General features: G+C 58.0%; 403 protein-coding genes, 8 tRNA genes, 3 rRNA genes, 1 other RNA gene, 5 pseudogenes and 1 riboswitch (1 of these 421 running past the window's edge). Of the genes and pseudogenes, 229 read left to right on the top strand and 191 right to left on the bottom strand.

Annotation, left to right across the window (positions count from 1 at the left end; translation table 11 throughout):
- Window positions 1-473 precede the first annotated feature (473 nt).
- Window positions 474-5099 (bottom strand): NACHT domain-containing protein, encoded by a 4626-nt coding sequence (locus ACZ89R_RS14315; RefSeq protein WP_429545439.1) that lies wholly within the window; start codon window positions 5097-5099, stop codon window positions 474-476.
- Window positions 5100-5253: 154 nt separating this feature from the next.
- On the opposite strand from ACZ89R_RS14315, the pseudogene ACZ89R_RS14310 reads away from it, so the two are divergent.
- Window positions 5254-5466, top strand: a pseudogene (locus tag ACZ89R_RS14310) (addiction module antidote protein); the annotation flags it as partial.
- Here ACZ89R_RS14310 and ACZ89R_RS14305 read toward each other — a convergent pair.
- The 10 genes from ACZ89R_RS14305 to exaC form a co-directional block, all read right to left on the bottom strand.
- A complete protein-coding gene (locus ACZ89R_RS14305; protein ID WP_429545440.1) occupies window positions 5447-6652 on the bottom strand; it encodes a tyrosine-type recombinase/integrase in 1206 nt (401 codons plus the stop codon). The pseudogene ACZ89R_RS14310 and the gene ACZ89R_RS14305 overlap by 20 nt on opposite strands.
- Before the next feature lie 537 nt (window positions 6653-7189).
- Window positions 7190-7936, bottom strand: a complete 747-nt coding sequence (locus ACZ89R_RS14300) for a S24 family peptidase (RefSeq protein ID WP_429545441.1) — start codon at window positions 7934-7936, stop codon at window positions 7190-7192.
- A 233-nt stretch (window positions 7937-8169) separates the two neighbouring features.
- Window positions 8170-8697 carry an inorganic diphosphatase gene (ppa, locus tag ACZ89R_RS14295; protein ID WP_008052339.1) on the bottom strand — a complete coding sequence of 176 codons (528 nt, stop codon included), beginning with the start codon at window positions 8695-8697 and terminating at the stop codon, window positions 8170-8172.
- Window positions 8698-8810: 113 nt separating this feature from the next.
- Entirely contained in the window at window positions 8811-9623 is an 813-nt protein-coding gene (locus ACZ89R_RS14290; protein WP_429545442.1) for a M90 family metallopeptidase, read from the bottom strand.
- A 6-nt stretch (window positions 9624-9629) separates the two neighbouring features.
- On the bottom strand, window positions 9630-10286 hold the full coding sequence (locus tag ACZ89R_RS14285; protein ID WP_192345302.1) for a DedA family protein: 657 nt from the start codon (window positions 10284-10286) through the stop codon (window positions 9630-9632).
- A 341-nt stretch (window positions 10287-10627) separates the two neighbouring features.
- On the bottom strand, window positions 10628-11089 hold the full coding sequence (locus ACZ89R_RS14280; RefSeq protein WP_095633937.1) for a GNAT family N-acetyltransferase: 462 nt from the start codon (window positions 11087-11089) through the stop codon (window positions 10628-10630).
- Window positions 11090-11201: 112 nt separating this feature from the next.
- A complete protein-coding gene (gene eutC / locus ACZ89R_RS14275; protein ID WP_429545443.1) occupies window positions 11202-12026 on the bottom strand; it encodes an ethanolamine ammonia-lyase subunit EutC in 825 nt (274 codons plus the stop codon).
- 8 nt (window positions 12027-12034) lie between these two features.
- Window positions 12035-13429 carry an ethanolamine ammonia-lyase subunit EutB gene (locus ACZ89R_RS14270; RefSeq protein WP_429545444.1) on the bottom strand — a complete coding sequence of 465 codons (1395 nt, stop codon included), beginning with the start codon at window positions 13427-13429 and terminating at the stop codon, window positions 12035-12037.
- A 200-nt stretch (window positions 13430-13629) separates the two neighbouring features.
- Window positions 13630-15000 carry an ethanolamine permease gene (gene eat, locus ACZ89R_RS14265; protein ID WP_429545445.1) on the bottom strand — a complete coding sequence of 457 codons (1371 nt, stop codon included), beginning with the start codon at window positions 14998-15000 and terminating at the stop codon, window positions 13630-13632.
- 265 nt (window positions 15001-15265) lie between these two features.
- Window positions 15266-16786 (bottom strand): acetaldehyde dehydrogenase ExaC, encoded by a 1521-nt coding sequence (gene exaC / locus ACZ89R_RS14260; protein WP_052967093.1) that lies wholly within the window; start codon window positions 16784-16786, stop codon window positions 15266-15268.
- 433 nt (window positions 16787-17219) lie between these two features.
- On the opposite strand from exaC, the gene ACZ89R_RS14255 reads away from it, so the two are divergent.
- The 4 genes from ACZ89R_RS14255 (at window position 17220) to ACZ89R_RS14240 (ending at window position 21629) form a co-directional block, all read left to right on the top strand.
- Complete coding sequence (locus ACZ89R_RS14255; protein WP_429545446.1) at window positions 17220-19139, top strand: sigma-54-dependent Fis family transcriptional regulator; 1920 nt, start codon at window positions 17220-17222, stop codon at window positions 19137-19139.
- Window positions 19140-19373: 234 nt separating this feature from the next.
- Complete coding sequence (gene mpl, locus ACZ89R_RS14250; protein WP_008009026.1) at window positions 19374-20723, top strand: UDP-N-acetylmuramate:L-alanyl-gamma-D-glutamyl-meso-diaminopimelate ligase; 1350 nt, start codon at window positions 19374-19376, stop codon at window positions 20721-20723.
- On the top strand, window positions 20720-21352 hold the full coding sequence (gene ubiX / locus ACZ89R_RS14245; RefSeq protein WP_007894343.1) for a flavin prenyltransferase UbiX: 633 nt from the start codon (window positions 20720-20722) through the stop codon (window positions 21350-21352). The genes mpl and ubiX overlap by 4 nt, the downstream gene beginning before the upstream one ends.
- On the top strand, window positions 21345-21629 hold the full coding sequence (locus ACZ89R_RS14240) for a YceK/YidQ family lipoprotein (RefSeq protein WP_123498534.1): 285 nt from the start codon (window positions 21345-21347) through the stop codon (window positions 21627-21629). The genes ubiX and ACZ89R_RS14240 overlap by 8 nt, the downstream gene beginning before the upstream one ends.
- Window positions 21630-21706: 77 nt before the next feature.
- On the opposite strand, the gene ACZ89R_RS14235 is transcribed toward ACZ89R_RS14240, so the two are convergent.
- The 3 genes from ACZ89R_RS14235 to ACZ89R_RS14225 all read right to left on the bottom strand — a co-directional run bounded on the left by ACZ89R_RS14235 (window position 21707) and on the right by ACZ89R_RS14225 (window position 24661).
- Window positions 21707-22348: an oxidoreductase gene (locus ACZ89R_RS14235; RefSeq protein WP_123498536.1), complete on the bottom strand. Its 642-nt coding sequence runs from the start codon at window positions 22346-22348 to the stop codon at window positions 21707-21709.
- A 27-nt stretch (window positions 22349-22375) separates the two neighbouring features.
- Window positions 22376-24091 carry a C13 family peptidase gene (locus tag ACZ89R_RS14230; RefSeq protein ID WP_429545447.1) on the bottom strand — a complete coding sequence of 572 codons (1716 nt, stop codon included), beginning with the start codon at window positions 24089-24091 and terminating at the stop codon, window positions 22376-22378.
- A 114-nt stretch (window positions 24092-24205) separates the two neighbouring features.
- Window positions 24206-24661, bottom strand: a complete 456-nt coding sequence (locus tag ACZ89R_RS14225; protein ID WP_429545448.1) for a MaoC family dehydratase — start codon at window positions 24659-24661, stop codon at window positions 24206-24208.
- 195 nt (window positions 24662-24856) lie between these two features.
- Between ACZ89R_RS14225 and ACZ89R_RS14220 the strand changes: the two genes are divergently transcribed.
- The 3 genes from ACZ89R_RS14220 to ACZ89R_RS14210 are packed head-to-tail and all read left to right on the top strand — an operon-like array spanning window position 24857 to window position 26533.
- A complete protein-coding gene (locus tag ACZ89R_RS14220) occupies window positions 24857-25219 on the top strand; it encodes a CidA/LrgA family protein (RefSeq protein WP_008070142.1) in 363 nt (120 codons plus the stop codon).
- Window positions 25216-25932 carry an LrgB family protein gene (locus ACZ89R_RS14215; RefSeq protein WP_429545449.1) on the top strand — a complete coding sequence of 239 codons (717 nt, stop codon included), beginning with the start codon at window positions 25216-25218 and terminating at the stop codon, window positions 25930-25932. Before ACZ89R_RS14220 ends, ACZ89R_RS14215 begins: the two co-directional genes overlap by 4 nt.
- Window positions 25933-25942: 10 nt before the next feature.
- Complete coding sequence (locus tag ACZ89R_RS14210; protein WP_429545450.1) at window positions 25943-26533, top strand: LON peptidase substrate-binding domain-containing protein; 591 nt, start codon at window positions 25943-25945, stop codon at window positions 26531-26533.
- Window positions 26534-26626: 93 nt separating this feature from the next.
- On the opposite strand, the gene ACZ89R_RS14205 is transcribed toward ACZ89R_RS14210, so the two are convergent.
- Window positions 26627-27943 (bottom strand): bifunctional DedA family/phosphatase PAP2 family protein, encoded by a 1317-nt coding sequence (locus ACZ89R_RS14205; protein ID WP_429545451.1) that lies wholly within the window; start codon window positions 27941-27943, stop codon window positions 26627-26629.
- A 177-nt stretch (window positions 27944-28120) separates the two neighbouring features.
- Window positions 28121-28819 (bottom strand): DNA-3-methyladenine glycosylase, encoded by a 699-nt coding sequence (locus tag ACZ89R_RS14200; protein WP_429545452.1) that lies wholly within the window; start codon window positions 28817-28819, stop codon window positions 28121-28123.
- 189 nt (window positions 28820-29008) lie between these two features.
- Here ACZ89R_RS14200 and ACZ89R_RS14195 point away from each other — a divergent pair, with 189 nt between their 5' ends.
- The 13 genes from ACZ89R_RS14195 (at window position 29009) to ACZ89R_RS14135 (ending at window position 41583) form a co-directional block, all read left to right on the top strand.
- A complete protein-coding gene (locus ACZ89R_RS14195; RefSeq protein ID WP_123498548.1) occupies window positions 29009-30280 on the top strand; it encodes a glutamate-5-semialdehyde dehydrogenase in 1272 nt (423 codons plus the stop codon).
- Between the two features lies 1 nt (window position 30281).
- Entirely contained in the window at window positions 30282-30971 is a 690-nt protein-coding gene (gene nadD / locus ACZ89R_RS14190; protein WP_123498550.1) for a nicotinate-nucleotide adenylyltransferase, read from the top strand.
- 72 nt (window positions 30972-31043) lie between these two features.
- The gene (gene rsfS / locus ACZ89R_RS14185) at window positions 31044-31538 is read left to right on the top strand and encodes a ribosome silencing factor (protein ID WP_038981377.1); all 495 of its coding nucleotides are present in this window, start codon (window positions 31044-31046) and stop codon (window positions 31536-31538) included.
- Window positions 31539-31547: 9 nt separating this feature from the next.
- Window positions 31548-32015 (top strand): 23S rRNA (pseudouridine(1915)-N(3))-methyltransferase RlmH, encoded by a 468-nt coding sequence (gene rlmH, locus ACZ89R_RS14180; RefSeq protein ID WP_003185785.1) that lies wholly within the window; start codon window positions 31548-31550, stop codon window positions 32013-32015.
- A gap of 10 nt (window positions 32016-32025) precedes the next feature.
- On the top strand, window positions 32026-33921 hold the full coding sequence (gene mrdA / locus ACZ89R_RS14175; protein WP_123498552.1) for a penicillin-binding protein 2: 1896 nt from the start codon (window positions 32026-32028) through the stop codon (window positions 33919-33921).
- Window positions 33922-33952: 31 nt separating this feature from the next.
- On the top strand, window positions 33953-35056 hold the full coding sequence (gene rodA / locus ACZ89R_RS14170; protein WP_050549258.1) for a rod shape-determining protein RodA: 1104 nt from the start codon (window positions 33953-33955) through the stop codon (window positions 35054-35056).
- Between the two features lie 17 nt (window positions 35057-35073).
- The gene (gene mltB, locus ACZ89R_RS14165; protein ID WP_123498554.1) at window positions 35074-36084 is read left to right on the top strand and encodes a lytic murein transglycosylase B; all 1011 of its coding nucleotides are present in this window, start codon (window positions 35074-35076) and stop codon (window positions 36082-36084) included.
- Window positions 36084-37094 (top strand): septal ring lytic transglycosylase RlpA family protein, encoded by a 1011-nt coding sequence (locus ACZ89R_RS14160; protein ID WP_007894385.1) that lies wholly within the window; start codon window positions 36084-36086, stop codon window positions 37092-37094. Before mltB ends, ACZ89R_RS14160 begins: the two co-directional genes overlap by 1 nt.
- 182 nt (window positions 37095-37276) lie before the next feature.
- Complete coding sequence (locus ACZ89R_RS14155; protein WP_429545453.1) at window positions 37277-38434, top strand: D-alanyl-D-alanine carboxypeptidase family protein; 1158 nt, start codon at window positions 37277-37279, stop codon at window positions 38432-38434.
- Between the two features lie 80 nt (window positions 38435-38514).
- Entirely contained in the window at window positions 38515-38790 is a 276-nt protein-coding gene (locus tag ACZ89R_RS14150) for a DUF493 domain-containing protein (protein WP_123498555.1), read from the top strand.
- Window positions 38790-39437, top strand: coding sequence for a lipoyl(octanoyl) transferase LipB (gene lipB, locus ACZ89R_RS14145; RefSeq protein WP_192345313.1), 648 nt, complete (start codon window positions 38790-38792; stop codon window positions 39435-39437). Before ACZ89R_RS14150 ends, lipB begins: the two co-directional genes overlap by 1 nt.
- 1 nt (window position 39438) lies before the next feature.
- Window positions 39439-40461, top strand: a complete 1023-nt coding sequence (gene lipA / locus ACZ89R_RS14140) for a lipoyl synthase (protein WP_429545454.1) — start codon at window positions 39439-39441, stop codon at window positions 40459-40461.
- A 174-nt stretch (window positions 40462-40635) separates the two neighbouring features.
- Window positions 40636-41583, top strand: coding sequence for a S66 peptidase family protein (locus ACZ89R_RS14135; protein ID WP_429545455.1), 948 nt, complete (start codon window positions 40636-40638; stop codon window positions 41581-41583).
- 93 nt (window positions 41584-41676) lie between these two features.
- Here ACZ89R_RS14135 and ACZ89R_RS14130 read toward each other — a convergent pair whose 3' ends face one another.
- From ACZ89R_RS14130 to leuS, 5 genes are all read right to left on the bottom strand, one after another.
- Window positions 41677-42999: a lytic murein transglycosylase gene (locus ACZ89R_RS14130; protein WP_123498561.1), complete on the bottom strand. Its 1323-nt coding sequence runs from the start codon at window positions 42997-42999 to the stop codon at window positions 41677-41679.
- 62 nt (window positions 43000-43061) lie between these two features.
- Window positions 43062-43226 carry an alternative ribosome rescue factor ArfA gene (gene arfA, locus ACZ89R_RS14125; RefSeq protein WP_046069682.1) on the bottom strand — a complete coding sequence of 55 codons (165 nt, stop codon included), beginning with the start codon at window positions 43224-43226 and terminating at the stop codon, window positions 43062-43064.
- A 184-nt stretch (window positions 43227-43410) separates the two neighbouring features.
- Window positions 43411-44448: a DNA polymerase III subunit delta gene (gene holA / locus ACZ89R_RS14120; RefSeq protein ID WP_008070097.1), complete on the bottom strand. Its 1038-nt coding sequence runs from the start codon at window positions 44446-44448 to the stop codon at window positions 43411-43413.
- Window positions 44449-44487: 39 nt separating this feature from the next.
- Window positions 44488-45093, bottom strand: a complete 606-nt coding sequence (locus ACZ89R_RS14115) for an LPS-assembly lipoprotein LptE (protein WP_429545456.1) — start codon at window positions 45091-45093, stop codon at window positions 44488-44490.
- An 89-nt stretch (window positions 45094-45182) separates the two neighbouring features.
- Window positions 45183-47789 (bottom strand): leucine--tRNA ligase, encoded by a 2607-nt coding sequence (leuS, locus tag ACZ89R_RS14110; protein ID WP_429545457.1) that lies wholly within the window; start codon window positions 47787-47789, stop codon window positions 45183-45185.
- A gap of 280 nt (window positions 47790-48069) precedes the next feature.
- On the opposite strand from leuS, the gene ACZ89R_RS14105 reads away from it, so the two are divergent.
- On the top strand, window positions 48070-48390 hold the full coding sequence (locus ACZ89R_RS14105) for a hypothetical protein (RefSeq protein ID WP_429431654.1): 321 nt from the start codon (window positions 48070-48072) through the stop codon (window positions 48388-48390).
- Window positions 48391-48496: 106 nt separating this feature from the next.
- On the top strand, window positions 48497-49258 hold the full coding sequence (locus ACZ89R_RS14100) for a YdcF family protein (protein ID WP_429545458.1): 762 nt from the start codon (window positions 48497-48499) through the stop codon (window positions 49256-49258).
- A 100-nt stretch (window positions 49259-49358) separates the two neighbouring features.
- Here the strand turns inward: ACZ89R_RS14100 and lnt are convergent, their stop codons facing one another.
- The 5 genes from lnt to miaB all read right to left on the bottom strand — a co-directional run bounded on the left by lnt (window position 49359) and on the right by miaB (window position 54758).
- The gene (gene lnt / locus ACZ89R_RS14095; protein ID WP_429545459.1) at window positions 49359-50882 is read right to left on the bottom strand and encodes an apolipoprotein N-acyltransferase; all 1524 of its coding nucleotides are present in this window, start codon (window positions 50880-50882) and stop codon (window positions 49359-49361) included.
- 15 nt (window positions 50883-50897) lie between these two features.
- Window positions 50898-51737, bottom strand: coding sequence for an HlyC/CorC family transporter (locus ACZ89R_RS14090; protein ID WP_007894419.1), 840 nt, complete (start codon window positions 51735-51737; stop codon window positions 50898-50900).
- Between the two features lie 5 nt (window positions 51738-51742).
- Entirely contained in the window at window positions 51743-52237 is a 495-nt protein-coding gene (ybeY, locus tag ACZ89R_RS14085; RefSeq protein ID WP_429429869.1) for an rRNA maturation RNase YbeY, read from the bottom strand.
- Window positions 52230-53246, bottom strand: a complete 1017-nt coding sequence (locus tag ACZ89R_RS14080; protein ID WP_123498577.1) for a PhoH family protein — start codon at window positions 53244-53246, stop codon at window positions 52230-52232. The genes ybeY and ACZ89R_RS14080 overlap by 8 nt, the downstream gene beginning before the upstream one ends.
- A 186-nt stretch (window positions 53247-53432) precedes the next feature.
- The gene (gene miaB / locus ACZ89R_RS14075; RefSeq protein WP_429545460.1) at window positions 53433-54758 is read right to left on the bottom strand and encodes a tRNA (N6-isopentenyl adenosine(37)-C2)-methylthiotransferase MiaB; all 1326 of its coding nucleotides are present in this window, start codon (window positions 54756-54758) and stop codon (window positions 53433-53435) included.
- 134 nt (window positions 54759-54892) lie between these two features.
- Between miaB and ACZ89R_RS14070 the strand changes: the two genes are divergently transcribed.
- Complete coding sequence (locus tag ACZ89R_RS14070; protein WP_007894425.1) at window positions 54893-55222, top strand: DUF1820 family protein; 330 nt, start codon at window positions 54893-54895, stop codon at window positions 55220-55222.
- Window positions 55223-55361: 139 nt separating this feature from the next.
- On the opposite strand, the gene ACZ89R_RS14065 is transcribed toward ACZ89R_RS14070, so the two are convergent.
- The 4 genes from ACZ89R_RS14065 to ACZ89R_RS14050 form a co-directional block, all read right to left on the bottom strand.
- Complete coding sequence (locus ACZ89R_RS14065; RefSeq protein WP_008070087.1) at window positions 55362-55916, bottom strand: tetratricopeptide repeat protein; 555 nt, start codon at window positions 55914-55916, stop codon at window positions 55362-55364.
- Window positions 55917-56140: 224 nt separating this feature from the next.
- On the bottom strand, window positions 56141-57424 hold the full coding sequence (gene hemL / locus ACZ89R_RS14060) for a glutamate-1-semialdehyde 2,1-aminomutase (protein ID WP_123498583.1): 1284 nt from the start codon (window positions 57422-57424) through the stop codon (window positions 56141-56143).
- A 17-nt stretch (window positions 57425-57441) separates the two neighbouring features.
- On the bottom strand, window positions 57442-58065 hold the full coding sequence (gene thiE, locus ACZ89R_RS14055) for a thiamine phosphate synthase (RefSeq protein WP_429388719.1): 624 nt from the start codon (window positions 58063-58065) through the stop codon (window positions 57442-57444).
- A gap of 18 nt (window positions 58066-58083) precedes the next feature.
- On the bottom strand, window positions 58084-58881 hold the full coding sequence (locus ACZ89R_RS14050; RefSeq protein WP_123498587.1) for a hydroxymethylpyrimidine/phosphomethylpyrimidine kinase: 798 nt from the start codon (window positions 58879-58881) through the stop codon (window positions 58084-58086).
- A 368-nt stretch (window positions 58882-59249) separates the two neighbouring features.
- Here ACZ89R_RS14050 and ACZ89R_RS14045 point away from each other — a divergent pair, with 368 nt between their 5' ends.
- The 4 genes from ACZ89R_RS14045 to ACZ89R_RS14030 all read left to right on the top strand — a co-directional run bounded on the left by ACZ89R_RS14045 (window position 59250) and on the right by ACZ89R_RS14030 (window position 65742).
- Window positions 59250-61628 (top strand): 7TM diverse intracellular signaling domain-containing protein, encoded by a 2379-nt coding sequence (locus tag ACZ89R_RS14045; protein ID WP_429545461.1) that lies wholly within the window; start codon window positions 59250-59252, stop codon window positions 61626-61628.
- Between the two features lie 75 nt (window positions 61629-61703).
- The gene (locus ACZ89R_RS14040; protein WP_429545462.1) at window positions 61704-63353 is read left to right on the top strand and encodes an acyl-CoA dehydrogenase family protein; all 1650 of its coding nucleotides are present in this window, start codon (window positions 61704-61706) and stop codon (window positions 63351-63353) included.
- 178 nt (window positions 63354-63531) lie between these two features.
- Entirely contained in the window at window positions 63532-65031 is a 1500-nt protein-coding gene (gene amn, locus ACZ89R_RS14035) for an AMP nucleosidase (protein ID WP_429545463.1), read from the top strand.
- A gap of 69 nt (window positions 65032-65100) precedes the next feature.
- The gene (locus tag ACZ89R_RS14030) at window positions 65101-65742 is read left to right on the top strand and encodes a pseudouridine synthase (RefSeq protein ID WP_429545464.1); all 642 of its coding nucleotides are present in this window, start codon (window positions 65101-65103) and stop codon (window positions 65740-65742) included.
- Here ACZ89R_RS14030 and ACZ89R_RS14025 read toward each other — a convergent pair.
- Together ACZ89R_RS14025 and ACZ89R_RS14020 are read right to left on the bottom strand one after the other, a co-directional pair.
- On the bottom strand, window positions 65737-65946 hold the full coding sequence (locus ACZ89R_RS14025) for a DUF2788 domain-containing protein (protein ID WP_007894445.1): 210 nt from the start codon (window positions 65944-65946) through the stop codon (window positions 65737-65739). The genes ACZ89R_RS14030 and ACZ89R_RS14025 overlap by 6 nt on opposite strands.
- Before the next feature lie 230 nt (window positions 65947-66176).
- Window positions 66177-66656, bottom strand: a complete 480-nt coding sequence (locus tag ACZ89R_RS14020) for an Lrp/AsnC family transcriptional regulator (protein ID WP_007894448.1) — start codon at window positions 66654-66656, stop codon at window positions 66177-66179.
- Between the two features lie 435 nt (window positions 66657-67091).
- Here ACZ89R_RS14020 and ACZ89R_RS14015 point away from each other — a divergent pair, with 435 nt between their 5' ends.
- The gene (locus ACZ89R_RS14015) at window positions 67092-68090 is read left to right on the top strand and encodes a DUF6515 family protein (RefSeq protein ID WP_429545465.1); all 999 of its coding nucleotides are present in this window, start codon (window positions 67092-67094) and stop codon (window positions 68088-68090) included.
- Here ACZ89R_RS14015 and ACZ89R_RS14010 read toward each other — a convergent pair.
- Entirely contained in the window at window positions 68084-68980 is an 897-nt protein-coding gene (locus ACZ89R_RS14010) for a cation diffusion facilitator family transporter (RefSeq protein ID WP_429545466.1), read from the bottom strand. The genes ACZ89R_RS14015 and ACZ89R_RS14010 overlap by 7 nt on opposite strands.
- 30 nt (window positions 68981-69010) lie before the next feature.
- Entirely contained in the window at window positions 69011-69430 is a 420-nt protein-coding gene (locus ACZ89R_RS14005; protein ID WP_429545467.1) for a polyribonucleotide nucleotidyltransferase, read from the bottom strand.
- Window positions 69431-69782: 352 nt separating this feature from the next.
- Here ACZ89R_RS14005 and hrpB (ACZ89R_RS14000) point away from each other — a divergent pair, with 352 nt between their 5' ends.
- The 6 genes from hrpB (ACZ89R_RS14000) to hrpB (ACZ89R_RS13975) all read left to right on the top strand — a co-directional run bounded on the left by hrpB (ACZ89R_RS14000) (window position 69783) and on the right by hrpB (ACZ89R_RS13975) (window position 80939).
- Window positions 69783-72272, top strand: a complete 2490-nt coding sequence (gene hrpB, locus ACZ89R_RS14000) for an ATP-dependent helicase HrpB (protein WP_429545468.1) — start codon at window positions 69783-69785, stop codon at window positions 72270-72272.
- A 79-nt stretch (window positions 72273-72351) separates the two neighbouring features.
- Complete coding sequence (locus tag ACZ89R_RS13995; protein ID WP_429545469.1) at window positions 72352-73839, top strand: site-specific integrase; 1488 nt, start codon at window positions 72352-72354, stop codon at window positions 73837-73839.
- Window positions 73832-75727: a hypothetical protein gene (locus tag ACZ89R_RS13990; RefSeq protein WP_429545470.1), complete on the top strand. Its 1896-nt coding sequence runs from the start codon at window positions 73832-73834 to the stop codon at window positions 75725-75727. Before ACZ89R_RS13995 ends, ACZ89R_RS13990 begins: the two co-directional genes overlap by 8 nt.
- The gene (locus ACZ89R_RS13985; RefSeq protein WP_429545471.1) at window positions 75727-77775 is read left to right on the top strand and encodes a site-specific integrase; all 2049 of its coding nucleotides are present in this window, start codon (window positions 75727-75729) and stop codon (window positions 77773-77775) included. The genes ACZ89R_RS13990 and ACZ89R_RS13985 overlap by 1 nt, the downstream gene beginning before the upstream one ends.
- Window positions 77776-77778: 3 nt before the next feature.
- Complete coding sequence (locus ACZ89R_RS13980; protein WP_429545472.1) at window positions 77779-78210, top strand: hypothetical protein; 432 nt, start codon at window positions 77779-77781, stop codon at window positions 78208-78210.
- Window positions 78211-78416: 206 nt separating this feature from the next.
- Window positions 78417-80939: an ATP-dependent helicase HrpB gene (gene hrpB, locus ACZ89R_RS13975; RefSeq protein WP_429545473.1), complete on the top strand. Its 2523-nt coding sequence runs from the start codon at window positions 78417-78419 to the stop codon at window positions 80937-80939.
- A 314-nt stretch (window positions 80940-81253) separates the two neighbouring features.
- On the opposite strand, the gene ACZ89R_RS13970 is transcribed toward hrpB (ACZ89R_RS13975), so the two are convergent.
- The gene (locus tag ACZ89R_RS13970) at window positions 81254-81577 is read right to left on the bottom strand and encodes a bacteriocin immunity protein (RefSeq protein WP_429545474.1); all 324 of its coding nucleotides are present in this window, start codon (window positions 81575-81577) and stop codon (window positions 81254-81256) included.
- A gap of 158 nt (window positions 81578-81735) precedes the next feature.
- On the opposite strand from ACZ89R_RS13970, the gene ACZ89R_RS13965 reads away from it, so the two are divergent.
- The 5 genes from ACZ89R_RS13965 to ACZ89R_RS13945 all read left to right on the top strand — a co-directional run bounded on the left by ACZ89R_RS13965 (window position 81736) and on the right by ACZ89R_RS13945 (window position 84908).
- On the top strand, window positions 81736-82284 hold the full coding sequence (locus ACZ89R_RS13965; protein ID WP_429545475.1) for a hypothetical protein: 549 nt from the start codon (window positions 81736-81738) through the stop codon (window positions 82282-82284).
- Between the two features lie 84 nt (window positions 82285-82368).
- Window positions 82369-82830, top strand: coding sequence for a hypothetical protein (locus ACZ89R_RS13960; RefSeq protein WP_429545476.1), 462 nt, complete (start codon window positions 82369-82371; stop codon window positions 82828-82830).
- A gap of 380 nt (window positions 82831-83210) precedes the next feature.
- Complete coding sequence (locus ACZ89R_RS13955) at window positions 83211-83954, top strand: hypothetical protein (RefSeq protein WP_429545477.1); 744 nt, start codon at window positions 83211-83213, stop codon at window positions 83952-83954.
- A gap of 53 nt (window positions 83955-84007) precedes the next feature.
- Entirely contained in the window at window positions 84008-84217 is a 210-nt protein-coding gene (locus tag ACZ89R_RS13950; protein WP_429545478.1) for a hypothetical protein, read from the top strand.
- Between the two features lie 361 nt (window positions 84218-84578).
- Window positions 84579-84908, top strand: a complete 330-nt coding sequence (locus tag ACZ89R_RS13945) for a hypothetical protein (protein WP_429545479.1) — start codon at window positions 84579-84581, stop codon at window positions 84906-84908.
- Between the two features lie 312 nt (window positions 84909-85220).
- Here the strand turns inward: ACZ89R_RS13945 and ACZ89R_RS13940 are convergent, their stop codons facing one another.
- Window positions 85221-85694 (bottom strand): hypothetical protein, encoded by a 474-nt coding sequence (locus ACZ89R_RS13940; RefSeq protein ID WP_429545480.1) that lies wholly within the window; start codon window positions 85692-85694, stop codon window positions 85221-85223.
- Between the two features lie 428 nt (window positions 85695-86122).
- On the opposite strand from ACZ89R_RS13940, the gene ACZ89R_RS13935 reads away from it, so the two are divergent.
- The 3 genes from ACZ89R_RS13935 to ACZ89R_RS13925 are packed head-to-tail and all read left to right on the top strand — an operon-like array spanning window position 86123 to window position 93101.
- A complete protein-coding gene (locus ACZ89R_RS13935; RefSeq protein ID WP_476241470.1) occupies window positions 86123-88456 on the top strand; it encodes a type I restriction-modification system subunit M in 2334 nt (777 codons plus the stop codon).
- A complete protein-coding gene (locus ACZ89R_RS13930; RefSeq protein ID WP_429545481.1) occupies window positions 88456-89838 on the top strand; it encodes a restriction endonuclease subunit S in 1383 nt (460 codons plus the stop codon). Before ACZ89R_RS13935 ends, ACZ89R_RS13930 begins: the two co-directional genes overlap by 1 nt.
- Window positions 89835-93101, top strand: a complete 3267-nt coding sequence (locus ACZ89R_RS13925) for a type I restriction endonuclease subunit R (protein WP_429545482.1) — start codon at window positions 89835-89837, stop codon at window positions 93099-93101. The genes ACZ89R_RS13930 and ACZ89R_RS13925 overlap by 4 nt, the downstream gene beginning before the upstream one ends.
- A gap of 596 nt (window positions 93102-93697) precedes the next feature.
- On the opposite strand, the gene istB is transcribed toward ACZ89R_RS13925, so the two are convergent.
- From istB to ACZ89R_RS13910, 3 genes are all read right to left on the bottom strand, one after another.
- Window positions 93698-94447 carry an IS21-like element ISPsy14 family helper ATPase IstB gene (gene istB / locus ACZ89R_RS13920; RefSeq protein WP_429545483.1) on the bottom strand — a complete coding sequence of 250 codons (750 nt, stop codon included), beginning with the start codon at window positions 94445-94447 and terminating at the stop codon, window positions 93698-93700.
- A gap of 20 nt (window positions 94448-94467) precedes the next feature.
- Window positions 94468-95982, bottom strand: a complete 1515-nt coding sequence (gene istA / locus ACZ89R_RS13915) for an IS21 family transposase (RefSeq protein WP_429545484.1) — start codon at window positions 95980-95982, stop codon at window positions 94468-94470.
- A 118-nt stretch (window positions 95983-96100) separates the two neighbouring features.
- On the bottom strand, window positions 96101-96508 hold the full coding sequence (locus tag ACZ89R_RS13910) for a hypothetical protein (protein ID WP_429545485.1): 408 nt from the start codon (window positions 96506-96508) through the stop codon (window positions 96101-96103).
- 164 nt (window positions 96509-96672) lie between these two features.
- Here ACZ89R_RS13910 and ACZ89R_RS13905 point away from each other — a divergent pair, with 164 nt between their 5' ends.
- On the top strand, window positions 96673-97137 hold the full coding sequence (locus tag ACZ89R_RS13905; protein WP_429545486.1) for a hypothetical protein: 465 nt from the start codon (window positions 96673-96675) through the stop codon (window positions 97135-97137).
- Here ACZ89R_RS13905 and ACZ89R_RS13900 read toward each other — a convergent pair.
- Together ACZ89R_RS13900 and ACZ89R_RS13895 are read right to left on the bottom strand one after the other, a co-directional pair.
- Window positions 97108-97668: a hypothetical protein gene (locus tag ACZ89R_RS13900; RefSeq protein WP_429545487.1), complete on the bottom strand. Its 561-nt coding sequence runs from the start codon at window positions 97666-97668 to the stop codon at window positions 97108-97110. The genes ACZ89R_RS13905 and ACZ89R_RS13900 overlap by 30 nt on opposite strands.
- Window positions 97669-97838: 170 nt before the next feature.
- On the bottom strand, window positions 97839-98234 hold the full coding sequence (locus tag ACZ89R_RS13895; RefSeq protein WP_429545488.1) for a DUF6957 family protein: 396 nt from the start codon (window positions 98232-98234) through the stop codon (window positions 97839-97841).
- A 201-nt stretch (window positions 98235-98435) separates the two neighbouring features.
- On the opposite strand from ACZ89R_RS13895, the gene ACZ89R_RS13890 reads away from it, so the two are divergent.
- From ACZ89R_RS13890 to ACZ89R_RS13875, 4 genes are all read left to right on the top strand, one after another.
- Window positions 98436-98897 carry a helix-turn-helix domain-containing protein gene (locus tag ACZ89R_RS13890; protein WP_429545489.1) on the top strand — a complete coding sequence of 154 codons (462 nt, stop codon included), beginning with the start codon at window positions 98436-98438 and terminating at the stop codon, window positions 98895-98897.
- 1103 nt (window positions 98898-100000) lie between these two features.
- Window positions 100001-100255, top strand: a complete 255-nt coding sequence (locus tag ACZ89R_RS13885; protein WP_429545490.1) for a hypothetical protein — start codon at window positions 100001-100003, stop codon at window positions 100253-100255.
- Between the two features lie 308 nt (window positions 100256-100563).
- The gene (locus tag ACZ89R_RS13880) at window positions 100564-100860 is read left to right on the top strand and encodes a hypothetical protein (protein WP_429545491.1); all 297 of its coding nucleotides are present in this window, start codon (window positions 100564-100566) and stop codon (window positions 100858-100860) included.
- Between the two features lie 114 nt (window positions 100861-100974).
- Window positions 100975-103134: an SEC-C metal-binding domain-containing protein gene (locus tag ACZ89R_RS13875; RefSeq protein ID WP_429545492.1), complete on the top strand. Its 2160-nt coding sequence runs from the start codon at window positions 100975-100977 to the stop codon at window positions 103132-103134.
- 124 nt (window positions 103135-103258) lie between these two features.
- On the opposite strand, the gene ACZ89R_RS13870 is transcribed toward ACZ89R_RS13875, so the two are convergent.
- The 4 genes from ACZ89R_RS13870 to ACZ89R_RS13855 all read right to left on the bottom strand — a co-directional run bounded on the left by ACZ89R_RS13870 (window position 103259) and on the right by ACZ89R_RS13855 (window position 109084).
- Window positions 103259-105739, bottom strand: coding sequence for a DEAD/DEAH box helicase (locus ACZ89R_RS13870; RefSeq protein WP_429545493.1), 2481 nt, complete (start codon window positions 105737-105739; stop codon window positions 103259-103261).
- Window positions 105740-106534, bottom strand: a complete 795-nt coding sequence (locus tag ACZ89R_RS13865; protein WP_429545494.1) for a Hachiman antiphage defense system protein HamA — start codon at window positions 106532-106534, stop codon at window positions 105740-105742.
- Window positions 106535-107238: 704 nt separating this feature from the next.
- A complete protein-coding gene (locus ACZ89R_RS13860; RefSeq protein WP_429545495.1) occupies window positions 107239-108321 on the bottom strand; it encodes an endonuclease/exonuclease/phosphatase family protein in 1083 nt (360 codons plus the stop codon).
- A gap of 88 nt (window positions 108322-108409) precedes the next feature.
- Complete coding sequence (locus ACZ89R_RS13855) at window positions 108410-109084, bottom strand: YciC family protein (RefSeq protein WP_429545496.1); 675 nt, start codon at window positions 109082-109084, stop codon at window positions 108410-108412.
- 178 nt (window positions 109085-109262) lie between these two features.
- Here ACZ89R_RS13855 and ACZ89R_RS13850 point away from each other — a divergent pair, with 178 nt between their 5' ends.
- The 3 genes from ACZ89R_RS13850 to ACZ89R_RS13840 all read left to right on the top strand — a co-directional run bounded on the left by ACZ89R_RS13850 (window position 109263) and on the right by ACZ89R_RS13840 (window position 111286).
- Complete coding sequence (locus ACZ89R_RS13850; protein ID WP_429545497.1) at window positions 109263-110030, top strand: DUF2076 domain-containing protein; 768 nt, start codon at window positions 109263-109265, stop codon at window positions 110028-110030.
- A gap of 142 nt (window positions 110031-110172) precedes the next feature.
- Entirely contained in the window at window positions 110173-110652 is a 480-nt protein-coding gene (locus ACZ89R_RS13845) for a LabA-like NYN domain-containing protein (protein WP_030129509.1), read from the top strand.
- Between the two features lie 22 nt (window positions 110653-110674).
- Window positions 110675-111286, top strand: a complete 612-nt coding sequence (locus tag ACZ89R_RS13840) for a 3'-5' exonuclease (protein ID WP_429545498.1) — start codon at window positions 110675-110677, stop codon at window positions 111284-111286.
- Between the two features lie 90 nt (window positions 111287-111376).
- Here ACZ89R_RS13840 and ACZ89R_RS13835 read toward each other — a convergent pair whose 3' ends face one another.
- Window positions 111377-111838, bottom strand: a complete 462-nt coding sequence (locus ACZ89R_RS13835; protein ID WP_429545499.1) for an Lrp/AsnC family transcriptional regulator — start codon at window positions 111836-111838, stop codon at window positions 111377-111379.
- 163 nt (window positions 111839-112001) lie between these two features.
- On the opposite strand from ACZ89R_RS13835, the gene yedA reads away from it, so the two are divergent.
- A complete protein-coding gene (gene yedA, locus ACZ89R_RS13830; protein WP_429545500.1) occupies window positions 112002-112928 on the top strand; it encodes a drug/metabolite exporter YedA in 927 nt (308 codons plus the stop codon).
- Between the two features lie 78 nt (window positions 112929-113006).
- A complete protein-coding gene (locus tag ACZ89R_RS13825; RefSeq protein ID WP_429545501.1) occupies window positions 113007-114341 on the top strand; it encodes an RNA helicase RhlE1 in 1335 nt (444 codons plus the stop codon).
- Window positions 114342-114464: 123 nt separating this feature from the next.
- On the opposite strand, the gene ACZ89R_RS13820 is transcribed toward ACZ89R_RS13825, so the two are convergent.
- Both ACZ89R_RS13820 and ACZ89R_RS13815 read right to left on the bottom strand, forming a co-directional pair.
- Complete coding sequence (locus tag ACZ89R_RS13820) at window positions 114465-115706, bottom strand: TIGR03862 family flavoprotein (RefSeq protein ID WP_429547857.1); 1242 nt, start codon at window positions 115704-115706, stop codon at window positions 114465-114467.
- 280 nt (window positions 115707-115986) lie between these two features.
- Entirely contained in the window at window positions 115987-116907 is a 921-nt protein-coding gene (locus tag ACZ89R_RS13815) for a histone deacetylase family protein (protein WP_008070042.1), read from the bottom strand.
- A 90-nt stretch (window positions 116908-116997) separates the two neighbouring features.
- Between ACZ89R_RS13815 and ACZ89R_RS13810 the strand changes: the two genes are divergently transcribed.
- The 3 genes from ACZ89R_RS13810 to ACZ89R_RS13800 all read left to right on the top strand — a co-directional run bounded on the left by ACZ89R_RS13810 (window position 116998) and on the right by ACZ89R_RS13800 (window position 119132).
- Entirely contained in the window at window positions 116998-117567 is a 570-nt protein-coding gene (locus ACZ89R_RS13810) for a GNAT family N-acetyltransferase (protein WP_429545502.1), read from the top strand.
- A gap of 105 nt (window positions 117568-117672) precedes the next feature.
- Window positions 117673-118542: an acyl-CoA thioesterase II gene (tesB, locus tag ACZ89R_RS13805; RefSeq protein WP_123498615.1), complete on the top strand. Its 870-nt coding sequence runs from the start codon at window positions 117673-117675 to the stop codon at window positions 118540-118542.
- Window positions 118539-119132 (top strand): HAD family hydrolase, encoded by a 594-nt coding sequence (locus tag ACZ89R_RS13800; RefSeq protein WP_429545503.1) that lies wholly within the window; start codon window positions 118539-118541, stop codon window positions 119130-119132. The genes tesB and ACZ89R_RS13800 overlap by 4 nt, the downstream gene beginning before the upstream one ends.
- Window positions 119133-119240: 108 nt before the next feature.
- Here the strand turns inward: ACZ89R_RS13800 and ACZ89R_RS13795 are convergent, their stop codons facing one another.
- Both ACZ89R_RS13795 and ypfJ read right to left on the bottom strand, forming a co-directional pair.
- Window positions 119241-120200, bottom strand: coding sequence for an alpha/beta fold hydrolase (locus ACZ89R_RS13795; RefSeq protein WP_429545504.1), 960 nt, complete (start codon window positions 120198-120200; stop codon window positions 119241-119243).
- A complete protein-coding gene (gene ypfJ / locus ACZ89R_RS13790) occupies window positions 120200-121093 on the bottom strand; it encodes a KPN_02809 family neutral zinc metallopeptidase (RefSeq protein WP_429545505.1) in 894 nt (297 codons plus the stop codon). Before ypfJ ends, ACZ89R_RS13795 begins: the two co-directional genes overlap by 1 nt.
- Before the next feature lie 244 nt (window positions 121094-121337).
- Between ypfJ and ACZ89R_RS13785 the strand changes: the two genes are divergently transcribed.
- Both ACZ89R_RS13785 and ACZ89R_RS13780 read left to right on the top strand, forming a co-directional pair.
- Window positions 121338-122117, top strand: coding sequence for an IclR family transcriptional regulator (locus ACZ89R_RS13785; protein WP_429545506.1), 780 nt, complete (start codon window positions 121338-121340; stop codon window positions 122115-122117).
- Window positions 122118-122250: 133 nt separating this feature from the next.
- Window positions 122251-123132, top strand: a pseudogene (locus tag ACZ89R_RS13780) (DMT family transporter); the annotation flags it as partial.
- Between the two features lie 49 nt (window positions 123133-123181).
- Here ACZ89R_RS13780 and ACZ89R_RS13775 read toward each other — a convergent pair.
- Window positions 123182-124519, bottom strand: a complete 1338-nt coding sequence (locus ACZ89R_RS13775; protein WP_429545507.1) for an MFS transporter — start codon at window positions 124517-124519, stop codon at window positions 123182-123184.
- 617 nt (window positions 124520-125136) lie between these two features.
- On the opposite strand from ACZ89R_RS13775, the gene quiC reads away from it, so the two are divergent.
- Together quiC and ACZ89R_RS13765 are read left to right on the top strand one after the other, a co-directional pair.
- Window positions 125137-127038, top strand: a complete 1902-nt coding sequence (gene quiC / locus ACZ89R_RS13770; RefSeq protein ID WP_429545508.1) for a 3-dehydroshikimate dehydratase QuiC — start codon at window positions 125137-125139, stop codon at window positions 127036-127038.
- Between the two features lie 103 nt (window positions 127039-127141).
- The gene (locus ACZ89R_RS13765; RefSeq protein ID WP_429545509.1) at window positions 127142-127819 is read left to right on the top strand and encodes a TetR/AcrR family transcriptional regulator; all 678 of its coding nucleotides are present in this window, start codon (window positions 127142-127144) and stop codon (window positions 127817-127819) included.
- Between the two features lie 103 nt (window positions 127820-127922).
- On the opposite strand, the gene ACZ89R_RS13760 is transcribed toward ACZ89R_RS13765, so the two are convergent.
- The 3 genes from ACZ89R_RS13760 to ACZ89R_RS13750 all read right to left on the bottom strand — a co-directional run bounded on the left by ACZ89R_RS13760 (window position 127923) and on the right by ACZ89R_RS13750 (window position 130313).
- Window positions 127923-128777 carry a shikimate dehydrogenase gene (locus ACZ89R_RS13760; protein WP_429545510.1) on the bottom strand — a complete coding sequence of 285 codons (855 nt, stop codon included), beginning with the start codon at window positions 128775-128777 and terminating at the stop codon, window positions 127923-127925.
- Between the two features lie 5 nt (window positions 128778-128782).
- A complete protein-coding gene (aroQ, locus tag ACZ89R_RS13755) occupies window positions 128783-129223 on the bottom strand; it encodes a type II 3-dehydroquinate dehydratase (RefSeq protein ID WP_429545511.1) in 441 nt (146 codons plus the stop codon).
- Between the two features lie 178 nt (window positions 129224-129401).
- Window positions 129402-130313: a LysR family transcriptional regulator gene (locus ACZ89R_RS13750; RefSeq protein WP_429545512.1), complete on the bottom strand. Its 912-nt coding sequence runs from the start codon at window positions 130311-130313 to the stop codon at window positions 129402-129404.
- A gap of 260 nt (window positions 130314-130573) precedes the next feature.
- Between ACZ89R_RS13750 and ACZ89R_RS13745 the strand changes: the two genes are divergently transcribed.
- Together ACZ89R_RS13745 and ACZ89R_RS13740 are read left to right on the top strand one after the other, a co-directional pair.
- Complete coding sequence (locus ACZ89R_RS13745; RefSeq protein ID WP_007895300.1) at window positions 130574-131002, top strand: hypothetical protein; 429 nt, start codon at window positions 130574-130576, stop codon at window positions 131000-131002.
- Entirely contained in the window at window positions 130999-131445 is a 447-nt protein-coding gene (locus ACZ89R_RS13740; protein ID WP_429545513.1) for a DUF2442 domain-containing protein, read from the top strand. Before ACZ89R_RS13745 ends, ACZ89R_RS13740 begins: the two co-directional genes overlap by 4 nt.
- Before the next feature lie 54 nt (window positions 131446-131499).
- Here ACZ89R_RS13740 and trmA read toward each other — a convergent pair whose 3' ends face one another.
- Window positions 131500-132579, bottom strand: a complete 1080-nt coding sequence (gene trmA, locus ACZ89R_RS13735; protein ID WP_429545514.1) for a tRNA (uridine(54)-C5)-methyltransferase TrmA — start codon at window positions 132577-132579, stop codon at window positions 131500-131502.
- Window positions 132576-133871, bottom strand: coding sequence for an NCS2 family permease (locus ACZ89R_RS13730; RefSeq protein ID WP_429545515.1), 1296 nt, complete (start codon window positions 133869-133871; stop codon window positions 132576-132578). The genes trmA and ACZ89R_RS13730 overlap by 4 nt, the downstream gene beginning before the upstream one ends.
- Window positions 133872-134096: 225 nt before the next feature.
- Here ACZ89R_RS13730 and ACZ89R_RS13725 point away from each other — a divergent pair, with 225 nt between their 5' ends.
- Together ACZ89R_RS13725 and ACZ89R_RS13720 are read left to right on the top strand one after the other, a co-directional pair.
- Window positions 134097-134552 carry a DUF4879 domain-containing protein gene (locus ACZ89R_RS13725; RefSeq protein WP_123498647.1) on the top strand — a complete coding sequence of 152 codons (456 nt, stop codon included), beginning with the start codon at window positions 134097-134099 and terminating at the stop codon, window positions 134550-134552.
- A 67-nt stretch (window positions 134553-134619) separates the two neighbouring features.
- Window positions 134620-135171 carry a DJ-1 family glyoxalase III gene (locus ACZ89R_RS13720; protein ID WP_429545516.1) on the top strand — a complete coding sequence of 184 codons (552 nt, stop codon included), beginning with the start codon at window positions 134620-134622 and terminating at the stop codon, window positions 135169-135171.
- Window positions 135172-135177: 6 nt separating this feature from the next.
- Here ACZ89R_RS13720 and ACZ89R_RS13715 read toward each other — a convergent pair whose 3' ends face one another.
- The 3 genes from ACZ89R_RS13715 to ACZ89R_RS13705 all read right to left on the bottom strand — a co-directional run bounded on the left by ACZ89R_RS13715 (window position 135178) and on the right by ACZ89R_RS13705 (window position 137116).
- A complete protein-coding gene (locus tag ACZ89R_RS13715; protein WP_429545517.1) occupies window positions 135178-135465 on the bottom strand; it encodes a HigA family addiction module antitoxin in 288 nt (95 codons plus the stop codon).
- A 14-nt stretch (window positions 135466-135479) separates the two neighbouring features.
- Window positions 135480-135746 carry a type II toxin-antitoxin system RelE/ParE family toxin gene (locus tag ACZ89R_RS13710; protein ID WP_429545518.1) on the bottom strand — a complete coding sequence of 89 codons (267 nt, stop codon included), beginning with the start codon at window positions 135744-135746 and terminating at the stop codon, window positions 135480-135482.
- Between the two features lie 131 nt (window positions 135747-135877).
- On the bottom strand, window positions 135878-137116 hold the full coding sequence (locus ACZ89R_RS13705) for an MFS transporter (protein ID WP_429545519.1): 1239 nt from the start codon (window positions 137114-137116) through the stop codon (window positions 135878-135880).
- A gap of 549 nt (window positions 137117-137665) precedes the next feature.
- Between ACZ89R_RS13705 and ACZ89R_RS13700 the strand changes: the two genes are divergently transcribed.
- Genes ACZ89R_RS13700 through ACZ89R_RS13690 form a run of 3 tightly spaced genes read left to right on the top strand, consistent with a single transcriptional unit; the run spans window position 137666 to window position 140335 of the window.
- The gene (locus ACZ89R_RS13700; protein WP_429545520.1) at window positions 137666-139105 is read left to right on the top strand and encodes a cytochrome ubiquinol oxidase subunit I; all 1440 of its coding nucleotides are present in this window, start codon (window positions 137666-137668) and stop codon (window positions 139103-139105) included.
- A gap of 3 nt (window positions 139106-139108) precedes the next feature.
- The gene (gene cydB / locus ACZ89R_RS13695; protein ID WP_123359142.1) at window positions 139109-140116 is read left to right on the top strand and encodes a cytochrome d ubiquinol oxidase subunit II; all 1008 of its coding nucleotides are present in this window, start codon (window positions 139109-139111) and stop codon (window positions 140114-140116) included.
- Between the two features lie 51 nt (window positions 140117-140167).
- Window positions 140168-140335 (top strand): DUF2474 domain-containing protein, encoded by a 168-nt coding sequence (locus ACZ89R_RS13690; RefSeq protein ID WP_258622847.1) that lies wholly within the window; start codon window positions 140168-140170, stop codon window positions 140333-140335.
- Between the two features lie 70 nt (window positions 140336-140405).
- Here ACZ89R_RS13690 and ACZ89R_RS13685 read toward each other — a convergent pair whose 3' ends face one another.
- Both ACZ89R_RS13685 and ACZ89R_RS13680 read right to left on the bottom strand, forming a co-directional pair.
- The gene (locus ACZ89R_RS13685) at window positions 140406-141530 is read right to left on the bottom strand and encodes a methyltransferase (RefSeq protein WP_429545521.1); all 1125 of its coding nucleotides are present in this window, start codon (window positions 141528-141530) and stop codon (window positions 140406-140408) included.
- A 187-nt stretch (window positions 141531-141717) separates the two neighbouring features.
- Window positions 141718-142425, bottom strand: coding sequence for an autoinducer binding domain-containing protein (locus tag ACZ89R_RS13680; RefSeq protein WP_429545522.1), 708 nt, complete (start codon window positions 142423-142425; stop codon window positions 141718-141720).
- 292 nt (window positions 142426-142717) lie between these two features.
- On the opposite strand from ACZ89R_RS13680, the gene ACZ89R_RS13675 reads away from it, so the two are divergent.
- Entirely contained in the window at window positions 142718-143494 is a 777-nt protein-coding gene (locus ACZ89R_RS13675; RefSeq protein WP_429545523.1) for a ferredoxin--NADP reductase, read from the top strand.
- A gap of 44 nt (window positions 143495-143538) precedes the next feature.
- On the opposite strand, the gene mscL is transcribed toward ACZ89R_RS13675, so the two are convergent.
- Entirely contained in the window at window positions 143539-143952 is a 414-nt protein-coding gene (mscL, locus tag ACZ89R_RS13670) for a large-conductance mechanosensitive channel protein MscL (protein WP_007895273.1), read from the bottom strand.
- A gap of 285 nt (window positions 143953-144237) precedes the next feature.
- Here mscL and katB point away from each other — a divergent pair, with 285 nt between their 5' ends.
- Genes katB through radA form a run of 3 tightly spaced genes read left to right on the top strand, consistent with a single transcriptional unit; the run spans window position 144238 to window position 147804 of the window.
- Window positions 144238-145779, top strand: coding sequence for a catalase KatB (katB, locus tag ACZ89R_RS13665; protein ID WP_429545524.1), 1542 nt, complete (start codon window positions 144238-144240; stop codon window positions 145777-145779).
- A gap of 57 nt (window positions 145780-145836) precedes the next feature.
- Entirely contained in the window at window positions 145837-146391 is a 555-nt protein-coding gene (locus ACZ89R_RS13660; protein WP_429545525.1) for an ankyrin repeat domain-containing protein, read from the top strand.
- Window positions 146392-146436: 45 nt separating this feature from the next.
- The gene (gene radA / locus ACZ89R_RS13655) at window positions 146437-147804 is read left to right on the top strand and encodes a DNA repair protein RadA (protein WP_007895270.1); all 1368 of its coding nucleotides are present in this window, start codon (window positions 146437-146439) and stop codon (window positions 147802-147804) included.
- A 129-nt stretch (window positions 147805-147933) separates the two neighbouring features.
- Here the strand turns inward: radA and ACZ89R_RS13650 are convergent, their stop codons facing one another.
- Window positions 147934-148302 (bottom strand): PilZ domain-containing protein, encoded by a 369-nt coding sequence (locus tag ACZ89R_RS13650; protein ID WP_429545526.1) that lies wholly within the window; start codon window positions 148300-148302, stop codon window positions 147934-147936.
- Between the two features lie 158 nt (window positions 148303-148460).
- On the opposite strand from ACZ89R_RS13650, the gene ACZ89R_RS13645 reads away from it, so the two are divergent.
- The 5 genes from ACZ89R_RS13645 (at window position 148461) to lanM (ending at window position 155528) form a co-directional block, all read left to right on the top strand.
- Window positions 148461-150527 carry a carbon starvation CstA family protein gene (locus ACZ89R_RS13645; protein ID WP_429429789.1) on the top strand — a complete coding sequence of 689 codons (2067 nt, stop codon included), beginning with the start codon at window positions 148461-148463 and terminating at the stop codon, window positions 150525-150527.
- A gap of 14 nt (window positions 150528-150541) precedes the next feature.
- Window positions 150542-150739 carry a YbdD/YjiX family protein gene (locus ACZ89R_RS13640; RefSeq protein WP_048396475.1) on the top strand — a complete coding sequence of 66 codons (198 nt, stop codon included), beginning with the start codon at window positions 150542-150544 and terminating at the stop codon, window positions 150737-150739.
- Between the two features lie 163 nt (window positions 150740-150902).
- On the top strand, window positions 150903-151874 hold the full coding sequence (gene yjiA, locus ACZ89R_RS13635) for a GTPase (protein ID WP_429545527.1): 972 nt from the start codon (window positions 150903-150905) through the stop codon (window positions 151872-151874).
- A 308-nt stretch (window positions 151875-152182) separates the two neighbouring features.
- Entirely contained in the window at window positions 152183-152332 is a 150-nt protein-coding gene (locus tag ACZ89R_RS13630) for a hypothetical protein (RefSeq protein ID WP_198537204.1), read from the top strand.
- Between the two features lie 58 nt (window positions 152333-152390).
- Entirely contained in the window at window positions 152391-155528 is a 3138-nt protein-coding gene (gene lanM, locus ACZ89R_RS13625) for a type 2 lanthipeptide synthetase LanM (protein ID WP_429545528.1), read from the top strand.
- Here lanM and ACZ89R_RS13620 read toward each other — a convergent pair.
- From ACZ89R_RS13620 to ACZ89R_RS13600, 5 genes are all read right to left on the bottom strand, one after another.
- Window positions 155434-156156, bottom strand: coding sequence for a GntR family transcriptional regulator (locus tag ACZ89R_RS13620; RefSeq protein WP_429545529.1), 723 nt, complete (start codon window positions 156154-156156; stop codon window positions 155434-155436). The genes lanM and ACZ89R_RS13620 overlap by 95 nt on opposite strands.
- A 27-nt stretch (window positions 156157-156183) precedes the next feature.
- Window positions 156184-156888 carry a FadR/GntR family transcriptional regulator gene (locus ACZ89R_RS13615; protein WP_429545530.1) on the bottom strand — a complete coding sequence of 235 codons (705 nt, stop codon included), beginning with the start codon at window positions 156886-156888 and terminating at the stop codon, window positions 156184-156186.
- 53 nt (window positions 156889-156941) lie between these two features.
- Entirely contained in the window at window positions 156942-158255 is a 1314-nt protein-coding gene (locus tag ACZ89R_RS13610; RefSeq protein ID WP_429545531.1) for a C4-dicarboxylate transporter DctA, read from the bottom strand.
- Between the two features lie 383 nt (window positions 158256-158638).
- Complete coding sequence (gene glyA, locus ACZ89R_RS13605; protein ID WP_007895259.1) at window positions 158639-159892, bottom strand: serine hydroxymethyltransferase; 1254 nt, start codon at window positions 159890-159892, stop codon at window positions 158639-158641.
- A gap of 220 nt (window positions 159893-160112) precedes the next feature.
- A complete protein-coding gene (locus ACZ89R_RS13600; protein WP_429545532.1) occupies window positions 160113-163961 on the bottom strand; it encodes a sensor domain-containing protein in 3849 nt (1282 codons plus the stop codon).
- Between the two features lie 281 nt (window positions 163962-164242).
- Between ACZ89R_RS13600 and ettA the strand changes: the two genes are divergently transcribed.
- Window positions 164243-165907, top strand: a complete 1665-nt coding sequence (gene ettA / locus ACZ89R_RS13595) for an energy-dependent translational throttle protein EttA (RefSeq protein WP_008072328.1) — start codon at window positions 164243-164245, stop codon at window positions 165905-165907.
- A gap of 187 nt (window positions 165908-166094) precedes the next feature.
- Here ettA and ACZ89R_RS13590 read toward each other — a convergent pair whose 3' ends face one another.
- From ACZ89R_RS13590 to ACZ89R_RS13575, 4 genes are all read right to left on the bottom strand, one after another.
- Window positions 166095-166589 carry a GreA/GreB family elongation factor gene (locus ACZ89R_RS13590; protein WP_429545533.1) on the bottom strand — a complete coding sequence of 165 codons (495 nt, stop codon included), beginning with the start codon at window positions 166587-166589 and terminating at the stop codon, window positions 166095-166097.
- 70 nt (window positions 166590-166659) lie between these two features.
- Window positions 166660-167016 (bottom strand): hypothetical protein, encoded by a 357-nt coding sequence (locus ACZ89R_RS13585; protein ID WP_192345384.1) that lies wholly within the window; start codon window positions 167014-167016, stop codon window positions 166660-166662.
- Between the two features lie 201 nt (window positions 167017-167217).
- A complete protein-coding gene (locus tag ACZ89R_RS13580; RefSeq protein ID WP_429545534.1) occupies window positions 167218-169071 on the bottom strand; it encodes an Lnb N-terminal periplasmic domain-containing protein in 1854 nt (617 codons plus the stop codon).
- Between the two features lie 106 nt (window positions 169072-169177).
- A complete protein-coding gene (locus ACZ89R_RS13575) occupies window positions 169178-169666 on the bottom strand; it encodes a DUF3015 domain-containing protein (protein WP_007901840.1) in 489 nt (162 codons plus the stop codon).
- Between the two features lie 271 nt (window positions 169667-169937).
- On the opposite strand from ACZ89R_RS13575, the gene ACZ89R_RS13570 reads away from it, so the two are divergent.
- Together ACZ89R_RS13570 and ACZ89R_RS13565 are read left to right on the top strand one after the other, a co-directional pair.
- Window positions 169938-172376 carry a Lon protease family protein gene (locus ACZ89R_RS13570; protein ID WP_123497091.1) on the top strand — a complete coding sequence of 813 codons (2439 nt, stop codon included), beginning with the start codon at window positions 169938-169940 and terminating at the stop codon, window positions 172374-172376.
- A 290-nt stretch (window positions 172377-172666) separates the two neighbouring features.
- Complete coding sequence (locus ACZ89R_RS13565; protein ID WP_007901845.1) at window positions 172667-173008, top strand: PA4575 family protein; 342 nt, start codon at window positions 172667-172669, stop codon at window positions 173006-173008.
- Window positions 173009-173013: 5 nt separating this feature from the next.
- Here ACZ89R_RS13565 and ACZ89R_RS13560 read toward each other — a convergent pair whose 3' ends face one another.
- Window positions 173014-174843 (bottom strand): hypothetical protein, encoded by a 1830-nt coding sequence (locus ACZ89R_RS13560; protein ID WP_429545535.1) that lies wholly within the window; start codon window positions 174841-174843, stop codon window positions 173014-173016.
- Between the two features lie 160 nt (window positions 174844-175003).
- Between ACZ89R_RS13560 and ACZ89R_RS13555 the strand changes: the two genes are divergently transcribed.
- The 3 genes from ACZ89R_RS13555 (at window position 175004) to ACZ89R_RS13545 (ending at window position 176747) form a co-directional block, all read left to right on the top strand.
- Window positions 175004-175492, top strand: coding sequence for a TIGR00645 family protein (locus ACZ89R_RS13555; RefSeq protein WP_007901849.1), 489 nt, complete (start codon window positions 175004-175006; stop codon window positions 175490-175492).
- A gap of 210 nt (window positions 175493-175702) precedes the next feature.
- Entirely contained in the window at window positions 175703-175999 is a 297-nt protein-coding gene (locus tag ACZ89R_RS13550) for a DUF6482 family protein (RefSeq protein WP_429545536.1), read from the top strand.
- A gap of 130 nt (window positions 176000-176129) precedes the next feature.
- Window positions 176130-176747, top strand: a complete 618-nt coding sequence (locus ACZ89R_RS13545; protein WP_007901858.1) for an FKBP-type peptidyl-prolyl cis-trans isomerase — start codon at window positions 176130-176132, stop codon at window positions 176745-176747.
- 71 nt (window positions 176748-176818) lie between these two features.
- On the opposite strand, the gene ACZ89R_RS13540 is transcribed toward ACZ89R_RS13545, so the two are convergent.
- From ACZ89R_RS13540 to ACZ89R_RS13530, 3 genes are all read right to left on the bottom strand, one after another.
- Window positions 176819-177076: a PA4570 family protein gene (locus tag ACZ89R_RS13540; protein WP_123497100.1), complete on the bottom strand. Its 258-nt coding sequence runs from the start codon at window positions 177074-177076 to the stop codon at window positions 176819-176821.
- A 206-nt stretch (window positions 177077-177282) separates the two neighbouring features.
- Window positions 177283-177624 carry a zinc ribbon domain-containing protein YjdM gene (locus ACZ89R_RS13535; RefSeq protein ID WP_123497102.1) on the bottom strand — a complete coding sequence of 114 codons (342 nt, stop codon included), beginning with the start codon at window positions 177622-177624 and terminating at the stop codon, window positions 177283-177285.
- A gap of 154 nt (window positions 177625-177778) precedes the next feature.
- Entirely contained in the window at window positions 177779-178747 is a 969-nt protein-coding gene (locus ACZ89R_RS13530; protein ID WP_030129461.1) for a polyprenyl synthetase family protein, read from the bottom strand.
- A 240-nt stretch (window positions 178748-178987) separates the two neighbouring features.
- On the opposite strand from ACZ89R_RS13530, the gene rplU reads away from it, so the two are divergent.
- The 5 genes from rplU (at window position 178988) to ACZ89R_RS13505 (ending at window position 182749) form a co-directional block, all read left to right on the top strand.
- Window positions 178988-179302 carry a 50S ribosomal protein L21 gene (rplU, locus tag ACZ89R_RS13525; protein WP_429545537.1) on the top strand — a complete coding sequence of 105 codons (315 nt, stop codon included), beginning with the start codon at window positions 178988-178990 and terminating at the stop codon, window positions 179300-179302.
- Window positions 179303-179337: 35 nt separating this feature from the next.
- Window positions 179338-179613, top strand: coding sequence for a 50S ribosomal protein L27 (rpmA, locus tag ACZ89R_RS13520; RefSeq protein ID WP_007901871.1), 276 nt, complete (start codon window positions 179338-179340; stop codon window positions 179611-179613).
- Between the two features lie 193 nt (window positions 179614-179806).
- Complete coding sequence (gene cgtA, locus ACZ89R_RS13515; RefSeq protein ID WP_007901876.1) at window positions 179807-181030, top strand: Obg family GTPase CgtA; 1224 nt, start codon at window positions 179807-179809, stop codon at window positions 181028-181030.
- Between the two features lie 123 nt (window positions 181031-181153).
- Window positions 181154-182272, top strand: coding sequence for a glutamate 5-kinase (gene proB, locus ACZ89R_RS13510; protein ID WP_032830120.1), 1119 nt, complete (start codon window positions 181154-181156; stop codon window positions 182270-182272).
- 12 nt (window positions 182273-182284) lie between these two features.
- Window positions 182285-182749, top strand: coding sequence for a CreA family protein (locus ACZ89R_RS13505; protein ID WP_429545538.1), 465 nt, complete (start codon window positions 182285-182287; stop codon window positions 182747-182749).
- 184 nt (window positions 182750-182933) lie between these two features.
- On the opposite strand, the gene rpsT is transcribed toward ACZ89R_RS13505, so the two are convergent.
- Window positions 182934-183212, bottom strand: coding sequence for a 30S ribosomal protein S20 (rpsT, locus tag ACZ89R_RS13500; protein ID WP_007901883.1), 279 nt, complete (start codon window positions 183210-183212; stop codon window positions 182934-182936).
- A gap of 252 nt (window positions 183213-183464) precedes the next feature.
- Between rpsT and murJ the strand changes: the two genes are divergently transcribed.
- From murJ to ispH, 6 genes are all read left to right on the top strand, one after another.
- Window positions 183465-185003, top strand: coding sequence for a murein biosynthesis integral membrane protein MurJ (gene murJ / locus ACZ89R_RS13495; RefSeq protein WP_429545539.1), 1539 nt, complete (start codon window positions 183465-183467; stop codon window positions 185001-185003).
- Window positions 185004-185132: 129 nt separating this feature from the next.
- Entirely contained in the window at window positions 185133-186083 is a 951-nt protein-coding gene (gene ribF, locus ACZ89R_RS13490; RefSeq protein ID WP_223485916.1) for a bifunctional riboflavin kinase/FAD synthetase, read from the top strand.
- Window positions 186084-188915: an isoleucine--tRNA ligase gene (ileS, locus tag ACZ89R_RS13485; RefSeq protein WP_429545540.1), complete on the top strand. Its 2832-nt coding sequence runs from the start codon at window positions 186084-186086 to the stop codon at window positions 188913-188915.
- Complete coding sequence (gene lspA, locus ACZ89R_RS13480; RefSeq protein ID WP_007901890.1) at window positions 188908-189420, top strand: signal peptidase II; 513 nt, start codon at window positions 188908-188910, stop codon at window positions 189418-189420. Before ileS ends, lspA begins: the two co-directional genes overlap by 8 nt.
- Before the next feature lie 7 nt (window positions 189421-189427).
- Complete coding sequence (fkpB, locus tag ACZ89R_RS13475; protein ID WP_177318839.1) at window positions 189428-189865, top strand: FKBP-type peptidyl-prolyl cis-trans isomerase; 438 nt, start codon at window positions 189428-189430, stop codon at window positions 189863-189865.
- 135 nt (window positions 189866-190000) lie between these two features.
- Window positions 190001-190948, top strand: a complete 948-nt coding sequence (gene ispH / locus ACZ89R_RS13470; protein ID WP_007901894.1) for a 4-hydroxy-3-methylbut-2-enyl diphosphate reductase — start codon at window positions 190001-190003, stop codon at window positions 190946-190948.
- Here the strand turns inward: ispH and ACZ89R_RS13465 are convergent.
- On the bottom strand, window positions 190925-191473 hold the full coding sequence (locus ACZ89R_RS13465) for a GspH/FimT family pseudopilin (RefSeq protein WP_429545541.1): 549 nt from the start codon (window positions 191471-191473) through the stop codon (window positions 190925-190927). The genes ispH and ACZ89R_RS13465 overlap by 24 nt on opposite strands.
- A 131-nt stretch (window positions 191474-191604) precedes the next feature.
- Between ACZ89R_RS13465 and ACZ89R_RS13460 the strand changes: the two genes are divergently transcribed.
- Genes ACZ89R_RS13460 through thiO form a run of 7 tightly spaced genes read left to right on the top strand, consistent with a single transcriptional unit; the run spans window position 191605 to window position 198406 of the window.
- Window positions 191605-192078: a GspH/FimT family pseudopilin gene (locus tag ACZ89R_RS13460; RefSeq protein ID WP_123497111.1), complete on the top strand. Its 474-nt coding sequence runs from the start codon at window positions 191605-191607 to the stop codon at window positions 192076-192078.
- Entirely contained in the window at window positions 192075-192524 is a 450-nt protein-coding gene (gene pilV, locus ACZ89R_RS13455; protein ID WP_008068413.1) for a type IV pilus modification protein PilV, read from the top strand. The genes ACZ89R_RS13460 and pilV overlap by 4 nt, the downstream gene beginning before the upstream one ends.
- Window positions 192521-193234: a PilW family protein gene (locus ACZ89R_RS13450; protein WP_429545542.1), complete on the top strand. Its 714-nt coding sequence runs from the start codon at window positions 192521-192523 to the stop codon at window positions 193232-193234. Before pilV ends, ACZ89R_RS13450 begins: the two co-directional genes overlap by 4 nt.
- Window positions 193235-193245: 11 nt before the next feature.
- Window positions 193246-193725, top strand: a complete 480-nt coding sequence (locus ACZ89R_RS13445) for a pilus assembly PilX family protein (protein ID WP_429545543.1) — start codon at window positions 193246-193248, stop codon at window positions 193723-193725.
- A complete protein-coding gene (locus ACZ89R_RS13440; protein WP_429545544.1) occupies window positions 193712-196834 on the top strand; it encodes a pilus assembly protein in 3123 nt (1040 codons plus the stop codon). The genes ACZ89R_RS13445 and ACZ89R_RS13440 overlap by 14 nt, the downstream gene beginning before the upstream one ends.
- 14 nt (window positions 196835-196848) lie before the next feature.
- Window positions 196849-197250 carry a type IV pilin protein gene (locus ACZ89R_RS13435; RefSeq protein WP_429545545.1) on the top strand — a complete coding sequence of 134 codons (402 nt, stop codon included), beginning with the start codon at window positions 196849-196851 and terminating at the stop codon, window positions 197248-197250.
- 55 nt (window positions 197251-197305) lie between these two features.
- Window positions 197306-198406 carry a glycine oxidase ThiO gene (thiO, locus tag ACZ89R_RS13430; protein WP_429545546.1) on the top strand — a complete coding sequence of 367 codons (1101 nt, stop codon included), beginning with the start codon at window positions 197306-197308 and terminating at the stop codon, window positions 198404-198406.
- 86 nt (window positions 198407-198492) lie between these two features.
- On the opposite strand, the gene ACZ89R_RS13425 is transcribed toward thiO, so the two are convergent.
- From ACZ89R_RS13425 to ACZ89R_RS13410, 4 genes are all read right to left on the bottom strand, one after another.
- Window positions 198493-199833, bottom strand: a complete 1341-nt coding sequence (locus tag ACZ89R_RS13425) for a sigma-54-dependent transcriptional regulator (RefSeq protein ID WP_123497125.1) — start codon at window positions 199831-199833, stop codon at window positions 198493-198495.
- Window positions 199834-199835: 2 nt separating this feature from the next.
- A complete protein-coding gene (locus ACZ89R_RS13420) occupies window positions 199836-201425 on the bottom strand; it encodes a sensor histidine kinase (protein ID WP_008068431.1) in 1590 nt (529 codons plus the stop codon).
- Complete coding sequence (locus tag ACZ89R_RS13415; protein ID WP_007901926.1) at window positions 201415-201648, bottom strand: PP0621 family protein; 234 nt, start codon at window positions 201646-201648, stop codon at window positions 201415-201417. The genes ACZ89R_RS13420 and ACZ89R_RS13415 overlap by 11 nt, the downstream gene beginning before the upstream one ends.
- Before the next feature lie 136 nt (window positions 201649-201784).
- Complete coding sequence (locus ACZ89R_RS13410) at window positions 201785-202807, bottom strand: outer membrane protein assembly factor BamD (RefSeq protein ID WP_123497129.1); 1023 nt, start codon at window positions 202805-202807, stop codon at window positions 201785-201787.
- Between the two features lie 151 nt (window positions 202808-202958).
- Between ACZ89R_RS13410 and rluD the strand changes: the two genes are divergently transcribed.
- From rluD to ACZ89R_RS13375, 7 genes are all read left to right on the top strand, one after another.
- On the top strand, window positions 202959-203921 hold the full coding sequence (gene rluD / locus ACZ89R_RS13405; RefSeq protein WP_007901932.1) for a 23S rRNA pseudouridine(1911/1915/1917) synthase RluD: 963 nt from the start codon (window positions 202959-202961) through the stop codon (window positions 203919-203921).
- Window positions 203918-204643, top strand: a complete 726-nt coding sequence (gene pgeF, locus ACZ89R_RS13400) for a peptidoglycan editing factor PgeF (protein WP_429545547.1) — start codon at window positions 203918-203920, stop codon at window positions 204641-204643. The genes rluD and pgeF overlap by 4 nt, the downstream gene beginning before the upstream one ends.
- Window positions 204644-204772: 129 nt before the next feature.
- Entirely contained in the window at window positions 204773-207337 is a 2565-nt protein-coding gene (gene clpB / locus ACZ89R_RS13395) for an ATP-dependent chaperone ClpB (RefSeq protein WP_123497135.1), read from the top strand.
- A gap of 317 nt (window positions 207338-207654) precedes the next feature.
- Window positions 207655-207730: transfer RNA gene (locus ACZ89R_RS13390), tRNA-Asn, on the top strand.
- 9 nt (window positions 207731-207739) lie between these two features.
- Window positions 207740-207816 (top strand) — tRNA-Pro (locus tag ACZ89R_RS13385).
- A gap of 5 nt (window positions 207817-207821) precedes the next feature.
- A tRNA-Lys gene (locus tag ACZ89R_RS13380) sits at window positions 207822-207897 on the top strand.
- A 94-nt stretch (window positions 207898-207991) separates the two neighbouring features.
- A tRNA-Pro gene (locus ACZ89R_RS13375) sits at window positions 207992-208068 on the top strand.
- Between the two features lie 106 nt (window positions 208069-208174).
- Here the strand turns inward: ACZ89R_RS13375 and ACZ89R_RS13370 are convergent.
- The 7 genes from ACZ89R_RS13370 to ppk2 all read right to left on the bottom strand — a co-directional run bounded on the left by ACZ89R_RS13370 (window position 208175) and on the right by ppk2 (window position 215217).
- Complete coding sequence (locus tag ACZ89R_RS13370) at window positions 208175-208576, bottom strand: HvfA family oxazolone/thioamide-modified RiPP metallophore (RefSeq protein WP_123497137.1); 402 nt, start codon at window positions 208574-208576, stop codon at window positions 208175-208177.
- Window positions 208577-208891: 315 nt separating this feature from the next.
- Window positions 208892-210190, bottom strand: coding sequence for an NAD(P)/FAD-dependent oxidoreductase (locus ACZ89R_RS13365; protein WP_401172597.1), 1299 nt, complete (start codon window positions 210188-210190; stop codon window positions 208892-208894).
- A 60-nt stretch (window positions 210191-210250) separates the two neighbouring features.
- Complete coding sequence (locus tag ACZ89R_RS13360) at window positions 210251-210424, bottom strand: DUF3094 domain-containing protein (RefSeq protein WP_429545548.1); 174 nt, start codon at window positions 210422-210424, stop codon at window positions 210251-210253.
- Between the two features lie 153 nt (window positions 210425-210577).
- Window positions 210578-211204 carry a DUF1780 domain-containing protein gene (locus tag ACZ89R_RS13355; protein ID WP_008008717.1) on the bottom strand — a complete coding sequence of 209 codons (627 nt, stop codon included), beginning with the start codon at window positions 211202-211204 and terminating at the stop codon, window positions 210578-210580.
- A gap of 110 nt (window positions 211205-211314) precedes the next feature.
- Window positions 211315-212436 carry an AI-2E family transporter gene (locus ACZ89R_RS13350; RefSeq protein WP_429545549.1) on the bottom strand — a complete coding sequence of 374 codons (1122 nt, stop codon included), beginning with the start codon at window positions 212434-212436 and terminating at the stop codon, window positions 211315-211317.
- Window positions 212437-212564: 128 nt separating this feature from the next.
- Window positions 212565-214343, bottom strand: a complete 1779-nt coding sequence (locus tag ACZ89R_RS13345) for a SulP family inorganic anion transporter (RefSeq protein WP_429545550.1) — start codon at window positions 214341-214343, stop codon at window positions 212565-212567.
- Window positions 214344-214392: 49 nt separating this feature from the next.
- Entirely contained in the window at window positions 214393-215217 is an 825-nt protein-coding gene (ppk2, locus tag ACZ89R_RS13340; RefSeq protein ID WP_429545551.1) for a polyphosphate kinase 2, read from the bottom strand.
- 328 nt (window positions 215218-215545) lie between these two features.
- Between ppk2 and ACZ89R_RS13335 the strand changes: the two genes are divergently transcribed.
- The 3 genes from ACZ89R_RS13335 to ACZ89R_RS13325 all read left to right on the top strand — a co-directional run bounded on the left by ACZ89R_RS13335 (window position 215546) and on the right by ACZ89R_RS13325 (window position 219604).
- Window positions 215546-216889, top strand: coding sequence for an MFS transporter (locus ACZ89R_RS13335; protein ID WP_429545552.1), 1344 nt, complete (start codon window positions 215546-215548; stop codon window positions 216887-216889).
- Between the two features lie 122 nt (window positions 216890-217011).
- Complete coding sequence (locus tag ACZ89R_RS13330) at window positions 217012-218223, top strand: benzoate/H(+) symporter BenE family transporter (RefSeq protein WP_429545553.1); 1212 nt, start codon at window positions 217012-217014, stop codon at window positions 218221-218223.
- A 112-nt stretch (window positions 218224-218335) separates the two neighbouring features.
- Entirely contained in the window at window positions 218336-219604 is a 1269-nt protein-coding gene (locus ACZ89R_RS13325) for an OprD family porin (protein ID WP_429545554.1), read from the top strand.
- A gap of 131 nt (window positions 219605-219735) precedes the next feature.
- Here ACZ89R_RS13325 and dctM read toward each other — a convergent pair whose 3' ends face one another.
- The 4 genes from dctM to ACZ89R_RS13305 all read right to left on the bottom strand — a co-directional run bounded on the left by dctM (window position 219736) and on the right by ACZ89R_RS13305 (window position 224330).
- The gene (gene dctM, locus ACZ89R_RS13320; RefSeq protein WP_123497155.1) at window positions 219736-221019 is read right to left on the bottom strand and encodes a C4-dicarboxylate TRAP transporter large permease protein DctM; all 1284 of its coding nucleotides are present in this window, start codon (window positions 221017-221019) and stop codon (window positions 219736-219738) included.
- Window positions 221016-221648, bottom strand: coding sequence for a TRAP transporter small permease (locus tag ACZ89R_RS13315; protein WP_310660985.1), 633 nt, complete (start codon window positions 221646-221648; stop codon window positions 221016-221018). The genes dctM and ACZ89R_RS13315 overlap by 4 nt, the downstream gene beginning before the upstream one ends.
- A gap of 71 nt (window positions 221649-221719) precedes the next feature.
- On the bottom strand, window positions 221720-222715 hold the full coding sequence (locus ACZ89R_RS13310; RefSeq protein WP_429545555.1) for a TRAP transporter substrate-binding protein: 996 nt from the start codon (window positions 222713-222715) through the stop codon (window positions 221720-221722).
- Window positions 222716-222875: 160 nt separating this feature from the next.
- Complete coding sequence (locus ACZ89R_RS13305; RefSeq protein ID WP_429545556.1) at window positions 222876-224330, bottom strand: TrkH family potassium uptake protein; 1455 nt, start codon at window positions 224328-224330, stop codon at window positions 222876-222878.
- Between the two features lie 247 nt (window positions 224331-224577).
- Between ACZ89R_RS13305 and ACZ89R_RS13300 the strand changes: the two genes are divergently transcribed.
- Together ACZ89R_RS13300 and ACZ89R_RS13295 are read left to right on the top strand one after the other, a co-directional pair.
- Entirely contained in the window at window positions 224578-225267 is a 690-nt protein-coding gene (locus ACZ89R_RS13300) for an energy-coupling factor ABC transporter permease (protein WP_429545557.1), read from the top strand.
- 63 nt (window positions 225268-225330) lie between these two features.
- Entirely contained in the window at window positions 225331-225546 is a 216-nt protein-coding gene (locus tag ACZ89R_RS13295) for a hypothetical protein (protein ID WP_007938959.1), read from the top strand.
- A 9-nt stretch (window positions 225547-225555) separates the two neighbouring features.
- Here ACZ89R_RS13295 and yacG read toward each other — a convergent pair whose 3' ends face one another.
- The 5 genes from yacG to pilB are packed head-to-tail and all read right to left on the bottom strand — an operon-like array spanning window position 225556 to window position 230167.
- Window positions 225556-225756, bottom strand: coding sequence for a DNA gyrase inhibitor YacG (gene yacG, locus ACZ89R_RS13290; protein WP_077750267.1), 201 nt, complete (start codon window positions 225754-225756; stop codon window positions 225556-225558).
- Window positions 225753-226376: a dephospho-CoA kinase gene (coaE, locus tag ACZ89R_RS13285; RefSeq protein WP_429545558.1), complete on the bottom strand. Its 624-nt coding sequence runs from the start codon at window positions 226374-226376 to the stop codon at window positions 225753-225755. Before coaE ends, yacG begins: the two co-directional genes overlap by 4 nt.
- Window positions 226373-227245 carry a prepilin peptidase gene (locus ACZ89R_RS13280; RefSeq protein ID WP_429545559.1) on the bottom strand — a complete coding sequence of 291 codons (873 nt, stop codon included), beginning with the start codon at window positions 227243-227245 and terminating at the stop codon, window positions 226373-226375. Before ACZ89R_RS13280 ends, coaE begins: the two co-directional genes overlap by 4 nt.
- Window position 227246: 1 nt before the next feature.
- The gene (locus tag ACZ89R_RS13275; RefSeq protein ID WP_429545560.1) at window positions 227247-228464 is read right to left on the bottom strand and encodes a type II secretion system F family protein; all 1218 of its coding nucleotides are present in this window, start codon (window positions 228462-228464) and stop codon (window positions 227247-227249) included.
- Window positions 228465-228466: 2 nt separating this feature from the next.
- Window positions 228467-230167: a type IV-A pilus assembly ATPase PilB gene (gene pilB, locus ACZ89R_RS13270; protein ID WP_429545561.1), complete on the bottom strand. Its 1701-nt coding sequence runs from the start codon at window positions 230165-230167 to the stop codon at window positions 228467-228469.
- A 226-nt stretch (window positions 230168-230393) separates the two neighbouring features.
- On the opposite strand from pilB, the gene ACZ89R_RS13265 reads away from it, so the two are divergent.
- Window positions 230394-230816 (top strand): pilin, encoded by a 423-nt coding sequence (locus ACZ89R_RS13265; RefSeq protein WP_429545562.1) that lies wholly within the window; start codon window positions 230394-230396, stop codon window positions 230814-230816.
- A 316-nt stretch (window positions 230817-231132) separates the two neighbouring features.
- The gene (locus ACZ89R_RS13260; protein ID WP_007901973.1) at window positions 231133-231489 is read left to right on the top strand and encodes a BON domain-containing protein; all 357 of its coding nucleotides are present in this window, start codon (window positions 231133-231135) and stop codon (window positions 231487-231489) included.
- Window positions 231490-231770: 281 nt separating this feature from the next.
- On the opposite strand, the gene ACZ89R_RS13255 is transcribed toward ACZ89R_RS13260, so the two are convergent.
- The 15 genes from ACZ89R_RS13255 to dksA form a co-directional block, all read right to left on the bottom strand.
- Complete coding sequence (locus ACZ89R_RS13255; RefSeq protein WP_429547858.1) at window positions 231771-232067, bottom strand: DUF2845 domain-containing protein; 297 nt, start codon at window positions 232065-232067, stop codon at window positions 231771-231773.
- Window positions 232067-235057 carry a DUF748 domain-containing protein gene (locus ACZ89R_RS13250; RefSeq protein ID WP_429545563.1) on the bottom strand — a complete coding sequence of 997 codons (2991 nt, stop codon included), beginning with the start codon at window positions 235055-235057 and terminating at the stop codon, window positions 232067-232069. Before ACZ89R_RS13250 ends, ACZ89R_RS13255 begins: the two co-directional genes overlap by 1 nt.
- A gap of 61 nt (window positions 235058-235118) precedes the next feature.
- Window positions 235119-236135, bottom strand: a complete 1017-nt coding sequence (locus ACZ89R_RS13245; protein ID WP_429545564.1) for a class I SAM-dependent rRNA methyltransferase — start codon at window positions 236133-236135, stop codon at window positions 235119-235121.
- Window positions 236136-236326: 191 nt separating this feature from the next.
- Complete coding sequence (gene acs, locus ACZ89R_RS13240; protein WP_429545565.1) at window positions 236327-238264, bottom strand: acetate--CoA ligase; 1938 nt, start codon at window positions 238262-238264, stop codon at window positions 236327-236329.
- A gap of 230 nt (window positions 238265-238494) precedes the next feature.
- Window positions 238495-240159, bottom strand: coding sequence for a glucose-6-phosphate isomerase (pgi, locus tag ACZ89R_RS13235; RefSeq protein WP_038981528.1), 1665 nt, complete (start codon window positions 240157-240159; stop codon window positions 238495-238497).
- A gap of 231 nt (window positions 240160-240390) precedes the next feature.
- Window positions 240391-240771, bottom strand: coding sequence for an aspartate 1-decarboxylase (panD, locus tag ACZ89R_RS13230; protein WP_123497181.1), 381 nt, complete (start codon window positions 240769-240771; stop codon window positions 240391-240393).
- Between the two features lie 128 nt (window positions 240772-240899).
- On the bottom strand, window positions 240900-241760 hold the full coding sequence (panC, locus tag ACZ89R_RS13225; protein WP_429545566.1) for a pantoate--beta-alanine ligase: 861 nt from the start codon (window positions 241758-241760) through the stop codon (window positions 240900-240902).
- Window positions 241757-242557 (bottom strand): 3-methyl-2-oxobutanoate hydroxymethyltransferase, encoded by an 801-nt coding sequence (gene panB / locus ACZ89R_RS13220; protein ID WP_008068507.1) that lies wholly within the window; start codon window positions 242555-242557, stop codon window positions 241757-241759. The genes panC and panB overlap by 4 nt, the downstream gene beginning before the upstream one ends.
- A 382-nt stretch (window positions 242558-242939) precedes the next feature.
- Window positions 242940-243425: a 2-amino-4-hydroxy-6-hydroxymethyldihydropteridine diphosphokinase gene (gene folK, locus ACZ89R_RS13215; protein ID WP_429545567.1), complete on the bottom strand. Its 486-nt coding sequence runs from the start codon at window positions 243423-243425 to the stop codon at window positions 242940-242942.
- Between the two features lie 3 nt (window positions 243426-243428).
- Window positions 243429-244829, bottom strand: coding sequence for a polynucleotide adenylyltransferase PcnB (locus ACZ89R_RS13210; protein WP_123497189.1), 1401 nt, complete (start codon window positions 244827-244829; stop codon window positions 243429-243431).
- 738 nt (window positions 244830-245567) lie between these two features.
- A complete protein-coding gene (locus tag ACZ89R_RS13205; RefSeq protein WP_008068513.1) occupies window positions 245568-247004 on the bottom strand; it encodes a sigma-54-dependent transcriptional regulator in 1437 nt (478 codons plus the stop codon).
- Between the two features lie 22 nt (window positions 247005-247026).
- A complete protein-coding gene (locus ACZ89R_RS13200; RefSeq protein ID WP_429545568.1) occupies window positions 247027-249981 on the bottom strand; it encodes a sensor histidine kinase in 2955 nt (984 codons plus the stop codon).
- A complete protein-coding gene (locus tag ACZ89R_RS13195; protein WP_003176118.1) occupies window positions 249965-250141 on the bottom strand; it encodes a hypothetical protein in 177 nt (58 codons plus the stop codon). Before ACZ89R_RS13195 ends, ACZ89R_RS13200 begins: the two co-directional genes overlap by 17 nt.
- Window positions 250142-250218: 77 nt before the next feature.
- Window positions 250219-251115, bottom strand: coding sequence for a tRNA glutamyl-Q(34) synthetase GluQRS (gene gluQRS, locus ACZ89R_RS13190; protein WP_429545569.1), 897 nt, complete (start codon window positions 251113-251115; stop codon window positions 250219-250221).
- Between the two features lie 201 nt (window positions 251116-251316).
- Entirely contained in the window at window positions 251317-251760 is a 444-nt protein-coding gene (gene dksA, locus ACZ89R_RS13185) for an RNA polymerase-binding protein DksA (protein WP_030130357.1), read from the bottom strand.
- A gap of 334 nt (window positions 251761-252094) precedes the next feature.
- Here dksA and ACZ89R_RS13180 point away from each other — a divergent pair, with 334 nt between their 5' ends.
- Window positions 252095-253267, top strand: a complete 1173-nt coding sequence (locus ACZ89R_RS13180) for a pyridoxal phosphate-dependent aminotransferase (protein ID WP_429545570.1) — start codon at window positions 252095-252097, stop codon at window positions 253265-253267.
- Window positions 253267-253980, top strand: coding sequence for a DNA/RNA nuclease SfsA (gene sfsA / locus ACZ89R_RS13175; protein ID WP_429545571.1), 714 nt, complete (start codon window positions 253267-253269; stop codon window positions 253978-253980). Before ACZ89R_RS13180 ends, sfsA begins: the two co-directional genes overlap by 1 nt.
- Here the strand turns inward: sfsA and ACZ89R_RS13170 are convergent.
- Entirely contained in the window at window positions 253969-254286 is a 318-nt protein-coding gene (locus ACZ89R_RS13170; RefSeq protein ID WP_429545572.1) for a Rieske (2Fe-2S) protein, read from the bottom strand. The two genes, sfsA and ACZ89R_RS13170, sit on opposite strands and share 12 nt — an antisense overlap.
- Before the next feature lie 241 nt (window positions 254287-254527).
- On the opposite strand from ACZ89R_RS13170, the gene ACZ89R_RS13165 reads away from it, so the two are divergent.
- From ACZ89R_RS13165 to ACZ89R_RS13155, 3 genes are read left to right on the top strand one after another with little or no spacing between them, the layout of a single operon-like run.
- Window positions 254528-255511: a FecCD family ABC transporter permease gene (locus tag ACZ89R_RS13165; RefSeq protein WP_429547859.1), complete on the top strand. Its 984-nt coding sequence runs from the start codon at window positions 254528-254530 to the stop codon at window positions 255509-255511.
- Window positions 255511-256278 (top strand): heme ABC transporter ATP-binding protein, encoded by a 768-nt coding sequence (locus tag ACZ89R_RS13160; RefSeq protein ID WP_429545573.1) that lies wholly within the window; start codon window positions 255511-255513, stop codon window positions 256276-256278. The genes ACZ89R_RS13165 and ACZ89R_RS13160 overlap by 1 nt, the downstream gene beginning before the upstream one ends.
- Before the next feature lie 21 nt (window positions 256279-256299).
- Window positions 256300-257166 carry a ChaN family lipoprotein gene (locus ACZ89R_RS13155; protein WP_429545574.1) on the top strand — a complete coding sequence of 289 codons (867 nt, stop codon included), beginning with the start codon at window positions 256300-256302 and terminating at the stop codon, window positions 257164-257166.
- A gap of 268 nt (window positions 257167-257434) precedes the next feature.
- Here ACZ89R_RS13155 and ACZ89R_RS13150 read toward each other — a convergent pair whose 3' ends face one another.
- From ACZ89R_RS13150 to ACZ89R_RS13140, 3 genes are all read right to left on the bottom strand, one after another.
- Window positions 257435-257707 (bottom strand): TfoX/Sxy family protein, encoded by a 273-nt coding sequence (locus ACZ89R_RS13150; RefSeq protein ID WP_007902045.1) that lies wholly within the window; start codon window positions 257705-257707, stop codon window positions 257435-257437.
- Between the two features lie 232 nt (window positions 257708-257939).
- Window positions 257940-258284, bottom strand: coding sequence for a pentapeptide repeat-containing protein (locus tag ACZ89R_RS13145; RefSeq protein WP_052967693.1), 345 nt, complete (start codon window positions 258282-258284; stop codon window positions 257940-257942).
- Window positions 258285-258375: 91 nt separating this feature from the next.
- A complete protein-coding gene (locus ACZ89R_RS13140; RefSeq protein ID WP_429545575.1) occupies window positions 258376-259932 on the bottom strand; it encodes a bifunctional aminoglycoside phosphotransferase/ATP-binding protein in 1557 nt (518 codons plus the stop codon).
- A gap of 118 nt (window positions 259933-260050) precedes the next feature.
- On the opposite strand from ACZ89R_RS13140, the gene mrcB reads away from it, so the two are divergent.
- Genes mrcB through ACZ89R_RS13125 form a run of 3 tightly spaced genes read left to right on the top strand, consistent with a single transcriptional unit; the run spans window position 260051 to window position 263455 of the window.
- Window positions 260051-262369, top strand: a complete 2319-nt coding sequence (mrcB, locus tag ACZ89R_RS13135) for a penicillin-binding protein 1B (RefSeq protein ID WP_429545576.1) — start codon at window positions 260051-260053, stop codon at window positions 262367-262369.
- A 16-nt stretch (window positions 262370-262385) separates the two neighbouring features.
- Entirely contained in the window at window positions 262386-263120 is a 735-nt protein-coding gene (locus ACZ89R_RS13130) for a tetratricopeptide repeat protein (RefSeq protein ID WP_008068536.1), read from the top strand.
- The gene (locus ACZ89R_RS13125; RefSeq protein WP_429545577.1) at window positions 263120-263455 is read left to right on the top strand and encodes a YqcC family protein; all 336 of its coding nucleotides are present in this window, start codon (window positions 263120-263122) and stop codon (window positions 263453-263455) included. The genes ACZ89R_RS13130 and ACZ89R_RS13125 overlap by 1 nt, the downstream gene beginning before the upstream one ends.
- Before the next feature lie 124 nt (window positions 263456-263579).
- On the opposite strand, the gene ACZ89R_RS13120 is transcribed toward ACZ89R_RS13125, so the two are convergent.
- A complete protein-coding gene (locus ACZ89R_RS13120; RefSeq protein ID WP_429545578.1) occupies window positions 263580-264002 on the bottom strand; it encodes a DUF4124 domain-containing protein in 423 nt (140 codons plus the stop codon).
- 400 nt (window positions 264003-264402) lie between these two features.
- On the opposite strand from ACZ89R_RS13120, the gene ACZ89R_RS13115 reads away from it, so the two are divergent.
- From ACZ89R_RS13115 to ACZ89R_RS13050, 14 genes are all read left to right on the top strand, one after another.
- A complete protein-coding gene (locus tag ACZ89R_RS13115; RefSeq protein WP_305446905.1) occupies window positions 264403-266127 on the top strand; it encodes an acetolactate synthase 3 large subunit in 1725 nt (574 codons plus the stop codon).
- Between the two features lie 2 nt (window positions 266128-266129).
- The gene (ilvN, locus tag ACZ89R_RS13110; protein WP_003176102.1) at window positions 266130-266621 is read left to right on the top strand and encodes an acetolactate synthase small subunit; all 492 of its coding nucleotides are present in this window, start codon (window positions 266130-266132) and stop codon (window positions 266619-266621) included.
- A gap of 47 nt (window positions 266622-266668) precedes the next feature.
- Window positions 266669-267685 (top strand): ketol-acid reductoisomerase, encoded by a 1017-nt coding sequence (gene ilvC, locus ACZ89R_RS13105; protein ID WP_003185459.1) that lies wholly within the window; start codon window positions 266669-266671, stop codon window positions 267683-267685.
- A gap of 146 nt (window positions 267686-267831) precedes the next feature.
- A complete protein-coding gene (gene pssA / locus ACZ89R_RS13100) occupies window positions 267832-268689 on the top strand; it encodes a CDP-diacylglycerol--serine O-phosphatidyltransferase (protein WP_008006914.1) in 858 nt (285 codons plus the stop codon).
- A 63-nt stretch (window positions 268690-268752) separates the two neighbouring features.
- Complete coding sequence (msrP, locus tag ACZ89R_RS13095; RefSeq protein WP_429545579.1) at window positions 268753-269766, top strand: protein-methionine-sulfoxide reductase catalytic subunit MsrP; 1014 nt, start codon at window positions 268753-268755, stop codon at window positions 269764-269766.
- A complete protein-coding gene (gene msrQ, locus ACZ89R_RS13090) occupies window positions 269766-270386 on the top strand; it encodes a protein-methionine-sulfoxide reductase heme-binding subunit MsrQ (RefSeq protein WP_429545580.1) in 621 nt (206 codons plus the stop codon). The genes msrP and msrQ overlap by 1 nt, the downstream gene beginning before the upstream one ends.
- Before the next feature lie 555 nt (window positions 270387-270941).
- Window positions 270942-272480, top strand: a 16S ribosomal RNA gene (locus tag ACZ89R_RS13085).
- Window positions 272481-272562: 82 nt separating this feature from the next.
- Window positions 272563-272639, top strand: a tRNA-Ile gene (locus ACZ89R_RS13080).
- Window positions 272640-272669: 30 nt separating this feature from the next.
- Window positions 272670-272745 (top strand) — tRNA-Ala (locus ACZ89R_RS13075).
- 235 nt (window positions 272746-272980) lie between these two features.
- Window positions 272981-275872: ribosomal RNA gene (locus tag ACZ89R_RS13070) — 23S ribosomal RNA — on the top strand.
- A gap of 160 nt (window positions 275873-276032) precedes the next feature.
- A 5S ribosomal RNA gene (gene rrf, locus ACZ89R_RS13065) occupies window positions 276033-276148 on the top strand.
- The 16S, 23S and 5S rRNA genes sit together here with 2 tRNA genes alongside, the layout of an rRNA operon.
- 149 nt (window positions 276149-276297) lie before the next feature.
- Window positions 276298-276957: a paraquat-inducible protein A gene (locus ACZ89R_RS13060; RefSeq protein WP_429545581.1), complete on the top strand. Its 660-nt coding sequence runs from the start codon at window positions 276298-276300 to the stop codon at window positions 276955-276957.
- Window positions 276944-277567 (top strand): paraquat-inducible protein A, encoded by a 624-nt coding sequence (locus ACZ89R_RS13055; protein ID WP_007896874.1) that lies wholly within the window; start codon window positions 276944-276946, stop codon window positions 277565-277567. Before ACZ89R_RS13060 ends, ACZ89R_RS13055 begins: the two co-directional genes overlap by 14 nt.
- Entirely contained in the window at window positions 277560-279863 is a 2304-nt protein-coding gene (locus ACZ89R_RS13050) for a PqiB family protein (protein ID WP_429545582.1), read from the top strand. Before ACZ89R_RS13055 ends, ACZ89R_RS13050 begins: the two co-directional genes overlap by 8 nt.
- Window positions 279864-279975: 112 nt before the next feature.
- Here the strand turns inward: ACZ89R_RS13050 and mksF are convergent, their stop codons facing one another.
- Genes mksF through mksB form a run of 3 tightly spaced genes read right to left on the bottom strand, consistent with a single transcriptional unit; the run spans window position 279976 to window position 284781 of the window.
- Window positions 279976-282816 carry an Mks condensin complex protein MksF gene (mksF, locus tag ACZ89R_RS13045; protein WP_429545583.1) on the bottom strand — a complete coding sequence of 947 codons (2841 nt, stop codon included), beginning with the start codon at window positions 282814-282816 and terminating at the stop codon, window positions 279976-279978.
- Window positions 282813-283514, bottom strand: coding sequence for an Mks condensin complex protein MksE (gene mksE / locus ACZ89R_RS13040; RefSeq protein ID WP_429545584.1), 702 nt, complete (start codon window positions 283512-283514; stop codon window positions 282813-282815). The genes mksF and mksE overlap by 4 nt, the downstream gene beginning before the upstream one ends.
- Window positions 283504-284781 (bottom strand): Mks condensin complex protein MksB, encoded by a 1278-nt coding sequence (gene mksB, locus ACZ89R_RS13035; protein ID WP_429545585.1) that lies wholly within the window; start codon window positions 284779-284781, stop codon window positions 283504-283506. Before mksB ends, mksE begins: the two co-directional genes overlap by 11 nt.
- Before the next feature lie 206 nt (window positions 284782-284987).
- On the opposite strand from mksB, the gene ACZ89R_RS13030 reads away from it, so the two are divergent.
- Complete coding sequence (locus ACZ89R_RS13030) at window positions 284988-285728, top strand: energy transducer TonB (protein ID WP_123501340.1); 741 nt, start codon at window positions 284988-284990, stop codon at window positions 285726-285728.
- The gene (gene rimI, locus ACZ89R_RS13025; RefSeq protein ID WP_123501339.1) at window positions 285721-286173 is read left to right on the top strand and encodes a ribosomal protein S18-alanine N-acetyltransferase; all 453 of its coding nucleotides are present in this window, start codon (window positions 285721-285723) and stop codon (window positions 286171-286173) included. Before ACZ89R_RS13030 ends, rimI begins: the two co-directional genes overlap by 8 nt.
- A gap of 120 nt (window positions 286174-286293) precedes the next feature.
- Here rimI and ACZ89R_RS13020 read toward each other — a convergent pair whose 3' ends face one another.
- Entirely contained in the window at window positions 286294-286698 is a 405-nt protein-coding gene (locus ACZ89R_RS13020; RefSeq protein WP_429545586.1) for a serine kinase/phosphatase, read from the bottom strand.
- 183 nt (window positions 286699-286881) lie between these two features.
- On the opposite strand from ACZ89R_RS13020, the gene can reads away from it, so the two are divergent.
- Complete coding sequence (can, locus tag ACZ89R_RS13015; RefSeq protein WP_052965823.1) at window positions 286882-287526, top strand: carbonate dehydratase; 645 nt, start codon at window positions 286882-286884, stop codon at window positions 287524-287526.
- Between the two features lie 6 nt (window positions 287527-287532).
- On the opposite strand, the gene ACZ89R_RS13010 is transcribed toward can, so the two are convergent.
- Window positions 287533-288057: an SET domain-containing protein-lysine N-methyltransferase gene (locus ACZ89R_RS13010; protein ID WP_429545587.1), complete on the bottom strand. Its 525-nt coding sequence runs from the start codon at window positions 288055-288057 to the stop codon at window positions 287533-287535.
- Between the two features lie 180 nt (window positions 288058-288237).
- A complete protein-coding gene (locus ACZ89R_RS13005) occupies window positions 288238-289410 on the bottom strand; it encodes a hypothetical protein (RefSeq protein ID WP_429545588.1) in 1173 nt (390 codons plus the stop codon).
- A gap of 239 nt (window positions 289411-289649) precedes the next feature.
- On the opposite strand from ACZ89R_RS13005, the gene ACZ89R_RS13000 reads away from it, so the two are divergent.
- From ACZ89R_RS13000 to ACZ89R_RS12990, 3 genes and pseudogenes are all read left to right on the top strand, one after another.
- Complete coding sequence (locus ACZ89R_RS13000) at window positions 289650-290963, top strand: MFS transporter (protein WP_429545589.1); 1314 nt, start codon at window positions 289650-289652, stop codon at window positions 290961-290963.
- 117 nt (window positions 290964-291080) lie between these two features.
- A pseudogene (locus tag ACZ89R_RS12995) lies at window positions 291081-291809 on the top strand (PAS domain-containing protein); the annotation flags it as partial.
- Window positions 291810-291965: 156 nt separating this feature from the next.
- On the top strand, window positions 291966-292397 hold the full coding sequence (locus ACZ89R_RS12990; protein WP_401177227.1) for a methyl-accepting chemotaxis protein: 432 nt from the start codon (window positions 291966-291968) through the stop codon (window positions 292395-292397).
- 35 nt (window positions 292398-292432) lie between these two features.
- Here the strand turns inward: ACZ89R_RS12990 and ACZ89R_RS12985 are convergent, their stop codons facing one another.
- From ACZ89R_RS12985 to ACZ89R_RS12970, 4 genes are all read right to left on the bottom strand, one after another.
- On the bottom strand, window positions 292433-292804 hold the full coding sequence (locus ACZ89R_RS12985; protein WP_429545590.1) for a helix-turn-helix domain-containing protein: 372 nt from the start codon (window positions 292802-292804) through the stop codon (window positions 292433-292435).
- 3 nt (window positions 292805-292807) lie between these two features.
- The gene (locus tag ACZ89R_RS12980) at window positions 292808-293110 is read right to left on the bottom strand and encodes a type II toxin-antitoxin system HigB family toxin (RefSeq protein WP_429545591.1); all 303 of its coding nucleotides are present in this window, start codon (window positions 293108-293110) and stop codon (window positions 292808-292810) included.
- 271 nt (window positions 293111-293381) lie between these two features.
- A complete protein-coding gene (gene ggt / locus ACZ89R_RS12975; RefSeq protein ID WP_429545592.1) occupies window positions 293382-295226 on the bottom strand; it encodes a gamma-glutamyltransferase in 1845 nt (614 codons plus the stop codon).
- A 352-nt stretch (window positions 295227-295578) separates the two neighbouring features.
- A complete protein-coding gene (locus ACZ89R_RS12970) occupies window positions 295579-296610 on the bottom strand; it encodes an aldo/keto reductase (protein ID WP_429545593.1) in 1032 nt (343 codons plus the stop codon).
- A gap of 152 nt (window positions 296611-296762) precedes the next feature.
- Between ACZ89R_RS12970 and ACZ89R_RS12965 the strand changes: the two genes are divergently transcribed.
- Complete coding sequence (locus ACZ89R_RS12965; RefSeq protein ID WP_429545594.1) at window positions 296763-297683, top strand: AraC family transcriptional regulator; 921 nt, start codon at window positions 296763-296765, stop codon at window positions 297681-297683.
- On the opposite strand, the gene ACZ89R_RS12960 is transcribed toward ACZ89R_RS12965, so the two are convergent.
- The gene (locus tag ACZ89R_RS12960) at window positions 297622-298560 is read right to left on the bottom strand and encodes a LysR substrate-binding domain-containing protein (RefSeq protein WP_429545595.1); all 939 of its coding nucleotides are present in this window, start codon (window positions 298558-298560) and stop codon (window positions 297622-297624) included. The two genes, ACZ89R_RS12965 and ACZ89R_RS12960, sit on opposite strands and share 62 nt — an antisense overlap.
- Window positions 298561-298671: 111 nt before the next feature.
- On the opposite strand from ACZ89R_RS12960, the gene ACZ89R_RS12955 reads away from it, so the two are divergent.
- The 12 genes from ACZ89R_RS12955 to ACZ89R_RS12900 all read left to right on the top strand — a co-directional run bounded on the left by ACZ89R_RS12955 (window position 298672) and on the right by ACZ89R_RS12900 (window position 309644).
- The gene (locus ACZ89R_RS12955; protein WP_429545596.1) at window positions 298672-299412 is read left to right on the top strand and encodes an SDR family oxidoreductase; all 741 of its coding nucleotides are present in this window, start codon (window positions 298672-298674) and stop codon (window positions 299410-299412) included.
- A gap of 253 nt (window positions 299413-299665) precedes the next feature.
- Window positions 299666-300391 (top strand): autoinducer binding domain-containing protein, encoded by a 726-nt coding sequence (locus tag ACZ89R_RS12950; protein WP_429545597.1) that lies wholly within the window; start codon window positions 299666-299668, stop codon window positions 300389-300391.
- A 427-nt stretch (window positions 300392-300818) separates the two neighbouring features.
- Window positions 300819-301751, top strand: coding sequence for an AvrD family protein (locus tag ACZ89R_RS12945; protein WP_429545598.1), 933 nt, complete (start codon window positions 300819-300821; stop codon window positions 301749-301751).
- Window positions 301752-301760: 9 nt separating this feature from the next.
- Complete coding sequence (locus ACZ89R_RS12940; protein ID WP_429545599.1) at window positions 301761-302789, top strand: beta-ketoacyl-ACP synthase III; 1029 nt, start codon at window positions 301761-301763, stop codon at window positions 302787-302789.
- Window positions 302786-303025 (top strand): phosphopantetheine-binding protein, encoded by a 240-nt coding sequence (locus ACZ89R_RS12935; protein WP_429545600.1) that lies wholly within the window; start codon window positions 302786-302788, stop codon window positions 303023-303025. The genes ACZ89R_RS12940 and ACZ89R_RS12935 overlap by 4 nt, the downstream gene beginning before the upstream one ends.
- Window positions 303025-303630, top strand: a complete 606-nt coding sequence (locus tag ACZ89R_RS12930) for a histidine phosphatase family protein (RefSeq protein ID WP_429545601.1) — start codon at window positions 303025-303027, stop codon at window positions 303628-303630. The genes ACZ89R_RS12935 and ACZ89R_RS12930 overlap by 1 nt, the downstream gene beginning before the upstream one ends.
- 9 nt (window positions 303631-303639) lie before the next feature.
- Window positions 303640-303933 carry a putative quinol monooxygenase gene (locus ACZ89R_RS12925; RefSeq protein WP_429545602.1) on the top strand — a complete coding sequence of 98 codons (294 nt, stop codon included), beginning with the start codon at window positions 303640-303642 and terminating at the stop codon, window positions 303931-303933.
- 14 nt (window positions 303934-303947) lie between these two features.
- On the top strand, window positions 303948-305435 hold the full coding sequence (locus ACZ89R_RS12920) for an MFS transporter (RefSeq protein WP_429545603.1): 1488 nt from the start codon (window positions 303948-303950) through the stop codon (window positions 305433-305435).
- The gene (locus ACZ89R_RS12915; RefSeq protein ID WP_429545604.1) at window positions 305425-307002 is read left to right on the top strand and encodes an FAD-dependent oxidoreductase; all 1578 of its coding nucleotides are present in this window, start codon (window positions 305425-305427) and stop codon (window positions 307000-307002) included. The genes ACZ89R_RS12920 and ACZ89R_RS12915 overlap by 11 nt, the downstream gene beginning before the upstream one ends.
- Window position 307003: 1 nt before the next feature.
- Window positions 307004-307552 carry a carboxymuconolactone decarboxylase family protein gene (locus ACZ89R_RS12910; RefSeq protein ID WP_429545605.1) on the top strand — a complete coding sequence of 183 codons (549 nt, stop codon included), beginning with the start codon at window positions 307004-307006 and terminating at the stop codon, window positions 307550-307552.
- A gap of 14 nt (window positions 307553-307566) precedes the next feature.
- A complete protein-coding gene (locus tag ACZ89R_RS12905) occupies window positions 307567-308547 on the top strand; it encodes an aldo/keto reductase (RefSeq protein WP_429545606.1) in 981 nt (326 codons plus the stop codon).
- Between the two features lie 482 nt (window positions 308548-309029).
- Window positions 309030-309644: a hypothetical protein gene (locus ACZ89R_RS12900; RefSeq protein WP_429545607.1), complete on the top strand. Its 615-nt coding sequence runs from the start codon at window positions 309030-309032 to the stop codon at window positions 309642-309644.
- Window positions 309645-309736: 92 nt separating this feature from the next.
- On the opposite strand, the gene ACZ89R_RS12895 is transcribed toward ACZ89R_RS12900, so the two are convergent.
- On the bottom strand, window positions 309737-310414 hold the full coding sequence (locus ACZ89R_RS12895; RefSeq protein ID WP_429545608.1) for a hypothetical protein: 678 nt from the start codon (window positions 310412-310414) through the stop codon (window positions 309737-309739).
- A 1598-nt stretch (window positions 310415-312012) separates the two neighbouring features.
- Here ACZ89R_RS12895 and ACZ89R_RS12890 point away from each other — a divergent pair.
- A pseudogene (locus ACZ89R_RS12890) lies at window positions 312013-312879 on the top strand (DUF3987 domain-containing protein); the annotation flags it as partial.
- Here the strand turns inward: ACZ89R_RS12890 and ACZ89R_RS12885 are convergent.
- The 3 genes from ACZ89R_RS12885 to ACZ89R_RS12875 form a co-directional block, all read right to left on the bottom strand.
- Window positions 312876-314081, bottom strand: a complete 1206-nt coding sequence (locus ACZ89R_RS12885; protein ID WP_429545609.1) for a tyrosine-type recombinase/integrase — start codon at window positions 314079-314081, stop codon at window positions 312876-312878. The pseudogene ACZ89R_RS12890 and the gene ACZ89R_RS12885 sit on opposite strands and share 4 nt — an antisense overlap.
- Before the next feature lie 165 nt (window positions 314082-314246).
- Window positions 314247-314323, bottom strand: a tRNA-Met gene (locus ACZ89R_RS12880).
- Window positions 314324-314439: 116 nt separating this feature from the next.
- Window positions 314440-316497 (bottom strand): methyl-accepting chemotaxis protein, encoded by a 2058-nt coding sequence (locus ACZ89R_RS12875; RefSeq protein ID WP_429545610.1) that lies wholly within the window; start codon window positions 316495-316497, stop codon window positions 314440-314442.
- Between the two features lie 322 nt (window positions 316498-316819).
- On the opposite strand from ACZ89R_RS12875, the gene ACZ89R_RS12870 reads away from it, so the two are divergent.
- Window positions 316820-318037 (top strand): MFS transporter, encoded by a 1218-nt coding sequence (locus tag ACZ89R_RS12870; RefSeq protein ID WP_429545611.1) that lies wholly within the window; start codon window positions 316820-316822, stop codon window positions 318035-318037.
- Window positions 318038-318052: 15 nt separating this feature from the next.
- On the opposite strand, the gene ACZ89R_RS12865 is transcribed toward ACZ89R_RS12870, so the two are convergent.
- The 9 genes from ACZ89R_RS12865 to ACZ89R_RS12825 all read right to left on the bottom strand — a co-directional run bounded on the left by ACZ89R_RS12865 (window position 318053) and on the right by ACZ89R_RS12825 (window position 326148).
- The gene (locus ACZ89R_RS12865; RefSeq protein WP_123501325.1) at window positions 318053-319066 is read right to left on the bottom strand and encodes a 1-aminocyclopropane-1-carboxylate deaminase; all 1014 of its coding nucleotides are present in this window, start codon (window positions 319064-319066) and stop codon (window positions 318053-318055) included.
- A 162-nt stretch (window positions 319067-319228) separates the two neighbouring features.
- Window positions 319229-320329 (bottom strand): redox-regulated ATPase YchF, encoded by a 1101-nt coding sequence (ychF, locus tag ACZ89R_RS12860; RefSeq protein WP_123501323.1) that lies wholly within the window; start codon window positions 320327-320329, stop codon window positions 319229-319231.
- A 23-nt stretch (window positions 320330-320352) separates the two neighbouring features.
- Window positions 320353-320937 carry an aminoacyl-tRNA hydrolase gene (gene pth, locus ACZ89R_RS12855; protein ID WP_305425202.1) on the bottom strand — a complete coding sequence of 195 codons (585 nt, stop codon included), beginning with the start codon at window positions 320935-320937 and terminating at the stop codon, window positions 320353-320355.
- A 168-nt stretch (window positions 320938-321105) separates the two neighbouring features.
- Entirely contained in the window at window positions 321106-321705 is a 600-nt protein-coding gene (locus ACZ89R_RS12850; RefSeq protein ID WP_123501321.1) for a 50S ribosomal protein L25/general stress protein Ctc, read from the bottom strand.
- A 142-nt stretch (window positions 321706-321847) separates the two neighbouring features.
- On the bottom strand, window positions 321848-322789 hold the full coding sequence (locus ACZ89R_RS12845) for a ribose-phosphate pyrophosphokinase (RefSeq protein ID WP_003171603.1): 942 nt from the start codon (window positions 322787-322789) through the stop codon (window positions 321848-321850).
- A gap of 46 nt (window positions 322790-322835) precedes the next feature.
- A tRNA-Gln gene (locus ACZ89R_RS12840) sits at window positions 322836-322910 on the bottom strand.
- A gap of 37 nt (window positions 322911-322947) precedes the next feature.
- Window positions 322948-323799: a 4-(cytidine 5'-diphospho)-2-C-methyl-D-erythritol kinase gene (gene ispE / locus ACZ89R_RS12835; protein ID WP_123501319.1), complete on the bottom strand. Its 852-nt coding sequence runs from the start codon at window positions 323797-323799 to the stop codon at window positions 322948-322950.
- Window positions 323800-323801: 2 nt separating this feature from the next.
- Window positions 323802-324419, bottom strand: a complete 618-nt coding sequence (gene lolB, locus ACZ89R_RS12830) for a lipoprotein insertase outer membrane protein LolB (protein WP_008074188.1) — start codon at window positions 324417-324419, stop codon at window positions 323802-323804.
- A gap of 4 nt (window positions 324420-324423) precedes the next feature.
- A complete protein-coding gene (locus ACZ89R_RS12825; protein ID WP_429545612.1) occupies window positions 324424-326148 on the bottom strand; it encodes a tetratricopeptide repeat protein in 1725 nt (574 codons plus the stop codon).
- Between the two features lie 235 nt (window positions 326149-326383).
- On the opposite strand from ACZ89R_RS12825, the gene hemA reads away from it, so the two are divergent.
- The 6 genes from hemA to ACZ89R_RS12795 all read left to right on the top strand — a co-directional run bounded on the left by hemA (window position 326384) and on the right by ACZ89R_RS12795 (window position 331755).
- Window positions 326384-327673, top strand: a complete 1290-nt coding sequence (gene hemA, locus ACZ89R_RS12820; protein ID WP_223488045.1) for a glutamyl-tRNA reductase — start codon at window positions 326384-326386, stop codon at window positions 327671-327673.
- Complete coding sequence (gene prfA, locus ACZ89R_RS12815) at window positions 327670-328752, top strand: peptide chain release factor 1 (protein WP_095051167.1); 1083 nt, start codon at window positions 327670-327672, stop codon at window positions 328750-328752. Before hemA ends, prfA begins: the two co-directional genes overlap by 4 nt.
- Window positions 328753-329583: a peptide chain release factor N(5)-glutamine methyltransferase gene (prmC, locus tag ACZ89R_RS12810; RefSeq protein ID WP_192345467.1), complete on the top strand. Its 831-nt coding sequence runs from the start codon at window positions 328753-328755 to the stop codon at window positions 329581-329583.
- Window positions 329577-330332 (top strand): molybdopterin-synthase adenylyltransferase MoeB, encoded by a 756-nt coding sequence (locus ACZ89R_RS12805; RefSeq protein WP_429545613.1) that lies wholly within the window; start codon window positions 329577-329579, stop codon window positions 330330-330332. The genes prmC and ACZ89R_RS12805 overlap by 7 nt, the downstream gene beginning before the upstream one ends.
- The gene (gene murI, locus ACZ89R_RS12800) at window positions 330325-331116 is read left to right on the top strand and encodes a glutamate racemase (protein WP_429545614.1); all 792 of its coding nucleotides are present in this window, start codon (window positions 330325-330327) and stop codon (window positions 331114-331116) included. The genes ACZ89R_RS12805 and murI overlap by 8 nt, the downstream gene beginning before the upstream one ends.
- A gap of 120 nt (window positions 331117-331236) precedes the next feature.
- Entirely contained in the window at window positions 331237-331755 is a 519-nt protein-coding gene (locus tag ACZ89R_RS12795; protein WP_429545615.1) for an acyloxyacyl hydrolase, read from the top strand.
- 114 nt (window positions 331756-331869) lie between these two features.
- Here the strand turns inward: ACZ89R_RS12795 and ACZ89R_RS12790 are convergent, their stop codons facing one another.
- The 6 genes from ACZ89R_RS12790 to ACZ89R_RS12765 all read right to left on the bottom strand — a co-directional run bounded on the left by ACZ89R_RS12790 (window position 331870) and on the right by ACZ89R_RS12765 (window position 337580).
- Complete coding sequence (locus ACZ89R_RS12790) at window positions 331870-332175, bottom strand: YkgJ family cysteine cluster protein (protein WP_063342543.1); 306 nt, start codon at window positions 332173-332175, stop codon at window positions 331870-331872.
- Between the two features lie 60 nt (window positions 332176-332235).
- A complete protein-coding gene (locus ACZ89R_RS12785; RefSeq protein WP_429545616.1) occupies window positions 332236-333012 on the bottom strand; it encodes an SDR family NAD(P)-dependent oxidoreductase in 777 nt (258 codons plus the stop codon).
- 56 nt (window positions 333013-333068) lie between these two features.
- The gene (gene phrB, locus ACZ89R_RS12780) at window positions 333069-334517 is read right to left on the bottom strand and encodes a deoxyribodipyrimidine photo-lyase (RefSeq protein ID WP_429545617.1); all 1449 of its coding nucleotides are present in this window, start codon (window positions 334515-334517) and stop codon (window positions 333069-333071) included.
- A 34-nt stretch (window positions 334518-334551) separates the two neighbouring features.
- Window positions 334552-335493: a MerR family transcriptional regulator gene (locus ACZ89R_RS12775; protein ID WP_429545618.1), complete on the bottom strand. Its 942-nt coding sequence runs from the start codon at window positions 335491-335493 to the stop codon at window positions 334552-334554.
- Window positions 335493-336452, bottom strand: a complete 960-nt coding sequence (locus ACZ89R_RS12770) for a YbgA family protein (RefSeq protein WP_429545619.1) — start codon at window positions 336450-336452, stop codon at window positions 335493-335495. Before ACZ89R_RS12770 ends, ACZ89R_RS12775 begins: the two co-directional genes overlap by 1 nt.
- Window positions 336453-336593: 141 nt before the next feature.
- Window positions 336594-337580 (bottom strand): NAD(P)/FAD-dependent oxidoreductase, encoded by a 987-nt coding sequence (locus tag ACZ89R_RS12765; RefSeq protein WP_429545620.1) that lies wholly within the window; start codon window positions 337578-337580, stop codon window positions 336594-336596.
- A gap of 196 nt (window positions 337581-337776) precedes the next feature.
- Here ACZ89R_RS12765 and ACZ89R_RS12760 point away from each other — a divergent pair, with 196 nt between their 5' ends.
- Together ACZ89R_RS12760 and hemH are read left to right on the top strand one after the other, a co-directional pair.
- Window positions 337777-338685, top strand: a complete 909-nt coding sequence (locus ACZ89R_RS12760; RefSeq protein WP_429545621.1) for a TIGR01777 family oxidoreductase — start codon at window positions 337777-337779, stop codon at window positions 338683-338685.
- Between the two features lie 8 nt (window positions 338686-338693).
- Complete coding sequence (gene hemH, locus ACZ89R_RS12755) at window positions 338694-339719, top strand: ferrochelatase (RefSeq protein ID WP_429545622.1); 1026 nt, start codon at window positions 338694-338696, stop codon at window positions 339717-339719.
- A 154-nt stretch (window positions 339720-339873) separates the two neighbouring features.
- On the opposite strand, the gene ACZ89R_RS12750 is transcribed toward hemH, so the two are convergent.
- A complete protein-coding gene (locus ACZ89R_RS12750) occupies window positions 339874-341148 on the bottom strand; it encodes a uracil-xanthine permease family protein (RefSeq protein ID WP_429545623.1) in 1275 nt (424 codons plus the stop codon).
- Window positions 341149-341150: 2 nt separating this feature from the next.
- Window positions 341151-341789 (bottom strand): uracil phosphoribosyltransferase, encoded by a 639-nt coding sequence (gene upp, locus ACZ89R_RS12745; RefSeq protein WP_007905839.1) that lies wholly within the window; start codon window positions 341787-341789, stop codon window positions 341151-341153.
- A gap of 176 nt (window positions 341790-341965) precedes the next feature.
- Here upp and ACZ89R_RS12740 point away from each other — a divergent pair, with 176 nt between their 5' ends.
- A complete protein-coding gene (locus tag ACZ89R_RS12740; RefSeq protein WP_052965782.1) occupies window positions 341966-342523 on the top strand; it encodes a hypoxanthine-guanine phosphoribosyltransferase in 558 nt (185 codons plus the stop codon).
- Window positions 342524-342624: 101 nt separating this feature from the next.
- Here ACZ89R_RS12740 and dauA read toward each other — a convergent pair whose 3' ends face one another.
- Window positions 342625-344346: a C4-dicarboxylic acid transporter DauA gene (dauA, locus tag ACZ89R_RS12735; protein ID WP_429545624.1), complete on the bottom strand. Its 1722-nt coding sequence runs from the start codon at window positions 344344-344346 to the stop codon at window positions 342625-342627.
- Between the two features lie 151 nt (window positions 344347-344497).
- On the opposite strand from dauA, the gene ACZ89R_RS12730 reads away from it, so the two are divergent.
- Window positions 344498-344983 (top strand): hypothetical protein, encoded by a 486-nt coding sequence (locus ACZ89R_RS12730; RefSeq protein WP_192345479.1) that lies wholly within the window; start codon window positions 344498-344500, stop codon window positions 344981-344983.
- A 63-nt stretch (window positions 344984-345046) separates the two neighbouring features.
- Window positions 345047-345334 (top strand): PA4642 family protein, encoded by a 288-nt coding sequence (locus ACZ89R_RS12725; protein WP_429429581.1) that lies wholly within the window; start codon window positions 345047-345049, stop codon window positions 345332-345334.
- A 171-nt stretch (window positions 345335-345505) separates the two neighbouring features.
- Here the strand turns inward: ACZ89R_RS12725 and mqo are convergent, their stop codons facing one another.
- A complete protein-coding gene (mqo, locus tag ACZ89R_RS12720) occupies window positions 345506-347014 on the bottom strand; it encodes a malate dehydrogenase (quinone) (protein WP_123501281.1) in 1509 nt (502 codons plus the stop codon).
- Between the two features lie 740 nt (window positions 347015-347754).
- The gene (locus ACZ89R_RS12715) at window positions 347755-347988 is read right to left on the bottom strand and encodes a hypothetical protein (RefSeq protein WP_008012002.1); all 234 of its coding nucleotides are present in this window, start codon (window positions 347986-347988) and stop codon (window positions 347755-347757) included.
- Between the two features lie 205 nt (window positions 347989-348193).
- Between ACZ89R_RS12715 and ACZ89R_RS12710 the strand changes: the two genes are divergently transcribed.
- Window positions 348194-348778 carry a YajG family lipoprotein gene (locus ACZ89R_RS12710; protein WP_007905851.1) on the top strand — a complete coding sequence of 195 codons (585 nt, stop codon included), beginning with the start codon at window positions 348194-348196 and terminating at the stop codon, window positions 348776-348778.
- 244 nt (window positions 348779-349022) lie between these two features.
- Here the strand turns inward: ACZ89R_RS12710 and ACZ89R_RS12705 are convergent, their stop codons facing one another.
- On the bottom strand, window positions 349023-349229 hold the full coding sequence (locus tag ACZ89R_RS12705; RefSeq protein ID WP_018929592.1) for a hypothetical protein: 207 nt from the start codon (window positions 349227-349229) through the stop codon (window positions 349023-349025).
- Window positions 349230-349422: 193 nt separating this feature from the next.
- On the opposite strand from ACZ89R_RS12705, the gene ACZ89R_RS12700 reads away from it, so the two are divergent.
- Complete coding sequence (locus ACZ89R_RS12700; RefSeq protein WP_008072140.1) at window positions 349423-349701, top strand: hypothetical protein; 279 nt, start codon at window positions 349423-349425, stop codon at window positions 349699-349701.
- Window positions 349702-349849: 148 nt separating this feature from the next.
- Here the strand turns inward: ACZ89R_RS12700 and ACZ89R_RS12695 are convergent, their stop codons facing one another.
- Window positions 349850-351016: a 1-acyl-sn-glycerol-3-phosphate acyltransferase gene (locus tag ACZ89R_RS12695; RefSeq protein ID WP_429544223.1), complete on the bottom strand. Its 1167-nt coding sequence runs from the start codon at window positions 351014-351016 to the stop codon at window positions 349850-349852.
- Window positions 351017-351155: 139 nt separating this feature from the next.
- On the opposite strand from ACZ89R_RS12695, the gene ACZ89R_RS12690 reads away from it, so the two are divergent.
- The 3 genes from ACZ89R_RS12690 to ACZ89R_RS12680 are packed head-to-tail and all read left to right on the top strand — an operon-like array spanning window position 351156 to window position 352264.
- Window positions 351156-351338, top strand: coding sequence for a CPXCG motif-containing cysteine-rich protein (locus ACZ89R_RS12690; protein ID WP_052967976.1), 183 nt, complete (start codon window positions 351156-351158; stop codon window positions 351336-351338).
- 6 nt (window positions 351339-351344) lie between these two features.
- Complete coding sequence (locus ACZ89R_RS12685; protein ID WP_123501271.1) at window positions 351345-351605, top strand: putative signal transducing protein; 261 nt, start codon at window positions 351345-351347, stop codon at window positions 351603-351605.
- Window positions 351606-351640: 35 nt separating this feature from the next.
- A complete protein-coding gene (locus ACZ89R_RS12680; RefSeq protein WP_192345485.1) occupies window positions 351641-352264 on the top strand; it encodes an SOS response-associated peptidase in 624 nt (207 codons plus the stop codon).
- 142 nt (window positions 352265-352406) lie between these two features.
- Here ACZ89R_RS12680 and ACZ89R_RS12675 read toward each other — a convergent pair whose 3' ends face one another.
- Entirely contained in the window at window positions 352407-353150 is a 744-nt protein-coding gene (locus tag ACZ89R_RS12675; RefSeq protein WP_375539007.1) for a methyl-accepting chemotaxis protein, read from the bottom strand.
- 111 nt (window positions 353151-353261) lie between these two features.
- Window positions 353262-353459: pseudogene (locus tag ACZ89R_RS12670) on the bottom strand (HAMP domain-containing protein); the annotation flags it as partial.
- Window positions 353460-354822: 1363 nt separating this feature from the next.
- On the opposite strand from ACZ89R_RS12670, the gene ACZ89R_RS12665 reads away from it, so the two are divergent.
- Complete coding sequence (locus tag ACZ89R_RS12665) at window positions 354823-355635, top strand: M48 family metallopeptidase (protein WP_429545625.1); 813 nt, start codon at window positions 354823-354825, stop codon at window positions 355633-355635.
- Window positions 355636-355772: 137 nt separating this feature from the next.
- On the opposite strand, the gene ACZ89R_RS12660 is transcribed toward ACZ89R_RS12665, so the two are convergent.
- From ACZ89R_RS12660 to ACZ89R_RS12650, 3 genes are all read right to left on the bottom strand, one after another.
- Window positions 355773-356357: a TMEM165/GDT1 family protein gene (locus ACZ89R_RS12660; protein WP_192345615.1), complete on the bottom strand. Its 585-nt coding sequence runs from the start codon at window positions 356355-356357 to the stop codon at window positions 355773-355775.
- Between the two features lie 91 nt (window positions 356358-356448).
- Window positions 356449-356573, bottom strand: a riboswitch (yybP-ykoY riboswitch).
- Between the two features lie 195 nt (window positions 356574-356768).
- The gene (locus ACZ89R_RS12655; protein ID WP_192345487.1) at window positions 356769-357767 is read right to left on the bottom strand and encodes a class I SAM-dependent methyltransferase; all 999 of its coding nucleotides are present in this window, start codon (window positions 357765-357767) and stop codon (window positions 356769-356771) included.
- 33 nt (window positions 357768-357800) lie between these two features.
- Window positions 357801-358766 carry a 2-hydroxyacid dehydrogenase gene (locus ACZ89R_RS12650; protein ID WP_429545626.1) on the bottom strand — a complete coding sequence of 322 codons (966 nt, stop codon included), beginning with the start codon at window positions 358764-358766 and terminating at the stop codon, window positions 357801-357803.
- A 367-nt stretch (window positions 358767-359133) separates the two neighbouring features.
- Between ACZ89R_RS12650 and ACZ89R_RS12645 the strand changes: the two genes are divergently transcribed.
- From ACZ89R_RS12645 to ACZ89R_RS12620, 6 genes are all read left to right on the top strand, one after another.
- The gene (locus ACZ89R_RS12645) at window positions 359134-359763 is read left to right on the top strand and encodes a LysE family translocator (protein WP_429545627.1); all 630 of its coding nucleotides are present in this window, start codon (window positions 359134-359136) and stop codon (window positions 359761-359763) included.
- Between the two features lie 295 nt (window positions 359764-360058).
- The gene (locus ACZ89R_RS12640; protein WP_429545628.1) at window positions 360059-361741 is read left to right on the top strand and encodes a fatty acid--CoA ligase; all 1683 of its coding nucleotides are present in this window, start codon (window positions 360059-360061) and stop codon (window positions 361739-361741) included.
- A 334-nt stretch (window positions 361742-362075) separates the two neighbouring features.
- Window positions 362076-363965, top strand: coding sequence for a DUF1302 domain-containing protein (locus ACZ89R_RS12635; protein ID WP_429545629.1), 1890 nt, complete (start codon window positions 362076-362078; stop codon window positions 363963-363965).
- 28 nt (window positions 363966-363993) lie between these two features.
- On the top strand, window positions 363994-365358 hold the full coding sequence (locus ACZ89R_RS12630) for a DUF1329 domain-containing protein (RefSeq protein ID WP_429545630.1): 1365 nt from the start codon (window positions 363994-363996) through the stop codon (window positions 365356-365358).
- 131 nt (window positions 365359-365489) lie between these two features.
- Window positions 365490-366821: an IS4 family transposase gene (locus ACZ89R_RS12625; protein ID WP_429545631.1), complete on the top strand. Its 1332-nt coding sequence runs from the start codon at window positions 365490-365492 to the stop codon at window positions 366819-366821.
- Window positions 366822-367108: 287 nt separating this feature from the next.
- Window positions 367109-369847 (top strand): winged helix-turn-helix domain-containing protein, encoded by a 2739-nt coding sequence (locus tag ACZ89R_RS12620; protein ID WP_429545632.1) that lies wholly within the window; start codon window positions 367109-367111, stop codon window positions 369845-369847.
- Between the two features lie 59 nt (window positions 369848-369906).
- On the opposite strand, the gene ACZ89R_RS12615 is transcribed toward ACZ89R_RS12620, so the two are convergent.
- Both ACZ89R_RS12615 and ACZ89R_RS12610 read right to left on the bottom strand, forming a co-directional pair.
- On the bottom strand, window positions 369907-371238 hold the full coding sequence (locus ACZ89R_RS12615; RefSeq protein WP_429545631.1) for an IS4 family transposase: 1332 nt from the start codon (window positions 371236-371238) through the stop codon (window positions 369907-369909).
- Between the two features lie 137 nt (window positions 371239-371375).
- Entirely contained in the window at window positions 371376-378263 is a 6888-nt protein-coding gene (locus tag ACZ89R_RS12610) for a M10 family metallopeptidase C-terminal domain-containing protein (protein WP_429545633.1), read from the bottom strand.
- Window positions 378264-378474: 211 nt separating this feature from the next.
- Between ACZ89R_RS12610 and ACZ89R_RS12605 the strand changes: the two genes are divergently transcribed.
- Window positions 378475-379119, top strand: coding sequence for an MBL fold metallo-hydrolase (locus tag ACZ89R_RS12605; RefSeq protein ID WP_429545634.1), 645 nt, complete (start codon window positions 378475-378477; stop codon window positions 379117-379119).
- A gap of 117 nt (window positions 379120-379236) precedes the next feature.
- Complete coding sequence (locus ACZ89R_RS12600; protein WP_123494478.1) at window positions 379237-379959, top strand: YiaD family glycine zipper/OmpA-like lipoprotein; 723 nt, start codon at window positions 379237-379239, stop codon at window positions 379957-379959.
- 251 nt (window positions 379960-380210) lie between these two features.
- Here the strand turns inward: ACZ89R_RS12600 and ACZ89R_RS12595 are convergent, their stop codons facing one another.
- Window positions 380211-380645: a Z-ring associated ZapG family protein gene (locus ACZ89R_RS12595; protein WP_429544214.1), complete on the bottom strand. Its 435-nt coding sequence runs from the start codon at window positions 380643-380645 to the stop codon at window positions 380211-380213.
- A gap of 144 nt (window positions 380646-380789) precedes the next feature.
- Here ACZ89R_RS12595 and ACZ89R_RS12590 point away from each other — a divergent pair, with 144 nt between their 5' ends.
- The 3 genes from ACZ89R_RS12590 to zapE all read left to right on the top strand — a co-directional run bounded on the left by ACZ89R_RS12590 (window position 380790) and on the right by zapE (window position 383987).
- Window positions 380790-381422 carry an alpha/beta hydrolase gene (locus tag ACZ89R_RS12590; protein ID WP_429545635.1) on the top strand — a complete coding sequence of 211 codons (633 nt, stop codon included), beginning with the start codon at window positions 380790-380792 and terminating at the stop codon, window positions 381420-381422.
- A gap of 24 nt (window positions 381423-381446) precedes the next feature.
- On the top strand, window positions 381447-382802 hold the full coding sequence (locus ACZ89R_RS12585) for a tryptophan--tRNA ligase (protein ID WP_192345496.1): 1356 nt from the start codon (window positions 381447-381449) through the stop codon (window positions 382800-382802).
- Window positions 382803-382892: 90 nt separating this feature from the next.
- Complete coding sequence (gene zapE / locus ACZ89R_RS12580) at window positions 382893-383987, top strand: cell division protein ZapE (protein ID WP_429432198.1); 1095 nt, start codon at window positions 382893-382895, stop codon at window positions 383985-383987.
- A 188-nt stretch (window positions 383988-384175) separates the two neighbouring features.
- Here the strand turns inward: zapE and ACZ89R_RS12575 are convergent, their stop codons facing one another.
- Window positions 384176-385072: a GlxA family transcriptional regulator gene (locus ACZ89R_RS12575; RefSeq protein ID WP_429547860.1), complete on the bottom strand. Its 897-nt coding sequence runs from the start codon at window positions 385070-385072 to the stop codon at window positions 384176-384178.
- A gap of 244 nt (window positions 385073-385316) precedes the next feature.
- Here ACZ89R_RS12575 and ACZ89R_RS12570 point away from each other — a divergent pair, with 244 nt between their 5' ends.
- On the top strand, window positions 385317-386453 hold the full coding sequence (locus ACZ89R_RS12570; RefSeq protein WP_008004989.1) for an acyl-CoA dehydrogenase family protein: 1137 nt from the start codon (window positions 385317-385319) through the stop codon (window positions 386451-386453).
- A 132-nt stretch (window positions 386454-386585) separates the two neighbouring features.
- On the opposite strand, the gene ACZ89R_RS12565 is transcribed toward ACZ89R_RS12570, so the two are convergent.
- Window positions 386586-387626, bottom strand: a complete 1041-nt coding sequence (locus ACZ89R_RS12565) for an NADP(H)-dependent aldo-keto reductase (protein WP_008072121.1) — start codon at window positions 387624-387626, stop codon at window positions 386586-386588.
- A 245-nt stretch (window positions 387627-387871) separates the two neighbouring features.
- On the opposite strand from ACZ89R_RS12565, the gene rplM reads away from it, so the two are divergent.
- The 7 genes from rplM (at window position 387872) to ACZ89R_RS12530 (ending at window position 392759) form a co-directional block, all read left to right on the top strand.
- A complete protein-coding gene (gene rplM, locus ACZ89R_RS12560) occupies window positions 387872-388300 on the top strand; it encodes a 50S ribosomal protein L13 (protein WP_007905295.1) in 429 nt (142 codons plus the stop codon).
- A 14-nt stretch (window positions 388301-388314) separates the two neighbouring features.
- Window positions 388315-388707 (top strand): 30S ribosomal protein S9, encoded by a 393-nt coding sequence (rpsI, locus tag ACZ89R_RS12555; protein ID WP_002555064.1) that lies wholly within the window; start codon window positions 388315-388317, stop codon window positions 388705-388707.
- A 267-nt stretch (window positions 388708-388974) separates the two neighbouring features.
- Window positions 388975-389568, top strand: coding sequence for a ubiquinol-cytochrome c reductase iron-sulfur subunit (gene petA / locus ACZ89R_RS12550; RefSeq protein WP_007905300.1), 594 nt, complete (start codon window positions 388975-388977; stop codon window positions 389566-389568).
- Window positions 389568-390779 carry a cytochrome b gene (locus tag ACZ89R_RS12545; protein WP_030129766.1) on the top strand — a complete coding sequence of 404 codons (1212 nt, stop codon included), beginning with the start codon at window positions 389568-389570 and terminating at the stop codon, window positions 390777-390779. The genes petA and ACZ89R_RS12545 overlap by 1 nt, the downstream gene beginning before the upstream one ends.
- On the top strand, window positions 390779-391561 hold the full coding sequence (locus ACZ89R_RS12540; protein WP_429545636.1) for a cytochrome c1: 783 nt from the start codon (window positions 390779-390781) through the stop codon (window positions 391559-391561). The genes ACZ89R_RS12545 and ACZ89R_RS12540 overlap by 1 nt, the downstream gene beginning before the upstream one ends.
- 150 nt (window positions 391562-391711) lie before the next feature.
- The gene (locus ACZ89R_RS12535; protein ID WP_007905304.1) at window positions 391712-392329 is read left to right on the top strand and encodes a glutathione S-transferase N-terminal domain-containing protein; all 618 of its coding nucleotides are present in this window, start codon (window positions 391712-391714) and stop codon (window positions 392327-392329) included.
- A 16-nt stretch (window positions 392330-392345) separates the two neighbouring features.
- Window positions 392346-392759 carry a ClpXP protease specificity-enhancing factor gene (locus ACZ89R_RS12530; protein WP_008004998.1) on the top strand — a complete coding sequence of 138 codons (414 nt, stop codon included), beginning with the start codon at window positions 392346-392348 and terminating at the stop codon, window positions 392757-392759.
- Window positions 392760-392939: 180 nt separating this feature from the next.
- On the opposite strand, the gene ACZ89R_RS12525 is transcribed toward ACZ89R_RS12530, so the two are convergent.
- The 4 genes from ACZ89R_RS12525 to ACZ89R_RS12510 form a co-directional block, all read right to left on the bottom strand.
- On the bottom strand, window positions 392940-393518 hold the full coding sequence (locus ACZ89R_RS12525) for a BON domain-containing protein (protein ID WP_019582358.1): 579 nt from the start codon (window positions 393516-393518) through the stop codon (window positions 392940-392942).
- Window positions 393515-394108, bottom strand: coding sequence for a phosphoheptose isomerase (locus ACZ89R_RS12520; RefSeq protein ID WP_007904374.1), 594 nt, complete (start codon window positions 394106-394108; stop codon window positions 393515-393517). The genes ACZ89R_RS12525 and ACZ89R_RS12520 overlap by 4 nt, the downstream gene beginning before the upstream one ends.
- 104 nt (window positions 394109-394212) lie before the next feature.
- Window positions 394213-394575 (bottom strand): YraN family protein, encoded by a 363-nt coding sequence (locus ACZ89R_RS12515; RefSeq protein ID WP_007904371.1) that lies wholly within the window; start codon window positions 394573-394575, stop codon window positions 394213-394215.
- Window positions 394575-396386: a penicillin-binding protein activator gene (locus tag ACZ89R_RS12510; protein ID WP_123494471.1), complete on the bottom strand. Its 1812-nt coding sequence runs from the start codon at window positions 396384-396386 to the stop codon at window positions 394575-394577. Before ACZ89R_RS12510 ends, ACZ89R_RS12515 begins: the two co-directional genes overlap by 1 nt.
- 210 nt (window positions 396387-396596) lie before the next feature.
- Between ACZ89R_RS12510 and rsmI the strand changes: the two genes are divergently transcribed.
- The 18 genes from rsmI (at window position 396597) to lpxC (ending at window position 416075) form a co-directional block, all read left to right on the top strand.
- The gene (gene rsmI / locus ACZ89R_RS12505; RefSeq protein ID WP_429545637.1) at window positions 396597-397469 is read left to right on the top strand and encodes a 16S rRNA (cytidine(1402)-2'-O)-methyltransferase; all 873 of its coding nucleotides are present in this window, start codon (window positions 396597-396599) and stop codon (window positions 397467-397469) included.
- 74 nt (window positions 397470-397543) lie between these two features.
- Window positions 397544-397897: RNase P RNA component class A (gene rnpB / locus ACZ89R_RS12500), an RNA gene on the top strand.
- Window positions 397898-398251: 354 nt separating this feature from the next.
- Window positions 398252-398707 carry a division/cell wall cluster transcriptional repressor MraZ gene (mraZ, locus tag ACZ89R_RS12495; protein ID WP_008147486.1) on the top strand — a complete coding sequence of 152 codons (456 nt, stop codon included), beginning with the start codon at window positions 398252-398254 and terminating at the stop codon, window positions 398705-398707.
- Entirely contained in the window at window positions 398704-399651 is a 948-nt protein-coding gene (gene rsmH / locus ACZ89R_RS12490) for a 16S rRNA (cytosine(1402)-N(4))-methyltransferase RsmH (RefSeq protein WP_008072115.1), read from the top strand. The genes mraZ and rsmH overlap by 4 nt, the downstream gene beginning before the upstream one ends.
- On the top strand, window positions 399648-399941 hold the full coding sequence (gene ftsL, locus ACZ89R_RS12485) for a cell division protein FtsL (protein ID WP_032830409.1): 294 nt from the start codon (window positions 399648-399650) through the stop codon (window positions 399939-399941). The genes rsmH and ftsL overlap by 4 nt, the downstream gene beginning before the upstream one ends.
- Window positions 399941-401680 carry a peptidoglycan D,D-transpeptidase FtsI family protein gene (locus tag ACZ89R_RS12480; protein WP_429547861.1) on the top strand — a complete coding sequence of 580 codons (1740 nt, stop codon included), beginning with the start codon at window positions 399941-399943 and terminating at the stop codon, window positions 401678-401680. The genes ftsL and ACZ89R_RS12480 overlap by 1 nt, the downstream gene beginning before the upstream one ends.
- Window positions 401680-403143, top strand: coding sequence for a UDP-N-acetylmuramoyl-L-alanyl-D-glutamate--2,6-diaminopimelate ligase (locus tag ACZ89R_RS12475; RefSeq protein ID WP_429545638.1), 1464 nt, complete (start codon window positions 401680-401682; stop codon window positions 403141-403143). The genes ACZ89R_RS12480 and ACZ89R_RS12475 overlap by 1 nt, the downstream gene beginning before the upstream one ends.
- Window positions 403136-404503 (top strand): UDP-N-acetylmuramoyl-tripeptide--D-alanyl-D-alanine ligase, encoded by a 1368-nt coding sequence (locus ACZ89R_RS12470; RefSeq protein WP_123494467.1) that lies wholly within the window; start codon window positions 403136-403138, stop codon window positions 404501-404503. The genes ACZ89R_RS12475 and ACZ89R_RS12470 overlap by 8 nt, the downstream gene beginning before the upstream one ends.
- Complete coding sequence (gene mraY, locus ACZ89R_RS12465) at window positions 404503-405585, top strand: phospho-N-acetylmuramoyl-pentapeptide-transferase (protein WP_007904350.1); 1083 nt, start codon at window positions 404503-404505, stop codon at window positions 405583-405585. Before ACZ89R_RS12470 ends, mraY begins: the two co-directional genes overlap by 1 nt.
- Before the next feature lie 5 nt (window positions 405586-405590).
- Window positions 405591-406937, top strand: coding sequence for a UDP-N-acetylmuramoyl-L-alanine--D-glutamate ligase (murD, locus tag ACZ89R_RS12460; RefSeq protein WP_429545639.1), 1347 nt, complete (start codon window positions 405591-405593; stop codon window positions 406935-406937).
- Complete coding sequence (gene ftsW / locus ACZ89R_RS12455; protein ID WP_429374949.1) at window positions 406934-408151, top strand: putative lipid II flippase FtsW; 1218 nt, start codon at window positions 406934-406936, stop codon at window positions 408149-408151. The genes murD and ftsW overlap by 4 nt, the downstream gene beginning before the upstream one ends.
- The gene (gene murG, locus ACZ89R_RS12450; RefSeq protein ID WP_123494464.1) at window positions 408141-409211 is read left to right on the top strand and encodes an undecaprenyldiphospho-muramoylpentapeptide beta-N-acetylglucosaminyltransferase; all 1071 of its coding nucleotides are present in this window, start codon (window positions 408141-408143) and stop codon (window positions 409209-409211) included. Before ftsW ends, murG begins: the two co-directional genes overlap by 11 nt.
- Window positions 409204-410664: a UDP-N-acetylmuramate--L-alanine ligase gene (gene murC / locus ACZ89R_RS12445; RefSeq protein ID WP_429545640.1), complete on the top strand. Its 1461-nt coding sequence runs from the start codon at window positions 409204-409206 to the stop codon at window positions 410662-410664. Before murG ends, murC begins: the two co-directional genes overlap by 8 nt.
- On the top strand, window positions 410661-411644 hold the full coding sequence (locus ACZ89R_RS12440; protein ID WP_123494462.1) for a D-alanine--D-alanine ligase: 984 nt from the start codon (window positions 410661-410663) through the stop codon (window positions 411642-411644). The genes murC and ACZ89R_RS12440 overlap by 4 nt, the downstream gene beginning before the upstream one ends.
- A 4-nt stretch (window positions 411645-411648) precedes the next feature.
- Window positions 411649-412515: a cell division protein FtsQ/DivIB gene (locus ACZ89R_RS12435; RefSeq protein WP_123494461.1), complete on the top strand. Its 867-nt coding sequence runs from the start codon at window positions 411649-411651 to the stop codon at window positions 412513-412515.
- 15 nt (window positions 412516-412530) lie between these two features.
- Window positions 412531-413790, top strand: a complete 1260-nt coding sequence (ftsA, locus tag ACZ89R_RS12430; protein WP_007904319.1) for a cell division protein FtsA — start codon at window positions 412531-412533, stop codon at window positions 413788-413790.
- Window positions 413791-413857: 67 nt separating this feature from the next.
- Entirely contained in the window at window positions 413858-415051 is a 1194-nt protein-coding gene (gene ftsZ, locus ACZ89R_RS12425; protein ID WP_007904318.1) for a cell division protein FtsZ, read from the top strand.
- 112 nt (window positions 415052-415163) lie between these two features.
- Entirely contained in the window at window positions 415164-416075 is a 912-nt protein-coding gene (gene lpxC / locus ACZ89R_RS12420) for a UDP-3-O-acyl-N-acetylglucosamine deacetylase (protein WP_007904315.1), read from the top strand.
- A gap of 149 nt (window positions 416076-416224) precedes the next feature.
- Here the strand turns inward: lpxC and ACZ89R_RS12415 are convergent, their stop codons facing one another.
- The 3 genes from ACZ89R_RS12415 to ACZ89R_RS12405 all read right to left on the bottom strand — a co-directional run bounded on the left by ACZ89R_RS12415 (window position 416225) and on the right by ACZ89R_RS12405 (window position 422239).
- Window positions 416225-417721 carry a sensor domain-containing diguanylate cyclase gene (locus ACZ89R_RS12415; protein WP_429545641.1) on the bottom strand — a complete coding sequence of 499 codons (1497 nt, stop codon included), beginning with the start codon at window positions 417719-417721 and terminating at the stop codon, window positions 416225-416227.
- Between the two features lie 268 nt (window positions 417722-417989).
- On the bottom strand, window positions 417990-421082 hold the full coding sequence (locus ACZ89R_RS12410) for a multidrug efflux RND transporter permease subunit (RefSeq protein WP_429545642.1): 3093 nt from the start codon (window positions 421080-421082) through the stop codon (window positions 417990-417992).
- Window positions 421079-422239, bottom strand: a complete 1161-nt coding sequence (locus ACZ89R_RS12405) for an efflux RND transporter periplasmic adaptor subunit (RefSeq protein ID WP_429545643.1) — start codon at window positions 422237-422239, stop codon at window positions 421079-421081. Before ACZ89R_RS12405 ends, ACZ89R_RS12410 begins: the two co-directional genes overlap by 4 nt.
- Before the next feature lie 635 nt (window positions 422240-422874).
- On the opposite strand from ACZ89R_RS12405, the gene ACZ89R_RS12400 reads away from it, so the two are divergent.
- The 3 genes from ACZ89R_RS12400 (at window position 422875) to ACZ89R_RS12390 (ending at window position 425088) form a co-directional block, all read left to right on the top strand.
- Window positions 422875-423243, top strand: a complete 369-nt coding sequence (locus tag ACZ89R_RS12400) for a DUF6124 family protein (protein WP_429545644.1) — start codon at window positions 422875-422877, stop codon at window positions 423241-423243.
- Window positions 423244-423545: 302 nt separating this feature from the next.
- Window positions 423546-423803 carry a hypothetical protein gene (locus tag ACZ89R_RS12395; protein ID WP_123494455.1) on the top strand — a complete coding sequence of 86 codons (258 nt, stop codon included), beginning with the start codon at window positions 423546-423548 and terminating at the stop codon, window positions 423801-423803.
- Between the two features lie 142 nt (window positions 423804-423945).
- Window positions 423946-425088, top strand: coding sequence for a transporter substrate-binding domain-containing protein (locus tag ACZ89R_RS12390; RefSeq protein ID WP_429545645.1), 1143 nt, complete (start codon window positions 423946-423948; stop codon window positions 425086-425088).
- A gap of 53 nt (window positions 425089-425141) precedes the next feature.
- On the opposite strand, the gene ACZ89R_RS12385 is transcribed toward ACZ89R_RS12390, so the two are convergent.
- From ACZ89R_RS12385 to norR, 5 genes are all read right to left on the bottom strand, one after another.
- Window positions 425142-425891, bottom strand: a complete 750-nt coding sequence (locus tag ACZ89R_RS12385) for a YkgJ family cysteine cluster protein (protein WP_429545646.1) — start codon at window positions 425889-425891, stop codon at window positions 425142-425144.
- 83 nt (window positions 425892-425974) lie between these two features.
- The gene (locus ACZ89R_RS12380; protein ID WP_429545647.1) at window positions 425975-426301 is read right to left on the bottom strand and encodes a hypothetical protein; all 327 of its coding nucleotides are present in this window, start codon (window positions 426299-426301) and stop codon (window positions 425975-425977) included.
- Window positions 426302-426448: 147 nt separating this feature from the next.
- The gene (locus ACZ89R_RS12375; protein ID WP_429545648.1) at window positions 426449-426907 is read right to left on the bottom strand and encodes a GNAT family N-acetyltransferase; all 459 of its coding nucleotides are present in this window, start codon (window positions 426905-426907) and stop codon (window positions 426449-426451) included.
- A gap of 27 nt (window positions 426908-426934) precedes the next feature.
- Window positions 426935-427837: a chemotaxis protein CheV gene (locus tag ACZ89R_RS12370; RefSeq protein ID WP_429545649.1), complete on the bottom strand. Its 903-nt coding sequence runs from the start codon at window positions 427835-427837 to the stop codon at window positions 426935-426937.
- 190 nt (window positions 427838-428027) lie between these two features.
- Window positions 428028-429581 (bottom strand): nitric oxide reductase transcriptional regulator NorR, encoded by a 1554-nt coding sequence (norR, locus tag ACZ89R_RS12365; RefSeq protein WP_429545650.1) that lies wholly within the window; start codon window positions 429579-429581, stop codon window positions 428028-428030.
- Between the two features lie 147 nt (window positions 429582-429728).
- Here norR and hmpA point away from each other — a divergent pair, with 147 nt between their 5' ends.
- Both hmpA and ACZ89R_RS12355 read left to right on the top strand, forming a co-directional pair.
- A complete protein-coding gene (gene hmpA / locus ACZ89R_RS12360; protein ID WP_429544205.1) occupies window positions 429729-430910 on the top strand; it encodes an NO-inducible flavohemoprotein in 1182 nt (393 codons plus the stop codon).
- A gap of 233 nt (window positions 430911-431143) precedes the next feature.
- The gene (locus ACZ89R_RS12355) at window positions 431144-431920 is read left to right on the top strand and encodes an ABC transporter substrate-binding protein (RefSeq protein ID WP_123494447.1); all 777 of its coding nucleotides are present in this window, start codon (window positions 431144-431146) and stop codon (window positions 431918-431920) included.
- 123 nt (window positions 431921-432043) lie between these two features.
- Here the strand turns inward: ACZ89R_RS12355 and ACZ89R_RS12350 are convergent, their stop codons facing one another.
- From ACZ89R_RS12350 to ACZ89R_RS12330, 5 genes are all read right to left on the bottom strand, one after another.
- Entirely contained in the window at window positions 432044-432685 is a 642-nt protein-coding gene (locus ACZ89R_RS12350; RefSeq protein WP_038981650.1) for a helix-turn-helix transcriptional regulator, read from the bottom strand.
- Window positions 432686-432777: 92 nt separating this feature from the next.
- Window positions 432778-433905 (bottom strand): NAD(P)/FAD-dependent oxidoreductase, encoded by a 1128-nt coding sequence (locus ACZ89R_RS12345; RefSeq protein WP_429545651.1) that lies wholly within the window; start codon window positions 433903-433905, stop codon window positions 432778-432780.
- Between the two features lie 151 nt (window positions 433906-434056).
- Complete coding sequence (locus ACZ89R_RS12340; RefSeq protein WP_429547862.1) at window positions 434057-435004, bottom strand: ornithine cyclodeaminase family protein; 948 nt, start codon at window positions 435002-435004, stop codon at window positions 434057-434059.
- A 138-nt stretch (window positions 435005-435142) separates the two neighbouring features.
- Window positions 435143-436630 carry an ATP-dependent RNA helicase RhlB gene (gene rhlB / locus ACZ89R_RS12335; protein WP_123494444.1) on the bottom strand — a complete coding sequence of 496 codons (1488 nt, stop codon included), beginning with the start codon at window positions 436628-436630 and terminating at the stop codon, window positions 435143-435145.
- Window positions 436631-436715: 85 nt separating this feature from the next.
- Window positions 436716-437372 carry an alpha/beta hydrolase gene (locus ACZ89R_RS12330; protein WP_429545652.1) on the bottom strand — a complete coding sequence of 219 codons (657 nt, stop codon included), beginning with the start codon at window positions 437370-437372 and terminating at the stop codon, window positions 436716-436718.
- A gap of 469 nt (window positions 437373-437841) precedes the next feature.
- Between ACZ89R_RS12330 and ACZ89R_RS12325 the strand changes: the two genes are divergently transcribed.
- The 4 genes from ACZ89R_RS12325 (at window position 437842) to ACZ89R_RS12310 (ending at window position 442004) form a co-directional block, all read left to right on the top strand.
- Complete coding sequence (locus ACZ89R_RS12325; protein WP_123494442.1) at window positions 437842-438873, top strand: amino acid ABC transporter substrate-binding protein; 1032 nt, start codon at window positions 437842-437844, stop codon at window positions 438871-438873.
- 65 nt (window positions 438874-438938) lie between these two features.
- Window positions 438939-440120 (top strand): amino acid ABC transporter permease, encoded by a 1182-nt coding sequence (locus ACZ89R_RS12320; protein ID WP_429545653.1) that lies wholly within the window; start codon window positions 438939-438941, stop codon window positions 440118-440120.
- Between the two features lie 10 nt (window positions 440121-440130).
- Complete coding sequence (locus ACZ89R_RS12315; protein WP_007905491.1) at window positions 440131-441228, top strand: amino acid ABC transporter permease; 1098 nt, start codon at window positions 440131-440133, stop codon at window positions 441226-441228.
- An 11-nt stretch (window positions 441229-441239) separates the two neighbouring features.
- Window positions 441240-442004, top strand: a complete 765-nt coding sequence (locus ACZ89R_RS12310; RefSeq protein WP_008053474.1) for an amino acid ABC transporter ATP-binding protein — start codon at window positions 441240-441242, stop codon at window positions 442002-442004.
- A 67-nt stretch (window positions 442005-442071) separates the two neighbouring features.
- Here ACZ89R_RS12310 and ACZ89R_RS12305 read toward each other — a convergent pair whose 3' ends face one another.
- Both ACZ89R_RS12305 and ACZ89R_RS12300 read right to left on the bottom strand, forming a co-directional pair.
- Window positions 442072-442554, bottom strand: a complete 483-nt coding sequence (locus ACZ89R_RS12305; RefSeq protein WP_429545654.1) for a type II toxin-antitoxin system MqsA family antitoxin — start codon at window positions 442552-442554, stop codon at window positions 442072-442074.
- Entirely contained in the window at window positions 442551-442862 is a 312-nt protein-coding gene (locus ACZ89R_RS12300) for a type II toxin-antitoxin system MqsR family toxin (protein ID WP_429545655.1), read from the bottom strand. The genes ACZ89R_RS12305 and ACZ89R_RS12300 overlap by 4 nt, the downstream gene beginning before the upstream one ends.
- Window positions 442863-443029: 167 nt before the next feature.
- Between ACZ89R_RS12300 and ACZ89R_RS12295 the strand changes: the two genes are divergently transcribed.
- The 5 genes from ACZ89R_RS12295 (at window position 443030) to ACZ89R_RS12275 (ending at window position 446963) form a co-directional block, all read left to right on the top strand.
- Entirely contained in the window at window positions 443030-443689 is a 660-nt protein-coding gene (locus ACZ89R_RS12295; RefSeq protein WP_429545656.1) for a FadR/GntR family transcriptional regulator, read from the top strand.
- A complete protein-coding gene (locus ACZ89R_RS12290) occupies window positions 443679-444995 on the top strand; it encodes a CynX/NimT family MFS transporter (protein WP_429545657.1) in 1317 nt (438 codons plus the stop codon). The genes ACZ89R_RS12295 and ACZ89R_RS12290 overlap by 11 nt, the downstream gene beginning before the upstream one ends.
- A 113-nt stretch (window positions 444996-445108) precedes the next feature.
- Window positions 445109-445579: a nuclear transport factor 2 family protein gene (locus ACZ89R_RS12285; RefSeq protein ID WP_429545658.1), complete on the top strand. Its 471-nt coding sequence runs from the start codon at window positions 445109-445111 to the stop codon at window positions 445577-445579.
- Window positions 445580-445618: 39 nt separating this feature from the next.
- Window positions 445619-445939 (top strand): GIY-YIG nuclease family protein, encoded by a 321-nt coding sequence (locus ACZ89R_RS12280; RefSeq protein WP_007905504.1) that lies wholly within the window; start codon window positions 445619-445621, stop codon window positions 445937-445939.
- An 88-nt stretch (window positions 445940-446027) separates the two neighbouring features.
- Window positions 446028-446963, top strand: a complete 936-nt coding sequence (locus tag ACZ89R_RS12275; RefSeq protein WP_429545659.1) for a glutathione S-transferase family protein — start codon at window positions 446028-446030, stop codon at window positions 446961-446963.
- 123 nt (window positions 446964-447086) lie between these two features.
- Here the strand turns inward: ACZ89R_RS12275 and ACZ89R_RS12270 are convergent, their stop codons facing one another.
- Both ACZ89R_RS12270 and yejK read right to left on the bottom strand, forming a co-directional pair.
- Window positions 447087-447437 carry a glutaredoxin family protein gene (locus ACZ89R_RS12270; RefSeq protein WP_429545660.1) on the bottom strand — a complete coding sequence of 117 codons (351 nt, stop codon included), beginning with the start codon at window positions 447435-447437 and terminating at the stop codon, window positions 447087-447089.
- Window positions 447437-448441 carry a nucleoid-associated protein YejK gene (yejK, locus tag ACZ89R_RS12265; RefSeq protein ID WP_007905511.1) on the bottom strand — a complete coding sequence of 335 codons (1005 nt, stop codon included), beginning with the start codon at window positions 448439-448441 and terminating at the stop codon, window positions 447437-447439. Before yejK ends, ACZ89R_RS12270 begins: the two co-directional genes overlap by 1 nt.
- A gap of 508 nt (window positions 448442-448949) precedes the next feature.
- Here yejK and ACZ89R_RS12260 point away from each other — a divergent pair.
- Window positions 448950-449231 (top strand): HU family DNA-binding protein, encoded by a 282-nt coding sequence (locus tag ACZ89R_RS12260; protein WP_007905514.1) that lies wholly within the window; start codon window positions 448950-448952, stop codon window positions 449229-449231.
- 207 nt (window positions 449232-449438) lie between these two features.
- Here the strand turns inward: ACZ89R_RS12260 and rlmF are convergent, their stop codons facing one another.
- The 5 genes from rlmF to ACZ89R_RS12235 form a co-directional block, all read right to left on the bottom strand.
- Window positions 449439-450461 (bottom strand): 23S rRNA (adenine(1618)-N(6))-methyltransferase RlmF, encoded by a 1023-nt coding sequence (gene rlmF, locus ACZ89R_RS12255; RefSeq protein ID WP_007905515.1) that lies wholly within the window; start codon window positions 450459-450461, stop codon window positions 449439-449441.
- A gap of 242 nt (window positions 450462-450703) precedes the next feature.
- Window positions 450704-453550 carry a valine--tRNA ligase gene (locus ACZ89R_RS12250; protein ID WP_429545661.1) on the bottom strand — a complete coding sequence of 949 codons (2847 nt, stop codon included), beginning with the start codon at window positions 453548-453550 and terminating at the stop codon, window positions 450704-450706.
- A gap of 253 nt (window positions 453551-453803) precedes the next feature.
- On the bottom strand, window positions 453804-454193 hold the full coding sequence (locus ACZ89R_RS12245) for a hypothetical protein (protein ID WP_008072054.1): 390 nt from the start codon (window positions 454191-454193) through the stop codon (window positions 453804-453806).
- A gap of 8 nt (window positions 454194-454201) precedes the next feature.
- Window positions 454202-454630, bottom strand: coding sequence for a DNA polymerase III subunit chi (locus ACZ89R_RS12240; RefSeq protein ID WP_429545662.1), 429 nt, complete (start codon window positions 454628-454630; stop codon window positions 454202-454204).
- Window positions 454631-454690: 60 nt separating this feature from the next.
- Entirely contained in the window at window positions 454691-456181 is a 1491-nt protein-coding gene (locus tag ACZ89R_RS12235) for a leucyl aminopeptidase (RefSeq protein WP_429545663.1), read from the bottom strand.
- Between the two features lie 295 nt (window positions 456182-456476).
- On the opposite strand from ACZ89R_RS12235, the gene lptF reads away from it, so the two are divergent.
- The 3 genes from lptF to lepA all read left to right on the top strand — a co-directional run.
- Window positions 456477-457595, top strand: coding sequence for an LPS export ABC transporter permease LptF (gene lptF, locus ACZ89R_RS12230; protein ID WP_429545664.1), 1119 nt, complete (start codon window positions 456477-456479; stop codon window positions 457593-457595).
- A complete protein-coding gene (lptG, locus tag ACZ89R_RS12225) occupies window positions 457588-458649 on the top strand; it encodes an LPS export ABC transporter permease LptG (protein ID WP_063341463.1) in 1062 nt (353 codons plus the stop codon). The genes lptF and lptG overlap by 8 nt, the downstream gene beginning before the upstream one ends.
- 170 nt (window positions 458650-458819) lie before the next feature.
- Window positions 458820-459053 carry the start of a translation elongation factor 4 gene (lepA, locus tag ACZ89R_RS12220; protein ID WP_123494427.1) on the top strand. 1566 nt of this gene lie beyond the right edge of the window, so only the first 234 of its 1800 coding nucleotides appear in the window; its start codon is at window positions 458820-458822; the stop codon falls past the right edge of the window.

Here is a 459053-nt window from a genome sequence, read left to right as displayed (position 1 = left end):
ACAAAAGTGGCGACTGTCGCCACATGTGTCGCCAACCTCAAAGCCACGGCTGACGGGACTTGTCGCCAGTGTCGCCGCTGTCGCCAGTATCCTTACCAATTAGCTGTTCGGCGGTAGGAGGAGTCGCATGTCAACCCACCGTCGTCGTTCCTATGAATCCCACGGAGATGCGACGCATGCATAGCGCTTGAATGTCGTGGTGATCTTGATATCGCGAGGCTAAATCTCCGGCAGGCGGCGTGAGCAAGCTCACTTGGCCGGAGCTTTTTGAGTAAAACGCGAAGGACCAGACGTGTGTCTGGTCCTTCGCCCCTCATGCTTCAAAACGGGTGGGTGTGGGAGGCGGCGAAGATGATTTCAGATTGGCCGTGCGATGCGTGAACAAATGCCTGCGACTAGCCCATACCGATTCAGTTCCCTATACGCGATGCCCTGAAGGGTAGCCTTCTGAATTAGCGAACGGTTTAGGCTGATTAACTTAGTAACTGAGACAGCAAGCTGTTCGGCTTCTTCAAACCGAACAGCGTATCTTTCCTCTTCTTTGTCCGTTCCTCCGCAGACTTTCGGATGCGTTTGAAGAGCTCGCTCCCAAATCGCTGAATCATTGGTGTATTAAGGTTAGGGTCAAACCAATGGAATGCGCGAATGTCGGCGATATCAGTAGTCAGCTCACCCCACCGCCAGAAATCTAAGGGGGCTGACGAGCTGACTGCTTGAATCGACCAAGTTTTCGCCCAAGTGTTGCGGTTGTAAGCAAAGCGGGCGTGTTCGGCGACTTGGCCTAAGAATCCAGGGCCCCAGTTACGAGCAAGGAGGGGGGATGATCCAGTCTCGTCATTCCGCAATCCTTCGACCATCAACGCCCGCGCGACGCGACCAGGAATGCCGGACTCTACTTCGCGTTGGATCCAGTTGAAAAGCCAGCGTGCGTGCCCTGCCGCTTCCGCAGCAAAAACCAAGGCCTCAAGGTCAGCATCTGTCGCTGCGCTATCAAAAGCCCTTTCCTTCAGCGCTGATAGGGCCTCGGCATCGCGTCCGGCAAACAAGGCTGTTATTTGTTGTGGAATGCGGGCATCCCCCACCACAATTGTGACGGGGCTTTGTGCGTCCTTGACATGGATTAGCAAAGCCGCAGCGGAATCAGGGTTAGTATCGGCCAACGCTTCCGAAAGACCCAAAGCGAAATTGCGGATAGTTGACAGCCGCTTCTGATCGGTCTCCGCGAGAATGCGACCGACCCAAGCAGCAGTATTTTCGGGAGCTAGCGACGCCAACCTCTTCAGAGCAACTAAGTCTGGTTCGCGAGCGAGTGCTTGCGCCCTCTCAATCTCTAGCCGTCGGAGATATGCGTCAGATTCTTCACGAAGCGCTTTTTGTCGGTTGGTGTACTCGTCAATACCCTGCCTAGGTCCCTCAGATTCGGTCGCAAGGTTTCGTAGCGCGTCGAGCCCCTGTTCGCGATCCTCATCCGCACGATCTTCCACATACCGACAGGTCTCTTGACCGCTTCGACCAACCTCAAGGAACAATCGACCGAGTTCTGGTTCCGGGGCTTGAATAGGGAGGAGAAGGCGCTCGATTGTCAGATCCATCTCAGTTACCAACCGGTCATCGAGGGCTCCACCAAGCTGTTCAGCCGCGAAGCCAACAAAGCCTGGGGCGATCAAGGCTGTGTCGCCATGACGTTCGAGTGAAACGATCGCGGCGGCCACGGCTCGTGCGCGCCAGAAGGCCTCTTCGCCTGCTTCAATGCAGAAGTCGCCTTGTTGTGCAGCAGCAATGATCCGTTCGTCGAGCACTGTGTCTCGGGCAACATAAGCAACTTCGGATGCGTAGGTAACGACGAGAGGATCGTCGTGCGTTAGAGCTCCACCCAATATGTCACGGCTCTGATTGGTCAGTGCTGAGCAATGAGCCGAGGCGAAAAACAATACCCTCCTGAGACGAATCGGATCAGATTCTGTCTCGGATAAGGCTGTTTCGAGTTCGGCGGCATCGAGAGCCTTGAATACATCGCGGAACGTGTACCAGTCGCCGACCTCTGTTGGAAGATCAAGATACAGTTGGAGTTGTTCATTTGCCGGAAAATGCGGGAGAAGGCTTAGGAGAATAGAACCCGTTACATGGTTTTTATCAGCCTCGTCTATCAGTTCAGGTTGCAGCACCAGTCGCTTGTAGCCATTGAGGACAGAGGTAAGAGTCTGAGTGTCAAACAGTGGACTAACCCGTTGTAGCCGCCAGCTTAGCTGACGCAAAGAGAGCTGACTTCGTGTTTCCATCGTGCGCGCTGTGGTGCGCAGTAGTGGGATGATCGCATCAGCTTCGAATCTGGCCAGCCCGGCAGTGATCCAGTCCAATTCAAGGTCTTCTTGATTCTTGGAGAACTGACTCCATACATTCGCTGGAGCTATCGCGTTGGCTGCTTGGATTGCATTGCCGAGGTTCGACGGGCGGGCTGACGAAGGGTCGAATGGATCTGTGGCGCAGTAGTTCTCGACGCGACGCCGTCGCTCGCCTAGCGGACGAGGGCTCAATCGATCTGCTTCCTCAGAAGAGGCAACTGTGCCAAGGACGCGCAGCGCAATCGCAGCAGCTTTCCGACTTACGTCAGAGTGTGGTGCGTTAAGCAGGGTCTCGATAGCGGCGCGTAAATTGCGTTCGAAAGCAGGGAAGTCATTTCTGTTCAGTCGAACAGCCCAGCTTAGTTCAGCCTCGGCGCGCTGAAAATCTCCGGTGAGCGACCAGGCGAAGGCCCAACCCAAGACACCTTCGGCAAAAGCCACTTGAGGCCGGCCCGCCATCAGAAGTGCCGCTGGAAAGTCCAACTGCATGGCCTCGGGTGCATCCACCTCCTCGCAAGACCTTGCAAGAAAGTCTTTTTCGACAGGCGTTAGGTGATTGAGCTTGTCTGAGATCCGCGCCGCATGTTCATGGAGGCGAGAGTCCTCTCCTTCGTTCCGAGCGCCCATTCGTCGTGGAGTTCGTGACCAGCGCGCGAGCCACCTCCCAATACGAGGCTCCACTTTCAATTCGACTCGTGGACGGTCTCTAGAGTTAAGAATCGCCCCGATTAACCACTGGCGTCGCCGAGCGTTTGTGTGCTCGTCAAAGCTGGCTTCGGTGGCGTCCAGCACCCCTTCAGGGCTGGCGATGGCATAGGCGGTAAGCGAGTCATATGCAGAGTCCGGAATATTTTGAAGATCTAGCCAGGCTGAGATCAGCGCCGCACGAGCCTTGGGCGGATAGTTCTCCTCGAAGCATGCGATTCCTGCGGCAGAGCGTAATGCCTCGCCTACGAGATCAAATCCTTGAACTTCCTCGACGATGCTATCAATCACCTCGGCTGGATTACGGCCCGATTTGCGAAGTTCGTCCTGCAACTCGCGAGCGACCAATAGGCCCAAGGCGAAAGGGACCGTGTCGGGCTTGAACTCGTAGAATCCTTCCTGATCTTCAACGACCCTAAGAAACGCGCCCTCTTCGATATCCGTTAGGTCGTGCTCGACTGAACGCCCATCGCCACGCTTAGCTGCTCCAGAATGTTCGCGCCAATCGTCGCGGTCGAATTGAATTCCTGGGTCTTCGAGAAGAGCTTTGGCATGAGATCTGAGCAACTTGTCGAAATCGCGAATGTTGTGAGCTATCAGATCCCCGCGTTCTTCGAGGCGTCGCCTCCAGTATTCCAGTAGCAGCCGTTCGATGGTGAGTTCATCGACCTGCGCTGAAAGGCGGTCCAGCAGATCGAGAGCAACCGAGCAAATGCGTGGATTGCGTATGAAAGTGCGTACACGCTCCGGGATGGTCTCGATGCAGATACCTCTCTGTAGCAGAAGTTCGTCTAGCTCCTCCGGCTTGTAGTCTCCGACCTTGACCGGCGTGACTGCGACGCCTGCCAGGCGTGGTGCAACTTCGCGATCCCAGAACCGCTCACGGCAGGTCAGGAGTAGGCGACCACCAAGCTTGTTTACCTCAGGGGTAAGCTTCACGATGGTATCGGCCCATGGCATGCCGCTTCTCTCGTTTAGCCCGTCGAGGACCACCAGGAAACGGAATTTTCCGGCTACTTGAATAGGTGGGTGATCTTGCCAGCGGTGTAACCGTCGTAGCCAACGCTTAGACTCCTCGCCCAGATCGCCCCCACTCTGTACGGCAATTAGCTTAGCTAAGGTCTTCAGCGGCTCCTTCGGTTCGATCAAATCAGCGACCTGCGTGCCGCCGATGACTAGGATGGGCTGGTCTGACGTTGTCACCCACCAGCGTGCGGCTAGCCAAGATTTTCCAGCGCCCTCCGGCCCAAGAATGGCGATGCACCCCGGTGCCTGCTGTATGGTTGAAAGAGCTGTATCTAGCGTCGATTCAATGGAGGGGCGAACAATGGCGGGGCGGCTGCGATCTAAAACTGTCAGGTATTGACCGAACGCCTGCTGCGAGGCAATGCGCTCCGAAAAGACCTGCTCACACCAAACTCGGTTCGCCTCTGCAAGTGCTGCGAGGCCAGAATATCCGGCGCTTGCATCTTTTTTTAGCTGATCACGAGCAAAAGCGAAGGCTGCGTCGGCCGCAACGTTCGCAAGTGCCGCATCAATCTTTGACGCAGTCGCAGACAACGTATGCTGTTCACACCATTGTGCGACCTTCGTTCGACTGGCTGCTAGAAGAACTGCCAATCGTGGGAGCGGCGTTTCCGTCCAGTCCAGCATTAGAAGACTGATGCCGCGATCTTCCAGCATTTGTTCGAGCTTTATAAGGACCCCGTCGCCCATTTCCGAAGTTGCACAAAGAGCCCAAAGGTCGACGTCGGAGGCGAGTTCATGCGCCGCAATCCAAATCTTTCCTGCAATGTCCTCAAGTCTGAGCGAATCTCGGTAGCGTTTTGCTTCCATCGCTATTGCGAAGTGAGCGCGAGGGGTCGTGGCGTCACGTCCAAACTGCGAGCCGCTCTTTGCGAGCCGGAATGTCAGCTTGGTCAAATCAGCGAGAGCGGTGGCGATAAGTCCTTCGAACCCACCAGGGCCGGCTGGCTGCAGCTCCAAGAGTTGATTACGTAAATCAACCAAAGATGCGTGAAGGTCTTTGCCGTTGATAGGTGATTGAGTCACGAGTCGTCTCGTCGTTGGTTGGGGAAACCCCATGGCTACTGAAGGGGGGCACACCGTTGTCAAACGGCCTTGGCGGGCCACAGCTATTGAGATGTTATCAACGTCACCGCAAATGATTCAAAGGAGACTTGCCATCCTGTACCGCAAATCGGTTATCGCCAAGGCGATAGGCGTTGTTGCCCGCGTCAAAGGCATGACTGAGCCGGCCCGTAAGTCGGGACTTTCTCGAGAATTGCTTTATCGCTCATTTAGCGAAAAGGGAAACCCGACTTTGAAGACCATGCTGGCCGTGATGCACGCCATGAGCGTGGATATGACCGATCGAGCGCATGTAGGGTCGCGATGGCCTAGGCAGGTATGGACGTAGCGTACTGCGCCCACAGCTCCATCAGCCCTCGACGTTTATCGAAGAAATCAGAGCGGGAATACGCACTTTCTGTTTCATCTCGCTCATCATGAGCCAGCGCCAGCTCACAGATTTCTCGAGAAATATTGGTCTGCTCGCCCGCCCAGTCGCGGAAGGTTGAGCGAAAACCGTGGCGGGTGATGCTTTCATAGCCGAGACCGTGCAACAGATTACGGATACCGTTGGCGTGCATGACACCGCTTCGGCCGCGACCTGGAAACAAGTATGGGCTCTCGCGGCCGAGCCTCGGGAGATTCTTTAGCAGTGAGACGACCTCGGGGGCGAGTGGGATCGCGAAGGCCTGACGGGTCTTCATTCGTTCGTCGGGTAAAGACCAGCGGCCAGCCTCAAGGTCAAACTCATCCCAGCGTGCAAATCGGACCATGTGTGAGCGGGCACCGGATAGGATCAGCAACTGAGTCGCGATAGAAACGTGGCTGGGATCCTTGTGCAGGATTTCCATGAGTTTTGGTAGGTCCTGCCATTTCAGTGCCGGGTGATGTTGGCGTTTGCGAGCTTTTTTCTTTTCGTGCCGACTGAGGAGATTTTCCAGATGACCGCGCCAGCGAGCAGGATTCTCTCCGGTCCTGAGGCCTCGTGCTCTTGCGGCGTCGAGTATTTGTTCGATTTGCCCTCGAACCTCATCAGCCGTCCGCGTCTTGCTTGACCAGAGTGGCTGTAAGGCCTTGATCAGATGTTTGGTCTCGATTTGGTCAGCTGATAGCGTCCCTATGGTAGGGAAAGCATAGAGCTCGAGTTTCCTCAGCCAACCCTTGCGCCATTTCTCCGACCAGCTTGATCCATGGGCGTCTCGGTAGTCAGTGGCCAGCTTCTCGAAGGTAATCAGCAGCGCCAGTTCCCGGCGTGCGGCTTCCCGCTGAGCGGCTTGTTCAGCCTGTCGTTTCGCGAGTGGATCAGTGCCATTGAGGATAAGCACTTTATTTTCATAGGCGGTTGCGCGGGCTTTTTTCAGGTTGAGCTGAGGGTAACTCCCCAGACCCATCTCCCTGCGTTTGCCATTCAATTGAAAACGAAGTACCCAGGTTTTTCGTCCTGAAGGTTTCACCAAAAGACGAAGCCCGTCACCGTCTTCGTACGTCCCAGCCTCAACCAAATTTTTGACTTGATTGGCGGTCAGTTTGCCCATTTTTTCGCCCTCTGTTCCCCCACTTGTTCCCCCACTTACGCGTGGAACGCCTCGGATCAAAACGGAAGTCACAGGAACGAAAATAGGCTGAAACCCTTGATCTAGCAAGGCTCTTGCGGTTTTCAGTAGATGAGGGTGGCTTTCAAAAAAGCATTAAAAAGCCGGCTTGTGGCCGGCTTCTCGGGGACTGGCTTGGTTTATTTTTGGTAAACCGCGCCAGCCTTCAAAACGTACACCCGGATCTTGCGTCCGGCTGTGGGACTTGGCGAGAAAGTGATCTGCCTTGTCGGTGCGATCTGAGCCGTGGAACGGGTCGATGCGCAAATGTGGGGCGCAGCATACTGATTTTTTTGAGGAATTCCCAGCGGGAAGTGCCGGGTAGAGCGATGGGGTATTTGTTGGCAGGAGAGTTTCTGTAGGGCCGGGCAGTTGGGTTTCGGGTTGATTGCCAGAATCGCAGCCTTCGGCAGCTCCTACAGGGGCCTGCATTTCCCTTTCCCACCGTAGGAGCTGCCGCAGGCTGCGATCTTTTAACGCTTAGAGGAAGGGCACCGACGGCCGGCGTTTGTTGAGCGTCGACCACCAGAATACCCACCCCAATACCCTGATGTTTTGCTTGTCGATCTGCTCGGCACTGAAGATCTCGTCTGGATACTCGGCTTTGTTATAGCTGCGCAATCGCAACGCATTCCCCGGCATCCGGTGCAGGTATTTGATCCGCAACATCCCGTCATGCTCGATCGCATAAATTTCCCCATCAATAACCTGCGTCAGCCCACGGTCGATCGCAAGCGTCGAGCCATCTTCAATCTTTTCGCCCATGCTGTTGCCGATCATGTGGGTACAGATAGCGTCAGCGTGCTTGATTTCCAGAGAGTCGAGGTGGCTGCGAGGCAGGCGGATGGATTGGCTGGGGTCTTTGACGACGTGGGTTTTGTTGGAGCCCGGGGCGGTGGCTGTTTCTATATAGAAGGGCAATTCGACGTCGATGGGCTCGATCACCGTGTAGATGCCGCGGATGGCCTGGGCGTCGAAGGTGTTGCCGGACTCGTCGAGTACGCGCAGGCGTGAGGACTCTTTCGGGCCTTCGCCGGTTTTCAGCCAGTCGCTGTTTACAGAGAGTAATCTGGCGACCTCTTCCATGCGGTAGGCGGGCACACCTCGGGTGTACCAGTTGTGGATATTTTGCGCTTCCGTGTCGAAGAAAGCGGCAAATCCAGTGGTTGTGATTTTCGCTGTTTCGAGGAGTGCTTTAAACCGTGGGCCGCTAGTGTTCTTTTTCATAAACACGAGTCTACTGGCGCAGGACGGGGGTTTGAATAAACGATCCGTTCAAATTTCGAGGGAAATTTAAGACTGGATGTAAGGCGCTTTTAGTGGAAATTAAACGAGAAAAAACCAATGCCCCCAAGCGTTAAGCGACCGGTTTAAAAGAGGCTTTGCAAGCGCGCACAAAAAACCCCGGATCAACCGGGGTTCTTCTTCAAACGTCGCAGCTAGAAGCTTACCGCGGCTTCTCAGCCTTTATAGGCAGCAACCGACTTGGTGATCGCGTCGCGGGCGGCATCTGCGCCGGCCCAGCCTTCGATCTTGACCCATTTGCCTTTTTCGAGATCTTTGTAGTTCGCGAAGAAGTGCTCGATCTGCTGAATCAGCAGCGGAGGCAGATCGGTGTATTCCTTCACGTCGACGTACAGCTGGGACAGCTTGTCGTGTGGAACCGCGATCACTTTGGCATCGCCGCCGCCGTCGTCGGTCATGTTCAGGATGCCGACTGGACGCGCGCGGATTACCGAGCCTGGGGCAACCGGGTAAGGGGTTACGACCAGCACGTCGAGGGGATCACCGTCGTCGGCCAGGGTGTTGGGGATGTAACCGTAGTTGGCCGGGTAGAACATCGGGGTGGCCATGAAACGGTCAACGAACAGGCAATCGCTGTCTTTGTCGATTTCGTATTTGATCGGCGCGTGGTTGGCCGGGATCTCGATCGCGACGTAGATGTCGTTCGGCAGGTCTTTGCCAGCCGGAATCTTGCTGTAGCTCATTGGGCGGTGCCCCCGTTAGTTGACCAAAAAAACTTGGCCGGATTGACCAAAAAGTGGCGGCGATTATAGGCATATTCTGCCACCGTTGCCATGCGCCAGAGGTCGTGTAGACCTTAGTCGTGTGCCTGATAGACCGGGTTTTCAGCCAGAAGTTGCCGTAGCCGGGCCAGCGGATCCTGCCGATAAAACAACTTCAGCTGCTCATAAACCTGTGGATATGCCTCATGCAGCAAGTCCGGGGCGCTGAAGAAATATTCGCTGGTGACGGCGAAGAACTCGGCGGGGTTTTCCGCTGCGTACGGGTCGATGGCGGTTTCGGCGTCGGGGTTGCGGTCCAGTTGCCGGTCGAGGTCGTCATAGGCTTCTTGCATGATTCTGGCCCAGTCGCTGACGCGCATATCGGTATGCAGCGGGGGCAGGCCATTGGCGTCGCCGTTGAGCATGTCGAGTTTGTGCGCGAGTTCGTGGATCACCAGGTTGTAGCCTTCCCAGCCACCGCTGGCCATTACGCCGGGCCAGGCGAGGATGATCGGACCTTGCTGCCAGGCTTCGCCGCTGTGTTCGCCGTCCCATTCGTGTTCAACGCCGCTGGCATCGCGATGGCGCTGGGGGCTGAGGAAATCGTCGGGGTAGAGGATGATTTCGTGAAAGCCCTGATACCAGTTCAGATCGCCCAGATGCAGCAGCGGCAATTGGGCCTGGGCGGCGAGCAGCAGGCGTTGCTCCTGGTGAAGCTCGACGCCGGGCAGGGCGGTCAGGTGTTTGTCTTGCAGGAACAGCACGCAGGCTTCCCGCAGCCACTGGTCTTCGGCTGCGCTGAGGCCATCGAGAAACCTCAAGTGATGGCGCACCCGTTGCCACATGTCGTCGGCAATCGGATGCCTGGCCAGGGTGCGCTGGCGTCGCCAGGCGCTAAGGGACCACATCGTGAGTCAGCGGGGTTCGGCTTTGGACGCGGCATTCCCGAGGCGGCTGCGGATCACGCTGATGATCATCGGCAGCAGCGACAGCAGGATGATGCCCACTACCAGCAGTGACAGGTTCTTCTTGATGAACGGTACGTTGCCGAAGAAGTAGCCGAGGGTGACCAGGCCGCCCACCCAGAGGATGGTGCCAAGGATGCTGAAGGCAAAGAAACGCGGGTAAGGCATTTTGCCAACACCGGCGACGAACGGGGCAAAGGTACGGATGATTGGCAGGAAGCGCGCCAGGGTCACGGTTTTGCCGCCGTGCTTGTCGTAGAAGTCGTGGGTTTGTTGCAGATAGTCGCGGCGGAATATTTTCGAGTTCGGGTTGCTGAACAGCTTTTCGCCGGCGGTGCGGCCGATCAAGTAGTTGGTGCTGTCACCGAGAATCGCCGCCAGCATCAGCAGGCCGCCCAGCAGCACCGGGTCCATGCTGCCACCGGCCGCCACGGCGCCGGCGATGAACAGCAGGGAATCGCCCGGCAGGAACGGCATCACCACCAGACCGGTTTCGCAGAAGATCACCAGAAACAGAATGGCGTAAATCCATGCCCCGTAGTTAGTTACCAGCAAGTCGAGGTAAACATCGAGATGCAGGATAAGGTCGATCGGGTTGAAATCCATGGAAAGCACCTGTGGTGATGGCCCGACTCTGCAGGCCTGTGCGGATGGCTTCGCGTAAGACTACAGCTAACTGTGATTTTTCTTACGAGCCGGAAGAATGGGCATTATACGGGGAGAGAAGTGAAAAACGCCTCGAGTTTGTAGCGGGGGATGTCGATGGAACGATCATAGGTCTGTTGGCATTGCACAATCTTTGTGGCGAGGGGGCTTGCCCCCGTTGGGTTGCGAAGCGACCCCTAAACCAGGTAGTCACGGTTTTTCAGATACACCGCATGCTCAGGTTTTACGACGGCTGCGCCGCCGAACGGGGGCAAGCCCCCTCGCCACAAAGGCCCCAGTGCTTACAGCTCCTCACTGATCGGCAACACGTAGTTCTTGAACTCGGTGTCTTCCCTGAACCCGATGGATTCGTAGGTTTTCTGCGCGACTTCGTTGTTGCTGCTGGTGGAAACGCGCATGCGCACGGCATTGGTTTCCTTGGCCATTTTTTTCGCGGTACGGATCAGGTTGTCGGCCACCAACTGGCGGCGGGCGTCTTCAGCGACGTAGATATCGTTGAGGATCCACACGCGTTTAAGCGAAAGAGACGAAAAGCTCGGGTATAACTGACAGAAACCCATCAGTTTGTTGTTGTCGTCATCGGCCAGGGCCAGGTAGATCACCGATTCCTTGCGCCGCAGGCGTTTCTCGAGGAACGCCCGGGACGAGTCCGGATACGGCAGGGAACCGTAAAACTCACGATATTTGACGAACAACGGGGTCAGCAGGTCGAGGTGTTCGAGGGTCGCTTGAATAATCCGCATGGTAGGTCTCGTCTTCAAGTGGCTGTCTTACGTGGTGACGGCGACGGGAAACCCTGGCGGCCGTGCATCGATCCTGCCTGAAACCTGAATAGAAACGCAATGCGGAAACGGTTCAGGTATCCGACGGGCTCAGTAGGAAATTACCTTTCATATCTGCACCAATGTCCGACTCCAGCGTCTGAACCTGGGCTTCGTCCTTCAGACTGACCCCCGATAACTGCCGCCGACAGGCTTCGCGCATTAAATACAGCAAGCGGTGTGCCGCCATGCCGTAACTCAAGCCTTCGAGCCGAACATTCGAGATGCAGTTGCGATAGGCGTCTGTCAGTCCGACTTTGGGATTATAGGTGAAATACAACCCCAGGCTGTCTGGCGAGCTCAAGCCCGGGCGTTCGCCGATCAATATGACCACCATCTTCGCGCCCAGCAGTTCGCCAATCTCGTCGGCCACTGCAACTCGGCCTTGTTCCACCAGAATCACCGGCGACAGGGACCAACCCTCAGCGGCTGTCTGTTCTTCCATGCGCGCCAGGAACGGCAAGGTATGGCGATGAACGGCCAATGCCGAGAGGCCATCGGCCACCACAACGGCCAAATCGATCCCGCCAGGATGGCTCAGCGCGTAGTCGCGCAGGATCTGCGCCGACTCATCACTCAACTTGCGCCCCAAATCGGGGCGCTGCAGATAGCTGTTCCGGTCCGTGGCGGCGCTGTGCAACAGCAAACTCTCACGTCCACGCTCGGCCAGTTGCGAACTGAGCCCCCTGTGGTCGAACGGCAGGTGCACCGCATCCCGGGCCTGTGCATGGGCGTACTGAAAATCCAGCTGTGCGCTGGTGGGCATACTGGTGCCTGTACGACCGAGGGCAATACGTGCGGGGGTCAGGCGACGCAGTTCCAGCAATGGGTTTTGCGGATCGACAGGTGGTTTATCCATCTCAATACTCATCCCAGTTGCGCCATGGCTTGGCGGAAGGCCGGCGGGAGGTTGTCGCCGAAGTGAATTTTGCCGTCTGTCTGGGTAAAGATGCCCATGTTCGCCAGCCAGTTTTCAAACTCTGGCGCCGGTCTCAGGCCCAGGGTTTTCCGGGCATAAAGGGCGTCGTGGAACGATGTGGTCTGGTAATTGAGCATGATGTCGTCGGAGCCGGGGATGCCCATGATGAAGTTGATCCCGGCCACGCCCAACAGGGTCAGCAGGGTGTCCATGTCGTCCTGATCGGCTTCGGCGTGATTGGTGTAACAGATGTCGCAACCCATGGGCACGCCCAGCAGCTTGCCGCAGAAGTGGTCTTCGAGGCCGGCGCGGATGATCTGTTTGCCGTTGTAGAGGTATTCGGGGCCGATGAAGCCTACGACGGTGTTCACCAGAAACGGTTTGAAATGGCGTGCCACAGCATAGGCGCGGGTTTCGCAGGTCTGTTGATCGATGCCGTGATGGGCGTTGGCCGACAAGGCGCTGCCCTGGCCAGTCTCGAAATACATCAGATTCTGGCCCAACGTGCCGCGATTCAGGCTCAAGCCAGCGTCATAGCCTTCCTGCAAGACGTTTAGGTTGATACCGAAACTGGCGTTGGCCGCTTCAGTGCCGGCGATCGACTGAAACACCAGGTCCAGCGGAACGCCGCGATTCACCGCCTCGATGGAGGTGGTGACGTGGGTCAGCACGCAGGCCTGTGTAGGAATTTCGTAACGCTGGATGATCGCATCGAGCATTTTCAGCATGGCGCAGATCGAAGCGATGCTGTCGGTGGCCGGGTTGATACCGATCATCGCGTCACCGTTGCCGTACAGCAAGCCGTCGAGAATGCTCGCGGCGATACCGGCCGGTTCGTCGGTGGGGTGATTGGGTTGCAGGCGTGTCGAGAGCCGGCCGCGCAAGCCCAGAGTGCCGCGAAATTTCGTGACCACGCGGATTTTCTGCGCCACCAGCACCAGGTCTTGCACGCGCATGATCTTCGACACGGCGGCGGCCATTTCCGGGGTCAGGCCTGGGGCGAGGGCACGCAGGCTCTGTTCGTCGGCGGCGTCGCTGAGCAGCCAATCGCGAAAGCCACCGACAGTGAGGTGGCTGACCGCTTTAAAAGCCTGTTTATCGTGAGTGTCGATGATCAGCCGGGTGACTTCATCGGCCTCGTAAGGAATCAGTACTTCTTGTAGGAAGTGAGTCAGCGGGATGTCAGCCAGGGCCATCTGCGCAGCCACTCGCTCGCCATCGTTGAGGGCGGCAACGCCGGCCAGAAAGTCCCCGGAGCGCGCCGGGCTGGCCTTGGCCATGACATCTTTGAGACTGTCGAAGCGGTAGGTCTGGGCGCCGACGGTATGGGCAAATACGGCCATGGGCGGTGTCCTCCTGATTCAATAAATAACTCAAATGCACCGCTGCCCCCTGTGGGAGCGAGCCTGCTCGCGATCGCTGTGTGTCATTCAACACATGTTTTGGATGTCAGACCGCAATCGCGAGCAGGCTCGCTCCCACATGGGAACTGCGTGCACTTCAATATGGCAGGCGCCGGGAATCAGCCCGGCGCCGGTGCAACTCAGACGCCTTCGAGCATCGCATCCGCCGGCGCATCGGAACGCTGCTTGGCCGTCAGTTGGAAATACAGGTAGCCGGCCGCCATGAACCCGAGGAACACACACCCGATCAAGGTGTTGAACCACGCCATCGCCACCAGGCACACCACGGCCAGAAACAGCGCGATCCCCGGCACGATAGGGTAGCCCGGTGCGCGGAAGGTACGCTCCAGGTTCGGCTCGGTTTTACGCAATTTGAACAGGCTCAGCATACTGATGATGTACATCACGATGGCGCCGAATACCGACATGGTGATCATTGCCGCCGTCAGCGTCATGCCCTGCAGGTTGACCAGGCCGTCGCTGTAGATTGCCGCGATGCCGATCACGCCGCCCGCCAGAATCGCCCGGTGCGGCGTCTGGAAGCGCGACAGCTTAGCCAGCCCTTTGGGCAGGTAACCAGCGCGAGCCAGGGCGAAGAACTGCCGCGAATAGCCAAGAATGATCCCGTGGAAACTCGCCACCAGGCCGAACAGGCCGATCCAGACCAGCATGTGCATCCAGGTCGAATCGTTGCCGACCACCGCTTTCATCGCCTGAGGCAGCGGATCGTTGATGTTCGACAGTTGACGCCAGTCGCCGACACCGCCCGCCATCACCATGACGCCGATGGCCAGGAACACCAGGGTCAGAATGCCACTGACGTATGCCCTGGGGATCGTGCGTTTCGGGTCCTTGGCTTCCTCGGCGGCCATGGCGGCGCCTTCAATGGCGAGGAAGAACCAGATCGCGAAAGGTATTGCCGCAAAGATGCCGGGGATCGAGGCCATGGTGAATTCGTTGGTACCCGACCAACCATTGAGCACGAAATTGCTGAAGCTGAAGCCCGGTGCGACCACGCCCATGAACACCAGCAACTCGGCGACCGCCAGCACGGTGACCACCAATTCGAACGTGGCAGCGATGCTCACGCCGAGGATATTCAAGCCCATGAACACGAAATAGGCACCAACAGCAGCGATCTTCGGGTCAAGTTCCGGGTATTGCACGTTGAGGTAGGCGCCGATGGCCATGGCAATTGCCGGTGGCGCAAAGACGAATTCGATCAGGGTCGCAATGCCGGCGATCAGTCCGCCTTTTTCACCGAAGGCCCGGCGGCTATAGGCAAACGGCCCGCCAGCGTGGGGAATGGCGGTGGTCAATTCGGTGAAACTGAAGATAAAGCAGGTGTACATCGTCGCCACCATCAGGGCGGTGACGAGAAAACCCAGGGTCCCTGCGGTGCCCCAGCCGTAACTCCAGCCGAAGTATTCGCCGGAAATCACCAGGCCGACGGCAATACCCCATAGGTGCAGGGTGCCGAGTGTGGGTTTGAGCTGTGTAGTAGAAGTCATAAGTCCTCTCTGTCTTTTTTATTGTTTGATCTGTTGGACTTTCGGGTATGGCATTTATGTGTGGAGCAGGCACGCAAAGCCCATGCCAGACAGGCAGGGCGATGATTGGTGTGTCGTTGAGGACGCCATCGCGAGCAGGCTCGCTCCCACAGGGTCAGGTGGTGAATCAACTTTCGGGGGTTGACCCAAATCCAATGTGGGAGCGAGCCTGCTCGCGATTGCCATCTGAAGGGCGACACCGAAACATCGGTATCGCCCCCGGTTTTTAGAAGAAGCCCAACGGATTGATGTCGTAGCTCACCAGCAGGTTTTTGGTCTGCTGATAGTGGTCGAGCATCATTTTGTGGGTTTCACGACCGACGCCGGACTTTTTGTAACCACCGAACGCGGCGTGAGCCGGGTACAGGTGATAGCAGTTGGTCCACACACGACCGGCCTTGATGGCGCGGCCCATGCGGTAGGCGCGGTTGATGTCGCGGGTCCAGAGGCCGGCGCCCAGGCCGAACTCGGTGTCGTTGGCGATGGCCAGGGCTTCGGCTTCGTCCTTGAAGGTGGTGATGCTCACCACCGGGCCAAAGATTTCTTCCTGGAACACGCGCATTTTGTTGGTGCCCTTGAGCAGGGTCGGCTGGATGTAATACCCGGTCGCCAGGCTGCCCTCGAGTTTTTCCACTTTGCCGCCGGTCAACAACTCGGCGCCTTCGCCCTTGGCGATTTCCAGGTACGAAAGGATTTTGTCGAATTGCTGCTCGGATGCCTGGGCGCCGACCATGGTGTCGGTATCCAGCGGGTCGCCACGTTTGATTTGCAGGACTTTGTTCATGACCACTTTCATGAACTCGTCGTAGATCGACTCTTGCACCAGGGCGCGGGACGGGCAGGTGCAGACTTCGCCCTGGTTGAAGAACGCCAGCACCAGGCCTTCAGCCGCTTTCTCGATGAAAGTCGGTTCGGCTTGCATGATGTCTTCGAAGAAGATGTTCGGCGACTTGCCCCCCAGCTCCACGGTGGACGGAATGATGTTTTCGGCGGCGCATTTCATGATGTGCGAGCCGACCGGGGTCGAACCGGTGAAAGCGATCTTGGCGATGCGCTTGCTGGTGGCCAGGGCTTCCCCGGCTTCTTTGCCGAAGCCTTGCACCACGTTGAGCACGCCGGGTGGCAGCAGGTCACCGATCAGTTCCATCAGCACGGTAATGCCCAGTGGCGTTTGCTCGGCCGGTTTAAGGACCACGCAGTTGCCGGCGGCCAGGGCCGGGGCGAGTTTCCAGGCGGCCATCAGGATCGGAAAGTTCCACGGAATGATCTGCCCGACCACGCCCAGAGGTTCATGGATGTGATAGGCCACGGTGTTGCCGTCGATCTCGGCGGCGCTGCCTTCCTGGGCGCGGATGCAACCGGCGAAGTAGCGGAAATGGTCGGCGGCCAGCGGGATGTCGGCGTTGAGGGTTTCGCGAACGGCCTTGCCGTTGTCCCAGGATTCGGTGATCGCCAGCACCTCCAGGTTCTGTTCGATGCGATCGGCGATTTTCAGCAGGACCAGCGAGCGTGCCTGGGCGGACGTGGCGCCCCAGGCATCGGCGGCGGCATGGGCAGCGTCCAGGGCCTTTTCGATGTCTTCGGCTGTGGAACGCGGGAATTCGGCAATAGGTTGGCCGTTGACCGGCGATGTATTGGTGAAGTACTGACCTTTGACAGGCGCGACGAACTCGCCGCCGATGTAGTTACCGTATTTGCTCTTGAACGAAACGATAGCGCCTTCAGTACCGGGGTGAGCGTAACGCATGGTGATTTCTCCTTGGCTTTTGTGCTTATAAGGGAGGACGCGCTAAAGCGCTGCATTAAGCGTAGAGCAAAGGTCGGGCCACTGCGCTGCAGATCAGGTAAATCAAGGCCTTGCGTGTTTTTTGTCGGACGAATGGGCAGCGTTTGTGACGCTTGCGGTACAGCCCCTGTGACACTTTGTACCGTTTGTGGCACGACCTGTGACTTAGCGGTCTTGCCAGCATTGCAATGCTGGCCAGGCTGGAGGATGCTCGGTGCTCATATGACTAAGTCATAAGGATCTACACCTTTGATGGCTGCCGCATACCCCTGTAGGAGCTGCCGAAGGCTGCGATCTTTTGATCTTGAAAAAATCAAAATCAAAGTCAAAAGATCGCAGCCTTCGGCAGCTCCTACAGGGGAGGGTGTAAACCGCTCGGGGAGAATAATAAGAAATGCACGATAACCATTTGAGTCGCCATGCCCAGCAAGTGCTGACCGTGACCCAAGGCAAATCCCACCTGCACGGTCCCGGCAGCGATCCGTCCATTGCCCGTTCCTGGCTGCGTTGTCTTGAGGATTATCACCTCGACCCGGCCCTGACCATGGCGCCGACGGTGCTGGAGCATGGTCGTGTGCTGGAAAGCCGCGAACGTTTGCAGCAAGTGCTGCAGATCGCCGGCACCGAAATGACCAGCCTACACCAGCAACTTTCCGGCGCTGGCCACGCGGTGCTGCTGACCGATGCTCGCGGGGTGATCCTCAACTGCGTCACCGCGCCCACCGAACGGAAGATTTTCGAGCGCGCCGGCCTTTGGCTTGGCGCCGACTGGAGCGAAGCCTGCGAAGGCACCAACGGTATCGGCACCTGCCTGGTGGAGCGCCAATCCCTGACCATCCATCAAGACGAACATTTTCGGGGGCGTCACACCGGCCTGACCTGCTCGGCGAGCCCGGTGTTCGATCCGCACGGCGAGCTGCTGGCGGTGCTCGACGTGTCTTCGGCGCGTCACGAGGTTTCGCGGCAGAGCCAATTCCACACCATGGCCTTGGTCAATCTGTCGGCGAAGATGATCGAGAGCTGCTATTTCCTGCGTTACTTCGACAATCAATGGTTGCTGCGTTTTCACTTGCAGGCCGAATCCGTCGGGCTGTTCAGCGAAGGGTTGCTGGCGTTCGATGGGGAAGGGCGGATCAGTGCGGTCAACCAGAGTGCGCTGAATTTGCTGGGGCATATTCGTGGTGGGCTGTTGGGCAAACCGGTGGAGGCGTTTTTCGACTGCTCGCTGGATGAGTTGCTCGGCCGTGCGAGCGCCAATGCCAGCGCCAGTTGGCCATTGCGCACCCGTGACGGGCGGCGGTTGTTTGCCGTATTGCGCGGGCAGCCGCGCAGTATTCCGGTGCCGGTGGTGCAAAGCCCGATGGTTGCCGAGCGCCCGCGCTTGTCAGGCATTTGCCTGGGCGATGCCGCGTTGCAGGAGGATTTCCGAAAGGCCTTGCGGGTGTTTGAACGGGACGTGCCGTTGCTGATCAATGGCGAAACCGGCTCAGGCAAGGAAGCTTTCGCCAAAGCCGTGCATCAGGCCAGTCAACGGGCAGCAAAATCTTTCGTTGCCCTCAATTGCGCGGCGATCCCCGAAAGCCTGATCGAGAGCGAGCTGTTCGGCTATCGCGGCGGCAGCTTCACCGGTGCCCGCAAGGAAGGCATGCGCGGCAAGCTGCAGCAGGCCGATGGCGGGACTTTGTTCCTCGATGAAATCGGTGACATGCCGCTGAGCATGCAGACCCGGCTATTAAGGGTGCTGGAAGACCGTCAAGTGGTGCCGATTGGCGGTGAGCCGGAATCGGTCAATGTGCGGATCATCAGCGCCACCCACCGCAATCTGCTTGAACGGGTGCAGGACGGCAGCTTTCGCGAAGATTTGTATTACCGGCTCAATGGGCTGGAAGTCGCATTGCCGGCGTTGCGCGAGCGTTCTGACAAATCGCAGTTGCTCGACTTTTTGCTGGCCGAAGAGGCGGGCGGGGAGACGGTGCTGATTGATGCTCCGGCGCGGCAGGCCTTGCTGGATTTTACCTGGCCGGGCAATGTGCGGCAGCTGCGCAATGTGCTGCGAACCCTGGCAGCGTTGTGTGACGGCGGCCGGATCGGGTTGGAGGATTTGCCGGCGATGATTCGCCAGGCTCGACCGGTGACGGCGTCGGCGGTTGAAGAACCGTCCGAGTATCCCCTGGACGATGCCGAGCGTTTGGCGTTACTGACTGTGCTGGAACAGCAGCGCTGGCATATGACGCATACCGCTGAACAGCTGGGCGTCAGCCGCAATACCCTCTACAGAAAGCTGCGCAAACACGGTATCGCCCGCTCTGTCTGACTGATTGAGTCCTGTGGCGAGGGAGCTTGCTCCCGCTCGGCTGCGCAGCAGTCGTAAAGTTGGCAATCGGGTGATCCGAATCTGGTTTTGGGGCTGCTTCGCAACCCAGCGGGAGCAAGCTCCCTCGCCACCAAAAGCGTGCCGGATCAGCCAAACGGTTGCCTCACGCTCAGCTAAAGAGTGCGATTTTCCCCTCCCTACGCTAACCTGCGGCCATGTTTTACGAGGTCGACTATGCACATTCATATTCTTGGTATCTGCGGCACTTTCATGGGTTCGATGGCGGTTTTGGCCAAAGAGCTGGGCCATCACGTGACGGGCTCCGATGCCAACGTCTATCCGCCAATGAGCACTCAGCTGCAAGCCCAGGGCATTGAGTTGACCCAAGGTTACGACCCGGCGCAGCTCGATCCGGCCCCGGACCTGGTGGTGATTGGCAATGCCATGTCCCGCGGCAACCCGGCCGTCGAATACGTGCTGAACAAAGGCCTGCCGTACGTCTCCGGCCCGCAATGGCTGGCCGATCACGTGTTGCAAGGCCGCTGGGTGCTGGCGGTTGCCGGCACTCACGGTAAAACCACCACCAGCAGTATGCTTGCCTGGGTCCTGGAGCACGCGGGCATGAGCCCGGGGTTCCTGATCGGAGGTGTGCCGCAGAATTTCTCGGTGTCGGCACGTCTGGGTGATACGCCGTTCTTCGTGATTGAAGCCGACGAATACGACAGTGCATTCTTCGACAAGCGTTCGAAATTCGTTCACTACCGTCCGCGCACGGCGATCCTGAACAATCTTGAGTTTGATCACGCTGACATCTTCCCCGATCTGCCGGCCATCGAGCGGCAGTTCCACCATTTGGTGCGGACCATCCCGAGCGAAGGCCTGGTGATTCATCCGACCACCGAGCCGGCATTGCTGCGGGTTATCGAAATGGGCTGCTGGACCCCGGTGCAAACCACCGGTGCCGGCGGTCAGTGGCAAGTCAAACTGCTCAGTGAAGACGGCTCGAAATTCGAAGTGATGTTCGAAGGCGCCGTTCAAGGCGTGGTCGAGTGGGACATGACCGGTCAGCATAACGTCGCCAACGCCTTGGCCACCTTGGCCGCCGCACGTCATGTCGGCGTCGTGCCGTCGATGGGCATTGCGGCACTGAGCGCGTTCAAAAGCGTGAAGCGGCGGATGGAAAAAGTCGCGGAAGTGCGTGGCATCACGATCTACGACGATTTCGCCCATCACCCGACCGCGATCGCCACCACCCTCGACGGTCTGCGCAAACGCATTGGCGATGCGCCGCTGATCGCGATCATCGAGCCGCGCTCCAACTCCATGAAGCTTGGCGCGCACCGTGATGGCTTGCCGGAAAGTGTGGTCGATGCCGATCAGGTGATCTGGTATTCCCCGGCCAACCTCGGTTGGGATCTGGGCGCCACTGCGGCGTTGTGCACTGTGCCGTCGATCGTCAGCGATTCGCTGGAAGGCATCATCGAGCGCGTGAAGAGCCAGGCTCAGCCCGGCACTCATGTGGTGATCATGAGCAACGGCGGCTTCGGCGGCCTGCACGGCAAACTCGCCGAGGCGCTGCAATGAACAACGGCCCGGAACGCATCACGCTGGCGATGACCGGCGCTTCGGGCGCCCAGTACGGCTTGCGTCTGCTCGACTGCCTGGTGCGTGAAGACCGCGAGGTGCACTTCCTGATTTCCAAGGCTGCGCAACTGGTGATGGCCACCGAGACCGATGTCTCGCTGCCGTCCAAACCACAGATGATGCAAGCCTTCCTCACGGAATACACCGGCGCCGCCGCCGGGCAGATTCGGGTGTACGGCAAGGAAGACTGGATGTCGCCAGTGGCGTCGGGCTCTGGCTCGCCAGCGGCGATGGTGGTGGTGCCGTGTTCCACCGGGACCTTGTCGGCTATCGCGACCGGAGCCTGCAACAACTTGATTGAGCGGGCTGCCGACGTGACCTTAAAGGAGCGCCGCCAGCTGATTCTGGTGCCCCGCGAGGCGCCGTATTCGAGCATTCATCTGGAGAACATGCTCAAGCTGTCGAACATGGGCGTGACGATTTTGCCGGCGTCGCCCGGCTTCTATCACCAGCCGCAGACTATCGATGACTTGATCGACTTCGTTGTGGCGCGAATTCTCAACTGTTTGAATATCCCGCAAGACATGCTGCCGCGTTGGGGCGAACACCATTTGAGCAGCGATGAATAAGCTGCTGATCATCCTGTTGGCTTTGCAATTGGCAGGCTGCGCCACCGCGCGCACCCTTGATGCGGCCAAGCCTGGAGCGCCGGTGGTGTATTCGGGGACGCGTCTGGATTTGTATGCGATGAACGGCGGTTGCTGCGCCATGGACCGATTTGGCGCCGAAGCGCCGAGTTATCCGGCTGTTGACCTGCCGGCCAGTGCGTTGCTCGACACGCTGCTGTTGCCGCTGTCGTTGTTGACGGTGATTGGCGTAAGTTTTCAAGCGACTGGCGGATTGTAAAAAGCAAAAGATCGCAGCCTTCGGCAGCTCCTACACATACCTATGTAGGAGCTGCCGAAGGCTGCGATCTTTTGATCTTACTTGCCCAACTTGCGCAACTCATCCGACTCGACAATCCGCACGCCATCCTGCTCTTCCAGCGCCAGGCGCCACATGGCGCGGGCCAGTTGGCAGGCTTCGATGCCGTGGTATTTGCCCGGAATCAATTTCGACAATGGGCCGGCAACCCGCTCGCCCAGTCGCGGCTCGACGCGATCGCCCAACAACAGCGAAGGCCGGCAAATGGTCAGCTGCGGCCAATTCTGCGCGCGCAATGCGTGTTCCATCTCGCCTTTGACCCGGTTGTAGAAAATCGAGGATCTGCGATCGGCACCCAAGGCGCTGATCACGATCAAGTGCCGTGCGCCCATTTCTCGCGCACGTTTGGCGAAAGCCACGACCATGTCCAGGTCCACCGCGCGAAACGCTTCCTCGGAGCCGGCCTGCTTGATCGTAGTGCCCAGGCAGCAATAGGCAATGTCGACACGACCGTTCAATTGCGGCAAAAACACCGTCGGGTCACCGACCGGGTTTTCCAAGTGAGGATGCTCGGCCAGTGGCCGGCGTGAGGGGGCTAATACCCGTGTAATCGTTGGCTCGTTGAGTAGACGGTCAAGCAAATGTTCACCGGTTAACCCGGTAGCTCCGGCAAGCAATACATGCTGAGGCGTCAAGTACATAGTCATTCCCCCTTGATACTATTCAGCTTAGTTGCTCTTTTCATCCTTGCTGATAGAGACACTTTGCAGTGCCTTTCGTGCCTGTTGTTTGCGCAACAGCTGCCAGTGGCTGAGAACGGTTTTCGGCGCCCAGATCTGTGGCTCGGAAGCTTCGAAGCTGTCGGCCAGTTCACGCTCGGCCACGGTGGCACTGGCCAGTTTGAAGGCTTGCTCCAGGTCGTCGGTCTGGTTCAGCGCCTGGGCGAACAGCGCGTCGCCGAAGTACGTGAAGTTGGCTTCTTCCGAACACCCAAAGGACACTCGATCGGCGCGTGAGGCGGTCATGATCAGGGTGCGTTCGTCCTTGAGGGCGGGAATGAAGCCACCGGAATAGCAGGATGAAATCACGATAATTTTGTCGCGCTTTTTCAGGGGCGCGAGGACGGCGGCGAGTTCGTCGGCGGGCAGGTCGGCCAGTTCCATGCGTGGCTGGTCGAGCACCAGTTCGTGTTCGCTGGTGCCGTGGCTGGTCAGGTAAATGAACAGCAGGTCTTCCGGGCCGCTGCGTTCGGCCAGGGTCTGGGCGGCGCGGCGCAGGTTTTCCCGGGTGGCCATCGGCCGGTCGCCAAGGTGATCGCGATGGTTGACCAGGCGGATCTGGCCGAAGGCGCCGAAACGGCTGGCGAGCATGTTGGCGACGTAGTCGGACTCGCGCAGGAACACGCTCTGCTTGCCATCGCCGCCGAGGGTCAAGGTGTACAGTTCGACCGCCGGGGTCGAGGCCGGGACGTTGGCCAGCGAATCGTCGAGCAAGCGCCCTTGGGCCAACAAGCCGAGTTCGAGAGGGTCGGGCAGCAGCTTGCCATCGGCGTCGCGCACGCGCTGACTATTGATCCAGGTGCCGCTCTGCACCGAGCCATCGGTCAGCACCAAAGTACCTTGGCCCTGATAGTTGTCGCTGTCGAACTGGCCGACATAGAAACTGCCATCGGCCAGGTTCAAGCGACCCTGACCGGTGAAACGCCAGTCGCTGAAGTGACCGATGTAGTGACTGCCATCGGCGCCGATCAACTCGCCCTTGCCGCTGAGCATGCCTTCCTTGAACTGACCGAGCCAGACATCGCCATCGGCGTTTTCGTAGCGGCCCTTGCCATGCAGTTGATTGTTCTTGAAGCCGCCGACATAGATATCGCCATCGGCGCTGTTGAAGGTGCCATTGCCTTCCAGCTGACCGTCGGCGAAATGCCCGGTGAACTGATTGCCGCTGGCATCGCTGCGCTGGCCTTCGCCGTTGGGTTTGCCGTGGGCGAATTGACCCTGGTACTGGCTGCCGTCTGCGAGTTCCAGACGACCGAGCCCTGAATATTGATCGGCCTTGAATTCGCCGCGGTAGGTCATGGCGTTTTCTTTGAGGGTGCCTTCACCGTCGCGTCGACCCGCCTTGAAACCGCCGGTGTAGCTGCTGCCAGTGGTGGTCAGCGTGCCTTGGCCGTCGAATAGCCCTTGCTGGAATTGCCCGCGATAGACCTCGCCGTTGCTGCCATGCCATTCGCCCTGGCCATGCCATTGGCCTTTGTCGAACTGGCCGGCGTACCAGCTGCCGTTCGGGTAATCGATGCGGCCTTCACCTTGCAGCAAACCATTGACCAGATCACCGCGATAGCGTCCGCCATCCGGCAGGCGGGCATCAGGGGGCAACAGCGATTCGCCATCGCCGCAAGCGGTGAGCAACAGGGTCAAAGCAAGGAGTGCAAGTGAGCGCATAGCGGGATCCGGGCAATTAGGCGACCGAGTATGCCGCAGCTATGTGTCGCATTTATAGAGACACGGCACAGACACGGCGCGAAACAGCGTGAGCTGCTTCGCATCCGGGATGCTTTACACGAAGCAGAGGGACAGAGGCTCGGCGATATATGCCGGTTTGTCCGACCCTTCAATTTCAAGCGTGGCGGTTGCCTTGAGCAACCATTGGCCGGGTTTCTTCTCGATGACGTCGTTCATGTCAACCTTGAGTCGAACCCTGGAATTGACCTTCACAGGCTGGATGAAACGCACGCTGTCCAGACCATAGTTGACTACCATCTTTGCGCCTTCGGGCAGGATGAGGATGTCTTCCATCAGTTTGGGGATCAGCGACAACGACAGGAAACCATGGGCGATGGTGCTGCCAAAAGGTGTTTGCGCGGCTTTGACCGGGTCGACATGGATGAACTGATAATCACCTGTGGCTTCTGCGAACAGGTTGATGCGTTCCTGGTCGATGGTGAGCCATTCGGAACGTCCGAGTTCCTTGCCGACATAATCTTTGAGCTCTGCAACTGGAACATTGGGCATTGAGACTCTCCTTGGGTCATCGGTTTTATAGTTTTCGAGTGGGGGGGATTTGCCCTCCCTGCGAACCACTTTAGATCAACATGGCAAATTGCTCCGGTCAACTATCCATGCTTTTGGCGAATGCCGATTCATAGCGTTGGCGTGCTTATAATGCCGGGCCCCTTCTTTGTGGGGAGCACGCGTGGGAGAGAATGGATGTTGTTACGTGGCCTGACCTGGCTGGTGCTTTTTCAATTGCTCGGCACCGCCCTCAACCATTTGTTTTTGCCGGTACTACCGGGGCCGATCATTGGCCTGCTGTTACTGCTGGGGTATCTGATTATTCGCGGTCAAGTCGGCGAGCCGCTGAACCTCGCGGCCAGCAGCCTGCTGCGTTATCTGCCGTTGCTGCTGGTGCCGCCAGCGGTGGGCGTGATGGTTTACGCCGCCGATATCGCCGCGGATTTCTGGGCGATCACCGGTGCGCTGGTGTTGTCGCTGCTGCTATCGATGGCCTTCGCCGGTGTATTGATGCAGCGCCTGGTCAAGCGTCACGCTCATCGCGAGGACGACCAATGATTTTCGATTGGCAGGGCGCCTGGGTAGCGGTGATTCATCATCCATTGTTCGGTATCGGCATTACGTTGGGCGCGTATCAATTGGTGCTGGCGGCATACGAGAAAACCCGCTGGATTTTTCTGCAACCGGTACTGGTCTCCATGTTGCTGGTCATCGTTGTCCTGGTGGGTTGCGGCCTTAGCTACGCCGAATACCGCAAGAGCACCGAGATCCTCAGCATCTTGCTCGGGCCGGCCACTGTTGCGCTGGCGGTGCCGCTGTACCTCAATCTGCGGCGGATCCGGCAGTTGTTCTGGCCGATATTTACTACGCTGGTGATAGGCGGCGTGGTCGCCACGGGCATGGGTGTGTTGCTGGGCTGGGGCTTCGGCGCCGAACACATGATCCTGATGACCATGGCACCCAAATCGGTCACCTCGCCGATTGCCATGCTGGTGGCAGAGCAGATTGGTGGCGTCGCGGCGCTGGCGGCGGTGTTCGTGTTGATTACCGGGGTAATCGGGGCGATCTTCGGGCCGAGTCTTTTGACCCGTCTCGGTGTCCACAGCCCAGAGGCTCGAGGCATGGCCCTGGGCATGACCGCTCATGCGGTCGGCACCTCGGTGGCCTTGCAGGAGAGTGAAGAATGCGGTGCCTTTGCGGCGCTGGCGATGAGTCTGATGGGCGTAGCCACGGCGGTATTCCTGCCGTTGGCGGTGTCGATGGTGGTGTAAGGAAATGTCTATGAGTCTGCCGCTTTTTCCGCTGAACACGGTGCTGTTTCCGGACTGCACCCTCGACTTGCAGATCTTCGAGGCGCGCTACCTGGACATGATCGGTCGCTGCATGAAACAGGGCGGCGGCTTCGGGGTGGTGTGCATCCTCGACGGCAAGGAAGTCGGCATCGCCCCCGAAGGCTACGCACGGGTGGGGTGCGAGGCGCTGATCACCGATTTCCATCAGCAAGACAATGGCCTGCTGGGCATTCGGGTGAAAGGCGGGCGGCGTTTCCACGTTGTGCGCACCGAGGTGCAGCGCGACCAGTTGATCGTCGCCGAAGTCGAATGGCTCAAAGATGAACCCGAACAACCGCTACAGGATGAAGACGCCGACCTGGTCGCGCTGCTCAAGGCCTTGGCGGAACACCCGATGGTCGAAGCGCTGAACATGGGCACCGAAGCGACGGGGCAGCAGTCGCTGGCCAACCAGTTGGCGTACCTGTTGCCGTTTGCCGAGGTGGACAAGATAGACCTGCTGCAACTCGATGATCCGCAGCAGCGGCTGGATGCGATTCAGGCGTTGCTGGATAAGTTGCAGGGTGACTTGTTTGCCTGACGTCCGCTAAAAGATCGCAGCCTGCGCCAGCTCCTACATTAAATTGACGTACACCCTGTAGGAGCTGCCGAAGGCTGCGATCTTTTGATCTTTTCAGTACGCGTATCTCAACATCGCATGCGGCATATGCCTCAACACAAAGAAACCGAACAACGCCACCAATGAAGGCAACACCAGCCACCAGATTTTCGGCGGCATGGCGTTGAGCGAAGTCTGGCGTTGAGTCAGCCAAAGGCTGGCCGCGCACACGCACGCCGCCAGCATCGCCCCGGCCAGCACATCGGTCGGCCAGTGCGCCCCCAGGTACACCCGTGAAAAGGAAATCGTCAGCGCTGGCAAGCAGCCCACCAACAACCAGGTCAGGCGCATACGCGGCGGTTGTCCGCGACCCGCCAGCACCGCGAGTGTCAAGAACAGCGCGAAAGAGCCCGAGGCGTGGCCGCTGGGCATGCTGTAGCTGGTCAGTGGGTCGCTCAGCACTTCCGGGCGTATGCGGGCGAAAAAGTGCTTGGTCGCGGTATTGCCCAGCGCGGTGAAAAGCAAAGTGCCGCCTGCGAAAAGCGCGTGCCGCCATTGTCGTGTCAGCAACAGCAAGACGGTCAGCAGCGCGCTGAACATGAACATGTTGCGGAATTCGCCGATCAGCGTGAACACCACGGCCACTTCATCGAGCATCGGGCTGCGGTGTTCCTGCACCAGCGTCATCACGCCTTGATCAAGAGCGCTCAGGTGCGGATAGCCAATAAACAGCCCCGCCAGAATCAGCAGGCTCATGCCGGTGATGAACATCGTGGCTTTGCGATGCCGGCGCAGGCTGCTGGTGGCACTCAGTCCCACCATCAGTGCAATGCTGCCCGCGACAATTGCGGCCTCGGGCCAGAAACCTTCCGGCAACGGCAATCGAATCGCCGCTCCCGTGGCCCAGCCGGGCAGCAGATACGCAACGCTCCAGCCTGCGGCGGCCAGCAAGCTGACGACGGCGAAGCGCGGGAATGGCATGTCGAACATCCCGGCGACCATCGGCAGCATCGGTCGTAGCGGGCCGATAAAACGTCCAACCAACAGACTGGCAATGCCATAACGCTGGAAATACGCCTCGGCCCCGGCCATCCATTCCGGATGATGGCGCAACCCCGGAAGACGCCGGATGTTCTGGTGGAAATGGCGCCCCAAAAAGTACGAAACAATGTCACCCAACACACCACCGAGCAAACCCAGCAGCAGCGTTTCACCCAATGACAACGCGCCACTGCCGGCCAGCACCGCCACGGCAAACAGCAATACTGTGCCGGGCACGATCAGCCCGGCAATCGCCAGGCATTCAACGCAAGCCACGATGAACACTGCCGCGGCCAACCACTGCGGATTGACCGTCAACCAACCGGTCACGCTATCGAGCCATGGGCCCATAAAAACAACTCCATTGAATAATCAATTGGCCTCAAGGGACAAACGCAATCTTCAAAACACTACAGGTCTCATGTGGGAGCGAGCCTGCTCGCGATAGCGGATTGTCAGACGACATCTACTTCGACGATCAGTCTGCTATCGCGAGCAGGCTCGCTCCCACAATGGATTTTCAATCATTCAGGACAGCAAAAAATAATCGCGCCCTTCGACCTGCCCCCGGCGCAGCGGGTTGCGCGTGCAATAAAGTGCGTAAGCCGCATCAACAAAACGGTACATCAAGTGCTCGTCACGCCCGTGGGGAATGCCCAGACGTGTGGTCTGGATAATGTGGCCGGGCGCCGGCCCGACATCTTCCACCAGCAGTACTTCATGGTCGAAGCGCTTGGCGTCCCAGACCGGAACCTTCAGCCCCAGCGCCTTGCAGAGCAGCGTCTGCCCGGCGCATAGCTTTTGCGAGGGGCGAGGGCGGCCCTGGGCATCGGGATTGTTCAATAGCATCTGCGCCAGACTCGCTGGCCCGCTCAGTTCATCGACCCACGGATAGGCTGATTTGATCAATACCGCATTACCCGGACCCTGAGCGCTGAAGTTCAACGAATCGCCACCGCGGGCGTAATACATATAGATGTGGCCGCCATCCAGAAACAAAGCCTTACGCTTTTCTGTGTAGCCAAGGGAGGCGTGGCTGCCTTTTTCTTCGCAGTAATAGGCTTCGGTTTCAATGATCCGGGCACTGAGCCACAGGTCGCCGACCTTATGGCGGATGATCTTGCCCAGTAAATCCCGGGCCAGCGTTTGGGCATCGCGGTCGAAAAATGCATCCGGCAGCCCCGTGGGCTGGCGCGTAGTGGATGCAGAAACAGGCAAGTTGGTCATGATGAACAGCGTTTATCAGGGCTGATTGAGTCGTGATGATAACAATATGCGGCTTAATCACGGCTGAACGTCGGCAAATTGCCCTCCATTTCGACCATCCGCCTGTCACCGCTGTTAGTCCCGGGACGCGACAGCTATAATCTGCCGCTTTACTCTTTACCAAGACCTTAGCAAAGACCATTGCAGACCATGACTGAGTCCGTTCTTGACTACATGACCCGTTTGGGTCGCGCCGCCCGCGAAGCTTCCCGCGTGATCGGCCGTGCCAGCACCGCGCAGAAAAACCGCGCCTTGCAGGCGGCTGCCAATGCGCTGGACGCTGCACGCGCCGAGCTGACCGCAGCCAATGAACTGGATTTGGCCGCTGGCCGCGCCAATGGTCTGGAACCTGCTTTGCTGGAACGTCTGGCACTGACCCCGGAGCGCATCGACGGCATGATCGTCGGTTTGCGTCAGGTCGCAGCACTGCCCGACCCGGTGGGTGCGATCCGAGACATGAGTTATCGCCCGTCTGGCATCCAGGTCGGCAAGATGCGCGTGCCATTGGGCGTGATCGGGATCATCTACGAATCACGGCCGAACGTGACCATCGATGCCGCCAGCCTGTGCCTGAAGTCTGGCAACGCGACCATCCTGCGTGGCGGCTCCGAGGCGATTCATTCCAACCGTGCCATTGCCGCCTGCATCCAGCGAGGGCTGGCCGAGGCCGATCTGCCGGCCGCCGTGGTGCAAGTGGTCGAAACCACCGACCGTGCCGCCGTTGGCGCGCTGATCACCATGCCCGAATACGTCGACGTCATCGTGCCCCGTGGCGGTCGTGGCCTGATCGAGCGGGTCAGTCGCGATGCCCGCGTGCCCGTGATCAAGCACCTGGACGGCATTTGTCATGTCTACGTCAGCGCCCACGCCGATCTGCCGAAAGCCCAGCGCATCGCGTTCAACGCCAAGACTTACCGTTATGGCATCTGTGGCGCCATGGAAACCCTGCTGGTGGATCAAGCAGTCGCCAAGGATTTCCTGCCATCGATGGCTGCCCAGTTCCGCGAAAAAGGCGTCGAGCTGCGCGGTTGCGAGCGTACACGGGCGATCATCGAGGCCGTTGCGGCCACTGAAGAAGACTGGCACACCGAATACCTGGCGCCGATCCTCTCGATCCGTGTGGTCGACGGTCTGGATCAGGCCATCGAGCATATTAATAAGTACGGCTCCCATCACACCGATTCGATCGTCAGCGAAAACCTGGCCGACACCCGGCGTTTCGTGGCCGAAGTCGATTCGTCTTCGGTGATGATCAATACGCCGACGTGCTTTGCCGATGGCTTCGAATACGGATTGGGTGCCGAGATTGGCATTTCTACTGATAAGCTGCACGCCCGCGGCCCGGTGGGCCTCGAAGGGCTGACCTGCGAGAAGTACATCGTGGTCGGTGACGGTCAGTTGCGCGGCCAGGAGTCGCTCTGACTTGGGCGACCTCGACCCGTCAGCCCAGGTGACCGCCAGCGAGCCCCAGCCTCGACGCATTGGCGTACTGGGCGGGACCTTCGACCCGGTGCACATCGGCCATTTGCGCGGTGCGCTGGAAGTCGCCGAATCGCTGGCGCTCGATGAGTTGCGTCTGACACCCAGTGCCAGGCCACCTCATCGCGGTACGCCGCAGGTGTCGGCGAAGGACCGTCTGGCGATGGTCAAGTGCGCGGTGGCCGGTGTGCCACCGTTGGTAGTGGACGCCCGCGAATTGCAGCGGGACAAACCGTCCTACACCATCGACACCCTGGAACTGATGCGCGCCGAACTGGCCGCCCCGGACCAGGTTTTTCTACTTTTGGGCTGGGACGCATTTTGCGGCCTGCCCACTTGGCACCGCTGGGAAGAGTTGCTCCAGCATTGCCACATCCTGGTGCTGCAACGCCCGGATGCCGACAGCGAACCGCCGGATGCCTTGCGCAACCTGCTGGCAGCGCGCTCGGTGAGCGACCCGCTGGCCCTCAAAGGGCCGAGCGGACAGATTGCATTCGTCTGGCAGACGCCGCTCGCGGTATCCGCCACCCAGATCCGTCAACTGCTGGCCAGCGGTAAGTCGGTACGTTTCCTGGTGCCCGACGCGGTCCTGGCCTACATCGATGCGCACGGGCTTTACCGTGCGTCGAACTGAAAAAGGGCGCGCTTCAAGGCACGTGAATGCGTGTATCGAAGCGCCCGAACACACGAGCAAAACGAGTTTTATATGACTGACAAAGACGTAAACAAAGTAAAGCGCAAGGGCACGTTCAAGAGCGCTCCGCTGCCAGTAGTGGCCAATACCGGCCCGGAACTGCGCGGCGAAGAGCTGGTCAAGGTGGCCGTAGCGGCCCTGGAAGACGTCAAGGCCCAGGATGTTCTGGTGATCGACGTTCGTGAAAAGCAGAGCATCACTGATTTCATGATCATCGCTACCGGTACTTCCAACCGCCAGATCGGCGCGATGCTGGATAAGGTCCGCGAGGCGGTCAAGGCCCAGGGCGTCAAGCCGTTGGGTGAAGAAGGCAAGGGCGACAGCGACTGGGTGCTGCTGGATATGGACGACGTCATCGTGCACATGATGACTGCCAGCGCGCGCCAGTTCTATGACCTGGAGCGTTTGTGGCAGGGTGCCGAGCAGAGCCGTGCCGGCAGCGCCGCGCACCACAGCCCGGAAAACACCCATGAGCATTTCATCAAGCTCAACAAAGACCAGCAATAAGGGACCGCTGTGCGACTGCGACTGATCGCCGTCGGTTCACGCATGCCCAAATGGGTGGAAGAAGGCTGGCATGAATATGCCAAGCGTCTTCCGTCCGAGCTGGCGCTGGAACTGGTGGAAATTCCGCTCAACACCCGCGGCAAGAACGCCGACGTGGCGCGCTTTATCCGTCAGGAAGGCGAGGCCATGCTGGCCAAGGTCGGGCCGAACGAGCGCATTGTCACCCTCGAAGTCCACGGCAAGCCCTGGAGCACCGAGCAACTGGCGGTCGAACTCGATCGCTGGCGGCTGGACTCGCGCACGGTGAATTTCATGGTCGGCGGCCCCGAGGGGCTGGCGCCGGAAGTCTGTGCCCGGGCGGATCAACGCTGGTCGTTGTCGCCGTTGACGCTGCCGCACCCATTGGTGCGGATTCTGATCGGCGAACAGCTGTATCGTGCCTGGACAGTCCTGTCCGGCCACCCTTACCACAAGTAGTTCTGCCCTCATGCCCCAGCCGATCCGCATCAAGGACCACGAAAAAGACGCCCGTCTGGTGCGTGGCCGCGTCGTGTTCGGGGCCATTGCAGTGGTGGCGCTGATTGGCGTGCTGATCGCGCGGCTGTATTTCCTTCAGGTGATCCAGTACGAGTACCACTCGACACTGTCGGAAAACAACCGCGTCCATGTGCAGCCGATTCCGCCGACTCGCGGGTTGATCTTCGACCGCAATGGCGTGGTGGTGGCCGATAACCGGCCCAGCTTCAGCCTGAGCATGACCCGCGAACGCTCCGGTGACTGGCAGCAAGTGCTCGACGTGATCGTTGAAGTGCTGGAGCTGACGCCCGAGGACCGGGTGATTTTCGAGAAGCGCATGCGTCAGGGGCGCCGACCGTTTGAGCCGGTGCCCATCCTGTTCGAGCTGACCGAAGAGCAGATCGCCCGCATCGCGGTGAACCAGTTCCGTCTGCCCGGTGTGGAAGTGGTCGCGCAACTGGTGCGTCATTACCCGCAGGGCGCGCACTTTGCGCACTCAGTGGGTTACATGGGGCGGATCAACGAGAAAGAGCTCAAGACGCTCGATCCGGTGAGTTACAGCGGCACCCATCAAATTGGTAAAACCGGCATCGAGCGGTTTTACGAGCCCGAGCTGCACGGTCAGGTCGGCTACGAAGAAGTCGAGACCAACGCCCGTGGCCGCGTGTTGCGGGTGCTCAAACGTACCGAGCCGATTTCCGGCAAGGACATCGTCCTGAGCCTGGACATCAAATTGCAGGAAGCCGCCGAAGCCGCGCTCGGCGGTCGTCGTGGCGCGGTAGTGGCGCTGGACCCGAAAACCGGCGAAGTCCTGGCGATGGTCAGTCAGCCGAGTTTTGACCCGAACCTGTTCGTCACCGGCATCAGTTTCAAAGCCTATTCCGAGTTGCGCGATTCCATCGACCGGCCATTGTTCAACCGCGTGTTGCGCGGTCTGTACCCGCCGGGCTCGACGATTAAACCTGCGGTGGCGATTGCCGGCCTGGATGCGGGCGTGGTCACCGCATCGACCCGGGTCTACGACCCCGGTTACTACCAACTGCCCAATTACGATCACAAATACCGTAACTGGAACCGTACCGGCGACGGTTACGTGGATCTGGATACGGCGATCATGCGGTCCAACGACACCTACTTCTATGACCTGGCGCACAAGCTGGGGATTGATCGGTTGTCGGCTTACATGAGCAAATTCGGTATTGGTCAGAAGGTCTCCCTCGACATGTTCGAAGAGTCGCCGGGGTTGATGCCGACCCGGGAATGGAAGCGCGCGACCCGTCGTCAGGCCTGGTACCCGGGCGAAACGCTGATTCTCGGGATCGGTCAGGGCTACATGCAGTCCACTCCGTTGCAGTTGGCGCAGGCCACGGCGCTGGTGGCCAACAAGGGTGTGTGGAATCGTCCGCATTTGGCCAAGACCCTCGAAGGTGCGAAGCCGGTGGACGAAAACCCGATGCCGGACATCATTCTGCGCGACCCGTCGGACTGGACCAAGGTCAACCACGGCATGCAGCAGGTGATGCACGGTGCCCGCGGTACGGCGCGCAAGGCATCCATCGGTGCTCAATACCGGATTGCCGGCAAAAGTGGTACGGCCCAGGTGGTCGCGATCAAGCAGGGCGAAAAGTACGACCGCTCCAAGGTTCAGGAGCGTCACCGCGACCACGCCTTGTTCGTCGGCTTCGCGCCGGCCGACAACCCGCAAATCGTGGTGTCGGTGATGGTCGAGAACGGCGAGTCCGGTTCCGGCGTCGCCGCGCCAGTGGTGCGTCAAGTCATGGACGCCTGGCTCCTGGACCAGGATGGCCGACTGAAAGCCGAATACGCCAGCCCTATCAGTGCGGAGGCTACGGCCCGTGAAGAGTAATTTCGATCGCATCCTCTCCAGCGAGGATGTGATGCGTCGCCGTGCGACGCTGTTGCAACGCATGCACATCGACGGCCCGTTGCTGATCCTGCTGTTGACCCTGGCTGCCGGCAGCCTGTTCGTGCTGTATTCGGCCAGCGGCAAAAGCTGGGATCTGCTGGCCAAGCAAGCCACCTCCTTCGGCATCGGCCTGGTGTCGATGATCGTCATCGCCCAGTTCGAGCCGCGCTTCATGGCCCGTTGGGTGCCGGTCGGTTATGTGATCGGCGTGCTGTTGCTGGTGGTGGTGGATGTCATGGGCCACAACGCCATGGGTGCCACGCGCTGGATCAACATTCCCGGGGTGATCCGCTTCCAGCCCTCGGAATTCATGAAGATCCTGATGCCGGCAACCATCGCCTGGTACCTGGCCAAGCGCTCCTTGCCGCCGCAACTCAAGCATGTGGGCGTCAGTCTGTTTCTGATCGGGTTGCCGTTCATTCTGATCGTGCGTCAACCCGACCTCGGCACTTCGCTGCTTATTCTCGCCGGTGGCGCGTTCGTTCTGTTCATGGGCGGCCTGCGCTGGCGCTGGATTCTCAGCGTGATTGCCGCGGCTGTGCCGGTGGCGGTCGGCATGTGGTACTTCATCATGCACGACTACCAGAAGCAGCGAATCCTGACCTTCCTCGACCCAGAGAGCGATCCGCTGGGCACGGGCTGGAACATCATCCAGTCGAAAGCGGCCATCGGTTCCGGTGGCGTATTCGGCAAAGGCTGGTTGCTTGGCACCCAGTCGCACCTGGACTTCCTGCCGGAAAGCCACACCGACTTCATTATTGCGGTACTGGGCGAAGAATTCGGCCTGGTGGGCATCTGCGCATTGTTGCTGATTTACCTGCTGTTGATCGGTCGCGGGTTGGTGATTACCGCTCAGGCGCAGACATTGTTCGGCAAATTGCTCGCGGGCAGCCTGACCATGACGTTTTTTGTTTACGTTTTCGTCAACATCGGTATGGTCAGTGGCCTGTTGCCGGTTGTGGGGGTGCCGTTGCCGTTCATTAGCTACGGAGGAACTTCGCTGGTGACGCTACTGTCAGCGTTTGGGGTTTTGATGTCGATCCATACCCATCGTAAGTGGATCGCACAGGTTTGAATAAGGTGAAGATTTCAATGCAAGTAATGCGTGGCTGGGCGACTCGATACGCACCCTGGGTCGGCCTGGTAAGCATCCTTGGTACCGCGCAGCAAGCGTGGGCCGGCGATTACGAAGGCTCACCGCAGGTGGCCGAGTTCGTCGGTGAAATGACCCGCGACTATGGCTTTGCCGGTGAACAGCTGATGGGCGTGTTCCGCGAAGCCGAGCGCAAACAGTCGATTCTGGACGCGATCTCCAAGCCCGCCGAACGGGTTAAACAGTGGAAAGAATATCGCCCGATGTTCATCACCGATGCGCGCATCGCCCGTGGCGTGGACTTCTGGCGTCAGCACGAAGCGATCCTGGCTCGTGCCGAGCAGGAATACGGTGTGCCGGCGCAGGTCATCGTCTCGATCATCGGCGTGGAGACCTTCTTTGGTCGAAATACCGGCAATTTCCGGGTGATCGATGCCTTGTCCACCTTGGGTTTCGACTATCCTCCCCGTGCCGAATTCTTCCGCAAGGAATTGCGTGAATTCCTGCTACTGGCCCGTGAAGAGCAGGTCGATCCGTTGACCCTCAAAGGCTCCTACGCCGGGGCCATGGGTTTGCCGCAATTCATGCCAAGCAGTTTTCGCGCCTATGCGGTGGATTTCGACGGCGACGGCCACATTAATATCTGGACCAACCCGGATGATGCCATCGGCAGCGTCGCCAGTTATTTCAAGCGTCACGGCTGGGTCGCCGGCGAACCTGTGGTCAGCCGCGCCGATGTGCGCGGCGATCAGGTAGATGAAGGTTTGACCGCAGGTATCGAGCCGACGAAAACTGTCGGGGAGTTGCGGGCGCTGGGCTGGTCGAGTCATGATGCGCTGCGCGATGATATGCCGGTCACGGCTTTCCGCCTGGAAGGTGACAATGGCCCTGAATACTGGATGGGTCTGACGAATTTTTACGCAATCACGCGTTATAACCGCAGCGTGATGTACGCCATGGCCGTACATCAACTGTCTGAACAGCTGGTCCAAGCACGGGGCGTCAAGTAATGCGGGCATTGCCTATGAATAAACCCCTGAAGCTCATGGCATTCGCCGCGTTGACGGTTCTGGTCGCCAGTTGTTCGACCAGTCGCGCGCCGGCTCAGAAGTCCCCGACCGCCGTTCGTTCGGCACCTGGCCTGGATATCAACCGGGCTCACAAGGATGGCGCACCCTGGTGGGACGTCGACGTAACGCGCATTCCAGATGCCACGCCGACCCTGCACAGCGGTCCTTATAAAGCCAACCCGTACACGGTGCTGGGCAAGACTTATTTCCCGATGCAAGAATCCAGGACCTACGTGGCGTCGGGCACTGCGTCCTGGTACGGCACCAAATTCCATGGCCAGAACACCGCCAACGGCGAAGTGTATGACCTGTACGGCATGAGCGCAGCGCACAAGACCCTGCCACTGCCCAGTTACGTTCGGGTGACTAACCTGGACAACAACAAGACGGTCATCCTGCGGGTCAACGACCGCGGGCCGTTTTATTCGGACCGGATCATCGACTTGTCCTACGCGGCCGCCAAGAAACTCGGCTATGCCGAAACCGGTACGGCGCGGGTCAAGGTCGAAGGCATCGACCCGCAGCAATGGTGGGCAGCCAAAGGTCGCCCGGCGCCTTTAATGCTTAACGAGCCGAAAGTCGCACAAAATAGCGCGCCGGTGATGACGGCATCGGCCGGCACCGTCGAGCAGTGGACGCCGCCGCCGCAGCAACACGCCGCGGCCGTAGTGCCCGTGCAGATCGATGCAAAAAAAAACGCTTCTGTACCAGCCTCTGGCCAGTATCTGCAGGTGGGCGCGTTCGCCAACCCGGACGCTGCAGAGCTCCTGAGATCGAAGCTCAGCGGGATGGTGAGCGCTCCGGTGTTCATCAGCTCGATCGTGCGTAACCAACAGACGCTGCATCGGGTGCGCCTGGGGCCGATCGGCTCGCCGGGTGAAATCCAGCAAGTGCAAAACAGCGTGCGGCTGGCCAATCTCGGTTCGCCGAGCCTGGTCAGCGCCGAGTAGTACCTGGTTCTTGTTTGACGGTTCGCTTGCGGTTTGGGGGGCGAACCGGGTTGTTGGCTCGTTGAAGAACAAAAGCCCGGCAAGGGTTGCAGAGTGAGCAACTGAACACGCGACAACTTTTTCGAGAGTTGTCTGATTAGTTTTGCCCTAGGGCAGTTTCCATTAGCGATTTCGAGAGACGGATGAACATCACCACCTTTGCCAAACGCCTGTGCCTGCTAGTCCCGCTGCTGCTCTCACCCGCGGCTTTCGCGGCCGAGATAATGCCGTCGCCACCGCAACTGGCCGCCAAAGCCTATGTACTCATGGACGCCAGCAGCGGCAACGTGCTGGTAGAAAACAATGGTGACCAGCGTCTGCCACCGGCCAGCCTGACCAAGCTGATGACCGCTTACATCGCGACCCTGGAAATCCGTCGTGGCCAGATCGGCGAAAACGATCCGGTGACCGTCAGCGAGAACGCCTGGCGTACCGGCGGTTCGCGGATGTTCATCAAGGTGGGTTCGCAAGTCACCGTCAGTGACCTGCTGCACGGCATCATCATTCAGTCGGGTAACGACGCCAGTGTTGCGCTCGCCGAGCACATCGCCGGCAGCGAAGACGCCTTCGCCGACCTGATGAACAAAACTGGCGCTGAGCTGGGCTTGACCAACACCCACTTCATGAACCCGACCGGCCTGCCAAATCCTGAGCACTACTCGTCAGCTCACGACATGGCGGTGCTGGCTCGCGCGATCATCCACGAAGACCCGGCTCACTACGCGATCTACTCGCAGAAAGAGTTCTTCTGGAACGGCATCAAGCAGCCTAACCGCAACCTGCTGCTGTGGCGCGACAAGACCGTCGACGGTCTGAAAACCGGTCACACCGACGAAGCCGGCTACTGCATGGTGTCGTCGGCCGTACGTGATGGCATGCGCCTGATCGCCGTGGTGTTCGGCACCAACAGCGATGTAGCCCGCGCTGCTGAAACCCAGAAGCTGTTGACCTACGGGTTCCGCTTCTTCGAAACCCAGACCTTCTATCAGAAAGGCGCCGAGCTGGCTCAGGCACCTGTCTGGAAAGGCACCACCAATCAAGTCAAGGCCGGCCTGGCTCAAGACCTGACCATGACCCTGCCGAAAGGCCAGCTGAAAAAGCTCGCCGCCAGCATGACCATGACCCCGCAACTGGTCGCGCCAATCGCCAAGGGCGATGTGATCGGTAAAGTCGAAGTGAAACTGGACGACAAAGTAGTGCACAGCGCCGACCTGATCGCTCTGGACGCGGTCGACGAGGGTGGTATCTTCCGCCGCATGTGGGATAGCATCCGTCTATTCTTCTACGGCTTGTTCAACTGAATTAGTGTGGACCTGCATGGCCCCGTTCCAATCCGGAGCGGGGCCATGTCCGTTGCCACGGCTTACGAGGCCGTTACGCCATGACAGACACTGAAGTAAAGGCGCCAAAAATCGAATTCCCCTGCGCGGATTACCCGATCAAGGTAATCGGCGACACCGGCGTGGGTTTCAGGGACAGGATCATCGCGATCCTTGAGAAACACGCGACCGTTGACCACAACACCTTTGCCGAACGGCAGAGTACCAACGGCAAGTACACGACCATCCAGTTGCACATCATCGCCACCGGCCAGGAACAGCTGTACGACATCAACAGCGAGTTGCGGGCTACCGGCTTCGTGCACATGGTGCTGTGATGTCTGGCACGCTGGGCTTTCGCGAGCTCGGTCAGATGGCTTACGAGCCGGTCTGGCATGCCATGCAGCGCTTCACCAACGAACGCGGCAGCGATGCCGCCGACGAAATCTGGCTGGTGGAACATCCGCCGGTGTTCACTCAGGGCCAGGCCGGCAAGGCCGAGCATCTGCTGCTGCCGGGGGATATTCCGGTGGTAAAGGTCGACCGCGGTGGTCAGGTGACTTATCACGGTCCCGGCCAATTGGTGGCCTACCTGTTGCTGGACGTGCGCAAGCTAGGGTTCGGCGTGCGTGATCTGGTCAGCCGCATGGAGCAATGCCTGATCGAGCTGCTGGCCAGCTACGGCGTGACCGCGGTGGCCAAGCCGGATGCGCCGGGTGTCTATGTCGATGGCGCGAAAATCGCTTCTCTGGGTCTGCGGATCCGCCACGGTTGCTCCTTTCATGGCCTGGCCTTGAATGTGGATATGAACCTGGAACCGTTTCGACGGATTAATCCCTGCGGCTACGCCGGGCTGGCGATGACCCAGCTGAGCGATCACGCAGGATCGATTGAATTTGCCGAGGTAAGTGCCCGGCTGCGCGCGCAGCTCGTCAAACACCTCGACTATGCTGAGCAGACGACCCTAACGGGCGGAATCGACTGATATGACTACTGATGCAGTGCAAACCATGATCCCGACGCTCGATGTCACCGAGCGTCCGGCCCCGCGTGCCAAGGTTGAAGCCGGCGTCAAGCTGCGCGGCGCCGAGAAGGTTGCACGCATCCCGGTGAAGATCATCCCGACCACTGAACTGCCGAAGAAACCCGACTGGATTCGCGTGCGCATCCCGGTTTCCCCGGAGGTCGACCGCATCAAGGCCCTGCTGCGTAAACACAAGCTGCACAGCGTGTGCGAAGAGGCGTCCTGCCCGAACCTGGGCGAGTGCTTCTCCGGTGGCACCGCGACCTTCATGATCATGGGTGACATCTGCACCCGTCGCTGCCCGTTCTGCGACGTTGGTCATGGTCGTCCGAAGCCACTGGACGTCAACGAGCCGGAAAGTCTGGCCATTGCCATCGCCGACCTGAAACTCAAGTACGTGGTAATCACCTCGGTAGACCGCGACGACCTGCGTGACGGCGGTGCCCTGCATTTTGCCGATTGCATCCGCGAAATCCGCAAACTGTCGCCGAACGTGCAGCTCGAGACCCTGGTCCCGGACTACCGTGGCCGCATGGACGTTGCGCTGGAAATCACCGCCGCCGAGCCGCCGGATGTGTTCAACCACAACCTGGAAACCGTGCCGCGCCTGTACAAGGCTGCGCGTCCGGGTTCGGATTACCAGTGGTCGCTGACCCTGCTGCAACGCTTCAAGCAGATGATGCCGCACATTCCGACCAAGTCCGGTTTGATGCTGGGCCTGGGCGAAACCGACGAAGAAGTCATCGAAGTCATGAAGCGCATGCGCGAACACGACATCGACATGCTGACCCTGGGCCAGTACCTGCAACCGTCCCGCAGCCACTTGCCGGTCCAGCGCTTCGTACACCCGGACACCTTCGCCTGGTTCGCCGAGGAAGGTTACAAGATGGGCTTCAAGAACGTTGCTTCCGGGCCGCTGGTACGTTCCTCGTACCACGCTGACGAGCAGGCGAAACTGGTCAAGGCCGAGCTGATGTCGTCCTGATCCCGTTTTGAGAGCAAAAAAAGCCCGCAAGGCTTCCAGGCCTTGCGGGCCTTTTTTTAGCAGTGCCCACGGCGATTACAGTCTTTTCCTGCAAACCGTGGTGCGATTGACCCTCTTCTGTTTATTCCCGTTCCTGACTACTGTGTGCTGAAGCGTTCACAGGGAGAATCATGGATGACTGCTCGACCGACCCACACTCTTTGTCCTCATGCCCCCGTTCCGGCCTTGCCGCCTACAGGGCTGATTGGCGTGATCGCGCCCGCCGGCCCCGCAGCGCTGGACACCGATAAAGCCATCGGCTGGATGCGCGCTCGCGGCTATTCGCTGCGCGTGTTTCCCGGCGTTTATGAGCAAGACGGTTATCTGGCCGGCAGTGATGATGTGCGGCTCAATGACTTGCATGGCGCGTTCGCCGACAGCGAGGTCGATGCCATCCTCTGTCTGCGTGGCGGTTACGGTACGCCGCGTTTGCTTGATCGCATCGATTTCGAATTACTGCGCAACAACGCCAAGCCGTTTATCGGCTACAGCGACGTCACTGCGCTGCACTTGGCCATCAGTCGTTATGCAGGCTTCGTGACGTTTCACGGCCCGATGCTCAACGCGGACCTGCTGGGTGACAAGCAGCAACCCACCGAGTTCTCGTTTTTCAACATGCTGCGCGGGCAGGTGAAGGCGGGCAGTGTGCTTTCTCACCCAGTGGCCTGGCCGTTGACCACCATCGAGCCCGGCATCGCTCACGGGCGTTTGCTGGGGGGCAATCTGTCGATGATCGCCGCGACCATGGGCACGCCTTACGAGATCGATGCCGAGGACGTCATCCTGTTCATCGAAGACATCAACGAGCCGCTGTATCGCATCGACCGCCTGCTGACTCATTTGCGTCTGGCCGGCACGTTGCACAAGCTGCGTGGGGTTCTGGTGGGGGATGTGGCAGGGGTTGATGCGATCGCGCTGAAGAAGTTGCTCAAGCAGACCTTTGCGCCGTTGCGCATCCCCGTGCTGGCCGGATGGCGTAGCGGGCATTGTGATCCGAATTTGACGCTGCCGATGGGCGCGCTGGTCAGGCTGGATGCGGGGGACAAGGCGTTGGTGCTGGAGCAGGATGTGGTGATCAGGTAACAACAGTCGCAAAAAAAGATCGCAGCCTTCGGCAGCTCCTACAGGCGTACACAAAACCTTGTAGGAGCTGCCGAAGGCTGCGATCTTTTGCTTCTAGCGGCTACGCAGGCCTTCCAGCAACTTGTGCGTCGGATAACCATCCGCCGGCCAGCCAAACGACTGCTGCGCGCTGCGGATCGCTTTGCGGGTATTGGCGCCGATAATCCCGTCGGCGGTCCCTGCGTCGTAGTTCTGGGCGCTCAGCAGGTTTTGCAGCTCGATTCGCTCGGTACGGCTCAGCGGCAAGTCATCTTTTGGCCATAGACCGCTGATCAAACCGCCACCATTGAAGCGCTCGGACAGCAGACTCACGGCCAAGGCGTAGGACGAAGAGTTGTTGTACTTGAGAATCGCGCGGAAGTTATCGAGGACCAGGAACGCCGGGCCGCGATAGCCTGCCGGCAACAACAGGGCGGCCGACAGGTGTTCGGAGCCTGCCGGAACCTGGCCGCCATTGGGCAGGGTTACCCCCAGTTGTCGCCACTCGGCCACACTCTTGCGAATCGCGCCATCGGCCAGGACGTAATTGAAGCCGCTCGCCAGTTGTACTTCGAAGCCCCAGGGCTGACCTTTCTGCCAGCCGGAGCTTTGCAGGTAGTGCGCGGTCGAGGCCAATGCATCAGCAGAGCTGTTCCAGATGTCGCGGCGGCCATCGCCGTCAAAGTCTACGGCGTGGGTGTTGTAGGTGGTCGGAATGAACTGGGTCTGGCCCATGGCGCCGGCCCAGGAGCCGAGCATTTTCTCGGGGGCGATATCGCCCTGTTGCAGGATTTGCAAGGCCGCGATCAGTTGCGCATGAGCAAAGCCCGGACGTCGACCTTCATAAGCCAGGGTCGCCAGGGAATTGATCACCGACTTGCTGCCCTGGAACTGACCAAAGTTACTTTCCATGCCCCACACCGCGACCAGAGCCTGACGGTCGACGCCGTAGCGCTGTTCGATGCTTTGCAGGATGTCGGCGTGCTCGCCGACAAGCGCCTGACCTTTGCGCACCCGTAGCGGCGACAGCGCGCCATCGAGGTACTCCCACACCGGGCGAGTGAATTCCGGTTGGCTGCGATCGGCACGGATCACGCTGTCGTCCACGCTGACATTGGCAAAAGCACGATCGAACAGGTCGGCGCGAATGCCGGCGGCGAGGGCGTCCTTACGGAAACCCGCCTGCCATTCGGCAAAGGTCTGGGTAGGCTGGATGTCGAGATTTTCACCGGTTGGAACCACCGGCGGAATGACCGCAGGGGCCGTCGCAACGGTGCGGGTCTGAAGCGGTTGGGCGTCGGCAGCGGTGGGTTTTTCCGCGCAGGCGACAAGCAGAACGAGGCTGGAGGCAGCTATCAGTTGGCGAAGAGGCCAACGACGGGAAATACAAAGGGGCATGCACAGGTCCAGAGGATACGAATCAGGTGCAGACCTTAACATGTTGAGCGATGGCTTGCCTTTCAGGCCGCCAGAAAGTAAGAAGCCTCCCAGCTGTTAGACTGGAAGGCTTCGCGGCGGTAGCTGCCTTTGCCCTTGCCGGCTCGTTCCTGACGGCTGCGGAACAGTGGCTGGGCGACGATGGATTTGGCCTTGTTGGGGCCATGTTTAGATGGCTTTTTGCTCATGATGATCTCTCGCAAGTGAGTGGGTTTTGCGGGGGAATGATCTGCCGAAGTGGGGATTCTGTCTATAGGGCAAATGCAGGTGTGTTTTGTAGGAAAGCAAGATCAAAAGATCGCAGCCTTCGGCAGCTCCTACATGGGGTCGCGTTCATCCGTAGGAGCTGCCGAAGGCTGCGATCTTTTGATTTTATTCGGCAGGCAACGACAATCTCTGCCCGGCCATCAACAGCGTCAACCGACTCAGACTCATCCACGGCGAACCCGCCGCCTGGCCTTTGATCTGCGCATCGATGCGCTGGGCTTCCAACAGCAACTGCGCCCAGCGTTGTGCCGAATAGCGTTGCAGCGCTTTGCTCATCAATGGTTTGCGTTTGTCCCAGATTGGCGGTCGGGCCTGGCTGAAGGCTTTGTCGAGCGGCACGCCTTGGCTGTATTGCAGCGACAGGTTGGCCAGCAGACGCAGTTCCCGGGCCAGCGCCCAGAGAATCACCGGCGGTTCGACGCCTTCGCCGCGCAACCCTTCGAGCATGCGCAGGGCGTGAGCGGCCTCGCCATTGAGAATCGCATCGGTCAAGCCGAAGACATCAAAACGCGCACTGTCGGCTACCGCTGCTTGCACGGTTTCGACGGTGATCTGGCCACCTTCGGCCATCAGCTTGAGCTTTTCGATTTCCTGGGCGGCAGCCAGCAGGTTGCCCTCGACCCTGGCGGCAATCAGTTCGACGGCGTCCTGGCTGGCGGAAAGCCCGGCCTGGGACAGGCGTTGACGGATCCAGCTCGGCAACTGGTTGGTGTCCACGGGCCAGATCTGCACGAACTGGGTCTGCGGGCCTTCGACCAGCGCCTTGCCCCACTTGGTCTTCTGCGCACTGCCGTCAAGCTTGGGCAGACTGATCAGCAACACCGTGTCTTCGGCGGGGCGCGAACAGTATTCGATAAGTGCCGCGGCGCCTTTGTCTCCGGGTTTGCCGGAGGGCAGACGCAGTTCCAGAAGACGTTTTTCGGCGAACAGCGACATGCTGGCGCCGGCCTGCAGCAGCGTACCCCAGTCGAAACTGGCGTCGGCGGCAAAGACCTGGCGTTCATCGAAACCTTGCTGGCGGGCAGCCGCGCGAATGGCGTCGGCGGCTTCCTGACACAGCAGTGGGTCATCGCCACTGATGACGTAGACCGGCGCGAGGGCACCTTGCAGGTGTTTAGCGAGTTGGGCGGGGGCGAGTTTCATAAGAAGAGGCAAACGGGGCGCCTGAGCGCCCCGTAAGGCTTATTGCTGCGGCAGTTCGATAGGCGACTGACGCGGCGTCTGCGCTTCAGCTTTCTGTGCCGCTTCCAGCGCGTCGGTTTCAGCCTTGGCCTTGGCGTCAGCGGTCTGCTGCAGCTGTTCCAACTGAGTTGGGGAGAGCTGTTGCAGGCGCAGCATCATGCGTTGAACCAGTTCACGACGCATTTCCTTGCGGGCATCGTTGGCTTCCTGGTCGGAACCCACCAGGTTGTTGCCGTCATGGATGAAGACTTTCTGCACTTCGAGCTTGTCGCTCAGCAGTGGCAGGTTGCTCTGACCCCGGATGTCGTAGTTCAGCACCATGGTCATCTGGTACTCGCCAGTACGACCGGCGCCTGCATAACTGAGGATGCGCTGGCTTTCCTGCTCATCGGTCAGCACCAGTTTGTGAGGTGCGCCGCTGTAGACCTTGACGCCACTGCTTTCCAGCACCTGACGCAATTGCGTTACGGTTTCGCCGTAGGCATTGCGGGCGCTCAGATCGAGTTCCTTGATCGCCAGTTCAGTGGTGCCGGTGCCGCGCAGCTGGAAACCGCAGGCGCTCAGCAGGACTGCAAGGCCCATCACCAGCAAATTGCGTTTGATCATCTTGTTGCTCCCCTTGAAACCATGTGGGCCGGTCAAGCGGCCCGAAAGGTTTTACTCGGCGCCAGGCATCACCTGGCGCCCGATCCAATTTAGCTGGCGACGATATTGACCAGTTTCCCGGGCACTACGATCACTTTGCGAATAGTCAGGCCATCGACGAAGCGCAGGACGTTTTCGTTGGCCCGTGCGGCCGCTTCGACTTCTTCGCGGCTGGCGCTGGCCGGCATTTCGAGGTGGCCGCGCAGCTTGCCGTTGACTTGAATGACAAGCTGCAGGCTGTCCTGTACCAAGGCGCTTTCATCCAGCACCGGCCAACCGGCATCGATGACCGGATCGGCGTGACCCAGGCGATGCCAAAGTTCGTGGCTGATGTGCGGGGTGATCGGAGCCAGCAGCAGGACTACGGTTTCCAGACCCTCGTGAATCAGTGCGCGATCCTGTTCGGTGCCTTGCGCGGCTTTTTCCAGCACGTTCATCAGCGTCATCACTTGGGCGATGGCGGTGTTGAATTTGTGGTTCTGGCCGACGTCGTGGCTGGCCTGCTTGATGGCCTGGTGGATCGAACGGCGAATGGCTTTTTGCTCGTCGTTCAGGCTGGCGACGTCCAGTTTGCCCGGCAGGCCCTGAGTGACGTGCGCTTGAGCCAGGCGCCAGACGCGCTTGAGGAAGCGGTGCGAACCCTCTACGCCGGAGTCGGACCATTCCGCGCTCATGTCGGGTGGCGAGGCGAACATCATGAACAGGCGGCAGGTGTCTGCGCCGAACTGGTCAATCATCGACTGTGGGTCGACGCCGTTGTTCTTTGACTTGGCCATCTTCTCGGTGCCACCGATTTCCACCGGCAGGCCGTCTGCGATCAGCTTGGCGCTAATGACCTTGGCCTTACTGTCGCGTTCAAGTTCGACATCCGCCGGGTTGAACCACGTGTAGGCACCGTTGGCTTCGCGGCGGTAGTAAGTCTCGGCGATCACCATGCCCTGAGTCAGCAGGTTCTTGAATGGCTCGTTGGAGCTCACCAGGCCTTCATCACGCATCAGCTTGTGGAAGAAGCGCGCATAAAGCAGGTGAAGAATGGCGTGTTCGATGCCACCGATGTACTGATCCACCGGCAACCAATGGTCGGCCGCCGATTTTTCCACCAGACCATCTTCATAGTGTGGCGAGGCGTAGCGGGCGTAGTACCACGAGGACTCGACAAAGGTGTCCATGGTGTCGGTTTCACGCTTGGCTGCAGCGCCGCATTTCGGGCAGGTGCACTCGTAGAACTCGGGCATGCGCGCCAGTGGCGAACCGGCGCCGTCCGGTACGACGTCTTCCGGCAGCACCACGGGCAGTTGATCTTCCGGGACCGGCACATCACCGCAGGTGTCGCAGTGGATGATCGGGATCGGGCAGCCCCAGTAGCGCTGACGGCTGATGCCCCAGTCACGCAGGCGGAACTGGGTGCGCGAGGCACCGAGGTTTTTCTTGATCAGCGCCACTTCAATGGCGTCGAAGGCGCCTGCGAAGTCGAGGCCATCGAATTCGCCGGAGTTGATCAGCGTGCCGTGCTCGCCGTACGCATCCTGCCAAGGCGCCGGGTTGGTGTCACCGGAACTTGTGCGCACCACGGATTTGATCGGCAGGTTGTACTTGGTGGCGAACTCGAAATCACGTTCGTCGTGAGCCGGAACAGCCATGACCGCGCCATCGCCGTAATGCATCAGCACGTAGTTGGCGACCCACACCGGGAGTTTCTCCCCGGTCAGCGGGTGTTCGACGAACAGCGAGGTCGGCAGGCCTTTTTTCTCTTGAGTGGCGACGTCGGCTTCGGCAACGCTGCCGCCCTTGCATTCAGCGATGAACGCTTGCAGCTCAGGGTTGTTCTGCGCGGCCAGGGTCGCCAAATGGTGTTCGGCGGCCACCGCAACGTAGGTTGCGCCCATCAGGGTGTCCGGACGGGTAGTGAAAACTTTCAGTGCGCCGGCTTCGCCGATGGAATCGACGTCGTACGGGAACTGCACTTCCATGCCGCGGGATTTGCCGATCCAGTTGCGCTGCATGGTCTTGACCTGCTCAGGCCAGCCCGTCAGTTCGTCGAGGCTTTCCAGCAGCTCATCCGCGTAGGCGGTGATCTTGAAGTAGTACATCGGGATTTCGCGCTTTTCGATCAGCGCGCCGGAACGCCAGCCGCGACCGTCGATCACTTGCTCGTTGGCCAGAACGGTCTGGTCGACCGGGTCCCAGTTCACAGTGCCGCTTTTTTTGTAAATCACGCCTTTTTCGAACAGGCGAGTGAACAGCCATTGTTCCCAGCGGTAGTAATCAGGCTTGCAGGTGGTCACTTCGCGCGACCAGTCCACCGCCAGGCCCAGGCTGCGCAGCTGGCTTTTCATGTAGGCGATGTTTTCGTAGGTCCACTTGGCGGGCGCTACGTTGTTCTTCATCGCGGCGTTTTCCGCCGGCATGCCGAAGGCGTCCCAACCCATGGGTTGCAGGACGTTCTTGCCTTGCATGCGCTGGTAACGGGAGATCACGTCGCCGATGGTGTAGTTGCGCACGTGCCCCATGTGTAGTTTGCCGCTGGGGTAAGGGAACATCGACAGGCAGTAGAACGTCTCCTTGCCTGGCTGTTCACTGACTTCAAAGGACTTTTGCTCGTCCCAGAATGACTGGGCGGCGGCTTCGATTTCACGGGGCTGATATTGTTCGTGCATGGCTACTTTTGAACTGAATAGGGGTGGCCTAATCCTCTTCAATGCAACGCTGGACGGTGATGACGCCAAATCGGCGTTTCGGTGCCCAGGCGAGCTGGAAGTGGAGTTACAGGAAGCGCCGTAGCATACATGACCGCACTCTACCGAGGGAAACCCTGATTACACGCAAGGACGTGGCCAATACCCGCTCCGAGGGCCGTTGGTCGCGGCACTCAGCCGGTTTTTTCAGCGAGGCTAAGCTCTAAAAGGGGAGTGAGTCTTATCTTCAATGAGGTGATGGATGGTTGAGTCACAGCAAAAAGCTACAAAACCGGAGCTGTACGAAAAACTGATAGACCGTCTCGCAATGGCGCTGGATACGGCCAAAACTGCCGGACGGCTGCGTGATGAGCGTCCCCTGGAGCTGGAACTGCGTGGTTTGAGCCCCGCAGAGTTTGAACTGGTCAAGGCCTATCTGGATCGTAGTGAACGTGAAACGCACGGATGCTTGTCAGCAGCAGTGAAGCAACTCGAGGCACCGCGTTCGGCCAAGATCATCTGGCTCAAGGATAAGGCACCCGGCAAAGGCGCGGTAAAGGTCCGGTCTTTGCAATTCAAGTAAGGGCACTTGAAGCCATGGAATATGGTTTTTTGAAACAAAGTCCTTCCACATTTGTTGTCGCATTGCGTCAACCCACCTAGGCTTCGGGCATCTATGGAGATGCCCGATGCCTTTTCGTTATTTCATTAAACAACTTCTTCTGCCGCCCGGCATTTTATTGCTGCTGCTGGTACTTGCCTGGTGGTGGCGCCGCTCAAGGCCGAGACTGGCGGGGTTGTGTTTCATCTTGGGCGTGGGCGGTTTCTGGTTGATGAGCTTGCCGGTCGTGGTGGAATGGAGTGCCAAGGCCCTGGAGCGCGAGCCGCCGCTGGCGCGCGAGGAATGGGCAACCTTGGGCCGACGGGCGGACGCGATCGTGGTGCTGGGTTCAGGGCGTGAGCGTGGCGATCCGGCTTGGGGCGTTGATCAGCCGACCGGCGTAGGCTTGGGGCGCGAGCGCTATGCCGCGCGCCTGGCCAAGGCGTCCGGCTTGCCGATTCTGACCAGCGGCGGCCTGCATTACGGCACGCCACCGACCGAAGCGAAGCTGATGGCGGACTCATTGCTCGATGATTTTGGCGTGACGGTACGCTGGCAGGAAGGGCGCAGCCGTACGACCTGGGAAAACGCGCAATTCAGCGCTCAGGTGTTGTTGCCGGAGGGGATCAAGCGGGTGGTGGTCGTGACTCAGGCCTGGCACATGCCGCGAGCGGTCTGGAGTTTCCAACAGGCCGGATTTGAGGTAGTGCCCGCGCCAGTGGGGTTTTTAGGCGTGGACAATGCCCGGCCGCTGGGTGGCTGGATGCCGGAGTTCAAATCAATCTGGCAGAGCGGGCAGTTGATGAATGAGGCGGTGGGGCAGATCGGGTATTCGTTGTTTTATCGTTGAAAAAGCAAAAGATCGCAGCCTTCGGCAGCTCCTACAGGGTGTACACATTCCCATGTAGGAGCTGCCGAAGGCTGCGATCTTTTTGCAGGCGGCGCGATACTTAAACGGTTTTCGCCATCCGGTTGGCCACCAATGCCCAACCAAACAACAACACGCAACTGATGATCAACGGCCACGAACGCCATTGCAGGTAGGGCGTCAGGTTGTGCATCGGCACCACTTCGCCATACAGGATGCCTTGTTCGAACTGCGGGATCTGCACAGTGATCTGGCCAAACGGGTTGATCAGGCCGGTCACGCCGTTGTTGGTGGCGCGGATCATCCAGCGGCCGGCTTCAAGTGCGCGCATCTGTGCCATCTGCAAGTGTTGCAGCGGGCCGATCGAGGTGCCGAACCAGGTGTCGTTGCTGATGGTCAGCAGCAAATCGCTACGGGCGGCGAGGCCGGCGGCGAATTCCGGGTAGACCACTTCGTAGCAGATGAACGGCGCAATCTGATAACCCTTGGCTTGCAGCAGCGCTTGATCGGCCGGCCCTCGGGCGAAGTCGGACATCGGCAGGTCGAAGAAAGCGATCAGGCCGCGCAAGACTTCCTGCAGTGGCACGTATTCGCCGAACGGCACCAGTTTCTGTTTCAGGTAAGTGCCATCGCCTTCACCGACGACGGTAATGCCGTTGAAATAGCGCTTCTCGTGATGGAGTTCCTGGCGAATCGGCACGCCGGTGATCAACGCGGATTTACGCTCGGCGGCGAAGCTTCCCATCATGTTCAGGTAGCCCTCGGCGGACTCCTTGAGCACCGGGACCGCCGTTTCCGGCCAGATCAGCAGGTCGACGCGTTTGGAACTGAAACTCATGTCGCGGTACAGCGCCAGCTGCGCATTGAGCTGCGAGGGGTCCCACTTCATGCTTTGTTCGATGTTGCCCTGAATCGCCGCGACGCTCAGTGGTGCGCCTGCCGGGCTGGTCCAGGCATGTTCCTTGAGCGCCATGCCGGCCACCCATGGGCCTGCCAGCAGTAACACGCCGACAGCGATGAAGCCTTTACGGCCAGTGCGTACCAGGCGCGCAGCGTTGTAGATCAGCGCTGCCGTCAGGGCCAGGGTGAAGGAAATCAGCCACATTCCGCCGACCGGCGCGAGCCCGGCCAATGGGCCGTCGAGTTGGCTATAACCGGAATAGAGCCATGGGAAACCGGTAAGGAACCAGCCGCGAAAGGCTTCCTGACCCACCCACAACGCCGCAAATGCCAAGGCATCGGCCAGCGGCGCTTCGTTACGGCGCAGCCAGCGCGCCCAAATCCAGGCGGGCAGGGCGAAGAACCAGGCAATCGCCGCGGTGAACAGCAGCATCAAGAATCCGGCCAGCAGCACCGAGGCGCCACCAAAGTTGTGGATGCTGTAGTAGATCCAGCTAGTGCCCGCGGCAAACAGGCCGAAACCGAAACACCAGCCACGGCCCAGGGCCTGACGGGGGTTCAGTTCACGCAAAGCGGCGTAAAAGAAACCGACCGCCAGCAATGCCAGCGGCCAGATATCGAACGGTGCCAGGGCCAGGGTGGTAAGTGCACCGGCCGCCATGGCCAGCGAGTTACCGGGCCAGCCGGGGCGGGTCATCCAGTGCATTTCTTTCCTTAATTTTTACCGGGCAATAGGTGTCAGACGCAGCAAGTGAATCCGACGGCTGTCGGCGTTCAGGATGCGGAAGCGATAGGCGCCGATTTCAGTGATTTCGTTGCGTTTTGGCAAGTGCCCGAACGCGCTCATCACCAAGCCACCGACGGTGTCGAATTCATCGTCGGAGAATTCGCTGTCGAAGAACTCGTTGAAGTTATCGATCGGCGTCAGGGCCTTGATCAGGAAGTCACCGCTGGGCAGCGGCTTGATGTAGCTGTCTTCTTCGACGTCGTGCTCGTCTTCGATGTCGCCGACGATCTGTTCCAGCACGTCTTCGATGGTCACCAGACCGGCCACACCACCGTATTCGTCAATGACGATGGCCATGTGGTTATGGTTGGCGCGAAACTCACGCAGCAGCACATTCAGGCGCTTGGACTCGGGCACGAAGGTCGCCGGGCGCAGCAGGTCCTTGATGTTGAAGCTGTCGCCGTTCTCCTTGAGGATCAACGGCAGCAAGTCCTTGGCCAGTAACACACCCATCACGTCATCGTGGCTTTCGCCGATCACCGGGTAACGGGAGTGGGCCGAGTCGACCACGGCCGGCAGGAATTCGCGAGGTGTCTGGGTCGCCTTGATGCTGATCATCTGCGAGCGCGGGACCATGATGTCCCGTACTTGCAGGTCTGCAACCTGGATGGCGCCTTCGACGATGGCCAGCGCTTCGCTGTCCAGCAACTTGTTTTGATGTGCGTCGCGCAGCAGCTCCAGCAGCTCCTGGCGGTTTTTCGGCTCGTGGGCAAAAGCCTGGGTGAGCTTACCCAGCCATGACTTCTGCCCGTTGCTCGATCGATCTTCGCTCATAGCGATTACTCTGAATCCTTTGTTGTTACGATTGGGGATGTGTCTGTTTCGTCGTCCGCATAAGGGTCCGGATGACCCAACTCTGCAAGCAACGTTCGTTCCAGTGCTTCCATTTCTTCGGCTTCATCGTCATCTATATGGTCGTAACCAAGCAGATGCAAGCAGCCGTGAATGACCAGGTGCGCCCAGTGAGCCTTTAATTTCTTGCCTTGTTCCGCCGCTTCGCGCTCGACCACCGCTACGCAGATCACCAGATCGCCGAGCAGGGGAATATCGAGAAACTCATCGGGGACATCGGCCGGAAACGACAAAACGTTGGTGGCGTAGTCTTTCTGCCGCCAGGTGAAGTTCAGTTCGCGGGCTTCCTCTTCGTCGACCAGACGGATGGTCATTTCGGAGTCGGCAGTACGCTGGCGCAGGGCCAGTTCGCACCATTGGCGGAATTCGGCTTCGCTTGGGGCAGACGCTTCGGTAGCCAGTTGCAGGTCAAGCTCAAGCATCGGGGCGAGTGTCCTTGGGAGAGGGCTTCGCCGTTTCGTCGGCTGTGCGATTTTCGAAGCGCTCATAGGCCTCGACAATGCGTTGCACCAACGGATGGCGCACCACGTCCTTGGGCATGAAGTGGGTGAAGCTGATCCCCGGAACGTCTTTGAGCACCTCGATCACATGATGCAGCCCGGATTTGGTGCCTTTCGGCAGGTCGACCTGGGTGATGTCACCGGTGATGACCGCAGTGGAGCCGAAGCCGATGCGGGTCAGGAACATCTTCATCTGTTCGACGGTGGTGTTCTGGCTTTCGTCGAGGATGATGAAACTGTTGTTCAGCGTACGACCGCGCATGTAGGCCAGTGGCGCGACTTCGATCACTTGACGCTCGATCAGCTTGGCCACGTATTCGAAGCCGAGCATTTCGTAGAGCGCGTCGTAGAGCGGGCGCAGGTACGGATCGATCTTTTGCGACAGGTCACCCGGCAGGAAGCCGAGCTTTTCGCCCGCTTCAACCGCCGGACGAACCAGCAGAATACGGCGAATCTGCTCGCGTTCCAGCGCATCTACCGCGCAGGCAACGGCCAGATAGGTCTTGCCGGTACCGGCCGGGCCGATGCCGAAGTTGATGTCGTTACCGAGGATTTCCTTCACATAGCGCACCTGATTCAAGCCGCGAGGGCGAATCATGCCTTTCTTGGTGCGCAAGGCGACGGACGGTTCGGCGGGGGAGTGGTTGTCCAGTTCCTCGACGGCCGATTCCTGCAGGAACAGGTGAACCATGTCTGGCGACAGCTCGGTACCTTTGGTTTCCCGGTACAAGCGGCGCAGCAGGTTTTCCGCGGAGGTGGTGTGCTTGGGCTCGCCGATCAGTTCGAACTGATTTCCGCGGTTGCGGATCTCGATCGCGAGGCGCTGTTCGATCAAGCGCAGATGCTCGTCGAATTGCCCGCACAGATTGGCGAAGCGGCGAGCTTCAAAAGGCTCGAGGATGAAACGATGTGGTTCTATGGGTGCGTTCAAGGTCGTATTTAGCCGCCCTGGGGCAATTATGATGAATCAAGGATAGCGCCAGTCGCCTGGGTACGAAAGCTCTTAAACAGACCAATGTTGAACACCGTCCTTGTAGGAGCGAGGCTTGCCCGCGAAGAACGATAACGCGGTCCGCCAGACAGACTGCGGTGCGGCCTTCGCGGGCAAGCCTCGCTCCTACAACAGCGAGCCCCGCAGCGAGTGCGGTTGCGCGGCATCGATGTGCACGTCGGCGAACTGGCCGATCAGGGTCGGATTGTCGCAGCGGAAGTTGACGATACGATTATTCTCGGTCCGGCCTTGCAGTTCACCGGGGTCTTTTTTCGAATAATCGGTGACCAGAATCCGCTGAATGGAGCCCACCATTTGTCGGCTGATCTCGAAACCTTGCTGGTTGAGGCGATGTTGCAGGGCGTTCAAACGTTCTTTTTTCAGTTCTTCCGGCGTGTCGTCGGCCAGATCGGCAGCCGGTGTACCCGGACGCTGGCTATAGACGAACGAGTAGGAAAAGTCGAAACCGACGTCTTCGATCAGCTTCATGGTCTGTTCGAAGTCTTTTTCGGTCTCGCCCGGGAAGCCGACGATGAAGTCAGAACTGATGCAGATCCCCGGCACGGCAGCCCGCAACTTGCGCAATTTGGATTTGTACTCCAGTGCGGTGTGGTTGCGTTTCATCGCCGCGAGGATCCGGTCGGAACCCGATTGCACTGGCAAATGCAGGTGTTTCACCAGCTCCGGCACGTCGGCGTGGGCCTGGATCAGGCTGTCGGAGAATTCCAGCGGGTGCGAGGTGGTGTAGCGAATCCGGTCGATGCCATCGACAGCGGCTACTACCCGGATCAATTCCGCCAGATCAGCCAGGCGCCCATCATGAGTGGTGCCGCGATAACCGTTGACGTTCTGCCCCAGCAAGGTCACTTCGCGCACGCCGTTTTCGGCCAGGTGAATGATCTCGGCAATCACATCGTCGAACGGTCGGCTGACTTCTTCACCGCGCGTATAAGGCACCACGCAGAACGTGCAGTACTTGCTGCAGCCTTCCATGACCGACACGTAAGCGCTCGGCCCGTCGATGCGCGGCTCGGGCAAGTGGTCGAATTTTTCGATTTCCGGGAACGAGACGTCGACTTGCGGCAGTTTGGTCAGGCGCGCGGCGTCGATCATTTCAGGCAGGCGGTGCAGGGTCTGCGGGCCGAATACCACGTCCACGTACGGAGCGCGGTCACGAATGGCCGCGCCTTCCTGGCTGGCTACGCAGCCGCCGACGGCGATGACCATTTCCGGGTTAGCCAGTTTCAATTCGCGCCAGCGACCCAGCTGGGAATACACCCGGTCCTGGGCGCGTTCGCGGATCGAGCAGGTATTAAGCAGGATCACGTCGGCGTCTTCAGCGCGAGCGGTGACTTCCAGGGCCTGGTGTTCACCCAGCAGATCGACCATGCGCGAGCTGTCGTACTCGTTCATCTGGCAACCGTGGGTTTCGATGTAAAGCTTCTTGGCCATGGATAGAGTCATCACGTGATTCAAAGAACCGCGCATTATAGGGAACATGCACCAAGGTTCCTACCGTTGCGCGTCCGGTGGCTATGCTATAGTTCGCGCCCTCATTTTTATCCCCGATGTGTTACCCGCCCACCATGACCAAACGTGAAGCTCCAATCTACAAGGTGATTTTCCTCAATCAGGGCCAGGTGTACGAAATGTACGCCAAGCAGATCTATCAAAGTGATCTGTGGGGCTTCCTGGAAGTGGAAGAGTTCGTCTTTGGCGAGCGCACGCAAGTGGTCGTCGATCCGAGCGAAGAGAAGCTCAAGGCTCAGTTCGAAGGCGTTGTACGCAGTTTTGTACCGATGCATTCGATCGTGCGCATCGACGAGGTCGAGCGTCTCGGCACGCCGAAAATCAGCGAAGCCCGCGGCGCGGTCGGCAATGTCATGCCGTTTCCGATGCCGATGCCTGAGAAGTAAGCCTTAGACCGAGTCGCCCCAATCGCGAGCAGGCTCGCTCCCACAATGGATCGTCTGTGAACACAATATTTGTGTAGGTCAGAGATCAACTGTGGGAGCGAGCCTGCTCGCGATTGGGGCAGTCAGAACAACACAGAATTCAGGGCAGTGGCGAAAACGGCGTACGCCCATCGGCGCTCTGCAATTCCATCAGGTATTTACGGAAAATTTGCCCCAGTACCTGGGTAGCGACTTCCAGATCTTCGCGGGGCATTTTTTCGGCGACTTCGTCGGCGGTGTCCAGCGCCTCTTCGGCGCCGTTGACCGCGGCCATTTTCAGCACGATATACGCCTGAACGTTATTGGCCGGTACGCCTTCGCCATGGAAGAACATGGTGCCAAGTTTGAATTGCGCCTGGGCGTGGCCTTGCAGCGAGGCCTTTTCAAAGTAGCTCAGGGCTTGATTGAGGTCGCGCGGCGCGTTTTTGCCGTCGTAGTAGAACTCACCCAACTCGTATTGCGCTTGCGCATCCCCTTCATCCGACGCTTTCTGACAGGCGGCGAGCGCTTGCGTCAGGTCTTGCGGCTGAGTATTGAGGGTGCAGCGACCCATCGCCGGGATCAACAACGAGTTGCCGCCTGCTTGTGCGAGCGCGAGCAGGGGCTGAAGGAGCAACAGGCAGCCCAATGCAAGGGTGCGGCCGGTGCGGTTCATGGGAATCGACTTACCTCTGAGGGGCGCGTGGACCCATCGAGGGATCCAATAAGCGCGCATTATGAAATAAGCAGGGCCAACCTTACAAAGTCTTTACTCGTTTTTCTGCTGCACGGGAAATATATCGCCCACTTTGCGGGGGATTATTGGCAGATGAGTAGGAAAAAGGGCGCGAATGTAGGTGAAAGCTGACATTGGCAATCGCCAACGTCAGCGTTGCAGCTTTATTTCAATGCGGCGAATGCACGCTCGGCGGCGTCCAGTGTCAGTTTCAACTCGGTTTCACCGTGGGCGATCGAGGTAAAACCGGCTTCGAAGGCGCTTGGCGCCAGGTACACGCCGCCTTCGAGCATCAGGTGGAAGAAACGCCCGAACAAGCCGGCATCGCTGGCCATCACATCCTCGAAGGTCACGATGTCGTCGGCGCCGCTGAAGTACAGACCGAACATGCCGCCGGCCTGAGTGGTCACGAACGGAATGCCGGCGGCGTCGGCGCGCTGTTGCAGACCATCAAGCAGACGGCTGGTGTAGTCGCTCAGCTCGGCGTGGAAACCAGGACGACTGATCAGGCGCAGCGTGGTCAGGCCCGCCGCCATCGCCAGCGGGTTACCCGACAACGTGCCGGCCTGGTAGACCGGCCCCAGTGGCGCGATTTGCTCCATGATCTTGCGTTTGCCGCCGAAGCAGCCAACCGGCATGCCGCCACCGATGATCTTGCCGAAGGTGCTCAGGTCCGGCGTGACGCCGTAGTGGGCTTGGGCACCACCGAGGGCGACACGGAAACCGGTCATCACTTCGTCGAAAATCAGCACCACGCCGTGCTTGTCGCACAGGGTCCGCAGGCCTTCAAGGAAGCCCGGTGCCGGCGGTACGCAGTTCATGTTGCCGGCCACGGGCTCGACGATGATGCAGGCCACGTCCTGGCCGACTTCGGCGAGCATGGTTGCTACCGCGTCGATGTCGTTGAACGGCAGGGTCAGGGTGTGTTTGGCGAACGCCGCCGGTACACCGGCCGAACTTGGTACGCCTTGGGTCAGGGCGCCGGAACCGGCCTTGACCAGCAGGCTGTCGGAGTGGCCGTGGTAGCAGCCTTCGAACTTGATGATGCTGTCACGGCCGGTAAAGCCACGGGCCAGACGGATGGCGCTCATGGTCGCTTCGGTGCCGGAGCTGACCATGCGCACCATTTCCATCGACGGCACGATCGAGCAGACCAGATCGGCCATTTCGGTTTCCATCGCGGTCGGGGCGCCGTAGGACAGGCCGTGTTCCAACTGTTTGCGCACCGCGTCCAGCACGTCCGGATGGCTGTGGCCGAGAATCATCGGCCCCCAGGAACCGACGTAATCCACATAACGCTTGTCATCTTCGTCGGTGACGTAGGCGCCTTCGGCGTGTTTGAAGAACAGCGGCGTGCCGCCAACACTCTTGAACGCACGAACAGGCGAGTTCACGCCTCCGGGAATGTGTTTTTGGGCATTGGCAAACAGGGTTTCGGAACGAGACATGATCGGGCTCTCAAAAATCAGGATTTGAACAATTCGTTAAAGGCGCGGGCACGACGTGTCACTTCAGCCGTGTTGTCGGCGCCAAACAGGCCATGCACCACCGCCAGCAAGTCGACCCCGTGGGCCACCAGTGGCGCAGCGTTGTCCAGCGTGATGCCGCCGATCGCGCAGATCGGCAGATGCAATTTGCTGCGGGCCTGATCAAGCAGTTCGAGGCCGCAGGCCGGTGCGCCGGGTTTGGTATTGGAATTGAAGAAGCGGCCGAAGGCGACGTAACTGGCGCCTTCTTTGGCGGCTTGCTCGGCGAGTTCGAGTTGCGCATGGCAGGTCGAGCCGATGATGGCCTGACGACCGAGGAGTGCCCGAACCGGCATCAGCGGGCCATCGGTCTGGCCCAGGTGCACGCCGACGTTCAGGCGTGCGGCCAGTTCGGCGTCATCGTTGATGATCAGATGAGTCTTGTAACGTTCGCACAGATCGCGCAGGGCTTCGGCTTCGCGCAGGCGGCGGGCCTCGTCGCTGCTCTTGTCACGGTATTGCAGCAGGGTGACGCCGCCTTCGAGCGCCGCCTCCACGTACGAAAGAAATTTCCCGGCCAGTAACTGGCTATCGGTAATGGCGTACAGGCCACGTAGTTTCATCGGACAAGCCTCATGGCGTTACGAACAGAAGTCCAGTGGCAAGCGGCGCGGCACGAACTGGCCTTTGCCCAGCTGCTCCGCATCACGCAAGGTGCGCCAAGTGTAGTCAAGCGCGGTCTTTACGGCACTGGCGAGGTGTTCACCCTGGGCCAGACGACCGGCGAGGGCGCTGGCCAGTGTGCAACCGGAACCGTGATAACTGCCGGGCAGGCGCTGGCAGGTAAAGGTTTCGCGGCGACCGTCGCGGCTGTACAGGCGATTGTGTATTTCATGTTCGTCGCCATGACCGCCGGTGATCAGCAGGTGTTTGACGAATGGCAGAAGTTTTTCAGCGCACTCGTCCGCGGTGCCTTCGGGCAGTTCGGCGAGAATGCGAGCTTCGGGAAGGTTGGGGGTGGCAATGATTGACAGCGGCAACAGGCGTTCGCGCATGGCGTAGCCGACTTCGTCCTTGCCCAGTCGTCCACCGCCGCCGGCGCGCAGCACCGGGTCGCAGACCACCGGCAAATGCGGGTGCGCTGAAAGCAGTTCGACCACAGTGTCGACCATTTCCAGGGAACCGAGCATGCCCAGTTTGACGGCGGCGACTTCGGAGTCATTGAGCACGGCGTTGGCCTGTGCCAACACCCATTCGCGATCGAGAACGCGGAAGTCAGTGACGTTGACGGTGTCTTGCACCGTCAGGGCGGTGACGGCCGGAGCCGCATGACAACCCTGAGCGAGCAGGGCTTCGATATCTGCCTGCAGGCCGGCGCCACCACTAGGGTCGTGGCCGGAGAGACAGAGGACAACGGGGCGAGAGCTGTAGATATTCATGGTGCGCGAGCTTACCACCAAACATGTTTTTTCGGTGCGCGCGCGCATCGACGCCGATTGCGCAACGAGCAAAAGATCGCAGCCTGCGGCAGCTCCTACATGGACTGCGTATCGATGCAAATCCGTAGGAGCTGCCGAAGGCTGCGATCTTTTGATCTTTCTGACCAAGCCAACAGCTCTAACTCAATGTATAGAGCTGGAACGCTTGTTCTAGAGCCTTTTCAGGAAAAATTTCAATGGTGCTCAATGGCCACCAACGGCTATGCTAGAGTGGATCCAAACCAATAACAGGTAATACCGGTTTTACGTCTACTCAAAAGGAATGGGGGGCTTCCTGACAGAACCGGACAGGCCACGCTGGGGCTTAAATGCGCTATTTGCTGATGTTGCTGTTGTGCTTGCCCCTCCTGGCGAGCGCCGTCGAATTCGACGAGTTCACCCAGAGCCTTCCCCTGGGCCGAACGATGCAGGTTTATGAAGACGCGGGCGGTCAGGCGACCATCGCCGATGTCCGTGCGCAAGCGGCGGCCGGGCAGTTCAAACCTCATGATAAAGCCACTCTGAACGCCGGTTATTTGCGTTCGGCGTTCTGGCTGAAAATCGATCTGCAGTACCGCCCGACCAACCCGTCGGCGCAACGGACCTGGTTGCTGGAACTGGCTTATCCGCCTCTCGATCACCTTGATCTGTACTTGGCCGATGCTGGCGGTGACTATCAGTTGGTCCGACAGACCGGTGATGCGTTGCCGTTCGCCACTCGCCAGATCCGCCAGAACAACTATCTGTTTGATCTGAGCTTTGCGCCCGAGCAGGCGAAAACCGTGTATTTGCGTCTGCAAAGCCAAGGCTCGGTTCAGGCGCCCGTCACCTTGTGGTCAAGCACCGCTTACCTCGAAGAGCAGCCGGTGCGGCTCTATGTGCTGGGGCTGATTTACGGTGTGTTGTTGGGGATGCTGGTCTACAACCTGTTCATCTTTCTCAGCGTGCGCGACACCAGCTACCTCTATTACATCGTCTATATCGCCTCGTTCGGCTTGTATCAGTTGTCGGTGAACGGCGCGGCCGTGGAGTATTTCTGGCCGAACAATCCCTGGTGGGCCAACGCCGCGACGCCGTTCTTCATCGGCTGCTCAGGATTGTTCGGCAGCCAGTTCGCCCGCAGCTTTTTGCAGACGGCCACCCACAGTCGCTGGCTCGACCGATTGTTGCTGGCGTTGATTGCGTTCAGTGCGCTGGTGGTCGGGTTGTCATTGATGACCAATTACGCCCTGGCCCTGCGTCTGGCGACGTTGCTGGCGTTGGTTTTCACCGTGGTGATTTTCGCCGCCGGGATTTTCGCCTGGTGGCGTGGCCTGCGGGTCGCGCGGTATTTCATCATTGCCTGGTCGGCGTTCCTGCTCGGTGGTGTGGTCAACACCCTGATGGTGCTGGGTTATTTGCCCAACGTATTCCTGACCATGTACGCCAGCCAGATTGGCTCGGCGATCGAAGTGGCGCTGCTGTCCCTGGCCCTGGCCGATCGCATCAACGCCATGCGCGAGCAACAGGCGCAAACGCTGTTTGATGCCGGCCAGAAGCTCGAAGTGTTGAACCAGCAACTGGCTCACAGCAACAAGCTCAAGGACGAATTCCTCGCCACCCTGACCCACGAATTGCGCACGCCCATGAATGGTGTGATCGGTTCGCTGGAGCTGATGCAGACCGTCGAGATGAACCCTGAGATGGAGCAATATCAGCAAACGGCTGCAGGTTCGGCGCGGGACATGATGCGCATGGTCAACGGCATCCTCACCCTGACCGAATTGCAGGCCGGCAAGCTCAAGGTCTATCCGGACACCTTCAGTTTGCGCGGTGTGGTCGAGGCCTTGCGTCTGCAGTTCGATGGCAATGCGGCGAGCAAGTCGCTGGACTTCAAGGTCGAGGTGACAGCCGGGCTGCCGGATCGCTTGCACGGCGACAGCGGCAAGCTGACGCAATGCCTGGAATGCCTGCTGGATAACGCGATCAAATTCACCCGGGTCGGCGGATTGGCTCTGCGGGTGACGGGCAAACCGGTGGCGCCCGATCGGCTGGCGCTGTCCTTTGCGGTGATCGACACTGGCATTGGCTTCACCGATTTGGACGAGGCAACGCTGTATCAACGCTTTTTTCAGGTCGACGGCTCGATGACCCGTGAATACGGTGGTTTGGGTGTTGGCCTGGCCATTTGTCGGCAACTGGTCGAATTGCTCGACGGGCGCCTGAGTCATCGCTCGGAACCGGGGCGCGGCAGTCGCTTTCAACTGGACGTCGAGTTCGAGCTGCCGGTGGTGGAATCTGCGCCCGCAATCACCCGGCAAACCACCGGCCTGCGTTTGCCTCAGGACTGCACGGTGTTGCTGGTCGATGACAACAGCATCAATCAATTGGTGATGCGTGGCATGTTGCTCAAGCTGGGGTTCCGCGTGCGCACCGCTAACAGCGGCGTCGCTGCGCTCGATCATTTGGAGCATGAGGCCGTTGACGCGGTGCTGCTCGATTGTCAGCTGCCGCCACTGGATGGCGCCTCGATCTGCGGTCGGATCCGCGCCTTGCCGGGTTGTGCCGAGTTACCCGTGTTCATGATTGCCCAGAATGCGGATCGAGCCTACTGCCCAAGCGACACCTTGGTCGACTACCTGAGCAAACCGGTGAAATTCGAAGATTTGCAGGCGGCACTCTATCGGCGGGTGCTCTGTCCGGGGCAAGGCGAAAGCGCCGACAGTTAGGCAGATATGCCACTTTGTTCAACCTCGGGGCGGTGCTTAACTGAAAGTCCCTTGGCTGACCAAAGGAGCCCCGTCATGAACCTGCATCAGTTCGCCGAAACCCACGAAGTCACCAATCAGCCGCCGTCGCTGGACGGCGCCAACCTCTATCGCATCGACCTGCCTTTGCAGGAATGGTCGCGGCGGTTCGATGCCGGTTGGGCCGAGTCGCGAATTGACGCTTATGGCGCATTGGCCGGCGGGCCGCTGATGGAGGCGGGGTTTGCGGCCAATCAGAACAAACCGGTGTTCGTCAGTCATGACCGTTACGGTCATCGCATCGATCTGGTGGAGTTTCATCCCGCCTACCACGAATTGATGCGCATGGCAGTGGAGCATGGCCTGACAGGTTTGCCCTGGACCGACCCGCAACCGGGCGCTCACGTTGCCCGCGCGTCCATGACCTATTTACACAGTCAGGCTGAAGCCGGCAGCGGTTGCCCGTTGACCATGACCTTCGCCAGTGTCCCGGCGATGCGCCTGCAACCGGATCTGGCCAAACAATGGCTGCCGAAAATCCTCGCCACCGAATACGACCCGCGCAACGTCGGCATGGCCCACAAGGCCGGGGTCACCATCGGTATGGCCATGACCGAGAAGCAGGGCGGCACCGACGTGCGGGCCAACACCACCAAGGCGTATCCGGTCGGCGCCAGTGGCCCGGGCCAGGCGTATGAACTGGTGGGCCACAAGTGGTTCTGCTCGGCGCCGATGTGCGACGCCTTCCTGACCCTGGCCCAGACAGACAAGGGTTTGACCTGTTTCCTGCTGCCGCGCCATCGCCCGGACGACACGCGCAATCAGTTCTACATCCAGCGGCTGAAGAACAAACTCGGCAATTGGTCCAATGCCTCCAGCGAGGTGGAGTTCCGTGGCGCCCTGGCCTGGATGGTCGGCGAAGAGGGCCGGGGTGTTCCAACCATCATCGAAATGGTCGCCATGACCCGCTTCGATTGCATGGTCGGCTCCAGCGCACTGATGCGCCAGGCCCTGACCCAGGCCAGCCATCACTGCGCCTATCGCAAGGTCGCAGGCAAATTGCTCAGCGAACAACCCTTGATGCAAAACGTGCTGGCCGACCTGGCCCTGGAAAGCGAAGCGGCGTTGGCTTTGAGTTTGCGCATGGGCCGGGCGCTGGATCATCTGGATGACGATCACGAAGCGAAATTCGCCCGACTGGTGACGGCGGTGGGCAAGTACTGGATCTGCAAACGCGCGCCCGCGATGATCAATGAGGCTGCCGAATGCATGGGCGGCGCCGGTTATGTCGAAGAAAGCATCCTTCCGCGTCTGTACCGTGAGGCCCCGGTCAACTCGACGTGGGAAGGTTCCGGCAACGTGCAATGCCTCGACGTATTGCGCGCATTGTCGAAAGAGCCGGGTGTGCTTGATGTGCTGTTCAGCGAGTTGGGCGACGGTCATGGCGACAAACGTCTGGCGGCGCACATCAGCCAATTGCAGGCCGCGTTCAAGGACACCGACGACATTCAATACCGCGCCCGCCAGCTAACCGAAGACATTGCCTTGGGGCTTCAGGCCAAGTTGTTGCTGGAGGCGGGGAATGCAGCGGTCAGTGATGCTTTCATCGCCAGCCGTCTGGGTTCGGCCGGTCGGGTGTATGGAACATTGCCGCGCGGGCTGGATGTGGAAGCGATTGTTGCCCGGTCGACGCCGCGAGGGTTTTGATCGACACCGAGCCAATGTGGGAGCGAGCCTGCTCGCGATAGCGGCGTGACAGTCGACTTCAATGTGGGATGTTGCTCAGCAATCGCGAGCAGGCTCGCTCCCACATTGGGCCTCTGCGCACACATCTTGGTGTACGACCAACACGCCACTGTTCCCGTGAAGCGATGATGCAGGCAAGATGAAGGCCTGCAAGTCAGAACACAGGAAGCTGATCGTGACCGAAGCGTTTATTGTCGTTCAAACCGCCGAGCAAGCCGTGGATCGGCTTGCTGCCTTGCACGAGCGTGCAACCACCGCGCTGAATCAGGCGCTCAAGCGTTATCTCAAGGATCGCGTCGAACCGGACGCTGAACAGCGGGCTCTGTTTCGTTATCCCGAGTTGCGTCTGACCTACCTTTGCCAGGGCGAAGTCCCACAGACCACTCGCGCCTATGCCAAGGTTCAATTGCCGGGGACCTACAGTGTCACCGTCACTCATCCGGCAGCCTTCCGTAAGTACCTGCTGGAACAACTCGTCCCGTTGATGCACGACTTCACCGTGACCGTGGAAGTCGGCGTCAGCCAGCAGAACATTCCTTATCCGTACGTGGTCGAGCAGGGCGATGAGCTGGCCGGTTCCGGCGTTACGGCGGCGGTGCTGGCGCGAGTGTTCCCGAGTACGGATTTGTCGGCCGCCACCGATGGCATCGCCGATGGCTTGTACGACTGGGAAAACACCGACCCGTTGCCACTGGCCCTGTTCGACGCCGCGCGGGTGGACTTCTCCCTGCGCCGACTGGTGCATTACACCGGCAGCGACTGGCGCCATGTGCAGCCGTGGATTCTGCTGACCAACTACCACCGCTACGTCGACCAGTTCATCGTTCATGGCCTGGAACAATTGCGCAACGATCCGCGTTTTGTGCGCATGGTGTTGCCGGGCAACGTGATCATCGAAAAGAGCATGGACCACGGCGAAGCATCGGCGATTGCCGCGGGCGTGGTCTGGCATCGTTACCAGATGCCGGCCTATCACCTGATCGCCAGCGACGGCCATGGCGTGACCCTGGTGAACATCGGCGTCGGCCCGTCCAACGCCAAGAACATCACCGACCACCTGGCGGTACTGCGTCCGCATTGCTGGCTGATGATCGGCCACTGTGGCGGCTTGCGTCAGTCGCAGACCATTGGCGACTACGTGCTGGCCCACGCTTACATGCGTCGCGACGGGATTCTCGATCGCGTCGTGCCGCCAAACATTCCGATTCCGGCCTTGGCTGAAGTGCAGATGGCGTTGCAGCAAGCGGCGGCCAACATCACCGGTGAGAAGGGCGACGAGCTGAAGAAGCGCCTGCGTACCGGCACCGTGCTGACCTACGACGACCGTAACTGGGAACTGCGCTGGGCGCAGGAGCGTCCGCTGATCAACCTGTCCCGCGCCGTGGCGGTGGACATGGAAAGCGGCACTATCGCCGCGCAAGGCTATCGCTTGCGGGTGCCGTACGGCACGTTGCTCTGCGTGTCGGACAAACCGTTGCACAGCGAAATCAAACTGCCGGGTTCGGCCAACGCTTTCTATGAACGCGCGGTCAGCCAGCACTTGAAGATCGGCATCGAAGCGGTGGATCTGTTGCGCACCGAGCTCAACTCGCTGCACTCGCGCAAACTGCGCAGCTTCGACGAGCCGCCGTTCCGCTGATTTGCGATGGTCATTTAACGGTCAGGCTACTAGCATTGGCAGCCCTGACCGTTAGATGTTCTTCTCGCCATGTCTCGTCCTCCACGTCCCGTTTCCCGCCGCCCTGGCGTGAAGCCTGCGCCATCCTCTTCAGCCCCGCGCCGTCTCGCCAAAGCGCCGCCGGCCGAGCCGAAGCTGATTCTGTTCAACAAACCTTTTGATGTGCTGACGCAATTCAGCGACGGCGAAGGGCGGGCGACGCTCAAGGACTTCATCGAGATTCCGGGAATCTACCCGGCAGGGCGGCTGGACCGCGACAGCGAAGGCTTGCTGTTGCTGACCAACGACGGCCAGCTTCAGGCGCGAATTGCCGACCCGAAACACAAACTGGCCAAGACTTACTGGGTGCAAGTGGAAGGTGAGCCAACCGCCGAGCAGTTGCAGCGATTGCGCGATGGCGTCGAGCTGAACGACGGCATGACGTTGCCGGCCGAAGCGCGACCATTGGATGAGCCTGAACTGTGGCCGCGCAACCCGCCAGTGCGCTTTCGTAAAAGCGTGCCGACCAGTTGGCTGGAACTGGTGATTCGCGAAGGCCGCAACCGTCAGGTACGGCGCATGACTGCGGCGGTCGGCTTGCCGACGTTGCGTCTGGTGCGGGTCAGAATCGGTGACTGGTCAATCGAAGGGCTCGATCAGGGCCAGTGGAAGGAAGTGCCGGCGCGCTTATAGAGTGCCGGATTCGATCAGGCCGATGACTACGCTTTTGATCACGAACGCGGCCACGCCCAGCCCTAGTACGAAGAACAGAATGAACGAGCCGAAGCGCCCGGCCTTGGATTTTTTCGCCAGATCCCAGACGATGAAACCCATGAAAATGATCAGGATGCTGACCAGTCCAGTCATCATCCACTCTTCGAGTACTGCAGGATCCATTGAACATCTCCAGCGTGGGCGGGGCTAAAAGGCGCTGGAGTATACGCCATGGGGGATTGGCGGGGCATTGACCTGCGGCAGTGTGCCGCAGCTATTCGTCGCCCTGGCTGACGCTGGACTCGCTCTTGTAGGAGCTGACGAGTGAAACGAGGCTGCGATCTTTTGATTTTGCTTTTTAGAACAAGATCAAAAGATCGCAGCCTCGTTTCACTCGACAGCTCCTACAGGTCTCAGCTGCGTAAATGAGTCAGCGGCAACTCGGTGCTGTTGAGCACCTGGTTCAACACAAAACTCGACCGCACGCTGGTCACCCCTTCAATCCGGGTGAGATGCCCCAGCAGCAGTTTCTGATAGTGGTCCATGTCTGGCACCACTACTTTGAGCTGATAGTCCGCATCCATCCCCGTCACCAGGCTGCATTCCAGCACTTGCGGCAAGGTGCGAATGGCGGCTTCGAAGTTCTCGAAACGCTCGGGAGTATGGCGGTCCATGCCGATCAGCACGTAGGCGGTCAGGCTCAGGCCGAGCATCTTGCGGTCCAGCAGGGCGACTTGGCGGGTGATGTAACCGTCGTCTTCCAGCTGCTTGACCCGCCGCGAGCAAGGCGAAGGCGACAGGCCGATGCGTTCGGCCAGCTCCTGATTGGAGATGCGCGCGTCGCGCTGTAATTCAGCCAAAATGCTCAGGTCGTATCGGTCGAGTTTGCTCATCAATCAGGCCTTTGTCATAACTATTGCGGCGGATTATCTATCCTGAGTTAAAAATTGCGCAAGTGATGTTTATTTGAGCAATCTTCGCAATCCTCTGCCGCTGCTCCGGGCCTATTCTTATCACCAGAATCACTGCTCGGACAAACAGTCCAGTGCGGCTCGCCCAATCAGGCCAGCTGCGGTCGCCACCCCCACCGGGGCTGTGTCGGCCCCCGAGCTACACACTGTCCAGAAGACGGCGTGAGGTGAGCCGACGTCATAAGCGTCGAGCACGGACGAAGTTCTCAAAGGGAGGCCGACGGGTCTCCCTTTTTTCTTGCCCGGAATTTATGGGCGCCCCTCAATAAATAAGTTGCGTGACTGATAACCTGTTGCAGAACCGGCCTGTGCTTTCCCAGTCTTACGTACAGGCCCTAACCCGCAGTGAGGAAAAGCATGAAGTCGCGCATCTGGCGTTTGGCCGGTGTTGGTTTGCTATGTGTGAGTGTCACTGCGCAATCGCTGGCCGATGAGCCGCAAATCCGTGGGCCTGATGGCGGCCAACGCGGGCCGGATCATCAGGGTAAAGGCCAGGGCCATGACGGTAACAACCAGCCCCGGCCGCAGAACAACGAAATCATTCGGGGCGACAACAGCCGCCAGTTCGAGCTCCACGACCAGAATCAGGGCGGCGAGCGTCAGAACCGTCCGTCGCACGATCCCAATGTTCAGGGCCGACCGGCGCAACAACCCGGTAACAATCTGCCAATTCAGGGCCGGCCCGACACCGTGCGCCAGACCCAGGAACCCCGGCGTGGCTACTATCAGGACGAACAGCCGCGCAACTATGACAACCAGCACTGGCAGACTGGCGGGCAGGGCTCACGTCATGATGATCGTCGCTGGCCCGGTCGCCCGGATGGGCGCGGCAATGGCTGGGGCCCCGGCCCACAGTATCGCCCGGGGTACGTGATCGACCGCTTCCCGGAGCGCAACTACCGCGTGCCGTATCGTGGCCAGGATTATTTCTATTCCGGTGGTTACTGGTATCGCCCGCAAGGCCCGCGTTACGTGGTGGTTCAGCCGCCTCGCGGGATTCGGGTCAGCTACTTGCCCGATTACGCGCGTGAAGTGTGGATTGGCGGTGCGCTGTTGTTCCTGGCGGCCGGCGCGTATTACGCCTATCAGGAGAGCACTCGGGATTACGTCGTGGTCGAACCACCGGTGCAGCCGCAACCGGTGAGCAGTGGTTATGACGTGGTGGCGTATCCGGCCAACGGCCAGTCGCCGGAGGAGGTCAGTCGGGACGGTTACGAGTGTTATCGCTGGGCCGTGCAGCAGAGCGGTTTCGATCCGCGTGCCGTCACCTACCAACCGGCCCCGTCGGTGGTGCAAGTCTACCGACAGGCCCAGGGCAACTGCCTGAGCAGTCGCGGTTATCAGGTGAGTTACTGAGCCCTGGCGGCTTTCACCACTTCCTGCGGGTCGGCGTGCACCAGCACTTCGGCTCGCGGGTAGGCTGTGTGAATCGCATCGGCGGCTTGATCGCTGATGCCGTGGGCGACTGACAGAGTCAGCTCCCCCGGCAATTCCAGATGCAATTGCACAAACCACTGGTTACCCGAAATTCGTGTGCGCAGGTCGTGGGCGCCCAAAACCCCCGGTACGCTGCAGGCCAGTTCAAGCATGTGCTGGCTGACATCCGGCGGCAGCTCTTCATCCATCAGCACCGCAAAGCTTTCCCGGGCGATATGAATGGCGCTCCAGAGGATGTAGGCGGCGATCCCTAACCCAAACCAGGGGTCGACTTGATGCCAACCAAACCCGGCCAGCACCAGCGCCACCAGAATGCTGCCGTTGAGCAGCAAGTCTGAGCGGTAATGCAAGGAATCGGCACTCACAGCGTTGGAACCGGTTGCCTTGATCACCCGATGTTGCAACATCAGCAGGGCCACGGTCAGGGCGAGGGAAAACACAATCACCCCGATGCTGAGCCACGCGGCGCTTACCGGCTCTGGATGCTTCAACCGTTCAATCGCCTGCAAGGCAATCAGCACCGCACTGCTGCCAATGAACAGCGCCTGAGCCATGCCCGCCAATGATTCGGCCTTGCCATGCCCGTAGCGGTGATCGTCGTCGGCCGGGCGCAAGGCGTAATGCACGGCCAGCAGATTGAGCAGCGAGCTGACGCCATCGAGTGCAGAATCGGTCAGCCCAGCGAGCATGCTCACCGAACCGCTCAACCACCAGGCGATGGCTTTGGCGACGATCAAGATGCACGCCACCGCCACCGAGGCGCGCGTCGCCAGCCGTAGCAGGCGGGCGTGTTCGGTACTGCTGGTCATAAGTGCGGCTTTTCCTTTTTGGTGCACCGATTACGCGGCCGGTTGCAGGCCGAACATGGCCAGTTGCTGGGTGCTTCCCTTGTGCTGGATCAGGCGTGGATCGTCCAGCGGGAAGCTGCGGCCCAACTCGGCTTCGAGAATAGTCTGCAACTTGTGGTTATCGACCTTGCCGTCGGCACCGATGGCCTCCTTGAGTTTTTCCGGAGCCACCTGGGCGGTTCGGCCGGGCTCGTAGTAAATGGCGCCAGTCGCAAAGTCCACCGCAAAGGCAATCAGCCCCGGAATGATATAAAACAGCAGGCCCACGGCATCCAGCGCGACGATGACCGGGTCGATCTTGCCATCGATCTGACCGCGACGATCGGGGTAGAAAATCGTGCCGCAGGCGGTTATTTGGGTCAGCAAGCTCGCGACCAGTACACCGCCGATCAAGCGAAAGGGAGCACGCATGTGAAATCTCCTGGGTTATCTGGAAACGAAGGGGCGTCTATATGAATTAGGACCGCGACGAAGGCCGTTATACTCGCGGCGGCAGGGCGTGCCCACAGTAAATTGCGGTCGCGTCTCACCCCCCCCACTGGAATGGCTGAGGATTGAAGTTGTTTTTTCCAGATCGACAACGCGTAACGCCTGATGGATGTTATCGGGGTTCGGCCCTCCGGGCTGAAGCTGTGGGCGCGCCATGCTGCGTTGCGGGACTTGGCAAGGAAACGACCCTTACCGGCGTCCCGCGCCTTGCCTGGCACGCCCACAGCTTCAACGCGACTCGCAATTTACTGTGGGCACGCCCTGTGGAGCCAGCATGATTTCTTTGCCGATCGATGAAGTTTTACCCGCCCTGCGTGAAGCCCTTGCTACATGCCACGAAGCCGTGCTCGAAGCACCGCCCGGCGCCGGTAAAACCACCCGCGTGCCCTTGGCCTTGCTCGATGAGCCGTGGTTGGCCGGGCAGACCATTCTGATGCTTGAACCGCGCCGCTTGGCCGCACGGGCGGCGGCGGAGCGGTTGGCCAGTGAACTGGGCGAGAAGGTCGGCGAAACCGTTGGCTACCGCATTCGTCTCGACAGCAAAGTCGGCCCAAACACCCGCGTCGAAGTGGTCACCGAAGGCATTCTCACTCGGCGTTTGCAAGACGATCCGGCGCTCGAAGGCGTGGGCCTGCTGATCTTTGACGAGTTCCACGAGCGCAGTCTCGACGCCGACCTGGCGTTGGCCCTGAGCCTGAATGGCCGGGAGCTGTTTCGTGACGACCAACCGCTGAAAATCCTGTTGATGTCGGCAACCCTGGAAGGTGAACGCCTGGCCGGGTTGCTCGATGATGCGCCAATCCTGCGCAGCGAAGGTCGCATGTACCCGGTGACGATGCGTTGGGGCCGACCATTTCAGCCCGGTGAATTTATCGAGCCAAGGGTGGTGCAGACCATTCTCGACGCGCTGAACGATGAGACCGGCAGCCTGCTGGTGTTCCTGCCGGGGCAGGCGGAAATCCGTCGGGTGCATCAGCAACTCGCCGATGCACTGGGCGATAGCACACAGGTTCTGCTCTGCCCATTGCACGGTGAATTGGACCTCGCCGCCCAACGCGCCGCGATCGATCCGGCGCCCGCCGGCAAGCGCAAAGTGGTGCTGGCGACCAACATCGCCGAGACCAGCCTGACCATCAACGGAGTGCGCGTGGTGATCGATGCCGGGCTGGCGCGAGTGCCGCGTTTCGACCCCGGCAGCGGCATGACTCGCCTGGATACTCAGCGCATTTCCAAAGCCAGCGCCACGCAGCGCGCAGGTCGGGCAGGGCGTTTGGAGCCCGGCGTGTGTTATCGGTTGTGGTCGCAGGATCAGCACGAGCAACTGGCGGCTTACGCCAGTGCGGAGATTCTCTCGGCGGACCTCGCCGGACTTGCCTTGCAACTGGGGCGTTGGGGCGTGACGCCGGGGCAGTTGGTCTGGCTCGATGTCCCTCCGGCAGCAGCTTATGCACAGGCTCAAGATCTGCTTGAACGTTTGGGCGCGCTGGAGGGCGAGGCGCTGACCCGTCACGGTCAGGCCATGGCTGAACTGCCGGCCCATCCACGGATCGCTCATTTGCTGTTACGTGGTCAGGCGCTCGGCTTGGCCGACATGGCCTGCGATGTCGCGGCATTGCTCGGTGAGCGGGATATTTTGCGTGGTGCCGGTGCGGATCTGCATAGCCGACTGGTGCTGTTGTCCGGCGAAGAACGGGCCGCACGCGGCGCTCAGGGTGGTGTTCAACGGGCTCGGCAACTGGCGCGGCAGTATCGCGGTTACCTGCGGGGCAAAGCGTCGGAGCCGGTCAGCGATCCTGAACATCCGCGCTGGCTCGGCGCGTTGCTGGCGTTGGCGTATCCCGACCGAGTTGCGCAACAGCGGCGGGCCGGTGGCGCGGAGTATCGTTTGGCCAACGGTCGTGCGGCGCTGTTTGCTGAAGCGGATAGTTTGATGAAGCAACCGTGGCTGGTGATCGCGGATCTGGGCAGTCGCCAGGGCCAGCGTGAAGAACGGATTTATCTGGCGGTGGATTTCGATCCAGCGTTGTTCGATTCGGTGTTGGCCGAGCAGGTGCGTTGCGTCGATCAACTGGATTGGGATGAGCGCGAAGGCGTGCTGCGGGCCGAGCGTCAGCGCAAGGTCGGCGAATTGATCCTCAGCCGCGAACCGCTGACCGGGCTCGATGAAACTGCCCGCAGTCAGGCGTTGGTGAACCTGGTGCGGCGCAAAGGCCTGGAGCTGTTGCCCTGGACGCCAGAGCTGCGTCAGTGGCAGGCGCGCGTGGCGTTGTTGCGGCAGCTGGATCTCGGCAGTAAGGAGCAGAGCGAATGGCCGGATGTCAGCGACGCTGCACTGCTTAAAAGTCTCGAACACTGGCTGATGCCGTATCTGGGCAAGGTCTCGCGACTCAGTCACTTCGCCAATCTGGATCTGTCGAGCATCGTTCATAACCTGTTGCCGTGGCCGCTGCCGCAACGGCTCGAAGAGCTGGCACCGCATCATTTGAGCGTGCCGTCGGGCTCATCGATTCGTCTGGATTACAGCGAACAACCGCCGATTCTGGCGGTGCGTTTGCAGGAGTTGTTCGGCTTGGCCGAGACGCCGCGCATTGCCGGTGGCCGGCAAGTGGTCAAGCTTCATCTGCTGTCCCCGGCGCGGCGACCGGTGCAGGTGACGCAGGATCTGGCGAACTTCTGGCGCAGTACGTATGCCGAGGTGAAGAAGGATTTGAAGGGACGGTATCCGAAACTATCACGCAACGTTCACCAATTGTCATGTGCATGAAACGTTAGTGCATTGACATTATTGTTGGAAAATTATCACCCAACGTTTATCATTGACGCTCTAGCGAATTGGGTGTTCAGTGGCTGCTTTCGAAAACAAAGATCATGAAGGGCGTTTAGTTCTCATTCCCCAAGTAAGCGATGCTTTTGCTGATCTTCATTTTGGCGATGAACCTGACGGTTCAATCCCCGTAAACATTCTTGGTGTTGATAGCCAGATCCCCGGCTTTCAGGTAAATGAGGCATTTGGCGATGCTGCGGATAGAGCCATTTTCAACATGCCTTTTCTATTTCATCGCAGTGGTGAGCCTTGGAAAGAAGCAAATTCATTTCTTCTCAGCGTTGTAAAGAACAAACATGCAAACAGTCGTCCAGCTGACGAAGCAAGACGAAAGGCTAGTCGGTTACTCGACTATTTGATGTTCACTGAGAATAATAATATTCATTGGTTGGACTTCTCTGGGCGACGTATAGTTCATAGGCCGACTTATAAGTATCATCTGCATTTGTTCGAGCTCCCTGGGCGTGGGCCTGAGGTAGCCAATCAGTATACTGGTGTGGTTTATCAGTTCTATAAATTTGTCTCAATGCACTGGCACCCTATTGATATCACCAGGGTTGATTCGGTTCGCGAGATAAAGATTGCCGTTGAAAATAAGTATGGGATCACCCGGCAGATCACTGTAGAGAAAAGAAGTCAAACTCAGAAAACCAACAACGGTAAAGTGGTGCCGATTGGGTTTGTGGATGACGAGGGTGAATGCCTCAGGCCATTAACGAATTCGGAACTTTCAGATTTAATATCTCTCATCGATTCGGATGGATGGGATGCGCAAGAACGTCTAATTGTCCTGCTAGCCTTGATGGCCGGGTCACGAAAACAGACTGTTCTGACGCTTCGTGTAAAACATGTTGAGGCGTTGATGCAGGGCTTGCTTACCCCTGAGGGTACATACCTGTTGAAGGCTGGGCCTGGGACGGGGATTGATACTAAAGGCAACAAGCCTCAGACCCTGCATGTGCCTGAACAACTGGCCGAAGATTTGCTGACATATGTCAGAAGCGCATACGCAAAAAACCGTAGGAAACGCTTCCAGTTAAACTATGCAACAGATTTTCCTCAGCTTAAAAGTATTCCGGACGAAGACATGTACGTGTTTTTGTCGGAGCAGGCTAACTGCTATTACATGGCTTCGAATGACCCACGTTTTCCATTCATTAAGACTAGGCCGCTAGGTGCAGTAGCCGATACTCTTAAGAAGAAAATAATGCGATCCGTATCGTCCAGTTTTCCCCGCGATTTTACCTATCACTGGCTTCGCGCAACGTTTGCTTATCAACTGTATCAGCACTTGATTCCTCGCTTGAAGGACGGGAATCTGTTGCCTGGAGAGGATATCTCCATCATTCAGTCACGCATGCATCATGAGCGTCGCGAGACCACTGAGAACTACTTAAAGCTCTTCAAAATGACGCCTGACAAGCTTCGTGCCCAGGAAGATTATGAGGGGGCGCTATTCAAAATGTCCTCCTGTAGCGATCTGATTTTGGTTGATGATAATGCTTGATGCTTCACAGGTGCGTAAAGTTAATGTTGTTCGACTTCCTGATATTGCCGATCAACGAGAGATTCTTCATCCGGAACTGATGGCCCTCAAGCTTGATCATAGAGTAAGTCCGCTGGATGTCGGGATTTACGCATATTCTGTTCGCGCAAAGACGAGTAAGCCTAACAAATATTTGGTTGATGTAAGATCAGTGGTTCCGAGTCGACGTAAGTTGATTTTGACGTTTTTGGAAAATCATTACGTTTCGAACTCATCCCATAAGTCGATTGAGACAGATATCAAGTTTCTTGATCGTGCTGTCAACTGGTGTGATGAAAATGGCCATTCCGAGGTGTTCTGCAATCCTGTTGCCGCTCGAGCAGCTTATGTAGAATACTCGAACTTCCTTTTCCAGGAAATTCTTAAACCCAACGGTATGGCGCCACTTACAGCACAGCTTCGCCAAGGAATACTAAGACGCGCCCTCCAGCTCCAGTTTCCAGAAAGCAGTGAAAATATTATTTCTAGTGTTCCTCCTATCAAGACGAGGCGCGATGGGCTGGAGCCTCCTGAAGATGAGGATGTCAAAAATTACCTTGAGATCACCTTGAACATTGCTCTTCAGTTCTCAAGGTTTTTGCTTGACGGTGCACCCTTTCCGTTTAAATTTCAAGCGAGTGAATATCATGCTCATCTTTTTCCTGGCAATGGAAAGCATATTACTCCTTACACTAAGGGGAAGCATGAGTACCAAGCGTATAACTATGAAGAAGGGCGTATCTTTACTCTTGAGGAGTTGAAGGGTGCCTTTCCTAAGATTTCCTTGAGTGACCTTAGAAAGACTTTGGAACGTGCGGAAAACCTGATAGCCGAGGTTAATGCTGATCTATACCATCCGTTCAGGTTGCGAATCGCAACCATGGCTATGAGAGCTTATGCATGTTTGTTGAACTGCGTGGTTGGTGCTAACTCAAGTGAGTTGATTCAGTTTCTACATGATGATGCGGTAGAGCTTGTGAAATCGCCGTTGAAAAACGAGCTGTCGGCAGTAAAGCTAAGAGCTAAAGGCTTGAATGTCGCCTATACGGTTGGACGTGGGCCTGGTATGCAAATTTTGAGGGAGTATCTCAGGTTTAGGGAATGGTTTCTAAACCGTCGTAAGAGTGAGTTGCTTTTTTTTAAGTTGCTCGGATGGCAGTATGTTCCAAAAGAGCCTAGGCCATTAGAGGAGAACTTCTCGTCTAACTTTTTTAAGCGTATCGAAGGGGTTTTCGTGCCGAAGGGCACAAAAAATATCCCGCCCGTGTTGGTTCGTAAGTTTAAAAGTCTTACGCTTCATCAGTTAAAGCACTCGCCGCTTTTGGTGGGTGTGGTTATGAATCATAGTGCGCGAACTAATGTTCAGTCTTATGCCGGAACTACAGACGCTAATTCAAAGGCGGAGTTCGGAAAATACTGGGCGGCCATTAAAAAAGCCGCTGAGCGGATTAAAAATTCAGAAAACGTTCCAGGTATTTCCATTGCGGTAGGGCACTGTGATTCAATTAATAGCCCCGAGAAGGATATTCCGGTAGTTGCGATTGAGCCAGATTGTAAAACCCAGTATGGTTGCTTGTTCTGTGTTCACTATGTTGTTCATTCTGATGAGTTGGATGTTCATAAGCTCCTGAGCTTTCTGTACGTAATTGAAGGCGTGAGGGCCAATGCTCCCAATTTTGAGTTTTCGGAAGAAGTTTTCAAGGATGTAGTTATTCGCATTGATTTCATTCTGGAAGCTATTTGTAAGCGTTCCCCAGAAATGGCAAGTCTAGTTGGCTCTATGCGAAAAAGAGTTTTCAATCTGGGAATACTCACGCCTTTTTGGGAAAGGCGGCTGCAGCGTTATGAAAAGATGGGAATTTATATCTGATGGTTGACTTCTTTAAAGGTGTCGGTGATGAACTTCAGCCTTTCGACGCAGCAGGTTCGATTCCTGTCGATCCAACATGGAGGCCCGCGGCTGATTTTGTCATTTGTCGGGATGTCGATGGTGAAATTACGGCATGTTACGGCGGCGTTAAGTGGGATCTGAATCCGATAAGGCTCAAGGCCAATCGCATCGCCATGATTGGATTTGATAGTATTTTCAAACAGTACGAGGCTGGCCAGGATGGTCTTGTCAGGGAGGTGAGATATCTCCTGTTTTGCTTGTTTTTCTATGTTCAAACCGGACATCTAGGAAGGATGAGCGCGGGTATGCTTGGTCAATACTTTTTGACTTTACGAACAGCTGCGCGCTATTGCTATGATCAAAAAGCCAACCCGCTTGTAGGTGTCATCAGTCTCCAGCAGTTATTTTCTAATCCAGCCTATCTTAATGCCTATAGTAAATGGATGGCTAGGGAGAATATAGGGGTTACTCAGCGAAAGCTCACTAAGTCCCTTATTTCGCATATGGTCGCCATTGGCGAAGACCGTCTAGGCTACAAGCTGCATGGGGTCTTTAACATTGACTTTGGCGCTGCGTCAGACGTTCCTCATCAGCATCCTGTAATTCCAACAAGGATATACCTTGAAGTAATTAACTCTGTTGGCGATTGGATGGATTTGATTTATCCGAAGAGGAAAGCTATTGAGCGTTTCCTGGATTGCTTCATAAGTCCATATTACGGTTATACAGAAGACCATCAGAAAACTATTTCCGGAGGGCCGGATGTAATTGAGCTGGAATTTAATCAGGCTTTGCGGCTACATAAGCTTGATAAGGTTTTTTCCGGAGATTTGCATTGCGTTGGTCGAGGTGTATTGTCCTCGGCTATTTTAAAAATGCAATGGATTCTTAAGACGGTTATTCATATCTACACGGGTATGCGTGACCAGGAAGTAATGCTTCTGCCCTACAACTGTATCGATGTCGAGGAGGTGGTCGCCGCTACTCTTGATGAGGATGGAATTAGTCGAGATAAGCCGAAAATCGTGAAGGTGCTTTCGAGTACGACTAAGTTCACTGGATATCGCAAGTCCTCGTCTTGGCTGGCTACAGATGAGGTTGTACGTGCAGTTGAAATTGCTCGCTCCCTTTGTCGAGCGATCTCCAATTTATTCGGAGTTCGCCCAGAGGATATGCCTCTTTTCCTTAATCCAGCCATTATTAATCGGCGTGAAACGAAAGTAGGCGTGCCGACTTGGAACGACGTGTCGAAGCCGAAGTTTCTTTTGAATCGGCTATTCATCACAGAATCTGACTTTCAGGAGTTGCAGGCTACTGACCCTAGCCGAGACTTTTTGAATGCGGCAGGTTTCAGTATTGGTTCGCCATGGTCATTTACAAGTCATCAGTTTCGCAGGTCGCTAGCCTTTTATGGGAGTAACAGCGGTTTCATTTCTCTCCCGAGTCTTCGAAAGCAGTTCAAGCATCTGTCTGTTCAAATGACGCGCTATTATGCGAATAACTTCTCAAAGCTCAAAACTATTTTTGGATATTACGATGAGGAGGTAGGTGACTTTGTGCTGCCTAAGCATCATGTGCTTTTCGAATATCAAACCGGCATGCCTTTAAACATTGCATATGATCTTCTTGCTCACGCTTTCGGAGACGGTGCGCAACTTTTTGGGGGGGCTGGAAGCTACATTTCCAATCAGCGGAAAAGGATGGATGAGGGTGGTATTCATATTGCTACGCTGAGGAAGGAAACGGAAAAACAAGCATCGGATGGTAAGATTTCTTTTAAGGTTACTTTGTTGGGTGCCTGTACTTACACAGGAAAGTGCGATTCCTATCTTTTGGGGGATATAACATCGTGTTTGTCGTGTGCAGATGGCATCATTGAGCGAGATAAGCTTGAAGAGGCCATCGATGGCAGTGAGGAGGATCTTTCTCGATATGAGCCTGGCTCAGGCGAGTACCAGGTTGTTGAGGCCGAGTTGGCAAGCTTGAAAAAATTCCACCAGAAATTCATTCCCGTTGTTGAGGTGTAACGTATGACCGGCACTGGATTAGATGCTTGCAGGGAGGCTTTCGAGAGACTCAAGCTCGGTCAGCCTAGAGTTGCAGCCCATGTGGGACTGGATCCTACTAAAATTACTGCAGGTATTGTGAGTTTCGAGGCGGGCTTTGATCGTGGCTATCTGAAAAAAGACCGCAATAATCATAAGCCGTTAATTGCAGAGATTGAAGCGTATCGCAACAGCTTCGGTACAGTAAGTTCTTCTAAAGCGTTGCAGATAAAGCGAGCTAACGATAAAGCGGCAAAGGCTCATGGCGAACTCGAAGTTGTGAAAGTCCAGCTTTATCAAGTCATGACGCAGAACGTTCAGCTAGTAGAGCGGGTGCGTTACCTTGAAGAACAACTGAAGAGCCTTAATAACGTTGCTAAGCTGAATGTCAGTCAAATACGAAAGCAGCGTGAATGATGAAGTGCCGTGCGCCTCTTTTTTGCAGAGGCAACGATGTGTAAACGGCCAGTTTGTATCTTCCCCATGCTTCGTTATCTCGTGCCGCACTTATACGTCAGGCGCCGCCTGGCATTCGCTTATAATTCTCCCGTTTTATTAGCATCAAGGCCGAACCGCTAATTGAGATCCACCGGGTATACTGCTCCCCTGATTTGGGAGCCTCGATGATTTCTCTACCTATTGACCTCATATTGCCAGGCCTACGAGACGCCTTGGCCAACCGCAATGAAGTGATCCTTGAAGCGCCACCTGGTGCGGGCAAGACCACTCGAGTGCCTCTAGCGCTGCTGAATGAGCCCTGGCTTGGTGATCAGAAGATCTTGATGCTCGAGCCTCGGCGGCTGGCTGCTCGGGCCGCTGCCGAACGTTTGGCGAGTGAATTGGGAGAGAAGGTTGGTGAAACTGTCGGCTACCGCATTCGTCTTGAAAGCAAGATTGGGCCACGCACCCAGATCGAGGTAGTCACCGAGGGTATCCTGGCTCGCCGTCTCCAACACGACCCAGCACTGGAAGGTGTGGGAGTGGTCATCTTCGATGAATACCACCTCAGGAACCTGGACTCTGATCTCGCACTAGCCCTCTGCCTGAGTGGCCGTGAGCTGTTGCGCGATGAGTCGCCTCTGAAGCTGCTGCTCATGTCTGCAACGCTCGAAGGTGCGCGGCTTTCGAAAGTCCTCAACGACGCCCCAGTGGTCACCAGTGAAGGTCGGATGTATCCCGTCTCCTCGATTTGGGGGAGCCCATACCAACCCGGCCAGCCAGTCGATACGAGGATCACAGATACCTGCTTGACCGCCCTCAATGAGCAATCGGGGAGCATCCTGGTTTTCCTTCCTGGCCAAGCAGAGATTCGCCGGGTGGCCGAGTCCCTCAAAGAACAGCTGAGCAGCCGCCCAGACCTCGTAGTGTGCCCTTTGTATGGCGATCTTGATCTCAATGCACAGCGCTCAGCGATAGAGCCTGCGGCCCCTGGAACGCGGAAAATCGTACTGGCGACGAACATTGCAGAGACTAGCTTAACCATCGAGGGTGTCAGAGTGGTTGTGGACAGTGGTCTTGAGCGGGTGCCGAAATTCGATCCTAGAAGTGGTATGACCAGGCTCGACACCCAGCGCATCTCGAAAGCCAGTGCCACTCAACGAATGGGGCGTGCTGGCCGACTCGAACCGGGTGTTTGTTATCGCCTGTGGTCAGAGTCGCAACACGAGCAACTGGCTAGTTACAGCACTCCTGAAATCCTGCAGGCGGACTTAGCAGCTCTCGCGCTGCAGCTTGCACGCTGGGGGATGAAGCCAGATGAAATGACGTGGCTTGATCAACCTCCCTCGGCACCTTTCGCTCAAGCCAGAGATCTGCTGAAACGCCTAGGCGCGCTTGATGATGCCGGACAACTCACACCACATGGTGCGGCCATGAGTGAGCTGCCGGCCCACCCGCGTATTGCTCACTTGCTGATTAAAGGGAGCTCGCTCGGCCTGGATGATCTAGCTTGCAATATCGCAGCACTACTGGGTGAAAAGGATATTTTGCGCGGGGCAGGTGCTGACCTCCATACGAGGCTGAGCGCCTTGTCGGGTGAACAGCATTCACGTCGTAGCGGGGGCTCCCTGCAGAAGGTGAAACAATCCGCTCGCCAGTATCGATCCCTTTTGCGGGCAAAGGCTTCTGACCCCGTTACAGATCCAGATCACCCACGCTGGGTAGGGTGCCTCCTGGCCTTCGCATACCCTGATCGAATCGGTCAGCAAAGGCGTGCAAGCGCCTCTGAGTACCGCCTTTCTAATGGGCGCGCTGCGGTTTTCTCTGAGCCTGACAACCTCACCAAAAACGAGTGGCTAGTGGTGGCCGATCTGGGGAGCCGGCTAGGTCAGCGTGAGGAGCGGATCTACCTAGCGAGTGACCTTGATCCGGCGCTGTTTGATGACGAGTTAGCCGACCTTGTGAAGTCAGTCGATGAGGTCGATTGGGACGAAAGGGAAGGGCTGCTGCGTGCTGAGCGGCAACTGAAGGTAGGTCAGCTGGTTTTTTCTACGACTCCTTTGCCAAGCTTGGACGAGCAAGCCCGTTCGCTCGCGCTGGTCAACCTCGTAAGGCGAAAGGGTATCGAACTCTTGCCCTGGACTCCCGAGTTGCGACAGTGGCAAGCGCGGGTCGAGCTGCTGCGTCAGCTGGAACTCCAGAATGGGCAGGCCGGCAGCAAATGGCCGGATCTCAGCGATACCAATCTGTTGGAAACGCTTGAGGAATGGCTCACACCCTACCTAGGTAAGGTCACTAGGCTCAGCCACTTCAGCCAGTTGGATCTGTCGTCGATAGTCAGGAATCTGCTTCCTTGGCCGCTTCCACAAGAGTTGGAGGCCCAGGCGCCGCAGGCGATACAGGTGCCTTCGGGTTCGAACATCCGTATCGACTATTCGCAGCACCCGCCAATTCTCGCTGTGCGGTTGCAGGAGCTGTTCGGCCTGTCTGAAACACCTCGGATTGCTCAAGGTAAACAGCTGCTCACGCTGCATCTTTTGTCGCCGGCTCGAAGGCCTGTACAGGTCACCCAGGATCTCGCCAGTTTCTGGCGTAGCACCTACGCGGAAGTGAAGAAGGATCTCAAGGGGAGATACCCCAAGCATCACTGGCCTGATAACCCATTGGTGGCAGAGGCGACGGCCAGAGCCAAGCCCAGAAAGTCCTGAGTATGGAACTGACCCCAGCCTAACTCAGAGGCTAGGATGTAGGCCCAGAAAAGCTCCGAATCACCCTAAATTCATCTTCCGGGGCAGAGCCAGTTCTTCAGGCGCCTCACCGACGCCGCCCTCCACGTTTTTTCCGCCCAACACTGGCTTAATGAGGGATAGATGCGCGTGCGCTCCCGCGCCTGCTCGAGTATGAGTGTTATACAATACTTGCCGCTCTCCCACCCCTACAGCATTCACGCATGCAGGATGACAGTCCGTAGGTGTGGGCGGGCCAACTTATTTTCTGACGGTGAAATTCACGTTGACTGGGATTAGTCTGTTTGTTCGAACCAAGCTAGGTTCTGGCAAATGCCGGCCTTGGTCAGTAGCCCTTGAGTCCCGTCCAACCTTGAGCTGCACGCCTCTCCCTTTACTACTCCTCGGGCAACCTCTCCTGGTGATCCGTTTGAGCCGTCGTCAGGGTAGTAAATTAGGTCTGTGCCGTCCGGATGGCCGGTAATCTCACAGAACCTGTCGAATAGGACGACTAGAACATCACCAGTGGATGCCTTATTGGCGACCAGTATTTCATTCATGAAACCGATGAATTCATCTTTGGTAAAATCAATGATGCTGTCTTCATTATCTTGTGTCATCCGTTTCTATGAGTGTCGATGTGGTGTTTTGCTGCAACATGCTGGGCATGAACTGTTGGATCTAGCCATGCGGTGTCCGTGCCTATCAAAAAAGGCAGGACATTTCCCCCTGCCTCACTGAAGATGCTCCTCATGGATCAAGGCAGGGTGAAAGAAACATGGGATTATTCATACAGTTCTGGGCCTGGCTCTTCGAAGACAAAAGGTCGGCTTGGGAGCAGAAACAAGACCGCCTGGCCATCGATGCGTTCAACAAGCTCAAGAATTATTCAGTCAGTGATCGGGGTGGATTGTCCATGGATCCCGAGGAGCTTCGCGAGCAGGTTGTGACTGGTCGCAAAGAGCTAAAACACCTTGTCCAGCCATCGCCGAACAGTACAACGCACGCGCACCAATCCACCGCTCCTCTGATCGCCCATCAGGGTCACCCGGCGCAATGCGCGTCGAGAGTGGATGACTTTGTCGAAGTCGTGACCTGGCGCCGCCTGAGCTCAGGCGCATCCGCGCGCTACGTATGTCTCGAATCTTTGACAACAAAGCAATATGCCGTCGCTACTGCCGACCTCTTTTCGGAGCCTCTGGATAACCTCTTCGAAGGCCTCGTCGCCAAGGTCAACCATCGAGTCGCTAGCTCCATCACGTCTGGCGAATTTGAGTGGTTCGATACACCAAGGGAGGCCATGGATGCTTACGATGCTAACTTGTGAAATTCACTGAGCGTCAATGCTTGACGGTCGCAACCGTCACCGAGAAGACGGTTACGTTTGGTTGTTAGGACACAGAGCCAAAAGATGATTTATTGGCTCATTCAAAGGAAAGTCAAAGGTGGGTCAAGCGCTATGCAGGGCGAGGTAGGTTTTTGTGAGTGGCAACCATGGTCAATGCGAAGTGAGTTGCCTGGGAAGAATTTTCCAGGTGTCTACTTCATCGCTCGAAGCAGGCGCAAGCCGGACAACCATCGTATAAACAATGATTTCATTATCTATGTCGGTGAAACGACGGGCCAGACACTCGCAGACCGACTCCGCCAGTTCAATACGTCCGCGTTTAGTGAACGACCAGGACACTCAGGCGGCAACACCTTTCGGCTGACGCTGTTGGAAACCACTCCTATTGAGCACCTCTGGGTATCCGCTTGCCCGGTGGATATGGGCGATCCCTACACAACAGCCTACATCAAGCATCTTGAGCGTAAGCTGCTCTGGGAGTATGTGTGCACGTGGGGGCGCTATCCGGAGTGCAATCGTTCGTGATTGGATGGCCATGCTCGCCACTGTCCCAACCAAAGGAAAGCAATGATGTCTCGAGAATGGTACGTAGCTGGCCGGGTTTACCAAAAGGTTCGTGATCCGGAGAGCCTGCTGATTGAGGAGCGCGCCAAAGCCCATGCTGAGGCTGGCTACCCTCTACCGGAACTAGACTCTGCAATGAACGCCGAGAACATCATACAAGAGACCAAGAGAGCTGCTGGTAAAGGTATACCTGATTAGCGCAGGCTCATTTGCGGTAGGGGTACTTAGGACGAATGAATGTCCAACAATGGAGAGTATTAGGACGTGCTAGGTGAGGGTTACCTTTCAATATTGACGCGCACTTTTTCACCGTGTAATTAACATTTTAACCTAGGACGATCATGACCGACTCCAGCACCAGCATTAGCAAAGCCCTCACAACCAGCACCACCTTCGTCGATAAAGCAGTTGAATTTCGGCACTTCATACTGCTGATCTCCTTCCTGCTTGCACTAGATTCTTGTCTGATGATTTTTCACCAAAAAAACCTGCTGCAGTCGTTCAGCAAATTGGACGCTCCCGAGGTCAGCGCAGGAGGAGCATTAGTTTTCCTGGGGATTTTTGCGTTTCTAATGACATTGTTTTTTCCTGCTTTGCGAAAGGTATTAATCGCATTTACCACAGCGATCAAATTGATGCGGGGAACCAAAGGCAAGGAGATCAACCATGACTTTCGTGATACGTCCACGGCGCGCCGAGAAGCCCTCATTCATAGAGACAAGCTAATCATTGAGTTGCTGGACAAGCAGGAGGCACAGAGAAGGGATCACGATACCAACATGAACATTGCCTTTGGGCTGGTGCTGATGTTCGCCATCAACTTTATGAATCTAGGAACCTCCCAGGTGTTGTCGCTCACCCAAACGGCAGCCACGTTGCCGGGAGCCATCACCGGCTTCTGGGTCAATGCTTTCATCTTGGCGGCTTTGTTCACATTCACTGCATTCCTATTAGCAATGTTCGCCATGTCGCTGGCACCTGAAACTAGCGACAAACTCTACCTACCTGAGTCCAACGAAGAGAAGGCTGCGCGAATAGAAAGAGAAAAGAAAATGAGGCTGCCAAATGGTGTCTACCTAGGCTAAAGACTATCCATATTTTTTCACTGCCACGCTGTCACCCCTCACGGAGAAACGCGATGCCAAATTCAGACCTGCTCCCCTCCCTGCTTTTCAAGATCAACGAAAATCAGCTCGCCCTTGAGGCTGCCATCATGGAACTGACGCTATGGGTTGAGCAGCGGGAGTCGAGTGAGGTTGGAGGCAATGTGCGCGGCGCGTTGGACACGATCAGAAAAAATGAAGAATTCATCAACATGACGCTCGCTGTAATGATGACACCGGAGTAACTCACTCCATAAATCAAAGAAGCCTGTTGGGCACGGCCCGATCGCGAAAAGCGTTGAGTGCAATGTCGTCATTACGCCCATCACGCCGGGTGCTTTTCAAATACAGGTGCTATTCCCAGTGCCAGATGACCTACACAAAGCGCATTCCTTGACCATTTTTCTTTCATCAAGAGAACACGTGGCCGGCACAGTCGCTCACACTCGCAATTTGGACAACGGTGATTTGGAATTGTAGATCGATGTATGACAATCCATTTCTAGGCCATCTCGGTTTGCGCTGTTCCACGCATACCCGTCATGGCATCATCAAAACTCACGTAGGCTTATCTAAGGAAAATAATGAAGCTCAAGGGAAGAGATGGTGTCGAAGTTACGATCCCGGTTGGAGGCCATGGTTTACAGGGCCGGGACGGTAGAATGGTTGCCATTCCTAAAGGTGGTCACGGTCTTCAAGGACGAGATGGTCGAATGGTTGCGATCAAGTCAGGCGGCCATGGTCTGCAAGGTCGTGATGGGAGAATGGTTGCGATCCCCAAAGGCGGCCACGGCCTTCAAGGAAGAGATGGTCGCATGGCCGCTATTCCGGCAGGAGGGCACGGACTTTCAAGGGAAAGACGGGCGAATGGTCTCAATCCCCAAAGGTAAGCATGGCGTAGAGAATGATAAAGGGCGTATGCAAGCGAAAGGCTAAAAGGCTCAAATGGGCGCCGTCCTCTTTACCGGTAACAACTCATAGTAAATGGCCATTTCAAACCACATGCTCCGCCCCATAGCCCCGGCGTTGCCGACGACTATCGCTATAGCAACGGTGCTGCCGTGCTATATGGCAACTGCTAACTTCCGCCGCTCGCTCACACCCTCAGTTTTACCGCCGTGCAGGATGACAGTCCTCTGGTGTTAGCGGGCTTCTCGTCTACCCATTGGGGTCAATCGACCAACATTGGGGATAGATCGCGAAAGCTTGCCCCCATCTAGAGGGCATCCAGTTAAGCCAGTAATGGGATCACCAATCAGGCTCTGGCTCTGTACCCAAATGAATCGACATAACCAGCGCACGGCGGTAATGCAGTGGGGTAGCGTTTAACTCTAGGGAAAGAAGTCGGTCGGCCACACCGGTCAAGGTATCCATCCGCTCGCGCGGCACTGCTATATACGCAACCAACCGAGTCCCACTTGCTGCCATAGACCCTATTCCTTTTGGGGGGGCTATGTCCTGCATCAATCGAGGATCTGCGTAGAGCTGGCACTCGACCTCTGGGTATTTGAAACCCTCGGGGTAGAGCACTTCCCCTTTCAGCGTCAGGATCATATGTTCATGATAATGACCTTCGTTAGCCCTCGAATGATTGGCCAGGGCTAGGCTGAACGACCACGTTAAATCCCACCCGGACAGCTTAATTTGATAGAGGGTACGTTGCGTTTCGAGCCGGGGCCGGCCTCGCCGTGTTTTAGATTTTTGCTGGATTGTACGGGTCATAACGACCTCCACCAGACAAACGGCTAGCCTTGTGAAAAGGATCAACTAACTCCCCAGCTGACCTCAAAAGCATAGCCGTAGTGAACGCTGGAGTGCGATGAGCCGTAAACCGATGGAATGGAAGCTGGCCGAAATTGCTCACCAGAAAACGCCAAGCTCTGCACTTGACGCCTTCGCGACCAATTGTCAGAGGTTTTGTGAAACCACGGCGCGCCGATCAAACTGATGATGCTGCTAAGCAAACTTCACGATTTAGGTCTCACTCCGTCCCAGGGTGGAACATTCCCCGCGCAAATCCATCGAGTGAAAATATCCAATTTGAGGCATAACCACGTGCGGTCGTTGCAGCATAATGCCGCCCAGTTTTTTCATAATCGTGCTTCGCACCGCTTCAGCAACCGCAAAGCACTGCAGGGAATATTCAAATAATGTCGCAAGCCTCCAACAACCTCGCCGCCTACATCTGGTCTTTAGCCGATTTACTACGTGGTGACTTTAGGCAAAGCCAGTACGGTCGTATCATTCTGCCATTCACCTTGTTGCGTCGCCTCGAGTGCGTGTTGGAGGCAAGCAAGGCGGCGGTGCTGGTGGAGCATGCACGCGTCCAGCAACTCAATATCTCCGAAGAAGCCCAGGAAAAACTGCTCCTGCGTGCCAGCGGTGGACTGTCGTTTTTCAATACCTCGAAAATGGATTTGTCCAAGCTCGGTGAATCCGGCATCAAGGCAAACCTGGAGTCCTACCTGCAGGGCTTTTCCAAAGATGCACGGGAGATTTTCGAACACTTCAAATTTACCGAATTTCTCGGTCAGCTGAACGACGCCAACCTGCTCTACAAGGTTGTGCAGAAAGTACGGAAGACGGACTTAAGTCCTGCGGCTGTTTCCAACCACGACATGGGCCTGGTGTTTGAAGAGTTGATTCGCCGATTTGCGGAAAGCTCGAATGACACCGCTGGGGAGCACTTTACCCCCCGCGACATAGTGCGCCTCACCACCTCCCTGGTGTTTATGGAAGACGATGATGCGCTGACCAAGCCCGGCGTCATCCGAACCATTTACGACCCAACAGCGGGTACTGGAGGTTTTCTATCTTCAGGCATGGAATACGTACATGAGCTCAACCCACATGCGTTGATGCGCGCCTATGGCCAGGAACTCAACCCCGAGAGCTACGCCATCTGCAAAGCGGACATGCTGATCAAGGGGCAGGACGTCAGCAACATCAAGCTAGGCAACACCCTCTCGAACGACCAGCTTTACGCCACTAAATTTGATTACATGCTCTCCAACCCGCCCTTTGGCGTGGATTGGAAAAAAATCGAGCAAGAGATCAGTGAAGAGCACACACAAAAAGGTTTCAGTGGCCGCTTTGGCGCAGGTCTGCCACGGGTCAGCGATGGCTCCTTGTTGTTCCTAATGCACCTGCTCAGCAAGCTACGCGACGGTTCTCAGGGGGGTGGGAGGATTGGCATCATCCTTAATGGCTCGCCGTTGTTTACCGGTGGCGCCGGCTCAGGCGAATCGGAAATCCGCCGCTTCATTCTCGAAGCCGATTTGCTCGAAGCCATCGTCGCGCTGCCCTCCGACTTGTTCTACAACACCGGCATTTCGACCTATGTCTGGGTGCTGTCGAATAAGAAAGCCCAGGAACGTAAGGGCAAAGTACAGTTGATCAATGGCGTGAACCTTTGCGGAAAAATGCGTAAATCCCTCGGCTCCAAGCGCAATGAAATGGACGAGAGCGATATCGCCAAGGTGATCCGCGCCTTCGGTAGCTTTGCCGCAGTCGACGCCTACGAGCTGGACAAACAAGCCGCACAAAAAAGCAGTCGAGGCCGCCAGGCTGCCAACCCGAAAGTTGAGGCTACCAAGACCTTCGCCTGCAAAATTTTCAATAACCATGAGTTCGGGTATCGCCGCATCAGCATTGAGCGACCGTTGCGTCTGTCTTATCAATTCAGTGACGAGCGAGTGGCTACCTGTCGCTTCGCCCCTGGTGCCCTCAATAGCGCCATGCGTTGGGTCTATCAAGAGTTTAGTGCAGTAGAGGGTGAAAGCTGGAGCGACGGCGACAACTGCAAGCGTTACGGTGACCTAAGCACCAATGAAGACGCTGTTCGACGTTACTGCAAGCTGCACTTCCCCGATCTCAAAGAGAAGCACATCAAGGATCTACTCAACAGAACAACATGGATGGATCAGAAGCGGCTGCTACTCAAGGCACGAAGTCTGCAGGCCAGCATTGGCACCGTCCAGCATGACGACTTCAACACCTTTGACGAGGCCGTCAAAGCGGTCTGCAAGCAACAGGGTATTGTCCTAGACGCCAAAGACAAAAAACAAATCATCGATGCCGTGAGCTGGAAAAACCTAGAAGCGGCAAAGGTCATCAAAAAGGTGCATAAGACCAAAGAAAATCCCCTCTACGGATTGTTTGCCGTCAACGGTGAGGTACTGGAATATCACACCGATAACGACCTGCGTGACAACGAAAACGTAGCGCTGGATCCAAGTCAAAGCGTTGATGCCATTAATGAAGCTTACTTCCTTAAAGAAGTGCAGCCGCATGTGCCCGATGCCTGGATTGATGCCAGCAAGAAGGACGCCCAGGATCAGCAAGTTGGCATAGTAGGCTATGAAATAGCTTTTAACCGGTATTTCTACCAGTATCAACGGCCAAGGGAATTGCTCGAGATTGATGCTGATCTGGATGCTGTGTCAGCCGAAATTATGAAGCTGCTGCAAGAGGTGCATTCATAATGGCAGGGAAATATAAAGCTTACCCAGAATATAAAAACTCTGAGAATCCTTGGCTAGGTGACGTACCCAAGGACTGGGATCTAATACCGCTTAAATACTTGTCTCGCGTTAGTGGCGGGGGTACACCAAGCAAAGACAATCCCGAATACTGGAATGGCAACATCCCTTGGGTTTCGCCAAAAGATATGAAGACGCCCAGAATCCTATCAACTATCGATAACGTTACCGAAAAAGCGATAAAGGAATCGTCGACCAACTTATTAAGCAAAGGCGCTTTATTAGTAGTTGTTCGATCAGGGATTCTCCAGCATTCAATACCTGTAGCGATAAATGATGTTCCTGTCACTTTAAATCAAGACATGAAGGCGCTTCGATTCAATGGCAAGCTTAATGTCAAATACGCAATGTATCTTATAGTTGGCAACCAGAAGGCATTATTGCTTGAATGGAGAAAGCAAGGTGCCACGGTTGAAAGTATTGAACAGGAATATTTAGCAAATACGATATTTCCAGTGCCTAGCCTCAATGAGCAAGGCGAAATTATCAGGTTCCTAGACTGCGAAACCGCCAAAATCGATACCCTTATCGAAAAACAGAAACTGATCATACAACTACTAAAAGAAAAGCATCAAGCAGTGATTAGTCATGCCGTTACCAAAGGATTGAACACCGACGCCAAAATGTGCAACTCGGGTATTGAGTGGCTGGGAGAGGTGCCGGAGCATTGGGAGGTTAAGAGCTTACGCTATCTTGGTTTTTGTCAGAACGGGATAAACATCGGTGCTGAGTATTTTGGTTCTGGCTATCCATTCGTAAGCTACGGTGATGTGTACAGGAATGGGGTCTTGCCAGAACATGTAAGCGGATTAGTCCAGTCAAGCGAGAACGATAGGAAAGCATATTCCGTAATTGCTGGCGATGTAATATTTACAAGGACATCTGAAACTATAGATGAGATAGGGCTTTCATCTGTTTGCCTCTCAACAATAAGTGACGCTTCCTTTGCGGGATTTCTTATTAGGTTCAGACCAAAAAACCGGACATTAGACCCTGGCTTTTCCAAATACTACTTTAGAAGCATTCTTTTAAGGGGGTTTTTTACTAAAGAAATGAATCTAGTAACCAGGGCGTCCTTAAGCCAAGACTTGCTAAAAAAACTTCCTGTACCATTACCTGCTTTAGACGAGCAAAGACAGATAGCTAACTTTCTTGACAAGAAGTCACTAGCCTTCTCGAAGCTTATAGAGAATGCTGAATCAGCTATTAATCTATCAAAGGAACGTCGCACCGCCCTGATCTCCGCCGCCGTTACCGGCAAGATCGATGTAAGAGATTGGGGCGCGAAAAAACTTAGTCAAACCAACAGGGAAGTAGCCGCATGAGTGCATTGGGTGGCGGTAAGGCGAACGAACGAACCTTTCAAAATGATATGCTCAAGCGTCTCATTGCCAAGGGTTGGCTGCTAGGCCAAACGGAAAACTACAACCGTGAACTGGCCTTGTACCCGGAAGACCTGCTGGGTTTTGTCAAAGAAACCCAGGATGAACAGTGGCAAAAATTTTGCGCGCTCTACCCAAGCAACCCAGAGCACCACTTTCTTGAACGTGTCGCCACCCAACTGAATAAGACTGACCCCAATGCCGCCAGCAAAGACATGCGCACCTTCGGCACACTGGGCGTGTTGCGCCACGAACTACGTCACCGTGGCACCCGTTTCAGCCTGTGCCAGTTCAAGCCTGAGCACGATCTAAATCCCGACACCTTGGCCCGTTTTGCCAAGAATCGCTGCCGTGTAGTCCCCGAGTTGATTTACTCACCTTGGGCGAACAAAGCCCATCTCGAACAAACCGGAAGCAAGGCTCAAGCCTGGCGCATTGATTTGGTGTTGTTTGTAAATGGCTTGCCGGTGGCCACGCTGGAGCTGAAGTCCGAATTCAAACAGGCCGTAAAGAAAGCCATTAAGCAATATAAAACCACGCGTTTTGCCACCGACCCAATCACCAAAAAGCCTGAGCCTCTGCTGACCTTCAAGCGCGGTGCTCTGGTGCATTTTGCCGTGAGCCAGTACGAGGTTTATATGGCCACGCGGCTGGAAGGCGCGGAGACCTTCTTCCTGCCATTCAACAAAGGCACCACGGTCGGCGGTGCCGGTAACGATGTACCGGCAGACATTAACCAGTACGCCACCGATTACCTGTGGAACGAGGTGTTGCTACCCAGCAATCTGCTGTCGATTCTCGGGCATTTTGTGCATCTGCAAATTGAAGAGAAAGAAGATTGGGAAGGCCGCAAATACAAAAAAGAAAGTCTGATTTTTCCGCGTTACCATCAGTGGGACGTTGTGAATAAACTGGTCAATGCCGCTCGCACCGAAGGCCCGGGCCATAAGTACCTGATTCAGCACAGCGCCGGTTCCGGTAAGTCGAACTCGATTGCCTGGATAGCGCATCAGCTTTCGGCGCTTTATGACGACCAGGGCTGCAAGCAATTCAACTCCGTGGTTGTGGTGACGGATCGCACCGTGCTGGATGATCAGCTGCAAGACACCATCAACCAGTTTGAACATGTCGATGGTGCGGTTGGCCGTATCAATAATCAGGAAGGCGACGGCTCGAAATCAGAGAAGCTGGCAGCCGCGCTTGAGAACTCACAGCCGATTATTATTGTCACCATCCAGACCTTCCCCTACGTGCTGCGCGCCATCGAGAATAGCGTCAGCCTGAAAGAACGCAGCTACGCGATCATTGCCGACGAAGCCCACTCCTCGCAAACCGGTTCTACAGCACGCCAGCTGAAAGAAGTATTGATGATTGAGGCCAAGGCAGATGGTGAGGACGAACTCAGCTCTGACGACATTCTCGATGCCGCCGTGGCGTCACGCCGGGCGTCAAAAAACCTGAGTTATTTTGCCTTCACCGCCACGCCGAAAACCAAGACCCTGGAGCTGTTTGGCCGTTTGCCCAATCCGGAAGAGCAACCCTCTAAAACCAATAAGCCCGAGGCCTACCATGTGTACAGCATGCGACAGGCCATTGAAGAGGGTTTTATTCTGGATGTGCTGAAGAACTACACCAACTACAAAGTGGCCTACAACCTGGCGCAAAAAATCGATAAGGCCGATCAGGAAGTTGAGAGCAAAAAAGCCAAGGTCAAGCTCAACCAGTGGGTGCGCCTGCACGAGTACAACATCGCTCAAAAGGTGCAGGTGATCGTTGAGCACTTCCGCAGCAACGTCATGGGCCTGCTGGGTGGGCAAGCCAAAGCCATGGTAGTCACCAGCTCGCGCAAAGAAGCTGTGCGCTACAAGCTGTGTTTTGACAAATACCTCGTCGACAAGGGCTATCAAAAAATCCATGCCATGGTGGCGTTCTCGGGTGAGGTGGAATTTACCGAGAGAGACCCGAACGCTGTCGCGCTACTCGGCACCAAATACACCGAAAGCAACATGAACCCAAACCTCAAAGGCCGCGACATGCGCAAAGCCTTTGATAGCGATGATTATCAGGTGATGATTGTTGCCAACAAATTTCAGACCGGCTTTGACCAGCCCAAGCTCTGCGCTATGTACGTGGACAAAAAGCTCGGCGGCGTAGAGTGCGTGCAGACCCTGTCGCGCTTGAATCGTACTTATCCGGGCAAGGCGGAAGTCGGCACCTTTATCCTGGATTTCTTCAACGAGCCGCAGGAAATCCTCGACTCATTCCAGCCGTATTTTCAGACAGCGGAGCTGGCGGATGTTTCAAATCCAGACTTGATCTTCGATCTGTTTGAAAAGCTCAACGCGGCGGGAATTTATAAGTCGAGTGAGGTTGAGCAGTTCTGCGCGGCCTTTTTCGTAAAAAACAAAAGCAATGCGGCGATTGCCAATATTTGCAAGCCAGCGGTCGAGCGCTGGACGAAAAGCTACAAGCAGGCGGTTGAGGCCTACGCGCACTCGAAAGAAATATTTGAACGGATTAAAAAGACCCAAGATGCGGTGTTGATTGCCAACGCCGAAAACGACCTGAAGGAATGCAAGCAGGCCAAGGACGCCCTCGATATCTTCAAAAAGGATCTTGGCACCTTCGTGCGCTTCTATGAGTTCATGTCGCAGATCGTCGATTACGATGACAAACAGCTTGAAAAGCTCAGTCTGTATGCGCGGAACCTAAGCCCTATGCTGCGCGAAACCGCTGTGGATGAGGATGACATTGACCTCAACAGTATCGTGCTCAGCCATTACCGCGTTTCGAAAATACGCCAGCAAGACCTGAAGCTAATAGAAGACTCGCCCGACTATAAACTGGTGCCAGGTGAGGGGCTTGGTTCAGGAACGGCAAAGGACATCAAGGAAGAGCTGCTTTCGCAGATATTAGAACGGCTCAACGAGCTGTTTGTGACTGATCATCTGACTGAGAAAGACATGGTGAATTATGCCTACACCATCCGCGACAAGGTCAGTGAAAACCAACTGGTCATGCAGCAACTGGCCAACAATACTCCTGAGCAAGCATTGCTGGGTAACTTCGCCAGCGCGGTAGACGACGCAATTATGGATAGTGGCGATGCTCACCAGAATCAAATGATGCAGCTGCTATCTGATCCGGCTAAAGCCAGCAAATTTGCGAAGGTGGTTTTTGATTTGCTTAACTTGTCGTCGCAATGACTGGATGAAAAAATCGTAAAATGGCCTTTGACGGGTGTATACGCCGATCTTCAAACCTTTTTGCGTGGTTCCTAAAGGAATGCCTTATGCGTGGTTCAAGGAGTCGACTGAGTTGCCACCTGGTTCGAGTCATTGCCGTGAGTCAGGCGACTCTAGGTATACAAATCTGCAAGACACAAAAAAGCCCCAGTCAAGGGGCTTCTAAATTCAACCGGGCTACGATCTTCGCTGACGCTCTATCGTGTAAGCAGCTAATCAGGAGCGGAAACATTAACACAGCAAAACAACTGTACATCCATCCAGAATAAAATGCAACGAATGTCTTGCATCGTCAAGTGACACCATTGGGACGCAAGGCGAAGTAGCTCCCGTTTCGTGGTCATCTCCGGCCCTCGCAGTTCAAACCATCAGAATCATAACTTCATCACGCTCACTGCTGCCTACTGCAGCACAGGTGGCGTAAAGACGTAACGGCCCTGCCTAGCTTGCGCATTCCATGCCATCCGGCCACCCAGCCCACCAACATCCGGCCACCTGTTCCACGCTCATCCGGCCAGGCAGTCGGAGCGCAGCGACGCAGGTTTGCATTGTTAGTCTTAAGCCCCTGCCGCCGTCAATTTCGTTGCGCGCCTGCGCATCGATTCACCCTTCAGTTCGATCCGATAAGCGTTGTGCACCAGCCTGTCGAGGATCGCATCGCCCAAGGTCGGATCGCCGATCAGCGCGTGCCATTTGTCCACCGGCATCTGGCTTGTCACCAGCGTCGAGCGGTTGCCGTAACGGTCGTCCAGCAGTTCAAGCATGTCGCGCCTTTGTGCAGCGGTAAACGGCGCTAGGCCCCAGTCGTCCAAGATCAGCAGGTCGGTCTTGGCATAGCCGGCCATTAATTTGGCGAAGCGACCGTCTCCGTGGGCCAGGCCCAGTTCCTCCATCAGGCGCGGCAGACGCAAGTAGCGCACGCTGTAGCCGTCCCGGCAGGCCTTGTGGGCCAGCGCGCAGGCGAGCCAGGTTTTGCCTACACCGGTCGGGCCGCCGATGATCAGGTTCAAGCCATCGCGCAGCCACTGGCCGCTGCCCAGTTGCAGGATCATGGACTTGTCCAGGCCACGCGGGCTGCGGTAATCGATGTCTTCCAGGCAAGCGTTGTGGCGCAGTCGGGCGGCTTTGAGACGAGTGCTCAGGCGCGCATTTTCACGCTCGGTTAGCTCCCGGTCGACCATCAAGCCCAGGCGTTCATCGAAGCTGAGATCGTTGATGTCCGGTGTCGCATGTTGTTCGCCAAGCGCCTTGATCATGCCGTGCAGGCGAAGGGTTTGCAGCTTGTCCAAGGTCGGATTCGGTAGCATTTCGAAGCTCCTTTTTCAGGTCAGTGGTAGTAGCCGGGGCCGCGCAGGTTGATGTGTTCGTCGGGCAACAGCGGCAGGTTTTGCTGGGCCAGCGGCAGCCGTTCCAGCCCTTGGCGCAGGATCGATTCGAGGCTTTTGTAACTGCACGCGCCCAGTGCCAGCGCACGCTGACAAGCGGCTTCCAGCCGCTCTTCGCCGTGCTGTTTGCTCAGGCGCAGGATGCCCAGGCAGGCGCGGAAGCCCTGCTGCGGGTGGATTCGGCGTTCGAGGATGTAGGCGATGACGCCAGCAGTGTTGGGCCCAGTTTGCTCCGCCCAGCGGATCAACCGTTGCGGCGTCCACTCTGCATGTTCTCGGTGGCTCTTGGGCATGTGCTCGGTTTGGGTGGTGTGGCGACCTTTGTGCTGCGAGCGCAGATGGCTGGCCACGCGCTGGTTGGCGTGGAAGCACTCGACGGTCTTCTCGGTCAGCCGCACTTCGAGTTGGTGCTTCACCAACTGGTACGGTACCGAGTAAAAGTGGCCATCGACCTCGACGTGGTAGTCGATATGGACTCGCACTTTTTTCCATTCCGCGTAGATGTATGGGCGTTCCGGCAGCGCTTGCAGTGCCGGTTGGTCGATGCTTTCGAAGGCTGATCGGCGTGAGCCGGGCAGCTTTTTGAAGGGCTTGTTGTTGAGCCGCTCCAGCAGCACGCCGATCGCCGTGTTGAGTTCGCCCAGCGAGAAGAACTGGCGGTTGCGCAAGACCGCCAATATCCAGCGCTCGACCACTTGCACGCCGACTTCTACCTTGGCTTTGTCCTTGGGTTTTCGTGAGCGAGCAGGTAATACGGCGATGCCGTAATGCTCGGCCAAGTCGCGGTAGCTGGGGTTGATATCCGGCTCGTAACGGTGCGCTTTGGTGACGCCGCTGCGCAGATTATCGGGCACCAGGATCTGCGACGTACCGCCGAGAAAGGCAAAACATCGGACGTGTGAGCCCAGCCAGTCGGGCAGTTTCTGCGACCAGGTGGCTTCGGCAAAGGTGTAGCTCGATGCCCCCAGCACGGCGACGAAGATCTGGGCCTGACGGATCTCTCCGGTTCGCCGGTCGATGACCGGCGCGGTCTGTCCGGCGTAATCGACGAACAGCTTCTCGCCAGCTCGATGTTCCTGGCGCATGACCACGTCGACCTTGGCGGCCCAGAGGCGGTAGTGCTCGCAGAACCAGCTGTACTGGAAGCCTTGCGGGTGAGCGAGTCGATATTCCTGCCAAAGCAAAGCCAGCGTTACGCCGGGGCGGCGCAACTCGGCGTGGACATGAGCCCAGTCTGGTACCGGACGTTGATCACTGGGGACAGCGGGCGGCGGCGGAAAAAGATGCCGTTGCAACTCGGCGTCAGTCAGCGCAGAGGGCCAGGTCAGGCCGCTGGCAGCAAAGCGATTGAGGTACTCACCGACGCTAGCTCGACCTACTTGCAAGCTGATAGCGACCTGGCGGGCAGATAGGCCGACCTCGAATTTGAGACGTAGCACTTCTCGAATCTTACGCATGGATAACCGCTCCACGACGACCTCTCTGCTTCGATAAAAGAGGTCGATGGTAGTGAATTAATCCTGCGTTGCTGCCTGCCTTAAGGGTGGCCGGATGAGCGTGGAATGGGTGGCCGGATCACCGTGGAATCAGTGGCCGGATGTTCATGGAATAGGTGGCCGGATGGCCGTGGAATCCGCACCTAGCTCGCAGAAATACCTTGAGACTCGTCCTGCCAATTCCTCGCTTAAAGGTCGCGACGACGTAACGAGAATTCAGCGTCGTGAGCACCCAAAATTTTCCCTCTTTTTTTGCAAAGCAAATCTCAGACGTCCGCACAAAATGGCCGTCCGCGAACCACCCAAGCTCGTCGCGCCGCTTGTGGCCAAAGACAACGCCAATGGCTGAAAATGAGGAGATAAATACATCGCTTAGATAAGCTGTGATTGGCTCCTCGAACGATTGAGCATCTGCCAGGACAATGCGCTTCAGATGAAAATCTGTAAGGCGTTTACCATGCAGCTCTACGTTTATCGTATTCAGCATTTATCCGCTTCCAAGTGCATATTCATTGGGGTGTAACTCGATTTATGAAACGTAACATTGACAATGTTACAGTTGGAAAATCGTGTTACATCTTTGGGGAACCTTGCGTTTTTTCAGTAAATCTTCTGAAGGTTTGTCAGAGTGCTGGCATCGAAGGTTGGATCGTGAACATCGACGTACACGGCGCCGCTCTCAACCTCCAGTCGGGACACTGGGATCTCGTTTTTGTCATAGCCAACGGAAACAGACGTGAGCCTTTCCATCCGCCAGCTGCCGTTTTTATTGATCCAGGGCGGAGTGACGACCTGGAGCTCATCTATGACGAGGTCAGGGCCTTGCGCCGAGAGGAGTTCGAACAATTTGGTCTCGTCATTAAGCATCTCCACCTGGGAGATAAATCGATCCTCGTGACGCTGCTTAATGCTGACGTGATACCAGTGCGTCGCCAAACTCCGAGACACTTCATGCCAGTGGGTAAGTCCTTCCCCGAACATCCCAGGCAGGCCAGCCATATCAGTATTGTGAGTTCTGAACATATCGTGCCTCGGATTAAAATTCTCTTCGTAGCAATGCCTAAGCATGAAGGCAGTACAAAAGTCTTACTTATGGAACTTGCTAAAACGATCTGAGAGTTCCGCCGCGCCAACAGTTTTCCAAGACTCTGGATCGGATGTCTTTTTCAACATATTCCAGCCAGCCCACAAAAAAAACAGCGCGGCCAGAGCTGCCTCTACCAAGGCGACAACACTTGTATACTCCATTATCATCGGATGCTGCCCACCAATGAAGTTCATCATGGGTACAATAGAAACTAACCAGCCAACCGGAAATACCACACAAAAAGCCAAAACCGCATAAAAAACCATTAGAAGCGGAACTGTCAGCCGGATATGACTCGCGAACGACTTTGCGCCGTTTTCTTTCTGCATACCGTAAACAATGCCGGAATTTTTTTCCTTGTTTGCAGAGTTTTTGAACAGACCGTATAACGTTACGGTCTCTCTGGCATCCATCTCCTCATACATCCTTTTCGAGAGTGTAAGATTTGGAAGTACCTGGCCATCAATACTGATGATGGCTTTATAGCTATCTCCGTGATCCGAGTTAACCTTTATATAATCGACCTTGCCCGTTACTTTTACACAATCAAATCTGAACACAAAAAACTCCTAGTTTCATGATAGCCGTCCTAGCTCTAGACCGACAAAAATCTTAAAATTTAGACAAAGAGGCGCCATTAAGCTCGCGTGACTGCGAGCCTTACCAATATCAATGCTGTGATTGCTGCGGATACTAATATGCGTAGTGGTTTCTCAGCTCATTGCCTCGATTAGAAAAAAGAGAAGATTGTTTTTAAGCTTGCCACTCTCTCTTGGCCGTCCCCCATGAGCACGTACACGGTGTTCTTGGTTTCAAACATCACGCCATCAAACGAGATGGCCATGCTGCTTCGTACCCAGTCGCCGGGTTGGAAGCGGCCTCGACTGTCATGGACGACTTTGTGGGCAAATATGAATAGTGGGAGATGGCCCGCTGCATGGATCTTGGCCAAGTCGTCGACGGAAACGTCGACGTGAAAAATTATCCAGTCCTCGGTGAGGCAGTAAGGCTTGGATGGAAAATGTTCATGAACAGCCCCTATTAGAGCGTCTTGGGCGTCGCTGGAGCTCCGCCTCGTCGTGATCACGCCCTCGAAAACTTCCCCGTAAATCTTTGTGGCGTCCAATCCAGACTCCAAGCCAATAACAATTTATTGAAAATTCAGCAGCTCAGCGGGAGCCTCGCTACGCGCAGAGGCATGTGAACTCAACCGCTTCACCTTGGCCACATGAAGTAAGCGAGCCCTAGTTCGTTCGGATAAGGACTATAGTCCGTGTTTTAGAACGATGCAATATGGCTCCATCCTCGCTTTGAGCGAGGAACTCGGATGTCATTGGACGAAGCTCTCGCTGCGGTTGTGCGAGCCGTGCGCAGAAGCAGGGGTCTTTCCCAAGAAGATTTGAACACCGTGGATCGCTCCTACCTGGGCAGAATCGAAGGTGGGCGTGTCAAAGTGACCGTCGAAGTCCTAAACCGCATAGCGCTAATGCTTGGGGTTGAGGTTGGACTTCTGTTGCTTCTAGCATCTTCGCTACTCGAAAAAGAGCCTATCGAAGTAGTAATGCAAAGACTCAACGATCAGCTCGCGAGCCTTAAGGAAGGCAATGCTTTTGATGAAATGCTCACAACGAAGAGACCGGCCACCGGTCGTGATCGCAAAGTAGATGCTGCCCGTAACATCGCTTCTGCCCGAAAGATGAGGGCGGCTGGCGCCTCATTCGCCGCAATAGCGAAAGAGCTAAACCTCTCGACGTCAACTGTCCATGGCTACCTAAAGAGAAGCGAGTGATGAGATGTTTAGTCGCGCTCAGGGAAGCTTTGGCGAGCCTGCTGCAGGTAGTAGGAGTCATTGCCTGCCGTCCAGGCAAAAGATAGGGTTTTCTTGATCATGGATTGCCTCATCTAATTGGGTGATTTGGGGCTGCTGAGCAAGTTTCTGTCGATCCACCATCCACCTTCGAGCAAGGAATCCGATTTAATTTTCTGGCGCCCGGTGGGAGCGCTGTTGAAACTCTCCCAGTGCCCAGATCACGCCGCGATGATTCGGCAGGCGTAATGCTCCCCAAACGGCACATTAACCCTAATTTAAAGGCTTGATGCGCCGATTCCGGCACCTTATGCCGAGCGACGTTTAAGGGCGAACGACGCTGCATTCCCGGCGCCGGGCTGCCGATTCCCCTAAAAGGGATGAAGACCCACTGCCTATGGCCGAGGAAGGCCGGCTGACATTGCCTCGAGCTGCTCAGGGTTGAGCGCCACCTAGTCGCCATGCCGATTCCTCGGCCACGAAAGTTTTCCCTTGGTACAGGCGGCGTGCCTCCAGCCAACCTAGGCGTTCTTACTGCTATGCCGGCTCGCAGAAAAGTGGTCTGAAACCGGCAGCGCGAAACCTGATCGAGAAAAGAAATGACGCCATAGAATCGTCGGTTTCAAATGCTGAAAGTGGTTGTTTCAGAGAGGAAATGAAGTCATGCGAAGGGAGAGTGTTTCAAATTGTTTCAGGCCTGCAATGTCGCAACCCGCGATTTAGAAGGCCTGGCCATCCATACAGGGGAAAAATGGATCCAACCCACAGTTTGCGCACAAGTTATCCACAGCTTTGTCATCTTGCAATGTCAAAGTGACCACATTATCTTGTAGGTGATCTCGCCGATAACACTACATGTTGTGTTTTCTTGGAGAGTGAGCTGCGGATTCAGTAAAGACAGCGGGCATGCGTGCGAAGTTTGGTCGCCGAGCATACATACCCGCCTACCCTGAGCCAATGCGTACATTGGTGGGGCGCGCATTAGAGAAAAATCCGACTTGGGATGTCAACCATCCGGCTCGGTTTTCCGCTCAAGGGTTGCTCCTGCCTACGCAATCTTTATCTAGGTATAGGAGCACCTAATCGTGCCGAAAAATACTAAACAAACTTCGACTTCCGTGGCCAGCCTGGCCTCCAAAATCCTCCGCAACGACAGCTCCTCGGCCATTCAAAAAGAATTGGCAGGGTCGGCTATGGCTCAAGCCTCGACCGATAAGCAAACCGGTGCCGATATGGAGACCAAGGCCAGCCTCGTCCTAGACAGCAACAAGTACAACGCCACCACCAAGACCCTCGCGGCCTCGGTACTCGCCCAATCGAACAAAGAGCGGGGTGAGTAACATGGCTCAGTATTACGTCAACCGCAATGCACAGAGCAACGGTGACCATGAGGTGCATACCAGTACGTGCATCTTTTTGCCGGCACTCCACAACCGCCTTGATCTTGGGCATCACACCACCTGTGTAACTGCTGTGCGCCAGGCTCGTAACACGTACCCGCAGTCGAACGGTTGCCGGACATGCTCCTCGGTGTGCCACACCCAGTAAGTAGGGGCTAGAACTCAGGTTTCTGACTCTTGGGTGAGCCGGCTGCTTCATGGGCTGGCCCCCACCTTTATCGAGTGTGAGTTTTCCAGGAGTTTGCACTATGAGCTATTTGGTTTATTGCACGTTTGATTTGAAGAACGCTTCTTCGAAGGACTACGAGAACGCCTACGCAGATCTTCAGCGGATCGGCCTGGCGAAGGTGGTCAAGGCAGATGAAGGGCAGCATGTGGTAATTCCTACCACTTCGACGATGGGGTTCTTTAACGGCACCAGCGCGGCTGCTGTACGAAACGATGTCCGTAACTCGGTACAAGCTGCTTTCCGTGCGCGACTTTTGAGGTCTGAGATCTTCATTGTGGTTGGCGGTGATTGGGCCTGGGGCGCAGGGACGACTTAACGGCTTGCTGTTTTCGCCGACGGCTTCCTCGGAGATAGGGGCGTTGGAAAATTAACTGGCAGAAATATTCCCTCCAATGCCATCCGTAAATCATGAGCCCCGGGGTATCAATCAATGCATGCCACGCACAGAAGCGAAGCTGAAGTCTTTGAGGATCTGGCAACTCTGACGGCACAGCCTGGCTATGTTCATGCCATGGCTGGGATCTGTTATCGCGACAACCTAGTGTCGTTCCAAGGTGAGCATAAGCCCTCTGACCTTGAGCATCTCTTCGACCGTAAAAGACTCAACCGGAATGAAATAACTACGCTCTTGGGGCTGATGTTGCGTCACCCTCTAGATCTAACTGAAGTTGATGAAGCCACGTTTAGAAGCTATGCCTCACGTACTGATGAGTTGATGAGCGAGCTTCACGACACTATGACCGGTCTGATGATCGGCGAGCTTATGCCCCAGGCTCAGCAGGGCACGGCCATGAGTGATTTCTGGAAAGGCTCCATGATGAAGGAGCCGATTTTCTATGGCACCGAATCAGCGTACAGCTTCCAGTATCGAGATTTTTTTGCTGAGAAGCATGCCCCTGATGATGGATGGTTGGTTCGGGCCATGGGGTTTAGCAGTGCACAGGCACTGCGAGTGGCGAGTGCAATGTGTTCGTTGATGGACGCGAGAGCGACCAACGGAACGCGATTGAGTGGCGAAACCAAGATAGGGGAGCTACCTGCAGCCTCGGTGCTGGAGTTCTTCGAATTCACCGCACAAGAGATAGCTCAGCGTTCTGGTAAGGAGCTTGCTGTCGTTGAAGCAGTTTTCAAAGCGCTAACGTTCAGTGGCGACAATGGCCAATTTAATGAAGTCGGAGACTTTAATCAGGTGGCTGCAACCCCACTGCTGCCGACAGGGCGGGATTCAGTGCTGCTGTTCTCTCACTACGCGATCTACGAAGCGCTGTACGAGTCACCTTTCTTCTGGATGCACCAGGATACGGATTACAGGCAGCAGGCGTCCGACAATCGAGGCGCATTCACCGAACAATTCTCCCAGCGCCGCCTGGCAGCGGTTTTCGGAAAGGCAAATGTCCATACCAACGTCAATCTTTACGAGGGCAAGCGGATTGTCGCCGAGGCGGACGTGCTGGTCATCTTTGGTGACCGGATCATCATCGTTCAGGCAAAAGCCAAAAAGCTAACGCTCGCTGCCCGCAAAGGTAACGATGGGCAGATCAAGGCTGATTTCGCCGCTGCGATTCAGAAAGCCTACGACCAAGGGGCTGAATGTGCGACGGCTATCCTTTCTGGCAAATGCCGCCTAGAAGATGATCGTGGCCAAGCTGTCGTGCTTCCGGAGAAGGTTAAGGAGATCTATCCATTCTGCGTGGTATCTGACCACTACCCCGCATTGGCGTTTCAAGCCAGCCAGTACCTCAAATATTCTGCCGATGAGATTGTTCGCCCACCCTTTGTGATGGACGTTTTCCTGCTGGATGTCTTAGCTGAGATGCTGGACACGCCGTTGCGTTTTCTGAGCTACATCCGTATGCGCTTGGAGTCTACACATAAGCTCATGATGGGCCATGAGCTCACTGCTCTTGCCTATCATCTGCGATGCAATCTTTGGCTCGAAGACGAATACGACATGGTGATGTTGGAAGACTCCATCGCAGCTGATCTGGACTCCGCTATGACAGTGCGGCGAGAAGGGCTCCCAGGTCAGCGAGTCCCTCCAGGAATCTTGACCAAAATGAAGGGGACGTACTACGAACGACTGTTGGAGCAGATCGAGCGTCGTCCTGACCCAGCGGTACTAGAGTTGGGTTTCACTCTCCTGTCCATGGGAGAGGAGTCGTGTAATTCGGTTCACCAAGCCATCGAAGGGTTGATCAAGATGGCAAAAATGGATGGCAGACGACATGACTTCGTACTTGGGATGACTGAGCCGGGAACAGGCATCTGTTTCCATTGCAACCCGACGCCTAGCGAGGCGGCCATCAGAACCCTGGAGCTGCATTGCGCGAAGCGGAAATACGTTCAACGAACGGCGAACTGGTTTGGAGTTTCGGTAGGACTCCAGGGTGAAATTCAGTTCGGGATCACGCTTGAGTTTCCGTGGGAGCAATCGTCAGAGATGGATGATTTGACCAGGGAAATGAAGACGTCCTCGTCACTGAGTATGGCGATGAAAACTGTGGAGAGAGCACTTGCTCCGAAGAAATATGGACGCAACGACCCTTGCCCCTGTGGAAGCGGCTCCAAGTATAAAAAGTGCTGCCTGTAATAGTCTTCCTAGACGGCTCATCGAGGGCCTTTTCAGGTGGCCACATTTAGGAAGGAAATGCCATCAAACCCTCTTGGTCATAAACGAAGAGGGACTTGACCGATTTCAGCGATACCCGTCAGCGTTAAACCACCGGCTCGGGTACAGCTTTTAGATTCATCTGGGCTTCGAAGATGAGCAGGTCACTCTCTTCATTATCCTTCATGAGCCCGATGACCTTGGAGCTGACTTGGATCTCTCCATTGTTATCGAGGCGAACGTACCGGGGATATCGATCAAGCAACAGCTCGGAAAGTCCGCGACTGTATCCCTCACGGATCAGCTTGATCTTCGAGTCGTCGGTCGTGCCATATTTCATGCGCTTGTAAAAGCCTGAATCGATAGCCCCAACTCCATTCAGTACCTCAACAAATTTAAAAATCTTGTTGTCAAAAAAATCATCTTCTTCTTTCAGGCGAACGATAGCGAGATTGACTTTTTCTACATCATCCTTGGTTGAAATTCTGACCCAATAAGGAAACTGGCTGTTCCCAAACTTAGTGTCACCCCAGTTCGCAACATACACGTAGTCAGTACCTTTTTTCTCAGGAAGCTCGCGCCAGTATTTGAGTGTGTATCTCAATATTTGCCTGAGACTGTATTTTTTCAGCTTCCAATCCAGAAACATGGCGTAGAAATCTATAGTAGCCTTATTCTGGAGTCGCTTTAGGTCACTGTACTTCCTCTTGTCATCAAACTTGTCGACGAAGCAAGTCTTGATCTCCAGCAGCAGGCGGTCGGCGCTATCGATCAAACCATTCTCCTCAACCGATATGCTGATGGAGTTGTCAATTTCCTCCTCGGCGGCGAAGACATCAATCTCGCTAACGCTGTTGGCTATCAGTAGTCGGCCAACCTCAGTTTTGACATACTTGCATTCTTGGCCGGTGACTACTCCAGGCTGGAGGTTTTCAAGCCGTGCTACAGCGTCACGATGACGGTCTGTCATCGGGCCATCCAAGATGGTTGTCTCTTGAAGGAGAACATTGCTTACGCTGTCTTCGTCGACTTTCGAGACGTTCACGGCTTTTTCATAAAAAGTCTGGAGATTAGATTTCTTATTTGTGAAGCCATCGACACCCAAAAGGTAGATGCTCGACTCTAGCTTTTTGAGTGTGGTGCCCGCTTCGGGTGCGAATACCTCACTAAATCTATTAACACGGCCAATCAGGTTCTTGAATTGTGATGAGGTCAGATTTCCCCGGCCTTTTGAGTAGTCAAAAATAAACAGGCGCTCAATGGGTAGATTGACGCCTTCAAGCAGAGTGGAGTTGCACACCAGATACTTCATGGCCTTGGACTGGTGGAACAGGTTCTCTAGATAAAGCCGAATAGTGTCTGGGATCGAGCCGTGGTGGTACATTACGCCCTTACGTAAACAGGAGATCAGGCGATACCGTTTGTCGAATGCATCTTCAAGCTCATCGCAAGCTGTTTGAACTAATGGACATTCAATTTCAGGCAGCGTCTCGGCGAACTCAACCGCAAACTGCTCAATGCGCTTCTTTGTATTCCCATAAATAATATTTTTAGCTAGCGATTCGCGTTTAATTAAGTCAAAGCAGTTCTTGTGTGTCTTGTCGATTTCCAGCCATTGGTTGAGAAAGTGATCGTATAATTTGAGCTTGCCGTCGTTTTTCCCAGTCCTGAAATCTCTAACATAAAAACGCTCAGATTTGATGTATTCATCTACCCGAAAGCCCTTTGGTGTCATGTCTAGGTAGCGAACTCGAACGTTGAGTTCATTGCAAAGGAATGGGGTGAGGAATTTGAAGGAGGTGTGCGAGTTTCGTGCACCCAAGATACATAGCATTGTAGCCAGGAGTTCATTGCGACTATCGCCCTGAAGTAGATTGTGAGCCTCGTCGACAAAAACCATGTCGAATTTCAAGGTGCTATATTCGTTAAGTAGTCGATTCAGGCGCTCTTGCGTAAGAACGAAGATCCGATTGTTTCGTTCGGGCGAGTACATCTCAGGGTGCGTTACAACCTTGCCCAGCTTAGGAATGTCCGCATAAATTAATCGCTTCTTGGTCTGAGCTAACAGCGCTTTTGAAGGTACTAAGATAAGTATGCGTTTGAAGGGGTTGTCTTTGACGGACTTGATAATAAGCTCGGACTTTCCGTAAGAGGTCGGAGCGATGACAACCGACGAATTTTCGTATTCGTCCTGCACGAAGGTTCTCAGTGTATCCTGTTGCTCCGTGAGCACCATGCCCTGGTCACGGAATGTGTCTACATAACTGCTCACAATGTTTTGAATGAAAGAGCGATTCAGTCTTTCGTCTTGTTCAAAAGACTTTCCGAGCACAGCAGAAACCGGTAGCAGGCCACTGTTGATAGACACGTCATAAAGCGGCTCGTATCGCCCAGTTAGATTTCCATAAAATAAAGTAATTCTATAGCCTAGGCGCTTTATCTCAGGCGCCTTGTGGTTAAGCAGCAGGACTGCAATCGCAAGAAGCTTTACAGTATCCCCATCCGACATCTGGCTTCCACGAAGAAGCTCCATGTAGATGTCTTTGAAACGGGTTCTTGCTAATTCCTTAATAGTGAGCTCTTGCATTTAGCATCCTGCCTCTGCCCGGAGAAAGTCTTCCAGCTTCTGGAGTGTTCCCTTGTGAAGTGATAGTACCAAAACAGTTTTAAAAATAGGCGTTGCTGTCAGCGTAGTGGTGAAGTCCGCAATGCTCGTCTCCATAATTTTATGCGAGACATCGTTAAACAAAGCAGATACTAAGACTACGTTATTGTCTGAAGGTACTGCAGAGTTTCCGTAGGCTTTGTCACCTTCCATGCCCAAGATAGCGAGCACGGATTCTTTATAGCTTTTCTTGTCATTAATGGATTTTTGCGCGGCGTTCATGGCGTTAAGCCAATGATTCATTTCTGACTCTGCCAGTCGACCTTTAAGGTCATCTCGTGCTTTTGCGAGCATGGCCTTACTGGCTGCACACGAAGTTTTCTTCCCGGCTGCCCCTGACTTCACTTCCGTAATCCAAACCTCGTTGGACGATGGTTGATAAAGGATGAGGTCAAACCCTTTTCTGATGTGTTTTTCTTCCATATTGAAGAAAGGCGAAACCACATCAAAATCGTCAAACATCTCGAGGATTACGACATGTGCTAGCAGCTCCCCCAGCATGCCCGTGCGGGTATTCTGATCCTTTGTGGAGTAGCGATCCCAGAATGACTTAAGTGTGGCTGCGTATTTGAATACCACCATGCCCCGGCTGGCCTGGTCGGCGCCATGGCATATCCTGGTTAGGTTTGCCCTGAGGGTCTCCTTCAGATCATCGGAGAAGGTCTCAATGCAGCACATTGCGTACTGACCGGTTTGCTTGAAGTTCACGCCATCCATAACACGAATATCCAAAGGGGCCGCAGCCTCTGAAGTCCTCCCGCTGCTTCCAACGCAGCAGCCTGGGGGGCTGGCAGACACTTTTTGGCTGTGTTTAATTGGTCTCCTCTACTAGGTAGATGAGCCCGTCCGAGGACTGAAGAAGCCATAAAGGCACTGTGCCATTCCACGAAGTATAGCGAGATGCTCCTGTTGAAAGTAGAGACTAAAGTCTGTGGCGGCGGGGCTACTTTGGAGCATAGGCGATGCCTAGCGACTACGCATGCCACCTGCACAATCTCAGGAAGCGCGGTGCTGGTCTGACAAGCTTTACGGTTGTGTCGGCTGTGCGTGCCCATGAGGGGGGAGTCAATAGTTAGCGTGGGGCAGGGGGGGTAGGGCGTTTACGGGGTGTCAATGGTGCTGGATCTGCCAGGTGGTTTTAGTCAATCGCTGGTTAGCGAATTGACAGTCAATCAGTGTCGCGACCAGATTGGGGAAGCCCCTGGTTTTCCAGGGGATAGGTGGTGTCAATCTTCAGAGCGCTCATGTGGTGCGGGTCATTACTGGCCGGATGATCCACTGGTGGCCGAGGCGACGGCACGGATCAAGCCTCGTAAAAGCTGAAGATCAAAAGATCGCAGCCTTCGGCAGCTCCTACAAGGGATCGCATTCCAATGTAGGAGCTGCCGAAGGCTGCGATCTTTTTCACTAACGCCACAAATCTAAGGCGCTGCCGGCAACAGAAACCGCGCAATCACCGGCAAGTGATCGGAGATGCGCAACGTATCGTCCTGCCTCACCCGCGCCTCGACCCGTTTGAGGTGCGGGCTGTAAAACAGGAAATCGACGGTCCGGTCCGGGCCGTTCAAGCCTGGATCATTCGGGTAATGCGTCAACCATTGCGCTCGGTCGATACCGCTGGCTTCGTTGTTGGTGGGGATCATCGGGTATTTGTCCCACAACACATGCAGCGCGCTGTCGGCGGAGTAGGGCGTGCGTTGCTCGGTGGGCAGGCGTCGATACTGGCCCAACGGCAACAGGTTGAAGTCACCACCGATCAGCCACGGCGTGCCGCGGCTTTCGTATTTATCGAGGACCTTGGCTATGGCCGTCACCTGGCGCTGTAAGGTTTCGTCGAGCGCAGTGGTGGCACGGTCCAGGTGGGTGTTGAACACGGCCATTTGGCCGCCGTTGCTCAATGGCAGGTGAGTGACCAGCAAGGCGTTTTTCGGCTTGAACTGACGGCTGATGAAATTGGCCGGAGCGACCGGTAATTGCAGGCGTTCGGCGTGTTCGATCCGGTAGCGGCTCAGGGTTGCCAGTTGCCGGCCAACGCTGCCAAAGATGCGCGGTTCAGGCACGAAGTCGGCTTTCCAGTCGAAGGCTTGAGCGCTGCAGGGATACAGGTCAGTGACTCGATCCTGAAGCAATTTGAACTGGTGCTGGTAGTCACTGGCCTTGGCGCCGTCATCGAGTTCCTGCAACAGCACGATGTCCGGTTTCTCGTCGCGAATCACCCGCGCCACTTCGTCGAGGCTGAAGGCCATGTCTTCCGCTGTGGGTTTTTCATCGGTGCCGTTGGCCAGATCATTCCAGAACACATAGCGCTTGCCTGCCAGGTACTGGACGTTCCAGGTCATCACCTTCAGCGCCTGGCCGGGCACCAGCATCGGCGCCTGGGCGTTGCAACTGACCGGCAGCGCTTCTTTGGCTTCGGGGCGCCAGGTGAGGCTGTAGATCATCAATGCAATCAGGCCAATGGCAATCAGCACGCACAGCAGGGTGTAGCGCAGTAGACGGGTCATGGCTCGGCTTATAGCGTTACAAAAGATGGCCCCGAGCATAACCGAGCGCAAACGGCATGCCCATCAATTAGCCGAGACACATCGTTCTTCAAAGTGCCCCGTCAGCCTTCTCGGGCGCATCGCTAATCAGCATGAACAAGCGGAACACCACCACGCTGGTGAACAGCTGCAGAAAGCTGTGCGCGCTGTCGATCAGTAGCGAGATCACCGGGTTCTGCGGGTCAGGGTAAACCGCCAGCGTCGCACCCTTGAGCACCCACAGCGGGGCCATCACGCATAGAATGCACACCAGAATGCGCAGGAAATTTCCGCGGGTCAGGCGCAGGCTTTCTTTCATCGCCGCCAGCGGTGCCAGGCCGCGCAGCACCAGCAGGTACTCGCCGAACGCCAGTGTCACCATCAACCAGATCCCCGGCAGGAAATACAGCGACAGGCCGATCAGAATCAGCAGGGTATTGAGGGCGGTCAGCAGGGCGAAACGCGGCCACAGGGTCGCGGAAGTCGCCAGCAAGTCGCGGGTGCGCGGCGTTTCGCCACGGCTGCGGGCATCGAGAAACAGGATCAGCGCGGCGGTGTATAGCGGATACACCAGCAGGCCGACAATCACACTGATGCCGGGGAAACTGTCCGGCTCCGTGGAGTGGTCGACCACTTGTTGCAGCAGCGCCTCGACAATCACCAGCGGCAGGCACAGCTGCACGATCTGGCGCAAATTGCGCTTGAAGAAATACAGAGAGTCACGCAGTACATCGAACGGATTCATCAGTCGGTATCGCAGGTCGAAAGCAGGTGCCTCACTTTAACCGATGAACCCCTTTGGGGCGCAAACGTAAACGTTCGGTAAAGGTCATTGAAACATCCTGTATCAGCCCCATTACTGGTGAGCACCTTGTCCACCGTGGATGAGGGCGATGATATTCCCGGCAATCTATGAGGTCGCCATGAACAGCGAAGAACAAACCCTGATCGATGGACTGTTTTCCCGGCTGCAACAGGCCGAAACGGATTCAGCCCCGCGCGACGCCCAGGCCGAAGCGCGGATCAAGGAACACCTGACTCGCCAGCCAGCAGCGGGCTATTTCATGACCCAGGCGATTCTGGTGCAAGAGGCTGCCATCAAGAGCCTCGACGAACAGAACAAGCAACTCAGTCAACAAATCCAGCAATTGCAGGCTGAACTGCAATCGGCCAAGGCTCAGACGACGGCACCGGCGCCGAGCAGCGGTGGCTTTTTGTCGAGCATCTTCGGTGGCGCTTCCCGTGATTCGCAGCCTGCTCCGACTCACAGCGCAGCCCCGTCGACTGGCGGCTGGCGTGAACCGGGGCGGCCGTCGTTCAACTCGCAACCGCCACAACAAAACTTCGGTGCGCCGGCTACTCAGCAGAACTTCGGAGCGCCGCCCCAGCAAAACTACGCACCACAACAGGCCGCCGGCAGCAGTTTCCTCGGTGGTGCATTGAAAACCGCAGCGGGCGTGGCCGGTGGCGTGATGCTGGCGCAGGGCATCAGCAGTCTGTTCCAGCAGCATCAGCAGCCGGAAGTGGTTGAAGTCATCAAGGAAGAACCGGCTCAGGTCAACGATCAGAGCGACAGCGGCAATGATCAGCGCGTGGCTGACAACTCCAGCGACGAAGGCGGATTCGCCGACGCTGATTATAACGATGACAGCTCATCGTTCTTCGGTGGCGACGACGATTCCTTCGTCTGACACATCTGTGGCGAGGGAGTCTTGCTCCCTCACCACATGGCCGATTATTCGCGGAACAATCCTTCGGGCTGGCATACTGGGCAACTTTTCGGGCCTGGTGCCTGATCCTGCCCGCGCTTCGGCACGCTAATGAGGATGTACGGTGAAAAAAATCGCAGTGTTCGCCGATGTCCAAAACCTCTATTACACCGTGCGTCAGGCCTATGGTTGCCACTTCAACTACGCCGCGCTGTGGGCTGACGTCAGTAAAGAAGGGCAGATTGTCGAGGCCTATGCCTATGCGATCGATCGTGGCGACAGCAAGCAGCAGCAGTTTCAGCAGATCCTGCGCAATCTCGGCTTCATCGTGAAGCTCAAACCCTACATCCAGCGCAGCGACGGTTCGGCCAAAGGTGACTGGGACGTGGGCATCACCCTCGACATCATGGACGCCGCCGACCATGTCGACGAAGTGGTGTTGGCCTCCGGTGATGGTGATTTCGACATGCTGCTGGAACGCATCATCAGCAAGCACGGCGTCCAAGCGGTGGCCTATGGCGTACCCGGTCTCACCGCCAACTCGCTGATCCGCGCTGCCAGCCGTTACGTGCCGATCGAAGGCGCGTTGCTGCTCAAGAATTGATTTTTACGGAGTTGAAACAGGTTTGGAACGCATAGCAGTCATCGACTTTGAAACCACCGGGCTCTCCCCGAGCAGCAGCTGCCGGGCCACGGAAATTGCCGTGGTGATTCTTGAACAGGGACGCATTGTCGAGCGTTACCAAAGCCTGATGAACGCTGGCGTGCGGGTGCCGGCTTTCATTGAGCAACTCACCGGCATCAGCAACGCCATGCTGCGCACCGCGCCCTCGGCCGAGCAGGTGATGAACGAGGTCAATGAGTTCGTCGGCATCACACCGCTGCTGGCGCACAACGCTGCGTTCGACCAGAAGTTCTGGGACTACGAACTCGGGCGAATCAAACGCACACGCTTGCAGAACTTTGCCTGCTCGCTGTTACTCGCCCGCCGCCTGATGCCCGCCGCGCCGGACCACAAACTCGGCACCCTCACCACTTTCGCCAGCCTGCCCAATACCGGAAAGGCTCACCGGGCCATGGCCGATGCGGAAATGGCGGCCAACCTGACGGCGCACTTGGCTGAAGAGTTGCGGCGCAAGCATGGGTTGCGGGAGTTGTCCCATGATCTGCTGTGCAGCTTGCAGAAAGTGCCGGCGGCGAAGATCAATGAGCATCTGAAGCGGTATCGCGGGTTTTAAGAGCAAGATCAAAAGATCGCAGCCTTCGGCAGCTCCTACATGGGAATGCGATTATCTGTAGGAACTGCCGAAGGCTGCGATCTTTTGGCTTCACCCACCATTTTTCCCGTTCCCTTCCAACTGCCCCAACGGCACGCGCTTCTCGATGGCGCTGGACAGCACGATTGAGGTCTTGCTGAACCCGAACGTGGCGATCCGGTTGATCAACTCTTCCAGCTCCGGCATCGAGCCCACCGCCGCTTGCATGATCACGCACGGGTCGCCGGTGACGCGGTGGCATTCGGTGAGCTGTGGGATTTTGATCAGTTCGTCGTAGGTTTTCTGGTTGCCGTGCTGGTTGAGGCGCAGTTCGATGACGCACTGGATCGGCAGGCCGAGTTTGGCCATGTCGACTTTCGCCTGGTAGCCGGTGATCACCCCGCAGGCCTCAAGTTTGGCCACGCGCTCGGCCACCGCCGGAGCGGACAGGTTCACCTTGCGCGCCAGTTCGGCGTAGGACGCACGACCGTTTTCCAACAGGGCGCTGAGGAGCATGCGGTCGTATTTGTCCATCATGGCATTCCTGAAAAAAGACTGACTTTCGAAAGCACGGTTTATAGCGCTGAACTCCGTGTTTTGAAAAGTGTACCGGCGCTATAAACAGGTTTTGTAACTTATTTTCCGCCGCTGGCCTTTCTAGAATAGCGGCTCTCTTTGTCTTGTTCTCGAGCTGCCCATGCCTGGCCTACGCCGTTTTTCCTTACCGTTGATCGCTGCTTTTTTCGCGCTGTACGTGATTTGGGGATCGACCTACCTGGTGATTCGCATCGGCGTGCAGTACTGGCCGCCGTTGTTGCTGGCGGGTATCCGCTTCGTGATCGCCGGGACATTGATGTACGCGTTCCTGCGCTGGCGCGGGACTCCGGCACCGACGTGGGCACAGTGGAAAGCGGCGGGGATCATCGGGATTTTGCTGCTGACGTTCGGTAACGGTGCAGTGAGCGTGGCTGAACACACCGGTGTCGCCTCCGGCGTTGCCGCGTTGGCAGTGGCGACGGTGCCACTGTTCACTTTGCTCTGTGGATATTTCTGGGGCGCGCGTAATACCCGTCTCGAATGGGCCGGGATTGTGCTCGGGCTGATCGGTATCGCCATGCTCAACCTTGGTTCCAATCTGCAATCGAGCCCGTTGGGTGCGGCGTTGCTGATATTCGCGGCAGCGTCCTGGGCGTTCGGTTCGGTGTGGAGCAAACACTTGCCGTTGCCGCAGGGCGCGATGGCCAGTGCCGTGGAAATGCTGGTGGGCGGCGTGGTGTTGTTGATCGGCAGCGCGGTGAGCGGTGAGCATCTGGAGGCTATGCCGCCGATCGAAGGTTGGGCCGCATTGGCCTATCTGACGTTCTTCGGTTCGATCATCGCCTTCAACGCCTACATGTACCTGCTGAAACACGTGCGTCCGGCGGCGGCCACCAGTTATGCCTACGTCAACCCGGCGGTGGCGGTGTTGCTGGGCATCGTATTTGTTGGCGAGACCATTGGTATTGAAGAAGCGCTGGCCATGACAGTGATCATCAGCGCCGTGGTGTTGATCGGGTTGCCGCAGTGGCGCCGAGGTGCGGATCGGCCTAGCGTAGTGGTGCCGACAGAATCCCGTGCGAATTAGGGTAAACTGCGCGCCATTGCATCTTGTTTTGCACACTTGTTTTGAAAAACCCGCGCTGAATTTTCCTACGGTACTCCCATGACTTTCGCCACCCTTGGCCTGATCGAACCCTTGCTGCGCGCTCTCGAGACGCTCGGCTACCAGACCCCTACGCCGGTGCAGACACAAGCGATTCCGGCGGTGCTGGCCGGTCGTGACCTGATGGCAGCCGCCCAGACCGGCACTGGCAAGACCGCCGGTTTCGCCTTGCCGCTGCTGCAATTGCTGGCCATGGAAGGGCCGAAAGTCAGTGCCAACTCGGTGCGCGCACTGATCCTGGTGCCAACCCGCGAGCTGGCCGAACAGGTTCACGAAGCCGTGCGCCAGTACGCCGAGAACCTGCCGTTGAGCACGTACGCGGTGTACGGCGGCGTCAGCATCAACCCGCAAATGATGAAGCTGCGCAAGGGTGTCGACCTGTTGGTGGCGACTCCGGGCCGCTTGCTCGACCTGTTCCGCCAGAACGCGCTCAAGTTCAACCAGTTGCAAACCCTGGTGCTGGACGAAGCCGATCGCATGCTCGATCTGGGCTTTTCCGAAGAGCTGGGGAATATCTATAAAGCCCTGCCGAAGAAACGTCAGACGCTGTTGTTCTCCGCGACCTTCTCCGACGCCATCCGCACGCTGGCCGGGCAAATGCTCAACGACCCGCTGAGCATAGAAGTCAGCCCGCGCAACGTCGCCGCCAACACCGTCAAGCAATGGGTGGTGACGGTGGACAAGAAGCGTAAGCCGGAGCTGTTCATTCACTTGATGCGCAAGGGCAAGTGGAAGCAGGTGCTGGTGTTCGCCAAGACCCGTAACGGCGTAGACGCGTTGGTGGAAAAGCTCCAGGGCCTGGGCATCAATGCCGACGGCATCCACGGCGACAAACCTCAGGCGACCCGTCAGCGGGCACTGGATCGTTTCAAGGCCAGTGAAGTGCAGATCCTTGTAGCCACCGACGTTGCCGCCCGTGGCCTGGATATCGAAGATTTGCCATTGGTGGTCAATTTCGACCTGCCGATCGTGGCCGAGGACTACATCCACCGCATCGGTCGCACCGGCCGTGCGGGCGCAACCGGGCAGGCTATTTCGCTGGTGTGTGCCGATGAGGTGAATTTGCTGTCGGCCATCGAGACGTTGACCCGTCAGACGTTGACTCGTCAGATGGAGCAGGATTTCGAGCCTGAGCACCGCGTGCCGGATACCGATGCCAGCGGTCAGGTGGTCAAGAAGCCGAAAAAACCGAAGAAGCCAAAAACCTCCAGTGGCGGCAAGCGCAATTTGGGTAAGTGGGTCGAGAGCGGTGACGCTTCGGCGCCGGAGCCTTCGATCAAGCCTGTGCGTAAAGTGCCGGTGTTTAATACCGGGCCGCGTAAGCGTAAGCCTTGATCAGCGGCGGCGCCTGTTAGGCCGCCATCGCGAGCAGGCTCGCTCCCACAGGTGACCGAGTTCTTTCATAGGAATACGGTCAATGTGGGAGCGAGCCTGCTCGCGATGGACGCGACACGGTCTTCAATCCTTGCGCTGCAACCACTCCACCATCCCCAACCCCGCCGCTCGCCCGCTGGCGAAACACGCGGTCAGCAGATAGCCGCCGGTCGGCGCTTCCCAATCGAGCATTTCTCCCGCGCAGAACACGCCGGGCAGTTGCTTGAGCATCAAGCGTTCATCCATCGATTCGAACATCACGCCCCCTGCGCTGCTGATGGCCTCGTCCAATGGCCGGGTTTTCACCAGCGTCAGCGGCAATGCCTTGATCGCTTTGGCCAGCAATGCCGGATCGGTAAAGTAATCGGCGGGTGTCAGTTCCCGCAACAACGCCGCTTTCACGCCATCAAGCCCAAGTTGACTGTGCAGGTGTTTGGCCATAGAGCGTGAGCCGCGAGGTTTGCTTAGCGCCGCCTGGATTTTATCCACAGGCTTGCCCGGTAACAGATCGAGATGAATGGTTGCCGAGCGGTTTTGATTGATCGCTTCGCGGATTGGCGCCGACAGGGCGTAGATCAAACTGCCTTCAATTCCTGTGGCCGTGATCACACATTCTCCGAGTCGCGGCACGTCGTCATTGAGGCCAATGGCGATGTTTTTCAGCGGGCTGCCTGCGAATTTGCTGACCATCAATTCGCTCCAGGCCTGCACCTCGAAGCCGCAATTGCTCGGTTGCAACGGCGCCAGTCCTACACCGCGCTGTTCCAGCGCCAACATCCAGGCACCGTCCGAACCGAGACGCGACCAACTACCGCCACCGAGGGCCAACAGGGTCGCGTCGGCTTGAACAGTTTTTTCGCCTTCGGGGCTGTCGATGCGCAAGTCACCGTTGTGATCCCAACCAAGCCAGCGATGGCGGGTGTGGATAACTACGCCGGCATCGCGCAGGCGTTTGAGCCAGGCACGCAACAGGGGCGCGGCTTTCATGTCGGTAGGAAACACCCGGCCGGAGCTGCCGACAAAGGTTTCGATGCCCAGGTCATGAATCCATTGGCACAAGGCGTCGGCGCCAAAGGACCGTAACAGCGGCGCAATCTGCGGTGCCCGTTCGGCATAGCGTGAGAGAAACGCCGGGTAGGCCTCGGAATGGGTGATGTTCATGCCGCCGACGCCGGCGAGGAGGAATTTTCGCCCCACTGAAGGCATGCCGTCGTACAGATCGACCTTGATCCCGGCCTGGCTCAGCACTTCAGCCGCCATCAAACCGGCGGGGCCGCCGCCGATGATGGCGACGTGAGGGGGGAGGGAAGTGGAGGGCTGGGTCATGGAATGCGCTGCGGTATGGCGGGATAGGGCGGGCATTCTACCAGCCCTGTCCCTTGTGGGAGCGAGCCTGCTCGCGATAGCGATGGATCAGTCGACATCGATATCGACTGTGAGGGCCTCATCGCGAGCAGGCTCGCTCCCACAGAGATTGTGGGTGGATTCGAATGCTGGTTAAAAAACAACCACCGCTCTGTAGCCTATACCCTGCATGGGCTGCAGGCCCTTTCACTCAGGTTATCCACAGGCGGTTCCACAGGCATTGTGGGTAAAGACTCACACATCAATGACAACCTGATGACTGCCACACCCGTTGGGCGCTGTGATGGAGGATGCCATGACGGCGCGCCAGGGCCTTGCGGTCTTTGCTGTAACCGCCGCCGATCACGCCGACCACCGGAATATCCCGGCCCAGGCAATGGCGCATCACGCTTTCATCGCGAGCGGCGACGCCTTCGTCTGTCAGCTTCAGATAACCCAAGGCGTCGTCCTTATGCACATCGACGCCGGCGTCGTACAGCACCAGGTCCGGTTGGTAGAGCGGCAGCAAATAGTTGAGCGCGTCGTCCACTACCTTCAGGTAATCGGCATCGCCCATGCCCATCGGCAACGGAATGTCCCAATCACTTTCGGCTTTGCGTGCAGGAAAATTCTTTTCGCAGTGCAGGGAAACGGTTATCGCCTCAGGGGTGTTGTGCAGGATTCGTGCAGTCCCGTCACCCTGATGCACATCGCAGTCGAAGATCAGCACCCGATTCACTCGGCCACTTTCCAGCAGGTAATGGCTGATCACCGCCAGGTCATTGAAGATGCAGAACCCGGCGGGATGATCGTAATGCGCGTGGTGGGTGCCGCCGGCCAAGTGACAAGCCAAACCATGTTCCAGTGCCTGTTCGGCCGCCAGCAGCGAACCGCCGACCGCTCGCACCGTGCGCCGGGCCAGCGCTTCGCTCCAGGGCAAGCCGAGGCGTCGTTGATCTTCGCGGGACAATTCACCGCCCATGTAGCGTTCGATATACGCAGGGTCATGGGCGAGGGCGAGAATCTCTGGCGGGCAGAGGTCCGGGCGCAGCAAATCGGTGTCGCGGGTCAACCCACTGTCCACCAGGTGATCGCGCAGCAGGCGAAACTTGTCCATGGGGAAGCGGTGATCCGCCGGGAACTCGGGGCTGTAGTCTTCGTGGTAGATCAGTGGCAGGGGCATGGCAGATTTATACAGGAAGGCAGGTAGGAATGAGTGAACGATCCTACCAGCGATGTAGACTTGCGGCATGGAAACGGGGGAGGAGGCACGATGGAGCCGATACTGGAACTCGAAAGCGCACGACTGTTGTTACGGCAGTGGCGTGACGAGGATTTGCCGGCGTTTGCGGCGATGTGCGCCGATCCACAAGTGATGCGTTATTTTCCGGCACCCTTGAGTCGACTGGAAAGTGCCTCGTTGGTCGGGCGGATTCGCGGGCATTTTGCCGAGCATGGTTTCGGTCTCTGGGCACTGGAGCGCAAGGACACCGGGGCGTTCATCGGGTTTACCGGGCTGGGTGTGGTCGGCTTCGATGCGCCATTTACGCCGGCCATCGAAATCGGCTGGCGCCTGGCGCGCGAGCACTGGGGCCTGGGCTATGCCGGTGAGGCGGCGTGGACCGCTCTGCGCTGCGGGTTTGATCGGTTGGCGCTACAAGAGGTCGTGGCATTCACCACCAAGACCAATCTGCCATCCGAGAAAGTCATGCAAGCGATCGGCATGCACCATGCCCCCGGCGATGACTTCGAGCACCCGCGGCTTGCAGCCGATCATCCCCTGCGTCCGCACGTGCTGTACCGCATCACCCGTGAGCAATGGCTGCAAACCTTGCATGGATAAGCAGGCGCGGACGTTTACAATGGCCCTCATGTTGAACCGGCCATAAACTGAATCGACCGCCGCAGCCAAGACTGCGCGGCATTGCGTTGTGTGAGGAGAGTCTGAATGAGCCAAGTGTTGGAAGATCTGGTAGACCTGCTGACCCTGGAACCGATTGAAGAAAACCTGTTCCGTGGCCGCAGCCAGGACCTGGGTTTTCGTCAGTTGTTCGGCGGCCAGGTACTCGGCCAGTCCCTGTCGGCGGCCAGTCAGACCGTCGAGCCGGCGCGCCATGTGCATTCGATGCACGGTTATTTCCTGCGCCCGGGCGATGCCAAATTGCCGGTGGTGTATCAGGTCGATCGGGTGCGCGATGGCGGCAGTTTCAGCACGCGCCGGGTGACGGCGATCCAGAAGGGCCATCCGATTTTCACTTGCAGCGCCTCGTTCCAGTACGACGAAGAAGGCTTCCAGCACCAGACTGAGATGCCGCAAGTAGTCGGCCCGGAAAACTTGCCGTCGGAGCTGGAGCTCACCCAGCAGCGCGCGCACCTGATTCCTGAGCACATGCGCGAAAAACTGCTGTGCCCGAAACCGATCGAAGTCCGACCGGTGACCGAAAAAGACCCCTACAATCCGCAGCCCGCCGACCCAGTCAAATACGTCTGGTTCCGTGCCGACGGTGCCTTGGCTGACACCCCGGCGCTGCACAAATACCTGCTGGCCTACGCGTCGGACTTCGGTCTGCTGACCACCTCGATGCTGCCCCACGGCAAATCGGTCTGGCAGAAAGACATGCAGGTCGCCAGCCTCGATCACGCCTTGTGGTTCCACGCCGACCTGCGCGCCGATGACTGGTTGCTGTACGCCATGGACAGCCCATGGGCCGGCAATTCCCGCGGATTCTCCCGCGGCAGCGTGTTCAACCGTGCCGGGCAACTGGTGGCTTCGGTCACTCAGGAAGGCCTGATTCGCCATCGCAAGGATTGGGCATGAGCCTGGCTGAGGTGCGGCACTGGGTGTTCGACATGGACGGCACCCTGACGGTGGCGGTGCATGACTTCGCGGCGATTCGCGTGGCGTTGGCGATTCCCGCCGAACACGACATCCTGACCCACCTCGCTGCGCTGCCGGCCGATGAAGCCGCGGCCAAACACGCGTGGCTGCTGGAGCACGAGCGGGATCTGGCGCTGGGTTCGAAGCCGGCGCCGGGCGCGGTGGAACTGGTGCGTGAGTTGGCCGGGCGCGGTTATCGCCTGGGCATTCTCACGCGCAATGCTCGTGAGCTGGCGCATGTCACGCTAGAGGCTATCGGCCTGGCCGACTGCTTTGCGGAAGAGGATGTACTGGGCCGCGATGAAGCACCGCCCAAGCCGCATCCTGGCGGTTTACTGAAACTGGCCGAAGCCTGGAAAGTGCCGGCGAGCGAGATGGTGATGGTTGGTGATTACCGCTTCGATCTGGATTGCGGCCGGGCGGCGGGGACGCGGACGGTGCTGGTGAATCTGCCGGATAATCCGTGGCCGGAATTGACGGATTGGCATGCTGCCGATTGCGTGGTGTTACGAGAAATGTTGTTGGCTTGAAGGCCCCATCGCGAGCAGGCTCGCTCCCACATTTTGATTTGCATCCGACGCAGATCCACTGTGGGAGCGAGCCTGCTCGCGATGGCGTCAGATCAGACACCGCAAAACTCACTGCCCGAACAACACCTTCTGCCCCTCAGACGATGTAAACATCCCATCCCCATTGTGCCCAACCCCAGGCACTTCAATGAGCTGCTGGCTCAATCCTTGAGAATGGCGCCGTTTCAGATAATTGAAATAGTGGCGTCCACGAATCAATCGAGAAGCACCCTGGGCTTTGGCCTCGCAACTTTTATCCAGCGCCGGATGATTCGGGTCGATGTCCTGCTGCCCGAGTAAATAAACGATGTCACGTTTGACGTAGTTTTCTTCGAGTTGCGCAGGTGTTTGCCCATCGGCATAGGCGGGCAGATCCGCCAGCCCGTATTTCCAGCGATTGAAATTCGGACATTTCGCGTGACTGAACGCCACTGGCCGTTGCTCATTGAAGTAAGCGTACGACGAAGCATTGGCGATCACATAGCGTACCTTCACGCCCTCCGCGTCGAGGGCCGGCTGAGGGTGGCTGAGCAAGGCATAACGTTGAACCACCTGAGCGCCGCCGGAGTGGCCGGCAATGACGATTTGCTTCACGTCCGGAAACTGTCGCCGATCACCCAGTCGCGCGATGATTTCGTCGAGCGCCGCATAGGAGCTCAGCGTAAACGGCGCGGTGGATAAACCGCCGGCCATCCAGTCATTGCCTTGCCAGCGTAAAACACTGTCAGGCACCGGATGGCTCGCGACGTCGGTTTCGTTGAGAAACTGAGGGGCGAGCACCAAGGTGTTCGCGCTTTGCCCGGCCAGTTCGGCAGCGCGTTCGGCGCTTTGGCGATAGGTTTCAGCATCGCGTAATCGACCATGGACGATGATCACTACGCGTTCGATTTTTTCCGGTGTCGGGCCCATGCTCACCGCGATTTCCCCGGCGCTCAACAGCAGGCGCCCGGAACTGATCGCCTTGACCCCTTGCTCGGCAGCCTGGGTGCTTGCGCAGGTGATTAGCAGAGCCAGCAGCCACTTGCGCATCACAGACTCTTCGCCGCGAAGGTGTCGCACTGGCCGACTTGGCCCTGTGCGAACCCGGCCTTGAACCAGCGCACTCGCTGGGCCGAAGTGCCGTGGGTGAAGGAGTCCGGCACCACGCGGCCCTGACCCTGCTGTTGCAAGCGGTCGTCGCCGATGGCGTTGGCGGCGTTCAAGGCTTCTTCGATGTCACCGGGTTCCAGCCAGTTCAGACGTTTTTGCGCATTGTGGGCCCAGACGCCGGCCAAGCAATCGGCCTGCAATTCCTGACGTACCAGCAAACCATTGTCGCCTTCCATTTGCCGGCCCTGTTGGCGAGCGGCCTGAATCTTCGCGGAAACGCCGAGCAAAGTCTGCACGTGGTGTCCGACTTCGTGAGCGATCACGTAGGCCTGGGCGAAGTCGCCGGCGGCGGAAAAGCGTTGGGACATTTCCTGAAAGAAACTCATATCGAGGTAAACCTTCTGGTCAGCCGGGCAATAGAAGGGACCGGTCGCCGAAGTCGCCAGGCCGCAGGCCGAGTTGACGCGGTTGCTGAACAGCACCAGGGTCGGGTCTTTGTATTGCCGATCGGCCTGCTGGAAAATCTGGCGCCAGGTGTCTTCGGTATCGCCGAGGATCGAGCGCACGAATTCGGCCCCTTCATCATTGGCCGGTGGCGCCTTGCGGGTTTGGGTGGGGGCCGGGGCTGACTGTTCGCTCATTTGTCCGGTCAGTTGGCCGAGGATCTGCAGCGGGTCTTGGCCGGTGATCCAGCCGATCCCGACGATCAACAGGATGGCCGTCAGGCTCAGGCCCTTGCCTCCACCGAAGCGCATTCCACCGCCCCCACCACCGACATCATCGCCACGGGCATCGACCACGTTGTCGCTGCGTCGGCCTTTTTTCCAAAGCATGGGGGATCCTCTTTTTTACCTGATGAAGGCGCATGGTGATGAGTGTTGCCGGTGAGTAGGTATGGCGCCAGTCCGGTCGTCTGACAGCCCTTGGCGACTGGGGTTCTCCTAAGTGGCGACATTAGCGGTTTCATGGACGGACGGGTACTGCAGGTTCGGTCAAGACTGCTGCCGGACAGGTTCCAGATTTTGCTTCCTTCGAGTTGTCTTTTAGAATCAGTCAAATTTCATTTTGGAATCTCCCATGGCAGGCAGTCAGATAGAACGTGTTTTCAGCGTGCTGGAAAGCCTTACCGGTGAACCTCAAGGTTTACCGATGCAGACCCTGGCCGAGCAACTGGATATTCCCAAGAGCGCGACCCACCGTCTGCTCGCCGAACTGATTCGTTTGGGGTATGTGCGGCAGAATCCGCAAAACCTGCGCTATCACTTATCGACCAAACTGGTCGCCATGGGCTTTCGTTACTTGTCCGGCAGTGGTGCGGATATTGTCCAGCCAGTACTGGATCGGCTGGCCCGGGAGACCGGCGAGCTGGTGCGTCTGGGGGTGATCGAAGGCGAGCGTCAGACCTGGATCGCCAAATCCCAGGGCGCCCGTTCCGGCCTGCGTTACGACCCGGACATGGGGCGCGATGCGCCATTGTTCTATACCGCTTCCGGGCATGCGTGGCTGGCCAGCATGAGCGATGCCGAAGCGTTGTCGCTGGTTGAGCGCCAGGCCATCGAGACGCCCGAGGGCCTGGGGCCCAATGCGCCACGCTCCAACATCGAACTGCTGGAGCGGCTGCGCCTGGCGCGGGAGCAGGGCTATGCCTGGGTCGAGGAAAGTTCGGCGGTAGGCACATCGGCGATTGCTGCCGTTATCCGTCATCCCTTGCAGGGGCGAGTGATCGGCGTGCTCAGCATTGCCGGACCGAGCGCGCGGATGCCGGGAGCGCGACTGCATGAATTGGCACCGACGTTGTTGGCGTTTGCCCAAGAGTTGTCGGCAGCGAGTCAGGCGTCGGAACTCTTTAGCGGATAGCGCTTGCCCCCATCGATCCGGAAGTCGATTAAAAAACCGTGCGCTGTTCGCACACTTTCAGGCGGTGCGACTATAAGAATCTGGAACCGGGTTCTAAATTATTGGAATTATCCCGCCAGAAGAGAACCTCGCCTTGACGTCGTCTATCAGCACCCCGCTCTGCGGCGTCAATCATCCTTTCAAAGGCATCCTGCTGGTGGTGGTCGCCACCTTTCTGTTTTCCAGCCATGACGCCTTGTCGAAATACCTCTGCGGGTTTTATCCGGTCGCTATGGTGGTCTGGGCTCGCTACGTGATTCACACCTTGTTGATGGCCGGGATTTTTCTCCCGCAATCCGGGTTGCGCGTCCTGCGCACCAAGCGGCCATTGCTGCAGTTGATGCGGGCGTTGTGCTTATTGGGAACCAGCCTGCTGTTTACCGGTGCGCTGTTGTTCATCCCGTTGGCCGAAGCCACGGCGGTCAATTTTCTTGCACCGGTATTGGTGACGGCGTTGTCGGTGCCACTGCTCGGTGAACAAGTGACGCGCGGGCAATGGCTGGCGGTGATTTGCGGGTTCATCGGGGTGTTGATCATCGTCCATCCCGGCGGCGAACTGTTCACGCCTGCGGTGTTGCTGCCGTTCTGCTCAGCGCTGTTTTTCTGCTTCTATCAATTGCTCACCCGCAAGCTCAGCGAAATCGATAGCCCGACCACCAGCAATTTTTTCGCCGGGCTCTGCAATACGTTGGTGATGAGTGCGCTGGTGCCGTTCTTCTGGCAAGTCCCAAGCGTGGGTCATGGGGTTTTGATGGTGGCGCTGGGGGCGTGTGGAATGACGGCGCATCTGTTGTTGACCCAGGCCTTCCGTCACGCCGCGCCCGCGTTGTTGGCGCCGTTCGGCTATTGCCAGATTGTCTTTGCCGGTTTGCTGGGCTGGTGGCTGTTTTCCCACACGCCGACCCTGACTACGGTGATCGGGATCGTGGTGATTTGCTGCAGCGGGTTGACAGCGGCGTGGCAACAACGGCGTCGACAAGAGGAGGGCGGCAGGCCTGGAATCAGGCCTGCCGGGGGAAGGGAGTTTACGCGGTGACGGTAGGAATTTTGCGCGGTGCCATGAAGTACATCCAGATCAGTGCGATGAAGTACATCGCCGGAATCATGGTGAACAGCACGGTGTAGTTGTTGTGGGTGACCGTCAGAATGTGGCCGACCAACTGGGTCATGAACATCCCGCCGATTGCTGCGCACATCCCGCCGAAGCCGAACACCGTACTCATCATGTGCTTGGGCGTGTAGTCCATCACCAGGCTCCAGATGTTCGCGGTCCAGGCCTGGTGCGCACCGATGGCCAGGGAGATGGCGAACACCGCGAGCCACAGGTTGCTTGAGCCGGCGGCCATGACCACGCCGATGATGCAGCAGGCGAACAGGAACATGGACATCAATCGCGCCTTGATCGGGTTGATCCCGCGACCGATCAGAAACGAAGACAGAATTCCGCCGCCGACACTGCCGAAGTCAGCCGTGAGGTAGATGATGATCAGCGGGATACCCATCTGGGTGACGTTGATTCCCAGGTTGTATTGCTGATTGAGAAACGGCGGCAGCCAGTACAGGTAGAACCAGAACACCGGCGCGGTGATCGAGTAGGCGAGGGCGAAGGCCCAGGTGCCACGCATGCGCAGGATTCGCGAGAACGGTACGCGGGATTGTTCCGGCTCGACTTCCTTCTGGATGTAGTCCAGTTCCGATTGCTTGACGCTCGGATGATCTTCCGGGTTGAAGTACTTCAGACCCCAGAACAGCAACCAGATGCCGCCCAGTGCCGCCATGCACAGAAACGCGGCTTGCCAGCCCCAGGCGTGGAGGATCAACGGCAGCAGCATCGGCGTGAACATCGCACCGACGTTGGTCCCGGCGTTGAAGATGCCAGTAGCCACGGCGCGCTCGCCGGCGGGGAACCACAACCGGGTGGTTTTCACGCAGGCCGGATAATTCGCCGCTTCGGTCAGACCGAGAATGAACCGGCAGACCATGAAGCCCACCGCCGAAGTGGCCAGCCCGTGAGCACCGGTGGCCAGGCTCCAGAGCAGCACCGCGCAGAAGAACACGCGTTTGACGCCGACCCGGTCGATCAACCGGCCCTGCAGCACAAAACCGATGGCGTAGCCGACCTGAAACCAGAAGTTGATGTTGGCGTAGTCCATCGCCGTCCAGCTCATTTCCTTGGCCAGGATCGGCTGCATGACACCCAGGGCGGCACGGTCGATGTAGTTCAGCGTGGTGGCGAAAAACACCAGCGCCAGCATCCCCCAACGGGTTTTGCCGACCGCCATGGCGCCGCGGATTTTATCGCCGATGCCGCCAGTGGCGACGCCGATGGCCGGAGCCACGGGAGAGCTTTGAGAAGGAATCATATTTATGTGCCATCCGTTCAATGACTGACAAGCAAGGCTTGCCGGGACTTCAAGGGCGCGTGATCAATCGACGGCGCCAGGCGCGGGTGTGATTGATCGGCTGAGGTGTTTTCGTCGGGCTGACGACAACGGTTATTCAGCGAGCGGGACGATTCGGCCCAGAGGGCGAAAGGTTCGGATGGACGCCAGGCACGGCGTGAGGACGGTGGAGCAAGCAAACAAGGCGTTGAATGAGCGCATGAGCGTGTACCCGTTTTTTGAAATTTTTATGTGGTGTTCAGGGTCTTTGGTAACCGAGTCCATGGGGTCGTGGCCGGACTCAATGTGGTGTCGATGTTGCGCAGTGGACGAAAAATCGTCAATTCGCCAACTGCCATTGTGTTCGATAATCGCCCGCAAAACTAACCGGGTAGTACACTTTGAATTGCTGTGTGGATTCGTCAAGTCAATAATTTGCCCAAGACAAACGCTACCCCTGTAGGAGCTGCCGAAGGCTGCGATCTTTTGATTCTGGCTTTGAAGATCAAGATCAAAGGATCGCAGCCTTCGGCAGCTCCTACATCGAGGCGTGCCATGCCCCCCTGACAAGAAATTTCCCTACCACCGGGAGTCCCTACATGCAGCGTTCCATTGCCACCGTTTCCTTGAGCGGCACCCTGCCGGAAAAACTCGAAGCCATCGCTGCCGCCGGTTTTGACGGCGTGGAGATTTTCGAGAACGACCTTCTCTACTACGACGGCAGTCCGCGGGAAATCAGACAGATGTGCGCCGATCTCGGGATCGCCATCACGCTGTTTCAACCCTTTCGAGATTTCGAAGGTTGCCGCCGCGATCGCCTGCCGCGCAATCTGGAACGGGCCGAGCGCAAGTTCGATTTGATGCAGGAACTGGGCACCGACCTGGTGCTGGTGTGCAGCAACGCCTCGGCCGACTCCATCGGTGATGAGCAGATCCTGGTCGATGACTTGCGCCTGCTCGCCGAACGGGCCGGCGCTCGTGGTTTGCGGATCGGCTACGAAGCGCTGGCGTGGGGTCGACACGTGAACACGTATCAGCAGGTGTGGAACATCGTTCGCCAGGCTGACCATCCGAGCCTAGGCGTTTTGCTGGACAGTTTTCATACGCTGTCGCTCAAGGGAGATCCGAGCGCCATCACCGAGATTCCCGGCGACAAGATTTTCTTCGTACAAATGGCCGACGCGCCGATCCTAGCCATGGATGTGCTGGAGTGGAGCCGACACTTCCGCTGTTTCCCGGGGCAGGGCGAATTCGATCTGCCGGGCTTCCTTGCGCCCATCATCAAGAGTGGCTACACCGGACCGCTGTCGCTGGAGATCTTCAACGACGGCTTCCGTGCCGCACCGCCACGAGCCAACGCCGCCGACGGTTTGCGTTCGTTGCTGTATCTGGAAGAGAAAACCCGCCAACGTCTGGAACAGGAAGCCACGCCCCCGGCCAATCGCGATATTCTGTTCCAGACCCCAAGCGCCAGCGAATACAACGGCATCGAGTTTCTTGAATTCGCAGTGGACGAAAGCCTCGGTGCCAAGCTGTCCCATTGGCTGGAGCGGCTGGGTTTCGTCAAGGCCGGGCAGCACCGTTCCAAGAGTGTCAGCCTGTTGCGTCAGGGCGATATCAACCTGATCCTCAATTGCGAGCCTTATTCCTTCGCCCACAGTTTTTTCGAGGCCCACGGCCCATCGCTGTGCGCCACCGCCGTGCGGGTCCAGGACAGCGCCAGTGCGCTGGCCCGTGCCGTGGCTTACAAAGGCCAGCCCTATCGCGGCCTCGTTGGCCCCAATGAGCTGGAACTGGCGGCGGTGCGTGCGCCGGATGGCAGCCTGATCTACCTGGTGGACAAGGACGCCGACGTCTACGGCACCGACTTCAACCTGCAACCGACGGCCGTGGCCAGCGGTGGCCTCAAACACATCGACCACATGGCGATGGCACTGCCCGCCGACAGCCTCGACAGTTGGGTGCTGTTCTATAAAAGCCTGCTGGATTTCGAAGCCGACGATGAAGTGGTGCTGCCTGATCCGTATGGTTTGGTGAAGAGCCGCGCATTGCGCAGCCGTTGCAGTTCGATCCGCCTGCCGCTGAACATTTCCGAGAACCGCAACACCGCCATCTCACACGCGCTGTCGAGTTATCGCGGTTCCGGCGTGCATCACATCGCTTTCGATTGCGACGACATCTTTGCCGAAGTCAGCCGCGCCAAGGAGGCGGGCGTGCCGCTGCTGGATATCCCGCTCAACTACTACGATGACCTCGCCGCGCGGTTCGATTTCGACGATGAGTTCCTTAGCGAACTGGCCTATTTCAACGTGCTTTACGACCGCGACGCCCAGGGTGGCGAGCTGTTTCACGTGTACACCGAGCCGTTCGAAGGGCGGTTCTTCTTTGAAATCATCCAGCGCAAAAATGGCTACGCGGGTTACGGCGCGGCCAACGTGGCGGTGCGACTGGCGGCCATGGCTAAATCGCGAAGTGGTGGCGTACGTCAGGCAAAGTTGTAGGAAAATCGTAAACACGGGTACATAACTGCTGCCTCGCGACTTCCTTCACTGGGCGCGGCAGCCCATAATCGCCAGCTTGTGCAGTGATGGCCGTGAGCCCGCAATGACAATAATTACAGAACTCTCCGTAGCGCCCGAAAAGCCAATTGCCGAGCCTCGCAAGAGTCGCAAGAACAATCCGGAAAAGACCCGCGAGAACATTCTTCAAGAGGCCATTGTCGAGTTCGTTCAGCAGGGGCTTTCCGGTGCGCGCGTCGATGCAATTGCCGAGCGCATCCACACTTCCAAACGCATGATCTATTACTACTTCGGCAGTAAGGAACAGCTCTACGTCGAGGTGCTGGAGAAACTCTACGGGGATATTCGCAGCACCGAGAACCGTTTGCACCTGGCCGAACTGGCGCCGGTTGAAGCGATTCGACGGTTGGTGGAGTTCACCTTCGATCACCATGATCGCAACGTCGATTTCGTGCGTATCGTCAGCATCGAGAACATTCACAACGCCGAGTATGTGAAGCGCTCCGATGCGATCAAGGCAATGAACAACACCATCCTCGATTCACTGGGCGAGATTTTGCGTCGCGGTTGCGAAGAAGGTGTATTCCGCACCGACCTCGATCCATTGGATGTGCATCTGCTAATCAGCTCGTTTTGCTTCTATCGGGTGTCGAACCGTCATACCTTCGGTGAGATCTTTCAGATCGACTTGCCGGACGAAAGCATCAAGCAGCGTCATCGGGCGATGATTTGCGAGTCGGTTTTGCGATACTTGCAGGCCTGATTTGTAGGTCCCTTAAAAGATCGCAGCCTGCGGCAGCTCCTACAGGATCGGTTAAACGCCGATTACCCTGTAGGAGCTGCCGAAGGCTGCGATCTTTTGATCTTCAACCATTCATGCTCTGAAAATGCGCCAGCATCCGCTGGGCATCCGGCAGCACCCCGCTGAATAATTCAAACGCCTTCACCGCCTGAAACACCGCCATGTTGCCGCCATCCAGCGTCCGGCAACCCAACGCGCGAGCGTTGCGCAGCAGTTCGGTTTCCAGTGGGAAGTAGACAATCTCCGCAACCCACAGCTGCGCCCGAAGCAGCTCTACCGGCACGGGCATGCCCGGCAGCTTTTTCATGCCCATCGGCGTGGTATTCACCAATCCGTCAGCGTTACCCAACGTGTCTGGCAAATCATGCCCGGCGACGGCGCGACCGAAACCGAAATGCTGATTGAGGTTGTTCGCCAGCGACTGAGCGCGACTTTGATCCACATCGAAAATGCTCAGCCGCTGTACGCCTTCGCTCAATAGCGCGTGGGCCACTGCCGCGCCTGCGCCACCAGCGCCCATTTGTACGACGCGCTCAAGAGCAACGCCCTGCAAGCCACGGCGAAAGCCTTCGGCAAAACCCAGGCAATCGGTGTTGTGGCCGATGCGTTTGCCGTCCTTAAGCACCACCGTGTTCACCGCGCCAATACCGCGGGCTTCCGGCGACAATTCGTCCAGCAACGGGATGATCGTCTGCTTGCACGGGAAGGTGATGTTCAGCCCGGTGAAATTCATTCGTTCGGCTGCCATCAGCAGGTCGGGCAGGGCGCTGCTGTCGAGCTTCAGTTGATCCAGATCGATCAACCGATAGAGGTAACGCAAGCCCTGAGCGTCACCTTCATGCTCGTGCAGCGCGGGAGTGCGGGAAGCTTGAATGCCGGCACCGATCAGCCCGGCCAATACCACGGTGTTCTGTGTCATGACGCTTAACCTTCCAAACGATGGCTGAAATGCTCCAGCGCCAAACGATAGCCGTGGCTGCCGAAACCGCACATGACCGCAGTGGCGATGGACGAAACAAAGGAGTGATGCCGAAAGGGTTCACGGGCATGGACGTTGGACAGATGCACTTCGATCACCGGCAGTTCGCTGGCGACCAGGGCGTCACGAATGGCGACCGAGGTGTGAGTCCAGGCGGCCGGGTTGATGACGATCCCGGCGCAGCGGCCACGGGCGGCGTGAATCCAGTCGAGCAATTCGCCTTCATGGTTGGTCTGGCGAAACTCCACTGTCAGGCCGAACTCTTCGGCAGCACGACCGCACAGCGCTGAAATGTCCGACAGGGTTTCGTGGCCGTAAGTCGCCGGTTCACGGGTGCCCAGCAGGTTCAGGTTCGGGCCGTTGAGCACCAGAACGATAGGGGACATCGGATCTCTCCACATATTATTTTTGGCATTGGCCGAGGGTTTCAGCTTGTGGAGAGAAATTGTACTAACTGGTTAATAAGGTCAATTGAAGAGGACGTCGGATCTGGATTATTTGTGCGGTGATCGGACATGCGCAAAAAGATCGCAGCCTTCGGCAGCTCCTACAGGTGCGATCTTTTCAGCGCGGCAGATGCTCAACCAGAAAATCGATAAACGCTCTTAGCCGCAACGGCACATGGCGGCTTTGCGGATACAGCAGAGTGAAGGGACGGGAACGTCCGCCATAGGGCTCGAGCACTTCCACCAGCGAACCGTCCGCCAGTTCCTTTTCGACGATGAAGCGATAGGTTTGAAAAATCCCCGCGCCGCTTTTTGCCAGCGTCACACCGCCCAAAACATCATCGGAACAGCAGTAGTTGCCCTCGGCAAGAATCTCCCGCGGCGCACCGTTGTCGTTGAACAGCCAGGCAATCCGCCGCCCACTGCTGGGCAGTTCGTACTGGATGCATTCGTGCTGAGCCAAGTCATCCAGGGTCTGCGGGGTGCCGGCGCGCTTCAGGTAGTCAGGGCTGGCAATCATCACCAGCGCGGCGTCCTCCAACGGCCGTGCAATCAGCCCGGAGTCGGGAATGGCCCGCACACGGATTGCCATGTCATAGCCTTCGCCGACGAAATCGATGTTGCGATTGCTGATGTGTGCCTCGACTTTCACGGCGGGAAAGCGCGCCCGAAACGCAGGCAGCAAGGGCAGGATTCGATGATGGGCATAGGTCGTGGGAATGCTGATGCGCAATGTGCCAGAAGGTTCTTGCTGCTGCCCCATCACCTCGCGCTGGGCCTCGACCAGTTGTGCGAGCGCCTCGCGACACTCCTCGAAATAACGCCGGCCACTGTCGGTCAGCTTGACGCTGCGAGTGGTACGCGCAAACAGCCGCACGCCCAAGCGTTCTTCCATGCGCGATACCGAGCGGCTGACGGCGGCCGGGGTCACACCTGCCACCAGAGCCGCGGCAGTAAAGCTGCCAGCTTCGGCGGCCAGGCAAAACAGTTCGATGCTGCCTAATTGAAGATCGTCGAAATGTCGCTGCATGATTGATTACACCGGGAATCAAATGAAGTGTCTGTGTCTGTATTTATCAAATAAGAACGCACAAATACAGGGCCGGATTACCGGCCAGGTATTGGCGATGAAAGGATTGCTTACTCTTTTTTGCCTTGATTGGCGGAGCCCGATCGACCTGGAACGCTAGGCTCAAACGTGGCCAGTTGATCCAAGCGATCAGCGCCACTTATCGGATTCTTCAAGGAATGGCGAATCTTCGAACTCTATAACCTAACGGATGGGTTAGCATGAATGTATGCCGCTACAAAGGGTTTTCACTGGTGGTCATGTTGCGTGATGAGCATTGCCCGCCACACGTTCACGTCGACGCAGGCACATGGAGCGCGCGCTTCAGGTTCAGCTTCTGGCACAACGGTGTCGAGCTCTGGGATGTCGTCCCTCATTCGCATCGACCTCCTTTGGCTGTGCTGGAGGGATTGCGTCAGGCGCTCAGGCAACCTGCCCATTTACGGCGAGCTCGTGGCATCTGGTGGAACAAATTGCAGACGGCCTGCCTCGACAATCAGTTATGGGATTGGCAGGGCAATGAAGTGGTCGTGATGAAGTGGATTGGCAGCACGACTTATATGATTGGTTCGGCTCGCTATGAGCCGGAGAGCAACAAGACCCTGCTGAGCCTGATGGGAGCACCAGAAGGCGTGGAGATCGAATTATGAAAACGATAAGCGCAAAAATGCAGGTCGATCACCCCGTGACCGAAGGCGCTCTGGACGAAGCGATCGAGCGTGGTGGGGCACGCCGTCGTGCCGGGTTGAATGCAACGACGGTGATCTTTCTTGATCCATGTCTCGCCGTCGGCTTTGAGGATGGCAGCGGTGTGTTGTTGCCAGTAAAAAACTATCCGGAGTTCGATGGTTTTGAGACCGAGGATTTCGCCGGGCTGAAAGTCGGTTTCGCCGGAGCCGCGCTTTGTCATGAAGACAAGGAATTGCAGGTGTCCATCGCCGGTCTGATTTCTACGAGCAAACCGCTGATGGATATGGCCGCCTCGGTGATCGCATCGCGTAATGGTCGTCAGAGCAGCGCTGCGAAGGCCGAGGCTGCACGGGCCAACGGCAAGAAGGGCGGTCGCCCGCGCAAGGTCGATGCGGCTCCCTGATCGCCCACAAAAAAGCCGTCCAGTGGACGGCTGATTTGTATAGGGAGGCTGCGATCAACGACGGGTCAACAACACCCCGGATTCCATGTGATGGGTCCACGGAAACTGGTCGAACATCGCGCATTGGGTAATGCGGTGAGTATCGTGCAGCTGGGCGATGTTGGCCGCCAGGGTTTCCGGGTTGCAGGAAATGTAGAGGATGTTGTCGAAGCGCCGGGTCAGTTCGCAAGTGTCCGGGTCCATGCCGGCGCGGGGCGGGTCGACGAACACGCTACCGAATTCGTAGCTCTTGAGGTCGATGCCGTGCAGGCGGCGGAACGGACGAACTTCGTTCAGTGCTTCGGTCAGTTCTTCGGCAGACAAACGCACCAGCGTGACGTTATCCACTGCGTTTTCGCTCAGGTTGCTGAGCGCTGCATTGACCGAGGTCTTGCTGATCTCGGTGGCCAGCACTTTGCGCACACGGGTCGCAAGCGGCAGGGTGAAGTTGCCGTTGCCGCAATACAGCTCCAGCAAATCGTCGGAGCGATCACCGAGGGCGTCATACGCCCAGTTGAGCATCTTCTGGTTCACCGTGCCATTGGGTTGGGTGAACGCGCCTTCCGGCTGGCGATAGCTGAAGGTACGGCCGCCAACTTCGAGTTTTTCGACCACGTAATCGTGACCGATCACTTCGCGTTTGCCCTTCGAGCGACCGATGATGCTGACGTTCAGCTCGGCGGCCAGTTTCGACGCCGCTGCGTGCCAGTGCTCGTCCAGCGGGCGGTGATAGCACAGGGTGATCATCGCATCGCCAGCCAGCGTGGTGAGGAACTCCACCTGAAACAGCTTGTGGCTCAGGGCCGCACTCGCTTGCCACGCCGCCTTGAGTTGCGGCATCAACTGGTTGATGCGAAGGCTGGCGATCGGGAACTCTTCGATCAGGATCGGCGTGCGTTTGTCTTCCTGGGAAAACATCGCGTAGTGGCGATCACCGGCTTCGCGCCACAGGCGGAATTCGGCACGCAGGCGGAAGTTTTTCAGCGGCGAATCGAACACTGCGGGTTCGGGAGCACCGAACGGGGCTAGCAGATCACGCAGACGCGTGACCTTTTCTTCGAGCTGAACGGCATAAGCCTGGGAATCAAAAGTCATGCGTTGAACCAACCCAACTTGATCACGAACAGAATCGACAGAATCACCAGCGCCGAATTCAACTCACGGCCGCGACCGGACAACAACTTGATGGCAGTCCAGGAGATGAAACCGAAGGCGATGCCGTTGGCGATGGAATAAGTGAATGGCATGGCCAGGGCGGTGACCACGACCGGTGCGGCGACGGTGATGTCGTCCCAGTCTATTTCCGCCAGGCCGGATGTCATCAGTACGGCGACGAACAGCAAGGCAGGTGCGGTGGCGAAGGCTGGAACGCTGGCCGCCAATGGCGAGAAGAACAGCGCCAGCAGGAACAGGATCGCGACCACGATGGCGGTCAGGCCGGTGCGGCCACCGGCACTCACGCCGGCTGCGGATTCGATGTAACTGGTGGTGGTCGACGTACCCAGCAAGGAACCGGCCATGGCCGCGGTGCTGTCGGCGATCAGGGCGCGGCCCATTTTCGGCATGTGGCCGTCCTTGCCCATCAGGCCGGCGCGCTTGGCGACGCCGATCAGGGTGCCGGAGTTGTCGAACAGGTCGACGAACAGGAAGGCGAAAATCACGCTGACCAGACCGATGTCCAGTGCGCCCATGATATCCAGTTGCAGGAAAGTAGGCGCCAGCGACGGCGGCATCGACATCACGCCGCCGAACGGGGTGAAGCCCATCACGATCGAAACGATGGTCACCGCGAGAATACCGATCAGCACCGCACCGCGGACTTTCAGGGCTTCGAGGGCAACGATCAGGGCAAAACCCAGGGTCGCGAGAATCGGTGCCGGTTGCTTCAAGTCGCCGAGACCGACCATGGTCGCCGGGTTGCTGACCACGATGCCGGCGTTGTGCAGGGCGATGAGGGCCAGGAACAGACCGATACCGGCGGCAATCGCCGAGCGTAGCGCCAGCGGGATGCTGTTGATGATCCATTCACGGATGCGGAAGATCGACAGCAGGAAAAACATCACCGCCGAGATGAACACCGCGCCCAACGCCACTTGCCAGGTGTGGCCCATGTGCAGGACCACGGTGTAGGTGAAGAAGGCATTCAGGCCCATGCCCGGCGCGAGGGCGATCGGGTAGTTGGCGATCAGGCCCATGGTTGCCGAGCCGATGGCCGCAGCCAGACAGGTGGCGACAAACACCGCACCCTTGTCCATGCCGGTCTCGCCGAGGATGCTCGGGTTGACGAACAGAATGTAGGCCATGGCCAAAAAGGTCGTGACGCCCGCCAGAATCTCGGTCCGCACGTTGGTGTTGTGTGCCTTGAGTTGAAACAGCCTTTCCAGCATGTCTGCTCCCCGTGGCGCGCCCGGCGCCGTGAATGTATCGACCTCAACAGCAAAGCACAGGCCGCTACAGGCGCCTGGGTATTTTCTGTGGGTCGGAAAAAGCCGCGCATCATACCAGCAGCGTGGGGCTATGGCTGCTTATGGCTGCGATCGTCGTCGATGTTTTGCACAAAAGGGAACTGCGCCATACTGCGCGCTGTTTTTTGGGGGAGGGAGGGGGTAGATATGTATTGCATTAATAAGCGTGTGATTGCGGCATTTGGATTGCTGCTCAGCTGTTTCATCGGAGCGCAAACAGCCTCTGCGGCCATGGCTCAACCGTTGAGCCAGGTGAAGGTGCTCAAGGTCGAATCGCCATCCTGTGGATTTGAAAGTATTGCGGACGGCCAGGCGCAAACCCGTTGCGACCACAAAGGGCCAAACATCAAGGTTTATGTGCTGGAGGTCGGCTACGGCCGTGCAGCCCATGTCGCACTGGACGGTTTCGAGGTGAACGGCACCCGGACCCCTGTCTGTGCTTTTGATACCGGCAACCTGACCGAGTGCTCCGCCGGGAAAAAAACCGTCGGCTATCTGTACATCTTCAACCTGGCGGGCAAGCAGGACGGCACCTTCACGTTCAGCAATACCTCGATCAACGCCCCCGGCAACACGATGTCGACGCAGCTTTACATCAAGTAACGGCTGGGCTCGAACAAGGGTCAGGAAAGCTGACTACGCTTTAAAGACTATCCTGTGGACCGCGCCCATGACCTTTAGAGCCCTGATTACCCTCGCCGAGGGCATCGACGATCTGCAAACCGTGACCTTGATCGATGTGCTGCGCCGCGCCAAGGTTGAAGTGGTGGTGGCCAGCATCGAGGCACGGCGCATGCTCACCTGCGCTCGCGGCACCCGCTTGACCGCCGATGCGATGTTGGTGGATTTACTGGCCCAACCCTTCGACTTGATCGTTCTGCCTGGCGGTGCCGTAGGGGCGCAGCATTTGGCGGCCCACCAACCCTTGCAACAATTGATCAAGGACCAGGCCGCCGCCGGGCGCCTGTTCGCCGGTATTGCCGAATCTCCGGCGCTGGCGCTGCAAACCTTTGGCGTTTTGCGCCAGCGACGCATGACTTGCCTGCCCACGGTCAGCAATCAGCTGTCGGGTTGTAACTTCATCGATCAACCGGTGGTGGTCGATGGCAATTGCATCACCGCTCAGGGTTCAGGCGCCGCGTTGGAGTTTGCGCTGGCGCTGGTGGAGCAACTCTGCGGCAAAGCCACGCGGGCGACGGTGGCGGGGGAGTTGGTGGTCTAGTGAATGTCAGGCGTGGATAGCAATCGGTTCGATGAAGGGTTGCTCACGCTGCTCCGCTTGCCAGAGATCGTAGTCGATCTGAACCCCTAACCACATCCGGGCCTTACCGATTCCAGCCCGCTCCAGACGTACCGCCAGGTCCGGACTGATGGGCGCATGGCCGTGCAGCACTCGCGAAAGATGCGGGCGGGCGAATCCAAGGTGCCTGGCCAGTTCGGTGACGCTGATACCAAGCTCGGGCAATACATCCATCAAGAGTGTTTCGCCAGGGTGTGGCGGGTTGTGCATGGGCATGGTCCTGCCTCCTGTCAGTGGTAATCCAGATAGTCGACCAGTTCGATATCCGAACCAATAAAACGAAAAATAACCCGCCAGTTCCCCGAAATGCTGAGTGACCAATATTCGATCAGATCGCCCTTGAGCGGATGTAATCGCCATCCCGGAAGGTCGAGGTCGTCGGGGGCCACTGCGCGATCCATGAACTGCAGCATGCGAGCCAGACGTTTCGCATGATCTGCTCGAATCCCAGTTTCGTAGAAGCCACGAAGGCCTTTGTGTTGAAAGGATTTGATCATGTTCGAAGTGTAAGGCGATACATTACACTTGATGCACTATCTATGTATTGCACTTGGTCGGAGAAATTATGCTTTGTGCTGATTTCCAGTCTTTTGCAAGCAATTACGGGACCTTCCTTTCCTGAGCTACATCAGGCCCTGACTGCTTCCTCCGGCACATGCATACGGTCGCGGTTGGCCAGGGTCGGGAACAGTTTGATCCAGGCTCCGGTCACCATCAGTGTGCCGATACCGCCCATGACCACTGCCGGCACCGTGCCGAACCAGTGGGCCGTCAAGCCGGATTCGAACTCGCCGAGCTGATTCGAAGCGCCGATGAACAAGCCATTCACAGCGCTGACCCTGCCGCGCATTTCGTCGGGGGTTTCCAGTTGCACGAACGAGGCGCGGATCACCATGCTGATCATGTCCGCTGCGCCCAATACCACCAGCACGGCGAGAGAGAGCCAGAACGAAGTCGACAGGCCGAAAGCGATGGTCGCCACGCCGAATACACCCACGGCCGTGAACATCACCCGCCCGACGTTTCGCTCCACGGCAAATCGCGCCAGAAACAGCGACATCAGCAACGCACCGACTGCAGGGGCCGAACGCAGCAGGCCCAGCCCCCACGGGCCAGTCAGCAGAATGTCTTTGGCGAACACCGGCAGCAGCGCGGTTGCGCCACCCAGCAAGACGGCAAACAGATCCAGAGAAATCGCCCCGAGAATGTCCGGGCGACTGCGAATGAAGCGGATGCCCGCCAGCAGCGAATCCAGGGTGGCCTTGCCCTTGTTCAGCGGTGTCTGCCGGGCCGGAAGGTTGAGCATCAGCGCACAAGCGATGAGGTAAAGAATCACCGTCGGGCCATACACCCAGACGCTGCCGAAGGCATAGAGCAAACCGCCCAGCGCCGGGGCGACGATGGTCGCTGATTGTTGGGCAGATTGCGCGGCGGCAACGGCGCGGGGGAATAACGCGCTGGGCACGATGCTCGGCAGCAAGGCCTGAGTCGTCGGCATTTCGAAGGAGCGGGCGGCGCCGAGCAGGAACGCGAGGATGAAGATCATCTCCCGGGTGACCTGGTCGGTCGCGCTGCCGATGGCCAGCGACAGGGCGATCAGCGCTTGCAGGGACTGGCAAATCGCCGCGACCTTGCGCCGGTCATAGCGATCCGCGACATGCCCGGTGTGCAGCATGAACAACACGCGAGGGGCAAATTCCACCAGCCCCACCAGGCCCAGATCGAGCACATTGCCCGTCAGTTGATACAGATTCCAGCCAATGGCCACGGTCAACATCTGAAAACCGCTGGCGGTGAATACCCGAGCCAGCCAGAACGCGATAAACGGGCGGTGATGACGTAACAGCAGGGGCGCTTGGCTGGGCATCTGAAGGCAGGTCTGGGCGAGGGGAAGGGAAGGGCGAGATTATCACCAACCTGTAACCAGAAGTTGCAAGGCTGGGAAATTTAGTTAGCTAGACACCGATCTATGGAGCATACGAAATCCCTGTGGCGAGGGGGCTTGCCCCGTTGGGCTGCGAAGCGGCCCCAGACCTAGGCAACTCATTTCTGCCAAGTACACCGCAGTAACCGGATTTACGACTGCTGCGCAGCCGAACGGGGGCAAGCCCCCTCGCCACAGTTAGTCCACCCATCCAAAAATGTATTGCAGCTCATGCCCAAACCCATGAGGCAACCTGTCACGCGGCAAAAGACCACACCGTCCATCGGCAAAAATGCGACTACTCTTTCAACGTTGCTTGATCCAGATCAAGACCCTTCGTGGAATTGATCCGGCGGCCAGATGGCCAGACTCCCTACGTTTGTGATGATGGTCCAAAAAGAACGAATTCGAATTCGCCACACTCCATATCCGTGGGGGCAGTGGGTGTAGGCCGCAAGCCTTCAGCCGGTATTACCTGACAGAGGAAGACTTATGTTCGGTTTGGAGGCACTTGATCTCGCCCGGATTCAGTTCGCATTCACCATTTCGTTTCACATCCTGTTCCCGGCCATCACCATTGGCCTGGCGAGTTACCTGGCGGTGCTCGAAGGCCTGTGGCTGAAGACGCACAACGACACTTACCGCGATCTGTACCATTTCTGGTCGAAGATCTTTGCCGTCAACTTCGGTATGGGCGTAGTTTCCGGTTTGGTCATGGCCTATCAGTTCGGCACCAACTGGAGCCGTTTTTCGGACTTCGCCGGTTCGGTGACCGGGCCGTTGCTGACCTATGAAGTGCTCACCGCCTTCTTCCTCGAAGCCGGTTTCCTCGGCGTCATGCTGTTCGGCTGGAACAAGGTCGGGCGCAAGCTGCACTTCTTCGCTACCGTCATGGTGGCCATCGGCACCCTTATTTCGACCTTCTGGATTCTGGCCTCCAACAGCTGGATGCAGACCCCTCAAGGCTACGAGATCGTCAACGGTCAGGTTATTCCGGTGGACTGGCTGGCGATTATCTTCAACCCGTCGTTCCCCTACCGCCTGATGCACATGGCCACGGCGGCGTTCGTTGCTACTGCCTTCTTCGTCGGTTCGTCGGCGGCCTGGCACTTGCTGCGCGGCAAGGACAACCCTGCAATCCGCACCATGCTCTCGATGGCGATGTGGATGGCGCTGATCGTTGCCCCGATTCAGGCGGTTATCGGTGACTTCCACGGCCTCAATACCCTCAAGCATCAGCCGGCGAAAATCGCTGCGATCGAAGGCCACTGGGAAAATGTCGGCGACGAACCGACGCCGCTGATTCTGTTCGGCTGGCCGGACATGAAAGCCGAGAAAACCAGATTCGCGGTAGAAATTCCGTACCTCGGCAGCCTGATCCTGACCCACACCCTGGACAAACAGGTCCCTGCGCTCAAGGAATTCCCGCCTGAAGACCGGCCGAATTCGACCATCGTGTTCTGGTCGTTCCGGATCATGGTCGGTCTGGGCATGCTGATGATCTTCACTGGTTTGTGGAGCCTGTGGCTGCGCAAACGCGACAAGCTGTATACCTCGCGGCCGTTCTTGTACCTGGCGCTGTGGATGGGGCCGTCAGGCCTGATCGCGATCCTCGCCGGTTGGTTCACCACTGAAATCGGCCGTCAGCCGTGGGTGGTTTATGGGCTGATGCGCACGGCGGATGCGTCCTCCGGGCACAGCTTCGTGCAGATGAGCATCACCTTGATCATGTTCGTTGTGGTGTATTTCGCGCTGTTCGGTGCCGGTCTTGGCTACATGATGCGCCTGGTGCGCAAAGGGCCGAAGATCGACGAAGGCAAGGAAACCAACGAAGGCGGCCCTGGCCAGAAACGCACACCAGCCCGTCCGCTGTCCGCAGCCGATGACAATGGTGACGCTGATCACAACCACAGCTTGAACAAGGAGATTTGAATCATGGGTATTGATCTTCCGCTGATCTGGGCCGTGATCATCATCTTCGGCATCATGATGTACGTGGTCATGGACGGCTTTGATCTTGGGATCGGAATTCTCTTCCCGTTCATCAAGGGCAAGAGCGATCGGGACGTCATGATGAACACCGTCGCCCCGGTCTGGGACGGCAACGAAACCTGGCTGGTATTGGGCGGCGCGGCATTGTTCGGCGCCTTCCCGCTGGCTTATTCGGTGGTGCTCTCGGCGTTGTACCTACCGCTGATTTTCATGCTGATCGGGCTGATTTTTCGCGGTGTGGCCTTCGAGTTTCGCTTCAAGGCCAAGGACGACAAGCGCCACCTCTGGGACAAGGCATTCATCGGTGGCTCGATCGCCGCAACCTTTTTCCAGGGCGTGGCATTGGGTGCGTTCATCGATGGGCTACCGGTGGTCAATCGTCAGTTTGCCGGCGGTTCACTTGACTGGCTGACACCGTTCACGATGTTCTGCGGTGCGGCGCTGGTGGTGGCTTACGCGCTGCTCGGTTGCACGTGGCTGATCATGAAGACCGAAGGCAAGCTGCAGGAGCAGATGCATGATCTGGCGCGGCCATTGGCCTTCGTGGTGCTGGCGGTGATTGGCATCGTCAGCATCTGGACACCTTTGGCCCACGCCGAGATCGCCGCACGCTGGTTTACCCTGCCGAACCTGTTCTGGTTCCTGCCGGTGCCGATTCTGGTGCTGGTGACCATGTACGGTCTGATTCGCGCGGTGGCCCGCAATGCGCATTACACGCCATTCCTGCTGACCCTGGTGCTGATCTTCCTCGGCTACAGCGGTCTGGGTATCAGCCTGTGGCCGAACATCGTGCCGCCGTCGATCTCGATCTGGGACGCCGCCGCACCGCCGCAAAGCCAGGGCTTCATGCTGGTGGGCACGCTGTTCATCATCCCGTTCATCCTGGGGTACACCTTCTGGAGCTACTACGTGTTCCGCGGCAAGGTCACCCACGAAGATGGTTACCACTAGCGACTACGGCGCTGGATTGATACCGGCGCCGTTGCAGAGGAGAAAACGATGATGGCTGGCAAACCCACTTTGCAAGAAATCGAAGCCGCCGAGAAAAAGCCGCTTTGGCAGCGGCTCGGCTGGCTGGCGATGATCTGGGCCGGCAGCGTCGTGGCACTGTTCATCGTGGCCACGCTAATGCGGATGTTCATGAATGCCGCGGGCCTGAGTACCCACTGAAATTCCCATCCCGTTGCCTTGCGGCACGGATTTATAACCCTCCTGCGATGGAGGGTTTTTTTTTTCGTGATTATTTGCGAGCTTTGAGAATCACGAACTTGGGTGTGGCCGCGACTTGCTCGACGCCGCGGAACAACCGCGCCAGCTTGCTGTGATAACCCAGGTGACGATTGCCGACGATGTACAGCGCGCCGCCCACCACCAACGATTCACGCGCCTGCTGGAACATCCGCCAAGCCAGGAAGTCGCCGACCACTTGCTGTTGGTGAAACGGCGGATTGCACAGCACCACGTCCAGGGATTGAGGTTCCTGCTCAGCCAACCCATCGCCGGCCCGCACGATGACGTCGCGATCGCCCAGCGCCGCGCGCCAGTTTTCAGTGGCCGATTGCACGGCCATGAACGATTCGTCCACCAGCGTGTAGTGCGCCTCAGGATTTTGCAGGGCACTGGTAATCGCCAGTACGCCGTTGCCACACCCCAGATCGGCAACCCGTGCTGCGCCGAGGTTCTTCGGCAAGTGCGGCAAAAAGGCCCGCGTGCCGATATCCAGCCCTTCGCGGCAGAACACATTGGCGTGATTGAGCAGTTCGATCGCAGGGTCGTCGAGTCGATAGCGGGTCGGGTAGGGGGAGGTCGCCGGCGCTTTGTCTTGGGGCGTGGCGATCAGCAGCCGAGCCTTCTTGACGGCCAACGAGGCTTGCACCGGGCCGATATAGCGCTCCAGCAGATCTCCCGCAGCGCGTGGCAAATGCTTCACCATCGCGGCTGCAATCACTTGAGCGCCAGGAGCCAGTTGCCCTTGTAGCCGGATCAGTTGCTCTTCCAGCAGGGCCAGGGTTTTCGGTACCCGGATCAATACCCGGTCAAACGGCCCGACGAATATTTCGTTGGCAGGCACCTTCGGCACTGCATCAAACGTCTGGCCATTGCGTATCAGGTTCTTTTCCAGCCCCTGAAACGCCAGAAACGAATCGCCGCTGCTGGTCACCCGAACCTTGCCCGCCAGGCTGGCGGCCAAAGCGCCGAAGCTGTCGTTGAGCACCAGCACGCGGGTATCGGCTGCCGGTTGTTGCCCGGCCAGATGAGTGAGCAGGTATTCGTCTGCGGCATCAAAGGCTTGCAACGGTTCGTTCTGCTGTTCTGGCTGGCGGATCAGATCGAGTTGAGCGAAGGGGGTTTCGAGCAGAGGCATGAGACGGGGCTCTGGGTAATCAACGGAGGATAATCAACGAGTGGCCCGCCGCTCAGAGGCATGTAGCGGGCGAACCATCCGAATGAACTGCGTCGTGGAATTTCACACGGCATCACTCAGGATGGATCGCGAATGGTACGGTTTTTTTGCTTGGATTACTCGCGGGGATTACCGGATTCAAACAGATTCAGATGACGCCCACTCTCGCGGCTCTGATCACTGCCGCAATTTTGTTGTTTACGCCGAATTTTCGGATGGCGCCGCGTATATGGAACTGTACCGTGCTTGGACTCAGGTTGAGGATGATCGCGACCTTGTCTGCCGTCTTGCCATCGGCTGAGTATTTCAGCACCTCGATTTCCCGGGATGATAAATGCACTGTGCCTGGTTTTGAGGGCGCAGGCAGTTCTTTCGCCACAAGCCCATGCAAGTGACGGCTAATGTACAACGCGTAGCCCAGATTTTTATACAGATCATGCGTCGTAATCGGACAGTTGCTTCTGGCCAGGCTCAGCATGCTGCAAAGCCCGTTCTCATCATGAACGGATTGGGACCAGCCATAGCGCAACCCTTGCTGTTTTTGTGCTTGCCACAGTGCTGGTGTTTTGTAGAAAACTTCTTCCTGCCAAAGAATCGGTAATTCGGAATGATTGCAGTGGGCTAGTATCGGGTCGACTTCACTGAAGTGCTCCTGTTCATATTTTGTGTTCCATTCGGTGGGGTAATTATTCAGATTGATCGTATGGCGGCGTATCCCCCTTACTTGGGATGTTATTGAAAATGCACAGAAATTAAAGCCAAGATTTTTAACGAGATTGAGAGAAATCTCGTACGCGGTCTCTATTTTCTGAGCGTAAGAAAGCTGCGTTAACTGTGATTCCTTCCACACTTTCATGGGGTAACTCCATTGCGGACTTACTGTCGTTGGTGCTGATTGGATCCGATATCCGGCACGCCACGATTGTAGGAGAATTCCTACATTCGTGGTGGATTTTTTTGCTCTTAAAAAAAATATGCAACTGCATAAACCAGTTCTTAGCTTACTAACGGATCAACAGGAATCAACTGCATATCATATTTGTATTTCTACTGTTTGGTGAGATGAGGCAAAAGCCATTACAAATCACCGGTGTTTATACCTTCTGCTTTGCGGGACACTGGCGTTATCTGTTGAATGGAGCGACCCAATGACTGCCAGTGCAGAGAAATTCACACGCCAGACACTGCTCGACGTCCAGCCGTTGACTCCAAACCTGTTTACCCTGCGGACCACCCGGGATTCTGGCTTTCGCTTTCGCGCAGGGCAATTCGCCCGGCTGGGCGTGACCAAGGCCGACGGCAGTACGGTTTGGCGGGCTTATTCCATGGTCTCGTCCCCCTATGACGAGTTCCTGGAGTTCTTCTCCATTGTCGTGCCGGGAGGGGAGTTCACCAGTGAACTGAGCCGGCTGGAAGTCGGCGATACGCTGCTCGTCGACCGGCAGGCCTTTGGTTATCTGACGCTGGATCGCTTCGTCGATGGCCGTGACCTCTGGTTGTTCTCCACAGGCACGGGGCTGGCGCCGTTTCTGTCGATCCTGCAGGACTTCGAGGTGTGGGAGAAATTCGAACGAATCATCCTGGTCTACAGCGTGCGCGAAGCGCGGGAGCTGGCGTATCAGGAGTTGATTGCAGGGCTGGCACAGCGCGATTATCTGGCCGAATACGCGCACAAGCTGCAGTTCATTGCCACCGTCACCCGCGAGCAGCATCCGGGGGCCCTGAATGGGCGGATCACGACACTCATGGAAAGTGGCGAGCTAGAGCGCACGGCCGGTGTAGCGCTGACAGCCGAGCATTCGCGGGTGATGCTCTGCGGTAACCCACAGATGATCGATGACACGCGCAAGTTGCTCAAACAACGAGACATGCGCCTGAGCCTCAGTCGACGACCCGGCCAGGTGGCAGTGGAAAACTACTGGTAAACAAACGGCGCCCTGAAGGCGCCGTTACTTGGGGCAATCAGTCATCAGGGCTGATTGTTCTGAGCCTTGAGCAGATCGCGAATCTCTTCCAGCAGCTCTTCTTCCTTGGTTGGAACCGGCGGCAGGGTGGGCGCAACGGCCTCTTCACGTTTCAGGCGGTTGATGGCCTTGACGCCCATGAAGATCGCGAAGGCGACGATGATGAAGTCGATCAGGCTCTGGATGAACTTACCGTATGCCAGCATCACCGCCGGGACATCACCGTTGGCAGCCTTGAGCGTAATGGCCAGGTCACTGAAGTCCACCCCACCGATCAGCAAGCCGATTGGCGGCATCACCACGTCGCCGACAAATGACGAAACGATTTTGCCGAAGGCGGCGCCGATGATGATACCCACGGCCATGTCGACCACATTACCTTTGACCGCGAAGGCCTTGAACTCACTTATCACGCCCATAGGTTATTTCCTTGTTACAGATGAGGTTGGTGAACGCAGTGTAAATCAGCAAAACGGCTGGCGCTCGAAACACCGCCTTACAATGCTTGCTCTTATCGACACATCTTCCGGCAATTAGTTTACAAAGTGCCACCATTCGCGCGCGACTAACCGCTCTAGACCGGGTATTCCAGAACCTTTTCGCTATCGGCTCGGTGCGGGATTTCTATTTATGTTTTGGCCTTTGGGTCACTAGCCTCTGTGGGGCGCACCTGGATGCGTCTTATAAAATCAGAGGAAACTTCCATGACAACTCCCCTTGGCCTCGGGGCTTTTCCCTTCCCTCGTACCCTTGGCGTTCTGACCGCCAGCCTGCTGTCCTTCTCCGTCAATGCTGCGACCTTGACCCGCGATAACGGTGCCGCCGTCGGCGACAACCAGAACTCGCAAACCGCCGGCGCGACCGGGCCGGTGCTGCTGCAAGACGTGCAACTGATCCAGAAACTCCAGCGTTTTGACCGTGAACGCATTCCCGAACGCGTGGTGCATGCCCGTGGCACTGGCGCCCATGGCACGTTCACCGTAACCGACGACCTCAGTGACCTGACCAAGGCCAAGGTGTTCGCCGGCGGCCAGAGCACGCCGGTATTTGTGCGTTTCTCCGCTGTGGTCCATGGCAACCATTCGCCGGAAACCTTGCGTGATCCGCGGGGGTTCGCCACCAAGTTCTACACCGCAGACGGCAACTGGGACCTGGTCGGCAACAATTTTCCGACCTTCTTCATCCGTGACGCGATCAAGTTTCCAGACATGGTTCACGCCTTCAAGCCAGACCCGCGCACCAACCTTGACGACGATTCCCGTCGTTTCGACTTTTTCTCCCATGTTCCAGAAGCCACTCGCACCTTGACCGAGTTGTATTCCAACTCCGGTACGCCGGCCAGTTATCGGGAGATGGACGGTAACGGTGTACATGCCTACAAGTTAGTGAACGCCAAAGGCGATGTGCACTATGTAAAATTCCACTGGAAAAGTTTGCAGGGGTTAAAGAATCTCGACCCTAAAGAAGTGACAGGTGTTCAAGGTCAAGACTACAGTCATATGACTAACGACTTGGTCGCCAATATTAACAAGGGTAACTTTCCTAAATGGGACTTGTACATCCAGGTTCTAAATCCACAAGACTTGTCCAAGTTTGATTTCGATCCATTGGATGCGACCAAGATCTGGCCAGGTGTGCCGGAACGAAAAGTTGGACAAATGGTGTTGAATCGTAATCCGGCGAATGTTTTCCAGGAAACTGAACAAGTGGCCATGGCCCCGGCCAATTTAGTTCCGGGTATCGAACCTTCGGAAGATCGCTTATTGCAAGGGCGAGTGTTCTCGTATGCCGATACTCAACTGTATCGTCTGGGGGCCAACGCTCTGCAGTTGCCGATCAATGCACCCAAAGTCGCCGTGAACAACGGTAATCAGGATGGCGCAATGAACATCGGCGCCAGCAGCACCGGCGTAAATTACCAGCCAAGTCGCCTGCTGGCCCGTGAAGAGCCGCCAACCGCGCGTTACAGCCAGTCGACCCTGTCGGGCAGCACGCAACAGGTGAAGATTCAGCGCGAGCAGAACTTCAAGCAGGCCGGCGATCTGTACCGCTCGTTCAACCAGAAGGAACGTCAGGACCTGATCGACAGCTTCGGTGGCTCACTGGCCAGCACCGATGACGCGAGCAAGCACATCATCCTGTCCTTCTTGTACAAGGCCGACCCGGAATACGGGACCGGGGTGGCCAAAGTAGCCAAGGGTGATCTGGCTCGGGTCAAGGCACTGGCGGCCAAACTGGTCGACTGATCCATCTGCCTGAAACGGGGCCTCATGCGAGGTCCCGTCTGATCAAGGAGTTGCGCCATGCGTTTTTATCTGTCTGTGTTTCTGGCGTGCTGGTCGCTCAGTGTGTTCGCCGGGCCTGATGTGCAAGCCTCGAAGAACCCTCAGGCGCTGAAAGCCCAACTACAGGATTACTATTTTGATGCCGCTCGACGCGGTGATGTGCCGATGCTCGAAACCTTCATCGAGGCCGGCTATTCCCTCGATACCCGCGACAGCAAGGGTTACACCGCACTGATTCTGGCCGCCTATCATGGCCAAAGCGCTGCAGTGGAGCGTTTGCTCGCTGCCGGGGCGGACGCCTGCGCCCAGGATCAACGCGGTAACACGGCGTTGATGGGCGCGATTTTCAAAGGCGAAGTGCAGATTACCAGGACTTTGCTGGCCGCCCATTGCAGTCCCGATCAACGCAATGGCGCAGGGCAGACTGCCGCGATGTACGCCGGGTTGTTCAAGCGCGTTGAGTTGCTGGACGCACTCAAGGCCAAAGGGGCGGACATGAACGCCGAAGATCCGCTGGGCAATAGTGCCGCGCGTCTGGCCAGCGGTGAAATCCGTACGGCGCCGCCGCGCTGATCCGCGCGAGCTGAGCTATCATCGCGGTTTTTGCCGGGAGTTCAGATGGCCAAGGCCAAGCGCATGTACGGCTGCACCGAGTGTGGCTCAACCTTCCCCAAGTGGGCCGGCCAGTGCGGCGAATGCGGGGCCTGGAACACGCTGACCGAAACCATGGTCGAGAGTGGCGGCGCCGCAGCCCCCAGCGGGCGCACCGGTTGGACCGGCCAGCAGGCGCAGATCAAAACCCTGGCCGAAGTCAGCGTCGAAGAGATTCCGCGTTTCTCCACGGCGTCCAGCGAGCTGGATCGCGTTCTGGGCGGCGGCCTGGTGGATGGCTCGGTGGTGTTGATCGGTGGTGATCCGGGTATCGGCAAGTCGACCATTTTGTTGCAAACCTTGTGCAACCTCGCCAAGAGCATGCCGGCACTGTATGTCACCGGCGAAGAGTCCCAGCAACAAGTGGCCATGCGCGCCCGGCGCTTGGGCTTGCCTCAGGATCAGCTGCGGGTGATGACCGAAACCTGCATCGAAACCATCATCGCCACGGCCCGGCAGGAAAAGCCCAAGGTGATGGTGATCGACTCGATCCAGACGATTTTCACCGAGCAACTGCAATCGGCGCCGGGGGGCGTTTCGCAGGTGCGCGAAAGTGCTGCATTGCTGGTGCGTTACGCCAAACAAAGTGGCACGGCGATTTTTCTCGTGGGCCATGTCACCAAAGAAGGCGCGCTGGCCGGTCCCCGAGTACTGGAGCATATGGTCGACACCGTTCTGTATTTCGAAGGCGAATCCGATGGGCGCCTGCGTTTGTTGCGGGCGGTGAAAAACCGTTTCGGCGCAGTGAATGAATTGGGCGTGTTCGGCATGACCGACAAGGGCTTGAAAGAAGTCTCTAACCCTTCGGCGATTTTTCTGACCCGGGCCCAGGAAGAAGTCCCGGGTAGTGTGGTCATGGCAACGTGGGAAGGCACCCGGCCGATGCTGGTGGAAGTCCAGGCGTTGGTGGACGACAGCCATATGGCCAACCCGCGCCGGGTAACGCTTGGTCTGGATCAGAATCGCTTGGCGATGTTGTTGGCGGTTTTGCATCGACATGGCGGCATTCCGACCCACGATCAGGACGTGTTCCTCAACGTGGTCGGCGGGGTGAAGGTGCTGGAAACCGCTTCCGACCTGGCCTTGATGGCGGCGGTCATGTCCAGTTTGCGCAACCGGCCGCTGCCCCATGATCTGCTGGTGTTCGGCGAAGTCGGCTTGTCGGGTGAAGTGCGCCCGGTGCCGAGCGGCCAGGAACGCTTGAAGGAGGCGGCCAAGCACGGCTTCAAGCGCGCCATCGTGCCCAAGGGCAACGCGCCGAAAGAGGCGCCGCCGGGATTGCAGATTATTGCTGTGACGCGCCTGGAGCAGGCATTGGACGCGTTGTTCGAATAACGTTCAGATCGATACAAAACCTGTGGGAGCGAGCCTGCTCGCGATAGCGGTGTGTGAGTCGACTTAAATGTTGAATGTCAGACCGCATTCGCGAGCAGGCTCGCTCCCACATGGGTATGGGATTGGCCTTCAGATTTCGATCAGGGCGCCCAGCTCACGCTCAAGCTCTTGCGGATCGCCCAGGTTGAACTCAATCAACCGCCGCAGTCGTTCAATCGATTCCAGGCTGATGTGTTTGCAGACAAACCCGAGTTGACCATGGTCATCGTGGGTCAACATCACATCCATCTTGATCTCTACGTCTTCATTAAGATGAATATCAACCAGGAAATGCCAGTCTGGATTACCCAGCCACGGCTCGGGCTTCTCGATAAGCAGCCCCTTGAGCGACAGGTCGATCAACTTCACCGGCCAGATGAATTCCCCCTGGCTCAGCTCGGTTCGGACATCGAATGCAAAACGTTTGAAGCGGCGACGATCAGCAGGGTGGTCACTCATGGCGCAATCCTCTGAATGTCCGCTGACTATAGACCCGCATGGTTAAAGCCTGCCAGCAAAGACAGGCTCTGGATCAATGTCGGGGTATGGCCTTTGCCGTCAGTAGCGCTAAACTCCGGATGGCTGTCTTTCTTGTCCACTCTGGCTGGAATCATAAAATGAAAAATAATAATAGCCTGCTACGCCACTTACCCTGGCTGCTGCTGGCAATCCTGGGAGCGTGCGCCCTGGGCGTAGTGGCATTGCGCCGAGGCGAGGCGATCAACGCCTTGTGGATTGTGGTCGCCGCGGTGGCCATTTATCTGGTCGCGTACCGCTACTACAGCCTGTTCATCGCTAACAATGTGATGCAACTCGATCCGCGTCGGGCGACACCCGCCGTGCTCAACAATGACGGTCTGGACTATGTGCCGACCAACAAACACATCCTTTTCGGTCACCACTTCGCAGCCATCGCTGGCGCAGGGCCGCTGGTCGGTCCGGTATTGGCGGCGCAGATGGGCTATCTGCCCGGTACGCTGTGGCTGATTGCCGGCGTGGTGCTGGCCGGTGCGGTTCAGGACTTCATGGTCCTGTTCATGTCCACCCGCCGCAACGGTCGCTCCCTGGGCGACATGGTCCGTGAAGAAATGGGCCGCATCCCCGGGACCATCGCGCTGTTTGGTTGCTTCCTGATCATGATCATCATCCTCGCGGTGCTGGCGCTGATCGTGGTCAAGGCCCTGGCCGAAAGCCCGTGGGGTATTTTCACGGTGATGGCGACCATCCCGATCGCGATGTTCATGGGCATCTACATGCGCTACATCCGCCCGGGCCGCATCGGTGAAATCTCGGTGATCGGCGTGGCGTTGCTGCTGGGTTCGATCTGGCTGGGCGGGCAGATTGCCGCTGACCCGGTGTGGGCCAAGGCGTTCAGCTTTACCGGGGTTCAGATCACCTGGATGCTGATTGGCTACGGTTTTGTCGCTGCGGTATTGCCGGTGTGGCTGATTCTGGCGCCGCGTGATTACCTGTCGACCTTCCTCAAAATCGGCACCATCGTCGCGTTGGCGATCGGCATCCTGATCACCATGCCCGAGCTGAAAATGCCGGCATTGACCCAGTTCATCGACGGCACCGGGCCGGTGTGGAAGGGTGGGTTGTTCCCGTTCCTGTTCATCACCATTGCCTGTGGCGCGGTGTCCGGTTTCCACGCGTTGATCTCCTCCGGCACCACGCCGAAGTTGCTGGATAACGAGGTTAACGCCCGTTACATCGGTTACGGCGGCATGCTGATGGAGTCCTTCGTGGCGATCATGGCCATGGTGGCCGCTTCGGTGATCGAGCCAGGCGTGTACTTCGCCATGAACAGCCCGGCGGCGGTCGTCGGTGGTGACGTGGTGGCTGTGGCGCAAGCTGTCAGTGGCTGGGGTTTCGCGATTACCCCGGAAGCGCTGCAAGCGGTGGCCAAGGACATCGGTGAAACCACGATCCTGGCGCGTGCCGGTGGCGCGCCGACCCTGGCGGTCGGTATCGCGCAGATCCTGCACAGTGTGCTGCCGGGTGAAAACACCATGGCGTTCTGGTACCACTTCGCGATCCTGTTCGAAGCGCTGTTCATTCTGACGGCGGTGGACGCCGGTACCCGTGCCGGGCGTTTCATGCTGCAGGATTTGCTCGGCTCCTTCGTGCCAGCGTTGAAACGCACCGAATCCTGGACCGCCAACCTGATCGCAACCGCCGGTTGCGTGGCGATGTGGGGTTACCTGCTGTATCAAGGCGTGATCGACCCACTGGGCGGGATCAACACCTTGTGGCCACTGTTCGGCATCTCCAACCAGATGCTGGCGGGTATCGCGCTGATGCTGGCAACCGTGGTGCTGATCAAAATGAAACGCCAACGCTACGTCTGGGTCACCATGCTGCCCGCGGTGTGGCTGCTGATCTGCACCACCACCGCAGGCTTCATCAAGCTGTTCGACGCCAACCCGGCAATCGGCTTCCTGTCGTTGGCGAAGAAATACAGCGATGCGTTGGCCAACGGCCAGATTCTGGCCCCGGCCAAGAGCATCGAGCAGATGCAGCATGTCATCTATAACGCTTACACCAACGCAACGCTGACCGCACTGTTCCTGTTCGTGGTGTTCAGCATCCTGTTCTATGCGCTCAAGGTCGGCATTGCTGCCTGGGGCACCAAAGAACGTACGGATAAAGAATCGCCGTTCCAGGCTCAGCCGGATGCGTAATCGAGGATTGCACCATGTTCAATGACCTGAGTCGCCTCGGTAAATACCTCGGTCAGGCTGCACGCCTGATGGTCGGCATGCCCGACTACGACAACTACGTCGAGCATATGCAAACCAAACACCCGGACAAACCGCTGATGAGCTACGAGATGTTCTTTCGCGAACGTCAGGAAGCCCGTTACGGTGGCAAGGGTGGGCCGAAGTGCTGTTGACCCGGTTGTCGGGTTAATAGCAATCCCTGTGGGAGCTAGCCTGCTAGCGATGGCGCCTGAACATTCAACATCACTGTTGATTGACAGTCCGCCATCGCTAGCAGGCTAGCTCCCACATTTGTTTTTGTGTTGATTTCTAATTTTGTGAAACAGGAGATTCCAGTTGTCCTCTCCCATCCCAGTCACGATTCTCAGCGGCTTCCTCGGCGCTGGCAAAACCACGCTGCTGCGCCACCTGCTCAAAGCCGAGCACGGCCTGAAAATCGCCGTGATCGAAAACGAATTCAGTGACGCCGGCATCGACACCCAGCTGTTGGGCGACGAGCCGGTGCAAGTGATGACGCTGTCCAACGGCTGCGTCTGCTGCACCATCCACACCGATTTGACCAAAGCGCTGTACCTGCTGCTCGAACGCCTGGACAGCGGCGAAATCGCCTTCGATCGTCTGGTGATCGAATGCACCGGTCTGGCTGATCCTGCCCCGGTGGCGCAAACCTTCTTCATCGATGAAGAACTGCGCGAGCGCTACATCCTCGACGGCATCATCACCCTGGTGGACGCGGCCCACGCCGACCTGCACCTGACCCAGACCATCGCCCAGGCACAGATCGGCTTTGCCGACCGTTTGCTGGTGAGCAAACGGGATCTGGTGGACGAACCGACCTTCACTGCCCTCAGCGAGCGTCTGACCCGCATCAACCGTCGTGCGCCAATCCGCGTGGTCGACCACGGCAAGATTGATCTGGCCGAACTGCTCGACGTGCGCGGCTTCAACCTCAATGCCGATCTCGGCGGTGGCGTGAGTTTGCGCCCGGTGAGCAAGGTGCCGTCCATCGACCGTATTTCCAGCCTGGTGTTGCGCACTGACAAGCCGCTGGATATCGACAAACTCAGTGAGTTCATGAACGAACTGCTGGAAGACCACGGCAAGCAATTGCTGCGCTACAAAGGTGTTTTGAACATCCTTGGCGAACCGCGGCGCATGGTGTTTCAGGGTGTCTTGAAGCTGTACGGATTCGACTGGGATACGGAATGGGCCGAGGACGAAACACGCGAAAGCGTGATCGTATTCATTGCCGATGATTTGCCGGAAGAGAAAATCCGTGAGGGTTTTGCGCGGGTGGCGGCGGAATAAAAGTTAAGTGCCCATTGCATTGGGCACTCTTTTGCGTCGTCGCAATGACGACTAAAGATTTCTTGTTAAAACTCAGAATTAATATTTTTTTTGCGTGTCCTGCGGGATAAGTATTGCTGTGTTGGGTTTGTTGTTTGCTGTGTGTGTTAAAGCATCGGATGGTTGTTTGTGATTTGGTTTTTAGTGGCGGGGTTAGAAGAGGGTGAAAGTTACATTTGGTTGGATTTCTAATCTTTCCTTGTTTCATTTTGGTGATACAGTTTTTAGGCGCCAATACTGGCGTTAACTTGTTGAGAATGGAGCGTTAAATGAAAGAGCAAATCATGGATCTGTCGGGTGAGTTCGATGCAGAATTTGAAGCCTACGTAAAAGCAGGCGACAACCAGATCGCGGGCGCAGAGGTCATGGCGACCACTGTATCGTGCGGCACCTTGGGCTGCACCGTTCTGGACTGCTAAGCAGGCAGTCACCTATGGCGAGTCGATGGCTCGCCATATCCGTTATAGGTGTCATCAAATGTTGGCTGACGTACTGACGTTTCAAGAACGTGAAATAACGGGCGCAGGTGTGTCGATAGATGTTGCCCTGTTGCATAAGACCATTGCGCAACTGCATGCAAATGATAACGCTCTTCTACATTATTTTGGTCTGGGTCGGCAGCAATTGATTCAGCGAATTGAAAGTAGTAACAGGTCTGTCGAGCGTGGCCAAGAGTCGCCGGTGCTCGTGTCTTTGAAACACGAAATTGATATTATAGAGTCGCTGGTACTGGACGAGCACGTAGGCGATGCTGGTCAAGAATGTTTTTACTGGTTTTATTATGGTTTTTACTGCTACTTCAAGAGATGCTTCGAAAAAGATTCGCGATTTATTGAGTTGTGTAACTTTGCGGATGTTGAAAGTTTGCTGGCGAGTGTCAAGTCTTACGTCATCGCAGGCGTCAAACGATTATCGGAAAAGTCTCTTGTCCATGCGCTGAATACGCGGATATTCGAAAATGCCGATCTGGACCTTCAGACCTTCAATCAGCGATTGAAAACCGGGTTAACAGGCGCGGTTCTGAAATCGTACCCGGTTCTGACACGTCTCTTGATCGAGCAGATCAACAGCACGGTGGCGTACCTGTACAAGGTCGTTTTTCATTTTGCCGACGACGCTGACCTACTCCAACGTACATTCAGCCTGCCTGGCAAACGGATAGACGCAATCAACCTCGGGTTGGGCGATCCGCATGCGGACGGAGAAACGGTCTGCTCTGTACAGGTCGGCAGTCAATCGCTGGTGTACAAGCCGCGGAGCAATCATGAGGCGTCGTTCTACAATGCACTGCTAAAGCGCCTTCATGAGCTGACCGGCGATGACGGCTTTGCCATCTATGCACCGATAACGGTAGCCAGAGAGGGACGCTGCTGGATCGAAAAAATCGAGAATCTGGCGTGCGCGACAGAGACCGACCTGTCGTTATTCTACCGGCGGATGGGGGCACAGATTGCGGTCGTTCACGCCTTGAACGGCATCGACTTCCACTACGAAAACATCATTGCCTGCGGCAGCAGCCCGGTGATGATCGACCTGGAGTGTCTGTTCACGGCGGCCATGGTTGATCTGAAGATCAACCTTCCACACACCCGTGCATTATTCAAAACCCTCAAACGCAACAGTCAGTCCGTCTTCTCGAGCGGTTTTGTCGCTTATTCGCCAGACGCCGACAATGATACCGGCGGGCTGACTCGGCAGAGAACGTTCATCTCGAAAAAGAAGCAGCTGACTCGTGAGCTAGGTTTCTATCGTTTGAAAACGGTCAAGGTCGACAAGGTTCCTGTGATCAGACACCTGCCGATTTTCAAGGGTGAGCCGCGTTCTGTGGATGATTACCAGCACGTGTTCTTCCAAGGGTTTGAAGATGCCTACGACCACGTCATGAACCATATCGACGCGGTACAGGACCTGATCACCGTGCGCATCAGCAAGCTGAAAACCCGTGTCCTGATAAAAAATACGCAGCGTTACGCCGACTTCATCGAACTCTCCCTTCATCCGCGCTTCATGCAATGCATGATTCAGCGTGAGGTGCTGCTGGCAACGTTGTGGGCAGAGTTGAACGAGACGCTCACTGGACATCATCTTCCACGGTACGAGTTGAACGATTTGCAGAAGGCCAACATCCCTTGTTTCACCATGTCTATCGGTTCAAGCCGGATAGTCGGTGCTGCAGGTGTGGAGTTGACGCAACTGGCGATCGAAACCCCTTTTGACAGTTGCCGACGCAAGTTGAGATCACTCTCGCCAAGCGATAAAGCCTTCCAGAAGTACATCCTTCTGGAGTGTCTGTTTCCCGTTTCCAACGACGCCTTGCCCCTGAACCGTAAACATCGATATCACGGAACGCCGGGGATGAGCTCGCCGCAGTACCTTGAAGGTGCCATGAGCATCGCCGGGGCAATCGAGCGCTTACGTATCAAGGGGGAGGAGGGAGATGTCGGGTGGATGTTCTTGAATACTCATCCGCGAACGCGGCGCAAATACATTTCTGCAATGGGCAATAGTTTGTACAACGGCATGGGCGGGCTTGCGATCTTTTACATGAGTCTATTCAGAGTCAGCGGCCAGGAACATTACAGGGACAAGGCTGATGAGATCCTGCATTCGATGGCAAAGTCCCATGGCCATTTTGACAGTGACATGACGGTCAGCGCCTATTTCGGATTGGCATCCTATGTGTACGTGCTGGTCAATTACCAACGTGTGACAGGGCAGCAGAGTCACCAGCAAACCATTGACGGGTTACTGCTCAAGCTCGCCGACTTTCCTCGCCCGGATGACGAGTACGACTTCCTCAATGGCTGGTGCGGCACGGTGACAATGTTGGCGAATCTCTACCTGTTGGAGAAGCGTGCGATGTTACTGCCCCTCATAAAAACGTTTACCGAAGCGATCAAGTCCCGACTGAGCTACGAAGACGGCAAATTTGTGCTCGATGACACTCGGGTGCCGCTGCTGACGGGGTTCTCTCATGGGATGTCCGGCATCCTCCATGCGCTGGCCAAGGTGTACGAGGTCACTCGGGATTCATCGCTCGTGCCGTTGATTACGCAGTTGCTGGAGGCCGAAAATCGTCTCACCGTCCAGGGCTTCTGGCTCGATCTGCGTGATTGCTCCAGACAAAGCTATATGAACAAATGGTGTCATGACGGCGCGGGTATTTTGATCTCCCGGTTGCAACTGAGCAGAGCGCTGGCAAATGTCTTGAGCCTCGACGCAAGGACGGCAGTCGAAGCGGATATCAAAACCTGTGAAAACAATCTCTGGGGGCATGGCCTGGGAAGCGGTTACAGCCTTTGTCACGGTGATTTCGGGAATCTTGTGTGCTTGCTGGATCTGTACCGTCGGGACGCAAACGACCGGGGCGTCGCCCGCGTGTTGCAGGCGTTTTCCGAGGCTGTGCACAACTTTTTCAATGAAGACTTTATCGGTAAAGACAGCATTCCCGATCTGGGGATGATGCTGGGCATTGCCGGGGTCGGGCAAGCCTTGCTGCATGCCCTGGATGCGCAGTTACCTAATGTTCTATCGCTCGAGTTTCAGGGCGCGGCATCAGTAGCGCCTGTTCAAGATGATCCAGTTGCCGGGTCATCAGTCGAACCGCTGCTGTGACGTCTGCGCGCTCCAGAGCCTGCACCAGCAGTGTGCTTTCATGCCATTCGCTATAACCGGGCGTGGGTACTTCATGTCGAGCAATGGCCAGCAATGTCACGGGGACCAGGCTGCCGAGGAAATGCGCCAGCGGTGCATTGCCGGCCATCTCGGCCAGTTGTAGATGGAATTCTCCAGACAGTCGAATTGCCGGGCCGCGCTCACCGCGCTCCATGCATCGGCGCTGCTGTGCGATCAGCTCACGCAGGCGTTTCAGATCTTCTGCTTGAGGCCGCTGACAGGCCAGTTGCACCAGCGTGATCTCGGTCAGGCGCCGGGCATGAAGGGTTTGGCGGGTTTGCTCGATGTCTGGCGCGGCTACCCGGGGCCGATGATTGGGGCGCAGGACAATGACCTGCTGCTGAGACAACTTCGCCAGCACTTGGCGAATGATGCTGCGGCTCACACCCAGCATTTGCCCCAGGCTTTCTTCGGTGAAGCGGCTGGCCGGGACGATGCGCTGCTCAAGAATGGCATCGAAGACTCGCGGGTAGACGTCATCCACCGAGGGCTTCTCGTAACGGGAGCGGGCGAAGGGCAGGGCCGTGAGTGTCTCGCGGTTGTGCGGCGGTGAGGCGAAGCTGTTCATGGCCTGTCTCCAGTTCGAAGAGGGGGGTCAACTGCCGAGGTGGTCATCCGGAATGTTCAATTCGATGCCCATCCGCTGGCCTTCGCGCAGGATGTGCCGACGCATCTCGGCGCTGGCCTGGGCGCTGTTTTTGCTGCGAATGGCCCGCACCACGGCTTCGTTTTCTTCAAGGCGTTCAGCCAGATGCTCTGGCGAATTGCGTAGCACCTCGGCGCTTTGCTTGAGGGCGTTGCTGGTTTGCTGCACAACGCTCTGGAAGATCGGGTTCGAGGTCAGGGTGAACAGTTCTTCGTGGAACGCGATGTAGGCGCTGACCCCGGCTTCGCTGTCGTTGGCTTCCAGGGCTTCGCGCATGTCCATCAGGGTCAGGCGCAGTTGCCCGACTTCCTTGCTGCTGATGGATTGTGCAACCAGGCCGACGATGAAGGGTTCGAGGGTGTAGCGCAGTTGCAGCACGTCTTCCAGGCTGGCCCCGGCCACCGCGCTGTCGTGGCGTTGGCTGTCGCTGAGATTGGCCTCCAGCACCACCACGCCTTTGCCCGGCATGGAGCGCACCAGCCCGAGGGTTTCCAGCACGATGACCGCTTCGCGCAGGCTCGGGCGGCTAATGCCCAGTTGCTCGGCCAGTTCACGCTGGCCCGGCAGCATCTCGCCGGAGCGCCACTGACCGCGGGCCAGGGCGGCCCGAAGTTTTTCTACCACCGAATTTACAACGGTTGACGAGGTAATCACTGTTCGCTCCAAGTCGTGATAAATGTGCCTGACCTTGGGCAGGCACACGTAGTTTAAAATTCCTGCTGATGCGCCGGGACCACCGGTTTCCTGGGCTGGAAGGTATAACCCACCTGACCGGAAAGCACTTTGTTCGCTCGCTGGATATCGATGTCCTTTTCCCAACGGGCGATAGCCACCGTGGCGACGCAGTTGCCGATCAGGTTGGTCAGCGCCCGGCCGATGCCCATGAACCAGTCCACTGCCAATACCAGCACCAGGCCGACCACCGGAATCGCCGGGATCGCCGTCAGGGTTGCCGCAAGAATCACCAGTGCTGAACCGGGAATCCCGTGGGCACCTTTGGAGGTGATCAGCGACACCAGCAGAATCGTCAGCAGGTCAGTCATGGCCAGCGGCGTCCCGGTGGCATTGGCGATGAACACAATGGCCAGGGTCAGGTAGATCGAAAAACCATCCAGGTTGAACGAGTACCCGGTCGGAATCACCAGCCCGACCGTGGAGCTGCCGATGCCCAGATGCTCAAGCTTGCGCATGATTTGTGGCAGCACGGCGTCGGAAGAAGCGGTGCCCAGGACAATCAGCAGTTCTTCGCGCAGGTACTTGAGCAACGGCCACATCTTCAGGCCGGAAAGGCGCATCACCAGGCCGAGAATCAGGGCCACGAAGGCCATGCAGGTCAGGTAAAACAAACCGACCAGGCTGCCCAGATGCTGCAGCGAGTCCAGGCCATATTTGCTGGTGGTGAAAGCGATGGCGCCGAACACGCCGATCGGCGCCAGGCGCACGATCATGCCCATGATGCGGAAGATCACGTGGCTGAGTTCGTTGATCAACCGGGAAATACCCGATGCCGCTTCGCCCACCAGGTTCAGCGCGCTGCCGAACAGCACCGAAAACAACAGGACTTGCAGGATGTTGTTATCGGCGAAGGCGCCTATCACCGAGGTCGGGATCAGGTTCATCAGAAATTGAGCGGTGGTTTGCATATGCTGGCCGCGCTGGGCGATGTCGCCCATATCGGCAGTCGAGAGCTGCTCCAGATGGATGTTCGCGCCGCTGCCGATGCCGGTCGTGAAGGCGAACACCAGGCCGATCACCAAGGCGATGGTGGTCAGTATTTCGAAATAGATCACCGATTTGAGGCCGATGCGTCCGACCTTCTTCAAGTCGCCGGCACCGCTGATGCCGCTGACCACCACGCAGAACACGATCAGACCAATAAGCATCTTGATCAGTTTGATGAAACCGTCGCCGAGAGGTTTGAGTTGGGCGGAGTATTCAGGAAGGGTCAGCCCGCAGACGATGCCGAGCACCAGTCCGAGAACCACTTGAAGGAAGATTGAACGCGAGCACCATCTGAGCATGGGAGGAATCCTGGTCGGTGTCCTGGCTGCCGTGCGCGATGCGCATCAGATTCAGGACTTAATTATTGTGGTCTTACCGGTATGTCCAGTGTAGGCGCAGTCTACGCTGGATTTTTTCAGGATTACAAGTGGAAGTCGACAAATTGGCATGACCGGTCTGACCAGTGGCCAAAGCCGCGTAGGAGATGCCAATCAAGATCAAAAGATCGCAGCCTTCGGCAGCTCCTACAAAAACCGCGTACACCCATGATTTCACGAATGTATACAACCTCTGTAGGAGCTGCCGAAGGCTGCGATCTTTTGATCTTTTGATCTTTATGGCGGACGAAAAAAAACCGGCCATCACTGACCGGTTTTTTCATTGCTGCGGTTTAGCGGGGCAATTAAGCGCCGTACACCGGCAGCTTCTTGCAGATGGCTTTGACTTTCTCACGAACGGCGTCAATCACCGCTTCGTTGGAAAGATCTGCCAGGATGTCGCAGATCCAGCCGGCCAGCTCTTTGCACTCTGCTTCCTTGAAGCCGCGAGTGGTCACTGCCGGTGTACCAAAACGCAGACCGGAGGTGACGAACGGGGAGCGTGGATCGTTCGGTACCGAGTTCTTGTTCACGGTGATGAACGCTTTGCCCAGAGCGGCGTCGGCGTCTTTACCGGAGATTTCCTGCTTGATCAGCGACAGCAGGAACAGGTGGTTCTGAGTACCGCCCGACACCACGTCGAAACCGCGCTCGATGAACACGCCGGCCATGGCCTGGGCGTTTTTCACCACTTGTTGCTGGTAGGCCTTGAACTCAGGCTGCAGCGCTTCCTTGAAGCAGATCGCCTTGGCAGCGATCACGTGCTCCAGCGGGCCACCTTGGGCGCCCGGGAATACCGCGGAGTTCAGCTTCTTCTCGATGTCGGCGTTGGCGCGAGCCAGGATCAGGCCGCCACGTGGACCGCGCAGGGTCTTGTGCGTGGTGGTGGTGACGACGTCAGCGAATGGAACCGGGTTCGGGTAGACGCCAGCGGCGACCAGACCGGCCACGTGAGCCATGTCGACGAACAGGTAGGCACCGACTTTGTCAGCGATTTCGCGGAAGCGCGGGAAGTCGAGGATCTGCGAGTAGGCAGAGAAACCGGCCACGATCATTTTCGGCTTGTGCTCAACCGCCAGACGCTCGACTTCGTCGTAGTCGATCAGGCCGTTGGCATCGATACCGTACTGAACAGCGTTGTACAGCTTGCCGGAGGACGAAACGCTGGCCCCGTGGGTCAGGTGACCGCCGTGGGCCAGGCTCATGCCCAGGATGGTGTCGCCCGCTTGCAGCAGGGCCAGGTAAACGGCGCTGTTGGCTTGGGAGCCGGCGTGTGGCTGAACGTTGGCGTAATCGGCGCCGAACAGTTCTTTGGCACGGTCGATGGCCAGTTGCTCAACCACGTCGACGAACTCGCAACCACCGTAGTAGCGCTTGCCCGGATAACCTTCGGCGTACTTGTTGGTCAGTACCGAGCCTTGAGCTTCCATCACCGCAGGGCTGGTGTAGTTTTCCGAAGCGATCAGCTCAATGTGTTCTTCCTGGCGCTGAGCTTCTTGCTCCATGGCGGCAAAAAGGTCGGCGTCGTACTTGGCAATAGTCAAATCACGGCTGAACATGGCGGTCCTCAAGGATCGGGGCAGAAAAGGGGGGCATTCTAACCCAATGGGTTTTAGATGGCATATGAAAGGACATCATGTCGCAGACAAGTGGTGTTCATGCGCCGGATTTGCGGTGTCTGGGCGGACGCCTTCGCGGGCAAGCCTCGCTCCTACAGACGTTGATATCCGTAGGAGCGAGGCTTGCCCGCGAAGGGGCCGCCCGCCTCACTACAAAATCTCAATCAAACATGAACAACGCATCATTGCTGAACTGCGCCTCAAACCGGCTCGCCGGCATCGGCCGGCCAAACAGATACCCCTGAACCTCATCGCAACCATGCTCACGCAGGAAGTCGAGCTGCTCGTGGGTTTCCACGCCTTCGGCGATCACCGCCAGATTGAGGCTGTGGGCCATGGCGATGATCGCCCGGGCAATTTGCGCGTCCTGTTCACCCGAGGGCAGGCCATCGACGAAGGTGCGGTCGATTTTCAGCACGTCGATCGGGAATTGCTTGAGGTAGTTGAGCGATGAATAACCGGTGCCGAAGTCGTCGACCGCAATGCTCAGGCCAAGGTTTTTCAACCCGGCGAGGATGTGCATCGCTTCGCTGACTTCGCGCATCAGAATACTTTCAGTCAACTCCAGCTCCAGGCACGCCGGCGGCAGGCCGGTTTCCTTGAGGATGGTGGCGATCCGCGTGCCGAGCTGACCGTCGGAGAACTGCCGGGCCGAAATGTTCACCGAAACCTTCGGCACCCGGACTTTGGTTTGATGCCAGGTCTTGAGCTGACGGCAGGCTTCGCTGATCACCCAGTCGCCGACGTCCACCACCAGCCCGAGCTCTTCGAGCACGGGAATGAAATCCCCCGGCGGTACCAGGCCACGTCGTGGGTGACGCCAGCGCAGCAGGGCTTCGGCACCGGTCAGGCGTTTGCCATCGCCGCTGAATTGCGGCTGGTAGTACAGCACGAATTCATTTTGCTCCAGGGCATGGCGCAAGTCGCTTTCCAGCTCCAGACGCTCCAGGGCGCTGGCGTTCATGTCGGCCTGATAGAACTGGAAGTTGTTCTTGCCACGCTCCTTGGCGTGGTACATCGCGGTGTCGGCGTTCTTCATCAACTGACTGAGTTCGCTGCCGTCCTGAGGGCTCAGGGCGATGCCGATACTGGCGGTGACAAAGAACTCGCGGCCTTCGAGCACGAACGGTTTCACCAGGCTGGCGAGGATCTGTTCGGCCACGTGGATCGCCCGGTTCAACGCGATCTCCCGGTTGACCCGCGGTTGCAGCAGCAAAGTGAACTCATCGCCACCCATGCGTGCCACGGTGTCGTCATCGTCGACGCAACCAAGCAGGCGCGTGGCCATTTCCTTGAGCATGCGGTCGCCGGCGGCATGGCCCAGGGAGTCGTTGATCGGCTTGAAACGGTCGAGGTCGAGGAACATCAGCACCACCCAGGACTTCTGCCGCTCAGCCGATTGCAGTGCGGTGTGCAGGCGATCCTGGAACAGCGTGCGGTTGGGCAGGTGGGTCAAGGCGTCGTAATAGGCGAGCCGGTGAATCCGTTGCTCGCTGGCTTTGCGCTCGCTGATGTCGCTGAAGAAACACACGTAGCTGGCCAGGTCGCCTTCATCGTCGAGTACCGCCGTAATCCCGACCCAGGCCGGGTAATGCTCGCCATTGCGTCGTTTGAGCCAGACTTCGCCTTCCCAGGTGCTGTGCTGATGCAATTGCTTGAGCACATAGCGCAGATGGGCTTCCTGCTGCTCATCGACGGTGAGCATGTTCGGCAACTGGTCGAGGACCTGGGCCACCGCATAGCCGCTGACGCGACTGAAAGCCTCGTTGGCCTGGACGATATAGCCGGCCGGGTCAGTGATCAGAATCGCCGAGGTCGAGTGCTCGAATACCGTGGCCGCCATGCGCAGGTCTTTTTCAGCCCGACGTTGCTGGCTGATGTCGCGGCCGACCCCTAGCACACCTTCAAAGGCACCGTGTTCGTCCCAGACCAGCACCAGACGCAGCTCGATGGGAATCTTGCGTCCGTCGGCCCGCAGGCAGTCGAACAGAAACAGCTGGGTCTGCACCTGACTGCGCAGCAGCGCCAGTTGTTCGGGTTTATCCAGCGCTTTGCTGACCCGGTCCATCAGGCTGTAGATGCCGGTCAGTTGTTGCGGGTTGGCGATGGTCGATTGCCAGCCGTTCTGGAATATCCAGTCGGCGTCGAAACCCAGCACGGCTTGTACCGAGGGGCTGACGTAATTGAGCGACATCTTGCTGTCGGTGGAGAAAATCACGTCGCTGATGCTTTCGGCGAGCATCCGGTAACGCTGCTCGCTGTCGCGCAGAGACTCACTGGCTTCGATCTGTTCGGTGATGTCTTTGGCCACGCCGATGATGCGCGTGACCTGATCGTGTTTGTCCCGCGCCAGGGCCTGTTCGCGAATGTCGAAACGCCGCCATTTGCCATCGCGATGGCGGAAACGCAGCTGGCATTGCATCAGTTGGGTGTAACCCGCGTGACGCTGGGACTGGCGTGAACGGTGGTAGTAGTCGGCATCCTCGGGGTGCAACAGGATTTCCCAGAAATACTCGCCCATCTGGTGCAGTTCGGTGCGGTTGTAACCCAGCGTTTGCCCCAGGTGATGGTTGCTGAAGATCATCCGCTGGCTGACCACATCCTGCACATACAGATGATCCGGCACGGTGCGCACCACGTCGGACCAGAACCCTTCGCGTTCCAGCAGCGACAACTCGATGAGCTTGCGACTGGTGATGTCGCTGATGCTCAGGATCACCGCCTTATAGTCGGCCTGATCTTCCGGCAGACGCAGCACCAGCCACAAATGCTGGTCACGACCATTGGCATCCTGGAGCTTGATTTCCAGCTCAAGCTGTTTTTGCTGGTGCAGCACCGCTTCGAGCACTTGATTGCCGATGGCCGTGCAGTCCAATGGGCAGCCGTTGATCAGCAGTTTCCAGGCTTGATCGCAGGAATTGACATTGAGCAGTTGCAGGGCGACCTGGTTGACCTCGGTGATGCGCAGTTCCTGCAGCAGTTGCTGGCGTTGCTCCGGTGTCTGGAGCCAGGCCTTCAACTGCTCGCTGCTGTTGAGTTGAGCCTTGTCGAAAAAATTTTTGAGTCCGGACAGGTCGAGCACACACAGCGCAACGCCGGTACCTTCGAAAATGTCCTGATAGCGTCGGCGGCCTTCATGCAACAGGCGTTGACGGCGACGAATGCTCAGCAGAGCGATGAACGGTAACAGCGAAAAGGCCAGGCCCAGCAGGCATTTGCCGATGAACGCCGGCAGCAGTTGTTCGAGCACCCGTTGGCGGTCGAACAGCCCGCGCAATTGCCAGTCGCTGCTGCTCAGAGGGACTGTCAGCACACTGTTGGCTAGTTCGTCCGCTGTCAGCACGGCCGGCTTGGCCGAGGGCTGGGTGTCTTCGCGGCTGATGATCTGATGATTGATGCGGTTTTCCACCAGCCACAGGGGGCGGATGCCGGCGTCGCCCTGCTTGGTCAATGAGGAGAAAAACGTCGGTGTCAGACGCAGGGCCCAATAACCGCGGCTGCTGCCGCTGGCTTGATGCAGGAGCAGATGCACCACTGAGCCGTCGTCGGCATTGCTGAAATAGTGGGCCTGGGCGCGGCTACGCTGAACCAGTTCGCCGAGGTAACTGGCGTCCTGGCTGTCGGCGGCACTGTCGCTGAGAATTTTCCCGGAGGGACTGAGCAACGCCAGGCTGCGCAGATCGGGCAGCGATTGTTGCAGTTTGCGCAGCAACGCCTGCTGTTCGTCGGGACTTTGTGGTTGTTCGATGATCGGTAGCAGGTTAAGGGCGATCTGGGCATTGAGCGCCATATTGAGGCTGACTTGCGCAGCCAGATCGGCGGAATAGTCGATGGTGTATTGGCGCTGGTTTTTCTGGGTTTCACGAAGCTGATCCAGCAGCTGCCAGAACAGCAGTGCGAGCAGCAACAGCACGAGGGTTGCCAGCGCGCCCTTCAGGGTTCCGCGCAGGGGCGAGCCGGTCGCAGGATTGAGTGCGCTCACGGACGATGGCGGAGAGACATTAGACAAACTGTAATCCTGCGGTTTGGCTGGACTGACGCGACGTGCACTATAAGCCGGACGCCCGAAGGGCGGCTAGCATGCCTTGAGTTGTGGCGAAGTGCCAGCCCCTCTCGGCTGGACTGCCTTCTATCAATGAGGTAGCTTTGCCGGTTACGCGGGAGCGTTCCAGCTCCTAGAGGTTTTTTCAGCGCGCACGCTTTGATACCCATCAAGCGAACGACGCGCATGGCCTGGCCGGGCATCGCCTGCGCTCCAATCATTCATCAGTCACTGACCCAAGGTTCTCCATGGCTCAATACGTCTTCACCATGCATCGGCTGGGCAAAGTTGTTCCGCCGAAGCGGGAAATCCTGAAAAACATTTCGCTGTCGTTCTTCCCTGGCGCCAAGATCGGCGTACTCGGTCTCAACGGTTCGGGTAAGTCCACGCTGCTGAAAATCATGGCGGGCGTCGATAAAGAGTTCGACGGTGAAGCCCGTCCGATGCCGGACCTGAATATTGGCTACCTGCCGCAAGAACCGATTCTGGACCCGACCAAAACCGTGCGTGAAGTGGTCGAAGAAGCGGTCAGCGTGATCAAGGACGCTCAGGCGCGCCTGGACGAGGTTTACGCGGCCTACGCTGAACCGGATGCCGACTTCGACAAACTGGCGGCAGAACAGGCCAAACTCGAAGCCATCCTGCAAGCCAGCGACGGTCACAACCTGGATCGCCAACTGGAAGTCGCCGCCGATGCGCTGCGTCTGCCAGCGTGGGATGCCAAGGTCGAAGTCCTGTCCGGTGGTGAAAAGCGTCGTGTGGCCCTGTGCCGGCTGCTGCTGTCCGCACCGGACATGCTGCTGCTCGACGAACCGACCAACCACCTGGACGCCGATTCCGTCGCCTGGCTGGAGCACTTCCTGCACGATTTCCCGGGCACCGTGGTTGCGATCACGCACGACCGTTACTTCCTGGACAACGTCGCCGGCTGGATCCTCGAGCTCGACCGCGGCGCCGGTATCCCGTACGAGGGCAACTATTCGGGTTGGCTCGAAGCCAAGTCCGATCGTCTGGCGGCCGAATCCAAGCAGCAATCGGCTCACGAAAAGGCCATGAAGGAAGAGCTGGAGTGGGTGCGCAAAGGCGCCAAGGCCCGCCAGTCCAAATCCAAGGCTCGTCTGCAACGCTTCGAAGAAATGCAATCGCAGGAATTCCAGAAGCGCAGCGAAACCAATGAGATCTACATCCCGGCCGGTCCGCGTCTGGGCGACAAGGTCATCGAGTTCAAGAACGTCAGCAAGGGCTACGGCGATCGCGTGCTGATCGACAACCTGTCGTTCTCCATGCCTAAAGGCGCCATCGTTGGCGTGATCGGCGGTAACGGTGCCGGTAAATCGACCCTGTTCCGCATGCTGATGGGCAAGGAAACACCGGATTCGGGCTCCATCGAAGTCGGCGAAACCGTACAACTGGCGTGCGTCGACCAGAGCCGTGAAGACCTGGATGGCAGCAAGACTGTGTTCCAGCAGATCTCCGACGGTTCCGACCAGATTCGCATCGGCAACTACGAGATCCCGTCGCGCACCTACGTTGGTCGCTTCAACTTCAAGGGCGGCGATCAGCAGAAGTTCGTCAAGGACCTGTCCGGTGGTGAGCGTGGTCGCTTGCACCTGGCCCTGACCCTGAAAGAGGGCGGCAACGTCCTGCTGCTCGACGAACCGTCCAACGACCTCGACGTTGAAACCCTGCGTTCCCTGGAAGAGGCCTTGCTGGACTTCCCGGGCGCCGCCATTGTGATCTCCCACGATCGGTGGTTCCTTGACCGCGTCGCGACTCACATCCTGGCGTACGAAGACGACTCGCAAGCGGTGTTCTTCGAAGGCAACTACACCGAGTACGAAGCCGATCGCAAGAAACGCCTCGGCGAAGCGGCTTCCCAGCCGCACCGTGTACGGCACAAGAAACTGGCCTGATTTCAGGTTGGTCGCATAGAAAAAACGGAGCCTTCGGGGCTCCGTTTTTTGTTCTTCTGTAGGAGCTGTCGAGTGAAACGAGGCTGCGATCTTTTGATCTTCCGCTTGGGATTGGAGCGGGCCTGAAAAGATCGCAGCCTCGTTTCACTCGACAGCTCCTACAGGCGAGATCGCGACGTCATCGAACTCACCCGGCCTCTATGGCCAACACCTCAATCACCAAATCCCCCGCCGGTCGCTTCCACAACACCTCATCGCCCACTTTCGCCCCGAGCAACGCCCGACCCAGCGGCGAGCTCCAATTGATCAAGCCATGGGTGGCATCCGCCTGGTCTTCTCCGACCAATTGCACGCGCTGCTCATGATCGTGTTCGTCGGCAAAGGTCACCCAGTTGCCGATCTGCACTTTGTCGGTCGAGGAGGCTTGTGCGACCACCTGGGCGCTTTGCAGGCGCTGCTTGAAATAGCGCCAGTCGCGATCGAGGTCGGCCTGGCGCTGCTTATCGGCCAGTTCGCCTTTGGCGCTTTCCTGATCAAGCAGGCTTTGCAGCTCGGCAACTTTTGCCTGAAGCTGCGCCAGGCCCGCTGGCGTGACGTAATTGGGCTGCGCGCTGACCTGCCGTTCGACTGGCTGATCGGCTTGCGCGGCGGCGTTATCTTCATTGACGAAGGCGCGACTCATGCTGTTCTCCCGTTATAGGGTTTGGGCCATGGTCGCAGGCATTAAGTTTCGACGAATGTCTGTAAACGACTTATTGCGAGCGATAGGCTCGCGCGGCGTCCCTGTCTTTCTCTTGTTGCCAGGCCCGTTCGCGCTCGTCCCAATGGCGGTCCTTGTACTCGTTACGATCCTCGTTTTCACGCATGGCCTGGCACTGACGGAAGCCATCGGTCCAGCCTTCGGCGTATTGCTTGTCCTTGAGGTAACGCGGGACATTTTTGCGAAACTCACCGGTGATCGCCCCAGCGGCTTGCCGGCCACTGCTGCAACCATCATCGAAGCCATCGGCGAATGCTGGCGGATAACCCTTGGCGATCAGATCCTCGTGGGTCGACTCGCACCCCGTGATCACTACCAACAACCCCAATACAGCCACGCAACGCCACATCCCGGACTCCTGGACCGTTCAACGGCCTATAAGGGAAGTTTAGAAGCGGATTTGTCGGGTGTATGTGAAAGGCTTGTGATTAATCTGTGGGCGCAAATCCCTTGTGGGAGCGAGCCTGCTCGCGATGGCGGTGGAACAGGCAGCATGGATGTTGAATGTGATGGTCTCATCGCGAGCAGGCTCGCTCCCACAGGGGGCAGATCAATAGTGATACCACTTCACCTCAAGCATCACTTCGTTTTCGGGCGAAGCCAGGTGGCTGAATTCGCGCTGGGCGCTCAGGCGCACACCCAGATTGCGCGACAGTTCCCATTGCTGATTCAGGCTCATGCTGCGGCGCACTTCGCCATTGGTGAAGTAATCACCCTTGGCTTCCAGGCTGAAATTGCCCAGGGGGTTTTTCCATAGCAGGCCGCTGTTGAAGCCCGCCGCCGGGGCGATGAAACCCGCGAAGTCGTTATTATGCTCCACACGCACGGTGCCCAAGGCAAAACCGAGCATATCGTCACTCAGTTGCCAAGTCCCGCCGCCACCGCCATTGACATGGCTGACCAGGGTTTCATCATCATGCTTGCCCGGTACGCGCTCCAGGCCGCCGGTGACTTGCCATGACAGCGGTTGCAACAACTCATTGCGCGGAGTCAGCGAGCGGATGGTCGCCAGATCCAGTTGCTGCAACTGCCAGTCATTGCCTTCGTATTGGCGCAGCTTCATCTGCAGAATTTCGATCTGCGCGCCGAGGGGGAAGCTTTCCATGTTGTCATTGAGGTCGTGATAGGCCATGCGCAGGCCATATTCGCCGAAGGCTTTGTCGCCTCGAGTGCCGATGCCGGCCTGCCAGGTGCGGGATTCGTGACCGTCCTCGGGCAAGCCAGGTTGCGGAATTTTCAGCTCCGGGGGCGGGTTTTGATTGATTGCGCGCAGCAATTCGAAACTGCGTTGAGCCCGTTGCGGGTCACGCTCCTGACCGTTGGCGCGATAACGCTCCAGACGATAAGCCGCATCGATGATCAACGCCTGGCGGTCGCGAGGTAGAGCCTTGAACGCCGGAGTCTGCAATTGTGTCTGGTCGGCACTGACGTTCAGCACCCACGCCTGCTCTTCAACGGTTAATGGCTCGGCACGGCTTAGCAGTTCACGCTCACGGGACGGGCGATACTCGATCGATTGCACCAGCCCGGCTTCTTTCACCGCTTTGACCGTGTCGGTAGGGATAGCGGTCAACGGGAATTGCTCGGTCAACTGCAGGTTCGGCCGCGCCACTTGCAGCAGTTCAAGCAGGCGGTAGGAACAGTTTTCGTCGAAGAAGAAGTAGTCGAACTGGATCTGCTTGAGTTCCCAGACGTGCTCGACCATGCGCTCGGTTTCCTGCTGCGTCAGGTTCAGGCGGTATTCCCACAGATCGCGGTTCTCGAGGCTACGGTATTCCGAGAGCTTTTCCTGATACGGCACCAACGCGAACAGCCCGGGATAGCCCCCCATCAGACCTTTCCAGGCGTACAGAATGCTGTTGTCCGAACCTTCGATGTAGGCGCCGAAGTTGATCGCGTAACTGAGTAGCGATGTCTTGTCACTCTGCACATTGGCCTGATCGATGCGCAGCAAGGTGTGGCCAAACATTGACGACGGGCTGTTCAGGTAGGCCGCCGGGAAAATCATCACCGCGCTATGAGGCGAAACGTCCTTGAACCATTGCTTGAACTCGGCGCAGTCCGGTGTCGGCATATCGCTGAGCGCCAGTTGCGCCTTGAGCCAGCGGGTGCGGGCCGGATAGACGCATTGGGCATGCTGCTCGCCGGCGCTGGCCGGGGCATACAGTGCCTGCACGGTCGCCGCCAGTTCACGGTCGGGGTGTTCGTTGCCATCGGGGGCGAGAAAGAATTTCTTGTCGCTGACATAGCTGCGCCAGCCACCGAGCTTGGCGGTTTCGTAATGCCCCAGGGAAATCCAGAAGGGGTCGTTGGCCAGTTGCTGCAAACGTTGATTGTCGATATGTGGCGCGGCGGACAGCGGGGCGCAGACACAGAGCGCCAGCCAGGCAAGGCGTTTGAGCATAGTAAGCAACTTAGCTTTTCGAAAAAAAGAGATCAGGGGAAAGACCCAAAGCACGACAGGTCAAAAAACAAAACCCGCTCCCCAAAAGGAGCGGGGTGGATCGAGCTTAAGCTTGAGTGGCGTACTTGGCCAGACGCGGGTCGCTTTTCAGCACGGCCAGGGTGTTGGTATGCACGTCATCAGCGGTCACGTCAGCTTTGCTGAAGATTTGCTGGAAGTGCTGATGAGTCACAGCGGCGAAGTGCGCACGGTCTTCCGGCGCCACGCCCAGTACCACGGCGTAAGTGGTCAGCGCTTCGCCCTGACCTTTAGCCATGTCTTCGGACAGCTCGTTCATCATGCCATTCATGGCGATCCAGGATTTGCCGCCATAGGTCAGCGACGCATTGGTCGAGCAACCGTTGGTACCGGAGGTCATACCGAACGTTGCGTTACCGGAAGTGCCGTTGGTGGTGGATGCCAGGAAGTGTGCCGGGGTGCCACGCTGACCTTCAAACAGCATGTTGCCCCAACCACAGTCCGGACCGCCTGGCGCCTGAGCCATGGCGTTGATGGATACAGCGGTGAAGAGAGTACCGAGAAGAATCCGTTTCATAGCTATGTTCTCTTTGTGTACCAATGGACAAGGTGCTGGCCCCCTAATGGTGCCAGTGGGCCGGTTATCATCCAGCCGCGCAGCTTGGAGTTTAGGCATGTTCGGCGGGTTCCGTTACTTTTTGCGAAACATTCCTTGAAAACACTGATTTTGACCCGCTCGGCCCGGGGCTGACGCTTTGTCTGAACTTTGGCTTGAGGCGCGCCTTGCCAGTGAGGTACGGGCAGCGCCAGAATGCCGCTATCTGCCCCGCCTGATGTAAGGAAGCCCGATGCCTGATCCTGTTGCTGCCAGCTTGCGTCTAGCGCCTGAAGCGCTGACCCGTCCGTTTTCCGCTGAACAGTTCAGCTTCTCTACCACCAATGATCTGGAGCCCTTCCGCGGTGTGCTTGGCCAGGAACGTGCGGTTGAAGCCTTGCAGTTCGGTGTGGCCATGCCACGCCCCGGTTATAACGTATTCGTCATGGGCGAGCCCGGCACCGGCCGTTTTTCGTTCGTCAAACGCTACCTCAAGGCCGAAGGCAAGCGCCTGCAGACCCCGGCTGACTGGGTCTACGTCAATAATTTCGATGAGCCGCGCGAGCCTCGTGCGTTGGAATTGCCGTCGGGCACCGCCGGTGCTTTCATCGGTGACATCAACGGTTTGATCGACAACCTGCTGGCGACCTTTCCAGCTGTGTTCGAGCACCCGTCCTACCAGCAGAAGAAAAGCGCCATCGACCGCGCTTTCAACCAGCGTTATGACCGTGCACTGGATGTGATCGAGCGTCTGGCGCTGGAGAAAGAGGTCGCGCTCTACCGCGACAGTAGCAACATCGCCTTCACCCCGATGAGCGAAGGCAAGGCACTGGATGAGGCTGAGTTCGCCCAGTTGCCGGAAGCCGAGCGCGAACGTTTTCATGACGACATTGCCGGGCTGGAAGAGCGGTTGAACGAAGAACTCGCCAGCTTGCCGCAATGGAAGCGCGAGTCGAGCAATCAACTGCGTCAGCTCAACGAAGAAACCATCACCCTGGCCTTGCAGCCATTGCTCGCGCCACTGTCGGAAAAGTACGCGGAAAACGCCGGCGTTTGCGGTTACCTGCAAGCGATGCAGGTGTACCTGCTCAAGACGGTGGTCGAGCAACTGGTGGACGACAGCAAGACCGACGCCATCGCCCGCAAATTGCTCGAAGAGCAATACGCCCCGAGCCTGGTGGTCGGTCATCCGTTCAGCGGTGGCGCGCCCGTGGTGTTCGAGCCGCATCCGACCTATGACAACCTGTTTGGCCGCATCGAATACAGCACCGATCAGGGCGCGCTCTACACCACCTATCGGCAGCTGCGACCGGGTGCGCTGCACCGGGCCAACGGCGGTTTCCTGATTCTTGAAGCGGAAAAAATGCTCAGCGAGCCTTTTGTCTGGGATGCGCTCAAGCGTGCCCTGCAATCGCGCAAGCTGAAAATGGAGTCGCCACTGGGTGAGCTGGGCCGGCTGGCCACCGTGACGCTGACACCGCAACACATCCCATTGCAGGTGAAAGTCGTCATCATCGGTGCCCGGCAGCTCTACTACACGTTGCAAGACCTCGATCCGGACTTCCAGGAGATGTTCCGCGTCCTGGTGGATTTCGACGAAGACATCCCGATGGTCGACGAGAGCCTGGAGCAGTTCGCCCAGTTGCTCAAAACCCGTACGTCCGAGGAAGGCATGGCGCCGCTGACCGCCGATGCGGTGGCGCGTCTGGCGACTTACAGCGCGCGTCTGGCAGAACATCAGGGACGTTTGTCGGCGCGGATCGGCGATCTGTTCCAGCTGGTCAGCGAGGCGGATTTCATTCGTGACCTGGCGGGTGACGACATGACCGACGCCGGGCACATCGAGCGTGCGCTCAAGGCCAAGGCCACCCGTACCGGGCGTGTTTCGGCGCGGATTCTCGATGACATGCTGGCCGGGATCATTCTGATCGACACCGATGGCGCGGCTGTTGGCAAGTGCAACGGGCTGACGGTACTGGAAGTCGGCGATTCGGCCTTCGGGATTCCGGCGCGGATTTCCGCCACGGTTTATCCGGGCGGCAGCGGCATCGTCGACATCGAGCGTGAGGTCAACCTTGGTCAGCCAATCCACTCCAAAGGCGTGATGATCCTTACCGGGTATCTGGGCAGCCGTTATGCCCAGGAATTTCCGCTGGCGATTTCCGCGAGTATCGCCCTGGAGCAGTCCTACGGTTATGTCGACGGTGACAGCGCGTCGCTGGGGGAGGCATGCACGCTGATCTCGGCCTTGTCGAAAACCCCACTCAAGCAGTGCTTCGCGATTACCGGTTCGATCAACCAGTTCGGTGAAGTGCAGGCGGTGGGTGGGGTCAACGAGAAGATCGAAGGTTTCTTCCGGCTCTGCGAAGCCCGTGGTTTGACCGGTGAGCAAGGGGCGATCATTCCTCAGGCCAACGTTGCCACGCTGATGCTCGACGAAAAGGTGCTGGCGGCGGTGCGCGCAGGGCAGTTCCATGTCTACGCGGTGCGCCAGGCCGACGAGGCTCTGAGCCTGTTGGTCGGCGAGCCAGCCGGCGCGCCGGATGAGAATGGCGCATTCCCTGAAGGCAGCATCAACGCGCGGGTAGTGGAACGCTTGCGGGTGATTGCGGAAATGATCAGCGAGGAAGACCTCAAGGAAGCCGAAAAGGAGTTGGCGCAGGAAGCGATGCTGGAAATCAAACCGGCTTGATGTGAAAAGCAAAAGATCGCAGCCTTCGGCAGCTCCTACAGGGAAACGCATTCGGCGTAGGAGCTGCCGCAGGCTGCGATCTTTTCAGCTAGCCTCAATTCTGGAGGCAACTCTTCGCCACAATTCTGGCGTCAATATTTGCGCAGTGACCACTCGGCACCTTCTGATTCTGGTTCGCGTGCGAGCCAGACTTTTCTTCTATTATCTGCTCAAGGATATCGACAGTAATCACTGGATCGAGACAGCCTTCCCGTGGAGGCTGAATACCGGATCTACCGAGGGTCGCCGCCATGTCGCGCAACCTCTGTCTCACCCGTCAATGCCTGGGCCTTGTGACCCGTATCGAATGTGCTATCCGCCCGCTGGCGGGAGATACGGGCATGTGGACCTTGCTCTTCGCCGCCGGAATGGCCGGCGAGCAGCCTTCTGCCATCAAGGCCCAAGGCCCGTTCCGTGGGCCGGTCGTGGCGGAATCGATCCTCGACACCATCGTTGAAAGTCTGACCTTGCATGGTTACGAACTGGCCGACGACCCGCAAATCTGGTGCCTGCATCTGCAAGCCCAGTTGCGAGAGATCAATGGTGGTCGTTACCGCAACCTTAGCGGACCAGAGTTTCGGCCCGAGCACTGAACAGGCTATTGATCAAGGCTGCCTGGCTCAGCCTTGTCGAGTTTGACCTCAAACCCATATTGCACGGTGGTGAGGTTGGTTCGCTGATAAGTTTCCAGACGTGTGGGCTGGCCATAGAAGTAATACACTGCAAATAACGCCGGGCCTTGCGCGCTCGCGTCGTGACTGACCGACAGAATCTCTTTCAAATAATTGCCGCTGTCGTCCTTGGCGAAAAAACGCCAGTCCTGGGCGGGAAACAGTTTCAAATCCACCACCAATGCATTCCCTTTGAACTTCAGGCCTTTGGGCAATTGGCGGGCGTCGTACGATTGCTGGTCGACAGTCGCCAGGAACTGCGGCATGGAGCCCACGGCGTAGGCCGGTGTTTCCGGAAACAGGTTCAGATCATAGGTGATGGCGCCGCGGATCGGATCGACCTCATACGCCTCCGGCGGCAGCTCTATCGGCCCATCGCGCTGGCCATTGCGGTCTTGGGTAAAGAACGTCACCGGGCTTTCGCCGGGATTGAAAGAGGTGCCGAGCAGTTCGTCATTGAAGCTTCTGGGGTGATTGAATTCGATGCGGGCGGCACTTGGGTCATCAACCGACTGACTGATGCTGATGCTTTCTTTCAATTGCTCCTCGCTCAACGTTGCGCCCTTGAGCCAAGTCGCAGCCTGGTCGTCATACACCACCACCGGCAAGGTCAGCGGCTGGATGGTTTTTTCCGTGGTGTGCGGGTCGAAGCGGCGTATCGGCAGGTTCAGGTCCTTGTGGGTCACCGTGACCGCCGAGAAGTCCAGCAGGCTCACTTCGATGGTGTCGATCGGGCCGTTGAAGTAGACCTTGGTGTAATGCCGGGTTTGTTGTTGTTCAAACGCACGCTGCTCGTCATCGAGCTGTTTTTCGAACGCTTCGCTCCAGGCCTTCTGCTGTTGCATCTGCGCCAGTTGTTTTTGATAAAACGCAATTTGCGCGGCGGTTTCGTTGATCGCACCTGAACGAGAGAGGAATTGCCCGGTGGCGTCCCTGGCCTGAACGATCAATGGGGTGAGTGATATGTCACGTATCTCGGGGGCCAGCGGCGCGCTGTTACTGAATTCGATTTCGGCGTAGTTATTACCCAGTTTCAATAAGGTGACACTGAGATTGTCGTTGGTGCGAGTCTGGCCGACGTCCTTTTTCGTCAGGTCGAAACTGTAGAGTCGGCGTGGGGCGATGACTTCCACCTTGCCTTGCAGGCTCACCGGTTGTGGTTGGTTCTTCTTGTCCACCTCCAGGCCTTCGATGAAGGGGTAGGTCACCGTCAAATCATCGGGGTTGGTCAGGTTGGAGCTCGACGGGCTCAGCTGAATGCCGGGATCGGTTTCCGACCATTCCGGCTGGAACGCGATGACGCGCTTGTTGCTCAGGGTCACCGATTGCCATTCGAGGCCATGAGGAAAAAGGAACGCGCTCGGAATGTTGAAGTTGAAGGGGAATACCGGTTGCAGATCGGTCAGGTAATCCGAGCTGGACTCCTTGTGTAACACGAACAGACCGTTAATGTAGGTGTCGACCAGGGCCTGGGGTGTGGGGTAGTGCTTGAGCACGGCGAGGGCGTCTTCGCCGTATTCGGTGACCACTGGTTTGGTGTCGAGTTTGAGTTGTGCGCGCTCGAGTAACAATAGGGAACCGCCTAGCTCGGCTACGGCATCCTTGAGTTTGGGGTCCTCGATCGTCTCCAGGGATTGTTCGAACTGTGCGATCTTTTCTTCGAGGCTGACCTGGCGTTTCTCATCGCTGGGTGAGCAGCCACCGAGCAACAATGCGAAGCAAAGCCCGGCACTCGTTAACGGCAATCGCACATCCATTTCCAGTCTTCCTGTCCGACGTCGCTGACCTGTCAATCATCTGGACACTAGCAGAAAAACTTTGTCACACACACGCAGGTTACGGATTTTCCGGCGGTTTCTGGGTGTAACAGGTGGCTGTTATACTCGCCGCCATTTCCAGCCCCTTGTGTGAGATTCAATGGAACGCTTTATCGAAAATGCAATGTACGCCTCCCGCTGGTTACTGGCGCCGATCTATTTTGGTTTGTCCCTGGGCTTGCTGGCGTTGGCACTGAAATTCTTCCAGGAAGTCTTCCACGTCATTCCTAACGTGTTCTCGATGGCCGAGTCGGATCTGATTCTGGTACTGCTGTCGCTGATCGACATGGCGCTGGTGGGCGGCTTGCTGGTGATGGTGATGATCTCTGGCTACGAGAACTTCGTTTCTCAGCTGGATATCGACGACAGCAAGGAAAAGCTCAACTGGCTGGGTACCATGGATTCGTCTTCGTTGAAGATGAAGGTCGCGGCTTCCATCGTGGCGATTTCGTCTATCCACTTGCTACGGATCTTCATGGACGCCAAGAACGTCGATCCCGAGCATTTGAAGTGGTACGTGGTCATTCACATGACGTTCGTGGTATCGGCATTTGCCATGGGCTATCTGGACAAGCTGACCAAGCACTGATCTGCACAATTCTTTGTAGGAGCGAGGCTTGCCCGCGAAGACGGCGTAACAGACAACACTTATGTCGACTGACACGGCCCTTCGCGGGCAAGCCTCGCTCCTACAGGAAACGGTGTGAAACAGACGGGTGGTGTCGTCTGTGGCTTGTACTTTGGCCCGTCGAGGCATTCCATGTAGAGATCCTGGCCCGCCACCACGTGAGGTGCGCTCATGAATCTGCAAGAGCTGAATGCGTATGCCGTCGCCGGAAAGGTCGATGAGCTGAACCTGATCTCGATGGAAGGCGTGTTTTACGTGCTGGAGGCACGGATCCATGGCGCGGGCCATCCATTGCGCGATGCGCATGGCGAGATATTGCATCTGCGCTCGGTCGAGCATGCGCGTGAAGTGCTTCATGCCTTTCCCAAGTTGTCGTTCAACGTCGTGCATACCTCGGTTCAGGATGAAATGTGCGGTGCCAGCACCGAGGAAAGCCTGAAAGTACCGATCACTTTCCGTTCTGCGTGACAGGGCCGACACGGCTCATCAACGTGACGGCATCTGTGCTAGTCTGCTCGCCCTTTTGATTCCGGGCGCTCCGGGATGCGCTGTGCATGCACGGCAAGTTCCAGGGCCGTCCGCACAACGGAGCAGTGTCATGTCCGAAGTAAATCTGTCTACCGACGAAACCCGCGTCAGCTACGGCATTGGCCGTCAGTTGGGCGACCAGCTGCGTGACAACCCGCCTCCGGGCGTTAGCCTGGACGCAATCCTGGCTGGCCTGACCGACGCGTTCGCCGGCAAGCCAAGCCGTGTGGGTCAGGAAGAGATGTCCGCCAGCTTCAAGGTGATCCGCGAAATCATGCAAGCCGAAGCTGCAGCCAAGGCTGAAGCCGCTGCTGGCGAAGGCCTGGCTTTCCTGGCTGAAAACGCCAAGCGCGAAGGCATCACCACTCTGGCTTCCGGCCTGCAATTCGAAGTACTGACCCAAGGTGAAGGCGCCAAGCCGACCCGTGAAGATCAAGTGCGCACTCACTACCACGGCACTCTGATCGACGGCACTGTGTTCGACAGCTCCTACGATCGTGGTCAGCCTGCAGAATTCCCGGTAGGCGGCGTTATCGCTGGCTGGACCGAAGCCCTGCAACTGATGAACGCCGGCAGCAAATGGCGTCTGTACGTGCCGAGCGAACTGGCTTACGGCGCTCAAGGCGTTGGCAGCATTCCGCCGCACAGCGTACTGGTATTCGACGTCGAACTGCTCGACGTTCTGTAATGCCCGGCCTGTCGTTATGACGGGCTAATGTGGGAGCGAGCAGGCTCGCTCCCACAGTTTTTTGTGTTGTCTCATATTTCGATCTTGTTGTGCGGCTCATTCGTCGGGCGCAATGCCCGGGCATAGCAGAACAGAAACAGATTGCGCACCAGTTCCTTGAGCACCACCGGCTCGCTGGAACTTAAACCGTTGACGTCCAGATCACCCTGATCCTGCAGCTCGTTCAAAGCTTCTTCTTCAAGTACCGCACAGACTTCCCCGGTTTCCCGATGCAGGATTCTGAGGTAGGGGTGTGGGCGGTCCAGCCAGGCATCGATCAAATAAGTCATGAGTCTCATCTCCATTGATGGGTTTCAATGAGAATAATTCTTATTCATCAAATAGCAAGGGCCTATTGGCGGTTTGTGTTTTTTTCTGTGGGGAAATTGCTGAGTGTCAAAACGACTGGCGTTTGGCTATTGCGCGGGAATGCTGGGTGATTCGGGGAAGGGCGAAGCACCATCCCACGCCGGGCGCGGGATGGAATGCAGCAGATTCAGACTTTTCTGACGAACTCGGATTTGAGTTTCATCGGGCCGATGCCATCGATCTTGCAGTCGATGTCGTGGTCACCATCGCACAGGCGGATGTTCTTGACCTTGGTGCCGACCTTGACCACCAGCGACGTGCCTTTGACCTTGAGGTCCTTGATCACGGTGATGGTATCGCCGTCCTGCAGGACATTGCCGACCGAGTCCTTTTTCACGGTGTCATCGGAAGTCACTTCGGCTTCGCCACCGGCGGACCACTCGTGGGCGCACTCTGGGCAGATCAGCTGGGTGCCGTCTTCGTAGGTGTATTCGGAATTGCATTTTGGGCAGGGTGGCAGCGTGCTCACTAAAGCTCCTTGGATTCAGGATGGCTAAAAAGCGCACATTATATAGGGTTTTGTTGCAGGAGGGGGCTGACAGCAAAAGATCAAAAGATCGCAGCCTTCGGCAGCTCCTACGGGAGCTGCCGAAGGCTGCGATCTTTTGATCTTGCCGTTAATGTCAGTGCGTGCGGGCGACCGCGAACTCACTCAACTCAACCAGCGCATCGCGGTATTCGCTAGCGGGCAGGGCGTCGAGACACTTGATCGCACGGGCCACATAATCGCGGGCCAGTTGCGCGGTGTAATCCAGCGAGCCGGAAGCTTCAACAGCTTCGCGAATGCTTTCCAGATCTTCGATGCCACCTTTCTGGATCGCCTGACGAACCAGTGCGGCCTGCTCAGGAGTGCCTTCGCGCATGGTGTAGATCAGCGGCAGCGTCGGTTTGCCTTCGGCCAGATCGTCACCGACGTTCTTGCCCAGGGTTTCGGCATCGCCGCGGTAATCCAGCAGGTCGTCGACCAATTGGAAGGCCACCCCCAGGTGATCGCCGAAGGTGCGCAGTGCTTCGCTCTGTTCTGGCGAGGCGCCGGCCAGGGCCGCGGCACTGTGGGTCGAGGCTTCGAAGAGCATCGCGGTTTTGCCGCGGATGACTTCCATGTAGGTTTCTTCGGTGGTGCTGGCGTCGCGGACCTTCGACAGTTGCAACACTTCGCCTTCAGCGATGATGCGCGTGGCTTGCGAAAGGATCTTCATCACCGGCATGGAGCCCAGTTCGACCATCATTTCGAAGGAGCGCGAATACAGAAAGTCGCCCACCAGCACGCTCGGCGCATTGCCCCACATGGCGTTGGCGGTCGAGCGGCCACGGCGCATGCCGGACATGTCGACGACGTCGTCGTGCAGCAGGGTGGCGGTGTGCAGGAACTCGATGGTCGCGGCCAGCAGGCGCAGGTCATCGCCTTCGCGGCCGAGTGCCTTGCCGCACAGCAGCACGAGCAACGGGCGCAGGCGTTTACCGCCGGCCGAGGTAATGTAGTCGCCGATTTTCGATACCAGCGGCACTCGGGAAGTCAGCTGTTTCTTGATGATGCCGTCGACGGCGCTAAAATCGTCCGCCACCGCGCGGTAGAAAGCTTGGGGTTGCATCAGCGACAGTTGCTCCAGAAGGGTTGCGCGGCATGCTAGGACCCACGTCGGCGGGTGTCAAGGCACGATAGACGACCACTTGCAACGCTCAAGCAGCTTGCGTACAATCGCGCACCCTGAACTTCCTGGGCAGCACCTGCCTTACGCAATTGCAAACAGGCCTTCCAGCCTTATGCAGCCATGCCAGCCAATACCTCTTCTTATAAAGAGCTGGGTGAGCAGGATTATCGGAGAAATACCATGTCTTATGCAGTAATCGTTACTGGTGGCAAGCAGTACAAAGTTGCTCCAGGTGAATACCTGAAGATCGAAAAACTGGAAATCGCTACCGGCGAATCCGTTACTTTTGATCGCGTTCTGTTGGTTGCCAATGGCGACGACGTGAATATCGGCGCTCCAGTTGTTCCTGGCGCTACCGTTGTGGCTGAAGTGATCTCCCAAGGTCGTCACGATAAAGTCCGCATCATCAAGTTCCGTCGTCGTAAGCACCACATGAAGCGTATGGGCCACCGCCAGTGGTACACCGAGATCAAAATCACCGGTATTAAGGCTTAATTTCAGCCTAATTCCTCACTAGGAGAATTGAACTCATGGCACACAAAAAAGCTGGTGGTAGTACCCGTAACGGTCGCGACTCAGAAGCCAAACGCCTTGGCGTGAAGATGTATGGCGGCCAGGTTATCATTCCGGGCAACATCATCGTGCGTCAGCGCGGCACCCAATTCCACGCTGGCTACGGCGTTGGCATGGGCAAAGATCACACTCTGTTCGCTAAAATCGACGGCGTGATCAAGTTCGAAGTAAAAGGCGCCTTCGGTCGTCGTTACGTAAGCATTGTTCCGAAGACTGACGTCGTCGCGGCATAATTACGTAGTTGCTGGAAAAGCCCTGTCTTGCGACGGGGCTTTTTCGTTTGTGGGGTGAGTCTCTTGCAAAGCTGTTTGTGATGGGCTCCAGCGCTGTATTGGCGGTCGTTGATTGAGGTCGCTGCGCTCATTTTTGCAAGAGTCTTATGTCTAGGTTTTTTCGGCTCGTCCGTATGGCGAGAGGCGTTTTGTTATGAAGTTTGTTGATGAAGTATCGATTCGAGTAAAGGCCGGGGACGGCGGCAACGGTTGCATGAGCTTCCGTCGCGAAAAATTCATTGAAAACGGCGGCCCGAACGGCGGTGACGGTGGTGATGGCGGTTCGGTCTACATGGTTGCCGACGAAAACCTCAACACCCTGGTGGACTACCGTTACACCCGGCACTTCGATGCCGAGCGCGGTTCCAACGGCGGCAGCACTGACTGCACCGGCAAGAAAGGTGAGGAGTTGGTGCTGCGCGTTCCAGTTGGCACTACCGTTATCGATTCCGCGACTCAGGAAGTGATCGGCGACCTGACCAAGGCCGGCCAGCGCCTGCTGGTGGCTCACGGTGGCTGGCACGGTCTGGGTAACACTCGTTTCAAATCCAGCACCAACCGGGCGCCGCGCCAGACCACGCCGGGCAAGCCGGGTGAGCAGCGCGACCTGAAACTGGAAATGAAGGTGTTGGCGGACGTTGGTCTGCTCGGTTTGCCGAACGCTGGCAAAAGTACCTTTATTCGCTCGGTATCGGCCGCCAAGCCGAAAGTCGCCGACTACCCGTTCACCACTCTGGTGCCGAACCTGGGTGTGGTCAGCGTCGATCGCTGGAAAAGCTTCGTGGTGGCGGACATTCCTGGTCTGATCGAAGGTGCTTCTGACGGCGCAGGCCTGGGGATTCGTTTCCTCAAGCACTTGTCGCGTACCCGTCTGCTGCTGCACCTCGTCGACATGGCGCCGCTGGATGACACCAGTGCTCCGGATGCCGCTGAAGTAATCGTCAGCGAGCTGACCAAGTTCAGCCCGTCCCTGGCTGAGCGTGATCGCTGGCTGGTGTTGAACAAATGCGACCAGATCCTTGAGGAAGAGCACGACGCTCGCGTCAAGGAGATCGTTGATCGTCTGGAGTGGACTGGTCCTGTCTACGTGATCTCCGCGATCGCCAAGCAAGGCACCGAGCGTCTTTGTCATGACATCATGCGTTACCTGGAAGATCGTGCCGATCGTCTGGCTAACGACCCGGCCTACAAGGAAGAGCTGGCCGAGCTCGATCAGCGTATCGAAGACGAAGCGCGCGCGCAGTTGCAGGCGCTGGACGATCAGCGTGCCCTGCGTCGCAGTGGCGTGAAGTCGGTCCATGACATCGGTGACGACGATTGGGACGAAGAAGATGTGGATGACGAAGACGGTCCGGAAATCATTTACGTGCGTGACTGATTCGTTGCGATAAACTTAAGCGCCGCTCATTAGAGCGGCGTTTTAGTATCTGGAAATCGGTAGTCACGAATAACGTTACGGGCAGCGCTGGGTCGTGCTGTCCTCAAGCTAAGGTTGAAGATGATGCGGAGCAAGGTGACAGGTGCGCAGCGTTGGGTCGTGAAGATCGGCAGCGCTTTGCTGACGGCGGACGGCAAAGGCCTGGATCGCGCGGCAATGGGTGTCTGGGTCGAACAGATGGTTGCCCTGCACGAGGCGGGTGTTGAGCTGGTGCTGGTGTCCTCCGGGGCAGTGGCGGCGGGTATGAGCCGTTTGGGCTGGACCGTACGACCCAGTGCAATGCACGAGTTGCAGGCCGCTGCCGCCATCGGTCAGATGGGGTTGGTGCAGGCCTGGGAGTCGAGCTTCGCCGAGCATGGCCGGCATACCGCGCAGATTCTCCTGACTCACGACGATTTGTCCGACCGCAAGCGCTACCTGAACGCTCGCAGTACGCTGCGCGCGCTGGTCGAGCTCAAGGTGATCCCGGTGATCAACGAGAACGACACCGTGGTTACTGACGAAATCCGTTTCGGCGACAACGACACGTTGGCGGCGTTGGTGGCGAATCTGGTCGAAGCCGATTTGTTGGTGATCCTCACCGATCGCGACGGCATGTTTGACGCCGATCCGCGCAACAATCCCGACGCCAAGCTGATTTACGAGGCGCGTGCCGATGATCCGGCGCTGGATGCGGTGGCTGGCAGCACGGGTGGCGCGCTGGGTCGTGGCGGTATGCAGACCAAGTTGCGCGCTGCGCGTCTGGCCGCGCGTTCCGGTGCGCACACCATCATCGTCGGCGGGCGCATTGATCGCGTGCTGGATCGTCTCAAGGCAGGCGAGCGCATCGGCACCTTGTTGTCACCTGAGCGCGGCATGCTGGCGGCGCGCAAGCAGTGGCTGGCCGGGCATCTGCAAACCCGCGGCACGCTGGTGCTGGATGCGGGGGCGGTGACGGCGCTGTCCCAGGGCAACAAAAGTTTGCTGCCGGTGGGGGTCAAGCTGGTTCAGGGTAGTTTTCGTCGTGGCGAAATGGTGGTCTGCGTGGCGCCGGACGGTCGTGAAATTGCCCGTGGCCTGGCTAACTACAGTGCTCTGGAAGCACAAAAAATCATCGGTCAGTCGTCTGAGGCGATTGTCGGTCTGCTGGGTTACATGGCGGAGCCGGAACTGGTTCACCGCGATAACCTGATTCTGGTCTGAGGGAATACCTGAATGCGTGTGGCAAAAGGATTGTTGGGCTTGTTGTTGGCGATGCCGCTGTTGGTCTCGGCCGATGAAATTGGCCAGGTGTCGACGGTGTTCAAGTTCGTCGGCCCGAACGACCGTATCGTTGTCGAGGCGTTTGATGATCCGAAAGTGGAGGGCGTGACCTGCTACCTGTCGCGCGCCAAGACTGGCGGCGTAAAGGGTGGGTTGGGTCTGGCTGAGGATCGCGCAGAAGCATCTATTGCGTGTCGTCAAGTCGGGCCGATCAACTTCAAGGGTGAGCTCAAGGATGGTGAGGAGGTGTTCAAGGAGCGCACGTCCCTGGTGTTCAAGACCATGCAAGTGGTGCGATTCCTTGATGAGAAGCGCAATACGTTGGTGTATCTGGTTTATAGCGATCGTTTGATCGAGGGCAGTCCGCAGAATGCGGTGACGGCGATTCCGATCCTGCCGTGGGCGCACGCTCAATAAGCTAGCAAAGATCAAGGCGTGGGAGCGGGCTTGCTCGCGAAGACTGACTGACATTCAGCATCTATGTTGACTGTTACGCCGCCTTCGCGAGCAAGCCCGCTCCCACATTTTTTTGCGTGGCGTTTGCCAAATCGCAGGCAATAAAAAACCGACCCTGAGGTCGGTTTTTTAATGAGCGTGTCGCTTAGGCAGCAGCGGCAACGTTCAGGGCCTTTACGTGGCCATTCAGGCGGCTCTTATGACGAGCAGCTTTGTTCTTGTGGATGATGCCTTTATCGGCCATACGGTCGATAACTGGCACAGCCAGAACGTAAGCAGCTTGAGCTTTGGCAGCGTCTTTTGCGTCGATGGCCTTAACTACATTCTTGATGTAGGTACGAACCATGGAACGCAGGCTGGCGTTGTGGCTGCGACGCTTCTCAGCCTGTTTTGCACGTTTTTTGGCGGAAGGTGTGTTGGCCACCGTCGAGCTCCTCGAAAGACTTTTTAGGAAATAGCAAACAAAATAGGCCGCGAATCATGCCGATGAGTTGATGTCTTGTCAAGGGCGGTTGAGACGATCCGCTAAGTGGCAGGTATAGAGCGCCGGGATATTTCTTTCCGGCGTGCGACCTGTAAACTCGCGAGCTTTGGCTCTGTGCTGTTGCGGCGCGGAGTATCGCATAAGTGGGCGCGTTGTTCGCCTGCTGTTTATCGACAGGCATAAACTCTTTCAATGAATCTGCTCAAATCGTTGGCCGCTGTCAGCTCTATCACGATGGTTTCCCGGGTGTTGGGGTTCGTTCGCGACACCCTCATCGCTCGCGCATTTGGTGCGGGAATGGCGACCGACGCCTTCTTTATCGCCTTCAAACTGCCCAATCTGCTGCGGCGGATCTTCGCCGAGGGAGCATTTTCCCAGGCGTTCGTGCCGATTCTCGCCGAATATAAAAGCCAGAAGGGCGAGGAGGCGACGAGAACCTTCATTGCCTACGTCTCGGGCCTGCTGACGCTGGTGCTGGCGCTGGTCACCGCGCTGGGCATGCTCGCTGCGCCCTGGGTCATCTGGGCCACGGCACCGGGTTTCGTCACGACCCCGGAAAAATTCGAGCTGACCACCGATCTGCTGCGGGTCACTTTTCCTTATATATTGCTGATCTCCCTGTCTTCATTGGCCGGCGCGATCCTCAATACCTGGAACCGCTTCTCGGTCCCGGCCTTCGTGCCGACCCTGCTCAATGTCAGCATGATCATCTTTGCGGTGTTCCTGACGCCGTATTTCGATCCACCGGTCATGGCGCTGGGCTGGGCCGTTCTGGTGGGTGGCCTGGCGCAATTGCTGTTTCAGCTGCCGCACCTGAAAAAAATCGGCATGCTGGTGCTGCCGCGCCTGAGTCTGCGCGATAGCGGTGTCTGGCGGGTCATGAAGCAGATGCTGCCAGCGATCATCGGCGTTTCGGTGAGCCAGATTTCGCTGATCATCAACACCATATTTGCTTCGTTTCTGGTGGCGGGTTCCGTTTCCTGGATGTATTACGCCGATCGCCTGATGGAATTGCCATCCGGTGTGCTGGGTGTGGCGCTGGGCACGATTCTGCTGCCAACGCTGGCCAGGACCTATGCCAGTCAGGATCGCCACGAATACTCGCGGATCCTCGATTGGGGGCTGCGCCTGTGTTTCATGCTGGTGTTGCCGTGCGCCCTGGCGCTGGGGATTCTGGCTGAGCCGCTGACGGTTTCGTTGTTCCAGTATGGCCAATTCAGCGCATTCGATGCGGTCATGACCCAGCGTGCGTTGATTGCCTATTCCGTCGGCTTGCTGGGGATTATCGTGATCAAAGTGCTGGCGCCAGGCTTTTATGCGCAACAAAACATCCGGACTCCGGTAAAAATCGCGATTTTCACCCTGATCGTCACTCAGCTGTTCAACCTGGTGCTGATCGGTCCGCTGGCTCATGCCGGTCTGGCCCTGGCCATCAGCGCGGGCGCCTGCATCAATGCCGGGCTGTTGTTCTATCAGTTGCGCAAGCAGCAGATGTATCGGCCGCAACCGGGCTGGGCGAAGTTCAGTCTCAAACTGCTGGTGGCGGTGACGGTGATGTCCGCGGTATTGCTGGGTGCAATGCACTTCATGCCGGCTTGGGCGGAAGGGCATATGCTAGAGCGTTTGCTGCGTCTGGGCGCATTGGTGATCGCCGGCGTGGTGGTCTATTTCGGCATGTTGCTGTTGATGGGTTTCCGTTTGCGCGACTTCAATCGCAAAGCGCTGAGCTGAGGCTTTTGTCTCGATAAACACGGGCGGGCCGACGGTTTTGTCGGCTCGATCACTTTGGGTTACGGTGTTGCCTGTCGTCGGCCGCCGGGTGTGGTTATAATCGACCACTTTATGAGCAAGAAGCGCGTTATGCAGCTGGTTCGAGGCCTCCACAACCTGCGCCCCCAGCATCGGGGCTGTGTCGCCACTATTGGCAACTTTGACGGTGTTCACCGTGGTCACCAGGCTATCCTGGCCCGGCTGCGTGAGCGTGCGCTCGAGTTGGGCGTGCCCAGCTGCGTGGTGATTTTTGAGCCGCAGCCGCGAGAATTCTTCGCCCCGGACACCGCCCCGGCCCGTCTGGCCCGCTTGCGGGACAAACTGCAGCTGCTGGCCGAAGAGGGCGTCGACCGGGTGCTGTGCCTGGCGTTCAATCAGCGCCTGAGCAAACTCAGCGCCAGCGAATTCGTCGATACTATTCTGGTGGACGGCCTCGGCGTGCAGCATCTGGAGGTCGGCGACGATTTCCGTTTCGGCTGTGACCGGCTAGGGGATTTCGATTTCCTGCAACAGGCCGGCGTCCTTCAGGGGTTTACCGTCGAAGCGGCGCAGACCGTTGTGCTGGACGGCATTCGTGTCAGCAGCACTCAGGTGCGTAACGCCCTGGCCGCTGCCGATTTTGCCTTGGCCGAGCGGCTGCTCGGTCGTCCGTACCGGATTGCCGGGCGGGTCCTGCATGGCCAGAAGCTGGCGCGCCAGCTCGGTACGCCGACCGCCAACATACAACTCAAGCGTCGTCGTGTGCCGTTGAGCGGGGTTTATCTGGTCAACGTCGACATCGACGGCAAGACCTGGCCAGGCGTCGCCAATATTGGCGTGCGGCCAACGGTCGAAGGGGATGGCAAAGCCCACCTCGAAGTACACCTTTTAGATTTTGCCGGCGATCTGTATGACCGGCGTTTGACGGTGGTTTTCCACCACAAGCTGCGTGAAGAGCAGCGTTTCGCCTCTCTGGAGGCGCTTAAGACGGCGATCAATGCGGATGTCGCCGCCGCCCGTGCCCTGTCGCACCTAGCGCCAATCGCTAATGAAGAGCCTTAAATGACCGACTATAAAGCCACGCTAAACCTTCCGGACACCGCCTTCCCAATGAAGGCCGGCCTGCCTCAGCGCGAACCGCAGATTCTGCAGCGCTGGGACAGCATTGGCCTGTACGGTAAGTTGCGCGAGATTGGCAAGGATCGTCCGAAGTTCGTACTTCACGACGGTCCTCCGTACGCCAACGGCACGATTCACATCGGTCATGCGCTGAACAAGATTCTCAAGGACATGATCATCCGCTCGAAAACCCTGTCGGGTTTCGACGCGCCTTATGTTCCGGGCTGGGACTGCCACGGTCTGCCGATCGAACACAAAGTCGAAGTTACCCACGGCAAGAACCTGGGCGCGGACAAGACTCGCGAACTGTGCCGTGCCTACGCCACCGAGCAGATCGAAGGCCAGAAGTCCGAATTCATCCGTCTGGGCGTGTTGGGCGACTTCGCCAACCCGTACAAGACCATGGACTTCAAAAACGAGGCCGGTGAAATCCGCGCCCTGGCGGAAATCGTCAAGGGTGGCTTCGTGTTCAAGGGCCTGAAGCCTGTGAACTGGTGCTTTGACTGTGGTTCGGCCCTGGCTGAAGCGGAAGTCGAGTACGAGAACAAAAAATCCGCGACCATCGACGTGGCCTTCCCGATTGCCGACGAAGCCAAACTGGCTGCCGCGTTCGGTCTGCCATCGTTGGGCAAGCCCGCCTCGATCGTGATCTGGACCACCACCCCGTGGACCATCCCGGCCAACCAGGCGTTGAACGTTCACCCGGAATTCAACTACGCACTGGTCGACGTCGGCGACAAACTGCTGGTGCTGGCTGAAGAGCTGGTCGAGTCGTGCCTTGCCCGCTACAGCCTGGAAGGTCCGGTCATTGCGACCACCACCGGTAAAGCACTGGAACTGATCAACTTCCGTCACCCGTTCTACGATCGTCTGTCGCCGGTTTACCTGGCCGACTACGTCGAACTGGGCGCGGGCACCGGTGTGGTTCACTCCGCGCCAGCCTATGGCGTAGACGACTTCGTGACCTGCAAAGCCTATGGCATGGTCAACGACGACATCCTCAATCCGGTGCAAAGCAACGGCGTCTACGCGACATCGCTGGAGTTCTTCGGCGGCCAGTTCATCTGGAAGGCCAACCCGGCCATCGTCGACAAACTGACCGAAGTCGGCGCGTTGCTGTATACCACCACCATCGAACACAGCTACATGCACTGCTGGCGTCACAAGACCCCGTTGATCTACCGCGCCACCGCGCAGTGGTTCATCGGCATGGACAAAGAGCCTGCAACCGGCGAAACCCTGCGCAAGCGGGCGATCAAAGCCATCGAAGAGACAAAATTCGTTCCGGCCTGGGGCCAGGCGCGCCTGCACTCGATGATCGCCAACCGTCCTGACTGGTGCATCTCCCGTCAGCGCAACTGGGGCGTGCCGATCCCGTTCTTCCTGAACAAGGAAAGCGGCGAGCTGCACCCACGCACTGTCGAACTGATGGAAATTGTCGCCCAGCGCGTCGAAGTCGAAGGCATCGAAGCCTGGTTCAAGATGGACGCCGCCGAGTTGCTCGGTGAAGAAGCTCCGCTGTACGACAAGATCAGCGACACCCTGGACGTCTGGTTCGACTCGGGCACCACGCACTGGCACGTCCTGCGCGGCTCGCATTCGATGGGCCACGAGAGCGGTCCACGTGCCGACCTGTACCTGGAAGGTTCGGACCAACACCGCGGCTGGTTCCACTCGTCGTTGCTGACCGGTTGCGCCATCGATGACCACGCCCCATACCGCGAGCTGCTGACCCACGGCTTCACCGTTGACGAGTCCGGCCGCAAAATGTCCAAGTCTTTGGGCAACGTGATCGCGCCGCAGAAGGTCAATGACACCCTGGGCGCCGACATCATGCGTCTGTGGGTCGCTTCTACCGACTATTCGGGTGAAATGGCTGTTTCCGAGCAGATCCTGCAACGCAGTGCGGACGCCTACCGGCGCATCCGTAACACCGCGCGCTTCCTGCTTTCCAACCTCACCGGTTTCAACCCGGCCACCGACATCCTGCCGGCCGAAGAAATGCTGGCGCTGGACCGTTGGGCCGTGGATCGCACCCTGCTGCTGCAACGCGAGCTGCAAGAGCACTACGGCGAATACCGCTTCTGGAACGTCTACTCCAAGATCCACAACTTCTGCGTGCAGGAGCTGGGCGGTTTCTACCTCGACATCATCAAGGACCGTCAGTACACCACTGGCGCCAACAGCAAGGCCCGTCGTTCGGCGCAAACCGCGCTGTACCACATCAGCGAAGCGCTGGTGCGCTGGATCGCGCCGATCCTGGCGTTCACCGCTGACGAGCTGTGGCAGTACCTGCCGGGCGAGCGTAACGAGTCTGTGATGCTCAACACCTGGTACGAAGGCCTGACCGAATTGCCGGAAGGCTTCGAGCTGGACCGCGCCTACTGGGAGCGGATCATGGCGGTGAAGGCGGCGGTCAACAAGGAAATGGAAATCCAGCGCGCGGCGAAGGCCGTCGGTGGCAACCTGCAAGCCGAAGTGACGCTGTTCGCCGAAGACGCGCTGAGCGCCGATCTGGCCAAGCTGAGCAACGAACTGCGCTTCGTGTTGATTACCTCGACTGCCACCGTCGCACCGTTCGTGCAGGCTCCGGCCGACGCGGTGGTCACCGAAGTCGGCGGCCTGAAGCTCAAAGTGGTCAAATCGAGCCATGCCAAGTGCGCCCGTTGCTGGCACTGCCGTGAAGATGTCGGCGTGAACCCGGAGCATCCGGAAATCTGCGGTCGTTGCGTCGATAACATCAGCGGCGCGGGCGAGGTTCGTCACTATGCCTAATGCCGTTGGCCGTTTCGGACGGCTGAGCTGGCTCTGGTTGAGTTTGCTGGTCCTGGTCATCGACCAGGCCAGTAAGTTCTACTTCGAAGGCTCGCTGAGCATGTACCAGCAAATCGTGGTGATCCCCGATTACTTCAGCTGGACCCTGGCCTACAACACTGGCGCGGCGTTCAGTTTCCTGGCTGACAGCTCGGGTTGGCAGCGATGGCTGTTCGCCCTGATCGCGGTCGTGGTCAGTGCGGTACTGGTAGTCTGGCTCAAGCGCCTGGGGCGTAACGAAACCTGGCTGGCGGTCGCCTTGGCGCTGGTGCTGGGTGGCGCGCTGGGCAACCTGTACGACCGCATTGCCTTGGGCCATGTGATCGATTTCATTCTGGTGCATTGGCAGAACCGCTGGTATTTCCCGGCGTTCAACTTTGCTGACAGCGCAATTTCTGTCGGTGCCGTGATGCTTGCACTGGATATGTTCAAAAGTAAAAAGACCGGAGAAACCGTTCATGACTGAACAGGTATTGGCTGAGCAACGCATTGGCCAGAACACGGAAGTCACCTTGCATTTTGCATTGCGTCTGGAGAACGGCGACACCGTCGACAGTACCTTCGACAAAGCCCCGGCGACCTTCAAGGTTGGCGACGGCAGCCTGTTGCCAGGTTTCGAAGCCGCGCTATTCGGCTTCAAGGCCGGCGACAAACGCACCCTGACCATCGAGCCGGAAAACGCCTTTGGTCAGCCGAACCCGCAAAACGTACAGATCATCCCGCGCTCGCAGTTCAAGGATATGGAACTGTCGCCTGGCTTGCTGGTGATCTTCAACGATGCGGCCAATACTGAGTTGCCGGGTGTGGTGAAAGAATTCGATGACGCCCAGGTGACCATCGACTTCAACCACCCGCTGGCCGGTAAAACCTTGACCTTTGACGTCGAGATCATCAACGTCAAAGCGCTGTAACTTGTGGGAGCGAGCCTGCTCGCGATGGCGTCATCACCTTCAACATCAATGTTGACTGACGCACCGCTTTTGCGAGCAGGCTCGCTCCCACAGTAAGTTTTCGCTATTTCTTGCGCGCAAGACACGAGGCACAGCATGCAAATCAAACTCGCCAACCCCCGTGGCTTCTGCGCCGGTGTGGATCGGGCGATCGAAATCGTCAACCGCGCCCTGGAAGTCTTCGGGCCGCCGATCTACGTGCGCCACGAAGTGGTCCACAATAAATTCGTCGTCGAAGACCTGCGCGCACGTGGCGCGATCTTCGTTGAAGAGCTGGATCAGGTGCCGGATGACGTGATTGTGATCTTCAGCGCCCATGGCGTTTCCCAGGCCGTGCGCACCGAAGCCGCTGGCCGTGGCCTGAAGGTGTTCGATGCTACCTGCCCGTTGGTGACCAAGGTACACATCGAAGTCGCGCGTTACAGCCGCGACGGCCGTGAATGCATCCTCATCGGCCACGCCGGTCACCCGGAAGTCGAAGGCACCATGGGTCAGTACGATGGCAGCAATGGCGGCGCGATCTATCTGGTCGAGGACGAGAAAGATGTCGCCGAGCTGCAGGTAAACAACCCTGAAAGACTGGCCTTCGTCACCCAGACCACCCTGTCCATGGACGATACCAGTCGCGTGATCGACGCCCTGCGTACTCGATTCCCTGCGATCGGGGGGCCGCGCAAGGACGATATCTGCTACGCCACGCAAAACCGTCAGGACGCCGTCAAGCAACTGGCGGACGAGTGCGACGTGGTGCTGGTGGTCGGCAGCCCGAACAGCTCCAACTCCAATCGTCTGCGTGAGCTGGCTGAACGCATGGCCACCCCGGCCTATCTGATCGACGGCGCCGAAGACCTGCAAAAGAGCTGGTTCGACGGTGTCGAGCGGATTGGCATCACCGCTGGTGCCTCCGCTCCGGAAGTATTGGTGCGTGGCGTGATCCAGCAGTTGCAGGCTTGGGGTGCCACTGGGGCCGATGAGTTGGCCGGGCGTGAAGAGAACATCACGTTCTCGATGCCTAAAGAGCTACGCGTCCGCTCCCTGCTCTGAATCTTCTCCTCCCGCGCACAGCGCCTGTTCAGTCTTATCGCTGCGCAGGCTGACGCGTCCGGTCCGGGACAGCACCACCTGGTGCAGGCTGACCGGTTTGCGGCTGGCGCAAATATGTACCGTCCCCGCTTGAAAGGCCCCGCTGGGCAACTGCGGTTCGCCCAGGCTGCTGAATTGTACGAAATTCTTGACCGGCCGATTACCGACAATGGGCACTCGAGCGTCGCTCTGTTGCTCGACCAGCAGCGGATTGCTGCTGTCTTCCGGTCCTTTACCGCTGATATCCAGAATGATCCGCCAACCCTGGCCCCAGTCGCCGTTGATTCCGTGTATCACCACACTCTGATTGCGTGTGATAGCCGCGGTTCTGGCATTACGCATACCACTGACAATCGACTGCGCCGCCTGCTCTCGATGGTTCGATTCTGTCAGTGCAGCGAACGCCGGGCTGACCAGTTGCAGAACAATCCCGACAATTGTCAGTCCCATGAGCAGTTCGATCAGGCTGAAACCTTGCTGATGCATGTTATCTCCCTCCCTGGAGTGCTGCGGCCCGCGCGATCCCTGCGCGAGTAATGGCAAAACAACCGTACATCTGCCGGTCGAATGTTCTAGCGTGTAGAAGCAGGTATAGCCGACGGCAACGGAGGGCACCGATGGATCATCGTACAAAAGGTTTCACGCTGATCGAGCTGCTGATCACGCTCGCCGTGTTTCTGATCCTGATCAGCCTGGCTGTTCCGGCGTTTACCCGCTCGGTGCAAAGCACCAAGGCCGACACCGAGATCGGCGATCTGCAACGCGCGCTCAATTTCGCCCGGCTTGAGGCGATTGACCGGGGTATTACCACCCGGGTTCGCCCGACAGCAGGCGGGAGTGTCTGGACCGGCGATCTGACCGTTTATGACGGTACCGGCAATCCGGCCAATGTATTGCGGGTTGTTCCAGCGATGAGCAGTGGCGCCACTCTGACGCTAACCTCAGGAGTGACCGCTATTGATTTCAACAATCTGGGTGGTTTGTCGGCGCCGTCCACGGCCGTCGTGATCAGTTATGTACTGGGGGCACAGAGCAGGACGCTGAATGTGTGTTTGAACGGACGAATTCTATTGGGTGGAAGTTGCGGATGAGGGGTTGGAGCAAGCGCGCACAGGAGGGCATGACGCTGATCGAGGTACTGGTCGCGTTGTTGGTTCTGGCCGTGGGGTTGTTGGGCGCGGCGGCGATTCAGCTCAATGCGCTGAAGTACACCGACAGCTCGCGGATGACCAGCCAGGCGAGTTTTATCGCCTACGACATGATGGACCGCATTCGTGCCAACTCCGGCGCCGATTACACCGTCACGCCACCGACCTCCGGCAACCTGAGCGTGGCCCGGGATCAGGACCTTTACGACTTCACCAGCAACATCGTCAATTTCGGCGGCGCCACGGCGACCGGCAGCATTACCCGCAACCAGCGGGTATACACCATCACCATCACCTGGGACGACTCACGGGCCGCCAATACCGCTGACTCGCGCCGCAGTTTTGTCCTTACCAGCCGCGCCACCGTTGATCCGGCGACGACACCATGAACAGAAACAGCAAAGGTTTCGGTCTGATCGAGTTACTGATCGCCCTGGCGTTGAGTCTGGTCGTGGTTCTTGGCGTGGCGCAGATCTTCATCGCCGCTAAAAATACCTATGTCAGCCAGAACACTGCCGCCGGCATGCAGGAAGATGCACGGTTTGTCCTGAGCAAGATGATTCAGGAAATCCGCATGGTCGGCATGTTCGGTTGCCTGGGCACGATTATCGACGCGAGCTCGGCAGGGAGTTTCAATGCCAGTCAGATCACGCCGATCAGTTGGGACAATGCCAACCTCAAATTAACGCTTGTCACTGCCGATGTTGGCGGCAGTGGCGGGACGCCGACCTGGACGGTGGTTTCGGACTGTCGTAACACTGCAACGGCCTATTCCGGCCTACGAACGACCACATCCGGGCAATTGGCGTTTCCGATCCGGCGGTTGATTTACAGCTTCAGCAATAACCAATTGCTGATGGGTTCTGGTGTCGACACGCCGACCCAGCAGGTGCTGGTGAACAATGTCAGTGCCTTCAATGTGAGCTTCGGCCTCGCGAGTTCCGCCACGGATACGGCCGCCTCCAGCTACAGCAGCAACCCGTCCGATCCGGCACGGATCCGAAGTGTGCGACTGACCCTGACACTGAGCGACCCGAACCACCGGGTCAGCGATCAAACCTTCAACGTGGTTGCCGCCTTGCGCAACCGGTTGCCATGAGGGGAGAGCCGATGAGTATTGCTCCCATGACCCCTCACGCCCAGCGCGGCATGGCGCTGCTGGTCAGCCTGGTGTTTCTCCTGGTGCTGACGTTGATCGGGCTTTCATCAATGCAGAGCGCCACGTTGCAGGAAAAAATGGCCAGCAGCGTGATCCTGCGCAATCAGTCGTTCCAGGGCGCAGAAGCGGCATTGCGTGTTGGCGAAAGCGCGGTGCAACTGGACACCTATTCATTGCCGGTTTGCAGCGGTACCAGCCAATGTGCGCCGCCGGCCGAGGCGTCGGTCATTACCGCCGCCGGGTTCATCTCCACCTCGGGGGTGACCTGGATCGCCTCCGGCAGTGGCTTTTACGGGGTGCAGAACATCGGCACCACCCTGACGGCCGTGAACGTACCGAGCAACACGTCGGCAACGCTGTACCGGGTGACCGCTGTGGGCATCGCGGGCAATTCGCGCAGTGTGGTGGAGAGTATCTATGCGAAGTACTGAAACCCGCCCAGGCTGGCGCCGCTGGATGTTGCAGCTGTTCTGCGGCGCGGCATCGAGCCTTTATCTGGCAGCGCCGACTTACGCCTTCACGCCCTCGGATTCGCCGCTGTTGAACGCCGCCGCCGTGGCGCCCAATGTGATGCTGTTGCTCGATGATTCGCGAAGCATGAACAGCATTATCTGGGCGCCAGGCTTCGACCCGACAATTGCGCGCACCCCGGTGGCGATTTGCCTTTCGAATGGTTCGTGTTTGAAAGGCCGCGAACTTGACATGACCGATAACAATATTGCCCTGTCGAGTTTGACTCACGGGACATGTTCGAAGGATGGATGGTACGGTTTTTATAAAAACAGCCTTCTCGGTCTGGATTCACTTTGCCTGAAGCTTCCCGATCCGGTGGGACGCGAGGACACGCTCTATTCGGCGAAATACTTGTCGTACCTGATCAGCCTGGCCAACAACTCCGACCGGGATTTCACCGATGGCTCGATTCCCAATGACTACCGGATGAATGTAGCGCGCAACGTTTCCAAGGCGTTGGTGGCCAGCAACCGCTCGCTGCGCATTGGTCTGTCGACTTTTAACCTGGCGGTTGGCAACCATAAGAATGACGGCGGTTACATCGTCCGTTCGATCAGTGATCTGATGGCCGTCAGCGGCTCCGTGACCCAGGCTCAGGCCGATGCCAATTACAATGAATTGATCGCCGGAATCGACGAATTGAGCGCGCAGGCCAATACCCCCTTGGCTGAAGCCTATTACGAGATAACCCGTTATTTTCGTGGCATGACGCCGTACAACAATGCGACGCCCACCACCTACACCAGTCCGATTCAGTATCGCTGTCAGAGAAATTACGGCGTAGTAATCACTGGTGGTTTGCCGACCTTCGACCATACCTTTCCGACTGACGATCCACTCGGTGGCGGCGCATTACCGAACTGGGACGGTATCAGCAGTAACGATGGCGCCGATCGTTTCGGCGACAATGAGGGCGATACCCTGTTCCTGGATGACATCGCCAAGTTCGCCTTCGATATCGACATGCGCTCCACGGGGACCGATGCCACGGGCAAAAGCTGGAATGCCCCTGATTTTCCAAAACAAAACATGAGTACCTACACCCTGGGTTTCACCGCGGAAAACCAGATGCTGGCGGACGCCGCGACCTACGGGCAGGGCAAGTATTACCAGGCGACCGACGACGCCGAGCTCAACAGCGCACTGTCTTCAGCCCTGAGCGACATCACTTCCAAAGCGGGTTCAGGCGGCAGCGGTGTGGCCAATGGCACGACCCTGACCAGCAGTTCCAGCTACTTCCAGACCAGCTACGATCCCAAGGACTGGCGCGGGACCATCAAGTCTTTTGGCTTCACCTCGGCGGGCGCGGTGAACACGGCCGCGGCGCTGTGGACGACCGATACCACGATCGTGCCCGGTGCTACAGCGCCGACCTACCAGTCCTGGAATACCCTGACCAACGCCGTTGTTACCCTGGCCTATAGCAATTTCTCTACGGTCCAACAGACCTCCCTCGACCAGAGCCTGCCCGTCGGCATCACCGGCAGCGACCTGGTGGAGTGGAGCAAGGGCACCAACAAAACCGGATTGAAAACGCGCAGTGTGTTGCTCGGCGATATCATCAATTCGCCTCTCGTACTGGCCGCGCCCACGGACCAAACCGCATCCGATCTAGTGGGTGATACCACCTACAGCACCTACCTCGCCACTAAAGCCGCCAACATGAATTCCAGCCTGGTGGTGAACGCCAACGACGGTTTTGTAAACGTCATCAACTCGACCAATGGTGTCAGACGCTACGGCTATATGCCCTCCAGTGCGTTGCCATCATTGCGCTACATCGCTGATCCCACTTATATCAACGGTGTGAGCCACAAATATCTGGTCGACGGCCAGGTCGGTGTGTTCGATGCTCAACTCGATAGCGCCTGGAAAACCCTGGCGATTGGCGGAACAGGGGCGGGCGGCAAAACTTTCTATGCGCTGCAACTGTTCGACGCCTCGGTCGGTAATGTGACTAACGCGTTGTGGGAAATCAGTGCGCCGACAACGGCCAGTACGACGAATGTTTTCAATGATCTGGGTTATGCCTATGCGCGCCCCGAAGTGGCACGCTTGGCTGATGGTCGCTGGGCCGCGTTTATCTCCAACGGTTATGGCAGCAACTCCGGGGTGGCAGCACTTTATGTGGTGGATATCCGCGACGGCTCGCTGATCAAGAAAATCGTGGTCGACAGTACAGAAACCACTAACGGCCTGTCGTCGGTGAAGCTCAGGGTCAACTCGCAGAATGTGGTGCAGGCTGCCTATGGTGGCGATTTGAAAGGGCGGTTGTGGAAGTTCGATTTGAGTGGCGCCACCACCGACACCTGGGGCGTGGCGTTTTCCGGCAAGCCGTTGTTCACCACGGCGGGCGGCGCGACTCAGCCGATCACGGTGCAACCACTGCTCGCCGATCATGCATCGGGCGGCAAGCAAGTGTTTTTCGGTACCGGCAAACTCAACGAGAGCGCTGACAAGACCAACAAGGATCTACAAGCGTTCTACGCGGTATGGGATGCGGAGGGTGGCGCGGGGCAAATCACCGCTTCCAGCCTGCAGGCGCAGGCGGTGACCGGCGTGTTCTCTGGCAGCAGCGGGCAATTCATCACCACCAGCCAGAATGAGGTGACCTACCCGGCAAAGAAAGGCTGGTACTTGCCGCTGGTCTACAACAACCTACTGACCGGGGAGCGGGTGATCAATCAGGCCAGTCTCGTGGCAGAGCGAATCGTTTTTACCACAGCCAGTATGGATACCGTTGACCCCTGTGCCGGCTTCGGTACCGGCAAACTGGTCGAACTCGATGCGTTCAGCGGTAAGATGCTCAATTACGCGGTGCTCGATACCAATGCCGACGGGACGGTCGACAGCACTGACACGATTTCCAGCGGGGTGATTTTCACCGGTGGTATCCCGACCCTGAACGCGGTCGTCAATGACGCAACCCGCAAGGTTGTAAACGACTCCGGCGGTGGCGTGACCACTCTGGTGGAAAAATCCGGTGGCGGCAGCGGCCGTCGCATCATGTGGCGACAAATACAGTAAGTGAGAGTTGAGGCATGCGCAGATCCAACCGAGGTTTTACCCTGATCGAAATCATGATCGTGATTGCGATCATCGGGATCGTCATCACCATTGGCTATCCAAGCCTCACCGAGTATGTAAAAAAGGGTCGCCGTACTGAAGTGGCCGGGCTGCTTTCCGAGCAGGCCCAGATTCTTGAGCGCTTCTATTCGAAGAATAATGTCTACACCAATGCCACCGGCCTGAGCGCCGGTAATGATTTCTATACCATCACCCCGGCACTGACCGATCAGACCTTCCTGCTGACGGCAACACGCAAGGCTGGTTCGACCATGGCGAGCGACAAGTGCGGTGATTTCACCCTCACCAATACCGGCGTCAGAAGCATGGTCAATGCAACATCCGGCCTGACTACCAGGGATTGCTGGGGTCGCTGAGTTTCTCTTTCGGGCGCCCTTTGCGCCTCTGTCTATCTAACGGTTGGATCAGAACATGAGCAGGCAACAGCAAGTGGTGATTGTCGGCGGCGGCGTGATTGGCCTGCTGACGGCGTTCAATCTCGCGTCCGAAGTACAGAGCGTCGTGCTGCTGGACCGCTCGAATGTCGGTCAGGAGTCGTCCTGGGCCGGTGGCGGGATCGTTTCGCCACTCTACCCGTGGCGCTACAGCCCGGCGGTCACTGCGCTGGCTCATTGGTCCCAGGATTTTTATCCACAGCTGGCGGAACGTCTGTTCGCCGCCACGGGTGTCGATCCTGAAGTGCACACCACCGGGTTGTACTGGCTGGACCTGGATGACGAAGCCGAAGCGCTCGCCTGGGCCAAACGGGAAAACCGTCCGCTGCGGGCTGTGGATATCTCTGCGGCACACGATGCGGTGCCGGTATTGGGCGCCGGTTTTTCGCGGGCGATCTACATGGCCGATGTGGCCAATGTGCGTAATCCACGGCTGGTGAAATCCCTCAAGGCCGCCTTGCTGGCGCTGCCGAACGTGACGATTCATGAGCAGTGCGAGGTCAGCGGGTTTATCCGTGAAGGTGCTGCGGTGGTCGGGGTACAGACCTCGATGGGGGCCATTGCGGGTGATCAGGTGGTTTTGACTGCAGGGGCCTGGAGCGGTGACTTGCTGAAAAGCCTGGGCCTGGAACTGCCGGTCGAGCCGGTCAAAGGCCAGATGATTCTCTACAAGTGCGCGGCGGACTTCCTTCCAAGCATGGTTCTGGCCAAGGGTCGTTATGCCATTCCTCGGCGTGACGGGCACATTCTGATCGGCAGTACGCTGGAGCATGAAGGCTTCGATAAAACGCCGACCGACTCAGCGCTCGAAAGCCTGAAGGCCTCGGCGGTGGAGTTGATTCCGGCGCTGGCGGATGCCGAGGTGGTGGGGCATTGGGCCGGGTTGCGGCCGGGGTCGCCGGAAGGGATTCCCTATATCGGTCGGGTACCGGGGTTTGACGGGCTCTGGCTTAACTGCGGGCACTACCGCAATGGGTTGGTGCTGGCGCCGGCGTCGTGTCAGTTGTTTGCGGATGTGATGCTGGGTCGGGCACCGATTATCGATCCTGCGCCGTATGCACCGGCCGGGCGTATTTGACAGAAGATCAAAAGATCGCAGCCTTCGGCAGCTCCTACGTTGAATTGGCGGCGAACCTGTAGGAGCTGCCGAAGGCTGCGATCTTTTCAATCCAGCCCCAATTTCTTGAGCCTGTAACGCATCGAGCGAAACGATAGATTCAACCGCTGAGCCGCCGCCGTGCGGTTCCAGCGGGTTTCTTCCAGGGCCTGGAGGATGAGTTTGCGTTCGACGTTTTCCAGATAGGCTTCCAGATTGTCGATCTGCGTCAGGTCCGGCACGTCGCCGTCCGGGTTGCAGTTGCCTTCGGCCAGCCGCAGGTCGCTGGCTTCGATTTGTTTGTTCTCGCACAAGGTGTGCGCCCGCTCGAGCATGTTCTCCAATTCCCGCACGTTTCCTGGAAAACGATAGCTTTTCAGTGCGTCGAGGGCTTGCGGGTGGAGTTTTGCCGCGGGTTGGCCAGTGCCAGTTGCCAGTCGCTTGAGCATATTGTTGGCCAGAAGCTCAATGTCGTCGCGACGTTCGCGCAAGGGCGGTACCCGCAATTCGATCACATTAAGGCGGTAGTACAAGTCCTGGCGAAAGCGTTCGGCGGCGACTTCGGTATCGAGGTCTTTGTGGGTGGCGCAGAGAATGCGCACATCCACCACGGTTTCCTGTTGTCCACCGATGCTGCGCACGGCTTTCTCTTGAATGGCCCGCAAAAGTTTGACCTGCATCGCCAGTGGCAGGTCTGCCACTTCATCGAGGAACAAAGTACCGCCATGGGCGGCCTGGAATAGCCCGGGTTTGTCTTCGATGGCACCACTGAAACTGCCTTTGCGATGGCCGAAAAATTCGCTTTCCATCAATTCCGACGGGATAGCCCCGCAGTTCACCGGCACGAATGGGCGGGTGGCGCGTGGGCCTTGATCGTGGATCAGTCGGGCGACCAGCTCCTTGCCGCTGCCGGACTCGCCGCTGATGTACACCGGGGCCTGGCTGCGGGCCAGTTTGTCGATTTGTTTGCGCAGGCTGCGCATTGGCAGGGAGTCGCCCAGTAGGCGACGGTCGATGGTACTGCTGGCGCCGCCTGGCGCAGGCAAACTCAGCGCGCAGGTGACCAGTTCGCGCAGGCGGGTGAGATCGACCGGTTTGGTCAGAAAATCGAACGCGCCAGCCTTGAGGGCGTTGATTGCCGTTTCCAGGCTGCCGTAGGCGGTAATCATCGCCACTGGCACTTGCGCATAGCGCTGCTGGATGTGCTGCACCAGTGCCAGACCGGTGCCGTCGGGCAGGCGCATGTCGGTCAGGCACAGGTCGAATGTCTCCCGTGCCAGCAGTGCTTGCGCTTCTGCGAGGTTGCGGGCACTAAAGGTGTCGAGTTTCATCCGTCCCAGGGTTATTTCCAGGAGTTCGCGGATATCCGGCTCATCGTCGACGATCAGGATTTTTTGCCGTGGGCTCATGTTCAACTTTGTTTCCGTCCGTGAGCAAAGGTGATGCGAAAGCAGCCGCCGCCTTGGCGTGGTTTGAAGTCTAGGCGGGCCTGATTGCTTTCGCACAGCTCACGGGACAGATAAAGCCCCAGGCCAGTGCCCTGGCTGCTGGTGGTGAAGAACGGTTCGAACAAATGCGAGCGCTGGTCCGGCGCCACGCCGGGGCCATTGTCCAGGACTTCAAGGGTAGGCAACTGGCTGTCCGGGTCAATAAACAACTCGAGCCAGACCTGCGCCTGATCATGGTTCAGGGCACTATGGCGCCAAGCGTTGCGCAATAGATTGTCGAGAATCTGGGTCAGCTGATTCGGATCCATCAGGGTTGTGAAGTCCCCCGAACCGATTCGCAGGTGAACTAGCTGACGCTCGGTCGCACCCTCGCGGGTTTCGGCCACGAAGTGCTCCAGCCACGGCCGCAGATCCAGCCGTTGCGGCACGGTTTGCTGGCGACGGGACAGTTGCAGGACGTTTTCGATTACCCGATTCATTCGCTGAGAGTGGTCTTGAATAATCTGTGTCAGACGCCGATCCGCGCCGTTCAGTTCCTCGGATTCCTGCAGTAACTGCGCGGCATGACTAATGGCGCCTAGTGGATTGCGGATTTCATGGGCAATACCGGCAGTCAGGCGGCCGAGGGCGGCGAGTTTAAGTTGCTGGGCCTGCTGGGCGATTTGGGCGAGGTCTTCGAGAAAAACCAGCGTCTGGTGGTGCGGGCTTTGGTCCAGGGCAATGAAGCTCGGTTGCAGCTCCAGCCCATTGCTGGCGATTTTCAGGCTTTGCGGGCGCAAAGTCGGATTGTTGAACCACAGTTGGAGTCGCTCGACCAACGGCATCGAATGGTCGTCGATCAGTTGGCCATCGAGTTTTTCCTGCCCCAGCAAGGTCAAGGCGCTGTGATTGGCCAGTTGCACACGCCGTTGGTCGTCGAGCACCAGAATGCCCGTGCGCATACGTTGCAGGATCAGTGCGTTGAGGGCTTCGAGACCGAGCACTTCACTGGCCCGCTGCTCGGCCAGGGTTTCGCTGACTTCAACTCTTCGGATCAAGCCTTGCACCAGCAATGCCGCGACAAAACACAGAGCACCGAGCGTGCCGATTTGCAGGTAATCATTGGGACTGGTGGGGTGGCTGAAGCTCAGAAGAAAGCTCAAACCCACGATGCCGAGGGCGCCAACAGCCGCAATCAGCAGACCGATGCGCCCGCGCAGCAGGGTATTACTGATAACCACCGACACGATCAACAGGTTGCCGATGGCACTGGGCATGCCGCCAGCGGCATAGAACAGACCGCATAGCAGCAGGACATCGACCAGCGCCAGACCGAACAACTGCGCCGGGCGACGGGTGTTCTCCAGAAAGACCACCAGCAGGATATTCAGCACCAGGTACAACCAGCTGCCGTTGCGCAGCAGGTCGTCATTGGCAAACGTCAGCAACTGGCTGTCCATGTTGCTGGAAATCAACAGCACCAAGGTGATGCCGATGCTTAAACGGTAGAGGTGATAGAGGCGCAGCAGTCGCTGGGCCTGTTTGTTGCCGGGACTGGACGTCTCAGCGATCACTGGAACCCGGGCCTTGCTCAAGGTGAGCCTGGCTGCAATACCACTGTTGTTGAAGGCTCAGCGCGCGGTCGCGGGGCAGATGTACGCCGCAATGAGCGCAACGGACCATGGGTGGAGCATCTTGCTCTCGCGGCGTGTTGGCGCCCGAAACCGGGGCCTTGAACTTGCGCCAGAGCCATACTGCAGCGGCAATCAGTGCGATCCAGAATAATAAACGAAGCATGGTGAGCTGCTTTTTGAGTAGTGAATTGGCAGTTTAGCCAAGGACGGGGCGGTCGCACAGCGCAATACGCTCACCCCTGAAATCCGGTAATAAAAAAGGCGCCTCGAAAGGCGCCTTCTTGGCACAACACTCAGCGTCAGTCGAACACGCCGAAGGTCATGTAGCTGAACCACGAGCGATCGGCGTTGTTGGCTTCAGACTCGTGCTGCTCTTCTTCGATCACATCGCCGTTCTCATCTTTAGGCTTGAGCTCGTTCGGAATCGAGTCCTTGGCGTCCTGGAACTGTCTCTGCACGTCCTGGTTGGCGCGGGTTTCACCTGGCGGCAGCGGCGGACGGGATTCGATCAGGCCCAGAGTGGCCTTGCTCAGCCATGAACGGTTGTCGGCTTCGTCTTTCGATGGCACGAACTGACCGTCCACCAGGCTTGGGTGGTTCGGGTAGTTGAGCTTCAGGGTTTCGAGCGTGGTCGCGGCCAGTTCGTCCAGGTGCAGACGCTGGTAGGCTTCAGTCATCACCGCCAGGCCGTCACCGACCGAAGGGGTTTCCTGGAAGTTTTCCACCACGTAACGACCACGGTTCGCGGCGGCGACATAGGCCTGACGGGTCAGGTAATAGTCGGCAACATGAATCTCGTAGGAAGCCAGCAGGTTGCGCAGGTAGATCATGCGCTGCTTGGCGTCCGGCGAGTAGCGGCTGTTCGGGAAGCGGCTGGTCAGCTGGGCGAACTCGTTGTAGGAGTCGCGAGCGGCGCCCGGGTCACGCTTGGTCATGTCCAGCGGCAGGAAGCGCGCCAGCAGGCCGACGTCCTGGTCGAAAGAAGTCAGACCCTTGAGGTAGTAGGCGTAATCGACATTCGGGTGCTGCGGGTGCAGGCGAATGAAACGCTCGGCGGCGGATTTCGCAGCCTCGGGCTCGGTGTTCTTGTAGTTGGCGTAGATGAGCTCGAGTTGAGCCTGATCGGCGTAGCGACCGAACGGATAACGCGACTCCAGCGCCTTCAGCTTGGCTGTGGCGGCGGTGTAGCTATTGTTGTCCAGATCGTGCTGAGCCTGCTGGTACAGCTCGACCTCGCTCAGGTTTTCGTCTACGACTTCCTTCGATGAGCAAGCAGCGGTCAATGCGAGGATGGCGATCAGCAGCAGGTGTTTCACTTGCATGGCGGCTTGCGTCCCTATGACGGCCGCTGTCTTGGGCGGGGCCGTCCTGTTATGATGAGCGCCCCGTTGAAAAGCCTCGGGGCAAAAGACGCCGTATTTAACCACAAGCGCGCAGCCGAAACCAAAGGCTGTGCCGACGCCTAGTCTGAGCATGTCCGATAAAATTGAACTTCGCGCAGAGGTGCCGTCCGAATTGGGCGGCCAACGCCTCGATCAAGTCGCCGCACAATTATTCGCTGAGCACTCGCGCTCGCGCCTTTCCGCCTGGATCAAAGACGGCCGCCTGACTGTGGATGGGGCGGTTATCCGCCCGCGAGACATCGTTCACGGTGGCGCCATTCTTGAACTGACTGCCGAGCAGGAAGCTCAGGGCGAATGGATCGCTCAAGACATCGAGCTGGACATCGTCTATGAAGACGACGACATCCTGGTGATCAACAAGCCTGCGGGCCTGGTGGTGCATCCGGCTGCCGGCCACGCCGACGGCACCTTGCTCAACGCCTTGCTGCACCACGTGCCGGACATTATCAATGTGCCCCGCGCCGGTATCGTGCATCGCCTGGACAAGGACACCACCGGTCTGATGGTGGTGGCCAAGACCATTCAGGCGCAGACACAGCTTGTCACGCAATTGCAGAGCCGCAGCGTAAGCCGGATCTATGAGTGCATCGTGATCGGTGTGGTGACAGCCGGCGGCAAGATCAACGCGCCGATCGGTCGTCATGGCCAGCAACGCCAGCGCATGGCCGTGATGGAAGGTGGCAAGCAAGCCGTCAGCCATTACCGCGTGCTCGAGCGTTTCCGTTCCCACACGCACGTGCGGGTGAAGCTGGAAACCGGCCGTACGCACCAGATTCGCGTACACATGGCGCACATCAACTACCCGTTGGTCGGAGATCCTGCCTATGGCGGTCGTTTCCGAATTCCGCCGGCTGCTAGTGTGACCATGGTCGAATCCCTGAAAAATTTCCCGCGTCAGGCGCTGCATGCGCGATTCCTGGAGCTGGATCATCCGACCACCGGTAAACGCATGAGCTGGGAATCGCCGCTGCCGGACGATTTCGTCTGGTTGCTGTCGCTGCTCAAGCAAGATCGTGAGGCGTTCATCGGATGAATGACTGGCTGATTCCCGACTGGCCTGCGCCTGCCGGGGTGAAAGCCTGCGTTACCACCCGTGCGGGCGGCGTCAGTCTGGTGCCGTTCGACAGCCTCAACCTCGGCGATCACGTCGACGACAGCCCCGAAGCTGTTGCCGAGAATCGCCGTCGCCTCACCGATCATTTCTCTATTCAACCGGCCTGGTTAAAGCAGGTTCACGGCATTGTCGTGACCCAAGCGGATCCAAGCCTGGTAGCCACTGCCGATGCCAGCTGGACGGCAACACCCGGTATCGCCTGCGCGGCGATGACCGCTGATTGCCTGCCAGCGCTGTTCTGCGACCGCGCCGGCACCCGCGTCGCTGCCGCCCATGCCGGTTGGCGCGGGTTGGCGGCGGGTGTGCTGGAGGCGACCCTCGACAGTCTGGCCGTACCGCCTGAAGACGTGCTGGTCTGGCTTGGCCCGGCCATTGGCCCACAAGCCTTTGAAGTCGGCCCGGAAGTACGCGATACCTTCGTCCAGCAATTGCCTGAAGCCGCCAAAGCCTTTGTGCCGAGCCAGAACGCCGGCAAGTTCATGGCCGACATCTATGAGCTGGCGCGTTTGCGCCTGGCCGCTCGCGGCGTTACCGCTGTTTATGGTGGTGGTTTTTGCACCGTGACCGATCCTCGTTTCTTTTCTTACCGCCGTAGTCCACGCACCGGCCGGTTTGCCTCCTTGGTCTGGCTTGAACGCTAGACTTCTCTGATCTACATCAACACCACGACGCTTGAATCTCCCAGAATCGACCGCATCTATAGCGGTATCTGGCAGGTTTCTTCATTCAGGATGTTTATAGGTCCGGCCTGCTCAAAAGGAAGGTGACCCATGCGTATAGACCGTTTAACCAGCAAGTTGCAGTTAGCCTTGTCCGACGCCCAATCCCTGGCCGTCGGCCTCGATCATCCCGCCATTGAGCCGGCGCACTTGATGCAGGCCATGCTTGAACAGCAGGGTGGTTCGATCAAACCCCTGCTGATGCAGGTGGGTTTCGACGTCAACAGCTTGCGTAAAGAGCTGACCAAAGCCCTCGATCAGCTGCCGAAAATCCAGAATCCCACCGGCGACGTGAACATGTCGCAGGATCTGGCGCGCCTGCTCAACCAGGCTGACCGCCTGGCCCAGCAGAAGGGTGATCAGTTCATCTCCAGCGAGCTGGTGCTGCTCGCCGCCATGGACGAGAACAGCAAACTCGGCAAATTGTTGCTGGGCCAAGGCGTGAGCAAAAAAGCCCTGGAAAATGCGATCAACAACCTGCGCGGCGGTGAGGCAGTCAATGACGCCAACCACGAAGAATCCCGTCAGGCGCTCGACAAATACACCATCGACCTGACCAAGCGCGCCGAAGAGGGCAAACTCGATCCGGTGATCGGCCGTGACGACGAAATTCGCCGCACCATTCAGGTCCTGCAGCGCCGCACCAAGAACAACCCGGTGCTGATCGGTGAGCCTGGCGTGGGTAAAACCGCCATCGCCGAAGGCCTGGCCCAGCGCATCATCAACGGCGAAGTGCCGGATGGCCTGAGAGGCAAGCGTCTGTTGTCTCTGGACATGGGGGCTCTGATTGCCGGTGCCAAATACCGCGGCGAGTTCGAAGAACGCCTCAAATCCCTGCTCAATGAACTGTCAAAGCAGGAAGGGCAGATCATTCTGTTCATCGACGAACTGCACACCATGGTCGGCGCCGGCAAGGGCGAAGGCTCGATGGATGCCGGCAATATGCTCAAGCCGGCACTGGCTCGTGGTGAGCTGCACTGCGTCGGTGCGACCACGCTCAACGAATACCGCCAATATATAGAAAAGGACGCTGCTCTCGAGCGACGCTTCCAGAAAGTATTGGTGGATGAGCCGAGCGAAGAAGACACCATCGCCATCCTGCGTGGCCTGAAAGAGCGTTACGAGGTTCACCACAAGGTGGCGATCACCGACGGCGCGATCATCGCCGCGGCCAAACTCAGTCATCGCTACATCACTGATCGTCAGCTGCCGGACAAAGCCATCGACCTGATCGACGAAGCCGCCAGCCGCATCCGTATGGAGATCGACTCCAAGCCGGAAGTGCTGGACCGCCTGGAGCGTCGTTTGATTCAGTTGAAGGTGGAGTCCCAGGCGCTGAAGAAAGAAAGCGACGACGCGGCGAAGAAACGTCTGGAAAAACTGCAGGAAGAAATCGCCCGTCACGAGCGCGAATACTCGGACCTCGAAGAAATCTGGAACTCGGAAAAAGCCGAAGTGCAAGGTTCGGCGCAGATCCAGCAGAAAATCGAACAGTCCCGTCAGGAACTGGAGGCTGCGCGCCGTAAGGGCGACCTGAACCGCATGGCCGAGCTGCAATACGGGGTGATCCCGGACCTGGAGCGCAGCCTGCAAATGGTCGACCAGCACGGCAAAAGTGAAAACCAGTTGCTGCGCAGCAAGGTGACTGAAGAAGAGATCGCTGAAGTCGTGTCGAAGTGGACCGGCATCCCCGTGGCGAAAATGCTCGAGGGCGAGCGCGAAAAACTGATGAAGATGGAAAGCCTGTTGCACCAGCGTGTGATCGGTCAGGACGAAGCGGTGATCGCTGTCTCCAACGCGGTGCGGCGTTCCCGCGCCGGGTTGTCCGACCCGAATCGCCCGAGCGGTTCGTTCATGTTCCTCGGCCCGACCGGTGTCGGTAAAACCGAGTTGTGCAAGGCGCTGGCCGAGTTCCTGTTCGATACCGAAGAGGCGATGGTGCGGATCGATATGTCCGAGTTCATGGAGAAACATTCCGTGGCTCGACTGATCGGTGCGCCACCGGGCTACGTGGGCTATGAAGAGGGCGGTTACCTGACCGAGGCAGTGCGTCGCAAGCCTTATTCGGTGATCCTCCTGGACGAGGTCGAGAAGGCCCACCCGGACGTGTTCAACATTTTGCTGCAAGTGCTCGAAGATGGCCGTTTGACCGACAGCCATGGCCGCACGGTGGATTTCAAAAATACTGTGATCGTCATGACCTCCAACCTTGGCTCGGTGCAGATCCAGGAGCTGGTGGGGGATCGCGAAGCGCAGCGCGCGGCGGTGATGGATGCGATTTCCACGCACTTCCGGCCGGAGTTCATCAACCGGGTCGACGAAGTGGTGATTTTCGAGCCGCTGGCTCGGGATCAGATCGCCGGCATTACCGAGATCCAGTTGGGGCGCCTGCGTAGCCGCCTGACCGAGCGCGAGCTGAAGCTTGAGCTGAGCCCGGAAGCGATGGACAAGCTGATCGCCGTCGGTTACGACCCTGTGTATGGCGCACGGCCGCTGAAACGGGCGATCCAGCGCTGGATCGAGAACCCGTTGGCACAGCTGATTCTGTCGGGTCGATTCATGCCCGGCGATACCGCCAAAGGTGTCGTGGAGAACGACGAAATCGTTTTCGTCTGACGCTCGGCGGCAGTGCAATAAAAGGAGGCCTCGCATTGCGAGGCCTTTTTTTCGCCAGGCTGTTGAACTCAAAGGAAAAGGCTTGTAAAGTGCGCCCCGCAGTAAGTCGCCCTGAAGGGTTTCTGCTCCCCAAGCAGGAATCTGAAATAAGTTGCAAATCATTAACTTGAAAGCAATTTAGGGGGTTGACAGAGGTGCTTAAGATTGTAGAATAGCGCGCCTCAGACACACGAACGCAGCGATGCGATCGGGTCGAAGAGGTGAAGCAAGCTTCACAGTTGTAAATTGAAATACCAGTTGTAATTGAAATATGTAGTTCCGTGATAGCTCAGTCGGTAGAGCAAATGACTGTTAATCATTGGGTCCCAGGTTCGAGTCCTGGTCACGGAGCCAATTTCAAACCGGGGTATAGCGCAGTCCGGTAGCGCGCCTGCTTTGGGAGCAGGATGTCAGGAGTTCGAATCCCCTTACCCCGACCATTTTTGGGTCGTTAGCTCAGTTGGTAGAGCAGTTGGCTTTTAACCAATTGGTCGTAGGTTCGAATCCCACACGACCCACCATTTTTGAAACCAGTTAGCGCTGGAATCGAATCTTAAGATCAGACGCCAAAAGCTCTGTTCGCAGAAGGCGCCTTTCAAAGGTGCCTTTTTTTACCGGGGTATAGCGCAGTCCGGTAGCGCGCCTGCTTTGGGAGCAGGATGTCAGGAGTTCGAATCCCCTTACCCCGACCATATCAAAAATCCTCGTATCGAAAGATACGGGGATTTTTTTTGCCTGCTGTAAATGCAAAAAAGCCCTGCTTCTCGACGCAGAGGCAGGGCTTGGGCCTTCAGAGGCTTAACTATTGTCTTTCAGGTGCTCGAACAAGCCCTTTGGCATCTTTTTACCATTGGCTTCGTAGTTGGCTTTCACGTTATCAAAAGCCTCTTGTTCCGAGATTTGGCCGTCATGGTTGGTGTCGATCTTGTCGAAGTCAGCCTTGGGCGCCACTTTCAAAAACTCCGCGCGGGATACCTTGCCGTCATCATCGGTATCGGTCCGGGCCATCGAAGCATCGCCGCACTTGCCTTCGCCACATTTGCCTTCCGGCGTCTTCACGACCTGTTCCGCCGAGGCCAGCAGGTAGCCCTGAGTCAGCGGCTGCGAAGCGAATACGGAGCCGGACAACATCATGCCTCCGGCCAGAACAGCGCCGAGCAGGCCAACAGTGTTTTTGCTGAGAGTAGTGGTACGGGACATTACAAATCTCCTGGGTTGCACAACACAACCGCTCGATAAAGGACGCCACGTGAGTGCGGCGATGACCGAAGCAGGCAGTGCCTTGCTCGGGTGTGGCCATTTAGCGGGCGTGGTGTATCGCTACTGTGTCGCGCAAGGGGGGGCTTTGTAAGCGAAGGGATGGAATCAGTGGGGGAGATACAGTGAGACACAGATCTGCAGGGCGATGAATAAAAAATGGGAGCGAGCCTGCTCGCGATGAGGGATTAACATTCAACAGATGTGCTGAGTGTCAGACCGCTATCGCGAGCAGGCTCGCTCCCACAGTGGGTTGTGTTAGTGCAGCTTCAACCGCGGCTCAGTCCCGCGCCCAATTTTGCTTCCCAGCATCAACATCGCCGTGCGGAACGCGCCATATAGCGCCATCTGGTGCATGCGATACAGCGACACGTAAAACATCCGCGCCAGCCAGCCCTCGAGCATGACGCTGCCGGTCAGGTTGCCCATCAAGTTACCCACAGCCGAAAAACGCGACAGCGAAATCAGCGAACCATAGTCGGTGTACTTGTACTCCGGCAGGGCTTTGCCTTCGATCCGCAGTTTCAGCGATTTGGCCAGTAACGAAGCTTGCTGGTGCGCGGCCTGGGCACGCGGTGGCACATTGCGGTCGGTGCCCGGTTGTGGGCAGGCCGCGCAGTCACCGAAGGCGAAGATGTTCTCGTCACGAGTGGTTTGCAGGGTCGGCAATACTTGCAGCTGATTGATGCGGTTGGTTTCCAGGCCATCGATGTCCTTGAGGAAGCCCGGTGCACGAATCCCGGCGGCCCAGACTTTGAGGCTGGCGTTGATCACTTGGCCATCGGCGGTAATCAGGCTGTCTGCCGTCACTTCGCTGACTGCCGCATTGGTCATGACGTTGACCCCGAGTTTCTCCAGGGTTTTATGCACAGGGCCGCCGATCCGTTCCGGTAGCGCAGGGAGCACCCGTGGCCCGGCTTCGATCAGGGTAATGTGCATGTTTTCCGGTTTGATCCGGTCCAGGCCGTAGGCCGCGAGTTCATGGGCGGCGTTGTGCAGTTCCGCGGCCAGTTCGACCCCGGTGGCACCGGCGCCGACGATCGCTACGCTAATCTGCTCGACCTTATCGGTCTGCCCGGCGTGGGCGCGCAGGTAATGATTGAGCAATTGCTGATGGAAGCGCTCGGCCTGTTTGCGGGTGTCGAGGAACAGACAGTGCTGCGCCGCGCCCTGCGTGCCGAAGTCGTTGGTGGTGCTGCCGACGGCAATCACCAGCGAGTCGTAAGGCACTTCGCGCGCCGGCACCAGTTCCAGGCCTGCCTCGTCATAGGTGGCGGCCAGCTGGATTCTCTTCTGTGCGCGGTCGAGCCCGCTCATGCGCCCCAGCTGGAACTCGAAGTGGTTCCATTTTGCCTGGGCAACATAGTTGAGTTCGTCTTCGGAAGAGTTCAGGGAACCTGCCGCCACTTCGTGCAACAACGGTTTCCAGATGTGGGTCAGGTTCGCGTCGACCAGCATCACACTGGCCGTGCCGCGCTTGCCCAGAGTCTTACCCAGACGGGTAGCCAACTCCAGACCGCCGGCGCCGCCGCCAACGATGACAATACGATGAGTCATGGGGATATCTCGCAAGGCTAAAAGAAATCGGTGCAGTCAACCGAGCGAGCGCGATGCAGCTCATAGCGTCAGGTAACTGATAAGTCGGCTCAATAGGCCTAAACCAATGGTCACTGCCAACACCAACACCAGGAGCATCCACGGCCGGAAAGGCCGGCGCTCGACTTGGTGCTGGGACAGGTTCAGGTACTCTTCGACATGTTTCTGGTCGTCGGGGTTCAGGCGGCTGGTCATAAAGGCCTCGTCAGGTAGACGTTACTGAATGTGTAGACGCTACAGCGCGCAGCGATGTTGCGACCTATCCGGTGTGGAACGGAGCATAGTTGCCGGCGGGAATGGCGAATGATTCCACTTTGTAACACTCGGCGACCAACGCCTGCAACGGACTCACAGGCTGATCCCGACGTCGAAAACGATGCTGCGCCCCAGGTTGCTGCGCAGGAAATCCGGGGCTTCCGGGTGGGCGAACAACACTCGGGCGAAGGTCGGGCCGACCAGCGACAACGAACGCCAGCCCTGACGCAGGTATTCGGTGGGCGGCGGAAAGTGGCTGTTGAGGTCCAGCACTTCGCGCTTGAGGCTGGCGAAGGCGATGATGTCCAGCTCCCCCAGGTCCATGCCGCGCTCTTTGTAGTTGTGGGCTTTTTTGCGCAAGGTCGGCGCCAGTCTCAGCAGAAATTCATTGGCCGGGATGCGCCGGGGCTTGGCCTCGCGGCGCACTAGCTGGCTCAGGGAAAACGCGCTGCGTCGACGTTGCAGCTCGTCGCGCCATTCGTCGTTGAGGCGCCGACCCTCGTCGAGCACGAAGAACACTTCGAAGTTCGCGTCGCGGAACAATACGTCCGGTGGCTCCCCGGCGGGGGCAAATTCGTCGGCGCGATAGGGAATGTTCAGGCCTTGCAGCAGGCGCTGGCAAACCCAACGCTCACGCTCCCATTTGCGGGCATTGGAGAGGAACGTGTTGGCTTGCTCGGCCGCAATGGTCAGCAGGCGTAAATAATCTGAATCATCCATAGGCCCAAGCTTAGCGTTCAAATGTGATCTGAATAATAAGTCTGTCGCAAAAGAAAAAAGTCTGTCGGGATTTCTTCAGCCGTTTTTTCTGGCATGCCTATGGGTGTTTATCAGCGAATATCTTCTGCCGCCATATCAGGTCCTTGATTATCTGGCCCGGGTTCTTGTGCTTGATCCACCCATTCCCAGAACAGCTGATAGCCGACCGCGAGTATCACAGGGCCGATAAACAGGCCGAGGATACCGCCCGTGACCATGCCACCCAAGGCGCCGATCAGCACCACGGGCATCGGCACATCGACACCACGACCCAGCAGCAGCGGTTTGAGGACGTTATCGACCAATCCCGCGATGAAGACATAAATGGCAAACACAATGGTCGCCGTACTGGCACCTTCGCTCATGAAAACAAAGACGATGACCGGAAGGGTAATCAGGGTTGCCGGTAATTGCATGATGCCAAGAAGCAGCACCGCCAAGGCGAGAAGACCAGCGCCGGGAACACCCATGAATACAAAGCCGATGCCCACCAACAGCATCTGGATGAACGCGATACCGACCACCCCCAATGCCACTGCCCGGATGGTGGCGGTGCACAAATCGGCGATTTTCGGCCCCTTGATCGGACCGCTGAAGCGCGAAACGATTTGCACCGCGCTGCGGTGGCCGCTCTCGCCATACGCTAAAAAAATACCGGCAATAATCAGGGCAACGATGAATAAAAGGAGCCCCATGCCGACACCCGCAAGCTTGCTCAGCAGGGAGAGGCTGACACCTTTGATCTGCGGCATGAACTTGTGTGCCAGATCGGGCAGGTCAGTGGTGGCTTGCGCCCACAAGTTATAAAGAGGTTCGCCCACCAGTGGCCAGCTGGCTATCGCATCGGAGGGTGGCGGAATATGAAAACTGTCGGTTTTGACCATGGTCATGACCTTCTCCACGGAATCCGCAAGCGAGGCTCCCAATAAATAAATAGGCACCATAAGAATACTGATGACGATGAATACGATCAGCGTCGCGGTGATCCCGTCCTTGTTTCCCAGCTTGCCTTTGAATCTGATCTGCAAGGGGTAGAGGGTGATTGCCAGGATCACCGACCACAGCATCAGGTCGAGGAACGGGCTAAATATCTGAAAGCAGAACATCACCAGAACGGCAATCACTCCGGCACGAATCAGCACATCGAGCAGATCCCGGGAAAAAATCTTTTCGAGCATGGGCGTGGGAACCATTGATTACCTCCAGTAGAGAGTGGCAAAGGCTGCGTTCGGTAAGTCCAGCATAGACGGGCTGGCCGCGGGAGAGCCGGTAAACATGGATAACATTGATGAAGACCGTCGCTGAGTGTTTCCGCTGTCACTCAGTGATCCTGGTCCTCCCAATCCACCGGATGAATCATCAGATAGCTGTCGACTGCAGAGCCTATTGTTGGAAAGAATGCTGTTTCGCCAAGCCGCGCAAAAAGCCCGAATCGCTTCAGCTTGTCCTTGACCGGGTCCTTCATCTCGGCCACGCACAACTTGATACCCGCCGCGTGTAACGTTTCGTCCAGTTCCGCCAACATGTCGGCGGAGGTCACGTCCACGCTGGTGACGGGTTCCGCCGCAACAACCAGCCAGCGCACTGGCGTAGGCGATGCCGCCACGGCGTCCAGCACTCGGTCATGGAACAATTCGGCGTTGGCGAAAAACAACGGCGCATCCCAGCGAAACAGGACCAGGCCGGGTACAAGGCGCGCGTCGGGATAGCGCTTGATGTCGTGATAACCCTTCACGCCGTCCGCGCGTCCCAGGACGGCAGAGTAAGGACGCCAGCCATCCCACAGAAATTCGATGACGGCGATCACGATGGCCAGGCCGATCCCCTCGATCGCACCCAGCACGGCCACGCCGACGGTGCAGACGATTGACAACCAGAACTCCCAACGCTGGATTCGATAAATGCGTCGCAGGTCGCTGACCTCAATCAGGCCGATGGCGGAGGCGATCACCACCGCAGCAAGTGCGCTGGTAGGTAAATCCTTCAACAGGTCCGGCGCGACCATTAGCAACATGGCAACCGCAAGCGCGCCGACGACTCCGGTCAACTGGGTTTTGGCGCCTGCGGCTTCGGCCACGGGCGTACGGGACGAACTGCTGCAAATCGGAAAACCCTGAAACAATCCGGCGGCGAGATTGGTAAAACCGAGCCCCACCATTTCCTGGTTCGGGTCCACATAGGTACGGCTTCGTGCCGCATAGACACGTGAGAGCACGCTGGTATCGGCGAACGAAACCAGGGCAACGGCGCAACCACCGATCAGGACGGGGACGATGTCGTCGCGGGTGATCCAGGGGATGGCGAACGCAGGCAAGCCTTGCGGAAGAGAGCCGAGGACTGACACTCCCGCGCGCGCTGCAAGGTCCAGCACACCCACAACGACGGTCGCTCCCACCACGGCGATCAAAATGCCCGGCACGCGCTTGTTGCCCTTGAGCAGTAGAATCACCGCCAAGGTGGCTGCGCCGACCATGAAGGCGGTCCAGTTGGTTTTCCCCTCCATTACCGCCGTAGCGATCGCCCACAGGTTTCTCAGCGGGCCGTCGGATTCAATCGAAAAACCGAAAAACTTGGGCAGTTGGCTGATCAATACCGTCAGCGCGATCCCGTTCATGTACCCGTAGCGGATCGGTTTGGAAAGAAGCTCCGTGACAAAGCCCAGGCGCGCGATGCCAGCCAGGATGCACACCGCCCCCGACACAATCGCCATCATGCCCGCAAGGGCGATTGCACGGTGCGGGTCGCCACCGGACAGTGGCAGGACGACCGCGAGAATGACGGCAGCCAGCGAGGAATCCGGCCCCAGCACCAGAATTCGGCTGGGGCCGAACAGCGCATACGCGAGTAGCCCAACGATGGTCGCGTAAAGGCCATAGATGCCGGGTACGCCCGATGCCACTGCGTAGGCGATACCGACAGGCACCAGCATCGTGGTCAGCACCAGTCCGGCCACGAGGTCGTGCCGCAACCAGGTTATTTTGTAACCGCGCAGCGTGCGTAGTCCGGGCAGCCAGCGACTCCAACCGGTGTCGCCGCCGGTGTTGCGATGGGCAATGCGGCCCGGTTCCGGGACGGGAGGCGAAGCATCCGAATGGCTCATAGGACTGTGGCCCTTTGGTGTACAGCGCAGATTCGCTTGAACGTGCCGGTCAGAACTTTTCCGGAATTCGCCGCAGCGGATAATCCGGTTCACGATAGCCGCCTGATTTCTGCCGTTTGGGCAAAATCACCTTCGCGCGCGGTACATTCTTGTAAGGAATACGGCTGAGCAAATCAGAGATGATGTTGAGGCGGGCCCGCTTCTTGTCGTTCGAGTTGGCCACAAGCCACGGAGCATGATCGGTGTCGGTCGCCTTGAACATGTCGTCACGTGCGCGCGAGTAGTCATACCAGCGGCTGTATGACTTGAGATCCATTGGCGTCAGTTTCCAGATTTTGCGGCCATCCTTGATCCGCGCCTCGAGCCGGCGGGTCTGCTCCTCTTCGCTGACTTCCAGCCAATACTTGAACAGCATGACGCCCGAGTCGACCATCATGCGTTCCATGAGGGGGGCCAGGGCCAGGAAACGGGTCACCTGCTCATCGGTACAGAATCCCATCACACGCTCGACCCCTGCGCGGTTGTACCAACTGCGATCGAAGATCACCACTTCGCCAGCCGCGGGCATGTGCGCCAGGTAGCGCTGTATATACATCTGGCTCTTCTCGCGATCGGTCGGGGCCGGTAGCGCCACCACCCGAAAGACACGCGGGCTCACCCTCTCAGTGAGCGCCTTGATCGTCCCACCCTTGCCGGCGCCATCGCGCCCCTCGAAGACGATACAAATCTTGATGCCCTTTTGTTTCACCCATTCCTGCAACTTGACCATTTCGACATGCAGTCGGCGTAACTGCTCAAGATAGTCTTTGTTCTTCAGTTTCAAGGGTTCAGCGGAGTTGCTTTTAACAGGGGTTTTCTTCTTGTCCTTTGCCATGACCCAAGCCTCACCTATGCCAGTCGCTGACTGCCGATAGATAGACCCCTGCAGGTGCAGCTATCAGCTTGCAGATCGCGCATTGCTTCGAGCAAACCTGGCGTCAGTGGTGGACGGCCCTCTGCTCTTGACGTTCAACTTCATCACTAACCGCGTGAGTCTAGTCCATGAATCAACCCTCTACAGGGTTGCTACAGGGCCTTGCACAAAACGGATAGCGATCTGCGCAAAGCGGCTATTGCCCCGTGCACGGCGTCTCTACCCTCGGCTGTACGGACGTTAGCCGCGTTACCGACTCTTAAAAAAACAACAACAAGAGATAGATGCCATGCGCAAGATCAACGTACATGAGGTGATCGACAACGCTCGATTCAACCGCTTTCACTGGATGGTGCTGTTCTGGTGCGCCCTGATCATCATCTTCGACGGATACGATTTGGTGATCTACGGCGTGGTGTTGCCGATGCTGATGAAAGAGTGGGGGCTCAGTCCCTTGCAAGCTGGCGCACTGGGAAGTTATGCACTGTTCGGGATGATGTTCGGGGCGCTGTTTTTCGGCCCGCTGTCGGACAAGATTGGCCGCAAGAAAGCCATCACCCTGTGCGTGATGCTCTTCAGCGGTTTTACCGTGCTCAATGGTTTTGCCCGTAACCCCACCGAGTTTGGCCTCTGCCGGTTCGTTGCCGGGTTGGGCATTGGCGGGGTGATGCCCAATGTAGTGGCGCTGATGAACGAGTACGCGCCGAAAAAAATCCGCAGCACGCTGGTGGCGATCATGTTCAGCGGCTACTCGGTGGGCGGCATGCTTTCGGCGGGGCTCGGCATCGTGCTGATCCCGAGTTTCGGCTGGCAGTCAGTGTTTTACGTGGCGGTGCTGCCGTTGCTGTTATTGCCGTTGATCATGTACTTCCTGCCTGAATCGGTGGGTTTCATGCTGCGTCAGGGGCGCAATCAAGAGGCGCGCAACGTTCTGGAGCGGGTTGACCCGGCTTACGTTGCACTCGCCAGCGATCAGTTGCACATGAGCGAAGTGAAGGGCACCGGCACCCCGGTGTTGCAGCTGTTCCGTGAGGGGCGTGCGTTGCGCACGCTGATGCTGTGGCTGGCATTTTTCTGCTGCTTGCTGATGGTCTACGCCTTGAGTTCCTGGCTACCGAAACTGATGGCTAACGCCGGTTACAGCCTGGGCTCGAGTTTGTCGTTCCTGCTGGTGCTCAACTTCGGCGCCATTTTCGGCGCGGTCGGCGGCGGGGTGCTGGGCGACAAGCTCAACCTGCCGCGCGTGTTGGCGGTGTTCTTCGTCGTGGCTGCGGTATCGATCACCTTGCTGGGCTTCAACAGTCCGATGCCGGTGTTGTACCTGCTGATCGCCCTTGCCGGCGCCACCACCATCGGCTCGCAGATTCTGTTGTACGCCTGTGCCGCGCAGTTCTACTCCATGACCATTCGCTCCACCGGTTTGGGCTGGGCGTCAGGCATCGGCCGTAACGGCGCGATCGTCGGCCCATTGCTGGGCGGTGCCTTGCTGGGGATCAGCCTGCCGCTGCAACTTAACTTCATGGCGTTTGCCTTGCCCGGTGCGGTGGCCGCTCTCGCCATGACCGTGTTCGCCATTAGCAGCCAGCGCAGCGCCAAAGGTGCTGCCCGGACGCTGGCGCCGACCAGCGCTTGAGCCAGGCAGCGGGCGGCACGGCGTCATGCCGTGTCGCCTGCCTGGTCATCCACACTTTTTTCCGAACAAGAGCGGCCGGGCCTGTGCCACGGATCGCCTGACGAGTCTTGCGGCGAGGTTTCATGAAAGCGTTAATTCAGGACTTTTCCCTGTCTGCTGCCGTCGCTGGATTTATCGCCACGGTGATTTCCTACGCAGGCCCCTTGGTGATCATCTTTCAGGCCGCCGAGACCGCGCACCTCTCGCGGGAAGTGTTGTCGTCCTGGGTCTGGGCGATTTCCATCGGCAGCGCCGTGCTCGGTATCGGTTTGAGCCTGCGTTACCGCGTCCCGGTGATCATCGCGTGGTCGGCACCGGGCTCGGCGTTGCTGGTGGCACTGTTGCCGGGAATCTCCATGCCGGAGGCGGTGGGCGCTTACCTGGTCAGCAGCCTGATTATCTTTCTGGTCGGGGTGTCGGGGGCGTTTGACCGGATCATCGGCAAACTGCCCGCGGCGATTGCGGCGGCGATGCTGGCGGGGATTCTGTTCAGCTTCGGCACTGGGTTGTTCGTCTCGTTGCAAGGCAAGCCGCTGCTGGTGCTGGCGATGTTTGCCACGTACCTGATCTGCAAGCGGGTGATGCCGCGCTATGCGGTATTGATTGTGCTGCTGGTGGGCTGTTCGATGGCGTTTCTCACCGGTGATTTGCACCGCGAAGCGCTGGTGATCGGTTTGGCCACGCCGGTATGGATCACCCCCGCGTTCAGCCTGAGTGCAACGCTGAACATCGCCTTGCCACTGGTGATGGTGGCGCTGACCGGCCAGTTTGTTCCCGGCATGGCGGTGCTGCGTGCCAGCGGCTACCCAACACCAGCCGGCCCGATCATCGCCAGCAGCGCGTTGGGCACTGCGCTGTTGGCACCGTTCGGTTGTCACGGGTTGAATCTGGCGGCGATTACCGCAGCCATTTGTACCGGTCGCGAGGCCCATGAAGATCCGCGCAAACGCTATGTGGCCGGGGTCGTGGGCGGGCTGTGTTACCTGGTGCTGGGGATCTTCGGTGCCACGCTGGTTTCGTTGTTTTCGGCGTTCCCCAAGGAACTGATCGCGGCCCTGGCCGGGCTGGCGCTGTTCGCCGCGATAGCCGGGGCGTTGGCCGGCGCAATGGCCGTGCCGAGTGATCGCGAAGCCGCGCTGGTGACCTTTCTCACCACCGCCTCGGGCATGTCGCTGTTTGGTTTGTCCGCCGCTTTTTGGGGACTGATTTTCGGCATGGTCACGCACGTGCTGTTGAGTGCCCGGCGTCCCGCACCGGCGACTCAAGCGGCCCCTGCGCAGGAGGTGGCGCGCTGACCGAGTAAGTAATCGCAACCCCGATCCTTATCCGTTTTTACCATCCCCCGTGGCGAATCCGCCACGGGTGGAGCACTTCAACCTGTCGATCAATAACAATAAGAGAACAGCGATGAAACAGATTTTTCCAGCAACCGGTTCAGTGTTGTCCCTGGCGGTCGTCTCGGGTTTTTCCAGTGGCGTGATGGCCGCCGAGGGCGGCTTCATCGAAGACACCACGGCCACCTTGCAGGCGCGTAACTACTACTTCAGTCGGGACTTCTCGGACATCGTCGGGGCCAATCAACAGTCGAAGGCCGAAGAGTGGGCGCAGGGCTTCATCCTCAACGTCAAATCCGGTTATACCCAGGGCCCGGTCGGTTTTGGTGTGGATGTCATCGGCCTGCTCGGCCTCAAACTCGACAGCAGCCCGGACCGGGTCAATACCGGTTTGCTGCCGGTGCACGATGATGGTCGCGCGGCAGATGATTACAGCCGTCTGGAAGGTGCGCTGAAGATGCGTTACTCCAGGACCGAGCTGAAAGTGGGGGAGTTGCAACCCAACGTGCCGGTGCTGGCCTTCAGCGATATCCGGCTGCTGCCGCCCAGCTATCAGGGCGCAAGCATCAGCTCCAATGAAATCGATGGCCTGACCTTGCAGGGCGGCCACCTGAATTCAACCAGCCTGCGCAACGAGGCCGGCGACGAAAAGATGCAAGCCATGCTCGGTCATGTTCCGCAGCGTCAGGTCAGCAGCGATGGTTTCAACTTTGCTGGCGCCGACTACGCCTTCAATGACAAGCGCAGTTTGGTCAGTGCCTGGTTCGGGCAACTGGAAGATATCTACAACCAGCGCTTTCTCGGCCTCAAACACAGCCAGCCGATGGGCGACTGGACCCTGGGTGCCAACCTCGGCTACTACAATTCGCGCGAAGATGGCAAAAAGTTGCTGGGCAATATCGACAACCAGGCGTTCTTCTCGTTGCTGTCGGCCAAGCGCGGCGGCCACACGTTTTATGTCGGCTATCAGGGCATATTCGGCGACAGTGCCTTCCCGCGGGTGTTTGCCAACATCTCACCGCTGGGCAACGAGGTGCCGACCTACGAGTTCGCCTACACCGATGAACGCTCCTGGCAAGCGCGTTACGACTACGACTTCGCGGCCCTCGGCATGCCCGGCCTGACCAGCACCGTGCGTTACATCACCGGCTATAACGTCGACACCGGCAAGGGCTTTGAAGGCAAGGACCGCGAGCGCGATCTGGATATCGGCTATGTGCTGCAGAGTGGCAGCCTCAAAGGCCTCGGCATTCGTGTTCGCAATGTGATGGCGCGTTCCAACTACCGCAGCGATATCGACGAAAACCGCCTGATCCTCAGCTACACGTGGAAGCTGTTATGAGCCCGGGTGCAGTCACCCATGGCTTCGTACGTTACGCGATGGATCTGGCCCTGATGGTCGACATGCTCCATGGCGCATGCCGTCCATCCGGCCAAGACCTTCCAGCGCAATGTTGGGGCCTGGTTGCTCGTTTACGTCATCCCCAGCGAATTCGGCAGAACCAGAGAAATCCACGGGACATAGGTAATCAATACCAGGAACAGCAGCAGGATGATCAGCCAAGGCATTGCTGCACGAATGGTGGCGGTCAGTGACATGCCGGTCACCGCCGATGTGACAAACAGGTTCAGGCCCACGGGCGGCGTAATCAGACCGATCTCCAGGTTCACCACCATAATGATTCCCAAATGAATCGGGTCGATTCCCAACTTCATGGCAATCGGGAACATGATCGGCGCCAGGATCAGGATGATTGCCGAGGGCTCCATGAAGGCGCCAGCCACCAACAACACGATGTTCACCACGAGCAGGAATGTCACCGGTGTCAGGCCCGCGCCGATGACCCAGGCGGTGATTTGTTGAGGTAATTGCTCGGTGGTCAGTACGTGGGCGAAGAGCATGGCGTTGGCGATGATGAACATCAGCATGATGCTCAGCTTGGCAGATTCGAGCAGTACCTTCGGTATCTCGCGAAACGACATGTCCTTGTAGACGAACAGCGCAATGAACGCCGCATAGACCGCTGCCACGGCCGCTGCCTCGGTCGGGGTGAACATTCCGGAGTAGATGCCGCCCAGGATGATGAACATGAGCAGCAAGCCCCAAATGGCCTTGCGTGCCGCGCTCAACCATTCACGAACAGTCGCCCGTGGCATGGCAGGCAAGTTTTTCCTCACGGCGACGACGTAGATGGCCACCATCAGCGCTGTACCCAGCAGCAGGCCTGGCACCACGCCGGCCATGAACAGCTTGCCGACCGAGGTTTCCGTCGCTGCGGCATACACCACCATCACAATAGAAGGAGGAATAAGAATCCCCAGGGTGCCGGCGTTGCACACAATCCCGGCACCGAACGCCTGTGGATAACCGGAGCGGACCATCCCGGCAATGGCGATGGAGCCCACGGCAGCTACCGTTGCGGGGCTTGAGCCGGACAATGCGGCGAACAGCATGCACGCCAGTACCGCCGCAATGGCCAGACCGCCGCGAATATGCCCAACGCACGCGTTGGCAAAGTCGATCAAGCGCCGCGCCACCCCGCCCGTGGTCATGAAGGCGCCGGCCAGCAAAAAGAACGGGATGGCCAGCAACGTGTAGTGCTCGGAGGTCTCGAACAGCTTGATGGCCAGTGAACGCACGGAGTCAGGGCTGAAAAAGATGATCGTCAGCGAACCGGCCAGGCCAAGGGAAATGGCGATCGGCACGCCGATAAACATCAGCGCGAACAGGGCAGCAAAGAGGAAGAGAATAGTCATTTTTTGTCATCCTCATGCTCGGTCAGTTTCATCACCTCCGCGGCCTCGTCGGCCAGGCCCAGGCCCGTTTGACGGTTTTGCACGATGCGCACCAGGATTTCGGCAAAGCGGATGAACACCAAGGCAAAACCCACCGGCACAATCAGCCCGATGTGCCATTGCATGATGCCGTAATGACCGAGGTCCTCGGCACCGATGCCGGCGATGAACAAGGTTTGAATCCATTCGAAACTGGCGACGCTGAGCAGGCCCGCATAAACCAGACTGCAGAGGCAGGCAATGATGCCAATGATTCGCTGAACCGGTTTGCTGGCCAGTTTCACCAAGGCATCGACACCAATGTGCCCGGCCGTGCGCACGCCATAGGACAGGCCAAAAAAGATCAACCAGGCGAACAAGGCCTTGGTCAGCGATATGCTCCACGTCATGGCTTGGGCCATCCCCATGACACTGTCGCCAATCGCGAACAAGGGTTCACTGGCGCTCTGCCACTGCTCGGCGAGGCTGTAGAAAACGCTATAGAGATTGTTAAGGATGACGTAGACGAACGTTACCAGCGTCATTGCCGCCAGCAGGAAAACGATAAAACCTTCTTCGAAGTGATCCCAGATTCGCCGTAAGGCATTCATGAGTGGCATCTCCCGATCGAGTGACGACGATGAAACAGGGGCCGCCCTTTCAGGCGGCGCCCGCCGGCAGATTACTGAGTCTGGTTGGCGGCTTCGGCGGCCTTGATCAGGTCGGCACCGATATCACCTTCAAACTTCTTCCAGACCGGTTTCATTGCTTCGCGCCACTCGCCACGTTGCTCTGGGGTCAGGGTGATGATTTCAGTGGTTTTGGCGTTGATGATGTTCTGTTTGGCATCCTGGTTCAGTTTCTCTGCGTCTTTGTTCACCTGAGTGGTGACCTCGACGATGATCTTGTCCAGTTCGGTTTTTATATCCGGCGGCAGGCCACTCCAGAACTTGGTGTTGGTGATCAACATGTAATCGAGCAAGCCATGGTCGGATTCAGTGATGAACTTTTGCACTTCGTGCATTTTCTGGCTGTAGATATTCGAGTAAGGGTTTTCCGCGCCATTGACGACACCGGTCTGCAAGCCCTGATATACCTCGGCGAAGCTCATTTTGCGAGGGTTGGCGCGCACCGCCTTGAATTGCTCTTCAAGCACGGCCGAAGCCTGCACGCGGAATTTCAAACCACGGGCATCGCCCGGTTTACGCAGCGCCTTATTGGCGGACAACTGCTTCATGCCGTTGTGCCAATAGGCCAGACCGGTGATGTTTTTGCTTTCCATGGACTTGAGAAGCCCCTGGCCTTCAGGGCTTCGCTGGAAGCGGTCGACTGCCGAGATGTCGTTGAACAGGAAGGGCAGATCGAACAATTGCAGCTTGGGTGTGTATTGCTCGAATTTGGCCAGCGACGGCGCAATCATCTGCACATCGCCCGACAGCAGCGCCTCCATTTCCTTGCCATCACCAAACAGCGAAGAGTTTGGATAAACCTCTACCTTGACCTTGCCGGACAGGCGTTCTTCGACGAGTTTCTTGAACAGCAGGGCGCCTTGGCCTTTAGGCGTTTGTTCGGCAACCACGTGAGAAAACTTGATAACGACTGGATCAGCCGCCAGCGCCAGGCTCGACGCGCCCAGCGCGAGTGTGCAGGCGAGCGCGCTCCACAATGATTTGAGCATTTGGACGTTCCTCTTGTTTTAGTTCTCGTGCTGTTCATGTCTGAAATGCGTTTGCACGGTGGACAAGAGGAGTCTAGGCAATAAATCACCATTGGTCGTCGGGGTAGGGGCGTTCTCAATTGATTCCCGGAGCGGCGGGGAAACTCATTGAGAACACCCCCTAGTACTTCCAGAAAACCGGGATGAACAGCACCAGAACGGTGAGGATCTCCAGTCTTCCCAGCAGCATGCCAATGGTCAGCAGCCATTTGGCCGAATCGGGCAGTGTCGAGAAGTTACCTGCCGGGCCAATGATCGAACCAAGGCCAGGCCCCACGTTACAGACGGCGGTGGCCGCGCCACTCAATGCCGTGGTCCAGTCCAGGCCGATGAGCGCCAACCCCATGGCGATCGCCCCGATGGTGATGGTGAAAAAGAATGAAAACGTCAGGAGTGAGCGGGCGATATCTTCATCGATGGGGCGATTGTTGTATTTCTTCTGGATGACGGCGCGAGGATGAATCAATTGTTTCAGGCTGCCCATGAGCAGGGCGCCAGCCACTTGAAAACGGAAGATTTTAAGACCGCCGGCAGTGGAGCCGGAGCAGCCGCCGACAAAGGTCAGATAAAAAAACAGCAACACGGAGAAGCTGCCCCATAACGTGTAATCCCCTAGCGCCACGCCGGTCGTCGTGACCACCGACGTCACGTTGACCGCCACGATCCGGAACGCGTCCCACCAGCCGTACTCGCTGTTCAAGCACAGCCAGGTGCCGAACAGCAGCCAGGTGATGAGCAAAAAACCAATGAAGCCGCGTACCTGATGATCTTTGAACAAGGCCTGTTTATTCCCGCGCACCATGCTCACGTACAGCGTAAAAGGCAGGCTGCCCAAAATCATGACAACCACCGACACCCAATGAATGGCCGGTTGCGTCCAGTGCGCCAGAGAAGAATCGGAGGTGGAAAATCCTCCTGTAGAAATCAGCGCCATTGCATGGTTGATGGCTTCGAACGGCGTCATTCCGGCTATCCACAGGGCCAGCGTGGAAACAGCGGTAAGCCCGACATACAGCCCCAGAATATATTTGGCGGCGACATGGGAGCGTGGTGTGACCTTCTCTGACCAGTCGGATGATTCGGTCTGAAACAGCCGCATCCCCCCGACCCGCAATAGCGGCAGGATGGCCACGGCCATGCCGATGAAGCCGATCCCGCCCAGCCAATGCAGCATTGAACGCCAGATCAGCAATCCGGGGGAGGCGGTGTCCAGACCGGTCAGAATGGTCGATCCGGTGGTGGTGATGCCGGACATCGTTTCAAAAAAAGCGTCGGTGTAGCTGATGTTCTGGATAAAGACCATGGGCAATGCGGCAAACATGCAGACGACCACCCAGCTGGCGGTCGTCAGCATGTACATATCGCGGGGACGCAACTGAGCGTTTTCAGGACGTCCCTTGTTAATCAGCAGCAGCCCGGACACCACGGTGATCAGGATTGACCACAGAAAGGCTGACATCTCATCGTTGCGTTCATAGATCACCAGCGTGAGCAGCGGTATCGCCATGCTCACTGCCAGTGTGATCAAAAAAATACCCAGGATGAAACCGATAAACCGCAATACCGCAATGGACATAAATAATGCCTGTCTTATTAGCGCCGCGCAGTATCGATCGGCTTGTCGTTTTGTCTCGTAAAGTTTGCGTAACTTTTTTTCGCTCCCTCGGATTTTCTATTCGTCGGGGTAGACGCGCGATACGGCCATTCAGAATCGCCGGTATAGACTGAGAGCTATCACGACGGGAGATACGCGTGAAATATAGAACAGTGTTGCTGCTCAGTCTTTTGCTTTTATGGGCCCAGGCGCCGAAGAAGGCACGCCCATGATCGGCGCCGAACTGCTATCACCACAAAGCCTCACAGTTGGCTGGCTTATTTACGTGCCGGCAACGATCTGGGCTGTCTGTCGAGCACCCTGGGTCGAACTGTTCAGCGACAGCCGCCGCCAGCATCTATTGTTCGGCACGGTGTTCGCGCTGTTCATGCTCTGGCTGGTGCGACGGGACTTCGACACCGGCGTGTCCTATCACTTCATCGGCATGACGGCGGTGACGTTACTGCTGGATTGGCCATTGGCGATTGTCGGCGGGTTGGTCGCGCAAACGGGATTGGTGCTACTCGGACGGCAGGACATGGCGGCGATGGGGGTCAACGGCGCGCTGCTGATTCTGCTGCCGGTGCTGGTCACCGAGTGCTGCGCCATCCTGGTGGAGCGCGCGCAGCCGCGTAATCCCTTTGTGTACATCTTCTGTTCGGGTTTTTTTGCCGCTGCGTTGTCGGCCCTGTTGTGCCTGACTCTGGCGCTCACGCTGCTGTGGTATGACGAACGTTTCGCCATGCCGTACTGGCTGACAGATTTTGTCGGCTACCTGTGGCTACTGATTTTCCCGGAAGCGTTTATCAACGGCATGGTGGTCAGCGCATTGGTGGTGTTCTGCCCCGAATGGCTGGAGACGTTCAATCGCACCCGCTACCTTTCGGCGCCCTGGAAAGACGACGATCCCAAATCTTGATCCACATCAAATCCAAAAAGCGTTGCCGAATCCATGCTCTGGAAAACCTTCAGGAGCAATGGCATGAGTGTGTATGAGTGGGCCCGGCAGGAGTTGCGTCAGAGTCTGGATGTGGCGCAAGAGGTGGGCTTCGATCCGGGGTTGAGCCTGCGTGCCTTGCTCAGTGCGGTAGTGCAGCAGAGCAAGGCGGTGCGCAATATAGAAGACCTGGCCGATGAGTTGCGGTTTCTCGCCGAGAACCTCGACGAGGGCCAGGACTATGGCTTTATGCGGCCCTGAGGGGCGGGATCAGTGGCGCGGGTCGAAGTCTTCGCTGAACATTTCGTCTTCGGCATCCGGGCTCACCGGGATCTTGTGTTCTTCCGACGCCCAGGCGCCCAGGTCGATCAGTTTGCAACGGTCTGAACAGAATGGCCGGAACTTGTTCTCCGGGCTCCATTCGACAGGGGCGCCACAGGTTGGGCAATCGACGGTAGGGGTTTGGCTCATGACTGGCCTCCACGCAAAGTAAGGTAAAAATGATGCAGGCGTTCGACCTCGCTGTGCAGCCAGGCGAGGTCGCGGTCGTTGACCACCACATCGTCGGCATGGCTCACGCGGTCCTGTCGGCTGGACTGGGCCTTGAGGATCGCCTGGACCTGCTGTTCGCTGGTCTGGTCACGCTGCAGGGTGCGTTCGATCTGTAACTGTTCCGGGGCATCGATCACCAAAACCCGTTGGGTCATGGCGTACTGCCCGGACTCGATCAGCAGCGGCGAAACCAGAATCGCATAAGGCGATTGTGCCTTGGCCAGATGGTGAGTGATTTCTTCGGCGATCAGCGGATGCAACAGCGCTTCGAGCCAGCGACGTTCATCCGGCACTTCGAAGATCAGCTTGCGCAGCGCCGCGCGATCCAGTTGGCCGTCGGCTTTCAGCACGCCGGGGCCAAAGTGCTCGGCGATCTTCGCCAGGGCCGGGCGACCGGGTTCGACCACCCAGCGAGCCGCATGATCGGCGTCCACCACATGCACGCCCAGATCGATGAAGTGCTGGGCGGCCGCGCTTTTGCCGCTGCCAATGCCGCCGGTCAGGCCGAGAATCCAGGGTTTTTCCACAGGGGTATTCATTTCAAACCGACAAACTGCCAATAGAAGCCGGTTATTTGACCACCCCAGAGCAAGGCAATCCAGCCGGCAATGGCCAGATAGGGGCCAAAGGGCAGCGGAGTCGAGGTTTTCGCATCCCGCAGGCGCAGCAAAATCACCCCGAAGACGGCGCCCAGCAGCGATGACAGCAGGATGGTCAGCGGCAGGATCTGCCAGCCGCCCCAGGCGCCGAGCATCGCCAATAGCTTGAAGTCACCGTAGCCGATGCCGTCCTTGCCGGTGATCAGCTTGAACAGCCAGAACACCGTCCAAAGCGCCATATAGCCGGCCACCGCGCCCCAGAGCGCGTCATGCAGTGAGACGAAGAGCCCGAAACTGTTGACGATCAACCCCAGCCATATCAACGGCAGCACCAGCACGTCCGGCAACAGCTGGTGTTCGGCGTCGATCAGGCTCATCGCCAACAGCCCCCAGCTCAGGACCAGCACCATGCAGGCCTGCCAGCCGAAACCGAAATGCCAGGCGACGAACGCTGACAGCACGCCGCAGGCCAGTTCGGTCAGCGGGTAACGTTTGCTGATCGGCGTCGCGCAGTTCGAGCATCGCCCGCGTAAAAACAGATAACTGAGCACGGGAATGTTTTCCCACGCTCGAATCCGATGGCCACAGTCGGGGCACTCGGAGTGAGGCAGTATCAGGTTGTAAGCCGGGCCGGGAGCTTCGGGTGGCAAATCCAGAACGTCATGGGCTTGCAAGCGCCATTCACGCTCAAGCATTTTCGGCAGGCGCCAGACCACCACGTTGAGAAAACTGCCTATCAGCAAACCGATCACCCCTGCGGTGATCACGAAGGCCAGCGAGTTGTGACTCAGAAATTCGTTCAAGGACATATCAGATCGCTGAGCCAAGTTGGAAGATGGGCAGGTACATCGCAACCACCAGGCCGCCGACGATAACCCCCAGCACCACCATGATGAAAGGCTCCATCAGACTGGTCAGGTTATCGACCATGTTATCCACCTCGTCCTCATAGAAGCTCGCGACCTTGTCGAGCATGTCGTCCAGTGCGCCAGACTCTTCGCCAATGGCCGTCATCTGGATCGCCATGTTCGGAAATATACCGGAGGTGCGCATCGCAAAATTCAGCTGCATGCCGGTGGAAACATCCTGCCTGATGCGTAATACCGCTCGCTTGAACACGATGTTGCCGGTTGCGCCTGCCACTGAATCCAGGGCTTCGACCAGTGGCACGCCGGCAGCGAACGTCGTCGACAAGGTGCGGGCGTAACGGGCCACGGCGGACTTGTACATGAGCGCGCCAACCAACGGCAGTTTCAGCAGCCAGGTGTCCATCCGGTCCCGAAAGCCCGGGGACTTTTTAAAGGCATGGCGGACGCCGAAAACCAGCGCACCCAACAGGCCGAGCACCATCCACCACCAGGCCTGCAGGAACTCCGACAAGCCGATGACCATCACGGTGAACGCTGGCAGTTCGGCGCCGAACCCCGAGAACACTGACTCGAACTGCGGCACAACCTTGACCAGCAGAATCCCGGTCACAATGATCGCGACGAACACCACCGCCAGCGGGTAGGTCATGGCTTTCTTGATCTTGGCCTTGAGGCTTTCGCTCTTTTCCTTGTAGGTCGCCACCCGTTCCAGCAGGGTATCCAGAGCACCGGCCTGCTCGCCGGCATCCACCAGATTGCAGTACAGCTCATCGAAATACTGGGGCTTTTTGCGCAGGGCCGCGGCGAAGCTGTTACCGGCCGCGACTTCCTGTTTTACCTCGTCCACCAGTTTGCGCATGTTCGGGTTATCGAAGCCCTCGCCGATAATGTCGAACGATTGCAGCAACGGTACGCCGGCTTTCATCATGGTCGCCATCTGCCGGGTAAACAGGGCAATGTCCAGGGCCTTGATGCGTTTGCCGGCACTGAAAATGGACGCGGTTTTTTTCCGCACCTTGCCCGGGTTGATCCCTTGCTTGCGTAACTGGGCCTTGATCAGCGCGGGATTCTGGCCGGTCAATTCGCCGGTCATTTTTGCGCCTTTTTTGTCTGTGCCTTCCCAGGCATATACGCTGATTTTCGCTGCTTTGACCGCCATGTTCAGTCCTTCGTGACCCGATTGATTTCTTCAAGGCTGGTGATGCCTTGCATGGCCTTGAGTAGGCCCGAAGTACGCAGGTCGTTGAAGCCGTCCTTACGCATCTGGATGTCGATTTCCAGTGAATTGCCTTCGGCCATGATCAGCCGTTGCAGTTCTGGGGTGTTCTTTACCACTTCATAAATCCCTACTCGCCCTTTGTAACCGTTATTGCACTGATCGCAACCAACCGGTTCATAGATCGTGAACGAGCCGATGCGTTCCTCGGGAAAGCCTTCTTTGACCAACGCCTCGCGGGGAATCTCGATGGGTTTTTTGCAATGACTGCACAATTTGCGCGCCAGGCGCTGGGCGATGATCAGGCTGACCGAGGTCGCGATGTTGAACCCCTGAATCCCCATGTTGTGCAAGCGGGTCAGGGTTTGCGCGGCGCTGTTGGTGTGCAGGGTGGAAAGCACCATGTGCCCGGTCTGGGCGGCCTTGATGGCGATTTCGGCGGTTTCGAGGTCGCGGATTTCACCGACCATGATCACGTCCGGGTCCTGACGCAGAAACGAGCGCAGCGCCTGGGCGAAATCCAGTCCCTGCCTGGGATTGACGTTGACCTGGTTGATGCCTTCGATGTTGATTTCTACCGGGTCTTCGGCAGTGGAAATATTGATGTCGACGGTGTTGAGGATGTTCAGCCCGGTATAGAGCGACACGGTCTTGCCCGAGCCGGTAGGGCCGGTCACCAGGATCATTCCCTGTGGCTGCTTGAGCGCGGCCATGTACAGGTCTTTCTGGTCGGGCTCGTAGCCGAGGGCATCGATGCCCATTTGGGCGCTGGACGGGTCGAGGATCCGGATTACCACTTTCTCGCCCCACAAGGTCGGCAGTGTGTTGACCCGGAAGTCGATGGACTTGCTTTTGGACAGGCGCATCTTGATTCGCCCGTCCTGGGGTTTGCGCCGCTCGGAGATATCGAGACTGGCCATGACCTTCAGCCGCGAGGCAATGCGGTTGGCCAGTTGTGTCGGCGGCCTGGCGACCTCCCGCAGCATGCCATCGGTGCGCATGCGCACGCGGTAGATTTTTTCATAGGGCTCGAAATGCAGGTCGGAAGAACCGCTCTTGATCGCGTCGAGCAACATCTTGTGGACGAAGCGCACCACGGGGGCATCATCGGCATCTTGCCCTCCGAGGGAGTCCTGTTTCTGCTCATCGACCGACTCGATGTCCAGCCCGTCAAGGTCGACATCGGCCATGTCTTCCAAGCCGGTGGAATGGTTGTCGAAGAATTTTTCGATGGCGTCGCTGAGCTTGTCTTCTTCCACCAGAATGGCTTCGGTGCTCAGCCCGGTGCTGAACTGGATGTCGTTGATGGCCTGGTGATTGGTCGGATCGGAAATCCCCACGAACAGCTTGTTACCACGCCGCCAAAGGGGCAGGGCGTGGTGCTGGCGGATCAGCTTCTCACTGACCAGCCCTCGGGGTTGGGTGTCCTTGTCCAGGCAGTTGAGGTCCAGCAGGGCCATGCCGAAATGCTCCGAGGCCACCTCGGCGACCTGCCAGCTTTTCAGCAGTTTGTTTTGCACCAGATAGCTGACCAGCGAAATTCGATTGCGTTGGGCTTGTTGATACGCCTGTTGCGCACTTTGGTCAGTGATCAGCTCGGCCAGTACCAATTGCTTGGCCAGACCGCTAAGGGCGATGTCATTCATTGGGATACCGGACGCAGACAGTGAATGACTTATAGCCTAGTCAAGCAGTGGAACCAAACCAGTCGGGGTGAGGTGACAAAAAGTGTCAGATAGTGCGGATCCTTGGAGTAGGAAGGGTCTTTGCCGCGATCTCGCGCCCAGCAGACAGGGACGCGCGCGGCTTGGCATGACCTGTGCTGTGCCTTGTTCAGATCATGAGATTTCGACTCATGCATGGAGCCTGTCTATGAAAAATCAAAAAGGTTTTACTCTGATCGAGCTGCTGATCGTGGTGGCGATCATCGGGATTCTGGCGACGTTTGCGTTGCCGCAGTATTCGAAGTACCAGGCGCGGGCGAAGGTAACCGCTGCGGTTGCAGAAATCTCGGCACTGAAGGTGCCTTTCGAAGACATCATCAATCAAGGCACTAACCCCACACTCGCTAATACCGGCGGTACTTTGACCACAGGTAATTGCACGGTTGCGGTAGCGGGTACTGCCTCTGACGGTGCGGGCACTATTGGCTGCACGATTCTCAACGCACCGGGGCCGGTGCTCGGTAAAACCATTACGCTTACGCGCTCACTCGCCAGCGGCTGGACGTGCGCTACGACGGTGGAGCAGGAATACGCGCCTAAAGGCTGCACTGCCGCGGCCGCTGCTGGCTGATCCATTGTCACTCTGCCAAAAGCCCCGCGTTTACAACGCGGGGCATTTTTTTGCTCGTCATTTGGGGGCCAATTCAATAATCAAGAAAATCCCCGACAATTCATGGCCTTAGGCCTGCGTTAAAACCCGCAAGTTGCATGTAGATAATTTCGCAGTCATGCAATTTGCATGATTCCGGAAATTGCCATTATGGTTAACCTATTGATTTAAAATATTTTATTTTTTATGTCGCTGTTGGCACAGCGTTCGCACTATCTCCTGTAACCCTGCTGACAAGACACGCAGCAGACTTTCCAGAAATACAGGAGTTACTCGTATGAAGAAGTTCGCTATCGCTGCCGCTACTGCTACCGCGTTGACCCTGACCATGGCCAACGCTGCATTTGCACAGACCACCCAAGCGACTCAGGCACCCATGATGCTGGCCGCCGGTGAAGTCACTGAAGCGAAAGAGGATGTTTCCGATACCTGGATCACAACCAAAGTCAAAGCAGACCTGGTCACCGAAAAAGGCATCCCAGGCACCGACATCAAAGTCGAAACCAACAAAGGCGTTGTTTCCCTGTCTTCCATGACCGTTCTGACAGACGCTCAGAAAACAACCGCCGTGGCTATCGCCAAGAAAATCAAAGGCGTCAAAGCGGTGTCCGCTGACGGCCTGAAATCCGAGTAAGGCAAGGCTTCTCGCCTGGACCGGGAGAAGGAGCGGTAGACGGGCCGAGTCATACGTCTGCCGCAACTTGAGAGTTCATGCGAAGGCCACAAGGATGTGGCCATTACAGGCCCTGGCATTCGTGTCGGGGCCTGTTCTATTGCGGGCTACGCAAAACAACTGTGGGAGCGAGCCTGCTCGCGATTGCTGACTAACATTCGACACGTACGTTGAATGACAGACCGCTATCGCGAGCAGGCTCGCTCCCACAGTTGAATGTGCCCCACTTCGGGTTGTGGTGCTCAATTCCCACGCTTGCTGGTGATTTGAACCAACCGGTTGCCTTCAAAGCGCAGGTACTGGTACATCCCGCTGTTGGGCCCGTAGGTCCATTCCTCGACTTGAAATTCTTCCCGTCGATTGGCGCTGCGCTTGTAGCCCAGCAAGTCGCGGGCAACGGGCTCTCCGCATTTTTGCAGCACTTCGCTGGACCTGTCCCCGACGCTGATCAATTGACTGCCACAACGCAAGGTCTCGGCCGCCGCTGCCTGGCTGGCAACCAGCAACAGAGCCAGGCTCAGAAGCCAATGTGCGCCCATCATTCGGCATCCAGATGCATGGGCGTGATAACGCGGCCATCGCTTTCTGCCTCGCCGAGGCTGGCGTCGATGAAGTACACGCGGTCATCGGCCAATTGCCCCTTGTCCACCAGATAATCCTTGATGCTGCTGGCCCGTTCTTGCCCCAGTTGACGCAACAGCACCTCGCTGGAACTCCAGAACGCGATCACGCCTTCCCGCATTTTTTTGCTGCGTTCTTCCTTGCCCAGATCCTTCCATTCGGCGGGTGGCTGGGTCTTGAGGCGTGTGCGGTAGATCCCTTCAAGCAGCGGGCCTTTCTCGTTGTCCGGTACGTCCAGCAACGAGGCTTGGGCCGGTACTTTGTCACCGCGACGCTGGAGCATCTTGTAGTAGTTGTACTGGTATTCCCGCTCCAGACGTTGCTCGGCAATCAGCGGGCCATCGCTGCTCTTGGCGGCAGTGCCTTCGATTTCCAGGCGCAGGGCCGGACGCTCCTTGAGCGCTTGGGACAGTTTGACCAGCGCCGCTTCGGCATCTTTGCTCAGGTCACTTGAGCCCGGTGCGAACGCCACGCTGCCCAAGTCTTCCGAACCACCGCCGCTGACCAGGCCGCCAATCATTTTGAATGGCGCTGCGGCCGCTTTCACGATCAGGTTGCGCAGGGTCTGCCAGATAATCGGCATGACACTGAACTGCGGGTTGTTCAGGTCGCCGCTCACCGGCAGTTCGATGGAAATCTTGCCGTCGACATCCTTGAGCAAGGCAATCGCCAGCTTCAGTGGCAGGCTCACCGCGTCCGGGCTGTCGACCTTTTCACCCAGTTGCAACTGCTCGACCACCACTTTGTTTTCGGCCAGGAGCTGGCCGTTGGTGATCTTGTAATGCAGGTCGAGATTGAGCCGGCCCTTGCGGATACGGTAACCGGCGAACTTGCCGGAGTAGGGCGTCAAAGTGGTCAGTTCCACCCGTTTGAAACTGGTGGCGATGTCCAGGCTGGCCATCGGGTCGAACGGATTGACCGAGCCCTTGATGGTCACCGGTGCATAGCGGTCGACCTTGCCTTTGATGTCGACGCTGGCCGGTTTTGCCTGTCGGCTGTCGATGGTGCCAATCTTCCCGTTGAGCTGTTGAATGGCTGTGGCGAAGTTCGGGGTCAGGCTGAAGTCGGCGAAGTTTGCCGAACCGTCATTGATGGCAATGCCGCCAATGTGGATACCCAACGGTTTTTCTTTTCCGGCTGCCGGTTTGGCCGCAGTGGTGGTTGTGGCGCCGGAGTCGGCCGGTTGCGGGATCAACAGGTCATCGACGTTGGTGGTGCGATCATCGTTGATCATGAAGCGTGCATAAGGCTGGAACAGGTTGACCTTGTCGATCGACAGGCTGTCGCCATGCTGGTAGTTCAGGCCTTCGAGCACCAACTGTTGCCACTTGAGGAAGTCGCGGGTTTTCAGAGTGTCGAGGGTATGCAGCTGATCGACCTGGGCTTTGCCTGTGACGCTGAACGCCAGCGGTTCGGTGCTTTTCAGGTCGACCGCCAGATCACTGCCCAGCATGCCGCTGCGCAGTTCGAGACGAATGAACGGGTTGATGTAGGACTGGGCGACGCGCAGGTCGATGTCCTTCGTCTGCACGTTCAGTTTGGCGCTGATCGGGGCCAGATTGACCACGCCGTCCGCTATGATCTTGCCTTGCTTGCCCACGCCGGTGTCGAGCTTGAGGTCGAAAGGTGAGCCATTGAGGCTGTCGAAATTTTGCAGGTCCAGGTTCAGCGGACCCACCTCCAGCGCGACCTCCGGTTGTGCCTTGCGGTCGGCCAGATGTACCTGATAGTCACGTAGCTGCACGTCTTTGAGCAGCACCTGCCAAGGCTTGCTCGGCGCAGTCGGTTCAGGCTTCGGCGAATCGGCTGCTGCCGGCGCGCTGGCTGGCTCGGCATTGGCTTTGTTGGCCGCTTTGGATGGCTGACTGGCGAACAGTTTTTGCCAGTCGAGTTGCCCGTCGGCTTCGAGGGCGGCCCAGGTTTCCAGTTTTTTGCTGCGGATCTTGCCGACCACCACTTGCTGTTTGGCCAGGTCTACGGTGGTTTCGCTGATGTCCAGTCGCTCGAGCTTCGCCAGCGGTCGACCATCCGGAGTCTTGATAGCGAAAGGCGCGACGCTGACGGCAACGTTGCTCAACAGCAGTTCGGTTTCCTTGGCCAGGTTGAGTTTGTAGTCGGTGCTGAGGCTGATGACGCCCTCTTCGAGTGCGAGTGGCACAGCATCACGCACATAGGGCCAGAAGGATTTCATCTTGCCGTCGGTGATTTTCAGCTTACCTTCGGAGGCGATCGGGATCAGGCTGAAATTACCGGTCCAGTCGATCTGTCCACCTGCCGGGCCGATGGCGACCAACGTCATGTCGGCACTGTCTTCAGGCAGGGTGCTGAGGTTTTTCAGTTCGAAATCGAGTTTGTCATAGAGGAACTCGATGGGTTCGCTGGGCCGTGCATCCTCGAAATGCAAGGAGCCGCCGGCCAGTTTGATCCGCTCCACGCGCAGGGGGAATGGTTTGGCGTCCGGATCGACCGGGGTCGGTTCGCTGGCGGGGATTTTGAACAGGCCGAGCAGGTTGAGTTTGCCGTCCTTGCCGAAAAGGATTTCGGTCTTGGGTTTGTCCAGTTCGATATCGGACAAGTGCAGCGCCTTGGTCCAGAGGCTATCGATCTGCAGGTTAGCGTACAGACGTTCGAAGCCCACTTGCTCTTTGCCCGGCTCGCCGATGACCAGGCCCCAAAGGGTGACTTCAAGGCTGAACGGATTGAGTTCGATCCGCTGAATCGTCGCGGGTGTCGTGGCGTAGTTGGCCAATTGTTGATTGGCAATCCGCAACGCGATGCCCGGCAAAATCAGAAACCCCAGCAGGCTATAAAGAGCCAGGGCAGTCAACAAGGCGCCGATAGCGCGAATCAATCCTTTGGGCATGTGCGGCTTCATTTGTCGGAATCGGAGTGCCTTGGAGTATGGCATGCGTTTGCGGTTCCGAAGCAACCAGGCTTTATAGGATTTATCTGATTATCGGTGCGAATTTTCAGAGCTGCAGAATCAGCGTTTTCAGTGGCGGCTGCTGATCCATCGATGGGAAATCGCTGCCCGGTGTCAGCGCTGTCCACTCGCGCACCGGGCGCCCGGCCTTCTCTGCGCAGCGCAAAACCTGCTCGCGCCAATCGTCCATGCTGACCTTCGCCAGGTTGTTGCAGCAGATCAGTACGCCATCGTCGGCGATGGTCAGCAGTGCCGGTTTGAGCAGGCTTTGGTAGTCGCGCAACAGGTCGACCGTGCCGAACGCACTCTTGGCCCAGGCCGGAGGATCAAGCAGCACCAAATCGTACTGACGCGGGTCCAGACGTTGATAGCTCGGCAGTTTCTGGCCGCGACGCTGGCTGATCGGCAGACCGGCCAATTGGCGAATTGCCGGAAAGTAATCGGACTGAATGAATTCCATCGTTGGCAATTGCGGGTTGAGCAAGCCGTTCTCACGACCGACCGCCAGATTGCCTTCGGCAAAGTCCAGGTTACACACCTCGCTCGCACCACCCACTGCGGCGCTGAGGCCGACGCCACAGGTGTAGGCAAACAGGTTCAGCACACTTTTGTTTTTGCTGTGCGCCTTGACCCAGCCGCGAGCGTTGCGCAGATCGAGAAACAGCAACGGGTCCTGGCCGGCGTGGCGCCCGCGAACCCGGTAGTTCAGTCCCCATTCGTGGCCGATCAAATCTTGCAGGGCGGCTTCGTCGGCGCGGTAGACGGTGTCTTCGCGGTCGATGCGCGAGTTACCACGGGAACGGTCGTTGTAGACCAGCAGGGTGTCGAGGCCCAACTGCTGATTGACGATCTCGTGCAGTTGCAGCAGAGCGTCACGCTCCAGCGCCTGATGAAAACTCTGCACCAACAGTTGCGGACCGTAGCGGTCGATGGTCAGGCCGCCGGCGCCTTCCTGGCTGCCGTGGAACAAGCGATAGCAATCGGTGCCTTGCTGATGCAACTCGGCAAGCAGGTCCTGACGATGATCGAGGGCGGCGCGCAGCGCCTGATTCAAGGAAGACATGCTGGGCGCCTTGCAGGAGGGAATTGGGGCGCGGGAGTTTAACAGCTTGGACGATGAAGAACCTGTACCTGTAGGAGCGAGGCTTGCCCGCGAAGACGGCGGGACAGTCAACATCAATGTCGCCTGACACACCGCTTTCGCGGGCAAGCCTCGCTCCTACAGGAATGTGATGGCCAATTCACAACATGGGCTCATTGGTTCAGCCGCTGATCGATCAGCCCTTGCACCACGCTCGGGTCGGCGAGGGTGGAGGTGTCACCCAGGCTGTCCAGTTCGTTGCAGGCGATCTTGCGCAGAATTCGCCGCATGATCTTGCCCGAGCGGGTTTTCGGCAGGGCCGGGGCCCACTGGATCAAGTCCGGTTTGGCGAAGCTGCCGATTTCTTTGCTGACATGCGCCAGTAACTGTTTCTTCAATTCGTCGTTGGGTTCGGTGCCATTCATGGGCGTGACAAAGGCATAAATGCCCTGGCCTTTGACGTCGTGGGGGTAACCGACCACGGCGGCCTCGGCGATGCTCTCGTGCAGCACCAGCGCGCTTTCCACTTCGGCCGTGCCGATGCGGTGCCCGGATACGTTGATCACGTCGTCGATGCGGCCGGTGATCCAGTAATCGCCGTCCTCATCGCGACGTGCGCCGTCGCCGGTGAAGTAATAGCCGGGGTAGGGTTTGAAGTAGGTTTCGATCATCCGTTTCGGGTCGCCGTAGACGCTGCGGATCTGCGCCGGCCAGCTGGACTTGATGGCCAGTATGCCGCTGCCGGCGCCTTTGATTTCCTTGCCGTGTTCGTCGAGCAATACCGGTTGCACGCCGAACATCGGTTGCGTGGCGCAACCGGGTTTGACCCGTTGGGTGCTGACCAGCGGGCTGAGCATGATGCCGCCGGTTTCGGTCTGCCACCAGGTATCGACAATCGGGCAGCGCTGCTCGCCGACTGTATTGAAATACCACTCCCAGGCTTCCGGATTGATCGGCTCGCCGACGGTGCCGAGCAATCGCAGGCTCTCGCGGGACGTTTCCTTCAACGGCTCGGGACCTTCACGCATCAGTGCACGCAGGGCAGTCGGGGCGGTGTAGAAGATGTTCACATGGTGCTTGTCGATCACCTGCCAGAAGCGCGAGGTGCTGGGGTAACTCGGCACGCCTTCGAAGATCAGCGTGGTCGCCCCGTTGGCCAGGGGTCCGTAGACGATGTAGCTATGGCCGGTGACCCAGCCGACATCGGCGGTGCACCAGAAGACTTCACCGTCGCGATAGTCGAACACGTACTTGAAGGTCATGGCGGCTTGCAGCAAGTAGCCGCCAGTGGTGTGCAGCACGCCTTTGGGTTTACCGGTGCTGCCGGAGGTGTAGAGGATGAACAGTGGGTCTTCGGCGTCCATCGGCTCTGGCGGGCAGTCGTCGCCAACGTCGCGCAAAGCCTGGTGGTACCAGATGTCCCGATCCTGGACCCAGCTAACCTGGCCTTGGGTGCGTTCGACCACGATCACGGTGTTCACGTCGGGGCAGCTTTGCAGCGCGGTGTCGACGTTCTGTTTGAGCGGCACGAATTTACCGCCGCGCACGCCTTCGTCGGCAGTGATCACGGTGCGGCAATCGGCGTCGAGAATCCGGTCACGCAAAGAGTCCGGGGAGAAGCCGCCGAACACCACCGAATGAATCGCACCGATTCGCGCGCAGGCGAGCATGGCGTAGGCGGCTTCGGGGATCATCGGCATGTAGATGCACACGCGGTCGCCTTTCTTCACGCCGCGGCCTTTGAGCACGTTGGCCAGTCGGCAGACGTTGTGATGGAGTTTTTTGTAGGTGATCTGGGTGGATTCGGCGGGGTCATCGCCTTCCCAGATAATCGCGATTTGATCGCCGCGTTTTTCCAGGTGACGGTCGATGCAGTTGTAACTGACGTTTATCTGTCCACCAGCGAACCAGCTCGCTTCACCGGTTTTCAGGTCGTAACGCTGGACGGTTTGCCACGGCGCGCTCCAGTCGAGAAAGCGTGTGGCCTGTTCGGCCCAGAAGGAGCTAGGGTGCTCGATGGATTGGCGGTACAGGCGTTGGTAGTCGTCTTGACTTAACTGTGCAGCCCGGCGGACGGCATCGGCTTTGGGAAACGTGCTGATATCGAACATGACGGTTCCTTATTCTTGTTTTGCGACAAGAGGGGAGCTGCGCGACCCTCGTAGGAGTTGCCGGAGGCTGCGATCTTTTGATCTTGTTTTTTACAATCAAGATCAAAAGATCGCAGCCTCCGGCAGCTCCTACAGTGATAGCGCACGCCACCGATTTTGCGGTAAACCCGGTGCCGTGGAACTGTCGATATTGCAAGCTGTAGGGGCAGGCAAACCGCCCCTTCAGCCTATCACCCGCGGTGACGACCGCGGAAGTAGTTGATCAAGCCTTGGGTGGAGGCATCGTCGGCCGGGGTTTCTTCGCTGCCGACCAGGCGGTTGTAGACGCCTTTGCCCAGCTCCTTGCCCAGTTCCACGCCCCACTGGTCGAAGGCGTTGATGCCCCAGACCACGCTTTGCACGAAGACTTTATGTTCGTACAGCGCCACCAGTGCGCCAAGACGACGCGGGCTGATGCGCTCGACGACCAGGGTGTTGCTCGGACGGTTGCCCGGGATCACCTTGTGCGCCGCCAGCTTCTGCACTTCGTCCTCGCTCATGCCCTTGTCACGCAACTCGGCTTCAGCCTCGGCGCGAGTCTTGCCGAGCATCAGTGCCTGGCTTTGCGACAGGCAGTTGGCGTACAGCCACTGGTGATGGTCGGACACCGGATTGAAGCTGACGATTGGCACGATAAAGTCGGCCGGAATCAGTTGGGTACCTTGGTGCAGCAACTGGTGATAAGCGTGTTGACCGTTGCAGCCGACGCCGCCCCAGATCACCGGGCCGGTATCGGTGGACACTGGCGTGCCGTCCTGGCGTACGCTCTTGCCGTTGGATTCCATGTCCAGCTGTTGCAAGTGTTTGGTGATGTTGCGCAGGTAGTGGTCGTACGGCAGGATCGCGTGGCTTTGCGCACCCCAGAAGTTGCCGTACCAGACGCCGAGCAACGCCAGCAGTACCGGCATGTTCTGTTCGAATGGCGCGCTCTGGAAGTGCTGGTCCATGGTGTAGGCACCGGACAGCAGCTCTTTGAAGTTCGACATGCCGATGGCCAATGCAATCGGCAAACCGATAGCCGACCACAGCGAGTAACGCCCACCAACCCAATCCCACATCGGGAAGATGTTTTCTTCGCGAATACCGAACGCTACCGCTGCCGCGTTGTTGCTGGAAACGGCGATGAAGTGACGGTACAGCTCGGCTTCCGAACCGCCCTGAGCCAGGTACCAGGCGCGTGCGGCCTGGGCGTTTTTCAGGGTTTCGAGGGTGTTGAAGGATTTCGACGAGACGATGAACAACGTGGTTTCGGCGCGCAGCTTCATGGTCAGTTCGTGGAATTCACTGCCGTCGATGTTCGCCAGGTAATGGCAGCGCACGCCTTTCTGGGCGTAGGACAACAGCGCTTCGGACACCAGCTCAGGGCCGAGGAACGAGCCACCGATGCCGATGTTGACCACGTCAGTGATCGGCTTCTCGGTGTAACCGCGCCACAAACCATCGTGGATACGGCCCACGAGGTCGGTGATCTGGTTCAGCACTTTATGCACGTCGGGCATCACGTTGACGCCGTTGACCGACAGCTTGTCGCCCACCGGGCGGCGCAGTGCGGTGTGCAGGGCGGGGCGGCCTTCGGAAGAGTTGACGATTTCGCCATCGAACAGCGCTTTGATCGCGCCTTTGAGGTCGACTTCGTTGGCCAGGCCCACCAGCAGATTGCGGGTCTCGGCGTTGATCAGGTTTTTCGAGTAGTCGAGAAACAGGCCGCAGCTGCTAAGGGTGAATTGAGTAAAGCGCTGCGGATCGGCATTAAAGGCTTCGCGCATGCTGAAATCTTGCATGGCTTGGCGGTGGTCATTCAGCGCTTGCCAGGCGGGCAGAGCGGTAACGTCGTGAGGGGTGCGGTAATACGCCATCGCTGCGGTTTTCCTTTTTACTTGAACGGCCTTTTGAACACTAAAAATCCCGGAGCGCTGCGGGTGGGCGTCCGGTCAACTGCGTCGACACGATTTCATGGCGCAGGGCGAATACAGTAAACCTCGCGCTGCAATCTGTCTTGACTTTGTCTGACCTGCTCCCGGTACTTTTTTAACATTTAAACAGGGAGCGGTCCGACAAACGGAAGGCTGACAGGGGCGTCGGCTCGATCAGGCGACCTGAACCGGAATGGCATTGCTGGTGTGGCTCAACTCGTTACCCGGCGCCATATAGAGCATGCGCGGCTTGAAGTTGAGCAGCTCGGCTTCGTTGTAGTGGGCGTAAGCGCAGATGATCACGCGGTCGCCGACCTTGGCCTTGTGCGCCGCGGCACCGTTGACCGAAATCATGCGCGAACCTTCTTCGCCACGAATCGCGTAGGTGGTAAAGCGTTCGCCGTTGTCGACGTTGTAAATCTGGATCTGTTCGTACTCACGGATGCCGGACAGGTCCAGCCATTCACCGTCGATGGCGCAAGAGCCTTCGTAATCGAGTACAGCGTGGGTAACTTCGGCGCGATGCAGCTTGGCCTTGAGCATGATGGCGTGCATGAGTGTTTCCCCAGGTCGGAATCGAACGGCGGGAGCGCCCACAGGCGCGTAGGAGCTGCCGCAGGCTGCGATCTTTTGATCCCACCGTTATTTTTTGATGTTGCTGTTTAATCTTTTGATCTTGTCGTTTAAACCGCAGCGTCAAGGTTCAAATGCAGGTTGTCGATCAACCGCGTCGTGCCCAGGAACGCTGCCACCAGAATCACCAGATCCCGATCTTCCGCCGTCGCCGGACGCAAGGTCAGCGCATGGCGAATTTCCAGATAGTCCACTCGCAGACCGGCGGCTTCGAGTTGCTTGATCTGCTCGTTGATCAACGTCGGGTAATCGCGCTCGCCCTGTTTAATTGCATCGGCAATATGGGTCAGGGTGCGATAGACCACCGGCGCGATGGCCCGCTGTTCTTCGCTGAGGAAACCATTGCGCGACGACAGCGCCAGACCGTCGGCCGCACGTACGGTAGGCTCACCGATAATCTGGATCGGCATGTTCAAGTCATGCACCAGGGCGCGAATCACCGCCAGTTGCTGGAAGTCTTTCTGGCCGAAGATCGCCAAGTCCGGCTGGACCATGTTGAATAGCTTGCTGACTACGGTCGCCACCCCTTCGAAATGCCCCGGACGGCTGGCGCCGCACAGGCCTTCGGACAGTTGCGGAACACTGACGCGGGTCTGACCGGCCATGCCATCGGGGTACATTTCTTCGACGGTGGGTGCGAACAGCAGATGGCAACCGGCCTGAAGCAGTTTCTCCTGATCGGCGGCCAGGGTTCGCGGGTACTTGTCGAGGTCTTCGCCGGCGCCGAACTGCAGCGGATTGACGAAAATGCTCGCGACCACGAAATCCACCCGTTGGGTGGCTTTGGTAATCAGCGCGATATGCCCGCTGTGCAGGTTGCCCATGGTCGGCACGAAGCCGATACGTTTGCCTTCGCTACGGGCGCGGGCCACGGCGGCCCGCAGTTCGCGTACGGTTTTTACGGTGTTCATGCAGAGAATCCGTGTTCGATGCCAGGGAAAGTCGCCGCTTTGACTTCAGTGACGTAAGCGCTCAAGGCTGCCTGGACGCTGGTTTGGCCAGTCATGAAATTCTTCACGAATTTCGGCACGCGGCCGGTAATGGACAAGCCCAGCATGTCGTGCAGGACCAGCACCTGGCCGTCGGTGCCACTGCCGGCGCCGATGCCGATCACCGGGATCTTCACCGCCTGGGAGATTTCTTCGGCCAGTTCGCTGGGCACGCATTCGAGCAGCAGCATGGCCGCACCCGCCTGTTCCAGGGAAATCGCGTCGGCACGCATTTGCCGCGCCTGGTTCTCGTTGCGGCCCTGGACTTTATAGCCACCCAGGATGTTGACCGATTGCGGCGTCAGCCCCATGTGCGCGCACACCGGGATGCCTCGTTCGGCCAGCAGACGGATCGAGTCCGCAAGCCACAATGCCCCTTCAACCTTGACCATGTGCGCACCGGCCTGCATCAACAGGGCGCTGTTGGTCATGGTTTGTTCGAGGGTGGCGTAAGCCATGAAGGGCAGGTCGGCGAGGATCAGGGCATCGGTGTTGCCGCGTTTGACGGCTGCCACGTGGTAGGCCATTTCGGCGGTGGTCACCGGCAGGGTACTGTCGTGACCCTGCAAAACCATGCCGAGTGAGTCGCCCACCAGCAGCACTTCAACCCCAGCCTCGTTGCAGGCGTGGGCGAAGGTCGCGTCATAGCAGGTCAGCATGGTGATCTTTTCACCTTTCTGCTTGAGGCTCTGGAGCGTGGTCAGGGTGATGGCTGGCATGAAAAAATCCTCATTACAGGCGCTTTGGAAACTACTGCGAGTAACGCGCGTGATTCGTCATTTATACAGGCGCACCTTCTTTCGTGGTGCTTGTAAGGCCTGGATTGCGCCCTTTGGCGCCGCGTTGGCGGCAGCGGGACGCCTATAGTCGTGAGGAGAACCCGGGAAGTCAATTGCGTGTGTTACCGCATTGTTACGCGTGGGGTGTTACCGGCGTTACTGATGCGATTCAGCAGGTCGGCAGGGATGATTTGCAGATTTTTTGTCCGACAAAAAACCAATGTGGGAGCGAGCCTGCTCGCGATAGCGGTCATTCAGTCAACATCATTGTTGAATGTCAGTCCGTCATTGCGGGCAGGCTCGCTCCCACAGGGATATTTTGTCAGGCGTGAGAAATGCGTTCCAACCCGACGAACGGGCAGGCAGTGAGTAATTCTGCGAGGCTGCGGCCATCGGCCAAGCGCAGATCCGCCGGTGCCAGCTCGGCCAGCGGATAGAGCACAAAGGCTCGCTCCTGCAAATGATAGTGGGGGACTTTGAGGCGAGGTTCGTCGATCAGTCGATCGCCGAACAGCACGATGTCCAGATCCAGCGTGCGTGGGCCCCAGCGTTCAAGGCGCTCGCGGCCCTGGCCGTTCTCGATGGCCTGCAGTGCATCCAGCAGGTCCAGTGGCGCGAGAGCGCTGTCGAGTGCGGCGACCGCGTTGGTGTAACGCGGTTGGCCGGGCAGCAGCGAATCGCTTTGATAAAACCCGGAAACCCCGACCAGTTCGGTTTGCGGCAATTGCGCCAGCGCTGCGACAGCGCTGCGCAACTGTTCGGCGGGGTCAGCCAGATTGCTGCCCATACCGATGTAGATGCGTTCCATGGCTTATTCGCCTGTAGCGCTCGGTGCGCCGGCCGCGCGCTTGCGTTTGGCACCGCCGCTGCGTCGACGTTTGCGTGGAGCACCGGTACCGTCGTCCTTGCCGCTGAGGTCGCGGATCATGTCCCGGCGTTCGCTGTCGTTGGCGTCCTGATAATCGGTCCACCATTCGCCCAGGCCATCGGTCTGCTCACCGGCGCTTTCACGCAGCAGCAGGAAGTCGTAACCGGCACGGAACCGCGGATTGTCCAGTAACAGGTCGGCGCGTTTGCCGCTACGCCGTGGCAAGCGCTCCTGCATGTCCCAGATCTCGCGGATCGGCATGGTGAAGCGTTTCGGAATGGCGATGCGCTGGCACTGCTCGGCGATCAATTCGTGAGCGGCTTCCTGCATCGCCGGAATCGGCGGCATGCCGCGTTCTTGCAGGCGCAACACACGGGCCGGCAGGGCAGGCCAGAGCAGGGCGGCAAACAGGAACGCCGGGGTGACCGGCTTGTTCTGCTTGATTCGCAGGTCTGTGTTGATCAGTGCTTCACTGATCAACGTATGGGTGTAGGTCGGGCTGTACTCCAACGCTGCCGCACTCGCCGGGAACAGCGGATCGAACAGCTGCAGGTCGACCAGCATTTCGAATGTGTCCGCGGCATAGCCGGAGAGGAACAACTTGAGCACTTCTTCGAACAGACGAGCCGACGGGATCTCACGCAACAACGGCGCCAGTTCGCGAATGGGCGTGGCGCTGTGTTTTTCGATGCCGAAATTCAGCTTGGCGGCGAAACGCACGGCCCGCAGCATCCGCACCGGGTCTTCCTGGTAGCGTTGCTTCGGATCGCCGATCAGGCGGATCAGGTGATTGCGGATGTCGTGTACGCCGTTGGCGTAGTCGAGAATGCGCTCGCTAACCGGATCGTAATACAAGGCGTTGATGGTGAAGTCGCGGCGTTGCGCGTCTTCTTCCAGAGTGCCATAGACGTTGTCGCGCAATATGCGCCCGCTTTCATTACGAGACGATTGGTTGCTGTCTTCGTCTTCGTCGTTTTGCGGGTGATTGGCGCGGAAGGTCGCGACTTCAATGATTTCGCGGCCAAAGTGGATATGCACCAGTTTGAAACGCCGACCGATAATCCGCGCGTTGCGGAATTCGGCGCGTACCTGTTCAGGCGTGGCGCTGGTGGCGACGTCGAAATCTTTCGGCGTGATGCCGAGCAGCATGTCACGCACACAGCCGCCGACCAGGTAAGCCTGGTAACCGGCGTTCTGCAGGCGTTCGACGATATTCACCGCGTAACGGCTGAATTGTGCCTTTTGCAGCGAATGTTGGCCGCTGTTGAGCACTTCAGGCGTACTGCGAATGTGTTGCGTATGACGCTTGGGAGAACGGAATGACTGGAACAACTTCTTCAGCATGGGATGCACTGTTTGAAGGAATGTTCGGCCATAACGAAGAATGACCGCATGATGGGCGGGGATTCTAGCATTTAGTCGGGGGATGGTGTAGGACACAGCAGATATGAGCTGCAAGCCACAAGCTACAAGAGAAAAGCGAAGCGCAGGCGGGGGAGGTTTTTCAAATCGCAGAAACCACAAGGGGAGCCGAAGCTCCCCAAGAAGTAGTTGCATGCTCTATTTTTATTATTGGTTTCGGGCTTCTTGTTTTTGTTGAGCGCCCTCGCCATGAAGTTTTCCTTCATGACCCTCCCAATCGGGAGCCAAGAGCAAACGGATTGCTTTGGTCGCTGTGTTGCTGTGATCGTTCGATCCAACCAGTTCAGGCACTGTCTTGAGACAGTTTTTTATTATTCTCGGCCTGGTCGTGGGGCAAGCCCCAAATGCAACGCCTCTCCAAAAGAATCAGTTAGCTACGCCTCTCGCCGTCTTGTTTTTATTGTGCGTGAGTCGATTCGTCTTATTTTTATTGTCTTGTACATTGCTTGTTATTGTTCTTGTACCAAACATATAGCAGGGTGCGTGCCAACTTTTGCGAGGCCCAGTAAAACAAGGGGTTAGGCGGGCTAATGGTGTTTTTCGAGGCCCAAAAAAACCGGGGCTTCGTTACCGTAAGCCCCGGCTTCTGTTACGCGAAAAAGCTGAGGTAACAGTTTTTTCACAATGTCATGTGTTACCCGCACATCCGACAGGTGCGGTTCAGCTCTCGCTGGCTACCCCGGTCTTGCGCCGCGGAATGCCCAGGCGCTGACGGCGCTCCCACAGACATTTGCGACTGACCCCGAGTTTGCGGGCCAGTTCGGTTTCGGTCATGTGGTCTTGATGCTCGAGAACGAAATGCTGGAAGTAGTCTTCCAGGGACAAATCTTCGGTCGGTTCGTGGCTGGTGTTACCGGCGCCGTTGCCCTGCTGCGGCGCCAGGCCGATGAAGTCGTCGTCATCCAGATCGCTCAGTTCGATGTCGATGCCCAGCAGCTCGGCGGAAATCTCCGGGCTTTCGCACAGGATCACCGCGCGTTCGACCGCATTTTCCAGCTCGCGAACGTTACCCGGCCAGGAATAATGCCGAATGGCCTGTTCGGCATCCAGGGCGAACTTCAGATCGGTACGGCCGACCCGTGCGCTCTGCCGCGCGAGGAATGCAGTGGCAATTTCATTGACGTCCGCACCGCGTTCGCGCAAGGCCGGCAGTTTCAGGGCGATTACGTGAAGGCGGTAATACAAGTCTTCACGGAACTGCCCAATCTTCGCCAGGCTCTTGAGGTCCCGGTGCGTCGCGGCAATCAGGCGTACGTCGACCTTCTGCGACTGCACCGAACCTACCCGGCGGATTTCTCCTTCCTGCAACACACGCAGCAGGCGGGCCTGGGCTTCCAGTGGCAGTTCGCCGATTTCATCGAGGAACAAGGTGCCGCCGTCCGCCGCTTCCACCAACCCGGCACGCCCGGCACTGGCGCCGGTAAAGGCGCCTTTTTCGTGGCCGAACAGTTCGGACTCGATCAGGCTTTCCGGAATGGCCGCGCAGTTCACCGAAATCATCGGCGCCTTGGCGCGTTTGGACAGGTTATGCAGGGCGCGTGCTACCAGTTCTTTACCGGTACCGGATTCGCCCTGGATCAGGACATTGGAATCGGTTGGCGCGACTTTGCGGATCTTGCTGTACAGGTCCTGCATCGGCGGGCAGGAGCCGATAATGCCGATTTCGCCGTTGCTGTTGTCGACACCATTTTTCGCGGCACCATTGCTCGTCTTGCCGACGACCGGTTCACCGCTGGCTTGCGCCGATTGCCGGTCACGCAGGATTCGCGCGACGGCCTGGAGCATTTCGTCGTGATCGAAAGGCTTGGCGATGTAATCCACCGCGCCCATTTTCATGGAGTCGACGGCCGAACGCAGGCTGGCGTAACTGGTCATGATCAGCACCGGAGTGCCCTGGCCAAGTTTGATCAACTCGGTACCGGGTGCGCCCGGCAGGCGCAGGTCGCTGACGATCAGGTCAAATGTGGGGATGCTGAAACGCTCTTGTGCTTCCTGCACGGATCCGGCTTCGCTGACCTGGTACTGGTTACGTTCCAGCAGACGGCGCAAGGCGGAGCGGATAATTGTTTCGTCTTCGACGATCAAAATGTGCGGCATTGATTCGATACTCTCGACGGTCTCAGTTCACAGCGGACGTCGCTTCGACATGACGCGGCAAAGTTACCCGGATACGGGTGCCGCGTTGGCTTTGAACATCAGCCGGGCTGTCGATGGTGATTTGTCCATAATGCTCTTCAACGATGGAATAGACCAGTGCAAGGCCCAGACCGGTGCCTTCGCCAGGGTCCTTGGTGGTGAAGAAAGGTTCGAACAGTCGGTCCATGATGCTCGAGGGAATACCACTGCCTTCGTCTTCGACGATCAGATCGACCGTGTGTTCGCCGGCTTCGCTTTTGACTCGCACCGCACTGCCCGGAGGCGAGGCGTCGCGGGCATTTGAGAGCAGGTTGATCAATACCTGGGCGAGCCGCTGCGGGTCGCCTTCGACCCAATGGTCGGGATCGCACAGGTTGTAGAACTGTACTTCGAAATTGCGCCGGTTCAAGGCCAGCAGGCCGATGGCATCCTGGGCCACTTCCGCCAGACAGACGGGCTCGTCACTGTGCTGATAACTGCCGGCGTGGGCGAAGCTCATCAGCGACTGAACGATGCGTGACACGCGTTTGGTCTGCTCGAGGATCTGCCCGCTGATTTCCGTGAGCTCGGTGTCGTCCTCACGCTCTTCGCGCAAGTTCTGCGCGAGACAGGCAATGCCGGTGATCGGGTTGCCGATTTCATGGGCCACGCCGGCCGCCAGTCGACCGATGCTGGCCAGGCGCTCGGAGTGCACCAGCTTGTCTTCGAGCATCTGGGTTTCGGTCAAATCTTCCACCAGCAGCACCAAACCACTGTTACCCGGCGCCAGCGGTTCATCGATCGCCGCTTTGTGCAGGTTCAGCCAGCGCGTCTGACCGTCGAGAGCCAGGTGCTGTTTGTGCAAATGCTCGTCCGGCAGATTGATGAAGCCTTGCAGCAGTTCTCTCCACGGATCGCCAATGGTGCTCAGGCGCGAACCGACCACACGCTGCGCGGCAATCCCGGTCAGTTCCTCCATGGCTTTGTTCCACATGAGGATTTCCTGATCCTTGGCCAGCGAGCACACGCCCATCGGCAACTCCTGCAAGGTCTGGCGGTGGTAGCGGCGCAGGGCATCAAGTTCGGCGGCAAGACCGGTGAGGCGCGAGTGGTAGTCCTCAAGACGGCTTTCGATGAAGTGGATGTCTTCGGTGACGTAGTTTTCGCCGCCAGCCTTGTAGGGCAGGAAGGTTTCGACCATGTCCTGCGCCACGCTTGGCCCCATCAGGCCCGAGAGGTTGGCTTCGATACGGTCCCGCAAACGGCGCAAGGCGTATGGCCGGCGTTCATCGAATGGCAGATAGAGGTCTCGCAGCGCCTGCTCGACTTCTTTCTGCGCAGCCTTGGCGCCCAATGGTTTTGCAAGCTGCGTGGCAAACTCCTGAGGCGAGGCCGCGTGCAGTTCGCGGCGTTGTGGGCGGCGAACGTTGTCCACCGCGCAGGCTTCGGCGGCGCTGGCCTCTTCGGGACTTGCGTTGGTGAACAACGAGATCAGCGTGAACATCAGCACGTTGGCGGCCAGCGAGGCGATTGCCGCCATGTGCCAACTGGTGTCGTCCAGCACGTAAATCATGTTCAACAGCGGAATGTAGAAGCCTTGCAGATTGCCGACTAGCGGCAGCAGCATGGTCACCAGCCACACCAGAATCCCCGCCAGCAGACCTGCGATGAAGCCGCGGCGGTTGGCGGTCGGCCAGTACAGCACCGACAACACCCCCGGCAGGAACTGCAGCGTCGCGACGAAGGCGACGATGCCGAGGTTAGCCAAATCCTGCTCGGCGCCCAGCATCAGGTAAAAACCGTAACCGGCCATGATGATCGCGACGATCAGCGCCCGGCGGGTCCATTTCAGCCAACGGTAAATATTGCCTTCGGCCGGCGGCTGATAGAGCGGCAGCACCAGATGGTTCAGCGCCATCCCGGACAGCGCCAGCGTGGTGACGATAATCAGGCCGCTGGCCGCTGACAATCCGCCGACATAGGCCAATAGCGCCAAGGCTTTGTTGTTGGCGGCGATGCCAATGCCCAGGGTGAAGTATTCCGGATTGGTCGTGGCGCCGAGTTTCAGGCCGGCCCAGAGAATCAGCGGCACCGCGAGGCTCATCAACAGCAGAAACAGCGGTAGACCCCAGCTCGCACTGACCAGTGAGCGCGGGTTGAGGTTTTCGGTAAAGGTCATGTGGTACATGTGCGGCATCACGATCGCCGAGGCGAAGAACACCAGCAGCAGCGTGCGCCACGGGCCTTCCTGCAATGGTGTGTGCAGGGCGGCGAGGGCGGTCTGGTTTTGCAGCAGCCACAGTTCCAGCTGTTGCGGCCCATCAAACACGCCATACAGCGCATACAGACCGACGCCGCCAATCGCGATCAGTTTGATCACCGATTCGAAGGCAATCGCGAACACCAGGCCTTCATGTTTCTCGCGGGTAGCGATGTGGCGTGAGCCGAAGAAAATCGTGAACAGCGTAATCAGTGCGCAGAAGCTCAGGGCCACGCGATGCTGCACCGGCTCGCGGGTGAGGATACTGATGGAATCGGCCACTGCCTGAATCTGCAACGCCAGCAACGGCAGGACGCCGATCAGCATGAAAATTGTCGTCAGTGCGCCGGCCCAGGTGCTGCGGAAACGAAACGCGAACAAGTCGGCCAGGGACGAGAGTTGATAAGTGCGGGTGATTTTCAGGATCGGGTACAGAAGCACCGGCGCCAGCAGAAACGCTCCGGAAACCCCGAGGTAGCTGGACAGAAAACCGTAGCCGTACTGATAGGCCAGGCCCACCGTGCCATAAAACGCCCAGGCACTGGCGTAAACGCCCAGCGACAGGGTGTACGTCAGCGGGTGGCGAATGATCGCCCGGGGGATCATGCCCCGTTCGCTGACCCAGGCCACGCCGAACAGCACCGCCAGGTACGCGGCGCTGATCAGGATCATCTGGGTCAGGCTAAAGCTCATCGGCATCTTTTTGGCTCTGCAGAATGAAGGTCACGACAATCAGAATCAGCCAGAGCAAATAAGGGCGATACCAGGCGCCCGTGGCGTCGATCCACCAATCCATGATGGCCGGGGAGAACAGATAAATCCCCACTACCAGGAGCAGGACCAAGCGATAGATGTACATCCCGGCCTCTCTTTTTTATGCGCGTGCCCGAAAACGTGCGGCGATGGTAACGGATGGGCGCGCCACTGCAAGTGGCATCACTGCAGTTGCGCTTCGGGCAACGTCAGTGTGCGCGGGATCAGCGATGCATCCCAGTGGGTAATCCCCCAGTTCAGCACTTGCCGTGGCGTGGCGTCATTCAGTTCGGTCGCAGGTTTGTGCCCCAGCGCCCGCAATGCGCGCAGTAACAGCGGCGTGGCCTGATCTTCGTTCAGCGGCGGCGAGCGATAGGATTTGCCGAGTTTGTGGCCGTCCGGCTGGGTAATCAGCGGGATGTGCAGGTAGCGCGGTTGCGGCAGGCCCAGCAGTTCTTGCAGATAGAGCTGGCGCGGCGTGGAATCCAGCAGATCGGCGCCGCGCACGATATCGGTGATGCCTTGCCAGGCGTCGTCCAGCACCACTGCCAGTTGATAGGCGTAGAGCCCATCGCGGCGGCGGATCACGAAATCACCCACCTCCCGCCCCAGATGTTGACGGAACTCGCCCTGCACCCGGTCGATGAAGTGGTATTCCAGTTCCGGTACACGCAGGCGGATCGCCGCGTTCTCGGTGCCGTGCCCCGCGTTGCGGCAGAACCCGGGATAGATGCCGTGATATGGCTCCAGTTGCTTGCGCGAGCAGGTGCAAGCGTAGGCCAGGCCCTGATTGAACAGGCGATGGATGACTTCGTCATAGGCCGCGTGCCGCTCGCTCTGTCGGACCATGTCGCCATCCCACTCGAACCCGTAGCTTTCCAGCGCCTTGAGAATCGCTGCCTGAGCGCCGGGTTCTTCGCGCGGCGGATCGAGATCTTCCATGCGCACCAACCAGCGGCCGCCGACCGAACGGGCGTCGAGGTAGGAGGCCAGTGCTGCGACCAGCGAACCGAAATGCAAGTGGCCGCTGGGTGTAGGAGCGAAACGGCCGATGTAGAGAGGGGAAGTCGTGGCAGTCATGGACGAATGTTACTTCTCTGGTCGTGCGCAAGTCCCTGTGGGAGCGAGCCTGCTCGCGAAGGGGGCATCAGCTCCAACATTAGTGCCTGACACACCGCATTCGCGAGCAGGCTCGCTCCCACAGGTTTGCTGCCAGGGCAAATGTCAGAAACAAAAAAACGGAGCGTTCGCACGCTCCGTTCTTCGTTCAAGTCGCCAAGATTACTTGCCGACTTGCTTTTCCTTGATTTCCGCCAGGGTCTTGCAGTCAACGCACATGTCGGCGGTAGGGCGGGCTTCCAGTCGCTTGACGCCGATTTCGACGCCGCAGGACTCGCACCAGCCGTATTCTTCGTCTTCGATCAATTGCAGGGTTTTGTCGATTTTCTTGATCAGCTTGCGCTCGCGGTCGCGGGCGCGCAATTCGAGGCTGAATTCCTCTTCCTGGCTGGCACGGTCTGCCGGATCAGGAAAGTTGGCCGCTTCGTCTTTCATGTGATCAACAGTACGGTCGACTTCCTGCATCAAGTCCTGTTTCCACTTGTTCAGGATCTTGGTGAAGTGAGCGCGCATGGGCTTGCCCATGTACTCTTCGCCCTTCACTTCTTTGTAGGGTTCGAAGCCGCTGATCGACTGGTTCTGCTGTTGCTTTGCTTGGGTGGGCATGAAATGGACCGCCTCTACTCTTGTAATCCATTGCGCAGGATTGCTCCATCACCGACACCTGCCGGCCCTGCGGCTGCAAGCGGGCGAACTTACCAGATCAAATCGGACCGCGCTACTCCCGGATGTCGAGCCCGCGGCCCGTGGGCCTTGCAAAAGATTGCAAAGCCTTGCCTGGTGGCTCTGGAGACCTGATCAATTATTGATTTTAGTCAAACCTGGAGCATACGCTTGAACCGTTTGAGACCAGCGTTATATGGGCTCTGACCGCTTTAGGTTCTCGCTCGTTCCTGCGCTTGGGTAGAATCGATTCTTTTCCCCGTTGTAAGGAAGGCTAATGGCTCTGTCCTACAGTGCGCGCAGTCGCGCTATCGAACCGTTTCACGTCATGGCCCTGCTGGCGCGAGCCAACGAGTTGCAAGCAGCCGGGCACGACGTGATTCATCTGGAAATCGGCGAGCCGGACTTCACCACCGCCGAGCCGATCATCCAGGCCGGCCAAGCCGCGTTGACGGCGGGGAAGACCCGTTACACCGCTGCCCGCGGCATTCCTGAGCTGCGTGAAGCCATTTCGGGCTTTTATCAGCAACGTTACGGGCTGAACATCGATCCGCAACGAATTCTCATCACTCCCGGCGGTTCAGGCGCGTTGCTGTTGGCCAGCGCCTTGCTGGTGGACCCAGGTAAACACTGGCTGCTGGCAGACCCGGGTTACCCGTGCAACCGGCACTTCCTGCGGTTGGTGGAAGGCGCGGCGCAACTGGTGCCGGTCGGCCCGGACGTGCGTTATCAGCTGACCCCGGACCTGGTGGCGCGCCACTGGGATCACGACAGCGTCGGCGCCCTGGTGGCATCGCCGGCCAACCCGACCGGGACCATCCTGACCCGCGACGAATTGGCCGGGCTCTCTGCAGCGATCAAGGCCCGCCACGGCCATTTGGTGGTCGACGAGATCTACCATGGCCTGACTTACGGCACGGAGGCGGCCAGCGTGCTGGAAGTCGATGACAGCGCCTTTGTCCTCAATAGTTTTTCCAAGTATTTCGGCATGACCGGCTGGCGCCTCGGTTGGCTGGTAGCGCCAGAAGCGGCGGTCGGTGAGCTCGAAAAACTCGCCCAGAACCTCTACATCAGCGCCCCGAGTATGGCCCAGCACGCCGCATTGGCTTGCTTCGAACCCGCCACCATCCAGATTTTCGAGGAGCGTCGCGCCGAGTTCGGCCGACGTCGTGATTTCCTGCTGCCAGCCCTGAGGGAGTTGGGCTTCGGTATCGCTGTGGAGCCGGAGGGTGCATTTTACTTGTACGCCGATATCAGCAAGTTCGGCGGCGATGCCTTCGCGTTCTGCCGACATTTCCTCGAAACCGAGCACGTCGCGATTACGCCGGGCCTGGACTTCGGGCGTTATCAGGCCGGGCATCATGTGCGGTTTGCCTACACCCAAAGTCTTCCACGTTTGCAGGAAGCGGTTGAGCGGATCGCTCGTGGTTTGCGGAGCTGGCAAGGCTGATGCGTTTTCATCCTCCCCTCGAAGAAGGTCGCTTGATTCGTCGCTACAAACGTTTTCTCGCTGATATCGAAACCGTTAGCGGCGAGTTGCTGACCATTCACTGCCCTAACACCGGTTCGATGCTTAATTGCCAAGTCGAAGGCGGGCAGGTCTGGTTCAGTCGTTCCAACGACCCCAAGCGTAAATTGCCCGGCACCTGGGAAGTCGGCGAAACCCCGCAGGGGCGACTGTTCTGCGTAAACACCGGGCGCGCCAACGGTTTGATCGAGGAGGCGTTGAGGGCCAATGTCATCACCGAGCTGAACGGCTTTACCGAATTGAAGCGCGAAGTGGCCTACGGTCAGGAGAGCAGCCGCATCGATTTCCGTCTCGACTACCCGAGCGGGCCAGCCTATGTAGAAGTCAAAAGCGTCACCCTGGGCTTCGATGGCTCGTTGGTGGCGGCATTTCCTGACGCCGTGACTCAGCGCGGGGCCAAGCATTTGCGGGAGTTGGCGCATTTGGCCCGGGACGGGATTCGTGCCGTGCAGTTGTATTGCGTGAACCTGACCGGCATCGACTCCGTGCGTCCTGCTGAAGAAATCGATTCGGCCTACGCGGCGGCGTTACGCGAAGCGGTGGCGTGCGGGGTCGAAGTGCTGGCGTATGGCGTGCACTTGACCCATCAAGAGATGGTGGTCGATCGGCGCCTGGAGGTGCTGTTAAACGGTTAGCCAGATCCCTTGCTCGTCTTCGCGACAGGGGATGGTGGTCAGGGATTGCCCGGCGCACGGGCCGGCGACACATTCGCCGTCTTCGATCAGAAACAGTGCGCCATGGGTGGCGCACTGGATCAGGCTGTTGCTGGGGTCGAGAAACTGGTCGGGTTTCCATTCCAGTCCGACGCCCCGGTGCGGGCAGCGATTTTCATACACATACACCCGGCCGGCCCGGCGCACGGCGAAGAGCTTTTGACCATCAACGTCGAAACCGCGACTGCTGGCGTCAGCCAATTCGGCGCCTGTGCAAAGAAGCTTCATGTCTATCCTCAAGTCCCGCAGCTCGTGAGCGGATATGTCCGAGCTTGACGTTCAAATGCAAGCAAATATCAAATGGCCGCTCACCCCCCAGGGCGATTGCCGGATGCCGAGGATACTTGGCCTGTTCTCTCGATGCCCGGCAAAACTTTTCAAGGAAGCTGTTTATGCGCCTGAGTGCGACCGGCCAATGACCGTTCTGGTTAAACCCCGTGCATTATTCATTGGCCTGAGCCTGCTGTGTTTGCTGGCGATCTGGTTGTCGCTGGCGTTGGGGCCGGTGAGTTTGCCGTTGTTCGACACGTTACGCGCGTCGTTGCGGCTGATGGGTTTACCCATCGCGCCCGACGGGTTGGAGCAGGCCGAGTTGATCCTGGGGCAGATTCGCTTGCCGCGAACCTTGCTGGGCCTGGCGGTGGGCGGCGTTTTGGCGCTGTCCGGTGTGGCGATGCAGGGCCTGTTTCGCAACCCTCTGGCCGATCCGGGATTGGTGGGAGTCTCCAGCGGTGCGGCATTGGGCGCAGCCATCGCGATTGTCGGCGGCTCGGTGTTCGGCGGTCTGCCGGAATCCTTCGGGCCTTACCTGTTGTCGGTGTGCGCGTTTCTCGGTGGGCTGGGTGTAACGGCGCTGGTCTATCGACTGGGGCGACGCAATGGCCAGACCAACGTCGCCACCATGCTGCTGGCCGGTATTGCATTGACTGCCCTGGCCGGTTCGGCGGTAGGGTTATTCACCTATCTGGCGGATGACGCGACCCTGCGCACCTTGACGTTCTGGAACCTGGGCAGCCTTAACGGCGCCAGTTATTCGCGACTTTGGCCGTTGTTGCTAGTGAGCACCGGTGTGGCGCTGTGGCTGCCGCGTCGGGCCAAGGCCTTGAATGCATTGTTGCTGGGGGAGTCAGAGGCCGGTCACCTGGGTATTGATGTCGAAAGGCTTAAGCGCGAACTGGTGTTCTGCACGGCACTGGGCGTCGGTGCGGCGGTTGCGGCGGCGGGGATGATCGGGTTTGTCGGTCTGGTGGTGCCGCATCTGGTGCGGCTGCTGGCCGGCCCGGATCATCGTGTGCTGTTACCGGCATCGGTATTGGCGGGGGCCAGTCTCTTGTTATTTGCCGATCTGGTGGCGCGGCTGGCCCTGGCGCCGGCCGAGTTGCCGATCGGGATTGTCACGGCTTTCATCGGCGCACCGTTCTTTCTGTATTTACTGCTCAGGGGGCGTGCCTGATGTTGCGCGCGCAGAATCTGCAAATCCGGCGAGGCCGAAAGATTGTCCTTACGGGCATCACGCTTGAGCTCAAACCGGGCGAAGTGCTCGGCGTGCTGGGCCCCAATGGTGCCGGTAAAAGCACATTGCTCGGCGCCCTGTGCGGCGAATTGCAGGCGGACCACGGCAGCGTCTGGCTCGATGAGCGCGAGCTGAATCATTGGGCCGGGGCGCAGCGAGCCCCGCGTTTGGCGGTGTTGCCGCAGGTGTCGACCCTGGACTTTGCCTTTCGCGTCGAAGAAGTGGTCGGCATGGGGCGTTTGCCTTATCAAAGCGGCCGGGTCAGGGATGACGAAATCGTCGCCGCCGCGCTGCACGCGGCCGATGCGCAGCACCTGAGTGGTCGTAGTTATCTGGCATTGTCCGGTGGTGAGCGTCAGCGGGTGCACCTGGCACGCGTCCTGGCGCAGCTGTGGCCGGGGGAGGCGGGGCAAACGTTGTTGCTCGACGAACCGACGTCGATGCTCGACCCGCTGCACCAACACACCACTCTGCAAGCGGTGCGCGAGTTCGCCAATCGTGGTGCCGCGGTGCTGGTGATCCTGCATGATCTGAACCTGGCGGCACGCTATTGTGATCGTCTATTACTGCTCGAAGGTGGGCGTCCCGTGGCGCTGGATACGCCGGAGCAGGTATTGCGCCCGGAACCGCTCAAGGCCGTGTTCGGGCTGGAAGTACTGGTGCAACCGCACCCGGAGCGTGGGCATCCGCTGATCATCGCCCGCTGAGCATTTCATCGAGGTGAGAACATGCGTGTGATGGTGATCCTGGCTGTGCTGTTACTGAGTGCCTGTCAGCATGTGCCGGTGGTATCGCCACCGGTCAGCGGCGAGATCCGGGACCTGCGCAGCGGGCAAACACTGACCGCGCAGGAACTGCTTGCACGGTTGGCCAAGCCTTTGCGGTTGATCGTCGGCGAGCAGCATGACAATCGTGATCACCATCAACTGCAATTGTGGTTATTACAGACGCTGAATGAGCAGCGACCCCAAGGCAGTCTACTGCTGGAAATGCTCACGCCGGATCAACAAGGGCGCGTCGATCACGTTAAGCACTCTTCACCGCTACCCGCTGACTTGCCCAATGCGTTGGCCTGGCAACCGGGTTGGGAGTGGAATCTGTATGGGCAGATCGTTGGTTTTGCCCTGACTCAGCCGTACCCGTTGCTGGCGGCCAATCTGGATACGCTTGAAGTCCGTAATGTCTATGCCAAACCGCCGACATTGAGCGGTTCGCGCTCCAACGCCCCGATGGTCAAGGAGACGTTGCTGGCACAAATCAGCGATTCCCATTGTGGCTTGCTGCCCACATCGCAAATGCCCGCGATGCTGGCCGTCCAGCAGCAACGTGACCGGCGGATGGCCGGGCGATTACTGGCCGCACCTGCGCCTTCACTGCTGTTTGCCGGCGCGTACCACGCACGCAAGGATGTCGGGGTGCCGATCCATGTGCAGGACTTGGGTGAGTCTGAAGCGCCGATGGTATTGATGCTGGCGGAGCAGGGCGCTGATATCACGCCGGCCATGGCCGATTACGTTTGGTATACGCCCGCCACGCCACCGCAGGATTACTGCGCGCAAATGCGTAAACAGTTCGGCAAGCAGTCAGGGCAGTAAAACCTGGCGAGTTTTCCACAGGCAAAAAAAGACCCGGCAAGAGCCGGGTCAAATAACCGTGATTAGCCTGATGAGGAGATAATCTGAGAGTCCGAACCAAGGGCTTTTCAGAATATCGACCAGTCTCGCGACCAGTTGTGATAATCATAGCGATTCTCATTACCAAGTCAACCGCTGATTTTCAATTTCTGTGGATCTCACCAGTTCCCTTGGTGAAGGCCTTGCAATCATTGCTCTTCAGGCTGTGTGCGTAAGCGTAATTACCCCTTCAAATCTTGTGGCGTGACGAGATAGCGTCCAGTTGTTTGTTCAAAGCTTCCTTGCGTTCGGCGGGAATGTCGTTCCAGTGAACATCCATCAGTGCGCCTTCGATCGCATACAACAACACCTTGGAAGCCCGAAAACCGCGCGTACGCACGGCCCGATAAGCATCCACAGCTCCCAGCCGACGCAAGTCCGATGCACTGTGGATGCCCACGGCATGCAGCCATTGCGCCGACGTCTTGCCAAGATTCTTCAGGTGTTGCAGTTCATCATTCATCAAGCCTCCTTGCGACAGCCGAACGGTGCGTGGGCGAGCCTCTCAGCAGTGTAGCCATCAGTAGGAAAAGCGTGATTGTTTGGTCGGTTTCGACGCAAAAGCTTCTAAGACGCGGGCTCTAGAAGTGGCGGGAAAAGGCTGCGAGTGCGGTCGGAAGGTGTGAGTTTCGGGGGGTAAAAAATGTACAAGTCCAGCGCAAGGCAGGGGCGCCGGACTTGGTAGAACGTCGCTTTTAGCGAGTGCGATAACGCAGTCGCGTACCGAAATTCATCGACATCAGAATCTCATCGGCACTCAGCTCTGGCGGAAAGTAGGCGCCGGATATCTGCGCGTGAGCCAGGCTAGCGCCTTCCAGGGATGAGTTGCGAAAGTCAATGCCGCGCAAGTCGGCGGAGCGGAAATAGGCATCGGTGAAGTCGACGCCGTCGGCGTTCAGTTCACGCAGATCGAGGCCACGGAAATCGCCACCGACCATGTCGATAGGTCCGTCTTTCGGGCGTTCGTTGTTGAAGCCTGTGATGTCGTCTTTGTGCAGCAAGGCATAAAGCGGGGTGTCGAGAAGTTTCGGCTGGCTCATGTCGCATCACCTGATGGTTTTATGGCGCCAGTATAGTGCCACTATTTGACAGCCGTGAAGCCGGTGAGGGCTTCACGGTTGAAATAGTTTCTTACAGGCCTGGCAGGCGTTGGCGAATCTGCGCAACAACGGTATCGAGCGTGCCACTTTCATTGGTCTGGACGCGTTTGCTGCAGAGAATTTCTGCTGGCGTCAGGGCCTCGCGGCTGGCTTGCTGGGCGGCGATAACGGCCAGGTTGGCGTCGGATGGATCGTTATTGTCTGCCTGACGTTGCTTCAGCCAGCTCTCGATCACCGCTTGCGGTGCGTCGCAGTCGAGGATCAGGAACGGCGCGCCCGTGGCTTCGGCGATTTTTGCCGCGCCGTCGCGTTGGTCGCGCTTGAGGTAGGTGGCATCGACCACCACCGGGAAACCGGCATGCAAAATTACACCGGCGATTTCATGCAGACGGCTGTAGGTGGCGGCGCTGGCGTCAGCACTATAGATGCCGGCCTGCGGGTCGTTCGGTACGGTTTGCTCGCCGAACATACGCTTGCGCTCGACGTCGGAACGCAGGCGAATGGCGCCGAGGGCTTCCACCAGGCGCATGGCCACGTGACTCTTGCCGACGGCGGAAACACCGTGGGTAATCGCCAGGAAACGCGAAGGAATGGTGCTGTAGCTTTCCGCCAGATTGGCGTAGTTGCGGTACTGACGCAGCGTGGTAGCGCGCTGCACCGGATCAGCCTCGGCCGGCATGCTGAACAGGCTGACCTTGGCGCGAACCAGTGCGCGGTAGGCTTTATAGAAGTTCAGAAGCTCCAGGCCCTGATAGTCGCCGGTCAGCTCCAGGTATTGGCTGATGAAACGGCGCGCCAGGCTTTTCAGACCGCGGTCTTCCAGGTCCATGGCCAGGAAGCCGGTGTCGGCGTAAACGTCGGTGAAGCGGAACGGTTCGTTGAACTCGATGCAGTCGAAGATCACCACGTTGCCGTCGATCACGGTGGCGTTGCCCAAGTGAATGTCACCGTGGCATTCACGAATGAAACCGTCGGCCTTGCGCTGGGCGAATAGCGGCTTGAGGCGTTCGAAGCTGCTTTCGGCCCAGGCTTGCAGCGCCTCGAGTTGCAGCAGATCGGCCTTGTCGCTGAGGAACGGACGGATCTGTTCGAAGTTCTGCCGTACCGGCGCCATCACGCTGTCCGGCGTGCCGGCTTCGTGCTCGGCAGGCACTTTCGGCGCGCTGAGGTGGAATTGAGCGATCTGCGCCGCCATCTCGTCGATGTGCGTGGTGGTCAGTTCGCCGTTGGCTTGCAAGGTGCTGAGCAATTGGCTTTGTGGGAACTGACGCATTTTCAGGGCGTAATCGACAACCGGGCCATCGCCACCCAGTTGTGGCGCCTCGGCGCTGCCAGTGATTGGCAACACTTCCAGATACAAATCATGGGTCAGGCGCTGGTTCAGGCGCAGCTCTTCAGCACAGAAATGCTCGCGAGCCTCGAGGCTGGTGAAGTCGAGGAAGCCGAAATTCACTGGCTTCTTCACTTTATAAGCGTAGGGGCCGGTGAGCAGCACCCACGAAATATGGGTTTCGATGACCTGAAACCCTTCTACGGGATGCGGGTAGAGGGCCGGGTTTTGCAGGGCAGCGATCAGGGACTGGCTCACAGGCGATCCTTCAGAGTCTGGGGAAAATTCAAGGCCGCCATTATGGCCGCAAGTCTGCCCGACGCAAACCTCAGCGGGCTTCTGTCGAGTATGAATAAAGTGCGTATAATCCGCCGCCATGACTCGTACTCGATCCCCCCGCACCCCCAAAAAACCACCTTCCAAGGGCATGCGCCCCTGGCTGGGCTGGGCCCTTAAACTCAGCCTGGTCGGCCTTGTGGTGCTTGCCGGGTTCGCGGTTTACCTCGACGCTGTGGTCCAGGAGAAGTTCTCCGGCAAGCGCTGGACCATCCCGGCCAAGGTGTACGCGCGCCCGCTTGAGCTGTTCACTGGCCAAAAGCTGAGCAAGGAAGACTTCCTCACCGAGCTCGATGCCTTGGGCTACCGACGCGAAGCCGTCAGCAACGGCCCTGGCGCGGCGGCGGTCAATGGCAATACCATCGACTTGAATACCCGTGGCTTCCAGTTCTATGAAGGCATGGAGACAGCTCAGCCTGTGCGCGTGCGCTTCTCCGGCGATTACGTGGCCGAGCTCTCGGCGACCAACGGTTCGAAGCTCTCTGTGGTGCGACTGGAGCCTCTGCTGATTGGCGGGATTTACCCTAAGAACCTTGAAGACCGCATCCTGATCAAGATCGATCAGGTTCCGCCGTATCTGCTCGAAACCCTGATTGCCGTAGAAGACCGGGATTTCTACAGTCACTGGGGCGTGTCACCGAAGTCGATTGTCCGAGCCATCTACGTCAACACCTCGGGCGGCAAAATGACCCAGGGCGGCAGTACGCTGACGCAACAGTTGGTCAAGAACTTCTACCTCACCAGCGAACGCAGCCTGACCCGTAAGCTCACCGAAGCGATGATGGCGATGTTGCTTGAGCTGCATTACGACAAGCGCGAAATTCTTGAGGCTTACCTCAATGAAGTGTTCGTCGGCCAGGATGGTCAGCGCGCGGTGCATGGTTTCGGTCTTGCCAGTCAGTTCTTCTTCGGGCAGCCATTGTCTGAGCTGAAACTGCATCAAGTCGCTTTGTTGGTGGGCATGGTTAAGGGGCCGTCCTATTACAACCCGCGTCGCAACCCTGAGCGGGCGCTGGAGCGGCGCAATCTGGTGCTCGATGTTCTGGGGGAACAAGGCGTTGCCACTACCGAGCAGGTTGAGGCGGCGAAGAAAATGCCACTGGGTGTGACCACTCGCGGCAAGTTGGCCGACAGCTCGTTCCCGGGCTTCCTCGACCTGGTTAAGCGTCAGTTGCGCGAAGACTACCGCGACGAAGACTTGACCGAAGAAGGGTTGCGGATTTTCACTAGTTTCGACCCGATCCTGCAGATGAAAGCCGAAGCCTCGGTCAACGACACGTTCAAGCGTCTGGCCGGGCGCAAGGGTTCCGATGAGGTTGAGGCGGCCATGGTCGTGACCAACCCGGAAACCGGAGAAGTCCAGGCCATGATCGGCAGTCGTCAGGCGGGTTTTGCCGGTTTCAACCGGGCGCTGGACGCAGTACGACCAATCGGCTCGTTAATCAAGCCGGCGGTTTATCTGACAGCCCTCGAGAAGCCGAGCCAGTACACGCTGACCAGTTGGCTGTCGGACGAATCCTTCTCGGTCAAAGGCGCGGACGGTCAGGTCTGGAAACCGCAGAACTATGATCGCCGTTCCCACGGTACGGTGTTCCTTTATCAAGGGCTGGCGCATTCCTACAACCTGTCGACCGCACGTCTCGGCTTGGCGGTGGGCGTACCGAATGTCTTGAAGACCCTGGCGCGTCTGGGGGTGAGTCGCGAGTTCCCGGCGTTCCCGTCGATGTTGCTGGGGGCCGGTGGCTTGACCCCGATCGAAGTGGCGACCATGTACCAGACGCTGGCCAACGGTGGGTTCAATACGCCGATGCGCGGGATTCGCAGCGTGCTGACTGCCGAGGGCGAGCCGCTCAAGCGTTATCCATTCCAGATTCAGCAGCAGTTCGATCCGGCGTCCATTTACCTGGTTCAGAGTGCCATGCAACGAGTCATGCGTGAAGGCACCGGTAGTTCGGTTTATAACGTGTTGCCGAAAACCCTGACCCTGGCCGGCAAAACCGGTACCAGTAACGATTCGCGGGACAGCTGGTTCGCCGGTTTCAGTCAGGATCTGCTGGCGGTGGTCTGGCTGGGGCGCGATGATAACGGCAAGACGCCGTTCACCGGTGCCACTGGTGCGTTGCAGGTCTGGACCAGTTTCATGCGCAAGGCCGATCCGCTGCCGCTGGACATGCCGCAGCCGGACAACATTGTTCAGGCCTGGGTCGATTCGCGCACCGGGCAAGGTTCTGAAGGCAGCTGCCCAGGCGCGGTGCAGATGCCGTATATTCGCGGCAGCGAACCACCTCCCGGTCCCGCTTGCGGTGGCGAAAACCCTGCTGAATCGGTGATGGATTGGGTCAAGGGCTGGATGAATTAAGCAAAGAGGGTTTCAAGTGAACAAGTGGTTGATTCCGGCGGTGACTGCCGTGGCTTTGCTCAGCGGTTGCTCTACCGTACAGCGCGGTTCGATTCCGGTTGTGGATTCCGGCACCGCCGTCTCCAACAGCGAACGGATTTCGGCGAATGGCGGTTTCCGGCAGTCGACGGTAAAGCGTCCTGCACAAGCCCAGACTCAGGCAATCCCGCAAGGGGACACTGGCGTTGTTGTGATGGTGCCGGGTGGTGGCGCCGTTTCCTCGGCCCCGATCAGCACTTCGCCGATTACCCCTGGCCCGATAACTCCGGGGCCGATCGATACCTCGCCGGTCCAGTCGGCACCGATCAATCAGGGCAGCTACAGCATGCCATCGACGCCGAGCGGGATTCCTTCGGCGAGCTCCGGCGGCCTGTCTGCCGATGAGCAACTGGACGGCCCGGTTCTGGCGTTGTTGACCACTGCTCAGCAGCAACAGGCCAGTGGCGACCTCAATGGCGCGTCTTCCAGCCTCGAACGCGCCCAGCGTGTCGCGCCGCGTGAGCCACAAGTGCTTTACCGTCTGGCCCAGGTACGTATGGCTCAAGGCGATGCGGCACAGGCCGAGCAATTCGCTCGTCGTGGCTTGACGTTCGCCAGTGGTCGTCCGGCCCTTCAGGCCAGCTTGTGGGAATTGATCGCCCAGGCGCGTGAGAAACAGGGTGACTCTGCCGGTGCAGCGTTGGCGCGTCAGAAGGCCAAGGTCTCGCTGTGATGGATGCACGCTTCCCGAAGATTGCCGAACAGTTGCTGTTGATCGAACGCGAACTGCGCGTTCAGGGCTGGTGGGACGAAGTTCCGCCATCCGCTGAAGCGCTTTCCAGTGTCGAGCCGTTTTCGGTGGATACGCTGAATTTCGAGCAATGGCTGCAATGGATCTTCCTGCCAAGAATGAAGTTGATCCTGGAACAAGACCTGCCATTACCCAACGCGTCGGGAATCCAGGAGATGGCCGAAATGGTCTTCGCCGCCCGCAACGTCCAGGGCAAGGATCGGAAGCTTCAGGTCTTGCTCAAAGAGTTCGACCTGTTGATCACCGTCTCTCGCTAACTCCAATCCGTTGTAGGAGCCGTAGGAGCCGTAGGAGCTGTCGAGTGAAACGAGGCTGCGATCTTTTGATCTTGTTCTTAAAAGCAAAATCAAAAGATCGCAGCCTCGTTTCACTCGACAGCTCCTACATGCAGTTTTTCCCAATCTGTTTCTGCGCTTCGGTGATGCGCTCCTGACGTTGTTGGTCGGTCAGACGGCGCATCTCACCGTCGACATCCTCCCGTAGTCGCGGATTGTTCTGCAGTTGAGCCAGGTTGGTTCGAGCCTGTTCGCAGAATACTTTTAGCTGGGCTTGCTGCTCGGCAACCTGTTTTTTCACCTTGTTGTCGATGGCCCGTTGATCGCCTATCACGTTGCTGCGCATTGGCGTGGCCGGTTTGTCGACGGGCGGGGCGGGCGTCACCACGAGGGTGGGCTCCTGGCCTGGGGGCGGTTGCGCATCGAAATGGGTAACGCCCTGGGCATCGACCCATTTATAGATCTGACCCGCCATGCACAAAGGGCTCAGGCTGATCAGCAAGCCGGCGGTGAAGAAGAACGTTCGCATGCCATTTCCTTGTCATGGGTGCGCAATCGAAGCTAACACAGTTGCGGTTTAAAGGTTTTTTCTTGCGTTCTCATGCGCTTAGTTCGAATAAAGCACATTGACGGCTTGACTTGCGATGGGCGAAACAGAAGAATCCAAAGTCCGCTGTAGAGGGACTGCCAGAAGCAGACCCACTCGGTAGATCATGAGGCGCACATCCGCGCCGACCTGTTACACCCGCAACGCGTTACCTCGCGCTGGGTGGGAAAGGCCCGCAACACTTGGGACGATCCCAATACTTGCTCAGTCAGTGCTGACGTAGTCGGCGACCACCGTCGCTCATGCTCTGCCGAGAAGTAAACCTATTAAGACCCGTCCTCTTGTATGTGGGCGGTATTCTGGCGTTTTAGAGGTGAACAACGTGGAGCTTTTATCTGGCGGTGAGATGCTCGTCCGCTTTTTGCGTGACGAAGGCGTCAAATATATCTACGGGTACCCGGGTGGTGCTCTTCTTCATGTCTATGATGCCCTGTTCAAAGAACCGGAAGTGACCCACATCCTGGTTCGTCACGAGCAGGCTGCGACCCATATGGCTGACGGCTATGCCCGTGCCACCGGTAAAGCCGGTGTGGTACTGGTAACCTCCGGCCCGGGCGCAACCAACGCCATCACCGGTATTGCCACGGCCTACATGGACTCCATTCCGATGGTGATCATTTCCGGCCAGGTGCCTAGCACCATGGTAGGCACCGATGCATTCCAGGAAACCGACATGATCGGTATCTCCCGGCCAATCGTGAAGCACAGCTTCATGATCAAGCATGCGTCGGAAATCCCGGAAGTCATGAAGAAAGCGTTCTACCTGGCGCAATCCGGTCGTCCTGGTCCGGTCGTTGTCGATATCCCGAAAGACATGACCAACCCGGCCGAGAAGTTCGAATACATCTTCCCGAAAAAAGCCAAGCTGCGTTCCTACAGCCCGGCCGTTCGCGGTCACTCCGGGCAAATCCGCAAGGCAGCCGAAATGCTCCTGGCGGCCAAGCGTCCTGTGCTTTATTCAGGCGGCGGCGTGATTCTCGGTGGTGGCTCCGCGCCGCTGACCGAACTGGCGAAGATGCTCAACCTGCCAGTGACCAATACCCTGATGGGTTTGGGTGCCTACCCTGGCACCGACCGTCAGTTCATTGGCATGCTCGGCATGCACGGCAGCTACACCGCCAACCTGGCGATGCACCATGCCGATGTCATCCTTGCAGTCGGCGCGCGCTTCGATGACCGCGTGATCAACGGCCCGGCCAAGTTCTGTCCGAATGCCAAGATCATTCACATCGACATCGACCCGGCTTCGATCTCCAAGACCATCAAGGCAGACGTGCCTATCGTCGGTCCGGTCGAAAGTGTCCTGACCGAAATGGTCGCGATCCTCAAGGAAATCGGCGAGACCCCGAACAAGGAGTCCGTTGCCAGCTGGTGGAAGCAAGTCGATGAGTGGCGCGGTGATCGCGGCCTGTTCCCTTATGACAAGGGCGACGGCAGCGTGATCAAGCCGCAGACCGTGATCGAAACCCTGTGCGAAGTGACCAAGGGCGACGCCTTTGTGACCTCTGACGTGGGTCAGCACCAAATGTTCGCCGCGCAGTACTACACGTTCAACAAGCCGAACCGCTGGATCAACTCCGGTGGCCTGGGCACCATGGGCTTCGGTTTTCCGGCGGCCATGGGCATCAAGCTGAGCTTCCCGGATGAAGACGTTGCCTGCGTAACGGGCGAGGGCAGCATCCAGATGAACATTCAGGAACTGTCGACCTGCCTGCAATACGGTTTGCCGGTGAAGATCGTCATTCTGAATAACGGTGTACTGGGTATGGTTCGCCAGTGGCAGGACATGAGTTATGGCAGCCGCCACTCGCACTCCTACATGGAATCATTGCCTGACTTCGTCAAGCTGGCCGAGGCCTATGGTCACGTTGGCGTGCGCATCACCGAATCGAAAGATTTGAAGTCGAAGATGGAAGAGGCGTTCGCCATGAAAGATCGCCTGGTGGTTATCGATATTTCGGTCGACACCAGCGAGCACGTCTACCCGATGCAGATCAAAGACGGCTCCATGCGCGATATGTGGCTGAGCAAGACGGAGCGTACTTAATCATGCGGCACATTATTTCCTTGCTTCTGGAAAACGAACCGGGCGCTTTGTCTCGTGTAGTCGGCCTGTTCTCGCAGCGCAACTACAACATCGAAAGCCTGACCGTGGCGCCAACCGAAGACCCGACCCTGTCGCGTCTGACGCTGACCACGGTAGGGCACGATGAAGTCATCGAGCAGATCACCAAGAACCTGAACAAGCTGATCGAAGTGGTAAAACTGGTCGACCTGTCGGAGAGTGCTCACATCGAGCGCGAACTGATGCTGGTCAAGGTCAAGGCCACCGGCGCCCAGCGCGCCGAGATCAAGCGCACCACCGATATTTATCGTGGGCAGATCGTTGATGTCAGCGCTAGCGTGTATACCGTTCAATTGACCGGTACCAGCGACAAGCTTGACAGCTTCATTCAATCGATCGGGACTGCCTCGATTCTGGAAACCGTACGCAGTGGCGTCACCGGGATTGCCCGCGGCGACAAAGTACTGAGCATCTAAACCAAATTAGCGAATGGCCTGAAGGGCCAGATATAAAGGGGAAATTCATGAAAGTTTTCTACGATAAAGACTGCGACCTGTCGATCATCCAGGGCAAGAAAGTTGCCATCATCGGTTACGGTTCCCAGGGCCACGCTCAAGCGTGCAACCTGAAAGACTCCGGCGTTGACGTTACTGTCGGTCTGCGTAAAGGTTCGGCTACTGTTGCCAAAGCCGAAGCCCACGGCCTGAAAGTGACCGACGTTGCTTCCGCCGTAGCGGCTGCCGACCTGGTCATGATCCTGACCCCGGACGAGTTCCAGTCTGCCCTGTACAAGAACGAAATCGAGCCGAACATCAAGAAAGGTGCCACCCTGGCCTTCTCCCACGGTTTCGCGATTCACTACAACCAGGTTGTGCCACGTGCTGACCTCGACGTGATCATGATCGCGCCGAAAGCTCCGGGCCACACCGTGCGTTCCGAGTTCGTCAAAGGCGGCGGTATCCCTGACCTGATCGCTATCTACCAGGATGCTTCGGGCAACGCCAAAAACGTTGCACTGTCCTACGCTGCTGGCGTTGGTGGCGGTCGTACCGGCATCATCGAAACCACCTTCAAGGACGAGACCGAAACCGACCTGTTCGGCGAACAAGCCGTTCTGTGCGGCGGTACCGTTGAGCTGGTAAAAGCCGGTTTCGAAACCCTGGTTGAAGCTGGCTACGCGCCGGAAATGGCCTACTTCGAATGCCTGCACGAACTGAAGCTGATCGTTGACCTCATGTACGAAGGCGGTATCGCCAACATGAACTACTCGATCTCCAACAACGCTGAGTACGGCGAATACGTGACCGGTCCGGAAGTGATCAACGCCGAGTCCCGTCAGGCCATGCGCAACGCCCTGAAACGCATTCAGGACGGCGAATACGCCAAGATGTTCATCAGCGAGGGCGCCACCGGCTATCCTTCGATGACCGCCAAGCGTCGTAACAACGCCGCCCACGGTATCGAAATCATCGGTGAGCAACTGCGCTCGATGATGCCGTGGATCGGTGCCAACAAGATCGTCGACAAAGCCAAGAACTAAGTCCCGAGCTTGTACGGAAAACGCGGCCTAGGCCGCGTTTTTTCGTTTGGATCCGCCGGTTCTGGTATAAAGCTGCATTGTTTGTGGCCGAACCGTCGTCCCAGACACCTGTCGAAACTTTCCACCCCGTTGCAAGGTAAATGTCCATGAGCGAACGTCCCGAAGAGCCAAAGCAGGCTTCTGACGCCGAAAGCCTTCTGCCCATCGATGAACACATCGAAGAAGGGCATGACGCTGAAGGTCGTAAAGTCCGGCATCGTGGTATCTATCTTCTGCCGAATCTGTTCACCACTGCGAACCTCTTCGCAGGGTTCTATTCCATCATCAACTCGATGAGCGCCCAGAGTGCCTTGAGTGCAGGTGATGCCATTGGCGCGAGCAAATATTTTGCGTTTGCCGCGATCGCGATTTTCGTCGCCATGGTGCTCGACGGCCTCGACGGTCGCGTTGCCCGTATGACCAATACCCAAAGCGCCTTCGGTGCGGAGTACGACTCGCTGTCGGACATGGTTGCCTTTGGTGTGGCGCCGGCATTGCTGGCATTCGGTTGGGCCCTGGGTGACATGGGCAAGGTCGGCTGGATGGTTGCCTTCATCTATGTAGCGGGGGCGGCGTTACGCCTGGCGCGTTTCAACACTCAAGTCGGCACCGCAGACAAACGTTACTTCATCGGCCTGGCCAGCCCGGCCGCCGCCGGTGTGGTCGCGGGCATTGTCTGGGCATTCAGCGATTACGGCATTCAGGGTTCCAAGATGTCGTTCCTGGTTGCACTGATGGTTGCCGCCGCCGGGATGCTGATGGTCAGTAACATCAAGTACAACAGCTTCAAGGAGCTGGACTTGAAAGGGCGCGTTCCCTTTGTCGCGATTCTCGCGGTGGTATTGGTATTCGCCGTTGTGTTCAGTGATCCGCCGCGTATCCTGCTGCTGGTCTTCCTTGCCTATGCGGCTTCCGGGCCGGTGCAGTACCTGTTGCGTCTTCGTCGCCACAAAAAAGCCGAGTGATGTAATTTCCCTCATACTCCGCAGTCTATGGGTACATCTGTCCTCCAAAGCTGCGGAGTTGTCATGCTGATCAAAGTCCCCAAAGCGTCTGACTGTCATGAGTCGGACGTCACGCCTGAATCCCTCTACTTTTCTCGCCGCAGTGTATTAGGTGCCGCCGTTGCAGGTTTGGCGGTGAGCAGTCTGCCGCGTTGGGCGAGTGCCGATGATGTTGCGCGTTATGCTGATGTCGAGCCTGGCAAGGCGCCCACCTGGTTTGCCGAAAAGCTTCCTTCTACCAAATGGGAGGCGGTCAACGTCAAGGACGAGGCGATCACACCTTTCAAGGATGCGACCCACTACAACAACTTCTATGAGTTCGGTACCGATAAAGGTGATCCCGCAGCCAATGCCGGTGCGCTGAAAACCGAACCCTGGAGCGTGGTGGTGGACGGGGAGGTGGGTAAGCCGGGGCGGTATGCGCTGGAAGACTTTATGAAGCCTTATCAACTGGAAGAGCGCATCTATCGTCTTCGCTGTGTGGAAGCCTGGTCGATGGTCATTCCGTGGATCGGTTTTCCTGTTTCGGCGTTGCTCAAGGAAGTCGAGCCGACGTCCAAAGCCAAGTTCATTCGCTTCGAGACCTTGCAGGATCCCAAGAGTATGCCCGGGCAGCGTTCCGGCTTTGCCTTGATCGACTGGCCTTATGTAGAAGGGTTGCGTCTGGATGAAGCAATGAATCCATTGGCGATTCTTGCTGTGGGCATGTACGGGCGTGAGTTGCCGAATCAGAACGGTGCGCCGCTGCGTCTGGTGGTGCCCTGGAAGTACGGCTTCAAGAGCATCAAATCCATCGTGCGGATCAGCCTGGTCAGCGAGCAGCCGAAAACTACTTGGCAGAGTATCGCCTCCGATGAATATGGTTTTTATGCGAACGTGAACCCGACAGTCGATCACCCGCGCTGGACCCAGGCACGGGAAAGGCGTTTGCCGAGCGGTCTGTTCAAGCCCAATGTGCGGGACACGCAAATGTTCAACGGCTACTCGGATGAAGTTGCTTCTCTCTATACAGGGCTCGATTTGCGGAAGAATTACTGATGCGATATCCGTTTTGGCGTATTGGCGTCTTCATCACTGCAGCGATTTGGCCAGTGCTTTGGTTGTATCAGGCCTGGGCGGATGTGCTGGGACCTGATCCAGGCAAGGTATTGGTTGACCGTCTGGGGCAGGGGACGCTTGTGCTGTTGCTCATTACATTGAGCATGACGCCTTTGCAGAAGCTCACCGGTTGGCCGGGATGGATAGCGGTTCGACGACAGCTGGGTTTGTGGTGCTTCGCTTATGTGGTTCTGCATTTGAGCGGTTACACCGCGTTTATCCTTGGCTTTGATTGGTCGCAGCTGGGTATCGAGTTGCGCAAGCGGCCCTACATTATTGTCGGGGTGCTGGGATTTCTCTGTTTGCTGGCATTGGCGGTTACCTCTAATCGCTACAGTCAGCGGCGTTTAGGTTCTCGCTGGAAGAAACTGCATCGATTGGTTTATGTGGTTCTCGGGCTCGGATTGCTGCATATGTTGTGGATCGTACGTGCCGATCTGAAGGAGTGGGTGATCTATGCATCTATAGGTGCGTTGTTATTGGTGCTGAGATTGCCGCCTGTAATCCGTCGGATTCCACGTTTAACAGCTAAAAAGCCCACCTCTGCAAGAAAAGCGTAATTAGAGGTTGACGGCAGATTCTGGAGGTCTATAATTCTCCCCACTTCCGGCGCAGCCGAAACGGAAAACTCCTTGGTAAACAAAGAGTTACGAAGTTTTCGGCAGCGGTTACGCTTCAGTTCATCGAAGCCAGAAGGAGTTGGTAAGGCAGTGTGTTTTCGCCTTATTGACGGTTCGATCTTCTCGGTCGAAAGCGGAGAAAAAGAGGTGTTGACAGCAGCGAGTAACGCTGTAGAATTCGCCTCCCGCTAACGAGAGATCGGAAGCGCAAGTGGTTGAAGTTGTTGAAGATTCCCAAGCGAAACTTTGAAAACTTCTGAAAATAACCGCTTGACAGTAACAGAGGCTGCTGTAGAATGCGCGCCTCGGTTGAGACGAAAGATCTTAACCAACCGCTCTTTAACAACTGAATCAAGCAATTCGTGTGGGTGCTTGTGGAGTCAGACTGATAGTCAACAAGATTATCAGCATCACAAGTTACTCCGCGAGAAATCAAAGATGTAGCCAACGATTGCTGAGCCAAGTTTAGGGTTTCTTAAAAACCCAAAGATGTTTGAACTGAAGAGTTTGATCATGGCTCAGATTGAACGCTGGCGGCAGGCCTAACACATGCAAGTCGAGCGGCAGCACGGGTACTTGTACCTGGTGGCGAGCGGCGGACGGGTGAGTAATGCCTAGGAATCTGCCTGGTAGTGGGGGATAACGCTCGGAAACGGACGCTAATACCGCATACGTCCTACGGGAGAAAGCAGGGGACCTTCGGGCCTTGCGCTATCAGATGAGCCTAGGTCGGATTAGCTAGTTGGTGAGGTAATGGCTCACCAAGGCGACGATCCGTAACTGGTCTGAGAGGATGATCAGTCACACTGGAACTGAGACACGGTCCAGACTCCTACGGGAGGCAGCAGTGGGGAATATTGGACAATGGGCGAAAGCCTGATCCAGCCATGCCGCGTGTGTGAAGAAGGTCTTCGGATTGTAAAGCACTTTAAGTTGGGAGGAAGGGCAGTTACCTAATACGTATCTGTTTTGACGTTACCGACAGAATAAGCACCGGCTAACTCTGTGCCAGCAGCCGCGGTAATACAGAGGGTGCAAGCGTTAATCGGAATTACTGGGCGTAAAGCGCGCGTAGGTGGTTCGTTAAGTTGGATGTGAAAGCCCCGGGCTCAACCTGGGAACTGCATTCAAAACTGACGAGCTAGAGTATGGTAGAGGGTGGTGGAATTTCCTGTGTAGCGGTGAAATGCGTAGATATAGGAAGGAACACCAGTGGCGAAGGCGACCACCTGGACTGATACTGACACTGAGGTGCGAAAGCGTGGGGAGCAAACAGGATTAGATACCCTGGTAGTCCACGCCGTAAACGATGTCAACTAGCCGTTGGGAGCCTTGAGCTCTTAGTGGCGCAGCTAACGCATTAAGTTGACCGCCTGGGGAGTACGGCCGCAAGGTTAAAACTCAAATGAATTGACGGGGGCCCGCACAAGCGGTGGAGCATGTGGTTTAATTCGAAGCAACGCGAAGAACCTTACCAGGCCTTGACATCCAATGAACTTTCCAGAGATGGATTGGTGCCTTCGGGAGCATTGAGACAGGTGCTGCATGGCTGTCGTCAGCTCGTGTCGTGAGATGTTGGGTTAAGTCCCGTAACGAGCGCAACCCTTGTCCTTAGTTACCAGCACGTGATGGTGGGCACTCTAAGGAGACTGCCGGTGACAAACCGGAGGAAGGTGGGGATGACGTCAAGTCATCATGGCCCTTACGGCCTGGGCTACACACGTGCTACAATGGTCGGTACAGAGGGTTGCCAAGCCGCGAGGTGGAGCTAATCCCAGAAAACCGATCGTAGTCCGGATCGCAGTCTGCAACTCGACTGCGTGAAGTCGGAATCGCTAGTAATCGCGAATCAGAATGTCGCGGTGAATACGTTCCCGGGCCTTGTACACACCGCCCGTCACACCATGGGAGTGGGTTGCACCAGAAGTAGCTAGTCTAACCTTCGGGAGGACGGTTACCACGGTGTGATTCATGACTGGGGTGAAGTCGTAACAAGGTAGCCGTAGGGGAACCTGCGGCTGGATCACCTCCTTAATCGACGACGTCAGCTGCTCCATAAGTTCCCACACGAATTGCTTGATTCATTGAAGAAGACGATAAGAAGCAGCCCGAAATTGGGTCTGTAGCTCAGTTGGTTAGAGCGCACCCCTGATAAGGGTGAGGTCGGCAGTTCGAATCTGCCCAGACCCACCAATTTTGTGTGGGAAACGCCTGTAGAAATACGGGGCCATAGCTCAGCTGGGAGAGCGCCTGCCTTGCACGCAGGAGGTCAACGGTTCGATCCCGTTTGGCTCCACCACTACTGCTTCTGTTTGTTGAAAGCTTAGAAATGAGCATTCCATCGTGACGATGGTGAATGTTGATTTCTAGTCTTTGGCTAGATCGTTCTTTAAAAATTTGGGTATGTGATAGAAAGATAGACTGATGGCCACTTTCACTGGTGGTGATCAGGCTAAGGTAAAATTTGTGAGTTTAATCGCGAATTTTCGGCGAATGTCGTCTTCACAGTATAACCAGATTGCTTGGGGTTATATGGTCAAGTGAAGAAGCGCATACGGTGGATGCCTTGGCAGTCAGAGGCGATGAAAGACGTGGTAGCCTGCGAAAAGCTTCGGGGAGTCGGCAAACAGACTTTGATCCGGAGATGTCTGAATGGGGGAACCCACCTAACATAAGTTAGGTATCTTAAGCTGAATACATAGGCTTAAGAAGCGAACCAGGGGAACTGAAACATCTAAGTACCCTGAGGAAAAGAAATCAACCGAGATTCCCTTAGTAGTGGCGAGCGAACGGGGACTAGCCCTTAAGTGGCTTTGAGATTAGCGGAACGCTCTGGAAAGTGCGGCCATAGTGGGTGATAGCCCTGTACGCGAAAATCTCTTGGTCATGAAATCGAGTAGGACGGAGCACGAGAAACTTTGTCTGAATATGGGGGGACCATCCTCCAAGGCTAAATACTACTGACTGACCGATAGTGAACTAGTACCGTGAGGGAAAGGCGAAAAGAACCCCGGAGAGGGGAGTGAAATAGATCCTGAAACCGTATGCGTACAAGCAGTGGGAGCCCACTTTGTTGGGTGACTGCGTACCTTTTGTATAATGGGTCAGCGACTTATTTTCAGTGGCGAGCTTAACCGAATAGGGGAGGCGTAGCGAAAGCGAGTCTTAATAGGGCGTCTAGTCGCTGGGAATAGACCCGAAACCGGGCGATCTATCCATGGGCAGGTTGAAGGTTGGGTAACACTAACTGGAGGACCGAACCGACTACCGTTGAAAAGTTAGCGGATGACCTGTGGATCGGAGTGAAAGGCTAATCAAGCTCGGAGATAGCTGGTTCTCCTCGAAAGCTATTTAGGTAGCGCCTCATGTATCACTGTAGGGGGTAGAGCACTGTTTCGGCTAGGGGGTCATCCCGACTTACCAAACCGATGCAAACTCCGAATACCTACAAGTGCCGAGCATGGGAGACACACGGCGGGTGCTAACGTCCGTCGTGAAAAGGGAAACAACCCAGACCGTCAGCTAAGGTCCCAAAGTTATGGTTAAGTGGGAAACGATGTGGGAAGGCTTAGACAGCTAGGAGGTTGGCTTAGAAGCAGCCACCCTTTAAAGAAAGCGTAATAGCTCACTAGTCGAGTCGGCCTGCGCGGAAGATGTAACGGGGCTCAAACCATACACCGAAGCTACGGGTATCACTTAGGTGATGCGGTAGAGGAGCGTTCTGTAAGCCTGTGAAGGTGAGTTGAGAAGCTTGCTGGAGGTATCAGAAGTGCGAATGCTGACATGAGTAACGACAATGGGTGTGAAAAACACCCACGCCGAAAGACCAAGGTTTCCTGCGCAACGTTAATCGACGCAGGGTTAGTCGGTCCCTAAGGCGAGGCTGAAAAGCGTAGTCGATGGAAAACAGGTTAATATTCCTGTACTTCTGGTTATTGCGATGGAGGGACGGAGAAGGCTAGGCCAGCTTGGCGTTGGTTGTCCAAGTTTAAGGTGGTAGGCTGGAATCTTAGGTAAATCCGGGATTCTAAGGCCGAGAGCTGATGACGAGTGTTCTTTTAGAACACGAAGTGGTTGATGCCATGCTTCCAAGAAAAGCTTCTAAGCTTCAGGTAACCAGGAACCGTACCCCAAACCGACACAGGTGGTTGGGTAGAGAATACCAAGGCGCTTGAGAGAACTCGGGTGAAGGAACTAGGCAAAATGGCACCGTAACTTCGGGAGAAGGTGCGCCGGTGAGGGTGAAGCATTTACTGCGTAAGCCCACGCCGGTCGAAGATACCAGGCCGCTGCGACTGTTTATTAAAAACACAGCACTCTGCAAACACGAAAGTGGACGTATAGGGTGTGACGCCTGCCCGGTGCCGGAAGGTTAATTGATGGGGTTAGCTAACGCGAAGCTCTTGATCGAAGCCCCGGTAAACGGCGGCCGTAACTATAACGGTCCTAAGGTAGCGAAATTCCTTGTCGGGTAAGTTCCGACCTGCACGAATGGCGTAACGATGGCGGCGCTGTCTCCACCCGAGACTCAGTGAAATTGAAATCGCTGTGAAGATGCAGTGTATCCGCGGCTAGACGGAAAGACCCCGTGAACCTTTACTATAGCTTTGCACTGGACTTTGAATTTGCTTGTGTAGGATAGGTGGGAGGCTTTGAAGCGTGGACGCCAGTTCGCGTGGAGCCAACCTTGAAATACCACCCTGGCAACTTTGAGGTTCTAACTCAGGTCCGTTATCCGGATCGAGGACAGTGTATGGTGGGTAGTTTGACTGGGGCGGTCTCCTCCTAAAGAGTAACGGAGGAGTACGAAGGTGCGCTCAGACCGGTCGGAAATCGGTCGTAGAGTATAAAGGCAAAAGCGCGCTTGACTGCGAGACAGACACGTCGAGCAGGTACGAAAGTAGGTCTTAGTGATCCGGTGGTTCTGTATGGAAGGGCCATCGCTCAACGGATAAAAGGTACTCCGGGGATAACAGGCTGATACCGCCCAAGAGTTCATATCGACGGCGGTGTTTGGCACCTCGATGTCGGCTCATCACATCCTGGGGCTGAAGCCGGTCCCAAGGGTATGGCTGTTCGCCATTTAAAGTGGTACGCGAGCTGGGTTTAGAACGTCGTGAGACAGTTCGGTCCCTATCTGCCGTGGACGTTTGAGATTTGAGAGGGGCTGCTCCTAGTACGAGAGGACCGGAGTGGACGAACCTCTGGTGTTCCGGTTGTCACGCCAGTGGCATTGCCGGGTAGCTATGTTCGGAATAGATAACCGCTGAAAGCATCTAAGCGGGAAACTAGCCTCAAGATGAGATCTCACTGGGACCTTGAGTCCCCTGAAGGGCCGTCGAAGACTACGACGTTGATAGGTTGGGTGTGTAAGCGCTGTGAGGCGTTGAGCTAACCAATACTAATTGCCCGTGAGGCTTGACCATATAACACCCAAGCAATTTGCTGACCTGAAGAGGCACCAGATTGCGGTGTGTGAAGACGAACCGAACCGAAAGTTTGTGACACTCACAAAACACCAAACTATCGCATACCCATTCGCTGGAGCGTGAACCCGCAAGGGCCCACGACCTGGCTACCGAATTTCTTGACGACCATAGAGCATTGGAACCACCTGATCCCATCCCGAACTCAGCAGTGAAACGATGCATCGCCGATGGTAGTGTGGGGTTTCCCCATGTGAGAGTAGGTCATCGTCAAGATTAAATTCCGAAACCCCTATCTGCGTATGCAGGTAGGGGTTTTGTTTTGTCCGCAGGAAAAGAGCACTCTGGCGACAATACAAAATTGCACAGTTATTTTCGAGTCAGGACACTAGAATAGGTCCAACTTTTTTGGAGCCAGAGCCTTTATGCCAGATCCGGTTGACGCCCCAGGGCTGTCAGATTTACCGCTGGACGACTTGGTAGCGTGTCATGAGTGCGACTTGCTGATGCGCAAGCCTGAGCTTGCTCATGATGAGAAAGCCATCTGTGTACGCTGCGGTTATGAGCTGTATGCCCATCGACACAATGTCGTGCAGCGCAGTCTCGCCTTGGTCATTGCCGCGCTGTTGTTGTTCATCCCGGCGAACTTTTTACCCATCATGCAGCTCCATCTACTCGGACAGTCGTCGCACGATACTGTCTGGAGTGGCGTTGTCGGTCTGTTCGATACCGGTATGCGAGGCGTAGCGGCAGTGGTATTCCTTTGCAGCATGGGGATTCCGCTGCTCAAGCTGCTTTGCCAGCTCTTCGTGTTGCTGAGTATTCGCTTCGATATCGGACGCAGTTATGGCCTGCTGCTCTACCGCATTTATCACCATCTACGGGACTGGGGAATGCTCGAGGTTTACCTCATGGGCGTACTGGTTGCGATCGTCAAATTGGCCGATATGGCGGCGATCACCGTAGGTCTTGGTCTGGTGTGCTTCATCAGTTTGTTGTTGGTTCAGGTCTGGCTGGAAGTAGTGATGTCACCGCACCAGATCTGGCAGGCTCTATCAGGAGAAGATGCCCATGCGGGCGATTGATGCAGGCATTCTGATTTGTGCCGAATGCCACGAGTTGAATAAACAGGAAGCCGATACCGACGAGCAGGTGTGCACTCGCTGCGGTGCGCTGGTTCACGCCCGCCGCCCGAACAGTCTGATGCGTACTTGGGCGTTATTAATCACGGGCGCGATTCTCTACATCCCGGCCAATGTACTACCGATCATGACCGTCAATTCCCTGGGGCAGGGCGATCCGAGCACCATTATGTCCGGTGTGATCCAGCTGGTTCAGCACGGCATGATTCCAATCGCTGCCGTGGTTTTTATCGCCAGCATCCTGGTACCCACGTTCAAGCTGGTGGGCATCGCATTGCTGCTGTTTTCGGTGCAGCGCCGTCAGCCGCTTTCGGCACGCCAGCGCATTCTGATGTACCGCTTTATCGAGTTCATCGGCCGCTGGTCGATGCTGGATATTTTTGTAATCGCCATTCTGGTGGCGGTTGTGAATTTTGGACGGCTTGCCAGCATCGAAGCCAATCTTGGCGCCATCGCCTTCGCCAGTGTGGTGATTCTGACGATGCTTGCCGCAGTAACTTTCGATCCCCGACTGATTTGGGATAACACGGAGTCGGACGACGACCATGACTGATTTGCCTAAAGCGAAAACCCGACCGGCCTCGAACTGGTCTGCCATTTGGGTGTTGCCCCTGATCGCCTTGATCATCGGCGGCTGGCTCGGCTGGCGTGCCTACAGCGAGACGGGCATCGAGATTCAGGTGCGCTTCGAAAGTGGCGAAGGCATTCAGGCCAACAAAACCGAAGTTGTCTACAAAGGCATGTCGGTCGGCAAGGTGAAAGCCCTCAAACTCGATGACGAAGGCAGCTCCAAAGGAGTGATCGCTACCATCGAGATGAACAAGGACGTGGAGCAATACCTCAAGACCAGCACGCGGTTCTGGCTGGTCAAACCGAGCGTGACCCTGGCCGGTATCACGGGCCTGGAGACGCTGGTCTCGGGTAACTATGTGGCCGTTAGCCCAGGCGAAGGCGAGCCGACCCGCAAGTTCAAGGCCCTGGCCCAGGAGCCTCCGCTATCGGACGCGCAACCCGGCCTGCACTTGACCATCAAGGCTGATCGCCTCGGCTCGCTGAATCGCGGCAGCCCGGTGTTCTACAAGCAGATTCAGGTCGGTCAGATCAAAAGCTATGTGCTGTCCGCAGACCAAAGCACTGTCGAACTCAAAGTCTTCATCGAGCCGACGTACGCCGGCCTGGTGCGTAAACATACGCGTTTCTGGAATGCCAGCGGCATCAGTATCGACGCCAACCTTTCTGGTGTGAAAGTACGTAGCGAGTCCCTCGCCAGCATCGTCGCTGGTGGTATTGCATTTGCCACTCCGGAAAATCGCAAGGACAGCCCGCCTACCGATCCAAGCCTGCCGTTCCGTCTCTATGAGGATTTCGATGCGGCCGCAGCCGGTATTCGGGTCAAGGTCAAACTCAGCGATTTCGAGGGCCTGCAGTCCGGTCGTACGCCGGTGATGTACAAAGGTATCCAAGTCGGCAATTTGAAAACGCTCAAGGTTGATCCCGACCTGTCCAGTGCGACCGCCGAGTTGACTCTAGACCCGCTGGCCGAGGACTACCTGGTCACCGGCACTCAGTTCTGGGTGGTAAAACCATCGATTTCGCTCGCCGGTATTACAGGCCTGGAAGCGCTGGTCAAAGGCAACTACATTGCCGTGCGCCCAGGCGACAAGGGCGGTGCGCCGCAGCGCGAGTTCGAAGCACGGCCCAAGGCGCCGCCGCTGGACCTGCGTTCGCCCGGCCTGCATTTGGTGTTGTTCACCGAAAACCTGGGTTCTCTGGAAGTCGGCAGTCCGATTCTCTACAAACAGGTCAAGGTCGGTTCGGTTCAAAGCTATCAATTCTCTCGCACCAAAAAGCAGCTGGTAATCGGTGTGCACATCGAGAAGGAATACGAAGGGCTGGTCAACGCTTCGACGCGTTTCTGGAATGCCAGCGGCATTACGCTCACCGGTGGATTAACCGGCGGCATCCAAGTCAAAAGTGAGTCGTTACAGAGCCTGATGGCCGGAGGCATCGCCTTCGAGACCCCGGAAGCCAAAGCGCCGTTGCAGAAGCGTATTCCACGTTTCCGCCTGCATGCCAACCATGATGAGGCAACGCAGAAAGGCACCATGGTGACGATCAAGGTCGATCGCGCCGATGGCCTGCGCAGTGGCACGCCGGTTCGATTCAAAGGCCTGGACGTTGGCAAGATCGAGGACGTCGACCTCAGTGATGACCTGCAATCAGTACTGCTAACCGCGCGGATCACTGAAGTGCCGGAGCGTATCGCTCGGGTCGGCAGTCAGTTCTGGGTGGTTAAACCTGAGCTCGGTCTGATTAAAACCTCGAACCTCGACACTTTGGTCACCGGGCAATACATCGAAGTACAACCGGCGCCGAAGAACCTCGGCCCACAGAAGACTTTCGTGGCCTTGACCAATCCTCCGGAAATCGCCAAGGAAGAGGCTGGTTTAAGCCTGGTGTTGAGCGCTGCTCGCCGGGGCTCGCTGAAGACTGGCGTCCCCGTCACCTATCGCGAAATCACGGTAGGCAAGGTGACCGGCTATGAACTGGGCCAGACGGCTGATCGAGTGTTGGTGCACATCCTGATCGAACCGAAGTATGCGCCGCTGGTACGCAGTGGCACGCGGTTCTGGAACACCAGTGGTTTTGGATTTGACTACGGCTTGTTCAAAGGCGCGACAATACGCACCGAATCGCTGGAGACGCTGGTTCAGGGCGGCATTGCGTTTGCCACACCGGATGGCGACCGCATGGGTGTTCCGGCGCGGGCTGAGCAAACCTTTCCATTGTTCGACCAGTTCGAAGATGAGTGGCTGACCTGGGCGCCGAAGATTTCGATCGGCAAGTAGTTATTGCGTCTGTGATGACGCCTTCGCGGGCAAGCCTCGCTCCTACAATGAAAAGATAAAAAAGGCCGCGATCCATTGGATCGCGGCCTTTTTATTGGTTTCGATTAAAGCGTCAAACCGCGTCCAGCTCCGGTTCATCCGCTTCAACATTAACGGCAACCTTCACCTCATCGTGGCGACGAATGTACTTCCAGTCCGCCTCGTCGATATAAATGCCGTTCGGGCCGCTGCCGCCTTCCAGGTCGATGGCGACACTGGCGCAAACTTGCGGCTTCACACTCGCCAGAATTGGCACGAAACCCAATTGCAGGCTGGTTTCCAGCAGTGCTGCCTGGTTCTTCTCGTCGATGTCCGCCGCTTCGTCGAGGTAGTACGGCAGGCGCACGCGACCGGCCTGATCGCGGTCCATCAAGTGCAGCAACAAGTACATGTTGGTCAGCGCCTTGATGGTCATGGTGGTGCCGTTGGACGCCGCGCCGTCGATGTCGGTGTGGATCACCGGTAGGCCGTTGACCTTGGTGATCTCGAACGCCAGCTCGAACAGATCCTTGAGGCCGAGCTGGTTGTGGTTCGCCGCCACCAGCCGCGCCAGGTATTCCTTGGCCTCTTCGTTCTTGTTGTCTTGATCGGCGCTTTGGCTCAGGTCGAAGACGGAAAGGGTTTCGCCTTCTTCGTACTGACCGGCGCTGTGGATGATCTGGTCAATGTGCTTGAGCGCTTCCTTGTTCGGCGCGAGCACGATGCGGAAGCTTTGCAGGTTGGAGACCTGACGCTTGTTGATCTCGCGGTTGAACAGCGCCAGTTGATGTTCGAGGCTGTCATAGTCGCTGCGAATGTTACGCAGGGTCCGGGCGATGTCGGTGACGGCTGCACGACGTGCCTTGCCGAGAGTCAGGGCTTCGTCGGTGCGGTGTGCGTACGCGTTGATCAGCAGTTGCAGGCGACGCTCCATATCGTCTTCGCTGTCGAACTTGGCCACGCCCTTGAGGCGAACCTGAGCATAGAGCGCGTCGATCTGCCCGTCGCTGCGCAGCAGGCCTTGCCAGCTGTCCTGATAGTCGTTGAGCAACGGCAGCAGGTTATCCATGGAGTCGTCGACCGGGTCCATGAACGGCGTGCCAAATGGCAGGTCCGCCGGCAACAGCTGACGACGGCGCAGGGCGTCGTCGAGGGTGCGTTGCTTGGCTTCCATATCGCCGATCTGCCGGCCGACCAGTTGCAGCTTGGCCGACAGTTGCTGGACGCGCTCGGTGAAGGCATCGCTGGAACGCTTCAATTCGTCCTGAGCAGCTTCCATCTGCGCCAACTGCTCAAGCTTGTCGCCTTCCTCGGCGCTCAGGGTTTGCGCGCGGCGGAAATCTTCCAGGGCTTTCTGCGCATCCAGCACTTGCTGGTATAGCGCTTCAGTCTGGGTCTTGCTGGCCGCGCGGTCGGCTGCCACGGCAGCTTGAGTTTTCAGCTGCTTGAGTTCTTTTTCCAGGCGGTCTTTCTGATCGCGCAGCGCCGCGCGGTCAGCCAGGGCTTGCAGGGCTGGAGGCTCGATGTGCGAGATGTCGATGGACAGGCCCGGCACTTCGAAGCGCTCGCCTTTGAAGCCATCGAGGATCAGTTCCATGGATTTGACCCACTGACCGTCCTCGTCCAGCGTAATGCCGTGTTCACCCAGCGGGAGGCTGAACAGTGCGCTGTTGAACAGGCGCATCAGGCGCTCGACGTCCTGCTGCGAAAACTCCTCGCGCAAACGGGCGTAGCTGTTGTTGTCGGCGTGATCGAGTTGTTGCTTGACCGACTTCAGGCGTTTTTCCAGATCCCGCAGACGCTCTTCGAGGTCTTCGGCACTGAACTGCCGCGACTGGGCCAGCGCACCGGCCAGTTCGTCGTGCGCGTCCTTGGCGGCGAGCAGTTGCTGCTCGAGGACTTTGACGTCATCGACCAGCGCGAAGCGATGCTTGAGCACCGACAACTCGCCGAGCCAGCGCTGGATGCCGGTGATTTCCCGCTCCAGACGCATCAGCTCCTGAGTGCCGCCGCGCTGATCGTTTTGCAGCGCGTCCTGCTCGTTGCGGTAGTGCTCGGCCTGAATCGTCAGTTCTTCCTTGCGCGCACTGGCGTAGTCCGACCAGGTGCCGAGCAGGGAGTCGAGCAGCGGCGACAGGCGATGCAGTTTGCCGCGCAGGATATTGCGCTGGGCCACGCCTGCGGCCAGCGCTTCAACCAGCGGGCCGGCGGTAACCAGCGAGTTGTAGTCCTGCTCCATGCGACGAACATCGCGGAAGGCTTCTTCGCACGCGGCGATGTAGTCGACGCTGCCGGAACGCAGGCTGTGTTCGAAGGCATCGAGGAACAGCTGCTTGAGTTTGGCCGCGGTGATTTCGCGCATGTGCAACAAGTTGATGAACAGTGCGCGGAAGGTCTTCAGGCTCTGCTCGCTGGTGGAGCGCAGCGGGATCAGCGTCAGGTCCAGCGGAATCGAGGTGTGACCGCCCACCAGCAAACGACGCAGTTCATCCGGCTTGAGTTCATAGGCTTTCAGGCCTTCGCGCTCAAGGTTGGTGAACAGCTCTTTCTGCCGCAGGCAGGTGTCGTCTTTCTGGTAATGGGCCAGATCGAGTTTGCCGGCGTAGGCAAAGAACTGGTGACCGAAACCGCCGCCCGGGCCGCGTCCGACCACGCCGATTACGTGCGGGCCGTGGGGCAGGGAGACTTCCACCAGGATGTAACTGGTGTCCGAGGCGAAGTAGAAACGCCGGGATTGTTCCAGGCTGTACTTGCCGAAACTCATGTCCGACATGCGTGCAAGAATCGGGAACTGCAAGGCGTTGATCGATGCGGATTTACCGAGGTTGTTCGCCCCGTAAACCGACAGCGGCTCTTCCAGCGGGAACAGGCCGAGGCTGTAACCGGCGGTGTTCAAAAGGGCAAAGCGGCGAATGCCGTAGCGTTCCTTGCTCATGCGTCGGTCTCCTGTTCTTCGGCAATGGCGCGGGCCAGGGCGTCTTCTTCGCTTTCTTCTTCGAAATCGCTGAGGTCTAGCGGATCATCGGTTTGCAGCAGCTTCTCGTCGCTGTCGTCATCGATCAGCACCGGGACCGGCAATGGCAACACGCTGTGCAGGCTGGCCGCCAGATCACGGTCCTGCTGAACCGACAGGCAAACATCAAGGAAGCGATGCATCGGCGGCAGGAAACGGTAAACGCCGTTTTCTTCGCTGGCGAAACCGAGCTGAGTCATGCGGCGCATGATTTTTTCTTCGAGTTCTTCGACGGTCTGCACTTCTGCCTGGATAAACAAGTCGCGGTATTTCTCCAGCAACGATGGCAACTCATCGCGGCCGAGGCTGCCGCCGTCGAGCACGGCGACCGGGTCACGGCCCTGATCGGCCAGATGCTCGACAAGGATGAAGGTAAACAGCGCCAGACGTTGCGCGGTCTTGTTTACTGCCGCAGCGGCAAGGTCCGGCACAAAGTAGTAGAAACCTCGGGTGTCGCAGACCAGTTCAAAGCCCAGTGCCTTGAACAGCTTGCGGTACTGGTCCTGGAAGTTCGACAATTGCGCGTACAGCTCCGGGGCGCGGCGGCTGACGTGGTAGCCCTTGAACAGCTCGCGAAAGATCGGCGCCAGTTGGGACAGTTCGGATAGATCAAGATGCATGTGGGATGCTCGCAGAATCCTCGGCGGCGGTGTCGCCGGCCGAGAGCAGGGCGAAGGAGCGCAGGCTGACCTGATGCTCGTGAGTGTGGTAATCGCGGCGTTCCAGACGCTCGCGTTTGAAGCGTTTTTCCCGCGACAGGCGCGAGAACCAGTAGAGCAATTCGTCGGTGGCGCCGTCCGGCTCCTGCTCCAGCAGCCAGGTCATCAGGTCCGGCATCGGCAGGGCGTCTTCGCAGCGTTCGAGCATTTCCCGAACCGTGCGTGGCGCGCGCGGCGCTTCGCCTTTCTGGGGCTTGTGGGCCTTGGGGAAGCGTGCCGGTTTCGGCTCGAAACGGGCCAGGGCATAAACGTAGGCTTCGACCTGACTGGCGCTGCCCAGAAACGTGCTTTGCGGACGGGTGAACATCGGCATCGCCGCTTGTGGCACCGCATCGATACCTTTACGACGAATGGCCGACAGGGCCAGCGCCGCGCCACGGGTCACGGCGTTGTGCCGGCGGGCTTCTTCACGCAGCGGCAGCAGCAGTTCACGGGCATGACGCAGCGTCAGTTGGGCGCTGGTCTGCATTTCGAGGATGCGTGCGTGGGTGCGCAGCAGCATGTCGTCGTCAACCAGATGGCCGAGGCGCTGCTGTTCGGAGAGCATCTTCAGCAGGACCGTTTCGACCTTGCGCACGCCTTGTTCGAAGGCGCCGTCGGCGTTCACCAGTTCAATCATCGGCTCGACGTATTCGTCCCAGGTCGCCAGCACTTCAGCGTAGCGCTGACGCAGCGGGATCTGCCGATCGCTGGTTTTCGCCCGTTCGGCGACGGCCACCAACGCCTGTTCGTCGTTGTCGAGTTTTTTCAGCACATCGCGCACGCGCATGTCGAGCAGACGCAATTGGCGCGCCAGATCGTTGCCGTCGCGAATGTCGAAGGCGTCCTGAATGTAACCGGCCAGGCGCTCGAGATGGCGCAAATAGGCTTCGATTTCCAGGCACAGGCCCAGACGGTGCTCACGGCGCAGGTAAGCGAGGAAATCGTGGATCTGCGCGTTGAGCTCGAAACGGTTCGGGCTTTTCGCCACGGGAACCAGAATGTCGAGGCGGATCCACACGTCGAGCAGGCTGGTGATGTCCTGTGGCGTACTGTCGAGTTGCTGGGCGGCCAGTTGCGTGCGCAGTTCGTTGAGGCTCAGGGTGCCTTGGTCGAAGTGCTCGCACAGTGGCTCCAGAAGTGCCCAGTGTTCAGCGAGGGCGCGCAAGACGCGCTTGGGTTCGATCATCGGAATGGCCGGCTGGTTGGCGATTAAAAGTCGCGATTGTACTGCATCACGCCCGTTGCGATTCACTCTCGGGACGGACAGTTGGCTTTCTATCGATCAAGCGCGGGCGATCTTGAGCGAAGGGCGGTAGAATCACTGCACTTTAGTTATCCACAAGTGGCCGACCTTTGCTTATCGAGTCCCGTCGCCGCGCTTATTTGACCGCCATGCAGGTGGTCAACTGGCTGCCGCGCACCGAATTGCCCTTTGCTGCGCCCTCGCGCCCCGAACTGCTGGAGATGCCCGAGCCATTGGTCGTCACCCCGGTTGCGCCGGCTCCCGTGGCCGAGGCACCGATGGAGCCCGTGGTCAAACCGGCCGAACGGGTAAAAATCGAAGTGCCACGGCCATCGTTGGCCAGCACCCGCACGAACGCCAAGGTCGAAGAAGAGGAGGCCCCGGTCGCGATCAAGGCACCGGTCGTGCCGCCACCGCGTTTCGCCCTTCAATTGCTGCGCACAGGTCGTTGCCTGTTGCTGGTGGAGTTACCCACAGGCGAAAGCTTCCAGACCCGCGATCCTGCCTATCTTTTGCTCAAGGACATGCTGCGCGCCGCCGGTCTGCCGGACAGCCCGCAGATCGTCGGCGAGCCGGTGCGCTGGCCACTGCTGGCTCGCGGCACCATGGATCAAGGGCCGGAAGCGGCTCGGGATTTCGTACAAGGCTTTCTGTCGGCCCGTCTCGAAGATGCTCCATGCGTCTGCCTGTGGCTGATCGGCTTGCCGGCGGTGCGTTTTGCCGGTGAGGCGAACGCCGAATCCTTCAACCGTGAACTTCAGGTCGAAGGCCTGGGTTCGGTCTGGGCCCTGCCGGGTCTGGAATTATTAATGGAAGAGCCACAGCGTAAGGCTGGTGTCTGGCAAGCCATGCGTCGGCTGATGGCGCGCTGGAAAGAATCGAATGAGTGACGCTGTATCGTTCCGCCCGATGACCGAGGCGGACCTGGACACTGTACTGAAAATTGAATACGCGGCTTACAGCCACCCTTGGACCCGCGGGATTTTTCTCGATGGCCTGGGCAAGTACCAGATCTGGCTGATGTTCGAAGGGCAGCAGCAGGTCGGTCATGGGGTGGTGCAGATCATTCTCGACGAGGCGCATTTGCTGAACATCACCGTCAAACCGGAAAATCAGGGCCGAGGCCTGGGTTTGACGCTGCTGGAGCATTTGATGTCGATTGCCTGCAAGGCAGAGGCACGGGAATGTTTTCTGGAAGTGCGCGACAGCAACCGGGCGGCATTTCGATTGTATGAGCGGTATGGGTTCAACGAGATCGGACGTCGACGCGATTACTACCCGGCAGTGGGGGGGCGTGAGGATGCGGTCGTCATGGCCTGCACCTTGGTTGACTGAAACACCTGTAGGAGCTGCCGAAGGCTGCGATCTTTTGATCTTTCCATGTCGCGGCAACAACAGATCAAAAGATCGCAGCCTTCGGCAGTTCCTGCGTTGGAGTCCGGTCAAATCTGTAGATCAACGCTTGCCATCCATTGGATCGCGCTGCGCCATCTCTGCTTCGTCCAACCCATTGCCCCCGCCGATGTCGTCCTCATCGACAATGCTCAAATCCCAATCCGCCTGGTCGCCTTCACCCTCTTCATGGGCGTCCCGCGCGCCATCTTCACGGATCAAGGTTTCCGGGCTCATGTCATCGTCGGTGGACTCATGGTCATTGGTCGAGCCTCCGGTCATGCCAGCTTCACGGACGCGTTCGTCGGACATCTTCTGCGCACGCTCGCGTTCGGGGATCAGGTCGCCGATTCTGGTGCCCGGTTCTTCCTCGTCGAAATCCAGCTCATGCACTGGGCCCATGCGGTCTTCGTTGTCGTCGATGGGCTCGGGTTGCGCCTTATCGAACGGACGTCGTGAATCAGTCATGGCATTCCCTCATACTGTAGGCCTTACTACAGTTGACCCACTGGGCTTGCGAGAATTCCACCGGCATGGAGCATCGGATAGCCATTAAATGCATCAGGGCATCATGGGGGATCTGCATCTTGCGCGTGACCCGGACAGACGGTTGTCTGTCAAACCAGCGCATCATTATCGAGGCTTCATTGCATGAACGAATTACAAGATCTGATTGATAACAATGAGCGCTGGGCAGACGCGATCACCCAGGAAGATCCTGATTTCTTCGCCAAGCTGGCCCGTCAACAAACCCCGGAATACCTGTGGATCGGTTGCTCCGATGCCCGCGTGCCAGCCAATGAAATCGTCGGCATGCTGCCGGGCGATCTGTTTGTGCACCGCAACGTGGCCAACGTTGTACTGCACACCGACCTCAATTGCCTGTCGGTGATTCAATACGCGGTCGATGTACTCAAGGTCAAACACATCCTGGTCACCGGCCACTACGGTTGCGGCGGTGTACGCGCCTCGATGCAGGACCGTCAGTTGGGCCTGATCGACGGCTGGCTGCGCTCGATTCGCGATCTCTATTATGAAAAGCGCGACGAACTGGCCAAGTTGTCCACCGAAGAAGAGCGGGTCGACCGCCTCTGCGAACTCAATGTGATTCAGCAGGTGGCCAACGTCGGTCATACCAGCATTGTGCAAAACGCCTGGCACCGCGGGCAGAGCTTGTCGATCCATGGTTGCATCTATGGCATCAAGGATGGACGCTGGAAAAGCCTGAACGCCACCATCAGCGGTTTCGAACAGTTACCACCGCAGTACCGTTTGCGTCCGGTCGAGGCGTTGTAAAGCCTTTTAGATGAGACTTCGTCGACGCCAGTGTTGAAAAAACTGTTCTCCATTGACGTTCGGCGACTCGTCATAGCCGATGATCCAGCCACGGCAGGACGGACAACCGCAGCGGCAGGCGAACTGCCGCAGCAGCTTGTCTTCTGTCGCGGCGAAATCCATCGTCAGCCGGTCACCCTTTTTGATGTCCTTGAGCGCCCATATCCACAGTTCGCTCATGTCGAGAAAGACGTTGGGGTCGCAGGAGTGGTTCAGTAGACCGCAGAAGCGCGGATCGTAGACGTGGATGCCTGGCGCCAGCTGCCGGGTGTGTCGGCAGCGATAGGGCAACAGATGTCCAGAAACCCTGCAGATTCGGCTGATGCGGGGGAACTCGCGCAGTGCCATGACAGCTATTGCCGATCCCTGAGTGTTGCAGATGATTTCAAAGTCGTCTTTGGAGGGGAATCCAAGGCGAAGGGGCAACTCTACAAACGGATAGATGCCATTTGATGGCGGTGGGGGTATTGCCTGTTCTGCATGAGCTCTCATAACAATCCTTGTCAGTCGAGTGCTACGACCGCCGTCTACTGACATCCTGTCAGCCCTGCAGCACATGGGTATGCCCCAAGACTCTCGCAAATGAAACCATCAGTCTACTGTCAAATATGACAGGCGAAAAAGGCTCTTTCCCGCGTCAGCCATGGCTCACGCGGGAAAGATTTTCATCGTTTACAAGTGTGAGGCAGGAGCAGAGGTCGCAAGAGACGGGCTCTTCAGCTGTTTCAGCTGGGATTTGACCGTCGTTGTTGCGCATTTGGCCACGGCCTGTTCAGGCGTCAGGTTGCGGATCGAGGTGTAGAACAGTTCGCAGGTTTTTTCTTTCTGGGTCACTTGCCAGGTTTGAGTACAGCTTTTCAGCTGAACGGTAGGGTCAGTGCCCGGTTTGCTGCCCATCCCGGCCTGCCAGCATGCGGCGCTCAAATCCTGGCCCATGACTTTCAGCCCTGCAGCGTCCGCCTTGGCCTGGGCATCGCTGCCGCTGTAGGCTTCGGGATCGGCGGCGTACCAGATGTAGCTCGGGTGATTGGAACCCAGTACGGGCACCTTCACACCCTCGCTCGGGCTGATGATTGCCAGACCGAGCACGTCCACGGTCGGCCCGTATTGTTGCTTGATCCAGTTACGCACCGGTGCGCCGAAAGCAACCATTGGCAACGCAGCGCCGCTGGCGTTCTGGCTGACGTCCTTGACCATGGTGGTCTGGTAATCCTTGAAGTAGTCGTAGACGCCTTCAAGGTCCTTACCGGCGCTGGATGGCGCGGCAATCGGCGCGATGTCGATGATGGTCTGATAGCCCGGTGTCTGGTCGGCGGGGATGCCATTGGCAGTCAGCAGCGTGGCCCAACGGTCGGTAGTCTTGGACTCCAGGTAGTCCTGGGCCTGGGTCAGCGAGTAATCCGGCGGGAAGTGCAGCAGTTCGACGCTTTTGCGATTTTCCAGCGCCATGCCCAGCGGAAGGAACAAGTACCAGTTGTAGGTCCATTTGCCATCGGCACTCAGTTTGCTGGCGCCGTTGTAAGCCAAATCCCCAGCCTGGAGCAGTGCGGTCAGTGGCTTGTCATAGCCTTTGGGCACACCGCTGATAGTGGCGTAGAGTTGCTTGTTGTCGGTTTTGACCACTACTTTTGCGGTGTTGTAGCCATCGCGTTGTACGCTTTGAGTCAGGTAATGCTCGACGGTCTGTTCCAGTGTCCAGTTGCGATAGCAGATGACGTTGCAGTTGTTGGGATAGGCGAATAGTCGGGTAACACGTTCGGTACTGCCCAGATTCAGATCGACATCGGCGTGAGCGGCGGCACTCAGGGTGAGTGCGGCCAGGGTGAGTCCTGCGAGTTTGAACATGCTCAGATCCTTTTCAGCGTGAGCCCTCGGAGGCAGGGCGGGTACATCTTGAAACTACTTGTGTCGAGCGGTCTAGTGCCCATCTGAAAAGATTTCCAGTCTAGGAGTGCCCTTCATACTGGAAGGTACGCGCTAGCAGCGAGGTATGGCATTGGGATTCCAGGGCTAGCGGGTTGTCCACAAGCGCATTTGCGTAGACCATGGGCGCCTTGGTTTTTTGCCTGCCAGAGTTCTTTTCCATGACTGCCAACACAGATGCGCGCCCGGCGCCCTTCACCCGCTCGGACTACAAAACACTGGGGCTAGCAGCCCTTGGCGGCGCGTTGGAAATCTACGATTTCATCATTTTCGTATTTTTCGCGCTGACCCTCAGCCAACTGTTCTTCCCACCCGAAATGCCTGAGTGGCTGCGTCTGCTACAAAGCTTCGGAATTTTCGTTACCGGCTACCTGGCGCGGCCGTTGGGCGGGATCCTGATGGCGCATTTCGCCGATCGACTGGGACGCAAGAAGGTTTTCAGCCTGAGCATCCTGATGATGGCGTTGCCGTGTCTGCTGATCGGGATCATGCCGACCTACGCCCAGATCGGTTATTTCGCGCCGTTGTTGCTATTGGGCCTGAGGGTCCTGCAAGGTGCGGCGGTAGGCGGTGAAGTACCGAGTGCCTGGGTGTTCGTGGCCGAGCATGCACCGGTCGGGCATCGCGGCTATGCCCTCGGTTTCCTACAGGCGGGGCTGACCTTCGGCTACTTGATCGGAGCTCTGACGGCGACATTTCTGGCACAGACGTTCACCCCGGCGGAAATCCTTGATTACGCCTGGCGCTACCCGTTTCTGTTGGGCGGTGTGTTTGGCGTCATCGGTGTCTGGCTACGTCGCTGGCTCAGTGAAACCCCGGTATTCATGGCGATGCAGGCCCAACGCGAGGCTACTGTGGAACTGCCGCTGCGCACGGTCCTGCGGGAGCACCGCCTGGCGATGCTGCCGGCGATGATCCTCACCTGCGTGCTGACCTCGGCCGTGGTGGTATTCGTGGTCATTACCCCGACCATGATGCAAAAAACCTTCGGCATGACCGCCAGTCATACCTTCGCCCTGAGTGCCTTGGGCATCGTATTTCTGAACATCGGCTGTGTGCTCGCGGGGCTGCTTGTCGATCGCATCGGCGCCTGGCGCACGGTGATGCTGTATAGCCTGCTGCTGCCTCTGGGTATTGGCGTGCTCTATACCTGCCTGATCATTGAAGGCCAGTGGCTCGGTCTGGCCTATGCAGTGGCAGGCCTCTCTTGCGGGGTAGTCGGCGCAGTGCCGTCGGTGATGGTCAGCCTGTTTCCGGCGCGGATTCGCGTCTCGGGGATTTCCTTTACCTACAACATTGCCTACGCCGCCTGGGCCAGCGTCACACCGCTGTTGTTGATCGGTCTGATGCCGTGGAGTCCGTGGATTTGTGTGATTTTCTGCGCAGTGATGGGGGCGGTGGGCGTCAGCAGCGCGGCGTATTTCGGCGCGCGAGTACCGCGAATTGGGCGCTGTTCGGTAGCTGGCGCGGTATAAAGGTGTTCGTGTTGCCACTATTTTTGTAGGACAACCCTGAAACACTCTTCAGAAAATATCCCCAAAGCCGATGGCTAGGCTGTATGCAGCTTTTTATCCCTGTCCATCGGTGCTTCCATGTTCAACAAACGCTTGAAGCAGGAGCTGTCGGCTCTTCGCGAAGAACTCTCCAGCCTTCAGCAAGTCAAGGAGAGCCTGGACAACGAAATGCTGGTCTTGACCCTTGATTCCGATGGCAGGATTCAATCGGCCAACCAGAATTTCATGGGTGAAATGCTCTACAAGGGCAACGAGCTGGACGGCCGGCACATCGAAGACATCGTCCCGGTTCATGTGAAGTCGGACGAATTCCACCGTCGCTTCAAGACTGCACTGACCCGTGGCGAGCATTTTGCCGGCACGGTTCGTTTATTGCGGGGCACTGGTGCCGAAGCCTGGCTGCGGTCGATCATGCAGCCGGTGCGCTCCGGGGATGGCCGGATCAAACACTTCTCGATTTACTCCAGCGACCTGACCCGCACCATCGAGGCGTCTCGTGAACATGAGAACCTGATCGGCGCGCTAGTGCGCTCGACGGCGGTCATCGAGTTCGACCTCAATGGCAACGTGCTGACGGCCAACGAGCGGTTTCTCAACGGCATGGGTTACAGTCTGGCGCAGGTCCAGGGCAAACATCACCGCACCTTCTGTGAACCAGAGGAATACAACAGCCCCGAGTATCAGAACTTCTGGCGCCGCTTGAACGCCGGCGAATTTGTGGCCAATCGTTTCAAGCGTATCGATAGCCACGGTCGCGTGGTCTGGCTGGAGGCGTCCTATAACCCCGTCGTCGATGCCAACAACAAGCTCTACAAAGTGGTCAAGTTCGCTACGGTGATAACCGATCAGGTCAATCAGGAGCAGGCCGTCGCCGAAGCGGCCAACATCGCCTACAGCACCTCGTTGCAAACCGACAGCAGCGCCCAGCGCGGTACCACTGTAGTGACTCAAGCGGTGGACGTCATGCGTGACTTGGCCAAACATATGCAAACTGCTGGCGAAGGCATCGAGGCGCTGAACGAGCAATCACTGGTGATCGGCACCATCGTCAAAACCATCAGTGGCATCGCCGAACAGACCAACCTGCTGGCGCTCAACGCGGCCATCGAAGCCGCTCGCGCCGGTGAGCAGGGTCGAGGTTTTGCCGTGGTGGCTGATGAAGTCCGGCAACTTGCCTCGCGAACCAGCCAGGCGACCGACGAAATTGTCGGCGTTGTGCGCCAGAACCAGGACATGGCGCGCAACGCCGTGGCCCTGATGACCGATGGCAGACTCCAGGCCGAACAGGGGCTGGCGCTGGCGGCGGAGGCAGGCACAGTGATCGTCGAGATCCAGGACGGGGCGCAGAAAGTGGTGAACGCGGTTGGGCAGTTTGCCAATCAGTTATCGACTTGATGCCCTGAATCCAGTGTCGGTAGCCCTAAAAAAGATCAGGCCTGCTTCACTGGCTTGATTAGGCTTTCGGCTGGTATCCCAAATAGATCATGAAGCTTCCAGATCATCGGAAGCGTCAACGTACGCTTACCGTTGAGCACTTCATAAACCCGGTTTGTCCGGCCAATGGCAGGTGCCAGATCAGCCGCGGACAGACCGGACTGCTCCATGCGAAATTTGATAGCGTCGATCGGGGTGGGCAGATCGACAGGAAATTGCTTCGATTCATAGGCCTCGATGAGGGTAATCATGATCTCGAAGTAATCGCCTTCGGGGGTACCCGGCTCAGGCTCATTGTTGAATAGTGCAGATACGCTTTTGAGGGCTGCACGATAGTCCGCGTCGGTGTGAATCGGATGAATGTTCATGGGTTATTCCATTTCGATGGTATCAGCGTCGATCCCATCGTATTGCTTGTGGGTGCCGACAAATTTTATGTATACGGCGCCGAAACGGTAGGCCACCGCGACTACTAGCCGAAAGTCATTGCCCTTGATGTTAAACACGACTCTGCGGCTTTTGAGAATGCTGGCGGTGGCAAAATGCGCCTTGATGTCAGCAGGCGTCTTCCAGTCCGCTTTCCTTGCTTCGTCAATCCAGGCCAGGAAAGGTTGTTCTGAGTCCGGGTATCTCTCCCAAAAATCTTTCAGGTGACTGATGGCGATAATTCTCATGACGTGATCCTAGTCCCGTGGTGGGACTTGTGCAAGTTTGTGGCGAAGTAGCCGACATGTGGGGAGTAAATTCGCCTCCTGTAATCAGGCACTCCCGATAGCTGATCTGATGAAGTGGATGAACAGACGAGATAAAAATGGTTTCCACACTCTATCCAAGGGAGAGCAATTTGAGGGTAGGAAAAGGCTACGCGAGAGACTTGATCAGGATTCTTCACCAATAAAAAAAGGCCTACCTCCCGGTAAGCCTTTCCTCAGTTTTGCGTACGACTCAATCCCCCAACGCTTCTCCCTCGCGTCGCGGATCGGCCCCGCCGGCCAACGCGGCTTTGCCCTGCGCATCCTTGACCTGAACAATCGCCTGAGTCCCGCTGGTCATGTCGATCTCGTTCACGTTGTGCCCTTTGTCCTTCAGTGCCTGAATCAGCTCTGTGCTGAACTGACCCTGTTCCAGTTCGGTCGGGCCGTTGCGGCTGCCGAAATTGGGCAGGCTGATGGCCGCTTGCGGGTCGAGGTTCCAGTCGAGCAGGCCGATGGTGGATTTGGCCACGTATTCGATGATCTGCGAGCCGCCGGGGGAGCCGACGGTAGCCAGGAATTCGCCGTTCTGACGGTCGAAGATCAGCGTGGGTGCCATGGACGAGCGCGGGCGTTTACCCGGTTCAACACGGTTGGCGACTTTTTGCCCATTCTCTTCGGGAATGAACGAGAAGTCGGTCATCTGGTTGTTGAGCAGGAACCCCTGGACCATCAGGTGCGAGCCAAATGCTGCCTCCACGGTGGTGGTCATGGACACGGCGCCGCCTTCGTCATCGACTGCTACCACTTGCGAGGTGGAGATGCGCAGTGGCGAGCGGTCCGGCGCATAGGCAACCCGAATGCCCGGCGGGGTACCGGGTTTGGCCTGCCCCATGCTGCGATCGCCAATCAAGGAGGCGCGGCTGGTCAGATAAGTCGGGTCGATCAGACCTTTTACCGGCACAGGTACGAAGTCGGTGTCGGCGACGTACTGCGCTCGGTCGGCGTAAGCCAGGCGTTCGGCTTCGGCGATCAGGTGCACAGCTTCCGGGGCGGGTTCGAGGCCTGCCGGTTTGCTGGTCTTGAGCGGTTTGAGTGGTGCCAGGGCAAAACGCGGGCCGCGGGATTCCAATGCCTGCAAGGTGCCAAGAATTTGCGCCACGGCGATCCCGCCCGACGACGGTGGCGGCATGCCGCAAACCTGCCAGCGTTTGTAGTCGGTGCATAACGGCGCGCGTTCCTTGGCCTTGTAGTCTTGAAGATCGTTTAGCGACAGGCTGCCGGGGTTGGCGTGGCCCTGAACCTTGGCGATGATCTCTTTTGCGATTGGTCCTTTGTACAGGGCATCGGGACCTTCCTTGGCGATGCGCTTGAACACGGCGGCCAGTGCCGGGTTTTTCAGCTGTGTACCGATGGCTTTCGGGCTGCCATCGGCATTCAAAAAGTAGGCGGCCATGTCCGGCGAACGCTGTATGAACGCATCTGCCGCGATCAACTGATGCAGTCGTGGTGAAATGGCGAAGCCTTGTTCCGCCAGTTCGATGGCGGGCCCGAACAACTTCGCCCACGGCAGACGACCGTGCTTTTGATGGGCCAGCTCCAGCGCCCGCAATACACCCGGCGTCCCCACCGAGCGCCCGCCGATCTGTGCCTGGGTGAACGGCATCGGTTTGCCGTCGGCTTGCAGGAACAGTTTCTCGGTGGCGCCGGCCGGAGCGGTTTCGCGCCCGTCATAGGTGCGTACAGCCTTGCCATCCCACAGCACAATCAACGCGCCGCCACCGATACCCGACGATTGCGGTTCCACCAGCGTCAACACCGCTTGCATGGCAATGGCCGCATCAATCGCCGAGCCGCCCTGACGCAGCATCTCCCGCCCGGCTTCGGCTGCCAGCGGGTTGGCGGCTGCGGCCATGTGTTTCGAGGCGTGCCGGGTCTGCAGGTCGATGCGATAACCGGAGGCGATTTCCGGCGCGACCGGCAGAGTAGAGACTGGCGGCGAAGAGGGCAGGGTATTACACGCGGCGAGGGTTAAAGCGGTGGCGATCAGCGAAAAAGCTGACAGGCGATAGCGACTCAAGTGGAAGGCTGAGAACACGCGGGGCACTCCGTCCATGGGATAAAATGTCTGGGGACTTTATCGGCCTGGGGGACGCGACGCAAATCAGGTCCGCTGTCCTGAAACAATGCCACTTTTCTCGAGGCATAAAAAAACGGCCTATCTTTCGGTAAGCCGTTTTTAGTACTTGGTGGTACACAGTCATTTGAACTAAAGCTGTAATTGGCTGTTTTTAATGTTTTTTATAAAAAAATATAATCATTGGCATACATATAGGCATACCCGGAGACTCCTTTACCCATTCAAGGTGGTTTATAGAGCTGCGAGCATTCGAGGTTGATGAGCTAGGGGCATGTGGTATTGATTTTCCTACTGGGCCTTCTATTTTGTTTCAGTTGCCGATAGGTGAGCGTTCGTCTGCCTGGCGCTCGATCATCCAGCCAGGATACTCTGCGCTTATGGCACTGGCGCGGTCCAAGGCGGCGATGTCCTCCGTTGTCAACCTCACGGTGCTGGCATGGAGATTGTCGTCCAGTTGGTCAAGAGTCTTGACACCGACAATGACACTCATGACCCCCGTACGCTGCAATAACCAGGCGAGTGCAATCGCTGAGATAGAGACGCCGTGGGACTGAGAGATGGGTGTCATCACTTCAATGAGTTCATATACTCGTTCGCGGTTTGCGGGAGGGAAGTCGAATGTTGAACGGCGTGCGCCGGCGGGTTCTTGTGTGGCTCGTGTAAATTTTCCGGATAACAGCCCGCCGGCTAATGGACTCCATACCATTATCCCCAAGCCCTGATCGTCGCAGAGTGGGATTACTTCGCGCTCCAGATCGCGACTAGTCAGATTGTAATACGCTTGCACCGTCTCGAAACGTGCAAATCCGCGTTGCTCGCTGGCGCCTAGGGCTTTCATGATCTGCCAGGCAGCGAGGTTGGAGCAGCCCAGGTTACGAATTAGCCCACGTGACACGCAATCGTCGAGCGCACGCAATGTCACTTCGATCGGTGTAATCGAGTCGAATCCGTGAATTTGATACAGGTCGATGTATTCGATGCCGAGCCGCTTCAGACTCCCAGCGACCTGGTCCAAGATATGGCCGCGTGAGAGCCCAGCAGCGTTCGGGCCGGGGGCCGTTCGGCCGAACACTTTCGTGGCGATGATTACGTCCTCGCGCGAGATATTCAGATCGCTCAAGGCTTGCCCCAGCATCACTTCGGATTGTCCTTCCGAGTAGACATCCGCCGTGTCGAAAAAGTTGATACCCGCGTCAATTGCGCGAGCGACCAGGGCCGTTGCGACTTTTTGCTCAACGGTCCCCACGCTGCGCCAGAAGCCCTGGCCTCCGCTGAAAGTCATCGTGCCTAAACACAGTTCGGAGACAAATTGGCCGGTCTTGCCCAACGGTCTGTAGCGCATGGCATGCATCCTTTCTGTCGTTTATCAATTTATTCAGGGTTCCAGAGCAACCCGAGGCGTGGTGTTGCAAGTAGCTGAGATTCTGGTCATGGTGAGCCAGACTGTGAATGCAGCTAAGTCCTGTTTTCTATCGAGATCGTCTGGAGTTTTGAATGGATCCCTTGTCTGACGTTCTTTCGCAACTGGATGCCCACAGCTCGTTTTTTACCGGTTTAGAAGCCGGAGGCGATTGGGCTATTCGGTTTCCCGCCCCTGACGGCATCAAGTTCAATGCGGTGATTGAAGGTTCATGCTGGTTAGTCGTCGAGGAAGAATTGCCTGTTTTGCTGCTCAAAGGGGACTGCTTCCTGTTGTCTAAGCGACGCCCCTTCATGCTGGCCAGTGATCTGGAGATTGAGCCTATCGAGTCGCAGGAGGTTTATCGCGACGCAGAGAATGGAATCGCGCGTTACCAGCAACGGACCGGTTTTTTTCTTATCGGTGGACGCTTCGGATTTTGTGAAGAAGCGAGACTGTTGTTCGATGGCTTGCCTGCGACTATCGTCGTCAATGGTGAGTCCGACCAGGCGTGTGTACTTCAGTGGGCATTGCTGCGACTGGCAAGCGAACTTCCCAGCACGCTGCCAGGTGCTTCCTTGATCGTTCGACAATTGGGGCACATGATGCTGGTGCACGTGCTCCGATTGTATCTCTCATCTGGGCAGGTGCATTCGCCGGGCTGGTTGATGGGCTTGTCCGACCTGAAGGTCAATGCGGCCATTCAGGCGATACATGCCGCGCCTCAGCGCCGCTGGACAGTCCATGAGCTAGCGAGGGTGGTGGGTATGTCGCGTTCGACTTTAGCGTTGCGTTTCAAGCAGAAGGTCGGCATGGGACCGCTCGCCTACGTGCTTCAGTGGCGAATGCAACTGGCCGGTCGTGAGTTGCGAAAACATCAGGGAAGCATTTCTTCGATCGGCCACTCGCTGGGCTATGACTCCGATAGCGCTTTCAGTAATGCCTTCAAGCGCGTCATGGCTTGCTCGCCTCGGGAGTACCGAGAGCGGCAGAACCTGGTTGCTGGCGTTGCATGATGAAATCGATAAATGCACGCAGTGCAGGCGCCATTTGGCGTTGGTTGGGGTAGTACAGATAGAAGCCGGGGAAGGTCGGAGTCCACTCTTTGAGAATGTGGATCAGCTTCCCTGTCTCTATAAGTTCTGCAACCTGGTGCCGGAACAGGTACGCAATGCCAACGCCATCAAGCGCGACTCGAGTCAGCATTTCCGGCTCTGTAACTACCAGCGGACCCTGGGCATCGATTTCCAATAGCTCGCCGTTACGCTCGAACTCCCAGCGATAGAGGCTGCCGTCCGTAGGCCAGCGGTAGGTCAGGCATTGATGGTTCGCCAAGTCCTGAGGTGTAATCGGGGTACCGCAGCGCGCCAGATAGTCCGCCGAAGCCACGACCATCATTTCTAGATGGCCGCCTAGCCCATGGGACACCATATCCCGGTCCAGCTTTTTGCCGAGCCTTACGCCCGCATCGAACCCACCGGCAACAATATCCACCAAGCGTTCGTCGGTGACTATATCGAATTGAATACCTGGGTAAGCCCTTAGAAAAGGTCCGATCAATGGCGCGAGATAATGGGTGGCGGCGACTCGGGTGGTGTTAATGCGCAAGACCCCGCATGGGCCGTCACTGGGCTCTTTCAGCCGGGCGAGTGCCGTATCCAGTGAGGTCAGGGCGGGAAGAAGGTCCGCCAGTAGCCTGGCCCCTATCTCGGTGGGAGAGACACTGCGTGTCGTGCGGTTGACCAACAGAACGCCCAGGCGTTCTTCCATATTGCGGATTGTCTGGCTCAGGGCGGAGGCGGACATCCCCAAGTGTGCGGCGGCGCGGACAAAACTTCCCTGCTGAATAACAGCGGCGAACGCTTGGAGTTGGGCGTATTCATTGCCGCGCATTGTGTCCACTTCCTTAATAGGCCATGCGGATAATAGCGCATTATCATATGGATCCAATTACGCAATACTGCTCCGCATCGAGCTTTTTACGTCGGCAATGGAGGTAGAACAGTGAGCAGATTTTCTGGAAAACGCATCTTGATTACCGGTGGCACTAGTGGCATGGGACTGGCAGGCGCCAAGCGTATTACTGAGGAAGGCGGCCGGGTCGCAGTCACCGGTTACCGCCGCGAGCATCTTGAAGAAGCCGCGGATATTCTGCCTTCTGATGCATGGGTGTTCAAAAACGATGCGTCGGATCCTGCTGCGACAGCGCAACTTGCAGATGTAGTGAGAGAGATGGGCGGACTTGACGGCCTGTGGCTGAACGCGGGCTACGCGCAAGTAGGCTCGATTGAGGACACAGATGCAGAGTTTTTCGATCGCATGATGAGCGTCAACGCGAGAGGGCCGTTGCTTCAAATAGCCAAGTTGAAGGACCTGCTTTCTCCAAACGCATCCATTGTTTTGACATCATCAACTTCGGCCTATGAATCAGCTCCCATGGCCAGCGTCTATGCGGCGACCAAAGGGGCGATGATTTCGATGGCTCGCTGCTGTGCCGCGGCATTGGGGGAGCGGGGAATCAGGGTCAATGTGCTGGTTCCAGGCCCGATAGATACCAACTTCCGAAACTTTATGCCAAACGAAGTTCGTCGGCAGTTCGAAGATGGGTTGGTCAACCAATTACCCTTGAGGCGAGTCGGTACCGCTGCCGAGGCGGCGGCGGTCGCGTTGTTCTTGTTGTCGGATGATTCGTCATACGTCACAGGCAGCCAATATGCCGTGGATGGTGGCTTGACGATGCGTTGAGGGTATCAACGCTTTGCTTGAGACTGATTGATGATGGCGTAGCGATGGGGTCAATTGAGAAATGATCAGCTCGACCCTCAAGTTTTTTAGATTCGTTTTACCCGATACGCAGTGAGTCAGGTGCACGCATGAAACTTTAGTTTCAACGTTGCGTCGTATGCAAATTTTCCAGGCGGTCAGCCGTAGCAGTAGAGAGTCAAATCTCTTATGAGTGGCTGTTAACTCGCTAAAAGGTATGCGTAAGGGATGACTTATGGGTAGCAACAATGGGTTTTTTCAGTGGTTGACGGATTATCGTCTGAGAATGCTGTCGGTAGATTCCTCGGCGCAAGCGCTAGATGTAATCAAGGGTGAAACGCTGTGCCACGGTTTTGACGTCTTTGTATTTGGCGTAAAAAAAGCGACACCGTTTACCCGACCCAATACACGATTGCGCGGCACCTATCCTAAGGCCTGGATGGATATCTATCGGGACAGGAATTACGGTGCGATCGATCCGACTATCGAGCAAGCGTTGCGCACCACCAGCATGGTGGTGTGGAACGACGAGTTGCGCGAGGAAAACCCGTTTTTTTTTAGCGAAGCCAAAGAGTATGGTTTGCGTGAAGGAGTTACCTTATCCAACAAGGGGCCCGATAACACCATCCGGTTTTTATCCTTTTCCCGTAGCCAGGGCGAAGTCTCTGAGGCAGAAGGGACGAAGATTGTTCTTGGCTTCAAGTGGATGATGGATATTCTCGTGGAAACCTTGATGCGCATCCATGACGATGTCCTGGTCGGTGAGGGTGCCAACCTGACCCGACGTGAAAAAGAGATACTGCAGTGGACTGCAGATGGAAAAAGCTCCGGGGAAATATCGATGATTCTGAAAATCTCGGAGAATACTGTGAACTTTCATTTGAAGGGTATTCAACGAAAGTTCCATGCGCCCAACAAAACATTTGCGGCTGCCTATGCCGCCGCGCAAGGTCTGCTTTGATGCTGGGACGTATCTCTTAGTATTAAATTGGTTGTAACGCGGAAAAATTAATAAATATTCCTGTGTGGGCGGATTTTCGGGCAGTGTCGGCCGGATGAACGTCCATGTGGCGTGTTGTCTATTGTGGCGGATCTTATTAAAGATTCCGCCTTTTTTTGTGCGTGTTTTTTGTGTTGCACCAATTTTTATCAATGGGCTATGTGCGGAGATTTAGTGAGGGATAAGTGTGTTTTATTTGATTTGGCCTACCTACCAATACTGGTAGGTTGTAATGTCTGGTAACACTTGTTACTTTTTGTTTCATCGTTGATTTATCAACTAAGCCGTTCGTTGATTTCTGGAGTAAGAACTTTCAGTTTCAGTGGTCGACGGCTTTTAAAAGTAGCGAGCAGCGTGCTGGCAACCTTGGTTGTCAAGGGAGGTAACTATGCAGGATTTTAGTTTCAGTCATATAGAAAATCACCTGGGGCCCGCCACAGATCGTTTCTTTGGAGGCGGTTTCAAGCATGTGGAGTATGGCACTAGGCACTTGAGCCTTACTGAGAGCACGGTGGTCTCAAGCGTCAGTTTGAGTTATCCAGCTGGCTGGTCAAAAAAAATCGGTAGCGGTGAACTCGTACCGCATTTGAGCACCATTGATGCTTTGGCAATTGCAATTAATCTGTGCCAAGACATTCTGCTGAAGACGTTCAAAAATATTGATTGTTTTTGGGTGAAGAAAATATCCATCAAGGCGGGAAAGAAACCAGAAGAAGATCTAAGTGATATCAAGGCGCAGATGACTGAAGAAAGCACGTGCGTTGATTCTCATGGGGATACGCACTTTCTTTTTGATGGTCGCGTTGGCGTGATGGCGCTGCAGTTGGAGGTGGTCATGCCCGCTGCTTATGAGGTCGACATTGACCGGGAGAGTGTCGGGAATAGTTATTATGCCCTGGGTTTCAGAAAGCGTACTCAATTAATCGACGATATTGTTTTCGACTCGCCACTCAAAGCTATATCGAAACTTATTGTTGTTGATGATGAGCCGGATTTGCCCAGTAGCGGAATTGAGGCCAATTACCCTCATGTCGTGACCCCTATTGATGCATTTGTCAGCCACTTGCAAATCGCTCAAGTACTTCTTTATAAACTTGATGGTTTGAAGCGTGGCGAATCGAACACCCTGTGGATGAGATCTACGCATATTACAGCCGAAGATCCCGCGAAGCGCAGCGCCACGGCCCGGGTATTAATGACTGAACTCAAGGGTGCCAATATTGTTTCGGTCAAGGGTGAAGACTGGCGAGTGGCCGAGATAGTTGGGCATTTGAGCGGTATGACTGTGTCTTGTTCAGTTGCGCATCTATTACCCCACTAGGAGTGCACCATGGGCGTTCGTATCGCTGGCTTGGGAGGCGCTCTGCCGCCTCTTGAAGTGACAAATGAAGACCTTGAAAAGCGACTTGATACGACCAGTGAATGGATTGTCAGCCGTACCGGCATATTGAAGCGTTATGCAGTGACGGAGGGGATTTCAACCAGTGACCTAGCTTACGAGGCGGCCCAAGCTGCTATAGAAAACGCTTCAGGCAGCTCGCGGATTGACATGCTGATCCTGGCCACAACTACACCAGATCGCCGCTGTCCGGCAACGGCGCCCAAAGTCGCAGAGAAATTGGGGCTGCGCGGCATCAGCGCATTTGACGTGAATGCCGTGTGTTCAGGTTTCATCTATGCCCTGCAAATAGGTACAGCCTCTATCAAGGCAGGGTTTGCCAAGCGTGTGCTGGTGATTGGTGCAGATGTTTTCTCCACCATCATTAATAAGGAAGACCGATCGACCGTGCCCATTTTCGGCGATGGAGCCGGAGCAATCATTCTCGAAGAGTCCGAGTTCAATGAGGTGCAGGACATCGAGACTGGCAGCGATGGGTCCCTGGAGGAACTAATCACCATTCGCGCCGGAGGTGTGGAATCGAAAGTTAATGCCGGAGCAGGGCATCCTGATGATCTTTACTTCTCCATGAGTGGTAAGGAGGTCTTCTCTCGTGCAATTAAGTGCATGAATGACTCGGTAATTGGTTTGCTGGAACGAAATAAACTGCGTATTCAGGATATCGATTGCCTGGTCCCTCATCAGGCCAATTTGCGCATTATCAGGACATTGGCCGAGCAACTCGGCGTGCCTTATGAGCGTGCGGCGGTTTCTCTGGATAAGTTTGGCAATACTTCGGCTGCGTCGATACCGTTGGCGCTGACTCAGGCGTGCATTGACTACACGCTTAAACGTCATGATCGGGTTGTCTTGACGGCGTTTGGCGGAGGCGTGACATGGGGCTCGGCGTTATTGAGCTGGCCAGAGTTGAATAGTGTTCCATTCATCAAAAAAATGAGCGCGATAGAGGTGACCCAATGAAAGAGAAATTGATTGAAGCCATCACTGTGATGTTGAAAGATAAGTATCAAGTTCCCGCTCTGCAATTACATGCAGAGGCAGTATATGAGGAGCTGAGCCTGGACTCACTGACGCTGTTAGAAGTCTCAATGGCTTTGGAACGAGGATTTGATATCAAAGTCCCGGATGGCACGATTCTACCAGAGCATACCATCACCAAGTCGGTGGATAGCATCTTGTTGAATAATGCCGCCTGATGATTATTGTCATTATCCGACATGGTGAAACGCCACAAAATTTGCGTGGCGTTTTTCAGGGGCAGTCTGATCCTGACCTGGATGAAGTCGGGATAGAGCGGTTTAAGGAAATTGGCAGGCTGCTCAAGGACGAGAAATGGGATGCCATTTATAGCTCTAACTATAAACGGTCTGTGGCCTCTGCAAATTTTCTGACCGCTGACGTCCAGGTGCCAAGATTTATTTCTACGGATTTTACGGAGCGCCACTTGGGCGAGCTGGATGGCGGGGCCAAGGAGCTACTCCTGGCTGCTGATCCTGAATTGTTGGAAAAGTTGATGACACTTGAATATACCCCATTCAAGGGGGAATCAGGAAGTTCAGCGCTGGAGCGATTTGTCCGGGGAATACAGGCTGTCGAAACTGAGCACTTTGGCCGGGTGGTTATTATTTCTCATGGCGGTATTGTTGCACTTTTTGCTTACTTCATGCTGGGGCTGCCACGGACTTCCTGTTTTCTGGAACATGGTCATGCTTTGATAGTAAAAGTTTCAGGGTCTGACATGAGTCTAGTGGGTATGAATGTGCCACCCGACTCAGTAGCATTTAATCTTCATGAATATTAGGAGTCAGCGATGAGTATCGATATTGTGGTGGTTTTCGGAGTGGAAATTAGCAACAAGGCGGAACTCGCCAGGCACTTCAACGCGCTTGCAGCTCATACGTTGACTGAGCCAGGCTGCGAGCGGTTCGAGTTGTATGAACAAACAGCTGAGGCCGATGGGTTTGTATTGATTGAGCGCTGGAAAGATGAGGCATCGATTGCTGATCACATGGGGATGCCCTATACCGAACACTTTCTAGCAAACGCAAAGCATATGATTGCTCGAAGCGAAGTGCATCGGCTCTCTGCGTTGGTTACTAGATGAGAGGGGAGTGTCCCATGGACTCGTCATCTGCTCTGGCCACGCCGACTTATGTCTTGGTGGTCGTGTGTATTGCGTTGTTTGTCATTCCCCTAACCATTACAGGCTCGGGTGTATTGGTACTGCCAATCTCCCAGGAGTTTGGGGCCAGCTACTTGCAGGCGCAGTGGGTCATCTGCTCGTTCATGGTGAGCTATGCGGCGTTCATGGCAATGACCGGTGTGATTGCCGATGCCCTTGGCCGCAAATTATCGTTTGTGGTCGGGCTTTTGCTCTTTGCGGTTGCCAGTGCTTTGGCGGCCAGCGCCAGTAGCCTGTTGGTATTGATCGTCGCAAGAGCGGTGACTGGCCTCGGTGCGGCGGGGGTCACGACGGCGGGGACCGCTATTTTAGCGTCCGTTTACTCAGGGCCTGCTCGGGTCAAGGCGTTTACGATATTTGGCACCTCATTAGGGTTGGGGCTGGCGGTCGGCCCGCTGGTGGCTGGTGGCACCGTTACCTTCCTTGAGAGTTGGAGACCGTTCTTTGCTGTAATCGCGGCCATCTTGGGTGTGATCTCAGTGCTCGGATTCCGCTTGCCGGAAAGCCGCTCCCAGGAACGTCACTCTGTCGATTGGATTGGAGGCGTCCTGTTCACCTGTTGCCTGGTTGTGTTTGTTTCGGCTTTTTCAATGGCGCCTGCAGCCGGCTGGACTGATCCTCAGGTGTTGAGTCTTCTGGTGATCGGAGTTGTGCTTGTACCGGTATTCATCAAAGTTGAGACCCGGGCACCGCACCCTATTTTCAACATGCAATTATTCAGTAACCGTCAGTTTCTCGCGGTTTGTATCACCCCGGTGTTTCTGGGTTTTGGTTACATCAGCCTGCTTTTTTATCTGCCGCAGTACCTAGCGGTCGTTGCACGCATGAGTGCGATCGAAGTCGGCATTGCACTTATGTTTTCGACGTTGCCATCGCTGTTGTTCCCGCTTTTTTTCAGCTTGATACGCCGTCAGTTACCGCTGAAAACGTTAATGGTCCTGACGTTTTTATTCATGGTAATCGGCCCACTGTCTCTTGCTTGGGTCATCGACCGCCCTACGCTGCTCACCCTGGCGCTGCCGCTGTTTATAACGGGTGGGTCATTTGGTGTTTCGCTCGCCTACCTCGATGGTGCAGCTGTCAGTGTTGTCTCCCCCCATCGTTCGGGGATGGCGGCGGGCATGTTCAATACCTTCCGTTTGGGAGGGGAAGCCTTGGCCATTCCTGCACTGGGCATGGTTGTCATTGCCTTGCTGAGTCTGCAAGCGGTTGATCGGCAGCGCGGATTATCCGTCTTGACTCAGGGAGACCTTGAGAGTGCCGCGAAGTTGTTGGCATTACCCAAGGAGTCGTTGGTGAGTTATCTGACTATCGCCATGCAGGGGACTTTGATCGTTGTTTCGATCGTTTCACTCGTAGGGCTGCTAGTCATTTTAAAGCTGTCAGCTCAGCGCATAACTGAAGGTGTCGAATATGCACGCTAAGGAGCAAGAGTCGAAAGTCCTGATAGTCGGTGCAGGCCCGGTGGGCATGTTACTGGCGCTGGAGTTAGCGTTATACGGTATTCGAGCTCGCGTCATCTCCAAGGAACCCCGTGTTTCACCCCATTCCAAAGCGACCATCGTATGGCCAAGGATCCTGGAACTGATGGACCGTACAGGGGTTTCAGAGGCAATCGTGCGCGAGGGGCATTACTTCGACCAGATGAACTACTACTCCAATAAAAAGCGAGTGGGCTTGATACGTTTCAATACGCTGACCGATACCCCTTATCCCTTTGGTATCACCATCCCGCAAGCGAAGACTGAACGGATATTGGAGACCGCCCTCAGGACCCAAGCTATTGCAATCGAATATGGGTGTGAGTTTGTCAGCGGCGAGCAGAATGATGACGGCGTCACGGTCACATTGCGCGACACGTCTGGAGTCGAGAGTCGTAGCCGTTACGATTGGGTTGTGGGGGCCGATGGCTTTCAAAGTGATGTGCGCTCGGCGTTTGAGTTTGATTTCAGCGGCTACTCCATGCCTATTCGCCTTGCGATCACGGATGCCGAGTTGACCGGGCAGACGACCAGCAGCGAAGCCGCCTACTACATGCACAAAACTGGAAACATGGTCCTAGCCCCGCTGGGTGACGGTGTGTTCAGAGTCGGCGCCAGTGTTCCCCAAGGCTATACCGGTGATCAGCCTGACCGGGAGTTTTTCAATACGCTACTGGAACATCGGGTGCCCGGAGTAAAAAAACTGGGCGAGATGAAGTTCAGCGGAATTTTCACTGCCCATGTCCGCACGGCCAATACGTTCAAGAACAAGCGTGTATTCATTGTGGGCGATGCAGCCCATGCGATGAGTCCTTCCGGTGCCCAGGGCCTCAATACCGGTTTTCAAGATGCTGTGAATCTGGGCTGGAAGTTGGGCGGCGTCATGAAAGGGAGTCTGTCGCCCGACATCCTAGAGTCGTATACACGGGAGCGGCTCGACTCCGTCAATCGGGTGTCGGCCTTGTCTACCAGTCTGGCCAAGATGAGCTTGTATCAATACACACCCCAAATTGCCCTAAGAGATGTTGCTTTCAGAGTCGCTTCGTTGACCAAGGTGCTCGAAAACTATGTTTCACCTCGGTTTGCACAGTTGGATTCGATTATTGGCTCGGATAGCAAAAACAGTTTCTCCGGCAAAAAGAAACGACTGTCTGCCGGTGACCGGATACCGCTGAGCTGGACAGAAAACTGGCAAGCGCCGGTACTTGCCAAAGATGCCTATTCCATTCTGCTGTGGCCCGGCAAAACGTACGTCTATGAGGCTTGGTCAGCCTTCAGTCGTGAAGTGAACTCAACAATGCCGGAGCATAAAGTCATCAACTTGGGAGCTATGCCTCTCGGGCGATTGCTCGATCGGTTGGGGCATCGACCGCAGAGCATCATTGTGCGGCCGGACGGACACATTCAATCCGTCATCCCGCTGGATGCATCAGCTTATTCAAAGAGTATCAACGCCATCACTCACGCTCTACCCCACAGTCTTTCACTCACCCCCAAACAGGTTGGATAACATGATCAAGAATCGAGTCGAGTTAACGTCGCCAGCGGATATGACCCCGGAGCAATTGGAGGTGTATGGTCGGTTTCCCTCCAACCTGACCCGCTCTTTACTACTAACGAAGGCCTCTGCCGGACCGCATCTGGCGTTGGGTGGATCATTCACGGTTGGGCTTATTTCTTTCCTGGATCGTGAAGTCCTGGTGATGCGGGTGGCCAAGTTGCTCGATAGTGCTTTCGAGCGCCTGATCCATTATCCACTGGCCATCAAGGCTGGTTTGACCGACGCCGAAATCGCTGATATCGAAGGCGGGCATTACACACAGATGGAACCCAAGCGCGTTGCACTTCTGATGTACGTGTCTGAGTGTACGCTCGATCACAAAGCCAGCGCAGAAGCGTTCTGGTCTTTGCGCGAGCATTACTCTCAAAACGAAGTGGCCGAAATCACTCATTTGGCCGGCCACTGTGCGATGACCGCTATGTACCTCGCCAGCCTCGATGTCCCACTTGATGAATCCGAGACTTCCTGGGACAAGCTGGTCGCTCGCGATCCTGCCTGAAAGGGGAGATATCTATGTTGTATACGAAGCTAGGTCGTAGCGGTTTGACGGTTTCCAGATTGGCCCTCGGTTGCATGAGTTTTGGTGATCCTTCTCGTGGAACGCATCCCTGGACACTCAATGCTGGCGAAAGCGAACGCATCGTGGGCAAGGCGCTGGACCTTGGGATCAACTTCCTGGACACGGCCAATATTTACTCCCAAGGATCAAGCGAGGAAATCATTGGCGACGTGCTGGTCAAGCTCAATGCCCGGCACAACGTGGTACTGGCAACCAAGGTCTACGAGGCCATGTCTTGCGGCCCGTTGTCGGGCGGGCTTTCCCGGCATGCTATTTTTCACGAGATAGACTCAAGCCTTAAGCGCTTGCGTACGGATTACATCGATCTATACGTTGTGCATCGATGGGATTACAACACTCCCATCCAGGAGACCATGGAGGCGTTACACGATCTCGTGAAGATGGGGAAAATCCGATACATCGGTGCTTCATCAATGCACACTTGGCAGTTTGTTAAAGCACAGTATCTCGCCACGCTAAATGGCTGGACGCGGTTTGTCAGTATGCAGAGCCACTACAATCTTCTCAATCGTGAGGAAGAGCGAGAAATGCAACCTTTTTGTGCCGAAGAGGGTGTGGGGTTGACGCCATGGAGTCCACTAGCCAGAGGCAAGCTGGCACGCGCCAACGAACTGCAATCGCTGCGTAAAGAGACGGACAAAGTGCAATCTTGGCTCTATGAGTCGGCGGTGGAAAGTGATCGAAATATCATCGAGGTGGTTAGCTCGATTGCCAAGGAGCGTGGCACCACCAATGCTCAGGTGGCACTGGCTTGGCTGCTTGGCCAGTCGGCCGTAGTGTCGCCAATCGTTGGTGTGACTCGCGTGGAGCAGCTTGATGAATTAGTTGCGTCACTCAGCCTGGAGTTGGAAGTCGAGGAGCTTTCGCGATTGTCGGCTCCTTACACGCCACATTCGGCACCTGAGTACATGTAATCTTGCAATCGCATCCGGGCCAATGAATTGGTCGGCCGTTGCCGCGCTGTCGCTCTCATAGGCCTAGATGCGTGGGGTGTAATGCATTGATCAATCCGCGACCTAAACCAATGGGAAGCAGCCGTAGATTTCAATCAAGCGTCCCCACCGGGATTGGCCTCAAGGATGATTAGAAGACCATAGAAAGCCTTCATCGGAGGCGTCACCTCAATGTGCTGCGTTGATTGCAATGGCTGGCAGCTGTTGGCCAAGAGGGACATTCATAAAAGTTTAAATAGAACGCGGTGGTGATTCATTTTTCGAATCGTTGACTCGATCCGAAGCGTTGCTGATGCAAGAGTTCTCCCGGAGAAGTAGAAGTATTCTTTCATTCGCACTCCACCGTGACTTATTCTTGATTCGCTTCTAGGTCTTCGTAAAAAATTATAAAAGTCATAATCTTCAGTAATAATGTTTCGACCATTTCAACAACGAGCCAAAAAATGCAAAAGAGTTCGCTCAGCAAAATCGAAAAAATTCATCTCGGGACTCAGATTCTCGCCCAAGCCACGACGATCATCGCTGCGATAGTCGTCGCGGTGTGGGGATATTACTCCACCGTTTATGTGAATAAGGTAAAGGAAGTCACAGAGTACACCTTAAAGGACCTGGATCAAAAAACTACGCAAAAACCGCATATTCAGGTAAAGCTCGAATCAACGGTTCAGCCACTCATGGGCGGGCAGAGCATGCTCCAGGTTAAGGTGATTCTTTCCAACCTTGGCAATAAGGAAAGCAAAGTTGTTCTGGACGATGATGCCTTGACGCTGGTTTCCGTTGTTTTCAATGAAGGGAATCCAATGTACGACAAACCGATCAATCTTCTTTCTGGCCGCTATGCAGGAACCTTCAACCGTGCCCCGCTAAGATTCGTGAATGTTGGAGCTGGTGAGAGCTACGAGATCACATTCGTACAGGCTCTCGAAACTCCAGGTATTTACCTCATTCACTTTCTTGCCCTCAACGGTATAGATCCTACGGCGAATGACTTGTTAATCACAGGTGGCGTGCCATACCGGTATTCTGTTGGCGCAGACCAATACTTGGTTGTGAAGTAGGTATTCTTCCCCTCTGCGAGCGGCCGCTGTTGGCCGTTTTCTGCTACTCTCGATTAGCGGTACTCAGTCAAAAGATGGCACTCGCCAGCGTTTTAATTCAAAAAGGGAGCCATGCGAACATCAGGTGGTGTAAGTAATTGGGGGTTCGCCTTGTCGTAAAGCTTTTTTAGTTTCCCGTTATCGTTGTTGAAGGTGTTTCCGTTGGAGATAAAGATCCAGTCGAACAGGCCAGATGGGCTTGGAAGTGGTATAATTCTGGAGCCGCCAAACTCATCTCCAATAAAAAGCTCCCAGAGTTCACGGTCTTGTATTTCTGACCAATTGCTCAAGTGTTCTCCAGTTACCGTGTTCCATACAGTGCTGGCAAAATATGAGCAGTTCCCAAATGGCGTCCACTTATCGTTTAGCTTAATCGCTTCTAACAATGTCGCATGCTGGTTTTCTGTAATGGTCACCCGCCGATATGCACCAGGTTGCCGTCGAGTCTCTAAGTTGTAATTTACTCCTTCTCGAGAAACTCGGCTTCCGACATCTATACCTCCATCCCAAGTACCTACAGTCCAACGCTCTTGCCCGTTAGATGACTCATAGCTGAGCCAGCTATGCCCAAGAATATTCAATAGTAACGGCGAAGATTTTTGCCCCTCAATGCTCGAATGCACCGTTAGCTGACCCGCTACTTCGATTGCATTAGGTAGTTGAGCGTAAGCAGTGCCAACCCAGCAAGATACTAGTGTAATAAAAATGGATTTGCTAATAGCACGGTGCATAATCGAAGAGGCCCAAGGATAAGTAGATGGCTCAAAGCAATCTATGATAAGTAGGGTTTACATGGTCTGCGCATGAAGTGTATAGGTTTTGAGGCGTCGTGTGACATCGTGTTCAATGAAATGAAATGAAGCAATCATTTCCATGATTGTAGCGAGTAACTATAGCATATTGGTGTTTTTGAATGGCTCCATTTCGGCGATTTATGTTTGTCACCGTCGTAGACTATGGGTAATCAGTTGAGTAATAAAGTTATGGATAGAATCACGTTGTTAACGCCCGTCTGCTGAAGGCTGCCCCGGTATCCGCCCCCCCCCCCCCCCCGGGGCAACGAATTCGGTCCGATAATTTAGGAAGGCGTTCGTTATGCTGAGACCTGGCTTGACGATTCATCATTACCCCTGTGGTGGGCACTGGCGCAAACTGAAAGCCTCATCGCCCAGGTGATCCCCTGGAAGCGTTCGAAGGGCTTTCTACTCCGCTCTCAGCAGACGCTGTTCATGCAGCGTGAGGCCACCACTCAATCAAACAGCTTTGATGCCTGAGTGAGTAATTGACGCTTGAGCGCTTTGTTTTTCCCGCCAAACCCTCCGATCAAGCGATCTTTGATCGCGCCGATCGGAGGGTTCACTCGCTCTTTTTCGAAACTACCTCGTTCCACCCTCCCATTTCAAATTGATTAGCGTCACGCCGTCTTTGCCCGTCAGAAATTACTCATGATTGTTATCGAGTACAGCTCCAGTGTCGGAGCGGATCTTGTCGTGGGGCTATGGTTAGAGAAGTGGCGACACCGGCGACAATCCGTGCAGCACGGGCCCTACAGCGTGGCGACAGAAGTGGCGACAGTCACCACTTTTTGCACGCTTTGGCCGTGACGCTTGACCGTCTTTTCGAGCGGGTATAACAATTGGCGCAAGGATCGCTGTCGTTGACAGCACCTGCCCCGGTAGCCCGAACCTTTAAGGCTACGCCACTGGCGTGGTGGTTTCCCCCAAGTGCGATTAGCGTCCGGCGGCTCGCACGGTCACTCCCCAAAAGTGATGGATGCCTACTCGACTGATCTGTCCACTGCGGCAGACGATGAACCTACCTCGCTGCGCTGCAGCCACCTCACCTCTCGGCACACTTCGCTGCGCCAAACTGCGCCTGTCTCTTTCTCCTGGAAAGAGACAGGCGCTCGTACCACTGCTGCAAGCCACGTCGTACAGGGCATTGCCGCAACTCTCCTCGTGACAATCGACCTGACAAATCCGATTCGTCGCCATCCGCAACGACACAGGCACCGGTGCCGCAGCCAATGGAAAGGCTGCACCTGACTGACAGTCAGGCATGCCTCAGGTGTCCAGGTCTTTGCCTTCTCCCACCCAGGATCTCTAGCTGCCGAACTCGTCAGTCGGCACAGCCTCCACCCGCCCGCATTTTCTGATGCGTCTAAGGAGGCCAGATTCATGGGTTCATGCCCTTGCTCCCGGTCGTAAGGAGCCGTGCGTTCCGCGTCAGTGAACACCTCACAGGCCGCAGGGGCCTTGATCCCTGATAACACTCAACAGCCGTGGCGGGGTTACGTGAGGACAACCAGCAATGAACGAGGAGAGGGCCCATGCAGCAGTTAGATCCGAAGCTTGAACTACCACGACCGCCTCGACCGCTGGTTGAGTCGAATCCCGTGGCCCAGCCTTATCCGGTGCAGGCACTGGGTGGGATTCTTGGGCCTGCGGTCGGGCGTATGGCCGAGGTCATCAGCGTGCCCCAAGCACTGGCCGCGCAATCGGTCTTGGCCACCTCGGCGCTGGCCACCCAAGGTCATGCGGGCTTACAGCTCGACGGGAGGAAGTATCCCCTATCGCTGTACCTGATCACGGTGGCCGCGTCCGGTGATCGGAAGACCGCGGCAGACCGATGTGCATTGCTGCCAGCGCAGCAATGGGAGCGTGAACAGTGGCAACGCTACCGCGAACAGCTTGCCCGGTACCGTGTCGCACAGCGCCAGGCGCAGCGTATCAACCCTGCCGAATCCGACCCCATAGTAAACGTACCGCTTGGAGCGGAGCCCTCTGCCCCTCGGCTGATCACCACCGATCCTACTATCGAGGCCCTGATCAAGGGGCTCTGTCACGACCTGCCCAGCATGGGCCTGTTCTGTGATGAGGGCGGACAGTTCCTCGGCAGCAGCACCATGAGTCGGGATAACCGTTTGAAAGCGGTGACGACCTTGTCGTCACTCTGGGACGGCAGCCCGATTGATCGAGCTCGCTCCATGGCCGGTGAAAGCCTACGGGCTTATGACCGGCGTTTGAGCCTGCACTTGATGCTGCAACCGTATTTGGCCATGCAGTTACTCAGTGATCCGTTGTTGCAGGGACAAGGCATCCTCGGTCGCTGCCTGATGACCTAGCCCACCAGCCTAGCCGGACAACGTCGCTATCAGGCTGTCGACTTATCCAAAGACGCCGCCCTAAAGCGCTATTGTTCCAGCCCGTCAAGGTGATCGGCGTACCACTGCATCATTGTCGTACGTTGTTCCAGATACTGAGCCTTGTTATAGATCCCTCGGACACCTGGCGGCTTGTGACTGAGCTGGGCTTCAATGTGGTCTGCTGGAAAACCGTGCTCGTTGAGTACGGTGCTTGCAATATGACGGAAGCCATGTCCAGTCTGTCGTCCTTCGTAACCAAGGCGCCTTAGCGCCATCAGAAAAACGGTATCGCTGCGAGGCTTGGTTCGATCGCTTCGACCAGGGAATAGCAATGGGTACGCTCCCGTGATTATTCGTAGCTCATTAAGAGCGCTTAGTGCCTGCTTGCAGAGTGGTACAAGGTGTTCACGTCCTTTTTTACGGCCTTTGCGTTCAACGGGGACGGTCCAAAGGCGTTTGTCAAAGTCGAACTCAGCCCAGTATGCCTCTCGAAGCTCGCTGGGGCGGACAGCCATGAGAGTAAGCAACTGGAGGCCAAGCTGAACATCTTTGGCGTGAGGGTATGATCGTATTGCTCTGAGCAGTGCGGGAAGTTCCTCCAGAGAGACATGGGCGTAGTTCTCGGCCTTTCCCGATGACAGAAACTTATGAACCCCTTCTAAGGGATTGTTCATCGCCCTGCCGGTTACGCGAGCCAGGTCGTAAATGTCTTTGCAGTAAGCCCTCACGCGACTCATCTGCTCCAGGATTCCCTGACGTTCGAGCCCTCTCAAAAGCTCCATCCATTCCATCGACATGATGGAGACATAAGGACGGCTTCCGACAAAAGGGAACACGTGGCGTTCCAAGGCTCCAAGTACCCTCTTCGCTGTGCCGACATCCCAGCCATCCAAACGAGACGTATGCCATTCACGAGCCAAGGCTTCAAAGGTTTCGTTTGTTGCTGCTACCTCCGCAGCTTTTCTAGCTTTCTTGGCGGCGATCGGATTTTTGCCTTCTGCTGCATCCGATCTTAATTCGGCAGCCTTTTGCCGGGCAAGGGCGCCGCTGACTTCTGGGTAACCGCCAAGCCCGAGCCACGACCATTTGCCGTCGGGCTTCTTATAGCGCAACTCCCACGATTTCTGCCCGTTAGGCTTTACTCTGAAATACAGCCCTGAGCTGTCTAGCTCACGGTAGGCCCCCGCTTCAGGAGCGAGGTTGACTAGTGCGGTATCGGAGATGGGACGGCGTTTAATATCGCTGCGTTTCATCCGTGTATGCCTCCAGTTCAATTTTTATTGAGGCATACATGGGGGCATACAGGATGTGAAGGATGTGGATGGATCAGCTTGGACGTCCAGATACAAGAAAGCCCGCACTAGGCGGGCTTCTTGAGGTGATTTATAGACATCCTTGGATCTCTATAAATCGGTACTTGGTGGCTACACAGGGACTTGAACCCCGGACCCCAGCATTATGAATGCTATGCTCTAACCAACTGAGCTATGTAGCCAAGTGGCGCGCATTATTCACCTGTAATGGAAATGCGTCAAGCGTAAATCTAAAATATTTCTCCACACTTTCAACCGCTTATCCCGCAGGCCCGAAAAATCGGGCTAGCGGAGGGCGTCAACTGAGCTGAAATCTGCCGGTATTGGCACTCAAGGCCTTACTGCCCTGGCTTAAGGTGTCTGCCGCAAGGTTCACCGCCCGTGCGCCGTCAAGTAAGCGTACCGCCGCCTGATCGACTTGCTGGATGTTGCCGCTGACTTCATCGGCGGTGCTCGCTTGTTCTTCGACAGCGGTGGCGATCTGCGCCAGGGTGTCGGTGACGCTCTGCACCGCGCTGGCGATTTCCCCCAGGCGCTCGCCGAGACCGGTGACGGCTTGCGCATCCGTTTGGGCCTGGCCGCAGGCGGCTTCCATCAGGCTTACCGCTTCATTGACTGTGCTGCGCAAGCTGTCGACGGTGCCGGCGATTTGCGCAGTGGAGGATTGGGTGCGTTGCGACAGGCTGCGCACTTCATCGGCCACTACGGCAAAACCACGACCTTGCTCGCCGGCCCGTGCGGCCTCAATGGCGGCGTTGAGGGCCAGCAGGTTGGTCTGCTCGGCGACGCCGCGAATGGTATCGACCACCAATTGAATTTGCTGTCCTTGTTCGCTAACCCGACCCAATGCCGCTGCGGTGTCGTTCAAACGCTGATTGAGCTGCTGAATACTCGCTGTCGTGCGTTGGCTGTCACGGCTGCTGTCGGCGGCGATACGCTGGGTGTGCTGAGCGCTGCCTGAGGCCTGTTCGCAACTCTGGGCGACCCCTTGAGAGGTCGCCGCCAATTGCGTGGCTGCAGCGGCGATCTGGCTGATCTGCAGTTGCTGAGCTTCGACTTCCCCAAGGGCGCCACTCGAGTGATGGTTGAGGGTGCGCACCGCGTTGCTCAGTTGCAGGGTTTCGTGATCGACCCCCAACAGACTGTTGCGCAGTTGCACCACGGCGACATTCAAGGCGGTGCTGATCGCCGCCAGTTCGTCGCGGCCCTGCACCGGTACTTGCAAGCTCAGGTTGCCGTCACGCAGTGCTTCGGCCAGAAGCGTGATGCCACTGGCGCTGCGACGGATTGAAGCCTGCAGACAGATAAACAGGTACAGCGCGGCCAGCAGCAGGCAGCCAAAAATTATCGCCACCAGAATGAACTGGCGGATGGCCGAGCCGTGGTAATAATCCAGCCGTAGATCCAGAGAAACCAACGATTGCTGACGCAACGAGGCGAGGTCGCCGAGGAGGGCGTCGAGGCTGCGTTCAAAGTCTTCCGGCTTGAGGTTGATGCTGCCGCCGAAGACGCCCTCGTCCAGCACTTTCAAACCGGCGTCCAGGTGTTTGAGGCTGTCGTGGTATTGCCCGGCCCAGGTTTGCAGTGCGCTGGGCAGGCGTGTTTCCAGCAGGCCAGCTGTTTTAACAAGCTGCTCCCGCGCATCGCCGATGCGACTGCGCAAGTCCCGCAGTTGCAGGCGGCTTTGCAGGGTGAACTGCCCGGATACCACGGATGCCTGACCGACCGCGGCGAGGCGACCGACCCGTTCGATCAGGTCCGGTGCGTGTTGAGTGGAAATCTGCGTCAGCAGCCAGGTTTCCAGCCACGGTGCGAGGGTCAGGCGAGTGTCCATAGCAATTTGTTCGCGCAAGGCTTGCAGAGCACTCAAGGCATGGGTGAAGCGATCGTAACCGTCTGGCCACCAACCGACGTTGCTCAGGCTTTTCGAGTCCAGGCCGGTGAGGGCGGTTTGCAGAGCCTGGTAGCGGGTGAGGGTTTGACCCTCGGCGCCCTCGGTTTTCAGGGTATTGCCCAAGTCCGTAATGGCTTGGGCGACGGCCGGCTGAACCGCGTCGAACGCTGCCATCGCCGCAATGGTTGCGGGTGTCGGTTGGCGATTGGTTTCGGTGGCGCGCCAACGAGCGGCGCGGTCACGCTGGGCGGCGAGCAGGTTGTCGAGCGCATCGAGGGCGAGCAATTGCCGAACCCCGGCGCGTTCGCCAGAGATCAGGCTCAACTTGTCACGATAGTCCTGACCGATCATCCACAAGCTGCCCGCCAGCGGCAGGATAAACAACAGAAACAGCAGCTGAAATTTGCGCGCGAAGCCGAAACGCCCCAGCAGCCCGATCCCCGGTGATAAAAAAGCCTGCATGCCCCATGACTCCTCTGGACACCACGCACCATTGGCGTGCGTCGAGGTCATTGCGACCGCGACTTGTGCCCTTCTAAAAGGCCTCGAAAGTTCACCCTTGGTCCGCTCTGTAGGCCGACTCTGTAGCGAAACTTCCCATTCTCGGTCCCCTTTGTAAGGGGCCGCGTTGAAGCGGATAAGCAAGGCAAGATTCAGACCATGGCGTTGCGCTATCACCTTTTATTAAGGTCGTTAGCAGGCTAAGGGGATGGCGCAACCGCACTAAAAAATGGCACATTGACCGACCTGCCTGTGCGCACCCATCCGCAGTACGGAAACTCTCATGGCTATCAGCAACGTTCAGTCTGCCGCGACGTCGGCGCCCGCCACTTCACAAAGCAGTCCGCTGGTCATGCGCATCATCGGCGCGGTGGCGCTGGCGCATTTGATCAACGACCTGATTCAGGCGGTATTGCCGTCGATCTATCCGATGCTCAAGGCCAGCTATGGCCTGACCTTCACCCAGATCGGCCTGATCACCCTGACTTTTCAACTAACGGCCTCGCTGTTGCAACCATGGGTCGGTTACCACACGGATCGTCATCCCAAGCCCTGGCTGTTGCCGGCCGGTACCGTGTGCACATTGATCGGCATTCTGATGATGTCGGTGGTCGGAAGTTTTCCGATGATTCTGCTGGCGGCGGGGTTGATCGGTGTCGGTTCATCGACCTTTCACCCGGAAGCTTCTCGGGTGGCGCGATTGGCTTCGGGTGGGCGTTTCGGCTTGGCGCAGTCGACGTTTCAGGTCGGTGGTAATGCGGGCTCGGCCTTCGGGCCGTTGCTGGCGGCGGCGATCATCATTCCCTACGGTCAGGGTCATGTGGCCTGGTTCGGATTGTTCGCGCTGTTTGCGCTGTTCGTGCTGTATCGGATCAGTCGCTGGTACGCCAATCATCTGAATCTGTTCAAGCTCAAACAAGGTCAGGCAGCGACTCATGGCCTGTCGAAACGACGGGTGATCAGCGCACTGGTAGTACTCGGGCTGCTGGTGTTTTCCAAGTACTTCTACATGGCCAGCCTGACCAGTTACTTCACGTTCTACCTGATTGAAAAATTCGGCCTGTCGGTGGCCAGCTCGCAGCTGCATCTGTTCCTGTTTCTCGGTGCAGTAGCGGCTGGGACCTTCTTCGGCGGGCCGATCGGCGACAAGATCGGGCGCAAGGCGGTAATCTGGTTCTCGATCCTTGGCGTCGCACCGTTCACGCTGCTGCTGCCCCATGTGGACCTGTTCTGGACCAGCATCCTCAGCGTGGTGATCGGTTTCATCCTCGCCTCGGCGTTCTCGGCCATTGTGGTGTATGCCCAGGAGCTGGTGCCAGGGAACGTCGGAATGATTGCCGGCGTGTTCTTCGGACTGATGTTCGGTTTCGGCGGGATTGGCGCGGCATTGCTTGGGCATCTGGCGGATATTCACGGCATTGAATACGTGTACTTCCTGTGCTCGTTCTTGCCGCTGCTGGGGGGGTTGGCGATCTTCTTGCCAAGAACCCGAAAAGTCTGAGGCGGACCGGCAAAGTCAGCCGTTTCGATAGATATAGCTATACGCGTTAATCGCTGGTACCCCGCCGAGATGTGCATAAAGTACCTTCGACCCCGTCGGGAAAAACCCCTGGCGGACGAGATCAATGAGGCCTTGCATGGATTTTCCCTCGTAGACCGGGTCCGTCATCATGCCTTCCATGCGAGCGCACAAACGGATGGCTGCGTTGGTTTCTTCTGATGGAATGCCGTAGGCCGGATAGGCGTAGTCTTCTTTAAGGACAACATCGTCAGCGGTGATTTCCTGGCCAAGCCCGATAAGCTGCGCCGTATGCTGAGCGATTGCCAATACTTGTGCCCTGGTTTGCTCAGGCGTGGCAGAGGCGTCAATACCAATCACATTGCGAGCACGACCATCCTTGGCGAACCCCACCAGCATGCCCGCATGGGTGGAGCCAGTCACCGTGCAGACGATGATGTAATCAAATTTGATCCCCATCCTGGCTTCTTGCTCGCGTACTTCTTCGGCAAAGCCGACATAGCCGAGACCTCCATATTTGTGCATGGATGCACCGGCGGGAATAGCATAGGGTTTGCCTCCTTTGGCCTTGACGTCCTCCAGCGCCCGCTCCCAGCTCTCGCGGATACCGATATCGAAACCTTCGTCGACGAATTCAATCTCCGCTCCCAGCACGCGGCTCATCAGAATATTCCCAACCCGGTCGTAGACCGCATCCGGGAATGGAACCCAGCTTTCTTGAACGAGACGACACTTCATACCGAGTTTGGCCGCGACAGCTGCGACCTGGCGCGTGTGGTTCGACTGGACTCCACCGATGGACACTAACGTGTCTGCCTGCGAAGCGATTGCATCGGGAATGATGTATTCCAGCTTTCGGATCTTGTTGCCGCCAAACGCAAGTCCAGAGTTGCAGTCCTCACGTTTGGCATAGAGTTCGATATTGCCACCGAGACAGGCCGATAGACGATTCAGTTTCTCGATCGGCGTTGGGCCAAACATGAGTGGATAGCGTTCAAATTTTTCCAACATGACGGTTCTCCAGATCAGGGATGAGCCGTTTTTAGTCTAGCAGAGCACCTGTGAGGGAGTTGCGCGTTAGGCACCGCGATCCTAAAAAGCAAAATCCCCGTATCAGCGAGTGATTACGGGGATTTTCAGCCTATCGAGGTCCGTGTAAATCCACGGTTCCTGTTACACGTTAAAACGGAAGTGCATCACGTCGCCGTCTTTAACGATGTAGTCCTTGCCTTCCAGGCGCCATTTACCAGCTTCTTTGGCGCCGGCTTCGCCCTTGTACTGAATGAAGTCGTCGTAAGCGATGACTTCGGCGCGGATGAAGCCTTTTTCGAAGTCGGTGTGGATCACGCCGGCGGCTTGTGGTGCGGTGGCGCCGACGCGGACGGTCCAGGCGCGGACTTCTTCGACACCGGCGGTGAAGTAGGTCTGCAGGTGCAGCATTTCGTAGCCAGCGCGGATTACGCGGTTCAGGCCAGGCTCTTCGAGACCCAGGGCTTCGAGGAACATGTCTTTCTCTTCACCGTCTTCCAGTTCGGCGATCTCGGCTTCGATCTTGTTGCAGACCGGAACCACCATGGCGCCTTCTTCTTCGGCGATGGCTTTAACGATGTCCAGCAGCGGGTTGTTCTCGAAACCGTCTTCAGCAACGTTGGCGATATACATGACCGGCTTGGTGGTCAGCAGATGGAAGCCACGAATCACCGCTTTGTCGTCGGCGCCCATGTTCTTCATCAGCGTGCGCGCTGGCTTGCCGAGGGTGAAGTGAGCGATCAATTGCTCCAGCAGGCCTTTCTGGACTACGGCGTCCTTGTCACCCCCTTTGGCGTTACGGGCGACTTTCTGCAGTTGCTTCTCGCAACTGTCGAGGTCGGCGAAGATCAGTTCCAGGTCGATGATCTCGATGTCGCGTTTCGGGTCGACGCTGTTGGAGACGTGAATCACATTCTCGTCTTCGAAGCAGCGGACCACGTGAGCGATAGCATCGGTCTCGCGGATGTTGGCGAGGAATTTGTTGCCCAGGCCTTCACCTTTCGAGGCCCCGGCAACCAGGCCGGCGATGTCGACGAATTCCATGGTAGTCGGCAGGATGCGCTTGGGATTGACGATGACCGCCAGGGCTTCCAGACGCGGATCCGGCATCGGCACGATACCGGTGTTCGGCTCGATAGTGCAGAAGGGGAAGTTCTCGGCCGCGATCCCGGATTTGGTCAGGGCGTTGAACAGGGTGGACTTGCCGACGTTAGGCAGGCCGACGATGCCGCAATTGAATCCCATGGTGTTTCCCCGAGGAGTAAGAGTCAGGCCTTCTGGCTGTGCAGGTTTTTCATCGCACGGTTCCATTCACCGGCGAGGATATCCGGCAGCACGCCGAGGGCAAAGTCGATGCTGGCATCGAGTTTTTCCTGTTCGGCGCGTGGCGCACGACTCAGGACGAAATTTGAAACCATACTGGCAACGCCCGGGTGGCCAATGCCAAGCCGCAAGCGGTGAAAGGTATTCTGATTGCCCAGTTGCGCGATGATGTCGCGCAACCCGTTGTGACCGCCATGGCCGCCGCCCTGTTTGAGCTTGGCAACGCCCGGAGGCAGATCGAGTTCATCATGCGCCACCAGGATTTCTTCAGGCTTGATGCGGAAGAAGCCGGCAAGTGCCGCGACGGCTTGGCCGCTGCGGTTCATGTAGGTGGTGGGAATCAGCAGACGAACATCCTGACCCTGATGCGAATAGCGCCCGGTCAGGCCGAAATATTTGCGATCGGCCACAAGGTTGACACCCTGCGCGTGCGCGATGCGCTCAACAAAAAGGGCCCCTGCGTTATGCCGGGTCTGTTCGTATTCAGCGCCTGGATTTCCCAGGCCAACGATCAGTTTGATGGCAGTCACGATAGGGGCCCTTCCTTGGAGTGGTGGATAACATCGCCGCAACCAGTGTGTGCGGCGAAAGTGGACGACAAATGCTCATTTACCATTATGTAAACTCCGCGTTCTCGCCCGCTTTCTCGCTACGCTCTAGTCCGCGATGTTCCGGTCACTCCGGCGAACAGAGTGAGATTACTCTGCTGCGCCTTCAGTAGCTTCTGGAGCAACACGTGGAGCGTGAACGTTGGCAACAGCCAGGTCGTTACCGTGAGCCAGAGCAACAAACTCAACGCCTTTAGGGGCTTTGAGGTCAGACAGGTGAATGATCGCGCCGACTTCGGCATCAGCCAGGTCAACTTCGATGAATTCAGGCAGGTCTTTCGGCAGGCACGAAACTTCGATTTCAGAAACAACGTGCGAAATTTCGCCGCCTTTCTTGATCGGAGCAGCTTCGCCAACGAAGTGTACAGGCACGATAGCGGTCAGTTTCTGGCCAGCTACAACGCGTACGAAGTCGGCGTGCATCACGTGGCCTTTGGCCGGGTGACGCTGCAGGGCTTTGATGATTACGTTTTGCTTGGTGCCGCCAACGTTCAGCTCGATGATGTGGCTGTAAGCCGCTTCGTTTTCGAGCAGTTTGGCAACTTCTTTAGCCAGCATGCTGATGGATTCAGGGGCTTTTTCGCCACCGTAAACTACAGCTGGAACCAGGCTTGCGAGACGACGCAGGCGGCGGCTCGCACCTTTCCCCAGGTCGGAACGCACTTCAGCATTCAGAGTAAAATCGTTCATGTTGTATCTCCAAAATAACCACATTCGCCCCAGCGTTTGCGACCAGCGCTAAAGGCGATATGGGCAAAAAAGCCCCGCCCCGACAGGAATGCCGGGGCGGGGCGCTTTTCGTCAACGAGATGTAATGAAAAGGGCAGGGCCCTTAACGGAACATCGCGCTGATCGATTCTTCATTGCTGATGCGGCGGACCGCCTCGGCAACTACCGGCGCGATATCCAGTTGACGGATACGTGCACAGGCTTGTGCTGCAGCGGACAGCGGGATGGTATTTGTTACCACCAGCTCGTCCAGCACGGAATTTTCAATGTTTTCGATCGCCCGACCCGACAGCACAGGGTGCGTGCAGTAGGCGAAAACCTTGGCAGCGCCATGCTCTTTCAAGGCCTTGGCCGCGTGGCACAGAGTGCCGGCGGTATCGACCATGTCATCGACCAGAATACAGGTACGCCCTTCGACATCACCGATGATATGCATCACTTCAGAGTGATTGGCTTTCTCACGGCGTTTGTCGATGATCCCGAGATCCACGCCCAGGGATTTGGCAACAGCCCGTGCACGCACGACGCCACCAATGTCCGGGGACACGATCATCAGGTTTTCGAAGCGCTGATCTTCAATGTCATCCACCAGTACCGGGGAGCCGTAGATGTTATCTACCGGAATATCGAAGAAGCCCTGAATCTGGTCAGCATGCAAATCAACCGTGAGAACACGGTCGATGCCGACTACGGTAAGCATGTCAGCAACGACTTTCGCGCTGATAGCCACACGTGCGGAACGCGGACGGCGATCCTGACGGGCATAACCAAAGTAAGGAATAACAGCAGTGATACGAGTAGCCGAGGAGCGGCGGAAGGCATCAGCCATCACTACCAGTTCCATCAGGTTATCGTTGGTCGGAGCGCAAGTCGGCTGAATAATGAAAACGTCTTTACCGCGAACGTTTTCATTGATCTCGGCAGTAATTTCGCCGTCGGAGAACTTACCGACAGAGATGTCACCGAGAGGGATATGCAGCTGACGTACAACACGCCGAGCCAGATCGGGGTTAGCGTTCCCCGTAAAGACCATCATCTTGGACACGCGCAGTACCTGAAGGCTGAGGGTAACCTGGATGAGTATAGAAAAATGGCAGGGGCGGCTGGATTCGAACCAACGCATGGCAGGATCAAAACCTGCTGCCTTACCGCTTGGCGACGCCCCTGTATCTGTTGCAACGAGTACCCAGTACCCGATTCCTGTTAGAGCAGACTTTGCAGCTTGCGATGCAACATCGAAACGTTGCTTCCTTTTGCTACAAACCCTGTAAGGGTCTCTGTCAGAAGGGCCGAGACTTTATCAGCTTCAGCTTTGCTTGGGAAGCCCCCAAACACACAACTTCCAGTTCCGGTGAGTTTTGCTTCGGTAAATTTACCTAACAAATTCAATGCGTTACGTACATCTGGATAACGCCTTGCTACCACCGGCAAGCAGTCATTTCGACTGTTTCCCTTGGGAACGGGGCGCACTTTAATGGGAGGAGTGTTACGTGTCAACAGTGGATCTGAAAAAATTTCTGCTGTACTTACAGATACTTGCGGCACCAGTACGAGATACCACGGTTCTTCGGGCTCTACAGGGGTGAGTTTTTCCCCCACGCCCTCGGCGAAAGCCGCGTGACCGCGCACGAAAACCGGGACGTCGGCGCCAAGCGTAAGGCCCAGCGCGGCCAGTCGATCCTCATCCCAACCCAGTTGCCAAAGATGATTGAGGCCCAGCAACGTGGTTGCCGCATTCGAACTGCCGCCACCGATTCCACCGCCCATGGGCAGGATTTTTTCGATCCAGATGTCGACGCCCAGCGAACATCCGGATTGCGCCTGAAGTTTTTTTGCGGCTTTGACGATCAGGTTGCTGTCGTGAGGGACGTCGGCGAATTCGGTGTGCAACCGAATCACGCCATCGTCGCGAACGGCGAAGGTGATTTCATCGCCGTAATCGAGGAACTGAAAAATCGTCTGCAACTCGTGGTAACCGTCTTCGCGACGACCGAGGATGTGCAGCATCAAGTTGAGCTTGGCGGGCGAGGGCAATGTCAGGCGTGGCGCAGTCATGTTCACTGCCCCAGTTTGCGTGGTTGCCATTCCTTGATCACCAGCGTGACATCAAGGTCGGTGCCATGCAGTTTGATCCGCTCGGGCAGCCAGTAGCCGTTTTGCTCGGCATAACTGAGGTACTCGACCTGCCAGCCATCCTGTTCGAGATTGGCCAGACGGCTGTCGACGTCGAGGGTCAGGCGACTTTTGCTGTCCGGGGCCGGGAGCCCGCGAACCCACCATGCCAGATGGGATACCGGCAATTTCCAGCCCAGTTGTTCTTCAACCAGAGCTTCCGGGGTCGGCGCGTCATAGCGGCCCTGATTGGCCACTTCCAGCGAGACTTTGCCCGGACGACCGGTCAAACGGGCCGCGCCCCGACCCAGAGGACCGGAAAGGCGGATGTCGTAGTAATCCTGGCGTTGCAGCCAGAACAACGTGCCGCTGCCCGAATCTTTTGGCGCGCGGATGCCGATTTTGCCGTTGATCTGCCATCCATCAAGGCCGGTCAGTTGCTGTTTGTGCTCGCGCCATTGGGCCTTGTTGCCTTGACCCTGGACCGATTCGCGGGCAACGAAGCCCGCGCAACCGGCGAGCAGGGCGATGAAGCTGAAGATAATGAGGTGGCGCAAAAACATAATTTTAAAGAGTCTCTGATCCGGTCAGGCGTTTGATGGTGCCACGCAGGGTAGGGCTGTCGGGTTGTTCCTTGAGGAACTTACTCCAGATTTGCTTGGCTTCGCGTTGTTTGCCGTTGGCCCACAGGACTTCGCCCAGGTGCGCGGCAACTTCCTGATCGGGGAAGCGCTCCAGCGCCTGGCGCAAATAGCGTTCGGCTTCATCGAGGTTGCCCAGGCGGAAATTGACCCATCCGAGGCTGTCCAGGACGGCCGGGTCTTCAGGGGTGATCTGGTGCGCCTGTTCGATCAAGGCCTTGGCTTCGGCATAGCGTGTGGTGCGGTCGGACAGGGTGTAGCCGAGGGCGTTCAACGCCATCGCGTTGTTCGGATCGCGCTTGATGATCAGTCGCAGATCTTTTTCCATCTGCGCCAGGTCATTGCGTTTTTCTGCCAGCATGGCCCGGGTATACAGCAGATTCAGATCGTCCGGGTATTGCTGCAGGGCTTGCTGCAAGACTTTCCAGGCCTTGTCGCCCTGTTTGTTGGCGGACAAGGTTTCGGCTTCGATCAGATACAACTGGATCGCGTAATCAGGTTGCTCGCCGCGCTCCGCTGCCAGACGGCTTTGAGCTTCGGCGGTCTTGCCGTTGTTCATCAGAATATCGGCAAGACGCAATTGCGCCGGCAGGTAATCGTTGCCCGGCCCGACCTGGGCGTATTCAATCAATGCGCCCTGCGGATCGTTACGCTCTTCCGCAATGCGCCCCAGGTTCAAGTGAGCAGAGTCGACGTGACTTTCCCGGGCGATCAAATCTTCCAGGTAGCCTTTGGCTTCGTCCCAGGCTTTGGCTTCCAGGCAGACCAGTGCCAGGGAGTAACGCAATTCGTCGTCTTCGGGGTATTGCTGCACCAGGCTCGAGAACTCGACCTTGGCGTCGTCCATGCGGTCCTGTTCAACCAGCATGCGCGCGTAAGTCAGGCGCAGGCGTTTGTCGTCCGGGTACTTCTTGATGCTTTTTTGCAGCAGCGGCAAGGCTTCATCGCCACGGTTGAGCCCTTGCAGCAGGCGCGCGCGCAGCAGGATCGGTGCTATTTCGCCTGCGTCCGGCGGATTGTCTTCGAGCAGGGTCAGGGCGCCCTTGGCATCGCCGTCCTGTTGCAGCAACAAGGCCTTGCCAAAAATCAGCTGGTTGTTGTGCGGATGGCGCTGCAGCAAGCGGTCAAAACCTTTCATCAGACCGTTGCGAGTTTCCTGGTCGGTATCGGCTGCGGACAGGGCGAGAAAATCGAAATGCGTGTCGCCTTTGCCTTGCAGGACTTTCTCCATATAGACCATGGAGTCGTCGTAACGCCCGGCGCGGGCGAGTTGCACGGCAGCCGCCCGTTGCGCCTCGAGATCGTCCGGGGCGTTTTTGGCCCAGACCAGTGCGGTGTCGAGGGCAGCCTGATCGGCACCCAGATACTCGGCAATGCGAAATGCCCGCTCGGAGATGCCCGGATCCTGGGTATTGATGGCCTGGGTCACGTAGTTGTCCAGGGCAATGTCGTAACGATTGCGCTGGCCAGCCAGTTCGGCGCTCAACAGGCTGAAGATGGTTTCTTCGCTGAACGAGCTGTAAACCTTGGGCTTTTCAGGGGCTGGAGTGCTGTCTTCGACCGGCGGCGTACCGTCCGATGAAACGGGCGCCAAGGCCTGGCAGCCGCTGAGGAAGACTAAAGCGAGGAGCAACGCGGAAGATCTATTCATATAGGAAAAGGACGACTAACCTGCGGTCGGATCATCATGACACAAGCCTTGAGCCAAACATAACCGCCCGGCCAATTTACCCGCGCGGGCAATTCCCGCAGGCCCGGTGCCCTTGTAAACGAGAACGGATCTCAGCCTTCGGCAGCTCTTGCGGGCGCGATGGATATCGAGTGGTTGTTCTGGCTCTGTCGAAGTAGGACAATTGTCGGCTTCACGTCACCATCAGCGACCTTGAATGGCCTTCCTTGCACTCGGTATTAACCACAAGACTGCTTCAGTAGACGTCCGCGAGCGCGTGGCCTTTACCCCTGAGCAGCTGGTTGAGGCCTTGCAGCAGCTCTGCCGACTCACCGACAGCCGCGAAGCTGCGATCCTCTCCACCTGCAATCGCAGTGAACTGTATATAGAACAGGATCACCTTTCGGCTGACATCATATTGCGCTGGCTGGCCGATTATCATCATTTGAGCCTCGATGAGCTGCGCGCGAGCGCTTATGTGCATGAAGATGATGCGGCAGTTCGTCACATGATGCGGGTTGCCTCCGGGCTCGACTCGCTGGTGTTGGGCGAACCGCAGATTCTCGGTCAGATGAAATCGGCCTACGCTGTCGCTCGCGAGGCTGGCACCATCGGTCCGCTGCTTGGGCGGCTGTTCCAGGCCACATTCAATGCGGCCAAACAGGTGCGGACCGACACCGCCATCGGCGAAAACCCGGTGTCCGTAGCGTTTGCCGCGGTCAGCCTGGCGAAACAGATTTTCAGTGATTTGCAACGCAGCCAGGCTTTGTTGATTGGCGCCGGTGAGACCATCACCCTGGTCGCCCGCCATCTGCATGAGCTGGGAGTGAAGCGAATCGTGGTTGCCAACCGCACCCTGGAGCGCGCGAGCATCCTGGCCGAGCAGTTCGGCGCCCACGCAGTGCTGCTCTCGGACATCCCGGCAGAACTGGTGCGCAGCGACATCGTCATCAGTTCCACCGCCAGCCAGTTGCCGATTCTCGGTAAAGGCGCGGTGGAAAGTGCCTTGAAATTGCGCAAGCACAAGCCGATTTTCATGGTGGATATCGCCGTTCCTCGGGATATCGAGCCGGAAGTCGGCGAGTTGGACGACGTTTACCTATATAGCGTCGACGATCTCCACGAAGTGGTCGCCGAAAACCTCAAGAGCCGTCAGGGCGCTGCCCAGGCCGCCGAAGAGATGGTGTCGGTCGGTGCCGAAGATTTCATGGTTCGCCTGCGCGAACTGGCGGCGGTGGATGTGCTCAAGGCCTATCGTCAACAAAGCGAGCGCATGCGTGACGAAGAATTGCTTAAAGCTCAGCGCATGCTCGCCAATGGCAGCAGCGCCGAAGACGTGCTGGTGCAACTGGCCCGCGGCCTGACCAACAAACTATTGCACGCACCGAGCGTGCAGTTGAAAAAGCTCTCTGCCGAAGGCCGCCTCGATGCGCTGGCCATGGCCCAGGAACTCTTTGCCCTCGGTGAGGGCTCATCGGATAGCTTTTCGGATAAGAAACCGCAATGAAAGCGTCACTGCTCAATAAGCTGGACATCCTCCAGGACCGTTTCGAGGAATTGACCGCCCTGCTTGGCGACGGCGAGGTCATTTCCGATCAAAACAAGTTCCGTACCTATTCCAAGGAATACGCGGAAGTCGAGCCGATCGTTGGCACCTATAAACAGCTGCTTAAAGTGCAGGGTGACCTCGAAGGAGCTCAGGCGCTGCTCAAGGACAGCGATCCGGACATGCGTGAAATGGCCGTGGAAGAAGTCCGCGAAGCCAAAGAGCAACTGATCGAAATCGAAGCCCAACTGCAACGCATGCTGCTGCCCAAGGATCCGAACGACGGACGCAACGTATTCCTCGAAATCCGTGCCGGCACCGGCGGTGACGAAGCGGCGATTTTCTCCGGCGACCTGTTCCGCATGTATTCGCGTTATGCCGAGCGACGTGGTTGGCGGGTAGAGATTCTCTCGGAGAACGAAGGCGAACACGGCGGCTATAAAGAAGTCATTGCTCGGGTCGAAGGCGAGAATGTCTACGGCAAGCTGAAATTCGAATCCGGCGCGCACCGCGTACAGCGGGTCCCGGCCACTGAATCCCAAGGCCGCATCCACACCTCGGCCTGCACCGTGGCCGTGTTGCCCGAGCCGGACGAGCAGGAAGCGATCGAGATCAATCCGGCGGATCTGCGGGTCGACACCTATCGCTCCTCCGGTGCCGGTGGTCAGCACGTCAACAAGACCGATTCGGCAATCCGTATCACGCACTTGCCGTCCGGTATTGTCGTCGAATGCCAGGAAGAGCGTTCCCAGCACAAGAACCGCGCCCGGGCGATGTCCTGGCTGTCGGCCAAGCTCAACGACCAGCAGACCAGCGCCGCCGCGAACGCTATCGCGAGCGAGCGTAAATTACTGGTAGGTTCCGGTGACCGTTCCGAGCGTATTCGCACCTATAACTTTGCCCAGGGCCGGGTCACCGACCATCGGGTCAACCTGACGCTGTATTCGCTCGACGAAATTCTCGCCGGTGGCGTGGATGCGGTCATTGAACCGTTGCTGGCCGAATATCAGGCCGACCAATTGGCAGCGATAGGTGAGTAAATGACGATCATTGCCAGTTTGCTGCGCGCCGCTGATTTGCCCGACTCGCCCACCGCGCGTCTGGATGCCGAATTGCTGCTGGCGGCTGCCTTGGGTAAATCCCGCAGCTTTCTGCACACCTGGCCTGAGCGGATAGTCCCGAGCGAAGCGGCACTGAAATTTGCCGAGTACCTGCAACGCCGCCGTAGTGGTGAGCCGGTGGCTTACATTCTGGGGCAGCAGGGCTTCTGGAAACTTGACCTGGAAGTCGCGCCCCACACGCTGATTCCGCGTCCCGACACCGAACTGCTGGTAGAAACCGCGTTGGAGCTGTTGCCGGCGACCCCGGCCAGGGTTCTTGATCTGGGCACCGGCAGCGGCGCCATTGCCCTGGCGCTGGCCAGCGAGCGTCCTGCATGGAAAGTCACCGCCGTGGATCGCGTGCTGGAAGCCGTGGCCCTGGCTGAGCGCAATCGCCAGCGGCTGCACCTGAACAACGCCACGGTGCTGAGTAGTCATTGGTTCAGTGCTTTGGAAGGCCAGCGCTTTCAATTGATCATCAGCAATCCGCCCTACATTGCTTCGACCGATCCGCATCTGGCGCAGGGTGACGTGCGCTTCGAACCGGCCAGTGCCCTGGTGGCCGGCGTCGATGGGCTCGACGATTTGCGTCTGATCGTCGATCAGGCACCGGATCATCTTGAGGCGGGTGGCTGGTTGATGCTCGAACATGGTTACGATCAAGCCGAGGCCGTGCGCGATTTGCTGCTGACCCGCGGCTTTGAAGAGGTCCACAGCCGCACCGATCTGGGCGGTCACGAACGCATCAGTCTGGGGCGCTTGCCGTGCTGAATGATCAGGAATTACTGCGCTATAGCCGGCAGATTCTGCTGCAACACGTCGACATCGACGGCCAGTTACGGCTCAAGGAAAGCCGTGTGCTGATTGTCGGCCTCGGCGGTCTCGGCTCACCGGTGGCGCTGTACCTGGCGGCGGCCGGTGTCGGTGAGTTGCATCTGGCGGACTTCGACACGGTTGACCTGACCAATCTGCAACGTCAGATCGTTCATGACACCGACAGCGTCGGCTTGAGCAAGGTCGATTCGGCGATCCGTCGCCTGACTGCGATCAATCCCCAGATTCAACTGATCGCCCATCGCACCGCACTCGATGAAGATTCCCTGGCGGCGGCCGTTGCGGCGGTGGATCTGGTGCTGGACTGTTCCGATAATTTTTCCACCCGCGAAGCGGTCAACGCCGCGTGTGTGGCGACGCGCAAACCGCTGGTCAGCGGCGCGGCGATTCGGCTGGAAGGGCAATTGTCGGTCTTCGACTCCCGTCGTCCGGAAAGCCCGTGCTACCACTGTTTATACGGGCACGGCAGCGAAGCCGAGTTGACTTGCAGCGAGGCCGGCGTACTCGGTCCGCTGGTGGGCCTGGTCGGTAGCCTGCAAGCCCTCGAAGCGTTGAAATTGCTGGTGGGGTTCGGCGAACCGATGGTGGGACGCCTGTTATTGATCGATGCCTTGGGCACGCGCTTCCGTGAATTGCGGGTCAAGCGTGATCCGGGCTGTAGCGTCTGCGGGTCAAGCCATGCGTGAAGCGCCGATTGCTGTATTCGATTCCGGCGTCGGTGGCCTCTCCGTGCTGGCCGAGATCCAGCAGTTGCTGCCCAATGAATCTCTGTTGTACCTCGGCGATTGCGGGAATATTCCCTACGGTGAGAAATCCCCGGCATTCATCCGTCAGCGTTGCAGTGTCATGGCGCAGTTCTTTCAGCAGCAGGGCGCCAAGGCGCTGGTGCTCGCTTGCAATACCGCGACCGTCGCGGGTGTTGCGGACTTGCGTTGCGATTTCCCCGAGTGGCCCATCGTCGGCATGGAGCCTGCGGTCAAACCGGCGGCTGCGGCGACGCGCAGCGGTGTCGTTGGCGTACTCGCCACCACCGGCACTTTACAGAGTGCGAAGTTCGCCGCCTTGCTCGACCGTTTCGCCGCCGATGTGCGAGTCATCACCCAGCCATGCCCAGGGCTGGTGGAGCTGATTGAAAATGGCGATTTGCACAGCGAGGCATTGCGTCAGTTGCTGCAAGGGTATGTCGATCCGCTGCTAGCTGAAGGTGCAGACACAATCATTCTTGGCTGCACGCATTATCCTTTCCTAAAGCCTCTGCTTAAGCAGTTGCTCCCCCAGAACATCAGCCTGATCGATACCGGTGCCGCTGTGGCCCGGCAGCTTCAACGATTGTTGGCAGAGCGTGAGTTGCTGGCCGAGGGGCCTGCTCGCGCTGCCCGGTTCTGGACGAGTGCGGATCCGGAACATTTCAGAAATATCTTGCCGGTTTTGTGGCATTCGACGGGTGTTGTGCAAAGCTTCGACTTGTAGATAAAAAAAGAGATGACACGAATAATTGAGCTGAACTTCTGATCAAGCTTCAACTTCTATAGCTTTGTCTGTTGGGCAGCATAAAAACCATACGAAATTGTTCGGAAAAGGATGTTTCTAATGAAGCGACTATTCTGCTTGGCCGCGATTGCGACCGCATTGATGGGGCACAGTTTTACCGCGCAGGCAGCGGGGGTGGAATTCGGGGTCGGCCAGACCAGCGATTCGACCATGACCTACCGACTGGGCATGCAATTCGACTGGGACAAGAGCTGGTTGCAGAGTGATATCGGTCGCTTGACCGGCTACTGGAGCGGCGCTTACACCTATTGGGAGGGCGATGAAACGTCGAGCAATCACAGTGTGTCATTCTCGCCGGTGCTGGTGTACGAGTTTGCCGGTCAAACCATCAAACCCTACGTTGAAGCGGGTATCGGTATCGCGGTGTTTGCCAACACTGAAGTCGAAGACAACAAACTGGGTAGTGCCTTTCAGTTCGAAGATCGTTTTGGGTTTGGTCTGCGCTTTACCGGCGGACATGAAGTCGGGATTCGCGCCACGCACTATTCCAATGGCGGGATCAGTAGTCCGAACGATGGCGTAGAGAGTTACTCGCTGCATTACACGATGCCGTTGTAACGTCAAAAGCTTCGCGGGCAAGCCTCGCTCCTACAGAGACAACCTTACCCTGTAGGAGCGAGGCTTGCCCGCGAAGACATCAGACCTGCTGACCTATCTCTAAAATCGCCCCTTTCACCGATACGCCGTCGCAATCCCCTGGCGTTCGGTGATGCATTCCGGTGCGCCCATTTCGAACTCCCGGCAAATCAGCGGACGTTTTTCGTAGATGGTGCACATCATGCTGTCGCGATCCAGCGCGGCGCACCAGCCGTCATCCAGTCGCAGCATGACTTCCCCGCCCCAATCGTCGGTATCGATAAAACGCTCGGGCACGCCGGTGTCGGTGATCAACATGACTTCAAGCTGACAGCAGCAGGCCGCGCAGGTCGAGCAGGTGACCGCCGGTTCGGCGATTTGCGTATGGGGAATAGTTTTCATGGCGCGCAGTGTAAGCCAGTGGGCCTACGCTGTGTGAAAGGTCTGACAGACGCTCAGACTTCATGGCAGATCTTCGGTTGGCGGATTGTTTCGCTCCATGCGCTTGCCGATTTCCAGTCCCGTCTGGCCGGGCTTTTGCGGCAGAGGCCAAAGGACAGGCATGAGCAGTTCCGGTAAAGGGAGCTCAAGTGGTCGATGCTTGAGCAGGTCGAAGAGGTACCGCGCAGCTTTGTCCGCCGACCAATCGAGGTGTTGTGAAACCTCGTTGCTCAGGGGGGTATCGATAAGTCCCGGGCGGACTATGGTCATTTCGATGTTTTCCGGTGCCACGTCGATGCGCAAGGACTCGAAAAGGTGACGCAATCCGGGCTTTGAATCGCCATAGGCTTCGGCCCGTGGCAGGGGCAGGTAGGTCACCGAGCTGGCCAGGGCCACCAGATGCGGCGCAGTGCCCGCTCGCAGCAGGGGGCGGGCGGCTTCGATGCAATAGCTGCTGGCAAGCAGGTTGGTGCGCACGATGTGCTCGATGATTGACGAGTCGAACTGATTGACGTCGACGTATTCGCAGGTGCCCGCGTTGAGGATCATGGTATCCAGAGAGCCCCATTCCTTGGCAATCTGCTCGCCGATTTCGCGCACCCGTTGGCTGTTGGTCAAATCACCGGCAACCACCAACACTTGGCCGGGATAGCGCTGAGACAGGGCTTTTAATGGCGCCAATGAGCGGGAGCTGACAGCCAGGTGGGCACCGGTTTTCAGTATTTCTTCGGCCAGCGCGGTCCCAATACCGTTGCTGGCGCCGGTCAACCAGTATCGCCTTGGAGGTGTACGACTCATCTCAATCCCCTTTGTCTTCCTGATTCAATTCCATGTTCATACGTAAAACTGCGCTATCAAAGCGATTCCGGTGGCGATAAACCCTGTCGCGACGGCAGGTTTTTGAACGCGGCCAAGGCCCGTTCGCGGGAAGTGCTCAGGTTGACAATCGGCGATGGATAATCCGTCATACCGAATAATCCGTCGAGTCTCGCGCGATTGTGCAGGTCTTTTTTATTCATTTCGTTGATCTGCGGCAACCAATGTTTGATGAAAACCCCTTCGGCGTCGAATTTTTCCGACTGGCTCAGGGGGTTGAAAATGCGGAAGTAGGGTGCCGAATCGGTGCCAGTGGACGAACTCCACTGCCAGCCACCGTTGTTCGCCGCCAGATCGCCGTCAATCAGATGCCGCATGAAGAAACGCTCGCCTTCACGCCAGTCGATCAGCAGGTTTTTGGTCAGGAACATTGCCACGATCATGCGCAGACGGTTGTGCATCCAGCCGGTTTCCAGCAATTGGCGCATGGCGGCATCAATGATCGGCAGGCCGGTACGGCCTTGCTGCCAGGCCTGGAGGTCTTCCGGGGCATCACGCCAGGCCAGGGCTTCGGTTTCCGGGCGAAAGGCGCGGTGCCGGGAAACCCGTGGGTAGCCCACCAGAATGTGTTTGTAGAATTCGCGCCACAGCAACTCGTTGATCCAGGTGATGGCACCGACCTTACCGCTTTCGAATTCCCCCTGATTGCTTTGCAACGCGGCGTGCAGACACTGGCGAGGGGAGATGACCCCGGCGGTGAGATAGGCCGAGAGCTGGCTGGTGCCGGGTTTTGCCGGGAAATCACGCTCGCTGTGGTAATAGTCGATCTGTGCGTCGACAAAGGTCTCGAGACGGCGTCGGGCCTCGGTTTCGCCGGCCGGCCAGAGAGCACGCAAACTGTCGCTGGGCGTGTCGAAACCCTCGACACAAGAGGGCGGTTCGTCGCTGGCGATACCCAGCGGCGCCTGGATGGCGGGGGCGGTAACCAATCTCGGCAATGATGCATGCAAGCGTTCGTAGCAGACCTTGCGGAACTGGCTGAAGACCTGGAAATAGGTGCCGGTTCTGGTCAGCACTGTGCCAGGCTTGAACAGCAGTTGATCAAGGTAGCGGTAAAAGTCGATGCCTTGGGCTTTCAGGATTTGGGCCACCGCGGCATCACGACGGGTTTCATGAATGCCGTACTCCTCGTTGACGTGCACTGCGTCGATCTTCAATTGCTGGCACAACTCGAGCAGGACCTTCGGTGCCTCATCCCAGCGGGACGCCTTGCGAATCAGCAGCGGGATGTTCAGGGCGCCCAGCGCATGGCGTAATTCGCTCAGGTTGCGCAGCCAGAAATCCACTTTGCACGGCGCGTCGTCATGCGCCAGCCATTGCTGTGGACTCAGCAAATACACCGCCACACTCGGGCCGCGGGCTGCAGCGGCCGAGAGGGCGGTGTTGTCGTGTAGACGCAAGTCGCTGCGCAGCCAGATCAATTGCATGGTGGTATCCGCACGATCCATTAAAAAAGCGTCATTAAATGAGCCCGCGCTGAATCAGGCCCTGATGGGCCGACAACGGGTCTTCGGCCAGGGACAAATCAGCAATGGCAGTGGTTTTTGCGGATAACTCGGTGTGGTGGATACACACCGTTGGTCCGGCAATCATTTTTGGGCAACTGACGCCATTCAAAAGTTTCGTCAGCTGCGAAAGATTCATGGCTTTGCTGGAATACAGCAGTACGCCGCGGGCTTGCAGGTGATCAACCGCCAGCGCAAGTTCGCCAGCGGGGAGCGGCCAGTCGAAGACTTCCACCGGACAATCGACGCTGCTGATCAGCCAGGCGGTGAGCCACAGATAAGGCTCCAGCGGCAGGTCCGAGTAATTGATCAGCAACAGTGGCGCGGTGCGCAACTGACGGTTGTTATGGTAGATCCTCGCGCCGAATTTGCTGCGCAACCAGGAATAAACAAACACCCGCTCCATTTGCGCGCCGAACTGGCCTTGCCAGCGCTGCTCCAGATCCGCCAGCAACGGCATCAACAATTTTTCACACAAGGTGCGTGGCGGATACAGCGCCATCGCCTGATTCACCGTGTCATCGAGGGTGCGTTCGGCCAGCTGAGTGACCGCTTGCAGCAGCGTCTGGCGCAGCACCAGCCAATCGTTCCCGACGGAGTCGGCAAGCCCCTGAGGCGTGTCGAGCAGTTGTTTGACCTGGCTGACAGCCACGCCGCGATTGAGCCAGGTAAGGATCGTCAGGATCCGTTGAACGTGTTCGGCACGGAACAACCGATGCCCCTTGGGCGTACGCTGAGGCACGATCAACCCATAGCGCCGTTCCCAGGCGCGTAAGGTGACGGCATTGACCCCAGTCTGTCGGGCCACTTCACGAATGGGCAGCCAACCAGCGTCCAGGGCCTTTTTGAAGTCGGTGCCGAGGTCTTCGCTGGCGCTGGTATCCGGTGGATTTTTCATTAAATCGCGTTTCGCAGGCTGAGGTTTTCCGGGTGCGGTTGCAGGTAAACCTGTTGCGCAATGTACGGATCCGGGTATTGGCGAAAGTAGTGTTTGAGCAGCATCAATGGCGCCACCAGCGGCACGATGCCCCGGCGGTATTGGCCGATGACGTGCTGCATTTCCTGTTTGTCTTCAGGGCTGATGGCCTGTTTGAGATAACCGCTGAGGTGCTGCAGCACGTTAGTGTGGGTGCGGCGTGTGGCGCACTTTTTCAGGGCCGCCATCAGCTCGCTGAAATAGCGCGGGCCGATCACTTGCAGATCGGTTTGCCCCATGTTACCCAGCAAGTTGCCCAGGGTTTTGTATTGCACCGGGTTGTGGGCCATCAGCAGGTATTTGTAGCGCGAGTGAAAGTCAATGAGGCCGCGCCGGGTCAGGCCTGTTTGCAGCAATTGCTGCCAGGCGCTGTAGGCGAACACGCGGGTGAGGAAGTTTTCCCGCAGCACCGGGTCGTTGAGGCGGCCGTCTTCTTCCACCGGTAAATCAGGATGCAATGCACAGAAGGCTTGGGCGTAGATGCCACGGCTACCGCCGTCCACTGGCGCGCCGTTGGCGTGGTAGACCTTGACCCGCTCCAGCCCGCACGAAGGGGATTTCTGCATGAAGATATAGCCGCAGATGCCATCCAGCTCCAGCGCCATTTTTTGACCGTATTCGGCCAGAGGTCGGGTGACGTTGATCTCTGGGTGGACGGTGCCGACAGCCTCCGGGTGCTCGGGGTTGCCGACCAGGCGGATCGGTTCGCGAGGGATACCCAGGCCAATGGCGACTTCCGGGCACAGCGGGACGAAATCGAAATACTCAGAGAGGATGCGGCTGCACAGAGGCGATGCCTTGTGCCCACCGTTGTAACGCACCTCGGCCCCCATCAGGCAAGCGCTGATGGCGATTTTGGGTTTCATGGCTGTAGGGGGCATCGGGGCGCCTCGAATCCAGACCTGTACAGATTATTGGATCTGTACAACATGACTTCATCATAGATTCAAAGGTGTACAAGTCAAAATTTTTGTATAAGCTTTTTGCAAAGCTGCTGTCCATGTCGACAGCAGCGATTCAATTCATTGCAGGTGTTCGTGCAGCCGACGGGCTGCTTCCTGGCCACTGAGCCAGGCACCTTCGACACGGCCAGACAGGCACCAGTCACCGCACACATACAAGCCCAGATCGGCATCGGCCAACGCGCCCCATTCATGGCTGCTGGCCGGCCGGGCGTACAGCCAGCGGTGAGCGAGGCTGAAGGTCGGAGCAGGCATGGCGTCGTTCAGCAATTCGGCAAAGGCACCGTGCAATTGCTCGATCACGGCATCCTTGGGCAGGTCGATATGCTGCCGGCTCCAGGCACTGGTGGCATGCAGCACCCACGTGTCGAGGGTGGTGTCGCGTCCCGGTTTGCTGCGGTTGCGCGCCAGCCAGTCCAGCGGACTGTCCTGCACGAAGCAACCTTCGATGGCGGTTTCCAGTGGCATGTCGAACGCCAGGGCGACGGCCCAGGTGGGTTCCATTTTTACCCCGGCGGCGGCGCCGGCGAGTTTCGGTGCGGCCGCCAGCAGCGCGGTTGCCTGAGGGGCTGGAGTGGCGATGACGACATGGCTGAACGGGCCGTGAGTGAAGCCCTCGGCGTCTTGCAGATGCCAATGTTCTTCACCGCGATAGACCTCAGTTATGCGGCAAGCGAAATGCACTTCCAGATCACCGAGCAGGCCGCGCGTGATCGCGCTCATGCGGGGCGTGCCGACCCAGCGTGTCTGTTCATCCGGCGAAGGTCTGAGCTGGCCGCCGTGAAAGGTATAGAGCTGCGGCGTCCATACGGCGACCCAGCCGTTGGTTTGCCAGCGCTGGACTTCGGTGACGAAGCGGCGATCGCGAGCAGTGAAATATTGCGCGCCCATGTCCAGAGCACCCGCATCGCTGCGCTTGCTCGACATGCGTCCGCCACTGCCGCGGCTTTTATCGAAAAGCTGAACGACATGCCCGGCCTCCGTCAGGGCCTGGGCGGCTGAGAGTCCGGCAATGCCGGTGCCGATGATTGCGATAGGTACAGTCATAGGGGCCTCGTTTACCTTTCTGTACAGACTACGCCGTGGTTCAAACCTGTACAATATTGTTTTTTGGTATAACTTTTAGCGTCCTCGTTCTGACAGCTTGGCCTATTGTTAAGCACAGAGCCTGCCCAATACCAAAGATCCCTGCTTATAAAAATAGACTAGTGATCCGGGTAAAACGCCACGCGAGGAAGATGTCATGCACATATTGCTGACCGGCGGTACTGGTTTGATAGGACGTCAACTCTGCCGACACTGGTTGAGCCAGGGACATCGCCTGACGGTGTGGAGTCGCACGCCTGCAAAAGTCGCCAAAGTCTGTGGCACTCAGGTACGTGGAATCGCACGGCTTGAGGACCTGGGTCAAGAACCGGTGGATGCAATTATCAACCTCGCGGGCGCACCGATTGCCGATCGGCTCTGGACGCATAAACGCAAGGCGTTGTTGTGGAGCAGCCGGATCACCCTGACCGAAACGCTACTTTCTTGGCTCGAAAGCCGCGAGCAGAAACCGCAGGTTTTGATTTCTGGCTCCGCGATCGGTTGGTACGGCGACGGTGGAGAGCGGGAGTTGACTGAAGAATCGCCACCGGTCATCGATGATTTCGCCAGCCAGTTGTGCGTCGCCTGGGAGGAAACCGCGCAACGCGCCGAAGCCTTGGGCATTCGCGTGATCCTCATTCGTACCGGGTTGGTGCTGTCCGCCGAGGGCGGCTTTTTGTCGCGGCTGTTGTTGCCGTTCAAACTGGGGCTGGGCGGGCCTCTCGGCAGTGGTCGGCAGTGGATGTCGTGGATTTATATCAAGGATCAAATCGCCCTGATTGATTTTCTTCTGCACCGCAATGAGGCCAGCGGTCCATATAATGCCTGCGCGCCCAAGCCGGTGCGCAATCGCGAATTCGCCCAAACGTTGGGTAGCGTGTTGCATCGTCCGGCGTTCATGCCGATGCCAACCCTCGTGTTGAAGGTGGGCCTGGGCGAGTTGTCATTGTTGCTGCTGGGTGGCCAGAAGGCCATGCCGGCTCGCTTGCTGGAAGCGGGCTTCACTTTCCAGTTCACTGATTTGCGCGCGGCGTTGGACGATGTGTCCAGCCGCCTTGAGAAATAGGACGTTGCATGACCGATCACGCGTTGCTTCTGGTCAACCTGGGTTCACCCGCTTCCACCTCGGTGGCGGATGTGCGCAGCTACCTCAATCAATTTCTGATGGACCCGTATGTGATCGACCTGCCATGGCCGGTGCGGCGTTTGCTGGTGTCGTTGATTCTGATCAAGCGCCCGGAACAATCGGCCCACGCTTATGCGTCGATCTGGTGGGCGGACGGCTCGCCACTGGTGGTGCTCAGCCGTCGTCTGCAACGGGCCATGACCGCGCAGTGGACCCACGGGCCGGTAGAGCTGGCGATGCGCTACGGCGAGCCATCCATTGAGTCGATGCTGGTTCGTCTGGCGACTCAGGGGCACAAAAAAATCACCCTGGCACCGCTCTATCCGCAGTTCGCCGACAGTACGGTGACGACGGTGATCGAAGAGGCCAGGCGGGTGGTCCGGGAGAAGAAACTCGACGTGCAGTTCTCGATTCTCCAGCCGTTCTACGATCAGCCGGAATACCTCGATGCGTTGGTGGCCAGTGCCAAGCCTTATGTGCAACAGGACTACGATCACCTGCTGCTGAGCTTCCATGGTTTGCCGGAACGGCACCTGACCAAGATCGACCCCACCGGTCATCATTGCTTTAAAAGCGATAATTGCTGTCAGAAGGCTTCGCCGGAAGTATTAGCCACCTGCTACCGCGCGCAATGCCTGCGCACCGCTTCCGAGTTTGCCCGGCGCCTGGGCCTGCCGGACGGCAAGTGGTCGGTGTCGTTCCAGTCGCGTCTGGGGCGAGCCAAGTGGATCGAACCCTACACCGAAGCGCGCCTTGATGAGTTGGCCAAAAGTGGTGTGAAGAAAGTCCTGGTGATGTGCCCGGCGTTCGTCGCCGATTGCATCGAAACCCTGGAAGAGATCGGTGATCGCGGGAAGGAGCAATTCCGCGAAGCGGGAGGGGAGGAGTTGGTGCTGGTGCCGTGCCTCAATGATGATCCGCAGTGGGCCAAGGCGTTGAACGCATTGTGTGAGCGGGCGCCGTTGGCGTTGTAAGAACATTGAAACAGGCGGGCTTGTTGTGGCGAGGGAGCTTGCTCCCGCTGGGTCGCGAAGCGGCCCCAAAATCCTTACAGCCGATGAAGGTTTTGTGAGTGCTGCGCACTCAAGCGGGAGCAAGCTCCCTCGCCACAGGGGATTGAGTCGCCTGTTACAACAACGGCTCTTCCACCTTCTTGTGCTTCCAGCTGTCATGGCCCGGCAGCAACAGGTTCAGCGCAATCGCCACCACCGCGCACAGCGCGATGCCTTTGAGGCCGAAATCGTCCGGGCCGGTACCGGTGCCGACCAGTACGCCGCCAATCCCGAACACCAGCGTCACCGAGACAATCACCAGATTGCGTGCTTCGCCCAGGTCGATTTTGTGGCGAATCATGGTGTTCATCCCCACCGCAGCAATCGAACCGAACAACAGGCAGAGAATCCCGCCCATCACCGGCACCGGGATGCTTTGCAGCAGGGCGCCGAACTTGCCGATGAACGCCAGGCTGATCGCAAAGATTGCGGCCCAGGTCATGATTTTCGGGTTGTAGTTTTTGGTCAGCATCACCGCGCCAGTCACTTCGGCATAGGTGGTGTTGGGCGGGCCGCCGAACAGACCGGCCGCGGTGGTGGCAATGCCATCGCCGAGCAACGTGCGGTGCAGGCCGGGCTTCTTCAAATAATCGCGACCGGTCACGCTACCCACGGCAATCACGCCGCCGATGTGCTCAATGGCCGGGGCCAGGGCTACCGGAACGATGAACAGAATCGCCTGCCAGTTGAATTCCGGCGCCGTAAACTGTGGAATCGCGAACCACGGTGCAGCGGCAATCTTCGCGGTATCAACCACGCCGAAATAGAACGCCATGGCAAAACCCACCAATACGCCGGAGATGATCGGCACCAGGCGGAAAATACCTTTGCCAAACACCGCGACGATCAAGGTGGTCAGCAGCGCTGGCATCGAGATCAACATCGCCGTCTGGTAAGGAATCAGTTCAGTGCCATCGCCGGCCTTGCCCATCGCCATGTTGGCGGCGATCGGCGCCATGGCCAGGCCGATGGAGATGATCACCGGGCCAATCACCACCGGTGGCAACAGGCGGTCGATGAACCCGGTGCCTTTGATCTTCACGGCAAGACCGAGGAAGGTGTAGACGAAACCCGCCGCCATCACACCGCCCATGGTCGCCGCCAGGCCAAACTGGCCCTTGGCGAGAATGATCGGCGTGATGAAGGCAAAGCTCGACGCCAGGAAAACCGGCACCTGACGCCCGGTGACGATCTGGAACAGAATCGTCCCCAGGCCTGCGGTGAACAGCGCCACGTTGGGGTCGAGGCCGGTGATCAACGGCATCAACACCAGCGCGCCAAAGGCCACGAACAGCATCTGCGCGCCAGACAGCACCGTGCGCCAGAGCGGATCGTTGAACGCTTGCTGCATGCTCAAGCGTCCTTCTGCTTGGTGCCGAAGATCTTGTCACCGGCATCGCCCAGGCCTGGGATGATGTAACCGTGTTCGTTGAGTTTTTCGTCAATGGAGGCGGTGTAGATCATCACGTCCGGGTGAGCTTTGCCTACAGCGGCGATGCCTTCAGGGGCAGCCACCAGGACCATCGCGCGGATGTCCTTGCAGCCGGCCTTTTTCAGCAGGTCGATAGTGGCGACCATCGAGCCACCAGTGGCGAGCATCGGGTCGATGATCATCGCCAGACGCTCGTCGATTTCCGGCACCAGTTTCTCAAGGTAGGTGTGGGCTTCGAGGGTTTCCTCGTTGCGGGCCACGCCCACGGCGCTGACTTTGGCGCCCGGGATCAGGCTCAGCACGCCTTCGAGCATGCCGATGCCGGCACGCAGGATCGGTACCACGGTAATTTTCTTGCCGGCGATTTTCTCGACCGACACCGTGCCGCACCAGCCTTCGATGTCGTAGCTTTCCAGCGGCAAGTCTTTGGTGGCTTCATAGGTCAGCAGGGCGCCGACTTCCTGAGCGAGCTCACGGAAATTCTTCGTGCTGATGTCGGCGCGGCGCATAAGGCCAAGTTTATGACGGATCAGCGGATGGCGGATCTCGAGGATGGGCATGGGAAAGGCTCCGGCGGCGGGCAAAAAAACCGGCCTAGATTAATCTATCCGAGGGTGTTGTCCTGTAGACATCCAGAACGTTAGTCCACAAACGCTTGATCTGGCCTCGCTTGATGCGTACCTTTGCCCGCTTTTCCTGAACCATCCCTGCCCCTCAAACCCCCTTGGAGAGCGCCATGTCCGCTGATCTCGAGCATATCCGTCAAATCATGCGAGAGGCTGACTGCCTGTACACCGAAGCTGAAGTCGAGGCGGCCATCGCCCGTGTCGGTGCACAAATCAACGATCAGCTGGCTGAGCGCAACCCGGTGGTGTTCTGCGTGATGAACGGCGGGCTGATTTTCTCCGGCAAGCTGCTGACGCATCTGAACTTCCCGCTGGAAGCGTCCTACCTGCACGCCACCCGTTATCGCAACGAAACCAGCGGCGGCGACCTGTTCTGGAAAGCCAAGCCGGAAGTCTCGTTCATCGACCGTGACGTACTGATCATCGACGACATCCTCGATGAAGGTCACACCCTGGGCGCGATCATCGACTTCTGCAAACACGCTGGCGCCCGCGCCGTGCACACTGCCGTGCTGATCGACAAGGACCACGACCGCAAGGCTCGCCCGGACCTGAAAGCCGATTTCGTCGGCCTGCCGTGCATCGACCGTTACATCTTCGGTTACGGCATGGACTACAAAGGCTACTGGCGTAACGCCAACGGGATCTTTGCTGTTAAAGGCATGTAAACAGGATGACTGCCTGGGGGCGATTGGCCGCCAGGCACGTTGAGGCTTGAATGCAAGGCCTCCATGCCTGGATGCGTGCGCAATTCGCTCGAATTGCGCGCTCAATTCAGCCCGGCGAGCCAATGTTCGCTTTTGCGTCGAGCCTGTTCCAGATTATTCACGTAGGCCAACTGTCGCTGTTCCCGATGGATGCCCGCGCGCCTGAGTTTCAGGCGCACCCGTGGAGCGGTCCCGACCAGAATCAGGCCGATACCATCGGTGCGGTAATCCCTGAGGATATTGTCGAAGGCAGCCAGTGCTGTCATGTCCAGCATGGGCACGGCACTCATCTCGACGATCACTACTTTGACCTCCGGGCTGAATTTACGTAGCACGCCCAAGGCTTTTTCCGCAGCGCCGAAAAACAGCGGCCCGCGTATCGCATAGCAACGAACATGCTCCGGCATATCTTGTAAGGATTGATGGAACTCGCGAGGCAGCTCGGCGGTGTCCGTGAGATCGCTCATGCGTTTGATGAACAAACCGGCGGCCAGCAGCAGGCCGACGGCGACGGCCAGCACCATGTCGAACAGCACCGTCAGGCTCAGGCAGGTCAGCAAGACCAGCACATCGCTGCGCGGTGCGATGCGCAAGGTGTGCATGACGTGCCGGGCTTCGCTCATGTTCCACGCCACCATCACCAGCAATGCCGCCAGCGCTGCCATGGGCAAATAGCTGAACAGCGGGGCGAGGACGAGTATCGCCAGCAGCACCACAGCACTGTGGATAATTGCCGCCAATGGCGAAAACGCCCCGCTGCGCACGTTGGTGGCGCTACGGGCAATCGCGGCAGTGGCGGTGATGCCCCCGAACAACGGTGCGACCAGATTGCCCAGGCCTTGACCCAGAAGTTCGGCGTTGGGGTCGTGTTTGCTACCCGTCATGCCATCGGCCACCACCGCGCACAACAACGATTCGATGGCGCCGAGCATGGCGATGGCGAACGCTGGCGCCATTAATTGGTGAATCAGGTCGTAAGACAAATGCAGCGGCTGACCATTGGGCCCCGGCAGATTCCACGGCCAGTCGAAGCCCGGCAGAAACGGCGGTATGCCGGGATGGCTGACGCCATCGACGATATAGCTGAAGCGCTCCCCCAGCGTCGCAACCGGTAACCCGACGCTTTCCAGTGCCACCCCCAGCAATGCGCCGACGGCCAGCGCCACCAGATGCCCCGGAATCCTCGGCACAAAGCGCGGCCAGACGATCAGGACTCCCAGGCACATAGCACCGATGATCCCGTCCCCCAGGCGGGCGCTGGGTAACGCCTGGAGCAGCGCACCTAGTTGCTCGATGTAATGTTCGGCATGCCCGGCGGTGGTCAGGCCCAGCAAATCCTTCAATTGGAGGGTGGCGATGACAATGCCGATCCCGGCGGTAAAACCCAGGGTCACCGGATAAGGGATGTACTGAATCAGCCGTCCGGCCCGAATCAGCCCCAAGGCAATCAGGATTACCCCGGCAAGCATGGTGCAAAGCAGCAGGCCACCCAGACCATATTGTTGGGTAATCGGCAGCAGTATCACCACGAACGCGGCTGTCGGCCCGCTGACATTGAAGCGCGAGCCTCCCGTCAGGGCGATCAGGGGCGCGGCGATCAGCACTGTATACAGACCTTGCTGGGGCGCTACCCCCACCGCAATCGCCAGGGCCATGGCCAGAGGGATGGCGATAATCCCGACCGTCACCCCGGCGCTGATATCGCCGCGCAAACGTCTGAGGCTATAACCTGCGCGCCAGGTCTGACGCCAGGCGGCGAATAATGGGGGCATGGAGAATGACATGGGGACTCCACAGTAGACGGCGCACCGTCGAAATAGGGCTGAAAGCTCTTTCAGTATGCCCGGCCTTGTGTTCCAGAGTTTTGATCTGGATCGGTTATTTGCCTGATTGATCATCGTGCTAGAGTGCTCGGCCCCGCCTCCGGAGCCTGTCATGAGCCTTTTGATCCGCAGCTGCGTCGTCCTGTTGCTGACCCTCAGCCTGCCCCTGGCCGCAGCCCCGTCGCCAATGCATTCGCAGTTTTTGCCTCCGGACGACTTGACCCTGCGCGACGCCGAGCCCGAGCAGCAACAACTGCTGCAGGTCACCGACTATTCGGTGGTGATTGGCAGCCAGCGCCAGTCCAACCAACAGCCGATCCCGGTCACATCGCCATTACTGATCCGCCTCAAGGGCAAATCCTTGAACAAGGGCGCGACCATCAGCCAGGTGCTGGTCAACTTCGATGGCGAAAGCAAAAGCCTGAAGAAGCCGATCTACGACGAAAAAAGCAAAACCCTGACGCTCTTCTACCCAATGGCCCAATACCGGGTGGTGATCGATTTGTTGCGCAATGACACGGTGTATTGCCAGTTCCTCAGCTACGCCAACGGCCATATCTGGGCCGATCTGCACACTGGCAGCGTTCGTCCGCGTTGAGCCTTACGCCCGGGCAGGGGTAAACTGCCCGCCCCGTGAAATGTCTGCGAGCTGGAGTCGGCAATGCGTAAAGATAAGAAGCAAGTGATTGGTGACGAGATCGGCGATGCACAGATCAAGCTGTTCCTCGATTTTGAGCCGGTCGACGCCACTTCACCGTCGCTGCACAAACTGATCAAGGCTTACCGTGGCCTGCGCATCGATGACTTCGAGCGTTTTCTGACGTTCTTTGTTGAAGCCGGCTATGACCTGAATGGCAAGGATGAGCATGGCAATGACTTCGTTGCCCTGATTCAGGATCAACGCAACGCGGCCGAGTACATCGAGTTGATCAACAAAGCTCGCGGCTAAGATCAAAAGATCAGGATCAAAAGATCGCAGCCTCGCTTCGCTCGACAGCTCCTACAAATAGTTCGCTCATACCTGTAGGAGCTGTCGAGCGAAGCGAGGCTGCGATCTTTTCAGCGGCACAAAAAAACGCCCCGCCCTCAATGAGGACGGGGCGTTTTTTATGCGGCCGAATCAAGCGTAGCTTTCGGTCTCGTTACTGGCTTCAACCAGTTCCAGCGCGACGTTGTTGTGCGCATTGATCTTGCGATACAGCGCAGCGTCGGTTTCCAGGACTTTTTCCCGAGCCGGGAAGATTTCCGCCAGCTTGGCAGCCCATTCACCGGAGGCTTTGTTCGGGAAGCATTTTTCGATCAGCTCAAGCATGATCGAAACAGTCACCGAAGCGCCTGGCGAGGCGCCGAGCAGGGCCGCAAGCGAACCGTCCTTGGCTGCGACCAGTTCGGTACCGAACTGCAGAACGCCGCCTTTCTTCGGATCTTTCTTGATGATCTGCACCCGTTGGCCAGCCACTTCCAGGCGCCAGTCTTCGGCTTTCGCTTCAGGGTAGAAACGACGCAGGGATTCCAGGCGCTGTTCCATCGACTGCATCACTTCGCTGACCAGGTACTTGGTCAGGTCCATGTTGTTTTTGGCCACGGCCAGCATCGGGCCGATGTTGCCGGCGCGGACTGACATCGGCAGGTCCATGAACGAACCGTGCTTGAGGAACTTGGTGGTGAAACCGGCGTAAGGTCCGAACAGCAGGGACTTCTTGCCATCGACCACACGGGTGTCCAGGTGCGGCACGGACATCGGTGGTGAACCTACCGCAGCCTGGCTGTAGACCTTGGCCTGGTGGTGCTTGACCACTTCCGGGTTGTCGCAACGCAGCCATTGGCCGCTGATCGGGAAGCCGCCGAAGCCTTTGCTTTCTTCGATGCCCGAAGCTTGCAACAGAGGCAGTGCCGCACCGCCAGCGCCGAGGAACACGAATTTGGCGTCGACGTCACGGCTGTTGCCGGTATTGACGTCCTTGATGCTGACAGTCCAGCCACCGTTGTTACGCTTCAGACCCGTCACACGCTTGCAGTACTTGACCTGGGCATCAGGTGCGCTGGTCAGGTGCTTGAGCAATTGGTTGGTCAGGGCGCCGAAGTTGACGTCGGTGCCGTTCATCACGCGGGTGGCGGCGAGGACTTCGTCAGGCGCGCGGCCCGGCATCATCAACGGCATCCACTCGGCCATTTTGGCCTTGTCTTCGGTGTATTCCATGTCCGAGAAGGCGTGATGTTTGCTCAGCGTCTTGAAACGTTCCTTAAGGAAGGAGACGCCGTCGTCGCCCTGCACGAAGCTCAGGTGCGGCACCGGGCTGATGAACGACTTGCACGAGCCGAACGTGCCTTTCTTGGTCAGGTAGGACCAGAACTGCTTCGACACCTCGAACTGGGTGTTGATATGCACGGCTTTCTTGATGTCGACGGTGCCGTCGGCGGCCTGCGGCGTGTAGTTCAGCTCACACAGCCCGGCGTGACCGGTACCGGCGTTGTTCCACGGATTGGAACTCTCCGCAGCACCGGAATCCATCAGCTCGACGACTTCCAGCTTGATCGCGGGGTCGAGCTCTTTGAGCAGTACCGCAAGGGTGGCACTCATGATGCCGGCCCCAACCAGTACTACGTCGACTGCTTCGTTATGCGCCATTTAACGCGTCTCCAAAATCTGCAGCACCAAATTGTCGGCATAGCTGCCAGGCGTTCCGGGGTGATGTCAGTGATGCCCCAGGTACCCATGGCCAGGATCGCCATGTCCGAATCTTCGCAATTTTTTGCAACTTCGACGGATGCATGCGGCTTGGCTTCAAGAGTCATATGAACTCATTTCGGCACGCGGCTGGCAATTCGACTTATGGTCGAGACATCCGTTTGTGCAACCAAATCCGTAGCGGACAGGCTTCAGGCTCCGGTGTTCGAGGAATACTCGGTCCTGTGTCGTTGGGCTGTTGTAGACGCTAATGGTGCATGTTCAGACGCAAAACTATTCATTTGCTCGCCACACTCTTGTGAAGTTGTGAAAACCCGTTTTTTTCACGCTCTTTTGAAGACGTGAACCTCAAAAAAGGGCTGTCCCAGCCGGGCACCGTGCCCGGATGGATTGCCGCCATGGGATACATGACAAGCAAAACGGGCAAACAGCTCAGTAACCGAGCGTAATGACAGCTCTGCAGATTCGCGAAAAGTGGTGTTTTGCTTAAGGAACAGCAAGCGCGCCAGCTTCACTCGATCTGTGTGGGCGGCTCTCTGTGGGCGGTGCGGGGGTGTCAATGCCGAGGCATTAACGATGCTGCGAGGCCCGATCAGGAGACGTCCTTATAATCGGGGGGAGATTGTATCTAAGAAACGCAGGGAAATGGTCGTGTTTAATGACTTTTATTAGGCGTCCGGTCAGGTGGTCAACAGTTGTTGTGCCCGCGCACGTGGCTGGCGCTGGCTGACACGGGCGCTGGCGGGCAGGGGATGGTGCAGCCAGTTGAGGCGGATTTCTTCGATTTCGACCCAGCCATCGCCCATGGGCTGCAGGCTGCACTGTTTGAATGCCTGGCAGCGGCCATCGCGGTCGAGCAGGGCAAAACAGCGATGCAGTGGACGTGGCGCGAACATTGAGATGAGAAAACGCATGGCAAAGTACCTTGTGGGGTGACTGCTATGAAGGTTGCCAGTGAGCCATGACGTGCATGTGTAAGGTCGGTGACAGATGTGTGACAGGAACCGCGCTGGGCCGGGTTTGTCAGAGATTTCAGTAATCGTTGTGCGGAGCTAGTTCGCCGCAGTGGCGCACCGCTATACTGTGGGCCTGTTTGTGCCTGATTCTGGAGAGAAGAGCATGTTGCAACGCCTGTTGTTCGGTTTGATCACTGTGACCAGTTTGACCCTCGTCGGCTGCGCCCACAGCCCGCAACAACTGAACCCGGAACCCAAGCTGACGGCTCAGCTGGCGCCGGTCGGCCGTGGTCAGCCGGTGGTGGTGCGTGTGGTGGATGGTCGTCCATCGCCAACCTTGGGAACGCGTGGTGGCCTGTATCCGGAGACCAGTGCAATCACCGTGCAGGGTGCGCAGATTCTGCCGAAGTTGCAGGCTCAGGCTGAAGCGGCCGTGCGCTTGCTGGGCTTTACCCCGACGGCCAATGCGCTGAATGCACCGCAATTGACCGTGACCCTGGCCGAGCTGAAGTATCAGTCGCCCAAGGAAGGCCTGTATGTGACTGAAGCAACGATTGGCGCGACGTTCCGTTCGGATGTGCAGAATGCCAACCGTCGTTACAGCGGTCGCTACGGTGCGTCGCTCGATCAGCGTTTTGGCATGGCGCCGAATCAGGAAACCAATACCAAGCTGGTCAGTGATGTGTTGAGTGATGCGTTGACCCGCTTGTTCAAGGATCCGACGATTGGTCAGGTGCTTGCTGAGTAACGATTCGCGGCTTGTTTAAAGAACCCGGTGTCAGTGATGGCGCCGGGTTTTTTTGTGTCCGCAGATTCATTGTGGAAGCGGGCTTGCCCGCGAAGGCGCCCTGACAGCCGACCAATCTCTCGCAGATGTACACGATTTCAATTGTGGGAGCGAGCCTGCTCGCGATGGCGGCGTGACAGGCGACATCAATGTTGCATGTGAGAAAGCCTTCGCGGGCAAGCCTCGCTCCTACAGGGCGCGACGCTCAAGCCGCCTGCGAATAAAAATCCAGAACACTCACCCCCGTCAGCAAATCCGTCTCCGGCAAATCCGCATGTTGATGCCCACCCAACGCGCAATACACCAGCCAATGCCGGTCCTGAACGTTGAAGGCGAGGCTGCCGACTAAGGTTTGTTGTTCGTCGCTTTGGGCAATGAGGTAGAGGCGGTCCTGGTTTTCGGCGTGGAGCATGACGGAGTCCGTGTCGGTTTCGAGGGGCGACAGACTGGCGGATTCAAATGACGGTGCCATGACACAGGACAGCAATCGGCTAAATGGTTTCGTTATTTGTCGGAAAGCCGGGGCAGGTTGGGGCAGTTTCGGTAGAATCCGCGCCGTGGTCGTCGGTCCGGCGTCTGCTACACCGGTTTGCCTGAGGTTTGTGATGTCGCTGCAATTGATTTCGCTTCTTACTGCTCATCCCGCCAAATTGATCAATTTGCTGGCCTTGCTGTTCGCCTTTCCGGGCGGCTGGTTGCTGCACGCCACCCGTCGCCGCGAACAGCGCGCCCTGGCCAGTATCGAGGCGCAGCGCCAAAGTCGTCCCAGCGAAGAGCCAACACTGGATTGGGCGACCCTGCGCATGAACCGTTTCTTCTACCGCTTCGGCTTCGCCTGCCTCGGGATGGCGTTGCTGGTGTCGTGGATCAGTACTCGCGTCTGAAAATCAAAAGATCGCAACCTGCGGCAGCTCCTACGGGGGATTGCGCATGTACTCGGTCAATGTAGGAGCTGCCGAAGGCTGCGATCTTTTGATCTTGCATAAAGAAACGGCGCCCGAAGGCGCCGTTGTCGTATCCAGCCAAAATCGCTTAAAGCGGCAACCCGGCCTTGACCCGATACTGATTACGCACCGGCGTCGCGTATTGCAACACCAGAAACGGACGATGCTCCTCAGGGCAAGCCTCCAGCCGGCGCTGCCATTCTTCCTGAGCCTTGGCCAGTTCGTCTGCCGCAAACACCTTGGCCGCTTTCGGCACCTGTAGTTGCGGGTCAGCATCTTTCCACTGCGCATACGCCAGGTAGTGCACCGGGAACAACCGATAACCGCTGAGGATTTGCTTGTCCATTTCGATCGCCAATTGCTTGGTATCTTCGAACAATTCGGTGATCGGCGCGGCGAAGTTCACGTGAACCCGGCCTTTGTAACCGGTGATACCTTTGGCGATGCTCACGTCATCCTCGCCCGGCACCTTGGTGTAGCTGCCGGTGGTGGCGCGGATGTACAGCTCGCGCGCCTTGGCCTGGTCGCACGGGTCGTATTCGTAGCTGATCGACACCGGGGTAAGGTTCAGCGAGCGGATGACTTCGCCGAACGGCTCGTCCTTGCGGCTCATGTGGAACATCTTGAGGATCGCCGACTCGGTACGGTCGTCGCCGTCCTTGGCCCGGCCTTCAGCCTGGGCGATCCAGATCGAGGCGCAGTCGTTACGGATCGAGTGGTTGATGTACGCCGACAACAGCTGATACGCCGCCATTTTTTCCCGGCGACCAGTGATCGAACGGTGCACGATGAAGCTCTTGTTCAGGCGCATCAAATCGCTGACAAAAGGCTTTTGCAGCAGGTTGTCACCGATGGCAATGCGTGGGGTCGGCAGGCCGGCGTGGTACACGGCGTAGTTGACGAAGGCCGGGTCCATCACGATGTCGCGGTGGTTGGCGATGAACAGGTAGGCGCTGCCGGATTTGAATTGCTCCACGCCGGTGTAGGTCACCCCGTCCGTGGCGCGCTCGATGGTGTGGTCGACGTAAAACTCGACTTTGTCCTGCAAGGTGGCCACCGACGTGATGCCGGCGAACTCACGGCGCAGCCGATGCGCTATAAGAGGTTTGAGCATCCAGCCGAAGGCACCGGCATAGCGCGGGAAGCGGAAGTGGATGAGGATATCTAGAAACGCCTTGTCGCCGAGCAGCCGGTTCAGCACTGCCGGGACTTCGCTGTCGTCGTAAGGTCGGATGGCATCGAATTCGCCCATCATGCTCTCTTGTTAGAAACGGCTAGGGTAAGTAAAGGTTTTGATCGAAAACCAACGGGGCACGGTCTGAAAAGTTAGCCAGACGAAAATAGCCCTGCAAATAGACCGGCGATTATACGCACAAGTCACTTGGGAGACCGCGATGCTGGAAACCGAGCGCTATGAATGCCCGTATTGCGGTGAAGAGGTCGAGGCTGTTCTGGACTTGTCCGGCGGCGATCAGACCTATATCGAAGATTGTCCTGTGTGTTGCCGTCCCATTACTTTTGTTTTGCAGACTGACGGTCATGAATGGTTGCTCGAAGTTCACAGTGAAAACGAGTGAGGGTCTATGCAGCGTATCTACGAACCGGAAAACCTGATGGAAGGCGAACTGCTTCAAAGCATGCTCGCCAGCGAGGGTATCGAGGCGCATCTGGTGGGCCGGGATTTGATCGGCGGTACCGGGGAATTGCCGATATTCGGCCTGCTGGGCTTATCGGTCGATAACGATCAGGCCGAATACGCTCGGGAGCTGATCACCGCGTACAATGCCGCGCTGCCGCTGTCCGGCGATGAACCGGAGAGTTTTCCCGGCACGCTGGTCTGTTAGGCTGACGTTCGTTTGATCAAGAGTCGTATTGCCCCATGTGTGGACGTTATGCCCTGTTTCGCTGGAACCCCGCCTTCGCGGCCCTGCCCGGATTCCCCGCCGATCAGCAGGCCCAGTGGAATATCTCCCCCAACGATTCGGTGTTGATGCTGCGTGCCGGCGCAGACGGGCAACGTGAGTTGGCCCGCGCTCGCTGGGGCCTGACGCCGCCGTGGCTGACCGACCTGTCCCGCACCCCGGCCCATGCCCGCGCCGAAACCGTTGCCGAACAGCCGATGTTTCGCGAAGCCTTGCGCTTGCGTCGTTGCCTGCTACCGGCCAATGGTTTCTATGAATGGCGTGGCACCACCCGCAAACGTCCGTATTGGCTGACCCCGGGGGAGGGTTCGGCGCTGTTCTTCGCGGCGATCTGGGAGGCGTATCCGGTGCAGGAGCAGGTGTGGTTGAGTACGGCGGTGATCACCCAGCCGGCTTCGAGTCAGCGTCGACCGTTGATTCTCGATGCGGCGGGGCAGCAAGCCTGGCTCAACCCCGAAACGCCGTTGCATGCCTTGCAGGCGTTGCTGGCCAGTGAGCCCGCGGCGTTGCGCGAGCGGGTACTGGCGAATCTGGTGAATGATCCGAAGCTTAATGGGCCGGAGTGTTTGACCCCGGGCTAAATGGGCGTTTGTGCTGGCCTCATCGCGAGCAGGCTCGCTCCCACATTTGATTTGCAGTGTTCACAAATAATGTGTTCACAGAAATATCCCCTGTGGGAGCAAGCCTGCTCGCGATAAGGTCCGCAGGACCTTCCGGCGATTGTTAAACCTTGAACTGATTGATCAACCGCCGCTGCTGTTCCGCCAACTTGGTCAAATCCGCACTGGCCGCGCTCGATTCATCCGCTCCGCCGGCCACTTCATTGGCCACTTGCCCGATGTTGATCACGTTACGGTTGATGTCGTCCGCCACCGCGCTCTGTTCCTCGGCGGCGCTGGCGATCTGGGTATTCATGTCGTTGATCACCGACACCGCCTGGGTAATGGTCTCCAGCGCCTCGGCCGCTTTCGCCGCGTGCTGCACACTTTCGTCGGTGCGGTTCTGGCTGTCTTCCATGACCCGCACCACATCGCGGGTGCCTTGCTGCAGATGCTGGATCATGGTCTGGATTTCTTCAGTGGCCTTCTGGGTTTTCTGCGCCAGGTTGCGCACTTCATCGGCCACCACTGCAAACCCACGACCCTGCTCACCGGCCCGGGCGGCTTCGATGGCCGCGTTCAAGGCCAGCAGGTTGGTCTGCTCGGCGATGCCGCGAATGGCCGTCAGGATCGCGTTGATGTTTTCGCTGTCCTTGGCCAGGGTCTGCACCACGCCGACGGCCTTGCCGATTTCCACCGCCAAAACGCCAATTGAATTCGACGTATCCCGGACGATTTGCATGCCTTGCGCCGCTGCCTGATCCGCATGGCTGGCGGCTTGCGCGGCCTGGGTCGCATTGCGCGCGACATCCTGGGCGGTGGCGGTCATTTCATGCACGGCAGTCGCGACCTGATCGATCTCGGCCATTTGTTTATGCACGCCGATGTTGGTGCGAATGGCGATGTCGGCGGTGTGTTCCGAGGAATCACTGACGCTCTGCACCGACGTCACCACTTGCGTGATCATCGCCTGCAACTTGGCGAGGAAAGTGTTGAATCCTTTGGCGATCGAGCCCAATTCGTCGGCGCGGTCGCTGGTCAGACGACGAGTCAGGTCGCCTTCGCCCTGGGCAATGTCGTCGAGCATCGCCACCATTTGCTTGAGCGGGCGAGCAATGCCATGGCCCACCAGCCAGATCACCAGCAAACCGATACTCGCGATCAACAGGCCGACCATGGCCATGCCAAAGGTGTCGGATTTGCGCTGTGCGTCCAGATCACCCTGAAGCTTTTGCAGGTCCGCCATCACCGCATTCAGTGGCAGCTGCAGCATCAAGGTCCAGCGGGCGTCGGTCTGGCCGATGCCGAAGGGCAGGTACAGCTCGATCCGGCCCTGGGCCTTGTCGACGGTGTAAGTCACTTCGCCGCGCTTGAGATTGGCCATGTTGGCAATCTGCGTGCTATCGAGAATGTCGCTGACCTTTTCGCCGAATTTGCTCGGGTCTTTGGTGTAGGCGACGATCCGGCCGTTACCGCCGATCAGGGCCATTTCACCGGCGCCGCTGTACAGTTTCTGATTCGCCCCCAGGAGCATTTCCTGGATGAAGTTCACCGACAGGTCGGCGCCGACGATGCCCTGGAATACGCCGTTGAGCATGATCGGTTCAATGAAGGAGGCGAGCATGACGATCTTGTCGCCGACCTTGTAGGGCGCCGGATCGATCACGCAGGATTTTTTGGTTTCCTTGGAGCACAGGTAGTACTCGCTGGCGCGCACGCCGGTGGACAGGGTTTTCTGGTCGTCGACGTCCACCAGTTTGTCCAGGCCCAGGCTGCCGTCTTCGTTGCGGAACCACCACGGCAGGAAGCGCCCGTTGCTGGCGTCGATGCCGACCACCGGGGTGTCGACGTAGGCCGCATCATTGTGGTCAAGTGCGTTTTTTTCCCAGCCGATGTAGGTGCCGAGAATTTTCGGGTTGCGGGCCACGTTTTCCTTGATCAGGCTGATCAGTTGCTCACGGCTCAGGCTCAACTGTGGCTGGCCATCGGCGCCCGGGGTACCGATCAACGCGTTGACGCGAACCAGCCCGCCGGCAATCAGCAGCGGTGCTTCGAGTTCGCGCTGGATCTGGCTGACCTGGGTTTGCGCCAGCGAGGTCAGGCGTTGTTCGATGACTTGTTCGAACTGCGCCTGAGTCCGTTGCTGGACCATGTCTTGGGTCCGGGCGCCGGAAAACAGCGCATACAGCACCAGGGCTGCAACGACGCTGAGCACAATGGCGCCGGCCAGGGCGGCAACGGAAAACTGGATCGACTTGAATTTCATGGGTGCTCCGCACGCAAGAGGACGTCTGCGGTGCTGTATCGGCAGGAAGCTGGAAGGTCATGAACGACGCATGACGAATTGGCTGTTTTGGAGTGCTGGATGTCGTAAATGAATCACTGCTGGCCGTGAGCGGCCGTGGCGGGCACTGTTATGTGAAATTTTTCCTACGGTGATAAGGGCTTTGTCTGAAATGTACGTGCTACACGTCCGTTGTATCTGGCGCCGATACAAATCCCCACCTAGGATACGCGGCATGTTTCCAGGGAGCTTCTTGATGAATAAGACATTGGTTTTGTGTGCACTGAGCGCAGGTCTGCTGCTCGCCGGTTGTCAGTCGGTCAACACCACTAGCGGTGGGGCCGTGGGCGTTGAGCGCAAGCAATACATGTTCAGCATGTTATCGACCTCTGAGGTCAACCAGATGTACGCCCAGTCTTATCAAAAGACCGTCGGGGAGGCGAACAGCAAGGGCGTGCTGGACAAAACCAGTAACAATGCCAAGCGCGTTCAGGCGATCTCCAATCGCCTGATTGCCCAGGCGCCGGTGTTCCGTCCGGATTCGGCCCAGTGGCAATGGGAAGTGAACCTGATCAAGAGCGACGAGCTGAATGCCTCTTGCGGGCCTGGCGGCAAGATTATTTTCTACTCCGGGCTGATCGACACCCTGCAACTCACCGACGACGAAATCGCCGCCATCATCGGCCATGAAATCGCTCACGCCTTGCGCGAGCACGGTCGTGAAGCGATGTCCAAGGCTTACGGTATCGAAATGGCCAAGCAGGGTGCTGGTGCGTTGTTCGGCCTGGGCGAGGGCGGCCTGGCTCTGGCGGACACCGTGGCGAAATATGGCATGACCTTGCCCAACAGTCGCGGCAATGAAAACGAGGCAGACTTGATCGGCCTCGAATTGGCTGCCCGTGCGGGGTACAACCCGAACGCGGCGATTACCCTGTGGAACAAAATGAGCAAAGCCTCGAATGGCGCGCCGCCAGAGTTCTTGAGCACTCACCCGGCGTCGGCCAGTCGGATTGCTGCCTTGCAGGCGGCGATTCCGAAGGTGATGCCGTTGTATGAGAAGGCCAGGTAATCCTGAGCCATGTATTTAGGCTACTGACGCCATCGCGAGCAGGCTCGCTCCCACATTGGTCCAATGTGCACCCAGGATCAACTGTGGGAGCGAGCCTGCTCGCGATGAACGATAACGCGGTCTAACAACCTACCGCGTCAAACCCACCCACTGCTCTGCATCGCCTTGTACACCGCAACAATTGCCAACACCAGGAACGCCGACGCCGCCAGGCGACGGATCAGGGTCAAAGGCAGTTTGTCTGCCGCAAAGTTACCTGCCAGTACCACCGGCACGTTAGCAATCAACATCCCGGCGGTTGTGCCGATGATCACCAGCCAGAGGTCCGGGTATTGCGCCGCGAGCATCACGGTTGCGACTTGGGTCTTGTCGCCCATTTCCGCGAGGAAGAACGCAATCAGCGTGGTCAGGAACGGCCCGAATTTGCGGGCGGTGCTGGCTTCGTCTTCGTCCATCTTGTCCGGCACCAGGGTCCACAGGGCGGTAGCGGTAAAGCTCGCGGCGAGGATCCAGTGCAGCGTCGCATTCGAGAAGAAACTGCCGAACCAGGCGCCTACCGCGCCGGCTGCCGCATGGTTGGCCAGGGTCGCGGCGACGATGCCGGCGATGATCGGCCAGGGTTTGCGAAAGCGGGCAGCGAGAATGAGCGCGAGCAGTTGCGTCTTGTCGCCGATTTCGGCCAAGGCAACGATTGCGGTGGGAACGAGCAGAGAGTCCAGCATCATCAGGGTTTTCCTAAGGGGCGGGTCGACACGGCTATGACACGTACAGCCTTCCCGCCCCGGGTAAGGTGTTCGTGTCATAGGTCTTGTCAAACCCAGCGATCCGTCTGATGCGGACGCTTGGGTCGCATACGCCATGGTCTTTTGACCAAGTATGTTGACGTATGCCGGACGAGCATGGCGCTCGTGGGAGACTACTCCCCTAGGACGGAGCGGATTCTGCCTAGGCAAATCCGATTGGGCAAGCCCCAATGTCGGTCGTTAAGCGGCAAAACCTGTAGGAGCGTGGCTTGCCCGCGAAGAACGATGATGCGCAATACCTGAAAAACTGCGGTGCATTCTTTGCGGGCAAGCCACGCTCCCACAAGGATCTTTGTCGCTCAGGGGCAAGCGTTTTTTTCGAAAGTGTTTTCAGCCGCGCTTGGCCCGATAGATTCGGAAACCTTGTCCTTCAGCCTTTATTGCACACACGCCCAAATGTTCTTCGATCAGCGGTTGATACTTCAGGAAGCTGTTGGCTACCAGCCGAAGCTCGCCGCCGTTTTTCAGATGTTTAGCCGCTTTTCGTAGCAAGTTCTCGGTGGCGAAGTAATCGGTGTGTACGCCGACATGGAACGGTGGGTTGCTCAGAATCGCGCTCAAACCCATGGGCGCGGCATCGATGCCGTCACCGGTCAGCACCTCCGCGTCCAGGCCGTTGGCGGCCAGGGTCAGGCGACTGCTGGCGGCAGCAAACGCGTCCACATCGAGCAGGGTGACCTGGTTGTGCGGATAACGCCGCTTGACCGCCGCCCCCAACACACCCGCGCCGCAACCGAAGTCCAGCAAGTGGCCGCTGGGCAGTTTGTCCAGATGTTCCAGCAACAGGGCGCTGCCGCGATCCAGTCGACCGTGGCTGAACACGCCCGGCAGGCTGATGACTTTCAATGGGCCTTCGGCCAGTGGCAGTTCATATTCCTGGGCCAGGCTTTCCAGTGACTTGGCTTCTGGTGCATTGGCCACGGTGACCTGCCAGAGCTGGCAATGCCGTGCGCTGTCGAGCTTGCGGGGTTTGCCGAAGGGGTTCAGCTGCTTGGCCGCGCCTTCGATACCGCTGCGTTTTTCGCCCACCAGGTACAATTCACGGCCGGCCAAACGAGAGGCGAGGGCGTTGAGGATGTAGTCGGTCAGGTCTTTGGACTTGGGCAGAAATACCACAGCGCTGTCGAACTCGCGCTCCGGCGCATTCACGCCGAAATGGCTGCGCTCGGCGAAACGGGCGTCCAGCGCTGCTTGATCGCCGGCGTGCCAGCACCAACCATGGGCATCGGGCAAGCGGCCCAGCAAATCATCGGCGGGCAAACCGGCCAGCAACACCGAACCCTGGAATAACTCGGCCTGACGAAGCAGTACTTCACTGCGCGGATCCATACTCTGCTCCTGGAAAAAAAGTGCCGCAGTTTATCAACTGACGACCCGCAGCGCTTGACCGTTGAAGTAGCCTTGGGCGTTTTCGGTCAACTGGCCAACGATTCTTTGCCGCGCCTCGCGACTGCCCCAGGCGTTGTGCGGGGTGACGATCAGCCGTGGAATATCCTGGGCCAGCAGCGGATTGCCCGCCGTGGGTGGTTCGACGCTCAACACGTCGGTGGCCGCGCCGCCCAGATGACCGTTGCGCAGGGCATCGGCCAATGCTTGCTCGTCAATCAAACCACCGCGCGCGGTGTTGACCACGAAGGCCCCGGGTTTCATCGAGGCCAGTTCGCGGGCGCCGATGAAGTGGCGAGTGTGTTCGTTGAGTGGGCAGTGCAGGGTCAGGGCGTCGATTTGCGGTAGTAGTTCGTTCAGCGGCAAACGATCCGGCCGGGCAGGGCGCCCCGGAATCTGCCCCAGCAACACGCGCATGCCGAACGCCTCGGCCAACCGCGCCACGGCACTGCCCAGTTCGCCATGGCCAAGCAGACCGAGGGTTTTGCCTTCCAGTTCGACGATCGGGTAATCCAGCAGACAGAACTGTTTCGCCTGTTGCCAGCGACCTTCGGCGACCGCCCTTTGATAGTCGGCCAGGCGCGTCGCCAGATTCAGTAACAACATGATCGTGTGCTGAGCCACAGACGGCGTGCCGTAACCCTGGCAGTTGCAAACAGTGATTCCGTGGGCGCGAGCGGCGGCGAGGTCGACGTTGTTGGTGCCGGTGGCGGTGATCAGGATCAGCCTCAATTCCGGGCTGGCCGCCATGGCCGCCGCGTCGATCACAATCTTGTTGCTGATCGCGACGCTGGCGCCTTTGAGGCGTCCGATCACCTGATCAGGCGTGGTCTGCGCGAACAGCTGCAATTCGCTGAAGCACTCGCGAAGTGGGTTGAGATCGAGATCGCCGAGGTCCAGGGACGGATGGTCGAGGAAAACGGCGCGGCGAGAGATCGTCATCAACTGTACCTTTTGTGCATTGAACTGAAGGCGTAATCTGCCGAGCCTACCAGATGAAATAAACTGTTACTCATTGTCTGGCCTGGCACAAACCTGTGGCGAGGGAGCTTGCTGTGGTGAGGAGGCTTACTGTGGCGAGGGGGCTTGCCCCCGTTGGGTCGCGAAGCGGCCCTAACCCAGGCGACCGTGTTTGTCAGGCATACCGCATTATCCGGTTCGCGACTGCTACGCAGCCGAACGGGGGCAAGCCCCCTCGCCACAGGTTTGACAGGTGCCACATGTTTGGCAGATGTCACAGAAAGGTGGCAAAGAGGGTGAAGTTTGCCTCGAAAAATTTTATTGATCGCCCTGCCCAAAAGGAGCCCCCATGTACTGGACAGAGTTCTTGACCGTTGCCCTGATTCACCTGCTGGCCGTCGCCAGCCCCGGCCCGGACTTCGCCGTGGTGGTGCGTGAGAGCGTGACCCATGGGCGCCGTGCCGGAACCTGGACGGCGCTGGGCGTCGGCTCGGCGATTTTCCTGCACGTTGGTTATTCGCTGTTGGGTATCGGGCTGATCGTGTCTCAGTCGATCGTGCTGTTCAACGCCTTGAAATGGGCCGCCGCCGCGTATCTGCTGTACATCGGCTTCAAGGCCTTGCGCGCGCAACCGGCCAAACGGGTGGCTGATGACCTGCATCAGGAGGCTGGCGAACGCACCGCGCGGGGCGCTTTCACCTCGGGCTTCGTGACCAATGGCTTGAACCCGAAAGCCACGCTGTTTTTCCTGTCGCTGTTCACCGTGGTGATCAACCCGCACACACCATTGGCGGTACAGGCCGGTTACGGGATTTATCTGGCAGCGGCGACGGCAGTCTGGTTCTGCCTGGTGGCGATGCTGTTCAGTCAACAGCGTGTGCGCACCGGTTTCGCCCGCATGGGCCACTGGTTCGACCGGACCATGGGCGCAGTGCTGATCGCCATCGGCGTGAAACTCGCGTTCACCGAGATGCATTGATCAAACACTACTCTGCCGAACTGCGCGGTCCCTCGTAGGAGCTGCCGCAGGCTGCGATCTTTTGATTCTGGGTAATTTCGATATCGCTGAAGATCAAAAGATCGCAGCCTTCGGCAGCTCCTACGCCTTCAGCTGCGCCCTCCGATATCGATAACGAATCCCCGTAAGTGCTGGCGTAAAGCTAGCATCTATACGTCTGTGCAAATCATCCCTTCGGCTGATTTGGCTGGCGTTCAAGGGCTCTAGAGTGCTTAGCTTTAGAAACCAAGACCGTGCAGTCAGAAAAGGGACTCTTATGTTGCAGACTCGCGTTATCCCCCCAGCCGAGGGCGCTTACCAGTATCCGCTGTTGATTAAACGGCTGCTGATGTCCGGTGCCCGTTACGAAAAAACCCGCGAGATCATCTACCGCGATCAATTGCGCTACAGCTATCCGACCCTCATCGAGCGGGTCGCGCGGCTGGCCAATGTGCTGACAGCCGCTGGCGTGAAGGCCGGGGATACCGTGGCAGTGATGGACTGGGACAGCCATCGCTATCTGGAATGCATGTTTGCCATCCCGATGATCGGTGCGGTGATCCATACCATCAACGTACGCCTGTCGCCGGAACAGATTCTCTACACCATGAACCACGCCGAGGACCGCTTCGTGTTGGTCAACAGCGAGTTCGTCGGGTTGTACAAGGCGATTGCCGGGCACCTGACCACCGTGGAGAAAACCCTGCTGTTGACCGACCTGCCGGAAAAAACCGCCGAACTGCCGAACCTGATTGGCGAATACGAGCAATTGCTGGCTGCCGCCAGCACGCAATACGACTTTGAAGACTTCGACGAAAACTCGGTTGCCACCACGTTCTACACCACCGGCACCACGGGTAACCCCAAAGGTGTGTATTTCACCCACCGGCAACTGGTGCTGCACACCATGGGGGTGTCGACCATCATGGGTTCCATCGACAGCGTGCGCCTGCTGGGCACCAACGATGTGTACATGCCGATCACCCCGATGTTCCATGTGCACGCCTGGGGTTTGCCGTATGTAGCGACCATGCTCGGGCTCAAGCAGGTCTACCCCGGCCGTTACGATCCCGAGTATCTGGTGGAGTTGTGGCGCAAGGAGAAGGTGACCTTTTCCCACTGCGTGCCGACCATTCTGCAAATGCTGCTCAATGCCAAAGCGGCGCAGAACACCGATTTCGGCGGCTGGAAGATCGTCATCGGCGGCAGTGCGCTCAACCGTGCGCTGTATGAAGCGGCCAAAGCCAAAGGCATTCAGTTGACCGCCGCTTACGGCATGTCGGAAACCGGGCCATTGGTATCTTGCGCGCACCTCAACGATGAGCTGATGGCCGGCACCGAAGACGAACGCACTACCTACCGGATCAAGGCCGGTGTGCCGGGGCCATTGGTCGAGGCGGCGATCGTCGACACCGACGGCAACTTCCTGCCTGCCGATGGCGAGACCCAGGGCGAACTGGTGCTGCGAGCACCGTGGCTCACCGAGGGCTATTTCAACGAGCCGCAGAAAGGCGCAGAGCTCTGGGTCGGGGGCTGGTTGCACACCGGCGACGTGGCGACCCTGGACAGCATGGGCGTGATCGACATTCGCGACCGGATCAAGGACGTGATCAAGACCGGCGGCGAGTGGATCTCCTCCCTGGACCTGGAAGACCTGATCAGCCGCCACCCTGCGGTACGCGAAGTAGCAGTGGTGGGCATCGCCGATCCGCAGTGGGGCGAGCGGCCGTTTGCGCTGTTGGTCGTCAGGGATGGGCATGAGATCGGGGCCAAGGAACTCAAGGAGCACCTCAAGCCGTTCGTTGAGCAGGGGCACCTGAGCAAGTGGGCCATCCCGAGCCAGATCGCCATTGTTACTGAAATTCCCAAGACCAGTGTCGGCAAACTCGACAAGAAGCGCATCCGCGTCGACATCACCGAATGGCAGGCTAACAACAGTACCTTCCTCTCGACGCTTTAAGCGTCATCTGGCGCGCCGAAAACGGCGCGCCAGACCCACCAAGCAAGCGCTTGGCTTGTGAAATCCGAATTTTCAGCCATCCTTGCCGTGCCGACATGTGTCGGACTGGCGAAAGGACTGTTCCAGAGTGGCCGGCAGCTGCAAATCACACTTTAGAGGGATCAAGCACTACTACCTGCTGGCTATAGTCCGCTCAAGGAATTTTTAAGAACGGAGCGCGCACAAAACGGGGCGATGCAACTTTGGCGTGACGTCGGAACCACTTGGCTTGCGGTCACCCACAACGTTTTTAAAAGTACTCAGCCATAACAATAATGCACATGGAGTAGCGTCGATGACATCAGTAAACCAGTTCTGGCGCCGGGCGAAACTGCCCCTGGCGGTCAGTCTTGCCTCTTCGCTCGCCGGGCCTGCATTCGGCGTCAGTTTCAACGTCGGTGAGATCGAAGGTCAATTCGACTCATCCCTGTCGATCGGAGCCAGTTGGTCTACTCAGAGCCCGAACAAAAACCTCATCGGCGTCAATAACGGGGGCCACGGCCTGTCCCAGACCTCTGATGACGGTCACAACAACTTCAAGAGCGGCGAAACCTTCTCGAAGATCTTCAAGGGCATTCATGACCTTGAATTGAAATACGGCGACACCGGCGTCTTCGTTCGGGGCAAATACTGGTACGACTTCGAGCTCAAGGATGAAAGCCGCGAGTTCAAAGACATCAGCGACAGCAACCGCAAGGAGGGCGCCAAGTCCTCCGGTGGTCAGATCCTCGACGCCTTCGTCTACCACAACTACGCCATTGCCGATCAGCCGGGTTCCGTACGTCTGGGCAAGCAGGTCGTGAGCTGGGGGGAAAGTACTTTCATCGGCGGCGGCATCAACTCGATCAACCCGATTGACGTGTCTGCGTTCCGTCGTCCTGGCGCCGAGGTCAAGGAAGGCCTGATCCCGGTCAACATGTTCTATGTATCCCAGAGCCTGACCGACAACCTGTCGGCTGAAGCGTTCTATCAGCTCGAATGGGACCAGACGGTTGTCGATAACTGCGGCACCTTCTTCTCCCAGCCGGACATTATTGCCGACGGTTGCGACGACAACCTGCGTGTGCTGAACAAGCGTTCGACCATTCCAGCCATCGCATTGGGCCCATTGGCCGCCGCGGGCGTCGACGTCAACGAAGAAGGTGTGCTGGTGCGTCGCGGTCCGGATCGCGATGCGCGGGACAGCGGCCAGTGGGGCGCGTCCTTGAAGTACATGTTCGAACCGCTCGACACCGAGTTCGGCGCGTACTTCATGAACTACCACAGCCGGGCGCCGATCTTCAGCGCCACAGGTGCTCCGCAATCGATCTACAACGGCGTGGCAGCTTTGCCGGCGGCGTTCCGCGCGCTGGGGCCGCTGGTGGTCGCCGGTAATTCCGAGTACTTCGTCGAATACCCGGAAGACATCCGTCTCTACGGCTTGAGCTTCTCCACCACGCTGCCTACCGGTACGGCGTGGAGCGGTGAGATCAGCTACCGTCCGAACGCGCCGGTGCAGCTCAACTCCACTGACATCCTGTTTGCCGGTGTACGCCCATTGGGCGGTGCCTTGGCCAACGCTTCGCTGCTCCCCGGTGTACCGGGTCAGGACCTGCATGGCTATCGCCGCAAGGAAATCACCCAGTTCCAGACCACGCTGACGCACTTCTTCGATCAGGTCATGGGCGCCAGCCGTCTGACTCTGGTGGGCGAAGTGGGCGTGACCCATGTTGGCGGCCTGGAAAGCAGCTCCGAAATCCGTTACGGCCGTGACCCGGTCTACGGTCCTGGTGAACTGCCGGCTACCGGCGGCCTCAACACCTGTTCGGCGATCCTCAACACCAGCACCATCAATGGTGCCGGCGCAGGTACTGCAACCAACAACCGCAGCCGTAATTGCGAAGACGAGGGCTTCACCACGGCGATGTCGTGGGGTTATCGCGGTCGCGCCATCTGGGAATACAACGACGTATTCGCCGGTGTGAACCTCAAGCCGAACGTGGCCTGGTCCCACGACGTGAGCGGTTACTCGCCTGGCCCTGGCGGCAACTTCGAGGAAGGTCGTAAAGCGGTGAGCCTGGGTGTCGATGCCGAATACCAGAACACCTACACCGCGAGCCTGGCGTACACCAACTTCTTCGACGGCAAGTACACCACCGTGGATGATCGCGACTTCGTTGCGCTCAGCTTCGGCGTGAACTTCTAAGCACTGTATTTTCAGGACGAACACATTTATGAAAATAACAAAGAGTCTGTTCCACGTTGGTGTTCTGGGCCTGTCGCTGCTGGCAACCGGCGTCATGGCGGCGGTCCCGGCAGCCGAAGCGGACAAGCTGGGCAAGAGCCTGACCCCGATGGGCGCCGAGATGGCGGGTAACGCCGACGGTTCGATCCCGGCCTGGAAGCCCATGCCGAAAAACGCCGGTAGCGTGGACAGCAAGGGTTTTCTGTCTGACCCGTTCGCGAGTGAAAAACCGCAGTTCACCATCACTGCGCAGAACGTCGACCAGTACAAGGACAAGCTCGCACCGGGCCAGTACGCGATGTTCAAGCGCTACCCGGAAACCTTCAAGATGCCGGTCTACCCGTCCCATCGCGGTGCCACCGTGCCGGATGAGGTGTTTGCCTCGATCAAGAAGAACGCCACCAACACTAACCTGGTGTCCGGTGGCAACGGTCTGGAAAACTTCGAAACTGCAATCCCGTTCCCGATTCCGAAAAGTGGCGTTGAAGTCATCTGGAACCACATCACCCGTTATCGCGGCGGCAGTGTGACCCGTCTGATAACCCAGGCCACGCCGCAGCCGAATGGCTCGTTCAGCCTGGTGTACTTCGAGGACCAGTTCGTATTCCGCGACAAGATGAAGGATTACGACCCGAAAAACCCGGGCAACATCCTGTTCTACTTCAAGCAGAAAGTGACCGCGCCGGCGCGTCTGGCCGGTGGTGTGCTGCTGGTACACGAAACCCTCGACCAGGTTAAAGAACCGCGTTCGGCGTGGGTCTACAACGCCGGGCAACGCCGTGTGCGTCGTGCGCCGCAAGTGTCCTATGACGGGCCGGGTACCGCTGCCGATGGCCTGCGTACCTCCGACAACCTGGACATGTACAACGGTGCGCCGGATCGCTATGACTGGAAGCTTGAAGGCAAGAAAGAGATGTACGTCGCCTCCAACAGCTACAAGCTCGACTCGCCGCAATTGAAGTACGCCGACATCATCAAGGCCGGCCATATCAACCAGGACCTGACTCGCTATGAGCTGCGCAGGGTCTGGCATGTGGTTGCGACCCTGAAGGAAGGTCAGCGTCACATCTACGCCAAACGTGACTTCTACATCGACGAAGACACCTGGCAGGCGGCGGTGGTCGACCACTACGACGGTCGCGGGCAACTGTGGCGTGTCGCCGAGGCTCACTCCGAGAACTACTACGACAAGCAAGTGCCGTGGTACGCCCTCGAAACCTTGTACGACCTGCAATCGGGCCGCTACCTGGCCCTGGGCATGAAGAACGAAGAGAAGTCGGCATATAACTTCGGCTTCACTGCCAGCACCGCAGACTTCACGCCGGCAGCATTGCGTCAGGAAGGCGTTCGTTAGTACGTTGTAAACCGGGGCCGCATCCTCGTAAAAACGCCCCGACTGGTTCGTAATGCTGTTCACTTAAGCATTTGAGTCTCAACAGGGCTTACTCGAAAATCCGATGCCAGACCTCTGGCATCGGATTTTTTATGTCTGTTCAACAAGACCTGCTCGACCTTGGCGATCTTTTCAACTTCTGCGATCTGAGTACCTTTACCCAACATATTCCGGTTGAATGGGTAGCGTCTGCACTGGATCTTTCCAGCCAGGCGACCATTCGCCGACGTCGCTTGCCCGCCGATCAAGTACTTTGGCTGGTACTCGGCATGGCGCTGTTTCGTGACGAGCCGGTTCACGAAGTGGCCAGACGTTTGAACATTTGTGCCCAAGGCCTGGCCTCTGACCAGCTATTGGCCCGAAGCGGTGTAACCGAAGCGCGTAAGCGGCTCGGTGCCGATCCTGTTGAATGGTTATTCCGCAAGACAGGTCATCAATGGGGCGCGGAGCGTTATACCGATGACGCCTGGCAGGGCCTGCAAGTGTTTGCGGTGGACGGTGCGCTTTTGCGTACCCCGGATACGCCCGAGCTTCGAGATCATTTCGGGTCGGGAAATACCCGGACCGATCGCCAGACTCCGTTCCCCATGCTGCGCTTGGTGGTGTTGATGAATGTGCGTTCGCACGTAATCCTGGATGCCCAATTGAGTCCTTACCGACGCAGTGAAATGCGCTTGGCCGACGAGTTTCTGCAGCAGATTCCCGATCACTCGGTGACGTTATTCGATAAAGGGTTCTGGGGCGCCGAACTACTGTCGAGCCTGAATAAAGCCGGCACCTATCGGCACTGGTTGATTCCGGCCAAAAAAGGCACGGTTTGTGAGGAAGTGGCTCGCTACAACCCGCACGATCGTCTGGTGCGCATGAAGGTCTCACCGCGAGCCAGAGCCCGAAATCCGGCCCTTTCAACGCATTGGGAGGCCCGCGAAGTCAGCTATGAAATTCAAGGCAAACTCAAGACAGTCATGACCTCGCTGCCGGCGAACACCTACAGCACCAAAGCCGTTGCCCAGCTTTATCAGGAGCGCTGGGAGATCGAGTTAGGCTTCAGAGACATCAAAAGCTCAATGCAACAGAACGCAGTGACCTTGCGTAGCAAAAAAGTCGACTTGATCTATCAGGAGGTCTGGGGGCTGTTGCTGGCTTACAACGTGGTTCGTCGGGAAGCCAGTCAGGCGGCAGTGACGTTTGGCCGGGCTCCCTCGGACATCCGCTTCAAGCCAGCCTGTCAGTACATCGCTGTCCAGCTGATCGTGATGGCAGCAGCCAATCCGATTTCAGCGACAGGGAGGCGGTTATCAGAGTTAAGGGCAGGTATTGGAGGATTGTTTCTGGATCACCGCCCAAGGCCTTCGAGGCCCAGGACGGTGAAGATTTCAAAGACCCGGTTTCCAGTGGATCGTAAGGCTGCTCCACTTAAGTGAACAGCATTACGACTGGTTCGGGGCGTTTTTTTTGCCTTCAAGAGATCGCAGCCTGCGGCAGCTCCTACAGGTTATGCGTATGTCGCAATGTCGCGGGTGTACTCGGTCTGTGTAGGAGCTGCCGAAGGCTGCGATTTATTGCTGACACTCAGGTGTTATGAGCTGGACATCTTTGTTCGTAGTCTTTTTGTAGCCATTTGTAGCAATAACCTTCAATAGCTCTTCGTTTACCGCTAGGCTGCGGACATCTGTAACGCCGCCATCAGCCTTTCAAACAAGAGCCGGCCATGACTGATCTGTCTCCATTTCCGGGCCCTGCAAGCGTTACCGTCGCCACATTGGACGGGCGCTTTTTCCGGCCTCCGCTGCCCGACGGCCATGTGCTGCGGCCACGTTTGTGCGAGCGTCTGAGCGCCGGCCTCGGTGGCAGGCTATTGCTGGTCAGCGCGCCAGCGGGGTTCGGCAAGAGTTCATTGGCGGTGGAGTTTTGCCAAGGGTTGCCGGGTCACTGGCAAAGCCTGTGGCTGGGGTTGAGTCCTCGGGACAGCGATCCCGGTCGTTTTCTTGAGCGCCTGCTCGAAGGTCTTCAGGAATATTTTCCGCAACTGGGCAGCCAGGCGCTGGGGCTGCTGAAAATGCGCCAACGTCATCAGCCGTTCGCCTTCGAAGAATGGCTGGACGGTTTGCTCGATGAACTGGCTGTACACCTTTCACCCGCTACGCCGCTGTTACTGGTACTCGATGACTATCATCTGGCCCAGGGCCCGGTGCTTGATCGTTGCCTGCAATTTTTTCTCAATCATTTACCCGATGGTCTGCTGGTCATGGTCACCAGTCGGCAACGTCCCGACTGGCATCTGGCACGCCTGCGACTGTCTAGGCAACTGCTCGAGTTACATGAACAGGATCTTCGACTGACCCACGATGAAACCCTGAGCCTGCTTGATCGGCACAGCATTTCATTGCGTGGCGAGGCGCTGGAGAGTTTGATCCAGCGCAGCGAAGGCTGGGTGGCCGGGCTGCGCTTCTGGTTGCTGGCGGCCTCCGAGGCGGGCAGCGAAGGCGCATTGCCCCAATCGCTGTACGGTGGGGAAGGGCTGATTCGCGATTACCTGCTCGAAGAAGTCATCGATTGCCTGCCCGCCGAGGTGCAGTCATTCCTGTACGACACTGCGCCCCAAGAACGCTTTTGCAGCGAGTTGTGCGACGCCGTGCGCGAAGCCCATGACAGTGCCGAGATCCTGCGTTTCCTGCTGGCGCATCAGGTGTTTCTGGTGCCGCTGGACGAACACGGTCATTGGTATCGCTATCACCACCTTTTTTCCGACCTGCTGCGTAGCCGGCCCACCGCCCAGGCGATAGTGCCGACGGCCAGCCTGCATCTGCGTGCCTGTCGCTGGTTCAACTCTCAAGGGTTACTCGATGAGGCAGTGGAGCAGGCGTTGCGTGCCGGGCATCTGGATGTTGCGGCGAATCTGGTGCAGAACCTCTCCGAAGAACAGCTGCTGGCCGAGCAGAACGTCGGCATGCTGCTGCGCTGGAAAATGGACCTGCCCGACAGCCTGCTGATCAGCACACCACGGCTGATCGTGCTCTATAGCTGGGCGTTGGGGCTGGCCTGCCAGCTGGACGCCGCCGAGGAGCTGGCCAGCCATTTGAGCCGCTTCTTGCCGGCGCCTTCGGCTACTGCGCAAAAATCCATGCTGGCGCAATGGCTGGCTCTGAGCGGCATCATCGCCCGGGGCCGAGGCAATCGCGAGCTGACGTTGCGCTATTGCACCGAAGCGCTGGAGAGCCTGCCGGCCAAACGCTATGGGCAACGCCTGATGTGCCTCTCTACATTGTCGAACCTGGCCATTGCCGACAGCGACCTCTGGCGTGCCCGGGGGTTGAATCGTGAGTCCCTTGAACTGGCACAACGAGTCGGTAATCCATTGTTCGAGGCGCTGGCCCATTACGACCGCGCCCGTGTGCTGCAGGCGCGTGGGGAGATTCTTCGCTCACTGGATGAAGTCCGCCAGGGGCTGCAACGCCTGCAAGGCTTATCCCCGCAACGGCTGTACGCAGTGCGCGCGCGGCTGATTTTATACGAGGGGTTTTTGCTGGCTCTGCGCTTGCAACCCCACGCTGCGCGGGCACGTCTGCAAGCAGGGTTGGGCGAAGCCCGGGCCTGTCGCGACATCAGCGTGCTGATTGGCCATTGCGTGATCGCACGGCTGGATGGGCACAACGGCGAATTCGCAAAAGCCTTCGCCGAACTCGCCGAGGCCGAGCGCCTGATGCACATCTGGGACGTCCCGCCGATTTACTACCTGGCGATGATCACTCTGGTCAAATGCGAACTCTGGCTGGCCCAGGGCCGCACCGACCTCGCCGAAGCCTGGCTCACGCGATTGGGTCAGACTTACAACGGCGAGCATCCGGCGGCCCCCCCAGAGTTCCATCCGCAACTGCCGCTGCACATTGAACTGCAACAGGCGGTGCTGGACATGATGAAGGGCCAGCCCATGCTCGCCGAAGGGCGATTGAATGCGTTGCATGAACACGGTCAGCACAGCGGCCGGCAGATGCTCAGCGTGATGGCGCTCAGTCAGAAAATCATCCTGTTGCTGGCGGGCGGGCGCGAATCCGAGGCGCGCAAGGCGCTGGCCCAGGCTTTGGAAGCGGCCGCCGGAGGCGTCCTGCAACCGTTTGATCCATTGCTGGCCGAGCACGCGGACTGGCTGCGCGGGCAACTCCAACTCTGTGCACCGACGGCCGTTTCGCAAAGTCTCTCGGAAAAACTTCCAGCCATGGCCGCTCGGCCGGTGGTGGAGTCATCGCCAGCTGCCGAACAGCTCAGTACGCGTGAACTGGCCGTCCTGCGACTGATCGCCCAAGGGTGTTCGAACCAGGAAATCAGCGATCAGTTGTTTATTTCGCTGCACACGGTGAAAACCCATGCCAGTCATATCAACAGTAAGTTGGGGGTTGAGCGGCGCACGCAGGCGGTGGCGCGGGCCAAGGAGTTGGGGGTTCTGACGTAGTCTTCTCGGCCAAGTTCTGCCTGTACAACAAAAACGCCCCGAACCAGTCGTAATGCTGTTCACTTAAGTGGAGCAGCCTTACGATCCACTGGAAACCGGGTCTTTGAAATCTTCACCGTCCTGGGCCTCGAAGGCCTTGGGCGGTGATCCAGAAACAATCCTCCAATACCTGCCCTTAACTCTGATAACCGCCTCCCTGTCGCTGAAATCGGATTGGCTGCTGCCATCACGATCAGCTGGACAGCGATGTACTGACAGGCTGGCTTGAAGCGGATGTCCGAGGGAGCCCGGCCAAACGTCACTGCCGCCTGACTGGCTTCCCGACGAACCACGTTGTAAGCCAGCAACAGCCCCCAGACCTCCTGATAGATCAAGTCGACTTTTTTGCTACGCAAGGTCACTGCGTTCTGTTGCATTGAGCTTTTGATGTCTCTGAAGCCTAACTCGATCTCCCAGCGCTCCTGATAAAGCTGGGCAACGGCTTTGGTGCTGTAGGTGTTCGCCGGCAGCGAGGTCATGACTGTCTTGAGTTTGCCTTGAATTTCATAGCTGACTTCGCGGGCCTCCCAATGCGTTGAAAGGGCCGGATTTCGGGCTCTGGCTCGCGGTGAGACCTTCATGCGCACCAGACGATCGTGCGGGTTGTAGCGAGCCACTTCCTCACAAACCGTGCCTTTTTTGGCCGGAATCAACCAGTGCCGATAGGTGCCGGCTTTATTCAGGCTCGACAGTAGTTCGGCGCCCCAGAACCCTTTATCGAATAACGTCACCGAGTGATCGGGAATCTGCTGCAGAAACTCGTCGGCCAAGCGCATTTCACTGCGTCGGTAAGGACTCAATTGGGCATCCAGGATTACGTGCGAACGCACATTCATCAACACCACCAAGCGCAGCATGGGGAACGGAGTCTGGCGATCGGTCCGGGTATTTCCCGACCCGAAATGATCTCGAAGCTCGGGCGTATCCGGGGTACGCAAAAGCGCACCGTCCACCGCAAACACTTGCAGGCCCTGCCAGGCGTCATCGGTATAACGCTCCGCGCCCCATTGATGACCTGTCTTGCGGAATAACCATTCAACAGGATCGGCACCGAGCCGCTTACGCGCTTCGGTTACACCGCTTCGGGCCAATAGCTGGTCAGAGGCCAGGCCTTGGGCACAAATGTTCAAACGTCTGGCCACTTCGTGAACCGGCTCGTCACGAAACAGCGCCATGCCGAGTACCAGCCAAAGTACTTGATCGGCGGGCAAGCGACGTCGGCGAATGGTCGCCTGGCTGGAAAGATCCAGTGCAGACGCTACCCATTCAACCGGAATATGTTGGGTAAAGGTACTCAGATCGCAGAAGTTGAAAAGATCGCCAAGGTCGAGCAGGTCTTGTTGAACAGACATAAAAAATCCGATGCCAGAGGTCTGGCATCGGATTTTCGAGTAAGCCCTGTTGAGACTCAAATGCTTAAGTGAACAGCATTACGAACCAGTCGGGGCGTTTTTTTGTACAGGCCGATTGTTGCGTGAGCGTCTAAGTGTCAGGCCACCAACTCGTTGGCGCTGAAGCTGTTCACACCGACCAGTTGGATTTCGAAGTCCGCACCGGTGTTGCCGCTAACGTTGCCCGACAGCACATGGTCGACGAAGCGAAGTTGGCCGGCTCCGGTGAAGTCATTGGCACCGATGAAGGTGAAGCCGTTGATGCCAGCACTGAGCAGGTTGGCATCAAACTGCGTCAGATCGATCTTGTCGCCCTGTGGACTGCTGAAGTCAGTGATGACATCACGCCGGTTGCCAATTCCCGTTTCGTTCCAGGCATTGAACACAAATGTGTCTGCACCATCGCCACCGGTCAGTGTGTCCGTGCCCAGGCCACCGATCAGGGTGTCGCCCCCCAGACCACCGTCGAGGATGTTGTCACCGGTGTTGCCGGTCATTCGGTTGGCCACATCGTTGCCGGTGCCGATGAGGTTGTCGGTGCCAAGGAATTGCAGGTCCTCGATATTGGTATTGATGTTGTAGTCGATGGACAAGAGCACCCGGTCGTGCTCGGTCAGCGAGGATCCCATGTCGAAGACAAAGTCGAAGACGTCGTCGACGTAGTAGGTGTCTGCGCCGTTGCCCCCCATCATGAAGTCTTGGCCCTCGCCACCGTCGAGGATGTCGTCACCGGCGCCGCCGTCGAGCCTGTCGTTGCCGGTACCGCCGACCAGCACATTGTTCAAGTCGTTGCCGGTGCCGCGCAGGTTTGCGCTGCCGATGAGGAACAGGTTTTCCAGCTTGTCGCCCAAGGTCCAGTTCACCGACGAACGCACGGTGTCGGTCTCGTTGGCCAGGGTGCTGGTTTCGGTAATGGTGTCGCCAAGGTTGTCGACGATGTAGGTGTCGTTGCCCAGACCGCCGATCAGGGTGTCGGTCCCGAGGCCACCGTCGAGGATGTTGGCGCCATCGTTACCGGTCATGCGGTTGTTGACCGCGCTGCCGGTGCCGTTGAGGTTGGCATTGCCGATGAGGATCAGATTCTCGACGTTGGCGCCAAGGGTGTAGTCGATGGCCGAGAACACCCGGTCGAGCGCGGTCAACGAAGCATCGGTCTCGATCACCACATCGCCGACGTTGTCGACGTAGTAAGTGTCGACGCCGTCGCCACCGATCAGGGTGTCGGCGCCGGCACCGCCGTCCAGGGTGTCAGCACCCCCACCGCCAATCAGCAGGTTAATGCCATTGTTGCCGTTCAATACGTTGCTCAGGCTATTGCCGGTGCCATTCAAATCGGCGCTGCCGGTGAGAATGAGATTCTCCAGGTTGTCGCCGAGGGTCCAGTCCATTGAGGCACGCACGGTGTCGATTTCACCGACCAGCGTACTGGTTTCGGTGATGGTGTCGCCGAGGTTGTCGACGATGTAGGTGTCGTTGCCCAGACCGCCGATCAGGGTATCGGAACCGAGGCCGCCGTCGAGGATGTTGGCGCCATTGTTACCGGTCATGCGGTTGTTGACCGCGCTGCCGGTGCCGTTGAGGTTGGCATTGCCGATGAGGATCAGATTCTCGACGTTGGCGCCAAGGGTGTAGTCGATGGACGAGAACACCCGGTCGAGCGCGGTCAGCGAGCCATCGGTCTCGATCACCGCATCGCCGACGTTGTCGACGTAATAAGTGTCGACGCCATCGCCACCGATCAGGGTGTCGGCGCCGAGGCCGCCGTCCAGGGTGTTGGCTTCGGCGTTGCCGGTCAGGCTGTTGTTCAGCGCGTTGCCGGAGCCGTTGATCGCGTTGCCGACCAACACCAGGTTTTCCAGGTTGGCACCCAATGTCCAGTCCAGCGAGGAGCGCACGGTGTCGGTCTCGTTGGCCAGGGTGCTGGTTTCGGTAATGGTGTCGCCAAGGTTGTCGACGATGTAGGTGTCGTTGCCCAGACCGCCGATCAGGGTGTCGGTCCCGAGGCCACCGTCGAGGATGTTGGCGCCATCGTTACCGGTCATGCGGTTGTTGACCGCGCTGCCGGTGCCGTTGAGGTTGGCATTGCCGATGAGGATCAGATTCTCGACGTTGGCGCCAAGGGTGTAGTCGATGGCCGAGAACACCCGGTCGAGCGCGGTCAACGAGGCATCGGTCTCGATCACCGTATCGCCGAGGTTGTCGACGTAGTAAGTGTCGACGCCATCGCCACCGATCATGGTGTCGGCGCCGAGACCGCCATCGAGGGTGTTGGCCCCGGTGTTTCCGGTCATGCGGTTGTTGACCGCGCTGCCGGTGCCGTTGAGGTTGGCATTGCCGGTGAGGATCAGGTTCTCGATGTTGCCGCCGAGGGTGTAGTCGATGGACGAGAATACCCGGTCGAGCGCGGTCAGCGAAGCATCGGTTTCGATCAGCGCATCGCCGACGTTGTCGACGTAATAAGTGTCGACGCCATCGCCACCGATCAGGGTGTCGGCGCCGAGGCCACCGTCCAGGGTGTTGGCTTCGGCGTTGCCGGTCAGGCTGTTGTTCAGCGCGTTGCCGGAGCCGTTGATCGCGTTGCCGGTCAACACCAGGTTTTCCAGGTTGGCGCCCAGTGTCCAGTCCACCGAGGAATGCACGTTGTCGATCTCGTTGGCCAGGGTGGTGGTTTCGGTGATGGTGTCGCCAAGGTTGTCGACGATGTAGGTGTCGTTGCCCAGACCGCCGATCAGGGTGTCGGTACCGAGGCCACCGTCTAGGATGTTGGCGCCATCGTTACCGGTCATGCGGTTGTTGACCGTGGTGCCGGTGCCGTTGAGGTTGGCATTGCCGGTGAGGATCAGGTTCTCGACATTGGCGCCGAGGGTGTAGTCGATGGCCGAGAACACCCGGTCGAGCGCGGTCAGCGAAGCATCGGTCTCGATCACCGTATCGCCGAGGTTGTCGACGTAGTAAGTGTCGACGCCGTCACCACCGATCAGGGTGTCGGTGCCCACGCCACCTTCGAGGGTATCGTCACCGGCACCGCCGCTGAGTGTATTGTTCCCGGTGTTGCCCACCAATACGTTGTTCTGGCTATTGCCGGCGCCGCCGAGGTTGTCGCCGCCGGTGAGGAACAGGTTCTCCACGTTGGCGGCCAACGTCCAGCTGACCGACGAACGCACGGTGTCGGTTTCGCCGGCCAGTGCGCTGGTTTCAGTGATGGTGTCGCCCAGGTTGTCGATGATGTAGGTGTCGTTGCCCAGACCGCCGATGAGGGTGTCGGCACCGAGGCCACCGTCGAGGATGTTGACGCCATCGTTACCGGTCATGCGGTTGTTGACCGCGCTGCCGGTGCCGTTGAGGTTGGCATTGCCGGTGAGGATCAGGTTCTCGATGTTGCCGCCGAGGGTGTAGTCGATGGACGAGAACACCCGGTCGAGCGCGGTCAGCGAGCCATCGGTCTCGATCACCGCATCGCCGACGTTGTCGACGTAATAAGTGTCGATGCCATCGCCACCGATCAGGGTGTCGGCGCCGAGGCCGCCGTCCAGGGTGTTGGCTTCGGCGTTGCCGGTCAGGCTGTTGTTCAGCGCGTTGCCGGAGCCGTTGATCGCGTTGCCGGTCAACACCAGGTTTTCCAGGTTGGCGCCCAGTGTCCAGTCCACCGAGGAATGCACGTTGTCGATCTCGTTGGCCAGGGTGGTGGTTTCGGTGATGGTGTCGCCAAGGTTGTCGACGATGTAGGTGTCGTTGCCCAGACCGCCGATCAGGGTGTCGGTACCGAGGCCACCGTCTAGGATGTTGGCGCCATCGTTACCGGTCATGCGGTTGTTGACCGTGGTGCCGGTGCCGTTGAGGTTGGCATTGCCGGTGAGGATCAGGTTCTCGACATTGGCGCCGAGGGTGTAGTCGATGGCCGAGAACACCCGGTCGAGCGCGGTCAGCGAAGCATCGGTCTCGATCACCGTATCGCCGAGGTTGTCGACGTAGTAAGTGTCGACGCCGTCACCACCGATCAGGGTGTCGGTGCCCACGCCACCTTCGAGGGTATCGTCACCGGCACCGCCGCTGAGTGTATTGTTCCCGGTGTTGCCCACCAATACGTTGTTCTGGCTATTGCCGGCGCCGCCGAGGTTGTCGCCGCCGGTGAGGAACAGGTTCTCCACGTTGGCGGCCAGCGTCCAGCTGACCGACGAACGCACGGTGTCGGTTTCGCCGGCCAGTGCGCTGGTTTCAGTGATGGTGTCGCCAAGGTTGTCGATGATGTAGGTGTCGTTGCCCAGACCGCCGATGAGGGTGTCGGCACCGAGGCCACCGTCGAGGATGTTGACGCCATCGTTACCGGTCATGCGGTTGTTGACCGCGCTGCCGGTGCCGTTGAGGTTGGCATTGCCGGTGAGGATCAGGTTCTCGATGTTGCCGCCGAGGGTGTAGTCGATGGACGAGAACACCCGGTCGAGCGCGGTCAGCGAAGCATCGGTTTCGATCAGCGCATCGCCGACGTTGTCGACGTAATAAGTGTCGACGCCATCGCCACCGATCAGGGTGTCGGCGCCGAGGCCGCCGTCCAGGGTGTTGGCTTCGGCGTTGCCGGTCAGCACGTTGCCGAGACTGTTACCGTTAAGGTTGATTGCCGCATTGCCCAGCAGTACGCCGTCTTCGACGTTGGCGCCCAAGGTGAAGCTGACTGATGTACGTACCCGATCATGGCCTTCGTTGGCAGACTCGATCACTTGGTCGTTGATGTTGTCGACAACGTAAGTGTCATCACCGACAAGACCGAAAAGCGCGTCCGCTCCGGCTCCGCCATCAAGGGTATTGTTGCCGATGTTCCCGGTGATGCGGTTTTCGCTGTAGTTGCCGGTGCCGTTGAGGTTATCGGTGCCGGTGAGGGTCAGCGCTTCGAGGTTAATATCCAGGGTGTAGCTGGTGAGCGCGTAAACGCTATCGTAGTCGTTGAACCAGCCCTCGACGATGACGTCAGCGGTGTTTTCAACGATGTAGATGTCATTGCCGTCGCCGCCGATCAATTTGTCGGTACCGAGGCCACCATTGAGGATGTTATCGCCCGAGTTGCCAGTCAGAACGTTGTTCAGTTCATTGCCGTCGAGGTTCAGAGTGGCGCTGCCCAGCAGTTCTCCGTCTTCAAAGTTGGCGTCGAGGGTGTAGCTGACAGAGGTGCGTACCAGGTCACGACCTTCGTTCGCCTGTTCGACCAGCGTGTCATTCAGGCTGTTGATCACGTAGGTGTCGTTGCCTGCCCCGCCTTGCAGGGTGTTGGCAAAATCGTTGCCGATCAGGGTGTTGTCTTTAATATTGCCCAATACATCAAAGGCGCCTAGACCGTTCAGTGTGACGTTTTCGAAGTTGCTCAGTGTGCTGCTGTTCAAATCGATGAGGGTATTGTTTTGCACGCCGTAGTTGAGAATCAGGGTGTCGCTGCCCTGATTGGCGTTTTCTTTCGCAAGATTCAGTTCGGCGACTTGATCAATGACGTAAACGTCGTTGCCAGCACCCCCGATCATTGTGTCCAGGCCACCCTGACCGTCGAGTACGTTGCTGCCGGCGTTACCGGTCAGGACGTTACCCTGGCTGTTGCCCACGACATTGACGTTTGCGCTGCCGCTGAGCTCAAGGTTTTCCAGGTTGTTACCCAGTGTCCAGCTCACCGATGTGCGCACGGTGTCGACCTCGCTCACGACGGTGCTGGTCTCGAGGATGACATCACCGACGTTGTCGACCACGTACGTGTCGTTGCCGGCGCCGCCAATCAGTGTATCGGCCCCTTCGTCACCGTCGAGGATGTTGTTGCCGGCGTTACCGGTGATCACGTTACTCGACGCGTTGCCGTAGCCATTGATATTGGTGCTGGTTTGCAGCGTCAGGTTTTCCACGTTCTGGTTGTTAAGCAGGTTGTAGGTGGCCGTGGAAAAAACCGAATCGATTTCGCTGGTTGAGGTTCCGGTCTCGAAGAGCCTGTCATCCCGATTGTCGACGTAATAGGTATCGTTGCCGGCACCGCCATACATCGAGTCCGTACCTGTGCCGCCATTCAGGACGTTGTCCAGGTCGTTGCCGCGCAGTATGTCGTTGTAGTTAGAACCAGTGGCATTTTCTATCTTGGCGCCGTAGGCAATGCCCAGACCGCTGATGAAAATAGATCCCCCAGTTCCAGTGAGAAGAGGCAGGCCGATGGAACTGTACGTGCCCTCATTTAAATTGATGCTGACGCTGTCCGCCTGGCTGCTCGCATCAATGGTGTCATTGCCGCCGGCATCCCAGATGGTCTCGAAAACCGGTTGGTAGGCTTCCCAGCTGTAGACATTGTCACCGGTTTGCCAATGGGTGTTGGCGCCGTACAGCGCCTGGATGGCGAGGATGTCCAGCACCATCGGCGTCGTCGGCTGATAGGAGTAAGAGTTGTTGTAACTCATGACCGTGTAACGGACATCGTCCAGTGCCGGGTCGAGAATCGTGCTATTTGACGAATTGGCGGAGAACGGATGCTTGAGACCCAGGGCATGACCGATTTCGTGGATGTAGGTCATAAAGTCATAAGTACCCTTGGTCGGGTACTCGTTGGCCGGCTCGCCGATCCAGACATCACCGCCCTGCGGAGTGTTGGAGGGGGTGTACGCCCAGGCAGCTGCTTGATTACCCATCAACCCATAGCCACCGAAACGCAAGTCGCCGACGTTCGAGATGTTGTCGGTGGTCTGGGTGAAGTTGATATTGGCCACTGCGCTCCAGGCCGCAAGCGCACTCATGATGCCGTTTTTCTGATCGCCGGAAAGGGTATAAATCGCGTTATATTCGTTATCGGCGCTGTAATTGATGGCGAAATAGGAAGTGTTTGGCTCGATAAAGCTGTAACTCAGGTTGGTCGGGCCGTCGATGGTCCAATTGGAGCCCACCCAGTAGGATCCGGAAAGCAGGCTGTCGAGCGCTTTATAGCCCGTCAATTTTGAAGAAAGACTTAAAGAGTAACCAAGAGGCGTAGGCATGCGAAAATTCCTGAGTGCGCTGCGGCCCTTCCCGGATGCGACCGCTACAAAAGTACGATTTTGCACCATAACTGATGCGTTGACATCATATGGCCACTATTTTTTATTTGGTGGCGTCAAATAACTGGCCCGACGAGCTGTATCGGCGGGTGACGTAGAAATTTAAGCAAAGCGCTCTGCATTTCGTTCAATAACAGGCCATCGACTTCCCATGACCATTGCGAATCCCACCCTCATCCGCGAAACCTTCCCCGTCGGCCCCCTCCAATGCAATTGCACAATCATCGGCGACCCGATCACCAAAAAGGCCATCGTCGTCGACCCGGGCGGCAATCACGAACTGATCCTCGCGCGCCTCGACGCCTTGGGCTTGAAGGTAGTCAGCATTATCCACACCCACGCGCACCTGGATCATTTCCTGGCTTCCGGGCAGCTCAAGGAGAAAACCGGCGCGACGCTGCACCTGCATAAAGAAGATCAATTCCTCTGGGACAACCTGGAGATGCAGTGCCAGATGTTCGGCGTGCCTTACACCCCCGTGCCATTGCCAGATCGCTGGTTGGCCGACGATGAGGAGCTGGCTTGCGGGTGTGGCGTGGCGTTGCACACGCCGGGTCATACGCCAGGTTCCATGAGCTTTTGGTTTTCAGAGGCTAAGCTGCTGATAGCCGGTGATACGCTTTTCAAGCGAGGGGTAGGGCGCACGGATTTATGGGGAGGCGATCAGGCGACTCTCGTGCGTTCGATCAAGCAACGGTTGTATACCCTCGACGAAGAGGCGACGGTGGTGACCGGTCATGGTCCGAACACGTGTCTGGGCGATGAAATGCGCGGTAACCCCTTTGTACGAGCCTGAAGATGCAGTTGTGAAAGGCACGACGGAATTTTTGGCGTTGGCCATGATCCAACGCCCGCAAAGGTTCATTGCTTAAGTCCGCTGCACCACAGAATGCAAAAAAAGTAGGAGCTCTCCATGTTCACCTCGCGTCGTTTGATTATTGTCGCTACTGCTGTGGCTTTGTTGTCCGGTTGCGCATCGCAGAACCCTTATGACAGCCAGGGTCAGGCTGATGGCGGCTCTACGGGCATGAGCAAAACCGCCAAATACGGTGGCCTCGGTGCCTTGGCCGGTGCGCTGGCCGGTGCTGCCATCAGTCACGATAACCGTGGCAAGGGCGCCCTGATTGGCGCCGCCGTGGTGGGGGCTTCTGCCGCCGGTTACGGTTACTACGCCGACCAGCAGGAGAAAAAATTGCGGGCCAGCATGGCCAACACTGGGGTTGAAGTGCAGCGCCAAGGCGATCAGATCAAGCTGATCATGCCGGGCAACATCACCTTCGCCACTGATTCGGCGAACATCGCGTCGGGCTTCTACCAGCCGCTGAATAACCTGGCGGGCTCGCTCAAGGAGTTCAACCAGAACCAGATCGAGATCGTCGGCTACACCGACAGCACTGGCAGCCGTCAGCACAACATGGACCTGTCCCAGCGTCGTGCCCAGAGTGTGGCGACTTACCTGACCTCCCAGGGGGTCAGCGGCGCCAACCTGACAGCGCGCGGTGCCGGGCCGGATAACCCGATTGCCAGCAATGGTGATGTGAATGGCCGGGCGCAGAACCGTCGCGTCGAGGTAAACCTGAAGCCGATTCCTGGTCAGGAGTATCAGCAGCAGGGCCAGGTTCAGCAGTATCCTTAAGTGTCTGACTGAATCCGGTTGTAAAAAAGCCCGCCTGATCCTCAGCAGATCGTGCGGGCTTTTTGTTGGCTCTGGCCCCATCGCGAGCAGGCTCGCTCCCACAGGTGACCGCGTACCGATTCAGCAACTCGGTCTAGTGTGGGAGCGAGCCTGCTCGCGATGAGGCCCGCACAGGAAAAGAAGACATCAGAAACAAAAAAGCCCTCGAACAATCGCTTGTCCGAGGGCTTTTTGTGTCGCGCGAAACCTGATTACTTCTTCAGGCCGTAATGCTCATCGAGCATGCCCGGCGCGTTCGGGGCTTTGGGGGCGTAGTCGCGAGGCGGTTCCTGATCGCGCGGTGGCGTCAGGCGTTCCCGTGGAGACTGCACCGCGTCGGCGTGCAGGGCGGCCAGCAAGCGTTGGCGAGTCTGCTCGTCCAGGGCCAGACGGTTGGCACCCTCGGCGAGATGATCCTGCACTTCCTGATAGCTCGCAGTCAGTTTCTTGACCAGGTTTGCAGTGCTGTTGAAGTGGGTGACCACTTCGTTCTGATAATTGTCAAAACGTTCCTGAATATCATCCAGCTGACGTTGCGTGCGGTTAGGCGCGGCATTCGGCACCAGGCGAGCGATCAGGAATCCAATGGCGACACCCACAACCAGGGCAAGAGTCGGCAACAACCAAACTAAGAGCGAGTGTTCCACGAGTCCTTCCTCTATAAACGGCTTTGCTTTACGTTAACGGCTCGAACCTGCGCTGTATACCGCGATTCACTCGCAATAGATTGGCACAGACAATTGGCTAGACGAGTCGACCCGATTCGAGGTCACGGAGTTCCTTCCTTGCTTATGCGCGAAACCCCTGTAGTGATTGATGGCCCGGTCGGCCAACTGGAAGCCCTGTATTTGGGTAACAACGAGCAACCACGTGGCCTGGCGCTGATCTGCCACCCGAACCCGGTGCAAGGTGGCACCATGCTCAACAAAGTCGTCTCGACCTTGCAACGCACCGCGCGCGATGCCGGTTTGATTACCTTGCGGTTCAATTACCGTGGCGTCGGTGCCAGTGAAGGCACGCACGACATGGGCACTGGTGAAGTCGACGATGCCCAGGCGGCGGCCGAGTGGCTGCGGGCCAGGCATCCTGAAATACCTTTGACTCTGTTCGGTTTTTCCTTTGGCGGATTTGTTGCAGCAAGTCTCGGCGGACGCCTGGAAGCCAAGGGCGAGCAACTCAAGCATTTGTTCATGGTGGCGCCCGCCGTCATGCGCTTGGGCGATCAGGATCAACTGCCGCAACAAGGTACATTGACCCTGATCCAGCCGGAAACCGACGAAGTCATCGATCCGCAGCTCGTTTACGACTGGTCCGACGCACTCGATCGCCCCCATGAGCTGCTGAAAGTGGCAGAATGCGGACACTTTTTTCATGGCAAGCTGACTGATCTCAAGGATCTGATCCTGCCGCGTCTTTCGAATTGATTGCAGTCTGACAAGCGATTACCCATGACGACTCGTACCCGTATCCTCACCGGCATCACCACCACCGGCACGCCGCACCTGGGCAACTACGCTGGCGCTATCCGTCCGGCGATCATCGCCAGCCGTGACAGCAATGCCGATTCGTTCTACTTCCTGGCCGACTACCACGCCCTGATCAAATGCGATGACCCGCTGCGCATCCAGCGCTCGCGTCTGGAAATCGCCGCGACTTGGCTAGCCGGCGGCCTGGACGTGGATCGCGTGACGTTCTATCGCCAGTCCGACATCCCGGAAATCCCTGAACTGACCTGGCTGCTGACCTGCGTGGCCGCCAAGGGCCTGCTCAACCGCGCCCATGCCTACAAGGCCTCGGTGGACAAGAACGTCGAAACCGGCGAAGACCCGGATGCCGGCATCACCATGGGCTTGTACAGTTACCCGGTGTTGATGGCGGCGGACATTCTGATGTTCAACGCCCACAAGGTGCCGGTCGGTCGTGACCAGATCCAGCACGTGGAAATGGCCCGGGACATCGGCCAGCGCTTCAATCACTTGTTCGGCCAAGGCAAAGAGTTCTTCACCATGCCTGAAGCGCTGATCGAGGAAAGCGTCGCCACCTTGCCGGGCCTCGACGGTCGCAAGATGTCGAAGAGCTACGACAACACCATTCCGTTGTTCAGCAGCGCCAAAGAGATGAAAGACGCGATTTCGCGGATCGTCACCGACTCCCGTGCCCCGGGCGAAGCCAAGGATCCGGACAACTCGCACCTGTTCACCTTGTTCCAGGCTTTCGCTACGCCGGCACAATCCGACGAATTCCGCAGCGAATTGCTCCAGGGCCTGGGTTGGGGCGAGGCGAAGAATCGTCTGTTCCAACTGCTCGACAGCGAATTGGGCGAATCCCGCGAGCGTTATCACCAGCTGATCGAACGCCCGGCGGATCTGGAAGACATGTTGCAGCTCGGCGCCAAAAAGGCCCGTTCGGTGGCGACGCCGTTCCTCCACGAACTGCGTGAAGCGGTCGGCCTGCGTTCTTTCGTCGCTCAGACCCAAGTCGCAGCGACCACCAAGAAGAAAGCCGCGAAAGCCGCGCGCTTCGTCAGCTTCCGTGAAGACGACGGCAGTTTCCGCTTCCGTCTGCTGGCGGCCGATGGCGAGCAACTGTTGCTGTCGCGCAACTTCGCCGACGGTAAAACCGCAGGGCAAGTGACCAAGCAACTGCAATCCGGTCAAGCCTTGGACGTGCGCAGTGAAGACCTGAGCTTCAGCGTCTGGCTGGAAGGCGAGTGCGTTGCCGACAGCCCAGCCTTCGCCGACAGCGCTGCTCGCGACGCTGCCATCGGTGCTTTGCGCGTTGCCCTGACACCGGTTCAGGAATAATCAACGGCTCGGTCCGACCAAGGGCCGATTGCCATTCCCACGGGCCGTCGCTACAGTGACGGCCCGTTTTTGTTGCCTTGCTAACGAATTATGACGCCCCTAGAACGATACCAAGCTGATCTGAAACGCCCGGAATTCTTCCATGACGCCGCGCAGGAAACTGCCGTGCGCCATTTGCAGCGCCTGTACGACGATCTGGTCGCGGCCTCGCAGAACAAACCGGGCCTGCTCGGCAAACTGTTTGGCAGGAAAGACCAGGTGCCGGTCAAGGGCTTGTACTTCTGGGGCGGCGTTGGTCGCGGCAAGACTTACCTGGTCGATACTTTCTTCGAAGCGCTGCCGTTCAAGGAAAAGACCCGCACTCACTTCCACCGCTTCATGAAGCGCGTGCATGAAGAGATGAAGACCCTGGGTGGCGAGAAAAACCCGCTGACCATCATCGCCAAGCGCTTCTCCGACGAGTCGCGAGTGATTTGTTTCGATGAGTTCTTCGTCTCCGACATCACCGACGCAATGATCCTTGGCACGTTGATGGAAGAGTTGTTCAAGAACGGCGTGACCCTGGTCGCGACCTCGAACATCGTGCCGGACGGCCTGTACAAGGACGGCCTGCAGCGTGCGCGTTTCCTGCCGGCCATTGCGCTGATCAAGCAGAACACCGAGATCGTCAACGTCGACAGCGGCGTCGATTACCGTCTGCGTCACCTTGAGCAAGCGGAACTGTTCCACTTTCCGCTGGATGACGCTGCCCAGGAAAGCCTGCGCAAGAGCTTCCGGGCCCTGACGCCGGAATGCACGGCAGCCATCGAGAACGACGTACTGGTGATCGAGAACCGTGAAATCCGTGCCGTGCGCACCTGCGATGACGTGGCCTGGTTCGACTTCCGCGAACTCTGCGACGGCCCACGCAGCCAGAACGATTACATCGAACTGGGGAAAATCTTCCACGCCGTGTTGCTCAGCGATGTCGAGCAGATGAGCGTCACCACCGACGACATCGCGCGACGCTTCATCAACATGGTCGACGAGTTCTACGACCGTAACGTGAAGCTGATCATTTCTGCCGAAGTCGAGCTCAAAGACCTCTACACCGGCGGTCGCCTGAACTTCGAGTTCCAGCGCACGCTTAGCCGCCTGCTGGAAATGCAGTCACACGAATTCCTGTCCCGGGCGCATAAGCCGTAGACAATTCGAAAAACATAAAAAAAGGGCCTGTATATGCAGGCCCTTTTTTGTGCGCTGTAGAAACTCTCTGGCACACCAAGATCCCTGTGGGAGCGAGCCTGCTCGCGATTGCGGTGTGTCAGTCACATCAATGTTTAATGTGATACCGCTATCGCGAGCAGGCTCGCTCTCACAGTTGGATTTGAGTATTACGCCGCTTGCTGAAACTGCTGCCGATACTGGTTCGGCGACAACTCCGTGTGCTGGCGGAACAGTCGCGCAAAGAAACTCGCGTCATCGTAACCGACCTCATAACTGATGGTCTTGATGCTCTTGCGGCTGCCGGACAACAAGCCCTTGGCCGTCTCGATGCGCAGTCGCTGCAGGTAATGCAGCGGTTTGTCGCCGGTAGCGGTCTGGAAACGACGCATGAAGTTGCGGATGCTCATGCCGTGTTCGCGGGCCACGTCTTCGAAGCGAAACTTGTCGGCGAAGTGTTCTTCGAGCCAGTGCTGGATCTGCAGGATGATCACATCCTGGTGCAGCTTCTGCCCGCCGAAACCGATCCGCCCCGGCGCATAGCTGCGCTGCACTTCATAAAGAATGTCGCGGGCCACGGCCTGGGCCACGTTGGCGCCGCAAAAACGCTCGATCAAATAAATGTAGAGATCGCAGGCCGAGGTGGTGCCGCCGGCGCAATACAGGTTGTCGGCGTCGGTCAGGTGTTTGTCCTGATTGAGCTGGACCTGCGGGAAGCGCTCGGCAAACGCATTGAAGAAGCGCCAGTAGGTTGTCGCTTCCTTGCCATCGAGCAGCCCGGCCTCGGCCAGCCAGAACACACCGGTAGCTTCGCCACACAACACGGCGCCGCGTGCATGCTGCTGACGCAGCCATGGCAGGACCTGTGGATAACGTTTGCAGAGCGTGTCGAAATCGTCCCAGAACGCGGGAAGGATGATGACGTCGGCATTTTCCAGGTCGCCGTCCACCGGCATGATCACATCGCTGAAGCTGTTCACCGGTTTGCCGTCGGGGCTGACCAGGCGGGTTTCAAACGCCGGTGTCAGGCCGTGGCCCAGTTGTTTGCCATAGCGCAGGCTGGCCAGATGGAAGAAATCCTTGGCTTGCATGAGGGTGGAAGCGAAAACCCGGTCGATAGCCAGGATGCTGACGCGCCGCAAGGGCGTGGAGACTTGGTTAGACATAATTCAACTTTATTCTTATAGGGGAAAGTGGTCACCAGACGGCTGGATCGTCTTATTTTTTGTCGGATGTGTCCAGTGTCCTGTATCGGAAGCGAGGCTTAGTCTCTAAAGGTCAATTCCGGCTAACAATAACCATAGGTGCCGCATGATCCCCAGAACCTTGTTCAGCTCCGAGCACGAACTTTTTCGCGACAGCGTGCGAACGTTCCTCGAAAAAGAGGCCGTGCCGTTCCATGGGCAATGGGAAAAACAAGGCTATATCGACCGCCAACTCTGGAACAAGGCAGGGGAGGCGGGGATGCTTTGTTCGCATCTGCCGGAAGAATACGGCGGGCTGGGGGCAGACTTTCTCTACAGCGCGGTGGTGATCGAGGAGGTCGGCCGCCTGGGGTTGACCGGCATCGGCTTCTCTCTTCATTCGGATATTGTTGCGCCTTACATCCTGCATTACGGCAGTGAAGCGCTGAAACACAAATACCTGCCCAAACTGGTGTCTGGCGAGATGGTCACCGCGATTGCCATGACCGAGCCGGGTGCCGGTTCCGACCTGCAAGGGGTGAAAACCACCGCTGTGCTGGATGGCGACGAATACGTGATCAACGGTTCGAAGACCTTCATCACCAATGGCTTTCTGGCTGATTTGGTGATCGTCGTGGCCAAGACCGATCCAAAGGCAGGAGCGAAGGGCACCAGTCTGTTTCTGGTCGAGGCCAACACGCCAGGCTTCGCCAAGGGCAAGCGTCTGGAAAAGGTCGGCATGAAGGCTCAGGACACCTCGGAGCTATTCTTCCAGGACGTTCGGGTACCGAAGGAAAACCTGCTGGGCCAGGCCGGGATGGGCTTCGCTTACTTGATGCAGGAACTGCCGCAGGAGCGTCTGACGGTCGCGGTAGGTGGCTTGGCGTCAGCTGAAGCGGCGTTGCAATGGACGCTGGATTACACCCGTGAGCGCAAGGCTTTCGGCAAGGCCATCGCCGACTTCCAGAACACTCGCTTCAAACTCGCTGAAATGGCGACCGAAATCCAGATCGGCCGGGTTTTTGTCGATCGCTGCCTGGAACTGCATCTGCAAGGCAAGCTCGACGTGCCGACGGCGGCGATGGCCAAGTACTGGGGCACTGACCTGCAATGCAAGGTGCTCGATGAGTGCGTGCAGTTGCATGGCGGTTACGGGTTCATGTGGGAATACCCGATCGCCCGGGCGTGGGCGGATGCGCGGGTGCAGCGGATTTATGCGGGGACCAATGAAATCATGAAGGAGATTATTGCGCGGTCGCTTTGATGCGGCAGTGATTGTCAGACCGCTATCGCGAGCAGGCTCGCTCCCACATTGGATTTATGTCAGACCACCATTTTGTGATCGGCACGGATCCATGTGGGAGCGAGCCTGCTCGCGATTGAGCCTATGAATCAATCAAGGTGCAGGATTCGGATGGTCCTGGTGAATCGCCTCGATCCCCGCCAACACTTCGTCGGAAAGTTTCAGCTCGAAGCTGGCAATGTTGCTGTCCAGTTGCTCAAGCGTGGTGGCGCCAATGATGTTGCTGGTGACGAACGGTTGCTGTGTGACGAAGGCCAGTGCCATCTGCGCCGGATCCAGACCGTGTTCACGAGCCAATGCCACATAACGGCTGCACGCTGCCTCTGACTGAGGATTGAAGTAGCGGCTGAAGCGGCTGTAGAGGCTCAGGCGACCTTTGGGCGGACGCGCGCCACCTTCGTACTTGCCCGACAGGAAACCGAACGCCAGCGGCGAGTAGGCGAGCAGGCCGCACTGTTCGCGGATGGCGATTTCCGCCAGGCCGACTTCGAAGCTGCGATTGAGCAGGTTGTAGGGGTTCTGGATCGATACGGCGCGCGGCCAGCCACGGGCTTCGGCGAGGGCGAGGAAACGCATGGTGCCCCACGGCGTTTCGTTTGACAGGCCGATGTGGCGGATCTTGCCGGCCTTGACCTGTTCGTCCAGTGCTTCGAGGGTGTCTTCCAGCGGGGTGAGGTTGACTTCGCTCGTGTGCTTGTAGCCCAGTTGTCCGAAGAAATTGGTACTGCGTTCAGGCCAGTGCAGTTGATAGAGATCGATGTAGTCGGTCTGCAAGCGCTTGAGGCTTGCATCCACGGCCTGGACGATGTTCTCGCGGTTGTGCTTGAGGTTTTTGTCGCGGATGTAGTCGATGGTGTTGCCGGGGCCGGCGATCTTGCTAGCCAGGATCCAGTCGGCGCGATCGCCCCGACTTTTGAAGTAATTGCCGATGTAGCGCTCGGTGGTGGCATAGGTTTCGGCCTTGGGTGGCACCGGGTACATTTCGGCGGTGTCGATGAAATTGATGCCCGCGCTCTTGGCTCGTTCGATCTGGGCGAAGGCTTCAGCCTCGCTGTTTTGCTCGCCCCAGGTCATGGTGCCGAGGCAGATTGCACTCACGTTCAGATTGGTTCGGCCTAGCTGGCGATAGTCCATCGAGTGCTCCTTGGGCAAAACAATCATAAAAGCAGGTTGAAATATTTTTCGCAATCTGCATAATTGCGCACCTCTTTCTGCAGTGGAAGTGATGCGCCGCCGCCGAAGAATCTTGCCGTTGAACGGACGCGCCGACCCGAGCCCCCGAAAGCGTCTGTATCCGGCTGCCTTTGACTTGTCAAAGTACGCACTATTCAGTAAGATCCGCCGTCTAATTTACAGGGCGGCCCCTGAGGCTATAAAGAATGAAAACTTTTACTGCTAAACCGGAAACAGTACAGCGCGACTGGTTTGTCGTCGACGCTGCAGGTCAGACCCTGGGTCGTCTGGCCACCGAAATCGCGAGCCGTCTGCGTGGCAAGCATAAAGCTGAGTACACTCCTCACGTTGACACTGGCGATTACATCGTCGTTATCAATGCCGAGCAGATTCGTGTAACCGGTGCTAAAACCACCGACAAAATCTACTACTCCCACTCCGGTTTCCCGGGCGGCATCAAGTCGATCAACTTCGAAAAGCTGATCGCTAAAGCCCCTGAGCGCGTGATCGAGACCGCGGTCAAAGGCATGCTGCCTAAGAACCCGCTGGGTCGCGACATGTATCGTAAGCTGAAAGTCTATGCGGGCGCTGTACACCCTCATACTGCTCAGCAGCCCCAAGAACTGAAGTTTTAACGGAATAGTTCATTATGTCGGCGACTCAAAATTACGGCACTGGCCGTCGCAAGACCGCAACCGCACGCGTTTTCCTGCGTCCGGGTACTGGTAACATCTCCATCAACAACCGTTCGCTGGATAATTTCTTCGGCCGCGAAACTGCCCGCATGGTAGTTCGTCAGCCGCTGGAATTGACTGAGACTGTCGAGAAGTTCGACATCTACGTCACCGTGATCGGCGGTGGTGTAAGTGGTCAAGCTGGCGCAATCCGCCACGGTATCACTCGCGCACTGATGCAGTACGACGAAACCCTGCGTGGCGCTCTGCGCAAAGCTGGCTTCGTTACTCGCGATGCTCGTGAAGTTGAACGTAAGAAAGTTGGTCTGCGTAAAGCGCGTAAGCGTCCGCAGTACTCGAAGCGTTAATTCGCTTTCGCGTTCAAAAAGAACGCCCAGTTTCCTCGCGAAGCTGGGCGTTTTTTTATGGGCGCGATTTATCGAGGAATTGCGCTGTGACAACTTGCCACATCCGCAGAAGCCCTATACTGCAAGGCTTGGCAGTGAAGCCCCTCGGTAATTACCTTGTCAGGATTGGGGCTTTTCATTACCATTCGGCAAAATTTTTATAAGTTCAGATTTTTACTTAGTAGACGCCTGATTTAACAGGCCACAAAGCTGATGGGAGAGGACTGAATGAGCAATGACGGCGTGAATGCAGGCCGGCGTCGCTTCTTGGTAGCAGCCACATCCGTGGTGGGTGCTGCAGGAGCGGTGGGGGCTGCGGTCCCGTTCGTGGGGTCATGGTTTCCCAGTGCCAAGGCGAAAGCCGCAGGTGCACCGGTGAAAGTGAATGTCAGCAAAATCGAGCCAGGTCAGCAAATGATTGCTGAGTGGCGCGGCCAGCCGGTGTTCATTGTCCGCCGTACCGAGGAAATCCTGGGGAATCTGAAAAAGATCGAGGGCCAGCTGTCTGACCCGACCTCCAAGAACTCGACGCAACCGACCTATGTCGACCCGGAGACGCGCTCGATCAAGCCAGAAGTTCTGCTGCTGATCGGTATCTGCACGCATCTGGGTTGCTCTCCGACTTTCCGTCCAGAAGTGGCACCAGCAGACTTGGGCAAGGATTGGGTAGGGGGTTATTTCTGCCCTTGCCACGGTTCTCACTACGATTTGGCTGGCCGCGTCTACAAGTCGCAACCTGCGCCTTTGAACCTGCCAGTTCCCCCGCATTCCTATGAGACCGATGACATCATTGTCATTGGCGTCGATACGGAGAAAGCGTGATGAGCAAGTTCATGGATTGGGTTGATGCGCGCTTCCCTGCGACCAAAATGTGGGAAGACCATCTCAGCAAGTACTACGCCCCGAAGAACTTCAACTTCTTCTATTTCTTTGGCTCCCTGGCACTGCTCGTTCTGGTCAACCAGATCGTTACCGGTGTCTGGCTGACCATGAGTTACACCCCGTCGGCGGAAGAAGCGTTTGCTTCCGTCGAATACATCATGCGCGACGTCGAGTATGGCTCGATCCTGCGTCTGCTTCACTCCACTGGCGCTTCGGCGTTTTTCATCGTGGTTTATCTGCATATGTTCCGTGGCCTGCTTTACGGTTCGTACCAGAAGCCGCGTGAGCTGGTGTGGGTGTTCGGCATGCTGATCTACCTGGCGTTGATGGCTGAGGCCTTCATGGGTTATCTGCTGCCGTGGGGTCAGATGTCCTACTGGGGTGCCCAGGTGATCATCTCGCTGTTCGGCGCGATCCCGGTCATCGGTAACGACCTGACCCAGTGGATTCGTGGTGACTACCTGATTTCCGGTATTACCCTGAACCGCTTCTTTGCCTTGCATGTGGTTGCCCTGCCGATCGTGATCCTCGGTCTGGTGGTGGTGCATATTCTGGCGCTGCACGAAGTCGGTTCGAACAATCCGGATGGCGTCGACATCAAGAAGCACAAAGACGAAAACGGCGTACCGCTGGACGGCATTGCCTTCCACCCGTACTACACCGTGAAAGATATCGTCGGCGTGGTGGTCTTCCTGTTCATCTTCTGCTCGATCGTGTTCTTCTTCCCTGAAATGGGCGGCTACTTCCTCGAGAAGCCGAACTTTGAAGTGGCGAACGCCTTCAAGACCCCTGAGCACATCGCTCCGGTCTGGTACTTCACACCGTTCTACGCGATTCTGCGGGCGGTTCCGGACAAGCTCCTGGGCGTAATCGCCATGGGCGCGGCCATCGCTGTGCTGTTCGTCCTGCCATGGCTGGATCGCAGCCCGGTCAAGTCGATGCGCTACAAAGGCTGGCTGAGCAAGATCTGGCTTTGGGTGTTCTGCATCTCGTTCGTGATCCTGGGTGTGTTGGGTGTTCTGGCGCCAACGCCAGGCCGTACGTTGCTGTCGCAGGTATGTACCTTCCTGTACTTCGCCTACTTCATTCTGATGCCGTTCTACACCAGGCTCGAGAAGACCAAACCGGTTCCGGAAAGGGTGACTGGCTGATGAAAAAGCTATTTGCTGTACTGATTCTTGCGGCGATGCCTGTACTGTCCTTTGCGGCCGAACACGGTGGTCCTGAGCTTGAGAAGGTCGACATCGACGTTTCCGACAAGGCTGCCATGCAGGACGGCGCACGTACGTTCGCCAACTATTGCATGGGCTGCCACAGCGCGAAGTTCCAGCGCTACGAGCGTGTCGCCGATGACCTGGGCATTCCTCACGAGTTGATGCTTGAGAAGCTGGTGTTCACTGGCGCCAAGATTGGCGATCACATGAACATCGGCATGCAGCCGGCTGACGCCAAGACCTGGTTCGGTGCGGCGCCGCCCGACCTGACACTGGTGGCTCGTGTTCGTGGCACCGACTGGCTCTACGGCTATCTGCGTTCGTTCTATGAAGACCCGTCGCGTCCATGGGGCGTGAACAACAAGGTGTTCCCGAACGTCGGTATGCCTAACGTTCTTGTCGGCCTGCAGGGTCGTCAGGTGGTAGGCTGTAAACAAGTTCAAGTCGTCGAAGGTGGCAAGAAGCAATACGATCCGCTGACTGGCACCGCTTTGACCCATGAAGCCTGCGATCAACTGACTGTATTGCCGAAAACCGGCACGCTGAACGAAGAGCAGTTCGACGAGAAGGTCAAGAATCTGGTGACCTTCCTGGCCTACTCGGCCAACCCGGTGAAGCTGCAGCATCAGCGCATCGGTACCTATGTGTTGCTGTACCTGGCGTTCTTCTTCGTATTCGCTTACTTGCTCAAGCGTGAATACTGGAAAGACGTCCATTGATAAAGCTGTAAGCCATTGCTGTTAATCGCGCGCGCCCAGGGGCGTCTCTGAAGGTGTAACGAGTCTGGTGATCCAGGCGTTACGGGAGGCGCCCTCTGGGCGCGCGTGTTTTTCCGTTTCCGATAATTTCAACAAGCGAGGAGGACCGCCATGGGCGTGACCAATCGGTTGGCCTGTTACTCCGACCCCGCCGACCACTATTCCCACCGAGTGCGCATCGTACTTGCAGAGAAGGGTGTCAGCGCCGAGATCATTTACGTGGAAGCTGGTCGCCAGCCGCCTAAACTGATTGAAGTCAACCCTTACGGAAGCCTGCCCACCCTGGTCGATCGTGACCTGGCGTTGTGGGAGTCGACCGTGGTGATGGAGTATCTGGATGAGCGTTACCCGCACCCGCCGCTACTGCCGGTTTATCCCGTGGCGCGTGCCAACAGTCGTCTGCTGATTCATCGCATTCAGCGTGACTGGTGTGGCCTGGTGGATCTGATTCTGGATTCGCGGACCAAGGAAGCAGCCCGTGTCGTGGCTCGTAAAGAGCTGCGCGAAAGCCTGACAGGCGTGTCGCCGTTGTTTGCCGACAAGCCGTTTTTCCTCAGTGAGGAACAAAGTCTGGTGGATTGCTGCCTATTGCCAATACTCTGGCGATTGCCGATTCTGGGTATTGAACTGCCGCGGCCTGCCAAGCCGCTGCTTGATTATATGGAGCGCTCGTTTGCGCGTGAGGCTTTCCAGGCAAGTCTGTCTGGTGTCGAACGCGATATGCGCTAAGGCTTAAGGAGCCGCTATGAACTCCAGTCGACCTTATCTGGTCCGCGCGCTCTACGAGTGGATTGTGGACAACGATTGCACCCCGCACATGCTGGTCAATTCCGAGTATCCATCGGTGCAGGTGCCTCAGGGTTTTGCCAGTGACGGACAGATTGTCCTGAACGTTTCCCCGGCGGCCGTGCGTCATCTGCACATGGACAACGAGGCAGTCAGTTTCGAGGGGCGCTTCGGTGGCGTGCCGCACACCCTGTACGTGCCTATCGCATCGATCCTGGGTATTTACGCCCGGGAGAACGGTCAGGGCATGGTGTTCGATATGGAATCGCCTCTGGAAGACGAGGAAGAGATCGAGCCGGATGATGATGTTCCGCCACCCGACAGTGAGCCGCCGCGTCCCAGCGGTCGACCGAGTTTGAAGGTGGTGAAGTAATAAAAAAAGGCGATCCGAATGGATCGCCTTTTTTTATTACTTCACCACCTTCAAACCGTAGGAGCTGTCGAGTGAAACGAGGCTGCGATCTTTTGACTTGTCTTAAAAGCAAAATCAAAAGATCGCAGCCTCGTTTCACTCGACAGCTCCTACAGGCTTCTGCCAGCGCTTACAATCGCGTCAATCGATGTACTCAAACAACTTCACGATCTTCTGCACGCCAGAAACGCCTTGTACCAAATTGGTTGCCTGAGCCGCTTCCTGCTTGGTCAGCAGACCCAGCAAGTAGACGATGCCGTTTTCGGTCACAACCTTGATGCGCGAACCCGGGATGGAGGGATCGGTGAGCATCTGGGTCTTGATCTTGGTGGTCAGCCAGGTGTCGTTCTGACGCGCCAGCAGCGAGGACGGTTGCAGCACTTGCAGCTCGTTGTGCACCTTCTTCACGCGCTGCACGGAGGCGGCAACCTGTTCGGCCTTGGCCTTGAGGTCGGCACGAGGGGTTTGCCCGGCGAGCAGCACTACACCGTTGAAGCTGGTGACGACGATGTGCGAGTTGTTGTCCAGGTCCGGATCGGCCTTGGCGATGTTTACACCGGCCTTGGTTTCGATCAGGGAGTCGTCGATCTTGCTGCCGAAGGTGCGGGTGCCGCGGTCATCATCGATCGGCGCTTCACGGCTGGCGTTAACCACCGAGGTGCAGCCGCTGATGCCAAGGCACAGGGTCAAGGCCAGAAGGCCTAGGCGATTAGGGGTCATTCTTCACTCCCGAACAGTTGGCTGTCGATCAGATCGCAAAGGCAATGGATCGCCAGCAGGTGGACTTCCTGAATACGTGCTGTGACGTTGGCCGGTACGCGAATCTCGACGTCCTCAGGCAATAGCAGTGACGCCATGCCGCCGCCATCACGACCGGTCAATGCTACGACAATCATTTCGCGATCATGTGCGGCCTGGATCGCTTGAATTATGTTTGCCGAGTTGCCGCTGGTGGAAATCGCCAGCAAAACATCACCCGGCTGACCGAGGGCGCGGATCTGTTTGGAGAAGATTTCGTTGTAGCTGTAATCGTTGGCGATCGAGGTGATCGTCGAGCTGTCGGTGGTCAGCGCGATGGCGGGCAGGCTCGGGCGCTCGCGTTCGAAGCGGTTGAGCAGCTCGGAGGAGAAGTGCTGTGCGTCACCGGCGGAACCGCCGTTGCCGCAGGACAGCATTTTGCCCTCGTTGAGCAGGGCGTTGACCATGACCTGGCTGGCTTGCTCGATGTGCGGTGCAAGTACGTCCATCGCCTGTTGCTTGGTGTCGATACTGGCCTGAAAAAGCTGGCGAATTCGCGATTGCATGTCCATCTGTGTGACCTTAATTAGCGCGGCTACTCGGCACATGAATGTGCAGCCCGCAAAGCAAAGAGCAAAAGTGTTGGGTGAAAGTGTCCGGTTCGGGACGCAAGCGATCAGCTGTCGAAGGCATTCTGCAACCAGTTCAACTGATCAAGGTTGCTGTCGATGGCAACCACGTCGAAGCGGCAGGGGGAATTGGCCCAACGCGACTCGCGCTGAAGAAAATACTGCGCGGCAAAAATCAGTTTCTGCCGTTTGCGCCCATCGATGCTATCGAGCGCACCACCCCATTGGGTGTTTTTTCTGTAGCGGACTTCGACGAATACTACTGTATCGCCATCAAGCATGACCAGATCAAGCTCGCCGCGTTTACACAACCAGTTCTGCGCCAGCAGGCGCAGACCTTGTTGCTGAAGATGCTCGAGCGCATGACGCTCGGCATCTTTACCGCTTTGCTGGCGTGACCTGTCGGGCATCAGCGTGAGGTGTCCGGCAGGCGTTGAACCTGACCGTTGATGAACTCTGCCCATGGCAACTGACGCTCGACCCGTTGACTCTGAGTCATGCCCAGGCTGCCCGATTGACCCTGGATGCGGCTGTCCGGCAAGGCCTTGAGTTGCCCCAGGCGCGGTGCCAGGCGATAGGCGTCAACGCCCATCGCGTACAGACGGCCCAGGCTGCCGCCGGCTTGTGGCCATTGTGCAGTGACCTGTTTGCGCAGCGGGTCGTTGGCATCCAGCAGCCATGGGGTTTCGCAGAAGCGAATACCGTTCATGTCGTTGTACTGGTTCTGGTCGCCGCTGGCGCTGAACACGTGGGAGGTGGCGTAAACCGGCACGTCCCCGGCGTACTGGAAGTTCAGGGTCGGTTTGATTTGTTGAGCCTGTTGCGGCGTCGCGGCCAGGAAGATGAACTCGATGTCCTGACGACGCGAAGGTTGTGCGGCAACCTGCGAGCCAACGGTGCTTTGCAGGCTCTTGGCACGGCCTTCGCTCTGGCGCAGCTGGAACATGTCGGCAATCTGCTGGGCCAGTTGTACCGGCTGGTCGACGCGCTCGGTAGCGACAATGCTGCCACCGTTGGCTTGCCAATCCTGGCTGAACGCCTTGTAGACGCGGTCGCCCCATTCGCCTTTCGGCACCATGATCGCGGCGCGATGCAGGCCGTCGGCGCGTGCACGGCGAGACACTTCGCGGGCTTCGTCTTCAGCGGCAAGACCGAACTGGAACAGTTGGGCCGGACCTTGTGCGCCTTCGCTGTAGTTCAGGGCCAGGGTAGTGATCGGCAGTTGCGGGCGGGCGCTGAGCTGTTTGACCAGCGGCTTCTCCAGCGGGCCGACCACCAGTTGCACGCCATCGGCCTGGGCCTTGCGATAGAACTCGTCGAGGGACGTCAGGCGCGAGCTGTCATAGAACTCGATGGCTGGTGGCTTCTGCCCGGCTTGTTGCGCCTGGTAGTGCGCAGCCATGAAGCCTTCACGTAGCGCTTTGCCAACCGAACCCAGTGGGCCGTCTTGCGGCAGCAGCAGGGCGATCTTGCTCAGGGGCTGGCTGGCCAGCTCCTTGAGTTTGGTCAATGGCAACGGCAGCTGGATGGCGGCCGGGTGTTTTGGATTCTGCTCGCGCCAGTTGTCGATCGCGGCTTGCTGCTGTTCCAGGGTGCCGGCCGTTTTCACCACCAGCGCCAGACGGATCCAGCCGCCGAGGTCATCGTCGGTGGTCGGCTGCAATTGATCGGTCGGCAGCGAGGCGATCAGGGTCCAGATCGCTTCGTGGTTTTTGCTGGCTGCTTCACCTTCAAGCATCGGCGCAATAAAGATGCGCTCCCGTGCGGCGGCCAGAGTCTGGCCGTCGGCCTCAAGGGCGCGGGCATGAACGGTGCCGGTGCGAACCTGTTGTTCGACGGGCAGTTCGCTCAGGCGTTGCAGGCTCGGATGGCTCAGGGCAGTCAGCGCCGCTTTGGGCTGATTGCGGACCATGGCCAGTTCAGCCGCCAGGGTGCTGGCGAAGACTTGTTGGCCAGGCTTGAGTTGTTCCACCGGCACCTGTTGCAGGATTTGCGCGGACTGGCCGGCATTGCCCTGGCGATAAGCCAGGTCTGCCGCGCTCAGGCGCAACAGGGCGGCTTTTTCCGGATCTTTGCTTTTAGTGGCCTGCTCGAGCAGTTGCTCGATACTGGCATCCGGGGTCCGTGGAAGTTCGCCAAGGCTGGAAGAGGGCGAGCTGGCGCAAGCCGCCAGCAAGGCAGCGAGGCAGAGGGCAGTGAACAGCCGCAGGCAAGCGATCATGTAGTGTTCCTGATACTCGATCAAATTAGCGTGGAATTGTACCCAAGCGCTGGCCGGGGCGCGATGTTACTGGCGTGAATCGATCAATTTAGCTCGTACAAATGTTGCAGCACTGCACATAACGCTGGAAAACCCGCGGAGGGTGAAGCGTATCGCAAGCGCCGCTACGCGCTACAATGTCGCCTTTTTACCGATCATGAGGTGCGCGTTTTGACTGCTCTAGGTGCTTTGAATTCCGCTGCTGGCTCGCTTTATGTGGTGGCGACGCCCATCGGCAACCTGGACGACATCAGTGCGCGTGCGCTGAAAATCCTGCGCGACGTCGCCTTGATTGCCGCCGAAGACACTCGCCATTCCCAGCGATTGATGCAGCATTTCGGTATTCCCACGCCGCTGGCGGCCTGTCATGAGCACAACGAGCGTGAGGAGGGTAACCGCTTTATCACGCGTCTGCTGGCGGGCGACGATGTGGCGTTGATTTCCGACGCTGGGACGCCGCTGATTTCCGATCCGGGTTATCACCTGGTGCGTCAGGCTCGTGCCGCGGGAATCAATGTGGTGCCGGTTCCGGGGGCGTGTGCCTTGATTGCGGCATTGTCGGCGGCGGGCCTGCCGTCTGACCGTTTCATCTTCGAAGGGTTTTTGCCGGCCAAGGCTGTCGGCCGACGGGCTCGTCTGGAGCTGGTAAAAGAAGAGCCGCGCACGCTGATTTTCTATGAAGCACCGCACCGCATCCTTGAGTGCCTGCAAGACATGGAGCTGGTATTCGGCGCCGAGCGTCCGGCGTTGCTGGCCCGTGAACTGACCAAGACCTTCGAAACCCTTAAAGGCTTGCCGCTGGCCGAGTTGCGCGAGTTCGTCGAATCGGACAGCAATCAGCAGCGTGGCGAGTGTGTAGTGCTGGTGGCGGGCTGGACTGCCCCTGAGACTGAAGACGCTGTCAGCAGTGAAGCCATGCGTATTCTCAATCTGCTGCTCGAAGAGATGCCGCTCAAGCGTGCGGCGGCATTGGCGGCGCAAATTACCGGCGAACGCAAGAATGTGCTCTATCAGGTCGCGCTGGATAAACAGAAGGGCGAGTAAAACCGATGTGCAGCGCCGGCCAGAGGCTTTTAGCGCTTGTTCTTCGGCCGCTCTGCCGTTAATCTTCGCGGCGGAGAGTCGATCGGACAGTCGCTGCCCTCTATGAAAATTAGGGGGGGGAGGAAAGTCCGGGCTCCATAGGGCGAAGTGCCAGGTAATGCCTGGGAGGCGTGAGCCTACGGAAAGTGCCACAGAAAATAACCGCCTAAGCGCTTCGGCGCCGGTAAGGGTGAAAAGGTGCGGTAAGAGCGCACCGCACGTCTGGCAACAGTTCGTGGCTAGGTAAACCCCACTTGGAGCAAGACCAAATAGGGTCCCAAGGCGTGGCCCGCGCTGGGACCGGGTAGGTTGCTAAAGATGTCCAGTGATGGCCATCGTAGACGAATGACTGTTCAAGACAGAACCCGGCTTACAGATCGACTCTCCACCTTTTTTTCCTCGCTGCCGAGTCATTGGCAGCGATGTGTGTAATGGCAATTTCCCTCCCTGCTGAATCAATAGCAGAAGCGCTTTTGTAATACCGAAAAAATCTTACTCTTAACAAACTACTTTAACTTCTGAACGCAGCCTTCTGTGCTGATTCAAGTTATCGAGTGAATTCATCCGTCAGATTCTCGTTAACCCTCCTTTAACGCCGCTAAATCTCCGTTCTGTAAGGCTTTTCCTTTAATCCGCGCCTTGACGGTGTGGTGGGCGCATTCCTATAGTGTGCGCAAGTGGCGGAAAGTGGCATGAAGTGGGTTTTTTGAGCGTAAAACGCTAATATTTGGAGAAACGCTGACGTGTTTCGCGGAGCTAACGCTATCAGTCTCGATGCAAAGGGCCGTCTCGCAATGCCGAGCCGGTACCGTGACGAGCTGGTTTCGCGTAGTTCCGGTCAATTAATCGTCACCATCGATGCCGTTGATCCGTGTTTGTGTGTTTATCCCCTCGATGAGTGGGAAATTATCGAAACCAAACTGCGCGCACTGCCTTCGCTTCGCGAAGAGAACCGCCGCCTGCAACGTTTACTGATTGGTAATGCCGTCGACCTCGAGCTCGATGGCAGTGGTCGTTTTCTGGTTCCGCCACGTCTTCGCGAATATGCCAAGTTGGATAAGCGCGCGATGTTGGTAGGCCAACTGAACAAGTTCCAATTGTGGGACGAGGATGCCTGGGATGCGGTTTCTGCCGCTGACCTGGCTGCTATTCAACAACCGGGCGCCATGCCTGATGAACTGCGTGATTTAATCCTGTGACTATTGATAGCGGCTTTAACCACATCACCGTACTGCTTGACGAAGCCGTCGAGGCTCTCGCCGTACGTCCTGATGGCTGCTATCTGGACGGTACGTTCGGACGTGGCGGGCACAGTCGGTTGATCCTCAGCCAGCTCGGGCCTGATGGCCGGTTGCTCGGATTCGACAAAGATCCTCAAGCGATTGCCACCGGGCAAACGCTAGCGGCCGAAGACGGCCGCTTTGTCGTTGTGCAGCGCAGCTTTGCCGAGCTCGGTTCGGAAGTCGCCGAACGCGGTCTGGCCGGCAAGGTCAGCGGTGTTCTGCTCGACCTCGGCGTGTCCTCGCCACAACTCGACGACCCGGAGCGCGGCTTCAGCTTCCTCAATGACGGTCCGTTGGACATGCGCATGGACCCGTCCCGCGGGATCAGCGCCGCCGAGTTCGTCAACACCGCGCCGGTGGAAGAAATTGCCCGGGTGTTCAAGCAATACGGCGAGGAGCGTTTCTCCGGACGCATGGCGCGTGCCGTGGCCGAGCGTCGCGACATCAAGCCGTTCGAGCGCACTGGCGATCTGGCTGAAGTGCTGAAAGTCGCCAACCCCGCATGGGAAAAGGGCAAGAACCCGGCCACCCGTGCATTCCAGGGCCTGCGTATTCACGTCAACAACGAACTGGGCGATCTGGAAGCCGGCCTCGAAGCGGCGTTGGAATGCCTTGAAGTCGGCGGCCGTCTGGTCGTCATCAGCTTCCACTCGCTGGAAGACCGCATCGTCAAACTGTTCATGCGAAAACTGGTGAAAGGCGAAGCCGACAACCTGCCGCGCAACCTGCCGGTCCGTCACGTCGCTTTCGAACCGGTAATCAAAATCCATGGCAAAGCGCAGACCGCCTCGGAGGCCGAACTCAAAGCCAACCCACGTTCCCGTAGTGCCGTCATGCGTGTCGCGGAGAAATTGCGGTGAGCAAGCTTTTCGCCAAGCCACTTCCCGGCGGAAGCTTTTTCATGCTGCTGTTGTTTGCCGGCGTGCTTGTGTCGGCTATAGGCGTGTCCTATAGCGCGCACTGGAACCGTCAGTTGCTCAATTCGCTGTACGGCGAATTGAGCGTGCGCGACAAGGCGCAGGCGGAGTGGGGCCGGTTGATTCTCGAACAGAGCACCTGGACTGCCCACAGTCGAATCGAAGTCCTGGCCACCGAGCAACTGAAGATGCGCATTCCCGGCGCCGCTGAAGTGCAGATGGTGGCGCCATGATGAAACTCGAAGGCGCGCTCTTTCCATGGCGGTTCCGTCTGGTGGTCGGGTTGCTCGGCATCATGGTGGCGGCGATTGCCTGGCGCATCATCGATTTGCAAGTGGTCGACCGTGCCTTCCTTAAAGGTCAGGGCGATGCGCGCAGTGTTCGTCATATTCCAATTCCGGCTCACCGTGGTCTGATCACCGACCGTAATGGCGAGCCGTTGGCCGTGAGTACCCCGGTCACCACCCTGTGGGCCAACACCAAGGAAATGCAAACGGCCAAAGAGAAGTGGCCGGCACTGGCGGCTGCCTTGGGGCAGGACCCGAAAGCCCTGGCCGAACGTCTCGAAGCCCAGGCCAACAAAGAATTCATTTATCTGGTGCGCGGGCTGACCCCCGAGCAGGGCCAGGCTGTGCTCGATCTGAAAGTGCCGGGCGTTTATGGCATCGAAGAGTTCCGGCGTTTCTACCCGGCCGGCGAAGTCACCGCCCACATGGTCGGCTTCACCGACATCGATGACCACGGGCGCGAAGGCGTCGAGTTGGCCTACGACGAATGGCTGGCCGGCGTCCCCGGCAAGCGGCAGGTGATCAAGGACCGGCGCGGCCGGCTGATCAAAGATGTCCAAGTCACCAAAAACGCCAAGGCCGGCAAGCCCTTGGCGTTGTCCATTGACCTGCGTCTGCAATACCTGGCCAACCGCGAGCTGCGCAACGCGATCATCGAGAACGGCGCCAAGGCTGGCAGCCTGGTAATCATGGACGTGAAGACTGGCGAAATCCTCGCCATGGTCAACCAGCCGACCTACAACCCGAACAACCGTCGCAATCTGCAACCGGCGATGATGCGTAACCGCGCGATGATCGACGTGTTCGAACCGGGTTCGACCATGAAGGCGATCTCCATGAGCGCCGCGATTGAAACCGGGCGCTGGAAGCCGACCGATACGGTTGAGGTGTATCCAGGCACCTTGCAGATCGGTAAGTACACCATCAAGGACGTATCCAAGAGTGAAGGCCCGGTGCTCGACCTGACCGGTATCCTGATCAATTCCAGTAACGTCGGCATGAGTAAGGTCGCGTTCGATATCGGCGGCGAAACGATTTTCCGCCTGGCGCAGAAAGTCGGCCTCGGCCAGGATACCGGGCTCGGTTTCCCGGGCGAGCGCGTCGGCAACCTGCCGAACTACCGCGAATGGCGCAAGGCTGAAACCGCCACGCTGTCCTACGGCTACGGTATTTCCGTGACTGCGATCCAGTTGGTCCACGCCTTCTCGGCCCTGGCCAACAATGGTCGCCTTGCGCCGCTGACCCTGATCAAAACCGACAAGGCACCGCAAACCACACAGGTATTGCCGGAAGCTGTCGCGAAAACCATGCAAACCATGCTGCAACAAGTGATCGAAGCCCCGCGCGGTGTATTCCGTGCGCAGGTGCCGGCGTATCACGTGGGCGGCAAGTCGGGTACCGCGCGTAAAACCTCGGTCGGCACCAAAGGCTACGCCGAGAATTCCTACCGCTCGCTATTCGCCGGCTTCGGCCCGATGAACGATCCGCGCTACGCAATCGTGGTGGTGATCGATGAGCCGACCAAGGCCGGTTACTTCGGTGGTCTGGTATCGGCCCCGGTGTTCAGCAAAGTGATGTCCGGGACCTTGCGCCTGATGAACATCACCCCGGACAACCTGCCTGCCACTCAACAAGCGAACGCCGCACCGGTCGTTCCGCTGAAAGCTAATGGAGGGCGCGGCTGATGTCGCTGAGCCTGAACAAGATTTTCGCCCACGCCGGCCGCGATCTGTTGATCCGCGAATTGGCGCTGGACAGCCGCAACGTACGAGCAGGCGATCTGTTTCTCGCGGTTCCTGGTGGCAAGTTCGACGGGCGTGCGCACATCGCCGACGCCTTGCAACGCGGCGCTGCTGCCGTGGCTTATGAAGTCGAAGGCGCGACTGTGCTGCCGATCACCGACGTGCCGTTGATTCCGGTCAAAGGCCTGGCGGCGCAGCTGTCGGACATCGCCGGGCGCTTTTATGGCGACCCGAGCCGTCATTTGAACCTGATCGGCGTGACCGGCACCAACGGTAAAACCAGCGTGACCCAATTGGTCGCCCAGGCGCTCGACCTGCTGGGGCAGCACTGCGGCATCGTCGGCACTCTGGGCTCCGGTTTCTACGGCACGCTGGAAAGCGGTCTGCACACCACGCCAAACCCGATTGCGGTGCAAGCGACCCTCGCCGACCTGAAAAAGGCCGGCGCCAAAGCCGTGGCCATGGAAGTCTCTTCCCACGGCCTGGATCAGGGCCGCGTGACTGCGTTGGCATTCGATGTGGCGGTGATGACCAACCTTTCGCGCGACCATCTGGATTACCACGGCACCATGCAGGTCTATGGCGAAACCAAGGCCAGGTTGTTTGCCTGGGATGATCTGAAGTGCCGGGTGGTCAACCTGGATGACGATTTCGGTCGGCAACTGGCTGCCGATAAAGGCGAGTCGCGACTGATCACTTACAGCCTGGAAGATTCCAGCGCCTACCTGTATTGCCGCCAAGCGCAGTTCGACGACGAAGGCGTGCGTGCCACGCTGGTCACGCCGCAAGGCGAGCACCATTTACGCAGCACCTTGCTCGGCCGTTTCAACCTGAGCAACGTGTTGGCCGCGATCGGCGCCTTGCTCGGGCTGGACTACGCGCTGGACGAAATCCTCAAAGTGCTGCCAAAACTCGAAGGTCCGGCCGGTCGCATGCAGCGCCTGGGCGGCGGTACTCAGCCATTGGTGGTGGTCGATTACGCCCACACACCGGATGCGCTGGAAAAAGTCTTGATGGCCCTGCGTCCACACGCCAAAGGCCGGTTGCTGTGCCTGTTCGGTTGCGGCGGTGATCGCGATCGCGGCAAGCGTCCGCTGATGGCGGAAGTGGTCGAGCGTCTGGCCGATGGCGTACTGGTCACCGATGACAATCCGCGCACCGAAGACCCTACGGTGATTTTCGACGACATCCGCGCCGGTTTTACCGCTGTGGATAAAGTTGCCTTCGTCGCCGGCCGTGGCCAGGCGATTGCCCAATTGATCGCCAGCGCTTCGGCGGATGACGTGATTGTCCTGGCCGGTAAAGGTCACGAGGACTATCAGGAAATCAACGGCGAGCGCCACGCTTTCTCCGATCTGGTCGAGGCCGATCACGCCCTGACCGCGTGGGAGGTGGCCCATGCTTAAAGCCTTGAAACTGAGCGAACTGACCAGTGCATTGAATGGCCGTCTGATTGCCAGCGACGCCAGCTTCGACGGCGTCAGCATCGACAGCCGCGCAATCAAGCCCGGCCAGTTGTTTATTGCTCTGGCCGGCCCGCGTTTCGATGGCCATGACTACCTCAATGACGTTGCCGCCAAAGGCGCCGTGGGTGCCCTGGTCGAGCGCGAGGTTGCCGACAGCGCGCTGCCGCAACTGCTGGTCAAGGACACCCGCCAGGCCCTCGGCCAATTGGGCGCGATGAACCGCGCTGCGTTCACTCATCCGGTCGCGGCCATCACCGGTTCCAGCGGCAAGACCACGGTCAAGGAAATGCTTGCGAGCATCCTGCGCACGCGCGGTCCGGTGCTGGCGACCCGTGGCAACCTGAACAACGACCTCGGTGTTCCGCTGACCCTGCTCGAACTGGCGCCGGAACACACGGCGGCGGTCATCGAGTTGGGGGCTTCGCGTCTTGGCGAGATTGCCTACACCGTTGCCATGACCAAACCGCATGTCGCTGTGCTGAACAATGCCGGCACTGCCCACGTCGGTGAGTTCGGCGGCCCGGAAAAAATCGTCGAGGCCAAGGGCGAGATTATTGAAGGGCTGGATGCCTCGGGCATCGCCGTGCTGAATCTCGACGACAAGGCGTTCCCGATCTGGAAGGCCCGTGCCGCTGCCCGACGGGTGCTGAGTTTCTCTCAGCTGGATGCCACCGCAGATTTCCATGCAAGCTTCATCGTTTCCGATGCACGCGGCTGCCCTGCATTCGAACTGCACACGCCACAAGGTATTGCCCGGATTCAATTGAACCTGCTCGGCGGGCACAACGTCACCAACGCAGTCGCCGCCGCCGCGGCGGCTCACGCCCTGGGCGTGTCCTTGTCGCATATCGCTTCGGGGCTCAATGCAGTGCAACCGGTCAAGGGTCGTGCCGTCGCGCAACTGGCAACTAACGGTATGCGCGTGATCGATGACACGTACAACGCAAACCCCACCTCCATGTGCGCCGCCGTTGATATACTCGCCGGCTTTTCCGGTCGCACCGTTCTGGTGCTCGGAGATATCGGCGAGTTGGGCGATTGGGCGGAGCAGGGGCACCGCGATGTGGGCGAGTACGCTCGCGGCAAGGTTTCCGCGCTTTACGCGGTCGGGCCAATGATGACCCACGCCGTAAACGCTTTCGGCGAGCAGGCTTTTCACTTCAGCACTCAGGCTGAGCTGATCAAGGCCCTGGAAGCCGAGCAGGACCCAAACACCACCATTTTGATCAAGGGCTCGCGCAGCGCCGCGATGGAAAACATCGTCGCCGCTTTGTGCGGGACCCGTCTGGAGAAACATTAATGCTGCTGCTGCTAGCGGAGTATCTGCAACAGTTCTACAAAGGCTTCGCGGTCTTTCAGTACCTGACCCTGCGCGGGATCCTCGGTGTGCTGACCGCGCTGGTCTTGTCGCTGTGCTATGGCCCGTGGATGATCCGCACTTTGCAGAACCGTCAGATCGGTCAATCCGTTCGCAACGACGGCCCGCAATCGCACCTGTCCAAATCCGGCACCCCGACCATGGGCGGCGCGCTGATTCTTTCGTCCATCGGTGTCAGCACCTTGCTCTGGGCTGACCTGGCCAACCGTTACGTTTGGGTGGTGTTGTTGGTGACCCTGCTGTTCGGCGCCATCGGCTGGGTCGACGACTACCGCAAAGTCATCGAGAAAAACTCCCGCGGCCTTCCGAGCCGCTGGAAGTATTTCTGGCAGTCGGTGTTCGGCCTGGGCGCGGCGATCTTCCTTTATATGACTGCCGCGACGCCGGTAGAAACCACCCTGATCCTGCCGATGCTCAAGGACTACAGCATTCCGCTGGGCGCGGGTTTCATCGTCCTGACCTATTTCGTGATTGTCGGCTCGAGCAACGCGGTCAACCTGACCGACGGCCTCGACGGTCTGGCGATCATGCCTACCGTGATGGTCGGCGGCGGTTTGGGGATCTTCTGCTACCTGTCGGGTAACGTGAAATTCGCTGAATACCTGCTGATTCCTTACGTACCGGGCGCGGGTGAGTTGATTGTGTTCTGTGGCGCGCTGATCGGTGCGGGCCTGGGGTTCCTGTGGTTCAACACCTATCCGGCCCAAGTGTTCATGGGCGACGTCGGCGCACTGGCGCTGGGCGCGGCTTTGGGCACCATCGCAGTGATCGTCCGTCAGGAAATCGTCCTGTTCATCATGGGCGGCGTGTTCGTGATGGAGACCCTGTCGGTCGTCATCCAGGTTGCCTCCTTTAAGCTGACCGGTCGCCGTGTATTCCGCATGGCGCCGATACACCACCACTTTGAACTCAAGGGCTGGCCCGAGCCGCGCGTGATCGTCCGTTTCTGGATCATCACCGTGATTCTGGTACTGGTCGGCCTTGCCACCCTGAAGCTGAGGTAGAACGAGTGTCTCTGATCGCTTCTGACCACTTCCGCATCGTTGTCGGCCTCGGCAAGAGCGGCATGTCCCTGGTTCGCTTCCTGGCGAACCGGGGCGTGTCGTTTGCTGTCGCCGATACGCGGGAAAATCCACCGGAACTGGCCACGCTCAAGCGTGACTATCCGCACGTGGAAGTGCGTTGTGGCGAGCTGGATGTCGAATTCCTGTGCCGTGCCGACGAGCTCTACGTGAGCCCCGGCCTGGCGCTGGCGACCCCGGCCCTGCAGGCTGCCGCCGCCCGTGGCGTGAAGTTGTCCGGCGACATCGAGCTGTTCGCGCGTAACGCGAAGGCGCCGATTGTCGCCATCAGCGGTTCCAACGCCAAAAGCACCGTCACCACCCTGGTCGGCGAAATGGCGGCTGCGGCTGGCAAGCGTGTTGCTGTCGGCGGCAATCTCGGCACACCGGCGCTGGATTTGCTCAGCGACGACATCGAGTTGTACGTGATGGAGTTGTCGAGCTTCCAGCTCGAAACCACCGATCAACTCAACGCCGAAGTGGCGACCGTGCTCAATATCAGCGAAGACCACATGGATCGCTACAGCGGTCTGCCGGCCTATCACCTGGCCAAGCACCGGATCTTCCGGGGTGCCAGGCAGTTTGTGGTCAACCGTCAGGACGCCTTGAGCCGTCCGCTGATGGGCGAAGGTCAGCCGTGCTGGACCTTCGGTTTGAGCAAACCCGATTTCAAGGCCTTCGGGATCCGGGAAGAAGACGGCGAGAAATACCTGGCCTTCGAATTCCAGAACCTGATGCCGGTGCGCGAGTTGAAAGTTCGTGGCGCGCATAACCAGTCCAACGCTCTGGCGGCCTTGGCACTGGGGCATGCCGTCGGCCTGCCGTTCGACGCCATGCTTTCGGCCCTGCGCAATTTCGCCGGGCTCGAGCATCGCTGCCAATGGGTACGCGAGCTGAATGGCGTGAGCTACTACAACGACTCCAAAGCCACCAACGTCGGTGCTGCTCTGGCCGCCATCGAAGGCCTGGGCGCGGACATCGACGGCAAGCTGGTGCTGATCGCCGGTGGCGATGGCAAGGGCGCCGAATTCAAGGATTTGCGTGATCCGGTGGCGGGCAACTGCCGCGCCGTCATTTTGATGGGCCGTGATTCCGACAAGATCGGCGAGGCCATTGGCGATGCCGTGCCACTGATTCGCGTCGGCTCGCTGATCGAAGCGGTCGCGCAATGCCGCGCCATCGCAGAAAAGGGCGATGCGGTGCTGCTGTCGCCAGCCTGCGCCAGTTTCGACATGTTCAAGAACTACGAAGATCGCGGTCACCAGTTTGTCCGCGCCGTGGAGGACTTGGCATGAGCCTCCTGAATATCATCAAGCCGTACCCGTCGCCGATCATCACCGGGCGCGGCATCGACCTCGATTTCCCGATGCTCGCCGGTTGTCTGGCGCTGCTGGGCCTGGGCCTGGTCATGATTGCATCGGCATCCACTGAAGTGGCGGCGGTGCAATCGGGCAGTGCCCTGTATTACATGATCCGCCACCTGATCTACGTAGTGCTTGGACTGGGTGCCTGCATCGTCACCATGATGATTCCGATCGCTACCTGGCAACGCCTGGGCTGGCTGATGCTGATTGGTGCATTCGGTTTGCTGGTGATGGTGATCATCCCCGGCATTGGCCGTGAAGTGAACGGTTCGATGCGCTGGATCGGCTTCAGCTTTTTCAACGTTCAGCCTTCCGAGATCGCCAAGGTGTTCGTGGTGATCTACCTCGCCGGTTATCTGGTGCGTCGCCAGAAAGAAGTGCGTGAAAGCTGGATGGGTTTCTTCAAGCCGTTCATCGTTCTGCTGCCGATGGCGGGGCTGTTGCTGATGGAGCCGGACTTCGGTGCCACCGTTGTAATGATGGGGGCGGCTGCAGCAATGCTGTTCCTCGGCGGCGTCGGGCTGTTCCGTTTTTCCTTGATGGTTGTCCTGGCTGTCGGTGCGGTGGTGTTGTTGATTCAAATGCAGCCGTATCGAATGGCGCGACTGACCAACTTTGCGGACCCGTGGGCCGACCAGTTCGGTGCGGGCTATCAGTTGTCCCAAGCCTTGATCGCTTTCGGTCGCGGCGAATGGCTGGGCGTTGGCCTGGGCAACAGCGTGCAGAAACAGTTCTACCTGCCGGAAGCCCACACTGACTTCGTGTTCTCGGTCCTAGCCGAAGAACTGGGTGCCGTAGGTTCGTTGTGCACCTTGGCGCTGTTCGTCTTTGTCTGTATTCGTGGCATGTACATCGGTTATTGGGCCGAGAAGGCCAAACAATTTTTCGCCGCTTACATCGCGTATGGCTTGTCGTTCCTGTGGATCGGTCAGTTCCTGATCAACATCGGAGTGAACGTAGGCCTATTGCCGACCAAGGGCCTGACTCTGCCATTCCTCAGTTATGGCGGCAGTTCGTTGGTGATCTGCTGTGCCTGTCTTGGCTTGTTGCTGCGCATCGAGTGGGAGAGTCGAACCCACTTGGGCAGTGAAGAGATGGAATTCCATGAGAGCGACTTCGCCGAGGAGCCGACCCATGGGCGCTAACGTATTGATCATGGCCGGCGGCACCGGGGGCCACGTGTTCCCGGCACTGGCCTGCGCTCGCGAGTTCCAGGCCCGCGGTTACACCGTGCACTGGCTGGGCACGCCGCGCGGGATCGAGAACGATCTGGTGCCGGCGGCCGGCCTTCAATTGCATCGGATCAACGCCAGCGGTTTGCGCGGCAAGGGCAAATTGTCCCTGCTCAAGGCACCGTTCATGTTGCTCAAGTCGATCTGGCAGGCGCGGGCGATCATTCGTCAGCTGCGGCCAGTCTGCGTGGTCGGCTTCGGGGGTTATGTGACCGGGCCCGGCGGCGTTGCAGCCAAATTGTCCGGCGTGCCGGTGATCGTTCATGAGCAGAACGCCGTGGCCGGTACCGCCAATCGGTTGCTGGTGCCGTTGGCCGCCCGAGTCTGTGAAGCGTTCCCCGACACCTTTACCCTGTCGAGCAGCCGTCGCACCACCGGTAACCCGGTGCGTACCGAGCTGTTCCTCGAAACACCGCGACCTGCCCTGGCCGGTCGCAAGGCGCGTTTGCTGATCCTGGGCGGAAGCCTGGGCGCAGAGCCGTTGAACAAGTTGCTGCCTGAAGCCCTGTCGCAAGTCGCTCCCGACCTGCGCCCGGACGTGTTTCATCAGGCCGGCAAAAACCACGATGAAGTGACTGCAGAGCGCTATCGCGCAGCTGGCGTCGAGGCGCAAGTGCAGCCTTTCATCAAAGACATGGCCCAAGCCTATGGCTGGGCCGACCTGGTGGTGTGCCGCGCAGGCGCATTGACCATCAGTGAACTGGCGGCTGCCGGTCTGCCCTCGATGCTGGTGCCTTTGCCCCACGCGATCGACGATCACCAGACCCGCAACGCCGATTATTTGGCCCGTGAAGGCGCTGCCTTCCTGATGCCGCAAAGAACGACTGGCGCAGCGGATCTTGCCGCTCGCCTGACAGAGGTCTTGATGCAACCGCAACGACTCAACGACATGGCCACCGCGGCACGCCGCCTGGCCAAACCCGATGCCACTCGTAACGTGGTCGATACCTGCCTGGAGGTGGCTCATGGTTGAGAACAAGAAAGCCATGCCGCACCCGGAAATGCGCCGCATCCGTCGCATCCACTTCGTCGGTATCGGCGGCGTGGGCATGTGCGGCATTGCCGAGGTGTTGCTGAACCTGGGCTATGAAGTGTCCGGTTCCGACCTCAAAGCATCGCCGGTGACCGAGCGCCTGGAATCCTTCGGTGCCCACATCTATATCGGCCACCGTGCCGAGAACGCCACGAACGCCGATGTGCTGGTCACCTCCAGCGCCGTGAACACTTCCAACCCGGAAGTGGCCACGGCCCTGGAACGCCGGATTCCGGTGGTGCCGCGTGCCGAGATGCTGGCCGAACTGATGCGCTACCGCCACGGCATCGCCGTTGCCGGTACCCACGGCAAAACCACCACCACCAGCCTGATCGCTTCGGTGTTCGCCGCCGGTGGCCTGGACCCGACGTTCGTGATCGGTGGTCGTCTGAATGCCGCGGGCACCAATGCCCAGCTCGGCACCAGCCGTTACCTGATCGCCGAAGCCGACGAAAGCGATGCCAGTTTCCTGCACTTGCAGCCGCTGGTGGCCGTGGTCACCAACATCGACGCCGACCACATGGCAACCTACGACGGTGACTTCAACAAACTGAAGAAAACCTTCGTCGAGTTTCTGCACAACCTGCCGTTCTACGGTCTGGCGGTGGTGTGTCTGGACGATCCGGTGGTGCGTGAAATCCTCTCGCAGGTGAAACGTCCGACGGTCACCTATGGCTTTGGCGACGATGCCGACGTGCGCGCCATCAATGTGCGCCAACAAGGCATGCAGACCTTCTTTACCGTGCTGCGCCCTGATCGCGAGCCGCTGGATGTGTCGGTGAACATGCCGGGCAACCACAACGTGCTGAACGCGCTGGCGACCATTTGCATCGCCACCGACGAAGGCGTCAGCGATGAAGCCATCGTCCAGGGCCTGTCCGGGTTCCAGGGTGTGGGGCGTCGCTTCCAGGTGTACGGCGAACTGCCGGTTGAAGGCGGCAATGTAATGCTGGTGGACGACTACGGTCACCACCCGACCGAAGTCGCCGCCGTGATCAAAGCCGTGCGCGGTGGCTGGCCGGAGCGCCGTCTGGTGATGGTTTACCAGCCGCACCGTTACAGCCGCACCCGCGACCTGTACGACGACTTCGTCAACGTGTTGGCCGACGCCAACGTGCTGCTGTTGATGGAAGTCTATCCGGCCGGCGAAGAGCCGATCCCGGGCGCCGACAGCCGCAAGCTGTGCAACAGCATTCGTCAGCGCGGTCAGCTCGACCCGATCTACATCGAGCGTGGCATCGACCTCGCACCAATCGTCAAGCCGCTGCTGCGTGCCGGCGACATTCTGTTGTGCCAGGGCGCCGGTGATATCGGCGGTCTCGCACCGAAACTATTGAACAGTCCGTTGTTCGCTGGCGCGGTTGCCGCGCCAAGCGTGGGGAAGTTGAAATGACTGCTGCTTACGCCAACCTCGTCTCCACGATCGCGCCGAAAGACTTCGGCCGTGTCGCCGTGCTGTTCGGCGGCAAGAGTGCCGAACGTGAGGTCTCCCTGAAGTCGGGTAACGCGGTGCTCGACGCACTGCAAAGCGCCGGTGTGGACGCCTTCGGTCTTGATGTGGGCGATGACCTGCTGCAGCGTCTGCTGAACGAAAAAATCGACCGCGCCTTCATCATCCTCCACGGTCGTGGCGGTGAAGACGGCAGCATGCAGGGCCTGCTCGAATGCCTGGGCATTCCGTACACCGGCAGCGGCATTCTGGCCTCGGCACTGGCCATGGACAAACTGCGCACCAAGCAGGTCTGGCACAGCCTCGGTATTCCGACGCCACGCCATGCGGTACTGAGCTCTGAGGCCGATTGTATTTCGGCGGCCACGGAACTGGGCTTCCCTTTGATCGTCAAACCGGCCCATGAAGGTTCCAGTATCGGGATGGCCAAAGTGACCTCCGCGTCCGAATTGATCGACGCATGGAAAGCGGCCAGTACCTACGATTCGCAAGTGTTGGTCGAGCAATGGATTCAAGGTCCGGAGTTCACCATCGCCACCCTGCGTGACCAGGTGTTGCCTCCAATCGCCCTGGGCACAACCCACAGTTTCTACGACTACGACGCCAAGTACGTGGCTTCCGATACCCAGTACCGGATCCCGTGTGGCCTGGACAGCAATAAAGAAAAAGAACTCATGGACCTCACGGCCAAAGCCTGTGAGGCGCTGGGTATCGCCGGTTGGGGCAGGGCAGACGTGATGCAGGACGCCGACGGGCAGTTCTGGTTCCTGGAAGTCAATACCGCACCGGGCATGACCGATCACAGTCTGGTTCCGATGGCGGCCCGTGCCGCTGGCCTGGATTTCCAGCAACTGGTTCTGGCGATTCTGGCCGCCAGCGTTACCGGCAATGCTGCCGGTAACCAAGAGCCGACAAGAGGTTAAGACCATGCAAGGCGCTCAGCTACGTCATCAGCCTTCCGCACCCGGCCGCAAGCCGGTGCCGCGGGGTGCCAGCCGAATGGTGGCCAAAGAGCCGATGTCTGCGCGCCTGCCGAAAGCCAATTTTGGCTTTCTGAAAAGTCTGTTCTGGCCCGTGCTGCTGGTTGCATTGGGGTTCGGCACTTATGAAGGCGCACAGCGTTTGCTGCCGTACGCCGATCGACCGATCACCAAGATCGCGGTGCAGGGCGACTTGAGTTACATCAGCCAGCAAGCGGTGCAGCAGCGGATCGCCCCCTACGTGGCGTCGAGCTTCTTCACCATCGACCTGGCGGGCATGCGTACCGAGCTTGAACAGATGCCATGGATTGCCCACGCCGAGGTGCGTCGGGTGTGGCCGGATCAGGTGGTGATTCGCCTGGAAGAACAACTGCCGGTGGCCCGCTGGGGCGATGAGTCGCTGCTGAACAACCAGGGGCAGGCGTTCACCCCGCGTGAACTGGCGAACTACGAACACTTGCCACAGCTGTTCGGCCCGCAGCGGGCCCAGCAGCAAGTGATGCAGCAATACCAGGTGCTGAGCCAGATGCTCAGGCCATTAGGCTTCTCGATTGCACGCCTGGAGTTGCGTGAACGAGGCAGTTGGTTCCTGACCACCGGCGCCGGCAGCGCGGGCCCGGGAATCGAACTGCTGCTGGGACGCGGCAAGCTGGTGGAAAAGATGCGCCGCTTCATTGCCATCTATGACAAGACGCTCAAAGAGCAGATTACGAACATTGCGCGCATCGATCTGCGCTACGCCAACGGCCTCGCTGTTGGCTGGCGGGAACCTGTAGCGCCCACGACAGCCCAACCCGCTGTCGCGAAGAATTAAGAAGAGGCAGGACCCATGGCAAACGTGCAAAGCGGCAAAATGATCGTCGGTCTCGATATCGGCACCTCCAAGGTGGTGGCGCTGGTCGGCGAGGTCTCGGACGACGGCACGCTCGAAATCGTCGGGATCGGTACTCATCCGTCCCGCGGCCTGAAAAAAGGCGTAGTGGTGAACATCGAGTCCACCGTCCAGTCGATCCAGCGCGCGATCGAAGAAGCGCAGCTGATGGCCGGTTGCCGGATCCACTCGGCGTTTGTCGGCGTGGCTGGCAATCACATCCGCAGCCTGAACTCCCACGGCATCGTGGCGATTCGTGATCGCGAAGTCAGCTCCGCCGACCTTGAGCGCGTTCTCGACGCTGCCCAGGCGGTGGCGATCCCGGCTGACCAGCGTGTGCTGCACACCCTGCCGCAGGATTACGTGATCGATAACCAGGAAGGCGTTCGCGAGCCGCTGGGTATGTCCGGCGTGCGTCTGGAAGCCAAGGTTCACGTGGTCACTTGCGCCGTCAACGCCGCACAGAACATTGAAAAATGCGTGCGCCGCTGCGGCCTGGAAATCGACGACATCATTCTCGAGCAGTTGGCCTCGGCCTACTCGGTCCTGACCGACGACGAGAAAGAGCTGGGCGTGTGCCTGGTGGACATCGGCGGCGGCACCACTGACATCGCGATCTTCACCGAAGGCGCGATCCGTCACACCGCGGTGATCCCGATTGCGGGCGATCAGGTGACCAACGACATCGCCATGGCGCTGCGCACCCCGACCCAGTACGCCGAAGAAATCAAGATTCGCTACGCCTGCGCCCTGGCCAAACTGGCCGGTGCCGGCGAAACCATCAAGGTGCCGAGCGTCGGCGATCGTCCACCGCGCGAGCTGTCCCGTCAGGCCCTGGCCGAAGTGGTCGAGCCGCGTTACGACGAGCTGTTCACCCTGATCCAGGCCGAACTGCGTCGCAGTGGCTACGAAGACCTGATCCCGGCCGGCATCGTGCTGACTGGCGGTACGTCGAAGATGGAAGGCGCGGTGGAACTGGCCGAAGAGATCTTCCACATGCCGGTTCGCCTGGGCGTGCCCCATGGCGTCAAGGGCCTGGACGACGTGGTCCGCAACCCGATTTATTCCACCGGCGTTGGCCTGTTGATGTACGGCCTGCAGAAGCAGTCCGACGGGATTTCGTTCTCGGGCATCGGCAGCCGCGACAGCTACAGCAATGACGAACCGAAAGTCGCCTTGCTCGATCGCTTCAAGAGCTGGGTACAAGGCAATTTCTAAAGCTTTACCGCAACACCGCTTCAAACAGCAGTAGGCGAAAAAACTAGAGAATGTAAGGAGAGGGAAAATGTTCGAACTCGTAGACAACATCCCCGCAAGCCCGGTAATTAAAGTTATCGGTGTTGGCGGTGGCGGCGGCAACGCTGTCAATCACATGGTCAAGAGCAACATTGAAGGCGTTGAGTTCATCTGCGCCAACACTGATGCCCAAGCGCTGAAAAGCATCGGCGCGCGGACCATCCTGCAACTGGGCACCGGCGTGACCAAAGGCCTGGGCGCCGGCGCCAACCCTGAAGTAGGTCGTCAGGCCGCTCTCGAAGACCGTGAGCGCATTGCCGAAGTCCTGCAGGGCACCAATATGGTGTTCATCACAACCGGCATGGGCGGTGGTACCGGTACCGGTGCTGCGCCGATCATTGCCGAAGTGGCCAAGGAAATGGGGATCCTCACCGTTGCGGTGGTGACCCGTCCGTTCCCGTTCGAAGGTCGCAAGCGTATGCAGATCGCCGACGAAGGCATTCGTCTGCTGTCTGAAAGCGTCGACTCGTTGATCACCATTCCCAACGAGAAGCTGCTGACCATCCTCGGTAAAGACGCAAGCCTGCTGTCGGCTTTCGCCAAGGCCGACGATGTACTGGCCGGTGCCGTTCGCGGTATCTCCGACATCATCAAGCGTCCGGGCATGATCAACGTCGACTTTGCCGACGTGCGTACCGTGATGAGCGAAATGGGCATGGCGATGATGGGCACTGGCTGCGCCAGCGGTCCGAACCGTGCACGCGAAGCCACCGAAGCGGCCATTCGCAACCCGTTGCTCGAAGACGTGAACCTGCAAGGCGCACGCGGCATTCTGGTGAACATCACCGCCGGTCCTGACCTGTCCCTGGGTGAGTACTCCGACGTGGGTAGCATCATCGAAGCCTTCGCTTCCGAGCACGCAATGGTCAAGGTCGGTACCGTTATCGATCCGGACATGCGCGACGAGCTGCACGTGACTGTTGTTGCCACCGGTTTAGGCGCTAAAATCGAGAAGCCTGTAAAGGTCATCGACAATACCGTTCACACCTCGATGGCTTCCCAGCCACAACAACAAGCCCCTGTTCGTCAGGAACAGCCTGCGGTGAATTACCGTGACCTGGATCGTCCGACCGTCATGCGCAACCAGGCTCAGGCCGGTGCTGCGACTGCCGCGAAGATGAACCCGCAAGATGACCTGGACTACCTGGACATCCCGGCTTTCCTGCGTCGTCAGGCCGATTGATGAAATGTATCAGGGGTATTAGGGTGATTGGTGTTCAGCAAAGGTCTGGTCTGCTATCATCGCCAGCCTTTGTTGATACCAGTTCGCAATTTGCGCTGAAGCGGCCCATGCCATGATAAAACAACGCACCCTGAAGAATATTATCCGTGCCACAGGTGTCGGCCTGCACTCCGGGGAGAAGGTCTACCTGACCCTCAAGCCAGCGCCCGTCGACACCGGCATTGTGTTTTGTCGTGCTGACCTCGACCCTGTGGTGCAGATTCCTGCCCGCGCGGAAAACGTTGGCGAAACCACTATGTCGACCACGCTTGTTAGCGGTGACGTCAAAGTGGACACGGTGGAGCACCTGCTCTCGGCCATGGCTGGCCTGGGCATCGATAACGCCTACGTCGAGCTCTCCGCGTCCGAAGTCCCGATCATGGATGGTAGCGCTGGACCCTTCGTATTCCTGATTCAATCGGCCGGCCTGGAAGAACAGGACGCCGCCAAGAAGTTCATCCGGATCCTGCGGGAAGTGACAGTGGAAGACGGCGACAAGCGCGCCACTTTCGTCCCTTTCGAAGGTTTCAAAGTGAGCTTCGAGATCGATTTCGATCACCCGGTTTTCCGTGACCGCACACAAAGTGCAAGCGTGGATTTTTCCAGCACTTCGTTCGTAAAAGAAGTCAGCCGCGCCCGTACCTTTGGTTTCATGAGTGACATCGAGTACCTGCGCAAGCACAACCTCGCACTCGGCGGCAGCGTTGAAAACGCTATTGTGGTCGACGCGGATGGTGTACTGAACGAAGACGGCCTTCGCTATGAAGACGAATTCGTGAAGCACAAGATCCTCGATGCAATTGGTGACCTCTACCTGCTGGGCAATAGCCTGATTGGTGAGTTCAAGGGCTTCAAGTCCGGACATGCATTGAACAACCAGCTGCTGCGCAAGTTGATTGAGCAGACAGATGCTTGGGAAGTCGTGACTTTCGAAGACGCCAGCACTGCACCGATCTCTTACATGCGTCCTGTTGCGGCCGTGTAAGCAAAAAACCTCTCTAGTTTTTAAAGGCTGCCTTCGGGTGGCCTTTTTTTATGCAAAGATCAAAAGATCGCAGCCTTCGGCAGCTCCTACAGGGAAACGCATTCCAAATGCAGGAGCTGCCGAAGGTTGCGATCTTTTGATTCTGGCTTCTAATCCGCGAAAACCACCCGATTGCGCCCACTTTCCTTGGCCTGATACAGCGCCTTGTCTGCCGTATACAACAACTGCTCCAGGCTGATATCGGACGCTGTCGTCCAGGTACTGATACCGATACTGACAGTAATCGGCGACGTATCGCCCCCCACCAACGGCAACTGCTCCACTGCTGCGCGGATGGTGTCGGCAATCTGTTGCGCGCCGACGCTGTCGGTTTCAGCCAGAATCACCGAAAATTCCTCGCCACCGTAACGGGCGACCAGATCCGCCGGCCGTCGAACATGGGTGCCGATCACTTTGGCCACCCGGCGCAAGGCATCGTCGCCGCCCTGATGGCCATGGCGATCGTTGAACGCCTTGAAGCGATCGACATCGATCATCAGCACCGACAATGGCAGACCGGAACGTTGGGCGCGAAACCATTCATGGTGCAAGGCCTGATCCAGGCTTCGACGGTTGGCCAGACCGGTCAAAGGGTCGGTAGCGGCCAGTTGTGCCAGTTCCTGCTCGGCACTTTGACGCCGACGCAATTCCCGGCAGAGCAACCAGGTCAGCCACAGCAAGCTCACACACAGGGCAATGGTCGCGAAGCTGACCACCACCGCAGTGCGCTTCCAGGCCGCAAAGACTTCATCACTTGATAGCGCAACGATGACGATCAACGGCAAGTTCCCGACCTTGGAGAAGGTGTACAAACGCTTGTCCTGGTAGCGGGTGGACATGCTGGTAAAGCTGCCGTTGCCTTCTTTGACGATGCGTTGGAAATTGGGACGGTGACTGAAGTTTTTGCCGATCAGCTCTTCGGCCAGACGTGGTTGCTGAGCCAGAAGAGTCCCGTCCTTGCTGATCAGATTGACCGTGCTGTCGCGGCCGATGCTCAAACTGTTGAACAACTGATCGAAGTAACTTAACCGCATGGCGGCTTCGGCCACGCCCAGGAACTCACCTTGGGGGCCGTTCACCCGGCGGCTGAAACTGATACGCCAATCCTGTTCGGGCGACCTGGCTCTGAAGGGGGGACTGATGAACATGCCCGGGTCCGGGTTATTCACGTGAGACTGGAAGTATTCGCGATCGGCATAGTTGTCCTGCCTGGGCTCCACCGAGGCCGAGTCGGCGATCACGTCGCCCTTGTTGTCGAGCAACAAAATGTTGCCCTTGTACGGCGCGGCGGTGGCGCGGTCGAAATAGGCCAGATGACGAATGGCTGGAGAAACGCTTTTGAGGTCTTCTCGCTGGGAGGCAGCGATCAAACCCAGCAGGGACACATCATAGAGTTCGACATTGCGCAGCACGTCGGCGTCGATCAATTGCACGATATTGTTGGCGGCGCGAGCAGCGGACAATTCGGCATTGGCGCGTTCACGGATCAGCAGGAAGGTCACGATGCTGAGTATCGCAATCACCAACAACACACTGCCAAGAACCAGAAGCCGCTCCGATCGTGTCGAACGGATCGGATGTTGAGATTTCGCACTGCTCACACTCATGGTTCTGACTTCTGCAAATAAGGCGTTAAAGAGTTCTTTTACAAGAATCGGGCAGAGTCCCAGAAACCAGTCGCGTTCAGAGGCGACTATATAAATCCCGAATAAAAAAAAGGCCAGCAAAACATGCTGGCCTTTTGCTAATTGGAGCTTAGAAGACATTCTGCGGGTAGTCGATAATTACCCTGTGTGGATGGTTTGGCAGTTTTGTGGCGAGGGGGCTTGCCCCGTTGGGCTGCGAAGCGGCCCCTGAACCGCGTGAGATCCCGCCTCAGTCCGTGGTTGCCATCGCCGGCAGCGGTGCGGGCTTAGGCCGATGGAATAGCCGCTCAAGCCACAAGTATATGACCGGCGTGGTGAACAGCGTCAGCGCCTGGCTCACCAGCAAACCGCCGACTACAGCGATGCCCAATGGCTGGCGCAGTTCGGCGCCGGTGCCGTAGCCGAGCATCAGCGGCAGGGCGCCGAGCAAGGCGGCGAGGGTGGTCATGATGATCGGCCGGAACCGCGTCATACACGCCTCATAGATCGCCTCTTCCGGCGGCAGGCCTCGGTTGCGTTGGGCTTCCAGCGCGAAGTCGATCATCAGAATGCCGTTTTTCTTGACGATGCCGATCAGCAATACCAGCCCGATCAGCGCCATGATCGAAAAGTCCTGGCCGCAGATCCACAGCATGATCACCGCCCCGAGTCCCGCCGAGGGCAGCGTCGAAATAATGGTCAGCGGGTGCACGAAGCTTTCATACAGAACGCCAAGAATGATGTACACCGCCACCAGCGCCGCCAGAATCAGCCACGGCTGGCTGGCCAGCGAACTCTGGAACGCCTGGGCTGCGCCCTGGAAATTACCGCTGATCGCCACCGGCATGCCGATGTCGGTCTTGGCTTGGTTGAGCATGATCACCGCATCGCCCAACGCGATGCCGGGCGCCAGGTTGAACGACAGGTTGGCCGCCGGGAACATCCCGTCGTGAGCGATGGACAACGGGCCGATGGTTGGCGCATCGAATTTCGCCAGGGCCGACAGCGGCACCATTTCCCCGCTCAGCGGCGAGCGCAGGTAGAAATAGTTGAGGCTTTCGGCCTTGCCGCGCTGTTTGGTGTCCAGTTCCAGAATCACGTTGTATTGGTTGGTCTGGGTCTGGAACTCGTTGATCTGCCGCTGACCGAAGGCGTCGTACAGCGCTTCATCAACATCGCTGGCGGTCAGGCCGAAACGCGCCGCTGCACTGCGGTCGATGCTGATGTGGGTGATGCTGCCGCCCAGTTGCAGGTCGTTGGAAATATCGCGGAACGCCGGGTTGCCGCGCAGTTTTTCCGTCAGGCGCTGGGTCCAGGTGCTCAGGAGTGCCCCGTCGTTGCTCTTGAGCACGTATTGGTACTGCGCGCGGCTCGGGCCGGCGCTGAGGTTGATGTCTTGCCCGGCACGCAGGTACAGCACGATGCCCGGGACTTTCATCAGCTGCGGGCGAATCCGGTCGATGAATTGGCTGGCCGACACGTCTCGGTCGCCGCGTTTTTTCAGCGAAATCCAGAAGCGGCCGTTGGCGATGGTCTGGTTGCTGCCCGCAACGCCGACCGAGTGTGAGAACGTCTCGACGGCAGGATCGGCGGCGACGATTTCGGCCATTGCCAAGTGTTTTTTCACCATGTCGCCGTAGGAAATGTCCGCTGCTGCTTCGGTGGTGCCGAAAACGAAACCGGTGTCTTGTACCGGGAAGAAGCCTTTAGGGATAAATATGTAACCGGCGACGGCCAGCCCCAGCGATAGACCGAATACACCGATCATCAACTTCTGATGGGCGAGGGCGCGGCGCAGGCCTTTCTCATACAGCGCCAGCAAGCGCTCGCCGAAGCCCGATTGGCTGTGTTCCGGCGCACGCATGAATAGCGCGGCCAACGTCGGTGCGAGCGTCAGGGACACCACCACAGAAATCATGATGGTCGAGGTGGCGGTCAGAGCGAACTCCTTGAACAACCGCCCGACCACGCCGCCCATGAACAGCAGCGGAATGAACGCCGCCACCAGCGAGAAACTGATCGAGACCACGGTAAAACCGATCTCGCCGGCGCCCTTGATGGCCGCCTCGCGCATGCCGTCGCCGGCCTCCAGATGGCGGTGAATGTTTTCCACCACCACAATCGCATCGTCCACCACAAACCCGACGGACACCACGATCGCCACCAGCGTCAGGTTATTCAGGCTGAAACCCATGATGTACATCAGGGCAAAACTGGCGATCAGCGACACACCGAGCACCGACGCCACGATCAGGGTCGCCGACAACTGCCGCAGGAACAGCGCCATCACCGCCACCACCAGCAGGATCGCGATCAGCAGAGTGACTTCCACTTCATGCAGCGAAGCGCGGATGGTCTGGGTGCGGTCGATCAACACCTTGACCTGCACCGATGCCGGCAGCATGGCCTCCAGCGTCGGCAGGGCTGCTTGAATACGGTCGACGGTCTCGACGATGTTGGCCCCCGGTTGCCGGAAAATCACCAAGTTCACCCCCGGCTGACCGTCAGCCCAGGCCTGGATGTAGGCGTCTTCCGAACCGTTGACGACTTTGGCCACATCCTTGAGATGAACCGGTGCGCCGTCCTTGTAGGAAACAATCAGCTGACCGTATTCCTCAGGGTGGAACAATTGGTCGTTGGTAGACAAGGTCGAAATACTCGATTCGCCATACAACGCACCTTTGGCCAGGTTGAGGCTGGTCTGCTGGATCGCCAGGCGGATGTCTGCCAGGGTCAGGCCGATGGCGGCGAGTTTGTCCGCCGAGGCCTGCACGCGGATCGCCGGACGTTGCTGACCGGTGATGTTGATATTGCCTACGCCGTCGATCTGGCTGATCTGACGGGCGAGCAGGGTTTCCACCAGGTCACTGACTTCGGTGCCGGGCATTTGCGGCGAGTTGATGCTGAGGATCAGCACCGGGCTGTCGGCCGGATTGACCTTCCTCCAGTTAGGCAGGTTCGGCATGTCTTTGGGCAGTTTGCCGGCGGCGGTGTTGATCGCGGCCTGGACTTCCTGCGCGGCGGTGTCGATGCTTTTGTCGAGGGTGAATTGCAGGGTCAGAATGGTCGAGCCCAGGGCGCTGCTCGAGGTCATCTGGGTCACGCCGGGGATAGCGCTGAATTGCACTTCAAGCGGCGTAGCCACCGACGAGGCCATGGTTTCGGGGTTGGCGCCAGGCAGTTGCGCGGCCACCTGGATGGTCGGGAATTCCGCTTCCGGCAGTGGCGCAATCGACAGTCGCGGGAAGGCGATGACACCGAGCAGCACCAAGGCAAAGGTCAGCAGGACCGTCGCCACCGGATGATCAATGCACCATGCGGAAATCGAGCCATGACCCTTCATGGTTTCGGCTCCGATTGCACCACTTGCGGCGGGTCGGTCACTACCTGCACAGTCGAACCCGGTTTGAGCCGCGACTGCCCGTCACTGACCAGCACATCACCCGGTTTCACGCCTTTGATGAGGTCTTGGCCGCTGCCTTGATAAACGATCTGCACCTGAACGGCTTCGACCTTGTCGCCATTGACCCGGTAGACGAAATGTTGATCGGGGCCACGTTGTACGACGGTGGGTGGCACCACCAGCGCATTTTTATCCAGTGCTGTCTGAATCTTTACCGTTACCAGCAGGCCCGGCCAGAGTTTCTGTGCGGGGTTGGCGAACTCGGCCTTGGCGCGGATGGTCCCGGTATTGGCGTTGATCTGGTTGTCGATCAGGGTCAGGCGGCCTTCGCCTAGCAGGTTGCCGGTTTCACCGTCGGTGTCGGCGCCGATGTAAGCCTTGACCGGCGTGTGCTGTGGATCGTTGATCAGGCCTTGCAGGGTCGGCAACAGGTGTTGCGGCAGGGAAAATCCCACGGCGATCGGGTCGATCTGGGTCACGGTGAACAAGCCTTGGGTGTCAGTCATGCGCAGGAAATTGCCTTCATCCACTGTGCGAATACCGACGCGACCGGTGACCGGGGAGCGAATCTGTGTGTAGGAAAGCTGCACCAGAGCGGCATCGATCGATGCCTGATTGCCTTGGGCGGTGGCTTTGAGTTGGTTGACCAGGGCTTGTTGCTGGTCATAGGTCTGCTTGGACACGCCGTCGTCGACACTCAGCAGTTTGTAACGTTTGAGGTTGACCTGCGCCACTTGCAGTTGCGCCTGGCTTTCGCCCAGTTGCGCCCGGGCCTGGTCGAGGCTGGCGCGGATCGAGCGGTCGTCGATGGTGGCCAGCAGATCACCTTTGTTCACCAGTTGGCCTTCCTTGACCAGCAGTTTGGTGAGGATGCCGTCGATCTGCGGGCGCACGACCACGCTGTGCAGCGAAAGCACCGAGCCAATGCCGCTGATGTAGCGGGGCACGTCTTTTTCGGCGACGCTGACCACTCGTACGGGGATGGCGGTGGAGGGGGCCAGTTTGGTCGTGGCGGGTTTGGCGGCATACCACACGCCCAGCGCTGCCAGGGTGATCAGAAGGGCGGCGAACAGGGCGTTTTTTTTCTGAATTCGCATGCGAGTGGGGCGCCGGGCAGAGTGGTCGGAGTGTTGTCAGGCTTATACCTTCCTTTATAAACCTGTTAGCCCGTCAGGAGAGTGACTGCCGACCAATCCCTCGCGGGTGTACGCACCCCCCCGTAGGAGCCGCCGAAGGCTGCGATCTTTTGATGTTGATTTTCAAGACCAAAAGATCACAGCCTCGTTTCACTCGACAGCTCCTACAGTAATCCGTGTCAGACGAAAATTCGGTGTCAGACGTGGGATTGATCGTTCTCATGCTCCCGCATGGGAATGCTGCCAGGGACGCTCCGTGTTCCGCTTTGAATGTTTAACGGATGTGTCAAAACATGGAACTTTCCCACGCGTTTTTCAGGTTGTCGGCGGACGCGGGCCCAATAACCTTTGGCTGTCGCTGACAACTCAGCGATCGGGTGTGAGAAGCCCGGCAACTTATGGTCATCCAGTGTCTGTACACGCATAATCGCCGCCAGTTAATTAGCTGCCTGCAAATGCGTTATGGCGGCTGTGTGCGGGCGGACTTCGGTCCGGCCGGGTGTCCATAACCGGTCTTCTCACCTCGCACATAGCTGCCACCTCTTCGCCGTGTGAGAAGCGGCAAGTGGAGGCTCCAACGCTGGAGAAATTTTTCAATGGACAAGTTAATCCCTGACCCACCCTCCAACACCACCACCCCCAACGCGGAAGCTTCGCGCACCGAAGAATTACTCAAAGACCGCGAAGCCATAAAACGTGCCCTCGATTACTACCTCGATCCCCCGGCGCCATACACCGAAAAAAAGCGTCGCCCCAGCACCCTGTTCATGGTTGTCCCTGATGCCGATACCGAAAGCCTGCTGGCCCACGCCTGTGAATCGTTGGCCTCAGCGAGTGTCCTGGCCAGCGATTTCGCCAACAACCTGACCGGCCCGCAGCGCCATACGGCGATGGCGATTCAGCAGGTCATCATGCTGGCGGAGTTGGTAGTGAATCGGGCGCTGGATAACGTCGATCCGGCGTAGACACACCGCAAACAATGTGGGAGCGGGCTTGCTCGCGAAGACGGCGGTACATCCAACATCACCGTGACTGACACACCGATTTCGCGAGCAAGCCCGCTCCCACAGGATTTGTGTGTCATACACAGATTTTGTATCGCTGCCCTTGTGGGAGCGGGCTTGCTCGCGAAAGCGGCAGGTCGGTCAGCACAAAACCCGACGGACTCACTTGCGGCGTGAAGCTTGCGGCCCCCGACACAGGTATACTGCCGCCTTTCGCGGCTCGCCTACCGGGCCCGACTCTTTAAGCATCACCCGGAGCTTTCATGACTTCCCCGACACAACCGCCGGTTGCCGACGCTTTGAGCGACGACCAGGCAGACCTGCCAGCCAGCGTCGACTCCAGCGCAGACAGCGAAACCAAAGCGGCGATTCCAGCGTTCAAGTTTCCGTTCAAACCAGGGGAATTGGCTGCGGCGAAGAATGCCAGCCAGCCTTGGTACAAGAATGGCGCGAAGAATGGCCATACCAAGACTCCCGGCGCAGCACCTCCCGGCACGCGTCGTTCGATGGGTAAACGCTGATAGTCAGGCATTTTGTTGACGGGTAACTATTCCTCCCGCCAATGAGACAGTTCCCACAAGGACGCGCGATTACTCCGCTAGGAAAGACGGTTGTCATTCATCAAGAATTCATGCCCTGTGAATTTTTGATGAAGGTCGCCAGATGTCTCTGCTGAAAACCCTGTCCCTGCTCACTCTGGTGACCCTGACCACCGGCTGCGTGTCCTCTGCGGTCGATCCGCAGATCCGCTTCGGGGTCGAAGCCCTGGTTCCACCGTTCGAGAGCCGTAACGACAAAGGTGAGCTGGTCGGATTGAACATCGAGTTGGGCAACGCACTGTGTGCTGAGCTCGAATCCCGCTGTGTCTGGATCGATCAGGATTACGCGACTAACCTCCATGCCCTTGAAGCCGGCCGCTTCGACGTGATCATGCCGATGACGGCTACACAGGCGCGGCGCGAGCGGGTCGATTTCACCGACAATCTTTATCCCCTGAGCAGCCGTCTGGTAGCGCGCAAAGGCGCGACGTTGCAACCGGATGTGCAATCGCTCAAAGGCAAGCGTATCGGCGTCCTGGCGGGCACCAGTCGTGAAGCGTTCGCCAAGGCGCGTTGGGCGGACGCAGGCGTAACGGTGCGCAGTTTTCAATTCAACGATCAGTTGATTACCAGTCTTCTGGCGGGCGAGATCGATGCCACCCTGCAAGACTCCATCGAAATCACTCAAGCCTTGCTAAGCCAACCTCAAGGACAGGCGTTCGACTTTGCCGGTCCTGCCCTCAACGATCCGATGCTGGGCAATGGTGTGGCGATGGCTGTGCGCAAAAGCGACACCCGCTTGCGCGATAACCTGAATGCAGCCCTTGAGCGTCTCAAGCAAAATGGCCAGTACCAAGCGATAACCGAGCGCTACTTGCCACCAGCAGTACCCGATTCACCACGTTACTTTCCGAATGAAGAAGGCTTGCCATTTTCCGATGCGGTACAGGCTGGTGAGACCCTTTATCTTTCCGGGATGCTCGGTCTGGATGCTGATGGCCAACTGGTCAAGGGCGGGATTGGCCCGCAAATGACCCAGGCCATGGAGAACCTGCGCACCGAACTGCAACGTCGAGGCTCATCCCTCGCTCATGTGGCCAAATGCACGGTCATACTTGCCGATATCAAAGACTTCGATGCCATGAATGCGGTTTACCGCCGGACTTTCCCAGCCGATCGCCTACCTGCCCGGACAACGTTCGCGGCTAAAAAACTGCTGGCGAATGCTCGGGTGGAAGTCGAATGCCTTGCGGTAGCTGCTCGCTGACTCACCATCAGACAAGCCACTGTGCAACTAAAGTTGTGCAGTGGTTGGGTGTTTCAGGCTGCCCGCAACGAAATAAACGCATACCTAACCGGTGTATCGGTTGCCACCTGTGCACCCGCCGCCTGCACTTGCCCGGCAATATCCTCACCCGACACGTGAAACAGCCAATCACTACTCGACTCCATCTGCGATTGCGCTGAAATCTGATCGATAACCGTGGCAAACGCGTTCATATCCGGCAAATAAGCGGTAAATCCATCGCCCTTCAACGCTGTCGTCCGAATCCCCAATAACGCGCAAATCGCCTCCTTGGTCTGAATCTCATCGCGATCGGCCTGACGCGAGCGCTGGATCAATCCCGTCAGTTCCTGATCCACCAGCTTACCCCCGATGATCAAATCCGGCCCTGTTACCCAGGACTCGGGCGGGCATTCCTTGATAGATGGGTTGAGCGGGATGTGCGGGTTGATTTCCATCGGATAGATGCGGCACACCAGCGGTCGGCGTTCATAGATGCGGCAGAGGTTGTCTTCGTCAAGATTCCGGCAGGGGCCGACGTTGTACGCGGCAAAGGTGATCGCCACATACGCCTCACAGGCACCACTTCGAACCACCACCGAACGGCGTTCGGCGTGTTCACGTTGCTGCGCGGGCAGGCCCAGGCCATTGGCGAGGAAGGCCTCCACCAGCACGATCACCTGACCGCCATCGGCCGCCCACATCCGGGCTTCGGCCAGTGTCAGGGGCACGTGGTGGTCGTTGCAGCATTTGCCACAACCTACGCAGGAAAACGTTGTATTCATTGAACGGCCAGTCACCTGTGAGGGCATGAAATGGCGACAAAAAGCCACCGCAAGGGCCTGTGCCGAAGCAAGTTATGCGCCATTCACTGCGCTTTTGCTGTTGGGCGGATGGAGTCCCACTCGGTTACGTAGGCGGTTTTGCTTTTCTTGTTGTAGAGGCACAGCTCGGTGCCTTGCTGGCCTTTCATGTGTTTTTGCGGGTACTGGCCTTGCAGCAGGAGTGCGGTATAACCGACCCGATCATCGAACTGCGCGGCGTTGCCGATGGGTTTGACGTTCTTCAGGCCGCTGGTTTTGGTGCAACTGGCGAGCACGGCTTTGTCGTAGGCGGCCCAGGCTTCGGGACTGGAGGCGTGGGCTTGGGTGGCGAGGGCGGTGAGGCAGAGGAAGGTCAGGGTGGTGGCTTTCATGGTTTGGGCATCCTTGGCGTGTAGTGGCCGAGGTCGGAGTATGCCTGATGGTTTCGGGTGGTTGTGCGGGCCTCTTCGCGGGCAAGCCACGCTCCCACAGGGATCACCTGAATCCTGTGGGAGCGAGGCTTGCCCGCGAAAGCGGTGTCAGGTTGGAACCGGTTCCCGGCGGACCACATACATCCCGGCACTTTCATACAAACGCTGGGCCCGAAGGTTGTTTTCCAGCACCTTCAGATCCACAAAGCCTTCGCGACGTTGCTGAAACACCTTGAAAGCATTGAGCAGCAATGCACGGCCAAGTCCGAGGCCTTGAGCGCGCGGATGCACCACCAGGCTCTTGATGTAGGCACTGGTCCAGCACTGGGCGACGGCGACGATTCCTTCGGCGTCGAACGCGATGAAGCACAGGGACGGATCGTATTCGGGATCGGTTTCGAAACGCTGTTGCCAGACTTCCAGCGCCGGTACGCGACCGCCACCTTCTCGATAGCCGAGTTCCATCAAGTGATGGACGGCTTCGGCGAGTTCAGGACGGTACTCGGTCAACTCAATGCCATTTGGCCAAGTGCAAGGCGGCACATCCTCAGCGAGGTTGCGCCGCATCAGAAAACAAAAGTCCTCGGCCACCACTCAATGACCTTGTTCGGCGACGGCCTTGGCCGCCGCGATCAGGCATTTGGTCAGTTCCGGTGAGGAGAATTTGGTCAGCACCGCGTTGGCCCCGGCCAGTCGAGCTTTCTCGCTGTTCATCGCGCTGTCCAGCGAGGTGTGCAGCAACACATAGAGGTGCGAGAAGTCCGGTGTCTCGCGCAATGTGCGGGTGAGGGCATAGCCGTCCATTTCCGACATTTCGATGTCCGAGACGATCAGGTTGATCTGCTGGGCGGTGCCTTGCAGGTCCAGCAGGCAGTCGATGGCTTCCTTGGCGCTGCGAGCGGTGTGGCATTGCAGGCCGAGGTTGCGCAGGGTGTGTACCGATTGTTGCAGGGCGACCTGGCTGTCATCGACCACCAGGATTCGCGCGTTGCCGAGGACTTCGGCGTCTTCCATGCTCAGTTCGGTGGGGGCCGTTTCGATCTGCGCCGGAGCGATGCCGTGAATGACCTTTTCGATGTCCAGCACTTGCACCAAAGTGCCGTCGACCGAGGTCACGCCGGTGATGTACGAGCGCACGCCACCGGAGCCGAAGGGCGGTGGACGGATGTCGGTGGTCAGGCAATGGACGATCTTGCTCACCGCCTGAACGTGCAGGCCCTGTTTGGAGCGGCTGACGTCGGTGACGATCAGGCAGCCACCGTTCGGGTCTTCCAGCGGTCGCTCGCCGATGGCGCGGCTCAGATCGATCACCGACAGCGATGCGCCGCGCAGGGTGGCGATGCCTTTGACGTGGGGGTGCGACTCCGGCAGCTTGGTCAGCGGCGGGCAGGGGATGATTTCGCTGACTTTCAGCAGGTTGATCGCCATCAGCTTGCCGCTGCGCAAGGTAAACAGCAGAAGCGAAAGTGAATCTGCGCGGGCTTTGTTGGAAGACATAAAAACCTTCTGTGGAAAAAGGTGATGGGCGATTGTGAAGATCGCCAACAGCTATCGATGCCGGGTTATCGACTTGTTAGGGGTAGGCTTTAGTACCAATGAATGTTGGGTAGATCAAAAGATCGCAGCCTCGCTTCGCTCGACAGCTCCTACAAGGGATTGGCGTGCCGCCGAAGGCTGCGATATTGGCTTATTTCATACCCAACCGCTTGGCCATCCGTCCAAGGTTCGCCCGATCCAGACCCAGCTCCCGCGCCGCGCTGGCCCAGTTGTTCTGGTGCCGTTCCAGGCAAGCGCTGATCAGTTGGCGCTGATAATGCTCGGTGGCCTCACGCAAATCTCCTGCAATTAATGCCGCCGCCGGTGCCGCAACCACCGGTTCCGGTACGGGTTCAATGCTGCCGTTGGGCAAGTCCAGATCCGCCGCACTCAAACTGAGAATCTTCGGCCGTTGCTTGCAGTTACCCAACGCCTTCAACGCACTGCGACCAATCAAATGCTCCAGCTCCCGCACGTTCCCCGGCCAGTCATACGCCAATAGTGCCGCTTGCGCATCACTGGTCAGGCGCAGGCTGTTGAGGCCCATGCGTGAGCGGTTTTGTTCCAGGAAAAAGCCGCTGAGCAGCAGCACATCCCGACCGCGATCGCGCAGTGCGGGCACCAGTAGCGGGTAAACGCTCAAGCGATGATAGAAGTCGGCACGGTAGCGACCGCTGCGCACTTCTTCAGCCAGGTCACGGTTGGTCGCAGCGATCAATCGCACGTCGACCTGATGTTCCTGGTCCGACCCCAGCCGCTGCAATTGCCCGCTCTGCAGCACTCGCAGCAATTTGGCCTGCACCGTCAGCGACAGTTCGCCCACTTCATCGAGGAACAACGTACCGCCATTGGCCAGCTCGAACTTGCCGCGCCGATCATTCGTCGCGCCGGTGAAAGCCCCGCGCACATGGCCGAACAATTCGCTCTCCACCAGCGTGTCTGGCAGGGCGGCGCAATTGAGGCTGATGATCGGTTTGTCGGCCCGTGGGGACGCCGCGTGGATGGCTTGGGCCACCAGCTCTTTGCCGACTCCGGTTTCACCGGTGATCAGCACCGTCAGGTCACTGCCGCCCACCAGGCTGATCTCTTCCACCAGTCGTTTGTAAGTCTTGCTCTGGCCGATCATTTCACGGTTTTGCTGGCCGCTGGCCTGACGGTAAACCTCGGCACGCTGATGTTCGTCCTCAACGCGATTGGCCAGCCGTTCGATGCGCTCGGCGGCGTTGACCGTGGCGGCGGCGAGGCTGGCGAAGGCTTGCAGGGCGTCCAGTTCGATCGGTTCGAAACGTTCAGGGTCGAGCGCGTCGAGGGTCAGCAAACCCCACGGACGCTCGTCAATAAACAGCGGGCAGCCCATGCAGTCGTGGACCTCCAGATGTTCGTGAAGACCATCGACCAGACCGTCATAAGGATCGGGCAAATCACTGTCGGCGGCGAAGCGAGTCGGGCCGGGGCTGCTGAGCAACGCTTCGAAGCGCGGGTGTTCGCTGACTTTGAAGCGTCGACCGAGGGTGTCGGTGCTCAACCCGTCCACCGCCAGCGGCACCAGCCATTCGCCATCGAGCCGCAGCAGGGCCGCGGCGTCGCACGGGAGCAGGGCGCGCATGGCTTCGAGCAAGCGTCGGTAGCGCTCGCCTTCGGGCAGTTCGCGGGACAGGTCGGAGACCAGGGGCAGCAACGTCGTGAGCAGTAATTTTGCAGTCATAATGACTCCGTGTAGTCGGTGTGACTATAAAACGTCGCGTGTCGATATGACTACTGTGTTTTTAACCTACTGATTTATAACGTTTTAATTGTTGGCATGGAAACTGATAAGTAAAGGTTATTCATATAAAGCCCAGGGGTTGCTCTTATGCTTAGCGTTCAAGACCGTGCCATCATCAAGTCCACCGTGCCGTTGCTGGAAAGCGGCGGCGAAGCGTTGATCACTCACTTCTACCGCATGATGCTCTCCGAATATCCGGAAGTCCGTCCGCTGTTCAACCAGGCCCACCAGGCCAGCGGCGATCAGCCTCGCGCCCTGGCCAACGGTGTATTGATGTATGCGCGGCACATCGACCAGCTCGATCAGTTGGGCGACCTGGTGGCCAAGATCATCAACAAGCACGTGGCCCTGCAGATCCTCCCGGAGCATTACCCGATTGTGGGTAGCTGCCTGTTGCGAGCCATTTCCGAAGTGCTGGGCGAAGAGATTGCCACGCCTGAAGTGATGAGCGCGTGGGGCGCGGCCTACGGTCAATTGGCCGAGATCCTGATCGGCGCCGAAGCCAGCATCTACGACCAGAAGGCCCAGGCGCCGGGCGGCTGGCGTGGTGCGCGGGAGTTCATCGTGGTGGCCAAGGTCGAGGAGAGCGCGGAAATCATTTCTTTCTACTTCGAACCGGCGGACAAGGGCCCGATTCTCGCGGCAGAGCCTGGCCAGTACATCGGCATGAAACTGATCCTCGATGGCGAAGAAATTCGACGTAACTATTCGCTGTCGGCGCTGGCCAATAAGGGCCAGTACCGCATCAGCGTCAAGCGCGAAACCGGCGGCCGCGCTTCCAACCATTTGCACGATCAACTGCACGTCGGCGCAAGCATTATGCTGTTCCCGCCAGCGGGCGATTTCACCCTGACCGCCAGCGACAAACCGTTGGTGCTGATCAGTGGCGGCGTCGGCATCACCCCGACGCTGGCGATGCTCGAAGCGGCGCTGGCGACCGAGCGGCCGGTGCACTTTATTCACTGCGCGCGTAACGGTAGCGTGCATGCTTTCCGTGACTGGATCGATGGGCTGGCCGAGCGTCATCCGCAGCTCAAGCGTTTTTATTGCTATGCCGAAGACGATGGCATCAGCCCGGCGGCGGACAAGGTTGGCCTGTTGAGCCAGGAGCAACTTGGCGCGTGGTTGCCAAAAGAACGCGATGTGGATGCGTACTTCCTGGGGCCTAAAGGCTTCATGGCGGCGATCAAGCGTCACCTCAAGGCTTTGGGTGTGCCAGAGAAGCAGAGCCGTTACGAGTTCTTCGGGCCGGCTGCCGCGCTGGAATAACTCTCTGGGCGGTTGCTGAGGGCCGGGTCGGTGTTTCGCTAATTTGCGAAGCACCGACCCGGCTTTTTTTGCATTTGGCTAGCACCCGACCAGAGGCCGGGTATAAGGCTGTCTGCCCGATTGACGGATAATACGTAAAAGTCCAGTATGGAATTCTAAGTACAAAAAAGGTTTCCCCGTTTCATTTTTTCTTCTGTCTTGCCAAACCAACAACAACCCGCGAGAGAACGAATATGAAGAAATTCCCCCTCATCACCGGTCTGGCCCTGAGCCTGTTGGCGTGCAGTAGCTTGTTCGCCGCCGAGAAAGACCTGCGTATCGGTATCGAAGCGGCTTATCCGCCGTTTGCGTCCAAAACCGACAAAGGCGAGATTGTCGGCTTTGACTACGACATCGGCAATGCGCTGTGCGCGCAGATGAAGGTCAAGTGTGTGTGGGTCGAAGGCGAGTTCGACGGTCTGATTCCTTCCCTGAAAGTGAAGAAAATCGACATGGCGCTGTCGTCCATGACCATCAACGAAGACCGTAAGAAATCGGTGGATTTCACTCACAAGTATTACTTCACCTCATCGCGTCTGGTGATGAAGGACGGCGCAGTGGTGGATGACCAGTACGCCAGCCTCAAGGGCAAGAATATCGGCGTGCAGCGCGCAACCACCACCGACCGTTACGCCACCGAGGTTTTCGAACCCAAGGGCATCAACGTCAAGCGCTACAGCAACAACGAAGAAATCTACATGGACCTGGCAGCCGGTCGTCTCGATGCGATTTTTGCCGACACCATCCCGTTGAGTGACTTCCTGGCGATGCCGCGTGGCAAGGGCTATGCGTTTGTCGGGCCGGAATTGAAAGACCCGAAGTACGTGGGTGAGGGCGCCGGGATTGCCGTGCGCAAGGGCAACACGCAGTTGGTGGCGGATCTGAACAAGGCGATCGACGAGATTCGCGCCAGTGGCGAGTATCAGAAGATTTCGCAGAAATATTTCAAGTCGGATATCTACGGCGATTGATCAATCGCCATCGCGGGCAAGCCCGCTCCCACAGGTTCAGCGGTGTACTCATATTTGTGCACGACACGGACACTGTGGGAGCGGGCTTGCCCGCGATGAGGCCGGAACAGTCTCTGCAAATCTTTAGCCCTTCAATTCCTTCAAATGCTTGTACACCGTCGCCCGCCCCATGTTCAGCACATTGGCCACATAGTTGGAGGCGCTTTTGCCTTTGAAGGCGCCTTCGGCGTGCAGCGCCAGCACCAGTTCGCGTTTGTGGTCGCGGGTCAGCACGTTCAGGCTCAACTGACGCTCGCGCAGCCAGGCGTGCAGAAAGGTGTTGATCCGTTCCTGCCAGTCATCGCGAAACAGTGAGTCCGGTTGCGGGATCAGCTTGGTCGGCGACAGGAACAAATCCAGCGCCGCTTTCGCGTTCTCGAATAGCGAAATATTCAGGTTGATGCACAGGACCGCCAGCGGACGACCCTCGCTGTCGCGCAGTACGCTGCTGAGGCTGCGAATCTTCTGGCCGTCCCAGTTGAGCTTTTCGTACGGCCCGATGTTTCGTTCGCTGACCTCTTCGCTGAGCATGTCTTCCAGCGATGAGTCGTCGCCGATTTCCCGTTTGGACAGGTTGTTGGCGATGTAATCGACCTTCTGCGTGCGCAGGTCGTGCAGCACCACCTCGGCATGAGGGAAGAACAACGTGGCGATGGCATCGGCAATCGCGCGAAAGTTGTCCATGGACGTAGCGTCCAGTGCCGAGTCTTTTTCAGGTGCGTTCATACAGTGGAACTCCAGGCAGCGTCAGTGCCCCGTTAAAAAGGGGCACTGGAAGTTTGCCGCAATCGTGTGGACACGTCACCTGACGGGCAGGATCAGCTCAGGCGGGCGGGGGAGAGCATCTCGGCGTCCAGGCCGAAACGGGTGAGCTGCTCGGGCAAGGCTTCACCGCGTACCAGTGCAGCGCTGGCCTGGCCCATGGCCGGCGACGTCTGGATGCCGTAGCCGCCTTGCGCCGCGACCCAGAACAGCCCCGGCACCTGCTGATCGAAGCCGGACAGCAAATCCCCGTCGCGCACGAAACTGCGCAGGCCGGCCCAGGTGCGGGTCGGGCGGCGAATGGTCAAGGTGGTGGCTTCTTCGATCTGGTAAATGCCCATGGCGATGTCCAGTTCTTCAGGCTGCACGTCGTGCGGTTCCACCGGGTCGGCGTTGGCCGGTGAGCCGAGGAACATGCCGGCGTCAGGCTTCATGTAGAAGGATTCATCGAGGCTGACCAGCATTGGCCAGTCATGGATATCCAGGCCCTCGGGGCCGGCAAAGATAAAAGCTGCGCGGCGCTTGGGTTGCAAACCCAGCGGTTTGGCGCCGGCGAGCTCGCCAACCTTGTCGGCCCAGGCACCGGCGGCGTTGATGATGATTGGCGCGCTGAAGGTCTGAGTGTTGGTTTGAACCTGCCACTGCCCTTGGGCATCACGACTCAGGCTCAACACTTCGCTGTCGGTATGCACTTCACCTTTATTGCGCCGAATACCGCGCAGATAGCCCTGATGCAGAGCATCGGTATCGATGTCGCTGGCGGTCGGGTCGTAGATCGCGCCGTGGACTTTTTCCCGACGCAGGATCGGCAGGCGCGCACAGGCTTCGTCGGCGCTGAGCCATTGCATTTGCGGCACTGTGGCTTTGGCGCTCAGGTATTGATTGCTCAGCTCGGCCGGATCGCCGGTGAAGTCGACGGTCATCTCGCCGCGCGGGGTCAGCAATGGGTGTTCGCAGAAACCGGGCGGTGGAGCGTCGAAGAAGTCGCGGCTGGCCTGGGTCAATGCCCGAACCTGCGGTGTGCCGTAGGCGGCGGTGAACAGCGCCGCCGAGCGTCCGGTGGAGTGATAGGCCGGATGGGATTCGCGTTCGAGCACAATCACCCGCCCGTGCTGCGACAGCCAGAAACCGGTGGAAGCGCCGGCAATCCCGCCGCCGATGATGATGAAATCTGCCTGGCTCATGAACGTCTCCTGTGGGGCGCAAATGCCGAAATTGTGGAATTCCCCTGTAGGAGCTGACGAGTGAAACGAGGCTGCGATCTTTTGACTTTGCTTTTTAAAGGCAAGATCAAAAAATCGCAGCTTTCGGCAGCTCCTACAGGGGGGTGTGGTGTTAGCGCTGTAGTTGGTAAAGGGCATTGGCCAATGCGATGTCTTCCAGGCCCAGGCCGATGGAGCGGAAGAACACCGGGCGGTCGTAGTCGGGGCGCTGCACTTTTTCGCTGAGCAAGTCGGGCAGGTCACCGACAATCGAACGCTTGTCCCAGCCATGCTGCTCACCGGCGATCAGCATCTCGCCGGCCGAGCCCGGAGTGGTTTGACGATAGTCACAGAACACCTGCATGTCATTGAGGCTTTGCGGAGGCACCTCATGGGCGCGTGGGGCGTTGGTGCTGATGGAGGTGATCAGCGCCGGCTTGCTCAAAATTGACGGGTCGATTACCGGGCCGGCGGACGAGGTGCAGAGCATGATCACGTCGGCATCTTGAATTGCGGCTTCGCAACTGTCGACGAGGGTCAGCCGTGGATCGAGGCTTTCAAGCTGTGCCAGCGCTTCGGGATTCTTGCCGTTCAGGCTTGGCGAATAAAGGCTGATGCTTTGCCAGTCCCGCAGGCCCTTGACGTAGTGCAGGTGCGCCTGGGCAACGTTACCGCTGCCGATAATTGCCAGGCGCTGAGCGCTCAATGGAGCAAGGGCATCGACCGCCACCGCCGTCGTCGCGGCGGTGCGTGCGGTGGTCAATTCACCGGCATCGCAGAGCAGCAGCGGCTGACCGGTCTGCATCGACATCAGCAACGTCCAGGCGGTTACGAGCGGGCCTTGCTCGCGCACGATGTAAGGCGAGGTCTTGACGCCATAGACCCCGTCTTCGGCCAGCACACCCAGGTAGTTGATGAAGTCCCCGGCACCCTGTGGGAACTCCACCAGCTGTTGTGCCGGCTGCACGGCTTGCCCGGCGGCCAGGTCGCGGAACAGCTTGCGCAGGATCTGCGGCACGTCAACGTGTGCCAGCAGTTCGCGGGCTTGAGGTTGGGTGATTACATAAGGCGTGCTGGGCATGGTCGGCTCCGGGCGCTGGAAGTAAACTAATTTGTCCATTATGGACTTTTAGTTATCTCTAGCAAGTCCTGTTGAAAAAGCCGGACGAAAAAAAAGCGCAGTCCGTTGCCGGCTGCGCCTCTTTCTGAAAGGCCCGAGTTACGGGCGCTTGCGCTCAACCGCCCGCAGCAGGTGCGTCGGTGGCGTTTCACAACTGATCTTGCGACCCAGCAGTGCCTCGATGGACGGTAGCTGGTAGGAGTCGTCTTCACCGGCAAAACTGATGGACACGCCATCCGCGCCGGCACGGCCGGTACGACCGATGCGGTGCACGTAGTCGTCCGGGACTTCCGGCAGGGTGAAGTTGATCACGTGGCTGATGCCGTCGATGTGAATGCCGCGACCGGCCACATCGGTGGCCACCAGCACGCGGATCTTGCCTTCGCGGAAACCTTCCAGGGTCTTGATGCGCTTGTGTTGCGGCACATCGCCGGACAGTTGCGCCGCATTGACGCCATCGCGCACCAGGCGCTCTTCGATGCGCCGCACTTCGTCCTTGCGGTTGGCGAAGACCATTACCCGTTCCCAGCCGTTATCGTTGACCAGGTTGTAGAGCAATTTGTATTTGTCGGCACCGGCCACCGCGTAGATGTGTTGCTCGACGTTTTCGCTGGCCACGTTCTGCGCTTCGATCTCGACGATCGACGGGTCGGTGGTCCATTGCTTGGCGAGGTTCATCACGTCTTCGGTGAAGGTCGCGGAGAACAGCAGCGTCTGGCGCTCGTTCTTCGGCGGAGTCTGGCGAATGATCTGACGCACTTGCGGGATGAAACCCATGTCGAGCATCCGGTCGGCTTCGTCCAGTACCATGACTTCGACCATGTCCAGGTGCACGTCGCCACGCTGGTTGAAATCGAGCAAACGGCCCGGAGTGGCCACGAGGATGTCGCAGTGACGGGCTTCGAGGTGCTTGAGTTGCTTGTCGAAGTCCATGCCACCGACAAACGTCATGACGTTGAGGCCGGTGTACTTGGTGAGGTCGGCTGCGTCCTTGGCGATCTGCACCACCAGTTCCCGGGTCGGGGCGATGATCAGTGCTCGCGGTTCACCCATGTAGCGCTCTTTGGGCGGCGGGGTTTGCAGCAGCTGAGTGATGATCGAAATCAGGAAGGCAGCGGTTTTGCCGGTGCCGGTCTGGGCACGACCAATGGCGTCTTTGCCCGCGAGGGTGAAGCCGAGCACCTGCGCCTGGATCGGCGTGCAATACGGAAAGCCCAGGTCCTGAATGGCGTGCATCAGTTCGGGGGCGAGTTTGAAATCGTGGAAGCGGGTTTTGCCTTCCTGGGGTTCGACGACGAAGTCTTCGAGTTTCCAGGGAATAACCGGCGCTTTTGGCTTGGGTTCGCGACGCGGTTTTGCCGGTTTCGGGGCTTCGCTGCGCGGCTGCTCAGAGGCGATGGGCTCGGCTGCGGGGGCGGTCGGTGTGGTCACCGGCTCGTGCTTCGGTGCCGCTACGGTTGCGGTCCGGCCAGGCTGATTACCGTCGGTGCGGTGGCTGGGAGTATGAGAAGGAGCGCTGGAGACTGGCGCGAGCTGCTCAGTCTCGCTTTTACCGAACATTTTCTTGAGTGCTTTGAGCACGGTCATCTCATCAATTGGTTAAGGAATATACGCCGGCCAGTGTAATGCAAGAATCGGGCGCGGCGTAGTGGGATGGATCAATGGGTAGCTTTTAGCGCAAACGCTCGGCGAGCCAGACGCCAATGTCGCGGATTTCTTCGGGTAACACTTCGTGGCCCATTGGGTATTCCTGCCATGTCACGGTGACACCATGTTGCTTTAAATACTCGTAGGCGGTCCGGCCCATGGAGTTTTGCACAACGTCATCGTACTGGCCGTGCAATGACAGCACCGGAATGCGTTGCTGGCTGGCGGAAAGCTCCAGTTCATCACTGAAGGTCGGGGCATAAGTCGAGAGGGCAAGTACGCCACCCAACGGTCCCTGCCATTTCAGAAAGGCCGTGTGCAACACCACGGCGCCACCTTGGGAAAAACCGGCGAGAAAGATGCGCGAGGCGTCTATTCCGCTGGCCTTCTGCTCTTCGATCAAATCAAAGACCCGTTGCGCGGACACTTCCAGCTGCTCGCGACTGATCGCGCGCGCCGGGCTCATGGCCAATATGTCGTACCAGCTCGGCATTTCGTAGCCACCGTTAATAGTGACGGCGCGAGTCGGTGCCTGGGGCAAAACGAAACGGGTGCTGAGCAGGTTTTCCTGTAGCGCCTCGGCTACCGGCAAAAAGTCGTAGCGGTCGGCACCCAGCCCGTGAAGCCAGATTACGCACGCGTCTGCGGGCTTGACGGGTTGAAGAATCAGGGGCTCGGTCATGTCTGCTCCATTGTTGTGCGTGCGCTCTCATTAAGTGCGAGGTTCGAGTGCGCAATGGGTTGATCAGTTAAGAAGATGTCGCAAGGTTGAAAGTTTTGCTATTGATCTTGCGCTGAATCGCTTTAGCGAGCGGTCTGGTACGGGCTTTGCTATGGGGAAGCCTGTGCAACCAATCTCATGCCTTGCGGTAACACTATCAGTGTATGGCTGGTCATGGGATAGCAAAGAATCCGGTGATGGATGTTCGCCAGTGGCCGCTACGGGCTTCGCGAACGTGAAAGGGCTACAGCCCGTTCGGCCGATTGGTGAGAAGTGAGTTATCCATAATGTGGATTTTCTCCTACTAGACTCATAGCGACGGTCCTTACGTCGGTTGACCCTAAAAAAAGCCAACACGGGTCAGCAACGCCTCAAAAGGGTGCGACAGGGCTCAAGCTCCGACACAACAAGAGCAAAACTGGAGGTTTGAATGAAGTTATTGAAATCCACCCTGGCCATCGTGACTGCAGCCGCAGTGCTCGGTGTCAGTGGGTTCGCTCAGGCGGGTGCAACCCTGGATGCAGTGCAAAAGAAAGGTTTCGTACAGTGTGGTGTGAGTGACGGTCTGCCGGGCTTCTCGGTTCCGGACTCCACTGGCAAGATCGTCGGTATCGATGCTGACTTCTGCCGCGCTGTGGCTGCTGCCGTATTCGGCGACGCGACCAAGGTCAAATTCAGCCAGTTGAATGCCAAGGAGCGTTTCACTGCTCTGCAGTCCGGCGAAATCGACGTGCTGTCGCGCAACTCCACCATGACCAGCTCCCGTGATGCGGGCATGGGCCTGAAGTTTCCAGGCTTCATCACCTACTACGACGGCATCGGCTTCCTGGCCAACAGTAAGCTGGGCGTGAAAAGTGCCAAGGAACTGGACGGTGCAACCATCTGCATCCAGGCCGGTACCACCACTGAGCTGAACGTCTCCGACTACTTCCGCGCCAATGGCCTGAAATACACCCCGATCACTTTCGACACCTCCGATGAAAGCGCCAAGTCGCTGGAATCCGGTCGTTGCGACGTGCTGACCTCCGACAAGTCCCAGCTGTTCGCCCAGCGCAGCAAGCTGGCCTCGCCGAAGGACTACGTGGTTCTGCCAGAAACCATTTCCAAGGAGCCCCTGGGCCCGGTCGTGCGTAACGGCGACGACGAGTGGCTGGCCATCGTGCGTTGGACTGGCTACGCCCTGCTCAATGCTGAAGAAGCAGGCGTGACTTCGAAGAACGTCGAAGCCGAAGCCAAGTCCACCAAGAACCCTGACGTCGCTCGTATGCTGGGCGCTGACGGTGAATACGGTAAAGACCTGAAACTGCCGAAAGACTGGGTCGTGAAGATCGTCAAGCAAGTCGGCAACTATGGCGAGATGTTCGAGCGCAACCTCGGCAAGGATACTCCGCTGCAAATCGACCGCGGCCTGAATGCGCTGTGGAACGCTGGCGGCATTCAATACGCACCACCAGTGCGCTGATGGTTCTATCACCCGGTGGGCCAACCACCGGGTGATGTTCTGTTCCATTATTTCCGGGGCACTTCATGCAAAATTCAATCGGCGCACCTAAGCAGAGGCTCAGCCTCAGCGATCCACGAGTGCGTGCGTGGCTGTTTCAGATCATCACGGTTGTCGCCGTGGTCGGGATGGGTTGGTACCTGTTCGACAACACGCAAACCAACCTTCAGCACCGGGGCATTACCTCGGGTTTCGACTTTCTTGAGCGCAGTGCCGGTTTCGGCATCGCTCAGCACCTGATCGACTACACCGAATCGGACAGCTATGCCCGTGTGTTCGTCATCGGTTTGCTCAACACCCTGCTGGTCACCTTTATCGGTGTGATCCTGGCGACGATCCTCGGTTTCATCGTCGGTGTGGCACGGCTGTCGAAGAACTGGATCATTGCCAAGCTGGCGACGGTGTACGTAGAGGTTTTCCGTAACATTCCGCCGCTGCTGCAAATCCTGTTCTGGTACTTCGCCGTGTTCCTGACCATGCCGGGGCCACGCAACAGCCATAACTTCGGCGACACCTTCTTCGTCAGCAGCCGCGGCCTGAACATGCCCGCAGCGTTGGCGGCGGACGGTTTCTGGCCGTTTGTGGCGAGCATCGTCGTGGCCATCGTGGCCATCGTGCTGATGAGCCGCTGGGCGACCAAGCGCTTCGAAGCGACCGGCGTACCGTTCCACAAATTCTGGGCAGGCCTGGCGCTGTTCCTGGTGATCCCTGCGCTGTGTGCCTTGATCTTCGGCGCGCCACTGCACTGGGAAATGCCGGAGCTCAGGGGCTTCAACTTCGTCGGTGGCTGGGTGCTGATCCCGGAACTGCTGGCGCTGACCCTGGCCCTGACGGTGTACACCGCGGCGTTTATCGCCGAAATCGTGCGTTCGGGCATCAAGTCGGTCAGCCACGGCCAGACCGAAGCGGCCCACTCGTTGGGATTGCGCAACGGTCCGACCCTGCGCAAGGTGATCATCCCGCAAGCCCTGCGCGTGATCATTCCACCGCTGACCAGCCAATACCTGAACCTGGCGAAAAACTCCTCGCTGGCGGCCGGTATCGGTTATCCGGAGATGGTGTCGTTGTTTGCCGGTACGGTGCTCAACCAGACTGGGCAGGCGATCGAAGTCATTGCCATCACCATGAGCGTGTACCTGGCGATCAGTATCAGCATTTCCCTGCTGATGAACTGGTACAACAAGCGCATTGCGCTGATCGAGCGGTAAGGAAAAGCGCATGACGACTCATACTTTCAAACCCGACATGCCACCACCGAGCAGCAGCATCGGTATCGTGGCGTGGATGCGGGCGCACATGTTCTCCAGCTGGATCAACACCCTGCTGACGCTGTTCGCGTTCTATCTGATTTACCTGATAGTTCCGCCTGTCGTGAGCTGGGCGATTCTCGATGCCAACTGGGTCGGCACCACCCGCGCCGATTGCACCAAGGAAGGCGCCTGCTGGGTGTTCATCCAGCAGCGCTTCGGCCAGTTCATGTACGGTTACTACCCGACAGACCTGCGCTGGCGCGTAGACCTGACCGTGTGGCTGGCGGTGATTGGCGTGGCGCCGTTGTTCATCGCGCGCGTTCCACACAAGGCAATCTACGGCCTGAGCTTTCTGGTGCTCTATCCGATCATTTCCTACGTCTTGTTGCACGGTGGATGGTTCGGTCTGACCGAAGTGGCGACCAGCCAATGGGGCGGCTTGATGCTGACTCTGGTGATCGCTACCGTCGGTATCGTCGGTGCATTGCCGCTGGGTATCGTTTTGGCCTTGGGCCGGCGTTCGAACATGCCGGCGATTCGCGTGGTCTGCGTGACCTTCATCGAATTCTGGCGCGGTGTGCCGTTGATCACGGTGCTGTTCATGTCGTCGGTGATGTTGCCGTTGTTCCTGCCCGAAGGCATGAACTTCGACAAACTGCTGCGCGCGCTCATCGGTGTGATCCTGTTCCAGTCGGCCTACATCGCTGAAGTGGTGCGTGGCGGTCTGCAAGCGATCCCCAAAGGTCAGTACGAAGCGGCTGCAGCGATGGGCCTCGGTTACTGGCGCAGCATGGGCCTGGTGATTCTGCCGCAAGCCCTGAAGCTGGTGATCCCTGGCATCGTCAACACCTTCATTGCGCTGTTCAAGGATACGAGCCTGGTGATCATCATCGGCCTGTTCGATCTGCTCAACAGCGTCAAGCAAGCCGCCGCCGACCCGAAATGGCTGGGCATGGCCACTGAAGGCTATGTGTTCGCGGCCCTGGTGTTCTGGATTTTCTGTTTTGGTATGTCCCGCTACTCCATGCATTTGGAACGTAAGCTGGACACTGGCCACAAGCGTTAGGAGCGTAGTTTATGAGTGAAGCGATCAAACAGCCTGTGAGCCCTGAAGGCATTATTCAGATGCAGGGCGTGAACAAGTGGTACGGCCAGTTCCACGTGTTGAAAGACATCAACCTGAACGTCAAACAGGGCGAGCGCATCGTCTTGTGCGGCCCATCGGGTTCCGGCAAATCCACCACCATCCGCTGCCTCAATCGGCTGGAAGAACACCAGCAGGGCCGCATCGTGGTCGATGGCGTGGAGTTGACCAACGACCTCAAGCAGATCGAAGCGATCCGCCGTGAAGTCGGCATGGTGTTCCAGCACTTCAACCTGTTCCCGCACTTGACCATCCTGCAGAACTGCACCCTGGCGCCGATGTGGGTACGCAAGATGCCCAAGCGCAAGGCCGAGGAAATCGCCATGCATTACCTGGAGCGCGTACGCATTCCGGAGCAGGCGCATAAATACCCGGGGCAACTGTCTGGCGGTCAGCAACAGCGTGTGGCGATTGCCCGTGCCCTGTGCATGAAACCAAAAATCATGCTGTTCGACGAACCGACTTCGGCACTCGACCCAGAGATGGTGAAAGAAGTTCTGGACACCATGATCGGCTTGGCCGAAGACGGCATGACCATGCTTTGCGTAACCCACGAAATGGGCTTCGCCCGTACCGTGGCCAACCGCGTGATCTTCATGGACAAAGGTGAAATCGTCGAACAGGCTGCGCCGAACGACTTCTTTGACAACCCGCAGAATGAGCGGACCAAGCTGTTCTTGAGCCAGATCCTGCATTGATTGGCGCTTGGCAGTGAAATAAACCCGGACCGTGTTCCGGGTTTATTTTTTGTCTGGGTTTTGTGAGTCAGGAAGCAAGCGTGGCTTGGCGCTCCTGATCGAGGCTCGTTAATAAACGGCGCAAATCTGCACCTTCGCTAAGTGCTTGCACGTCATCCAGCAGGTGTGGGTGTCGATCCAGTAAGCGCATCAGCATGAATAGAGGCTGAGGTGGTGCCAGCTCGGCGCGCTCGTAGCGGGAGAAAGCATTGTGGCCGCCGCCGGAAAGTAATTTCACCGCTTCTTTCTGCGAGAGTTTCAGCTTGCGCCGGATACGCTTCATCTCGGAAGCCATGAGTTGATGGCAATCGATCAGCAGTTGATCACTAGCCTCCGAGTATCGCTCGGCGCTGTCGTCATCGAATTCGATTTCACCGCAGCCCCGACACTCGTAGCCTGAAATGTCGCCTATCTGACGTGTCATCTTTTTAAAATCGATAGTGAAGCTACGCCCTTCGAAATGCTGCAACCCATCCTGAGTACCGCAGCTGAAACATTGCTTTGCATTCATGCGTCTTTCTCCTTGAAGGAGATTACCGGAGGCCCACCACCGGGGCGGTAAGTCACTTTGATGTAAATCTCCAGACCGTGAGTCTTTATGTGATAGACGTCCTGCCAGATCCGGTGATCGGCAAAGGTAGTCATCGATTTGTACAACATTCTGTTTTCCAGCGCGCAGACGATTTGCAGCATTTGGGAAAGGCTTAAATCCATTCGCCGTCCGCCTTCCCGTGCGGCACCGGTAAATGCCTTTGTCCCTAATCTGACAATCTCCGCCTTGACCACTGCCAAGTCATAGTGGGGGGTATTCTTTTCCATAAGAAGCCGCTTGCCCTGTCCCTAAAATTACCCTTAAAGGGTAATTTTGACTAATCGAAAATCCCGCTCCTTCTCCTGCCCTTTGAACGTAGGCGGTTGCCGTCCTACGCGTAGCTGACTAACATGTCAGAAAATTCATCCTATGATTGGATGAAAGGGCGAATTCAATGTCAGAAAATTCTCCTCTCATAAAGCGGTCCTTGGTCGATCAGGCCCTGGATCAGTTGCGCTTGCGCATCACCGAAGGTGTATGGGCGGTCGGCCAGCGTTTACCTACCGAACCCGAGCTGTCCGCCGAGTTGGGCATCAGTCGCAATACCGTGCGTGAAGCCATGCGCGTATTGGCGTTTTCCGGGTTGATCGAAATCCGTCAGGGCGACGGCAGCTATTTGCGGGCGGTGGTCGATCCGCTCGACACCATAAAGGCGTTGTCCCGCTGCTCCCACGAGCAAGCCCGGGAGACTCGGCACATTCTGGAAGTCGAGGCCATCGGCCTGGCTGCGTTGCGTCGGACCGACGAAGACCTGGTGGCCTTGCGCGAGGCGTTGGGCGTCAGTGGCAGTCACTACCACGGCGATCTCGACACGTATATCGCTTGCGATCTGGTGTTCCACCGCCGCTTGGTTGACGCCGCACACAACCCGACCCTCAGCGAGTTGTATCGCTATTTCTCCAGCGTCATCGGCGCGCAATTGCGCGAAACCCTGAACATTTCCCCCCGACGTCAAGCAGTGTTCGACCTCCATATCGAACTGCTTGATGCCGTCGAGCAACGCGACCCGGAACGGGCCAAAGCCTTGTCGAGGCAGTTGATCAATGAACCTTGAAACCGAGAATCCCCTGTCCACCCAGCAGGCCAGCAACAGCAGCATCACTGAGCACAAGCGTACGGCGGAGCTCGAAGAGCTGTTGATCGACGCCGAGGCCGATGACGAACAGGTTCAGCAAACTCACCCGGTCCTTCAGCGGCCATGGCTGCTGTTGCTCGGCCTGATTCTGGTGGCGCTGAACCTGCGTCCGGCGTTGTCGAGCATGGCGCCGATGCTCAGCGAGATCTCGAAGACGCTGGGGCTCTCGGCTGCCCAGGCCGGGTTGCTGACAACCATGCCGGTACTTTGCCTCGGTCTGTTCGCGCCCTTGGCGCCGGTGCTGGCACGACGTTTTGGTGCCGAACGGGTGGTGTTGGGGATTCTTCTGATGCTGGCTGGCGGGATCATGTTGCGCAGTTCGTTCGGCGAGGTCGGCCTGTTCGCCGGTAGCGTGTTGGCCGGCGCCAGTATCGGGGTGATCGGCGTACTGCTGCCTGGCATTGTTAAACGCGATTTCCCGAAACAGGCCGGCACCATGACCGGCGTCTACACCATGGCCCTGTGCCTGGGCGCGGCCATGGCGGCTGGGGCAACCGTGCCGCTGAGCGAACACTTCGATAAAAACTGGGCCTTGGGTCTCGGCTTCTGGATGGTTCCAGCGTTGGTCGCGGCGATTTTCTGGTTGCCGCAAGTCGGTCAGAAACACGGCGCGCACCATGTTGCCTATCGGGTCCGAGGGCTGTTGCGTGATCCGCTGGCCTGGCAAGTGACCTTGTACATGGGCCTGCAATCGTCTTTGGCCTACATCGTGTTTGGCTGGCTGCCGTCGATTCTGATCGGCCGCGGGCTGACGCCAACCCAGGCCGGTCTGGTGTTGTCGGGTTCGGTGATTGTCCAGTTGGTCAGCTCGCTGGCAGCACCCTGGCTGGCGACGCGTGGCAAGGATCAGCGGCCGGCGATCGTGATCGTCATGGCAATGACCCTCGGCGGTTTGTTCGGTTGCCTCTATGCACCGATCGATGGCCTGTGGGGCTGGGCGATCCTGCTGGGGTTGGGGCAGGGCGCCACCTTCAGCCTGGCGCTGACCCTGATCGTGCTGCGTTCGCGGGATGCTCATGTCGCGGCCAACCTGTCGAGCATGGCCCAGGGTTTCGGTTACACCCTGGCCTCCATGGGGCCGTTCGCGGTCGGCGTGGTGCATGACTGGACCGGCGGCTGGAGCGCCGTGGGCTGGATCTTCGGCGTTATCGGTCTCGGAGCGATCATCGCCGGCCTCGGTGCCGGACGTTCGTTGTACGTTCAGGTTCAAAGCGAGAGAGTCTGACGTTTTGCGCACTGTCGGTATTCGGGCCACGAATGCCGATAGTGTTCCGCGCATTTGTTGACTATCGTGCAGGCAATCTTTCGATGCCACTTTGCAACCCGGAGAGCCTGCCCATGAGTGACGCTCACAACGCCTTGATCACCCGATTCTACCAAGCCTTTCAGCGGCTGGATGCCGAGGCCATGAGCGCCTGCTATACCGACGACGTGGTGTTCAGTGATCCGGCATTCGGCGAGCTGCGCGGGCGCGACGCCGGCGACATGTGGCGCATGCTCACCACCCGGGCCAAGGACTTCTCCCTGACCTTCGATAATGTGCGCAGCGATGAGCGCACGGGCGGTGCCCATTGGGTGGCGACCTACCTGTTCAGCCAGACCGGCAATACCGTGGTCAACGACATCCAGGCGCGTTTCGTGTTTCGTGACGGCAAGATCTGCGAGCATCACGACAGCTTTGATCTGTGGCGCTGGTCGCGTCAGGCGCTGGGTTTCAAAGGGCTGCTGCTGGGTTGGACGCCAATGGTGAGAAACGCCGTTCGTGCCCAGGCCTTGAAGGGGCTGAAGGCATTCCAGGCCAGTCGCTGATAAGATCGCCGCTTGTTTCCTACAAGCCTTGATCGTCACGTGAATACCTCAAGCGAATCTTCCGTCATTGCCGCCGAACCGCCGCTGCCCGTCAGCAAACCCTGGTTCGTCTACCTCGTTCGCGCGGCTAATGGTTCGCTCTACTGTGGGATCAGCGACGATCCCGTCCGCCGCTTCGCCACCCACCAAAGTGGCAAAGGAGCGCGCTTCTTCCTGTCCAGCCCGGCCGTGGCGCTGGTGTACACCGAAGTCTGTCGCGACAAAAGCGAAGCACTGCGCCAGGAACGATTGATTAAAAAACTCAAGAAAAGCGCCAAGGAATGTCTGGTGGCGAGCGCGGCTGCGGGCTTATCAATCTGACTGATAAGCGCCCATCAGGCAGATGGGTAGGCTGCTTGTGGATTGCGCGCTAAGCTGCGGGTTCCTTATCCGAGCGGCGGAGCCGAGCATGTCCGAGTTGATTCTTCATCACTACCCGACGTCCCCTTTCGCCGAAAAGGCCCGCTTGCTGCTGGGCTTCAAGGGGCTGTCCTGGCGCTCGGTGAACATCTCGCCAGTGATGCCGAAACCCGATCTGACGGCGCTGACCGGCGGCTATCGCAAGACGCCGGTATTGCAGATTGGTGCTGATGTCTATTGCGACACGGCGCTGATGGCGCGTCGTCTGGAGCAGGAAAAAGCCTTGCCGGCGTTCTTCCCGGAAGGCCAGGAAATGATCACCGCGACCTTCGCGGCATGGGTTGATTCAGTGGTGTTCCAGCATGCGGTCAGCCTGGTGTTCCAGCCGGCGTCGGTGGCGGTGCGTTTTGGCAAGTTGTCGCCGGAAGCGATCAAGGGATTCCTGGCCGATCGCGCCGGCCTGTTCAGTGGTGGCAGCGCTACACGGTTGTCCGCTGAACAGGCTCGGCATCAGTGGCCAACGATCATGGCGCGTCTGGAGCAGCAGCTTCAGCGCGAACAGGGCGACTTCCTGTTTGGCGAGCCGTCGATTGCCGACTTTGCCCTGGCTCACTCGTTGTGGTTTCTCAAGGCGACGCACGTGACGTCACCGTTGGTGGATGCTTATCCGGCCGTTTCGGCGTGGTTTGGTCGGGTGATGGGCTTTGGTCATGGCGCGTTCAGCGAGATGACTTCTGAGGAAGCGCTTGAAGTCGCGCGCAATGCCACGCCGGCTGCGTTGCCGGATGAGCAGTTCGATGAGCCGAACGGGTTCGAGGTTGGCCAGCAAGTGGTGATCGCTGCGACCGATTACGGCGTTGATCCGGTGGCGGGTGAGTTGTTGTTTGCGGGCAGTGAAGAATTGATTCTGCGTCGTGAAGACGAGCGGGCGGGTGTGGTGCATGTGCACTTTCCGCGGTTCGGGTTTCGCATCGAAGCGCGCTGATATTCTCTGACATGCTTTGGCGATAGGGAAAACGCCAAGATCGCAGCCTTCGGCAGCTCCTACATTGGGATGGCGTACACCCTGTAGGAGCTGCCGAAGGCTGCGATCTTTTGATCTTAAGGGCTATTCCAGCGCCGCAAGAACCTTGTCCGGGTCATACCCGCGTATCAACGTGCCGTTCACATCGATCAGCGGAATCCCGCGTCCTCCGAGCGCCTCATAGGCCTTGCGCGCCTGGGCATCTTTCTCGATATCGAATTCCTTGTATGGAATGCCCTTTTGGTCGAGAAAGCGTCGGGTCAGCTTGCAGTAGCCGCACCAATCGGTGGCGTAGAGCACGACGTTGGCCTTGGCCTGGGTCTGCTCGGACACCACCTGCGAGGGGTTAAACACCCGCTCGATCTTGCCCCAGTTCTGGTAAACCACGACCACCAGCAAGATCAGCAGGCATTTCTTCAATACACCGCCGAGCATCAGTTGCGTCGCTTGAGCTGGTCGGTCAATTGGGTCGGCAGGCCTTTAATGATCAGCGTACCGGCTTCTTCGTCGTATTCGATCTTCGAGCCCAGCAGGTGCGCTTCGAAGCTGATGGACAAGCCCTCGGCGCGGCCGGTGAAGCGGCGGAACTGGTTCAGGGTGCGTTTATCTGCCGGAATCTCGGGTGACAGGCCGTAATCCTTGTTGCGGATGTGATCGTAGAAAGCTTTCGGGCGTTCTTCGTCGATCAGCCCGGACAATTCTTCCAGGCCCATGGGCTCGCCCATTTTTGCCTGGCTGCTGGCGTAGTCCACCAGGGTCTTGGTCTTCTCGCGTGCGGATTCTTCCGGCAGGTCTTCGCTTTCGACGAAGTCACTGAAAGCCTTGAGCAGGGTGCGGGTTTCGCCGGGGCCGTCGACGCCTTCCTGGCAGCCGATGAAGTCGCGGAAGTACTCCGAAACCTTTTTGCCATTCTTGCCTTTGATGAACGAGATGTATTGCTTGGATTGCTTGTTGTTCTGCCACTCGGAGACGTTGATCCGCGCCGCCAGGTGCAACTGGCCAAGGTCCAGGTGTCGCGAAGGGGTCACGTCCAGCTGATCGGTCACTGCCACGCCTTCGCTGTGGTGCAGCAGGGCGATGGCCAGGTAATCGGTCATGCCTTGCTGGTAATGCGCAAACAGCACGTGGCCGCCCACAGAGAGGTTCGACTCCTCCATCAGCTTTTGCAGATGTTCCACTGCCACCCGGCTGAAGGCTGTGAAGTCCTTACCGCCGTCGAGGTATTCCTTCAGCCAGCCGCTGAACGGATGCGCCCCGGACTCGGCATGGAAGAAACCCCAGGCCTTGCCTTGTTTGGCGTTGTAGCTCTCGTTGAGGTCGGCAAGCATGTACTCGATGGCGCTGGACTCGGCCAGTTCGGAATCGCGGGCATGAAGAACTGCGGGTGTGCCGTCGGGTTTTTTGTCGATCAGGTGGACGATGCAATGACGGATCGGCATGGGCTTCTCGGCTGATTGAAGAGAGGAGGGCGTGCTCCCCCGAAAAAGCGCCCAGTGTACCGCAATCTCTGGTTTTGGCGTTGTAACCATGCCATAGCGCGCCCCCCGTAGGAGCTGCCGAAGGCTGCGATCTTTTGATCCTGTTTTTGAAAATCAAAGTCAAAAAATCGCAGCCTTCGGCAGCTCCTACAGGGGGAGATGGGGAAATTCCGGGTCATGGGGCGACCCTTATGCAGTTTTTTAGCGATTTAGAGCAATAAAGCTGACCAAATGGGTAGCTAGAGGCGGATATTTCCCCGTCTCTGTGCTAGTTTTGCCCGGTCTTACGCGAAGTCACTGCGTTAAGCGTGCATTCAGCATTTGTCAGGTCGAACCAAACCCTGATTTCGGTATCTATAACCCCGACTCGTCGAGGTTATGCCGAGGGTGCCAGATCCAGAAGATCGGGCTCGATGGCTGACACTGCACTCTGCAATCCATATGAATTTGATAGGGAAGGAACACTACAATGGCTCTTACTAAAGACCAACTGATCGCCGACATCGCTGAAGCTATCGACGCGCCAAAAACCACCGCGCGTAACGCTCTGGACCAACTGGGCCAAATCGTTGCTGATCAGCTGGAAAACGGCGGCGAAATCACCCTGCCAGGTATCGGCAAGCTGAAAGTGACTGAGCGTCCTGCCCGTACCGGCCGCAACCCTTCGACTGGCGCTGCCATCGAAATCGCTGCCAAGAAAGTTATCAAGCTGGTTGTGGCCAAAGGCCTGACCGACGCTGTTAACAAGTAAGACTTGTTAGAAAAAACCGTGCTCCGGAGCAATCCGGGCACGGTTTTTTTGTGTCTGAAATTCAGTGATTGACCGGCAAACACCTCTGAGCCAATTGTGGGAGCGAGCCTGCTCGCGATAGCGGTGCTTCAGTCACATTGATGTTGAATGTGCTGCCGCCATCGCGAGCAGGCTCGCTCCCACAGTTGATCTACGTCGGTCAGTTAATCAGCTTTTACGCGCCCAGCGTTCACGCCAGACCTGCTGCTCGCTTTTAGTCTGGAACGTCCAGGCGACAAAGCGGCTTTGCTTCTGCCCCTGAGACATTTCCACGACCTGGCTTTCCAATACACCGGCCTTTTTCAGTGCCGTCTGGATCGCAGGCAGGTTTGAGGCTTTCGAGACCAGGGTGCTGAACCAAAGCACTTTGTGTTGAAAATGCGCACTCTCGGCGATCAGTTGCGTCACAAAGCGTGCTTCGCCGCCTTCACACCACAGTTCGGCCGATTGACCACCAAAGTTTAGCACCGGCAGTTTGCGTTTCGGGTCGGCGCGGCCCAGGGCGCGCCATTTACGCTCGCTGCCCTTGGTTGCCTCATCCATCGAGGCGTGGAACGGCGGGTTGCACATGGTCAGGTCGAAGCGTTCGCCGGGTTCGAGCAGGCCCAACAGAATGTGCTTGGGATTGCTTTGCTGGCGCAGCTGGATGGCTTTGTTCAGCCCGTTGGATTGCACGATGGCTTTGGCGGCGGCCACGGCCGTCGGGTCGATTTCCGAGCCGAGGAAGTGCCAGCGATAGTCGCTGTAGCCGATCAGCGGATAGACGCAGTTGGCACCCATGCCGATATCGAGCACCTTGACCGGCGCACCGCGAGGAATTTCACCGTCGTTGACGCTGGCCAGCAGGTCAGCCAGGAAGTGCACGTAGTCAGCACGGCCCGGCACCGGTGGGCACAGGTAATCGGCCGGGATGTCCCAATGGGCGATGCCGTAGAACGACTTGAGCAGCGCCCGGTTGAACACCCGAACCGCGTCCGGGCTGGCGAAGTCGATGCTTTCCTTGCCGTACGGATTGATGATCACGAACTTCGCCAGCTCCGGCGTGGTTTTGATCAGCGCCGGGAAGTCGTAACGACCCTGATGGCGATTGCGCGGGTGCAGGCTGGCCTTCTCGCGGGGTTCCACGGCTTTGGCCGGGGTAGCGGAGTCAGGCTTCTTGCGCGCAGGTCTTGGTGTGCGGGGGGCGTTCATGGGCGTTGTCGATTCGGGTATGGCTAAAAGTGGCGGGTATTGTCCCACATTCGCTCCATGATGATGCATATCCCCCTGTAGGAGCTGCCGAAGGCTGCGATCTTTTGACTTTGATTTTCAGAAACAAGATCAAAAGATCGCAGCCTTCGGCAGCTCCTACAGGAGGGGTGGTGCATGGGGGAAGGGGCGGGCATAAAAAAGGGAGGCCGCTGCGGGCCTCCCGTTTTCATTGCGACTTGCCGTTACAGGCTGGCAATCCGCGCATGTTGCTCGGCCAACTTGCCCAAAGCCTGTTCAGCTTCAGCCAGTTTGGCGCGTTCCTTCTCGATGACTTCGGCCGGGGCCTTGTCAACGAAACCGGCGTTGGACAGCTTGCCGCCGACGCGCTGAACTTCGCCCTGCAAACGCAGGATTTCCTTGTCCAGACGAGCCAGTTCAGCGTCCTTGTCGATCAGGCCGGCCATTGGCACCAGCACTTCCATCTCGCCGACCAGTGCGGTGGCGGACAGCGGTGCTTCTTCGCCGGCTTTCAGAACGGTGATCGATTCCAGACGGGCCAGCTTCTTCAGCAGCGCTTCGTTCTCGGTGAGACGGCGCTGATCTTCGGCGCTGACGTTTTTCAGGAACAGGTTCAGCGGCTTGCCTGGACCAATGTTCATTTCGCCACGGATGTTACGCGTGCCGAGCATCAGGCCCTTGAGCCATTCGATGTCGTCTTCGGCGCCCTGATCGATACGCGCTTCGTTGGCCACTGGCCAAGGTTGCAGCATGATCGTCTTGCCTTCGATACCGGCCAGCGGCGCGACGCGCTGCCAGATTTCTTCGGTGATGAACGGCATGATCGGATGCGCCAGACGCAGCGCGACTTCCAGCACTCGAACCAGCGTGCGGCGGGTGCCGCGCTGACGTTCGACCGGTGCATTTTCGTCCCACAGCACGGGCTTGGACAGTTCCAGGTACCAGTCGCAATACTGGTTCCAGATGAACTCGTACAAGGCTTGTGCGGCCAGATCGAAACGGAACTGATCGAGTTGACGAGTCACTTCGGTTTCGGTGCGTTGCAACTGCGAAATGATCCAGCGATCTGCCAGGGACAGCTCGTAGGCTTCGCCGTTCTGACCGCAATCTTCGCCCTTGTCCAGCACGTAGCGCGCAGCGTTCCAGATCTTGTTGCAGAAGTTGCGATAGCCTTCGACGCGGCCCATGTCGAACTTGATGTCGCGACCGGTCGATGCCAGCGAGCAGAACGTGAAGCGCAGGGCGTCGGTGCCATAGCTGGCGATGCCGTCGGCGAACTCGTCGCGGGTCTGCTTCTCGATCTTCTTCGCCAGTTTCGGCTGCATCATGCCGGAGGTGCGTTTCTGCACCAGTTCTTCCAGCTCGATACCGTCGATGATGTCCAGCGGGTCAAGGACGTTGCCCTTGGACTTGGACATCTTCTGGCCCTGGCCATCACGCACCAGACCGTGCACGTAAACGGTCTTGAACGGAACCTGCGGCGTGCCGTCTTCGTTTTTCACCAAGTGCATGGTGAGCATGATCATCCGGGCAACCCAGAAGAAAATGATGTCGAAACCGGTCACCAGCACGTCGGTGGAGTGGAATTTCTTCAGGAATTCGGTCTGCTCCGGCCAGCCGAGCGTGGAGAAAGTCCACAGGCCCGAACTGAACCAGGTATCCAGAACGTCGTTGTCCTGTTGCAGCGCAACCTCCGGACCAAGGTTGTTCTTGGCGCGTACTTCGGCTTCGTCGCGACCGACATAGACTTTGCCCGACTCGTCGTACCAGGCCGGAATCCGGTGGCCCCACCACAGCTGACGGCTGATGCACCAATCCTGGATATCGCGCATCCACGAGAAGTACATGTTTTCGTATTGTTTTGGCACGAACTGAATGCGGCCGTCTTCAACCGCAGCGATGGCCGGTTCGGCCAATGGCTTGGTGGAGACGTACCACTGATCGGTCAACCACGGCTCGATGATGGTGCCGGAGCGGTCGCCTTTCGGCACTTTCAGGGCGTGATCGTCGACGCTGACCAGCAGGCCGGCGGCTTCGAAGGCGGCCACGATTTCCTTGCGGGCCTGGAAGCGGTTGAGGCCGACGTATTCGGCGGGCAGCGTGCCGTCGATTTGCTCGTTGACGCTGCCGTCGAGGTTGAACACCTGGGCCGCGGGCAGCACGTCAGCATTCTTGTCGAAGATGTTCAGCAGCGGCAGGTTGTGGCGCTTGCCGACTTCGTAGTCGTTGAAATCGTGGGCCGGGGTGATTTTCACGCAACCGGTGCCGAATTCAGGGTCGCAGTAATCGTCGGCGATGATCGGGATGCGGCGGCCAACCAGCGGCAGCTCGACAAATTTGCCGATCAGGGCTTTGTAGCGTTCATCGTTCGGGTTAACGGCCACGGCGGCGTCGCCGAGCATGGTTTCCGGACGCGTGGTCGCGACGATCAGGTAGTCGTTGCCTTCAGCGGTTTTGGCGCCGTCGGCCAGCGGGTACTTCAGGTTCCACAGGAAACCTTTCTCGTCGTGGTTTTCCACTTCGAGGTCGGAAATCGCCGTGTGCAGCTTGGTATCCCAGTTGACCAGACGCTTGCCGCGGTAGATCAAGCCGTCTTCGTGCAGGCGCACGAACGCTTCTTTAACCGCTTCCGAGAGGCCGTCGTCCATGGTGAAGCGCTCACGGCTCCAGTCCACGGACGAGCCGAGGCGGCGGATCTGACGGCTGATGTTGCCGCCGGACTGATCCTTCCACTCCCAGACTTTCTCGAGGAATTTTTCGCGGCCCAGATCATGGCGACTCTGGCCTTGGGCTTCGAGTTGGCGCTCCACCAGCATTTGCGTGGCGATACCGGCGTGGTCGGTACCCGGCTGCCACAGGGTGTTGCGACCCTGCATGCGGCGGAAACGGATCAGGGCGTCCATGATCGCGTTGTTGAAGCCGTGACCCATGTGCAGGCTGCCGGTGACGTTCGGCGGCGGGATCATGATGGTGTAGGACTCGCCCGCGCCTTGCGGGGCGAAGTAATTCTCAGACTCCCAGGTGTTGTACCAGGAAGTTTCAATGGCGTGCGGCTGGTAGGTCTTATCCATGCGCGGCGGGACCCTATTGGCATTTAATCAGGAAAAGCCGGCAAGTATAGCGGGGCGTGGGGCGTAGGGCGAGCAGGTGCGGACAGGGCGCCGATCAATAACAGCGCGAATCAAATATGGAGGCAATTTGGGGGAGGGGGCTTGCCCTGTAGGAGCTGCCGCAGGCTGCGATCTTTTGGCGTCTCCAAGAACACTGAAGATAAAAGTCAAAAGATCGCAGCCTGCGGCAGCTCCTACATTGGAGCGGTAGCGTTTATTCGTACTGGCTCAACAACCGTTCCATCCGCGCATCAAGACGGCGTTTGATTTCGGTTTCGATGTGCGGGGCGAAGTCGTCGATCACGTCTTGCATGATCAATAGCGCGGCGGCGCGCAGTTCGCTGTCCAGGTGCAGCAGGGCGTCGGGGCCTTTGCTCGCGGCAGGCGACGGTTGCGCGGCTGGGGCGGGTGGCGGTGTCGTTTCGACGGGTTGCGGCGCATTGCCGACAGTGTCGAACAGCATGGGGATCTGTTCCTGATCACCTTCAATGACCGTGTCGGTCAGCAAGGGCGGTTGCAGGTTGTCATCGCCGAGCAATTGGCGGATCGACTCGAGGTCATCCAGCAGATGCGCGGAATTTTGCTGCGGTTTTGGAGTGTCCATCGGAATGCTCAGAGTCGCTGTAAACGGTGATCTTGCAGAGGATAGCCCTGTTCGCGGTAGAAACGGAAACTCTCCCGCGCAGCCGAACGAATCGTCGGATCTTCCACCACCACTTCCGCCACGCGGGCGAACTGTTTGGCAAAAACCGGGACTTTCAGGTCGAGATTGACCAGCAGATCCTGATGCTGACCGCAGTCATCGCCAAGACCCAGGACAATCAAACCCTCCGGCTCGCTTTCGGCGGGACCGTGCGGCACGAAGCTCTCGCCCTTGAAGGCCCACAAACGCGCATTAAGGTCATCACGCTGGGCGGCATCGCTGCAGTGCAGGTAAATGCGGTGGCCCATGCGCCAGGCTTTTTCGGTGAGCTTGCAGGCGAAATCCAGCCGCGCCGAAGGATCGGCGCTGGGCAGGATATAGAAGTCGACTTTGGTCATTGCGGTTCCTGAGCCCTGGGCGGCGCCACTGGTCAGTGGCACCGCTCGGGGTCATCGGTTTCAGGCTTTGGCGCGGTCCAGCAGGTATTGGGTCAGCAGGGGAACCGGACGGCCAGTGGCGCCCTTGTCCTTGCCGCCGCTGGTCCAGGCCGTGCCGGCGATGTCCAGGTGCGCCCAGTTCAGGTTCTTGGTGAAGCGCGACAGGAAGCAGGCAGCGGTGATGGTGCCGGCTTTCGGGCCGCCAATGTTGGCGATGTCGGCGAACGGGCTGTCCAGCTGCTCTTGATATTCATCGAACAGCGGCAGTTGCCAGGCGCGGTCGTCGGCGGATTGGCCGGCGCTCAGCAGTTGACCGATCAGCTCGTCGTTGTTGCCCAGCAGGCCCGAGGTGTGGGAACCCAGTGCGACGACGCACGCGCCGGTCAGGGTGGCGATGTCGATCACCGCTTGCGGCTTGAAGCGTTCGGAATAGGTCAGGGCATCGCACAGCACCAGACGGCCTTCGGCGTCGGTGTTGAGGATTTCCACGGTCTGGCCGCTCATGGTGGTGACGATGTCGCCCGGACGCGAAGCATTGCCGCTCGGCATGTTCTCGGCGCAAGCCAGGATGCACACCAGGTTGATCGGCAGTTTCAGCTCAAGCACGGCACGCAAGGTACCGAACACGCTGGCGGCGCCGCCCATGTCGTACTTCATTTCATCCATGCCGGCACCCGGCTTGAGGCTGATGCCGCCGGTGTCGAAGGTGATGCCTTTGCCGACCAGTGCGTACGGCTTCTCGGATTTCTTGCCGCCGTTGTATTGCATGACGATCAGGCGCGGCGGCTGGGCGCTGCCCTGGCCGACGGCGTAGAACGAGCCCATGCCCAGGTCCTTGATCTTCTTCTCATCGAGGACTTCGACTTTCAGGCTCTTGAATTCTTTGCCCAGGTTCTTGGCTTGCTCGCCCAGGAATGTCGGGTGGCAGATGTTTGGCGGCAGGTTGCCCAGGTTACGGGTGAAGGCCATGCCATTGGCGATCGCGGTGGCATGGGCCACGGCCCGTTCGACTTCAGCCTGTGCTGCCTTGATGGTCACCAAGGTGATTTTCTTCAGGGAAAGCGGGTCGGCTTTCTGGCTCTTGAACTGGTCGAAGGTGTACTCGCCATCTACCAGGGTCTCGGCCAGCAGGCGGTTCTTGCCATAGCTGTCGCGGCCTTTGACCACGACTTCGTCCAGGGCCAGCACTGCATCGCTGCCGCCCAGGCCTTTGAGGGTGTTGAGGATGCCGGCGATGATTTTGCGGAACGGGCGATCACCCAGCTCTTCATCCTTGCCCACGCCCACCAGCAACACGCGCTCAGCCTTGAGGTTAGGCAGGCTGTGCAGCAACAGGCTCTGGCCGACTTTGCCGGCCAGGTCGCCGCGCTTGAGCACGGCACTGATAGTGCCACCGCTCAGCTCGTCGAGTTGTTTGGCAACGGCGCCGAGTTTGCGGCCTTCGCCGACGGCGACCACCAGCGTGGCGGTCTTCAACGTTTCCGGGCTAACGCTTTTTACAACCAGTTCCATGTCTGGGTCCCTGAATTAATGGTCAAAGTGCGCGACGCGCAGAAGCTTGCTTATAAGTAGAAGGACGCCGGTGCAGTGCCAGCGACAAAGGCCGCAGTTTGAACCTCGCTACCGGCGCCTGACAACCCTCGGGCGTGCGAACTTCGTTGGTTCAGGCGTCTGCTTGAGCGTGCGCAGTGACAGGCGCACCCAATCACAGGATAATGCGCCATCTTTTTCGGCGGCTCTGCCCTGCGGGCCGACCGATACGTTTGTTTGTTTGGCCGCTTAGCCTGACAACCCTGGAGTGTCTGGTTTGATTGTCTTCCGTTATCTATCCCGCGAAGTCCTGTTGACCTTGAGCGCCGTCAGCGCCGTGCTGCTGGTCATCATCATGAGCGGACGCTTCATCAAGTACCTCGCCCAAGCGGCCTCTGGCGCCCTGGATCCGGGCTCACTGTTCCTGATCATGGGCTTTCGTCTGCCAGGTTTCCTGCAGTTGATCCTGCCTTTGGGGCTGTTTCTCGGGATCCTGCTGGCCTACGGTCGTCTGTACCTCGACAGCGAAATGACCGTGCTGTCGGCCACCGGCATGAGCCAGCAGCGACTGTTTCGCATCACCCTGTTTCCGGCCACGCTGGTTGCGCTGGTGGTGGCATGGCTGAGCCTGAGCCTGGCGCCACAGGGGGCCAACCAGTTCCAGCTGCTGCTGAACAAACAGGACGCACTGACGGAATTCGATACCCTTGAGCCCGGCCGCTTCCAGGCTTTGCGCGACGGTACCCGTGTGACCTACACCGAGCAATTGTCGGATGATCGCGTCAATCTGGGCGGCGTGTTCATTTCGCAAAAGAATGTAAATTCCGACAAAAAGGACCGCGGGATTTCCGTATTGGTGGCCGAGAAGGGCCGTCAGGAAATTCGCCCCGACGGCAATCGGTATCTGATTCTCGACAACGGCTATCGCTATGACGGTAATCCGGGTCAGGCCGACTACCGCGCCATCAAATACGACGAGTACGGCGTATTGCTGCCCAAGCCGGACGTCAGCGACGAAGTCACCGACCGCGATGCGATGACCACCAGGTCCCTGCTGGGCAATGATGACATCCGCTCGCGCACCGAACTGCAATGGCGTCTGTCGCTGCCGTTGCTGGTCTTCATCGTGACCCTGATGGCGGTGCCGCTGTCGCGGGTCAACCCGCGCCAGGGCCGTTTCCTCAAGCTGCTGCCGGCGATTCTTCTTTATATGGCTTACCTGACCATCCTGATTGCCGCTCGCGGCGCCCTCGAAAAGGGCAAGATCCCGGCGGCATTGGGCTTGTGGTGGGTGCATGCGATCTTCCTGGTCATCGGCCTGGGCTTGCTGTACTGGGAGCCGTTGCGCTTGAAGATGGCGAGTCGCCGCAGTGCGCTGGAGGTGGCCCGTGGATAAGCTCGATCGCTACATCGGTAGCAGCGTGTTCATGGCGATCCTGGCGGTACTGGGGATCATTCTGGGTCTGGCAACGTTGTTTGCCTTCATCGATGAGATGGGCGACGTCAGCGATACCTACACGCTGGCGGATGTCCTGAGCTATGTGCTGCTGACTGCGCCACGCCGTCTGTACGACATGTTGCCAATGGCGGCGCTGATCGGTTGCCTGATCGGCCTCGGCAGCCTGGCCAGTCACAGCGAACTGACCATCATGCGCGCTGCGGGCGTGTCGCTCGGGCGGATCGTCTGGGCTGTCATGAAGCCGATGCTGCTTTTGATGGTGGTGGGGCTGGTGATCGGTGAATACGTCGCGCCGGCAACAGAAGTCACCGCTCAGGCCAACCGCTCGCTGGCTCAGGGTAGTGGCGATGCGCAAAGCGCCAAGCATGGTCTGTGGCACCGTCAGGGTGACGAGTTCATTCACGTCAACTCCGTGCAACCCAATGGTCTGCTGTACGGCGTGACCCGTTATCGCTTCGATGATCAGCGCCACATCCTGTCTTCGAGCTTCGCCAAGCGCGCGGAATTCGACACGGATCACTGGCAACTGAGCGACGTCACGACCACGTTGTTCCATGAAAAGAACACCGAAGTGGTGACGACTCCGGTGGAGCGTTGGGAGGTAGCGCTGAGCCCGCAACTGCTGAGCACTGTGGTGATGGCGCCGGAATCACTGTCGATCACCGGTCTGTGGAGTTACATCCACTACCTGGCTGACCAGGGTCTGAGCAATGGTCGTTACTGGCTGGCGTTTTGGGTCAAGGTGTTGCAGCCGCTGGTGACCGCTGCATTGGTGCTGATGGCGATTTCCTTCATCTTCGGCCCGCTGCGTTCGGTGACCCTCGGTCAGCGGGTCTTTACCGGTGTGTTGGTGGGCTTCACCTTCCGCATTGTCCAGGATTTGCTCGGCCCTTCGAGCCTGGTATTCGGTTTCTCGCCGCTGTTTGCGGTGCTGGTGCCGGCCGGAGTCTGTGCCCTGGCCGGGGTCTGGTTGTTGCGCCGGGCCGGTTGACCGCGGGTTATTCCCGAAAGGCTTGTCACTCAAAACGCCCCTGTCGCAAGACCGGGGCGTTTTTGTACGCGCCGTCTGACCTGCGAACGTGACGCTTGCGTCGTGGATCAGGTACAATTCCCGGCTATTTTTCGGCGGGCTATGCCTGCAGCCTTTTTGAGTGTTGATCCGTGAGTGATTTGAGTCATATCCGCAATTTCTCCATCATCGCCCACATTGACCATGGCAAGTCGACGCTGGCCGATCGCTTCATCCAGATGTGCGGCGGCCTTGCCGAGCGCGAAATGGAAGCCCAGGTGCTGGACTCCATGGACCTGGAGCGTGAACGCGGGATCACCATCAAGGCCCACAGCGTCACCCTTTATTACACCGCCCGCGATGGCATCAAGTACCAGCTGAACTTC

The sequence above is a fragment of the Pseudomonas sp. TE3728 genome (assembly GCF_056279145.1).
This window is presented reverse-complemented; position numbering and strand designations above follow the sequence as displayed.

Coding starts and splice junctions, on each gene's coding strand:
- gluQRS (WP_429545569.1), bottom strand. CDS start 251,115: ATGACTGCCACGACTTCCCCTCTCTACATCGGCCGTTTCGCTCCTACA.
- ACZ89R_RS12535 (WP_007905304.1), top strand. CDS start 391,712: ATGGGCGTGACCAATCGGTTGGCCTGTTACTCCGACCCCGCCGACCAC.
- ACZ89R_RS13960 (WP_429545476.1), top strand. CDS start 82,369: ATGATTTATTGGCTCATTCAAAGGAAAGTCAAAGGTGGGTCAAGCGCT.
- ACZ89R_RS13765 (WP_429545509.1), top strand. CDS start 127,142: ATGACAATAATTACAGAACTCTCCGTAGCGCCCGAAAAGCCAATTGCC.
- ACZ89R_RS13410 (WP_123497129.1), bottom strand. CDS start 202,807: ATGCAAGTGAAACACCTGCTGCTGATCGCCATCCTCGCATTGACCGCT.
- ACZ89R_RS13880 (WP_429545491.1), top strand. CDS start 100,564: ATGAGCTATTTGGTTTATTGCACGTTTGATTTGAAGAACGCTTCTTCG.
- ACZ89R_RS13415 (WP_007901926.1), bottom strand. CDS start 201,648: ATGCTTCGTTTATTATTCTGGATCGCACTGATTGCCGCTGCAGTATGG.
- ACZ89R_RS12940 (WP_429545599.1), top strand. CDS start 301,761: ATGGGCGTTCGTATCGCTGGCTTGGGAGGCGCTCTGCCGCCTCTTGAA.
- ACZ89R_RS12665 (WP_429545625.1), top strand. CDS start 354,823: ATGAATAAGACATTGGTTTTGTGTGCACTGAGCGCAGGTCTGCTGCTC.
- ACZ89R_RS12910 (WP_429545605.1), top strand. CDS start 307,004: ATGATCAAGAATCGAGTCGAGTTAACGTCGCCAGCGGATATGACCCCG.
- ACZ89R_RS13505 (WP_429545538.1), top strand. CDS start 182,285: ATGCGTGTGGCAAAAGGATTGTTGGGCTTGTTGTTGGCGATGCCGCTG.
- aroQ (WP_429545511.1), bottom strand. CDS start 129,223: ATGTCCCCTATCGTTCTGGTGCTCAACGGCCCGAACCTGAACCTGCTG.
- ACZ89R_RS12765 (WP_429545620.1), bottom strand. CDS start 337,580: ATGACTGTACCTATCGCAATCATCGGCACCGGCATTGCCGGACTCTCA.
- ACZ89R_RS13010 (WP_429545587.1), bottom strand. CDS start 288,057: ATGAGAGCTCATGCAGAACAGGCAATACCCCCACCGCCATCAAATGGC.
- ACZ89R_RS14285 (WP_192345302.1), bottom strand. CDS start 10,286: ATGGATTTCAACCCGATCGACCTTATCCTGCATCTCGATGTTTACCTC.
- mrcB (WP_429545576.1), top strand. CDS start 260,051: ATGACTCGTACTCGATCCCCCCGCACCCCCAAAAAACCACCTTCCAAG.
- ftsW (WP_429374949.1), top strand. CDS start 406,934: ATGAGCCTCCTGAATATCATCAAGCCGTACCCGTCGCCGATCATCACC.
- ACZ89R_RS12885 (WP_429545609.1), bottom strand. CDS start 314,081: ATGAAACGCAGCGATATTAAACGCCGTCCCATCTCCGATACCGCACTA.
- ACZ89R_RS12260 (WP_007905514.1), top strand. CDS start 448,950: ATGGCTCTTACTAAAGACCAACTGATCGCCGACATCGCTGAAGCTATC.
- ACZ89R_RS13820 (WP_429547857.1), bottom strand. CDS start 115,706: ATGACCCAGCCCTCCACTTCCCTCCCCCCTCACGTCGCCATCATCGGC.
- ACZ89R_RS12610 (WP_429545633.1), bottom strand. CDS start 378,263: ATGCCTACGCCTCTTGGTTACTCTTTAAGTCTTTCTTCAAAATTGACG.
- ychF (WP_123501323.1), bottom strand. CDS start 320,329: ATGGGATTCAATTGCGGCATCGTCGGCCTGCCTAACGTCGGCAAGTCC.
- ACZ89R_RS12515 (WP_007904371.1), bottom strand. CDS start 394,575: ATGCCCGACAGGTCACGCCAGCAAAGCGGTAAAGATGCCGAGCGTCAT.
- ACZ89R_RS13745 (WP_007895300.1), top strand. CDS start 130,574: ATGAATGTATGCCGCTACAAAGGGTTTTCACTGGTGGTCATGTTGCGT.
- ACZ89R_RS14070 (WP_007894425.1), top strand. CDS start 54,893: ATGACCAAACGTGAAGCTCCAATCTACAAGGTGATTTTCCTCAATCAG.
- ACZ89R_RS14220 (WP_008070142.1), top strand. CDS start 24,857: ATGTTGTTACGTGGCCTGACCTGGCTGGTGCTTTTTCAATTGCTCGGC.
- rpsI (WP_002555064.1), top strand. CDS start 388,315: ATGTCGGCGACTCAAAATTACGGCACTGGCCGTCGCAAGACCGCAACC.
- ACZ89R_RS13930 (WP_429545481.1), top strand. CDS start 88,456: ATGGCAGGGAAATATAAAGCTTACCCAGAATATAAAAACTCTGAGAAT.
- ACZ89R_RS14135 (WP_429545455.1), top strand. CDS start 40,636: ATGACTGCTCGACCGACCCACACTCTTTGTCCTCATGCCCCCGTTCCG.
- sfsA (WP_429545571.1), top strand. CDS start 253,267: ATGCGTTTTCATCCTCCCCTCGAAGAAGGTCGCTTGATTCGTCGCTAC.
- ACZ89R_RS12410 (WP_429545642.1), bottom strand. CDS start 421,082: ATGAAGGGTCATGGCTCGATTTCCGCATGGTGCATTGATCATCCGGTG.
- ACZ89R_RS12705 (WP_018929592.1), bottom strand. CDS start 349,229: ATGCTCCACGCCGAAAACCAGGACCGCCTCTACCTCATTGCCCAAAGC.
- pgeF (WP_429545547.1), top strand. CDS start 203,918: ATGAATGACTGGCTGATTCCCGACTGGCCTGCGCCTGCCGGGGTGAAA.
- ACZ89R_RS14155 (WP_429545453.1), top strand. CDS start 37,277: ATGAACATCACCACCTTTGCCAAACGCCTGTGCCTGCTAGTCCCGCTG.
- rluD (WP_007901932.1), top strand. CDS start 202,959: ATGTCCGATAAAATTGAACTTCGCGCAGAGGTGCCGTCCGAATTGGGC.
- ACZ89R_RS13250 (WP_429545563.1), bottom strand. CDS start 235,057: ATGCCATACTCCAAGGCACTCCGATTCCGACAAATGAAGCCGCACATG.
- thiO (WP_429545546.1), top strand. CDS start 197,306: ATGAGCAGGCAACAGCAAGTGGTGATTGTCGGCGGCGGCGTGATTGGC.
- zapE (WP_429432198.1), top strand. CDS start 382,893: ATGACGCCCCTAGAACGATACCAAGCTGATCTGAAACGCCCGGAATTC.
- ACZ89R_RS13005 (WP_429545588.1), bottom strand. CDS start 289,410: ATGTTCAAACTCGCAGGACTCACCCTGGCCGCACTCACCCTGAGTGCC.
- ACZ89R_RS14235 (WP_123498536.1), bottom strand. CDS start 22,348: ATGTACTTGACGCCTCAGCATGTATTGCTTGCCGGAGCTACCGGGTTA.
- ACZ89R_RS13940 (WP_429545480.1), bottom strand. CDS start 85,694: ATGACCCGTACAATCCAGCAAAAATCTAAAACACGGCGAGGCCGGCCC.
- ACZ89R_RS12400 (WP_429545644.1), top strand. CDS start 422,875: ATGGACAAGTTAATCCCTGACCCACCCTCCAACACCACCACCCCCAAC.
- thiE (WP_429388719.1), bottom strand. CDS start 58,065: ATGAAACTACGTGGCCTGTACGCCATTACCGATAGCCAGTTACTGGCC.
- eat (WP_429545445.1), bottom strand. CDS start 15,000: ATGACTTCTACTACACAGCTCAAACCCACACTCGGCACCCTGCACCTA.
- ACZ89R_RS13440 (WP_429545544.1), top strand. CDS start 193,712: ATGCGAAGTACTGAAACCCGCCCAGGCTGGCGCCGCTGGATGTTGCAG.
- coaE (WP_429545558.1), bottom strand. CDS start 226,376: ATGAATACCCCTGTGGAAAAACCCTGGATTCTCGGCCTGACCGGCGGC.
- ACZ89R_RS12435 (WP_123494461.1), top strand. CDS start 411,649: ATGCAAGGCGCTCAGCTACGTCATCAGCCTTCCGCACCCGGCCGCAAG.
- ACZ89R_RS12530 (WP_008004998.1), top strand. CDS start 392,346: ATGAACTCCAGTCGACCTTATCTGGTCCGCGCGCTCTACGAGTGGATT.
- phrB (WP_429545617.1), bottom strand. CDS start 334,517: ATGCAATTGATCTGGCTGCGCAGCGACTTGCGTCTACACGACAACACC.
- dksA (WP_030130357.1), bottom strand. CDS start 251,760: ATGCCCACCCAAGCAAAGCAACAGCAGAACCAGTCGATCAGCGGCTTC.
- ACZ89R_RS12630 (WP_429545630.1), top strand. CDS start 363,994: ATGAAAATAACAAAGAGTCTGTTCCACGTTGGTGTTCTGGGCCTGTCG.
- ACZ89R_RS13690 (WP_258622847.1), top strand. CDS start 140,168: ATGGCTGGCAAACCCACTTTGCAAGAAATCGAAGCCGCCGAGAAAAAG.
- pilB (WP_429545561.1), bottom strand. CDS start 230,167: ATGAATGACATCGCCCTTAGCGGTCTGGCCAAGCAATTGGTACTGGCC.
- ACZ89R_RS12660 (WP_192345615.1), bottom strand. CDS start 356,357: ATGCTGGACTCTCTGCTCGTTCCCACCGCAATCGTTGCCTTGGCCGAA.
- mraY (WP_007904350.1), top strand. CDS start 404,503: ATGCTGCTGCTGCTAGCGGAGTATCTGCAACAGTTCTACAAAGGCTTC.
- ACZ89R_RS13685 (WP_429545521.1), bottom strand. CDS start 141,530: ATGCCTCTGCTCGAAACCCCCTTCGCTCAACTCGATCTGATCCGCCAG.
- msrP (WP_429545579.1), top strand. CDS start 268,753: ATGCTGATCAAAGTCCCCAAAGCGTCTGACTGTCATGAGTCGGACGTC.
- ACZ89R_RS12825 (WP_429545612.1), bottom strand. CDS start 326,148: ATGAATAGATCTTCCGCGTTGCTCCTCGCTTTAGTCTTCCTCAGCGGC.
- ACZ89R_RS13315 (WP_310660985.1), bottom strand. CDS start 221,648: ATGAATGCCTTACGGCGAATCTGGGATCACTTCGAAGAAGGTTTTATC.
- ACZ89R_RS12770 (WP_429545619.1), bottom strand. CDS start 336,452: ATGCCCCCTACAGCCATGAAACCCAAAATCGCCATCAGCGCTTGCCTG.
- ACZ89R_RS12275 (WP_429545659.1), top strand. CDS start 446,028: ATGTCCGAGTTGATTCTTCATCACTACCCGACGTCCCCTTTCGCCGAA.
- ACZ89R_RS14090 (WP_007894419.1), bottom strand. CDS start 51,737: ATGAGCGAAGATCGATCGAGCAACGGGCAGAAGTCATGGCTGGGTAAG.
- ACZ89R_RS13265 (WP_429545562.1), top strand. CDS start 230,394: ATGAAAAATCAAAAAGGTTTTACTCTGATCGAGCTGCTGATCGTGGTG.
- mksE (WP_429545584.1), bottom strand. CDS start 283,514: ATGCATCTTGATCTATCCGAACTGTCCCAACTGGCGCCGATCTTTCGC.
- ACZ89R_RS12900 (WP_429545607.1), top strand. CDS start 309,030: ATGCAAAAGAGTTCGCTCAGCAAAATCGAAAAAATTCATCTCGGGACT.
- ACZ89R_RS12990 (WP_401177227.1), top strand. CDS start 291,966: ATGCGTGACTTGGCCAAACATATGCAAACTGCTGGCGAAGGCATCGAG.
- ACZ89R_RS13540 (WP_123497100.1), bottom strand. CDS start 177,076: ATGACTTATTTGATCGATGCCTGGCTGGACCGCCCACACCCCTACCTC.
- ACZ89R_RS14040 (WP_429545462.1), top strand. CDS start 61,704: ATGAACCTGCATCAGTTCGCCGAAACCCACGAAGTCACCAATCAGCCG.
- ACZ89R_RS13705 (WP_429545519.1), bottom strand. CDS start 137,116: ATGCCCAGCCAAGCGCCCCTGCTGTTACGTCATCACCGCCCGTTTATC.
- ACZ89R_RS13580 (WP_429545534.1), bottom strand. CDS start 169,071: ATGCTCAAACGCCTTGCCTGGCTGGCGCTCTGTGTCTGCGCCCCGCTG.
- ACZ89R_RS13565 (WP_007901845.1), top strand. CDS start 172,667: ATGTCGCGCAACCTCTGTCTCACCCGTCAATGCCTGGGCCTTGTGACC.
- ACZ89R_RS13155 (WP_429545574.1), top strand. CDS start 256,300: ATGCGTGTGATGGTGATCCTGGCTGTGCTGTTACTGAGTGCCTGTCAG.
- rsfS (WP_038981377.1), top strand. CDS start 31,044: ATGACTGACAAAGACGTAAACAAAGTAAAGCGCAAGGGCACGTTCAAG.
- glyA (WP_007895259.1), bottom strand. CDS start 159,892: ATGTTCAGCCGTGATTTGACTATTGCCAAGTACGACGCCGACCTTTTT.
- ACZ89R_RS12315 (WP_007905491.1), top strand. CDS start 440,131: ATGACGACTCATACTTTCAAACCCGACATGCCACCACCGAGCAGCAGC.
- ACZ89R_RS12645 (WP_429545627.1), top strand. CDS start 359,134: ATGTACTGGACAGAGTTCTTGACCGTTGCCCTGATTCACCTGCTGGCC.
- mrdA (WP_123498552.1), top strand. CDS start 32,026: ATGCCCCAGCCGATCCGCATCAAGGACCACGAAAAAGACGCCCGTCTG.
- ACZ89R_RS12920 (WP_429545603.1), top strand. CDS start 303,948: ATGGACTCGTCATCTGCTCTGGCCACGCCGACTTATGTCTTGGTGGTC.
- ACZ89R_RS12570 (WP_008004989.1), top strand. CDS start 385,317: ATGATCCCCAGAACCTTGTTCAGCTCCGAGCACGAACTTTTTCGCGAC.
- rhlB (WP_123494444.1), bottom strand. CDS start 436,630: ATGACCGTGCTCAAAGCACTCAAGAAAATGTTCGGTAAAAGCGAGACT.
- rodA (WP_050549258.1), top strand. CDS start 33,953: ATGCGTCGCCGTGCGACGCTGTTGCAACGCATGCACATCGACGGCCCG.
- murJ (WP_429545539.1), top strand. CDS start 183,465: ATGAATCTGCTCAAATCGTTGGCCGCTGTCAGCTCTATCACGATGGTT.
- ACZ89R_RS13055 (WP_007896874.1), top strand. CDS start 276,944: ATGCGGGCGATTGATGCAGGCATTCTGATTTGTGCCGAATGCCACGAG.
- cgtA (WP_007901876.1), top strand. CDS start 179,807: ATGAAGTTTGTTGATGAAGTATCGATTCGAGTAAAGGCCGGGGACGGC.
- ACZ89R_RS14305 (WP_429545440.1), bottom strand. CDS start 6,652: ATGGGCAAACTGACCGCCAATCAAGTCAAAAATTTGGTTGAGGCTGGG.
- ACZ89R_RS13970 (WP_429545474.1), bottom strand. CDS start 81,577: ATGACACAAGATAATGAAGACAGCATCATTGATTTTACCAAAGATGAA.
- ACZ89R_RS13305 (WP_429545556.1), bottom strand. CDS start 224,330: ATGTCCATTGCGGTATTGCGGTTTATCGGTTTCATCCTGGGTATTTTT.
- ACZ89R_RS13555 (WP_007901849.1), top strand. CDS start 175,004: ATGGAACGCTTTATCGAAAATGCAATGTACGCCTCCCGCTGGTTACTG.
- ACZ89R_RS13050 (WP_429545582.1), top strand. CDS start 277,560: ATGACTGATTTGCCTAAAGCGAAAACCCGACCGGCCTCGAACTGGTCT.
- ACZ89R_RS12235 (WP_429545663.1), bottom strand. CDS start 456,181: ATGGAACTGGTTGTAAAAAGCGTTAGCCCGGAAACGTTGAAGACCGCC.
- ACZ89R_RS12380 (WP_429545647.1), bottom strand. CDS start 426,301: ATGAAAGCCACCACCCTGACCTTCCTCTGCCTCACCGCCCTCGCCACC.
- ACZ89R_RS13435 (WP_429545545.1), top strand. CDS start 196,849: ATGCGCAGATCCAACCGAGGTTTTACCCTGATCGAAATCATGATCGTG.
- ACZ89R_RS13785 (WP_429545506.1), top strand. CDS start 121,338: ATGGCAGGCAGTCAGATAGAACGTGTTTTCAGCGTGCTGGAAAGCCTT.
- ACZ89R_RS13195 (WP_003176118.1), bottom strand. CDS start 250,141: ATGTACATCTATCGCTTGGTCCTGCTCCTGGTAGTGGGGATTTATCTG.
- panD (WP_123497181.1), bottom strand. CDS start 240,771: ATGCACGCCATCATGCTCAAGGCCAAGCTGCATCGCGCCGAAGTTACC.
- ACZ89R_RS14025 (WP_007894445.1), bottom strand. CDS start 65,946: ATGGATCCTGCAGTACTCGAAGAGTGGATGATGACTGGACTGGTCAGC.
- ACZ89R_RS12285 (WP_429545658.1), top strand. CDS start 445,109: ATGAGTGACGCTCACAACGCCTTGATCACCCGATTCTACCAAGCCTTT.
- ACZ89R_RS12395 (WP_123494455.1), top strand. CDS start 423,546: ATGACTTCCCCGACACAACCGCCGGTTGCCGACGCTTTGAGCGACGAC.
- hrpB (WP_429545468.1), top strand. CDS start 69,783: ATGATTTCTTTGCCGATCGATGAAGTTTTACCCGCCCTGCGTGAAGCC.
- ACZ89R_RS13570 (WP_123497091.1), top strand. CDS start 169,938: ATGCCTGATCCTGTTGCTGCCAGCTTGCGTCTAGCGCCTGAAGCGCTG.
- lpxC (WP_007904315.1), top strand. CDS start 415,164: ATGATAAAACAACGCACCCTGAAGAATATTATCCGTGCCACAGGTGTC.
- ACZ89R_RS14205 (WP_429545451.1), bottom strand. CDS start 27,943: ATGGGCCCATGGCTCGATAGCGTGACCGGTTGGTTGACGGTCAATCCG.
- ppa (WP_008052339.1), bottom strand. CDS start 8,697: ATGAGCTACAGCAAGATTCCGGCTGGCAAAGACCTGCCGAACGACATC.
- ACZ89R_RS14015 (WP_429545465.1), top strand. CDS start 67,092: ATGAAGTCGCGCATCTGGCGTTTGGCCGGTGTTGGTTTGCTATGTGTG.
- ACZ89R_RS14240 (WP_123498534.1), top strand. CDS start 21,345: ATGAATAAGCTGCTGATCATCCTGTTGGCTTTGCAATTGGCAGGCTGC.
- ACZ89R_RS12790 (WP_063342543.1), bottom strand. CDS start 332,175: ATGAAAACTATTCCCCATACGCAAATCGCCGAACCGGCGGTCACCTGC.
- ACZ89R_RS14300 (WP_429545441.1), bottom strand. CDS start 7,936: ATGAAAAAGAACACTAGCGGCCCACGGTTTAAAGCACTCCTCGAAACA.
- ACZ89R_RS13425 (WP_123497125.1), bottom strand. CDS start 199,833: ATGAGCCCACGGCAAAAAATCCTGATCGTCGACGATGAGCCGGATATC.
- ACZ89R_RS12740 (WP_052965782.1), top strand. CDS start 341,966: ATGTCCGCTGATCTCGAGCATATCCGTCAAATCATGCGAGAGGCTGAC.
- lnt (WP_429545459.1), bottom strand. CDS start 50,882: ATGCACTGGATGACCCGCCCCGGCTGGCCCGGTAACTCGCTGGCCATG.
- ACZ89R_RS13610 (WP_429545531.1), bottom strand. CDS start 158,255: ATGCTCAGATGGTGCTCGCGTTCAATCTTCCTTCAAGTGGTTCTCGGA.
- ACZ89R_RS13855 (WP_429545496.1), bottom strand. CDS start 109,084: ATGAATCCGTTCGATGTACTGCGTGACTCTCTGTATTTCTTCAAGCGC.
- ACZ89R_RS13450 (WP_429545542.1), top strand. CDS start 192,521: ATGAACAGAAACAGCAAAGGTTTCGGTCTGATCGAGTTACTGATCGCC.
- ACZ89R_RS13325 (WP_429545554.1), top strand. CDS start 218,336: ATGAAACAGATTTTTCCAGCAACCGGTTCAGTGTTGTCCCTGGCGGTC.
- ACZ89R_RS12605 (WP_429545634.1), top strand. CDS start 378,475: ATGACCATTGCGAATCCCACCCTCATCCGCGAAACCTTCCCCGTCGGC.
- ACZ89R_RS13990 (WP_429545470.1), top strand. CDS start 73,832: ATGCTTGATGCTTCACAGGTGCGTAAAGTTAATGTTGTTCGACTTCCT.
- rplM (WP_007905295.1), top strand. CDS start 387,872: ATGAAAACTTTTACTGCTAAACCGGAAACAGTACAGCGCGACTGGTTT.
- ubiX (WP_007894343.1), top strand. CDS start 20,720: ATGAACAACGGCCCGGAACGCATCACGCTGGCGATGACCGGCGCTTCG.
- lolB (WP_008074188.1), bottom strand. CDS start 324,419: ATGTTTTTGCGCCACCTCATTATCTTCAGCTTCATCGCCCTGCTCGCC.
- ACZ89R_RS13620 (WP_429545529.1), bottom strand. CDS start 156,156: ATGAACAGCTTCGCCTCACCGCCGCACAACCGCGAGACACTCACGGCC.
- ACZ89R_RS12970 (WP_429545593.1), bottom strand. CDS start 296,610: ATGCGCTACAGACCGTTGGGCAAGACCGGCCAATTTGTCTCCGAACTG.
- ACZ89R_RS14290 (WP_429545442.1), bottom strand. CDS start 9,623: ATGTGGTCCCTTAGCGCCTGGCGACGCCAGCGCACCCTGGCCAGGCAT.
- ACZ89R_RS13795 (WP_429545504.1), bottom strand. CDS start 120,200: ATGCGCAAGTGGCTGCTGGCTCTGCTAATCACCTGCGCAAGCACCCAG.
- ACZ89R_RS12520 (WP_007904374.1), bottom strand. CDS start 394,108: ATGGACATGCAATCGCGAATTCGCCAGCTTTTTCAGGCCAGTATCGAC.
- ACZ89R_RS14225 (WP_429545448.1), bottom strand. CDS start 24,661: ATGCCCAATGTTCCAGTTGCAGAGCTCAAAGATTATGTCGGCAAGGAA.
- rpmA (WP_007901871.1), top strand. CDS start 179,338: ATGGCACACAAAAAAGCTGGTGGTAGTACCCGTAACGGTCGCGACTCA.
- hmpA (WP_429544205.1), top strand. CDS start 429,729: ATGCTTAGCGTTCAAGACCGTGCCATCATCAAGTCCACCGTGCCGTTG.
- ACZ89R_RS12600 (WP_123494478.1), top strand. CDS start 379,237: ATGTTCACCTCGCGTCGTTTGATTATTGTCGCTACTGCTGTGGCTTTG.
- ACZ89R_RS12345 (WP_429545651.1), bottom strand. CDS start 433,905: ATGAGCCAGGCAGATTTCATCATCATCGGCGGCGGGATTGCCGGCGCT.
- katB (WP_429545524.1), top strand. CDS start 144,238: ATGACAACTCCCCTTGGCCTCGGGGCTTTTCCCTTCCCTCGTACCCTT.
- ACZ89R_RS13125 (WP_429545577.1), top strand. CDS start 263,120: ATGGATGCACGCTTCCCGAAGATTGCCGAACAGTTGCTGTTGATCGAA.
- ACZ89R_RS13255 (WP_429547858.1), bottom strand. CDS start 232,067: ATGGGCGCACATTGGCTTCTGAGCCTGGCTCTGTTGCTGGTTGCCAGC.
- ACZ89R_RS14150 (WP_123498555.1), top strand. CDS start 38,515: ATGACAGACACTGAAGTAAAGGCGCCAAAAATCGAATTCCCCTGCGCG.
- ACZ89R_RS13965 (WP_429545475.1), top strand. CDS start 81,736: ATGGGATTATTCATACAGTTCTGGGCCTGGCTCTTCGAAGACAAAAGG.
- ileS (WP_429545540.1), top strand. CDS start 186,084: ATGACCGACTATAAAGCCACGCTAAACCTTCCGGACACCGCCTTCCCA.
- ACZ89R_RS13060 (WP_429545581.1), top strand. CDS start 276,298: ATGCCAGATCCGGTTGACGCCCCAGGGCTGTCAGATTTACCGCTGGAC.
- acs (WP_429545565.1), bottom strand. CDS start 238,264: ATGTTCGATATCAGCACGTTTCCCAAAGCCGATGCCGTCCGCCGGGCT.
- ACZ89R_RS13445 (WP_429545543.1), top strand. CDS start 193,246: ATGAGTATTGCTCCCATGACCCCTCACGCCCAGCGCGGCATGGCGCTG.
- dauA (WP_429545624.1), bottom strand. CDS start 344,346: ATGTCATTCTCCATGCCCCCATTATTCGCCGCCTGGCGTCAGACCTGG.
- ACZ89R_RS12625 (WP_429545631.1), top strand. CDS start 365,490: ATGTCTGTTCAACAAGACCTGCTCGACCTTGGCGATCTTTTCAACTTC.
- ACZ89R_RS13310 (WP_429545555.1), bottom strand. CDS start 222,715: ATGCTCAAATCATTGTGGAGCGCGCTCGCCTGCACACTCGCGCTGGGC.
- mksF (WP_429545583.1), bottom strand. CDS start 282,816: ATGAGCAAGGAACGCTACGGCATTCGCCGCTTTGCCCTTTTGAACACC.
- ispH (WP_007901894.1), top strand. CDS start 190,001: ATGCAAATCAAACTCGCCAACCCCCGTGGCTTCTGCGCCGGTGTGGAT.
- ACZ89R_RS13120 (WP_429545578.1), bottom strand. CDS start 264,002: ATGCGAACGTTCTTCTTCACCGCCGGCTTGCTGATCAGCCTGAGCCCT.
- ACZ89R_RS12950 (WP_429545597.1), top strand. CDS start 299,666: ATGGGTAGCAACAATGGGTTTTTTCAGTGGTTGACGGATTATCGTCTG.
- ACZ89R_RS12310 (WP_008053474.1), top strand. CDS start 441,240: ATGAGTGAAGCGATCAAACAGCCTGTGAGCCCTGAAGGCATTATTCAG.
- ACZ89R_RS13835 (WP_429545499.1), bottom strand. CDS start 111,838: ATGGACAAATACGACCGCATGCTCCTCAGCGCCCTGTTGGAAAACGGT.
- ACZ89R_RS13950 (WP_429545478.1), top strand. CDS start 84,008: ATGCCAAATTCAGACCTGCTCCCCTCCCTGCTTTTCAAGATCAACGAA.
- ACZ89R_RS12475 (WP_429545638.1), top strand. CDS start 401,680: ATGTCGCTGAGCCTGAACAAGATTTTCGCCCACGCCGGCCGCGATCTG.
- ACZ89R_RS13345 (WP_429545550.1), bottom strand. CDS start 214,343: ATGAGCCATTCGGATGCTTCGCCTCCCGTCCCGGAACCGGGCCGCATT.
- ACZ89R_RS14195 (WP_123498548.1), top strand. CDS start 29,009: ATGACTGAGTCCGTTCTTGACTACATGACCCGTTTGGGTCGCGCCGCC.
- ACZ89R_RS12385 (WP_429545646.1), bottom strand. CDS start 425,891: ATGAATACAACGTTTTCCTGCGTAGGTTGTGGCAAATGCTGCAACGAC.
- ACZ89R_RS12930 (WP_429545601.1), top strand. CDS start 303,025: ATGATTATTGTCATTATCCGACATGGTGAAACGCCACAAAATTTGCGT.
- ACZ89R_RS13180 (WP_429545570.1), top strand. CDS start 252,095: ATGGCTCTGTCCTACAGTGCGCGCAGTCGCGCTATCGAACCGTTTCAC.
- ACZ89R_RS12865 (WP_123501325.1), bottom strand. CDS start 319,066: ATGTTGGAAAAATTTGAACGCTATCCACTCATGTTTGGCCCAACGCCG.
- ACZ89R_RS12915 (WP_429545604.1), top strand. CDS start 305,425: ATGCACGCTAAGGAGCAAGAGTCGAAAGTCCTGATAGTCGGTGCAGGC.
- ACZ89R_RS12965 (WP_429545594.1), top strand. CDS start 296,763: ATGGATCCCTTGTCTGACGTTCTTTCGCAACTGGATGCCCACAGCTCG.
- msrQ (WP_429545580.1), top strand. CDS start 269,766: ATGCGATATCCGTTTTGGCGTATTGGCGTCTTCATCACTGCAGCGATT.
- tesB (WP_123498615.1), top strand. CDS start 117,673: ATGAGCCAAGTGTTGGAAGATCTGGTAGACCTGCTGACCCTGGAACCG.
- proB (WP_032830120.1), top strand. CDS start 181,154: ATGCGGAGCAAGGTGACAGGTGCGCAGCGTTGGGTCGTGAAGATCGGC.
- ACZ89R_RS13660 (WP_429545525.1), top strand. CDS start 145,837: ATGCGTTTTTATCTGTCTGTGTTTCTGGCGTGCTGGTCGCTCAGTGTG.
- ACZ89R_RS12960 (WP_429545595.1), bottom strand. CDS start 298,560: ATGCGCGGCAATGAATACGCCCAACTCCAAGCGTTCGCCGCTGTTATT.
- ACZ89R_RS12650 (WP_429545626.1), bottom strand. CDS start 358,766: ATGACGATCTCTCGCCGCGCCGTTTTCCTCGACCATCCGTCCCTGGAC.
- ACZ89R_RS13850 (WP_429545497.1), top strand. CDS start 109,263: ATGAACAGCGAAGAACAAACCCTGATCGATGGACTGTTTTCCCGGCTG.
- leuS (WP_429545457.1), bottom strand. CDS start 47,789: ATGCACGAACAATATCAGCCCCGTGAAATCGAAGCCGCCGCCCAGTCA.
- can (WP_052965823.1), top strand. CDS start 286,882: ATGAACGAATTACAAGATCTGATTGATAACAATGAGCGCTGGGCAGAC.
- ACZ89R_RS12985 (WP_429545590.1), bottom strand. CDS start 292,804: ATGAACATTCATCCGATTCACACCGACGCGGACTATCGTGCAGCCCTC.
- ACZ89R_RS13330 (WP_429545553.1), top strand. CDS start 217,012: ATGAAAGCGTTAATTCAGGACTTTTCCCTGTCTGCTGCCGTCGCTGGA.
- ettA (WP_008072328.1), top strand. CDS start 164,243: ATGGCTCAATACGTCTTCACCATGCATCGGCTGGGCAAAGTTGTTCCG.
- ACZ89R_RS12615 (WP_429545631.1), bottom strand. CDS start 371,238: ATGTCTGTTCAACAAGACCTGCTCGACCTTGGCGATCTTTTCAACTTC.
- ACZ89R_RS12655 (WP_192345487.1), bottom strand. CDS start 357,767: ATGGATCCGCGCAGTGAAGTACTGCTTCGTCAGGCCGAGTTATTCCAG.
- ACZ89R_RS13675 (WP_429545523.1), top strand. CDS start 142,718: ATGACTGCCAGTGCAGAGAAATTCACACGCCAGACACTGCTCGACGTC.
- ACZ89R_RS12415 (WP_429545641.1), bottom strand. CDS start 417,721: ATGAGTGTGAGCAGTGCGAAATCTCAACATCCGATCCGTTCGACACGA.
- ACZ89R_RS14005 (WP_429545467.1), bottom strand. CDS start 69,430: ATGCGTGCTCCCTTTCGCTTGATCGGCGGTGTACTGGTCGCGAGCTTG.
- ACZ89R_RS14100 (WP_429545458.1), top strand. CDS start 48,497: ATGCCTTTTCGTTATTTCATTAAACAACTTCTTCTGCCGCCCGGCATT.
- pssA (WP_008006914.1), top strand. CDS start 267,832: ATGAGCGAACGTCCCGAAGAGCCAAAGCAGGCTTCTGACGCCGAAAGC.
- ACZ89R_RS12925 (WP_429545602.1), top strand. CDS start 303,640: ATGAGTATCGATATTGTGGTGGTTTTCGGAGTGGAAATTAGCAACAAG.
- ACZ89R_RS12795 (WP_429545615.1), top strand. CDS start 331,237: ATGAAGCGACTATTCTGCTTGGCCGCGATTGCGACCGCATTGATGGGG.
- mqo (WP_123501281.1), bottom strand. CDS start 347,014: ATGGCGCATAACGAAGCAGTCGACGTAGTACTGGTTGGGGCCGGCATC.
- ACZ89R_RS12290 (WP_429545657.1), top strand. CDS start 443,679: ATGAACCTTGAAACCGAGAATCCCCTGTCCACCCAGCAGGCCAGCAAC.
- petA (WP_007905300.1), top strand. CDS start 388,975: ATGAGCAATGACGGCGTGAATGCAGGCCGGCGTCGCTTCTTGGTAGCA.
- ACZ89R_RS13815 (WP_008070042.1), bottom strand. CDS start 116,907: ATGCCCCTGCCACTGATCTACCACGAAGACTACAGCCCCGAGTTCCCG.
- ACZ89R_RS13875 (WP_429545492.1), top strand. CDS start 100,975: ATGCATGCCACGCACAGAAGCGAAGCTGAAGTCTTTGAGGATCTGGCA.
- ACZ89R_RS13260 (WP_007901973.1), top strand. CDS start 231,133: ATGAAGAAGTTCGCTATCGCTGCCGCTACTGCTACCGCGTTGACCCTG.
- ACZ89R_RS14215 (WP_429545449.1), top strand. CDS start 25,216: ATGATTTTCGATTGGCAGGGCGCCTGGGTAGCGGTGATTCATCATCCA.
- ACZ89R_RS12480 (WP_429547861.1), top strand. CDS start 399,941: ATGAAACTCGAAGGCGCGCTCTTTCCATGGCGGTTCCGTCTGGTGGTC.
- ACZ89R_RS12270 (WP_429545660.1), bottom strand. CDS start 447,437: ATGCTCGGCGGTGTATTGAAGAAATGCCTGCTGATCTTGCTGGTGGTC.
- ACZ89R_RS13145 (WP_052967693.1), bottom strand. CDS start 258,284: ATGAGCCAGCCGAAACTTCTCGACACCCCGCTTTATGCCTTGCTGCAC.
- ACZ89R_RS12330 (WP_429545652.1), bottom strand. CDS start 437,372: ATGACCGAGCCCCTGATTCTTCAACCCGTCAAGCCCGCAGACGCGTGC.
- cydB (WP_123359142.1), top strand. CDS start 139,109: ATGGGTATTGATCTTCCGCTGATCTGGGCCGTGATCATCATCTTCGGC.
- ACZ89R_RS13680 (WP_429545522.1), bottom strand. CDS start 142,425: ATGAAAGTGTGGAAGGAATCACAGTTAACGCAGCTTTCTTACGCTCAG.
- dctM (WP_123497155.1), bottom strand. CDS start 221,019: ATGACTATTCTCTTCCTCTTTGCTGCCCTGTTCGCGCTGATGTTTATC.
- ACZ89R_RS13295 (WP_007938959.1), top strand. CDS start 225,331: ATGAGTGTGTATGAGTGGGCCCGGCAGGAGTTGCGTCAGAGTCTGGAT.
- exaC (WP_052967093.1), bottom strand. CDS start 16,786: ATGCGTTACGCTCACCCCGGTACTGAAGGCGCTATCGTTTCGTTCAAG.
- ACZ89R_RS12870 (WP_429545611.1), top strand. CDS start 316,820: ATGGCTATCAGCAACGTTCAGTCTGCCGCGACGTCGGCGCCCGCCACT.
- yacG (WP_077750267.1), bottom strand. CDS start 225,756: ATGAGCCAAACCCCTACCGTCGATTGCCCAACCTGTGGCGCCCCTGTC.
- ACZ89R_RS13650 (WP_429545526.1), bottom strand. CDS start 148,302: ATGAGTGACCACCCTGCTGATCGTCGCCGCTTCAAACGTTTTGCATTC.
- ACZ89R_RS12935 (WP_429545600.1), top strand. CDS start 302,786: ATGAAAGAGAAATTGATTGAAGCCATCACTGTGATGTTGAAAGATAAG.
- prfA (WP_095051167.1), top strand. CDS start 327,670: ATGAAAGCGTCACTGCTCAATAAGCTGGACATCCTCCAGGACCGTTTC.
- ACZ89R_RS13750 (WP_429545512.1), bottom strand. CDS start 130,313: ATGCAGCGACATTTCGACGATCTTCAATTAGGCAGCATCGAACTGTTT.
- yedA (WP_429545500.1), top strand. CDS start 112,002: ATGCCTGGCCTACGCCGTTTTTCCTTACCGTTGATCGCTGCTTTTTTC.
- pgi (WP_038981528.1), bottom strand. CDS start 240,159: ATGGCGTATTACCGCACCCCTCACGACGTTACCGCTCTGCCCGCCTGG.
- ACZ89R_RS12850 (WP_123501321.1), bottom strand. CDS start 321,705: ATGAACGATTTTACTCTGAATGCTGAAGTGCGTTCCGACCTGGGGAAA.
- eutC (WP_429545443.1), bottom strand. CDS start 12,026: ATGGATAAACCACCTGTCGATCCGCAAAACCCATTGCTGGAACTGCGT.
- hemL (WP_123498583.1), bottom strand. CDS start 57,424: ATGTCTCGTTCCGAAACCCTGTTTGCCAATGCCCAAAAACACATTCCC.
- ACZ89R_RS13800 (WP_429545503.1), top strand. CDS start 118,539: ATGAGCCTGGCTGAGGTGCGGCACTGGGTGTTCGACATGGACGGCACC.
- upp (WP_007905839.1), bottom strand. CDS start 341,789: ATGCCCATCCTCGAGATCCGCCATCCGCTGATCCGTCATAAACTTGGC.
- ACZ89R_RS12565 (WP_008072121.1), bottom strand. CDS start 387,626: ATGGACTATCGCCAGCTAGGCCGAACCAATCTGAACGTGAGTGCAATC.
- ACZ89R_RS14230 (WP_429545447.1), bottom strand. CDS start 24,091: ATGCGCTCACTTGCACTCCTTGCTTTGACCCTGTTGCTCACCGCTTGC.
- ACZ89R_RS13275 (WP_429545560.1), bottom strand. CDS start 228,464: ATGGCGGTCAAAGCAGCGAAAATCAGCGTATATGCCTGGGAAGGCACA.
- ACZ89R_RS13205 (WP_008068513.1), bottom strand. CDS start 247,004: ATGCCGCACATTTTGATCGTCGAAGACGAAACAATTATCCGCTCCGCC.
- ppk2 (WP_429545551.1), bottom strand. CDS start 215,217: ATGGCAAAGGACAAGAAGAAAACCCCTGTTAAAAGCAACTCCGCTGAA.
- ACZ89R_RS14130 (WP_123498561.1), bottom strand. CDS start 42,999: ATGCCCCTTTGTATTTCCCGTCGTTGGCCTCTTCGCCAACTGATAGCT.
- ACZ89R_RS12635 (WP_429545629.1), top strand. CDS start 362,076: ATGACATCAGTAAACCAGTTCTGGCGCCGGGCGAAACTGCCCCTGGCG.
- istA (WP_429545484.1), bottom strand. CDS start 95,982: ATGCGTAAGATTCGAGAAGTGCTACGTCTCAAATTCGAGGTCGGCCTA.
- ACZ89R_RS12325 (WP_123494442.1), top strand. CDS start 437,842: ATGAAGTTATTGAAATCCACCCTGGCCATCGTGACTGCAGCCGCAGTG.
- ACZ89R_RS13720 (WP_429545516.1), top strand. CDS start 134,620: ATGACCTTTAGAGCCCTGATTACCCTCGCCGAGGGCATCGACGATCTG.
- ilvC (WP_003185459.1), top strand. CDS start 266,669: ATGAAAGTTTTCTACGATAAAGACTGCGACCTGTCGATCATCCAGGGC.
- ACZ89R_RS12375 (WP_429545648.1), bottom strand. CDS start 426,907: ATGCGGCGCAACCTCGCTGAGGATGTGCCGCCTTGCACTTGGCCAAAT.
- ACZ89R_RS12405 (WP_429545643.1), bottom strand. CDS start 422,239: ATGCGAATTCAGAAAAAAAACGCCCTGTTCGCCGCCCTTCTGATCACC.
- ACZ89R_RS12750 (WP_429545623.1), bottom strand. CDS start 341,148: ATGCAGCAAGCGTTCAACGATCCGCTCTGGCGCACGGTGCTGTCTGGC.
- ACZ89R_RS13825 (WP_429545501.1), top strand. CDS start 113,007: ATGACTTTCGCCACCCTTGGCCTGATCGAACCCTTGCTGCGCGCTCTC.
- ACZ89R_RS13350 (WP_429545549.1), bottom strand. CDS start 212,436: ATGGTTCCCACGCCCATGCTCGAAAAGATTTTTTCCCGGGATCTGCTC.
- folK (WP_429545567.1), bottom strand. CDS start 243,425: ATGGAACGCATCTACATCGGTATGGGCAGCAATCTGGCTGACCCCGCC.
- ACZ89R_RS12370 (WP_429545649.1), bottom strand. CDS start 427,837: ATGTCTTCCAACAAAGCCCGCGCAGATTCACTTTCGCTTCTGCTGTTT.
- ACZ89R_RS13460 (WP_123497111.1), top strand. CDS start 191,605: ATGGATCATCGTACAAAAGGTTTCACGCTGATCGAGCTGCTGATCACG.
- ACZ89R_RS12700 (WP_008072140.1), top strand. CDS start 349,423: ATGTCGCTGCAATTGATTTCGCTTCTTACTGCTCATCCCGCCAAATTG.
- ACZ89R_RS13760 (WP_429545510.1), bottom strand. CDS start 128,777: ATGACACAGAACACCGTGGTATTGGCCGGGCTGATCGGTGCCGGCATT.
- ACZ89R_RS13560 (WP_429545535.1), bottom strand. CDS start 174,843: ATGGATGTGCGATTGCCGTTAACGAGTGCCGGGCTTTGCTTCGCATTG.
- trmA (WP_429545514.1), bottom strand. CDS start 132,579: ATGACTTTTGATTCCCAGGCTTATGCCGTTCAGCTCGAAGAAAAGGTC.
- ACZ89R_RS12715 (WP_008012002.1), bottom strand. CDS start 347,988: ATGCGTTTTCTCATCTCAATGTTCGCGCCACGTCCACTGCATCGCTGT.
- ACZ89R_RS14200 (WP_429545452.1), bottom strand. CDS start 28,819: ATGACCAACTTGCCTGTTTCTGCATCCACTACGCGCCAGCCCACGGGG.
- ACZ89R_RS13530 (WP_030129461.1), bottom strand. CDS start 178,747: ATGCAACCCCAAGCTTTCTACCGCGCGGTGGCGGACGATTTTAGCGCC.
- ACZ89R_RS14065 (WP_008070087.1), bottom strand. CDS start 55,916: ATGAACCGCACCGGCCGCACCCTTGCATTGGGCTGCCTGTTGCTCCTT.
- ypfJ (WP_429545505.1), bottom strand. CDS start 121,093: ATGCTTTGGAAAAAAGGCCGACGCAGCGACAACGTGGTCGATGCCCGT.
- ACZ89R_RS14270 (WP_429545444.1), bottom strand. CDS start 13,429: ATGGCCGTATTTGCCCATACCGTCGGCGCCCAGACCTACCGCTTCGAC.
- ACZ89R_RS13030 (WP_123501340.1), top strand. CDS start 284,988: ATGCAGGTGGTCAACTGGCTGCCGCGCACCGAATTGCCCTTTGCTGCG.
- ACZ89R_RS14105 (WP_429431654.1), top strand. CDS start 48,070: ATGGTTGAGTCACAGCAAAAAGCTACAAAACCGGAGCTGTACGAAAAA.
- ACZ89R_RS13730 (WP_429545515.1), bottom strand. CDS start 133,871: ATGCTGGAAAGGCTGTTTCAACTCAAGGCACACAACACCAACGTGCGG.
- ACZ89R_RS13955 (WP_429545477.1), top strand. CDS start 83,211: ATGACCGACTCCAGCACCAGCATTAGCAAAGCCCTCACAACCAGCACC.
- prmC (WP_192345467.1), top strand. CDS start 328,753: ATGACGATCATTGCCAGTTTGCTGCGCGCCGCTGATTTGCCCGACTCG.
- lipB (WP_192345313.1), top strand. CDS start 38,790: ATGTCTGGCACGCTGGGCTTTCGCGAGCTCGGTCAGATGGCTTACGAG.
- ACZ89R_RS12775 (WP_429545618.1), bottom strand. CDS start 335,493: ATGAAAAATCCACCGGATACCAGCGCCAGCGAAGACCTCGGCACCGAC.
- ACZ89R_RS13810 (WP_429545502.1), top strand. CDS start 116,998: ATGGAGCCGATACTGGAACTCGAAAGCGCACGACTGTTGTTACGGCAG.
- amn (WP_429545463.1), top strand. CDS start 63,532: ATGAAGGCCTGCAAGTCAGAACACAGGAAGCTGATCGTGACCGAAGCG.
- yejK (WP_007905511.1), bottom strand. CDS start 448,441: ATGCCGATCCGTCATTGCATCGTCCACCTGATCGACAAAAAACCCGAC.
- ACZ89R_RS13985 (WP_429545471.1), top strand. CDS start 75,727: ATGGTTGACTTCTTTAAAGGTGTCGGTGATGAACTTCAGCCTTTCGAC.
- rplU (WP_429545537.1), top strand. CDS start 178,988: ATGTCTTATGCAGTAATCGTTACTGGTGGCAAGCAGTACAAAGTTGCT.
- ACZ89R_RS12305 (WP_429545654.1), bottom strand. CDS start 442,554: ATGAATGCAAAGCAATGTTTCAGCTGCGGTACTCAGGATGGGTTGCAG.
- panB (WP_008068507.1), bottom strand. CDS start 242,557: ATGCCAGCCATCACCCTGACCACGCTCCAGAGCCTCAAGCAGAAAGGT.
- ACZ89R_RS12640 (WP_429545628.1), top strand. CDS start 360,059: ATGTTGCAGACTCGCGTTATCCCCCCAGCCGAGGGCGCTTACCAGTAT.
- ACZ89R_RS12760 (WP_429545621.1), top strand. CDS start 337,777: ATGCACATATTGCTGACCGGCGGTACTGGTTTGATAGGACGTCAACTC.
- ftsZ (WP_007904318.1), top strand. CDS start 413,858: ATGTTCGAACTCGTAGACAACATCCCCGCAAGCCCGGTAATTAAAGTT.
- ACZ89R_RS12525 (WP_019582358.1), bottom strand. CDS start 393,518: ATGACCCCTAATCGCCTAGGCCTTCTGGCCTTGACCCTGTGCCTTGGC.
- ACZ89R_RS13575 (WP_007901840.1), bottom strand. CDS start 169,666: ATGAAACGGATTCTTCTCGGTACTCTCTTCACCGCTGTATCCATCAAC.
- holA (WP_008070097.1), bottom strand. CDS start 44,448: ATGAAACTCGCCCCCGCCCAACTCGCTAAACACCTGCAAGGTGCCCTC.
- ACZ89R_RS13700 (WP_429545520.1), top strand. CDS start 137,666: ATGTTCGGTTTGGAGGCACTTGATCTCGCCCGGATTCAGTTCGCATTC.
- ACZ89R_RS13355 (WP_008008717.1), bottom strand. CDS start 211,204: ATGGATGATTCAGATTATTTACGCCTGCTGACCATTGCGGCCGAGCAA.
- ACZ89R_RS14030 (WP_429545464.1), top strand. CDS start 65,101: ATGTCTCGTCCTCCACGTCCCGTTTCCCGCCGCCCTGGCGTGAAGCCT.
- ACZ89R_RS13640 (WP_048396475.1), top strand. CDS start 150,542: ATGTTCAATGACCTGAGTCGCCTCGGTAAATACCTCGGTCAGGCTGCA.
- ybeY (WP_429429869.1), bottom strand. CDS start 52,237: ATGCTTGAGCTTGACCTGCAACTGGCTACCGAAGCGTCTGCCCCAAGC.
- ACZ89R_RS12440 (WP_123494462.1), top strand. CDS start 410,661: ATGACTGCTGCTTACGCCAACCTCGTCTCCACGATCGCGCCGAAAGAC.
- ACZ89R_RS12710 (WP_007905851.1), top strand. CDS start 348,194: ATGTTGCAACGCCTGTTGTTCGGTTTGATCACTGTGACCAGTTTGACC.
- ACZ89R_RS13210 (WP_123497189.1), bottom strand. CDS start 244,829: ATGCTGAAGAAGTTGTTCCAGTCATTCCGTTCTCCCAAGCGTCATACG.
- ACZ89R_RS12245 (WP_008072054.1), bottom strand. CDS start 454,193: ATGGACACTCCAAAACCGCAGCAAAATTCCGCGCATCTGCTGGATGAC.
- ACZ89R_RS13865 (WP_429545494.1), bottom strand. CDS start 106,534: ATGGATGGCGTGAACTTCAAGCAAACCGGTCAGTACGCAATGTGCTGC.
- ftsA (WP_007904319.1), top strand. CDS start 412,531: ATGGCAAACGTGCAAAGCGGCAAAATGATCGTCGGTCTCGATATCGGC.
- ACZ89R_RS14010 (WP_429545466.1), bottom strand. CDS start 68,980: ATGACCAGCAGTACCGAACACGCCCGCCTGCTACGGCTGGCGACGCGC.
- ACZ89R_RS14115 (WP_429545456.1), bottom strand. CDS start 45,093: ATGATCAAACGCAATTTGCTGGTGATGGGCCTTGCAGTCCTGCTGAGC.
- ACZ89R_RS12350 (WP_038981650.1), bottom strand. CDS start 432,685: ATGAACGCACCTGAAAAAGACTCGGCACTGGACGCTACGTCCATGGAC.
- norR (WP_429545650.1), bottom strand. CDS start 429,581: ATGACTGCAAAATTACTGCTCACGACGTTGCTGCCCCTGGTCTCCGAC.
- ACZ89R_RS12545 (WP_030129766.1), top strand. CDS start 389,568: ATGAGCAAGTTCATGGATTGGGTTGATGCGCGCTTCCCTGCGACCAAA.
- rlmF (WP_007905515.1), bottom strand. CDS start 450,461: ATGAACGCCCCCCGCACACCAAGACCTGCGCGCAAGAAGCCTGACTCC.
- ACZ89R_RS12340 (WP_429547862.1), bottom strand. CDS start 435,004: ATGCCCAGCACGCCTTATGTAATCACCCAACCTCAAGCCCGCGAACTG.
- ACZ89R_RS12685 (WP_123501271.1), top strand. CDS start 351,345: ATGCAGCGTATCTACGAACCGGAAAACCTGATGGAAGGCGAACTGCTT.
- ACZ89R_RS12620 (WP_429545632.1), top strand. CDS start 367,109: ATGACTGATCTGTCTCCATTTCCGGGCCCTGCAAGCGTTACCGTCGCC.
- ACZ89R_RS13645 (WP_429429789.1), top strand. CDS start 148,461: ATGAAAAATAATAATAGCCTGCTACGCCACTTACCCTGGCTGCTGCTG.
- ACZ89R_RS12510 (WP_123494471.1), bottom strand. CDS start 396,386: ATGATCGCTTGCCTGCGGCTGTTCACTGCCCTCTGCCTCGCTGCCTTG.
- istB (WP_429545483.1), bottom strand. CDS start 94,447: ATGCTACCGAATCCGACCTTGGACAAGCTGCAAACCCTTCGCCTGCAC.
- ACZ89R_RS12980 (WP_429545591.1), bottom strand. CDS start 293,110: ATGAGAATTATCGCCATCAGTCACCTGAAAGATTTTTGGGAGAGATAC.
- ACZ89R_RS14045 (WP_429545461.1), top strand. CDS start 59,250: ATGCGCTATTTGCTGATGTTGCTGTTGTGCTTGCCCCTCCTGGCGAGC.
- ACZ89R_RS13715 (WP_429545517.1), bottom strand. CDS start 135,465: ATGCCCATGCACAACCCGCCACACCCTGGCGAAACACTCTTGATGGAT.
- ACZ89R_RS13365 (WP_401172597.1), bottom strand. CDS start 210,190: ATGACTCATCGTATTGTCATCGTTGGCGGCGGCGCCGGCGGTCTGGAG.
- ACZ89R_RS13170 (WP_429545572.1), bottom strand. CDS start 254,286: ATGAAGCTTCTTTGCACAGGCGCCGAATTGGCTGACGCCAGCAGTCGC.
- ilvN (WP_003176102.1), top strand. CDS start 266,130: ATGCGGCACATTATTTCCTTGCTTCTGGAAAACGAACCGGGCGCTTTG.
- ACZ89R_RS13160 (WP_429545573.1), top strand. CDS start 255,511: ATGTTGCGCGCGCAGAATCTGCAAATCCGGCGAGGCCGAAAGATTGTC.
- arfA (WP_046069682.1), bottom strand. CDS start 43,226: ATGAGCAAAAAGCCATCTAAACATGGCCCCAACAAGGCCAAATCCATC.
- ACZ89R_RS13245 (WP_429545564.1), bottom strand. CDS start 236,135: ATGTCTTCCTTGAATCAGGCGCTGCGCGCCGCCCTCGATCATCGTCAG.
- pilV (WP_008068413.1), top strand. CDS start 192,075: ATGAGGGGTTGGAGCAAGCGCGCACAGGAGGGCATGACGCTGATCGAG.
- ACZ89R_RS13590 (WP_429545533.1), bottom strand. CDS start 166,589: ATGAGTCGCGCCTTCGTCAATGAAGATAACGCCGCCGCGCAAGCCGAT.
- mksB (WP_429545585.1), bottom strand. CDS start 284,781: ATGATCGAACCCAAGCGCGTCTTGCGCGCCCTCGCTGAACACTGGGCA.
- ACZ89R_RS13775 (WP_429545507.1), bottom strand. CDS start 124,519: ATGATTCCTTCTCAAAGCTCTCCCGTGGCTCCGGCCATCGGCGTCGCC.
- ispE (WP_123501319.1), bottom strand. CDS start 323,799: ATGACTGCGCCACGCCTGACATTGCCCTCGCCCGCCAAGCTCAACTTG.
- ACZ89R_RS13280 (WP_429545559.1), bottom strand. CDS start 227,245: ATGTCCTTGAACGAATTTCTGAGTCACAACTCGCTGGCCTTCGTGATC.
- ACZ89R_RS12690 (WP_052967976.1), top strand. CDS start 351,156: ATGCTGGAAACCGAGCGCTATGAATGCCCGTATTGCGGTGAAGAGGTC.
- ACZ89R_RS14050 (WP_123498587.1), bottom strand. CDS start 58,881: ATGAATATCTACAGCTCTCGCCCCGTTGTCCTCTGTCTCTCCGGCCAC.
- ACZ89R_RS13890 (WP_429545489.1), top strand. CDS start 98,436: ATGTCATTGGACGAAGCTCTCGCTGCGGTTGTGCGAGCCGTGCGCAGA.
- ACZ89R_RS12730 (WP_192345479.1), top strand. CDS start 344,498: ATGAGCCTTTTGATCCGCAGCTGCGTCGTCCTGTTGCTGACCCTCAGC.
- ACZ89R_RS12240 (WP_429545662.1), bottom strand. CDS start 454,630: ATGACCAAAGTCGACTTCTATATCCTGCCCAGCGCCGATCCTTCGGCG.
- miaB (WP_429545460.1), bottom strand. CDS start 54,758: ATGGCCAAGAAGCTTTACATCGAAACCCACGGTTGCCAGATGAACGAG.
- lipA (WP_429545454.1), top strand. CDS start 39,439: ATGACTACTGATGCAGTGCAAACCATGATCCCGACGCTCGATGTCACC.
- ACZ89R_RS12585 (WP_192345496.1), top strand. CDS start 381,447: ATGACGACTCGTACCCGTATCCTCACCGGCATCACCACCACCGGCACG.
- ribF (WP_223485916.1), top strand. CDS start 185,133: ATGCAGCTGGTTCGAGGCCTCCACAACCTGCGCCCCCAGCATCGGGGC.
- ACZ89R_RS14280 (WP_095633937.1), bottom strand. CDS start 11,089: ATGCGGATTATTCAAGCGACCCTCGAACACCTCGACCTGCTGACCCCG.
- mpl (WP_008009026.1), top strand. CDS start 19,374: ATGCACATTCATATTCTTGGTATCTGCGGCACTTTCATGGGTTCGATG.
- ACZ89R_RS13150 (WP_007902045.1), bottom strand. CDS start 257,707: ATGAATGATGAACTGCAACACCTGAAGAATCTTGGCAAGACGTCGGCG.
- lspA (WP_007901890.1), top strand. CDS start 188,908: ATGCCTAATGCCGTTGGCCGTTTCGGACGGCTGAGCTGGCTCTGGTTG.
- ACZ89R_RS13545 (WP_007901858.1), top strand. CDS start 176,130: ATGTCCGAAGTAAATCTGTCTACCGACGAAACCCGCGTCAGCTACGGC.
- ACZ89R_RS13370 (WP_123497137.1), bottom strand. CDS start 208,576: ATGTCCCGTACCACTACTCTCAGCAAAAACACTGTTGGCCTGCTCGGC.
- mltB (WP_123498554.1), top strand. CDS start 35,074: ATGCAAGTAATGCGTGGCTGGGCGACTCGATACGCACCCTGGGTCGGC.
- ACZ89R_RS13550 (WP_429545536.1), top strand. CDS start 175,703: ATGAATCTGCAAGAGCTGAATGCGTATGCCGTCGCCGGAAAGGTCGAT.
- hemA (WP_223488045.1), top strand. CDS start 326,384: ATGGCCTTCCTTGCACTCGGTATTAACCACAAGACTGCTTCAGTAGAC.
- ACZ89R_RS12725 (WP_429429581.1), top strand. CDS start 345,047: ATGCGTAAAGATAAGAAGCAAGTGATTGGTGACGAGATCGGCGATGCA.
- ACZ89R_RS13020 (WP_429545586.1), bottom strand. CDS start 286,698: ATGACTGATTCACGACGTCCGTTCGATAAGGCGCAACCCGAGCCCATC.
- rimI (WP_123501339.1), top strand. CDS start 285,721: ATGAGTGACGCTGTATCGTTCCGCCCGATGACCGAGGCGGACCTGGAC.
- murC (WP_429545640.1), top strand. CDS start 409,204: ATGGTTGAGAACAAGAAAGCCATGCCGCACCCGGAAATGCGCCGCATC.
- ACZ89R_RS14160 (WP_007894385.1), top strand. CDS start 36,084: ATGCGGGCATTGCCTATGAATAAACCCCTGAAGCTCATGGCATTCGCC.
- ACZ89R_RS14020 (WP_007894448.1), bottom strand. CDS start 66,656: ATGAGCAAACTCGACCGATACGACCTGAGCATTTTGGCTGAATTACAG.
- hemH (WP_429545622.1), top strand. CDS start 338,694: ATGACCGATCACGCGTTGCTTCTGGTCAACCTGGGTTCACCCGCTTCC.
- ACZ89R_RS13630 (WP_198537204.1), top strand. CDS start 152,183: ATGAAAGAGCAAATCATGGATCTGTCGGGTGAGTTCGATGCAGAATTT.
- ACZ89R_RS12300 (WP_429545655.1), bottom strand. CDS start 442,862: ATGGAAAAGAATACCCCCCACTATGACTTGGCAGTGGTCAAGGCGGAG.
- ACZ89R_RS12320 (WP_429545653.1), top strand. CDS start 438,939: ATGCAAAATTCAATCGGCGCACCTAAGCAGAGGCTCAGCCTCAGCGAT.
- quiC (WP_429545508.1), top strand. CDS start 125,137: ATGCAGCGTTCCATTGCCACCGTTTCCTTGAGCGGCACCCTGCCGGAA.
- ACZ89R_RS13860 (WP_429545495.1), bottom strand. CDS start 108,321: ATGACCCGTCTACTGCGCTACACCCTGCTGTGCGTGCTGATTGCCATT.
- ACZ89R_RS13000 (WP_429545589.1), top strand. CDS start 289,650: ATGACTGCCAACACAGATGCGCGCCCGGCGCCCTTCACCCGCTCGGAC.
- ACZ89R_RS12675 (WP_375539007.1), bottom strand. CDS start 353,150: ATGGCCGAGATCGATCAGGTCGCGACTGCCGTGCATGAAATGACCGCC.
- ACZ89R_RS13300 (WP_429545557.1), top strand. CDS start 224,578: ATGATCGGCGCCGAACTGCTATCACCACAAAGCCTCACAGTTGGCTGG.
- ACZ89R_RS12680 (WP_192345485.1), top strand. CDS start 351,641: ATGTGTGGACGTTATGCCCTGTTTCGCTGGAACCCCGCCTTCGCGGCC.
- ACZ89R_RS12540 (WP_429545636.1), top strand. CDS start 390,779: ATGAAAAAGCTATTTGCTGTACTGATTCTTGCGGCGATGCCTGTACTG.
- ACZ89R_RS13585 (WP_192345384.1), bottom strand. CDS start 167,016: ATGTGGCGTTGCGTGGCTGTATTGGGGTTGTTGGTAGTGATCACGGGG.
- ACZ89R_RS13200 (WP_429545568.1), bottom strand. CDS start 249,981: ATGCCGATGAGCTTTAGCCTGACCCAGATGATCCTGATCAGCGCCGCG.
- ACZ89R_RS13710 (WP_429545518.1), bottom strand. CDS start 135,746: ATGATCAAATCCTTTCAACACAAAGGCCTTCGTGGCTTCTACGAAACT.
- ACZ89R_RS13725 (WP_123498647.1), top strand. CDS start 134,097: ATGTATTGCATTAATAAGCGTGTGATTGCGGCATTTGGATTGCTGCTC.
- ACZ89R_RS13465 (WP_429545541.1), bottom strand. CDS start 191,473: ATGCATCAGCAAGGTTTCAGCCTGATCGAACTGCTCATGGGACTGACA.
- ACZ89R_RS12590 (WP_429545635.1), top strand. CDS start 380,790: ATGCGCGAAACCCCTGTAGTGATTGATGGCCCGGTCGGCCAACTGGAA.
- radA (WP_007895270.1), top strand. CDS start 146,437: ATGGCCAAGGCCAAGCGCATGTACGGCTGCACCGAGTGTGGCTCAACC.
- ACZ89R_RS12470 (WP_123494467.1), top strand. CDS start 403,136: ATGCTTAAAGCCTTGAAACTGAGCGAACTGACCAGTGCATTGAATGGC.
- ACZ89R_RS12295 (WP_429545656.1), top strand. CDS start 443,030: ATGTCAGAAAATTCTCCTCTCATAAAGCGGTCCTTGGTCGATCAGGCC.
- murG (WP_123494464.1), top strand. CDS start 408,141: ATGGGCGCTAACGTATTGATCATGGCCGGCGGCACCGGGGGCCACGTG.
- hrpB (WP_429545473.1), top strand. CDS start 78,417: ATGATTTCTCTACCTATTGACCTCATATTGCCAGGCCTACGAGACGCC.
- ACZ89R_RS13935 (WP_476241470.1), top strand. CDS start 86,123: ATGTCGCAAGCCTCCAACAACCTCGCCGCCTACATCTGGTCTTTAGCC.
- ACZ89R_RS13870 (WP_429545493.1), bottom strand. CDS start 105,739: ATGCAAGAGCTCACTATTAAGGAATTAGCAAGAACCCGTTTCAAAGAC.
- ACZ89R_RS12945 (WP_429545598.1), top strand. CDS start 300,819: ATGCAGGATTTTAGTTTCAGTCATATAGAAAATCACCTGGGGCCCGCC.
- ACZ89R_RS12390 (WP_429545645.1), top strand. CDS start 423,946: ATGTCTCTGCTGAAAACCCTGTCCCTGCTCACTCTGGTGACCCTGACC.
- ACZ89R_RS12695 (WP_429544223.1), bottom strand. CDS start 351,016: ATGATGGGCGAATTCGATGCCATCCGACCTTACGACGACAGCGAAGTC.
- ACZ89R_RS14210 (WP_429545450.1), top strand. CDS start 25,943: ATGAGTCTGCCGCTTTTTCCGCTGAACACGGTGCTGTTTCCGGACTGC.
- lanM (WP_429545528.1), top strand. CDS start 152,391: ATGTTGGCTGACGTACTGACGTTTCAAGAACGTGAAATAACGGGCGCA.
- ACZ89R_RS13910 (WP_429545485.1), bottom strand. CDS start 96,508: ATGCTGAATACGATAAACGTAGAGCTGCATGGTAAACGCCTTACAGAT.
- ACZ89R_RS12355 (WP_123494447.1), top strand. CDS start 431,144: ATGAAGAAATTCCCCCTCATCACCGGTCTGGCCCTGAGCCTGTTGGCG.
- ACZ89R_RS13980 (WP_429545472.1), top strand. CDS start 77,779: ATGACCGGCACTGGATTAGATGCTTGCAGGGAGGCTTTCGAGAGACTC.
- ACZ89R_RS12895 (WP_429545608.1), bottom strand. CDS start 310,414: ATGCACCGTGCTATTAGCAAATCCATTTTTATTACACTAGTATCTTGC.
- ACZ89R_RS13740 (WP_429545513.1), top strand. CDS start 130,999: ATGAAAACGATAAGCGCAAAAATGCAGGTCGATCACCCCGTGACCGAA.
- clpB (WP_123497135.1), top strand. CDS start 204,773: ATGCGTATAGACCGTTTAACCAGCAAGTTGCAGTTAGCCTTGTCCGAC.
- ACZ89R_RS14255 (WP_429545446.1), top strand. CDS start 17,220: ATGCACGATAACCATTTGAGTCGCCATGCCCAGCAAGTGCTGACCGTG.
- ACZ89R_RS12785 (WP_429545616.1), bottom strand. CDS start 333,012: ATGAGTCGTACACCTCCAAGGCGATACTGGTTGACCGGCGCCAGCAAC.
- ACZ89R_RS13925 (WP_429545482.1), top strand. CDS start 89,835: ATGAGTGCATTGGGTGGCGGTAAGGCGAACGAACGAACCTTTCAAAAT.
- ACZ89R_RS12875 (WP_429545610.1), bottom strand. CDS start 316,497: ATGCAGGCTTTTTTATCACCGGGGATCGGGCTGCTGGGGCGTTTCGGC.
- mscL (WP_007895273.1), bottom strand. CDS start 143,952: ATGGGCGTGATAAGTGAGTTCAAGGCCTTCGCGGTCAAAGGTAATGTG.
- murI (WP_429545614.1), top strand. CDS start 330,325: ATGCGTGAAGCGCCGATTGCTGTATTCGATTCCGGCGTCGGTGGCCTC.
- ACZ89R_RS12250 (WP_429545661.1), bottom strand. CDS start 453,550: ATGGATAAGACCTACCAGCCGCACGCCATTGAAACTTCCTGGTACAAC.
- ACZ89R_RS13360 (WP_429545548.1), bottom strand. CDS start 210,424: ATGACCAGCCGCCTGAACCCCGACGACCAGAAACATGTCGAAGAGTAC.
- ACZ89R_RS12905 (WP_429545606.1), top strand. CDS start 307,567: ATGTTGTATACGAAGCTAGGTCGTAGCGGTTTGACGGTTTCCAGATTG.
- ACZ89R_RS13335 (WP_429545552.1), top strand. CDS start 215,546: ATGCGCAAGATCAACGTACATGAGGTGATCGACAACGCTCGATTCAAC.
- panC (WP_429545566.1), bottom strand. CDS start 241,760: ATGAACACCGTAAAAACCGTACGCGAACTGCGGGCCGCCGTGGCCCGC.